The sequence below is a fragment of the Agrobacterium sp. rho-8.1 genome (assembly GCF_033957725.1).
Taxonomy (GTDB): Bacteria; Pseudomonadota; Alphaproteobacteria; order Rhizobiales; family Rhizobiaceae; genus Agrobacterium.
In genome coordinates this window covers 1474837-1933044 of record NZ_CP192788.1, presented here as the reverse complement: position 1 = coordinate 1933044, position 458208 = coordinate 1474837, and the positions used below count along the sequence as shown (strand labels likewise).

Sequence of the window (458208 nt, the reverse complement as noted above, 5' to 3'; positions counted from 1 at the left end):
GATGACCGACGTGCTGATCCGCATCAATCCGGTGCGGTCCCCTCTCATCACAATTTCTTGCAAGAGCGCATCGTGAAACTGATGTGTTCCGCCGAACCAGTCCAGCATCTCCTGGCCGCCCGCTAAGCTTTGCCATGTCGAATGTTCTGTCATTAGGTGGGCCTCCAGTGTGCGTGATTTTACGATGAATGTGCGATCGCTGGCAAAAAGGTTCGTTCGCGATTTTCCGCACACCAGCATTCTGTTATGGGATTGCAGACGGTAGCGGCGGCATCGGTGATGACCAAAAACGGTTGGGTAAAAGCTAAGAATCTTAACGAATCGATCTTGCTTTCGTGGGTGCAGTCTCTTGTCCACGCAACGTTTTTATTTCGTACCGTTACAATTCCGAATCTTGCATTGACTGCAACTCTCTGATTCCAAGGAAGGAATCCGGGCCTGATGTGATTCTTTAACAAAAATCACATCATCGGTGTCTACGGTTAACGAAAGTAAACACTTCATTAACCTTAATGGCGCTTAGTGATTGGCAACGGAGCGGACGAGAGAATCGCGAACTGATTGATGGTTGGCGTATCTCGTTCAGGTGATTTTGGTGTCAGAGGTTTTCATGAGCGGCAAACACGTAGCTGTTCTTTTGGGTGGGTTTTCTTCCGAGCGGCCGGTCAGCCTCTCGTCGGGAGAAGCTTGCGCATCGGCTCTGGAAGGCGAGGGCTTTCAGGTTACACGCGTCGACGTGGACCGGAATGTTGCCGCAACGCTGTCCGCGCTGCGCCCTGACGTCGCGTTCAACGCGCTCCATGGTCCCTATGGCGAAGACGGCACCATTCAGGGTATCCTTGAATATCTCGAAATTCCTTACACGCATTCGGGCGTTCTTGCCTCGTCTCTGGCTATGAACAAGTCTCAAGCCAAGAAGGTCGCGGCCGCTGCTGGTATTCCTGTGGCCGCCGAAAAGGTTTTGAACCGCTTTGACATCGGCAACGAACACCCGCTTGCGCCGCCTTACGTCGTCAAGCCCGTGAGCGAAGGCTCGAGCTTCGGCGTGGTGATGGTAAAGGAAGACCAGTCGCACCCACCGCAGATCCTGGGTTCCAGCGAGTGGCGTTACGGCGATGCCGTTATGGTGGAGCGCTATATCCATGGTCGCGAGTTCACCTGCGGTGTCATGAACGGTGAGGCTATGGCTGTTACCGAAGTGATACCGTTGGGTCACGGATTTTACGATTACGACGCGAAATACGCCAAGGGTGGCTCAAAACACGTCTTTCCTGCGGAAATTTCACCAAAAATTTACCAAAAAATCCAATCATTGGCTGTGATGGCGCATCAGGTGATTGGCTGCCGTGGCGTAAGCCGTTCGGACTTCCGCTATGACGACCGGTTCTCAGAAGAAGGCGAGTTGATCTGGCTTGAGATAAACACTCAGCCGGGCATGACGCCGACCTCCCTCGTGCCCGAAATGGCAGCATATGCAGGACAATCCTTTGGTGAGTTTGTCCGCTGGATGGTGGAGGATGCTTCGTGTTCGCGATAACAGGCAAAAAAACGTCCGTTAAAAAGCGCGAGCAGTCCGCTTCGGCGTCAATCGACGATCGGATGGTTCTGCCGCGCCCGCTGCGAAAGGTGTTCCGTTTCAGCGTTTCGCTCGTCACCGGACGCGTGCACATTCCTGCCCATACCGGCACTCTGGCGACAGCTGCATTCTTTTCGTGCATCGGTCTTTACGGAATGTCGCTTGGTGGACACACGAACCTTGTCACCCAGGCGACGACATCTGCGGCTGGCTTTGCGATCGAGGACGTGAAAGTTTCCGGAAATATCCAAACATCTGAAATCGAAGTGTTCCAGCTTTTGGGCCTCGATGGTGCAACGTCGTTGATCGCGCTCGATGTGAACGCTGCGCGCAAGAAGCTGACGGAACTGCCTTGGGTCGAGGATGTGGATGTTCGCAAGATTTATCCCAAGACCATCGAAGTGCGTCTTAGGGAGCGCGAGGCTTTCGGCATTTGGCAGCATGGCACGGAGCTTTCGCTGATCGAAAAAAGCGGCAGCGTCATCGCGCCGCTGCGTGACAACAAATACGCTGGTCTGCCGCTGTTCGTCGGACGCGATGCTGAAACCGGTGCGGCTGGATTTGTCGACGAATTGGCCGACTGGCCGGAGATCCGCAACCGCGTTCGTGCCTATGTCCGCGTTGCCGGCCGCCGCTGGGATCTGCATCTGGACAACGGCATCGTCGTCAAGCTGCCTGAAGAAAACGTGCCCAAGGCACTGCAACTGTTGTCGCGTATGGACATGGAAGACAAGGTTCTTTCCCGCGATGTGGCCGCCGTTGATTTGCGCCTTTCGGACCGCACGACTGTGCAATTGACAGAAGGTGCAGCCGAGCGTCGTGTGAAGGCTGTCGAAGCTCGCTCCAAGGCGCTCAAGTTGGCGGAGAAGAACACATGAGCTTTTTCGGTTCTTCCCATTTCGGTCTCCCGCGTTTGAAGCCTTTGTCTTCCAAGCGCAGCCATGTCGTCTCGGTGCTCGATATCGGGTCGACCAAGGTCGTGTGCATGATCGGTCGTCTCACGCCTCGTGAGGAAACTGAAGTGCTGCCAGGTCGCACCCATAAGGTCGACGTCATCGGCATCGGTCACCAGCGTTCGCGCGGCGTAAAATCCGGCGTGATTGCCGATCTGGATGCGCTGGAAGGCGTCATTCGTCTGGCAGTGGATGCTGCGGAGCGCATGGCGGGCCTGACCGTCGATAGCCTGATCGTCAACGTTTCCGCAGGCCGTCTGGCCAGCGACATCTACACCGCCAGCATTGATCTCGGCGGTCAGGAAGTGGAATCGGGCGATCTTCGCAAGGTTCTGATTGCGGCCAGCCAGCAGTCTCTGCGCCAGGACCGCGCCATTCTGCATTCCCTGCCAACCGGCTACTCGCTGGACGGTGAGCGTGGTATCCGTGACCCGCTGTCGATGTATGGTGACATGCTGGGCGTGGACATGCATGTGGTGACCGCCGAACGCACTGCTCTGAAGAACCTCGAACTGTGCATCAACCGGGCTCACCTGTCGGTCGAAGGCATCGTTGCTACCCCTTACGCCAGCGGCCTTGCAGCTCTGGTGGACGACGAAGTCGAACTGGGCTGCGCCGCCATCGACATGGGCGGCGGCACGACGACGATTTCTGTGTTTGCCGAGGGACGTCTGGTTCACACCGATGCCATCGGTCTTGGTGGACACCACGTTACGACCGATCTGGCGCGTGGTCTTTCGACCCGTATCGAAGATGCGGAGCGCTTGAAGGTGGTTCACGGTTCGGCGCTGGCCAACGGTTCCGACGACCGCGACATGATTGCCGTGCCACCGATTGGCGAAGACGACCGCGACCAGCCTTCGCAGGTATCGCGTGCACTCGTCAGCCGTATCGTGCGGGCTCGCATCGAAGAGACATTGGAATTGATCCGCGACCGCATCCAGAAGTCGGGTTTCTCCCCGATTGTTGGCAAGCGCGTGGTTCTGACCGGAGGTGCCAGTCAGCTGACCGGCCTGCCGGAAACGGCGCGGCGCATTCTTGCCCGCAACGTTCGCATCGGCCGCCCCATGGGCGTGTCCGGCCTGCCGGTCGCGGCCAAAGGCCCGGCCTTTTCCACAGCCTGCGGGCTGATGATTTATCCGCAAATCGCGGACATCGAAATCCATGCGGCGCAGAACGGAATGTTCTCGCCGTTCGGAACAGGTAGTGGCCGGATCGCCCGCGTAGGGCAATGGCTGAAGGAAAGTTTCTGACCTCTGTCTGCCCATCGGGCAGGGGACTGAGTTAAGTTGATATGAATTGGCCTGCGGGGCGATGCGGCCAGAGAAAGAAGGAATGTTAAAATGACGATACAGCTGCAAAAGCCAGATATCACCGAGCTGAAGCCGCGCATCACCGTTTTCGGCGTTGGCGGTGGCGGCGGTAACGCTGTCAACAACATGATCACCGCTGGCCTCCAGGGCGTCGACTTCGTCGTTGCCAACACGGATGCGCAGGCTCTGACGATGACCAAGGCCGACCGGGTCATTCAGCTCGGCGTCAACGTGACCGAAGGTCTGGGCGCCGGTTCGCAGCCCGAAGTTGGCCGCGCTGCTGCCGAAGAGTGCATCGATGAAATCATCGACCACCTGAACGGCACGCACATGTGCTTCGTCACCGCCGGCATGGGTGGCGGTACCGGTACCGGTGCTGCTCCAGTCGTCGCGCAGGCTGCCCGCAACAAGGGCATTCTGACGGTTGGCGTCGTGACCAAGCCGTTCCACTTCGAAGGCGGTCGCCGTATGCGTCTGGCCGAACAGGGCATCGAGGAACTTCAGAAGTCCGTCGATACGCTGATCGTCATTCCAAACCAGAACCTGTTCCGTATTGCCAACGACAAGACGACCTTTGCCGATGCCTTCGCAATGGCAGACCAGGTTCTCTACTCGGGCGTTGCCTGCATTACCGATCTGATGGTGAAGGAAGGTCTCATCAACCTCGACTTCGCCGACGTTCGCTCGGTTATGCGCGAAATGGGCCGTGCGATGATGGGTACAGGCGAGGCTTCCGGCCAGGGCCGTGCCATGCAGGCTGCGGAAGCGGCGATTGCCAACCCGCTGCTCGACGAAACATCGATGAAGGGCGCGCAGGGTCTCCTGATCTCCATCACCGGTGGTCGCGACATGACCCTGTTCGAAGTCGACGAAGCTGCGACCCGTATTCGCGAAGAAGTCGATCCGGACGCGAACATCATCCTCGGCGCGACATTCGACGAAGCTCTGGAAGGTCTCATCCGTGTGTCGGTTGTTGCCACAGGCATCGACCGCGTTCCTGGCCAGATGGAACGCAACGCAGAAGAACTCCGCCAGGCTGCTGCTGCAAAGCCACTTATCCGTCCTTCCGCGGCCGTTGCTTCTGCTCCGGCCGCAGTTCAGCCTGCTCCAGTCATGCAGGCACCAAAGACGACCGTCGATCCTATTGCCCAGACCATTCGCGAAGCCGACATGGAACGGGAACTGGCCCTGGCGGCTGCTGAACAGCGGCTTCGTCAGGCCCAGGCAGAAGCCGAATTCCGGCCTCAGAGCAAGTTGTTCGCAGCTGCTCCAGCGGAAGCACCGGTTGCTGCTCGCCCCGCAGCACCGGTGCACACCGCACCTGCGCCTTCCTACCATGCTCCAGAACAGGTCGCAGCACCTGCTCCTCGCATGCAGGCGCCGGCTCCAGTTTACCACGAGCCAGCTCCAGTCGCCCGTGCGCCTGAGCCGGTCCGCATGCCAAAGGTCGAGGATTTCCCTCCGGTCGTCAAAGCCGAGATGGATCACCGCGCCCACCCGGCCTCTGCCGTTCCGGAAGAGCGTGGCCCAATGGGTCTTTTGAAGCGTATCACCAATTCGCTCGGTCGCCGCGAAGAGGAAGAGGCCGTTCCATCCGACATGATGGACGCGCCAAGCATGGCCACTCAGCAGCGTCGCCCGCTGTCTCAGGAAGCCAGCCTCTACGCACCGCGCCGTGGCAATCTGGACGATCATGGCCGTCAGACACCGTCGTCTGCCAGCCAGCACGATGACGATCAGCTTGAGATACCGGCGTTCCTTCGCCGCCAGTCAAACTGATCCCATGTGATTCTGCATCCAACCGATACCCGGGCTCGAAAGGCCCGGGTACCGTTGTTTTAAAGCGATGGGAAATAGTGCCGGTTCGCGAGCATTTTCAATGTGTTGAGTCTGTTACAAAACGAAATCAACAGTGATTTGAGATAGCGAGGCACTGGGTTTAAGTATGACGACAGACGAGGACATAAAACGACGTTTATTTGTCTCGGTTGAATTTGGATCATGTCTGTGTAAAAGGCAGATTCACATGTAAGGACTTGAATAGCATGACCATCGGACTGCTCGGTTTCCAGACAACTATCGCCAATTCTGTTCAGCTTGAAGGCATTGGCGTTCATTCCGGTAATCCTGCGTCCGTTACGTTTCTGCCGGCAGAAGCGGGTACAGGCATCGTCTTTAGCCGTCAGTATGAAAACGGCAGCACAGTTGAAATCAAGGCCGTTTCGTCCAACGTTGGCAACACCGATCTTTGCACCGTCATCGGCCGCTCGGCCACGCAGTCCGTCTCGACCGTCGAGCACATCATGGCTGGCATTTACGCCATGGGCATCGACAATCTGATCGTTGAAGTCGATGGCCCTGAAATTCCGATCATGGATGGTAGCTCTGCACCTTTCATCGACGCGATCGAATCAGCCGGCATCAAGAGCCTTGGCGTAAAGCGTCCTTACATCCGCGTGACCAAGCCTGTGCGCATCGAGGCTGGTGCATCATGGGCGGAGTTCCGGCCGTATGACGGCACCCGTTTTGAAGTCGAGATCGATTTCGATACGCCATTGATTGGCCGTCAGGTGTGGAAGGGTGATCTGACGCCTGAAACATTCAAGAACGAACTTTCCCGTGCCCGTACCTTTGGTTTCATGCGCGACGTCGAACGTCTTTGGGCCGCCGGTTACGCGCTGGGTTCGTCGCTGGAAAACTCGGTCGTCATTTCTGATGACAACACCGTCATCAACATGGAAGGCCTGCGTTACGAGAAGGACGAATTCGTCCGTCACAAGACGCTGGATGCGGTTGGCGATCTGGCCCTTGCTGGCGCTCAGTTCATCGGTTGCTATCGGTCCTATCGTGGTGGCCACAAGGTCAACGCCAATGCGCTGAAGGCCTTGTTGAGCGATCCATCGGCTTACGAGATTGTCGAGGCACCCGCTGTGCGCCAGCCTGTTGTTCGTGTGCGTGAATTCGTCGCCGTTCAGCAGCCTGTCTTTGCGCCGTGGTCTGCGTAATATCCTAGATCATCTTTCAAAGAGCCGTCCGTAAGGGCGGCTTTTTTGTATTGGACTTTGAAAAGCAAAATAAAATGACGGCTTTACGGTAAAGATAATCACCAGTTGCGTGACCTCGTGCCATAAAAATGCGTTATTGCGTCATCATTGCGTTGCCCTGCGGACGCTTTTATGGCTAGAAACGCCACTGGAAAGCCGATGTTCTGTAGTGACGCAGGAAGTGGGAACTGACGAATGAAGCGTGTAGTGTCTGGTGCGATGAATGGAACGGTGCGAGGAGTGCTCGTTTCGCTGATGCTGATCGGCGCCGGAACGCTGGTAACAGCTTGCCAGTCCGATCCCGACATCGACATCACCAAGCTTGGTGTCGAGACCGATCCACCAGACGTGCTCTATAAGCAGGGTCTTGCCAACATGAATGCTGGCAACATGACCGAGGCCGGTCGCAAGTTCTCCGCCATCGACAAGCAGTATCCATTTACGGAGTGGGGCCAGAAGGCCCTGGTGATGAACACGTTCATCGCGACGCGCCAGAGCAAGAATGAAGTGGCTATCGCATCGGGTTCGCGCTTCCTCAAGCAGTACCCGCGCGCCAAGGATGCCGCCTACGTTCAGTATATGATCGGTCTTGCCTATTCCAAGCAGATTGCCGACGTAACACAGGACCAGCGCGCCGCACAGCGCACCATCGATGCGATGAGCAAGGTCGTCAACGATTATCCGACATCGGAATATGTACCTGACGCCCAGGCAAAAATCCGTTTTGCGCGGGATCAGCTCGCAGGCCGTGAAATGCAGGTTGGCCGTTACTACCTGGAGCGCAAGGAATATCTTGCTGCGGTTTCCCGCTTCCGTATCGTTATCGAGCAATACCAGAACACCAACCAGATCGAAGAAGCGCTGGCACGCATCGCCGAAGCCTATTATGCAATGGGCCTGACGGACGAGGCGCAGACGGCCGCTGCCGTTCTTGGCAACAACTACCCCGACAGTCAGTGGTATGACGATTCCTACAAGCTGTTGAAGGGGCAGGGGCTTGAGCCACGCGAAAACAAGGAATCGTGGATTTCCCGCGCCGGCAAGAAGCTCGTGGGTGCCTGAGAACAGAGCATAAGACATGTTGGTCCAGCTATCGATCCGCGACATCGTTCTGATCGAACGGCTCGACCTAGGGTTCGAGGCCGGTCTTTCCGTGCTGACCGGCGAAACGGGCGCGGGCAAATCCATCCTTCTCGACAGTTTGTCGCTCGCCCTTGGCGGGCGCGGTGATGGCGGTCTTGTGCGCCACGGCGAAGACAAGGGCCAGGTCACGGCCACCTTCGAAGTGGGCATGGAGCACCCCGCCCGTCTGATGCTGCGGGACAATGGCCTCGATGACGACGGTGATCTGATCTTCCGCCGTGTCCAGTCTGCCGATGGGCGCACCAAAGCCTATGTCAACGATCAGGCTGTTTCCGTCCAACTGATGCGCCAGCTTGGCCAGCACATGGTCGAAATCCACGGGCAGCACGACGACCGCGCCTTGGTGGATACCAATGCGCACCGCACGCTTCTGGATGCCTTTGCCGGATTGAGCGAGGACGTCGTGTCGGTACAGGGGCTTTACCGCACCTGGAAAGATGCCGAGCGGGGACTGAAGGTTCACCGCGCCAAGGTGGAGGCTGCAGCGCGTGAGGCGGATTATCTGCGCGCATCCGTCGAAGAGCTTGAAATTTTGGCGCCGATGGATGGCGAAGAAGACGAACTTGCCGAGCGCCGTGCCGTGATGCAGAAGTCTGAGCGCATCGCAGGTGATATCGCCGAGGCGAGCGATTTTCTGAACGGCAATGCTTCGCCTGTGCCGGTCATCGCCTCTATGATGCGGCGACTGGAGCGCAAGAGCCACGAAGCACCGGGCCTGCTGGAAGAAACCGTGCAGCTGCTGGATGCCGCGCTCGACAGCCTTTCCAACGCGCAGATGGAAGTCGAATCGGCATTGCGCCGCACCGAATTCGATCCGCGTGAGCTGGAGCGCGTCGAGGAGCGCCTGTTTGGTCTGCGCGCCGCCGCCCGCAAATACTCCGTGCCGGTGACCGAGCTTCCGGCCTTGGCCGAGCGCATGGTCGCCGATCTCGCCGATCTGGATGCTGGCGAGGAAAAGCTGGCCCAGCTTGAAAAGCATCTGGCCGTCGTGAAAACCGATTTCGACCGGGCCGCTCAATCATTGTCGGACAAACGGCACAATGCGGCGTCCGCACTTTCCGAAGCCGTCATGGCCGAGCTGCCAGCGTTGAAGCTGGAACGGGCGCGCTTCACCGTGGAAGTCACCAGCGAGGTGTCTTCCGGCACGGCTGACGGCATCGATGTCGTGGAGTTCCACGTACAGACGAACCCCGGCACACGTCCGGGCCCTATCATGAAGGTGGCGTCTGGCGGCGAGCTTTCGCGTTTTCTGCTGGCGCTGAAGGTGGCACTGGCGGATCGCGGGTCCGCCCCGACGCTGGTCTTCGATGAGATCGACACGGGCGTCGGTGGTGCGGTGGCAGATGCCATCGGCCAGAGATTGAAACGTCTGTCAAAAACGGTACAGGTTCTCTCCGTCACCCATGCACCGCAGGTGGCCGCGCGCGCTGCGACACATTTGCTGATCTCCAAGGGACCATCGGGCGACGGCACCGAGCGTATTGCCACCCGTGTGACGACCATGCAGCCCGAACACCGCACCGAAGAAATCGCCCGCATGCTTGCAGGTGCTTCCGTGACGGACGAGGCGAGGGCGGCTGCTGCCAAGCTGCTGGCGGCGCAAGATTAACGGCTGACGGCGACAGCAACTCCAGAAACGATCATGACGCCACCGGCTGTGTGGTTGACCCTGCGTACGATCTTCTCAGAGCGCAGCAAGGTTCGAGCCCTGACGGCGAGTGCCACATGGCCGCCGATGACAACAGCTTCAACGGCTAAAATGACGCCTGCCAACACGGCTAGATGATCGACCGTCAGCGATGCTCCGACAACGTTCGGCAGCAGCGCCACATAAAACAGCGGCATTTTTGGATTTCCAAGATTGAGCGCCATGCCGGTTGCGAAGATCGACAGCAGGTTGCCGCGTGCCCGCACGGTTTGCAGTTCTGGCATGATTGATTCTGCCGTCCATAGTTTGATGCCCATCCAGATCAGATACGCCGCACCTGCGTATCGAAGAAGCGTCATCAACGTTCCCATTTCGGCGGCAACGATGGACAGACCGAAGGCGGCAAGTGTGAGGAAGATGAGGATGCCAGCAACGGTTCCTGCGCCGTATGCAAGGCCGGATGCCGCACCATGAGTGATGGTGCGCGCCACGATGGTCATATTATCGGGGCCGGGACTGGCGGCAAAAACGAAGAAGGTCGCGGCGAATGCTATGAGCGTCATCATGTCCATGCCTGTATCCCCTTTGCTGCTCACTCCCGGAAACCAGATTACGCGAAAGCTGGGCGTTGAAAAGTGGGCAGGCTGCGTTAAAAACAACTTCGATTCCTGCATGAGGCGAGCCCAATGTCCCAAGACCAGACACCCGTCGAAAAACTGTCCGAGCTTGAGGCTTCTGCCGAGCTTGCCTTTCTGGCGGCAGAGCTTGAGCGGCATGACGCGCTCTATCACGGTAATGATGCACCGGAGATTTCTGACGCAGAATATGATGCGCTGAAGCGCCGCAATGACGCGATCGAGGCTGCATTCCCGGATCTTGTGCGGGCCGACAGCCCATCCAAGAAAGTCGGCTTTGCGCCGCTGCCCACCTTCGCGCCCATCGTTCATGCGCGCCCCATGCTGTCGCTTGGTAACGCGTTTTCCGATGAAGACGTGCAGGATTTTGTGGCGTCGGTCTATCGCTTCCTGGGTAATTTGCCTGATGATTCGATTGCCTTTACCGCAGAGCCGAAAATCGATGGCCTCTCCATGTCGATTCGTTACGAGAACGGCAAGCTGAAAACGGCGGCGACGCGTGGCGACGGCACGACGGGCGAGAACGTGACTGCCAACGTCATGACCATCTCGGAAATACCGAACAGCCTTCCCAAGGGCGTGCCTGACGTGGTGGAGGTGCGCGGCGAGGTCTACATGTCCAAGAGCGATTTTCTGGCCCTGAACGTGCAGATGGAAGCTGAGGGCAAGCAGACTTATGTCAACCCGCGCAACACGGCGTCCGGCTCGCTGCGGCAGCTGGATGCGACTGTGACGGCAAAACGCAAGCTGCGCTTCTTCGCCTATGCCTTGGGCGAGGTTTCCAATGGCGGTCAGCCCACGCGTCTTGCCGATACGCAGTTCGGTATCGTGGAAAAGTTCAGGGAATGGGGCTTTCCGGTCAATCCGTTCATGAAGCGATTCACATCCGGGCAGCAACTGATTGAACATTATCAGGAAATCGGGATCGCCCGACCTGATTTGGACTACGATATCGATGGTGTCGTCTACAAGGTGGACCGTCTGGATTTGCAGGAGCGCCTTGGCTTCCGGTCTCGCAGCCCACGCTGGGCAACCGCGCATAAGTTTCCGGCGGAACAGGCTTTCACGACAGTCGAAAAGATCGAGATACAGGTGGGCCGCACCGGCGCGCTGACGCCGGTCGCACGGCTGACGCCCATTACAGTTGGCGGCGTCGTCGTAACAAACGCTACATTGCACAATGCCGATTACATTGAAGGCATCGGCAACAATGGCGAGCGTATTCGCCCCGAGGATCACGACATCAGGGTGGGCGATACCGTGATCGTACAGCGGGCAGGGGATGTCATTCCGCAGGTTCTGGATGTTCTCCTGGAGAAACGCGATGCCGGTTCGCAGCGTTACGAATTTCCAAAGCAATGCCCCGTCTGCGGCAGTCACGCAGTGCGCGAGCGCAATGAGAAAACCGGAAAGCTGGATTCTGTCACCCGCTGCACGGGCGGTTTCGCCTGCTCGGCACAGGCGAAGGAGCACCTCAAGCATTTCGTTTCGCGCAATGCCTTCGATATCGAAGGTCTCGGCACCAAGCAAATCGACTTCTTCTTCGATAGCGAAGACCCGGCGCTGGCGATCAAAACCGCGCCCGATATCTTCACGCTGAAAAAGCGGCAGGAAGACTCGCATCTCACCAAACTGGAAAACATAGATGGCTTCGGCAAAACCAGCGTGAAGAAGCTCTTCGATGCGATCGATGCGCGCCGCGAGATCGATCTTCACCGGCTTATTTTTGCGCTCGGTATTCGCCATGTAGGGGAAACGACGGGAAAGCTTCTGGCGCGCACCTATGGCAATTACGTGCATTTCGAAGAGGCCATGAAAGCTGCTGCTGATCTGACAGGCGATGCGTGGACCGAGCTCAACAGCATCGACGGCATCGGCGAAGTCGTCGCCCGCGCCGTCGTGGAATTCTACAAGGAACCGCGCAATCTCGATGTCATCGACAGGCTGATGAGAGAGCTTCGCCCGAAAGAATCCGAAAAGCCGACGACGGAGGGAAGCCCTGTGGCAGGCAAGACCGTTGTCTTCACCGGGTCACTCGAAAAATTCACTCGCGACGAAGCCAAGGCCCGTGCCGAAAGCCTTGGTGCCAAGGTGGCAGGCTCCGTCTCCAAGAAGACCGACTACGTGGTAGCCGGCCCCGGTGCAGGCTCCAAACTGGACAAGGCCCGCGAGCTTGGCGTGCAGACCATGGATGAGGATGAGTGGCTGGCGCTGATCAGCGGATAGGGCGTTTCGCGCGCGTTCAGGTGCAGCAGGGCTCGCTTTTCGTTTAGGCTGTCTGCTTCATTTCAGCTGAACAGGCGCAGACCTATGGCTTCAACCATCAGCCTTTACATCGTCTGAGCGTCCGGCAAACCAATTGGCCAGCAGCGCACCCGAGATATTGTGCCAAACGCTAAAAATGGCGCTTGGTACGGCAGCAAGCGGTGAAAAGTATGCCGTTGCGAGCGCAGCTCCAAGTCCGGAATTCTGCATACCGACCTCGATGGCGATGGCCTTGCGCTTTGCAAGTGACAAACCACAGGCTTTTGCTGCGAAAAATCCTAGCAGATAGCCAAGCCCGTTGTGGAGGATGACGACAGCGAAGATCATCAGCCCGGACTGGACGATTGCCGCTTTGGACCCGCCAACCACGGCTGACACGATCAGCACGATGCCGATGACGCTCACCAATGGCAAGGCTGGGACTGCAGCCTTGACGAAGGTTGGTAGTAGCTTCTGAAGGGCTGCACCTAGCGCAAGTGGCACGAGTACGACCTTGATGATGCTCATGAACATCGCCCAGCCATCCACTGGCAGATACTGGCTGGCAAACATCCACACCAGGAATGGAGTGATGATGGGAGCGGCAAGGGTTGTTACTGAGGTACAGGCAACAGAAAGCGCGACGTCGCCTTTAGAGAGATAGGTCATGACATTCGATGACGTACCACCTGGGCAGCAACCAACCAGGATTACGCCAGCAGCGACTTCGGGTGGCATGGGGATCAGTCGTGTCAAAAGCACCGCAAGCAGCGGCATGATCAGAAATTGTCCTATAACGCCAATTGTCACGTCGAACGGACGCTTCACGACCTCCCGGAAGTCATCCAACGACAGAGTAAGGCCCATGCCGAACATTATGATGGACAAGAGCGTAACGATCCAAGGGCCGATTTGCTTAAACGTGTCAGGGAAGAAAAAGCCGAGAAACGCAAACAAGACAACCCAAGCGGCGAATGTCTTGCCAACAAATGATGATACCAGCGCCAATGTCTTCACGTTCATTTCCCTCCGCCTTGTCTACGCGGACGTCTAAAGGCACGATCCTGACTGTCAAGGTCATGACGCACGTCATCTGACCAGCATCACGCTAATCCGGACAGCGTAACCCTTAGCGGGCATGTTTCCCGCGAAACAGCCTTCCATCAATCGCCACCAAACCACCAGCAATCATGATCATGCCGATGAGGTGTTTTGCTTCCAGCTGTTCGCCCAGCACCAGAGAACCGAGCAAAACGGCGCTGACGGGGATGAGGAAGGTGACCAGGGCGAGGTTGGTGGCACCGGCTGACGAGAGGATGCGGAAGAAGATGAGGTAGGCGAGCGCCGTGGAGAGAAGTGCGATGCCGAAGAGTGCTGCCCATGTTTCGCCGCTTGGCATGGCGAGTGTCCATGGCTGGTCGATGATGAGCGCCAAGGGTATGAGCATGATGGTGGACGCGGAAATCTGTCCGGTCGCGGTGACCAGCGGTGGCACGCCCATGACCTTGAAGCGGCGTCCGAAAATGCCTGCGAAAGCATAGGAAATCGCCGCGCCGAGAATGGCGATTTGCCCCCAGAGGCTGGAGCTTTCACCTGTGAGGACAGCCGGGCCGATCATGGTGGCGACACCGGCAAAGCCGATGCCGATGCCTGCCAACTTGTTGATGGTCAGCTTTTCGTCGCTCGTCAGCATATGTGCGACGATGACGGTAAAGAGCGGCGTGGTGGCGTTGAGAATGGAGGCGACGCCGCTGGCGATATGGGTCTGGCCCCAGACGATGAGGCAGAAGGGAATGATGTTGTTCAGCAGACCCATGCCGAAGAAGGCGCGCAGCACCCCTGGGGCTTTGGGCATGCGGTAGCCCATGATGCGGCAGACGGTGAGCAAGGCCAGTGCGGCAATCGAGACGCGCAACATGACGATCGTCACCGGCGGCAGTTCCTTGACGGCGATGCCGACGAAGAAGAACGATCCACCCCACAGGATCGACAGGGCAACCAGCAATGCCCATTCGGTCGCATTCATCTGTTTGTGCACGGCCACCTCGAATGCCCCTCTCCCTATCAGTTTCGGCCTTTCGTGTAGTTCCAGCGATGGGGATTTACCACCCGATTTCTGTCTACGGTTCATTTTCGCCTCGGTTTGCTTTAAGCCGACCAGATACCAACCGAGAATCACCGTTGAAAACCATCGCCATTGATTTCGAGACAGCCAATGAAGAACGGGGCAGCGCATGCTCTGTCGGTCTGGCATGGATCGAAAATGGACAAATCGTGCGGGTGGAGGAGCGGTTGATCCGTCCCAAGGACATGCGGTTTTCGCCGTTTAACGTCGCCATTCACGGCATCAAGCCTCGGGATGTGGAAGACGCGCCGGAGTTTCCCGAGGTGATGGACGAGTTCGCCGATGATCTCCGCGATGCGACGATGATTGCCCACAATGCGGCCTTCGATTTCAGCGTGATGCGGGCGAGTTTCGACAAGTATCGCCAGAGCTACCCGCAGCTCTCCTATTTCTGCAGCGTAAAGATGTCACAGCGCGTCTGGCCGTCGCTGCCATCGCACAAACTCAACATCATTGCTCATCATCTGCAATTGCGCTTCGTGCATCACAATGCTGCCGAAGATGCCGTTGTCTGCGCGGCGGCATCGATCGCGGCGGCCAAAGAACTTTCCGTCGAGCATATCCACCATATACCGGAAATGATCGGCATGGTGGCCGGGCGGCTTCATGCCACCGGCTACGCACCCTGTACTATGAGAAAACGCTGATATCACGCCTTGTTGTCCGCCTGCACAGACCTATCTCTATGTCAGTTCATCAAAGGGGTTAGGGTTATAGCTAAAGCGTTTCGTTCCATCGTGGCTGCGGGCCTCGTTCTTCTGCCTGTTGTCGCCGTTGCACAGGTTGTGGGCAAAGTCGGTGTGGACTGGACCGGCAACGACATTGTGGTCGAGGCTGTCGCCGATCCGCAGGTCAAGGGTGTGACCTGCCACATCACCTATTTCGACCGAGGCGTCATCGACCGGCTGAAGAACGGCAACTGGTTCGAAGACCCTTCCAACAACGCCATTTCATGCAGCCAGACCGGCCCTGTAGAAATCGGTGATATCGATCTCGACGCCAAAGGTGAAGAGGTTTTCCGCCAAGGCATGTCGCTGGTCAAGACTATTAATTACACTGACGTGAACGCATCTATCTAATTGTAATTATTGAGTTTAGTTCAAAATATCGATTTCAGGCCAATGTACGTCACCAACGGGGCAGCGCTATAAGCAAGCATTTCTAACCGGTGAGCGCGGATAGAACGTTCCCCAAAGTCTGCAAGGTAGTTGACCAACCAAGACCGACGATTACGGCGAAGTTGCACAAACACTTCCGTTGGCACGTCAGGCAGGGTGGAGTTCTGCGAGCCAATGTATTGAACGAGGTTACTCGTCGCGCTTAGGGTAAGGATTTCCTCGTCGGTCAAATGCGGAATGTAGAGAACGTGGTGCAAAATATGAGCCCCCCTTGCTTGCAAGATATCTTCGGCAGCACGACCGAAAGGCTGCACATAGACCGCGAGGCGGGCATAGTAGAGGATAGCGATGGTGCCGAACTTTTCGCTTTCGTCGTAAAGTTCGTAATCATAGGAATGGTGCTGGAAAAAGTCGCAAAGGGTTTTCATTTCGAAGAATCCTTATGAAAGTATTCATTCGCCGCCCTCGTGATCTCATACGCAGCGATAGCCGCAATGAGTGACCATTCACCTATTGATTCTCTGGTTGACACACCCACCCAAATACCAACCGAATAGCAAATGATAGATTTTAGCGCGAATAACGAAGTCAGATAATCAAACATAAAAAATACCTCCAGAATGTTTCCTGAAGGTATTTATCGTTTTCAATGAAAATGGGTTGATTAGGCCTGATTTGCTTCCAGAAACGCGTTCACTTCATCCCATTTGTTCGCTTCACCAATCGCGATACAGGTCTGTACGAGACGTCTTTCTAAAGCCCAAATTTCCTTCTTCATAAAATCCCGGCTTTTGAGCAACCGAAGAACTAGATCATCTGCGGGTTGGTCAGCCAAAAGACAAGCCATTTGAGGGGTTCTACACATTAGGAATCCCTCAAGACTTTTGCCTTTGCTTATGAGCAGCGAACAGGTTTCGAACGCGATTTTGAGATGTTTGTTGAATTCGTCGCTTGGCTGGAAAAGCCGTAGAGAAAGGCCTTCTGACGTAATAGCGTCGTAAATGTATGATGGCGATACGTTGCCAGCATATCCACTCAGCGAATATCTGATCTTGTGGTCAGAATAGATATCGTGATCGGCAGGCAGGCTTTTTACATAATCAATAAAGTCCATTGGAATACTCCTAGTTTGTTTCCAATAGTATTTATCGGATCAACCGGAATAGGCCGTCATAAGCCGGAAATTAAAGATGGTCTGAACAGCCTTCCAAGCCAACGAATACCGTATGGCCGTTTCGCAAACTTCACCCTGCATAACCAAATAAAGAAGAGTATCGTCGTCCAAATCTTCAAAGGCGATAATGTCACCAATCGAAGCCCCACCATTCGCAAAAATCAACGCATAATCGAGATAATCTAAATCGTATTCCGAAGGCACTTTTATCACGTAATAGCCGTCGAATTCTTCGTAAGAAATAGCAGAGAACTTTTGCAACAACTCAATCATTTTAAATACCAGCCTATGCAGATATTTAAAGAGAAATCCCGATGCTAAGTGAAGAAGCCAAACGTGTTAGCGAACGACCACTAACCGAAGCCCAGAAAGAAATGATCGAAGCCGTAAAGGCGATAGCGCGAAGAACAATGAAGCCGTCAAAAGACGTGTAACCGTGCCATTGATTCGTGAAAGCGCTGGCGTTCGAATTCGTCCGTGAAAAGTTCGTCAATCTTGTCGGCAATTATCCACAGGTCGATGACGCCGTAATTTTCAATGTCCTGCAAATCGGCAGGATTGATTTTAGACAGATCGAAACACAAGAAATTCTCACGAATTTTCCCATCGACTAACTTGAACGCGGTGAAATAAGTTTTTTTGAGTGGCATCATTGGAGTCAGATCAATGAAGAGCGTTTGCTCCACTATCACGTACTTTATGATCGGCATTGCGCGAAGCACTGTAATCAGCATCTGAACTCCTCAATCTGTTTCCTGAAGGTATTTATCGTCACCGCTTAAAATGCTTGCGGATCAAACCCGACCACGTTCCCTGTGATGAAGTCTATCTTACCGATGACCTCGAACTGACCATCAATAACGATTTCGAATGGGGAGTAAGTAATTCTACCGTCACTTATAAGTTCAGCATCACTCGACCAATATCGATTTATAATCGTGTCATCCACTTTCTCTGCGCCGTAAGGACTAAGCAGATATGGTCCGTAATGCTGCTTCAAATCGCTGGCAAAAGTAGCGCTATAAATGCTGCAATTCTCACCGAGCGTGTGAACATACCACCGTGCGGAATCTAGAGTTTCGAAAAGGAAATTTCCGTAAAGTCGTGAGGGCTTCTCAGGGAAATCCTTTGCCCTTACTTGTTCATAAGCCATTTCACGCTCGTAGTGCGTTGGATCGATCTGTTTGAGTGATTCAAATTGCTGCCCCCAATTTTCCGGCAAAAAGATCGCATTCTCGGCAGTTATTTCTTCTGCGGTTACGTAGAAACCATTCTTAGTATCACCCATCTTCTTCCCTCTTTGTTTCTGGCTTCGCCACAGGCAATTAAAGGTAGAAAGTGGGTATACGTCGGAAACTCGCTTTTCAACCCCTGATCCTTATGGCATCAAGTCCATACAACAGGGCAAGGTGCTGGAATGCTTCTCTATTATTTTACGTCAAGTCGATACGGCCTAGCGGCCATCCGTGATGACCGGTTGAAGGTCTCCAGATTTTCGGAATTGAACGACCCGTCAGATAACTTGGGTATTTCTGTAACCGGTATAATGAATAAACTGACCCTGATGCAGCAGCGGGACAAATTTAATACGCAAGGCGGCATCATCTGTATGTCAAAAAATTGGAGGGAGCCTCTCTTATGGGGTCATTATGCCGAAAATTATCACGGCACTTGTCTTGTTTTTGAAGCGGATGACGAATGGTGGTTTGACGTCGCGTACATAAAAGAAAAACCTACCGTGGAAACTTTTGGCAAAAAATCATTCAGCGAACTAACTGAAAGAGACCTTATGGCGTTAGGTCTAATGAAATCGGAGAGATGGGTATACGAAGCCGAGAGGAGGCGCTTTGTCGAATTCACTGATTACGATTTCGTAGACAATATCTATTTCAAAAAGTTTGATAAAGCGATGCAGTTGAAGGCTGTCTTGTTCGGTTTCAGGAGCAAGGTAACTGACCTACAGATAGAAAAAATACTTGAGTTCAACAAAGATATCAAATTAGGTTTCACCCGAAATTCCGAAAAGTATTTCCACATTATTCTCGATCAGACCGAGCGCAACTTGCGGATACCGCTCGAACGTAGAATTAGATACAACGATAAAAAGCAGTTGGTATTGTAGGCACCGTTTCCTGAAAAATTACAAAAATTTGACGGGCGACCTATATAAATAATTTCTAAAACCAAAGGGGGGTATGCCCAAATCCGCACCCCTACCACATTCGCCCACACAGCCCCACACAATCAATCCTACAACACTCCGGCTCAACCATAGCCCAATCAAGACAAGCCTTCACGTGGGCTTGTGTGTAGCCATTCTATCGATGACCCTTTTGACCTGCATTGCGGTATATGTTGAGCCTCTGGTTGTCTTGAAGCCTTTGGTATTGAGGGCTTTGGCTAGGGCATTGAACGATAGGCTTTCATATCCTGGGATTGATTGGATGTCGATGAAGGCACGGTCGGCAGAGGCTTGGCCGCGTATCCGATTGGATTGAACGCTTTCGATACGTGAACCCCCAATGATTACGCCACGCTTCTTCGCCTCGGCTAGTGCCGCCTTGGTTCGCAGGGATATGGCTCGGCCTTCTTCTTCCGCGAACACGGCTACCATTTGCAGCATCATCCTATTGGCCGAAGGCATATCGGCGCATTTGATTTCAACACCGGCTTCAAGAAGGTTGGCAACGAAAGCAACGTTACGTGCAAGGCGATCCACCTTGGCAATCATCAACGTTGCGCCTTCGGCCTTGGCGTGGGCAAGAGCCTTGGCTAACGCTGGCCTATCATTCTTCTTACCGCTTTCGACCTCGACGTATTCACCAATGATGTTTGAAGCGTCGGTGATGGCTAGAACGGCAGAACGTTGAGCATCGAGGCCTAAGCCGGAAGCACCTTGGCGAACCGTGGAAACGCGATAGTAGGCGACATATTTCGTCATAGGAATTCAATCTCCATCGAATGATGAAGCGTAACTCTTTCAACGACCGTTGTAAATGTTATACCCTCAAATAAATGAGTGAAATCAAACATTTAGGACTGGACTCTGAGGTTGGAATGTGGATCGGATTCTGAAAATATTTTCGAAATTTGGAAAAAATTCGAAGGGATTTGGCTGATCACCCGGTCAATTCATTTCCCCCTGAATTCGTTCTTCCATCCTACACGATATCGTACAAATCAAGTAAAACAAAGTATAGTGCCGTTCATCATAGTAACCCATTGACTTATAGTTTTTAGAATAACCTATTGACCTTACACATTAGCCGAATAACCCATTGACTACTTAGAAACCTGTGGGAATTTCTTCGTTTCCGTTGAAAATAGGCGTTATCTGGTGCATATATTCTTTGTGAAAAACGAGGAATGAATCGGATGAAAAAGCATAAGAAACGAAAAGTGGCCAAGACACATAAGGTGACGTTGGTACTTGTTCAGGGCGTGCGGCCAGACCCTTTCACGGTGCTTGTAGCAATTGCAACGCTGATACGTTTTTACGTTTGGTCAGCGTCATCGAGACCAACCGGCATACCGTCTGATCTGATCGCGGAAATCTTAAGGGCGTCCTCTGTGTAGCCAATGGTCAAGCGTACGTCATAGCAGCGCCTTGTACTGGCTCTTGTACCTAATCCTGCATCTAACGTCACAGTATTCCCTGCATCTTACTCTGTAGTCATTACAAATATAATGTAGTGCCTGCGTTGTACCATTACCTATATAATGACTCCCGTACGTTATGCTGGTAATGACTCTCATACCTTATCCAAGTAACGTGACTCCCGTACATTACCCTGTAACTACACAGTTTATGCAGTTTTGTGCTAATGGCGGTATGTTGGCCGTTGCCACAGCGGCAACACTTTCATTTTCCAACAGAATTCTTAAGAGTTGCTTTGTTTTTGGTTTGACAATGGTGAGGCCGGATGTCTCTTATGAACCCCGTCGAGTCAACCAAAAAGGAGAAGTGATTATGAAGCGCTACAAAGTCCCGATAGGAGTATGGGTTATCCTCCTGCACATTTTAACGCAGTCCCCGCTGATTGGATTTAACCTCAGCGAATTGAATTTGAACTTTGTGACGAATATCGTCGTGATACCCTCAATCTAGGGGTAAAATGAAAATGGCCGATGGTGATTAAACCAAAGGCCTTTTTGTTTATCGTTCGGAGCGTTGGGTAAACCTTTTGTACGCTCAAGGACGATCCATTCGACTTGTGATTTCCAAGATCAGTGCCTCTTGGTCCATTTGTTTGAGGAGAAGGGCTCTCTGCCAATTCAACTTCTCTTCTGCCTGTCGTTGGGCGATGAGTGCTTTCGAATACGCTAGTTCATCCCATTCCGAGATGGTAAAGCGGATTGCGTCTGACATCGTGACTGCTAGATATTCCTCTTCCGGTAACGTGGACATTTCCTTCAAACGTTTTTCGTTTTCATTCCAGTACCAGTCGTCAGGATGAATTGGGCCGTGGTTTTGGACGTGTCTTGAGTTACCGCTCACGTGGCGTGTGTGACGCGTTTCGTGGTTACAAACATCACCGTTATCATAGAGATATATCTTGTCATTCGACGTAGGATCGTCTTGCTTTAGTTTATAGAAGCCGATTTTGAACGATGGAACCTGCGGCGAAATATAGACCGCGATTGGCTTAGGTTGTGACATTTTATTTGATTCCTACATATGATTTGTTTTGAATGGTTGGGAGCGCGACTTTTTGTGCGCTTATTTGAAAATTACCGTGCCGTTCGTATGGATTTCGAATGCTTCATTTGCTTCAGGATTGAGCAGCCAGAATATCGTTTTTTCACCATCATACGTGATGCTTCTTAGGCGTCGTTCATCTGATTCCATTGTCATATATGCGCGAGTGGCATTGTTGAGATCGTTTGGAAGCCGGAATGCGTAAATTGGTTTTTGTTTATCGCTTCGAAGTTTCGTAAGGCGTTGATGATCGGCTTGGGTTTCGAGCGGCTGGATGCGGCGAAGAATGGAAAGCATTATGCGCCTTGCTCCAAATCTTCAGCAGTTAGAATGATCTTTGTTCTCGGCTTGCTGTCGATGAATGCGAGTTCTTCGTCGGTCGGCTTCATTAGAACGTATTGGTAATAGACACCAAATTCATACGGCCACGCGCCATACTTCAAGCGTTCGTCATATGGGCAAAAGCGGCGAGGGGCTTCGAGTTTGTCTTCGGTCTCGTTAAACACGACCGTGAAGGGAATGTAATCTTCACCTACGATACCGAACGCGTGTTTGAAGGGGATTTCGACAATTGGATTTTCCAATGCACGGATTTCGTAGACGGAGTCGATTCTGTTGAGAATGGTCATTTGCTTTCCTCGTGTTTGTTTCCTTCCTGTATTTATCGAAGCCATAAAAAAAGCCCCGGTTAAGGGGCTGTTTCGTATGGTTCTGGAGCCTGAAATATTCGAAAGCAGCAAGCGCTCAACACGGTAATTGTAAGGATATCGCTTTCGTTTTCGGGATCGTATGTGATAAAATGTTGGTTCTTACCTTCACCAACTGAGTAGTAATGTCCCGGTTCGAGTTCGTGCGGGTTGTTATTGGTGCCTATGTGTTGATAGACGCATATAACAACCTTTTCGCCGGGTTCTAACCTTTCGATGTAGTGATTATTCCGACAACCATCATTGAGGTCAACGACGGTTCCATCTTCGAATAGAACCGCTATTATCCAGTCGTAGTGTCTATCCGTCTCTAACTCTAACCCTATCCAATAGCGCAGATTACGGGTCTTTAAGGCGGCGATTTTGGCTCCGCTGTTTATCTTTTCTTTTACAGCTGCGCGGGCCTTATCAAAGCGGGAGAAGTGTTCATCCAAATCAATCATTGCGATTGCTCCGCATCATACGCTTCAAGTGCTTTCTCGATAGCGTTCCGCCAAGCCTCAGACGACGTATCTCCTACCCCTGCCAACTCGACCTTTTTGTCCAGCCAGCATTTACACTGATTGTTTTCAAAGGCCCACGTTACGGTTGCATTGTTTTTCCAAAGTTCGAATTCATTCATTTGGAGTTCTCCGGTCGGCCATTTTCTATTTGTTTTTGGTATTCATCGTAGACGTTTTGGACGTCTGAATTCGAAAAGTGGGCGTAGGGTTCAACCCTACGATTTGAAAAGAATTGTAACGTCGTAAAGAATACGAAGATCGCGATGCCAATAGCGGTAAGGCCGTAGTTGCCTTTGTCTAATCCGTTTACGATCATCAAAACTGACACGATTTGTAGAGCACTACCCGGCGTAATCATTTGTGTTTCCTTTGAATGTTTCCAAAGGTATTTATCGCGAACACAAAAAAAGCCCCGGTTAAGGGGCTGATTTCTTACATTCCGAATGTTTCTTGATGATGCCATTTCGTTCGGCATTCATCCTCATTGAACCAGCAAAATCCAAACGGCCTATCAATAAAAACGTGTTCGTATCGAACGGTTGCGTAAACCTTGCTGCGTGAAACTTCGTTCATCAACCTTCCTCCCGAACCGTAACGTAGAAACCGCGACCTTCTAAGTTCGCAACAACGATGCCTACCAATTCCTTGTCGCTTGTCCGTGTCTCGGACTCAATAATCTTATGATATGCGTTGTTATATGCTACGATGAAGTAAGACATTTTGCGCTCCGTTTTCGATGATTAGTCATCGCTCTGAATGCGCACACAGTCCAGTCAGAATGTTTAAAAACTATTTGAAAATACGCAAATAAAGGCAGTTTTCTGCACGTCGATAAATACCACTTTCAACGTTCGAAAGTGTTATTATGAAGACCAACAAAGACGGCATCTCCATCATTACAAAGTGGGAGGGCTGTGTACTAACTTGCTACCTTTGTCCCGCAAAAATTCCAACAATCGGAGTAGGTACGACTAAGGGTCTAACCCGCGCAGACGTAGGCAAGAAGACCATTACGATGGCGGAAGCCGAACGTCTTTTGAAAGAAGACCTAGCACGTTTCGAAGCGGACGTTACGCGATTGGTCAAAGTGCAGGTCAATGAGAACCAGTTCTCTGCAATGGTCAGTTTGGCTTACAATATCGGAACCGGTGCCTTTTCTTCGAGCACCCTTTTGCGATTGGTCAACGCCAAGGACTACGCAGGCGCAGCCAAGCAATTCGACCGATGGAACAAGGGCGGCGGGAAAGTTCTCAAGGGCTTGGTCAATCGCCGGAACGATGAAGAAGCATTGTTTCGTAAGCCTGTTGCCAAGGCGAAAGCCTAATGCGCAACAAATACGAAGAGCGCGTCTTCAAAGCACTACCAGCTGGTGTTGAATACGAACCGTTTAAGATGCCTTACGTCCTCGAGTGCAACTATCTGCCTGATTTCGTTGACGTAGCGAACAAAACTATTTTTGAGGCTAAAGGCTACTGGCGTTCACAGGACAGGCGCAAATTGCTTGCGGTTAAAGCGCAATACCCGGATTGGAAAATCGTAATGGTGTTGCAGGAGCCGAATAAGAAGATCACCAAGAAGAGCAAAACTTCATATTCGATGTGGTGTGAAAAGAATGGATTGGATTGGATGAAGGGCTGACAAAGAAATGCCCCGGTGGATCAGACCGGGGCTAGGATTTGAAAAATGTATAATCCAAATCGGTCGGGGAGGAGATTGAGGAAACAAAACCCGACATACTTATTTATGATTTTTAAATTGCGCTAATTCGGTCTTTTTCGGTATTTTCAATAAATACAAGTGATGGCGAGGAACCCATCATAACAAGGTGTTCAAATGGCCCATTCAGAAGAAACAAAACGCAAGATATCGAACGCGATGAAGTTCTACTGGCTGCTCCGAAAGAACGCTGCATTTCTTAAAAGGATCAAAAATGTCAACGTGTTTGCAGCAAACAAAAAACGATAACGAACTCTTCCCAAATTATGATTTCGTAATGGCGTCGAATGCACGCCTAAAGGAAGAAGAAGAGCGGCTTAGAATTAATCCGCTTGTCCAATTGGCAACGACATATAAGCGCATCGATTATCAGGAAAAGACCGGTAGGAATGCCAAGGTGCCATTCTTTGTCATTTCCAGTTCAGACCTGAAATGGATAAGGGCTTTGGTCACGACGCTTCTGAAAATTTATCGAAATCAAGGATGCTTGGAATTGGTTTCCATCATTGGTTCTACCGCAAGCGTCCGTGACCGTTTCGGGAGACCGCAGCCTTGGTTAAACTTCCTGAGCGGATTGAATGCCAAACTGAGCAAGGCCAATAACGATATAACGGGATCGCAGGCAAAGCACTTGGTGGACTTCTTGGAAATCGTTTCGCTTTCGAACGGCGCTTTGAACGGTATCTACAACATCGATTTCAGGAGGATTGGTCAATGAGCATCGGGAAACACGCTGCCCGCGTTCAACTTCAAGATATGAGCGAAATTATCCAATTATTGATGGAAGAAACCCCTGAACAGGAACTTTACTCCTTGTTCGATCCTAGAACTGAAGAGATTGAGCAGTTGGTTCGGCGTTTGACTATTAGGCGACCGGGAGAAAAGAAGGGGCTTTGATAGCCCCTTATTAGTGTTCACAGTTATGACGGGTCGGAACGTGTGATGGATGTAATCAATTGAATCGAGCATTCAGAAGTTGCTGATTAATCGCTGATGCAACGTCCCTCAGCAAGGTGTTGCACCGCAGGAACCGCCATATTAGTATCCAGTTTAAACGGTCAATTCAATGCCCGTTTAGATTTTCGATTAGCAGCGCCTTAAGCAGCCATAGCCTGTAGCCACATCTGGTCGACCTTTGCAGGCGTGAGCCCAAACGTAGAAGCGATTTGACTGACAAGGGGATCAATACGATTGAACTCGGTGGGATATTCCCAAGCATTGATCGCTTTTGCTTTTTCCTTCTTGTCTTCGATAAGGCTCAAAGCGTTGGTCACTTCATCCGGCATAATGTCGTTATCGATGAGAACGTCTCGGAACTCACGTGGCGTCAGCGATCTCATCGAGGCTCGCAGTTCTTCCGGCGTTGGTGCAGGTGCTTCCACAAGCAACCCATCCTTGAACAGCATACCCTCTTTGATATCCTGCCAATCCGCGTCGATACCCAACAATATGCGATTGTCTGGTACGAGTTTCGATGGATCATACTCGACGTTCGTTACAAGCATAGTCTCCACGTTGACGGTTGCCCAAGCACCATAGATCGCGTCGATGAACTCACCGCTTTCAGTCCAGTTGGTCAGTCCGCGTCGTAGTTCGTACCAGTCTTGACCATCCTCGTTCGTGTATGAGAATACGTTTCCTTGTAGACTTGTCGTGAAGTGCCCGTAATTTATAATTTTCATAATATTCTCCATTATGCGTAAGTTGTCCCAATCCAGCCACGAACAGGATCGAACATTTGCAGGTAGCGGTAGTAGACAAACCTCACCTGACCGGCACCACCACCTTCACGTTGGTAGCCAGTGACAACGGTACCGCCCGGCCCTTCGAAATCTAAAGTTGCACCACTGGTGCCACGCGATACCAATCTGGACGAAAGGTTTGCTACGCGGTCATTTGCCCAAGCCAGTGCGCGACCTTCGATACGTCCGTTGATGCTGCCAAGTTCCTTGGTCCAAATCGCGCCACCGTCTGTGATGTACATCTTTATGTCACCACTACCCTGATCGCGCCATACCAGTGTTCCACTAGCGTCAACTAACATTTGACCTTGCCGAACACCCGGATAATGCAGGGTCAAGGCAGGATTGGATTTGTTAACAGAAATATCACCAGCGGAAGACATACCACCGTTGACTACTAACCCGCCTGTAATCGTACCGCCTGTTAAATTCAGTTTCGCATTTAGCGATCCCTGCAAATTGGTGACGTTTGCTAGCGGTATATCGCCATTTTGATTGGCGCGATTGAGATAATACGAGCCGTCTTGACCGTCTAGTTTGTCAGCGTCTAGACCATTTCCAGCACCGAAATCTTCCATTGTAAGAACACGACTGCCACCAACTGTTGCTGTTCCATTCGCCGTAAATGCACCACTCACGTTGAGCGCACCAGTGATGTTCACACCACTATTCGCTGTGACTTGCGTGCTAAAGGTCTTACCTGCCATCGTTGCTGGCAAACGAGCGTCATCGATTGTCCCGATGGTGATGTTCGAGCCGTTCAGCGCCGTTATCGCAGCGCCGTTGCCTGAAAGCGTACCGGTAATGGTAGTACCGTTGATGGTTGGAACGGTAAGCGCGTCAGCCGTAAGTGTTCCAGAAAACTTAGGGTTCGAAACATAGTTCTCGAGCCTGAATGCAGTGCCGTCCCAAACGACACACGTAGCCGTACCGGCAACGACCTGGCCCGCTTTAAGTGCCGTGCCGTCCTGCTGAAGAATGGACTTCGCGCCAAGGTTATTCACCGCAAGCGTCATAGCCCCGGTGTTCGTTTGCGAGGCGAAGAAGGCATATCGTTCGCCTTTGACCAACGAAGCCGGTGCAACGGTATGGGTAAGGACAAGAGCGGTTGCCGTTCCGGTTGTTGTTAGAATGGCGTTGATCTTGTTATGCGCTCGTTTGACCGCACCTCGGATAGCACGAATGGTTGGCGGGATGGTGTTTGGGGCAAAGCCGCCTTGCGAGCCATTTGGTGAGGCGGAAATATTGCCTTCATCCTGTGGCGTCCAATCGGTACTGGAAATATCGGTCATTACGGAAAATTCTCTGTTGAAATACTAAAAATATTTATTGGTTTTGGACGTCTTGCAGGTAATCGCGGATTGAAAATTTCAATGCTTCGTCGCGTGTTCTCGAGCCGATATAAGCCAACTTATTGATCGCAGCCTTGGCCGAACTTTCACGCTTTAGACCGGCCATCCATTTCAAAGTTTCTGGCGAAGAAAAGATTTTGGTTCGATATCCATTCGCCATTGAACCAACACCCTGACGTAGCAAAGGCCACATCAAATACATTGGGTTCGCGCTCGAAATGCCAACGGCCAAGGAGCCGACATTTGTGGCTCGGTTCAAATGCGTCATCAACGTTGCGGACGTGTTGGAATGGTTCTTCGAAGCGTTGTATTGAGTCAAAGTCTTGGCAGCGGAAACAATGTCTTCCATCGATCTTCGAAGTTCGTTTCCGTCCTTGGTCATATAGAGAGCCTGCTTGGCTTCCTTCGACATACCGTCCCAATCGCCAATCAATTTAGCAGGCGAAAAGGTGCCGTCCTTCGAACGACCGATGGTATTGAAAACGGAAGAACCAACTTCTTTTACAGCGTCGTCGCCACCGGCAACGCGTACTTGACGCATAATCTGTTGAACGGTTGAACCCGCTCTTTTCGAACCGGAAACCATCAACTGGTGAACGGCTTCCGGTGTCTTCTTGCGAAGAACGAGGTCGGTCGTATCGTTCGAAACCAGATTGCCGGAATTCTTCGTGCGCTTGCTGAAATTGTTGGCCTTGTTCCAAGCCTGAAGAACATCGGCACCACCTTGTTCAGCGGTAGCGGCCATATCTTCGGTAAGCGACTTATAGAGGTTGCGATAAATCTGCGTTTCTTTGGTGCCATTGGAAGAACCGAAGGCGAGATCACCAATGTTGGTTCGGGCATCCTTTAGGGTATTGAACGAAGCACCTTTTTGAACGTCCTGAACGATAGCCGTTGCCTGCGTAATGGCGTCATCGTAGGCTTTCGAATTATTGAGTTTTGCCGACGCGCCAAGGTTGGCTAATTCGTTCTTGGTCGTTTCGAGGAACTTCGTCGTGTTTGGCGCAGCCGCAGGAATGCCATCGGTAAGGCGACCAACATTATCGTAAAGGTCATTTTGTCTCTGCTTGGAGACGTCACGGAAGTCCTGCGCACGGCGTTGGATTGCTTCACCGGCTGCGGCAGGCGACATATCATTGCCACCGGTCGTTCGAGCAATGGTATCTTCGAAGCGTTGACCTAGTTGGTTGGTTACGTCTTCGACCTTGTTCTGCATCGTCGGGATGCCCTTGGAAAGCGCGTGTTCACGGCTTGCGGCATTGGTGCCACCAATCATTCCTGGGGTCGGCTGAATGCCTACGTTTTCGAAGGACTTTAAACGGCTTGCGGCCAAGGCTGCGTCGTCGGCTTCCTTCAATCCACCAACCATACGTGAAGGCGAAAGGGCTTTGCCGATACCGCCTGCGGCTTTCGAAATGACATTACCGGCAGCAAGGCCACCAACTTCGCCCAAAGCACCGATACCGATATCTTGAAGTTTATCGAGTTCCTGTTCGGCAACGCCACGCGTGTCCTGATTGCCAAAGACAAGGTTCGCACCGCGCTGATAGAGATCGCGACCTGAGCCGTAGCCAATACCCGCGCCAGCAGATCCGGCTGCAAGCGCACCGGTGGTCGTGCCAACTACCGGAACAACCGAACCGGCACCAGCGCCCATAGCGCCGCCCACAATGCCACCAGCAAGGCCACCAACGCCACCAACGATTTCCGGGGCAGCATCGCCTACATCGCCCCAAGAAGGCACCCAGCCCTTGACGTTGAACACCATAGGCTTGCCTGTGGTCTTGTCGCGCATAATGTACTGGTCGGTGCCAACCGGCTGCGCATCGGGAAATTCCTTGCGGATCGCGGCTAGTTTGTCTTCGGGTTTGGTGAGTGCTCCAACTTCAAAGCGAAGGCTTGCCGGGACTTCCATCTCGACTTCGTCAACCTTGATAGGCGTGTTCGCGTCGTAATATGCAACGCCTTCTTCCTGCTTCGCCCACGGTTCGAAATCCGTTTTCGGGGCTTCGTCGGTATATTGATATTTGTCCGGGTCTTCGCCTTGATCGATTAGGTACTGGCGATCTTCCGGTGTAAGGCCAGAAGGCGCGGCAGGGGCTTCATCCTGATATTGGTAGTCATCTGGGTTTAGACCTTGGTCGATCAAATATTGACGGTCTTCGGCTGATAAACCCGTAGGCGCGGTAGGGGTTGGGACATTACCGAGCATTACCGATTTGATTTGCTCGTCTTCTTTTTTCGGAACTTTGAAAGCCATAAAATATCACTCAATTAGGCGCGGCGGGTAAAACCACCAAAGCCAGCAAGTCCACCCAAACGGCGCTTGCGTAATTCTTCTTCGTCATCTTTATTTACGATGGAGTCCGCGAACTGAATCTGCACCGGTGTATTGCCACCTGTTCGGCCTTGTGGCTGAATCATTGGAGGTGCTTGCTGTTTGGTTTCCGCGTCAGCAAATGCCTTACCGAAACCAGCAATACCTGCGCCAAGACCGTTCTCACCGTCGAGTTCGAAGCCCCAAAGTTTGCGCGTTCCATCGTCGGCTGTTTCAACACCAATCGTGTCGTCTACTCCGTTACGGAAATCACGAAATGCGGCTGGAATGCCAGTTAGTTCTTTGCCTTTGTCATCGAGCATACGTCGATCAACGTTAGGGTCTGGGGTAGGGGTTGCCGCCGCCATTTGCGTACCGGCCTGCGTAGGTTCGGAACGAGGGCGTGTCGTTACGGCTGGATCGACATAACCGCTGTCATTGATCGCGGCATCTAGTTCGGCATCGCTTACGTGCTTGAAGCCTTCCCATTCAGCACGAACGGCTGCGCGTTTGCCTTCCATCGTATCGGATGAAGCAAGACGACGCTGAATAAGGTGCTGTGCGATTTGGTCTTGGGTATTCTTGTCATATGGCTGACTAGGATCGATACCGAGTTCGTTGACCGCGCCTCGAAGCGTAGTTCCAACAATCTGATACCGGCCCGTAGGTGTAGCAACGCGACCGATTTCGTTTTTGACGGATTGGCCGTAAGCGCCATTTGGTGAGGTGAAATCCATAACTTCGCCAACCGACATTTGGCTGACGTCGACACCATTGAACGGGGAATCCTTGCGCTTTTGGCGATTACCGAAAAGGGTGTTGTAGGAACCACCGCCTTCGGTACGGTCAAGCAGGGAAAGCCATCTATTATTCATAGCCATAGCATTAACCCCTCGACATAATCGAACGGCCAGAAGGCAACGTAATCGATGGTTGGCGTGGGCCTAATGGTGCGTTGGCATCGCGCTTTTGCTGGTTTTGCTGCTGCGTAACCCTCTTGAAATCAGCCAACGGGTCGGGGAGTTCGCGCATCTGGCGAAGGGCTTCAGATTGCGTAATTTCACCGGATTGCGCTCTTGCAGCGATGGTTCCCAAAGCCTGCTTATGCATCGCGAGACCACGCATCGTGGTAACGACGATCTGGTTGCCTTCGGGCGTACCGGCCAAGGTTGGAAGCGATTCACGGAATAGGCGCATATCGGCGTCAGAAGCCGCACCAGAACCCGGAGGTCTTTGCATAGGCGTCAACTTGCTAATCATAGCGTTGGCAACCTGAACGGAGTCAGCGCCTTCCGAAACCAAGTTACCCAAGCCCCACTGGTTGGCTGCGTTGGTAACGATGTTGGTTAGGCCACCGGGGGTCTGCTTAAGGGCGTTGTCTAGAACGTCGATGTTCGCAAGGTCGGATTGGGCATTGAAACCAGCCTCGGTCATTTCCTTGAACATCTTGGCGTTTTCTTCGCCAGATTTTTCGGCAAACTTCGTATCGGAAGCCGCACGGTTTTGCTGCTGCTGGTAATCTTCCATCGAATAGGCAGGCTTACCGGCTGCAATACGTTCTTCGTTGATACGGTCGAGGTCGGCTTGAAGGTCGGTCGATTTCTTCGAACCACCAGTCTTACGCGCTTGATAATCAGCAAACGAGCCGGTGTAACCGCCTTGCTTGGCATATTCGTATTCGCGAATTTCTGCGGTCTTTTCGGTTGCCGTTCCACCAATGATGGCCTGAGCGGATTTGATATCACCTGCTTCGGCATACAAGGCTGCAACCTGTTGCCTCTGAGCAGGCGTCAATCCGCTAGGACCGGCATCCTGATAGATACGGGCGATCTGCGCGTTGATAGCCTTGGTCTTTTCACCTTCGGCTAGCGAAAGTTCATTGGCACGAAGACGCTGCTGGTCGAGTTGGCGTTTGGAGGACGTATCCAAGGATTTGTCATATTCGGTCGCGTAGCCTTCCATACCCTTGCCAAGCGTTCGGAAGAAGTCACCCTCATTGGAACCAAGCATTGCGCCAGCGGCCCGCATAAGGCCGTTAGAAACGCCGTTGCGCTCTTCAGGTGTGTTGTAACCAAAGAACTTCCAGAGGCCACCGGACTCAGGGTCGTCAATGGTCTTCGTACCATTCGTTTCACCGGTCATTACGTAGGTCAAAGGCGAAGGCGTTGGATCAACAACCTCGTCCTCTTCCTCGACGGCAAGGATAGGTCGTTCTTCGATAACCCTTGGGGCAGGGGTAAGATTACGCTTCTGTTGGTCGACATATGCGCGTGGTTGTTCGGTTGGAACCGGTGCCATTTTACCGGCACCAGCCATTGCGTTATTGCGCGTTACGTCGATTGCGTTCGATTGAGCAAGACGGGCCTGTTCGCGGTCTTCCGCTGCCCAGATTTCCTGCTGACGTTCGCGCTCCATTTCGGCGTTAATACCGCCATTGTTTGCCGCTTCTTCTTCGCGCTTTTTGCGAAGCATTTCTTCGGGCGAAAGATAAAGCCAATCCCAAGATGCCATTAGTGAATACTCATTTCTTTAAATACATCATTATTTACGTGCTTAACGCCGTCGAACTCGACCACCATTTCCGGTGCGATTTCTTCAACTTCTTGCGCCATAGGACCGATGTAAATTTCGTCGTCACCAATGTAGTTGAACGAGTACATTGCCCATCCATTCGGGGATTTACCCACGAAAGTGATGTTTTCTTTTGTCGTTCTATCGCAACGCGTAAACAGGCTCATAAGGCCGGTTCCAAGACCGAGGATATTGCTTAGTGCGCTATTTCCCGGCTGCGTAGTTTGGCTCGTCTGCTGGTTATAACCACCGCCGTTCAAAATGTTGGCGAAGTTAGAAAGTTGGATGAGCGGCATCTGCTGGTTCTGGTCGAACTGAGCAATTTGGCCGTTCAGTTTTTCCTGATTATACGAATCCTGCTGCTGACCAATTGCACCAATCGTTTCAGCCGGAAGCAACGAATTATTGTAAACATTGCCAGCATTGTTCGCTGCCTGAAGTTGCGTATTTGCGGCTGCATTGCTTGCAGAGGTTCCACCGTTTGCAGCGTTAAGTGCAAGACCGGCATTGCTCAACTGATTGGAAACACCCTGATTATATTGATCAGACTGCTGGCCAAGTAGGTTGCTAAGATTGCTAATGGATTGCTGATAATTCGCACCCTGACCTTGCGCACCGGCCATCTGTGTATTGGCGTTCTGTGCGTAGGAATTCGTGAGATTATTCGCGGCATTAAGTTGGTTCGAAACACCCGCATTATGTGCGCTCGACAACTGGTTGTTTGCCTGAAGCATATTCGCGGTGTCTTGATTGTACTGGTTCGCATAGGCGTCGGTCGCAACCTTCGACATTGCGTTTGCAGCCGTGCTGGTCGCGTCGTTGATTTGGCTGGCGAATGCACCGGAGCCATTTCGACCAAGTTGTGCGGCCTGACCGGAGAGTCCAGGTATCGTCTGCTTGGAAAGCATATCAGCGATAGATTGCTGATTATTCGCGATATTCTGTTGCAAATACGGGTTATTTCCGATGTTCGCACCGGAAGCCGTAGCGGATAGGTTCGCCATCGTCGGGTCAGCCTGCTGTGCCGAATTCAAGGCGTTCTGCGAAGCGGCTAGGCCGGTATTGGTGCCGTTGGCAATGTTGCTATAGACGTTCGAACCCGGAACCTGATTATTGGCAACCTGACCGATAAGCGAAGCAATACCACCGGAAGATGGGTTAGCACCCAAGTTCAGGCCGTTCATCAACGTGTTATACGTCGACTGTGCATTCTGATTTGCGCCACCGGTGTTGACGAGGTTGTTATTCGCGTTCTGGGCATTCTGGAGCATTCCACCGGAATTAAGCGCGGTAGATGCAGCCATTTGCTGAGCGAGTTTCGTCTGGTCGGATTGATCCGCAACGGTAGGTCCAGCCCACGTTTCGGGCTTGCCTTCTTTGAGGGCTTTATCGTACTGCGCGTAAACGTCGGTTAGGTACGATTTCGAACCAGACCACGGTTCAGTACTGGTGGTCTGGGTCGTCGTTTTTGGTTGAGAAGCCATAGTTTTTCCAGAAAAAATAGTTCCTTCCGGCAATCAATTTCTTGAAATCAGGGAGGTCGTTTTCAATACGTTTCGTTTCAAAATTCTTAGGTGTTAAAATCTTCGACCAGCCTTTACGACCGATCAGGCACATACCTTGTGCGCCCCACTTCTTGGCCCATTCATCGACTAAATCTTCACCGGCTAATATGTCGGATAGATTGCCAATGGCGTGTCGAACCAAGCACCATTTCTTTGCATCATCCATATCGATAACGATTTGAATGATGGCCAATGATTCTCCGTTTACCCACATCGTTGCTTGGCGAGTGTCGATCAACTCGAGGATTTCTTGCTCGGTTGTGTCGTCGCCTGAAAGGGTAATCAAATCCAAGATACGGTCACGAAATTTACCGTAGACTTCGATTGCTTCTTCCGCGTCATCGATGCGATGGAGTGTCGTCATTATCGAACCCCTATGATCGCGTAATCGAAAAGACCGCTCCCATTGAAAGTGATGGTAGCGAGTCCGTCCCCTACGGAACTTACGAAATAGGTGGCCGTCGATGCGGCAATATTGCGAGGTGTCAAAACGATTTTCGAGTCCGAATAAATTTTGGTATTAGTGATATTTATCGAACCAGAACCCGTAATTTGGATGCTTCCGGTGGTATCGGAAACCTGTCGAATAACCTGATTGATTGTCGATCTAAGGTTCTCTTTGCTCTCAATGTTTATGACAGGAACAATTGAAGTCATTATCGACCACCCGCCGCTTTTGCATCGACTTGAATGGCAGATAATTTGTCGAAGTTGCCGGTGATATTCACACGAATGGAATGGTAGCGAGCCTGATTTCGAACGTTCGCGTAGCCGGTAGCAGGGTGGGTTGCCCTACCTTCAGACCATTCTAGTTCCTCGTTCGGAATCTGTTTGGATCCGATTTGGATATTTGCGGTGCCTGCGCTCTGGAAGATTGGTCGAACGGCTAGAACGGTTGCGCGATCCGTCTTCGAATTCGCAAGCGATTGGCTGATTTGCATTTCGGCTGTTTCGATGGTGACCGGGAGGTTCGGTCCACCCAGTGTGTAGACCGCGCCATCGTTGTCCAAACCCCAGAGGGTTTCGTTACCGCCTGCCCAGACTTGAGAGCCGAAGGGGGAGGGGATGTTATCGATGGTGGAGAAGTAATCTAGTTGGTCGATAGTCCAAGGAACCGTTACGGCGCTGTACTGGTATTCGGTACGGGCATCAGCCAACGTCCATTCGCCAGTCAAATAATTGAAAATCAATGTGCGGTCGGCGTTCTTGTTCGTCGCGCTCTGGCTTGGATAGGTCCAATAGATAAGCGGTTCGGTCGGATCGGCGCTAACCGTCATTTTGTGGGTTGCGCTGGTATCGACGTCGCTTGCGAAAAAGGAGTCAATCTTGCCAACGCCAATAGGGGCAACCTGACCACCCTTGAAGGAATACCAACCATCACCGGCGAAGAAGTAGGAAACGCCGTCTTTGGTGATAAGGCTTTGGGGAATGGTGCAACCACGACCGTCAACGACCGTGCTGAACTGGTAGAGCCAAGGCGAACCAATGTAGTGCATACGAATGATGGCGTTCTGGCAAAACACCCAAACGTCCTCGTCGGCAATAAGACCGGTAATGGCTCCGGTGTTGGTCAGGTCTTGGAAGTCGGCCTGCGTGGACTGGCTGAATGCCCAATCAAACGGGTCGTTCAAGGCCGACCAGCGAACGCGGGTAGATTGCGGGCCATCGAAAAGGTCGTAGGTATTCGCAAGGATTGTGAAGCCTCTGTGGGCCACGATAAACCGGCCACGGACTAGCGATGTGAGGTCATCGAATTGTACGGGGTCGTCGCAATTAATCCATTGCGGATAATCGGAGTAGTTCGTCGCGATGACCGAAGACGCGTAGGTAATCGAACGCCAGTTTTCTTCATTGGCCGTCGTATATCCACCGGTACGGCTTACGTTTACCCATTTGGAAGTCGATGGGACGTATTTGTAAGCGTTGCTTTCGTCGCCACCGAATATGACGGCAGTCTGGCTCGAGTCGTAGCCAACCATAAGGCCACGCGGTTCACCGGCGAATGCCGTGGACGCATAGAGTTTTGCGGACTTCAAAGGCCGATAGACGACCGAGCCCTGCTGATTGCCAGCCGTTGGATAAACGTTCTTCGCAACCTTGAGACCTGGGTTTGCGATATCGGCTGCGTCGGGACGCCAATGCGGAAGAGGGATATCGATTACCATTGCGTCACCTCGGCTGGAGGTGGGTTGGAAACCGCTGTAGAATTGCGATGGCTTTCACCAAGCGCCTGAAGGCTTTCAACCAAGGATGTCTTGGCTGCGGCTTCTGCTTCGGCGTCTATGCTCCATTTGTAGAGTTTCTCCAAAACGCCATAGAGATAAACGCTTGGAAAGTTCGTAAGCAGCCAGTTCGTTGGCGCTGTCGAGGTAACGTTTGTGATGCGACCGTAATAGACGATGGTCGCTTTCTTCGGCTGGTCGGCATAGCCCGTCGTGAAAACCAACTGATTGCCGGTCTGGAAATAGTTGATGGTATCGGGGAATACCTGTGAATTGAAAATGGAAACGGGATTAGCAACAACACCGTCGACTATGATTGCGCGGCTTTTGATGAAATCAGCAGGCAACGTTACACGACCAGCGACGATATCAAGCACCGTTGTTTTCTCGGCTTGGAAATGGATTATCTGCGGGGCATAGTCGGATTCGAAAAGGCGAACGAGCGTATCGAATGGCGCGTCGTCTCGCATCGCATAATCGAAAACAGCCGTCTTGAGGTCGGTGTAATTCTGCATATGATTACACCCTCAAACTGTTCGTACGGAATTTAGAATTATCCGAGTCGTTAAGCCACCTTTTGAGTCGTTCAGGGTTGTCAGCAATACCCTGCTCTTTGAGCCAATAATAAATCTCAGGTGGCATACTTGAGACTTTCTGATTTTCACCAAGTTTCTGCGTTCTCGAAAATTCGTTTGCCTCTTGAGCATTGATTGCGAATTGTTCTTCGAGTGTTTTAGGCTCAATCGTTTGGAACCAACCGTTACCAATGCGATGAATGACCACACGGCGTCTCTCGTCGTCAATTAGAACTCTACTCGTGCCTTCGGGTATCCAGTCGCCAACATTTAGGTTGTCTTCGTCAATCATAATTCGTCACTTAAAAAATTGAATAATATGTAGAAAGAAGGGGCTTAATATAGCCCCTTCCGTTAGTTCAATTAGGCGGCAGTTACGTCTGCAATCTTGCCGTTACCACGTTCGTTTTTCGCAACGAGCGTAAGTTCGGTAAGAAGCGAATACTCGATGCTATCCTTGGTCTTAGGAAGTTCGGTCTTTGTCATCTTACGAAGTGTAGCAACGCTCCAAAGCGAAGGATCAAACGCGATAACAGTCGTCTTGCTCATAAAGTGATGCGGGATAATCATATGCGTTCCGAAGTTGGAAACGACAACGTCAACCGAACCATAAATGGTCGCAGTCTTGTTCATATCCTGATACTTGGTTGCACCACCGGTGAAGTTGGAAATCGCCTGTTTAAGGCTACCGGGAACGAGAACCTTGGTAGGGTCACCACCCTGTTCCCAAATGTCGTGCATCATACCGTTGAACATATCTTCGGTAAGAGGGCGGGTCGTACCAGCCGTAACGGAGCCAACCAACTGGTTTGCATAGCCCGGAGTGGAACCACCAGCACCGTGATCTGCGTTCGTGGAAATCCAAGCCTCAGCACCGGCGAGTCTACGGGTAGAACCACCGACGGAAGCCGATGGGCCAACAAGTGCGAATTCGATATCGCGTTTTAGTTCGGCTGTTTTGATTGAGATCTGATCAGCGATTGCAGACTTGTAACCCGCAGAGTCTACTGCCTCGAGTGTACCGGATACGCCCGCCACCTTCGTGAAAATCTGCGTGTAGTTCGTTAGGCGTTCTGGGCCTGTACCATCGGCAGCACCAAATAGAGCATTTTCAGAAGCGGCATTGACAACGGGTGGCGCAAGTTCACGGTTCAAGAAGTCGTGATTTTGTGCCTTTGCGGTAGTCTTACCGATTTCAGTATAAAAAGGTGTCTTTTCCGGCGTGATGCGGGAGATTACGTCGCCAAGGTCTTCTTTAACGTTGGAAACGGAAGTAGTTACGAGATTAGCCATTTTGGTCTAAATTCCTTGATAAAAAAATTGATGAATTTACAGCAATTGCTCAATCCAACGCGCTGCGTCATCGACGGAGCCTGATTGCTCAAATCGATTGCGAACGGTTTCGGATTTCGAATTACCGTGGGTCTTCTTTGGTGGTGTTGCTGAAATTTTCGGCTTGCTTGCAACGACAGTCTTTGCCTGTTTCGTTGCTACTTCTGCTTGCTTCGCCCGATAGGCTGCATAGGCAATTCCGATGATCCTTGCGTCGGCAATACCTTCGATTTCGCTTTTGGAAAAACCGGCTTCCGATAGGAAAGAGGTAATTCCTCTTAGGATCGGTGTGGCCGTATTCTTGTCTGCGAATTCGGGATATTTGGCGACGATTTCTTCGCGGGCCTTAACCTGATTTTGCTTGAAAGTTTCCTGCTCAAAACGAGCATTCTCTTCCTTAAGCGCGGTTTCTAGACCGTGAAGTTCTCTGACTTTCGCATCGAAATCAGCGGCTGCTTCTTTCTTGATGTTATATTCAAAGGGGTCTTCAGCAGCGAGTGTCTTCCAATCAATGCTGGCGAAATTGTAATTGTAATGAACAGCGAGGTCGTGCTTGATCTTACCAAGTTCGTTGAGTGATTGGTCGCGGATTTGGACTTTCGCTTGCTCCATAGAGCCTAGTTCGGCACGTTCGGCAGCAAGTTCCTGAGTCTTTTTGGTGTAATCCGCTTGACGTAGATAACCCTTTTTCAAATCGCCAAGTGTCAGTTCTTCGCCGTCGCTAAGTTTGACTTTGGTTTCATCGGATACGGTGTTTTCTGCGTCCGTGTTTGTGTCTTCTTCGACTTCTTCGTCTGTTTCAGAATCCGTTTCCGGTTGTTCGTCTACAACTTCATCGGTCGTTTCCAACGTAGTGTTTTCATCAATTGAATCATCGGTTGTTTCGGTATCTGCACCGAAGTCCAATAGGCTTTCAATTTCAATTGCCGCTTCTTCAAGCGTAAGGCCAGTCTCTACTGAGGTGTTGGCGTCTTCCATATTATAATTTCCTATGAAATATGTTTTCGTATTTATTTATTCAGTTTCGTCTTCGATTTTACGGAGTGTCTCTGAAGTGATGTAATCATCGATTTTCTTGCGCATTAATTCGATTGCGTAAGAGATTTTGTGGAGTTCTTCGCGGGCTTCCCTGTTCAAAACATTGGTCGTGCAGAACTGACGAAATAGGTCGGCTTTGACGGCTTCGGTGATCGCAATGAAGTCTTCATTTTCGCGAAGACGTTTTGCCCTATCGGCACGGTCCATAATTTCCTGAGTGGTCGTCATTGCTTACATTCCCGGCATAGGTGGCTGCTGCTGCGGCATTGGTGGCTGCACAGGCGGCTGCATTTGTTGCTGATTGTTTTGGGCTAGTTCGGCCAACATCTGGTCGCGGGATTGAGCGTCCAGTTTCTTCTGTTCTTCGATCTGGGCTTCTTGATCCTTGGCAGAACGTTCGCGTTCCATCGCCCACTCAACGTCCTGACGGTCTCGTGCCATTTCATATTCAAGGCGGGCCAGGTCTAGTTTAGCGCCATTCTCAGCCTCCATCTTGGCGCGTTCGAGTTCCAACTTCTGGGCAAGTTCGTCGCGGCGGAAGTCGTCTTCGACACGCAAGCGATATGCGTCGTGCTCGCGGGTCTTCTCGTCGGCCATTGCCTTGAGATTGGCCTTGAGGACTTCCGCGTCGGCTAGTGCCTTGTTCGGATCGATAGGTTCAGGTGGTGGCGGGGCAGGCGGCAATGTTGCCGGATCGATGTAGAAACTCTCGGCACCCTGAAGGCCGGATACTTCCGCGATCTGGACAAGCGTTTTGTAGATTTGGGCAGGACCGGCGATGCCTAGTTGCATTGCTCCCTGCTGAGCGACAAGGGTCTGATTAAGAACACCAAGCCGGAAGTCCGTGTCCATTGCACCGAACGAGATCGTCGTTGCCACGTCCATATCCGGGTTCCAATCATCGATGGCCGGAGTGAACGTATCGGTTAGACGCTGGATGTACTCCTGCGCCATTTCCGGGTTCTGCTGGAGCAAATCGATGATGACTTTGATAAGGTAGCGATAGCCGGTATCGGCCATCTGACGGATGACCTGTTCAATCAGGATTTGCTGGCTGTTGCTTCGCTGCTTGGAAGCGGTAGCGGTCACGTCCGCGAAATCGCTGGCGTCGAGGCTGACCATCTTGCCACCAACACCGGTCAAGAAGTCTTGGCTATCCTTCATACGGTCAATGATAGGCAGGGCAGACATTCCGCTGAAGGCGCGTTGTGCATAGGAAATGCCGCCTGTCGGGTCTTCGCTTCGGATTACCTTGCCGGGGAAGATGTTGAGCGCATCGTCCATATTGGTCGAAGAAGGATTGATAACCTTGACCGGGTCGACGTGCATATGGAGGTCATCCAATACGGCGCGGTTGATGTTTGAAATCAAATCCTGTTCGGCAGATACGCGGTCAGCAATGCCTTGGCCCCAAAGCGTGTTAGGGATCGGGAAAGGAACCAATGGCGCATATGGGTAAAGTCTCGAGACTTCCTCATAACCAAGGATGATCGGATTGTTCGTTAGGTCGCCACCAATCGTAACGCGGTATGGACGCGATTTGTCGTCGTCAATCTTTGTCCGTGTGAAGATTTCAAAGATAACAACGTCGTCCGAAGAAGGCTTGCTACCGGAACCAACGCCAACGGCCTGTATGCGGTTGATTGCTACGAGGTCGGTCTTTTCCTGCGCGGAAGGTAGCGCGTCGACGTCTGCCTTATCATAGCCGCGCTCAATCAAATCTTCCTTCGAAACGAACGAGCGGTGGCCTTGGATATCAGAGATAATGCCACCGGAGAGTGGGCAAATATCCGCGTTGGCCGAAACGATAAAGTCCTCAACGGGTAGAACTTTGAAATTGAATTCAGGGTGGGTGGAAACCTTGCGGTACTTGATATCGCGGACTAGCGGGTTGAGCTGGTCGCGAATGACATCGGGGATTTGATCCATATCGAAGGTGTTTGGATCGATAGGCATACCCAACTGGCCTGCGATTGCGGCGAGGGCGTTCATATCAATCTCTTGGCGGGTTTCGTCACCAACCTCGATGATAATTATCTTACCGGATTTTTCGTCCTCGACCATTTTGACAAGGGCTTCGTCGGTTACGCCTTTGGCCATCATAGGACGGCTTTCTTCGCGCTTCGCTGTGAAGTCGACGTAGAGAACACCTAGCCCGAACAAGCAGGAGTTTTTCACCCAAGGCGTTAGAATGCTGTTGTGGCTATTGCGCTCTTGAAGGACGTGCTGAACAACCGCGTTTTGCTGTTTGGCGATATCGGCGTCGTATTTGTCAGCGGTAAGCGGCTTGAAGAATGCAACGCTACGCTGGCCATCTAAGACCTTTAGGATTTGGGCCACCGCCCAATCAACGCGTTCCTGAACGTCGCTGGAAACGAACTTTGAACGACCTTTTTTCTTTTCATCGCCTGCCATTGGCATACGCATATATTGGCGCAGGTTTCGGTCGTACTGGCTGCTGAGCGTATCGTTGGCAAATGAAATTGAATTCTGAACCTGCTTCGCAATATTGGCTGCAAGGTTGTCGAGTTTGGTAGTATTGGACATTGAAAATCGCTAAAAAAACTATGATGAAAGTATTTAGCGATTACTCGTACCACTCCAGATTATCGTACTGGATCGGCTGGTTCCAACCATACTTGGAAGCAAAAAGTGTCGTGGAAACTGCAAACGTAAGAGCCAAGGCATCTGCAATATCTGGTGACTTTCCTTGCAGTCTTTTTCGGATTTCTTTCTTACCTTCGACTTTGATTTTGCCGTTATCCAAGTTGTAGGTTGGCATCAAAAGTTCGTTGATAAGATCGACGTTATTTGGAATTCGAACGTTCTCGGTTTCGAACCATTCCTTCAATTCCCACCAAAGTTGATCACGCAGGCGATTGAACTTTTCAGGCTTGCGGGTAGGGGATTTTGAAACAATGACTTCTCGGACCGGGAGACCGAATTCCTTCAGAATCGGGGCAAGGGTCGAACCGATACCGTCGACCGCGATAGTTGTGGGTCGCTGCTTTGCCGCTGTTCGCTGGAAGATATCGCGAAGTTTGTGCGCGAACTGGACTTCGTTTAGGTCCGTGAATGTTTGGATATCGGTAAGGGTCTTATCATTGCGGATGACAATCACGGATCGGTCACGGCCTAGTCCCTTGGCGGGGTCGACACCCCATACATAAGGGCTATTTTCGGCTATCAATACTTCTTCATTATCAACGGCAAGGTCGATAAGCGAACGGGCGATAAGGCCGTCAGCCGAGTCCAGGGGGAATTCACCCTCGACAAGAATTCGATACTCCCGGCTATCCTTGCCACCATACTGCGTCTCAAGACGTCGCAAACCGTCTGCATCAAGATTTGGGTTATCGGTTGCCTTACCGGTGATCTTTATCCAGTCGTCCGAGATAAGCGGATCGTTGAACGTTCTCCAAAAATACCCATCGGAACGTGAAGGGTTGCTGATGAGGCAAAGTTTCGGATTTTCGTCCGTAAGGATGTTGATCAAAGCGCCGGTGAAAATCTCATCGTCAACACCAGTGGCTTCATCGACCAAAACGAAATTATTGGTATTGTGGATACCACGCGCTGCGGATGGATTATCCTTGTTCGCAAGCCGCCATTCGGCATAACAAGCCGCTGGTGCGGATAAACGCACTGCCTTGGTTTGGGTAACTTCAAAAACGTCCTTAAAGGCCGGATGCATATCAGCGTAGAGTTGCTGAACTTCCTTCCATATACCGGAATTGATCTGGCCGTGGGTCGGCGCGAAAATCGTTACACCAACTTTGTCGTGACAAAAAAGGCTCCACCAAACGACAATCGCCAACGCGGCTGTTTTGCCGAAGCCTACACCACCCTTGAAGGTAATCTGGCGATTGGTTCGAAATGCTTCAGCGAATTCGAGTTGCTTTGGACGGAGTGTTCTACCGAATATCTGTTGCGAAAAGAGCCCGATATCGTTCCGGTATGCATCAAGAAGGGTGGCGAGTTGAGCCTTACGATTTATTGGTGGTTTCATCGTCAGGCTTCTGGGAATTATGATTTTGTGAAATAGCGTCGATAACCGCGATGGGTGTTAGCGCGGTTGGAATGGTTGGGTTTTGGGCATATCGTGCGGCAACGCGCATCATTGATTCAGCGGCATATACGCCAAGCATACCGATTAGAAATGCTGCGGTGAGAGCCGAGGAAGCGTCAACAATTTCAAAATAGGAAATGACGGCGGGGGTAACGTATCCGGCACTCAACATACCGGCGATACCGCCCACCATCGTTTCCCAAGGATTGCTATTTTTTGACGTTATGCTGCGTACAACAGCGCCCGCGAAACCAGCGGTAAAGTGGCTGGAGAATACAGCCGTGAGGTAATCATTGAAGGTCATTGAAAAAATGGATTTCTAAAATAAGTGCACTGAACTTATTTAGCGATCCCTTATTCTTCTAAATCATCGTCGTCGTATTCGAGGTAATCGACGTCTTCGCTATCCGGCGTTGCATCGATTGTTTTGCCACCGGAATTGATTTCGTGAACGAGGTCAGCAAGGCTATGCTCGTGACGAACGTTCACGCTTCTTGGTGCCTTCGCAATGAATGGTGCAACAATCGTTTGTGCAGCGCTTAAGCGGGTAGCGTCCTTATCGGCGCTCATCATCAACTCATAAATGACCGCGATGGCATCCGGTGCAAGGTCGGCCAGCCTTTGCTTCAGAACATCCGGTGTAGGTCGACGGCCTGCTTTTGGATGGCGCTGCATTCCCTTCTGAAAACCAATGGATTTCAGGTGCTGCTTATGCTCTTCGGATTTGCGCTTATCTTCCTTTTCATTATCCAATGATAATTCCTCCCATCGTGGCGTAGAACATTTGTCCGTGTGCCTGTTGATGGAACGTGACGTCAAACGATACCGGCGATTGGGTATTTGGCTCGAAATCAAAGTCGGAAAGGGAATTGACGATGTTGTTCAAAATCCACGTTCGAAAACGCAGTTCCAGCCATTCGGTGATTGCTTGGTCGCGTGTTAAAAGTGGTTTCGAATTGATGTAGCGTTGCATTTCTCCGCGCTGCATATTGCCGGAAACTTCGTATCTAATTTTCATTTTCTTTAGACATTCTCGTTGATCTAAAGATATTTAGGAGTTAGTCGTCGGAGCATTGAAAACGGAGATAATTTGAAATGGCAAAAGACAAAGAACCTTCAATTCTTGAACGCTTCGAATCGATACGCAAATTCGCCGCAGCGAAACCTTCGACTGCAAAACAATTGAAGAAGGCCGATCCAGTTGCTATGTTTTTCGAAGCGTATGATGCTCAGTACGAAGCATTTACGAACGACAAAGAGATCAGAGGTTCGTGGGTAAAAAAGACAACGCCGGGTCTATATTTCATCACCTTTGGACGACCTGCAATCAAGTTCCATCCAGACGATCCTGCGCCATATCAGGTCAAAACCAAGGAAGAGGTTATTGAAGTCTTCGAGACCATTCGAGACTACGTTACCGACACCGAGGAAGGTAAGCAGGCGATACGTGATGCGGCGGTCGCCCCGAAGCCCGCAAGGAAGCCTCGCAAAGCAAAATGAAGACACAAAAAAAGCCCCGGTAAAACGGGGCTTTTTCGATTAGGTTTGCAACAAACGTGTGAGCGTAAATCCGTCGCACACCTATTTACTGGAAGAAGAAATAGTTGATATTCAGGCCGATTATGACCGGGGCGCAGATGTACCAAAAGAACTTCTTCCAAGCCTTCGCAATGATGAGGTCGGCTAGTTCTGTGTTACGTTCGGTATCGGTTTTCTGACGTTCCATTTGCATTATTCATTCTCCCTTATAAATTGATATTACTATTGGTCTTGCGTCTTTTACGAGTACAGTCAAGTCTTACTGGCTTAAGGGTGCACACTTGGCTTTGTATTCCTTGATGTTAAGTCGCATTAGCATTTCGTCAGCTTCGTTTTCGATTTTTACCGCTACGAAGAAAACGCCAAACTGGTCAGGACTGTAATCGCCGGGATAAAGTAAGTCTTCTAGTTCCATACCGCTTTCCGTTAGTTTTGGTGTCAAAAGGCGGGTCATCCTCCCGCACGACTTGACCCGGCTCTCAAGGTAATCGCGATGGTCCGCCCATCCTCTATCCTCTCCATAATACGGGAGCAGGAGCAGGATTTTCCCTTCGTGGTTTGTCGTAAAGGTAAGATCATATTCGCTCACTTTCTTTTCCCAAATTTCTTCAAATGTTTTCAATTTACTTCTTTTTTTCATTTTTGTTTCCTCACAGTTGTTTCAAAATTCGTTCGATATCTTTGAGCCGATCCACGGTGTTTTTGCCGAATTGGTTTGCGTTTTGCTGAAGCAGGATCGCGATGGTTGCCTTATCAATGCCGTGGCCCTTGAGGGCATATGCATAGGAGAAGAAGTTAGCGTTCCCTTCGTCAGGGGTTGCCCATTTCGCCAAGGCCTTTGCGGCACGAGCCTGGACTTGTGCAGCTGACAGGGTACTTGAGCCTTTCGGCTTCAAAGCCGCTAATCTGGCTTGGTTGGCTTCGGCTTCCTTTGCCAAATCATTTCGGAATTCGACAAGTTCGATTGAAGCAGGCGAGTAGGCCAAGGCCATTGGATCAAGCACCGGGGCGACGTGGTGGTGCCAAATATCATTTCCGGTAAGGGAAGGTAGGAAGAACCAACTCTGCGCGCTGCGCTTGCCTTCATCAAGTTGGTAAGCCTTTTCGTAAACGCCGATCTCGTCCGACATCATTGGAAGCGAAAGGAATTCCCAAAGGTGATGGTAGATGTTGACGGCGTTCGTAGTCAGGGGGGCAGAGAAGGGGATTACCACCCGGAAGCGTTCGCCTGTGCCTTTGCGTCCGTTCGACCACGAAGAATAGATGATATGCTCGTATTCTTCGAAAATCGAAGACACGGTCTGCCAAGGCACCGTGGAGCCATCCAGATCATAAACCAGCGCGTGGATTTCAACGATATCTTCTTGAAGTTTGAGTCCCTTACCATCGTCGCGATTAAGGAAGGCGTCGTCCTCGGGCCATACTGCCCCGGTGAACAGCATTACGTCTTCTTTGCCATTGGCAACACGCTTGGCCTGTTCGCTTAGGAAGGCGGCAAAGTCTGCCGCCCCTTCGAAAACAACCGTCGTTTTAGATGTAGATTCTTTGCGCTCTTGGAAGGATACCTTCATAGTACACCAGCCTTCTTGAGAGCGGCCTTCGCACCTTTGGGGTTGGCATTGACCTTCAAAAAGGTAAAGGTTTTCTTGTTCTGCGGGTTCGTAACTTTGTATAGGTCAGGGAAGTTGTCAGCCGCACCGGCAATCGCCCTGAAGAATTCGTTTTTCGTCAGTTTGCATTTAACGTTCGATGTTTGTTTCCAATCATCGAATTCTGCCCATAGCGTCGAGAACAAGTTGGTTGGTTCTTCGGCTTCTTCGGCCTTCGTTGCGTAATCGAGTAGGAACTGATCGGTAGTCGAAAGGTGCCTTTGCGAAGATTGTAGCGCCGTCAATTCATCAGCAGCTTCAAGCATCGGGTCGGGACCGTGTTCGTCAACGGACGTCCAAAACAGGATAGGATCGTAGCCGAACGGAATGCGCTCGTCGCCCGGAACATTCGAGTAAACTACCGGAGCGAAGCGTCTGTTGCCGGTCTCGTCACGAATGATATCGGCAATGGAATTTTTGTTGGAAGCGCCGATGAAGGTCGAACGGTTGGTTACCGGAAGCGAGTAATTCTCACCCATAGGGCGATAGAACACCTTGTCCGAGGTAATGCGGTTCTTAACAATGTCAGCATTGGCAAGGGAGGCATATGCCATCTCGTCGCACCATTGGATGGGATAGTCCCATTGTTCAGCCAAGCGTTCTTCGCCAATGCTTTCGAACGTAGAACTATGGACGAACTGGCTGAGATAGGCGTTCAGGATTTTCACGACGAACCAGCTCTTGCCCGTTCCCTGCGGTCCTAGGATGACCGGCATAAGATGGTATGTAATCGGAAGGTTCAACATCTTACGTTTCACCTGCCAAACGAACTTTTTGTAGACCGCTTTAACGTAGGCCGGGGAATGCAGGGTTTGGCTATGCTGGTCAGCAACATACTGCCAAACCGCATCGTCATCCTGACTTGGCTTGTAGGCGATCTCTTTGGTTGTGGACGTGACGAGGTCAATCCGGTTTCTCGAACGCCATAGATTAACGGCACGGTCGATATCGCTGGAATTGATACCGAGGCGGTAGTCAGCGTTAGTTAGATGTAGTTTGTCAGCCAGAACGGTTAGCGAGGTTACATCACGTTCATCGATGTGGGCATTGATTGAACCATCGAAGAACATCGCTGCTGAGAACTTCGCCAGCATAACCGTCAGTTTGTCTTCAACCGTTCTGGGAAGCGAACCGAAGTCGGCAATGAATTTGATATTCATTTCGATTTCTTCGCGACGTATGCCGAAGAGTTTGTGGAACTCGCCCCGGACGTCCTTATGTGAAGGGCCATTGGTAATGGCGTTGGCTTCCAACCATTCCCCGTACCAGAAGTTACCATCCTGCGAACGGGCGCGTAGATCATCTAGAAGGGCGCTTCCTTGTGAACCCGTGGTGCCAAAGGATTTCAAAGGTACTACGTTGCTGTTGAAAAGGGATTTATCATTTTCTGTTGACATTATAAGTATATCCTCACTCATTAAAAAGAAAAAACCAATCTCTGCTGCGGATCAGAGGTTGGCTTTACGGTTTTTCTTTTCGAAGGACCAGAGATCAACATCATTGCAACAAGTATTGGCGAGTCCAAAACCTGTTCCGCAGATGTTGTGCTCATTTGTATTTATCATTTATAGCAAAAATAGCCGAATAAGTCAATTTAAATTTGTCAAGCGGTATTTAATATTTTGTGTTAACATTTTTAGGAAATAACCGGAAGAACGCCCCCACATCTATTTCGCAGCTTGCTTGTGGCTTGAACTAACTAACCTAAACTAACCTAAGTTAACCCAGGTTAGCCAACTGGTTACCCTTGATAGTGGCCCTAAACCCTTGTGTCATAAGGGTTTTAGCGTTTCAGGTTAATCAGGTTAGTCAAAATCCGATGTTGCGCCCACGGCGGGAAACGAAGGTGTCGAATGTATAGAAGCCTATTCTTCTTTAAATTCTAGCAATAAAGAAATTAAGTTAACTTGATTAACCTAAAGAAGAAAAACCCTTATTTTATAGGGGTTTAAGGGTTTTATTTGGCTAACCAGTAAACTAACCTTTGGTTAACCTACTGGAATCAAACTAACCTAACTTAACCTAACCTTCGGGCTTGAACCCTATCGACTCCTTCGCCGTTCCCACGTATCGTGAACGAAAGGAGAACAAGCCAATGACGCCAGAGCTCGAAAGCAGCATCTACATCTACCTGATCACCGCTGAACGCACGACCCGCACGAACTTCGCTGGCACAGGCGTTACACGCAGAAGGTCGACCGTCATAACCAAGGTGCTAGCCGAGCATTTGATAGACCGGCTTTCCATCAACTATCGCTTCTTCAAGTATGGCGTTCGCATTGAGAAGAAGGAGCTGGTAGAGTTCCTACACCTTCACCTAATGGCCGTGCCGGATGATATAGCCAAGGCTTCAGGAACCCGCACAAGCGCTTCCGAAGGCGCAAACAAGGCTATAGCGCACGGATTGTTCCTAGCGTTGGATATGGAATATTCGCGCCAGTTTGAAAGCCAAGACCCGTGGGATCCGGCATCACCGCGATATGTTCACGCCCAGCCTCACCGCCAATGAAACGAAACGCTTTATCCAAATAAATCCTTTCAACGGATTCGTTTGATTCATTCGTTTTGTTTAGCCGAAGCCAATCCCAGATTTCTTGCATTCGTTTGTGAACCCCTGACGTTTTCGTTGGGGGTTTTTTAATGGGGCTTACACGCCATTGTCAAGCATAAAAATGCATCCCGGAAATAGAAATAATAATGTCAATAGATTATCGTAAAACTGTATTGAACAAATAAAGTGCTGACATTCTTACATACTTAAAAATTTAACTACATCAGAATGTTAACAGAAAATATATTGAAAAAAATGAAATTTGTGCTTGACGGTACGGGAAGGGTGCTTTAGATAAGCAGTTGTTCAGGCAGTGGTGCCGGGATGTTCTTGGCAGAACGGTAGAAAAAGGTCAGCGCGAATGCTGGCCTTCTCTCGTCGTCGTCGCGTCTGGAGCGGTTTTCATCGCGTAATAAATTAGCAAACGATTTTGAATAATGGATTTGCGAACAATGAAATAAGGAGAGGACTGCGTGGCTATCACGAATAACAACGACCTGATTGATTATCTACTCGACTATGACAATCCGCATTTGAACGTTCAGTTGTGCCTTTTCGATAGCAACGATGGGATACCGTATGAGCATTATGTTTATGCGCGGTTCATAGGGAAGCATTACAATAATCTACCTTACGAACTCGCGGCCAAGCAGGAATTCGCTGCACTCATTAAGCAAGCGAATTTGAATGATTTGGCGCTGGTGACCGAAGACGTGGGCTATCGCATCGAACGCGAAAAGTTCACACCCCAGATGGTAACCGTCTTATGGCCGACAGAATTTGAGGAAGGCGATGAGACCTTTCAGGGTGTCCTGATTGATCTTACCGACCCTACGATCTGGCTGAAATTGACCGTTGACCGGCCTACTTTCTTCGACCCAAAGCCGCGCTTTATCACAAAGCAGGAGCAATTTAAGATGGTTGCCCACGTCGAGAGACACTGCTTGTACAGCAATCAATTTAACGAAGTTAATCAACCGATACCGGTTTACTCATCTGATTATGAAGCAGAAGGGTTTGCAGATTATGACCCTTCTGCTGCCCAATACTTCTATTTCCTCAAAGGCGTTAGCAACAAAGATGATTGCGATGAAAACCTGAATTTCACCTACGGGTTCGACCATAAGAATTACTTCTAGACTTCAGACAGAAGCCCACACGGCGTTGTGTGGGCTTTCTACTATGACGCTTCAATTATCGCTTAGAAACGCTTGTGTGGCCGCGTGTGGGGCTAGTGTCCGGTTAAATGCTTGCCGAACAATTCCTCCGGTAGACGTTCGCCTTCGATGCTATCATTCACGGCCTTGGCATCGCGCATTTGGGATGGGCTCATCGCGATCATATCTTTGGTTATGGTCTGTATGACCGACCAAGGTAGGTGCGACCAGTCCATCTCGCCGGTTATCGTCCCGTCGACAGAGATACGCCACCCCTTGGTCATCCCGCCAACAAATACCAGCGCTTCTTTTTTCTCAAAATCTAAACGGATTGTAGAAATAATCTTCGAGAGCGACTTATTAATTTTGGCCCTAGAAGCGAAGAGTTCTTCCGGCTTCATATTTTCCCAAAGCGAAATCTCCGTTACGATTTCCTTATTGATATCAGCCACGTCCTTGCTGGATTGCTCGATCTCACGGAGTTGTTTTTCCAATGTCACCACTTGGTGATTTTGTCGATCCGAACGCTTTCGAAGTTCGTTCAGGTCTTGCATCAACTCCCGCCGGTCGTCCTCACTATCGATCATAGGAATGGATTGCCTGATGTTCTTCATCTGTTGAGTTAAGCGTTCACGTTCGGCAATCGCTACATCCAAATCCAACACGACTTTTCCTTTGTCGGGCTTACCGAGTGTTGGGTCTACGTGGAATAATGTGACGTGGCGAAGAATAGCCGTTTCGATTTGGTCGAGCCGTAGGAGAGAAGGGGAGCAACGGGTAACTTTCAGCAACCTTTTCACGCAGGTGCAATAACGAAATTTACCATTCTTTCCTGCTCGGAGCACTCTAACCGACGCACCGCATTCGTGGCACGATAACAACCCCTGAAAGAGGTTTGTGAATTCGTCACCACGTCGACCCGCCGCTCGTTTTGAACCTTCGCTAATGCGGTCCTGAACACGAAACCATTGCTCGTCAGAAACAAGCCGTGGGAAGTAGTCAGGTACCCTAAAATCATTACCAATGGCGTACGTTCCCCGCGCTGCTTCGTTGCGAAGCAAATAGGCAATAGTGGTATGACGCCAGACCTTACTTTTGCCCCGCTCCATAAGCACCTGTCGCTTTTGTTGGTTCAGCCGAACCGCAATGGATTGAACGCCGGTACCTTCGTCATACCAATTCCAGATATCGCGAAGCGTCTCAGCGTGTTCATTGAAGGTGAATGTGTAGCAGCCGTCTGGTTGCCTATTCTGTGAAATCCACGAAGGTCCATTTATAACGAAGGTCTTGATACCGGCCTGCGCATCCGCACGACGCTTGGCAATGTTTGCTTTGGTTCGTTCGGCCTTGGTCTTCGATTCATCGTGAGCGCGGTTCACAATTCCAAGTGCCGAGAACATCTGCGAGTGGTTGCCGGTACGGGAATATCTTTGCCGGTCAATTAGCGTAACAACGTCGATCTCAGCCGCTAGGATTCCCATAAGTTGATATTGAGCGGTAAAAGGGTCTTCGCGGCTTAAGCGGTCCAAACTTTCAACAATTAGAACAGAACCTTTGTCGATTTTGCCTTCATTTACGAGGGCAACAAATCCACCTAGCGCACCACCGGACATATGCTTTCCGTGATAACCGGAAAGGCCGATATCAGAAAGTTCTTCATCCAAAATCAACCCGTTTTCGCGAGCATAAGCGCGACTTGCCTCGACCTGACGCCTAATACCGTCGCCGGTAATCTGCTTTTCACTTGAAATTCGTATGTACGAGTAAGCCTTCATTCCAAGCCCTTTAACCACAACCGTCAGCATTATAGCGCGGTGTAATTAATAGTCTCTACCATCTCCTTGGTGTGGAAGAAGATGGTCGTCAACCGCATCTATGACAAGCCGAACGACACGCTGATCTACCTCGTTCATACCCGCGAATTGACCGACGGTTCCGCCAAAATGGCGATTTCGACCGTGCCGCTCTATGGGCAGACGGTGACATGGAAGAACGGCAAGCCGTAAGGTTTCAGGCGACGCAGCCTCTGCCGGCTCACGCCCGGTATGATCGATGAGAGAGCGTTGAAAACAAAAACGGCGAGCTGTGATGCTCGCCGTTTGCGTTAGTTATTAGTGTAACTCTGGCCTTAAGCGGCTTCGCGCGAAAGTTCGTCGGCGATGACGGTGTCGAGGTTGAGGAAGCAGACCATGCTCTTTTCCAACGCCACGATGCCGTGGCAGAAATTGCGCTGGTCTTCCGGGATGATTTCAGGCGCGGGCTGAAGGTCTTCGGATTTGATGGTCATCATGTCGGAGACCTGTTCGACCAGAAGGCCGACCAGCTTGCCGCCGATATCAGTGACGATGATGGCGGAGCGCTCGGATGGTTCGGTCATTTTCATGCCCAGACGGCAGGCCATGTCGATAACCGGAATAACCGCGCCGCGAAGGTTGATGAGGCCCAGAACATAGGGTGGTGTGTGCGGCATCGGTGTCACAGGTGCCCAGCCGCGAATTTCGCGAATCACCATGATATCTATGCAGAATTCTTGGTCGCCGAGATGGAAGGAAACAATTTCAAGATATGCGCCGGATTGCTTGATGGCGTTTGACATGGTTTGAACTTTTCCTCACGGCTCTCTGGCTGGCCGTTTCTATTTCGGTGGTAATGCGGCGTCGGAAAGTCGTCCGGTGACATCATGTCGTGCGCGTATGGCGGACCGCTGACGATCATCATGCACAAAAACAATTTAAACTTTCCCTAACGGACTGCTGCAAACAGCACAAGCGAGGGAGATTCGCTGTTTCACACGGCCTGTTTTCGCGATATATTCGGCAAATGAGCGCTTTACTGAACAAGCCCGTGAAATTGCTTGCGACCGCCGCCGCAACCGGCGCGGCGTTGCTGGTCGTCGTCATGACCTTCGAGGGCTGGATGCGGCATGCGACGGACATTTTTCTCGCCACCGTTCAAAGCGGCGTTGCCTGGTGCTTCTGAGCGCCATCGCATTTGAGACAAAACAGCGCGGTTCACGCAATCGGGCCTTTCCAGAATTGCGGAAGTCGATCCGCCTGAGTAGAAGCAAATGTGAAACGCTGGCTGCTGCTGATCGGGGAATGGCATGAAGAATATTCGTATTGCGCTTTGGGGTGCCGTCGTCGTGCTGCTGGGTGTCATGGCCTGGCTGACAATGGAACTAACCAAAAGCCGTGACGAGATGGTCGAGGAAGTCTACGGCGTTCCCTTCCAGTTGGTTGCGCAGAACGGCCAACCGATTACCGAAAAAGCCTTTCAGGGCAAGCCAACGGCTTTGTTCTTCGGCTTTACCCATTGCCCGGAGGTCTGCCCGACCACGCTGTTCGAACTGAATGGCTGGATGGAAAAGGTCGACCCGGCAGGCGACAAGATGCAGGCCTATTTCGTATCCGTCGATCCTGAGCGGGATACGCCCGAAATTCTCAACCAGTATGTTCCCAATGTTTCCAAACGCATCACCGGTATTACCGGCACGCCGGAAAAGATTGCCGAAACGCTGAAGGGTTATCGAATCTACGCCAAGAAGGTCGCTGTGGATGAGAAGGACCCGAGCGGCGATTACACCATGGATCACACGGCATCGGTTATACTGCTGGACGCGAAGGGACGTTTCGCAGGCACTATTGCCTATGGTGAAAACTCCGACGTCGCTATCAAGAAGCTGCAAAATCTCACCAAGACCTGATCTTTGATTGATAATCGCACCTGCGGTCCATTGGACTATCATGGCTTTTATGGCAAAGGCTGACAGCTGAAACATTTGCTTAGAAAGTCTCAGCCGTGAGCGAAATCCGTCTTTACGTGTCCACCACCGAAGTTCAATCGGGCGAAGTTCTGGATTTGTTATCCGAGCTTTTCGGCGAGGAAGACATTGCCATCGCCAATACCGAGGTCGATGAGAAGCGCGACATCTGGGAAACCTCCGTCTATCTCTATGAAAATGATGAAGACGATGTTCGCGACCGTGTGACCGAGGCGCTGGCGTCTGCATTTCCACATCTGACACTCATGCGTGAGGTCATTCCAGATGTGGATTGGATCGCCAAATCGCTCGAAGGCCTGACGCCGGTGCGGGCAGGGCGCTTCCTCGTTCACGGTTCGCATGACCGCGACAAGGTCCGCATCAACGATCTGGCCATTGAAATCGAAGCGGGCCAGGCCTTCGGCACAGGGCACCACGGTACCACGGCTGGTTGCCTGGAGATGATCGAGCAGGTCTTGCGGGCGCGGACCGTTCGCAATGCTTTGGATCTCGGTACGGGTAGTGGTGTTCTCGCCATTGCCGTTGCCAAGATGCGCCCGGTCCCGGTGCTGGCGACGGATATCGACCCCATCGCCATCAAGGTGGCGAAGGAAAATGCACGGCTGAACGGCATCGTCTCCGGCATGTCGCTGGAAACTGCCCCCGGTTTCCACTCGGATGCTTTTCGCAAGCATGGGCCGTTCGATCTCATCATCGCAAATATTCTGGCGCGGCCGCTGATCAAGATGGCGCCGCAACTGGTGGCCCATCTGGCACCCGGCGGTACGGTCATTCTATCAGGTATTCTCGCATCCCAGCGCTGGAAGGTCCTGTCTGCTTATAATGGCATGCATCTCAGCCACGTTCGCACTCTGTGGCGCAACGGCTGGGTCACGATCCACCTGCGCAAGGACTGAGTGTTGTAAAGACACGCCTTTCGTCTGGACGTTGGCAAGTGTGACGCGATAAGGTCCGATGCGAAATCAGGCATTCGGAAAGCAGCTCATGTTCCAGTCATTCGAAAACAAATCCACACCGCAATTCGGCAAGGCCCGCGTAGACGCCCTTCGAGCGACCTTCGACGCGCTTGAAATCGATGGCTTTCTGGTGCCACGGGCCGATGAATATCAAGGCGAATATGTCCCTGGGTCGGCTGAGCGTCTGGCATGGCTGACAGGCTTTACCGGCTCTGCGGGTGTGGTGCTTGTCACGCGGTTCGAAGCCATCGTCTTTGTCGATGGCCGCTATACGACGCAGCTCGTTTCCCAGGTCGATCCCGCAGCCTTCCGGGGCGGCGATCTGGTCGGTGCGCCGCCCTCGAAATGGCTGACCGACAATGCGCCTGACGGCTTTCGTCTGGGGATCGACCCCTGGCTGCATACGGGCGCCGAAGTGAAGCGTTTTGAAAAGGCGCTGTCGGACAAGGGCGGTTCGGTCGTTCTTCTTGCTGAAAATCCTCTGGATTCGCTCTGGACTGATCGCCCGGCCGAGCCGCTGGAGCCGGTTACCATCCAGCCCGACACCGTCACGGGCATTCCGGCGCAGATGAAGGTCACGACCATTGGGGAGATCGTTGCAGCGCGCAAAGCCCACGCGGTGCTGATGACCGATCCGTCCTCGATCGCCTGGACCTTCAACATTCGCGGTAACGATGTGCCGCATACGCCGCATCCGCTGGCCCGCGCTATCATCTATGCCGATGGCAACGCCGACCTGTTCATGGATGAACGTAAGGTCGGTGACGACGCGAAGGCCTATCTCGCGCCACTGGCAACGCTGTTGCCGCCTGGCGATATCGAGGCGAGGCTGCATGCCATTGCCAGTGCGGCCGGACGTATTCTGACCGATGTGGATGTGACGCCCGTCGCGCTGACGCTTTCCATCACCGAAGCCGGTGGGCAGGTCGTGGAGGCGGTCGATCCCGTCAAGCTGCCACGGGCTTGCAAGAACGAGGCGGAAATCGCCGGTTCGGCTGCGGCGCACATACAGGACGGCGCTGCCATGGTGGAATTTCTGGCATGGCTGGATCAGCAACAGCCCGGCACGCTGACAGAGATCAAAGCGGTAACAGCACTGGAGGCCATACGGGCGAGGGTTGGCCAGACGTTGCAGAACCCGCTCAAGGATATTTCCTTCGATACGATTTCAGGTGCGGGCGAAAACGCTGCGATCATGCATTACCGCGTCACCACCGATAGCGACCGGACCTTGAATGACGGCGAGATGTTTCTGGTCGATTCCGGCGCGCAATATATCAACGGCACCACGGATATTACCCGCACCGTTGCCATCGGCAATGTGCCGGAGGAGCAGAAGCGTTTCTTTACGCTGGTGCTCAAGGGCTTCATCGCCATCAGTGTGGCACGTTTTCCTGTCGGCACACGCGGCTGTGACCTCGATCCGCTGGCGCGTATCGCGCTTTGGAAAGCGGGTGCGGATTACGCCCACGGCACGGGCCACGGGGTCGGCTCCTATCTGTCCGTACATGAGGGACCACAGCGTATTTCCCGCGTTTCGCAACAGGAACTCCTGCCTGGCATGATCTTGTCGAACGAACCGGGATACTACCGCCCTGGGGCATTTGGCATCCGTATCGAGAACCTGGTCTGGACGCGGGAGGCAGAGGCCGTCGAGGGTGGCGAGTTGCCGATGTTGTCCTTCGAAACGCTGACCTGGTGCCCTGTCGACCGTCGCCTCATCGTCGTCTCACTCCTGACGGATGAGGAACTGGACTGGTTGAACGCATATCATGCGCAGGTTCGCGAAAAGCTGATGCCGCTCATTTCCGACGTTGACGTTCAGCGATGGCTGATCGCGGCGACCGAGCCCCTTACGCGATAGCAAAGTAGCGCATCGCCACGGCGAGCGCCCAGCCTGATGCCAGCATGATAAGGCCGGGAAAACGCAGGCCCACGATGAGCGCGAAAATCATCGCCAGCTTCACCTCGTATCCGCCTTCGAAAAAGGCGGGTGCGACGAGCGTGGTAAGAACCGCCACGGGCACCGCGTTGAGACCAGCTTCGACACGGGGAGGAATGGTCTTCATGCGCGTCATCAGCACATATCCGCCCACACGCGTGATGTAGGTGGCGATTGCGCCTGCTGCGATGATGAACAGCGTCTGAGGATCGAGGAACGGGCTCATCGGGCTGTCTCCTCATTCAACACGTCGGTTTGATCGTCTCGACGATCCGGCGGAAGCACGACTGCGACCAGGATGCCGGTCAGTGCGCCGATGCTGACATGCCATGGCGACCCGACAAAGTGAAAGGACACGATTGCGCCGACCGCACTGGCCAGCATGACGGGGTAGAAGTGGGAGCGCCCGCGAAATCCCAAGACCATGCCCATGAAATAAATGGGCAACAGAACATCGAAGCCGGCGGCCTTCGGGTCGCCGATCAGATTGCCGAGCGATGCACCGAGGACGGTGGAGATCATCCAGCCGGTATAGACGATCAGCGCGTAACCCATGTACCAGGAAAAACGCACCTGCCCGTGTAGCTCCTTTTGGCGAACAGCCTCGGCAAATTGCGGGTCCACCATGAAGAAAAAACCGATTGCTTTTTTTGCCAACGACCACTCCGGCACGATGCGCACCATGGCTGCCGAATACAGCACATGGCGGAAATTGACGGCGAAGATGGACAGGATCACCAACCATGCGGGCAGGTTCTGGTTGAACAGCTCAATCCCCACCAGCTGGCTGGCACCGGCATAAATGACGCCGCTCATCAACGTCGCTTCAAAAATACTCAGGCCGTTATCGATTGCCACGGCGCCGAACAGGGCGCCGAAGGGCAAAACGGACAGGGTCACGGGGAGGCCACGCCTGAGGCCGGACCGAAAGTTGGAAACTGGCATATGTTAGAAGCTCCGAATTTCCTCTGCTCCTAACGTCGTCTTTTGTATCTGACAAACGAATTGCTGGAATAGATTGGATTGATTTGATTGAAGTGTCGATTACGCTCAGGTACCGGAGAAGGCCAAGATGAAAGATCTGAAACTGGAAAAGCAGCAGAAGGCAGACATGGTCACGGCGCTGCGCAATTTTCTCACCGATGAGCTGGATGTCGATATCGGCACTCTTCAGGTCGACATGCTGGTGGACCATCTGGCCGAGGTGATCGGGCCTGTGTTCTACAACAAGGGCCTGCGCGACGCGCATGAGGCGGTTCTACAGCGCATGGAGTATGCTGCTTCCGATATTGATCTGCTCGAGCGGTCTATCCCACGCCGTTGACCGTTACCGTAATTTTCCGGTTGCAAGACGGCTTCTCGTTGCCTGGTAAGCTTATGGAGGTGATCAGTACCTACCGCCGCATCTCTCCAACTACGCGCCGAACCGATTACGGCGGCCTATCGGCAAAGGTAAAAAGCATATTCAAATCAGATCCATCTCTCGAAACCGCGATGCGCCAAGCACGACTAGATGGATCGCAAATCAGTCGTTGAGAAGATCGCTGCTGTTGACGATGGACACGCCCTTTGCCCGCATCGCAGCGATGGCTTTTCTGATTCCTTCGGGGTCGATGCCGCGGCTGGCGTCCTCGATGAAGCGAACCTTGACGTCCGGCAGCATCTCCACTGCATCCAAGGCCGAGAAACTGACGCAATAGTCCGTCGCCAGTCCGCAGACATCCAGAACAGTGACGCCCTGCCGCTCCAGATATTCCGACAGGCCCGTCGTGGCGAACTGGTCGTTGTCGCGAAAAGCGGAATAGCTATCCACGGCCGGGTTTTCACCTTTTTGCTGGATGTAATCGACGGCGTCCGTCTTCAGGTCCGGATGAAATTCGGCATCTGGGGTTTCCTGTACGCAATGGTCCGGCCATAGAACCTGCGGTTTGCCGGATAATTCACCCATTTCGAAGGGTTGTTTGCCGGGGTGTTGGGAGGCGAAGCTGCCGTGATTGGCCGGGTGCCAATCCTGCGAGGCGACGACGAGATCGTAGCCGCCATTGTCGATCAGAGCATTGGCAACCGGAACGATTCGGTCGCCATCCGTCACCGCGAGATGTCCGCCGGGGCAGAACCCGTTCTGTATATCGACCAGCAGCAGCGCTTTCATGTTTTCTCTCCCACGTTATACCGCAAGGATGCCAAGCTGAGGGGCAGGTATCAAGTGGAAATCAGTACGACGTCGACCCAGCGCCCGTCTCCGCCGCAAACCCGCCTTATTTGTAGCTAATTTTCGGCAAAGTCGGCATTTAGGGGAACAGGTGTCGGTGGGGAATCACGTATATCCATATCGAAATGTCTTGTCAGTCTCTTAACCAGTCTCCGCGTCGTCTTGACGTGGCCGATTGGCGTTAGAGATCGCGAGAAAAGCATGCAAGCTTCAAAGAACTGCGTTTTCAGGGGACTTGTAAAGACTTTGGTTACCATAATTCGGCATGCTTCGAACCTGTCCGCACCAAAGCCGTCGCACATCGCGCACAGCTTTTTGGGCATACACACTGTCGCCGGAATGTCCCGGTTTTGCGTAAACGGTTCGAGTAACGAGTATCATGGCGTCATCAGTCGTGGCCTATAAAGAGACGCGCGTTGGCCGCGCTTCCCTCACCAAGAAACGCAAGGCGTCCGGCCTGCGTGGGCTTCCCGCTCTGATCAGCGGGGGGGTGGTCGCAAGCGTCTGCGCGATTACTGCATTCGCTTCGCTTCATGGCATGGCGCAAGCGTCGCACGGGACGCAGCCCTTCGACGTGAGGCTGGTCTCGCATCTGGACGGGCTGGAACACACGCCGTTCGACAGTGCCGAGCGCAACGTTCACATTCACAAATTTTCCCGCCTGTCCGATCATGGACAGAGCAGCCTCAAAGGCACCCGCCTCGCAGCCGAGCACCACATCGGTGCCAAAGCGTTTGCAGACCGTTTCGGTGCTGCTGCCTCTATCAATGCCAAGAACCAAACGACGGTTCAGGCACTGGCTGCACTTCGCCCAACCGCCATCGTCGATTCGGCGCTCGGTCGCGAAACGGAAAATCCTGAACTGGCCATGCTGGAGACGCAGGCGAAAGAACATCCAGCCTTCGAAGTTGCGCTTGGCAAGCCGCAGGCGACTGCCGATGACGAAATCGATCTGCTGCCGGAAACCGTTCCGCTGCCGAGCTTCCGCCCTGAAATCGCGCGTGCTGTTGACGTCGAGCCGACACCGCGCCCAGCCGTGCCATCTCTGGTGGAAAAGCAACTTGAGGCGCCAGCGCCCGTGCCTGTTCAACAACGTCCGGCAACCAACATGGTGGCCTTTGCGCGGCCCGACAATCCGATGCGCGAAACCAAGATGGATGCGGTTCCCTGGCCTGATCGCGGCAATGGTACTGCCATCTATGATATTTCCGCAGGTGTCGTTCATTTGCCGAGTGGCGAAAAGCTTGAAGCGCATTCCGGCATCGGCAATATGCGTGACAATCCTGATTTCGTGCATGTCAAAATGCGTGGAGCAACACCGCCTTCGAGCTATAAGCTGACGATGCGTGAATCGCTTTTCCACGGTGTCGAGGCCATTCGCCTGACGCCGGAAAGCGGTGTCAATCCGCATGGCCGTAACGGTCTTCTTGCACACACCTACATGCTGGCCCGCCGGGGCGAGTCCAATGGCTGCGTCGTGTTCAAGGACTACACGCGGTTCCTGGCAGCTTTCAAACGTGGTGAAGTCAAGCGCATCGTCGTCGTGCCGAAATTGGCCGGACGCCCTGCCATGACGGCCGGTGCCACGACGAGCGGCAAGGGCAAGACGCTGTTCGGCATGTTCTCAAGTCGTGATACGGATTCCTGACGCCGCCTAAAGCGTTTCCATTTAACAAGGATGCGCTTTAGCGCTTGCGCTGCGTCAGCACCATCCCGCATAAAATCAACGCTATGCCTGCCACGCTGGCCCATAACCGGGGTGGTTGATCGCTGAAGAGATCGAGCACGACGCCCGATACCATCTGGCCGCTGATGACGAGAAGCGCCGTGTTGACGGCACCGATGCGCGGAATAAGCCAGCTTCCCGATGCAATGAAGATAACGCCGATGGGGCCGCCCACGAAGGCGTACCACTGCGCGTCAGCCACGCCATCCGGCCACAGGCCACCCAGCGTGAGCCCCAAGGCGGTCAGGACGATAAAGCCGACGATGTGGTTCCAGAAGGAGGCTATCAGTGGTGAGTTCGACAGGCTGAGCCGACCGTTGATCTGGCGGCTGACCGAAACGAACAGGCCACCGGCAAAGGCCATGGCAATCCAGAGCGTCATGCTGACCTCCCCACGAGAATGATGAGCGCGCTGCCGCCGAGGATCAAAGCCACAGCGCAAAGATCGGTCAGATCGGGTCGGCGTTTCGGCAGGCCGAACAATCCCCAGAGGTCGGCGAGCAGGCTGAAGATGACCTGACCTCCAAGCCCAAGCGCGATGGTGCCGGAGAGGGCGAGCGGCGAATTGACGGCAGTCGATGTCAGCATCACGATGGCTGCGCCGAACACGCCGCCGCAATAGGCCCAGACCGGCGCCTTGGGCCGCGCCTGCTTTTCACCAGCAGGTTTTCTATAGAGGACCGCCAGATAGAGGACCGCGGCCAAGGTTCCGGTGCCATGCGCCGTCCAGGATGAGAATAGTGCGTTGCCGTAATGGGCGAGCATTCCGTTGAAGTGGACCATCAATGTCAAAAGGCACCCGCTTACGAAGGCCGCGACGATGTGGAGCGGGTTCAACCGGGTGGTTTTGTTATTGGTCATGATACGCCGAATGCTGAGAAGGTGATTCAGCTTTATCCGATATGCCTTTGAAGCGAAATTGATTTTCCTTGAAGCATGCACTCGGAATTTCGCGCTGCAGCATTATATGGGAACCAAAATCGTCTTGGATGGTTATCTGGCCATGAAGAAAACGACCCGCAAACCACTGAACCGCATGACAATTTTCGTCATCTCGATTTTCATTCTCGCCATCGTCGTGGCCGCCGTGTACCTGATCGGCTTTACGCCGGGCGAGACACCCATCGCGCAATAGTTCGGTCTTGTGTGTTCAAGGCAGCGCTTTAGCCACTTGCAAGCGCTAACTCGAACCCATGAGCGCGTTAAGCAGCAAGCGTTAGCCCGACTTCTCTGCCCGCTCGACGAACCCATCCAGAACCCGCTTCTGTCCAGCGCGGTCGAAATCGATCGTCAGTTTGTTTCCTTCGACGCTGGCGACATTTCCGTTGCCGAATTTCATGTGGAAGACGCGGTCGCCGACAAAGAACTCCGATGGCGTGTCGGCCACGGATTTTGCAACGAGTTCACCATCAATCGTACGGCTTTTCGGGCCGCTCTCGCCATAACCGATCCTGTCAACGGAATGGCCGGAGCGGCTTCCCCAATTGTCGCGGGTCGCGTCGGACTTATTAGCCTGTGCGCGTTTCCAGCCGGGCGTTGAATAAGTGTTGGTGAAGGGGTCTGCGGCATCGAAGCGCGATTGGCCATAGCCGCCGCGGCCGCCATAGCCGCCATAATTGCTGTCCGATGCCGAGACTTCGACATGGTTGGGCGGTAGCTCTTCCAGAAAACGCGATGGTATCGTGGCCTGCCACAATCCGTGGATACGGCGATTGGACACGAACCAGATGTGGCAGCGGCGTTTCGCACGGGTGATACCGACATAGGCCAGCCGACGCTCTTCTTCCAGACCCGAGCGGCCACCTTCATCCAGCGAGCGCTGGTGCGGGAAAAGACCTTCCTCCCAGCCGGGCAGGAAGACGGTTTCGAACTCCAGCCCCTTGGCGGAGTGCAGCGTCATGATCGAGACAGCATCAAGCTCCGCGTTCTTTTCGGTGTCCATGACAAGCGCGACGTGCTCGAGGAAGCTGCGCATGCTCTCATAGGCTTCCATCGAGCGAATTAGTTCTTTCAGGTTTTCCAGCCTGCCGGGACCTTCGGCGGTTTTGTCCGCCTGCCACATCGCCGTGTAGCCGCTTTCATCGAGGATTTGTTCGGCCAGCACCGTGTGCTCGGTATTTTCCAGCAAACCCTGCCAGCGGCGGAAATCCTGGACGACATCGAACAGCGCCTTGCGCGCCTTCGGCTTCAACTCGTCGGTTTCGATGATGTCGGCGGCAGCAGCCAGCATGGGAATGTCGCGGGCGCGGGCGTAATCATGCAAGTTGCGGACGGTGGTGTCACCCAGACCGCGCTTTGGCGTGTTGATGATGCGCTCGAAGGCCAGATCGTCTGCCGATTGGCAGACGAGGCGGAAATAGGCCAGCGCATCGCGGATTTCCAGACGTTCATAGAATCGCGGACCGCCAATGACGCGATAGTTCAGCCCCAGCGTCACGAAGCGGTCTTCGAATTCTCTCATCTGGAACGAGGCGCGCACGAGGATCGCCATGTTGTTGAGCGGATGCTTGGTGCGCTGAAGCTGTTCGATTTCTTCACCGACTGCGCGGGCTTCCTCTTCCGAATCCCAGGCGGCGTGGACAACGACCTTTTCATCATCCGGCTCGCTGCGATCGGTGAACAGGGTCTTGCCGAGGCGGCCCTCATTATGGGCGATCAGATGACCGGCAGCACCGAGAATATGTTCGGTGGAGCGGTAGTTGCGCTCCAGCTTGATGACCTTTGCGCCGGGAAAATCCTTGTCGAAACGCAGGATATTGTCCACCTCGGCACCGCGCCAGCCATAGATCGACTGGTCGTCATCACCCACACAGCAAACGTTCTGCGGCTGCCCCTTGGGGCGCTGCGCCAGAAGCCGAAGCCACATATATTGGCAGGTATTGGTGTCCTGATACTCGTCCACCAGAATGTAGCGAAACTTCTGATGGTACTCTTTCAGAATGTCTGGGTGATTTCGGAAAATGGTAATGGGGTGCAGCAAAAGGTCGCCGAAATCGCAGGCATTCAGCGTCTTCAGACGGGCCTGATAGGCAGCGTAAAGCTCACGGCCCTTGCCGTTGGCAAATGCGCGGCTGTCGCCTTCAGGAATTTCCGGTGGTGTCAGGCCCTTGTTCTTCCAGCCATCGATCATGCCTGCGAACTGTTTGGCAGGCCAGCGCTTGTCATCCAGCCCTTCAGCCTGAATGAGCTGTTTCAACAGGCGCACGACATCGTCGGTATCAAGAATGGTGAAATCGGATTTCAAACCCATCAATTCGGCATGGCGGCGTAGCAGTTTTACACCGATGGAGTGGAAGGTGCCAAGCCATGGCATGCCTTCGACTGCACCGCCAACAAGAACGCCAATACGTTCCTTCATCTCGCGAGCCGCTTTGTTGGTGAAGGTCACCGCAAGGATCTGGCTTGGATAGACCCGGCCGGTCGCGAGAATATGTGCGATACGCGTGGTCAGCACGCGCGTCTTGCCGGTGCCGGCGCCCGCGAGGACCAGAACGGGTCCTTCCAGCGTTTCGACAGCTTCGCGCTGCTCGGCGTTCAGGCCGGAGAGATAATCCGGTGCCGCACGTCCTTGATCGCGTGCGGCCATGGCGCGCGCGGCAATTCCCAGACCGCCGACCTGACCAGGGGCTGCAGGTTGGCGGCGAGGCTCGGAAGGTTCTTCGTCAAAGAACGGCATATCGTCAAAACTATTACTCATGAGGCCCAATGTAGTGATTCGGGGCTGAAAGGCCAGAACCGTGTTCTGCGTTTATTCCGGTATCAACTGGCAAAGCGCCCATTCCAAGGCATTTTCTACATTAGCTGTGCGTGAGTGCAGATTGAGGCGGCTATGTGAGGTTGCAAGACGAGACTATCGATAGAAAAGCGTCGTAAATTACCATTATGTAAGAAACGGATTTGTGCGTTGCGTTGTTTAAGGCAAGCAAGGATACTGCCGGTAACTATAAAAAGGGGCCGCAATCTATTGATATGCGGTAGCGAAGAGTTCCACGTTGGAGAATTATATGCAGGTTTGGAAGCAGGTCGGTGTCAGTCTGGCTGTTGTAGGCGCTGGCGTTTGTCTATGGGCGTTCATGTCGCCCGATGGCAGAAACGTGCTTGCGAAAGTGGGGCTTGCGAGCGCTGAACAACCTGCGGCCCAAGCCGGTTCTGCATCTGCTGGCGGTGGGGCAGGGCGCGGACAAGGCGGTGGACGCGCCAATAGCGCGACCCTGGTTTCGATAGCGTCCGTCAAAGCGGGTACCATCAACGACCGCCTGAACGCCATCGGCAATGGCGAGGCCATTCAGTCCGTGGTAGTGACGCCGCAGGCATCCGGCCTGATTTCTGAAATCCTGGTGTCATCTGGCCAGAGTGTCAAAAAAGGCGATGTTCTGGCGCGGCTCGACGATGACGAGCAGATCATCGAGCGCGAAAAGGCGCAGGTGTCTTTGAGAAGTGCCGTCGAGAAATCGACGTCTTATAGAAACCTGCGATCCGTTGCCCGGCTGGACGTCCTGGATGCGGAGATTGCCGAGGAGGCCGCCAAGCTTGCCGTCAGCACTGCCGAGCTGAATTTCAAGCGCCGAAATATCCTCGCGCCGATCGATGGCATCGCCGGGATTGTCGCGATCAATATCGGCGACAATGCAACAACACAGACGAGCATCGTCAGCATTGATGACCGTTCGAAAATTCTCGTCAACTTCTGGGCACCCGAGCGTTTTACCACGGCCATCAAGGTCGGCATGCCGGTGGATGCCACGTCGATTTCGCGTCCCGGAGAGACATTCAAGGGTAAGGTCGAAGCTATCGACAACCGCGTCGATGAGGCAAGCCGCACCGTGCGCGTTCGTGCCGTGTTCGACAATGCCAATGACGATCTGCGCGCGGGCATGTCCTTTGCCGTGACCATGGGCTTCACTGGCGAAAACTACCCCTCTGTCGATCCTCTGGCCGTGCAGTGGGATGCCGAAGGCTCCTATGTTTGGCGGGTGAAGGATGACAAGTCGCACAAGGTTCGCGTTCAGGTCGTTCAGCGCAATCCGGATTCCGTTTTGGTCAAGGCTGAACTGGCGCAGGGTGAACCGATTGTCATCGAGGGTTTGCAACGCGTGCGTGAGGGCGGCGCGGTCCGTACCGCGGGCCAGAAGAAACCACCGGAGGTTGCCAGCCAATGACGGAGCAGACGCCACCCGGTGCAACCGATTCCAAGCTCGCCTTCACGGCACTTTTCGTTCGACGTCCCATCCTGGCCGCCGTCATCAACACGCTTTTGGTGGTTGCCGGTCTTGCGGCGCTCGTCGGCGTCGATGTGCGTGAATTGCCGGATGTGGACCGTCCGGTTATCACCGTGCGCACAACATATGACGGCGCGTCGCCGCAAACCATCGACCAGGAGGTGACGCAGACAATCGAGGGTGCGGTTGCACGTGTCAGCGGCGTCAAATCCATTTCCTCCGCATCACAGTTCGGCACCAGCCGTGTGACGATGGAGTTCAACGACAAGGTCGATATCGCTGTCGCTTCGAACGATGTGCGCGACGCTATCGGTCGTATTACCAACCAGATGCCTGACGATGCCGACGAGCCGCAGATCATCAAGGCCGATTCCGACAGTCAGCCCATCATGCGTCTGGCCGTCACGTCCTCCAGCCTCAGCATGGAAAATCTGACCAAGCTGGTCGATGACGAAATCATCGATCGTCTAGCTGCGGTGGACGGCGTGGCCGATGTCGAGCTTTATGGCGATCAGGAAAAAGTCTTCCGCATCGACCTTGATCAGGGCGCGCTCGCCAGCCGTGGGCTGACGGTGACGGACGTGGCAACTGCGCTCGGCACGGCGGCGCTGGACGTTCCCGCTGGTTCTCTCAAAAGCTCGACGCAGGACATTGTGGTCCGCGCGACCGCCAGCCTGACCAATCCTGCCGAATTTGAAAACCTCATCGTCAAGGACCGGGTGCGGCTTCGTGATGTCGCCAGCGTCATGCTGGGAGCAGATGATGAAACGACCTCGTTGCGGTCCAACGGCGTGCAGGGCGTGGGCCTTGGGGTTATTCGTCAGGCGCAATCCAACACGCTGAACATATCGACCGGCGTCAAAGCTGCTGTTGCTGCGATGACGCCAAACCTGCCGGAAAACACCCGGATCGTCATTACCAGCGATGACGCCGTGTTCATCGAAGGTGCTCTGCACGAGGTTCAACTGGCGCTCGGGCTTTCCGCCCTCATCGTTGTCGTTGTTCTTTATCTCTTCTTCCGGGATTGGCGCGCGACGCTTATCCCCGCCATCACCATGCCGGTCGCGCTGATCGGCACCATCGTTGCGATCTACATGGTCGGCTTCTCGATCAACATCCTGACGTTGCTTGCCATCGTCTTGGCGACGGGTCTCGTGGTGGACGACGCTATCGTCGTTCTCGAAAACATCGTGCGTAGACGATCGGAAGGCATGGGCCCGCGCGCGGCTGCCGTTCTCGGCACGCAGGAGGTTTTCTTCGCGGTTATCGCAACGACCGCCACGCTTGCGGCCGTTTTCATTCCGTTGTCGTTCCTGCCCGGCCAGTTGGGCGGCCTGTTCCGCGAGTTTGGCTTCGTGCTGGCTTTTGCGGTCGGTCTATCGTCTATCGTAGCGTTGACGCTGTGCCCGATGCTGGCATCGCGGATGTTGAAAAACGGGGTTAAAGAGCCGACGGGTCCGCTCGCCTGGTTCGGAAACGTCTTCGCCTCGACCTACAAGAGCACATTGTCTGCCTGCCTCAACAATCCCCTGATCGTCGTCATCGTAGCGCTCGCCTTTGCTGGCGTGTCATGGATCGCCTTCGGCATGGTGCAGAACGAACTGACACCGCGGGAAGATCGCTCTTCCGTTGTGCTGCGCGTGACCGCACCACAGGGCGTCAGCCTCGAGTATACCCGTGATCAATTGCAGCGCGTCGAGGAAAACCTGCAGCCGCTTCGCGACAGCGGTGAAATTCAGAATATTTATTCCATTACTGGAATGAACGGTTCATCCAACACCGGCTTCGTCGTTCTGACGCTGGCACCATGGGCGGATCGGGAGCGGACCCAGAACCAGATTGCGCAGGATATCAACGCCGCCGCGCAGACGGTGCCGGGGCTTCGTGCTTCCGCATCGCAGCCCAACAGCCTGCGCATTCGAGGCGCGGGTAACGGGTTGAGTATGGCGATGATCGGAGCCAACTATCCGGCGCTGACAGAGGCCACGCAGAAGCTGCTGCTTTCCATGGAGGAAAGCGGTCTGTTCGACACGCCACGTTTTGAAAACGAGCCTAACCAGGCGCAATTGTCCGTTTCCATCGACCGTGAGCGTGCCTCCGATCTTGGTATCGATATCACTGGGCTTTCCACGGCCATGCAGTCCCTGCTCGAAGGCCGCTCCATCGTCGATGTCTTCGTGGATGGCGATGCGGTGCCGGTGCGGCTGCTGTCGTCCACGCGTCCGATCAACGATCCGACCGATCTGGAAAACATATTTCTGAAGGCCAAGGACGGGCGGATGGTGCCGATGTCGATCATCGCATCGCTGAAAGAAACGGCGGTTTCACCACAGCTCAATCGTGAACAGCAATTGCCATCAGTGGGCTTCACGGCAAACCTTAAGGAAGGTGTGTCGCTGGGCGAGGCCGTTGCCCGCGTGGACGAGATGGCCAAATCGGTGATGCCAACCGGTGCGCGCCTTCTGCCTCTGGGTGAAGCCGCCACCTTGCAGGAAAATTCCAGCGGCATGTTGCTGACCTTCGGATTTGCCATTGCCATCATCTTTCTCGTGCTGGCGGCACAGTTCGAAAGCGTTCTGAGTTCCGTCATCATCATGTCGACGGTGCCGCTCGGTCTCGCTTGCGCCGTCATCGCATTGCTCTTTACCGGCTCCAGCCTCAACGTTTACAGCCAGATCGGCCTTGTGCTTCTGGTGGGCGTGATGGCGAAGAACGGTATTCTGATCGTGGAATTTGCCAACCATCTGCGTGATCAGGGCGCCACTGTCCGCGAGGCCATCGAAAAAGCATGCAGCATTCGTCTGCGTCCCGTCATGATGACGATGATCGCGACCATTCTGGGCGGTGTCCCGCTGGTGCTGGCGCAGGGTGCCGGCGCGGAAGCGCGCATTGCGCTTGGCTGGGTGATTGTTGGTGGTCTGGGTTTTGCAACGTTGATCACGCTTTACATCACGCCGGTTTCCTACCTGCTGATAGCACGCTTTGCCAAGCCGCAGGCGGATGCTGAAATTCGTCTTCATCGGGAGTTGGAAACCGCCATTCGCCGCCGCGCCATCGAGGAAGACAAGCAACTGCTCGCCGCAGAATGACGTGCTAGGCAGTGCGCCATTCTGGAAATGGCTCTGCTGGACAAATCCAAGGTCGTGCCACATACCAACCGGACTTGCCTGACGGGGTGAGTCCAGTTTCGTATTGCATTGGAGGCGATGATGGCATTGAAAGACGTGGTTGCTGGAACGAGAAACGAAGCGGGAATCGCTGCCGTTCTCGAGGTTCTCAAACAACAGCTTGGCGATAAGCTCCAGACCGGCCAGTCTTTTCGCGAGCAGCACGCTCACACCACCACTTATCTCACCACGCAATTGCCCGATGGCGTTGTGTTCGCGGAAACATCCGATGACGTGAAAGCCGTGGTAAGAGCCTGTGCGCAACATCAGGTTCCGGTCATTCCCTTCGGCGTCGGGTCTTCGCTTGAGGGACAGGTCAATGCGCCCACGGGCGGTATTTCGGTCGATTTCAGCCGTATGAACCGCATTCTCTCGGTCAATGCCGAAGATCTGGATGTCACCGTCGAGCCGGGTGTAACGCGCGAACAGCTCAATACCTATCTGCGTGACACAGGCCTGTTCTTTCCTATTGATCCCGGTGCCAATGCATCTATTGGCGGAATGGCATCGACCCGCGCGTCTGGCACCAACGCCGTGCGTTACGGCACGATGAAGGACAATGTGCTGGCGCTGACGGTGGTTACGGCCGATGGCGAAGAAATCCGCACCGGTCGCCGTGCGCGCAAATCGTCGGCCGGATATGATCTTACGCGACTTTACGTCGGGGCAGAGGGTACGCTCGGTGTTATCACCTCCGTTACATTGCGTTTGCAGGGTATTCCTGAAAGGATCGCAGGCGGCGTCTGCACGTTCGAGACCATCAAGGAAGCCTGTGACGCAGTTATCATGACGGTTCAGATGGGCGTTCCCGTTGCGCGCATCGAGCTTCTGGACGAGGTTCAAATTCGCGCGTGCAACGCCTATTCCGGCCTGTCCTATGAAGAAAAGCCAACCTTGTTTCTGGAATTTCACGGCACGGAGGAAACGACCGCGCTGCAATCCCGGCAATTTTCCGAGATCGTTCAAGAGTGTGGCGGCAGCGCATTTCGCTGGACGAGCGATGCGCAGGAGCGTGCCAAGCTATGGAAGGCGCGGCATGATGCCTATTGGGCATCCAAAGCGCTTGCACCGCATCTGGACGTGCTCTCGACGGATGTCTGTGTGCCGATTTCCCGCTTTGCGGAATGCGTGACGGAGACCCAGCAGGACATCATCGACAACGCCATGCTGGCACCCATCGTCGGTCATGCGGGTGACGGAAACTTCCACGTTCTTGTGCTGTTCGATGGCAAGGATGCCACAAGTGTTGCAGCCACCGAAGCCTTTGTTGCCAGGTTGAACCGTCGCGCGATTGATGCGGATGGAACCTGCACTGGCGAGCATGGCATTGGGCAGGGCAAGATGAGTTTTCTGGCAGAAGAGGTCGGCGGCGCGCTTGACGTGATGGTCGCCATCAAGCGGTCACTTGATCCGAATAATATTTTCAATCCGGGTAAGCTTTTTCGCGTTGATAGCGTATAGGAGACTATCTTTGACGCCGAAATGATGCTTGCTCTGGCGGGAAAAAAAGATAGTTTTCATCGTCGGTTAAGGGAGACTTCAGGTCGTGCTCGGACGCATATTGGTTTTTCTGGGCGGACTGCTTGTCGTGGCGCTGTTTGCGGCGCTGTTCATCCCGTATTTTATCGACTGGACCGATTTTCGGCGTAACTTCGAGGATCAGGCAAGCCGTATTCTGGGCAAGAAGGTCGTGGTCTATGGCCGTGTCGAAGCTCGGCTTTTGCCGTTTCCATCTGTGACGCTGCATGATGTGCGCGCCGGCATGGATGCTGACGGTTCGCCGCAAATCCAGGTCGCCCGCTTTTCCATGGACGCGGAGCTTGCGCCGTTCCTCTCCGGTGAAGCACGTATCTTCGATATGCGCATCGAGGAGCCGAAAGCCAAGATCAGGTTGCTGAAGGACGGAACCCTGGACTGGACGCGCGGAAGCCGCGCCGTCATTCCGGCAAAGACGGTCGTTCTTGAAAATGTCAGCATCGAAGGCGGCCAGATCGAATTCATCGACGAGCAATCCGGTCGCAACCGTATCGTTACGGGGCTGACGGCCGATATGTCGGCTAAGTCGCTTGCCGGTCCCTGGCGTGCGGATGGTCGTGCCGCAGTCGATGGTCATGCAGGTTCGTTCTCCCTTTCGAGCGGTGAGCCGGAAGCCAATGCCGGGCGCATGGGTCTCCGGCTTCGTCTGCTTCCGGATGAGCATCCGGTCGAGATCGATCTGGATGGAGCAATTGCTGCGACCGGAGGGCGGCCGGTCTATAGCGGCTCTTTCGCCTTCAATTTCCGCCAGGATGGCAAGCAGAAACAGCAGGCCAACCAGTCCCAATCTATCTTCAGCGCACCGCGTACCCGCGGCAGCTTCGAACTGACCAATGGTCGCGTGCGCGTGCCGAGCTACCGTATGGAGTTGGGCGGGGCGGAAAACCCATATATTGTCACCGGCGAAGCCACACTCGACACGGGAACGGCACCCGAATTCCTGCTGACGGCGGATGGCCAGCAGATCGACTTCAACCGTTTTGCGCCCGCACCGGTTCAAACGGGCAAAACATCGCGTGTGCCGACCGCCTCATTGCGTCAGCGCATCGAATCCTTCGCCAGCCTCATCGCGCGCATTCCCGTGCCGCAGGTGCCCGGCAAAGCCAGTATCCGGCTTCCCGCACTGGTGTCCGACGACACCACCATTCGCGATATCCGCCTTGATGTGCGCCCGGACGGTACTGGTTGGCAAGTTGAAAACGCTGTCGCCGTGCTGCCTGGGCGCACCCAGTTCGAGGCCAAGGGTTCTCTGACGTTGACCAATGGTCCGGCGTTCAACGGCGATCTCCTGGTTGCCTCCAATCAACCATCTGGCCTTGCCAACTGGCTGTCCGGCACTGTCGATCCGGCCATCCGGCAGCTGAATGCTGCGGGATTTTCGTCGACGGTATCGTTGACGACGCAGGCGCAGCGTTTCGAAAATCTTGAGCTGGCCATCGGTCAGGCATCATTGCGTGGCCGTTTGATACGTCAGACAGAGGACAAGGGTGCCAGCATCGACATTGATTTGTCCGGCAACGAGATCGATCTGGATGCGCTGAAAGCGTTGGGCGGACTTGCTTTGGGCGATCAGGTAGGTAGCTCCGTTCTCGACCACCGCATTACTGCGAAGTTCAAGGCCGATCGCTTCAACATGGCAGGTGTTACAGCCAACCGCGTGGAAACTGCTTTTACGCTGACCGATGGTGTTCTCGCGCTCCAGAGCATGACGGCTGGTGATATTGCGGGGGCCGAGGTTCGGGCAAAGGGGCAGATCAAGGGCTCCTTGGCGGACTTTGAGGGCAAGGGGACGGTCAATCTTCGTGCAGCCGACATGCAGCCCGTGTTCAATCTGCTGCGTCAGAAGTTGCCGCATCACCCACTTGTGGACCGGCTGGTTGTGAGTGCGCCATGGTATGCGAATTCCGACATTGCCGTCGATCTTTCGGTCGATAGCAACAATGGCGGTGCGAATGCCGCCGTATCCGGTACCATCAATGGAAGCCGTGTGTCTGCCGTCGCCAAGCTTCCCGACGTCTTGTCCAGCACGGATGATGCAGCGTTGACGCTGGAGGCCGTTCTCAAGAATCAGTCGACGGCAATCCTGTTCGGCCAGGCCGGTCTCGATCCGCTGCCATTCGACGCCGATGGCGAAGGATTGCTGTCGGTGAAGCTGAACGGCACGCTTGGGTCGCCTGTACAGACTGACTTCCGCTTTTCGACCGAGCGTACCCATTTTTCGACCAATGGTAATTTTTCGCTGGCGGCGGGAAGTTTCGGCCAGGGTAGTGCCGATGTCTCGTTGGAAAGCGCGGATATCGAGCCCTACCTCATCATGAATGCTGTCGGCTTGCCACAGCTGGGTGGGGGCATGTCCGTAAAGGGAAAGGCCACGCTGACGGTCGACGCGGAGAAGGCAACCCTGTCCAATCTCTCGGGGCAGGCTGGTGGAAATGCCGTAACAGGCACGTTTTCCACTTCGCTGGCCGAACCGCATAAAGTGACGGGTGACATATCTCTTGATACGGTCGATCTGGCATGGCTTGGCGACACGATTTATGGTCCGGTGATCGATCCCGAATCCGGCGCCTTGAGCGCCAAGCCTGTGTCTCTTCCCGCCTTTCCCAAGCTAGAAGCCTCTCTCAACGTTAAAGCCGCAAACTTTGAAACAGGCGCCTATGGTACCATCACAGGCATGGCTTTTGCGCTCAACCAGTCCAACGGCATGCTGTCGCTGGACAATATGACCGGCGACTGGATGGGCGGCAAGGTTTCGGGGCGGGTCTCCATGTCGGCAGGCCAGGGCGCCGGCATCTTCCGCACCAAGATCGCGGTATCCGGCATCAATCCTGAGACAGTGATGTGGAAAAGCGGGCAGACGCCCGTCGCCAGTGGCCGTTTTGCTATCGACCTGACGGCGGAAGCAACCGGCAAGAGTGTGAGCGAACTTCTGTCATCGGCAAGCGGCTCTGGCGAAATTCGTACGGACGGCCTTATTTTGCGTGGGCTGAACCAGGCATCTGTCCAATCATGGCTTCAAGCCGCAAACGAGCTTCAGGGTACAATTGATGCAGCCAAGGTTCGCCCCTTGGTGGACGCCCATCTCTGGCAAGGTGAAATTCCGCTCGGTGCCGTGTCCATGCCGTTCACGCTGGGGGACGGCCATATGCGTCTGCAGAATTTGACTGCCAAGACCGAGCAGGTGGCTCTTACAGGCGATGTTGCACTGGATCTTGCCAACAGCACGCTGACCGGTGGCATCGACCTCGTTTTCGACGCAGGTGCGGAGGAACTCGCAGGTGCAACGCCATCGGTTCGCCTCGGCTACACGGGCCCTCTGTCCCAACCGGCACTCACGACCGATGTGTCGGGCCTGACCGGATACCTTTCGCTACGCGCTTTCGAGCGGGAACGACGTCGGGTTGAGGCATTGCAGGCCAGCATCATGGAAAAGCAGCGCTTGCGCCGCGAAGTCGCGCTCTTCCGGTTTGCGGCTGCAGAGCGACAGGCCGAAAAAGACCGCGCTGCGGCGGCGGAGCAAGCCCGCAAACAGGAAGAAGAGCGCTTACGAACTCTAGCGCAAGAGCGGCTTCAGGCGGAAAAAGCCGAACAGGACCGGTTGCAGCGCCAGCAAGATACGCAGCCCAAGCCGCCAGCAGGCCCGGTACTGACCGTGCCACCGACGCAGGAAAATATTCGTTAGTGCGGCTGAAATCGTGCGAGGAAACGGAATCCTTGCTCAGCGTCTCAGTTGCGCCGCCAGGAAGCGGATGGCATCCGCGTAAGAATCTTGTGCCGCCTCGTTTTCCGGTTTGAGGAAAAAATCATGATGACCGCCTTCAAAAACGGTCATCGTTGCCTTGCCGCCTGCCTGCTTTATCTGTTTGGCAAAAGACTGACCGGTCGAAACGGGAAAGACGTCGTCTGCACTTCCCCAGATCAAATGGAAGGGTGGAGGGCTGGGAGGTTTCCGCTGCTGTGGGAGCGCCGTCTACAAGGACGACTGCATCGACGGGTACTCTTTTGAAAGCTGCCAATGCCGCTGTTTGCGCGCCGAGAGAAATACCGAGAACCGCTGTTTTGCCAGCGTAACCCTGCGCACATCGCATTTACACCTGTCTGCAGATTTCAAATCTGGAGCCCGTGACGCTCGTCGTCATACTGCGTGCGGGTACGGCTTCTTTCGTCGATGTGATGACGCCGAGATCATCCAGCGATAAGACATGAGAAAGGTAAACGTCGAAGCCAGCCGTCATAAAAATACAACGGATGTCGTCATGGGCCGAGGTATCCAGGCCTTTGCTGCCACCGGTGATGATCAGGGCGGATCATCCACTGTACTGCTTATTCGCGAAGACATCGACTTTGAAACTGTCAAATCCGGTATGGACAGTCACACTATCGCGCGCGCCTGCAACGTCTACACCGTCGAATAAGACCACCAGTGCTGTCTAAGTCCAAGAATTCCACTATATTCGATCCTGCGCTCGCTATGATTGGCTTTTCAACCAGTTCAGCACATAGACACGCAAGGCGGAAGAGAGGTTGCTGTCCTCATGGCGATTGTCATCGATTTCGGCGAGCAGGGCGGCGAAGCTCATTTTGCGTTTTTCGGCGATGGTCCGGAGTTCGTCCCAAAAGGCGTCTTCGAGGGATATGCTGGTCCGGTGACCGTGGAGCGTGGTGGAATGCTTGCGGATCAAATTTGTGTCTTTCCAAACTGATTCAACGCGCTGCCTGCTGGATTCATCGAATACGCGTAAGCTTATGATTTTGAAATTCTTTAATTTTGCTGGCCCACTCTAACGCCGTTCGATGCGGTGAGGTTCCGCCTTCAGTAAATCTCTTGGTTGGGAAGGGCCGTCCTTACTGCCAGTGTCACAGCGCGATGGTTCAGCGAGCAGGCTGCTTTGGCGCTTCAGGAGGACGGGACGCTACGGAAACCGCCCTCCTGTCGTTTTCTTCGGACTATTCCAGAGGGATTGCGACGAAACGCAGATTGCCCTTGGCGTCTGCCACCATCATATGGGCATTCTTGCGGCCAGCGGATTTCAGACCGTTGACGCGCACAAGGACATCTCCGGGAACGTCCATGAAGTCCTGGCCGACTTCGACGATGACATCGCCTTCCTTGATGCCCTTTTGCTCAGCGACCGAACCCTGCTCGACGCTTGCCACGAAGACACCCTCGACGCTTTCGGCGATGCTCTTTTCGGTGCGCAACTCCGTCGTCAGCGCAACTAGGTTCATCCCAAGCACTGTCTGTGCGGCCTCGCGCTGATCCTGTGCCTGCGGGTCTTGCTCGCCACCGTTCTCATTCGGCTGCGCCATCTCGCCGCCGTCGTCCGGCATCGTTTCTTCGTCGCCTGCACCTGCTCCGGGCTGTTGTTCTTCCGCGTTATCCTGCAACTGGCCGAGCTTGACTTTCACGGTCTGCTCCTTGCCGTCACGAAGCACGACGACATCGACCTCCTTGCCGACGGGGCTTTCAGCGACCACGCGCGGCAGATCGCGCATTTCCTGAATAGGTTTGCCATCGAAGGTTAGGACGACGTCGCCCGCCTGAATCGGGCCGTTTTCGACCGGTCCACCCTTCACCACGCCGGAGATCAACGCGCCGCGCGTGCTGTTCATGCCAAGGCTGGTGGCGATATCGTCGGTAACTGGCTGTACCCGGACGCCAAGCCAGCCGCGTCGGGTCTCGCCGAACTCGATCAGTTGCTGGACGATGTTTTGTGCAAGCTCGGTGGGCACGGAAAATCCGATGCCGATCGAGCCGCCGCTGGGCGAGATGATGGCCGTGTTGATACCGATGACTTCACCCTTCATGTTGAAAAGCGGGCCGCCGGAGTTGCCCTTGTTGATCGCGGCATCCGTCTGGATAAAGTTGTCGTAGGGACCGGCATTGATGTTGCGGCCGCGCGCAGACACGACGCCGACGGATAGCGAACCGCCGAGCCCGAACGGATTGCCAACGGCCATGACCCAATCACCGATGCGCATAGCGCGGGAATCGCCGAATTTGACGGCTTTCAGAGGTGCTTTCGGTTCTACCTTCAGCACGGAAAGATCGGTCTTGGTATCCGTGCCGACGAGCTTTGCCTTCAGCTTGTTGCCGTTGGGGAAAATGACCTCGATATCGTCAGCACCTTCGATAACGTGGTTGTTCGTGACGACGTAACCGGCGGGGTCGATGACAAAGCCGGAGCCGAGAGAACTGACCTTGCCGCCGCTTTCAGAATCCTTGTTATCGAAGTAATCCTTGAAGAACTCCTGGAAGGGCGAGCCATCGGGAATGCGGGGAGGGGTTGGGCCCTTACCCTCGGTCTTGACGCTCTGCGAGGTGGAGATGTTGACCACCGCATCAAGCAGCGGCGCGGCCAGATCAGCGACCGATGCGGGGCCGACGCTCTGTGCTCTGGCACTTGCCGGAACAAGTCCGCCTGCGACGATGGCAAGTCCTGCCATGGCGGCGATGCTGCTGCGGAAAGGTGAAAGAGTAGAAACGGGCATACGGCGTCCTCGCGTCTTGCAAAACATGGCGTTCTGTAAACTAGCCAAGCATAAGGCGGAATGATGAAGTGTAAAAATACCTTTTCGTGAATGATCGGCAAATCAACCCCATCATCCACGAAAATCGAAGCTGGACGGCAAAGACGGATGTGCAAGACACGCACTCAATCGACGATGAACAGCTTTGCACCGACAGAGGTGGATGAGCGGTGCGGCTCTGCATCGTCTGCCACCTGATAGCTCATGCCAGCTTTCAGAAGAAAATTGCGGCCATCTTCCAGTTCGGTGTTCAGTTCACCCTCGAGGCACAGCAGAATGTGACCCTTGGTGCACCAGTGATCGGCCAGATAGCCGGGCGTATAGTCCACCATGCGAACACGGATGCTGCCGAAGTGTCGGGTACGCCAAGTGGCGCTTCCGGTTTCGCCCGCATGTACAGTGGGTTCGACCTGCGACCAATCCGTGGTGCCGAAGGGAATATCGCTGATGTTCAATGCTGTCTCCGCATTTTGATAACTCGGTCCATATGCAGGGATCGGTCAACCACTTGCCAGCTCTAAATAGCAGAAGGGCCGATGTTTCCACCGGCCCTTCGTTATCATGTCATTTTGCTCAGTTTGCCGGTGCAGCAGGAGCCGGTGGCGTCGGCCGAGGAGACGCACCATTGATATCGTTGAAATAACGGAAGAACGGCGAGTCCGGAGACAGAACCAACGTCGTGCCCGTGCCGCTCAACGATGTCGAATAGGCCGCCATCGAGCGATAGAACTCGAAGAAGCTCGGATCACGCTGGAAGGCTTCACCGAAGATCCGGTTCCGCTCGGCATCGCCTTCACCGCGTAGCACTTCCGATTGGCGACTGGCGTCGGATTCGAGCTCGACAACCTGACGGTCGGCGATAGCGCGACGACGCTGTGCTTCTTCGTTACCACGCGCGCGGATCAGTTCCGCTTCGGCCAGACGCTCTGAGCGCATGCGCTTGAACGTGTCGAGCGAAACATCCTGGCTGAGATCGGTGCGGCGGATACGCACGTCCACGATGCTCAGACCCAGTGCTTCCGCATCCGGGCGCAAATCATCGCGCACTTCCTGCATCATGGATGCACGTGCGTCCGACAGGGCGGATTCGAACCCACGCAGACCATAAACCCGACGCAGCGAGGAGTTGAAGCGTGTGCGCAAACGATCTTCGGCAACCTGCTGTACACCACTTGCAGCCGCCAGGAAGCGGCGTGCGTCGGTTATACGATATACGAGAAAGGCGTCGACTTCGTAGAATTTGCCGCCAGACACCTGCGCTCTGATATTTTCGTAATCGAGGCGACGCGCCCGGTTTTCGACATACTGAACCCGGTCAAACTGCATGAACGCAAATGGCATTTTGAAGTAAACGCCCGGCTCGCTTTTGACATCGTGGATCTGGTTGAACCGCAAGACCACGGCCTGTTGACGCGGTGTTACGATGTACAGCGAACTGTAGAGGAAGAAAACAACGATAGCGAAGCCGACAATAAGGGCTGTGAGACGATTGTTCATATCAGTTGCCCCCCCGCGGTGCCGCATTCGGGTTGTTGCGCATGATCTCGTTGAGAGGCAAATACGGCATTACGCCCTGCTTCTCGTCGATGATGACCTTGTTGGATCCTTTCAGGACCTGCTCCATGGTTTCGATGAACATGCGTTGACGGGTCACTTCCGGTGCACTGCTGTACTGGTCGTAGATGGAGATGAAGCGCTGTGCTTCACCGCTTGCCTCGTTGACGACACGGCTCTTGTAACCGTTCGCTTCTTCAACGATTTGTGCCGCCTGACCACGTGCCGCACCAAGCTTCTGGTTGGCATACTGATTGGCTTCGGAGACGAAACGGTCCTCGTCCTGCTCAGCGCGCTGCACCTCGTCAAACGCATCGGCGACTTCGCGTGGCGGGGCTGCATCTTCGATGGAGACCGCATTCACTTCGACACCTGCACCATAACCGTCCATTGTGCTCTGGATGATCGTTTGAACTTCCATGGCGATCTGCTGGCGGTTATCGCGGAAAATATCCTGCGCTGGCCGACGGCCGACGATTTCACGCATCGCGCTTTCGGAAACCTGCTGCAATGTCTCGCTCGGTGCTTCAACGTTGAACAGGAAGGATTTCGGATCGGTTATCGTATACAGGACGGAGAACTGGACATTGACGATGTTCTGGTCACCCGTCAGCATCACGCCTGTCGCAGCGGAGCTCGTGCTGCTCGCGTTTGAACGGACGCCGATGTTCAGCTGCTGCTGACTGATCTTGACGATTTCAACGGATTCGACCGGCCACAGCATGACGTGGAGCCCTTCCGTTGATACCGCATCCTTCGGCTTTCCAAAGCGCGTTTCGACACCAAGTTCGTCCGGGCGGACGGTGTAAACGGACTGAATCCCGACGAAGGCCAGCACGACGAGAGCGAGGATTGCGACGACGCCACCGTTCATGCCACCTGGAAGCAGGTTCTTGAAACGGTCCTGGCTGCGACGAATGATCTCTTCAATATCCGGTGGGCCGCCATTGCCGCCGCCTCCACCACCGCCGCCACGTGGCCGGTTTGGTCCCTGACCCCAGGGTCCTCCCTGGTTGTTTCCACCGCCGCCACCGCTATTATTGCCGCCGCCGCCGCCCCAAGGGCCGCCGCCGCCATTCTGATTGCTCCAGGGCATCCATACCTCTTATGCTAAAAACTCTCCCGCTCCCTCTTGAGCATGCTTGCGCATGTCACGCGGGACTGTGGTCTCAGTTATAAGTAGGAGAGCGGTGCGTTTCAACGCAGAGGCGGTAACTTAATACCCAATCACGGTAAATAGTTCACTGCTTGGCGTGATGTCGACGATAAGTTGTAAATCTCACCGGGTAATTGTCTTTTTCCCCCGCAGGCCAAGGCGTTTCCTCGGTTTTGGAAAAGACGAGTGGATCGATGGTTGGGAAAAAAGTATCGCCATCCAGCGACACCTCGACATGGGTGACGGAAAGTTGATCGGCGTAGGGCATGGCCTGACGGTAGATCTCACCGCCACCGGCCACGAATATCTCGTTTACGCCAAGAACTTGCGCCTTGTCTCTGGCCAAAGAAAGCGCATCTTCCAGAGATGAAACCACATCGACACCATCGGGGCGATAATCAGGGTTGCGGCTGATGATGATGTGCGGACGGCCGGGCAGGGGACGCTCCCCCACCGACAGGAATGTCTTTCGTCCCATGATCATCGGTTTGCCCATGGTCAGCGTCTTGAACCTCTTCAGGTCCGACGACAGCTTCCAGGGCATGTCGAGATCGCGGCCGATGACGCCGTTTTCAGCGACAGCCGCTATGAGGATGACGCTTGGCTGTATCATACTGCAATCGGTGCCTTGATGGAGGCGTCGGCTTCGTAGTTTTCCAGCGTGAAATCTTCGAACGTGAAGTCGAAGAGATTTTTGATGTCCGGGTTCAGGCGCATGGTCGGCAGCGCTTTCGGCGTGCGCTGCATTTGCAGTTGCGCCTGCTCGAAGTGGTTGGCATAGATATGGGCATCGCCCAGCGTGTGGACGAAATCTCCAGGCTTCAGGCCTGTGACCTGGGCTACCATCAGCGTCAGCAGCGCGTAGGACGCGATGTTGAATGGAACGCCAAGGAAGATGTCGGCGGAGCGTTGATAGAGTTGGCAGGATAGCTTGCCATCCGCGACATAGAACTGGAACAGGCAGTGGCAGGGCGGCAGCGCCATGTCATCCACCAGAGCCGGGTTCCAGGCCGACACGATATGGCGGCGGGAATTGGGGTTGGTTTCAAGGCTTTCAATCAACAGCGCGATCTGGTCGATGTGACCGCCATCGGGTGTGGGCCAGGAGCGCCATTGCGCACCGTAGACCGGGCCGAGATTGCCATCGTTATCGGCCCATTCGTCCCAGATCGAAACGCCGTGTTCCTTGAGATATGCGATATTGGTGTCGCCCTTCAAGAACCACAGAAGTTCGTGAATGATCGAGCGCAGATGCAGCTTCTTGGTGGTCAGGACCGGAAAACCTTCCGACAGGTCGAAACGCATCTGGTACCCGAAGACCGAACGCGTGCCTGTGCCGGTCCGATCGCCACGGTCGCTACCGGTGTCCATGACATGCCGGAGAAGGTCGAGATATTGCTTCATGATGGTCCGCCGCCGATTCTAAACAGCTGGCACCATATGGCCTTTGAGGCTACGGAGCCAGTGAGCCACGGCGGCGGCCCACAGGAATCAGAGCGTTTCCAACTTTCCGAGGTGCTTGGCGACGAGGTAATAGAAGGTAACCCGTGATTTTGTGCGGTCGCCCTTCATCGCGGTGATGGTGTCGTCAACGGCCTTGTCGGCATCTGCACCCGCTACGCCCAGCTTCTTGCCGCACCAGTTCGTTTTTACACGGGCCAGCTCTTCAGGATCCGATGAGGAAACGAGTGCCGAATCGCGATTGCGCAAAGCAATGCCGAGATGTTTGACGATTTTACCCACCACCTCTTCATCGGCATTGGCGTCGTATATTCTCACATCTGCGAGATAGTCCGTCATGTTCTGTCCTCCCATGAGTTACCCGGTTAAATTAAGGTTCTACTTATAAAGCAGAATGTGGCAAGTCCGCAGTCCCGTCAAGAATTGCGCGCGACCTTTCATCGAAATGTCATCAGGCCCCTTTTCTCCGCCGCACGAAGCGCCTATATGGTCCTTGCCGGATGCAAATCCGGATATGGCGATAAACGGTCGATGAAATAAGCCTATTGGACCCGGGGGCGGTACCCGGCGCCTCCACCAAAAACCGGCGACCCTTTAGGGAGGCCGGCTTTTGATGGGGGTGAAATAGGATCGACAAGGGTGTAAAGATCGAACTTTTGCTCGGCATGATACCGCCGTTATCGGGTCACAAGTGTAGTTGCAAATGACAACAACGCTAAGGAATACGCTCTCGCTGCCTAATGGCGGTGTGGGAATTCCGACTTAAGCCCTTACGGTTAGCCCCGTAAGGCGGGGTTCGGAGGTACCTGGCAACAGAAACCTCCACCTTCTTCATTTCGGCGCAATCGGCTATAAGTTGAAATGACTCGCGGTTGGCAGGGCTTTTCCGTTGCTGCGTTGCAGGACATTGCGTATAATACGATAAAAGACGTATGCATAGGAAAGACAGGACCGTATGGGGCAGGATCATATCCGTTACGACATTCTCGCACAGGATGCCCTTCGCGGCGTTATTCGCAAGGTATTGAGCGAAGTTGCTGCTACGGCAAGGCTGCCCGGCGACCACCATTTTTTCATCACCTTTTTGACCGGCGCTCCTGGCGTGCGCATCTCGCAGCACCTGAAGTCGAAGTATGCCGAGCAGATGACCATCGTCATCCAGCATCAGTTCTGGGACATGAAGGTCACCGACACACAGTTCGAGATTGGTCTGTCATTCTCCGATACGCCTGAAAAGCTTGTCGTACCTTTCAATGCCATCAGAGGCTTCTACGACCCCTCCGTGAATTTCGAACTCGAATTTGATGTTCCCCTGGCGGAAGAAGAGGAAGTCGTCGAGGCGGAAATCACAGCCTATCCGGCACCTGCCGAGAACAAGGCTTCCTCGACCGAAGAGAAACCGGACGAAGAGAAAAAGGCCGGTTCCGTCGTTTCGCTGGATGCATTCCGCAAGAACAAGTGATTGTTTGATCGAATGGGCGCAGACGGGAGATGGTCGTGACAGGCGATGTCGTTAATCTGCGCCAGTTTCGCAAACAGAAGGCGCGCACCGATAAAGAAAAGCAGGCGGAGCAAAACCGCCTGACATTCGGTCGTACCAAGGCGGAAAAAAATCTCACGTCTGCTCTCAATGACAAAGCCAGTCATATGCTCGATCAGGGCAAGCTCGATAAGGGTGATGAAGAAGCGTAAGCGCTTTTCCGCTGAACTTTCACTGCGCTACCGCATCGATCCCTGTTGGTTCAGCTTACTTCCCCAACCACCGCTCCAGCGTCAGCGCATAGGTCACGTGCGGTTTGAGGTGAGGGTGGGTGTCCGGCACACGCGGGTGCAGGAAATCACGTGACGGGTCTCGGATAAGGCCGATGCGTTTCATGACGGCGACGGAACGCTGGTTGTCCTTGACTGCGAAAGACACGATTTCTGGCAACTTCTTCTCATCAAAGCCCATGGCCAGTAGCGATTTCGCCGCTTCTGTCGCGTAACCCTGGCCCCAGTAGCGGGTGGCCAGACGCCAACCTATTTCCATGGTGCCGAGCGGAAATATGTCTTCCAGATTAGCGGGCGCGATGCCGCAGAAACCGATCGGCTCGCCGGTATCACGCAGTTCCATGGCATAGAAGCCGTAACCGGTCGCGCGGATCAAGCCGTTGACCCGGTCAAGCGCAGCGTCCGATTCGTCATGGCTTCGCGCCTGGGGAAAAAACTCCATGACTTTGGGATCGGCGTTGATCTCCCGAAAAAGATCACGATCCGTCTCTCTCCATTCCCGAAGGAGCAGTCTGGAAGTGCCGCGCAAGATCATGAGGTAACGAAATCAGCCTTGCGATAGCCTTGAAGGTAAAGAAGCGCGGTCAGATCGCTGTGGTCGATACGAATTTTCGCTTCGGCCGCAACTGCTGGCTTGGCGTGTAAGGCAACGCCTGATCCAGCCAGATGCAACATACCGAGGTCGTTGGCGCCATCGCCAACAGCCATCGCGTCGTCAGGAGAAACCCTGAGTTTTGTCGCGATGTCGTTGAGCGCATCGACCTTCGCCTGCTTGCCGAGAATGGGTTCGGCGACGGTGCCATCGAGAAGACCATCTTTCTCGCCCAGAATGTTTGCGCGGTTTTCATGAAAGCCGAGCGTTTGGGCGATACGGCTTGTAAAGACGGTGAAACCGCCCGATACCAACGCCGTATAGTGGCCTTTCGCCTTCATGGTGGCGATGAGCTCCATGCCGCCGGGGGTCAGCGTCACACGCTTTTCGATGACATCGTCCACCACCGAAATCGCCAGGCCCTTGAGCAGTGCCACGCGCTCGCGCAGAGCAGGTTCGAAGGCAATCTCGCCGTTCATGGCTCGTGCAGTAATCAGGGAAACCTCGTCTTTCAGGCCTACCTCCGCCGCCAGTTCGTCTATGCATTCCTGCTGGATCATGGTCGAATCCATGTCGGCGATCAGGATTTTCTTACGGCGCTTGTCCTGATCCTGAATGGAGATGTCGATGGGTCTGTCGGCGATAGCCATCCGCAGCACGCGTTCTGCCGCCGCCAAGTCCGTACCGTCGCGCAGCACCAGATCGCAGGCGATCCCATCCGCCAGCCAATAAAGGCCGGAAGCATCGAGTGCCTTTGCGGCGCTTTCTGCAATGACGGAATTGAGAACAGGATTTGACGGATTGGCGATAAGCGTGGCAACGAGAGCCATGATGAGAAACCTTGGTGACGAATTCGATGCGACCCTGATAACCGGCCCAACGGCAAGCGGCAAGTCCGCGCTTGCGCTTCGTGTGGCCCGTGAGAAGAATGGCGTCGTCATCAATGCCGATAGCATGCAGGTCTATGATACCTTGCAGGTGCTCACAGCACGGCCTTGCACGGATGACATGGATGGCATACCGCATCATCTCTATGGGAATATCCCCGCATCCAGACCCTATTCCACCGGTGAATGGTTGCGAGACGTGACTGCGCTGCTGCAAACAATGCGAGACGAGGGGCGTTATCCGGTCATCGTCGGGGGTACTGGGCTGTATTTCAAAGCGCTGACCGGTGGACTATCCGATATGCCGGCCATTCCGACGGAGATCCGAGAGCGATACCGGACGCGTTTGGTCGAAACTGGGTCGGCTGGTCTTTATGACGAGCTATCGGTTCGCGATCCACAGACCGCATCCGCCCTGCAGCCGAGCGACGGGCAGCGTATCGTCCGCGCTTTGGAGGTTCTAGAGGCGACAGGACAGTCCATCCGCATATTTCAACACGCCAGCGGGCCGGTCATTATCGATCAGGCGCGAGCTGAAAAATTCGTTGTGCTGCCGGAGAGGGCCGTTCTGCATGACCGCATCAACCGTCGTTTTGCAGGCATGATGCAAAGCGGTGCCGTGGAGGAAGTCAGAGCGCTTCTGGCGCTCGGGCTTCCACTGGACGCAACGGTGATGAAGGCCATCGGAGTTTCGCAGATTGCGGAGATGCTGGCGGGGCGCATGGGTGAGGCAGAGGTCATCGAGAAAGCCGCGGCTGCCACCCGGCAGTATGCCAAGCGTCAGATGACGTGGTTTCGCAACCAGATGGGAGAGGATTGGAAACGCGTCGTGCCTTAAGGCGCGAAGCGATCTTCAATCCTTTCGATACAAGCTTCCCAGCGGCTTCTTCAAGACACTATCCCGCGTTGGTGCAGAACTCGTCGGCATTTGCGCCTTTGCGGAAAAGGCAGAGCTTCGTGGCAGCATTTCCGGGCGATAGGGTTCGCTTCCGGTGCTTTCGTTGAATTCGCGTTTCCAGCTTTCGAATTCTTCCTCGTCCGCGTCCTGAGCGATCTTCGCGTCGTAGCTTTGGCGGAAACCGGAAATGTCGGGGCCGCTCACCGAACGCATGCGTTTGACGATGGAGCGCAGGTCAACCGTATCGGGCGTGTCTTCCAGTGCGGAATGCGTGACGCCATTGGCTTTCGGAAGGATGTGGACCGGCACGCGGTTGAACTTGATGCGCATCGGTATGTTGATCGCTTCGCCGAACGCGATGGCCTCGCCATTGCCGATGGACGACAGGAAGCTGGTAGTGGAGACCGACGAGTTCGGGATGGCCGAGCGGATAATCTCCTGATCGTTTTCGTTGGAAAGCCGCATGGCGAAAACGGTCGAGCACTGCGAGAGGATCGTCTGGTCCAGTTCGCCGGGGCGCTGGGTGATGATGCCGAGCGAAGCGCCGTATTTACGACCTTCCTTGGCAATGCGGGCGATGGCCTGTCGGGTCGGGAAAAATCCGAGCGCAGGGTCGGCGGGAACATAACGGTGTGCTTCTTCGCAAACGACGAGCGTGTGGATCGAGCCCTGGCTCCATAGTGCCAGTTCGAATGCCATGCGGCATAGAACAGATGCTACGGAATTCACGACTTCGGACGGAATGCCCGACAGTTGAAAGACCGAGATGGGTTTGCCTTCGCCTGGCACGCGGAAAATATACGCGACCGTTTCCATGATCGTGTCGCTGATGGTGCTGTTTGAAAACATGAAGTGGTAGCGCGGGTCATTGATGGCCGACATGATGCGCATTTTCAGATTGCGCAGGGCAGGCTTTTCATCACGCCCTTCCAGCCGCCCGATGCGCTCATCGATGAGGGCGAGAAGATCGGCGATGCGGTAGGGAATCGGCGTATCGGAGGTCAGAGACGACTTTTCCGAGGCGCGGCGCATGATGGCATTTTCCGAGCCGCGAAACGCACGCTTGGCTTCCGGGATGAGGTCGCGCAGGACATCCAGTTCTTCGGCCACGGCCTTGCGTCCGCGGTAAAGCACCTCTGTGAATTCCTCCAGCTTCATCAGCCAGAAGGGCAGGTCGAGCGTATCGGTATCGATAACAACGGACGTCTGAGGAAACGCCGCTGCATATTCGTTGTGCGGATCGAGAATCAGCACCCGCAGTTTCGGGTCTTTCTCGATCGCCTTGTTCAGCAACAGCGACACGGCAGTGGACTTTCCAACGCCGGTCGAGCCAAGCACGGCAAAGTGTTTCGACAGCATTTCCGGAATGCTGATCGTCGCGTCGACGCTGTCGTCCTGCGTCAGACGTCCGACGACGCAAGCGCCGCTTCCGGTATTGTCATAGATCCGCATCAGATCGCTGGCGCGAATGCGGTGGGCGATGGCGCCCAGATAGGGGTAGCGGGAAATACCGGTGGAAAAACGCTCGGTGCCATCGGGTGTAATATAGATTTCGCCCAGAAGCTCGACATCGATCAGAAGCGTGTTGCTGCGGCTTGCCGACCAACCGGCCTCGCTGGTTTTCATGGCGTAGGTGAGGGCGGCGACGCGTGTTTCGCCAAGGTCGATGGAAATCAGCCTACCGACCGACCACAGTTCGGCAATATCCGTCTTGCCAGGTTCTGTCGTGGCGGAAATCGTCGCGCGCGAGCCAGTGCAGGAAATGACGTGGCCCAGCAGGCGATTGCCTGCCGTTAACTCATCGCGGCGCTCATGCGCTCCTGCGGTCGCGGATTTGCGAAGGTCGTCGTTAAACACGTCTTGCCCCTGTCATAGGTCTGTCGGCCTTTTGACGGCCGCGCGCGGGTTGTCCCGTTCATTGCCTCCAGTCTATAAGATGGCATTTAACAACTGGTGTAGCGCTGACGTATTTTTATGTCTTCGCGTGATGTTGGTGCGCAATAAACGGAATGAATGCCGATTTTTTCCGCAATATGCGTTGACGGAGAATGCTTTTCTGGCTAACACTCCGACCCATGAAAAATCTTAACGTACTTATCGTGGTGGGACGGCGCATGGGCAGGATGGTGTAACCATCCGGCGAAAGCACCCATGCGCTGAACGAGGCTCCTCAAAGGAGCCTTTTTTTATGTCTTCACTTGGGCCAGACGGCCCCGCGATATCCAAGACCAAATCGGGATGGAACAGGCAATGACGGATAAGGACACTACCGAGAACAACAACACCATGACGGGCGCAGAGATCATCCTGAAAGCCCTCAAGGATAACGGCGTCGAGCATATTTTCGGTTATCCGGGTGGTTCGGTTCTTCCGATCTATGACGAGATTTTCCAGCAGGACGATATCCAGCACATTCTGGTTCGCCACGAGCAGGGTGCAGGCCACGCCGCCGAAGGCTATGCCCGTTCTACCGGCAAGGTCGGCGTCATGCTGGTCACCTCGGGTCCGGGCGTCACCAATGCCGTTACGCCGTTGCAGGATGCGTTGATGGACAGTGTTCCGCTCGTCTGCATCTCCGGTCAGGTTCCGACCACGCTGATCGGCTCCGACGCGTTCCAGGAATGCGATACCGTCGGTATCACGCGTCCCTGCACCAAGCACAATTGGCTGGTCAAGGACGTCAACGATCTCGCCGCCATCATTCATGAAGCCTTCCGCATTGCCCAGACCGGTCGCCCCGGCCCTGTCGTCGTCGACGTTCCCAAGGATGTTCAGTTCGCGACCGGCACTTACACGTCCCCTTCTGCCGCCATCCAGCAGAAGAGCTACAAGCCGAAGGTTCAGGGCGATATCAACGCCATCCAGGCGGCCGTCGAGCTGATGTCTAAAGCCAGACGCCCGGTTTTCTATACCGGCGGCGGTGTCATCAACTCTGGCCCGGAAGCCACTCGCCTGCTGCGTGAACTGGTTCAACTGACCGGTTTCCCGATCACATCGACGTTGATGGGTCTTGGCTGCTATCCCGCGTCCGGCGAGAAGTGGCTGGGCATGCTGGGCATGCACGGTTCCTACGAGGCCAATATGGTCATGCACGATTGCGACGTCATGGTGTGCATCGGCGCGCGTTTCGATGACCGTATCACCGGCCGTTTGAATGCGTTTTCGCCCAATTCCAAGAAAATCCACATCGATATCGATCCATCCTCGATCAACAAGAACGTTCGCGTCGATGTTCCCATCATTGGTGATGTCGGCAATGTTCTGGAGGACATGGTTCGCCTCTGGCGCGCTTTGCCGAGCAAGCCGGAAAAGGCCCAGACGGAAGAGTGGAACGAGAGCATCACCCGCTGGCGTGCCCGCAAGTCGTTTTCCTACAAGAATTCCAAAGATGTCATCATGCCGCAATATGCGCTTGAGCGTCTGTATGCGGCATCGAAGGGTCGCGACACTTACATCACCACGGAAGTTGGCCAGCATCAGATGTGGGCGGCGCAGTTCTTTGGTTTCGAAGAGCCAAACCACTGGATGACCTCTGGCGGCCTCGGCACCATGGGGTACGGCCTGCCTGCCGCTATCGGCGTTCAGGTCGCGCATCCGGAAGCCCTGGTCATCGATATTGCCGGTGATGCGTCGATCCAGATGTGCATCCAGGAAATGTCCTGTGCGATCCAGCACAACCTTCCGGTCAAGATCTTCATCTTGAACAACCAGTATATGGGCATGGTGCGCCAATGGCAGCAGTTGCTGCATGGCAATCGTCTGTCCAATTCCTATACCGAAGCCATGCCTGATTTCGTCAAGCTGGCCGAGGCCTATGGCGGTGTCGGCATATATTGCGACGATCCCAAGGAATTGGACGACAAGATTGCGGAAATGATTGCAGTCGACAAACCTGTCATCTTCGATTGCCGCGTTGCCAATCTCGCCAACTGCTTCCCGATGATCCCATCGGGCAAGGCGCATAACGAGATGCTGTTGCCGGACGAAGCAACCGACGAAGCCGTTGCAACCGCGATCGACGCCAAGGGCCGTCAGCTCGTCTGATCTGGAGAGGAATACGGATATGAACGCACATCTACAGCCCACCGGTTCGGCCTACTTCATCCAGAAGGAAACGGAAACCGTCGAAAACCACACGCTATCGGTGCTCGTCGCCAATGAGCCGGGCGTTCTCGCCCGCGTCATCGGCCTGTTTTCAGGTCGTGGCTACAACATCGAAAGCCTGACCGTTTCTGAAACGGAGCACGAATCGCACCTGTCGCGCATCACGATTGTGACGCGCGGTACGCCGGGCGTGCTGGAGCAGATCAAGGCGCAACTGGAACGTATCGTGCCGGTTCACCGTGTCGTAGACCTCACGGTTCGCGCCCGCCAGAACGGCCAGGATCGCCCGATCGAGCGTGAAGTCGCCCTCATCAAGGTCGCGGGACGGGGCGAAGACCGCGCCGAAACCCTGCGCTTGGCCGACGCGTTCCACGCCAAGGTGGTGGATGCGACGCTGGAGCATTTCATCTTCGAAATTACCGGCAAGTCGTCCAAGATCGATCAGTTTCTGACGATCATCAAACCGCTGGGCCTCATCGAAGTCTGCCGCACGGGCATTGCTGCGATGAACAGGGGACCGCAGGGGATGTAACTCCGACCGCCTCTTTCATCGAAAAATGCCCGCAGCTTCCCGCTGCGGGCATTTTCATGTCACGAATGGCTTATCCGCAGACCTCTCATGAGGTGCGCAAAATCCATAGAAGGTTTACACATGACGAAGCGGTTACGGGAACTGGATCAAGCACTGTTCTCGCGAAGCTACCTGCTGACCATCGGCTTTATGATGTTTGCCGTTGCTAGTGTTTTTGGTTATGTCGCGTGGAGCGAAGCGCTTCAGCTTGAATGGTGGGGCGTGGTGATGACATGCGCGGTTATCCTTCTCGGCGCATCGCTTTTTGCAGTCGGGATTTTCGGCAGCAACGCCAAAATGGAAGGGTGGGCGGATGTCGCATCTACCCACGAGGCCTCCATCATTCTCATGGTCATCAGCTATCCCGTTTATCTTATTCTTAAGATGTTTTATCGTCCTCGCTGATTTCTTAGGGCGGAGGGACTGCGATATCTGTGTTTGTGACTTTGATTCCGCAAATCGCTGTAAAGTTCTGAAAAGTCAGATCATTTCCATCGGGACTTTCGAATTCGGCGGAGGGAATTCCGGGTCGAGGGCCGTTGAGTAGTCATCGCTGATCTCCAGCTCGGTCGCGCCCCGGTTTTCAGTCACGCGGTCGAGTTTTGAGGATTTCGGGATTGGCATGACGCCTTCGCGCTCCAGAAGAAATGCCAGCGCAATCTGCGCAGGGGTTGCCTGATAGGCTTTCGCGATGCGGATGAGTTCGTGGTTGGAGAGAATGCGGCCTTGCTCGATGGGTGAATAGGCCATGATCGGCACGCCGTGGCTCTGACACCAAGGCAGCAGATCGTATTCCGGCCCGCGACGGCAGAGGTTGTAGAGCACTTGGTTGGCAGCACAGTTGTTGCCGCCCGGCACGGAGAAAAGCTCTTCCATATCGTCGACATCGAAATTGGAAACGCCCCAGTCCCTGATCTTTCCATCCGCCTTCAGCTTTTCGAATGCTTTGACGGTTTCTTCCAAAGGATATGAGCCGCGCCAGTGCAGAAGGTAGAGGTCCAGATGGTCTGTTCCAAGACGCCTCAGGCTGCTGTTGCAAGCCTTGATGGTGCCGTGAGCGCTGGCGTTGGCCGGGTGGACCTTGCTGACGAGGAAGACTTCGTCACGAACAGATGTGACCGCCTTGCCAACGACGTCTTCAGAACGTCCGTCGGCATATGTTTCCGCCGTATCGACCACGGTCATGCCAAGCTCTATGGCTTGACGGATGCTGGCTATTTCCTGTGAGGCATCGCCGGGTCGTTCGCCCATGTTCCAGGTTCCGATCCCCAAGGCGGGAATGCTGAGTCCAGAGGGGAGGGTGACCGTTGGAATGTCATCGTGCATGGAATCGCTCCGGTTTTCGGCTGGCTATGACAGTCTAACTGCGTCGATGCCATGGTCGATCCATCAAAAATTACGGGTCATTCGTTTTGCTTCCATTGTCCAGGCATCGTGTCGGGTCGCGTCGTTCCGACTATGCGGCTGCCCTATCGCAGCTAGCCCATTCTTTGTCTGTTCTTTTTCAGTTGCGCTCGATGCTCGAATCCTGCGATGAGAGCGAATGCAATTTTCACCGCAACAGGATGAAGCCCTGAAGGCTGTTTCGCGCTGGCTGAAGGAAGGCCGCACGCCGGTCTTCCGGCTGTTTGGCTATGCTGGCACGGGGAAGACGACGCTTGCGAAACATTTTGCCGAGAATGTGGATGGCGAAGTGCTGTTTGCCGCGTTCACGGGCAAGGCAGCACAGGTGCTGCGCTCGCGCGGTGCTACCAACGCCCGCACCATCCATTCGCTGATCTACCGTCCGCGCGGCGAAGAGGCGGTGGAGAATGAAGAAACCGGCAAGACATCCATCGCGCCGATGTTTTCCATCAACCGCCAAAGCCCGCTCGCGAAGGCGGCGCTGATCATCATCGATGAGTGCTCCATGGTGGACGAGGCGCTTGGCCGAGATCTGATGAGCTTCAGCACGCCCATCCTCGTGCTGGGCGATCCCGGCCAGTTGCCGCCGGTATCCGGTGGCGGGTTCTTTACGGATCAGGAGCCCGATTTCCTTCTGTCAGAAATTCACCGCCAGGCAAAAGACAATCCCATCATCCAGCTTGCCATGGATGTTCGCGAAGGCAAGGAAATCATGCGTGGCGATTATGGCTCTGCGCAGGTCATTTCCAAGAACGAGGTAACCCAAGGGCTGGTGCTGGATGCGGACCAGGTTCTGGTTGGTACCAACCGCACGCGCCGCCGCTATAACCAGCGCCTGCGTGAGCTGAAGGGTTTTAGTGCCGATTATCCGCAATCCGGAGACAAGCTCGTCTGCCTTCGTAACGATCCAGCCAAAGGTTTGCTCAATGGCTCTCTCTGGCAGGTCATGAGTTCATCGCGCGAGACGGTGAAACCAGGCATCAACCTGATGATCCGGCCCGAAGATGACGATATGGACCGCGGCGCTTCCAAGATAAAGCTGTTGAAGGCTGCGTTCGAGGAGCCGGACGCCGAGATACCTTGGACGACACGCAAGCGATACGACGAGTTCGATTACGGTTATGCGTTGACTGTGCACAAGGCTCAGGGTTCGCAGTGGAACAATGTGGTCTTGTTCGATGAGAGTTTTGCATTCCGCGATTCTCGCGAACGGTGGCTTTACACTGCCATTACGCGCGCAGCCGAGACATTGACGATCGTTCGGTGAATACAGAAGCGCCCGACATTATCTCGCGATGAATGCCGGGCGCTCTGTCTTGGGAGCTATTTATGGACGGTCGAGCTTATGGCTGAGCGTGTTGTCCCGCGTCATTCGTGATCACGCCCAGCATAAATGCCTTGGCAACGGCCTGAAAGCGATTGTTGGCGCTGAGTTTTTCCATGATGCCGGTTTCCAGATTTTGCAATTCAGGAGCCGAAAGACAGAGAGTGCGAGCAAGTCTGACCGGCGCATAACCTTCTGCCATGAGCTCCAGACATTGCTGTTCCAACTCGTTCAGCTGGACATCGTCTTGAACGACCTGGTCTAGGTCGGCATCGGCGGGTGCGACGTCCGTCACCAGAATGTCGCTGATCTGCTGGATCTGTCGACGTACGGTCGAGATTTCAGAGGCCAACTCGGCCTTGCGCGCTGCAAGTACATCCTGAAAAAGTGTGTCGGCTGCTTCCTGAGAAGGAGCATCAGCCAATTTCTGCATGATGTCCTGAATAGACGCTACGGGAATGCCGATCTCGCGGCAGAAGTTGATGACGGCCATACGGTGTACGTCGCGATGCGAGTAAATTCTCATCAGGCCCGCGCGGCGTGAGGAGATGATCGCTTTTTCTTCGTAAAAATGAAGGGTGCGGTGCGTGACGCCAAACATGTTCGCCATGTCTGCAATTGCCACCGGCTCCGGCGGTAGTGGAGATGGCAGTGCCACGTCGGGAAGATAGCCTTTGCAGGCAGCCTGCGGAGCAGCCCATGTCACAGACTTTTTCGGTTCTTCCTTTTCGCGCATTGGTCTTGCTCTCCATCGCGCCTCGTTTCGCGCTCTGCCTGGGATAGACCTTCGCGATGGCAACTCCTCCTTCAGCAGCTCTTCAAGCCCTGATTCTGAAGATGATACGTCGAAGTTGGAATGTGTATTAAGAAGTGTCTCTGAAAAGAAATAATCATTCGCCATAATTAAACCCCGGACCCCAATAGCCCGGCAAACCCTTAGGCGAGTGTTTGGTTCCAGCCATTTTCAAATATTTTTTGCAGATCGCTTGCAGACAGCGTGATAGTACAGGAAACAGAGATATTTCCAGTCAAACACAAGCGGTTATCAGTCATGCCAGCTACACTTTCGGTCAATCTTAACGCCATCGCCATGTTACGCAATCGCCGCGATCTGCCGTGGCCGAATGTTGCTCATTTCGGTCGTATCGCGCTCGCCGCAGGGGCTAGCGGCTTGACGGTTCACCCGCGACCGGACCAGCGACACATTCGTTTTTCTGATCTTCCCATTTTGCGCGCCTTGATCGATGATGAGTTTCCGCACGCCGAATTCAACATTGAGGGTTATCCATCCGAGGATTTCCTGCTTTTGTGCGAGGAAGCTCAACCCGAACAGGTGACGCTGGTGCCGGATGATCCATCGCAGGCGACCTCTGACCACGGTTGGGACTTTCGAAAGCACGCCACGTTTTTGAAGGAGACCGTGGCACGGCTGACGGCAGGCGGCATGCGTGTTTCGCTGTTTGCGGACGGTGATGGGGACAAGGACGCAGTTCAGCTTGCTGCGGATACGCGCGCGGCACGTATAGAGCTTTATACCGGCCCCTATGGCGGTTGTTACGATAGCCCCGAGAAGGCGCAGATATGGCTTGAAAAACTGGGTGCAACTGCCGATCACGCCAAAGCCCTCGGGCTGGAGGTCAATGCCGGTCACGATCTGACCGTTGCCAACATGCCAGCACTGATTGACCGCATTCCCTATCTCAAGGAGGTATCGATCGGTCACGGCCTCACAGCCGATGCGCTGGAATTCGGGATGGCGGAAACGGTACGGCGTTTTTGTGGCGCCTGCGGTCAGCCTAATTCATAACTACCATCCATTTTTACCCTTATGTTGGAGGCCGCGCATGAACTGCGCGGCTAATTGATTCTGAGAAGGGCATTTTTCATGCAGGAGCATCACGTCGTCGTTGTTGGGGGAGGCTTCGGCGGACTGCAAGTCGTTCACGGGCTGAAGGGCGTACCGGTTCGCATCACGCTGATTGATCGCCGCAATCACCATCTGTTCCAGCCGTTGCTTTATCAGGTTGCGACCACGGCGCTGGCCACATCCGAGATCGCCTGGCCGATCCGGCGGCTATTTCGCGACCGGCCGGAAGTGACCACGCTTCTGTCGGAAGTCGGCGGCATCGATCGCCAGAATAGAGCCGTGATTCTGAAATCCGGCGAAACCATTTCCTTCGACACGCTGGTGCTTGCCACTGGCGCACGCCATGCCTATTTCGGCAATGACGCGTGGGAAAAGCATGCGCCGGGTTTGAAGACGCTGGAGGATGCCACGACCATCCGCCGCCGCCTTCTGTTGGCTTTCGAGCGTGCCGAACTCGCAACAACGGAAGAGGAAAAGCAGGCGCACCTGACATTTGTTGTCATTGGTGCCGGTCCGACGGGCGTCGAAATGGCGGGTATGATTGCGGAACTGGCGCACAAAGTCCTACCGCCGGAGTTTCGCAACGTCGATACGCGAAAGACGCGGGTTCTGCTGGTCGAGGCGGGGCCGCGGGTACTGCCCGCTTTCACGGAAGACCTTTCCGCCTACAGCAAGCACGCCTTGGAAAAGCTTGGCGTCGAAGTTCTGCTCGGCACTCCGGTTTCAGCCTGCACGGAAGAGGGGGTTAGGATCGGCGACCACTTTACGCCTGCCCGCACCATGATCTGGGCCGCCGGTGTTCAGGCGTCGCCCGCTGCGAAGTGGCTGGAGACGACAGCTGACAGGGCAGGGCGAGCGGAAGTCAGCCCGCAACTCAACATTCCCAGCGACCCCAATATTTTTGTGATCGGCGATACGGCATCCGTTACCCAAGACAACGGAAAACCTGTGCCGGGTGTTGCACCTGCTGCCAAACAGCAAGGTGCTTATGTGGCCGAGGTTATTGCCGCACGTCTTGCTGGAAAGACTGACCACCCCCCATTCCACTACCGTCACCAGGGCAATCTCGCGACGATCGGCAAGAGTGCGGCGGTCGCGGATTTTGGCAGGATCAAGCTGACAGGTGGTCTGGCGTGGTGGATATGGGGCCTCGCCCATATCTATTTTCTCATCGGCACCCGCTCACGACTTGCCGTGGCGTGGAGCTGGCTCTGGATTTATCTGAGCGGCCAACATAGTGCGCGGTTGATTACACAGAAAGAGACGCTGAAGGACGAGGGATGAGGCCGGGTCGCCGCGTGCCGTAACCATAGCAGACGGCCAAGCCGTACGGTCAAACGGGTTGCCCGTTTCAACCAAGCCGATGGGTGCGGCATCCCTGCGCCAGACCCAAAGGCGATTGGCCTGAGCGTACCTTGGGGTGCGCCCTACGCCAATCGCTGTGCCCCGCCGGAAACCTGCTCCGGTGGAGCGTTTTCATTTGACGAGAAAACGCTCCGAGGCTGTGGGGGGCTACCTCTGCAAGCCCTTGCAATTCTCTCAAGCAGAGAGAAGCGCGGCCTTGTGTGCCTTGAAGAATGCCTCAGATGTCTGAGGCTTCTCGCCCGTCAGTGTCTCGTAATCGCTGGTGACAAGATCGAAGTTGCCAGCCGCGATGTTGGCATCGGCTGATGCGAGCATTTCGGCAACGAAGCCGGGAAGGCCAGCGCCCTCGATGCCCTTTTGCAGATCGCCGGGTGATACCTTGACGACTGCCAATGGCTTGTCAGCTGCCTGCGATATGATGGCGCCGATTTCGTCGGCATTGAGCGATTGCGGGCCGGTTACGGTATAAGTCTTGTTTTCGGCCTTACCCTTGGCGAGAGCTGCGGCTGCTGCACGGGCGCACTCGTCGCGTGAGAGGTTGGAAACCTTTCCGTCACCCATAGCCGTAAACCACTGGCCGCTTGCCAGGTTGTGCGGCATGGCGTGCAGGTAGTTGTCGTTATACCAGGCGTTACGGATGATGGTATAAGGCAGGCCGCTGGCTTTGATGGCTTCCTCGGTGCCGAGATGGTCGGGTGCGAATGTGACCAGGGATTTGTCCGGGTTCGGCATGGAGGTGTAGGCGAGGTGCTTGACGCCTGCCTTGGCAGCTGCGGCAACGGCTGCCTTGTGCTGTGTCAGACGCTGGCCGGCAACGGCAAGTGCGTCCGTAGAAATGAGAAGCGCGGTGTCGATGCCAGCGAAGGCCTTGTCGAGCGACTGGGCGTCATCGAAATCAGCGGTGCGGGTCTCTACACCCTTGGCGGCAATTGCCGAAAGCTTGGCCGTGTTGCGGCTTGCGGCGACGATGTCGGATGCAGGAACCCCGTAGGTTTCCAAGAGGTGCCGAATAACAGCCTGTCCCAGTTGGCCGGAGGCGCCGGTTACGAGAATCTTGCTCATCGATATTTCCTTTTCTTTATGGTCTCAAAAAGAGAGTAGGGATAGAATAAGAATTGACGAGCTGCTGTAAAGAAGGCATTTTTACTGCTGTACGTTACCAAAAGGGAACCACCATGAGTGCCACGATTTCCAGACTGAAGCCGACAGCATCTGCGCCACTGCCCGACTTCCGCAATCTCGATTTCGGCAATTGCCCGGTGCGCGACCTTCTCAACCAGATCAGTGGCAAGTGGTCCACGCTGCTGCTGCAGGCCTTGGCCGAGAGGCCTTACCGCTTCGGCGAGTTGCGCCGCATGGTGCCAGATATTTCGCAACGCATGTTGACGCAGACATTGCGCGATCTCCAGCGCGACGGTTACATTCACCGAGAGGTTTTCGCCACCAAACCGCCGAGTGTGGAATATAGCATGACGCCGCTGGGACGCTCACTTTATAGTCCACTGTCAGACGTCATCAAATGGGCGCTGGAAAACCATGAGGCGGTCAAGGCTGCGCGCCAGCATTTCGAGACGGAAGCCTGAGGACCTCTGACTTCGCGCTATTTTCGCCGACACTCATATTGCGGCGCGTCAATTCTTTCGTGTTCCTCGAGAAAACTCTTGACCCTTTTCTCTGTCCCCCTTAAACAAAGCTCGAACCGTACCGTACGGTACATATTTGACAGATGGAGTGGACAAGGTGGGGACCGATCCGATCACAGCGCAGGAATTTTCGCCGCGCCAGAACGCCGTTCTGGAACAGGCTTTGCGTCTTCTGGTCGAGGGCGGGGAAAAAGCACTGACCACCTCCGGTCTGGCGCGTGCCGCCAATTGTTCGAAAGAGAGCCTCTACAAGTGGTTTGGCGATCGGGATGGTCTGCTGGCCGCGATGATAACATTTCAGCAGAGCAAGGTTCGCACGTTTGAAAAGGCGGGTGACCGCGTTTCCGCTGCGCAGCTGACCGACCATCTCGAAGTCTTTGCGCATGATCTTCTCGATGTTCTGGCGGGCGATGTTTCGCTGGCGTTGAACCGCCTTGCCATCGGTCAGGCCAGCCGCGATGGATCGAAGCTCGGTAACCTCCTTCTGGAGCGTGGTCGCCGCCAGATCGACAAGCGGTCGCGCGGGTTGATCGAAGCCGGTCGCCGCTCCGGTTATCTGCGCTTCGATGATCTCGAAGACGCCTATCGCAGTTTTTATGGCCTGATCGTGTCCGATCTGCATGTGCGCATGCTGCTCGGTGAAGCGCAGCAGGCAAAGGATTTTTCGGCCCGGGCACGCAAGGCCGTTTCGGCCTTTCTGACGCTCTACGGCACGGAAAAAATACATTCGGAAATGGGCGGAAAGGTCGCCTGAATTCCGGTCTAAACACCGTTAAATATCCAAGGAAGGACTACCGAAATGCGCGTCTATTACGATCGTGATGCCGATCTCAATCTCATCAAGGCGAAGAATGTCGCCATCGTCGGTTATGGTTCACAGGGCCGGGCACATGCGCTTAACCTGAAAGACAGCGGTCAGACGAATATCGTCATCGCGTTGAAGGCCGGTTCCGGCACCATCAAGAAGGCCGAGGCCGATGGCTTCAAGGTCATGACCGTCGCAGAAGCCTCAAAGTGGGCAGACCTTTTGATGATGGCAACGCCTGACGAACTGCAGGCTGACATCTACAAGGCAGACATTGCCGACAACATCCGCGATGGTGCTGCGATTGCGTTCGCACACGGCCTCAACGTCCACTTCGGCCTCATCGAGCCGAAGTCGTCGCTCGACGTCGTCATGATCGCTCCGAAGGGCCCAGGCCACACGGTTCGCGGCGAATACCAGAAGGGCGGCGGCGTTCCTTGCCTCGTTGCCGTTCACCAGAACGCTTCCGGCAACGCGCTTGAAGTGGCTCTGTCCTACGCGTGTGGCGTTGGTGGCGGTCGCTCCGGCATCATCGAAACCAATTTCCGCGAAGAGTGCGAAACCGATCTGTTCGGCGAACAGGTCGTTCTGTGTGGTGGCCTTGTCGAACTGATCCGCGCCGGTTTTGAAACGCTGACGGAAGCCGGTTATGCACCAGAAATGGCCTATTTCGAGTGCCTGCACGAAGTCAAGTTGATCGTTGACCTGATCTATGAAGGCGGCATCGCCAACATGAACTACTCGATCTCCAACACAGCCGAGTGGGGTGAATACGTCACGGGTCCTCGCATCATCACTGCCGAAACAAAGGCTGAAATGAAGCGCGTTCTGACCGACATCCAGACCGGCAAGTTCACCTCCGACTGGATGCAGGAATACCGCGCCGGTGGCTCGCGCTTCAAGGGCATACGCCGTATGAACGACACTCACCAGATCGAAGAAGTCGGCGCCAAGCTGCGTGGCATGATGCCTTGGATCGGCAAGAACAAGCTGGTCGACAAGGCTGTCAACTAAGTCTTCTGGTCTCACTTCGATTTGGGCTGTGAGTAAGCCCATCCGATAGTGGATGCGAAAGAATATCAAATGCCCGCAAAGCTTCGCTTTAGCGGGCATTTTTTTGTTCGTTATCCTGAAAGCCGATGTGACGGATGTTTCCAAGCAGAATGCATGACGTGTGGGGCAGGCCGTTTGTGGCATTTGGATCAACAGCGCCAGCTGATTTTCCATTTGGCCCGGCAACGGCGTGGAGAAGTTTAAAGCAAGCAACAAGTGGCACAACCAAACGCAACTAAGAGTAAGGTAACTGCTCTTTATGCGTGACTTATTCCGCAAATACAACTATAGAGTGTTTACTAAAATTAGGGTGAGTGGGAGTTGCGTCATGGCGAATGATTTGGAACGAGGCAAGCGCATTCGCGAAGCCATCACCCGAAGCCACATTCGCAAGGTGCACGCCGTCGCTGCCGAACTTGATGTATCCGTTGCTGCGGTCTCCCGCTGGCAGAACGGTGGTCACACCTCGCTGGAAAGTGCCTGTTCTCTCGCCATGCTGCTCGATGTTTCCCTTGATTGGCTGCTGCTGGGGCGTGGCACGATGGACTGGCACAGGAACAATTCGATCTCGGCACTCGAGATGCGATGGATCCTGTTGCTTCGCAGCAGATCCGCTACGGTTCAGGCGCGACTTCTGGCCTTGCTTGAAGCCATCCCCGCGGAGCGGATGTAACGCTCAGGTTAAACTTAGGGACATTATCACGCTCAGATAAACAACTTAAGATTGTTTATCTGCAATGGTTTGTACATATTCGCCTCAGGGTTGTTTATGTGAGTGGGTAAAGCGTTCTTCACAACCGGCACCCCTGTTTCACTCCAAACTTTTGAGGATAGTTGTCCATGTCTACTCTACTGACCATCAACGTGAAGAACTACGAGCCACAGACACAGAATTTCTACTTCTTCCAGCAGCCCGCCATCTACACTGGCGGTGGAGCCGTATATTCCAACAGCCTGTTTTCTCAGTCGCTGGGAAATTACGACCAAACCGGTGCAATCTTGACGTTTGAAGTGAATATGCAGTTCTACGCTGGTATTCAGCAGGCAAACACCCCGCCTCAGGTGGGCGCTTCCTCGGGCTTTGCATCCGCAAGCCGCCCTATCGATCTGGCGCCTGCCGCCGGCGCTTCCGGTTCGCCAAACGATCTTACAACGGCGACGGTTGCGCCTGTGGGTCTTTCGTTGCCGACGAACGGTCCCGGTATTCAGCCCGGCGCGTTTCGTGTCGCAACGCCGAGCTTCACCTCTCCGCCGTACTTCAATGTCGGCTCAGCCGTTGCCGTCAATGGTGGAATCATTCTGTCGAACTTCGTGCAGGCTGACCCAATGGGCTACGCCGATTGCCAGCCGATCCTCAAATATTACGTCCAGACAGGTTCCTACACGCCGGGCAGCGTGATGAACTTCACGCAATCCAGCATCAACGCCGCTATTGCCGATTTCACGGGCGGCTACACGACATGCAACGTAAGCCTTCTGGCAAATGGTAACTGGAGCGCTCAGCTTCAGTAGGCGTTGTGCGCCAACGGTTGACGAGCGGCTACCCCCCAGTGCGTCAACCGTATGTGCCACACAGTCTGTCCGCAGCATGATGGCGGCGGGCAGACTTCGTCCCCAACCGGATCGTGGACCGCTATGACAAGTTTGCACTACAAGATTATCGTCAGAAACCACTCACCGCGTCTGCAGCATTTTCACGTTTTCCAGAAGAGGGCGGAATTCCAGTCCTCCTCAACGATCGCTTCGATTTCATCGAGCAGCATCGGCTGCCGGGCTGTCGGCGAGTTTTCGAGCACTGGTTCCGAGATCAGCTTTGAACTCGGCAGGCAAGTCTACGTCGGCGCCGTCAGCACCGCTCCCGGAACGACGGTGCCACAACCCGCGATCTTTGCCGTGGAAAACGAGGCCCGATGGCCGATCAACACGGTGCGTGCGATACGGCGGGTCGAACTCACGTCGGTCACGGCAACAAACGCGCTGAACTGCTCGGTTCTCAGTCTCAATCCACTTGGACTGTCCCAACCGATCAATAGGCCAGACATTCCGGCAGGAGCGTTCGGCATCAATCTGCCGCCTTACGATCCGTCTCCTTTTCCGGAGCTTTGCTGGGGTGTGGCGGCCTTGAGTGCGGAAGGATGCATCATGCTTTCCAGCTACATTACGCCTCCACCCAACAGCATGGTCACGTGTTCACCGCAACAGGTCTTCTTCGTCAAGACGGGCTTTGTGCCTGACGGAGACGCCATTTCCTATGATGAAACTCATGCCGCACGCTGCGATTTTACCACTGGACTGAGAAGGATCGTGGTCAACTACAACGCAGACGGAACCTTCTCCACACGGGGCGGGTCTTGAGCAAAGGCGCTGATTTCGGCTTTTCATCCACGGGTTCTCTGAGCCCCCCGATTCGCATGACGCCATGATGGACGTCTGACGAAGCTACCCCTCGATTTTCCAACCCTCAAGCTGGCGGGCAACCGCTCGCACCACCTGGATCCGTCGGCAAATGCCGCCGGTCAGCGCTCTTCGCATGGTGTGAGGAGCGTTCGTCTCTCGATGGAAAAAGGACACTCCCATGAAAAGAAAACATCGTAACCGTCTATTATCTATCAGCGTCGTTGCATTGGCGTTGGGTGCGGTCAGCCCGGCCTATGCTTATTCCGTCTATCGCGGGGTCACGGCCAATGCTGAAACTGGCGTGGTAGTTTGGACGAAAGACAATTTTGGTGTTAGCGGTAACCCGGTGCCCACATTATCTTTCTTCTATTATGCAGACGATGCTGCGGCCGTCGCCGGGTTGCATTCCGCTCAATGCTTGGTGAAGGTGGATTGGCCTAATGTCCCTGTCCCAGCGCCTGCAGTTGCACCTGCTCCTCCTCCCCAGGCCAATGTCGGCATCGCTGCTGCCGACGTAGCGGGCGCACTTCCGTTCCCTTGGCTCATCGACTTTGATAACAATCCGCAAGGACATTGGAGCATCGCCAAAGGCGCGATCGTGGCTGATAACCCTTCAAACAATGCAGCTAGCGGCGTCGCAGCGTTGGGTTTCAAGAGCCTTGCAACAACCGCCGGTTCGAACGTCACTGTGATTACTGGCACTCTTGGCAGTCTTGTCCCTCCTGTCACCTGCAAGGCTCAATAGACTTCGCCTGATAAGTCTCTAATATTTTAACGAACAGACATCGCCACCGGCCTTCAGGTTGGTGGCGACACGAAGAGGGAGATTAGGAGTGGCAGTACTTCATCATGCTTTTCGCTGTGCTGTAACGCCGGCCTTCGAGCGGGATGTCCAAACATTGATGAGTGCGTGGGCGACTGGCGATCTGGCCGTGTTCGCAGCGGCGGCGAAGACGAGATATGCGACATTGGCGCAGCGCGAGGATATCCATACCGCATTTTATTTGGGTCCTGACGGCGCAGCGCCCTCTTGGCTGGAGCCTGCTTTCCTCAGTCCCGGTCTGGCCGCTCTCGTCATGCTCGCGCCGGATTTCGTCACGCTTCCATCCCTCAGCGCAAGCCATGATACGAACCATGCGCTGCTTGCAAAACATTTGCCCGCGCTGGGCTGGTCGGACGATGAGGTGCGAGCGCTTATCTATGGATGGCCGATCGAGACCGTCCTGCAACGATACATCCGAGGCTCTTCCATGCCGGTGCCGGGTGGTTTTGCGCATACCGGCGGTTGGACGCCTCCGGCCATGACAAGTCTTTTGAGGGAGCGGCTCGATATTCTCGCTGCTGGACTGCCAGCGAAATCTCACGGGCTGGCAGAAGAGGCATGGCACTCCCTGCACACAAGCAATGCCGTTAAAGATGCGCAGGAAATGCTTGCGGATCTCGACATTTATGACTGGCTGGTCATGGCCATAACCCATTGATCAGGGCCGCCTAATGCGACGCTGACGGGTTGTAAGGCTGAGACCGGCCGCAGTCAGCCTTTTGGCGCAATCACGCCTTTCGTTAGAATGAAGCAGCCATAAAACCGTGTCTCACCGGTCGTGATCACGCAGTAGGCATCTTTCGCCTGCTCATAGAAGGCAAAGCGCTCGATGCCATACATTGGGGCTGACGTGCCTTCGGCGGCGTCGATTTCCGTTTGCACTTCGGCCTGAACCGCCTCGATCTGGTCCGGAGCGCCCATGACTTCCATGCGTCCGACGGAGGGCTGGATTGGGGTGTCCAAGGGAAGGACGGAGAGGATGGCTTTCATAGCGCGGGCGGCGGAGATGTTTTCCATGCGCAGGACCTGACCGACAACGGTGTGCTGGGCTATGCTTTCGGACGGAAAGTTGGTGTCTGTTATCACCAGCGTATCGGCATGGCCCATGGCGCGCAGGGCGTGCAGCACATCTGCGTTGAGAGCCGGATCGATGTTCTTGAGCATTTGATGTTTCTCCTCCATGCGTCAAATCGTTTTGCCGCCAATCGAGCCTTAAAACACGTCGGCGTCAATCCATGGCGATGCCGATTGTAGACTCTCGTATCAGCATGTATGCGTATGCGGCATTTGGGAGAACGCACGGAAATTCCGAAAAACCGTACCAAAACACGATAAGTCAGCATTGCTGACCTATCGCGTCTTTGATACATCTGTGCGCAGAAGAAAACATGAGAGGAAACGAACCCATGCTGGATTGGGAACAGATTTTCGCCACACGCTCGTTGCGCATGAAGGCGTCTGAAATTCGTGAATTGCTGAAGCTGCTGGAGCAGCCGGATATCATCTCGTTCGCGGGCGGTATTCCAGACCCTGCGCTGTTTCCGGATCAGGAATTCAAGCAGGCCTATGCGGATATCTTTTCCGGTCCGCAGGTCAACGCTGCCCTGCAATATTCCGTCAGCGAAGGCTACAAGCCACTGCGCGAATGGATCGTCAAGGACATGGAAAAGATCGGCATCGAATGCTCGGTCGACAACGTGTTCATTACGTCCGGTTCCCAGCAGGCGCTGGATTATCTTGGTAAGCTGTTCCTGTCTCCCAACGATACGGCGCTGGTGACCTGGCCGACCTATCTCGGTGCTCTCTCGGCCTTCAACGCCTATGAGCCAACCTATGATCAACTGAACCCGAACGGTAACCGCACGCCGCAGACCTACCGTGACAACGCCACCAAGGCTGGCGGGTCGGTGAAATTCGCCTATCTCTCGGCAGATTTCTCCAACCCAACCGGCGAGACGGTCGATCTAGCAAGCCGCAAGAAATTGCTGGAGCTGGCCGACGAGCTGGATATCGCTGTTCTGGAAGACGGCGCCTATCAGAACCTGCGTTTTGACGGCGAGCCGGTCACGCCAATTCTGGCGTTGGACATCGCCCGCAGCGGCGGTATCGAAAAGACCCGCACGATCTATTCCGGCAGCTTCTCCAAGACGCTGGCACCGGGCCTGCGTGTCGGCTTCGTGGTTGCGGCCATGCCGGTCATTCGCAAGCTGGTTTTGATGAAGCAGGCGGCAGACCTGCACTCATCGACCATCAACCAGATGGCGATCGAGCACGTCGCCTCGCGCGGTTTCGACAAGCAGGTTGCGAAGATCAAGGCCGCTTACAGTGCGCGCCGGGATGCGATGCTGGCTGCTCTCGATAGATACATGCCGAAATTCGCCAGCTGGACGAAGCCGGAAGGTGGCATGTTCGTCTGGGTCACGCTGCCGGAAGGTATGGATGGCGCGGAATTGCTGGCCAAGTCGCTCTCCACGGAACGCGTTGCCTTCGTGCCCGGCAAGGCGTTTTTCGCTGATGGTTCTGGTGCGAACACGCTGCGCATCAGCTTCTCCTGCGCCAACGAGCAGATGATCGATGAAGGCATCAAACGTCTCGGTCGTCTGATTGCCGGTGCGGAAACGACATCCAACGCGACGATGCCCCTGGTGTGATTGCGAGCCATAGACTTTGGCTCCCAACGTCTCCGTCATCCTCGGGCTTGTCCCGAGGATCTAACGCACCCCAACATCAAATGTGGTCAGATCCTCGGGACAAACCCTAGGGATGACGACAAGTTTGCATTTCTTGTTTTTAACGAAGAGGTTTTCGTTCATGTCGAGCAGCCACGCATTTCAACAGGTAGACGTCTTTTCCGCCCAGCCGTTGAAAGGCAATCCGCTCGCCGTCGTCTGCGATGCGGATGGTCTGTCGGATGCGCAGATGGCGGCCTTCGCGAACTGGACAAACCTGAGTGAAACGACGTTTCTGTTGACGCCCACATCTGCGGATGCCGATTATCGGGTAAGGATTTTTACCCCACATGGAGAGCTGCCTTTCGCTGGTCATCCAACGCTCGGTACATGCCATGTCTGGCTTTCCCGTCAGGGTAAAACCGACAAGAGCGAAGTGGTGCAGGAATGTGAGGCCGGTCTGGTTCGGATCAGGGTGTCGGACGGAAAGCTGGCTTTTGCAGCTCCGCCTTTGCGCAAATCCGGCCCGGTCGATGCAGACACGCTCGACCACGTGCTTGCCGGGCTTGGTCTTTCATCAGATGCGGTTGTCGATTCCAGCTGGACGGATAACGGTCCGGGTTGGGTGTCGCTCTTATTGCGATCGCGGCAAGACGTTTTGAACGTCAAGCCGAATTATCTCGTGCTTGGCGGCTTGAAAGTAGGCATAGCAGCCCCTTGCAGCGCAGATGATACGATCGAGGCGGATTTCGAGCTCAGAGCCTTTGCGGATGGCTACGAAGACCCGGTCACCGGCAGCCTGAATGCTGGCATCGCGCAATGGCTCATCGGCAAAGGCATTGCACCCGTCAGCTACATCGCAAGCCAAGGCACGGTTCTAGGCCGGGCAGGGCGCGTCAGTGTTGATAAAATCGGCGATGATATCTGGATCGGTGGAGCGGTAACGGTGCTGATAGAGGGTAGAGTGACGCTGTAAGGGTCGTCTGAAAGCTTCCTGTCACATACATGTTATGGACATGTGTTTTAGCGGTGTCATATACCAACAGGAACTCCATTCATGAAAACGCTTCTTTCGGCTTTCACCGCCATCGTTTCGCTCGGTATTCTGGTCGGCGGTGCCCACGCCGCTGATCTGGTGCTTTACACCAGCCAGCCAAATGAAGATGCGCAGGCTACCGTCGATGGTTTCAAGGCCGCGAATCCCGGCATCGATATCGAGTGGGTGCGCGACGGAACGCCGAAGATCATGGCAAAGCTGATGGCGGAAATCGAGGCGGGCAATGCTGCTGCCGACGTTCTCCTTATTGCCGATACGGTAACGCTGGAACGCATGAAGCAGGCCAAGCAGTTGCTGGCCTATAAATCGCCGGAGGCTGCCCATTTCGATGCTGCACTTTATGATGTAGACGGCTATTATTATTCCACAAAGCTCATCACCACCGGCATCATGTACAACACGCAAGCCGCAATGAAGCCTGCGAGCTGGAAGGATCTGGAGAAGCCTGAAGCCAAGGGCCTCGTCACCATGCCGAGCCCGCTGACCTCGGGTGCCGCGCTCATCCATGCGCAGACACTGGCCGGTGTCGGTAGCCTCGGCTGGGTTTACTACAAAGCGCTGAAGGCGAACGGTGCGATCGCAGCTGGCGGTAACGGTGCGGTGTTGAAGTCGGTTGCTTCCGGCGAAAAGGCTTATGGCGTCGTCGTCGATTACATGCCAATCCGTGAAAAGGCCAAGGGCGCACCGGTAGAGTTCGTCTTCCCGGAAGAGGGCGTTTCGGCTGTGACCGAACCGGTCGGTATTCTGGCAAACACGAAACATGCCGATGCAGCCAAGAAATTCGTGGATTATGTTCTGTCCGCCAAGGGCCAGGAAGGCTTCGTCAAGCTCGGTTACATTCCGGCCCGCAACGACGTTGCCCTGCCAGAGGGTTTCCCCGCACGCGACAAGATCAAGGTTCTGCCAATCAACGCGCCAGAAGCACTGAAGAATTCCGAGAAGGACCTGAAAACCTTCTCCGATATCTTCGACTCCAAGGGCTGATGCAGCTTCATGCCAACGGTTTCGAATAATGGAAACAGCCAGCCCCGCTGGCTGTTTCCCTTCGTGGTTTCAGTCGTCTTTCTGCTGAGTGCGCTGCCGCTCGGTCGGCTGGCCTATATCGGCATCCTCTCGTCACTCAATGGTGACATGTGGCCACTGCTGAGCGATCCGGCCCTGTGGCAGGCCGTGCTGAACACGCTCTCAACCTCTTTTTTCGGGATGGTCATTTCGCTGGCGATAGGGTCTGGTTTCGCCTTGGCGCTGACGCTGTGCGATATCAGGGCGAAGTCGGTTTTGAGTTTCCTGTTCATGCTGCCGATGATGATCCCGCCGCAGGTCACCGCGCTGTCGTGGATCGGCATGACAGGACCATCCAGTACGCTTTTGAAGGCCATCGGCCTTGCTCCGCCGCTGGGTTCGCCGCAGCCTCTCTATTCCATCGGCGGCATTGCCTTGCTGTTAGGCGTGCAGCATGCGCCGCTGGTTTACCTGTCCCTGCGCGCCGGACTGCTGGCGTTGCCGCAGGACGGTATCGAGGCGGCGAAACTTTCCGGCGCGTCGTCCTGGCAGGTGCTGAAACACATCATTCTGCCGCTGGCCATGCCGGGCTTGATTGCTGGCGCTGCCATCTCCTTCGTTTCCGGCGTGGGCAATTTCGGCATTCCGGCCATTCTCGGCATTCCCGCATCCATCTTCACCCTGCCCACCTTGATCTACAGCCGCTTTGCCAGCTTCGGTACCAGCACCTTCGGCGATATCGCCATGCTCTCAGGCATGATCGCCATCATCTCCGTCATTGGTCTTGCCATTCAGGAAAGGGCTATGAAGGGCCGCGATTATCGGATTATCGGCCTCTCCGGCAAGGCCGCCACCTTCCGTCTCAATCGCTGGCGTGTGGTGGCCGAACTGGCGCTCTGGCTCGGCATTTTCTTCATGCTGGTGGCTCCGCTCATGGCGTTGATCTCCAGTTCCCTTGCCCCTGCTTACGGCGTGCCGCTAACCATGAAGACGGCGACGCTGCATGCCTATGAGGAAATCCTTTTCCGGCAGGCGGTCACGCGCACGGCCTTTGCCAACTCACTGTTTCTGGCAACGGCCACATCACTGTGTCTCCTGGCGGTGACGGTGTTGACGGCCTATTTTCTGGTGCGCGGCAAAAGTCGTTTCATGTTCCTGCTGTCGGCGCTTGTGGACATTCCCTATGCGCTTCCCGGTGTGGTCATTTCCGTGTCCTATGTTCTGCTGTTTGCCGCACCCATCCCGCTGCTTGGCGTGACGCTGTACGGCACGCTGTGGATCATTCTGCTGGCCTATTTTTCCTCCTTCTTCGCCGTCAGCCTGAAGCCGATGGTGTCCGCCTTCACGCAGTTCGACCCGGCGCTGGAGGAGGCCGCACGGCTGGCCGGTGCCGGTTTCTGGCGGCGAATGTTCGACATCATTCTGCCGCTGGTCGGGCCTGCTGCCGGGGCGTCGGTCATTCTGGTGTTTCTCATTGCCTGCAACGAGTTGACCGTTTCTGCACTGCTGTGGTCTGCGGGAACGCAAACGCTGGGCGTGGTGATCTACAATCTCGATGACAGCGGCAGTTTCGATCTCGCCTCGGCTCTGTCCGTTCTGGTGGTAGCCATGGTCATTGTTCTCATGCTGCTTCTGGAAGTGCTGGGACAGAAACTGCCGAAGGGAGTGGTACCTTGGCGAAACTGATCCTCAACCGTCTGTCCAAGAGCTTCGGCGGCGCAAAACCCGCAGTGGATGATGTCTCCATTACCATTCGCGAAGGCGGTTTTCTGGCGCTGCTCGGCCCTTCCGGCTGCGGCAAGACGACGGTCCTGCGGATGATCGCCGGTTTCGAACAGCCGACGGATGGCTCCATTCTGTTAGGCGAACGGGTACTGGCCGACGCCGGAAGCATGGTGCCACCGGAGCGTCGCAACATGGCGATGGTGTTCCAGTCCTACGCGCTGTGGCCGCATATGACTGTGGCGGACAATGCCGGGTATCCACTGAAGGTGCGCGGCATCAGCGGCGAACGTTACAGTGCCAAGGTGGCGGATGCGCTGGCGACGGTGCGGCTGGAAGCCTATGCGGACCGCCGACCGTCCGAACTTTCCGGCGGGCAGAGGCAGCGCGTGGCGTTGGCGCGTTGCCTTGTCACCGAACCCGACGTGGTGTTGCTGGATGAGCCGCTGGCCAATCTCGACCGTCACCTGCGCCAGGAAATGGAAGAAACATTTCGCGAATTCCACGCCACTTCAGGCGCGACCATGGTTTACGTCACCCATGATCAGGCCGAGGCCATGGCACTCGCAACCGACGTCGCCGTCATGTCCGAGGGCAGGCTGTTACAGATGGCGGCACCGGCCGAACTCTATGCGCGCCCGGAAGGAAAGCTTGTCGGCGGCCTCGTGGGGCAGGGTGCTATCCTGTCTCTGACCTTGCCGGAGAACGCGCCAAGATCGATGGACTGGAGCGTTTTGAGGCAGGCCTTCATCGGCAACGTCTCGGCGTCACTGCAAAGTGACGTTCTGGTGCGCCCACAGGACGTGATCCAAGACGCCGAAGGCATTCCATGCCGTGTCGCGACTATTCTCTATGAAGGCGAACGTTACGCCCTGCGGCTGACGCTGCCGGACGGGCAGGTGCTGCGCGCCTATTCCCGTGAGCCTGCCGCCATCGGTGCTGTGTTCCCGGTCACCATCCGCTCTGCGTGGCGGCTCTAAGCTTGCTGTGATGCGAGAAACGGATAGTCTGGCCGCAACCAACAGGGAATGAACCATGTCGCTGCGGCTTGCCACCTTCAACATCGAAAACCTGATGACGCGTTTCGATTACACCGGCTTTCGCAACCAGACGCGGCGAGACCGGGCAATGCAGCTTTTCGATGTCCGCGATGAAGCGACCTATCAGGCGCTGGAAAGTGCGCGCATGCTGGCCTCGACCGATGATACCCGCCAGCTTTCCGCCCTGGCCATCGCGGATGCCGATGCGGACATTCTCTGCCTGCAGGAAGTCGATAACATGGCCGCCCTTCAGGCTTTTGAATATGGCTATCTCTACCGCATGGTGGGTAATGGCTATCGCCAGAAATATCTGGTGGAAGGCAATGACGGTCGCGGCATCGATGTTGCCGTCATCATGCGCGAGGAAACACTTGATGGTGAAAAGATCGAACTTGTTGAGATCAAAAGCCACGCGGCGTTGACATACCGCGATCTTGAGCTGTTCACGCCGGAACTGGCGCTGACGAACCGCATTGATGACAAGATTTTCAAACGGGATTGCCTCGAACTCGATCTGCGCATCGGCGGCAAGCCGTTCACGTTGTATGTGACGCATCTGAAATCCATGACCAATGCCCGCGAGGCAGGCGACGCCCGCCTCTCCACCATGCCCGTGCGCGAAGCAGAGGTCCGCGCCATCCGCCGCATCATCGAAAACCGCTTCGGAGCGGACAAGACCCGCTCCGTGAACTTCGCCATCTGCGGCGATATGAACGACTACCAGGAACGCGTGGCCATATCCGGCAACCGCCGCACCGGCTACAGCTTCACGCCGACGACTGAAGAACGCAGCGCGCTCGATATTCTCAGCAAGGATGGTTTCGCGGTCAATCCGATGCTGCGCCGCGACATCATGGACCGCTGGACGCTCTACCACTCACGCGGACCACAGGAACAGCATCTCTGCCAGCTCGACTATATCTGGCTTTCGTCGCATCTGGCAGAGATCAACGCCCACCACATCCCCGAAATCGTGCGCGCCGGCCAACCCTACCGAACGATATTTCCGCCGGGGCAAGATGTCGCGCGCTACCCCCGCACAGGCTGGGACCGCCCCAAGGCGTCTGATCATTGTCCGGTGGTGATGACGCTGGATCTTGTCTAAGATGCCGAACGTGTACAACAGCCGACTCGCGCAAGCTTGCTACGACTGCGCTAAAATCAACATTCCATCATGGGAAAAGAAAAGACTGGTGCCCCCGACAAGGTTCGAACTCGTGACCCCCTGATTACAAATCAGGTGCTCTACCAACTGAGCTACAAGGGCAATCCAGTGCGGGTGGAATTATCAGATTCTCTGGTGGTGTAAAGTGGAAATTTCACTGTCGCCTGTAAAAAGTGATTGGCTTTGGCTTCGCGGGCCGCTTTTGGGCTATCCCTGGAGGGAATAGAGGCGTTGGATGATGGTCCAGTTTTTGTCGCGCTCCAGCAAGGAAAGGTATTCGGAGAAATCCATGCCAGCGAGGCGGGTGGTCAGTTTGACGGATGCGGTGTCGCCGGTCCGGTCTATGCCGAGAATCTGGAACCGTGGTTGGTGTTCGTGTGTCGTCTGGTCGGCTGCGCGGGTCTGGTGAATGAAATCCTCCAGCGAAAGCCACTCCGTTGCGCCTTCGTAATTTCCGACGACACTGGCGCGGGGGTCGAATACCTCACGCAGCAGGCTGGCATCCGCATCGGTCATTGCCTGCACGTAATCCGTAACGGTCTGTGTGATTGTTTCCGACATCCTGCTGACCTTCTCCCCAAAAGTGAGTTCTAAAGTACAACACGTTTCAGAATTAGACTATGGGCCTTTAAAGTCAGTGGTTAACGCCGTTATCACGCGGCTTGCAATTTGAAGAGACGCTGCCACCACCACCACTTTCCACATCTTTGTCATATCCACTTTCATCCTCGCCATGCGCTCGACAAATTTGCGGGCAATGGCGTATCGCTGCCGGTCAAGGCTTGAGGCTTATTGTCGTTTTGCGCTCAAAACCGCAGGCAAGGGGTGCCTTGGGTGTGAAAAATTTCGTATGATCCCGACGCAGTCAGGTGCGCCCGTGGCGGGCTGAGGCAATTTTAAGAATGCGGATACAGGTGTTTCGGTGATCGATCCTTATGTTTTGCTGGGTGTGGAGCGTAATGCCGATGAGGCGGCGATCAAGTCTGCTTATCGCAAGGTGGCCAAGACCGCGCACCCCGACAGTGGCGGGGATGCCGAGCGATTCGAAAAGCTGCAACTGGCCTATGACCTGTTGAAGGACCCTGTCAGGCGCAAGGTTTTCGATGATACCGGCTATGATCCGCAGCTGGCGGACGCCAAAGATCTCAAGGGCTTGCTGATGCTGGAAACGCTCGTCAACGACTTCATTCTGGATGAGCGCGAGCCTGGCAGTTTCGATCCGGTGGCGGCCATGCGTCGCAAATTGACGGACGATATTTTGAAAAGTCGTTTTCACATTCTGGAACTGGAACGCCACCGCGCGCGCGTCCGCAAGCACATGGACCGCCTCGGCCGCAAGCCTGAGACCGATGTCCTGGGTTCGATGCTGCGGGCGCGCAGCCAGTCGATTGCAGACGCCATTCGCAATGCCGAAACGCAGATCGAAGTCATCGAGCAGGCCTACACGATGCTGGAAGGCTATTCCTACGAGCTCGAGATCGCCATTCTGGCCGAACCGGTTTTGAAGGGCGAGGCGGCCGAGTAGGGATACCTTATGGGCCGTTTACCAGTGCCAGAATGAGCTGGTGAACCGCACCGCCGTTCGACAATTCGTCCTTGTCGAAATCCCGGCCACGCTGGCGCTGTTCATTGGATAGTTCGCCCAAACGCTGTTGCAAGACGTCGCGGACTTTTTGGCATTTCGGATCGTTCTCGGCGCGCAGGCCCACGCTGAAGGCTTCGATCTTTTTTACCATCTCCAGAATATGCGCTCCGTGCACCCGCTCGTGTTTTTCAACGCCGGAAATGAACCGCTGCCAACTTGCGGCAACATCGGGCGCAAGTTTGTCCGGTGCTTTGGGCCAGGTGTAAATGATGGTGAGGTTGGGCCGCGCCGTTGCCAAAACGCATGCACCATCTGGCTGTGGTCGATAATCACGCCGCCATGTCAGCTTGAAGGTTGTATGAGCAACAGCCTGAACGCCAGCCTGCGGGCCCCGTTCGCCAATGGACTCGTAAAGTGCGAAGCCTGTGCTGCCGCTGACGGTGTAGGTCTTTATCTGTTCGCTTGGGCGCCAGTTGGTTTGGGCTTGCGCGGATGCTGCCAGCAAGGCAATCGAACCCGCCGCGAGAATGGTGTCAAATCGTATCTGCACGCGGTTTCCTGCTTGTCTTTATGGTGTTTGTAACGAGCTCGTCTCCGGCTCGTACAACTCCCAGCCCCGCGGCGTCAGATGTTCCTGCGGGCGGTAGCGGGTCTTGTAACCCATTTTATCTGACCCATCGACCCAATAGCCAAGATAAACGTGGGGCAGACCAAGTGACCGTGCTCTCGATATGTGATCGATGATCAGGAAGGTACCGAGCGAGCGCTTTTCGAAATCCGGATTGAAGAAGGAATAGACCATCGAGAGGCCGTCGCTCATCGTGTCTGTCAACGCAACAGCAATCAGTTCGCCCCTCTTTGTGTCATCTATGCCATAGCCCGGTTCGCGCTTACGATACTCGATGATGCGGGTGTTGACGTGGGTGTCTTCCACCATCACGGCGTAATCCAGCGCCGACATATCCGACATGCCGCCGGACTGGTGGCGTCGGTCAAGATAGCGACGGAAGAGGGAAAACTGCTCGGTGGACGGCTCGGACTGATGAACCGTTGCGACAAGATCGTTATTGATGCCCATCACGCGCCGCATGGATTTCGTGGGTGTAAAACCGTCTACCAGAATGCGGACGGAGACACATGCACGGCATGTCTCACAGGCGGGACGGTATGCGATGTTTTGGGAACGGCGAAAGCCGCCTTGGGTCAGAAGATCGTTCATCTCCGGTGCACGCGGGCCAACAAGATGGGTGAAAACCTTGCGTTCTTGCTGACCGGGCAAATAAGGGCAGGTGGCAGGCGCTGTCAGATAAAATTGCGGTGACGGTGTCGCTTGCGTGTTCATCGAACCCTGATCGCTCCCTTCTCCAGCCAGCGGCCATCAACCCGTCGTCAAGCCCTCGTGCCAGAATGACAAAAAGATGCGAAACGTCAACTACCGCAAGTGGGCTGCGCTTCAATTTGCAGCCACCGACAGCAGCTTTTATTTGAATTTTAGATTGTTCTTACCATAACGGTGCCGAGCAGGAAGTCGTGCAGCAGGCGCGAGCGTTCCGTAAACAGACCGGCCAACAGAATGAAGGGCGTGAGGACGGAATTTATAATCCAAAAGAGTGCGATATGCACCGTCGCCAGCAGAAAATCGATTCGCCGCCCGTTCGTTCGCGCCATGGCGATTCCGGCTGCGCGCATGCCCGGTGTTGCCTGAGCCGAGCTTCCGAGCGTCATGCCAAAATACAGCACTGCCACGATGACGAAGATGGCGGGGAAGAGCATGAAGCCCAGACCCAGCGTCAGAACACCGAGGAAAAAGACGATAACAGCGGCCGGAATGCATAGAAGAGCTACGATGATGTAATCAAGAATGAAGGCGAAGGCGCGACGGCTCAGCACGCCGTTATAGGCGCGCCAGTCTTCTGTGGGGACGTATGTTGCATTCGGGTCGAGTGTCATCGACGTGTTTCTCCTGTTCGAAAAACAATATGGTGTTAAAACCGCCGAATACAATAATCCGTCGCTTCAGCCCTTGGCGAGTTTCTTGGCAGCCTCAATGGCGAAATAGGTGAGGATGCCATCGCAGCCAGCGCGTTTGAAGCACAGGAGAGTTTCCATCATCACCCGGTCGCCATCGATCCAGCCATTCATGGCCGCCGCCTTGATTTGCGTGTACTCCCCCGAAACTTGGTAGGCAAACGTCGGCAGGCCAAAAGCTTCTTTCAGGCGCCAGCAGATATCGAGATAGGGCAGGCCGGGTTTGACCATCAGCATGTCGGCACCTTCTTCAACATCTAGCGCGGCGTCGCGCACCGCTTCCATGCCGTTGGCTGGGCTGATGTAATAGCTGTTCTTGTCGCCTTTCAACAGTCCGCTGGTGGAAATGGCTTCGCGATAGGGCCCGTAGAAGCCAGAGGAGAATTTCGTGGCGTAAGACATGATACCCACATCCTGATGGCCTGCGGCATCCAGCCCGCGACGAATGGCGCCGATGCGTCCGTCCATCATTTCAGACGGTGAGATGATGTCGGAGCCTGCATCGGCCTGGAGGATCGCGGCCTCGACGACCTGATCCACTGTCTCGTCGTTGACGATGATGTCGCCACGCAAAATGCCGTCATGCCCATGGCTGGTGAAGGGGTCTAGAGCAACATCGGTTATCAAGCCGATATTCGGTGCGGCTTTCTTGACGGCAATGGTTGCTTGGTTGATGAGGTTGTCGGCTTTGAGAACCTGCGATCCGGTTTCGTCACGCAATGCCAGATCGATATTGGGAAATGTTGCGATCGCCGGCACACCGAGATCAGCGGCTTCCTTTGCTGCCTCGACCAACCGGTCCACGCTCATGCGGTTTACGCCAGGCATGGCCGGAATGGGCTCGATGATGTTGGTGCCGGGCACGATGAAAACGGGCCAGATCAGATCATCAACGGTCAGGATGTTTTCTCGCACCATGCGGCGCGTCCAGTCTGCCTTGCGATTTCTGCGCATGCGGCGGTGGCCGGTCATGTGGTCTACGAGATGTGTCTTGTCGCTCATTATGATGTCCTTCCAAGTCGACCCCGACATAACACAATGTGTGCACTGTGCGAATGCGACAGATCGTTACGGGTTTTGACAATGCCTAGCGCCGCAGCGCAATATCTGCTGGTCGCGCCCGCAACCGGACATTATCGTAGTGCCATGGAACCTGATTCTCTGCTGCAGCCCAAAATGTCGCTCGCCGAAATCCTTTACATCACCTTTTTAAGGCTGGTGTCCCTTTCGTGTTTCTGGTTCGGCCTGCAATATTGGGCGATGCTGACGGGCTATTCGCTGAACGGGCTGGCGCGTTTCGATATGCTCAACATGCCATGGCGTGTGGCCGGTACCAGTCTGGCGGTCGTGTTTCCCGTCGCAGCGCTCGGCCTGTGGCTAGGCGCGTCCTGGGGCGCGGTTATGTGGGTCATTGGTGCAGGCACCCAGATCGCCATGTATCGGGTGTGGCCGAATATTTACGGAACCAACACCGTGGTCCCTGTCATGCACGGCATTGTGTCAACGGTTTATATACTATTCCAGGTCGCTTTCTGGCTCGATTCACGCCAAAACGATGAACGTTCAAGAATTGATTTACCATAAAATTAAAGCAATTCAGGCCGGATTTCTCTCGATTTTTATGCCTAAGTCATTGAAATTTATAAATGCGATTGTGTCTATTTTGGACATGCTACAGGTTGCCTCAAAAGCCAATCATGCAGGTAACCATTCATTAATCGTGCATTTTAAGTAGAATTTTATGCGCATTGCTTAGATTTGGTCTCAAGGCGGGAAACAAACAAACACCGCCAAACAAAACAGTGAGGCAGTCATGATCAATAGCAAAGCAAAGCCACAGGCCGCAGTTTCCGATACTCAGGACGAAACCATCCGCTCTCTCTACATGGAATCGCTTCACCTGGTTGAGCGTCTCCACCGCCGCCTTCTCGATGTCATCAAGGACGAGTTCGATCGTCAGGGTCGCGATGACGTCAACGCAGTTCAGGCGCTGCTGCTTTTCAACATCGGTACATCCGAACTGACTGCCGGCGAACTCCGCTCGCGGGGCTATTATCTCGGCTCCAACGTGTCCTACAACGTCAAGAAGCTGGTAGACCTCGGCTTCATCAATCACCAGCGCTCCCGCATCGACCGCCGCTCGGTTCGCATCAGCCTGACCGAAAAGGGCCAGGACATCGCAGAAACCGTTGCAGGCCTCTATGAGCGCCACATCGGCTCCATCGAAAAAGTCGGCGGCATCGGCACCGGCGAGTTCGCAGAAATGAACAAGATGCTTCAGCGTCTGGACCGTTTCTGGAACGACAGCATCGCTTACCGCCTGTAATCGCCTGATATAATCAGTCTTCAAGCAAAGCCGGATGCGTCTCGCATCCGGCTTGTTGCATTTTTGTGCGGCGTAGCTTCAAAATCACACGCCGACACAGCTTCGTGAGGCACCTTCAAGTGACACGAATTGGCCATATTGGTATGGGACCGCCACATGCTAGGAGCCGGCGGTTTCTCCTGTGTTCGCGTCATGCGTCATCCATCGTTCGCATTGAGTTATTCCTGCCGGCAGGCGCGTTCATACGTGTTTGTTAATGATGTTGTTTTAGGTGTTGTTAAAGACGCCTGATAAAGTGGCTGGTAGGTAAAATGACAAAGAAAATCGTCCCGGAAGATGTTTCACGGCGCACCATCTTGCGCTCGGCCGTTTCGCTCGGTGCCGTGGCTCTCGCCGCGCCTGCCTTTGCGCAGGATGCGTTTAACGATCTGATTGGCTCGTCGCGTCGTGGTAACTGGGACGACCAGTTCGATGCGAACTCTTCGCGTGCCGCTGTCGGCGTTGCATCCAACACGCCGGTTCTCAGCCCGGAATCGCCAGCCTATGTTCAGCAGGCCGTGATGCAGTACCAGCAGATCGTTTCGAACGGTGGCTGGCCCGATGTGCCGCCAAGCCAGCAGAAACTTCAGATCGGTGTCAGTGACCCGTCCGTTCAGGCTTTGCGCCAGCGATTGATGATTGCAGGTGATTTGCCGCGCGAAGCCGGTATTTCCAGCGCGTTCGATTCCTATGTCGACGGTGCCTTGAAGCGCTTCCAGGCGCGTCATGGCCTACCGGCCGATGGTGTCATTGGCGAATACACGTTGAAGGCGCTGAACGTTTCGGCGCAGATCCGTCTTGGCCAGCTTCAGACCAACCTCGTCCGCGTCAACACGATGTCGGGTGATCTTGGTCCGCGTCACGTCATGGTGAATATCCCGGCTGCGTCCATCGAAGCGGTCGAGAACAACCGCGTCGTGCTGCGCAACACGGCCGTTGTCGGCCGTGACAGTCGCCCGACCCACATCATCAACTCCAAGATTTACGAGATCATTCTCAATCCTTATTGGACAGCACCTCGCTCGATCATCGAAAAAGACATCGTGCCTTTGATGCAGAAGGATCCGACCTATCTGGAGCGCAACAATATCCGCCTTCTGGATGGCAAAGGACAGGAAGTCTCGCCGACGACGATCGACTGGAACGCGCCGAAGGCACCAAACCTGATGTTCCGTCAGGACCCCGGCAAGAACAACGCCATGTCCTCGACGAAGATCAACTTCCACAATCCGAACAACGAATACATGCACGATACGCCCCAGCAGGGGCTGTTCAACAAGCTGATGCGTTTCGAATCCTCGGGCTGCGTTCGCGTTCAGAACGTCCGCGATCTGACAACCTGGATGCTGCGTGATACGCCCGGCTGGTCGCGACAGGAAATCGAACGTGTTATCGCCACGCGTCAGAACAAGCCCATCAAGCTTGCGCAGGAGCTGCCGGTCTACTTCGTTTACATCACCGCTTGGTCTACCAAGGATGGCGTCGTGCAGTTCCGCGATGACATCTATAGCCAGGACGGCAACGCCGAGTTGGCGCTCAACACCACCAACACGCAGGAACAGCCATCCGGCTCTATCGACGACGATATTCTGCCGCGTAACTGATCAGGCTTTCCTGACATTCCAAAAGCCGCGTTTTTTAAAGCGCGGCTTTTCTTTTGGTGGAATGGCGACGATTCCAATGGAATTTTTTTGCCAAAGTCGCAGTTTGACGGGCAAATCTCGCAGGCTGTCTTGCTCTTGAAAGGGCAGGGCGCTAAGACGCCATCGCATGACTGTTTCAGGAGCTATCATCATGACGAACACAGATGCCTTCTTCTCCCGCCCGCTTGCCGAAGCCGATCCGACAATCTTTGGCGCGATCGAGAAGGAGCTTGGTCGTCAGCGCCATGAGATCGAGCTGATCGCCTCCGAAAACATCGTTTCCCGCGCCGTGCTCGAAGCACAGGGTTCGATCATGACCAACAAATATGCGGAAGGATATCCGGGCAAGCGCTACTATGGCGGCTGCCAGTTTGTCGATATTGCCGAAGAGCTTGCCATCGAGCGTGCCAAGAAGCTGTTCGGCGTCAACTTCGCCAACGTTCAGCCAAACTCCGGTTCCCAGATGAACCAGGCCGTGTTTCTCGCGCTGCTTCAGCCGGGCGATACGTTCATGGGTCTCGACCTGAATTCGGGTGGTCACCTGACGCATGGTTCGCCGGTCAACATGTCCGGCAAGTGGTTCAATGTCGTGTCCTACGGCGTTCGTGAGGGCGACAACCTTCTCGATATGGACGAAGTGGAGCGCAAGGCCCGTGAAACCAAGCCGAAGCTTATTCTGGCTGGTGGCACGGCTTATTCCCGCACCTGGGACTGGAAGCGTTTTCGCGAGATTGCCGATGAAGTCGGTGCTTACCTGATGGTTGATATGGCGCATATCGCTGGTCTGGTTGCAGGCGACCAGCACCCGTCGCCATTTCCGCACTGCCATGTTGCCACGACCACCACGCACAAGTCTCTGCGCGGCCCACGCGGCGGTATGATCCTGACCAATGACGAGGATCTGGCCAAGAAGTTCAACTCGGCTGTGTTCCCCGGCTTGCAGGGTGGCCCGCTGATGCACGTTATCGCCGCCAAGGCCGTTGCCTTTGGTGAAGCGCTGGAGTCCGAGTTCAAGGATTACGCGGCACAGGTCGTCAAGAACGCCAAGGTGCTGGCCGAGACCCTGATCGAAGGTGGTCTCGACGTTGTTTCCGGCGGCACCGACAACCATCTGATGCTGGTCGATCTTCGCAAGAAGAACGCCACCGGCAAGCGGGCGGAAGCTGCACTTGGTCGTGCCTACATCACTTGCAACAAGAACGGCATTCCGTTCGACCCTGAAAAGCCGTTCGTCACATCCGGCGTGCGCCTCGGTACGCCAGCCGGTACGACACGCGGCTTCAAGGAAGCGGAATTCCGTGAAATCGGCAAGCTGATCGTCGAAACGCTGGACGGCTTGAAGGCGGCAAATTCCGACGAAGGCAATGCGTCGGTCGAGGCTGCAGTTCGTGAAAAGGTCGTCGCTTTGACGGATCGTTTCCCGATGTACCCCTACCTGTAAGAGGGATTTAAGCGATGCGCTGCCCTTTTTGCGGCTCGGAAGATACGCAGGTCAAGGACTCACGTCCGGCGGAGGATAACACCTCCATCCGCCGGCGGCGCATCTGCCCGGATTGCGGCGGTCGCTTCACGACCTATGAACGCGTGCAGTTGCGCGAGCTGATGGTCATCAAGAAAAGCGGCCGCAAGCTGCCCTTCGACCGGGAAAAGCTGGTGCGGTCCTTCGAGATCGCCCTACGCAAGCGCCCGGTGGATCGCGACCGTATAGAGCGTGCGGTGTCGGGCATTGCGCGGCGTCTTGAAAGCTCGGGCGAAACGGAAATTCCGTCGGAAGAAATCGGCTTGCAGGTTCTGGAAGCGCTGAAGGGGCTCGATGACGTGGCCTTCGTGCGCTACGCTTCGGTCTACCGCGATTTCAGCCATGCTGAAGATTTCGAAAACGTGATCGCTGAGATCAACGCCAAAATTGCGCGTGACACGGACGCCGGAGCGTAAACTCTTGACCACCCGCGCCGATGATGAACGGTTCATGGCACGGGCAATCGAGATTTCCCGCCGCCATCTGGGCTTGACCGATACCAACCCCTCCGTCGGCTGCGTTCTCGTCAAAGATGGCGAGATCATCGCCGAAGCCGTAACCGCCATCGGCGGTCGTCCGCATGCGGAGCGTCAGGCACTGGAGATCGCGGGCGAAGCGGCAAGGGGTGCGACGGCCTATGTCACGCTCGAACCATGCTCCCATTTCGGCAGAACGCCGCCCTGCGCTAACGCGCTTGTGGATTTCGGCGTGGCCCGCGTGGTTGTTGCTGTGGATGATCCGGATATACGGGTTTCGGGGCGCGGCTACACGATTCTTCGCGATGCCGGGATTGAGGTCGAGACGGGCGTTTTGCACACCGAAGTCGAGCGTGTGCTGGCCGGATATCTCACGCGCCAGATGAAGAACCGCCCGCATGTCATTTTAAAAATTGCAGTTTCTGCCGACGGAATGATCGGTAGGATTGGTGAAGGGCAGGTGGCGATCACCGGGCCAGAATCGCGACAGGCTGTGCATGCGTTGCGCGCTCACTGCGATGCGATCCTCGTCGGCATCGGCACCGCGATTGCCGATGACCCGGAGCTGACGGTGCGCATTGCGGGACAGGAGTATCGTTCGCCGGTTCGGATCGTGATGGATCGGCGGTTGGAACTGCCGGTGGGTTCGATGCTGGTGCTGACGGCGCGGGATGTGGCGACGTTGGTTGTCGTGATTGATAGCGCAGGCGAGGAAAGCACCACCCAAAAACGCACACAACTCGAAGCCGCAGGCGTTGAAATCATTGAAACATCCGACATTCAGAATTTTCTTTCCATTCTGGTAGAACGTGGAATGTCCGAACTTCTTGTCGAAGGCGGCGCCCGCATTGCAAAATTCTTCCTTGATGCTGGTCTCATAGACCGTATCCTGCTGTTCGAAAGTCCTGTGATCATCGGCGAAGGCGGACTTGAAAGCCCGATCAAACGTGCCGATATCCCGAAGGAATTTACATTTGTCGGCGAAACCGCTTACGGGCCGGATCGCTGTTTTGAATTTGAAAGGCCGATTTGATGTTTACCGGAATTGTCACCGACGTCGGAACCGTGTCTGCGCTTGAGGCGCTGCCGGAAGGCGTGCGTCTGCGTGTCGCGACCAGTTACGACCCTGACACCATCGACATCGGCGCCTCGATTTCCCATGGCGGCGTCTGCCTGACGGTGACGAAGCTTCCTGAACACGGTAGCAACGAGCGCTGGTACGAAGTCGAGGCATGGGAAGAAGCTCTACGCCTCACCACGATTGCGAGCTGGACCAAGGACACCCGGGTTAATCTGGAACGGGCTCTGAAGATCGGCGATGAACTCGGCGGTCACATCGTCTCCGGCCATGTGGACGACAAGGCGGAAATCCTGTCCATCGAACCGGAAGGCGAGGCGGTCCGCATCCGCCTTCGCGCGCCACACCATCTGGCAAAATTCGTAGCGCCAAAAGGCTCGATCGCGCTGGACGGCACGTCGCTCACAGTTAACGCGGTCAATGGTACGGATTTCGACGTCCTGCTCATCCGCCACACGCTCTCCGTCACCACATGGGGTGACAGGCAGGCGGGTGATTTTGTGAATTTTGAGGTTGATACAATGGCGCGCTATGCGGCTAGATTGGCGGAGTTTCCGTCCGGGAAAGAATGACCACGTTGCCGTTGTAATCGGAGCGGGCAGTTTCGACAAAGCCCAACTTTGCGGCCAGTTTGAGCGAAGGACCGTTTTCGGGATGGATGATAGACGTCATTTTCATCTCCGGAAACTTGATGTCTGCCCAATCGATGAGCGCGGTGAGGGCCTCAAAGGCGTAACCCTTTCCATGGTAATCAGAAGAAAACACCCATCCGGCTTCCAATGTGCCCTCCACGGAAGGCGTCATCGTCCGACGTGCCTCGTGAAAGCCAGCCTCGCCGATAAATCGCCCGCTCTCCTTCTCCTCAACCGCCATGAAACCGAAGCCGAGATGGTGCCAGTGTCCGGCTGAGCGCAACAGTTTGTTCCAACTCTGCTCACGGGTCGCTGGAATTCCGCCTATGTAACGAACAACGTTCGGGTCGGCCCATAGCGCTACATAGTCGACGAAATCATTGACGTGATGTGATCTGAGGAGAAGGCGAGGTGTTTCAATGATCGGAATGCTTTGCAAGCTTAGCTCCTGCGGTTATCGCGCAAAAAATAACATATTCTTCTTGCGATCAAACTGCGAAATCTTACGGAACCCTTAGAGTTCGATAATCTGCCACGCACTAAAAATGCTTGCTAAAGCACGCTAGTCATGGTTTGACCGCGCCAAAAGCCGGGATGATCCGGCGCAGCTTTTCAGGAAATTCCCATGTCCAAGCCTCATCTTCTCATCGTGGAAGCACGTTTTTATGACGATATGGCCGATGCACTTCTGGATGGCGCGAAATTCGCGCTCGATGAAGCTGGTGCGACCTACGATATCATCACCGTTCCTGGCGCGCTGGAAATCCCGCCTGCCATCGCCATGGCGCTGGATGGTGCTGATAATGAAGGCACGGAATATGATGGTTTCGTTGCGCTTGGCATGGTCATTCGTGGTGAAACCTACCACTTCGACATCGTTTCCAACGAATCCTCGCGTGCGCTGATGGATCTGGCTGTCAGTGAATCGCTTGCCATCGGCAACGGCATCATGACCGTTGAAAACGAAGATCAGGCATGGGCGCGTGTGCGTCGGTCAGACAAGGACAAGGGCGGTTTTGCGGCCCGTGCGGCACTGACCATGATTGACCTGAAGAAGAAACTGGGTGGCTGAGCGCATGAGCAATACTGAGAACGGCTCTGAGCCTCGTCCACCGTCTACCAAGCCAGTCAACCAGCGTGGCGCCGCTCGTCTTGCGGCGGTTCAGGCGCTCTATCAGATGGATGTTGGCGGCACCGGTGTCATGGAAGTGGTCGCGGAATATGAGGCTCATCGTCTGGGCCAGGAAGTGGATGGCGAAACCTATCTGAAGGCCGATGCATCCTGGTTCCGCTCCATCGTCGCGGGCGTGGTGCGCGACCAGACCAAAATCGACCCGCTGGTGCGTTCCGCCCTTCAGGAAGACTGGCCGCTGTCGCGTCTGGACACGACTGTCCGGGCAATCCTGCGCGCTGGTACGTTTGAGATCATGGAGCGCAAAGATGTTCCCGTTGCGGTCATCGTCACCGAATATGTCGAGATCGCCCGTGCGTTTTTTGAACATGACGAGCCCAAACTCGTCAATGCGGTTCTGGACCGTATTGCCAAGCAGGTCCGGGGCGAGACGAAGCGCTCGTAAACATCAGAGGACGATATGAGCTCGGTTTCCGTTCCCGGAGTTGAGAGCCAACTGACGGAAGCCAAGCGCAACGTCCTCCTGCTTGCATTGGCGCAGGCCATCATGGGGTCTGCGGGGCCGCTCAGCTTTTCGGTTGGTGCGCTCGCAGGCTACCAGCTTCTGGGTGCCGACAAGTCGCTTGCGACGGCACCTTTGACAGGTTTCAACATTGGCGTTGCACTGGGTGCCATCGCCGTCGCTCTCGCCGCCCGTTTTCTTGGTCGTAAGGCGGGCTTCATACTCGGTGCGCTTCTCTGTTCCCTTGGGGGAGGGATTGCGGCGCTGGCGCTTTTCCGCTCCGAGTTTTGGCTGTTCGTCGTCGGTTTGATGCTGATCGGCGTCTCCGGTGGCTTCACGCAGAAAATCCGGTTTGCAGCGGCGGATGCATCGCCTTCCTTTTATAAACCGAAAGCCATCTCATGGATTTTGGCGGGCGGTGTCATTTCCGCCATTGTCGGACCGCAGCTGGCGATCTTCGGCAAGGACCTGCTGGCACCGGTCACGTTTGTTGGAGCTTTTATCGCCTTCATTCCGCTGGGTCTCGTTGCTGCGGCGATTTTTTCATTTCTGAAGTTGCCTGAACTGCGTAACACCTCGGTCGCGGATGAACCGGCAAGGCCGTTGAGAGAGATCGTCACCACGCATCGGTTCGTCACCGGTATGATTTGTGGCATCGGCACTTACGCGCTGATGACATTCATGATGACAGGCGCGCCGCTTGCCATGGTCATCGGCTGCGGCTTTCCCAGTGAACTGGCCACGCTTGGCATCCAGTGGCACGTGCTGGCCATGTTCGGACCCAGCTTTTTCACCGGCATGCTGATTTCCCGTTTCGGCGCCGAGAAGATCGTTGCAGCCGGGCTTCTCGTTCTCATGGCCTGCGCAGTGATCGCGCATATGGGCATAGAGCTCTGGAATTTCTGGGTGGCGCTCATTCTTCTGGGAATGGGTTGGAATTTCGGCTTCATCGGCGCGACATCCATCGTCTCATCCAGCTATCGACCGCATGAAGCCGACAAGGTGCAGGGCTTCCACGATATCGTGCTGTTCGGCACGGTGGCTCTGTCCTCCTTCGCCTCTGGTCAGGTGTTTACGGCATGGGGCTGGTCGGTCATGAACCTCGTCATCTGGCCGGTCGCTGCCACCTGCCTCCTGCTCATTCTTTTCCTTTTGCTAAAACAAAAGCAAAAACCGCTCTGAATCAGTGTGATAAGATTTCCCGCGATCATCTTCGGGCTTGACGCGGCGGGTTTCGCCAACGCATCCTCGCCATGCAAGCCGTTGTTCCTTGGAGGGGAATAGGCGGCTTACCTTGGCGTGAGGGTTACACTTCCTTGCGCCCCGCATGGTTTCGCCCGCCGGGAAGGGAGAGAGCCCGGCACATTGGAGGTAAGTGCGAATGACCGTCATTGCATTGGTAATTTTATGCGGTGTCCTGTCCGTGGTATACGCGGTGTGGGCAACGAAAAGCGTTCTGGATGCCGATCAGGGCAGTGAGCGCATGCAGGAAATCGCAGGGTATATCCGTGAGGGCGCGCAGGCGTATCTCACACGTCAATATTTCACCATCGCAATCGTCGGTATCATCGTTGCAGCGGCGGTCTGGTTCTTTCTGTCGCCGGAAGCTTCTATCGGTTTCATCATAGGCGCTGTTCTGTCCGGCGTCGCAGGCTTTATCGGTATGCATGTGTCTGTGCGTGCCAATCTGAGGACTGCGCAGGCTGCATCCCACAGTCTGGCTGCAGGCCTCGACATCGCCTTCAAGTCCGGTGCCATTACCGGCATGCTGGTGGCCGGCCTCGCACTGCTGGGCGTTTCCATCTACTACCTCGTGCTGACAGCAGGGCTTGGCCACGCAACCGGTTCGCGCCAAGTCATAGACGCCCTTGTTTCGCTGGGTTTTGGCGCATCGCTGATTTCCATTTTTGCCCGTTTGGGCGGTGGTATCTTCACCAAGGGCGCAGATGTCGGCGGTGATCTCGTCGGCAAGGTCGAAGCGGGTATTCCCGAAGACGACCCGCGCAACCCCGCCACCATTGCCGATAATGTCGGCGACAATGTCGGCGATTGCGCAGGGATGGCAGCTGACCTGTTCGAAACCTACGCCGTCTCTGTCGTCGCCACCATGGTCCTTGCCGCGATCTTCTTTGCGGGTGCGCCGGTGCTCGAAAGCGCCATGCTCTATCCCTTGGCGATCTGCGCCGTTTGCGCCCTGACTTCGATCGCGGGCACGTTTTTCGTCAAGCTCGGCACCAACAATTCCATCATGGGTGCGCTCTATAAAGGGCTGATCGCGACGGGCGTCTTCTCCGTCGGTGGCCTTGCCATTGCCACGTCGCTGACCATCGGTTGGGGCTCCATCGGCACTGTGGCCGGTCGGGACATCACCGGCGTCAACCTGTTTCTGTGCGGCATCGTCGGTTTGCTCGTCACCGCTCTGATTGTAGTGATTACCGAATATTACACCGGGACCAACAAGCGTCCGGTCAATTCCATCGCGCAGGCCTCTGTCACCGGTCATGGTACCAACGTCATTCAGGGCTTAGCCGTTTCGCTGGAATCGACCGCACTACCTGCCATCGTCATCGTCGGCGGTATCCTCTCGACCTATCAACTGGCTGGTCTTTTCGGTACGGGCATCGCGGTCACGGCCATGATCGGCATTGCGGGAATGATTGTTGCACTCGATGCGTTCGGCCCTGTAACGGATAATGCAGGCGGTATTGCCGAAATGGCGGGGCTCGATCCCGATGTGCGCAAGGCGACCGACGCGCTGGATGCAGTTGGCAATACGACCAAGGCGGTGACCAAGGGTTACGCCATCGGGTCGGCGGGGTTGGGTGCGCTCGTGCTGTTTGCCGCCTATTCCAATGACCTCTCCTATTTTGCCGCCAATGGCGATCTCTATCCCTACTTCAAGGATATCGGTGACATCTCGTTCAGCCTCTCCAATCCATACGTGGTCGCAGGTTTGATCTTCGGCGGTATGATTCCCTATCTGTTTGGCGGCATCGCCATGACCGCCGTCGGCAAGGCTGCAGGCTCCATCGTCGAAGAAGTGCGCCGCCAGTTCCGCGAAAAGCCGGGTATCATGCTTGGTACGGAAAAGCCGGATTACGGCCGTGCAGTGGATATTCTCACCAAGGCAGCGATCCGGGAGATGGTCATTCCCTCGCTGTTGCCTGTTTTGGCTCCGCTCGTCGTCTATTTCGGTGTGCTGCTGATTTCGGGCTCCAAGGCGTCGGCCTTTGCCGCCCTCGGCGCGTCGCTGCTGGGCGTCATCATCAACGGCCTCTTCGTCGCCATCTCCATGACATCAGGTGGTGGTGCCTGGGACAATGCCAAGAAGAGCTTCGAAGACGGCTTCATCGACAAGGATGGGGTAACGCATCTCAAGGGTTCTGACGCGCACAAGGCGTCGGTTACCGGCGATACGGTGGGCGATCCCTACAAGGATACAGCCGGTCCGGCTGTGAACCCGGCCATCAAGATCACCAACATCGTGGCATTGCTGCTGCTGGCAGTTCTGGCCCACTGAACAGGATCGAACGAAAAAGCCCGCGAGAGTAAATCTCGCGGGCTTTTTTGCATCTGTGTAGTCGTTGAGATCAGAAACCGCTGCCGTTGTCGCCGCTCTGGCCCAGAATGCTCTTTGCAATACCGGCACCGGCTGTTCCGCCAGACAGCAGCTGTTGCAGGAAGGTGAGGTCCTTGCCGCCTGTCGGCGTGGTGCGGGAAATCGTATCGAAAACCTTGCCGTCCTGAAGCGTGTAGTTTGCTTTTTGTGATACGACGCCGTTCTTGTCGAAGTAGATCGCAAGAATGCTCTGTTCGACAATCTTCGGCTTCATGAAAGCCGCCTTGCGAACGCGCTTCTGGGAAATGTAGTAAAACACCTCGTTACCGAAAGTCGCTGTTGTGGAAGGCGTACCCATCGTCAGCAAAACCTGTTCGCGGCTGGAGCCCACAGGGATAAGCTGAAGGGACTGCTCGTCGGCCACATAACCGTTGTGGAAAACGTCGGTGGTGCTGGAGCAGGCCGTGAGAAGACTGGATGCGACGATGATCGCAACGGCAGTCTTGCTAAGAAACTTGGTCTGCGTTCCGGATTTCTGCTTGCTCACCTGCGTTTCCCCGACTGCGATCATGAATGGCACCTTCCGGCATTGCGTTTGTACCGCTTCTGTACACACGATTATGTCAATCCGGGGACAGGAATTCCCCGTTTTCCAAAGGAATGCAATGGATGGCCGATGATCAACGTGATCTGAACGGCATTGCAATTCTCGGATGCTTCGGTAAACCAGCTTTTGCAATCATGCAACAAGTGCCATGGGCGAGACGCGATTTCGTCGATCAATATTCGGAAATTTCGATGGTGTTCGGCCTTTTTAAAAAGAAAAACAACAATCAGGCCATTGTCGACAGGCAATACACGACCTTGACGACTGCGGCGCGTCACCCCGATTTTTATCTTCATCTTGGTGTGCCCGACACGGTCATGGGACGTTTCGAACTCCTGGCCATCGTTATGATTCTGTATTTCCGGCGTATGAAGACGGCCACAACCAGTGGGCAGGAGATTGCGCAAGAGATCATCGACGCCTTTTTTCAAGACCTCGATCATTCCATGCGTGAGCTCGGTATCGGTGATCAGGGGGTGCCCAAACGCATGAAGAAGTTTGCCGGCATGTTCTACGGACGACTCGAAGCATACGCTGCAGCACTTGATACTTCAGATGCGACAGCCCTTGCCGCAGCCCTTGTACGCAATATATACCCCCAAGTTGAAGCGTCCTCGCCCGATATGCTGGGACTTGCCAATTGGATGATGGAGGCCGCCGATGCGCTGGCTGCGCAATCGGAAGAGCTGATCGCGACTGGGCGCGTTACGCTGCCTGACCCGATTTGAAGAGGTTTTAATGAATTCGCAACACCCGGCCAATGACGATGTTCCTTTTTCCTATCCGGTGAAGGTAGGTCATATTTCCGCCAATCCGGTCAGGATTGGTCTCACGGCAAGTCCTGAAGAACTCGTGGGGCTCGCCAGATTGTGGAATGTCGTATCCGTCGAGTCGTTGAAGAGTGAATTGCAGGTCACCCGTTGGAAAAGGGACGGCTTGAAGATCACTGGTGATGTGCATGTGGCTTTGACGCAGGCATGCGTTGTCACACTGGAGCCGGTTCCGGGTGTTATCAATGAGAAGATTGATCAGATTTTTGTGCCTGAGGGTTCCAAGCTTGCGCGGATGTTGACCGACGATAAAGGCGAAATCGTTCTTGATCCGGATGGCCCTGATACTCCAGATCAGTTCACTGGTGACACGATTGATGTCGGTGTCGTGGTTGCAGAGTTCGCAGCACTTGCTATCGATCCTTACCCGCGCAAGCCGGATGTGGATTTTGCAGAATTTGGAGACGATAAGGTTGTGGAAGACAAAAAGCCATCGCCCTTCGCGGTGCTGAAGGATTGGAAAAAAGACTGAATCCGGTTGGAGATGTCCAATAATTCAGTTGTAAGAGAGCGCGGAAACGGTATTTTCGCGCAAAATTCCACCGCGTTGCGGTAAGAAGGATCAGGGACGAGTGATCAGAATAGCAATTGACGTCATGGGCGGAGATTTTGGCCCTGATGTTGCCATCCCGGGTGCTGCCAAGGCACTGGAGCGGCATACCGATGTAACCTTTCTGCTCTATGGGCAGAAGGCCATATGTGAACCTATTCTCGCGCAATTTCCTACGCTTCGGGACAGATCGCAGTTTTTCGATTGCGAAGTGTCCGTCACCATGGACGAAAAGCCAAGCCAGGCTTTGCGCCGGGGCCGTTATGTGTCGAGCATGTGGCGCGCCATCGAGGCCGTGAAGGTCGGTGAGGCCGATGTGGTCGTGTCTGCCGGCAACACTGGCGCTCTGATGGCCATGGCGAAATTCTGCCTTCGCACCATGGCTCGGGTTGAGCGTCCTGCCATTGCCGGCATATGGCCGACGACACGGGGCGAAAGCATCGTTCTCGATGTGGGTGCGACGATTGGTGCGGACGCACAGCAACTGCTCGATTTCGCCATCATGGGCGGTGCCATGGCCCGTGCGCTTTTCGATATCGACCGTCCGACGGTTGGCCTTCTCAATGTTGGCACCGAAGAGGTGAAGGGCCAGGAAGAAGTTCGCGAGGCGGGCCGCCTGATCCGTGAAGCCGATCTCGGCACCATCGATTATCGCGGCTTTGTTGAAGGCAACGACATTGGCAAGGGTACTGTCGATGTGGTGGTGACCGAAGGCTTTACCGGCAACATTGCCTTGAAGGCGGCCGAAGGAACAGCCCGGCAGATCAACACGCTGCTGCGTGAAGCGATTTCCCGTAGCTTCATTGCAAAGATTGGCTATATCCTCGCGAAAAGCGCCTTTGATGCGCTGCGTGAGAAGATGGACCCGCGCAAGGTCAATGGCGGCGTGTTCCTTGGATTGAATGGCATTGTCATCAAAAGCCATGGCAGTACGGATGCGATGGGCTTCGCCGCTGCGATCGATGTCGGTTATGATATGGCCCATAATGGCCTGACAGCTAAAATAGAAAATGACTTGAAAGCATACCACGCAAGACGTCTTCCGCCTCCGGCACCCGAAGCACTCGTTGTTGATGAGGAAATTTAGATGATGCGCTCGATTATACGAGGTTACGGTGCCGCGCTGCCAAAGCGCGTCATGACGAACAAGGACATTGAAGCAATCGTAGAGACCACGGACGATTGGATCGTTCAGCGCACCGGCATCAAGCAGCGCTACATTGCAGGCGAGGGCGAAACCACATCGTCGCTCGGCGAGCTGGCTGCGCGCGCAGCCCTCGAGAATGCCGGTATCAAGCCTGATGATATCGATCTCATTATCGTCGCGACGTCCACGCCAGACAACACATTCCCAGCCACCGCTGTGAACATTCAGAGCCGCCTTGGCATTACAAGCGGTTTTGCGTTCGACGTTCAGGCCGTCTGTTCCGGCTTCGTCTATGCCATGGCGACGGCAGACCTCTACATTCGCGGCGGTATGGCGACGCGCGTTCTGGTCATCGGCGCGGAGACATTTTCGCGTATTCTCGACTGGACCGACCGGACGACCTGCGTTCTGTTCGGCGATGGCGCTGGCGCTGTCGTCCTTGAAGCGGGCGAGGGTGAGGGCAAGACCTCTGATCGCGGCATTCTGACATCCAATCTACGCTCCGACGGTTCGCACAAGGACAAGCTTTATGTCGACGGCGGGCCATCCACGACCGGAACCGTGGGCCATCTGCGCATGGAGGGCCGCGAGGTTTTCAAACACGCTGTGGGCATGATCACGGACGTGATCGAGGCTGCATTCGAAGCGACCGGCACAACGGCGGATGATCTCGACTGGTTGGTGCCGCATCAGGCAAACCGCCGTATCATCGATGGTTCTGCAAAGAAACTCGGTATTCCCGCAGAAAAGGTCGTGATCACTGTCGATCAGCATGGCAACACATCAGCGGCTTCCATTCCGCTTGCGCTGGCTGCGGCTGCTTCCGATGGCCGCATCAAAAAGGGCGATCTGGTTATGCTTGAAGCCATGGGTGGTGGTTTCACCTGGGGCGCCGTTCTGCTGCGCTGGTAAAGTTTGGTTTATGAAGGCCGGTAAACCATTGCCACTATTAATGGAAATGCCTAAACGATTCTGGAAACTTTGCTTGACCGGTTGCGACAAGGGCAATAATCTCTGAGTGGTTCAGCAAAATAAAAGAGAGCGGTGCGGGGAAATATGGCCGGGAAAACAGTGACACGTGCGGATCTAGCCGAGTCTGTGTTTCGAAAAGTGGGGCTGTCCCGAACCGAATCCGCCGAACTGGTTGAAACCGTCATCGACGAAATCTGCAACGCGATCACGCGCGGTGAGGTCGTCAAGCTTTCCTCCTTCGCAACGTTTCAGATCCGCGAAAAGAATGAGCGCATCGGCCGCAATCCGAAGACTGGCGAAGAGGTGCCCATTTCCCCTCGCCGTGTCATGACATTCAAGGCGTCCAACGTGCTCAAACAGCGCATTCTCAAGGCGCACGCAGCTCGCAAGGCCAAGCAGAAGCCCCAAAAACCCGGCGCCTGAACTTCGCACTCGTGATCTCGCGGAGCGTTCTGCACGCAGAGATTCCCATCTTCTTGTGAAAACAGTTGAATTTCAACCGACAAGCCGTTGAAATAAGGTCGATTCGCATCATACCGTGCATCGTGTTTTTGAATCCTGCCTCTGGTTTGGATGGGAGTTGATCTTGGATAAAAGCCCCGACGCGTTTCGGACAATCAGTGAAGTTGCAGATGATCTTGACCTGCCGCAACACGTCTTGCGCTTTTGGGAAACGCGTTTTCCGCAGATCAAGCCCATGAAGCGAGGCGGTGGTCGGCGCTATTATCGCCCTGATGATGTCGACTTGCTGAAAGGTATTCGTCATCTTCTGTATGACCATGGTTACACTATCAAGGGCGTACAGAAGCTGTTGAAGACAAATGGCAACCGCTTCGTTTCGGCGATCGCATCAGGCGATATGGCGACGATGGAAGCCATTATGGCGACAAGCGGAGAGACCGTAGAGCCACGTGTTGCGGGTGGGGAGGAGGACGACGTTGTCGGCCGGCCCAAAGCAAAGCCGAGCGGTCGCTTCTTCGGCTTCGGCGGTGCTGGAGACGATACCCCGGAAATCTCCATCGGCAAGTCCAGCATCAGCAAGGACGACCGAGCCCTTTTGCAAGAAGCCTTATTTGATCTGCTGGAGTGCAAGCGGCTGCTGGATCAGGTGCGTTGATTTTCGTTAGCGCTTGTGGATAACCCATTTTTTTGATCCGCATTTATTTCAAATGCCAACCTTTCAGAAACTCCTTGGGCCGATAATGCGCTTCCAAGCATGTCTCGTACGCTGCAGTGCGGTTTACGAAATAGCCACGCGTTAAAAAGCGAATTCAAGGCTCGTTGCGGAAACATACGCGCGGCGTGTCGTAGACCAAGGAGTTTCGCCATGAGCAAGAGAAAACCCGCCACCCGCCGCCGCTCTTCCGCCAAATCCGGCGGTTCAGGCGTTTGGTCCTGGATGTTGCTTTTAGGCGTGGCGGTCGGCGGCATTCAGGTTTACGAGCACCGCGACAGTCTTCTGCCGCACCTAAAAGGCACGGTCGCCTCCGTCTCCAAGACAGTTTCACCGCCCTCCAAACCCGCAACACGCGAGGAGGCCTCCGAGCGGCAGAGAGCAGCACCGACGCAGACCGTCGCACTTCCTGCCAGTGGGGCTCCTATTCCACCTCGTGCTATTGCCATGCCATCGGGTTCATCGGCAACGCAGATGGCATCCGCGACCCTGCCTGCGCCCCGCCCACAGGTGCAGACCGTCTCTCTGACGGAGAAGCCGGGGACTTTCGCGTTTTGCGGCCGGTCCGGCCTCAACAATTGCGTGGCTGATGGCAACACCTTCTGGATGAAGGGTGTGAAGATGAAGCTCTCGGGCATCGATGTGCCGAACACGGATCAGGCTCGCTGCCTTGAGGAACGTCAGAAGGGCTTCACAGCAAAGGTCCGCTTGCGCGACATGCTGAACGCTGGCGGCTTCCAGGTCGCATCTGCGGGCGGCGCATCCACGCTGTCGAGATCAGGTGTCTCCTTCGCCGACCAGCTCGTGCGCGAAGGCCTGGCGCGTCGGGCCGGTGCTGCAAGCCAGTCCTGGTGTGGTTAAATCACGCCTTGCATCATGAGCCCCGTTGACCGCAGCCGCCTGCGCTGTGTAGATAAAACCGCAAGCGGACGTGGCGGAATCGGTATACGCAGCAGACTTAAAATCTGCCGACCCATGGTCTTGCGGGTTCAAGTCCCGCCGTCCGCACCATAAATTCATTGATGTTTGGCACATTTGTCTGCTGTATTTCACGTCATCTCGATGAGATAGAGCGGCTAGATCCCACCTGTTTTTTGTTCCCAATAGGGGAACATCACTTGTTCCCCTATTGGGAACGTGCTATTGCGTAGTCATGCAGATCATTGCGAAGTCCACGTTGAAGCAGTTCTGGCAGCGCCATGCGCAAGCCGAAACGCCCTTGAAAGCGTGGTATGCAATTGTCAGCAAGGCGGCGTGGAGCGGACCTGCTGATGTGAAGGCAATGTTTGGATCGACCGTTGACTTTGTGTCGGATAACCGCATCATTTTTGACATTTCAGGCAACAAATATCGGCTGATTGTCCATGTTGCCTATCCTTACAAGCGCATCCTGATCAAATTTGTCGGCACTCATAAAGACTACGATCAGATTAACCCGGAGATAGTGTGATGGATGACATCCGCGCCATCAGAAATGATGATGATCTCGCATCGGCCATTGCGACGATCAGCCCTTATTTTGATAATCCGCCGGAGTTCGGAACACCTGAAGCGGACCGGTTTGATATCCTGTCCACACTTATAGAAGCATATGAGGACAAGCATCATTCGATCGACATGCTAGAGCCCGTAGAGCTCATAAGGTCTCATATGGAAATGACCGGGCGCACCCAGGGCGATCTGGCAACGCTTTTCGGTTCGCGACCGCGTGCATCTGAAGTTCTGAACAAGAAGCGGGCGCTCACCGTCGACATGATTTACAAGCTTCAGAACGAATGGGGAATTCCAGCTGATTGCCTTGTCCAACCATACCATCTTGCGGTTCAGGAGCGGCGGTCCGCTTGAGGTCGATGCTGTCCTAACCCTTCCAGAACAACGGCATCAGCAGCACGAGCACGGTCAATATCTCCAGACGTCCAAGCAGCATCATCACCGATAGCAGGTAGAGCGCTGGGTCACTGATGGTGGAGAAGTTCCCTGCGGGACCGATGATGGGCCCGATCCCGGGGCCGACATTGCCGAGCGCGGTGGCGACAGCAGACGTTGCCGTCAGGAAGTCGTAGCCCATCGCGCTCATGGCGAGGCTGCCGCCGATCCACAGCGCGATGAAGCAACTGATGAACAGAAACACATTGCGGATGGTTTCAGCATCAACGATCTGGTTGCCGTAGCGAACGGAATAAACGGCGTCCGGGTAGAGCAGCTTCTTCAAGCCGGTTTTGACGACGTTGAACACGATGACGAAGCGGTATGCCTTGATGCCGCCAGCGGTCGAGCCGGAACAGCCGCCCATGAAGGTGGCAAAGAAGGCGACGACCACGACGAAGGGTCCCCATAGCGTGTAATCGTCGCTGGCAAAGCCGCCGGTGGACAGGATCGACGTCATGTTGAAGAAGGAATGGCTGAGTGCGATGTCGAGCGGCACGCCGTTCGTCATGTGGTGATAGATGCCGACCGCGAGCGAGATTGCGCAGAGATAGCCGATGAACACGCGGATTTGCGGATCGTGAAGAATGTCCAGCCGACCGCGGATCGCCAGCAGGATCATGACGGAGAAGGGCAGGCTTCCCAGAATGAGGAAGAACGTCGCGATCCACAGCAGCGCGACGTTATCGCCGAAAAAGGCGAAGGATGCGTCATGGGTGGAAAAGCCGCCGGTGGCTATGGCCGACATGGCATGATTGAGCGCATCGAAACGCGTCATGCCTGCAAAGTCGAAAGCGATGGTGCAGGCAAGCGTCATCATGACATAAATGCCGACGAAGGCTTTGGTGAAGCTGGCCAGCCGCGCAAAGGGCCGGTCATTGGCGGTGTCGGATGATTCCATGCGGAAGAACGTCATGCCGCCGACGCGCAACAGCGGCAAAATGAAGAGGCCAAGCGCCACAATACCGATACCGCCAAGCCAGCACAGCAGTGACCGCCAGAGGAGAATGCCCTGGGGTGCGTTGTCCAGCCCGGAAATCACCGTCGAACCGGTGGTGGTGATGGCCGAGATCGACTCGAACAGGGCTTGCGCAAATGTCAGCCCCAATTCGGAGAGATAGAGTGGTACGGCACCGATCAGCGAGAAGACGAGCCAGAGAACGTTGACCAGCAGAAAGCCGAATCTTCTATTGAAGGTCGGCATTGGACCGCGCGTGGCCAGCGCACAAGCGAGCGCCAGGCCGCCGCACATGAAACCCGATATTGCGAACACCGCCCAATCGCTGTTGCCATAATAGAGATCGGCCATGGCGGGTATGAACATAGCCGTCGCCATGTAGATCCCGAAGACCGATGCGATATAGACGACTGCGCGCAAAAGGTTGGCGTTCAATAAATGGAACCTTGATCGAGTGAAGCGTACCGAAGTTGCGCAAAGAGTCTTTGTAACAAGCGTTTTCCTATGGCATAGCGGGTGCCATCGTGAAATTCAATGGATTGAAAATCGTGGATAAAGTGCTTGTAGAGGCCGCAAGGCGGGAAATTCGGGAATTGTTTCCCGAAACGCCGTTGCAGTTGAATGAACATCTCAGCCGCCGGTATGGCGCCGAGATTTGGCTGAAGCGTGAAGACCTCACGCCCGTTCGTTCCTACAAGATTAGAGGCGCGTTCAATTTTCTCCGCAAGGCCGTCGCCACCACGGGCAAGGACAGGATCTTCGTCTGCGCGTCGGCTGGCAACCACGCGCAGGGTTTTGCCTTCGCATGCCGGCACTTCGGTGTGCACGGCGTTGTCTTCATGCCGGTGACGACACCGCAACAGAAGATCGACAAGACCCGCATCTTCGGTGGCGAGTTCATCAAGATCAGGCTGATTGGCGATATATTCGACCAGTGCTATGCGGCGGCCCGCAAGCATGTCGAAGAGACCAATGGCTACATGGTCTCTCCGTTCGACCATAAGGACATCATCGAAGGGCAGGCAACGGTTGCTGCCGAGATCGTCGATCAGTTGCCTGATAATGTCGCGCCTGACATGGTCATCATGCCGGTTGGTGGTGGTGGTCTTGCTTCTGGCATGACGGGTTTTCTGGCTGGGAAAGTGGCCAGCGAAAACTTCATCTTCTGTGAGCCTGTCGGCGCGCCAAGCCTCAAGAAGAGCCTTGAAGCGGGTCACGCGGTCACGGTCGCCAACGTCGATAATTTCGTGGATGGTGCAGCCGTTGCGCGCATCGGCGATCTGAATTTCGAGGCGTTGCAGCGTTTTCGCGCAGATCAGGTCGAACTCGTTCCGGAGAATGCGATCTGCGTGACGATGATCGAGATGCTCAATCTTGAAGGTCTGGTGCTGGAGCCTGCCGGTGCGCTTTCGATTGCCGCGCTGGAACAGCTCGGTCGGGAGAAGCTGGAAGGCAAGCGCGTGATCTGCGTCGTGTCAGGCGGCAATTTCGATTTCGAGCGTCTGCCGGACGTGAAAGAACGCGCCATGCGTTACACCGGCGTGAAGAAATACTTCATCCTGCGCCTGCCGCAGCGCCCCGGCGCCCTGCGCGATTTCCTCAATCTTCTGGGGCCCGATGATGACGTTGCGCGTTTTGAATATCTAAAGAAGTCCGCACGCAACTTCGGCTCTATTCTGATCGGCATCGAAACCACGGAGCCTGAGAATTTCAGCGGCCTGTTCGAACGTCTCGAAGACGCAGGGTTGGGATATGAGGATATCACCGAAAACGAAATCCTCGCCAATCTCATCATCTGATTGCGGCATATGATCAGGCAGGGTGGTTTTCGAACCATGCTGCGGACAGGAAACCAGGAAGGTAGACCATGGCTTCATTCTTCTCGAAACTCTTCTCCGCTTTCGGCTCGTCTCCATCGGATGACGCGCCAAAGAAGACCGAAGCGTCGGAGGGGCATCCCTACAAGGATTGCGTCATCTATGCGACGCCGATGAAAGAGGGCGGACAATTCCGCCTTGCGGGACGGATCGAAAAGACGGTGGGCGACGAAACTCTGGTTCACGAGTTCGTCCGTGCCGATGTCTTCACCAGCCATCAAGATGCTGTCGACTTTGCGGTCCGCAAGGCGCAGCTGATCATCGATCAGAGCGGTGCGACGTTGTTTGCGGACAAAAAATAACGGCCGCGAGACGCTCGCGACCGTTATGAGAACTGATGAAGGCGGCGCTACAAAAGCGCCGCTTTTTTATTAAGCAGCCTTGGCCAGTTCTTCGACCTTGGCAGACGCAGCGGCAAGCGCCTTTTCGGCGGCTTCAGGACCGAAGGCCAGGCCTTCGATACGAACGACTTCAACGTCGGTCATGCCCATGAAGCCCAGAACGGTCTTAAGGTAAGGAACGGCGTGTTCCAGCGGTGCTGCTGGGCCTTCCGAGTAAACGCCAGCAGACGACAGAACAATGTAGACCTTCTTGCCCGTTGCAAGGCCGACAGGGCCAGACTCGGTGTAGGTGAAGGTCAAGCCAGCGCGTGCAATGACGTCGATCCAAGCCTTAAGGCCGGAATAGATGTTGAAGTTGATGAGGCCGGTGCCGATGACGATGGTGTCGGCTTCCAGCAGTTCTGCGACCCGTTCGTCGGAATTCTTGGCCGCAGCAGCCTCTTCCGCGTTGCGATCAGCCGGTGCCTTGCGAATGGCTGCGGTGGTCACTGTGTCCAGATGCTTGATCGGGTTCTGGCCAAGATCGAGGTGGGTGATCGTGCCGTTCGTCTGCGCCTGAAGCTTGGCCGCGAGGTCGCCGGCAAACTTGTTGGACAGGGATTCGCCAGCGCGTGGGCTGGAGGTAACGAGAAGAATCTTCGACATTTGAAATATCCTTATATCAATTTTGAAGGTCGGATGGAGCAGGGGAACCCGATCGTTGCCGCTTGTATCGGTCAATGTTGTCATCTAGAAAACTGTGATAATATGGAAGTGACCTATCGAAAAACTGGATGGACCATGGAAGCCAACCCCACGCTGGACCAATTGCAGGTGTTTCTTTCCGTTGCCGAAACCGGCAGTTTTTCGGCGGCGTCCCGGGCCTTGAACCGGGCGCAATCGGTTGTCAGCTACAGCATCGCCAATCTCGAGGCACAGCTCGAGGTCACCCTGTTCGAGCGCAACGGCGTTCGCCAGCCCAAGCTGACAGAAGAAGGGGCGGCGATGCTGGAACATGCACGCCGCATCATCGCCGGTCTTCAGGATTTGAGAGCCCGTGCCAAAGGTTTGAAACAGGGGTTGGAAGCGGAAGTCACGCTTGCCATCAGTACCATGGTGCCTGCGGAGGCCGTGGTGGCGGTGCTTCGGGATTTTCGGGTGCAGTTTCCAACCGTCGCGCTGAACCTCAGTGTCGGCGAACTGGGCATGGTCATGGAGATGGTGCTGAACCGCAAGGCGGGCATCGGCATCGGCGGTGCCATGTTCCATCAGGATGACGGCCTGGTCATCGACAAGGTGGGTCACTCTTTCATGATCCCGGTTGCGGCGGCCGACCATCCTCTGGTGCTTTTGAACCGACCGCTGACGCTTGCGGACGTGCGCGAAGAGGTGCAACTTGTGGTGACAGACACATCGGGCCTGACCAAAGGCAGGGACTTCAATGTCTTGTCCTATAAGAAATGGCGCGTCAGCGATATCGCTACCAAATATCAGTTGATCAAAGGTGGTCTCGGCTGGGGAGGGCTTCCGGCGTCTGTGGTTCGCAACGATATCATCAATGGTGATCTGAAAGCGCTGGAGCTGGATTCCTACGAAGGCGGCGAATACCCGCTCTATGCCCTGCACAAGGCCGATACGCCCTGCGGCCCGGCGGCGACATGGCTGGTGGATGCGTTTCATCAACGCCTGTCCCAGTGCCCTGACAATCAGACATTTCTCGCCCACCTCACGCCGAGCCCAGAGACTGGTCTTCGCGACGCTGCGGAATAAACCGTACCGTACCGAACCGTACTGTTTTGCTGCAAGGTGACAGTGACAGGCAGGCGGCTTTGGAGTAAAAGCCTTGCAAAAGCGAAGAGCGGGGCTCATTGCCTCGCAGGATAAAACCTTCGTGTGAGAAAAATCGAGGAATAAGCAGATGCCAGTTTATCGCTCCAGAACGACAACCCACGGCCGCAACATGGCCGGTGCGCGTGGCCTTTGGCGCGCCACCGGTATGAAGGATGGCGACTTCGGTAAGCCGATCATCGCTGTCGTCAACTCGTTCACGCAGTTCGTGCCGGGCCACGTCCACCTGAAGGACCTCGGTCAGCTTGTGGCGCGCGAGATCGAGGCTGCTGGCGGTGTTGCCAAGGAATTCAACACGATTGCGGTCGATGACGGTATCGCCATGGGCCATGATGGCATGCTCTATTCGCTGCCATCGCGCGAAATCATTTCCGACAGCGTCGAATACATGGTCAATGCGCATTGCGCCGACGCGATGGTCTGCATCTCCAATTGCGACAAGATCACTCCCGGCATGCTGAGTGCCGCCATGCGCCTCAACATCCCTGCCGTTTTCGTATCCGGTGGACCGATGGAAGCGGGCAAGGTGGTTCTGCATGGCAAGACCGTGACCCTCGACCTCGTTGACGCGATGGTGGCTGCTGCCGATGACACGCTGACCGATGAAGAAGTCGATACGATCGAGCGCGCCGCATGTCCGACCTGCGGTTCATGCTCCGGCATGTTCACTGCCAATTCCATGAACTGTTTGACGGAAGCACTGGGCCTTGCCTTACCAGGCAACGGTTCCACGCTCGCCACACACTCTGACCGCAAGCGCCTGTTCGTCGAGGCCGGTCACCTGATCGTCGATCTGGCCCGCCGCCATTACGAACAGGATGACTACACCGTCCTGCCGCGCTCCATCGCGACCAAGGCAGCGTTCGAAAACGCCATTGCGCTGGACATCGCCATGGGTGGATCCACCAACACCGTGTTGCATATTCTGGCAGCGGCCCATGAGGGTGAGGTCGATTTCACCATGGAAGACATCGACCGCATGTCGCGCCGGGTGCCGTGCCTTTCCAAGGTCGCGCCTGCCAAGAGTGACGTGCATATGGAAGACGTCCACCGCGCAGGTGGCATCATGCGTATTCTGGGTGAGCTGGACCGCGGTGGTCTCATCAACCGCGATTGCTACACGGTGCATGAACCGACGCTGGGCGATGCCATCGACCGCTGGGATATTACCCGCACCAACAGTGAAACCGTGCGCCAGTTCTTCAAGGCCGCCCCCGGTGGCGTGCCGACGCAGGTTGCCTTCAGCCAGTCCTCGCGCTGGGATGAGCTGGATACCGACAGCGACAATGGCGTTATTCGCTCCGTCGAAAAGCCGTTCTCCAAGGATGGCGGTCTGGCCGTGCTCTACGGCAACATCGCGCTGGATGGCTGCATCGTAAAGACGGCAGGCGTTGACGAGTCGATCCTGAAATTCAACGGCGTTGCTGTCGTTTACGAAAGCCAGGACGCTGCGGTGAAGGGCATTCTGTCCAACGAAGTCAAGGCAGGCGATGTCGTCGTTATCCGCTACGAAGGCCCCAAGGGTGGTCCGGGCATGCAGGAAATGCTGTATCCAACCAGCTACCTCAAGTCCAAGGGTCTCGGCAAAGCCTGCGCTTTGATCACCGACGGCCGTTTCTCTGGCGGTACATCCGGTCTCTCCATCGGCCACGCTTCTCCGGAAGCGGCGCAGGGCGGAGCCATCGGCCTTGTGCGCAACGGCGACGCCATCGAAATCGATATCCCCAACCGCACGATCAACCTCAAGGTCCCAGACTCTGAAATGGCCGCGCGCCGCGCAGAGCAAGATCAGTTGGGCTGGAAGCCAGCGGAACTGCGCAAGCGTAACGTGACGACGGCGCTCAAAGCCTACGCCGCATTTGCTTCCAGCGCTGACCGTGGTGCTGTGCGCATTCTGCCGGAGTAAGGCTTAACCTTGACTGTCATCCTCGGGACAAGCCCGAGGATGACAGTCGTGATGAAGACAAGTTTTGTAATTCGTAACGACGCAAAGATACGACCTTCTTTCGCTGCGCACAGAACGACTGCATCCTCCCGACATCATTGAAACCAAGCTTCTCCATCAAACGGCAGGATGCCCTGTTGTCGCTGATCGGGTTTGCATGAAGCGTGTTGACCTTCATGTGTGTGAAAGCATGGTGGATGACCAGCCTGCTGGCTTCTTCGCCACACCCTGTTGCCCATGCGCTGCGGCCCAGCCATAGGCCGAATTCACCAGATAAACCGACGAGACCAATCAATCGACCGTTGTCGATGGCCCAGACGGGCGATTTCTTTTTCCGCAACCGCAAAATCAACCGTCGCGCGTCGTGAATGGTGACGGGATATGACGAGCGCAGGAGATTGCGCAGCACCAGTGGATCGTTGGTGATCCGCGCCAGTTGAGGCGCATCGGTTATGTCGAACGGTCGAAGAACGAGACGTTCGGATGTCAACCGGGGCACTTGTTTGTAGGAGGATCGCATGTGTCTGAGCATGGACAATTCGGCTGCCGATGCCAACCGTATTTGGAAACGGGGAACCGCATCTTTGCAGCCACGTTGCCAGACAGTGAGAAAACAGGATTCGAAAACCAATGAAACGTGCAATCGTAACCGGCGGTGCCGGTTTGATCGGAACCGGTATCATCGAGGCTCTTTTGAAAGATGGCTGGACCGTCGCTTCTTTTGATATCACGGAGAGCAACACGAAGGCGCAGCACATCCATTGCGATGTGGGTGATGAAGCGTCCGTCCTTAAGGCCTTCCGACAGCTTGGCTGGAGCGGACTGGAGCTTCTCGTCAACAATGCCGGTATCGCTGGACCCAACACCGGACCGATTCATGAATTGTCGCTCGCTGATTGGCGCACGGTAACCGACAGCCATCTGACCGGTGCGTTTCTGATGACGAGGTCGGCGGTTCCGTTGATGGGCGAGGGGGCCAGCATCGTCAACATGGCCTCCACGCGCGCCTTCATGTCGGAGCCGGAGACGGAAGCCTATGCGGCATCCAAGGGCGGGTTGGTTGCACTGACCCACGCATTGGCGGTCAGCCTCGGCCCGACCATTCGCGTCAACGCCATCGCGCCTGGTTGGATCACCAGTGATACAGGTCTGCGCAAAGAAGACAACGAGCAACACCCGGTGGGCAGAGTAGGCCGCCCGGAGGACGTCGCAGATGCCGTTGCCTACCTTGCTGGCGCAGGCTTCATGACCGGGCAGGTTCTGGTGCTGGACGGAGGCATGACGAAGAAGATGATTTACGAAGACTAGTCGCTCGAAAATGATTCAATGCGCTACCAGACTGATTCAATAAAGCGTTGGAAGTCGTTGTTTGCGTGCGATTGTCACGTGTGAAAGAGGTCACAAACGAGTGAGGGGGCCTTCTGCTTCTTTCGAAAGGCATTAATTAAGACATCATGAAACGCCGCACAGCACTTGCCCTCATCGCTTCCCTTCCACTCGCTTCTGTCGTCCGCGCGCAGACGCGGGATGGTGTGCCAAAGCTACTCGAAGATGCCGACGCGCTGGATAGTTTGAAGACGGTCATTGTCAGTATCGATGGCAAGGACATCGCCAGCCGCGCCTATCACGGCGCGTCTTTGAATGGCTCGACCAACATCAAGTCCGCGTCGAAATCCATTGTGTCTGCGCTCGTAGGAGTTGCGATCGATCGTAAAATTTTGGAAGGCGTGGATCAGCCGATCGCCTCCGTGTTGCGAACGGATTTTCCACCCAAGCCCGATTCTCGTCTGGAGCAGGTGACGATTGGCAATCTCTTGTCCATGCAATCCGGTCTGGAAAGAATGTCGGGGCCAAATTACGGTCGCTGGGTCTCTAGCCGAAACTGGGTGCGCATGGCGCTCGGTTCCGGTTTTGCAGGCGAGCCCGGCGGTGGAATGCTGTATTCCACAGGGTCTACGCATCTGCTTTCGGCTATCCTCACAAAAGCGTCCGGCAAATCGACGCTGGCCCTAGCGCGTGACTGGTTCTCGCCGCTCGATGGCTTCTCCATTGGCTCGTGGGAGCGCGATCCGCAGGGCATCTATCTGGGTGGAAACCAGATGGCGATGACAGCGCGCTCTCTGCTTGCTTTTGGCGAACTTTATCGTCGCGGCGGCCTCTCGCCCGACGGAGAGCGAATTGTGTCGCAAAACTGGATAGACCAATCCTGGGTCCAGCGCACCAACTCCGTCTTTAACGGCGACGGCTACGGTTATTGCTGGTTCATCAAGGAGATGGCGGGTGAAATGGTTTATTACGCATGGGGCTACGGTGGCCAGATGCTCTACATCGTACCCTCGAAGAAACTGTCGGTGGTGATGACGTCGCGCGAGGAAGCACCATCTGCCCGTACTGGATATCGCAACCGGTTGCACGAGCTAATGGGTGGAATCATTTCAGCGGTTTAAAGCGGTCTGTTGATGTTGAGAAAGGCATCGCCGAGTTTCTTCATGCGCTCATCATAAGCGGTGGTCAGGCAAGCGACGTCAGCGGCGCAGGTCTGGCGGTGTTTCAGCCATTCACTCTGCTGGGTCTTCAGCTCATCGCGCGCACCCATGGCCATCAATTGCGTCAGGATATCGAAGGTCGTCGCCATGCGAACGTCCTGATCGTTCAACGCGCGGTTTTCACAAATCGTCTTTTCGTCTGCGGCTAGGTCTGTCTTTGCGCAATCGAAGCTTGCGGCGCCCACGGGTGATCCATGAGAGTATGAGGCGATAACAATCAACGCAGCAAGACTATGTTTCCTGAAATGCATGTGGATCTCTTTTCCATGATCGGGCTTATAAGTCGTCTAAAGCAGGAAACGTGGCAACTTGTTCCATTCCGTCGTTTAAGCCACAGTCCGTCATGATCTTGCCGCCCTTTGATTTATAGGCTCAAGCGTTATAACTCCATCATATTGATGAGGATGAGGAATCACATGCCGAGCATGTTGAACTATCTAACAACGGGACTGCTGGCGACGATGCTCGTTTTACCGGTTCCGGTGCACGCGCAAGACAATAAAACCGTGCCTGCGAATACCACTGAAATGCAGCTTTCTTTCGCACCGCTGGTGAAGCGAACGGCTGGCGCTGTCGTCAACGTGTACGCAGAACGGCTCGTTCAAAAACGGGCCTCGCCGTTTGCGGGCGATCCATTTTTCGAGCAGTTTTTCGGTCAGCAATCACCGAACCGGACCGAAAAGCAGTCCTCGCTCGGCTCCGGTGTCATTGCCACTGCGAGCGGCCTTGTGGTGACCAACAATCACGTCATCGAGGGCGCTGATGATATCAAGGTGGCGCTTGCCGATGGTCGTGAATTCCCTTCGAAAGTTTTGTTGAAGGATGATCGCCTCGATCTTGCCGTTCTTCAGATCGATGCGAAGGAAGAATTCCCGGTTTTGGCGCTCGGCAATTCCGATGCGACAGAAGTCGGTGACCTTGTTCTGGCCATCGGCAACCCCTTCGGCGTGGGGCAGACGGTGACCAGCGGCATCGTTTCGGCCCTCGCCCGCAACCAGGTGACCCAGGGCGATTTCGGCTTCTTCATCCAGACGGATGCGTCGATCAATCCCGGCAACTCAGGCGGTGCGTTGATGAACATGGCGGGTGAGCTGATCGGCATCAACACGGCGATCTTCTCGCGCGGAGGAGGCTCCAACGGTATCGGCTTTGCCATTCCGGCCAATCTGGTACGCGTCTTCCTCGCCGCTGCCGAAAAGGGCGATACCACCTTCCAGCGGCCCTATGTCGGTGCAACCTTTGATCCTGTGACGTCGGAAGTCGCCGAAGCGCTCGGTCTCAAGCGCGCCCGCGGCGCGCTTGTTGTCGGCGTCGTCAAGGATGGGCCTGCCGAAAAGGCGGGTATCGAGCCGGGGCAGGTGGTGACAGCCGTCAACGGCATTGCTGTGGAACACCCGGATGCGCTGGGGTACCGCCTGACCACAGCTGGAATCGGCAAGTCTGCGACCATCACTCTGATCGACAAGGGCAAAGAGAAAAACGTGACCATCGCGCTCGACGCGGCACCGGAAACGGCACCCCGTGATGAACGCCTGCTGGAGGGACGCAATCCCTTTGCTGGTGCGACAGTCGCCAATCTTTCGCCCAAGCTTGCCGATGAGTTGCGCATGCCGACCAGCACCACAGGTGTTGTCATCATGGATGTGAAGCGCAATTCGCCAGCAGCCCGTGTTGGTTTCCAGCCCAAGGACATCATCGTTTCGCTGAATGGTGCGGATATGACGTCCACCGCCAATGTCGAAAAAGCGCTGGAGGACAATCCCGGCTTCTGGCGTCTGGAAATCATTCGCGATGGTCAGCGTATCCGGCAATTCCTGCGATGAGTGGCGATCTCTTCGCCCCGCAAATTCCAGCGGAGGTCGCCAACCGGCGGCCTTTGGCGGACAGGCTGCGTCCGACCACGCTTGCGGAGGTTACGGGTCAGCCGCATCTGACGGGGGAAGAGGGCGTTCTGCGCCGCATGATCGAGAGCGGCTCACTGGGCTCGATGATTTTCTGGGGCCCTCCCGGCACCGGCAAGACGACGGTTGCGAGGCTTCTATCGGGCGAAGCGGAGCTGGCCTTCGAGCAGATTTCCGCCATATTTTCCGGTGTGGCCGATCTCAAGAAGGTATTTGAGAGTGCCCGCACCCGGCGCATGAACGGGCGTCAGACATTGCTTTTCGTGGACGAAATCCACCGCTTCAACCGTGCCCAGCAGGATAGTTTTTTGCCTGTTATGGAAGACGGCACCATCATTCTCGTCGGTGCGACGACCGAAAACCCATCCTTCGAACTCAATGCGGCTCTTCTGTCGCGCGCCCGGGTGCTGACATTCAAATCGCACGACGAGGAAAGTCTGTCTGAACTCCTGACCCGCGCCGAAAGCGTTGAGGAAAAGCCGCTGCCGCTGACGGACGATGCACGCGCCTCGCTGATCCGGATGGCGGATGGAGATGGGCGTGCAGTTCTGACGCTGGCGGAAGAGGTCTGGCGCGCTGTGCGCAAGGACGAGATCTTCGACACGGAAGGCCTCACTCACATCGTGCAACGTCGTGCGCCGGTTTACGACAAGGCTCAGGATGGCCACTACAACCTCATCTCAGCACTGCACAAATCCGTGCGGGGTTCCGATCCCGATGCGGCACTGTATTATTTGTCGCGGATGCTCGATGCGGGTGAGGACCCGCTCTACCTTGGGCGGCGGTTGGTGCGCATGGCGGTGGAGGATATTGGCCTCGCGGACCCGCAAGCGCTGGTCATCTGCAATGCCGCCAAGGATGCCTATGATTATCTCGGTTCTCCCGAGGGCGAACTGGCTCTGGCGCAGGCCTGCGTTTATCTCGCAACAGCACCCAAATCCAACGCCGTTTACACTGCCTACAAAGCGGCGATGAGGGCAGCCAAGGAGAACGGCTCGCTGTCGCCGCCCAAGCATATTCTCAACGCCCCGACCAAGCTGATGAAGAGCGAAGCCTATGGCGATGGCTATCGTTACGACCACGATGAGCCGGACGCCTTTTCAGGCCAGGATTACTTTCCGGAGAAAATGGGCCGCACAACCTTTTACGATCCGCCGGATCGCGGTTTTGAGCGGGATATTCGCAAGCGGCTCGATTGGTGGGCGAAGCTGCGTCGTGAGCGAAACGGCAAATAGGGCGTGACTAGAGCGTTTCCATTCAACAAGGAAGTGCTCTAGCCCATTGCTCCAGCTTTTTCGCGAACGAGCGTTACGGCACTCGGCGGGAGAATCTTGACCGCCGATTCCGCCAGCGTGTGATGACCTTCGCAGTCCACGATCAGGTGCCAGTGGGATGTTTCGGGAACCGTCACGCGCAGCGGAGATCTTTTCGCCACGCCACCCAGATATTTGAAATCCAGCATTTCGATAAAGCGCTGATAATCACCCGATGTCATCAGTCTAACATTGTTCACCGCGTTCAGCGATACCTCGATGATCGCGCCTGCGCGCAACTCTTTCAGGTCATAATGGGTGAAGGGAAAAGCAGGCACGACCATGGGTTAACCCGTCTGTATAGAAGCGTCCCATAAAGCTACGCTCCTATGATTAACGCTTCCTTTCGAGATTGCCCGGCACAGCCAGTTGCAAAGTATCGCCATGAAAATAGGTGATGAAAAATCTTTGCTCATGTATTTATTGCGAGATTTTCAATCAGACGTCAGCCCGTATTTGGCTGAAGCGGTCACATCGTTATGGCGCGCGATAAGAGGCTGTTCATTTTAGATCTTTAATTCCCTTCTAATCCCGGTTTATTCATCATCAATATTTATCAGCTATCATATTTCATATTATAACAAATGAGGAGGCGACCAGCATGAAGCACCTGACAATTTCGATGCGTCTTTACGCGCTCGTTGCGATGTTTCTTGTCATCATGGCAGCCGCTCTTACATCCAGTTTGTTTGGTAATTACCAGGGAATGGAGCAGGAGCGCAAAGCAGGACTTGAATCGATGACCCAGACAGGTGTCGGTATTCTTGACCAATATTACAAGCTTGAGCAAAGCGGTGCACTGACGCGGGAGGCGGCGCAACAGCAGGCCAAGGCCATCATCGCATCGATGCGCTATGAGAATGGCAGTGGCTACTTCTGGATCAACGACATGGGTCCGACAATGGTCATGCACCCGGTCAAGCCAGAGCTGAATGGAAAAGACCTTTCGACGAACAAGGACCCGAACGGCAAATTTCTGTTCGTAGAATTCGTCAAGACCGTCAAGGCGGGTGGTAAGGGCTTTGTCGATTACTACTGGCCCAAGCCGGGTTCTCCCGATCCGGTTGAGAAGTTTTCACACGTTGCCGGCTTTGCGCCCTGGGGCTGGATTGTGGGTACCGGCGTTTATGTGGATGATCTGCAGGCTGCATTCTGGGGAGAAGCGCTTTGGGTTGCGGGACTGTGCATGTTGAGCGCTATCATCGTTCTTGTTGCTGCGACCTTTGTTGTCGGCGGCGTAACGCGGCCGATTGCACGCCTCAAGCAAAGCATGCGTAGCATCGCGGATGGCGACGGGAACGCGCAAGTGCCCTTCACCGATCGCCGAAACGAAATCGGTGCCATGGCAAAAACGCTTCTGGTTCTGAGAGACTCCGTTAATGAGCGCACCCAGTTGCAGGTCCGTGAGGCCGAACAGCAACACGCGCTCGAAGAGAGCCGCCGCAGCAACGAGGAAGCCGTCCACGCTGCGTCCCACCAGCAAGCGCGTGCCATGGCTGAACTCGCACAGGCGCTTGAGCGTCTCGCAAAGGGTGATCTCACCGTTCAGGTTGGTTCTATCGGTCACGAATATGAAAAGCTGCGGACTGATTTCAACAGCGCAGTGGGCGAATTGCACACCGTTATCGGTGCCATTGCCAAGACCAGCCATGTCGTCAACGACAGCGCCTCCGATATCAGCCAAGCCACTGGCAACCTTTCCAAGCGCACGGAACAGCAGGCAGCAGCCCTGGAAGAAACAGCCGCTGCGCTGGATCAGATCACATCGACCGTTCGCACAGCGTCTGACCGTGCCAACGAAGCGCGCCAGATGGTAACCGAGACGAAGAGCAGCGCTGGTCGTTCCGGTGATATCGTCCGCAATGCGGTGGATGCCATGAACCGCATCGAAGACTCTTCCAAGAAGATCGGTCAGATTATCAGCGTCATCGACGAGATCGCGTTCCAGACCAATCTGCTGGCCCTCAATGCCGGTGTCGAAGCTGCACGAGCAGGCGAGGCCGGTCGCGGTTTTGCGGTTGTTGCACAGGAGGTCCGTGAGCTTGCTCAGCGTTCCGCCAACGCCGCCAAGGAGATCAAGTCGCTCATTAACAGCTCGGCTGAGCATGTCGGTAGCGGCGTGTCGCTTGTCCGCTCTACGGGTGATGCGCTGGATGAAATCATGGTTCTGGTCAATCGCGTCGATGGTCATGTCAACACGATTGCAACAGCGGCTCGCGAGCAGGCAACCGGTCTTCAGGAGATCAATACCTCCGTCAATCATATGGACCAGATGACGCAGCAGAACGCAGCGATGGTTGAAGAAACGACGGCAGCCAGCCAGACACTGGCAGAAGAAAGCCACCAGCTTCGTTCGCTTCTGTCACGGTTCCAGCTCGACGGTGAAACCGCAGGGCAGCGTTTGTCACGCGCGGCTTGATCCCCAGTTTCACGACGCAAGGGCGCCCGCTGAGGGCGCCCTTTTTTTGTTCGGCTGGGCCCCGCATTTCTTGGGGCATGACAGAAATCGTCGCATCATTTCATCCAAAAGCTTTAATTTCGCCCCATTTGCGCTCGCATTAGTTTTGTCTTTCTTGTTCGATACGACGTTTTTGATGAGGAGATAGGAATGCCATCCACGCCGCTATCCGAGCTTTCCGGCTCACGCGCCATGGCTCAGGACAACGCGCTACAGCTTTTTCCGCTTAAAAGCGGCCCTCATTTTGGCGATGCCAGCCTTTCACACGGGGCAAGCGGGGTCGTCTTCACAGGCTTCACCAGAGATGCGAACCTCGATAACGATGCTTTCTCGTGCTGCGGAAGCTACACGCTGCGAAACTCCGTTCATGCCGCGATTGCTGGTACCACGTCGGATGGCTGCACCGTTTTCGCACTGAAAAGCGTCATAGACCGTCGACCATGTCTCGCCGTCGGCGGCTTTGATCGTGACGGAAAGCCAGTCGAGTTAACGAACGCACAGTTCGAACAGGTGACGGCGCCACTGTTCAACTTCGCCAGCAATGTTTCGCCTATCCTGGGAAGTGAACCGGCACCCGGTATTCAGCTTCGCAACGGCAATTCGACCTATGGCTTCCAGTATAATGCGCGTAGTGAGCGTTATATCTTCAACTACAACAATCGTTTCGCGGATGGTTTTCATAGCAGCGGTCCGTCCGATTTCGAGGCCACGCGCAATCTGTCGGTTGAGTATGATGGCCGCCGTGTGTCCAAGCTCAGCGCGGGTGGCAGTCTGCGCCAGATGGATCAATCAGTTTCGGCTAGCGCTTTTCAGGATCTGACGTCGCGCGGTTTCGAGACAACGTTGCAAAAAGGAAAAGCCACCGCCTCCATTGCCAAGACCTATATTGGCGATGAGCAGACGCGCAAGATCGGCATTGGCTACGACCGGACGTCAGTTTCCCGCGAAAACACGTCTGGTGGCAAGGTGACGGAGCGGCTTGAACACCGTCTTGACGATGTGACGCTGGAAGTCTCGCGCACGCGGGATCGCGAAAGAGGCACGGAATATATGTTGACCTTCAAATTCAAGCTACCCTGAGCGGCAGGAGAAAGACAATTCATCAATTACAAGAGCCGGGCAACCCACAGGTTGTCCGGCTTTTTTTACCCAACCAATCGTCCATCAGTATCCGGGTGTACGCACATACGGTTCGTTTACCAAATTTCTTTAAGATTTGATTCGATTGCCGCGCTTTGCGGCCGCTGACGGTACGGGTTCTGGTATGGCGTATGTTTCCCTTCCGCGTCGCATCGTGACGTTGCTGACGATCTCCACGGTGATCGTGTCCTGTTCGGCCGAGGGGCTCGTGCCGCCCGCCGAGGTGGATGGCTCCACACGCGTCAGTTCCATTCGTTCTTCGCACCAGCAAAATTACAGCGCACCGCCTGCAAGGGTCGCTGCGACCCAGCCCGAAAGCGATTACGCGCCTTTATCCCAGCCCATGCCCGAGCAACCTGCTTCACGCGATCCGTTATTGCAGGCGGGTGCTGGTGAACAATATTCAACGCTGGACGCCCAGCAGCAGCGTTTGGGTGGCGAGAGTGCTGGTGTTGCGCCGCAGCCATCGAGCGAGATGGCCGAAGGCGAGGGTGGCGTCAATATGGATGACGGCCTGGGCGTTGCGCCGGTTCGCGGCCTTGCCGAGGAGCAGGACATGGAGGTTTCTGGCGGCCAGTCCAGCCAGCCCATGGGTGATGAGACGCAGAGCCAGATGCCGATGTCTCCCGCTCCACGCAGGCAGTCTGCCAGCCAATCCCGTCTCATTCCACTACCCGGTGAAGGCCAGCGCCAGCGCCAACCGGTGCAGGACGTGGCGATGCTGATGCCGGAAAACCCCGCTCAGGAACGTCGCATGTCGTCACCGCCAGGCATGATGCCGCAATCTGAAGTGTCGTGTCGGTCTGAACTGCGCAGGCTGGGTGTTGCGTTTCGTGACGTTGCGCGCGTGTCCGACGGTCCGACCTGTGGCATCGATTATCCGATTGAACTGTCGGGCCTTGCCAGCGGGGTGGCGATCCGGCCTGCCGTCAAGCTCAACTGTCAGGTCACGCTCGCCTTTGCCAAATGGGTGAAATTTGAACTCGTGCCGTCCTCGCGTTTCCGGTACCTGTCCGGTGTCGAGCGGATCACACCGATGGGTGGTTATTCCTGCCGCAAAATGAATTCGCGTTCCAGCAATCCATGGTCCGAACATGCGCGTGGAAACGCCATCGATATCGGCACGATCACGCTGAAGAACGGCAAGGAAATCGATGTGCGCTCGAAGAACTTTTTCGCCTTTCGCGAGAAGGGCTTGCTGAAAGCTGTGCGCAGCGACAGCTGCAAATATTTCTCGACGGTGCTTGGTCCAGGCAGCGATCCCAACCATTGGAATCACTTCCATTTCGATCTGCGCACACGCAAATCCGGTTACCGCCACTGCAGTTGAGTATGATCTGCTAAGCTGCACTTAAATTGGGGTATGATATCGCAGCGGGGATGGCTTTTGAGCAATCTGGAACCTATATGCTGTCCAACAAGATTGTGTTGAAAGATGTCTCATGAACTCTCCCCAAACGCCAATCGTTTCCATCCAGAACCTGACGAAGTCCTACGCCAACGGCTTTCAGGCCCTCAAGGGTGTCACGCTTGATATCTACAAAGGTGAAATCCTTGCGCTTCTCGGTCCGAACGGTGCGGGTAAGACAACGCTGATTTCCATCATCTGTGGTCTGGTCAATCCCGGTGAAGGTCGAGTTCTGGTGGGCGGCCACGATGTCGTCGGTGATTTTCGCAAGACGCGCGAGCTTATCGGGCTCGTGCCGCAGGAATTGACGACGGACCAGTTCGAAACCGTTTTAAACACGGTGTCATTTTCGCGCGGGCTGCACGGGAAGAAGAAGAACCCGGAACTGATCGAGAAAATTCTCAAGTCGCTGTCGCTCTTCGACAAGAAGGATAACATGCTGCGCGAGCTGTCCGGTGGCATGAAACGGCGTGTGCTGATTGCCAAGGCGTTGGCGCACGAGCCGCAGATCCTGTTTCTGGACGAACCGACGGCGGGCGTCGATGTGGCTTTGCGGCGGGATATGTGGAAGGTGGTGGCCGACCTTCGTGCAACCGGCGTCACCATCATTCTCACCACCCACTACATCGAAGAAGCCGAAGAGATTGCCGACCGTGTCGGCGTCATCAATAGCGGCGAGTTGCTGCTGGTGGAAGACAAGACGGCCCTGATGCAGAAGCTTGGTCGCAAGCAGCTTTCGCTGGAATTGACCGAGCCGGTGAAGGTGTTGCCGGATAGTCTGTCCGGCTTCAAGCTGACACTGTCTGACGATGGCACCTGCCTCACCTATGAATATGAAGGCAACGGCGAGCAGGGCCGTATCGCCGATCTGCTGGCGGCGCTGTCTGCTGCGGGCATTCACTTCAAGGATATTTCGACACGCCAGAGCTCTCTCGAAGACATTTTCGTGGCGCTGGTGGGAGGTCAAAAATGAACTTCGAGGCAATCAAATCCATCTATCTTTTCGAGATGGCGCGTACCCGCCGCACCCTGTTGCAAAGCGTGGTGTCGCCGGTCATTTCAACGTCGCTCTACTTCATCGTTTTCGGCACGGCCATCGGCTCGCGCATTCAGGAAGTTGATGGCGTCTCCTATGGCGCGTTCATTACGCCGGGCCTCATCATGCTGACATTGCTGACGCAGTGCATCAGCAACGGAGCGTTCGGCATCTACTTCCCGAAATTTACCGGCACGATCTACGAAATCCTGTCCGCGCCCGTGGCCATGACGGAAATTCTGGCGGGCTATGTAGGCGCGGCGGCGACCAAGGGGCTGTTGATCGGTACGATCATCCTGATAACGGCGTCTTTCTTCGTCGATGTGTCGATTGCTCACCCCTTCGTCATGCTGCTGTTTTTTGTGCTGACGGCCATCAGCTTCAGCCTGTTCGGCTTTATCATCGGAATGTGGGCTTCGAATTTCGAGCAGCTCAATCTTATACCCATGCTGGTCGTGCCACCGCTAACGTTTCTTGGCGGGAGCTTTTATTCCATCAGCATGCTGCCGCCCTTCTGGCAGACGGTCAGCCACTTCAATCCGGTCCTTTACCTCATCAGCGGCTTCAGGTGGAGCTTCTATGAGATTTCAGACGTCAATCCGCTTCTCAGTCTGGGCATGGTTACTCTGTTCCTGGCGGCCTGCCTCGGCGTTATCGGTTGGATGTTCAAGACCGGTTATAAGCTGAGAAACTGATCTCGTTCATGACGTGATAGACACAAAAAAAGGCAGCGGGTACGCTGCCTTTTTTATTTTCATGAGACCGCAAAGCGTTACACCGGGCGGACCAGAATGTGCTTCTTCTTGCCCAGCGACAGCTTGATCACGCCATCTGCGGTCACTTCACCGGCTCCGATAACCTGACGTTCGTCGGCCATGCTCTGGTCGTTGATCTTGACCGCACCGCCCTGAACGTGGCGACGCGCTTCGCCGTTGGAGGCGGCAAGTCCGGCGCGGACGATGAGCGACAGCAGACCGACGCCTGCCTCCAGCTCAGCTTTCGGCACATCTATAGACGGCAGGTTGTCGGCAAGCGCACCCTCTTCGAAGGTCTTGCGGGCCGTGTCTGCTGCCTGCTCTGCATTGTCACGACCATGCAGCATAGCGGTGATTTCGGTAGCGAGGATCTTCTTGACCTCGTTGATCTCAGAACCACCCAGCGCCGAAAGCCGTGCAATCTCGTCCATTGGCAATGTCGTATAGAGCTTGAGGAAGCGCGATACATCAGCATCTTCCGTGTTGCGCCAGTATTGCCAGAAATCATAGGCCGACAGCATGTCCGGGTTCAGCCAGACCGCACCGTTCATCGACTTGCCCATCTTGGCACCCGAAGAGGTGGTCAGAAGCGGTGATGTCAGCGCGTAAAGCTGTGGTGTGCCCATGCGGTGGCCGAGGTCGATGCCATTGATGATGTTGCCCCACTGGTCCGAACCACCCATCTGCAGGCGGCAACCCGTGCGCTTGTTCAGCTCCACGAAGTCGTAGGCCTGAAGGATCATGTAGTTGAATTCGAGGAACGACAGGGACTGCTCGCGGTCGAGACGCGTCTTGACGCTTTCGAAGGACAGCATGCGGTTGACCGAGAAATGGCGACCGACATCGCGCAGAAATTCGAGGTAGTTGATATCGCGCAGCCAGTCGCCATTGTTGATCATCAAGGCAGGCGCGGTCGCTGCGTCGTAGTTGAGGTAATTCGCGAAAACGCGCTTGATGGAGGCGATGTTGCTCTCGATCGTGTCGATCGTCATCAACTGACGTGCATCGTCCTTGAACGAGGGATCACCGACCATGCCCGTGCCGCCACCCATCAGTGAAATTGGCTGGTGACCGGTCTTCTGCATCCAGTGCAGCATCATGATCTGGATCAGACCACCAGCGTGAAGGCTCGGCGCGGTCGGATCGAAGCCGATATAGGCAGTCACGGTTTCCTTGGCGAAGAGTTCATCGAGACCTGCCTCATCGGAGATCTGGTGAATAAAGCCGCGCTCATCGAGTGTGCGGAGGAAATCGGACTTGAACCTGGACATAACCTTTTTCTTTCTGGTTGGGTCTTCTTCATCACTGAAATGCCAGTGAATGCCGCGCCTTTAGCATCATTTTTTGAAAAGTGCACCCGTTTGCGCCATGAATATCCGCAATCGGTAACGAGATGATTCCATCAAGCAGGGAGAACGATATGGGCGAGGTCAGAACAGCGATAGGGCTGATGAGCGGAACGTCCATGGATGGCATCGACATCGCGCTTCTGCGCACGGATGGCGAAAGCGTCGTTCACCACGGGCAGAGCGGGTATTTTCCATACGATACCCAACTTCGCGAGACATGGAAGAAAGCGCTGGTTACCGCAAAAGCCATCAAAAAGCGTGATGAGCGCCCCGACGATCTGGGTGACGCCGAGCGCAAGCTGACGCTGGCGCATGCAGCGGCGGTTAAATCCTTTCTCCACCGTGCCGGGTTGAGCGCGCACAACATCGACGTCATTGGTTTTCACGGCCAGACCGTGCTGCACCGGCCGGATGACGCTTTGACCGTTCAGATTGGTGATGGTCCGCTTCTGGCGGAAGAGACCGGCATCGATGTGGTATATGACATGCGCGCCAACGACATGGTGCATGGTGGGCAGGGCGCACCGCTCATCCCGGTCTATCACGCGGCGCTCGCGAAAAACCTGCCTGCGCATTTTGAGACGCCAGCCGTCTTCGTCAATATCGGCGGCATTTCTAACCTGACGTTCGTGGGAGACGATGGCACGCTGGCGGCTTTCGACAGCGGTCCCGGCAATATGCTGATCGACCAGTGGATCGAAGCGCATACCGGCAAGACCTACGACAAGGGCGGGGAGACTGCGGCCCGAGGTGCGGTCGTTGCGTCGCTGGTGTCGCGCTATATGGAAAGCCCGTTTTTTTCTGCGAACATCCGCCGCTCGCTGGATCGATCAGATTTTATGCCACCTGCAAAGGGTGAGGTGTCGCTTGAAGACGGCGCACGGACATTGGCGCATCTGACCGGCGCTGCCATCCTGAAATCCGCAAGCTATCTGCCGGAAGCGGCAAAGACATACGTTGTCTGTGGCGGTGGTCGGCTGAACCCTGTCATCATGCAAGAGTTCACGAACCAAGCGGCTACGCTCGGCGCAAAGGTAATCGCGGCAGAGGAAGCAGGTTTTGATGGTGGGTCGATGGAGGCGGAGGCGTGGGCGTATCTCGCCGTGCGGTCGCTGAGAGGGTTGCCGTTGACGTACCCTGGAACGACCGGGGTGAGGGAGCCTGTGACGGGTGGGGTTTTGGTGAAGGTGTAATATATGGCAGCGAGTGTGGCTTACCCCCCTCTGCCCTGCCGGGCATCTCCCCCTCAGGTGGGGAGATCGACTCGTGGCGACCTCTTGCCCATCTCTACTGCTTTGGACGAGGTTTGGACTGAGCGTTGCTTCTTGAATGGCGAGCGTGCCCCCAGCTAATCTCCCCACCTGAGGGGGAGATGCCCGGCAGGGCAGAGGGGGGTAAGCCCCACGCACTGCCGCAAAGGTGGCTAAACGTCCGGCAGTATCACCGAATCCGCTTGGCAGCAGGCTCCGGCACCAGTTCACCATTCAAGCGGCGATCGAGATAATCCTCGCATTCGGCCATCAGCGTATCAACCTGACCACTGAAGAAGTGGTTCGCGCCCGGCAGCGTGCGGTGGGTGATGAGGATGCCCTTCTGGGTCTTCAGCTTTTCGACCAGAACATTCACATCCTTCTCAGGCGCGACCTTGTCAGCATCGCCATTGATGATGAGACCTGAAGACGGGCACGGCGCCAGGAAGGAAAAGTCGTAGGTGTTGGGCTGCGGAGCGATGGACATGAAGCCTTCGATCTCAGGGCGGCGCATCAGAAGCTGCATGCCGATCCATGAACCGAAAGAGTAACCGGCCACCCAACAGCTCTTGCTGTCAGGGTGCAGGCTCTGTACCCAATCCAGTGCCGACGCGGCATCCGAGAGTTCGCCAGCACCGTGGTCGAATTCGCCCTGGCTGCGGCCGATGGAGCGGAAGTTGAACCGCAAAGTCGTGAAACCGCGCTTCTGGAACAGGTAGAAAAGCTGGTAGACGATCTGGTTGTTCATCGTGCCGCCAAACTGCGGGTGCGGGTGCAGGATGATGGCAATCGGTGCGCTTTTTTCCTTGGATGGCTGGTAGCGGCCTTCGAGGCGACCCGCAGGGCCGTTGAAAATGACTTCGGGCATATGGACTCCGGTCGTGTTTTTCTGTTTCTGACCCTTTCCATGCGCAAGAAGACTTGACGCGGATGGTCAGCTTTTCTAAAACCCAGTTTAGAATTATTCGAAACTTCGTGTGCTGTCTGCACTGTTGGACGTGTCATAAGGCAAGCACGACGGAAATTTCAAGGAAAATGCGCTTTGGCGCATCAATCATAGGTTAGACAGAACAGTTTCCCCATGAGCACGACAACGCGCACATATCTGGACTGGAACGCGACGGCACCCTTGCTGCCCGCCGTTCGGGATGCGTTTGTCTCGGCTCTGGATCTCTCTGGCAACCCTTCTTCCGTCCACAAGGAAGGTCGCGCCATTCGTGCTGCTGTGGAGGCCTCGCGTCGTGATGTGGCCGCTCTGGTCGGTGCGCAGGCGTCGCATATCGTGTTCACCAGTGGCGCCACGGAAGCTGCCAATCTCGTGCTTTCGCCCGCCTTCAAGATGGGGCGTTCAGCACTTTCCATCGGTCATCTCTACGTTTCGGCCATCGAACATCCCGCAATTCGCGAAGGCGGGCGGTTTGATAAGGCCGACGTCAGCGAACTCGCGGTGACGGGTGACGGTATTCTCGACCTCGTGGCGCTTGAGGCTGCATTGGCGTCTCACGATGCTACCACGGGTCTTCCGATGGTTGCGCTGATGCTGGTCAATAATGAGACCGGTATTGTTCAGCCAGTTGCGGAAGCGGCACGTCTGGTTCATGCCGCTGGCGGTCTGCTGGTTGTCGATGCCGTTCAGGCGGTTGGCCGTGTTGCTGTTGATATCGAAGCGCTTGGAGCGGATTTTCTGATAGTCTCTTCCCACAAGATCGGTGGCCCGAAAGGCATGGGCGCGCTGATTTCCCGTGGCGAGGTGATGATGCCGAAGCCTTTGATCCATGGCGGCGGGCAGGAAAAGGGTCATCGTTCCGGTACCGAAAACACCTCCGCTATCATCGGGTTTGGAACGGCTGCCGTCGAGGCTTTGAAAAACCGCGATGCGGAAGCGCAACGTTTGAGCGACCTACGCGCAACGCTGGAAAACGCGATGCGCGCCATGGCACCGGATGTTATCATCCACGGTGCCGATGCCGCGCGTGTTTGCAACACCACGTTTTTCACCGTGCCGGGTCTGAAGTCCGAGACGGGTCAGATCGCCTTCGATATCGAAGGCATCGCGCTTTCCGCTGGTGCTGCCTGCTCATCCGGCAAGGTGGGCGAAAGCCATGTGCTGACGGCCATGGGGCATGATCCCAAGCTGGGTGCCTTGCGCATTTCGCTGGGTGCGGCAACGACTGAGGCCGATATCGACAAGGCAATCGAGGCGTTCGCCAAAATTGCCGGGCGGCGAAAGCTGGCTGTGCAGGCGGCGTGAAGCCGAAAACAATTGCGGAAAGTCAAATTTCCGCTTGCCGGAGAGTGTGAAAAGCGCCATCCGGTCCCTAAATAAGGCATAACGATAAAAGTTATGCTCGATACGAATGGAGGCGAGGTTTTCGCCTTGATACGTTGACAAGCCACCGGACCTTGGATCCGGCGAGATTGGAGAACGACTATGGCAGCGGTTCAGGAAACGATCGATCAGGTCCGCAAGATCGATGTGGACCAGTATAAATATGGTTTTGAAACCGAGATCGAAGTCGACAAGGCCCCGAAAGGCCTGTCCGAAGAGGTCATCCGTTTCATTTCCGCCAAGAAGGAAGAGCCGGAATGGATGCTTGCATGGCGTCTTGAGGCCTACCAGCGCTGGCTGACGATGGAAGAGCCCACATGGGCGCGCGTCAATTATCCCAAGATCGATTTCAACGACCTCTATTACTACGCCGCGCCAAAGAGCACGCCTGGCCCGAAGTCGCTCGAGGATGTCGATCCAGAGTTGCTGAAGGTTTACGAGAAGCTCGGCATTCCGCTGATGGAACAGGAAATTCTGGCTGGCGTCGAAAACCGTCGCGTGGCCGTGGATGCCGTGTTCGATAGTGTGTCGGTCGTCACGACCTTCAAGAAAGAGCTGATGAAGGCTGGCGTGATTTTCATGTCGATTTCGGAAGCCATTCGCGAATATCCTGAGCTCATCAAGAAATATATCGGCTCGGTCGTTCCGACGACGGACAATTATTATGCGACGCTGAACTCTGCCGTGTTCACCGACGGTTCCTTCGTGTTCGTGCCGAAGGGCGTTCGTTGCCCGATGGAGCTGTCCACCTACTTCCGTATCAACGAGAAGAACACCGGCCAGTTCGAGCGTACGCTGATCATCGCGGAAGAGGGCGCTTACGTGTCCTATCTCGAAGGCTGCACCGCTCCTCAGCGCGATGAAAACCAGCTTCATGCTGCGGTCGTCGAGCTTGTTGCGCTCGATGATGCCGAAATCAAATATTCGACCGTCCAGAACTGGTATCCGGGCGACAAGGACGGCAAGGGCGGCATCTACAACTTCGTGACCAAGCGCGGCGATTGCCGTGGCCACCGTTCGAAGATTTCATGGACGCAGGTTGAGACCGGCTCTGCCATTACTTGGAAATACCCATCCTGCATTCTGCGCGGTGATGACAGCCGTGGCGAGTTCTACTCGATTGCCGTGTCCAATGGCCATCAGCAGATCGACAGCGGCACCAAGATGATCCATCTCGGCAAGAACACGTCGAGCCGCATCATCGCCAAGGGGATCGCTGCCGGCTTTTCGGAAAACGTCTATCGCGGTCAGGTTTCGGCCCATCGCAAGGCGACCAACACGCGCAACTTCACGCAGTGCGACTCGCTTTTGATCGGCGACAAGTGCGGCGCGCATACGGTGCCTTATATCGAAGCGAAGAACTCGTCCTGCCAGTTCGAGCACGAGGCGACGACTTCGAAGATTTCCGAAGACCAGCTGTTCTACTGCCTGCAACGCGGCATTCCCGAAGAGGCGGCGATCGCGCTCATCGTCAACGGCTTCGTGAAGGATGTTATTCAGCAGCTGCCGATGGAATTTGCGGTTGAAGCGCAGAAGCTGATCGGGATTTCGTTGGAAGGCTCCGTGGGTTAAATTTTTTCGTCATCCTCGGGCTTGTCCCGAGGATCTGCTGCCGTGGGATGCGGGATGAGCGGTTTCGTCTACATGATGTCCGATAAACCGCGGGGTGTGATCTACACCGGTGTCACGAGCGATTTGCAGGCACGGGTTTGGGAACACCGAGATGCAATGAAAAAGGGTTACACCGAGAAATACAGGGCAAAAAGCCTCGTCTGGTTCGAAACCCACCCGAACATCGTGCTGGCGATCCAGCGGGAGAAATCGTTGAAGCGCAATCTGCGTGAATGGAAAATCAGACTGGTGGAAGAATTAAATCCAACCTGGCTGGACCTTTTCGAGCGCATTGACGAGATCGAAAATGCCTATATGCCGCATGAAAATACGCTGGCGTCAGGTGACTATAAGTGACGTGATTAGATCCTCGGGACAAGCCCGAGGATGACGGATGTGAGAATTGAGACGGCCTTTAACAAGGTCAACGAGCGGTCCTTGAAACCGCGCTCTGAATAGGAACTAAAACATGCTTGAAATCATCGACCTGCACGCGAAGATCGCAGATACCGACACGCAAATCATCAAGGGCTTGAACCTGAAAGTTGCGGCTGGCGAAGTGGCGGCTATCATGGGGCCGAATGGCTCTGGCAAGTCCACGCTGTCCTACATTCTGTCGGGCCGTGAAGATTACGAAGTCACTTCTGGTGACATTCTCTACAACGGCGAAAGCATTCTGGAACTGGACGCTGCCGAGCGTGCGGCCAAAGGTATTTTCCTGGCCTTCCAGTACCCGGTCGAAATTCCGGGCGTTGCCACCATGCAGTTCCTCAAGGTTGCGATGAACGAGCAGCGCAAGGCACGCGGCGAAGCCGAGTTGACGACGCCTGACTTCATCAAGCGCGTCAAGGAAGCTGCGGGCGATTTGAAGATCGAGATGGACATGCTGAAGCGTCCGCTGAATGTCGGCTTCTCCGGTGGTGAGAAGAAGCGCGCTGAAATTCTGCAGATGGCGCTGCTGGAGCCGAAGCTCTGTGTTCTCGATGAGACCGATAGCGGCCTCGATATCGATGCGCTGAAGATCGTGGCTGATGGCGTCAATGCGCTGAAGTCTCCGGATCGCGCGACCATCGTCATCACCCACTACCAGCGTCTGCTCGACTACATCGTGCCGGATAGCGTTCATGTCCTCTACAAGGGTAAGATCATCCGTTCCGGTGACAAGAGCCTTGCGCTGGATCTGGAATCCAACGGTTACGCCGACATCATCGGTGAAGCAGCCTGATTGGCTGGGAAAGGTGATGTGATGAACATGCAAACAACAAATCGGCAGACCCCAGCGGAAACAGCGCTGGCCGAAGCCTTTACGAAAAAGTTCGGCGAACTTCCGGGTGATGGCAATGTGGTTGCCGCACGCGATGTGCTGTTCGATGATCTGAAAACCGGCGGTCTTCCGACGCGCCGCGTCGAAGCGTGGCACTATACCGATCTGAAGACACTGCTGCGTGCCATCCCCGAAGATGCGCCGGCACCGATGATCGAAAAGCGTGCGACACTGGTTGCCGGTGCGCCGGTGGCCTATGTGCTGCACGGCAAGGCAATCGATAGCGAGGTCGAAGGCTTCGAGGTTTCCAGCTACGCCGACAACCTGTTGGATGGCAGCGCTGCCGCCGCTCTGGTTGCCGCCAGCAAGGACGACACCATTGGCCGCATCAATGGCAGCTTCGTGCGCGATGGCGTTTCGGTCATCGTGCCGGATGAGGCACAGCTTGAAACGCCGCTGGAGCTTCAGGTCATTCATGGGGCAGGGCAGGTTCATAGCCGCTTCCCGGTCCATTTCGGCAAAGGCTCGAAGGCGACCGTCATCGAGCGCCATCTGTCTGTGACGGATGAGGCGGCATTGGTGTCTTCTGTCAGTGATATCACTGTCGATGACGGTGCGGAGGCGACCTACATCATTCTGCAAACGCAGGGTGCTGCCGATACGCATCTGGGCCAGTTGCGAATCAAGATCGGTGCGGATGCCAATCTGCGCCTGTTCGTCATCAATGCCGGTGGGAAGCTGGTTCGTCAGGAATTGCGCGTCGATGTCGATGGCGAGAATTCCGATTTGTCGATCCGCGGTGTCAACCTGCTGGGTGGCGAAACGCATACCGACGTCACCATGGTGCTCGGCCACAACGTGCCGAACACGACCTCGACGGAAGTCTTCCGCAATGTGGTGTTCGATCGCGCCAAGGGCATTTTTCAGGGCATGATCCGGGTTGCGCCCGATGCCCAGAAGACCGATGCCAAGATGGCCTGCAACACGTTGCTGATGTCTGACGATGGCGAGTTTTCGGCCAAGCCTGAGCTTGAAATCTTTGCCGATGACGTGCAGTGCGGCCATGGTGCGACCGTTGCCGATATCAGCGACAATCACCTCTATTATCTCATGGCGCGTGGCGTGCCACGGGCAAAGGCGCGGGCGATGCTGGTCAATGCTTTCGTGGATGAGATCGTGGAAGAGCTGGAAGACGAACATCTGGTAGAAGCGCTTGAGGGCATCATTGCCGATTGGTTGGACCGTCATGCCTGATAGCGAACGCGCCGTGGTGGCTGCCCCTTATGACGTAGAAGCCGTTCGGAAGGATTTCCCGATCCTTTCACGCGAAGTTTACGGCAAGCCGCTGGTCTATCTGGACAACGGTGCGTCCGCACAAAAGCCGCAGGTGGTCATCGATGCCATTTCGAATGCCTATGCAAACGAATACGCAAACGTGCATCGCGGCCTGCATTTTCTCTCCAATGCTGCAACCGATGCCTATGAGGCGTCGCGTGAAAAGGTGCGCCGCTTCCTGAATGCCGGTTCGGTGGACGAGATCGTCTTCACCAAGTCCTCCACCGAGGCCATCAATACTGTCGCTTACGGCTACGGTATGCCGAAGATCGGTGAGGGCGACGAGATCGTCATCTCGATCATGGAACACCATTCCAATATCGTTCCATGGCATTTCATTCGGGAACGGCAAGGCGCCAAGCTCGTCTGGGTGCCGGTGGATGATGACGGTGCTTTCCACATCGAGGATTTCGAAAAGAGCCTCACGGAAAAGACGAAGCTGGTCGCCATCACGCATATGTCCAACGCGCTCGGCACCGTGGTTCCGGTCAAGGAAATCTGCCGAATCGCCCATGAGCGCGGCATTCCGGTGTTGGTCGATGGCTCTCAGGCTGCGGTTCACATGCCGGTCGATGTCCGTGATATCGATTGCGACTGGTATGTGATGACCGGCCACAAGCTGTATGGCCCGTCCGGCATCGGCGTGCTCTACGGCAAGGCCGACCGGTTGAAGGACATGCGTCCGTTTCAGGGTGGCGGGGAAATGATCCTCGAGGTGTCCGAAGACGAGATCACCTATAACGAGCCTCCACACCGTTTCGAGGCTGGCACACCGCCTATCGTTCAGGCCATCGGCCTCGGTTATGCGCTGGATTACATGGAGGGCGTGGGCCGCGCTGCGATTGCCGCGCATGAGGCGGATTTGGCGGCTTACGCGGCGGAGCGTCTGCGCGACATCAATTCGCTGCGCATCATTGGCAATGCTCCGGGCAAGGGCGGGATTTTCTCGTTCGAGCTTGAAGGCATCCACGCCCATGATGTGTCGATGGTGATTGACCGGCGGGGGGTTGCTGTTCGTGCAGGCACCCATTGCGCCATGCCGCTCTTGAAACGTTTCGGCGTTACCTCCACATGCCGAGCATCATTCGGCCTTTACAATACGCGCGCAGAAGTGGACGCCTTGGTCGAAGCTCTGGATTACGCCCGCACATTTTTCGCCTGAAGGATCAGGACCATGACAACCGAGACAACTGAACCGAATACCGACGTAAGCAATGTCGTCGCGACGTCTTCGACCATCGCGCCGGACGAACTGGCGCGCATCAGCGATGACGTGATTGCGGCATTGAAAACCGTCTACGACCCGGAAATTCCGGCGGATATTTTTGAGCTCGGCCTGATCTACAAGATCGACGTCGAAGATGACCGCATGGTCAAGATCATGATGACGCTGACAGCACCCGGTTGCCCCGTCGCCGGTGAAATGCCGGGCTGGGTGGAGAATGCCGTGGGCGCCGTTGAGGGTGTGTCCGGCGTGACTGTCGAAATGACCTTCGATCCGCCATGGACGCCGGACCGCATGTCGGAAGAAGCGCAGGTTGCGGTCGGCTGGTACTAAGCCTTGATACCGACGGACGATGAGACTAGATTTGAATCCATGAAAGCATCGGGCCTTGAACCCGTTTGTCGAAGGAGAATGGGCCCATGGGCTTTGCAGTGATGACGATGACCGAGGCAGCCGCCTCACGGGTCAATGAAATTGTCGGGAATTCTGGTCCAGACGCCAAGGGCCTTCGCGTTGGTATCAAAAAAGGTGGCTGCGCGGGGATGGAATACACCATCGATCTCGTGACAGAACCATCCGCCAAGGACGATCTCATCGAGTTTCAGGATGCCAGGGTCTGGATCGAACCATCCGCCGTGCTTTATCTACTTGGCACACAGATGGATTTCGAGACCACGAAAATGCGCGCCGGCTTTATTTTTACCAACCCCAACCAGACGTCGGCCTGCGGCTGTGGCGAGTCTGTCGAGTTGAAGCCTGCCGATTTGGCCGTGCTCGCCAAGCAGCGCCAGGAAGCGGTTGGGGCTTAGCAGACGGCTTTCCGCTAGGTCGCAAGGCCCACCTCGTCATGCTCGGGCTTGTCCCTAGCATCTGCTACGTATCATTCATTGCATCGTGCGTATATCCTCGGGACAAGCCCGAGGATGACGGTAGGGGTAGCCTGCGTGTTTACAGCGCTGCTTAAGCGGCTTCCCGCACGGCAATTTCCGCCATGGCCAACGCCGCTTCGCGTGTCTTCGCCGCAGCAATAAATCGTCCGTTGTGACAGAAAGTTGCGCCTTCGACGCCGGATGCCGTCTCCAGATCACCATTCGTCAAACCGGCCCATGCGGCTGGTAGATCGGCACGCAGTTCGAAGCCTTCGTCGGCGCGGCGGATGCCGGTGACGCACCAGTCCTTGTCGCGGGGATGCACGACGAAGAGCAGGTGGTCTGCACCTGCCTTGATGATGGCGGGACGGAACGGCATGCCGCGAGCAAGTTCCAGAACGCGACTTTCGCCTGCGGCCTCGATGGATAGAAGGACCTGGTTTTCCGCGCGCAACTTCGCAGCCTTTTTCTCGATGCTGGCTTCAACGAAGCTGCGGGCGATTGAAAGGGCTCCATGGAACGCGAGATCATCCGCCTTCGGGTCGTCGTTGTCGAAGGTGGGTTTCAGCGTTTCCAGTAGGGAGGGCAGCGTCAGGCCAGCAAGAGGACCTGCTATCGATGGGCTGAGAGCACCATTATCCGTGAGGTCGATGGGCAGGACGAAGCCTTTGTCGAACGACAGATGGATTGTTTCGATGTTGTCGTCTGGAATGCCGTAAGCGGCGAGATAGTCGTGGCCGTAATGCTTCCAGACCAGGCCGAACGAGCTGTAGGGTTGGCCGTCTTCGCGAAGCGGTGCGCCACGCTGATGGTGGTCGAAAATGCTGATATCGGCATCATAGGCACCACCGACATCGTAAATGATCCGATCTGCGCCGGGAGTGATCCATTCCGGCGCGCGGCTGCGGACGATCTTTGCCTGGGGGAACAGCCGGGTGAGGATGACGCTGGACAGCAGTTCATCGGCATGGAAGCCACCGGAATGGGTGACGAGAAAATCCACTGACATGGGAGGACCGGCCTTATTGTTCGGAAAGAGCATGTTTGACCGCTCAGATACCGTGTGTGGGCCAGCCCCGCAACCCGCCAATCAGGCGATTACAGTGATTTCCAGCTCCTGATCGCCAACTTGCACGAGGTCTCCCACTCCCTTGCCCAAAAGGGCGCGGGCGACAGGTGAGACATGGGACATCGACCCCGCCTTAGGGTCCGCCTCGTCTTCTCCGACGATACGGAATGTCTGCACGCGCCCGTCATCCCTTTCGAAGGTAACAGTGCTGCCGAAGGCGACGACATCATTGTTTTCGGGCGTTGGCATAGGCTGGGCCGTATGAAGCCTCTCGGAAAAATAGCGAAGGTCGCGCATATGCGGTGCGGCCATGCGTCTGTGCTCATTGATGTCATCGATGGTGCTCGCCTCATCTATGGCTTTTCGGGCTTTTTCCACCTGCGCCGCGAGTGCTTTTAGCCCGGCCTCGGTGACAAGGTTCGGGTGCGACGAAACAGGGCGATCCGGAAGCTGTGTTTCTGCTGCGGTTTCGGCACTCTCTTCTTTGACAAACGCGACGCTCACTTCAAAACTCCTCTTTCATATCTTCCTTATATGGAGAGGTGATGGCGCAATGGCAATGAGCGGCCTACTCGTGCCGCAATGCTTCTATGGGGCTGAGACTTGCCGCCCTTCGTGCCGGGAAGTAGCCGAAGATAACGCCGATGGCCGCGGAAAACGCAAAAGCGAGCGCAATGATGGCGGGGCTGGTGACGAAGGGAACACCAAGGAAACTGACGACGGTGTAGGCAAGCCCAAGGCCGAACAATATGCCTGCCACGCCGCCGAAGGCAGACAGCATCACCGCTTCCACCAGAAACTGCGTGAGGACCTGCTTTTCGAGCGCCCCGATGGCCAGCCGTATGCCGATTTCCCGCGTGCGCTCAGTGACGGACACCAGCATGATGTTCATGATACCAATACCGCCGACGAGAAGGCTGACGGCGGCAACGGCACCCAGAAGGCCGGTCAGCAGCGTTGTCGTGCCCGTCATGGCAGAGGCGATCTGCGCCATGTCGTTGACGGTGAAATCGTCATCGCGACCGAGCGCAATGCGACGACGTTCGCGTAGCAGGTTCTCGATGTCGGACTGGACCTTGGCCGTGGAAACACCGTCCTGCGCCGATACCATGATGCTGGAAATGGTGGTGGTGCCACCGATGCGTCGCTGGTGGATTTTCAGCGGCATGATGATGGTGTCGTCCTGATCGTCGCCCAGGCCGGATTGTCCCTTGCGGGCCAGAACGGCAATGACAGGGCAGGAAATATTGCTGACGCGAATGGTCTGGCCGACCGGATTGGCGGCGCCGAACAATTCTTGACGCACGGTTTCTCCGATGATGCAGCCAATCTGGCCGCCGCGATCTTCCGCCGGAAGGAATGAGCGGCCCTGCGCCAATGTCCAGTCCTGGGTGACGAGGTAATCGTTGGTGGTGCCGACGACGCTCGTCGAATGGTTCTTGCCACCATAGATGACGGTCGCGGCCGAGCTTCTGTTGACGGGAGCGACAGCTCTGATACCGCCAAGCTGGTCTCGCATGGCCTGAACATCATGGTCGTTGAAACGTTTGGCCTCGGTGCTGGCACGGCCGGGGCCGAACTGGCCGGGTCGCACGAACAGCATGTTGGTCCCAAGGCGCGATAGCTCGGATTTCACCTGTGCCGTCGTGCCGTTGCCGATCGTCACCATGGCGATCACGGCGGCAACGCCGATAACGACTCCGAGTACGGTCAGAAACGAGCGCAGGATGTTGCGGCTGATGGCGCGCAGCGCGAGACGCGCAGTTTCAAGAAACATCTGTCGCCTCCTGTTGCTCGGTGGCGCTATCCGATTCGAGATGGCCATCTTTGAACCGCAACAGCCGGTTTCCATAGGCTGCGATGTCTTCTTCATGCGTGACCATGACCACGGTGATGCCCTTGTCGCGGTTGAGCGATGTGATCAACTCCATGATTTCCGTGCTGGTCCTTGTGTCCAAGTTACCGGTCGGCTCATCGGCCAGAAGAAGGGCAGGGCGGGTCACGATGGCGCGGGCAATGGCCACGCGCTGTTGCTGGCCGCCGGATAGTTCCTGCGTGGTGTGGTGCTCACGTCCCGCTAACCCCACCTGCGCCAATGCTTCCATGGCACGTGGTCGCCGCTCCGCTGTTTTCATGCCTCTATAGATCAAGGGCAACTCGACATTCTCCACGGCCGAGGTGCGCGGCAGGAGGTTGAAGCCCTGAAACACGAAGCCGAGCATATGCCGACGCAGAAGCGTCAGTTGTGCGCTCTCAAAACCGCTCGTCGCCACACCCTGGAACAGATATTCGCCTGCCGTTGGCGTATCGAGGCAGCCGATGATGTTCATAGAAGTCGATTTACCGGAGCCAGAGGGGCCCATGATGGCGACGAACTCCCCTTCGTGGATCGACAGGCTAACGCGATCAAGCGCTCGGATTGTCGCTTCTCCGACGCCATATTGTTTAACGACGGTGCGAAATTCGATGAGTGGCTGACCTGTCATGCGCGTTTCCCGCCTCAACTGCTGCGTTGGGTGGCGTCAGTGATGATCTGATCGTCGGGCTTGATCTCGCCGGATTTGATCGCGGTAAACTGGCCATCGGTCGCACCTGTTTCGACCGGCACGGCGACGGGGGCATTGTCGCGCAATACCCAGATGCTGCGTTTCGTCGTTTCTTGTTCACCGCCATTGCCGCCGCGCTGGCGCCCCATGCGGGGCGGGCGGAACAGTCCCATCAACCCGCCACCGCGCGATGCTGATTCGCGCGGAGGCGTATAGCGAAGGGCAGCATTGGGAACGAGGATAGCGTCTTTGACCTCTTCCACGACGATATTGGCCGTGGCCGTCATCCCGGGCCGCAACAGCAGTTCGGCGTTGTCCACTGTCAGGATACCCTTGTAGGTCACGACGTTCGATACGGTTTCGGAAGCGAAGCGGACCGTTTCAATGATCGCTGGAAAGCTTTTTTCGGGATAGGCGTCAACGTTGAACGTTGCCGTCTGCCCGGTGTCCACCTTGCCGACATCAGCCTCGTCGATGGCGACCTGCAACTCCATATGCCGTAAATCACCAGCGATGGTGAACAGGACTGGTGCATTCAGGGAAGACGCAACCGTTGCACCGGGATCGACATCACGCGTCAGAACCACGCCATTGATGGGCGAGATGATCCTGGCCTTGCCGAGGTTGAGTTCCGCAAGTCGCAGATCGGCTTCGGATGACAGGACGGACGCACTGTTGACTTCGAGCGTTGCGGCGGCCGCATCATAGGTGAACTGCGCCACCTCCAGATCCTGCTGGCTGGAGACCTTGCTTTGAACCAGCGACCTCAATCGATCCATCGATGATTTGGCGGAACCCAGATCGGCTTTAGCCTTGAGGACGCTGGCTTTGGCGGATGCAAGCTTGGCCCGGGCGCTCTGAACATCGGCCTCCAGCTTATTGGTATCCAGCTCTGCCAACACGTCGCCTGCTTTGACCGGGCTGTTATAGGTAACGTTGACCTTGCGGATGGTGCCGGAAAGCTCGCTCGATATATCAACCTGATCGGTTGGCTGCACTGATCCTGTCGAGGTGACGATAACGGCGAGGTCGCCCTTCTTGGCATCCTGTGTCGTGTAGGTGTAGGTAACACCGGATTTACCAGCGACGTAATAATAGGCACCCGAGCCCACCAAGACCAAGATTACCACCGTCGTGTAGAGAAATCGGCGGGACTTCTTTTTACCGGTTTTGGCCGAAACCAGAATATCACGCAGATCTGGTTGCTCTGATGGCTGCTTGAGGTCATTTCCGGAGTTCATTCTGTCTACCTATCAAGACAACGCCGTGGCTTATTTTTGCAAAACATCGTTTGTGCAAGCCATTGAGGTTTTCGGCGCTGTATCCGTCTGTCCGGTCCGGCTTCGCATAGGTTTTGCGCGGGGTGAAGTGAAAACTTCGTAATCTTGTCCCCGGGGGTACGGGTTCATGCCATTCCATTGCGAATGCGGCCCCGTGGAAAAAAAGAAAGAAAGATGATTTTATCTGTTGCAGGCCATGGGTGAACCGTGTATCTCCCCACCATCGAAAGACGGAGTGTAGCGCAGTCTGGTAGCGCATCTGGTTTGGGACCAGAGGGTCGGGAGTTCGAATCTCTCCACTCCGACCACTTTCTGAGAAGTCATAATTTACAATGACTTCCAAAAATTTCTTGAGATTTTGGTTGATGATATAAGCGCCAGGCGGTTCCGCTTCGGCGCTTTTGCGTTTCTTATCAACCCAGATATTGGAAGTATGCCCAAGCCGTAACGAAGAAGGCGATGACGCCGAAGACGATGGCGAGTTTGCGCAGCTGCGGATTTGGCTTGCGCGGCTGTTTCGGCGGTTCCGGTTTGCGGAATTTGATGACGTTTTCGTTCATGCTCTCGGTCCCTTTGAATGACGTGGCGATAAAATATGCTTCGCTTGCAAGGTGCAAGACGATGGACGCCGTTTTTCCCGCTGATGGCGTTTATGGTTTCCGTAATATGCGTGCGGCGAGCGGCTTGACTTCGCGGGGCGTTCGGTCCAATTGAGTTTTGCTATCGCGTTGTTATCCATCTATGATGCGTGGTGGCCGGAAAAAGCGGAAGGCCGCTTGATCGCAAGACCGGAGCAGTTTGAGATGTCTGCAAAAATTTATCGCCCAGCAAAGACTGCTATGCAATCCGGCAAGGCGAAGACCAATCTTTGGGTGCTGGAATTCGACGCCGAGGTTCCGCGCAAGATCGATCCGATCATGGGTTACACGTCTTCGTCTGATATGAACCAGCAGGTGAAGCTTTTCTTCGAAACGCAAGAGCAAGCTGAAGCCTACGCTCAGCGCAAGGGCATCGAGTACAGAGTGATCCAGCCACAGGAAGCGACCCGCAAGGTTGTTTCCTACACGGATAACTTCAAATACAGCCGTACACAGCCCTGGACGCACTGAATCGATTTAGGCCCCTTAGCTCAACTGGATAGAGCAACTGCCTTCTAAGCAGTAGGTCGCAGGTTCGAGTCCTGCAGGGGTCGCCACGTTGTCACGCCCTCGGAGATCATCCGGGGGCGTTTTTGATTTTCGTCGTAAGTCAGCTTTTTCAGTGCACGTTCAACACGTGCGCGTGGTTGCTGGCCAGCAGAAACGACTCGCGCGCTTTTTCGATGTCGCATTTGCCTTCGATGGCTTCCAGGCAGCTACGGCGCGCCTTTTCATATTCGGCACCGTGATCGTTGGGCCAGCGATACATGAGTATATCGAGCGCGATCAGTGGACTGTAGATTTCAAGAGCAGCGCAGAGTGGCAGATGGATCGCCACCGGTTTGACCCAGCGGGCATGATGGCATGGTTCTGTTCTATGGATGAGCATTGGGATCCTCCTTCCCGTCGTCCGGGTCGGAAACCCCAGATTCACGAATTAGTTCCCGCTCACGTAAAATGTGAACGATCCAGGGGTTCCCTTTTCGGCAGATGAATGGAATATGAACAGCTAAATGAACTGAAGATGAACGAAAATACGAATCAGGCGTTTACCGCTCACGATGTAGGAGATCCGATCATGTTCAATATGTCTGGAATTCAGGAAAGCTTCTTTGGTGACCGTATGGCTGGCGTTGGCCAAGCGATCACGTCTGCACTCGCATTCGAGTCTGGTCTCGAGAAATCCAGCATTCTGGCGACTGTCGACAACGACGTCATTTATCTGGAAGGCACAGCGGACTCCGTTGAGGCAATCGATATCGCCATCAACCTTGCGTCATCCATTTCGAATTGCCGTATCCTGAGCCACATCGAGCCTTGCTACTGATGTGAGCATTGCCGGGCGGTCCGCGCCCGGTCCTTGGCTGCTAGTCAGCATTGCCAATCTGTTTGCTGCGAACGATATCGCCGCGCTTGATACCCATGTTTTTAGCTACGCCGCCATTCAGCTCCAGAACGTAGCGCACCGCGCCGTTTGAGCTGATGATCGATTCCGAATGCGGAACCGCGTTCGGATGGATATGCTGGATCTTGCCCTCTTTCGAGATGAACAGCATGTCGAGTGGAATGAGCGTATTGCGCATCCACATCGTGACGTCCCGGTCTTTCCCGAAATCGAACAGCATGCCGTTCGTCGGTGCCATGGTCTTGCGATACATCAGGCCCTGTTGGCGCTGTCCGTCCGTCGTGGCGAGCTCTGCGGTGAACGGGTGCGTCTTCCCATCTGCCGTCTGGATCGTCAGTTGCTCGGACGGAAAGGTTTCCTCCGCCGCCAACGGCAGCGTAGACACAACGCAAAACGTGAGCGCTGCGAGAGCGCTCACGATGGACTTCGACAGCAATTTCGCAATCATCAGTGTGCCATGCCTATCGGTGCAGGATTGTCTGGATGAATTTCAGCCGCCATCAAACCCTTGTCGCCATCGCCGAAGCGCACGAGAACCACTTGACCGGGACGAAGCTCAGCAAGGCCGAAGCGGCGCAGCGTTTCCATGTGAATGAAGATGTCTTCGGTGCCCTCGCCACGGCTCAGGAAGCCGAAACCCTTGGTACGATTGAACCATTTGACGATCGCACGCTCCAGCCCGCTGGATGGGGTGACCTGAACGTGGGTCCGCACAGGCGGCATTTGAGACGGGTGAATTGCCGTGGACTGATCCATGGAGAGAATACGGAATGTCTGGTAACCGCGATCCCGGCGCTGGATGAGTGCCACGATGCGCGTGCCCTCCAGAATTGTCTGGTAACCGTCGCGCCGCAAGCAGGAAACGTGTACAAGAACATCCTGCATGCCATTGTCCGGCACGATGAAGCCAAACCCCTTGGCGACATCAAACCACTTCACGACGCCGGTGATCTCGATGAGGTCTACCGCATCACTCGAAAAGTCTTCGAATTCCGCTATATTTTTCGATGACATTCTTTCAGCCATTTCGCCCCAGCCCCTCTACGCATACACCACTACCGGTCAACTGATTCCCTAACGGTAGATTAACATCTTGGTAACGGTTTCGCGCAAGCCCTAGTTTTTGATTTATCCACCTGCTTTTATGTCTTTGGGCTTGCTCAAGGCTGACTTACCTGCCGTTACGGCAAGTTTAGAAATCAAAGGAGAAGTACATGCGATATCTGCACACGATGGTTCGTGTAAAAGACCTCGAAAAATCCCTGGAATTTTACTGTCATCTTTTCGAACTTGTCGAGGTTCGCCGGATCGAGAATGATAAAGGCCGCTTCACGCTAGTGTTTCTTGCTGCAAAAGACGATGTTGCCGCCGCACGCGACAACAAGGCGCCATGCCTGGAGCTCACCTATAATTGGGATGCCGAGGATTATGCCGGCGGGCGCAATTTCGGCCATCTGGCCTATGAGGTGGATGATATCTACGAGATTTGCGCCAAGCTTCAGGCCGGTGGCGTCACGATCAACCGCCCGCCGCGGGACGGTCATATGGCGTTCGTGCGTTCTCCCGATGGTATCTCCATCGAAATATTGCAAAAAGGCGCAAGCCTTGCACCAGCCGAGCCGTGGATATCCATGGAGAATACCGGCTCTTGGTAAGGTGATTCCACGACCTGTGGATTGTCATATCCTCGCATGAGCGTTGCCAGATGAGCATTTCGTCCCTAAACCTAAGACGTGCTCATCGCTTTAAGGGAACGCGGCGCGACAGCGTCGGTCTGTTTGAAACGCATCTGCGGAGGCCTGGCCTTGAAAATCGTAAACGGCAGTTCGGCATATAGGGTTCAACGCTGCCTGGCTGCCGCTTTTCTTTTGGCGCTCACCGGCTGCGTTTCGGCCGTCTCTGAAGACAAGGATGCTTCGGTGGCGACGGCACCAGCTGTTGCCGCCGCACTCCCTGCTGCACCCAATGCTGAACAGGCTCATCTCGCTGCAAATCAACACGCGGTTCCCGGTTATGTGGATCCGGCCATGGTTTCCGGCAACGGCGGCCAGGCGTCACCCACTGTCGCAGCCGCTGCGCAGACGCCGGGAACGCCGCAGGTTTATGGGCAGGCGCCACAGATGTCCGGCCTTGCGACACAGCCAACCGGCATTTCTGCGAGTTCGCTGAGCATCTATGCGAGCTCCGCTTCACCCGTCGTACCCGCCGCCTCAGGCCCTTCCACAGGAAACATTCCAGCTTACTCTGCGTCACCCAAAGTCGTGCCGGCTTTCAACAGCGTCTATTCGACACCTGCGGGCGCGCCGCCGCCGCAGGCTGGTCCGGCTCCCGTGCCGCAAGAAAACTCTGCAGTCACTCCGATGCCCAATGCCGCACAGAAGATGGCTGCACAAACCGAACCTGTAAGCGGCAAGCTTCCCGCCGATCCGTCAGGTGTGCCGATTGCAGCGTTTTTTGCCAGCGCCGCCAAGAAGCGTGGGGCAGGCGCCACCCAGGGCTTGACCCAGATCGCTGCCTTGCCAGCGCCGGCCCAAGCCGGTATCGCGTTGGCTGGTCGCTCGACGATGAGTGACGCATTCGATGACAGCCACGCCGAGGACGATGACAAGCCTGCTGGCCTTATGAAGCTTGCGTCGCTCTCCGGTCTCAGCCGCGTGGCCCCCAATGGGCTGCTGCTGCAGACGGAACAGGTCAATGTCGGCTGCTTCAAACCTGAGATGATCCGGCGCATCAAGGAAGTTGAAACCCATTACGGGCGTCGTGCCATGGTCACGTCCGGTTACCGTCCGCCGAAAGCAACCACCCAGGGGTCAAAGCACTATACGTGCGATGCGGCGGACATTCAGGTCACCGGCGTTTCCAAGTGGGAACTGGCCAATTACCTTCGCTCCATTCCGGATCGCGGTGGCGTGGGCACCTATTGCCATACCGAATCCGTTCATATGGATTTGGGGGAGCCGCGTGACTGGAACTGGCGTTGCCGCCGTACCTCCAAAAGCCTCTGATCTCGATTAGAATCTCAAAGTTTTTTTCTGCCTGATGATCGGCATGGACATTCAGCGTCACGGCACGAAGTGACGGCTCGCTTAGTTGTGTCCGGGTGTTCGCGACGAACAACAAGCAGGCATGTCGTTGTGATTTCACGGCGTCGCAGAGGTCACCTTGTGCCATCGCGCCTGTTGTTCTCGATGTCATCACCATATGGCGAAATTTGAGTCTATGTGCTCATAAACGGCATTTCGACACGGATGTGTTTCGTATGTCTTGAGTATAGAAACGAATATATCGGATTATCGTTGAAAAGTGGTGAGAGGCGTGGGACTCGAACCCACGACCCGCGCATTAAAAGTGCGCTGCTCTACCAGCTGAGCTAGCCTCTCTCACCATTCTCGTCACGCGCATTTCAATGCCTCGTCGGCAGAATTGCGCTTGTCCCGTTTGGCGGCGAAGCGCCTCTCGGAAGTGGGCGGAACATAGGGAGGGGCAGGTCTGCGGTCAACCCATAAAAACCGGAATATGTCGCCTTGCCGCGTTTTTTTGTCACGGGCGCAAAAAGGTGATTGGTCGTAAGGGGTTGGCGGGGTTACAAGCACGTGGAAATGTAGTGGAGCTTCTCCTTGTCCATCGCCGATATATCTCTTTTTACAGCGCTTTTGGCCGGCGCACTTTCATTCTTGTCGCCCTGCGTGCTGCCGCTTGTGCCGCCTTACCTCTGTTATATGGCGGGCATCTCGGTAGAGCAGTTTCGCGATGAGCGTTACGAAGCAAAGCCGCAGATGCGAAAGGCGGTCATGCTGGCGGCGCTGTTTTTTACACTGGGATTCGCCACGGTGTTCGTGGCGCTGGGGGCGGGCGCGTCGAGTATCGGCATGGTGCTACGGCAAAACCTCGATATTCTGGCCAAGATCGGCGGCTTCATCATCATTTTGATGGGACTGAATTTTCTCGGCGTTTTTCGCATTGGCCTGTTTTCTCGTGAGGCGCGGTTTCAGAGTGGCGGCAAGCCTGCAACGCTTTCTGGCGCCTATATCATGGGCCTTGCTTTTGCTTTCGGCTGGACGCCTTGCATCGGGCCGGTCTTGGGAGCGATCCTTGGTGTTGCTGCAGCTAGGGATACGGTTGGTGACGGGGCCATGCTGCTTGCCGTGTATTCTGCGGGCCTTGCCATTCCGTTCTGGATTGCCGCTGCCTTTTCCGGAAACTTCATGCGGTTTCTTGTGCGCTTTCGCCGGCATCTCGGTGTCGTCGAAAAAGCCATGGGTGTGCTTCTCATCCTGACCGGTATAGCATTCATGTCAGGTTTCATCACCAATGTGGCGATCTGGTTTCAGGAAAGCTTTCCAATCCTGATGCAGATCGGCTAAATCCTCTCGGGCATTATAGACGGCGAGGGGAGCCATGGCCGACATCGCCGGATTGCTATTTCCGTTTTTCGGGTTGATTTTCATCGGCTATCTGGCCGGGCGGATCACAAAACAGCCCGCCGAAGCTCTGGGGTGGCTGAACACTTTCATCATTTACGCCGCCCTGCCTGCGCTGTTCTTCAAGCTGGTTGCCAAGACCCCTGTCGATCAACTGGCGCGTATGGATTTCGTGGGCCTCAGTCTTCTGGGAACCTACAGCATTTTCGCTCTGCTGTTTGTGATCGGCTATGTCGTCCGTCGCAACAGCCTGGCTGATTCCACCATTCAGAGCTTCGCGGGAAGCTACGGCAATATCGGCTATATGGGGCCGGGACTTGCGCTGCTCGCCTTCGGGGACCGCGCGGCGGTGCCGGTGGCATTAATCGTCTGTCTGGAAAACGCCATGCACTTCATTACCGCGCCCGCACTGATGGCATTGGCCGGTGGCGACACGCGTTCACCGATGAAACTGGCGGGCGATGTGACGAAGAAGGTGCTGACGCATCCCTTCATTTTGTCGGTGATTGCGGGTTTTCTGGCCGCCATTATCGCTTGGACACTGCCGCAGCCGGTTCAGCAACTGGTGGATTATCTGGCGCAGTCGGCCGCGCCCTGCGCGCTGTTTTCCATGGGCGTCACGCTGGCGTTGCGGCCTTTAAAGCGCGTGCCGGTCGAGATCAGCTATATCGTGCCAGCCAAGCTCATTCTCCACCCGCTGCTGGCCTACATCATTCTGTCGTCATTCGGTTCGTTCGATCCGGTGTGGATATCGACGGCGGTGCTGCTTGCTGCGCTGCCAACTGCAACCAATGTCTTCGTCATTGGCCAACAGTATCAGGTCTGGCAGGAACGAGCCTCCGCGACCATTTTGATTTCGACAGTGCTTTCGGTTTTTAGTGTCTCGCTGGTGCTTTATGTCATTCGCGCCATGAGCCTCTAAGGCTGCCGACCAGAAGCGAAGGTAGTGCTTTCAGGCCACGCCCCGGCTCGATGCCTTCGCGCATGACGAGACTGCGCAAGGGAGCAACGCTCGACAAGACATGAAGGCCTGCGGCGCGCGTTACCTGCATCGGCAGGAACCCGGAAAGAAGCGAGCGGTTGAGAAGATCCACACTCAGGGTGCGGCTGACGACGTCGGCACGGCGGCGGCGGTCGAATTTCGCACCGGCATCCGAAGGAATGGGGCCACCCGTGAGCGTGCCCAGAAGCTCCGTCAGAACGATAATGTCACGCAGGCTCAAATTCAGGCCCTGCGCCCCGATGGGAGGGAAGCCGTGGCCTGCTTCCCCGACCAGCGCCACCCGCCCCTTGCCGAAGCGGTTTGCCGTCATGCTGGACAGCGGCCACGTCTGCACATTGTCCTCGACGGTCACGGAGCCCAGCATGGATTGCATGCGCTTTTCAACGCGCAGGCTCAAGTCTTCCAGCGAAAGGGCTGACAGTGTCTCTGCCTCTTCCGGCTTCACCACCCAGACAAGGCTGGAGCGGCTGCCGGTAAGCGGGACCTGGGTGAAAGGCCCTGCCGGTGTGTGAAACTCGGTCGAAACATTTCCATGTGGGCGGCTATGCGCGAAATTCAGAACCATTGCTGTCTGTGGGTACGACCATGAACGGACACCGATGCCCGCAACCTCCCGCACTCTGGACTTGCGTCCATCGGCACCAATCAGGAAACTTGCCGCGATTTGCTCGCCATGATCAGGGGTGATGGTTACACCGTGCTCGCCGATCTCAATCGTCTCCGCCACGCCATCGATGAGGGTGATGTTGTTTTCCTCGGACACCGCCGCGCCGAGCGCTGCCAGTAGCGCTTCATTCGGCATGTTCCAGCCAAAGGCGGAAAGGCCGATCTCTGATGAGCGGAAGGCAACCGTCGGAGCCCGCAGAAGCCGGTCGGTGCCATCGATGATCTGCATCGTGGAGAGCTTGGCTGCCGAAGGCTCAATTTGGGACCACAGGCCCAGACGATCCAGAAAGCGGATGGACTGATCCATCAGCGCCGTCGTGCGCTTGTCCAATTTGTCGGTTTTCGGCGCGATCAACGCGATGCTGCGGCCCGAGCGCGCAAGGGCAATGGCGGCAATCTGGCCGGCAAGGCCCGCACCCACGATAGCGATCTCGACGTTTTTCATCGTTCATTCCCATTCACGCAAAGAACCACTTCACAAACATAGTCGTTTGGCTCCATCAAATCCAGAAGACAGATGTGTCTCAGGGGCCATGATCCTGATGCAAAATCAATATTAGTCCGAGGATAAGCCATGGGGAATGGTTGCAAACAGTGGTGAATGGTCGCATACGGGAAGAGACGTAGCGGATGAAAAGCGAGGCGCCTGCGCTGATTATGAAGATATTCAACTATAAGCGCGTGCCTTATGCCGAAATGCGGGCTTTTTCGGTCCATATCCTGACCGCTTCTGGATCTTTTTTGGCCTTCCTTGGTGTCGTTGCTGCCGCTGAACATCGCTTTGTCGATATGTTCTGGTGGCTTGGTCTGGCGCTTGCCGTCGATGGTATCGATGGACCGATTGCCCGCAAAGTGCGGGTGAAGGAGGTGTTGCCAAACTGGTCGGGCGATACGCTCGACAACATCATCGATTATGTCACCTACGTGCTCCTACCGGCTTTTGCGCTCTACCAGAGCGGCATGATCGGCGAGCCGTGGTCGTTCGCAGCCGCAGGCATGATCGTCGTGTCCAGCGCGATCTACTACGCCGATATGGGCATGAAGACCGACGAGTATTTCTTTTCTGGCTTCCCGGTCGTGTGGAACATGGTGGTCTTCACGCTGTTCGTCATCGACGCAAGCGCAACCACGGCGATGATTGTCGTTACGATATCCGTCTTCCTGACATTCCTGCCGATCAACTTCCTGCATCCTGTCAGGGTCAAGCGACTGAGGCCGCTCAATATGACCATATTTCTGGTGTGGTGCGTGCTCAGCGGATATGCGCTTCTTCTGCACTTCTCCTCGCCGGATTGGGTTGTTGCAGGCGTCGTCATCACGGGCATTTACCTTTATTGCATCGGAGGCTTCATGCAGCTTTTCCCGTCTCTCGGCGGCCGTTAACTTCAGTCGTTCAAAACCTTTGTCTGGACGCTTTTTAGAGTTGTGCCCAGCATCAAAACCGGTATCTAGTACCAATTAAGGGCACTGCCCAATTTTAGTGCATGATTATCAGTCCAGTCGTCCAACACTTCGAAGAAAGTGCGACGGTGGGTTGGAAAAGGGGAACAGGTGACGGGATCGGTGACGTCTGGGGTCTTGCCTCTATTGTCCGTTCGCCAGCTGACCAAGCTGTTTGGAACGTTCGCCGCATGCGATTCTATCGATATCGATATTGTGCCCGGTGAAATTCACGCGCTTCTGGGTGAGAATGGTGCGGGCAAATCCACGCTGGTGAAGATGCTGTTCGGCGTGCTGGAGCCCTCTGCTGGCGAGATCGTCTGGAAGGGGCAGCCGGTTCGCATCGGGTCTCCGGGCGAGGCGCGCCAGCTCGGCATTGGCATGGTCTTTCAGCATTTCTCGCTCTTCGAAGCGCTGACGGTTGCCGAAAACATCGCGCTGTCGCTCGACCCTAAAATTTCTCTCAAAGAAATCGCCCGCGAGGCGGAAGCGCTATCCAAGGCCTATGGCCTGCCGCTCGATCCCTATGCCCATGTCGCCGATCTTTCAGTGGGAGAGCGTCAGCGAATCGAAATTGTCCGCGCGCTGCTGCAAAATCCGCAACTGATCATTCTGGACGAACCGACCTCCGTTTTGACGCCACAGGAGGCCGATCGTCTCTTTGAAACGCTGGCGAAGCTGAAGGCCGAAGGGCGTTCTGTTCTTTATATCAGCCACCGCTTGGAAGAGGTGCAGCGCATCTGCGACCGTGCGACCGTGCTGCGCCACGGCAAAGTGACGGGTGCCTGCGATCCGCGCAAGGAAACGCCGTCGTCGTTGGCGCGGATGATGGTTGGTGCCGATGTGGCGAGCATTCAGCGCGCTGATGATGGCGTCATCGGTGACGTCGCTGTCGAGATTGCTGGCCTCTCAGTCTCAGCCCGCACGCCGTTTGCCGTCTCCCTCAAAGATATCACGATGAAAGTCCGCTCCGGCGAGGTTCTCGCCATCGCCGGTGTTGCCGGAAACGGGCAGGGTGAATTGTTCGATGCTCTCTCGGGTGAATATCCGGTCGCACACAACGAAGCGATTTTCCTGCGCGGTAAACCTGTAGGGCGCATGGGTATCAATGGTCGCCGACTGCTGGGGGCCGGTTTTGTGCCCGAAGAACGCCACGGCCATGCGGCTGTGCCGACCATGACGCTGTCGGACAATCTGCTTCTGGCCCGCTGCCGTTCCGACAGAATAGCGTTCCTCAGTGGCGGATTTCTGAAGGTCATCCGCAGTTCCACCATCAAAAGTGCGGCCAAGCGCATTTCGGCCTCCATGGATGTACGCAAGAGCGGCGATGATCCGCTGGCCGGCTCTCTATCGGGCGGTAACCTGCAAAAATTTATCGTCGGGCGTGAGCTGGATCGCCAGCCTTCGGTTCTTGTCGTCAACCAGCCGACCTGGGGCGTGGATGCCGGGGCCGCAAGCCGCATTCGTCAGGCACTTGTCGATCTGGCCAAGACCGGTTCGGCCGTTATCGTCATCAGCCAGGATTTGGACGAAATCTTTGAAGTGGCCTCCAGTATTGCCGTTATCTCCGGTGGGCGTCTGTCGCAATCCTATCCGGCTGGTGAAATGAACCGCGAAAAGATCGGACTTTTGATGGGTGGTGTTCACGCAGGACATGCGGAGGCTGTTGCCCATGCGGATTGAACTCGAAAAACGCACAGGCGTCTCCAACCTGTTCGCCATGTTGTCGCCTCTGCTGGCGCTTGCCCTGACTTTGGTCTTCGGTGCCATCATGTTTGCGCTGTTGGGCAAGAACCCGTTCAGCGCGCTCTACAGCTTCTTTATCGATCCGCTGCTGGAAGTCTGGTCGCTGCATGAGCTTGCGATCAAGGCCGCGCCGCTGATCCTGATCGCGGTCGGTCTGTCTATCTGCTATCGCTCGAACAACTGGAATATCGGTGCCGAAGGGCAGTTCACCATCGGCGCTATCACCGGCTCTATTTTGCCGGTGCTTTATCCGCAATGGCAGTCGCCAATGATCCTGCCGCTGATGCTGGTCATGGGTGCTGCTGGCGGCGCGCTTTATGCGGGCATTCCGGCGCTCTTGAAGACACGTTTCAACACCAATGAAATCCTGACCAGCCTGATGCTCGTCTATGTCGCCCAGCTGCTTCTCGACTGGCTCACGCGGGGCATCTGGCGTGATCCGGCGGGCTATAATTTCCCGCAGACAACAGCCTTCAACGAAAGCGCCGTGCTGCCGGAAATTCTGGAATCGGGCCGCGCCCATTGGGGCATCGTCTTTGCCATTATCGCGGCCATCGCGCTGTGGTTCATGATGCGTTTCATGCTGCGGGGCTTTCAGGTGACGGTACTTGGCCAGTCGCCACGGGCAGGGCGCTTTGCCGGCTTTTCCTCGCGCGGCATGGTGTGGTTTTCGCTGGTTGTGTCTGGCGCGCTGGCGGGACTTGCCGGCATTTCGGAAGTCTCCGGCTCGATCGGGCATTTGCAGCCATCCATTTCGCCCGGTTACGGGTTTACCGCCATCATCGTCGCGTTTTTGGGGCGCCTCAATCCGCTCGGTATCATCGCCTCCGGTTTCGTGCTGGCGCTGACCTATCTTGGCGGCGAGGCGGCGCAGCTGTCCATCGGGGTTTCCGACAAGGTCACGCGTGTGTTCCAAGGGTTGATGCTCTTCTTCGTACTCTCGTGCGATACGTTGATCATCTACAAGATACGTGTCCGTTTCGGGCGCGGTAGCAGCACTGAAGGAGCCGCGTGATGGATATGTTTCAGGCGATCCTCCTGACCGTCATTACCGCTGCAACCCCTCTGGTCATTGCCGCTCTCGGCGAGTTGGTGACGGAACGTGCGGGTGTTCTCAACCTCGGTGTCGAGGGCATGATGATCATGGGTGCGGTCTGCGCGTTTGCTGCTGCCCATCTGACCGGTTCGCCCTATATTGGTATCGTCGCGGGCATCGCATCCGGTGCCGTCTTCTCGCTGTTGTTCGGTTTCCTGACACTGACGCTGGTCACGAACCAGGTGGCGACAGGGCTTGCGCTGACGCTCCTGGGCCTCGGCGTTTCCGGAATGCTGGGTGAAACCTTTGTCGGCCTTCCGGGCGTGAAGCTGCCGCCCATCGTCTTTCCGGTTCTCTCGGACATTCCGGTCATTGGCCCTGCGCTGTTCCGGCAAGATCTGATTTTCTACATGTCGATCGCGCTCGTTATCGGCATCGGCTGGTTTCTGTTCAAAAGCCGCACAGGCCTGAAAATCCGCGCCATCGGCGACAATCACGGCTCCGCCCATGCGCTCGGCATCAACGTCATCCGCACGCGCTACCTCGCCGTCATGTTCGGCGGTGCCTGCGCGGGCTTGGCCGGTGCGCAACTGTCGCTGGTCTATACCCCGCAATGGGTGGAGAACATGTCCGCCGGGCGTGGCTGGATTGCGCTGGCGCTGGTGGTGTTTGCCTCCTGGCGGCCATGGCGGGTTCTGGCGGGTGGATATCTTTTCGGGGCTGTCACCATCGGTCAGCTGCACGCGCAGGCGCTCGGCATCGGTGTGCCGTCCCAACTCCTTTCAGCAATGCCTTACATAGCGACTATTGTGGTCCTCATCATCATCTCCCATAATCGTCGCACAACGCTGATCAACACACCGGCTTCGCTCGGAAAACCGTTCGTACCGGATCGCTAAAAAAACAGGTTCAAGCCTAACCAAGCAGGGGTAAACATGAAGAAACTCATCATCGCACTGGCGGCATCCGCCGCCGCAATCGTCGGCGCGGTTCCAGCAGCCCAAGCCGCAGAAGCCAAGAAGGTCTGCTTCGTTTATGTCGGTACCAAGACCGATGGCGGCTGGACGCAGGCGCACGACATCGGCCGTCAGGAATTGCAGAAGCATTTCGGTGACAAGATCGAAACCCCGTTCCTTGAAAGCGTTCCCGAGGGACCAGATGCCGAGCGCGCCATCGAGCGTATGGCCCGTTCCGGCTGCGAACTGATCTATACGACATCCTTCGGCTTCATGGATGCAACCGTAAAGGTCGCGCAGAAATTCCCGAAGGTGAAGTTTGAACACGCAACCGGCTTCAAGTCGGCTGAAAATCTCGGTACCTATAATTCGCGTTTCTATGAAGGTCGTTACATTCAGGGCCAGATCGCCGCCAAGATGTCGAAGAAGGGTGTCGCAGGCTACATCGCATCCTTCCCGATCCCTGAAGTCGTGATGGGCATCGACGCCTTCGTTCTGGGCGCTCAGTCGGTCAATCCTGAGTTCAAGGTCAAGGTCGTCTGGGCCAACACCTGGTTCGACCCGGGCAAGGAAGCCGATGCCGCCAAGGCGCTGATCGATCAGGGCGTCGATATCCTGACACAGCACACCGACACGACGGCGCCGATGCAGGTTGCTGCCGAGCGCGGCATCAAGGCCTTCGGTCAGGCATCCGACATGATCAAGGCCGGTCCTGAAACGCAGATGACGGCGATTGTCGATACCTGGGGCGCCTACTACATCAAGCGCACGCAGGCTCTTCTCGATGGGACATGGAAGTCCGAATCGGTCTGGGACGGTCTCAAAGACGGCATCCTGACCATGGCGCCGTATACCAACGTGCCAGACGACGTGAAGAAAATGGCAGAGGAGACCGAAGCCAAGATCAAGTCCGGCGAGTTGCACCCCTTCACCGGCCCGATCAAGAAGCAGGACGGTTCCGAGTGGCTGAAGGCTGGCGAAAAGGCTGAAGACAAGGTTCTTCTCGGCCTGAACTTCTACGTCGCAGGCGTAGACGACAAGCTGCCGCAATAAGCAGTTCGCTTGTTCTCCCTCGTCATCCTCGGGCTTGTCCCGAGGATCTAATCACGCTTCTGCGGATGCGACGTAGCAGATGCCCGGGACATCCTCGGACTTGATCCGGGGACCGAGCATGACGACTGGGAAGTTTCAGTAACCAAGCCGCGCCGGGAACAGGCGCGGTTTTTTTATTTCCGCTCACGGCAGGTTTCCAACGTTCACGCAATTTCCATGGTTTCTTTATTCTTGAGCGTTTATAGCGGGAACACAGCCCGCCCGTTGATCGGCGGCCAATGATTGCAGATTCGGAGATTTCAATGGAACGCAGCTGCCTTGCCGTCATTCTCGCCGCTGGTGAAAGCACACGCATGAAATCGTCCATGTCTAAAGTGCTCCATCCCGTTGCTGGCCGGGCAATGATTGCGCATGTGATGCAGGCAGTGGCCGGTGCCGGTGTTGGCTCTGCCGCACTCGTCGTGGGGCGTGATGCGGACAGAGTGGCGGATGCGGCGCGGGGTGCTGGCGTCAACGTAGAGCCTTATCTGCAGAAAGAGCGTCTGGGCACGGGCAATGCCGTGCTTGCTGCGCGGGAAGCTATCGAAAGCGGCTATGACGATATCCTGATCGCCTATGGTGACGTACCGCTGCTGACATCCGAGACGCTCAACAAGGCGCGGCAGGCTCTGAGCGAGAATGTCGATGTCGTGGTCATCGGTTTTCATACCGATAGGCCGACCGGCTATGGTCGTCTGCTGGTGGAAAACGGCGAACTCGTTGCTATCAGGGAAGAGAAGGATGCGACGGATGAAGAGCGCAAGGTCACGTGGTGCAATAGCGGCCTGATGGCGATCAACGGTCGCCGCGCGCTCGATCTTCTCACGCGCATCGGCAACGACAACGCCAAGGGCGAATATTATTTGACGGATATCGTCGAAATCGCCCGGTCTCTGGGCGGTAAATCCGTTGCCATCGATGCGCCCGAAACTGAATTGATCGGCTGCAACAATCGCGCCGAACTGGCTTACATCGAAAAGCTCTGGCAGGAACGTGCGCGCCACCAGTTCATGATCGATGGTGTCTCGATGATCGCGCCTGAAACGGTGTTTTTATCCTGGGATACGAAGATCGGTCAGGATGCGCTGATCGAGCCGAACGTGGTGATTGGGCCTGGTGTGACCATCGAATCGGGTGCCATCATCCACGCCTTCTCGCATCTGGAAGGCGCGCATGTCAGTGGTGGTGCGACGGTCGGTCCCTATGCGCGGTTGCGTCCCGGTGCCAACCTTGCCGCCAATTCCAAGGTCGGCAATTTCTGTGAGGTCAAGAAAGCCGAAATCGGCGAGGGTGCCAAGGTCAACCATCTGACTTATATCGGCGATGCCTTCGTGGGTGCTGGCAGCAACATCGGGGCAGGGACGATCACCTGCAACTACGATGGCATCAACAAGCACGAAACGCGGATCGGCAAAAATGCCTTTGTCGGATCCAATTCGTCGCTGGTGGCACCCGTCAGCATTGGCGACGATGCCTATGTGGCGTCGGGCAGTGTCATCACGGAAAATGTGCCTGAGAACGCACTCGCCTTTGGCCGTGCGCGACAGGAGATCAAGGAAGGCCGCGCCAACGATCTTCGTGCCCGTGCACGAGCCATCAAGGACGCAAAAAAGAAGTCCTCGATATCGTAACGGATAGACACTGAAAGTGACTGCAACCGCAATTGCGGATTTTGCGGAAATCGCTAGGACTTCCGCCAGTTAAAATGTTTTGGAGACGTATATGTGCGGCATCGTTGGAATCGTTGGAACGCAACCGGTTGCGGAGCGCCTGGTAGATGCGCTGAAGCGTCTGGAATACCGGGGTTACGACTCCGCTGGCGTTGCAACGATTCATGATGGCGCACTGGCTCGCCGCCGCGCGGAAGGCAAGCTTTTCAATCTGGAAAAGAAGCTGTCCGAAGAGCCGCTTCCCGGCTCGACCGGCATTGCCCACACCCGCTGGGCAACCCACGGTGTGCCGAATGAAACCAACGCCCACCCGCATTTCGTGGATGGCGTCGCCGTCGTTCACAACGGCATCATCGAAAACTTTTCCGAATTGCGCGATGAACTGACGGCGGAAGGTGCGACCTTTACCACGCAGACGGATACGGAAGTCGTGGCGCAGCTGCTCGCCAAATTCACCCGCGAGGGGCTGGACCACCGCGCCGCCATGCTGGCCACGCTGAACCGGGTGACCGGCGCTTATGCGCTCGGCGTCATGTTTCAGGACGATCCTTCAACGCTGTTGTCTGCCCGGTCCGGCCCACCTCTCGCCATCGGTTATGGTCGAGGTGAAATGTTCCTGGGCTCGGACGCCATCGCGCTCTCGCCCTTCACCAATGAAATCACCTATCTGGTGGATGGCGATTGTGCGATCCTGACCGCAAATGGCGTTGAAATCATCGATTTCTCCGGCAATCCTGTCAAGCGTGCGCGCCAGATTTCGCAGGCCACGGCTTACGTGGTCGACAAGGGCAACCACCGCCATTTCATGGAAAAAGAAATCTACGAGCAGCCCGAAGTCATTTCCCATGCGCTCAGCCATTACGTGGATTTCGCTGAAAAGCGTGTGAAGCCAGCCGATCCGGCCATCGATTTTTCAAAGCTTACGGGCCTTGCCATTTCCGCTTGTGGCACGGCCTATCTTTCCGGCCTCATCGGCAAATACTGGTTCGAGCGCTATGCGCGTCTGCCTGTGGAAATCGATGTCGCCTCGGAATTCCGCTACCGCGAAATGCCGCTTTCACCAACGCAGGCCGCGCTCTTCATTTCGCAATCCGGCGAAACGGCGGATACGCTGGCATCGCTGCGCTATTGCCAGGAAAACGGCCTCAAGATCGGCACCGTCGTTAACGTGCGCGAATCGACCATGGCGCGGGAATCGGATGCGGTGTTTCCGATTCTGGCCGGTCCTGAAATCGGCGTCGCCTCCACCAAGGCCTTCACCTGCCAGTTGGCCGTTCTGGCCTCACTCGCCATTGCCGCTGGCAAGGCGCGTGGCACATTGACGGTGGACCAGGAAACGGACCTTGTTCGTCACCTGATCGAAATGCCGCGTGTCATGAGCGAAGTCCTGAACGCCATCCAGCCGCAGATCGAAACGCTGTCACGCGATCTCTCGCGTTTTAAGGATGTGCTCTACCTTGGTCGTGGTACCAGCTATCCGCTGGCGCTGGAAGGCGCGCTGAAGCTCAAGGAAATCTCCTATATCCACGCTGAGGGTTATGCCGCAGGTGAGTTGAAGCATGGGCCTATCGCACTGATCGACGAGAACATGCCTGTTATCGTCATCGCCCCGCATGACCGTTTCTTCGACAAGACCGTGTCCAACATGCAGGAAGTCGCAGCCCGCGGCGGCAAAATCATCTTCATCACCGACGAAAAGGGTGCTGCGGCCTCCAAGCTCGAAACCATGGCAACGATCGTTCTGCCCAACGTGGACGAACTGATCGCCCCGATGGTTTTCTCGCTGCCGATCCAGCTTCTGGCCTACCACACCGCCGTCTTCATGGGCACGGATGTGGACCAGCCGCGCAACCTGGCAAAGTCGGTGACGGTGGAGTAGGCCCATCCTCACACCAGTTCATGTGAACGGAGAACGCGTGGCGATAACGCACTTGCGAACGGAATTATCTTTCGCAGTGCACATCGCCACGATAATTCACTTGAAAGGCGGAACACGTTTCGCCACTGTCCGTTTCAAGAAAGTCTTCATCTCCTGAAGTTTCTCGAATTTATGCGGATTCATGACAGAAATCCCCGTCAAAATTTCCTTCGCAACCCGCTTGCGCAACAGCTTCCTCACCGGAGTTCTCATTCTGGCACCGGTGACCATCACCATGTGGGTGGTCTGGACTTTCCTGCAGTGGGTGGACAGTTGGGTCAAACCCTATATTCCGGCGCGTTACGATCCCGAGCAGTATTTCGACGTCGCCATTCCCGGCTTCGGCCTTCTGGTCGCGGTCATCGGCATCACGCTGATCGGCTTTCTCGGCAACAATCTCATCGGCAAATGGATCGTCGGCTTCGGCGAGTCCATTCTCAACCATATGCCGTTCGTCCGGCCGATCTACAAAAGCATCAAGCAGCTCTTCGAATCGGTTTTGAAAGAACATTCCAGCTCGTTCAAGAAGGTGGGCCTTATCGAATTCCCATCGCCCGGCACATGGGCCATGGTTTTCGTGTCGTCGGACGCCAAGGGCGAAGTGGCCTATCGATTAAATGAAATCGGCCAGGAAATGGTCGCGGTTTTCTTGCCGCCGACACCGGTTCCGACAGCGGGCTTTCTGCTGTTCGTGCCGAAGGACAAGATCATCATGCTCGAGATGTCGCCGGAAGACGGAGCGAAGTTGCTGATCTCCGGCGGCCTCGTCGCCCCGGATTTCGAGTTGCCGAAGGCAATCGCACCGGTTTGACGATCAATCGTCGTCAAACACCTCGTCAGCGGTCGATGATGAGTGAAACACCGGCACGAAGACGCGCATATAGACAAAACGCACGCTCCAGCCTTTTTCTTGCGCCTCAGCCCATGCTTTCTTGCGCCCCGGTTTCTTGAAGGTCTTGCCGATCGCCTTCTTTTCGCTTTGGGCAAAGGTTTCCGGCAGCAACTGGTTGTCAGGCGAGCAAAGAGCGTAGCCCTTGCTGAAGGCTGCGGGCGGTAGGGGCATGTCATTCATTGTCGTTAGCCTGCATGGAGGAAACGGATCGCTTCGTCACGGCGATGGAGATAGAGCAGGGTGCGCAGATTGCGGCCTCGCTCGCTTGATAGTTCCGGGTCGCGCTCGATGATATAGGCGGCGTCCTTGCGGGCGATTTCCAGGAGGTCGGCATGGGCCTCTAAGCTGGCAATGCGGAAGCCCGGCGTGCCGGACTGGCGGGTGCCTAACAGCTCGCCTTCGCCGCGCAGCTTCAAATCCTCTTCGGCGATCAGGAAACCGTCTTCGCTGTCGCGCAGAATGGAAAGCCGTGCCTTGCCGGTTTCGCTGAGTGGACCCTTGTAAAGCAGAATGCAGGTGGATGCCTCGTCCCCACGTCCCACGCGTCCCCGCAACTGGTGAAGCTGGGCAAGACCGAAATTCTCGGCATGTTCGATGACCATGATCGTCGCATCCGGCACGTCCACACCGACCTCAACCACGGTCGTCGCCACCAGCAGCCGTGTTTCGCCGGACTTGAAAGCCAGCATCGCAGCGTCCTTCTCCGGCCCGCTCATTCGGCCATGGATAAGGCCGATGTTTGCACCCAGTGACTTCGACAGAACGGCGTGACGTTCCTCTGCCGACATCAGGTCGGATTCTTCCGATTCTTCCACCAATGGGCAGATCCAATAGGCTTTCTTGCCTTCGGACAGCGCAGTTTTCAGCCGTGCGACGATATCGCCGATCCGCTCGGTCGGAATAGTCACGGTCGTAATCGGTTTGCGGCCCGCCGGTTTTTCCGTCAGCTTGGAAACATCCATGTCCCCGAATGCGGCCAGAACCAGAGTGCGGGGAATGGGCGTTGCCGTCATCACCAGCATATGCGGCGAGATGCCCTTGGCGGTTAGGCGCAAGCGTTGGTGCACGCCGAAGCGATGCTGCTCATCCACCACCGCCAGCACGAGGTTCTTGTAGCTGACGCTATCCTGAAACAGCGCATGGGTGCCGATCACGATCTGAGCCTCACCGGAGGCAATGCGCTCCTCAATGTCTCGACGTTCCTTGCCCTTGGTGCGCCCCGTCAGAACCGCGCAGGAAATGCCAGCGGCTGTGGCGAATTTCGAAATCGTCGCGAAATGCTGGCGGGCCAGAATTTCGGTGGGTGCCATCAGCACGGCCTGACCGCCAGCCTCGACGGCGGTGGCCATGGCCATCAACGCCACCAGCGTCTTGCCCGCGCCGACATCGCCTTGCAGCAAGCGCAGCATGCGGTCTTCGCCTGCCATATCGGTCAGAATGTCCTTCACGGCAGCGCTTTGGCTCGCCGTCATCGAAAACGGTAGGTTCGCCAGAATTTTGGCGGCAAAATCGCCCTTCGCACGGATCGGTTGGCCGGTGACCTTGCGCAGTCTCTGTCGCACCAGCGCCAGTGACAGCTGACCTGCCAGAAACTCGTCATAGGCGAGGCGTCGGCGAGCAGGGGCCTGCGGGTCGATATCGGCAACGTCACGCGGATCGTGCAGATCGCGGAAAGCATCGGCGACATTTGCAAAGCTCTCACGCTTGGCGAGCGCTTCATCGATCCATTCGGGAAAGACCGGCATTTTGGCCAGCGCACCATCGATGGCACGTCTCAAGACCTTGGGCGAAAGCCCCGCCGTCAACGGGTAGACCGGCTCGACCAGCGGCAGGTTTTCGGCCTCCGAGACCTTCACTATGAAATCCGGGTGAACCATGGAGGCCCGACCGTTGAACCAGTCGATCTTGCCGCTGACCATCACCTCTTCGTCCACGGGCAGTGCCTTGGACAGCCAATCACCCTTGGCGCGGAAAAACGTCAGTGCCAGCTCGCCGGTCTCGTCATGCAGAAAGACGCGGTATGGCGCGGAGCGGTTGCCGGGTGGTGCTGGCTGGTGGCGGTCCACGCGTCCCTGAATGGTGACAATGGCACCCTGTGGCGCATGCGCGATGCCGGGGCGGTTGCGCCGGTCGATGATGTTGTAGGGCGCGTGAAACAGAAGATCGACAACGCGGCTTTCTTCGACGCTGTCCCGGCCCAAAAGCTTCGCCAGCAAATCGGCAAGCTTCGGCCCGACGCCGGTCAGCGTGGCGACGGTGGCAAACAGCGGATCGAGGAGGGTGGGGCGCATGGCGAGCAAAATCGTGGAAGGCAGTGCGCAATGCAAGAGTGGTCTTGCGATAAACTCGGTTTATCACCGGCAGTTTTTGGTCGATGCGGCAATATTTCGATAAAAACCGGTTCCCAATCGTTCCTGTCCTGTTCTATAGGAAAGGCAACAGATGAATTTGATCGAAGGACGCTCCGCGATTACGAGGCCCGCTGTTTTCGGCTATCCTTTCCTCTCCCTCATCCCTGTGCTTGTCACAGGGATCCAGTCAGCCCAAGTCTTTGGGCTGAAAAGACTCTTTGACCTGACAGACGTCAGGTCGCTGGATTCCTGTAACGAGCACAGGAATGAGGGTGGTGGGGGAACGGACCGGCAGGTGGGCTGTCGAAGCGTAAGTCGTCCCACAGGGAAGGAAATGCGATGACAGGACTGGTGCGCACGAGCGCTGACCTCGATCCGAGGCGCAGGCGAATTCTTTATCGGTGCTGGCATCGCGGTATCCGGGAAATGGACCTTGTTCTCGGCCAGTTCGCCGAAGAAAACATCGCCGACCTGTCCGAAGAGCAATTGGATGAGCTTGAAATCATCATGGACGAGGAAGATCAGGACCTCGTGCAGATGGTGACGGGTGCGCAGGCCATTCCCGACAAATTCCAGACGCCGTTGTTCATGACGATCATTTCCTACCGCCCGGATTTCGATCTGGTCACGGCGCAGAACGGACACAGCCCAAAATGATAGCCGGATTCGATGTCAGGCTGGTGGCATCGGCCGATACGCCGTTGACCATCGGCAATGTGCCCTCTGGCACGGAAGCCTTTTTGCTGGCTGATCTGGCGCGGCAGGGTACACCTGTCGCCTATGTGCTCTCCGATGGCCAGCGCGTGGCCGATCTGGAGCAGATGCTCAGCTTCGTCGCGCCGGACATTCCGGTTCTGAGCCTGCCTGCGTGGGATTGCCTGCCGTACGACCGCGTGTCGCCCAGCGCGCATGTGTCCGCCCGCCGTCTTGCCACCCTGTCGGGCCTCATCCATCACCAGAAAAAGCCGCATCCGGCCATCGTGCTTGTCACCGTCAATGCCATGTTGCAGAAGATGGCCCCGCGCGATGTCATCGAAAGCCTGGCTTTCTCGGCCAAGCCCGGCAATCAGATCCGCATGGAGGATATTGCTGCTAGGCTGGAGCGCAACGGGTTCGACCGTGTGGCGACGGTGCGTGAAGTGGGTGAGTTCGCCCTGCGCGGCGGTATTCTCGATGTCTTCGTGCCCGGTACGGAAGAACCTGTCAGGCTGGATTTCTTCGGAGATACGCTGGAAAGCATCCGCACCTTCGACCCTGCCAGCCAGCGTACCATTGGCCAGGCCCGGTCGCTCGATCTCAGCCCCATGAGCGAGGTGACGCTGACACCGGATACGATCAGCCGCTTCCGCAAGAACTATCTGTCGCTGTTCGGCGCTGCCACGCGAGACGATGCGCTGTATCAGGCCGTTTCCGAGGGCCGTCGTTACGCCGGCATGGAACATTGGCTGCCCCTGTTTTACGAAAAGCTGGAAACCGCTTTCGATTATCTCAAGGGCTTCCGCATCGTCACCGATCACACGGCGCGGGAAGCGGCGGTCGAGCGCTCCAAGCTGGTGCATGATTATTTCGACGCGCGCCAAACCTCCGGCCAGACGAAAGGCGCAACGCAGGGAGCGCCCTACAAGCCTGTCTCGCCCAGCCAGATCTATCTCGGCGGTAAGAGCTTCGATGAGGCCTTGAACGCCGTCAACGCGGTACGCCTGACACCGTTCAACGAGCAGGATTCCAAGGATAAGCCGGTCGCCACGCTGGATGCCCATGTCGGTCCGCGCTGGGCGAAGTCGCAGACGGAGAACGAAAGCGAAGAACGCATCAATGTCTTCACGCTTGCCGTCAAGCACATTGCCGAGCGTCGCTCCAAGGGCTGGAAGGTTCTGATCACTGGTTGGTCGGAAGGATCGCTCGACCGCATGTTGCAGGTGCTGAACGAGCATGGGCTTGAGAATATCAAGACTATCCAGTCGTTCAAAGAGATTGAAAAGCTTGGCAAGGGCGAGGCCGCCGCTGCGGTTCTGAGCCTCGAAGCCGGTTTCGAAACCGGCAATCTCGCCGTCATCGGTGAGCAGGATATTCTCGGCGACCGCATGGTGCGCCGTTCCAAGCGCCGCAAGCGCGGTGCGGATTTTATCTCGGAAGTCGCGGGTCTGGACGAGGGTTCGCTCGTCGTTCACGCCGAGCACGGCATCGGTCGCTTCGTCGGCCTTCGCACCATCGAGGCGGCGGGTGCGCCGCGTGATTGTCTGGAGCTTCATTATGCCGATGAGGCCAAGCTCTTCCTGCCGGTCGAAAACATCGATCTTCTGTCACGCTATGGTTCTGACTCGGCGGAAGCCAATCTCGACAAGCTGGGTGGCGGCGCATGGCAGATGCGCAAGGCCAAGCTCAAGAAGCGTCTTCTGGATATGGCGGGCGATCTCATCCGCATCGCCGCTGCGCGCATGGTGCGCCATGCGCCAGCACTGATTGCGCCCGATGGTCTCTATGACGAGTTCGCGGCCCGTTTCCCCTATGATGAAACGGAAGACCAGCAGAATGCCATCGATTCCGTTCGCGACGATCTGGGTGCCGGTCGCCCGATGGATCGCCTGATCTGCGGTGACGTCGGCTTCGGCAAAACGGAAGTTGCACTCCGCGCCGCGTTCCTTGCTGCCATGAATGGCGTGCAGGTGGCGGTCGTCGTGCCGACCACATTGCTGGCCCGCCAGCATTTCCGCACCTTTTCCGAACGCTTCCGTGGCCTGCCGATCCGGGTGCAGCAGGCATCGCGCCTCGTCGGTGCCAAGGAACTGGCGCTGACGAAAAAGGAAGTGGCCGAAGGCAAGACGGACATCGTCGTCGGGACCCATGCGCTGCTCGGTGCTGGCATCAACTTCGCCAATCTCGGTCTTCTCATCATCGATGAGGAACAGCATTTTGGCGTGAAGCATAAAGAGCGTCTGAAGGAACTGAAGAGCGATGTGCATGTGCTGACGCTGTCGGCCACGCCCATTCCGCGCACGTTGCAGCTTGCCATGACAGGTGTTCGCGAGCTTTCGCTGATCACGACGGCACCCGTGGACCGCATGGCGGTGCGCACCTTCATTTCGCCGTTCGATGCCTTGGTTATCCGCGAAACGCTGATGCGCGAGCATTACCGTGGCGGCCAGAGCTTCTATGTCTGCCCGCGTCTGGCCGATCTGGCCGATATTCACGCCTTCCTGCAATCGGATGTCCCGGAACTGAAGGTCGCCGTCGCGCACGGCCAGATGGCGGCGGGTGAACTGGAAGACATCATGAACGCCTTCTATGACGGCAAATATGATGTGCTGCTGTCCACCACCATCGTCGAATCTGGTCTTGATGTTCCCACCGCGAACACCCTGATCGTCCACCGTGCCGATATGTTCGGCCTGGCGCAGCTCTACCAGTTGCGCGGTCGTGTCGGACGCTCCAAGGTTCGCGCTTTCGCGCTGTTCACCTTGCCGGTCAACAAGGTGCTGACAACAATGGCGGAGCGTCGCCTGAAGGTTCTGCAATCTTTGGACACGCTGGGCGCAGGCTTCCAGCTCGCCAGCCATGACCTCGATATTCGCGGTGCCGGCAATCTGCTGGGCGAAGAACAGTCGGGCCATATCAAGGAAGTCGGTTTTGAGCTTTACCAGCAGATGCTGGAAGAGGCCGTGGCCGAGGTGAAGGGCGAAGACGATGTCATCGACACCGGCTGGTCGCCGCAAATCTCGGTCGGCACATCGGTCATGATCCCCGAGTCTTACGTGCCGGACCTGCATCTGCGCATGGGTCTCTACCGCCGCCTTGGCGAGTTGACCGATCTGAACGAAATCGACGGTTTCGGTGCCGAGATGATCGACCGCTTCGGTCCGTTGCCGAAGGAAGTGCAGCACCTGCTCAAGATCGTCTACGTCAAGTCGCTCTGCCGCATGGCCAATGTCGAAAAGCTGGATGCCGGGCCGAAGGGCGTCGTCGTGCAGTTCCGCAACAAGGAGTTTCCAAATCCTGCGGCGCTCGTCGGCTACATCGCCAAGCAGGGCTCTATGGCCAAGATCAGGCCAGACCACAGAGTGTTCCTGACGCGTGATTTGCCGACGCCGGAGAAGCGTCTGGCGGGTGCTGCCATGGTGATGACGCAGCTCGCAGAATTGGCTAAATCCTGACGAAGACAGGATCGCCGTTTCCTACGGCGATTTAATCAGACGGACATCTGGTCGTAGGCTTTGGAGGCATAGTCTCGTTCTTATCGGCACGGCATGATTTCGCCGGGAGCCGACGAACGAAGGAGCAGGACTATGTTGACCACCATGAACAGGTTCGTCACCGCTGGTCTGGTTGCTTTGACAATTGCGGGCACCACAATTGCCACCACCAGCCAGGCAGAAGCACGTAATAATTTCGGACGCGGATGGGGCGCTGGTATCGCTGGCGCTGTTGTTGGCGGCGCTTTGATAGCGGGGCCCCGAAACTATTATGGCCCACCGGCCTACCGCTACACGCCCGTTTACAGTCAGCCCGTCTACGGCCCACCTGTCGTCTATCAGCCCGTTTATCCCCGTTGCCATCTGGCATGGCGTCAGGATGGCTACGGCGATATGTATCGTGTGCGTGTCTGCAATTGACGGTGCAGGGACGGACTGATCAGTCCGTCTTCGCCTCATCGCTCTCCGGTGTCATCGCGACGGCAACATTCTGGTCTGCCGCCGCAATCGACGTTGGCAGGGCGACGTGTCGCTGCCGCTCGCGGATGAGTGTGATGAGGCCGGAGCCAATGATGAGCGCAATTCCCACCAGCATCCAGCCATCGACGTGGTCGCCGAATATCAGATAACCGAACAGGATGGCCCACAGCATCTGGCTATATTGAGTGGGACCGATGACCACAGCGGGCGCGTATTTCGCTGCATACATCACCAGCACGTTGGCAATAGCGCCCAGAAGGCCGTAGCCCGCCAGGAACATCCATTGCTCGGCATTGGGTAGCGTGAACGACGATGTCATCGCCACGCCGCAGATGACCAGCGTTCCCAGCAAACCCGCGCCATACAGCGAGATATTCTTTTCCGATGGCCCCATGGCTCGAAAAATGACGATGGAGATCGCGCCGCACAGACCGGCGACGATGGCGGCGAAATGTCCGGTCGACAGCTCACGGAAACCCGGTCTCAAGATAATCAGAACACCGGCAAAACCAATGATGACGGCAGACCAGCGCTTGATGCCAACCTGTTCCTTCAGGAACAAGACCGACATGATGGTGACGAAGGCGGGCAGCAGGAAGATCAGCGCGAAAGCTTCGGCCATCGAAAGATGTGTAAAGGCCGTAACAGACGTGATGGCACCAAGACCTGAGGTCACGAACCGCAGCAGCCAGAGTGGACGGTTGGTGGTGCGGATAATATCGCGCCAGTCGTCGTTGCGCTTGCGGATGAAGGGCAGGGCCGCAAGGCCAAAGAGCGCGCCGAAAAAGGCGGACTGAATGGGCGACAATTGCCCTTCGATGAGCTTCACGCTCGCATCGCTCCAGGCGTAAGCCGCAAAGGCTGCGAATGCGAGCAGAATGCCCTTCAACGTGCTATCGGACACGGAAACACCAAAACGTTAGGGGCCGGAAATCGCCAGCAGGGAGGCGCTGACGATCAGTTCATTGCCCTATGCTCTTCCAGCTTCAATCTGGCAATATCCCGCAGTGCATTAATCAGCACTTCCTTGCTCTGCGCACCGCTGACCGCATATTTCTGATCGAGGATGAAGAACGGAACACCTGATACGCCCATCTGCTGGGCAGCATCGATTTCCGCTACGACCGTATCCTTGTCCGCATCAGAAGCCAGAAGCTTCTCTACGACGTCGCGGTTCATTCCAGCCTTTTCACCGATATCTGCCAGCACAGCGTGGTCGCCGATATTGCGACCTTCCTCGAAGTTGGCGCGGAACAATTCATTGACGACTTTTTCCTGAAACTCGCGGCCTTCGGCATGTGCCCAAAGCGACAGGCGGTGTGCGTCCAGCGTGTTGGGACCGACCTTGATGGCGTCAAAGTCGAAGGCGATGCCGACTTCCTTGCCAAGCTGTGTCAGCATCTCGTGCGCCTGCTCAACCTTTTCCTTGCCGCCCAGTTTCTTTTCAAGCTCGGCCTTCTGGTCGACACCCTCGGGCGGATAGTCCGGGTTGAGGCGGTAGGGACGCCAGTTGACGTCGACGCTCACTTCATCGAGAATTTCAGCCAGTGCCAGATCGAGCCGCGCCTTGCCGAGATAGCACCATGGGCAGACCATGTCCGAGACGACGTCGATAACAATGCGTTGCATGGTGCTTCCCTTTCAAACCTTGAAATGTCCGCTCCATCTAGGGGCGTCGTTGCGGTTGCGCAAGGCGTTACCTCAAGAGAACCATCACGCGGGCCTTACTGAACGCGCGCATCCCACCACGTGGTTTTCTGGTTGCCCAGAAGCGGCGTGGTCTCAGGTCGCTCGATATATTTCCACCGCGCAACCCACTGCGCACCGATGTAATAGAGCGGGATGATGTAGTGCCCTGCGGTCAGAAGACGGTCATAGGCACGCACGGCGGCCTGGAAGTCCTCCGTGGAGCGCGCCTGCAACAGCGCCTCCAGCATGCGGTCTACGTCGGGATCGGCAACACCCGCATAATTGAAGCTGCCATTGGCATCGCGCGAGCCCGAGCCCCAGCGATTGAGCTGTTCGGCCCCCGGCGACAGCGAGGACGGAAGCGAGCGGATGATCATGTCATAGTCGAAACTGTTGGAGCGGGCCTGATACTGCCCGTCATCGACGGAGCGGATGGCCATGTCGACACCGATCAGGCGCAGCGATCGCTGGTATGCCAGCGCGATCCGCTCCTGTGCCGGGTTCTGCGTCATGATCTCGAAGGAGAGCGGACGCCCCTTGGCATCCGACATCTTTCCGCTTTTGATGGTGTAACCGCCCGCCTTCAGCTTATCGACGGCGAGTTTCAGCACTTTACGGTCGGCACCCGAACCATCGGTCACGGGCATGGCATAGGTACCGGCCAGCAGCGCGGGTGGAAGTTTTTTGGCGGCGTCACCCAGCAAAGCCAGTTCACGATCGTCTGCGGCATTGCCGAAGGCGCCGAGCGTGGAGTTCTGCCAATAGCTTTGCGTGCGCTGGAACGCACCGCCGAGAATATTGCGGTTCATCCATTCGAAATCGAGCGCGAAAGACAGGCCCTCGCGCACGTTCTTATCGGCAAAGATGGCGCGTCTCGTGTTGAAGACGAGGCCGAACATGCCCGATGGCAGACGTGATTCGAAAACGTCGCGGGCAATTTCACCGCGATGCACAGCTGGAAAATTGTAGGCTTGGCCCCAATGGGAGCTGTCAGCCGAGCCGTTGATGGCGTCACCTTCCGGGTAGATGTCGATATCGCCCTTCTTGAAGGCCTCGAACATTGTCGTGACCTGCAGAAAATAGAGGATGCTGATCTCGTCGTAATTATCAGAGCCGACCTTGGAAGGCACATCCTTGCCCCAGTAATCCGGGTTGCGCTCCCACACGACGCGCTCACCTGGGCGCAGGGTTTTGATTCGGTAGGGACCGGAGCCAACCACGGGGCCGAGGCCGCCTTGCTCGAATGTTGCTTGGTCGATGGCGTGCTTGGGCAGGATCGGTGTCGAGGACGCAAGAATGAGCGGTGTCTCGCGATTCGCGTTTTCGTTGAACGTGAAGCGCACGCCGTGCTCGCCGATCTTCTCCATCTTCGCGACGCCATTCAGGCGGCTGTTGAAGGGCGGGCGGCCCTTCTCCTTCAAAAGATTGAAGGTGAAAATCACATCATCGGGCGTAACCGGCTGACCGTCCTGCCATTTCGCTTTCGGATTGATGTTGAACTGAATGTAGGTGCGGTCGTCGTCCCACTCTGCCGTTTCCGCCAGCAGGCCATAGAGCGAGAACGGCTCGTCGTTGGAGCGCTGCATCAGCGGCTCATAGAGAAGATTGCCGAACTCCGGGTCCCAGACGCCGCGTGCTGTGGTGCGCATGCCCTTCAAAACAAAGGGGTTGAGGCTATCGAAGGTGCCGACGACGCCGTAGGATATGCGGCCACCTTTTTTCACGTCCGGGTTCACATAGGGGAAATTCTTGTAATCGGGGGATAGGGCAACCGTGCCATGCATCGAAATCCCGTGGAGTGGTTCCGCCAGCGCCAGACCTGAAAAAAGAAGGGCCGGGATGAGCGCCAAAAGGCTTCGCATGTTCATGTCCTGTCGCATTCGGGCTGTTTATCCGCAGATCGTCACGGCTCGCCTGTCTTGTATTGATTCCCGCGCGAATGTATCACACACGACTATGGCAGGCATCCGACGAGAGAAAACTTGTCGGGCTTCTCTAAAAAGTCAAAGAAGTGCTGGATATCGCCTTCAACGGGATGTAACAGGTTTGCCGAAACCCTCGGGTCACGCATTTGCCTCATTTAAACGACAGTGGAACGGGCAGACGGATACCGGTGATGCTAAGCAGTTCGTCCTGTTCTGCTTCGCATAAGAAAATTCAGGAGACGGAACTCTTATGATGCAAAACGCAAACACATTCAGCCGCGCAGCCTTGTCTGCTCTCGTTCTTTCGCTGGGTGCCGTGTCTGCACCGGCCGTATCGCAGGCTCAGCAGGCAGCTCCGGCTGCCGGAGGTCCTGGCGCACCACCGCTCGGCTGGTTCAAGACATGCAGCAAGCAGGAAGACAATGATGTTTGCGTCGTGCAGAACGTTGTTCTCGCCCAGAACGGCCAGATGATCACAGCTGTCGGCCTCATCAGCGTTGAAGGCAAGGTCAACCGCAAGCTGCTTCAGGTTTCGGTGCCAACAGCGCGCCTGCTGCCGCCAGGTGTGATGATGCAGATCGATGGTGGCAAGGGCCAGAAGCTCGATTACGCCGTCTGCCTGCCCGACAAGTGCACAGCTGAAGTGCCGCTCACAGACGCGATGATCGCCAGCATGAAGAAGGGCACGGAAATCGTGTTCACTTCCATCAACTTCCGTCGTGCACCGAACCCGATCAAGATCGCACTCAGCGGCTTCACAGGTGCTTATGACGGCCAGCCGATCACACAGTCCCAGCTCGCCGAAAGCCAGCGTTCGCTTCAGGAAGGCATGCAGAAGAAGGCTGAAGAGGCTCGCAAGAAGCTCGAAGCCGCTCAGGACGCTGCCAAGACCAAGCCTGCAAACTAAGACATCGACATTGAAAAACCGGCCTGAAATCTCAGGCCGGTTTTTTTGTGCAAAAATTTCTGGAAACGATCAGTGAGTCATCGCTGATTTCGCTCGCAGCTCGCCACTGGGAGTGGTGTCGAAAATACGAGAGATGTTCGGATTTCGCAGGGGCTGGTCGCTTTCGTCGTGGACGAGGTTCTGCTCGGATACGTAGGCGACATACTCGGACTCATCGTTTTCTGCCAGCAGATGGTAGAAGGGTTGGTCACGCTCCGGACGGATTTCCGCGGGAATCGCGTTCCACCATTCCTCAGTGTTGGCATATTCCGGGTCTACGTCGAATACCACACCGCGGAACGGAAACACCCTGTGGCGAACGACCTCACCAATCGTAAATTTTGCGTCTCTTTGTTTCATGGCATGCACATCCTTTCCCACTACAATTTGGGGGTTGGATATAAAATATCAAGATATGGGGTTGCATGGCTGGCTTCCGTCTTTCGCACACATGCGTTGTTCGGGAAGAAAAAAGGCGCCCCGAGAGGCGCCTTTTCAAAATGTAGCGGTTACGCCGAGTAATACATGTCGAACTCGACCGGGTGAGGGGTCATTTCGAAACGCATGACTTCGTGCATCTTCAATTCGATGAAGGCATCGATCTGGTCGTCGTCGAACACGCCGCCCGCGGTCAGGAACTTGCGATCCTTGTCGAGGCTGTCGAGTGCTTCACGCAACGAGCCGCAGACGGTCGGGATCTTCTTCAGTTCCTTCGGTGGCAGATCGTACAGATCCTTGTCCATTGGCTTGCCCGGGTGGATCTTGTTCTTGATACCATCGAGGCCAGCCATCAGCATCGCGGCAAAGCCGAGATACGGGTTCTGGGCAGGGTCCGGGAAGCGAACTTCGACGCGCTTTGCCTTCGGGTTGGAGCCGAAAGGAATGCGGCAGGATGCCGAGCGGTTGCGGGCGGAGTATGCCAGCAGAACCGGTGCTTCGTAACCCGGCACCAGACGCTTGTAGGAGTTGGTTGTCGGGTTGGTGAAGGCGTTGATCGCCTTGGCATGCTTGATGATGCCGCCGATGTAGTAGAGGCATGTTTCAGACAGGCCAGCATATTCGTCACCCGCGAAGGTCGGCTTGCCGCCCTTCCAGATGGACTGGTGAACGTGCATGCCCGAACCATTGTCGCCGAAGATCGGCTTTGGCATGAAGGTTGCCGTCTTGCCGTAAGCGTTTGCGACCTGATGGACCACATACTTGTAGATCTGCATCTTGTCGGCGCTGGACACCATCGTATCGAACTTCACGCCCAGTTCGTGCTGAGCCGATGCGACTTCGTGGTGATGCTTTTCAACGACCACGCCCATTTCGCCCAAGACGGTCAACATTTCGGAACGCATGTCCTGAAGGCTGTCGACTGGCGGAACCGGGAAATAGCCGCCCTTGACGCGCGGACGGTGGCCGAGGTTACCGGTCTCGTAATCCGTGTCGTCGTTGGACGGCAGTTCGGACGAATCGAGCTTGAAGCCCGTGTTGTAGGGATCGGCCTTGTACTTGACGTCGTCGAAGACGAAGAATTCGGGCTCAGGTCCAACGAAGATCGTATCGCCGATACCGGACGCCTTGAGGTAGGCTTCAGCCTTCTTGGCTGTGCCGCGCGGGTCGCGATTGTAGGACTCGCCGGAGACAGGATCGAGAATATCGCAGATGATGACCATGGTGGACTGTGCGAAGAACGGGTCCATGTGGACCGTTCCCGTGTCCGGCATCAGCACCATGTCGGATTCGTTGATGGCCTTCCAGCCGCCGATCGAAGAGCCGTCGAACATGACGCCATCGGCGAACATATCTTCGTCCACGCAGGCCACATCCATGGTCACGTGCTGCAGCTTGCCCTTTGGGTCGGTAAAGCGCAGGTCCACGAACTTGACGTCGTTGTCCTTGATCTGCTTGAGAATATCGTTTGCGGTCGTCATTTGAAACTTTTCCTTGAGTGTTTTGATAACAAGGTGAAGCCCCGGCTTTCCCGGGTTCAGTCTTTTTATATGGCGTCTACGCCTGTTTCACCCGTACGAATACGGATGACCTCTTCCACGTTGGAGACGAAAATCTTTCCGTCACCAATGCGTCCGGTCTGTGCGGCATTGCGAATGGCCTCGATAACGGCATCCGCATTCTCATCCGCAAGCACGACTTCGACTTTTACCTTCGGCAAGAAGTCAACGACGTACTCTGCTCCGCGATAGAGTTCCGTATGGCCCTTTTGACGACCAAAGCCCTTAGCTTCCGTAACCGTTATTCCCTGGAGTCCGACTTCCTGAAGGGCTTCCTTCACTTCGTCGAGCTTAAAAGGCTTAATGATCGCTTCGATCTTTTTCATGAGAAAATATCTCTCCGCTTCTCCCGTTCAAGCGGTCTTTCCGCTCTGCCACAAGAATGCACGTATCGTGCCAGATCGGAAGTCGGTTTGATTAAAAAATCTTTGAAAAATGGCTGGACACAGCGGAATTTGATTCAACTTCACTGTTTCCGTGGATAAAAATACTGCGTGTTGTCCACGCAGCAGTCATTTTTTCACGATTTCGCCAAATTTCAAACCTGTTACGGACAGGTAGATCAATGAAAGGGAGTGGTCAATTATTGTACATTTGCATATATTTTATGCATTCACTAATGCCTATTTTTTCCACCGATTGCCTTTTGTCTGTTTTTGAGCTGAATATGCAGACATGATGTTTCCATTCCAACATGTCCTGATCGATCCGGCTGCCATGGCGCGCATCGACGCGACCGCCGAAGCGAGCGGCATCTCCGTTTCATCTCTGATGGAACGGGCAGGGCAGGCTGTTGCAGCCAGCGTTCTCAAGCACTACCCACAAGCCCTGCGTTATGTCGCGCTGTGCGGAACCGGCAACAATGGCGGCGATGGCTTTGTCGCGGCGCGGGCTTTAAAGGCAAACGGCGCCGAGGTTGCCCCTTACGTGTTTGGCGATGTTTCCAAGCTGAAGGGCGCTGCAAGGCAGGCGTTCGATGCAATGGGGATCGCCAGCGAGCCGCTTGGCGGCTACGTTCCGCGCTCTGGCGATGTTGTGATCGACGCGATCTTTGGCGCTGGACTTTCGCGTGATGTGCCCGTCGAGGTGACGGCTGTGATCGATGATGTCGAGACGGCCTCCATTCCCGTGATCGCCGTCGATATGCCATCCGGTCTGTGCGGACGGCGCGGTGTTCCGCTCGGGCGTTCGTTTCGGGCAGAGCGAACCGTCACTTTCATGGCCCGCAAACCGGGCCATGTTCTGATGCCGGGTCGTTCCCTGTGCGGCGCGCTCGACGTTTTCGATATTGGTATCCCGCATAGAATTCTGGAAGCGCATCGCAGCGGCATGTTTGAAAATGGCTCCTTCCTGTGGGTGGGATCCTTTCCAAGGGCTGACGAAGATACCCATAAATTCAAGCGCGGGCATTTGACCGTGTTTTCCGGTCCCTCTTACGCCACGGGTGCGGCCCGCATGGCTGCGATGGCTGGTTTTCGCGCAGGAGCAGGCATCGTAACGGTTGCGGCGCCACATGATGCCATTGGTGTTCTCTCGGCAACGCTCACGGCGGTCATGGTGGCAGGAATCGAAAGCGAAGACGAGCTTTCTGCGTGGCGGGAAGACAAGCGTCATGGAACTTACATCCTTGGCCCCGGCTTCGGTGATCTGGAGCGCGCGCGCCGGTTTGTCTCGCTTCTGAAGGACAGGGCACTGGTGCTGGATGCCGATGGCATCACCGCGTTCCGGCACGATCCGCAGCAGCTTTGCGATCTCTTCGCGCAAGATGCGCCCCGCATTTTGACGCCGCATGAAGGTGAATTCGGACGGCTTTTTCCCAAGATCGTTGCAGACAAAACGCTCAGCAAGATCGAGAAGGCGCAGGCGGCTGCGGCACTCAGCAACGCCGTGATCGTCTACAAGGGTGCAGATACCGTCATTGCCGCGCCGGATGGGCGTGCAACCGTCAACACCAACGCGCCTTCCTATCTGGCGACAGCCGGATCTGGAGATGTGCTGGCTGGCATTGCCGGCGGGTTTCTCGCGCAGCAGGTTCCCGCGTTCGAAGCCGCCGCTGCCGCGGTCTGGCTCCACGGTCAAACCGCACAGCGGCTCGGTCCAGGACTGACGGCCGAGGATTTGGCGGCGGCCGTCAGGCCGTTCTCACCTTAATGAACGGGCTTGCTCTGGCTGGCGATGGCGGCCATGCGGGATGCGTTGATGACCAGCTTGCGCTCGGCACGTTCCTGCTGTGGTGTGCGATTGTAGATTTCGCGGTAACACTTGGAAAAGTGCGACGCGGAAACGAAGCCGCAGGCAACGGCGACTTCCACCACCGGCATGGCGGATTGGACCAGCAGATGTCTTGCCCGGTCCAGCCTGATTTCCAGGTAGTAGCGGGCAGGGGAACGCCCCATTTCCTGCCGGAACAGTCGCTCGACCTGTCTGCGTGAAAGATCGGCATCGTCGGCTATGTCGAGCAATGACAGCGGCTCGGACAGGTTGCTTTCCATCAATTCGATAATCGATAGAACCTTGTCGTTCTGCACCCCGAGACGGGCCCGGAGCGGCAGGCGCTGGCGGTCATGCGGGTTGCGCACCCGGTCCGTCAGCTGCTGTTCGCAAACGCGGTTGACGAGGTTTTCGCCAAAATCCTGGCCAATCAGGTTGAGCATCATGTCCAGAGAGGCTGTGCCGCCCGCGCAGGTATAGATGTTACCATCGACCTCGTAGAGATCGGCGTAGACTTCCACTTGCGGAAAGGCCTCGGAAAAGCCTGGCAGGTTCTCCCAATGGATCGCGCAGCGCTTGCCATTCAGCAATCCCGCCTGGGCAAGCACATGCGCGCCGGTACAGAGACTGCCGACGGCAATGCCCCGATTATGCGATTCACGCAGCCATGCATTGACGGATTTGTTGCTGTATTGCTCGATATCGATGCCGGAACAGATCAACACCATGCTGGGACGGTTCTCGCCGCTGATAGATTTGCGCTCTTCTGCCAGCGATGTGTTTGCCTCCAGCGCAATCCCGCTGGAGGAGGCGACCTTCTGGCCGTCGCTGGAGGCGAGACGCCATTCATAGGCGGCATAACCCAGCATGCGATTGGCGATACGCAAGGTTTCTACCGCAGCCGTGAAGGGCAGCATGGTGAACTGTGGAACCATGAAAAACACGATAATGCGCTTTTTGGGAGGCGTTTTGCTCACGGCGACCATGCTCCATTGCGGAAACGCAATTCCTTGCTTGGAAATGGTCCGCTGTATATCGCGTTTGCGACACTCCTGGGACAAGATACGACGCACGCCTGTTGCTGTCAAAAAACTTATTCGGGAAAGCCTGCACCGCGGAGGCGATAGCACGCAGATGTGAGGTTCGCAGGGATCTGGCACCCGATATTTTGCATTTTATTAATATTGTTTTCAATTTTTAAGCGCAGTCTTCAGACTTATCGTCCACTTGCGCGTTCTATCGACGTGAACGCTGGCAGCGGCTCTGAGAACCGATGCCACCGGGTCGTCTTTTGTTACGGTGTCGGGTCGCCCGCGAATGGCTCTGCCATTCCTGCCCGGCGCTTTCGAGCGGAGTATTGCGTATGCGTGAAGCTTGCCTCACTGTTCTCGTCGTCGAAGACGAACCGATCATTCGATTTACGCTTGTGGATGTGCTGGAAGAGGCGGGCTACCGCGTGCTGGAGGCCTCCAACGTGCTGGAAGCCATCGCCGTTATCGGCAAGGTGGACACCATCTCCGCCGTTATCACAGATATAGACATGCCGGGCGGCCTGTCGGGTTTGGATCTGGTGCGGATGCTGTCATCGTGTCAGGAGCAGATTGCCGTGATCGTCACCTCCGGGGGGCATGCGCCGAATGCGCTGGAACTGCCAGATGATGTTCGTTTCTTCAGCAAGCCCTATCATCTCGACGACATCTTTTTTGCATTGCGCGCGGGCATCGCAGCCAAGACCAAAAGCACCCGTCGAAAGATCGCTGTGCGACTGGAAGGCCTGCAACTCAGCCACTGAACGAAAAACGCCGGGATTTCTCCCGGCGTTTCTTTTCGTCGCTCCAAGCCGATATCAGGCGGCGCGCAGCAGCACCATGGTTCGGCCTTCGACGGAGTAGGTTTCACCGTTTGCGATCTTGTCGGCGCTCGCATCCGGGTCGGCCGTCGTCAGTTCCGTCATCCAGCCGTGTTCGGCGTCCGGCAGTTTGAACTCCACGACCCCATCATGCGGGTTGAACAGGATCAGCACGTCGCGCCATTCATCCACATCGCCGTTGTCGTCGTCTCGTGACAGGCGAAGGCCCAGCGATGTGCTGCCTGGATCTTCCCACTGTGCCTGCGTCTGCTCTCCACCGCCCGGGTTCAGCCAGGTGATGTGCGTGCCGTCACGCCAGTTTTCACGACGCAGCACCGAGTGGTTCTGGCGCAGCTCGATCAGCTTTGCCGTAAACTTGCGCAGTGTCTCGGCACTTTCTGGCAGATTTTCCCAGTGTACCCAGCTCAGTTCGCTATCCTGGCAATAACCATTGTTATTGCCCATTTGGCTGCGACCGAACTCGTCGCCGGCCAGCAGCATCGGCGTGCCGTGGGACAAGAGGAGGGTGGCCAGGAAGTTGCGCTTCTGGCGGTCACGCACGGCGTTGATGCCTTCGTCGTCGGTCGGGCCTTCCACGCCGTAGTTGAAGCTGCGGTTGTGGTCGTGACCGTCCTTGTTGTCTTCGCCGTTCGCCTCGTTGTGCTTCTCATTGTAGGAGACGACATCGTTCAGCGTAAAACCGTCATGCGCGGTGATGAAGTTGACGCTGGACCAGGGCCTGCGGCCACGCAGATCATAGACATCGCCAGAACCCAGAACGCGTGCGGCGAAGTCGCCCGCGGTGCCGTCCTCGTCCTTCCAGTATTCGCGCACCGTGTCGCGGTACTTGTCGTTCCACTCTGCCCAACCGGGCGGAAAGCCGCCGACCTGGTAACCGCCGGGGCCGATATCCCAGGGTTCGCCGACCAGCTTCAGCTTCGACAGAACGGGGTCCTGACCCACGGCATCGAAAAAGCCGCTACGTTGGTCGAAGCCTTCCGGCTCACGGCCAAGGATGGTGCCCAGATCGAAGCGGAAACCATCGATATGCATGTCTTCGGCCCAGTAACGTAGCGAGTCAGTGACCATCTGGAGAACACGCGGATGCGATGTGTTGACGGTGTTCCCCGTGCCGGTGTCGTTGATGTAGTAGCGCGGCTGATCGGGCATGGTGCGGTAGTAGGAGAAGTTGTCTATACCCTTGAACGAGAGGGTCGGTCCAAGCTCGTTGCCCTCTGCCGTGTGGTTGTAGACCACGTCGAGAATCACTTCGATCCCGCCGTCATGGAAGGCGCGAACCATATCGCGGAAACCGGCCATGCCCTTCGGGCCATAATAGCGTGATGCAGGCGAGAAGAAGCCGAGGGAATTGTAACCCCAGAAATTCTTCAGGCCCTTGTCCAGCAGGTGCGAATCATCCGGGAAAGAGTGGATAGGCAGAAGTTCGACGGAGGTTACCCCGAGGCTCTTGATGTAATCGACGATGTGCTTGTCGCCCAGACCTTCATAGGTGCCGCGAAGGTTTTCAGGCAGTGCCGGGTGCAGCTTCGTAAAGCCCTTGACGTGGGTCTCGTAAAAAATGGTCTTCGACCATGGCACGTTCGGCTTCTGGTCGCCCGACCAGTCATAGTCCGAGGGATCGATGACGCGGCACTTCGGCATTTTCGCAGCGCTGTCGCTGTCGTTGAAGGAAAGGTCCTTCTCTTCTGCGTCCAGAATATAGCCGAATTGCTCCGAACCCCATTGGATATCGCCGACGAGTTCGCGCGCGTAAGGGTCGACCAGCAGCTTGTTGGGGTTGAAGCGGTGGCCGTTCTCCGGGTCGTAAGGTCCGTGAACGCGATAACCGTAGAGGGCACCGGGCTTCAATCCTGGAATAAAGCCGTGCCAGATTTCGTTGGTGAATTCGGGCAGGGTGATGCGTTCGATCTCGTTTTTACCGCTCTCGTCGAAAAGGCACAATTCGACGCGCTCTGCGTGGGCGCTGAAAATGGCGAAGTTGACGCCATCGCCGTCGAAATTCGCGCCAAGGCGGGTGAAGTCGCCGGGCAGAATGCTGGAACCGAACTGGGCCATAAATATCCTCATGCTTGATAGGTGCGTGGGGAAATGTGGTGGCGGGGTATTTGTTCCGCACTGCAAAAAAATGGCTCGCAGACGGTGTCGTGCGAGCCATTCAGAGGTTTATGGAAACGGATGTTATCGGCGAACAATCCGTGTCTTCGTGGTGTCTGTGGTTGGCCATCCAATATCCTTGAGCGTGTCTGTGGGGAGGGCTTCAAGGGCGCGCAGGTTCTGTCTGCGACGCCATGCGGTCTGCAGTGCCAACACACGCTCGGAAAGCCGGGGCAGCAACCTGTGGGTGAATAGCCTAACCCTTGAAGGGACTGGGCTTTGGTGAACGATCGTCGTCATTTTGAAACTCCTTTCATGCTCTTTATTCTGCTTCGACATCGCTGGTATGCGCTTTGGATATCCATCAATCAATTGAATGATTTTCATGTCATTGATGACGAAAACTTATGTATTCCGCATGTCAAATCCGGCGGCCTTCTGGTCCGGTTCCGGCTTCGTTTTTGAGGATGCGAGATTGTTGACATTCAATCAAACGAAATGATATCCATCTATCGATCAGAAAAATTGAAGGCATGTGCCATGACAGTTTCCTTCCGCCAGCCTCTGCCCCTCTTGGACAATGACATCCTGCGAACGTTTGTTGCCATTGCAGAAACAGGCAATTTTTCGACTGCCGCCGAGGTGGTGTTCCGAACCCCGTCAGCCGTGTCCATGCAAATCAAGAAGCTGGAAGAGCAGCTCAAGACCACCTTGTTTTTGCGTGACGCGCGTTCAGTCACATTGACAGCTCATGGCGAGACGCTGCTGACCTACGCGCGGCGCATGATCGCTTTGTCCAATGAGGCGGTCGCCCGTTTTGTCATGCCTGAGCTGTCGGGCGTAGTGCGCCTTGGTGCGCCGGAGGACATTGGAGAGCGTGGGCTGCTGCCCGGCATCCTCAAGCGCTTTGCCGATGCGTTTCCGGCCATCATGGTGGACGTGGTTATTGATTCCAGTTCGCAGCTTTACCGGCGCATGGACGAGCAGCGGCTGGACATTGCGCTCGTCAACTGCGCGTCGCTGCCACTTCGCACCACCGGTGAGGTTTTGATGCGCGAACGCCTCGTCTGGGCCGGCGCCAAATGCGGTACGGCACATTTACGCGATCCCATTCCCATTTCGATATGGGAAGATGGCTGCATCTGGCGCTCCGAAGCCACGTCATCGCTCGAAAAGCAGAACCGTCCCTATCGGGTGGCTTACCTCAGCGGCCATACGATGGCGCAGAAGGCCGCCATCGAGGCTGATCTGGCGGTCGCCCCACTGCCGCGTTCCTATGTGCAGAACAACATGGTGATCCTGGGTGAAAAGGACGGCATGCCGGAGCTTGGCTGCTTTGATATTCGCCTCATCGTTGCCGACAAACCCACGCGTCCCGTGCAGGCGGTTGCCGACAGCATTCGCAATGCGTTCAAGGATATTGCGCAGCCCGTTTGACACGATGCATTTTTTTTGAAGCACTACGGAACCGCTTTGACTTACCTGCGTTTTCAGCGCGCTAATTAGATTGTCTTTTGCGCCCATGCGCAGATTTTAAGGGGAGTTTCCATATGTCCACACGTTTCTTCGCAACCACTGCCGCTGTTCTTATCGCTCTGGCATCCCTGACTTCCTGCGGCAACACGATCCGCGGCGTTGGCAAGGATGTGGCAGGCACTGTAGATGGCACACAGGCTGCTGGAAAGAGCGTGGATCGCGCAGCGCGGCGTTAAGCGACGCCATAGCCAAGCCTCTATATTTCAGATGAAAGCCGACGATATATCGTCGGCTTTTTTTGTTTGACGGTTTGAAAAGACAGTCTCGCTGTGAAAGACATATTCTCGTCGTTATCAGGCGATCTGTCCTCCTGTCAGACAATGACGACTGTTGACGGGGCACAATGCGCAAACTGATCCGATATTTGCTGGCGGCTTTGTTACCGACGAGCGCCAGCGCGACGTCCTTGCCAGACTTTTGCCAGGCACTTGAGCACATGGGCGGGCGCTATACCGTGTGCAGTTTCGACCCCGCGAAGAGCGACATCCGGCTTTACCATTGGGATTATGTCACGTCGAAACCCTATGGCTCGTTCGAGGCTCTGTCGTCGGCGCTTTGGCGTCAACATAGCTTCGTTACCTTCGCCATGAATGCCGGGATGTACCACAGAGACCTGTCGCCGGTTGGCCTTTTCGTCGATCATGGCGTGGAGACCGCACCCATCAGTACCGGGGGCGGGTGGGGCAATTTTCATATGCAGCCGAACGGCGTCTTCTTTATGGACGGCAAAAAGGCGGGCGTTTTGGAAACAAGCGCCTACCTCAACGCCAACATGTCCCCGGATTTTGCCACCCAGTCTGGCCCCATGCTGGTGATCGATGGAAAGCTCCATCCGCGATTTCTGCCCGAAAGCGATAGTCTGAACACGCGCAACGGCGTCGGGATATCAGCAGACGGCTTGGTGCATTTCGCGATATCGGAAAATCCGGTGCGGTTTTATGATTTCGCGACCCTGTTCCGCGACAAGCTGCACACGGCCAATGCGCTTTATTTCGATGGCAGCATTTCCAGCGTCGACATTCCCGCTGCAAAACGCCGCGACGGCTGGTCTGACCTGGGGCCAATCGTTGCAGTTGTCGAGCGTGTGCCGGACTAGGGTAATTGCCTTAAAGTCGCGCCTTTGGATAGGCTTTTTCCAAACCGCCGGATTTCGTGAGGCCGGTGCGGAATGCCGTAAACGCTGCGTGCTGGCTGCTCTTGGACACCTCGTGCAGGCGGATCTGCAAACGCGCTGGCGCGCTCTCGCCGAACCATTCGCCGCATTTTTCCAGCTTCAGAGAGTTGAGGAAGCGTGCTTGTGCCTGTTTGTCGAGAAACAGACGCAGACCTTCCAACAGGTTTTCGTCCTGCACTGCGTTTTCCAGAAGCAGCGTCAGCCAGGCCTGATCTTCCGCGCCCCAGTTCGAGATTTTCGTTGCGACCGTGTCACGGTCAGGAAAAGAAGATGGGGTCGCCTGCATTGTGTCACCGCTCCAGCTTTTGATTTTTGCCGGATAGTCCAGTTGCGCAGCCGGTTCAATATGACGGAGGCAGGTTCGGCGTAAAAGCCTCTATTTCGGTGGGCTTATACACAGCTGGGTGTTCGTTGGTGAACCAAATCTGCTCAAATTTACACTTTGGACCAAATTGAGACAGGAAGACTTGAGGTGGTGTCTCGAAACGAACGGATAAGCCATTGTTTTTTATTACACCTATGCGCGGGGTGAATAGCAGGTCGCCAGATTCGCCTTCCTTTAGCCGTTTTTTGCATTTGCGTTTGTCACAAGTTTTTAATAAATGCTTCACGCACTGGCCGACGTATGAACGGCTTGAGAGTAACACGCTGGAGTAATCATGGACGAAACCGCACAGAAATCCTGCTGGGCCGTAACAATTCGCGCACTTGCAGGTTTTGCCGCCTTTCTCGCATTGACCTACGTATTTGGTAGCCCGTAACAATCTCTCATAGACAATTTTGACTTTTCAGCACGGTTCCCCACAGGACCGTGCTGTTTTCGTTTTTGAGGCACTCATGTCGCGGTCAGCGTAGTTCATGCCCATTTTGATATGGCGCATTTTTCCAGTTCGGATAGACTGAGTTCATAAGTCTATACATAGGGCAGGCAGATATGTTTCTTTCGGTTTTCGACGTGTTCAAGATCGGGATTGGCCCGTCCAGTTCCCATACGATGGGACCGATGTCTGCCGCGAATAGATTTCTCGAAACCCTTCTGTCCGACGATTGGCCGCGACCCTCGAACGCCGTGGTGTCTGCCATCAAGGTCAGTCTGCATGGCTCTCTCGCCTTCACCGGCATCGGCCACGGCTCTGGACGTGCTGTTGTGCTGGGTCTGATAGGCGAACAGCCTGATCAGGTCGATCCCGATGCCATGGACGGCTTGATCGCCACTGTCGAATCGACGGGTCGCGTTTCGCCTCCCGGCCACCCGACCTATGCCTTCCGACCTACCGAAGACCTTGTGTTCGACAAGAAGAACCCGCTGCCGGGCCATGCCAACGGCATGAGTTTTTCCGCCTATGACAATCAGGGCCGTATGCTGCTCAAGCGCATCTACTATTCCGTCGGCGGCGGTTTCGTTGTCACCGATACCGAGCTTGACGCGATGCGTCAGCGCGGCAAGACCATCGATACCGGCCCGAGGGTTCCCTATCCCTTTGCCACCGCCAAGGCGATGCTGGAAATGGCCGAGCGGTCGGGGCGCACCATCGCCCAGATGAAGCGTGCCAATGAAGAAACGGTCATGACCCGCCAGGAACTGGACGACAGGCTCGACGTGATCTGGGAAGCGATGAACGGCTGCATCGAGCGCGGGCTGAAGGGCGAGGGCATCATGCCTGGTGGCCTCAAGGTCAAGCGCCGCGCGCGCTCCATCCATGACAAGTTGAATGCGGAATGGCGCAGCAACCGGCTCAATCCCCTTCTGGCCAATGATTGGCTGAGCGTCTATGCGATGGCGGTCAACGAGGAGAACGCGTCCGGCGGTCGCGTCGTCACGGCGCCCACCAACGGTGCAGCGGGTGTGATACCCGCGACGGTCAAATATTTCCGCCATTTCCACGAGGATGCGAGCGTGGAGGATATCAGGGACTTCCTACTGACGGCTGCGGCCATTGGCGGCATCATCAAGCACAACGCGTCTATCTCGGGCGCCGAAGTCGGCTGTCAGGGGGAGGTCGGTTCCGCTGCGGCCATGGCGGCTGCGGGTCTGGCCGCTGTGATGGGTGGTTCCCCGGCGCAGGTGGAGAACGCTGCCGAAATTGCGTTGGAGCACCACCTTGGCATGACGTGCGACCCGATCGCCGGTCTGGTTCAGGTGCCGTGCATCGAGCGTAATGCCCTTGGTGCGGTCAAGGCCGTCACTGCGGCATCTCTCGCGCTAAAAGGTGATGGCTCCCATTTCGTGCCTTTGGATGCCTGTATCGAAACCATGCGCCAGACCGGCAACGACATGAGCGAGAAATACAAGGAGACCTCGACGGGTGGCCTTGCTGTGAATGTCGTGGAATGTTGATCCGCGCTGACCAGCTTTGCCGTTTAGGCGCTTGACGCAGGGCCTGAAACCGCATTCATAGCGGCATGTCTCTACATCTCATCAAGCTCTGTGTTGGCGCCGACACGATCGAGGATTTGCGCGGGTGGGTCTCCCAGCGGTCTCTTCTGGCCATAGCGGCGGGCATGGAGCCACACAGTGTTCACACCACCCGTATGTTCCCAAAACGGACAGAAGAGCTGCTGGATGGTGGCTCGCTCTACTGGGTCATCAAGGGCCAGGTTCAGGCGCGCCAGAAAATTCTTGATATCAAGTCCTTCAAGGACGACGACGGCATCAGCCGCTGCGATCTCGTGCTGGGGCCGGAGGTCATCGAAACGTCGCCTGCACCGAAGCGGCCATTTCAGGGCTGGCGGTATTTGAAAAACGAGGAAGCCCCACGCGATCTGGGTGGCGGCGATCTATCGGACGAGATGCCCTCCGATCTCCGCCGGGAACTGGCCGAACTCGGACTTCTCTAGAACAAATGTCCCCTGATAAATTCCGGGCAAAAAAAAGCCGGTTCCGGGGCGGGGAACCGGCTCATGGCGCGATCACATCAATAACTGGGTGACGTGATCGTCCAATCGAAAGACACGGTCGCGGGGAGACCGCTCGTCTTTTAATCCTTGATCGCTGCAACAGCGTTGACGGCGCGGCCATCCTGTATCTTGACCCAACGGCCAGGGTTGTTGCTGTCCTGACGCTTCAGGTAGGTGTATTCGGTCTCAGACCAGTCGATGACCTTGTTGCGAAGATTGTCGAGAATGAAATCGCCACGGTCTGTGCGCACGGTCAAGACCGCATGGCCCGCGCCGTTTGGCTGCAAAACGACTGTGATCAGCAGGTCTGAGGCAGAGATGCCCTTGTTCATCAGCATCTTGCGCTTCAACAGAACGTAGTCTTCGCAATCGCCAGCGGTTGTCGGGTAAGCCCAGCGCTCTTCAACGCCATAGACTTCCATATCCGTCATCGGGGTGATCGTCGTGTTGGCGGTGTAGTTGACGTCCAGGATCATCTGCCAGTTCTGTTCCGTCAGTTTCAGAGGGCCACGGTCCGCAGATGTCGGCTGGCACTCGCTCTGATACGTCTGACAGAATTCGTAATGACCAATCGGTGGATTGGCCTTGCCCATGATGCGCATGCCAGCGGCTGGCGAAGCGTGAGCCTGTGTCGAAAACGCGCCGAAGATGATTGCTGCAATCAAGAAACCGAAACGGTTGATGTTTTTCATTTTTTTGTCTCCCCGTTGTGAGGAGAACAATGCCAGCGATATTTTGAGCGCTCGGAAATAACGGTGCTCAAATTCGACGCAAAATTTAGGCAAAACAGAGCTTTATTTTAACTCTACTTGATAGGAAATCGATTCAAATTTTATCGTTCCATTCAGGATTTTCAGTCTGATTATCTTGTAAGTCATTGAAATCAATAAGTTCAGGAACGTGGTCGGTTAACGTGATGAGCCCTTCGGGACAGATATGGTTTATTTAAACCCTTCTTTGACTATACTCCAGCCACCAAAATGCGTACGAAAAGACCTGAAAAGCAATTTTTACGCGTAAATTTCCACCTATGAGGGTTATGAAATCGCTATTTGCGGCGGATTATTTCGTTCTTTTTTTGATTTTTTTCGAATTTTCCCGAGACGCTTCAGGTTTCGAAGCTACGGCCTACCCAGTAGGCCGGTCGCTCCCCGGAAACGGCGCCGGTCGCGACCGGGAATTTGCGCACAAAAAAACCGGCAGACGCGAGGTGCGTTGCCGGTTGCGATCGGTCATTTGGACGGTCTAGAGAAATTCGATCAGTGCATCGCGTGACTGTACGGAATCGAATTCAACGGCCACACCTTCCATGAAGTGGCGAACGATGCGGCCGGACATGTTGCCGAGACGCACGTCAGTTCCGAGTGCGGGGCGGATCTCGAGTTCCACCGCAGCACCGGACAGCGAAAGGTCGATGATGCGGCAGGGTACGGTGGTGCCATCGCTGAATGTCAGGTCGGCGCTTGGGTGGCGCGGCGTCAGACGGTCGTGGCGTCGGTCTTCCGGCAGACCCAGTGCCTGGCGCTTGGCAATCCAGGCCAATTGCGCCGCCAGCTTTTCGCGCTTTCGCTCGGTCGCCATGATCGAGATGGTGAAACCATCCGCCGTCAGCGCCTGAACGATGCCTTCGATCCGGCCGATATGTTGAAGATAGGCAATGATGCGGTCGCCGTTGCGTGGACGCACGAAGCAGGTAATGCGTGCCGTCTCCGCCGTCATCTCATTGGCGGTGCAGTCATACTCTTCGTGTGAGGGCACCATCAGTCGTCCCGTCAGCCCCACAGTCACGACTTCGGCGGCAGGCGTTTCCGCAGGCCGGGCGGCAAAGGCGACAGTTGTTGAGCGGGATGAAAACATGAGCTTTACTACGGGTTCGCGATGATCTTCATCCTTTACATGGCCCGAGTTAACAGACCGTTCCCCTGGCCACCGTGAATACTTGCACAAGGTCTCATATTGAGACGCTGCCACAAGACGTGGTTCCGTGGCTCACCGCGTTGGAGAGAAGTCGCGGAAACTGCGGCTCCAGCAGGCGGCTGCGCGTCAGTGACAGTGGCTGGAACGGCTGGCCAAAATCGGCCAATGGCGGATCCGAAACCAGAGCGCCCAACAGGCGGGCCGGAAAATGCGGTTCGGCTTGCAACGGCAAAAGCAGCATTTCGAATTCCTGGCGCAGATGGCCGCTTTCGCTTTCGGCTTCGATGTCGAACAGAACAGGCAACTCGTTCTGCATCACGCCGCTGGCGATGCGGCAGGCATCTCCAGCCTGATCCGCTTGCCACAGAGCCGAAAACGCAGTCTCGCGCAGTTCTTGCCCGAACAGATTATAAAGACGTGTTCCCGTCAGCCGAAAAATGGGTGAACCATCGTTGCTGGCGGTCAGCACGAACAGGTCTGGAAGCAGGTGGCGTATGTGTGAGGGATCGATCTCGCTTCTCGACGGCGCGATGCGGTTTCCCCGCAGCGCGTCCCAATAGGCGTAAATATCGATACTCGTGTTCGTCTTCATGACTTCAATCTCCGTGCCCGCGGGATATCTGTGTCTTTTCGATACAAACATCGCCTTCATTTGCGGTGGTAAGAGAAGACGAAGCGATTTCCGTGCCAGGCCGCTTGTCCGTGAACGCCAAGGCGTGTTTGGCCTCGGTCAATCATCTGTCTCGACAGCGCTTCTTTTTCCCGTATCGTTCCTATATTGCTCGCAGGAGACAACGCGGAACGGCTTGCGAAGAGGTTTTCATTCATGACGCATCACGACAGTGACCCATCGGAAACCGAAGAGGTCCATCAGCCGCCACCGCCGCAGAAAACCCCGGTTTTCAACCTGCCTGGTGTTCTCATCGCCATTCTCGGTGTGTTGGTCGCCGTCCATGTCATCTCGACATATCTTCTGTCTGAAGACGCCTATGGCTGGTTCATCTACACCTTCGGCTTCATCCCGCTTCGTTATGCCGTGCCATTGTCGCAGCAGGGTCTGGAACTGTTTTGGACGCCGGTCACCTATTCGTTTTTGCATGGCGGTATCGAGCACATTCTGTTCAATGGTCTGTGGCTGATGGCCTTTGGTGCCCCCGTTCTGCGCCGTATCGGCACATTGCGTTTCATTTTGCTCTGGTGCGTGTCTTCAGCCGTTGCCGCCTTCGGACATGCTTTTCTCAATTGGGGCGATGTCACGGTTCTCATCGGCGCATCCGGCGTCGTTTCCGCGCTCATGGGGGCCGCATGCCGGTTTGCCTTTCCCTCCAATGGCGCCCGCTATCACCCCGCCATTGGTCACAGACTGCCGCGCCAAGGCATTGTCCAGTCGCTCACCAATCGCACGGTTCTCATCTTCACTCTCATGTGGCTTTTCGGCAATGTGCTGATTGCCGTCGGTATTCCGCTTTTCGGAGATGTCGGCGGCGAGGTGGCCTGGGATGCCCATATCTTCGGTTTTCTGCTTGGCTTCCTCTTCTTTGCGCTGTTCGATCGCAAGGACGCCGTACGCGCCTGAGCCTGGGAATTCACTCAATCGATTGAACCCTCTATGTCCGTGGAAACATATTGCTTTCCACGGACCGCTGGCGCACCATTGCCGCCGTAGGGAACCGCGCCTGTGGAGGAGACACGGCGCATGTTTCAACATCCCTGTCACTGCGGAGGAAAATATGCCGATATTTGTGAAAGAACTTCTCGATCTCAAAGGCCGCGATGTCATAACCGTCAGGCCGGATCTGTCACTCGGGGAGGCGGCGGTTACCCTGCACGAAAACCGCATCGGCGCTGTCGTGATCACCGATGATAATGGCGCGATCCTCGGCATCTTTACAGAGCGTGATATCGTCAAGGCCATCGCTACGCACGCCTCCGCAGCGCTTGAGGCCAAGGTTTCCGAGGTGATGACCAAAAACGTCACCCGTTGTCACGAGGGCTCCAGCACAGACGATTTGATGGAGTTGATGACCGGCGGTCGTTTTCGCCATCTTCCAGTGGAAGCCGATGGCCGCCTCGTCGGCATCATTTCGATCGGTGACGTGGTGAAGGCCCGGATCGGCGAAATTGAAGCAGAAGCCGAGCATATCAAGGCTTATATTGCCGGGTAGAACACGCAACGGACACACCCCGCTGTATGGATCAGCGCTGGAAAACCTGCTGCATTCTCTGCAATTCCGGAATACGCGAGCGTGTTTCCTCGTAGCCGCGCTCGATGGATTCGGCAGCGCGGTGAAATTCTGAGAGCCCAATATGGTTGATGCGCGGGTGCAGCGTCAGATCCGGTGGGTCGCCGGCAAGGCGCGAACGCGAAATTCGGTCCTGAATGATGTTGAACGCCTGCACCATGACACCTGGCAATCCAACGCGTGACGATGGGTCGACGGTGGGCTTGCGGCTCGTGTCGGCGCTGCCTGTGCCAGCGCCATGCTTGACCACGGCCGAGCGGCCGAAAATATCGTAGTTCAGATTGACGGCGACCACCAGCGTCTGCTCATAGGCCCGGCAGACGGAAACAGGGACAGGGTTGACCAGTGCGCCATCGATCAGAGTTCTGCCATTGCACCGTACCGGCTCGAAGATGCCGGGCAGGGCGTAGGAGGCGCGCAACGCCGTGATCAGGTCGCCCTGATGCACCCACACTTCGTGACCTGTCTTCAGTTCGGTGGCAACGGCGATGAAGGGGTGCTCGAGATCCTCGATGGTGAGCCCTACCAGATGTTCCTGCATCCGCTTCGTCAGCCGCATGCCGCCGAATAGTCCGCCGCCACCAATCGTCAGGTCCAGGAGGCCGGCAATGCGACGCAATGTCAGCGATCGGGCAAAATCTTCCAGTTCGTCCAGCTTGCCCGCCAGGTAGCATCCGCCCACCAGCGCGCCGATGGAGGTGCCTGCGATCATCCCGATCTTGACGCCCGCTTCGTCCAGTGCACGCAGAACGCCGATATGCGCCCATCCGCGCGCCGCGCCACCGCCGAGGGCAAGTGCGATGCGGCCAGGAGGAACCGAAGGAACAGGAGAGGGGGCTGGTTGCGCGATCTTTTCCAAAGACGTCACCGCCGCCGGATTATCGCGGTTCAAACCCCATCCCAACATCGGCGTCACTCCCAAGCAAATCTACGAAATCGTAATCTACCCGGGGACTTCCTATAATATTCGTAACAAAATGAGACGAAATGAAAAATTAGTCTTGGCGGGAGGGCTCTGAGGCGTAGGTCGTAGCGGGATCGAAGTGGCGTTTATCGTCCGTGATGGTTGTCACGGCTTCGCCATTCTCCAGCGTCACCGTGCGATAGAAGCAGGAGCGACGGCCTGTGTGGCAAGTGGCATCGTGGCCCGCGACCGAGACTTTGAGCCAAATCGCATCCTGATCGCAATCGGTGCGCATTTCGCGCACGGTCTGGAGATTGCCGGAGGTTTCGCCCTTCTTCCAGATTGTGTCGCGCGAGCGGCTGTAATAATGCGCGATGCCGGTTTCCAGCGTCAGCTCTAGGGCTTGCGCATTCATATGCGCGACCATCAACAGTTCCCCGTCTTTCACATCCGTCACGACGGCTGTCACGAGGCCATGAGAATCGAATTTCGGGGTGAAGGCACCGGCTGCCTCAAGTTCTTTTTTATCGCCAGAAGCGGGCGGAAATGTCATCGCCATGGGAACCTCGGCTGTAAGTTGGGAGTGGTAGCCGTGGGAAGACGACCCTCAGCAGGAACGATTTCGGGCGGTGAAACAATGGTTCAGCCGCCCGGATCGAAACCGGCATTAGCGATTGTAGACCATGGACATGAAACGGGCCTGCTGGGCCGCTTCTGCCTTGAAGGTGCCGGTAAAGCTCGTCGTCAGCGTGGTAGAGCCCTGCTTCTGGACGCCGCGCATGGACATGCACATATGTTCGGCATCGATCATCACGGCCACGCCGCGTGGCTTGAGCTTGCTTTCGATAGCGTTGGCGATTTGCGCCGTCATCGTTTCCTGCGTCTGCAAACGGCGACCAAAGATTTCGACGACGCGGGCGATCTTGGAAAGACCGAGGACGCGGCCTTCCGGCAGGTAAGCGACATGCGCTTTGCCGATGATCGGAACCATGTGGTGTTCACAGTGGGAATAGAAGGGAATGTCACGCACCAGAATAATGTCGTCGTAACCGCCGACTTCTTCAAATGTCGTGCCCAGCACGTCGTTAGCATCCAGCGCATAGCCGCTGAACAGTTCGCGGTAGGATTTCGCGACGCGCTTAGGCGTGTCGAGCAGGCCTTCGCGGTCGGGATTGTCGCCCGCCCAGCGCAGCAAAACGCGCACGGCATCTTCAGCTTCGGCCTGCGTAGGGCGCACGGCGGTGACACCGTCCTGAGCACCCGCACCGGGGAAATTCTTCACGATTGCATCCATCTTTTGATCTCCGATGCAGTTCAAGGCCGCATCTGAATATGGGTTACGGCTCTATTTACGACGCGCCGCGCGTGCTATCTGGTTGTTTCCAGGCAATAATGCAAGCCTGTCGTCATGAATTTGGCATGCGATAAATGACCACACCTTGATGACGCGGGTGTCTCATAACATATAAAGATGACAAGTGGCAGAAAAGTGCTGCCTTGGTTGACGCGGTGTTTGAAAAACCAATCCTGCCCACACGGATAAGTACATGGACGATATCTACAACAACCGCATTCTGGAGTTTGCAGGAAATATTCCGCTCACCGGCGAGATGCCGGATGCGGACGCCAGCGCTCAGAAACACTCCAAGCTGTGTGGCTCCAAGGTCAAGGTTTACGTGAAGCTCGGCGAAGGTGTTGTCACGGATTTCTCCCACGAGGTCCGCGCCTGCGCTCTGGGTCAGGCATCTTCATCCATCATGGCCCTTCATGTCGTAGGCGCTACGAGCGATGAAATCCGAACGGCGCGCGCCGACATGCTTGCCATGCTGACGGCGGGCGGTGAGGGACCGGGCGGCAGGTTCGAGGACATGCGGGTGTTGAAACCGGTGAAGGACTACAAGGCGCGCCACGCCTCCACGATGCTCACATTCGACGCGATCTGCGACTGTCTCGACCAGATCGAGACCGAGCAGCGCCTTCCGGCTTAAGCCGTGTGCAACGAGCCCAACTGCCAGCATCCAGACAAAACGCCGAGAACCCGTAACTGGTCCGGTCCGTTTCCCAAAACGCCCGGTCGTCTTCTCGGCATGGGCCTCATCCGCTTCTACCAGCTTGCTTTTTCTGGCTTTGTCGGCAACTCCTGCCGTCACATTCCAACCTGCTCCGAATATGGATACGAGGCCTTCGCCCGCCACGGCTTCTGGGCCGGTGGCTGGTTGACCCTGTTCCGCGTCGCTCGCTGTGGACCCGGTGGCACCAGCGGGCTCGATCCCGTCGCGGAAAAGCTGGACGCACGGCAGAAGTGGTATTTGCCATGGCGGTATTTTCGGTCTCATTCCGGTCAGCAATGAGCCTTTACCCATCTCGCGAACGCGTTTAAACAGTCGCCTCGGTCAATCACGATCGATCGACCGATTTTACATGAAACCACCCGCATTCGTTGGCGGGACTGGACAGGAGAATTATGATGTCAGACGCCGTTTCCCTTACATTTCCCGATGGCTCCGTTCGCCAATATGCCCAAGGCACGACTGGCCGCGATGTTGCCGAATCCATTTCCAAGTCGCTTGCAAAGAAGGCCGTCGCCATTGCGCTGGATGGCACCGTGCGCGACCTTTCCGACACGATCGTTGATGGCAAGATCGAAATCGTCACCCGCGATGATAAACGTGCGCTGGAACTGATCCGCCACGATGCCGCGCATGTGATGGCCGAAGCCGTGCAGGAACTCTGGCCCGGTACGCAGGTCACCATCGGCCCCGTCATCGAGAACGGCTTCTATTATGACTTCGCCAAGAGCGAGCCCTTCACGCCTGACGATCTGCCGAAGATCGAAAAGAAGATGAAGGAAATCATTGGTCGCTCGAAGCCCTTCACGCGCGAAATCTGGTCGCGTGAGAAAGCCAGGCAAGTTTTTGCCGCGAAGGGTGAGAACTACAAGATCGAACTGATCGATGCCATTCCCGAAGGCCAAGACCTGAAGATCTATTATCAGGGTGACTGGTTCGACCTCTGCCGTGGCCCGCACATGGCCAACACAGGACAGATCGGCACGGCCTTCAAGCTGATGAAGGTCGCCGGTGCCTATTGGCGTGGCGATAGCAACAACCCGATGCTGACCCGCATTTACGGCACCGCATGGGCCACGCAGGAAGAGCTGGATCAGTATCTCCACATCCTGGCCGAAGCCGAAAAGCGCGATCACCGCAAGCTCGGTCGTGAGATGGACCTGTTCCATTTCCAGGAGGAAGGCCCGGGCGTTGTCTTCTGGCACGGCAAGGGCTGGCGCATGTTCCAGACCCTGACGGCCTATATGCGCCGCCAGCTGGAAGGCACCTATCAGGAGGTCAATGCACCGCAGGTGCTGGATGCTTCCTTGTGGGAAACCTCCGGTCACTGGGGCTGGTATCAGGAAAACATGTTCGCCGTGAAATCGGCCTATGCGTTCACCCACCCGAAGGATGAGGAAGCGGATAACCGCGTTTTTGCGCTGAAGCCGATGAACTGCCCTGGTCACGTTCAAATCTTCAAGCATGGGTTGAAGTCTTACCGAGAACTACCTGTTCGCCTTGCGGAATTTGGCAACGTTCACCGTTACGAGGCATCCGGGGCGCTGCATGGCCTGATGCGCGTTCGCGGCTTCACGCAGGATGACGCGCACGTCTTCTGCACGGAAGAGCAGATGGCGGCGGAATGCCTGCGGATCAACGATCTCATCCTGTCGGTCTACAAGGACTTCGGTTTCGACGAAATCGTCGTCAAGCTGTCCACGCGCCCTGAAAAGCGTGTCGGCTCCGATCAGGTCTGGGATCGCGCCGAAAGCGTGATGACCGATGTGCTGAAATCCATCGAAGCCCAGTCCGAAGGCCGCATCAAGACCGATATTCTGCCGGGCGAGGGTGCGTTCTACGGTCCGAAGTTCGAGTACACGCTGAAGGATGCCATTGGCCGTGAATGGCAGTGCGGCACGACGCAGGTGGACTTCAATCTGCCGGAACGCTTCGGTGCCTTCTATATCGATCAAGCCTCTGAAAAGCGCCAGCCGGTGATGATACACCGCGCCATCTGCGGCTCGATGGAGCGGTTCCTCGGCATTCTCATCGAGAACTTCGCCGGGCACATGCCGCTGTGGTTCGCCCCGCAACAGGTCGTGGTGGCAACGATAACCTCGGACGCCGATGATTATGGTCGCGAAGTCGCCGAAGCGCTACGCGACGCGGGTCTGTCGGTCGAAACCGATTTCCGCAACGAGAAGATCAACTACAAGGTCCGCGAACACTCGGTCACCAAGGTCCCGGTCATCATCGTCTGCGGCAAGAAGGAAGCCGAAGAGCGCACCGTCAACATCCGCCGCCTAGGCTCGCAGGCGCAGACCTCGTATGCGCTGGACGAGGCGATCGCCAATCTGGTGGATGAGGCGACACCGCCAGACGTGAAGCGCAAGCGTGCGGCAAAGGCTGCCAAGGCCGCAAAGGTTAACTGATCATAATGATAACGGCGCCTCTGGCGCCGTTATCATTATGTGCTTCTGCAAATGCTGACGAGAGCTATGTTCACTAAAAACGATTTTTCTCATATTAGAAGCGAAGAGGATTTCCTAAGACTTCAATCTTTGGCAGCAGATTTTGCTCGCCCGTTAAAAGATATAGTCGCCGCGGAGATTGATCGCGGAAATAAAATTGTTGATGTGGGCAAGGACTACCCTGATAAAGGCTCTGTGCACGTTACCTTGCGAGACAGATTTGATGAGAAATATGCGTCAAAAGACGCTGTATTTTCCCTATGCAACGATCCGCACTACTGGCACGCTGATTACGCGACAGCTACATTCCCTCGGCATCTATTGATTTGCTGATTACCAGTCGGTCCGTGTCACTCGAAATCACCCGTCGTCTCTTCCGGGGCCTGATCCTTCATCAACACTTCGACATCTGAGTCGTTGCCCGCTGCCACCTTGAAGCTGCGCTGGTAGACCTTGTCCTTATTGCGGGCGATGGCTGTGTATTCGCCGTCGGCCAGAACCATCGTGGAGAAGGCACTGACGCTTTCGTTGACAAGGTCACCGGAGCCTGTGAGCACCGACCAGGCGGTATCGGCAATCGCTTCGCCACCGTGTTCCGATACCAGCTTCAGCGTTACCTGTGCGGCACGGTGCTGAAGCGTCGCTTCGGTCAGCTTGCCAGCCTCGACCTGAATGTCGGCGCGGACGACCGCGTTGACGCCGCCATATTCGGAGACGACATGGTAGGTCCCGGCGTTGAGCCTCACGATGGTGTTGGGTTTGACATCGGACATCACCAGACGGCGTTCACCATCCTCTTGCGTGTCCGGTGAATAGATTGAAAATTTGAGTTGGCCTGGCGAAATCCGTTTGTCGGTTCCCGCCACGGCGTTCAATACGAAGCCACCGGCATCGAGAATCAGCACCTGCTTGTCGATCTTGCCACTGGAGGGAACGCTGACCTTCTTGGTCACGCCTGCACGTCCGAACGACACATTGACGAAGTAGTCACCAGGCGTCAGATGGAATTCCGCCGGGCCTCCATCCGAACTCGCCAACATCGGCAACTTCCCGTCCGGGCCGGGTATGGGGCTGAACACGCGCCATGCGAGCCCTTCCATCATCGGCTCACCGTCATTGGTCAGCTTGGCTTCCATGGTGATGTCGCGGGAGTTGGATTGTGCCGCGTCGGGGGCGGCGGGTGCCGTGAAAGCGTTGAGCTTTGGCATCTTCTGCGTTCCGCCAAGCTGTTTGAAATCCTTGAAGGCGTCCTGCGAGAATGCGGCACCACTCGGCAAGACGGCCGAAACGACCGCCACACAAACACTTGCCGCAATTTTGATGGATGTCATTACGCTCAACCGGATTGACTTCTTGTTTTTCTGGGACCACTTCAAACGCAATGCCGTGGCGATTTCAAGGCCCTTGAATTGATATGTACGACAATGGAACGGTTCTGACATGAAAGACAATATCACCCTCATCGATTACCTGAATATACGCCGGTCCACGCCAGCGCCGCAACTGACCGAGCCCGGCCCGGATCGCGCCGAAATCGAAGAGATATTGCGCCTGACCGTCCGCGTTCCCGATCACGGCAAGATCGCGCCATGGCGCTTCATCGTCTACCGGGGCGAAGAGCGCAAGAGGCTGGGCGACGCCGCCTTGAAGCGCGCACTCGAAAAAACACCTGACCTCGGCGCCGAACATCAGGAGGTCGAGCGCACCCGCTTCACCCGCGCACCTCTCGTCATCGCCGTTGTCAGCACGTCTGCGCCGCATGTCAAAATTCCCGAATGGGAGCAGGTTATGTCTGCCGGTGCGGTTTGCCTCAACATGCTGTTTGCGGCCAATGCCAAGGGCTATGCGGCAAACTGGTTGACGGAATGGGTGTCGTACGATGAGGCACTCTTCCCCGCGCTGGGCGTGAATTCGGGCGAGAAGATCGCGGGCTTCATCCACATCGGGTCAACGACATTTCCGCCGGTGGAACGCCCGCGTCCGCAACTCTCTGAGGTGGTGACATGGGTGGGCGAAGCCTGATGTTTTACACCACCGATACCAACCAGCACGGCCTGTCGCATGATCCGTTCAAGGCCATTGTCGCGCCACGGCCTATCGGCTGGATCGGGTCCAAGGGAGAAGACGGCTCGCTCAATCTTGCGCCTTATTCTTTCTTCAATGCGGTCGCGGATGCGCCCAAGCTCATCATGTTTTCGTCCAGCGGCCATAAGCACAGCGTGCGCAATGTCGAGGAAAGTGGTGTGTTTACCGCCAATCTCGTCAGCCGTCACCTTGTGGACAAGATGAACGCATCCTCTGCGCCCGTCGCGTATGGTGTCAACGAATTCGAGCTTGCCGGGCTCACGCCCAAGCAAGGTAAACTTGTCGATGCGCCCTATGTCGCGGAGGCCTATGCCGCTCTGGAGTGTCGCGTCACGCAGATCATGCGCCCCGTGGGTATGGATGGCTTGGAGGCCGATTCCTGGATCGTCTTCGGGCAGGTCGTCGGCATTCATCTGGACGAAGCGGTCATCGACAACGGCCGTATAGACATGGCGCGGGCACGCCCTGTCGCACGCATGGGCTACATGGATTATTGCGATGGCGGCGTGGACGTCTTCCAGCTCAAGCGGCCCGGTTCGTGAGATGCGTCTTTCCGGATTGTTAAAAGATATGGTGAACCAATCGTAAACCTTTTGCTCCTAGTGTTGGTACTGTAGGGGCAGGGGTCGGATTCGCACACGGATCGCGCCTGTTCCAAACCAGTCGGAATTGTCTGTTTTTGGGGCGCAGGGTGATCGTACAAGCATTTCTTCGTTGGTCGGAAAAAGCTGGATCGCGTGATCGCACCAAGGCGGCCAGCGTACTTGCGCAGGCTTATCTGCAATCCCGCCTGCCGCAGGATCGTTACGATAGCGCCTATGACGCGATGACCTATCTGCTGGATGATCCGTCGCCGAAGGTGCGCCTCGCTCTTGCAGAACAATTGGCCTATGCGCCGGATGCACCCCGCGCCATCGTTTTCGCGCTTGCGGACGACCAGCCCGAAATCGCCTGCCTCGTCATTATCCATTCGCCCGTGCTGCGTGAAACCGATCTGGTCGATCTGGCTGGCAACGGCACGGCCATGACACGCGCCATGATTGCCGCACGCCCCTACCTTGCGGCGGGTGCTTGTGCAGCACTGGCCGAACTCGCGGGTGTTCTCGAACTCTCCATTCTCCTGGAAAATCACAGCGCCTGCATCACGCCGTTCACTCTGCGGCGGATTGCCGAGCGGTATCTGGACGACGCCGAAATCCGCGATCTTCTGCTGCAGCATGACGATCTGCCCGCCGATGTGCGCTATGGCATGGTCGGTCATATCGGTGCCGCGTTGGCCGCATGCGATCTCGTCTGCAACGTCATCCCCGCGGGTCGTCTTCAAAGTGTCATTCGGGATGCGTCCGACGCTGCGACCGTTATGATTGCAGGCGATGTCGCCAGTGAAGACATGCCGATGATGGTCGAACATCTTCGTGAACAGGCGGGGCTCACACCTGCATTTCTGATGAGTGCGTTGTGTTCCGGTAAACTCGATTTCTTTGCCGAATCGATCTCCAATCTGTCCGGTCTCGACAGCCATCGCGTGCGCTCCATTCTGGCCACGGGACGACATCATGCGCTGAAGGCCATGTTCCAATCGACAGGTCTCTTCGGTGCGGTCCTGGACATCTTCATGGAGGCGACGCTTCTGTGGCGGAATGCTGCGGATACGCCCTACGGGAATCCCGTCACGGACCTTTCGTCGGGCTTAATGGCAAAATTCGCGGATGTGGACGGCGATGCTGCCATGCGCGAATTGCTGCATATGGTGGAAAAACTGCAAATGGTGCAACAGCGCAATCGCGCCCGGGCCCTGGCAAGCGGCATGGTCGCGCAGGCGGCGTAGACCTATTTTGCAAAACGCCTTGCGATCCAGGAATAGCTGTCTTCCACCATTCGCACTGGCTTGCCCAACACTTCCTTGACGCCTTCGGTGGACGGCAAAATTCTGCGCACGCGGGTGATGGCGCGTTGAGTGAGCGTCTGCTCTTCTTCCGTGTCCAGCGGAGCTTGTGTCGTGGATGCATCCGGCGTCTGACCGTCGGCTTTGGCGATGTCGTCTTTGGGCGCGTCTGGCGTCTGGCACACGGCGACCACGACCGGATAGGAGGCGTTGGCAAAATTGCCCAGCTGTTTTTCCGATTCGGCATCGCACAGTTCTATGCTCGTCCAGCGTTGCTGCATGGTCGCAATATGTTGGCAGTCGGTTGCGGTATCGTCGCAGCCGAGAATGGTCATCAAAACAAGCGCGGTTCTCATTGTCGCTCTGTTGCCTCTGAAAGGAGAATTGTCTAACAGCGACGATCTAGCGGAATTGCAGTCTTATTGCGACGTGACGTCCCGCATTCGCAAAAATAAACGGAAACCAGCATGCCAGTTGCCATCACCTTGGAAAGTCCCCGCCAGCCGGAGATCCTTCGCCTTCTCGATCTGTCCGACGCCTATGCCGCGTCGCTCTATCCGCCGGAAAGCAACCATCTGGTCGATATCGCCACTCTGGAGAAGCCGAACGTTTCATTCTTTGCGGCACGTCATGATGGCGAGATCGTTGGTTGCTGCGCTCTTGTCGAAGCCGGTGACGGCACAGCGGAAATCAAGCGTATGTTTGTCGACCCAAAAGCGCGCGGCCTGAGAATCGGCAAGCTGATGCTGGATGCGTTGGTCGAACTCGGACACGAACGCGGGGTGACCGCGATCCGCCTGGAAACGGGCATCAGCCAGCCGGCAGCGATCGGACTTTATCATGAGGCGGGCTTCGTCGATATCGAGCCGTTCCCGCCTTACAAGCCGGACCCGCTTAGCCTGTTCATGGAGCTGAAACTTCAAGCGGCGGTCTACGAGGCCGTCTTTCGCAGCGGCGCCGCGTGATCGATTTCCGGTCCTGGCGGCACCACTTCGTCCTCGATGGCGGAGAGCTCCACTTCGCGCACCCATTCGCGCCACACGGCAACGAGTAGGGCCATCAGGACAGGGCCGATGAACAGGCCGAGGAAACCCATTGTCTTCACGCCGCCGATCAGACCGAAGAAGGTTGGCAGGAAGGGCAACTTGATCGGACCGCCGACCAAGCGCGGGCGGATGGTCTTGTCCACGATGAAAAGCTCGATCGAGCCCCATGCCAGAAGCGCGATGCCCGCGGTTATGGAACCGCTGGCCATGAGGTAGACGGACACGAGCGTGAACGACAATGGCGCGCCACCGGGGATCAGCGCCATGACGCCGGTGAGGACGCCGAGGGTGACAGGCGAGGGGACGCCTGCGATCCAATAGGCCACGCCCAGAATGATGCCTTCGCCAATCGCGATCAGCGTCATGCCAGTCACGGTGGAGCTGATCGTAGCCGGAACGACGCGGGAAATCCGCTCCCACCGCGTGGGCAGAATGCGCTCTCCGATAAGGTCGATCTGGCGCGCGAAGCCGACGCCGTTGCGGTAGACGAAAAAAAGCGCGATCAGCATGAAAAGCAGTGTCAGGATCAGATGGAATGCGCCATTGCCGGCGGCGACGATGGCGCGGTAGATGTTGCCGATATTCGCACCGCTGACCAACTGGATGACCTCGCCAATGGCGCCAGGCGTGCCGATATAACGGACCCACTGCTCGCTCATCCACAGGCCGACGCCGGGCAGGGCAGCAATCCATTCTGGTACGGGCGCGCCCACCTTGTTGGCCTCGACGGCCCAGCCGAACCATTCGCGGATTTCGCTTCCGGTATAGGAGGCTGCAATGAAGATCGGGACGATCAGGAAGGTGATGATGAGCAGCAGCGCAAGGGTGGCACCCACGGTATTGTTACCGCCCACGCGCCGCAAAAGTTCACGATAGACGGGCCAACTGGCGAAGCCGATGACCAATGCTGCCAGCACGGGAACGAGGAAGCCGTAGAAAAAGTATATACCGGCGGCGACAATGAGAACCAGAAGCCAGCGTGCGGCCGAGATGGATGGCACGAGCGCGGTGCGCGCATGTGCTGCCGGACCGAGCCAGCGCGGCTCTGCTGGCTTTCTGGGCGTGTCAATTTTGCTCAAAATCGCGTCTCTTTCACTTCCCCGACCGGATGTTGTTCTGACACCATTGTGCCGATAGGCGAAACATAATCCAGCATCATTTCGTTTTTATAGTGTTGCTACGTCGTATTGGACGATTTTGGTAAAAATACCGCCCCCTATCTTGGCCTTGTTACGGAAATGTGAGAGTTGGGGACCAAATTTGCAATTTCGACGGCTGTTACCTGCCGTCATGGACATAAGCCATGCTTCGTCGCTTCTTCTCCTATTATCGCCCGTATCGCGGGCTGTTCATCATGGACTTTTCCTGCGCCGTTCTCTCGGGCGTTCTGGAACTCGGGTTTCCGATGGCGGTGAAGGCGTTCGTGGATGTGCTTCTGCCGGCGGGCGACTGGCGTCTGATCGTGCTCGCCTCCATCGGTCTTCTGGTCATCTATGTCATGAACACCGGGCTGATGGCGATCGTCACCTATTGGGGACACATGCTCGGCATCAACATCGAAACCGACATGCGCCGTCGTGCCTTCGACCATCTTCAAAAACTGTCCTTCGGCTTTTTCGACAACCAGAAGACCGGCCATCTGGTCGGGCGGCTGACGAAGGACCTCGAGGAAATCGGCGAGGTTGCGCATCATGGGCCGGAAGACCTGTTCATCGCCATCATGACATTTTTTGGCGCTTTCCTGTTGATGATGTCCGTCAATGTCCCGCTGGCGCTGGTGACCGCTGCCGTTGTGCCTGTCACGGCCTGGGTGACGAGCCGGTACGGCAGCCGCATGACCAACAATTTCCGCGCGCTGTATGGCCGCGTCGGTGCCTTCAATGCCCGCATCGAAGAAAATGTCGGCGGCATGCGCGTCGTTCAGGCCTTTGCCAACGAGGACCACGAGCGGGCACTGTTCGAGGCCGATAACCAGCGCTATCGCCAGACGAAACTCAGCGCCTACAAGATCATGGCGGCTAGTACATCGCTGAGCTATATGAGCATGCGCCTGACCCAGATGATCATCATGATCTGCGGTGCTTGGTTTGTGCTGACGGGTGACCTGACCAATGGCGGCTTCGTCGGCTTCCTGCTGCTCGTCAACGTCTTCTTCCGCCCGGTGGAGAAGATCAATTCCGTTATCGAGACCTATCCGAAAGGTATTGCCGGCTTCAGGCGTTTTACCGAGCTGATCGATACTGCACCCGATATTGCCGATGCGCCTGACGCCATTGAGGCACCGGCGCTGCGCGGCGAGATTGCCTACCGCGATGTCAGCTTCGGCTACAGTGACGGCAAGCAGGTGCTGCGCCATATCGAGCTGAGCATTCGCTCTGGTGAAACCGTAGCCTTCGTCGGACCGTCCGGGGCTGGCAAGACGACGCTGTGCTCGCTGCTGCCGCGGTTCTACGAGGTGACGGGCGGTGCGATCAGCATCGATGGCATCGATATCCGCAGGATGACATTGGCGTCGCTGCGCAGCCAGATCGGCATCGTCCAGCAGGATGTGTTCCTGTTCGGCGGCACCATTCGCGAAAATATCGAATATGGTCGCTTGGGCGCCAGCGATGCCGATATCTGGGATGCAGCGCGGCGTGCGAGGCTGGATGACGTCATCAAGGATATGCCCGAGGGCATGGAGACGGTGATCGGTGAGCGGGGCGTGAAGCTTTCGGGTGGGCAGAAGCAGCGCATGTCGATTGCCCGCATGTTCCTGAAAAATCCACCGATCCTCATTCTCGACGAGGCGACATCAGCGCTCGATACCGAGACGGAGAGGGCCATTCAGGCATCCCTGGGCGAGCTTGCCGCAGGCCGCACCACGCTGGTCATTGCCCATCGTCTGGCAACGATCCGCGATGCGACGCGCATCGTTGTCGTGGATGAAAGCGGCATCGTCGAGACCGGCAACCACCATGAGCTTTTACAGTCGAAAGGCCCCTACAGTCGTCTGTATGACGCCCAGTTCGGCGCGCAGCTGCTCGTCTAGTTCATTCCTTAAGGCTGCGCCGGCGCTTCGAGGCCGGGGTTGGGTTCGGGTTTGCCCGGATGCGCGCTGACAAGATAGGTGACGGCCACGCCTCCGGCTGCGACGATGAGCCCGAGAATGACGGCCACGGTAAAAATCCAAGGCTTCGATTTGCGCCGAGACCAGACGAAGCGCTTGCCTTTCAAAGGGTTCTTGTTCTGATATTCCGGTTCCAGATTTCCCGATTCAGCCATTTTTCTCTCCGATGTCGTTGTCTGTGTCTGAAAGCCAACGCGCAAGGGTGTGAGAAGTTCACTCATCGAACACCATGACCGTTTGCAGACTTGCCGAGGGGAAGCGGCGCGGTCATGGTGCAGAAAGGTCGAGCGATTTGCCTTAAGGGAGGACAGAGTTGATTGCCAATCCGCGTGCATTTCTGGAGGCGCTGTTTTTTGCAGCGGTGAAGGCCGCCGATCCCTATGAGGCGATCCTTCGCCATCTGCCGCCACCGCCGAAGGGACGCACCGTGGTGATCGGGGCGGGCAAGGCGGCAAGCCAGATGGCGCAGGCGTTCGAGCGTGCCTGGCCGCACCCTTTTGACGGGCTGGTGGTGGCGCGCCACGGGCCGGTGGCCGAATGCCAGCGCACCCGCGTTCTGCAATCTGCCCACCCGGTGCCGGACGCAGCGGGGCTTGGGGCAGCGAAGGCATTGATGGCGCATGTGGGCGGGTTGACCGAAGACGATCTGGTCATTGCGCTGGTGTCGGGTGGCGGATCAGCATTGTTACCGTCACCGCCGGACGGCTTTGATCTCAGCGACGAGATCGCGCTCAATGAAGCGCTGCTGGCGTCCGGTGCGCCGATTTTGGCCATGAATGTGGTGCGCAAGCATTTCTCCGGCATCAAGGGCGGGCGGTTGGCGGCACTGGCGCATCCGGCCCGCGTGGTCACGCTCGTGGTTTCCGATGTGCCGGGCGACAACCCCGCCTTCGTTGCCTCCGGCCCGACCGTGCCGGACGAAAGCGATGCTGCGGATGCCTTGCGGGCCATCCGCGATTACCGCATCGATCTGCCGGACCGGATTATCGACAGTATCCGCCATGCCGTGGCACCCAAGGCGGGCGAGGCGGTCTTTGCCGGAAATGCGGTGCACGTCATCGCCTCGGCGCGTGTGTCTCTCGATGCCGCTGCCAAGCTGGCGCGCAGCCACGACATTCATCCGCTTATTCTCTCCGACAGCATCGAGGGCGAGGCGAATGACATCGGCCGCATGCATGCGGCGCTGGCACGCGAATTTGCGGCCAATGGCGCCTTCGCCAAGCCCATGGTGCTGCTATCGGGCGGCGAAACAACGGTGACCATAGGCCACGGCACGTATGGCAGGGGTGGGCGCAACAGCGAATTCCTGCTGTCGGCGGCGCTCGATCTGCAAGGTGTTTCCGGTATCACGGCGCTGGCGGCGGATACGGATGGTATCGACGGGTCTGAAAACAACGCCGGTGCCTTTGCCGATGGCGATAGCGTGAGCCGCATGCGTGCCGCAGGCGGCGATGCGCGGGCACTGCTGTCCGGCCATGATGCGTGGTCTGCCTTCAATCTGACTGGCGATCTGTTTGCGCCGGGGCCGACGGGAACGAATGTGAACGATTTCAGGGCGTTTTTGCTGGGGTGATTCGCGAGGTGGCATTGGCGCCAGCGGCTGCGTGATCTTCCTCCCATCCTGTCAAAAATCCGGCCAGCCTTTCGCGCAGGCTTCGCCGTTCACGCGGCAGCATCTGCCCGTGGTTTGCTCTTTCTCTCGGTCCACGGCCGCTTGCGGCCATGTATGTCGGACGGGGCGCTGCAAGCTGCCTCGTTGGGGTAGAATAGAATTGGCACCTCTCAGCGCCCCGTTCAGCGGTTTGTGCCCGCCTGCGATCCTCTTGCCACGGCTGGCGCATCCCGGACGGCGAAGGGCCGAAACCCTGCCGGTTCACCGGTCGGACATGTTCAAGGTCCAACCCTTCACCTCCGGGCAGCAGAGAGCTTCGTTGCCGAAACGCCCCACCTGCCAGTTCGGCCACATCTGCCCTTTCTCCCCTTTCGAGGATACCGGGCAGATGCAGCGTTTGCCTGTGTACCGCCTGACTTTCGCTTCACACTCCTCGCGGTCGCGTTCGACCAGGAGCCGATGAGCTGTCGGTACACCCGGCGGCGGGCGGACAGGAGCGGCAGTGCCTGGATCTCGAAACCCGTCAGGATATTCGAGGCAGGCATGCCGATCCGGTCCGAACATCTGGCGCGGTGCACCGGCCGGTCCGAAACCGGTGCCACGCCCCACCCGTTGCCGCCGGGGGGATTCGCTGCCGGACCCCGGCGATGAGGGGTTGCGTACCCCTCACCACCAGCGCCGGTTCCGCCTCGCCGCAACGCCTTGCGGTGTATCCGAGGGCGGAACGGGACCATTGTGCGGGCGATTCGCACGCCGTGGAGAAAACTGCGGCGTGTTTTTTGCTGTTTTTCGCGGTTTTTAGGTAAGGTATTGATTTGGTTGGGAAGTAATTTTTCTAGCGTCGAAAATGAAAGCCGCACGTTCTGCGCTCGGATACACATGAATTTTACGCAGCCCTCACAAAGACATCGCCGTTGCCAACCCCATGGCCGTTACGCTACAGAAACCAACCGGGACGACAGTCGATGGCCAAAGGCCACATTTGCGGCATAGCCATGGAGAGCCGACATTATAAAGATTATGGTATTGCTGCACAGCGCCGTCGGCACCGACTGGCAGACGCCGCCGAAGGGCACCAGCCTGAAGACGCTGGGCGAAGCCGAAGAGCAGGGTTTCATTCAGATTCGCGGTGAATTCCAGAAACGCCAGTTTCGGTTGACGAGCATGGGGCTGGACTATGTCAACCGCGACAAGCGGCGGTTGGACGCGCGGCGGACGTGAACGGATCTGTTGGTTCAGGGCACATTTGAACGTGTGGTCGCCGTTTCAAGCTACTCCCTTGAGCAACGCCGCCGCCGTGCCGGCAGGATCGACCGCGATGACTTTCAGATGGGCGCGGGCGGGTGATCCGGTTCGCTGCGGGTTTTGCTCCCAATCCCGCAGGATGCCCAGGGGAATACGATAACGTGCGGCAAACTCTTCCTGCGTGAGACGAAGCGCGCGTCGGATGAGTCTGATCTGCAGCATGCGGGGGGAAGAGCACAATTGCTCCAGCGTCATGGGCTGGTTGTCGGGGTCAGTAAGCGCGATTGCTTCCGCGTTTTCTACGGGTATCCAGTGCATTCGTCGCCGCATATAATGTCGGCCGCCGTCTCAAGACCCTGAAGGGCCTCATGCCATCCGAGTTCAGCTGCGAACGATGGACAATCGAGCCCAATCGTTTCATCCTCAATCCAATCCATCAAATGCCGGGACCAAACAGCTAGTCGATATAATGGCACAGGGGCGGGCGGGGGCGACCCTTTTCGGTCGCCGACTGCCCTTCGAACCAGCCTGCACCCATCGCTATAAATCTTATCTCGTACCCCATCCAAGCATTGGGTGCTTTTCCACCGAGGATGTGTTCTGAAACCTCTGTGAATTTCCAGCTAGGGAAGCCGAGGCTTTCGCAGGTCGCCTCACCAGCGGCATCACCTCGGATCAGGTCACCAAAATGTTTCAGCAGAAGCTCGTGGCTCTTTTTGACCTCCGGCATTTGCGGAACCTCTGCGCAGTCGCCGCGCGTCACCATAAAGCCAGTTGGAGTGCGCAGCGGATCCGGGGAGAAGAACGAAAGGTCGCCGGATATCAGACCAGCGCTCAGAAAGCGCAGATATTCCTGATTGGCCTTGTCCGGAAGCCAACCTCGTGAAACTTTCAAGGCTTCGAACAGCGAAGGGCCATCAAGATAGCAGCCTTTGAATCCGTCCTCATCATGTGCGTCGATAGAGGAGGTGTTCTGAACGACCTCCGGATCGTCCACCGCGATCTCACTGATAACATTTGGTGGCTGGATTCGACATCTGTCTTGAGACAGCACGATCCAGTCACCTGTCTTGAGCGTCGTGCCGTCTGCTTCGGCATCTGCCTTGAGTTTTGCGATGATGGCGGGATCGATCTTCGCAGCCATCGCAGCCGACATCGTGGTGGGGCCAAGAGCGCAACCTTGGTCGATCAGAAACCGATCAATCAATCCATCGTCGGCATTCCCCGGCGAGACCGATGCGGAAAAGGTGCATGTCGCACCAAGCATCACGCGTAACCAGAAGCGGCTCATTCGGATCCCCATGATGTCCCTTGTTACATTTGAACTGAGCAGGGGCGCTTGGTCTGTCGTGACATCAACTCCAGCCCATCTCTCGTTTTGCGCATGCGATTACATCGACTTTTGATAGCGCGGTTGAGCGCTGCTTCAAAGTGGGAGCTACAACAGCGACAGAGTGAGCGGTGCAGCACCCATTTGTCGAACTCAAAACATCCAATTCCACCTTCTGACTATCCGGCGGCCTTCAGTGGGCTCAAGGTCACGTCGGTCGTATAGTTTTCGCGCATAAAATTGATGAAGTTCTGCTGAAATTGGCGTGTATGGGCGTGCGCGAGTTCGTCCGCACGTTCGACGTTCCGGTCACGGATCGCTTCCAGCATCTGGCTGTGTTCGTCCGTCAGCAGATAGCCTTCATGAGTGCGTTCGAGATACTCAAAATGAAGGTGCAGCATGCGCTGCCCTTGCGACAGGAGCTTTTCGTAGAACGACGCCAGATACTGGTTCTTACCCGCCGCCGCGATAGCCATGTGGAATGCCTTGTTGGCTTCCGACATCGATAGATGGTTTCCGGTTTTCACAGCGGCCGCGAATGCCTTGTCGCGCTTGGCGATCACTTTCAGATCCTCGTCTGTCCTCAGCGCGGCCGCCAGACGTGTGTTCATCCTCTGTGCGATATCGAGCGCTTCGACATACTTGGGGAACGCGACGACATCGATGGGCGAAACGATCGTGCTGCGGTTCGCCAGGGTTAGCACAAGATCTTCGGAACCCAGACGTATGAGAGCCTCCCGAACTGGAGCGCGCGACATGTTGAAGCGCTCCGCCAGCGTCGTCTCGTCAAGGAGCTGTCCCGGCGCCAGCGTGAGCGCGAGGATCTCGTTGCGCAGCGTTTCGTAAACACTTCTCGACCCTGTTCCACGTACGCGTTTCACTTCAATTTCGTCAGACACTTAGGTCCCTTTCTTTCGCAGTTGCGGCATAGGGCCAGAAATATGAGCGCTTCGCAACGTAATATTTACCCTTGACTTTGTCGACACAGTGTTGACAAATTACGTTCAGTCGACACGTTGACGACAGATAATAACATAAGAACGGCTTTAGCCGACGAGTGGAACAACGCGCTTCGCGCACAGCAAAGAGGAATGCCGATGCTTTCGAAGATCATAATGTCCGCGTTGCGGGCAATGCCGGCGCTTGCCCTGGTGGCAGGGATGTCGGCCACCTCCGCACACGCGCAGACTGCCGAAGGATACTGGCAGGGCGTCCAGAAGGCGGGGGTGCTGAAATGTGGCGCAGCCGTCGCTCCGCCGTATATTATGCGCGATCCGGCGACAGGGGAATATTCGGGCTTCTACGCCGATCTCTGCCGGGAATTCGCCGAAGCTCTCAAGGTCAAACCCGAATTCGTCGACACGACCTGGGATAACATCGTGGCGGGCCTGCAAGCGGGCAAGTGGGACGTGTCCCTGGCGCTTAACCGTACTCCGGCGCGCGCCATGGCGGTCCAGTTCTCGATCCCGGCGATGGAGTACCAGATCTCTCTTGCCTACAACAAAAACAATCCGAAAATTCCTCAAGGCGCGACGTCGGTCGCCGATCTCGACAAGGAAGGCGTCACGCTCGCGGTGATGTCAGGCACCGCGCAGGACAAGGCCATCTCGGCGGCGGTCAAGACTGCCAAGATCATGCGCTTGCCCGGCAACGACGAAACGCGCCTGGCGCTGACGTCCAAACGCGCAGACATCCTGGTCGACGCCTCTGACACCAACCTTCTTCTTACGCAGGCAAATCCAGACTGGGCGGTCGCTCTGAGCCCGACGCCGGCACTTGCGAAGCAGGGCGTGTCCTTCGGCCTGCCGCACAACATGGCGACCGCTGACGTCGAAGTCGTCAACATCTTCCTCGAAGAGAAGGTCGCAACCGGCCACGTGGACGACCTGATCAAGAAGGCCGTCGACGAAGTCCTCAAGACCTCGAAGTAACATTGCCAGCGGCGCCGACTTCCAAGTCGGCGCTGTCCCACACTCGATGTAAACCGAGATCGGCCATGACCATGTCTTTCAGTCCACCTCTCGTGAAAATGCAGGCTTTGCACAAGAGCTACGGCGACGGCGCAATTCAGGTGCTCAAGGGCATCGACATCGAAATGAAGCCAGGCGACCGCGTGGTCGTGATCGGCCCGAGCGGCGGAGGCAAAAGCACGCTTCTTCGCGTCATGATGGGCTTGGAACAGATCGATAGCGGGTCGGTCAGTTTCGACGGCAAACCCTACATCTCGTCGGAAGAGCGTGCCAAAAAAACCTCGATCGACACGACCGTCCGTCGTTCGATCGGTATGGTGTTCCAGCACTACACGCTGTTCCCGCATCTCAGTGTCATACAGAACCTGATGCTCGCACCGTGCAAGGTCCGCGGCGAACCGAGGGCGTCTGCGCAGGCCCGTGCGGAAGCACTTCTCGAACGGTTCGGCCTCGGTGCAAAATCGAAGGCCTACCCGGCCCAGCTATCGGGCGGACAGAAGCAGCGCGTCGCCATTGCGCGCGCCCTGATGCTTAATCCCAAGCTGATGCTGTTCGACGAGGTGACGTCAGCGCTCGACCCGGAACTTGTCAGCGAGGTCGAGCAGGTGATCATGCAGCTTGCCTCGCAGAACATGCCGATGATGATCGTGACGCATGACATGTGGTTTGCCAGAAACATAGCATCGCGCGTGATCTTCTGTGCCGGGGGCGTCGTCGTCGAAGACGGTCCGCCCGAACAGGTGCTTGGTTCTCCGAAGGAGGAGCGCACCAAGGAATTCATCGACCGCGTTTTCCACATCAAGCAATAGGAGGTGGCGATGGACTACAGCTTCGACTTCAACTCCATCACCTTTGCGCCGCTGATGCGGGGTCTTGTGGTATCGTTAGAGCTGACGGCCGCCGCAAACATCATGGGCATCATTGCGGGCTTCGGTCTCGCCCTGCTGCTGATGAGCCCTTACCGGCTTCTGCGCATGCCGTTCATGCTGTTTGTCGAGTTCTTCCGATGTACGCCAGCGATCGTCCAGATCGTCTGGATATTCTACTGCGTGCCCATGTTGTTCGACGTCTTTCTCGATCCCATCACAATGGGGGTGCTGGCGCTCGGTCTGAACCTGACCGCTTTCAATGCAGAGGCTTACCGTGCCTCGATCCAGGCGGTTCCCAAGGAGCAGATTGACGCCGGGATCGCTCTTGGCCTCAATCCCTGGCAACGCGTCCTCTACATCGTGTTTCCGACCGCCGTCCGCGCCTCGATCCCGGTGCTTCTGACCAATGGCATCGTCATTTTCCAGCAGAGTGCGCTCGTTGCCATCGTGGCGATCGCAGACCTGATGTACGAGGCGAAGTCGCTTGCGACGGAAACCTATCGTCCGATCGAAACCTTCACGGTCGTCGCTCTCATCTACTTCGCCGTATCGTTCCCCGTGACCCAGATCGTCGGGTTTCTGGAGCGCCGCCGTCAACTGCTCGCAAGCTAGGAAGTCCGGATGTCGCTCGATTTCTCAGTCCTCGCACGGTTCGAACATGCTCTTTTTCTGGGGCTCATGACGACATTGCAACTCACGGCGGTCTGCATCGTGCTCGGATGTACGCTCGGCTTCCTCACCGGCTTGGCACGCACATCACGCAGCATCGTTCTTCGACTGGTGTCAGGCACATACGTCGAATTCTTCCGAGGAACGCCCGTGCTCATCCAGCTTTTCTGGATCTTCTTTTGCCTTCCGTTGCTCCTCGGACTCGAACTCTCGAACTTTGCCTCGGGCGTCATCGCGCTGACGCTATACATGGGCGCGATCACCAGCGAGACCTTCCGGGCGAGCCTGAAGTCGATCGGGCCGGAGCAGCGAGACGCGTGCGTTGCCCTCGGCCTTCCCCCGAGAGTTCAGGTGGCCAGCGTCATTCTTCCTCAAGCCGTTTTGCGCGCGATACCGACGCTTCTGTCGAATTGCATCAGCCTCTTCAAAGAAAGCGCGCTGGTCTCGGCGGTCGGCATGGCGGACCTGATGTTCGTTGGCCAGAACATCTCGAACAACACGGCCCGGCCCGTTGAAGTGCTGACCGTGGTTGCTCTCATCTACTTCGTCATCGCCTTCCCGTTGACGCGCGCAGTCACGCTCGTCGAGGGACGCATTCTCAAGAAGCTCGCAATCTAGCAAGTCCGTACAGGAGAACAATTTCATGAAACTTTCCGGCGTCATGCCCGCTCTCGTCACCCCGTTCGACGCGAACGGAAAGGTGGACTTCAATGCCTACGAAAAACACCTGACCGCGCTCCGCGCAGCCGGCGTCTCGGGCTGGGTGCCCATGGGCTCGACAGGAGAATACTCAGCGCTTTCAAACGACGAGCGCCTCGAAGTACTCAAGTTCGTCAAGGATTTCGCGAACGACGATGAAATCCTGATCGCCGGTACGAACGCACCAGCGACCCGCGAAGTCATCGAGAACACTCTTCAAGCCAGGGAGATTGGCTATGACACGGTGTTGCTAGCTACGCCGTTCTACACCCGTCCGACGCAGGACGAGCTCCTCGCGCACTTCCAGACGGTATTGAAAGAAACGGATATCAACCTCGTCCTCTACAGCTACCCCTACAAGGACGGTGTCGAAATCGGTTTCGACATTCTGGACGCGCTCGCCGACGATCCACGGGTGCTCGGGATCAAGGAAAGCTCGGGATCGCTCCAGCGCGCGATCGATATCCACTCACGCTACAATGGCCGTATCGACCTCGTTTCCGGTTCGGACGACATTGCTCTCGACTTCATGTTCTGGGGTGCCGACTCCTGGATCTGCGGACCCGCGAACTGCATGGCCAAGGCCTGCGTCGATCTCGACCGTACTTTCCGTTCGGGTGACTTGAAGGCCGCGCGCGAGAAGATGATTGTTCTCTACCGCGCGATGAACATCCTGGAGAGCGGCAAGTTCGTGCAGAAGGTGAAGTATGGCTGCGAGCTGCAAGGGCTTCCCGTTGGTATCACCCGTGCCCCGCTCGGCGAGTTGACCGCCGAAGAGAAGGCCGAATTCAGTGCGGCAATGCAGCCTATCTTGAACTGGTAAGCGATTCAGACGGCCAGAAACCGCTCCGGCCGTCTCCACACTCCGAGGAAGTCAAGTGTATCAGACCATTGTCGTCGGCGCCGGAATCATCGGTACCGCTATCGCCTACCAGCTACAGCGTCGTGGAGAGACCGTGATCCTCCTCGATCGTTACGAGCCGGGGACGGGTGCTTCCTTTGGCAATATGGCGAGCATCGCCGTGACGGAGTTCATGCCCGCGTCCCGGCCGGGCATATGGGCCCAGATGCCGGGGTGGATGATGGATCCAGAGGGGCCGGTACGAATTCGGCCATCCTACATGCCCAAGCTCCTACCTTGGTTCCTGCGGTTCATCGCAGCCAGCCGGCCTTCCAAGCTTCGCGAACTGGAAACGGCGGGCGCAGTGCTATGCCGTCGCGTCTACGAAGACCTGGACGTCCTTCTCGCCGAGACCGGCCTCCAGCACATGATCTCAGCGGAGGGATGCCTCAGCGTCTACACGGACGAGGTCGAGTTCAAAGCCGACCGCGAACATATCGACATTCTCGACCGCTTCGGCTTCCGCTACGAGGTTCTGGGCGGCAACGCCATTCGCGACCTCGAACCGGACGTCACGACTAAAATCGGCAAAGCAGTGCTGTTTCCGGACAACCGTTCCATCTCGAATCCCTACGAACTGGTCGTTGCTCTTGCGGATCAGTTCAAGAAGCTCGGTGGAACCGTACAGTCAGGAGAAGTCGTGGGCTTCGAACACGAAGTCGATGGCGTCAGGGCCGTTGTCTTGAAGGACGGACGAAAGATTCAGTCGGGCAGGGTGGTACTCGCCGCGGGGGCGTTCACAGGGCGACTTTCGGCGATGCTCGACGAGCCAATACCGCTCGAAACGGAGCGGGGCTACCATACGCAAATCCAATCGCCCGGCGTTTCAATGCGTCACTCTCTCATCTGGCCCGCCCGTGCCTTTATGGTGACGCCGACAGCTGGAGGCATTCGCGTCGGCGGCACTGTTGAAATGGCAGGTCTCGACGCTGCTCCCGATTACCGCCGTGCAAAAGTTCTGGTGAAGCGAGCGAAGGAAGCGCTTCCAGAGCTGAAGGTGGAAGACGCTACCGAATGGATGGGCCATCGTCCGGCTCTTCCGGATACGGTGCCGGTCATGGGACGCTCCGCCAAGCGGAGCAATGTCTGGTACGCCACGGGCCATGGGCATCTTGGTCTGACCTATGGAGCCACCACAGCCCGTCTCATGACAGATCTCATTACGGGCGCGACGCCGCCCGTCGACATGAAACCCTATCGCGTCGACCGGTTCTGAACCGGGTGCGACCACCGAAGGCAAGGGAGCTGACAATGCGAACTGAACTCTACATTGATGGCAAGTGGGTGAAGCCGGTCGAGGGCGGCTCTTCCGCCGTGATCAACCCGGCGACCGAGGAAGTCATCCAGTCAATCTCCATGGCCACCGCAGAGGACGTCGACATCGCCGTCAAGGCCGCCCGCCGTGCGTTCGACAGGGGCGGGTGGCCAAAACTTACCGGTGCGCAGCGCGCCAAGTATCTTTATGCGATCGCGGACGGTATCCGAGCCCGGCAGGCCGAGATCGCCAGGCTCGAAGTCCTCGACAACGGCAAGCCGTTTCCCGAGGCCGACTGGGATATTGCAGACGCGGCCGGGTGCTTCGACTTCTACGCCGGTCTGGCCGAACAGCTCGATAACAGTCCGGAAGAAATCGTCTCGCTTCCAGATGATCGCTTTACCTCGAAGGTGGTCAAGGAGCCGATCGGCGTTGCTGGCGCGATCATCCCTTGGAATTTCCCACTGTTGATGGCGGCGTGGAAGGTCGCTCCTGCGCTCGCCGCCGGCTGTACGGTGGTGCTCAAGCCCGCCGAACTCACCTCGCTGACGGCATTGGAACTTGCCGCGATCGCCGATGAGGTAGGACTTCCTCCCGGCGTTCTGAATATCGTGACGGGATTGGGGGCCGTTGCGGGCCAAGCAATCATCGACCACAAGGGCGTCGACAAGCTCGCCTTTACCGGTTCCGGCCCAGTCGGTTCGAAGATCATGGCCGCCGCGGCCCGCGACATAAAACGCGTCAGCCTCGAGCTTGGCGGAAAGTCTCCCTTCGTCGTCTTCGAGGACGCCGACCTCGATGCTGCGGTCGAGTGGGTCATGTTCGGCATTTTCTGGAACCAGGGGCAGGTCTGCTCCGGTACTTCGAGGGTTCTCGTTCAGGAGGATATCTACGATAGATTTCTTGCTCGCCTCATCGAAGAGACCAAAAAGATCAAGATCGGCAGCGGCCTCGATGAAGGGGTGCTTCTGGGACCGTTGGTTTCGAAAAAGCAGCTCGAGAATGTCACGGCTGCGATCGAAGGCGCACGCAAGGCAGGCGCTACGATTGCCTATGGAGGCGAACGTCCGGAAGGGTTTGCCAAGGGCTACTATCTGCAGCCTACGATCCTGACAAACGTGCCGCTGGAGAGCGACGCCTGGGTCGAAGAGATATTCGGACCAGTCGTCTGCGTTCGGCCTTTCAAGACTGAGGAAGAGGCGATCGAACTTTCGAACGACTCGCGCTTTGGTCTTGGCGCGGCAGTGATGTCCAATGACGACGAGCGTGCCGAGCGGGTCGCGTCGGCCTTCCGCGCCGGCATCGTCTGGATCAATTGCTCACAGCCGACATTCACCGAGGCGCCGTGGGGTGGCTACAAGGAATCGGGAATAGGTCGGGAACTCGGCCGCTGGGGTCTCGATAACTATCTCGAAACCAAGCAGATCACGAAGTACGTCACCGATAAGCCCTGGGGCTGGTATATCAAGTGAGATATCCGGGCATGAAATTCCGGAAGCATCTCGACCTTCTCCTGGTTCATTGCCAAGGAGAGCTTGGCCACGTCCTCGTCGGCGGAGCACCGGAGATTCCCGGAGCGAGCATGCTGGACAAGATGAACCACATCAACAGTGTAGACGACAGTCTCCGCCGGTTCGTCACCTTCGAGCCCCGCGCGCATGTTGCGATGTCGGTAAACCTGTTGCTCCCGCCGACCCGACCGGACGCTGACGCCGGCTTCATCGTGCTACAGGCTGATCGCGCCCATCCCATGTCTGGCAGCAACTGCATCTGCGTCGTCACAGCTCTGCTGGAGACGGGTCTGGTTCCAATGGCCGAACCAGAGACGACGGTCAGGCTGGATACTCCGGCGGGACTGGTCGTGGCGCACGCCCGATGCGAGGACGGCCGTTGTGTGAGCGTCAGCCTCGACAACGTGCCAAGCTTTGCGGAGCTTTTGGACCATGAGATCGACACTCCCCAATGGGGCCGCATCAAGATCGACGTCGCCTTTGGGGGCGTTTACTACGCGCTCGTGGACGTCGGGCAGATCGGACTAAAAATCGAGCCCGTCAACGCACGCGAACTTGCGGAAGCTGGGATCGAGCTGAAGCGGTTGATAGCGGGGCAAGTGAAGGTCGCCCATCCAGTGTTGCAGGGCGTCGACGAAATCGCCTACGTGATGTTTCGCGACCGAGATCCGGATGGTGCGGTACGAACCTGTACGACCCTCCAGCCCGGCCGTGTCGATCGCTCTCCATGCGGCACCGGGAGCTCGGCGAACCTCGCTACACTTATGGCGCGGGGCCTCGTCGCGGTCGGCGACACCAGACTATCAAGATCCATCATTGGCGGCGAGTTCGTTGTGGAGGCCGTCGGCGAGACGGTTGTTGCTGGTCGCAGGGCGGTGCTGCCGAGGATCACAGGCAAGGGATATGTCTATGGCCGAACCGACCTCTACGTGTCGGACGATGATCCGTTTGCAAGCGGTTTTGCGCTTTCCGACACTTGGGGGCCGCAGATTGGCCTCCTGAAATGAACTGAGGACATGAAGAAGGCACCGAATCGATCACGGAACCCATGACATGCGTACTCCTGACACAACCAACGCGATTCAATCCGAAACACGTGGCGGATCGTTTTTCAACGGGTTAGCCGGAGGCCCACGCTCGTGTCGCGAGGCTGTCCTATCTTTCTGATTCGCATGTGACTTTCAGGACGCAGCGCGGTTTCCTCTGCAACTCAATTGAAACGGGAGGTCTGCTATGACCAAGCGCGAATTGATCGATACCGGCACTGACAAGCGTTATGTTCGTCGAGACGAAGATGGAAAGTTCAAGGAGAGCGTCGGCGTCTCCCGCTCACTTTCTGTCATCGCCCGCGTGAGGTTGGTAATGGCATCGTCGACACGAACAGATATTTTGATGATGCATGGTGCAGAGGATAAGACAATTCCATCCGCGGCGACGACGGTTGCGTCTGGCCAATTGCGAACGGCGAGCTTCACCGTGACGTCCAACATCTATCCTGGGGTCGGTCACACCATATCGTTGGAGGAGGCAACGTACACCGTCATGTTCCTTCGTGAAGGCTTCAAACAGCGACATGACGGTGTACGTTCGACCTCCATTTCTTGACTGGTTGTCCAGGCGCGGTTAGACGGAGTTGGCCAACAGGAGTCGATGACCATGGACATTGCTCACCGATAGTCCGGACCAGCATCATTGAGGTCGCGCGTTGCAACGCCGCGAATTATCACTTGTCATTCACACTTTAAGGATTCACTCATGCCCAGACTTGAGGGGAAAACCGCACTTGTAACCGGGGCTGCGCGCGGCATCGGCGCAGCTATTTCCCGCGCTTTCGCTGACGAAGCGGCGAACGTCATTGTCACTGACAGAGACGTAGAAGGCGGCCGAGATACAGCAAAGGCCATTGGAGCGACGTTCGTGCGACTTGATGTGTCCTCGGAAAACGATTGGATGGAAATTGCCCGTCAGTTTCCCAGGATTGACGTGGTTGTCAACAATGCCGGGATCACGGGGTTCGAGGTACCAGTCGGCGGCACTCCGCCTGCTCATGATCCGGAAAACGCTGAACTTTCCGATTGGCGTGCCGTCCATGCTGTCAATTTGGACGGGACTTTCCTCGGCTGCCGTTATGCCATCAGAGCCATGCGGGAAAATGGTGCGGGGTCGATCATCAATATCTCGTCGCGCTCGGGCTTGGTTGGAATTCCGATGGCTGCGGCCTATGCCTCATCCAAGGCGGCAGTTCGTAACCACACCAAGAGCGTCGCTCTCTATTGCGCCAGTCAAGATCTGAACATCCGCTGTAACTCGATCCACCCGGCCGCCGTGATGACCCCCATGTGGGAGCCGATGTTAGGCACAGGACCGGATCGCAAGGACCGCGAGGCCGCATTGGTCAGGGACACACCCATGCGCCGTTTTGGTAGGCCGGAGGAAGTCGCTGCGCTGGCTGTGTTGCTGGCTTCCGACGAAGCCGCCTATATGACTGGAGCCGAATTGACCATCGATGGCGGCATTCTTGCGGGATCAGCGGCGGCGCCGGTGAGCTAAAAAAGTGACAGCGCCTGGCTATCATGGGCCGTTGCAGGCCAACTCGATTATAGCCACCTTGCTCGTTTAAAGCGGTAATACAGAACGCCGCAGAGAACGAGAATGACAGCCAGAACGACGTAATACCCGTATTGCGACTTCAGCTCGGGCATGTTCTCAAAGTTCATGCCGTAAATGCCAGCGATTGCCGTTGGCACCGCCAGTATCGCCGCCCATGCGGCGAGCTGTCGCGTAATCGCGCCTTGCCGCTGTTGCTCCAGAAGATTTGCGGCCTCGAATACGGATGTCACGATCTCACGCAGCCCGATCACCATGTTTTCGACACGCCGAACATGATCGTGGACGTCCTTGAAGAAGGGCCTGGCATTGTTGTCGACGCAGGGCAGTTCAAGGTGGGCGAGCTTGCTGGCAACTTCCGCCATCGGACCCATCACCCTCTGGAACTTGATAACTTGCCTCCGCATTCGGAAGATTCTGCGGATCTGCTCCGGCTCAAGGAAGGAAACGAGAACGTGTTTCTCGATCTCCAGAACCCGGTCTTCTATCGTTTCGACCAAAGGGAGATAACCATCGACGATGAAATCGAGGATTCCGTGGAGGACGTAGTCTGGACCATGCGAGAGAAGCTGTGGTGCCTGCTCGAGCTGTTCACGGAGTTTCTGGTGTGAGCGTGCCGACCCATGTCGCACGGTGATGACATGGTTCTGACCGACAAAGATACAGGTCTCGCCATAGGCGATCCTGTCGTTTTCGAGATACGCGGTCTTGGCGACGACGAATAGCTGGTCGCCATAGATATCAACCTTGGCCACCTGTTTGCCATTCAGCGCGTCCTCGACAGCAAGAGAATGAAGGCTGAACATCGCCTTCAAACATGCCATCTCTTCGACGGTCGGATCGGTCAGCCCGATCCAGACAAAGTCGCCTACGTTTGTGTCGAAGGGCTGCGAGGAGAGTGCGACGACATCGCTACGCTTACCGTTGTGATAGAGATAGGATGCGACGACTGTCATCTTTTTCCGTTTAAGCTGTTATGCACGAGGCAATATAGGTGAAGACTTCGAGGAATGAATACACGCGATGCTGACGTGAAGGTAGCGCTCTTAGATCTGTCGGCGAGGATTTACGCGTTCTGCCACTTAAACATGAGGACTGACAAGACGGGTATGACAGCGATCAAGTCCCGATCAGGGCGTACGACCTCGACGCTGCTGTTGCTATGATTTCTACGGCTATAATCTTTTCAGCAAGTGCGCCTCCGGCGCTCCGCTCAACGACGTGAGACCTGCTCTCTTTTACGGAATTAGGTAGCAACTGCCACCAGACTCTCCGCTACTGAACTCTTTGGATCGCATCGATCCAAGGAGTGATTGCGCATGTTCTCAACCCCGGAAGAACTGAAGAATAGCGGCGAAATTGGCGTTCGTCTCACCGTCCAAACGGAGGAAACGTTGACGCGCATGCCTTTGCCTGTCGGCGCACAGCGTCCGCGACGGCCTTCCTGTTCGCCGCGTCAGCGGTTCGGCCAGCGTCAGCTTTGCGTCGGCCAACCGCTTCTTGATGAGGGCGACATCCCCCGTATCGATCCGGGCTCCGATCGCCATGCGCTCCAAACGCGGCAAACCCGAACAGTTGATGATCGACGCCACCCATTTGAAGGGTAGCTCCCTCGAACTGATTGATGGTATCGGCTCGAACATGTCGCCAGTGGTCGGTAGTGATTGCTCGTGCCGTTCCGGACCATATTGCACCGGTCGGCGCGGAGGGTGCAATTGCATGATGGATGGAGGCTCGAAAAAGCTATCTTGGAAATAGAACAGATCACTGTTCGTAGCGTGCCTCATCGCGCTCCAAAAAGCTTAAATAACTTTTGGCCTGACATACCGATCAAGAGAAAAAAAGATGACGCAGAATTAAATCTTTAAGAACGGGAATAAAAAGCTCCCGTGCCACGTATACTAAATCATGGACCCGAAGAACCGACCGTTTGACGTTATTGGACAGCTATCGAGCCTGAGGCGCTATGCACGTTCACTCGTGCGAAATTCCAACGATGCAGACGATCTCGTTCATGACGCGCTTGTCAAAGCATACGAGCGCCAAGGCTCGTTCAAAAGCGGTGGCAACCTGCGCCAATGGCTTCTGTCCATCCTGCACAATACGCATATCGACCGGTACAGATCAGCCTCCGCTAGACAGCGTAGAGATGACATCGTTTCGGGGGACTCATCGCTATCCTATCCAGCGCCGCAAGAACAGAGCGCGTATCTGTCACAGGTCAAGGACGCATTCATGCGCCTGCCGGACGAACAGCGTGAAGCACTCCATCTGGTGGCCATTGAAGACCTGTCTTATCAGGAAGCAGCCGGTACGCTTGGCATTCCTATTGGAACCCTGATGTCACGGGTATCGCGTGCCCGCGCGGCGTTGCGTTCCGGCGAGATGCCAAACCAGCCCCGCAACCATCTTAAAATCGTAGGAGGCGGCCATGAATGAGCACGACCCCGTCCAAGACTTCGATCTCAATGCCTATGTCGATAACCAGCTCGATCCGGCAGGTCGCGTGCGTGTCGAAAAACATCTTGCCAATGATCCTTCAGCAGCGGCGAGAGTTATGGCCGACCTTGCGATGCGAGGTGCCTTGCGACTGGCTCTTCAGGGCGACGAACAACTACCGCGACCTCTGAAGGATGCCGCTCATCGTCTGTCCGATGCCCTTTCACGCAAGCGCATGTGGTCGAACCTTCAGCGCGTTGCGGCCGTCGGCATTCTGGTGACCACCGGATGGATCGCCAATTCCATCATCGGTCCGTTCGCTGCAACGGATGTCGTCGCATCGGTCCACCCACCTGCCTTTGTCGAACAGGCGATCAAGGCGCATCAGACGACGCTCATACGAGCAGGCATGCCGTCACAGCCGGAGGTCAAAGACTTCGATCCTGAAGACATCCGGTCAGCGACGGCTATCACGATGCCAAAGCTACCAGACGACTGGGAAGTCGTTGATGTTCAGGTATTCCCCTCTGACTTTGGCCCGAGTGTCGAGATGAGCATCGTGACGCAGGAGGGCACGCGCATGTCCCTGTTTGCAGTGCGACCGGGGACATTCACGGTCAAGCCCGTCGTCAACGTCAACATCGCCAGTTCCGAGGCTGCTTACTGGCAAATCGGCGAGATCGCCTACGCGCTCGTCGCAAGCGCACCGGATACGGGACTGGCTGACGAGGCCGAACTTCTCACGAGATCGTACTTCTAAAACAGACACAGGAGCTTTCATGTACAACAACGAACGGCGCTACGGCGCAACCACGCTCCAATCCGGAGCAGCCTTGGACGAGGGCCTGCGCCAGCACATGCTGCGCATCTACAACTACATGGGTCTTGGCCTTGTGGTTACCGGTCTCGTTGCACTCATCGTCGGCAGCACGCCTGCGCTTTACGTGCCGATCTTCTCCACACCTCTCAAATGGGTGGTGATGCTGGCACCACTGGCATTCGTCTTCTTCTTCACGTTCAAGATGCAAACCATGTCGGCTTCCGCTGCGCAGATGACCTTCTGGGCATTCTGCGCCGTCATGGGGCTTTCACTGGCATCGGTGTTCCTGGTGTTCACAGGGGCCAGCATTGCCCGGACATTCTTCATTACGGCCACGATGTTCGGAGCCACCAGCCTCTACGGTTACGTGACGAAACGCGATCTTTCCAAGTTCGGGTCATTCCTGATGATGGGTCTGATCGGTGTCGTGATCGCGTCGGTCGTCAATATCTTCCTTGGCTCCAGCGCCCTGCAGTTTGCGATTTCGCTCATCGGTATCGTCGTGTTCGTCGGTCTGACGGCTTACGACACGCAGAATATCAAGGAGCAGTATGGCGAACACGCAGATCACGAATCCCAGCAGAAAATGGCGGTCTTCGGCGCTCTCTCGCTCTACCTGAACTTCATCAACATCTTCCAGCTTCTGCTAAACTTCACCGGACAGCGTGAAGAGTAATTTCGACGGCATAGGAGTGCATGACATGGATAGAAACGATCAACAGGCCATCGAGAACCTTTTTGGTAAACTGTCGAAGGTCGAAAGCCAGGTGCCCGAACGGGACGGAGATGCTGAGCGCTTTATCCGGGATCGGATCAACTCCCAGCCCGCCGCTCCCTACTACATGGCGCAGACCATCGTCGTTCAGGAACAGGCTTTGGAGAAGGCACAGCAGCGCATTGCCGAACTGGAAGCGCAAAACGTCCAAAGCCTGGAGCCTGCCCAGCCACAGCGCGGCGGCATGTTTTCTTCGATGTTCGGTAGCAACGCTGCGCCAGACAGAACTGCTGTTGCGGGGTCCGCCGCGCGTCCTTCTCCATGGGGTCAACGATCCAGTGCACAGCCTACGCAGCAGCGTGGCGGCGGTGGTGGATTTCTGGCAGGAGCTGCGCAGACAGCGGTCGGTGTTGCTGGCGGCATGATGCTCGGCAACGCCATCATGGGCATGTTCGGTGCAGATGAAGCACAGGCGGCAACGCCTGCGCCTGAAACTCCGGCCGAAACGCCCGTCGAGGATGTCGATGACGGCGGTGATCTCGGTATGGACGATATGGAATTCTAAGATCGATGACCGCCTCGAAAGGTGCGGTCATCGCCGTTTCATTACCCTTCCAAACCATAGCCCGCCGCCGTTCCTGGCGGCATCCCTGTTTTTTCCAGTAGAAGGAAATGCCGCCTGAAACGGTCGGCTTTTGACAATGATGATATTTGAATGGATGTCCGACCCAGCCGCCTGGGCGGGCCTTGCCACCCTGATCGTCCTCGAAATCGTGTTGGGGATCGACAACCTCGTCTTCATTGCCATCCTCGCAGACAAGCTTCCGGAACATCAACGCGAGAAGGCCCGTCTGATCGGTCTCGGTCTCGCACTCGGCATGCGGCTCATCCTGCTGGCGTCCATTGCCTGGATCGTCACGCTGACCGCGCCTCTGTTTACCCTGCTGGGTGTCGAAATCTCAGGCCGTGATCTCATTCTGATTTTCGGCGGTGTGTTCCTGCTGTTCAAGGGAACGATGGAACTGCACGAGCGTCTCGAAGGGCACACAGAACGTAAGGACGGCCCGGTCGAACATGCCATCTTCTGGCAGGTTCTCGTGCAGATCGTGGTTCTCGACGCGGTCTTCTCGCTCGATAGCGTCATCACCGCCGTCGGCATGGTCCAGCATCTCTCCGTCATGATGATTGGTGTCATCGTCGCCATGGGTGTGATGATGGCAGCCTCCAAGCCCTTGATGGCATTCGTGTCGAAACATCCGACCGTCGTTATTCTGTGCCTGGGTTTCCTGATGATGATCGGCTTCTCGCTGATCGTTGAAGGCCTCGGTTTCCATATTCCGAAGGGCTACCTTTATGCGGCCATCGGCTTCTCGGTCCTAATCGAGGCGTTCAATCAGGTCGGACGTCGCAACCGCGAGCGGTTCGTGACCACTGGCGACATGAGAGAGCGGACCGCAAACGCAGTGCTATCATTGCTCGGCCGCCGTCGCGGAGAGCCGCAGCTCGGTGAGACGGCAGACCTGATCGCCGAGCGTGCGACCGAAGGCGAACTGTTCACGACAGTCGAACACGAGATGATCGAAAGCGTTCTGACGCTGGCCGACCGCCCGGCCAAATCCGTCATGACACCGCGTCTGGACATCGACTGGCTTGACATAGACGACAGTGATGAAGAGCTTCGTCGCAAGGTGATTGAGATGGGGCATTCCCGTTTCCCGGTTGCCCGTGGCAGTCTCGACGAATTCCTTGGCGTAGCGCTGACAAAAGACCTGCTTCGCGACTTCATCGAAGAAGGAAAGTTCGATTTCACCAAATCTTTGCGCCAGCCGCTTGTCGTCCATGAAAGCATCAACGCGCTCAGACTGCTTGAACACCTTCGCAAGTCCCCCCTCCAGGTGGCGATGGTGCTCGACGAGTTCGGTTCGGTGGAGGGTATGGTCACGCCGACCGATCTGCTCGAAGCCATCGCAGGCGATTTCGCCGATGACGACGAAGATCAGTTGGCTGTCGAGCGCGGCGAGGACGGCTCGCTTCTGGTTGATGGCTGGATCGACATCCGCCACGTCTCGAAGCTTCTGGACATCGATTTGGTCGACGATACGGATCGCTACTCCACGCTTGCAGGTCTGATCCTCTGGCGGCTTGGACACATGCCTGCTGTCGGAGAAAAAGTGACGTTCGGAGGGCTGGTCTATGAAGTGATCGCGCTTGACGGGCATACCATCGACAAGGTCAGGATTAGCAAAGTCGACGGGGCCAACAAAAAATCTGAGGAACCATAACGCGCCTTAACCCGTTGTTTCATCAATCGAGCAATGCGGCTCATATAAGGAGAACGACAATGGGTAGCACCATGGACAAGGTTAAGGGCAAGGCCAACGAAATTGCTGGCGAAGCGCGTCAGGCCGTAGGCGACGCGACCGACAATCACGAGATGGAAGCCAAGGGCGCAGCCCAGGAAGCCAAGGGTCATGCACAGCAGGCCAAGGGCGAAGCAAAAGAAAAAGTGAAGGACGTCGTTGACCGCGCGTAACGGTCACGTCTAATTCTCTAAAAGGGCTCCGGATTTGTTCGGGGCCCTTTTTGATTCAGCGCACTGGCTCTTGCCTGTCACACGATGATCTGCGCAATAGCGATGATCGTCAAAATCAATCCGACCGTAACATAGACGGAGAACGATGTTCTCCAGCAGTTCCGGAGCCCCATTGATCAACGCTGTCATACGCTTGTAGACGACGTTGGACCAAAAAGTGAGAACACATGACGTGATTCGATCCTAGGCATTATCACCCATTATCGGGTTGTATAGCGAGGCCGTCGCTGACCCGGACTGCACCGACGAGGCTCTTGCTCAGCTCGTGCAGGAGCGGGGTGGTTTGTTCGACGCTGAAGACAAGCCATCCATTCGTACCCTTAGGAAGCTGACCTACGACCACAGAGTTGGCTTGCTACAGCTAACGTCATGCTGGTCCAAGCATGATGTAAGTCTCGCTCTTGGCAACGCCGGCGGTGGCCCGAACGGTTGAGATCAGCTCATTGAGCTGAAGCATTGTCGAAACCTCGATCTCCGCAATCATGTCCCAGAGACCGTTCGTATTGGACAGCGTCTTGACGCCGGGCAGCCGTTTTACCGTTGAAATCGTTCCCTTCGGCGATCCCTCGACTTCGATCAAGATGAATGCGCGGATGAAGTCCTTGCCAACGTCATCCCTCAGGCTGACCGTGAACCCCTTGATGTCGCCGCTGGCGATCAGGCGGTCGAGGCGCTTTTGTGCGGTAGCCCGTGCGACGCCCAGCAATTGCGCCAGTTGGGGCACGGAAGCGCGACCGTTGATGCGAAGTTCGGAAACCAGCTTCTTGTCGAGCGCATCCATCAGTATATTCCTTTTTCGTCAATATTTTTTTCATATCGGCAAATGACGACAAAAGAAATCAGTTTGTGTTCTTTTTTGTGCATCTGGTGAGGGCTAAGACTGACCTCTGTCGGGACTTTGGTGCCAGTATAAAAGCGGAACGCACTTCAAAAAGCGGTTCCAATTGTTTCCGATCGATCAATCAATGCCGCTACGTCCGTAGCCACTGATGACACAACGGTCCGGCAATCCGGGTCATGATGGGAGATACATGATGAAATTTTCGCGCTTTTTTTCTTCGATGCTCGTGATTGCAGGCTTTTGTGCCGCAGTGACCACGACACATGCAGATGATCTTCAAAAGGTCGAGAAGGCTGGAAAGCTTTCCGTCGCACTTTCCGGCGCTTTTCCTCCGTTCAGTTTCGTTGATGAATCCAACCAGGTCGTCGGTTTCGACGTCGATATCGGGTCCGAGATTGCACGTCGCCTCAAGGTGAAGCCAGAGATCGTCACGACCGCGTGGGATGGTATCATTGCCGGTCTGGTCACCGGGCGCTACGACACCGTCGTCGGCTCCATGGGCATTACCGATGAGCGCAAAAAGGCCGTCGATTTCGTTGGACCCTACTATCGTTCTGGTCTTGGTCTTTTCGTTGCCAAGGGTTCCAGCGTCACGAAAATGGGCGATCTCGAAGGCAAGACGATTGGTGTAACTCTGGGCGAAACGTCGGAAAAATGGGTTCGCGATCAAAACCGGTTCACGGTTCGCACCTATAAAGGACTGCCCGAGATGCTTCTCGATCTGGGAGCGGGCCGCGTTGATGCCATTGTTGCTGACGACGTTCCTGTTCTGGTTGCAATCAAGAAGAGTAACGCCCCGGTAGAGCAGATCAAGGACGATGCGTTGCCGCGCTTCGATATCGGCATAGCCATTCGAAAAAACAATCCAGAACTCGCATCCGCAATGCAAAAAGCTCTGGGTGATATGATGGCCGATGGGACATATGAAACCATTTCCCAGAAATGGATAGGCTCCGATATCAGGTAAAGTCTGCGGCATCGGGAGGCCAGCGGCTTCCCGATGCGCTCGATGTTCACATTCCTCTCATTCGACAGCTTTGCTCACGTCTTTATGGGATTAAGGCCTCGTCTTCGGCAACGCGAGCGCTGCTACAGCTCCCTGTTTTAAGGCGCATATCCCACAAATTCGCGCCTTCGTGAGAGATTCGTCCGGAAAGGCTGATATGGATTTCGAACTGATAAGGCGCATCCTGCCATTCATGGCCGAGGCGTCATTGGTAACGTTAGGACTGACCGCAGCGTCGCTAGCCATCGGACTGGTCGTCGCAGCTATCGTGACGACCGGGCGGTTTTCAAAGGCTGCGCCGGTGCGGTGGCTTGCTGCTGTGTATGTCAGCCTCATGCGGGGAACGCCTCTCCTGGTGCAACTCTTTCTCGTCTATTTCGGTGGACCCCAGTTTGGCCTCGACCTCTCGCCGTTTACGGCGGGTGTGCTCACCATGGGCCTCAACATCGGCGCATACATGTCCGAGGGAATTCGAGGAGCCATTCTTTCCGTCGACAGGGGGCAAACAGAAGCTGCCCGTTCCATCGGGTTTGGACGTGTTGCGACCATGAGGCTGTTTGTCTTGCCGCAGGCGGCTCCCTTGATGATCCGCTCTCTCAGCGTCAACACCGTCATCCTGTCCAAAAGCACCGCTCTGGTTTCAACAATCGGCGTCGTGGAACTCACCTATTCCGCCCAGCGCTTCGTGACGTCGACCTATAAACCTTTCGAAGTATTCGCCGTGGCGGGCCTCTCTTACGTGATCATCGTCGCGGCCATCTCGCTCATAATGCGGATCGTCGAGAGGTCATTCGATACAACCCGGAGGGCAGACGCATGAGCCTCGATTTGAGCGTTGTTCCCTCATATTGGCACATCCTCCTTACAGGACTTCTCTGGACCATCCTGATCACGGTACTCGCCGGGGCGATCAGCGTCGTTCTCGGAATGCTCATCGCAATCACGACGCTATACGGCTCCAAACTCGTCAGCATGCCGATCCGGGGCGTCATGTTCCTGTTCATGGGAACGCCGCTGCTTCTTCAGCTTTATCTGCTCTATTACGGCCTGTCGCAGGTCGGCATCCTGTTGCCAGCCTTCTGGACAGGCGTGATCGGGCTTGGCCTTCATTACGCAGCCTACAATGCGGATATTTTCGGGGCCTCCCTTCGCGGTGTCGATGTCGGTCAGATGGAAGCAGCCAGAACGCTCGGCTTCGGCAAAGGTCCAACTCTCAGATACTTCATCATCCCGCAGGCCGTTCTCGCAGCGCTTCCACAGGTCGGAAACAACAGCATCATATTGCTGAAAGACACCGCCGTACTTTCGGTTCTGGGTATCGCAGAACTGGTGCTGAACGCCCAGCGCGCCATAAGCGAGACCTATCGCCCGTTCGAATTCTATCTCACCGCCGCAATCCTCTACTACATCGTCAATATTGCGATGGAAGTTCTTCTGAGGCGAGCAGCCAGAAAAGCGGAGGCAATCCGATGACAGCAAACAATTCCATGATCGAATTACGGCAGATCCGTAAATCCTATGGCAGTCATGAGGTGCTCAAAGGCATCGATATGAATGTGGCCCGCGGCAAGATCGTCTCGATCATCGGTCCCAGCGGTTCGGGAAAGAGCACGCTCCTGCGGTCCATCAACATGCTCGAAGAGATTTCCAGCGGTGAAATCTGGCTTGATGGCCAGCAGGTCAACCGTCCGTTGAAGGGCCGTGCCTTCGAAAATCACATCAATCGTACCCGGCAAGACATGGGCATGGTGTTTCAGCAGTTCAATCTGTTCCCACACCTCACCGTGCTTCAGAATGTCACGATTGGCCCGATGAAGCTCAAGGGACTGGGCAAGGCGGAAGCGCTGGACCGGGCCAATACGCTGCTTGCCAAGGTGGGCCTTGCAGATAAGGGCTCTGCCTATCCGTCCCGGCTTTCCGGCGGACAGAAACAGCGTGTGGCCATCGCGCGCGCACTCGCCATGCAGCCCAAGGTCATGCTGTTCGATGAAGCGACATCGGCGCTCGATCCCGAGCTTGTGGAAGAGGTGAACCTCGTCATGAAGCAGCTCGCATCGGAACATATGACCATGCTGATCGTCACGCATGAAATGCGTTTCGCGGCTGAAGTCTGTGATCACGTCATGTTCATGGACGGCGGCGTCGTCGTGGAGCAGGGGCGGCCCGACGAGATGCTGCAGAACCCTGTTGAAGAGCGCACGCGTGCATTCCTGCGCAAGCACCTATCCCATTAAGTAGAGAGCGACCAATGACCGTCGAAACAAAGACAATGCTTGATCCGGCGCGGGTCCGTGATCTGGCTCTGCGCATGGTCTCGTGGCCCAGTGAAACCGGCACGCCGGGGGAGGCGGAGTTTGCAGATCGCGTCCACGAACTGCTGCTGGAAATTCCTTATTTCCGGCGCCACCCGGAGGATATCCGCCTCATCGACAGCCATGGCGATCCGCTGACACGCAATGTCGTGGCACTGGTGCGTGGCACTGGTCGCAGAACGATTGCGCTTGCAGGACATTTCGACACGGTATCGACCGAAAACTACCACGACCTCAAGGATCTGGCGCAGGACAGCCTTCCGCTCAAGGACGCACTCATCGCCGATCTTTCAGGGAGGACACGTTCAGAACAGGAAGAGCGCGCGTTGAAAGATCTGCTCGGGGGGGATTTTCTTCCCGGCCGCGGCATGCTGGACATGAAAAGCGGCGACGCTGCCGCAATCGCCTGTCTCGAGCATTTTGCGAGCCGCGCAGATCGCAATGGCAACCTGATGCTGATCCTCACGCCTGATGAAGAACGCGAAAGCCGGGGAATGCGTTCGCTGCGTGATGCTCTGCCGGGTATCGCGGCCAGTTTCGATATCGAAATCTCCGCGGCGATCAACATGGATGTCACTTCGGATCAGGGCGACGGAAGTCTCGGCCGTGCGGCCTATGCGGGCACCATCGGCAAGCTCCTGCCGTTTGCGATGGTGATTGGCTGCAGTTCGCATGCAAGTTATCCATTCGAGGGCGTCAGCGCGCAGGCCATGGCTGCCGGCATTCTGTCGCGTCTGGAGGGTAACTCTGCCCTGGCCGATCAGGATGAGAGCGACGTCTCGCCACCTCCGATCTGCCTTGAGGCCAAGGACCTTCGAGATGGCTATGAGGTCACGACGCCGGAACGCTTCTGGCTCGCATTCAACTGGCTTTACCATGCGATGACCGAGCAGGAACTGTTCGAACGCTTCTGCGGCGAAGTTTTCGCGGGCGCGAGCGAGGCTATCGACCGTTTTTCCGGCCAGGCCTTGGAATACGGCAGGCTGGTCGGCAAAAACGCAGGAGCCAGACCTGCGGCTCCGCGTCTTGTTACATTCGCAGAACTGCGGGCGCTTGCTTCCCAAGCGGAAGGAGATCGCTTCGAGGCGCTCTATGCCGACAAGGAAAACGCGCTTTCCAGCATCGACAACCCGCTCTCACTGACGCGCCAACTCACGGAGTGGCTGGTCGGTATTGCGCGACTGTCCGGCCCTGCAATCGTCGTGGGTTTTTCCGGCCTTCACTATCCGCCAAGCCGCCTGCGTATGGAGCATGACAACGACCGCGATCTGCATGCTGCCGTTGAAAAGATACGCTCGTCTTTTGATGGTTCGCCAGACAGAAGCCTGACGTGGAAGCCATATTTCCAAGGCATCTCGGATATGAGCTTTCTCGGCCAGTCGGCGGCTGGCAGCGATGTCGTCTCTCGCAATACGCCGATATCACGCCTCATTGACCGTCCGCCCGCAGATGCGCTGCGTTTTCCATCGGTCAACATCGGTCCATGGGGGCGCGAATTTCATCAGCGGCTTGAGCGGGTTTACGCGCCCTACGCCTTCGAGGTGTTGCCAAACCTCATCGCCGAGATTGTCGATGAATTTCTCAAAGACGCAGACAAGGATGGTTGAGGCGTCCGCGGTTTCCACGACATCCGCCGACAACCGACCCCAACCAATCGGATAGACATATGACCACCCATACAAATCTGAACACCGTTCCCTTCGTCAGCGTCGATCATATGATGAAGCTTGTCCTGACCGTCGGAATTGACACGTTTCTGACCGAGCTTGCGGCTGTGATCGAAGAGGATTTCCTGCGCTGGGAACAGTTCGACAAAACCGCCCGCATTGCCTCGCATTCCGAAGAAGGCGTCATCGAGCTGATGCCAACCAGCGATGGAACGCTCTACGGGTTCAAATATGTCAACGGTCATCCCAAAAACACCAGAGATGGTCGCCAGACGGTTACCGCCTTCGGCGTGTTGTCTGATGTTGGCAACGGGTACCCTATGTTGCTGTCCGAAATGACGATCCTTACAGCGCTCCGTACTGCTGCCATGTCGGCTGTCGCCGCCAAGCACCTTGCACGCAAGGATTCGAAGACGATGGCGATCATTGGTAACGGCGCGCAGAGCGAATTCCAGGCGCTGGCCTTCAAGGCCATCGTCGGAGTGACCGAACTTCGGCTCTTCGATCTCGATCCATCCGCGACAGACCGGTGCGCTCGCAATCTCGCTGGAAAAGGATTCGCGATCACGAAATGCTCGACGTCGCAGGAGGCAGTCGAAGGTGCAGACATCATCACCACTGTGACCGCCGACAAACAGTGCGCTACGATCCTCTCAGACAACATGGTCGGTCCGGGCGTGCATATCAACGCGGTCGGAGGCGATTGCCCCGGCAAGACGGAACTGCACAAGGACATCCTGCTGCGTTCCGATATCTATGTGGAATACCCGCCGCAGACACGGATTGAGGGCGAAATTCAACAGCTTGCACCGGACCACGCGGTAAAAGAGCTTTGGGAGGTAATCACCGGACGGATCGACGGTCGCCAGTCAGAGCGTGCCATCACGCTTTTTGACAGCGTCGGCTTTGCCATCGAGGATTTCTCGGCACTCCGCTACGTTCGCAGCAAGCTTCCGGACACGGGCCTCTACGTCGATCTCGATCTTCTGGCAGATCCGGATGAGCCGCGTGACCTTTATGGAATGCTGCTACGGTGCGAGCAGAATCTTGGCGCGGCATGAAAAAGGGCAGGTGGCACGAACGCCACCTGCCGAAACTTTCAAGGGGTCATAAGCACTCGTCCTATTCGCCCTCGCTGCTCCGCCCTGCGGTGCGCGCTGGCTGCATCAGCCAAGGGGTAGGTCGCATCAATCAGTATGCGCAAGCTACCCTCCAAGGCCATGTCGAACAATTCCGTAATAAGGCGGCGGGGAACTTCGTCCCCCATCTGAGGCCCGAGAAGGCATCCGATAATCGTTTGTCTATGCTTCAGAAGATGTCCGGCGTCGATCATGGTACTGCGTCCACCGAATACACCGATCAGCACGGCATTGCCGCCGTCCTTCAGAACGTCCAAAGCATCCACCAATGCGTCGCCACCAATCGTGTCGATGATGACGTCGACTTCGTTTCCGCCGAGCAGTGAACGGATTTGCTCGCTTGCCGGGTTCTCACCAACGATGATGCCTTCATCGAGCCCGTACTCACGGATCTGATCGAGTGATTCCTTCCGCGTTCCGGTACCGATGACTTTTGCGCCCAGCTTTGCGGCCAGTTGCACCGTTGCCAGACCAACGCCACCCGCGGCACCAAGTACGAGCACAGTCTGACCGGGTTGCAGTTTCGCAAGATGGATGGCCCATGCGGCCGTGCCTGGCCCAACGGGTATCGTCGAGGCAATGCCGATATCCAGACCGTCTGGAATGATGAAACAATTCCGCGCGGGTGCGGCCCTGAGTTCGGCGTGTGAGCCTTTCCAGTTAAATGTCGTCACCTTCTGGCCGACTTCGAAATCCGTGACGTTCTCGCCGAGCTCGACAATCGTGCCCGCTGCTGCGTAGCCTGGAACTTCGTTGATGCCCGGAGGAAGGTCTCTGCGACCAACGAGGTCGCCGCCTTCGATGCTGATGGCCTCGACTTTTATTAAGAGCTCATCATCGGCTGGGACAGGGTCCCCGACGTCCTCATATCTGAGCACGTCGGGGCCGCCAGCTTCATGGTAAATAGCTGCTTTCATGATGTTTTCCTGCTATCAATGTCGTTAGGCTTTATGTGCCTTCAAGGTTTCGACAAGCGATGTTGCCGTTGCCACCGACGATCCGGGATTCTGACCGGTGATGAGCAATCCGTCCTTCACTGTGTAGGACTGCCAATCCCCGATTTTCGAATAGATGCCGCCATTCTCCTTGAGCATATCCTCTACGAGGAATGGGACGATCTCGGTGAGTTGCACGGCATCTTCTTCTGTGTTGGTAAAGCCGGTGACCTTCTTACCTTGAACCAGCGGGGTGCCATCCTGAGCCTTCACATGGCGCAAGACGCCTGGCGCGTGGCAGACGAATGCGACAGGTTTTCCAGCGGCATACATGCGCTCGATGAGTGAGATGGAAACCTTATCCTCGGCAAGATCCCACAATGGACCATGGCCACCGGGATAGAACACGGCATCGAAGTCGTCGATCGAAACGGTCGACAGGACGACAGTGTTTGCCAGAACGGACTGGGCATCCGCATCGGATTTGAATTTGCGGGTTTCCTCAGTCTGCGAATCCGGTTCGTCGCTTTTCGGATCAAGTGGCGGCTGTCCGCCCTTTGGAGAGGCAACGGTGATTGTCGCACCCGCTTCAAGGAAAGCGTAATAAGGTGCTGCGAATTCCTCCAGCCAAAATCCGGTTTTCTTGCCTGTGTTGCCGAGTGCATCGTGGGATGTCAGGACCATGAGTATGTTCATTTTTATTTCCTTTTTGGCCGACTGGCCTTGACTGATTGGATTGTAATCTGCGGTGTCGATAAAAGTTGCAGTTGGTGGTGAGGTTATTGACCAAGCATCGTTTCAAGTCCCTTGAGCTTTTCGGCATAGGGAGCTCTCAAGCGCAGCCCGGAAGTGCCACTCTCGCTCTGAATGACGACAGGCTTTGCATGGCTGAACCGTAGGAAGCCATGAATGCCGTGATACGCACCCATACCAGCCGCACCCACTCCGCCGAAGGGCAATGTGTCGATCGAGGCGTGGCTCATGACGTCGTTGACAACAAGTGCACCGGACGTCGTTTGCTTTGCAAAGCGTTTTGCCTGCTCCATATCGCTTCCGAAGTAATAGGCAGCCAGCGGACGCGGATGGGCGTTGATGTAGTCAATGGCAGCGTCTGTACTCTTGCATGAAACGATTGGCAGAATTGGGCCGAAGATTTCTTCCTGCATGATTTTCATGCTGTCATTTGCGCCGACGACAGCTACCGGCGCGATCTTGCGGGTAGCACGGTCGTAGAGCGGCTCGTCCGAAGGGCCAAGGCCGACAATTTTGGCACCTTTCTCTTTGGCATCATCCAACAAGCTGACCAGACGATCAAAATGCCGATCTGTAACAATCGCGGTATATTCCGCATTGGCCTGAATGGTCGGGAAGCTTTCTGCCACAAGACCGCTTGCAGCCGAAACGAATGTGTCTATTTTCGTATCATCGATCAGGACGTAATCAGGCGACAGGCAGATTTGACCGGAATTGAACGTCTTGACGGTCAGCGTCCGTTCGGCGGCTATTTTCACATAGGCATCTTCAGCAACGACGACAGGCGACTTGCCACCCAGCTCCAGTGTCACAGGCACAAGATTTTCGGCAGCAGCGCGCATGACGTGACGCCCGACACCCGTGCTGCCAGTGAAGATAAGATGGTCGAATGGCAGTCCGCTGAAGGACGCTCCAACCTCGGCATCGCCGAGAACGACACCAAGTTCCATCGGGTCGAAATAGCTCGCAATCAGTTCTGCAATGGTTTCGGAGGTATGAGGGATCAACTCCGATGGCTTCAGAAGCGCTGTATTGCCTGCAGCGAACACGCCTGCAAGTGGACTGAAGGCGAGATTGACTGGAAAATTCCACGGGCTGATAATGCCGACCACACCCAGCGGCTGGTGGTCAATCCATGCTTTTACACCTAGCTCTGGTTCGTCAACATTCTCCGGCTGCATCCATGTCTGGACGTGGTCCGCCGAATACGCGAGCGCCTTTACCGTGGTGGCAATATCGGCGACTTTCGACTGGTAGATGCTACGATTTCCGAAATCCTCGCTCATGGCACGAGCCAGGCGGTCCTGGTTCTCAAGCAGCATACGCATTGCCCTTTGAAGCCTGTCCTTGCGCAGTGACACATCTGCGACGCCCGCCTTGAGGTGAAATGCCTTCATGGCAGCAAGAATGGTATTGAGTTCTTGGGTGACATTGGTGCTCATTGCTGTTCTCCTTGCGGGTGAGCCTGAACCGTACCTTCGCAGCATCTTGCGAATGCGTGATGAACCTGAAAGTCGTGGTCTGCTGAGAATGTTTCTAGTTGTATCCGCGGTCGAAAAATACAAACGAGAATTGCTCCACCTCATAAAATAATTTATGTCTCTGGCCATGTACCTCCAGCAGCTCCGCACATTCACAGAAGTTTATCGGCAGCGCTCCATCACTGCTGCGGCACGCAAGCTCGATCTTACGCAACCTGCCGTATCCCAGCAGATCGCCAGCCTGGAAGCCGGGATTGGTCGTCCGCTTTTTGAACGGCATGCGCGCGGCGTTTTGCCGACAGCGATCGCCGATGAACTGGCGGCAGATATCGGTGACAAACTCGACTATGCCGAAACCGCTCTTGCATCTGCACGGGCGCGTTCGACTGACATTGCAGGCTCAGTACAAATCATCGCCCATAGCGATTTTGCGGCTGAAATGATTGGACCCGGCCTGCGCAGGCTGTTGGAGTCCGGTGTCAGCGTGCGCCTTCAGTCGGGGGACAGAGAAAAAATTCGCATCATGGTTGCCGAAGGTCATTGTGATCTCGGGTTTTCGGCTATGCCGATCGCGGATGACAGATTGCGGACGGAAAGTCTTCACACCGAGGCTACTCTCGCAGTCGCATCGCCAGCCACCGCAGCACGGATCATGAAGCAAGCGGACTTGGCAATTGCACTCGCAGCGGAGCCGGTGCTTGCCTATAATCTAACGCTGCCGCTCGTCCGGCCATGGCTTGCGAAAAACCTCATCGATATCGCCGAAATCAGACCTTCCGTCGTCAGCCAGGATCTCAGAAGCTTACGCTCCATACTCGTCAGCGGTTTTGGCTGGTCCGTTCTGCCGCACTATCTTTGTCGGGACGAAATCGCCCGTGGTGGACTTGTAGAGATTGCGGCCCCTGAAGGGTGCCCGAGCAACACGTATCACGCGGTGTGGAGCCCATCGGCGTTGCGAAATCCCCGTATCGCCTTTGCAAGACAGACATTGATCTGGGGTCTTAAAAATCTTGGAAGTTCCGCAACCTAAATCTGGGGCCGTTTCTCTTCGCCAAGCGGGATCATCGGACTTTTTCCAAAAACGGTCGCGGCGTAGCGCGTGATGCTGTCTATGTATGAGAGGATCATGGGGACGACAATCAGCGTAAGAATTGTCGAGCTTACAAGCCCTCCGATAACAGCATGCGCCATGGGTGCGCGTTGAGCACCACTCCCGGTAACGGCGATCGCCAGTGGCACCATACCGAATATCATTGCGATCGTGGTCATGACAATCGGGCGGAAACGGATCGTACCGGCACTGATCAGTGCGTCATCTAGAGACAGGCCGCGTTGGCGCTCCTGGTTGGCAAAGTCAACGAGGAGAATGCCGTTCTTGGTCACGAGGCCCATCAGCATGATGAAACCGATGAGTGAGAACATGTTGATCGTGCTTCCTGCGATCAGCAGTCCTGCGAGGACACCAACGAGTGATAGGGGCAGGGCGGCCATGATGGCCAGTGGTTGCGCGAAACTGCCGAACTGCGACGCGAGGACGATGTAGATGAAGATGACCGCCATGGCCAATGCCGTCACCATGTACCCGACTGTCTCCTGCATCGTCTTTGAATCGCCCCCGAAGCGGATATGATAGCCTTTGGGCAGCTTGCGCTCATTTATGAGCTTCTTCAGTTCGGCTGTGGCATCGCCAAGTGTGCGGCCTGACACGTCGGCAGATATGAGAATTTCACGCTGCAGATCGAGGCGGCGAACCTCGGTCGCAGCCGGAATGGTGAGGATGTCTGCTACCTGGTCGAGACGTACCATGGTTGTCATTCCGCCTGTCTGCGCGGGTGCCATCGTCATCATGAGTTCACCGATTGCCGCGACGTCCGCGCGCTGAACTGATGGCAAACGGACGATGATATCGTATGTTTCGCCACGCGAATCTGTCCAATTGGTCACTTGTCGTCCGGCGACGAGTGTCGAGAGGGAGGCGGCGAGATCCGATCTGGAAACACCCAGATCGCTTGCGGCCTCCCTCTTCAAGCGCACCGAAAGGATGGAGGTCACGTCTTCGGCGCTTGAGTTTACATCGACGATACCCGGCACCCGCCTGAGATCTTCGATGACGCCACCGGCGATTTTGTCGAGGACAGCCTTGTCGTCTCCAATGATGCTGACCTGCACGGGGCTTTTTCCGCCGCCGAGCCCATCCTGAAGGATGGCAACCTCGACACCCGGAATGACAGCAAGCCGCTGGCGGATGGGATCGGCCAGCATCACAGGCGTGCGTTTGCGCAGATCGAGCGGAACCAGGCCGACTTCCAGCGTTGCGCGGTTCTTGCCCGGTGACGTTCCCGTATTCGCTGTTGTGTAGATCGTAAGAACCTCCGGAAACTCGCGCAGTGCGCCCTCGACCTGACGAACCTTTGCGGCGGTGTAATCGAGTGACGAGCCTGCTGGTGTGGTGATGTTGACCTGAAAGCGACCCTGATCGGCATTGGCGACGAACTCGGTGCCTACCAACGGGATCATCAACAGGCTGCCGACGAAGACACCGAGGGTCGCTACTAGAGTGATGAAACGATGCCGGAGCGTCCAGGCGATAACTTGGCGATATCGCTGTGCCAGAGCCTCGAAGCCTTGGTCGAACCGTTCAATCAGACGTCCAACCGGACCCCGTTTAGCGCCGGGCTGAGAATGAGGGTCGTGCCACACGCTTAATAGCATGGGATCAAGAGTGAAGGCGACGAACAACGAAATCAGAACGGCTGCCGAGACCGTGACACCGAACTCGTAGAAGAAACGACCAACAATGCCTCCCATGAAAGCGACCGGAAGAAACACCGCGACGATCGTCGCCGTGGTCGCGATCACGGCGAGACCAATTTCCTGCGTGCCTTCGAGCGCTGCCTGAAGATGCGATTTTCCCATGTGAAGATGGCGCGTGATGTTTTCACGAACCACGATCGCATCATCGACCAGAATACCGATCGAGAGTGTCAGCGCCAGCAACGTCATTGTGTTGAGTGTGAAGCCGAGGACGTCGATCACAGCGAGTGTGCCAAGCATGGCAATCGGGAGCGTCAAAGCGGTAATAACCGTGCTGCGCCATGAGTTGAGAAACAGGAAGACGATGGCGACGGCCAAAGCTGCACCTTCGATCAACGTCGCCTGCACCTGTTCGACGGATTCCTCGATTGCGATCGATGCATCGCTGACGACTTGCAATCGAAGGTTCTTCGACGCCAGTTGCGCATTAAGCTCGTCAAGGCGTTCACGGATGCTTGCCACGACCTCCACCATGTTCGCGTCCTGGACCTTGACGATGTCGATCGCCAGAGCGGTCTCACCGTCGTAACGCGCAAGGCTTACAGGATCAGCGGCACCGTCTGTGACGGTTGCGACATCTCGCAGGTAGATCGGCCCGCCGCCCCGACGCGTGACGATGATATCCAGGAGATCATTTGGCTGCGCGATCCGACCTTGCACCTGGATGTTGTTCTCGGAAAACTGGCTGATGACGCTTCCAGCCGGATTGTCAGCGTTCTCATTGCGCAGCGCGCTTACGACATCGTTTACGCCCACGGCGAGTGCACGCATGCGCGTATCGTCCATGTTGATGTCGATCTGGCGCTTGCGGCCACCCACCAATGTGACCTGTCCGACTCCGGAGACGGTAGCTAGCTGACGCACGACCTGCTGATCGGCGATCGTCGTCAGTTCTGGCACACCCATGGAAGCTGACATCAGCGCTAAGGAAAGGACTGGTTTATCGGCGGAATTGAAGCGCGATACGATCGGCTTGTCGACATCATCAGGGAAGCTCGCCTCTGTCGCAGCGACCTTGTCGCGTACATCCTGCGCCGCCGTGGTGCCGTGAGTTTCAAGCTTGAACTTGGCTGTCAGCACCGAGCGACCTTCATACGACGTCGAGGTAATCTCGTCCAATCCGGCCAGCGTATTGAGTGCGTCCTCCAGAGGCCGCGTGACATCCGTCTCGACCGTGTCGGGTGTCGCGCCCGGATAGGTCGTGGTCACGACGACGACCGGAACATCTACATTGGGATACTGGTCCAGTCCGAGGCGTTGGAACGAGAAGATGCCCAGAACGAGCAGCGTCACCATCATCATCGTGGTGAACACCGGGTGAGAAACAGAGATACGGGTCAAAAACATTTCAACCCACCTTGCTCAGCGTAACCGCAATATCCGGACGAAGCTCGGAAAGTGGTGCCGTGATGATCGTGTCACCGACATTAAGGCCATCCGGTATATCGAGCAGTGTTCCACCGTCCCATGCTGAGCCGACTGTCACAGGCTGTCGCCGCAGATGCCCGTTTTCGATCTTCAGCACATAATCACCATTCTTGTCATTTCGCAGGGCAATCGCCGGGATCAGGAGTGCATCTGAATTTTCCCTGACGAGGATCGAGCCGGTTGCAAACATGCCACCCCAAAGTGTCGCCTTGTGCGCAGGCAGCCGCAAGTACGCCGCGACAAAGCGTGTGCCGCTGTCTGCAACCGGGTTGATACGGCTCACTGTCCCGCCGATCGTTTTGTCTTGCATTCCTTCGAACTGAAGCTGCGCAGTCTGGCCCAATTTTATACGGGCGATATCGCGGGTCGAAACGAGAGCTTTGACCTCCATCTCGGTCATGTCCACCAATGTCACGAGGTCTGCATCGTCACCGACCCGAGCTCCGACATCGACCATCTTTGCTGATACCGTTCCATCGAAGGGAGCAACGACCTCGGCTTCGCTCAATGAGACGCGTGCCATGTCCACTTGCGCGGAAAGGCTTTGAAGTCGGGCGCGAGCAACTGCAACATCGCTCTTTGCCTTCTCGAGCTTTTCGGCTGGAGCCACATCTTTGGCGGCAAGTTGTGTTGCTCTCTGCAACACCATCACCGACAGCGATAATTCCGCGTCCGCGACGTCGCGGTCACTCTCTCGCTGCTGCAATGTCGATTTAAGATCGGCCGTGTCGAAACGGACCAGGATGTCACCAGCCTTGACCTTTTGCCCTTCCTGGACGGCTACCTCGGTTATTCTGCCCGCGCTACGTGATCGCAGAATGACGCTTCTCACTGGCTGGACCTCGCCGCTGATGCGCAAGCGTTCTGTAACCGGTGCCCGCGAAACACGTGTGACCTCGGCCAGCGATAATTCAAAAGGTTTCGCAGCCTCCACAAGAGATGCGGTTTCAACGATTGTCTTGATCCGCTCGTTCGCGTCTACCGTTTCGCGGCCAGGCACGAAATAGATAAGGGCCAGCGCGCAGCCACCGAGAAGCAAACCTGTTATTCCGAGCCTGCGGTTTTGTGTTGACACCATCATGAACAATCCTCTTCGGTGGTCAGCATGCGCTCTGGCAGATGACATCGTCGCGTCACGCCCTGACGTCTTGTTGCTTCATCGATAGGGATGGACAATTGCAGCAGCATTACATGGTGCAAACTGCGTGACCGCAATGTTGCTGCAACACTCGCCATGCAACGGGTACGGGACGAAAAGAGGCGATCACATGCGACTTCTGATGATTGAAGACGAGAAGGAGCTCGCCGTTGCGTTGGCGGCGGCACTGAGCAAGCAGGGCATCGTGGTGGATCACACCATGTGCCTTGCTGATGGTTTGGAACTGACCTTGCAAAACGCTTACGATGCGATCGTCCTTGACCGACGCTTGCCTGATGGAGAAGGACTGACGTTTATTCCCAAGCTGCGGCGGGCAGGCGTCGAGACGCCGGTGATTGTCCTGACCGCACGCAATGAGCCGATGGAGCGGATCGAAGGCTTAAACGGCGGCGCCGACGACTATTTGGGCAAACCATTTCTCGTGGAAGAGCTGCTGGCCCGTCTGCGCGCGGTTCTGAGGCGGCCTAGCACACTGGTCGAGGAGAAGATCACGGCGGGGCGTCTTGTCATTGATCCCCTGAACTTGAGTGTCATCCTCGATTCCATGCCTTTCGAGCTTCCTCGCCGCGAGCTACTGGTTCTCGTGGCGCTTGCCAAGCGCAAGGACAAAACCGTCCTTCGAGCGACACTTGAGACGGCGGTCTATAACTATGAAGAGGAAATTCAGTCGAATGCCCTGGATGCGCATATCTCAAGGCTGAGAAAGCGGTTGGTTGAAGCAGCAGCGGGGGTGACGGTGCACAATATCCGTGGCGTCGGTTACCTGTTGAAAGAGGACGGTTTGTTGTGAAAGTCGGGTCCAACTATTCCCTCTGGTGGAAACTGAGCTGGCAACTGAGTGTCGTTTTTACTGGCGTTATTGCAGCAGTGGTCATCGGGCTTTGCGTCTACGGTGCGATGATCCTGTCGCCGAACATCCCGCTGAAGCATGAGCTGGGTTCAGTTCTGGCAGACGCCGTGACCCGTGACACGGAGGGTAGATTGGTTCTCACGGAGACTTCGCGCCTCAGTGCATTGAAAAAGGAACATGAGGGACTTTGGTTCGTCGTAGCGGCAGGTTCCCCGGCTTTCGCATCCTACGGCCCGGTTCCAGGCACCTACCAGGGCCTTGCCCCATACGTCTATCTAATCAAGGACGGTGACATCCGTGGCGCGGAGGGCGTTGGAGAAGCTGCATCTATCGATGATATAGAAACTGCGGTTGGGAACGTCCGCGTCATGTACGGAGGCAAATCCACGGCCAGTTCTGCTTTCATCACGTTGCTTTCCGCGACCTATCCCATCTATGTGCCGCTACTTGCAATCGCAGTGCCCGCGATATTCCTGACCGTGCCCCGGATCGTCAGTCGAGCGCTGGCGGGTCTGAATGATGTAGTGCGAAAGGCCCCGGAAATCGATCCGGGACGCGAAGGCGGTCGGCTTCCGACATCGCACGTTCCGAGCGAGGTCATTCCTCTCATCGTGGCGTTCAACAGCATACTGGAGCGCCTCGAAAAGCAGTTCCAGGCAAGGCAACGCTTTCTGGTCGATGCCGCCCATGAACTCAGGACACCAATCGCCATTATGCAGACCCGGATCGAAGGAATGTCGGAAGGAGCGGAGCAGAGGCGTCTGATGGGAGACGTCGCGCGCCTTGGTGTAACCGCCGAACAGCTTCTCGACTTCGAGCGTAACGATCAGGCCAGCGACCGTCATGAGACCATCGATGTCGTTGATATATGCCGCAACGTGGTCGCGGATTTTGCCCCGCTGGCGATCGCTGCAGGATACGAGATTTCGTTCCAGTCCGAGATCGACACTCTTGAATGCCAGGGCAACCCATCATCGCTGCCGCGTGCCGTCAGCAATCTCGTGAGCAATGCCGTCGACCATGGAGGTAACGGTGGAATGATCCTGGTTTCCGTCTCCGGAGACGGAAGGATTGCCGTATCCGATCAAGGGCCCGGTATTCCCCAAGACCAGCAGCAGCTCGTGTTCGAGCCTTTCTACAGGATCACGCCACGCTCGACTGGCGCAGGACTTGGTTTGAGCCTGGTCAGGCAGATCATATCGAACCACCATGGCCAGGTAGAGGTCGAAAGCACGTCCGCTGGTACGACCTTCACGATCGTGCTTGATCTAGGCAGACGGACATCCTGAATCGATAGCCCGTAATGCGACTGGAATTCCGATCATAGTTTAAAGTCTGTAATGTTGCGGCAATCCTCGCCCTCCAATGTCCCGTCACAAGTTGATCGACAAAAGGGGCAGGACGACGTGTCTGGCAATCAAACAACTCAAAATATCTTCGTTGCCTGGGCAGTGTCCTGATGCGTCGGTTGATCGTTGCAGGAACAGGCCTGCTTATTCTTCTCGTGGTCTCTGGATGTAGCACCGTTCCTTTGAGCGACGGCACGACATTGACGTCGGCTGGTCAACTTACGGCTTCAAAAGGCAAGTTCACGAAGACGCGGACTTTCGTCGATACCAGGGCGCTGGCGGCAGTTCGCACTGTTGCGATCATACCGACGACCTTTTCCTTCGCCGCATCATCTCGCATCAAGGACCCGCGTGACCGATCGCTGGTTGCCAACGCTCTGGATCGCGCCGTGTGCGTGGCGCTCAGCGACAGGTTTGAAATCGCGCCTGCAGGCCAGCCGGCCGACTTGACGGTGCGGGCGGTCGTTGCAGGCGTCGTTCCCACCAACAAGGCCGCAGCCGGTGTGGCGACCGCAGTCTCGCTTGGCAGCAGTTTCGCTCTCCCTGTCAGCGTTCCACGTCTTCCGATCGGTCTCGGTGGATTGGCCGTTGAAGCAGAAGCAGTCGATTACAGCGGTACGCCGCGCGCTGCTGTCCTGTGGTCGAAGGGTGCGAATTCGTTCACCAACAAACCGCGAGTTTCGGAGGTCGGCGACGCTTACGCTCTCGCCAACAATTTCGGAAAATACTTCGCACGCATGCTGTCCACAGGTCAGGACCCGAAATCCATGGACCTTTCATTGCCGTCAGGCCACAGCATGCGATCGGCAATGGGTGGAAAGCCCAAATACGCCGCGTGTGAGGCATTCGGTCGAGCGCCTGGAATAGCGGGCGCTCTCGCCACGCAAGTTGGCGCGCCGCCGCAATGGACTGACAAACAACCCCAACCGCAGCGTTAATCGATCGCGAGAGAGACCGCCGCGAGGGCCGGCTGTCCGATGGAACGGCGAGGGGGCCTCACGGTGACCCCGCAGCTTTAAGGGCTGACCACGTCGTAATGCAGCGGCAATGGTTCGCAGGCAGCTTGGGTCACCACTGCATGGCCGTCAGATTTTTTATCAAACGTCCACGGCACGCTCAAACTCAAAGAAACAGGACTTCGAACATGGATTATCACACATCACTTTCCGTCGGGATCAGGAGAATGCGGAACGTCTCACCGGCCGTTTGCGCAACTCTGTTGTCCATGATGTTTGCTGCCTTTCCTGTCACAGCCTTTTCGGCCGACCTGGACTCAGAAGAAACTTCTGTCGCCCCGCAGTCTCAGCAATTCGATACTGCACGCTATGGCGATTTTCGTGACACCCTTAAAGACTGGAAAGTGACCATCGGTGCTGGTGCGATCTACATGCCGGAATACGAAGGTTCCGACAAATTCGATATCAATCCGTTCCCGATGATCTCGGCCAAGATCGGCGATCGTGTCGAAATCGATACCACAGGCATCACCGTCGATCTGCTCGAGCGGGATGGGTTCCGGGTGGGTGTCAAGGGCGGCTACAACATGGGCAGACAGGAAAAGGACTCCGATTATCTGAGAGGACTCGGCGACATCGACGCAGCCGGCGTGATCGGCGGAATAGTCAGCTATGAACGTGGGCCGTTCGAGGTCTATGGTGCCTTCAACAAAACCATCGGTGGCAGCGAGGGTATGACTGGCAAGCTCGGTGCCAAGGCTTCTTACCGCTACGAGCGCTTCATTTTTTCGGGCGACGTCTCCGGCACCTGGGCTGATGACAAGGAAATGCAGAGCTATTTTGGCGTCACGGCTGCACAGTCTGCCGCATCCGGACTTGATCGCTATGAGGCGAAGGCTGGTGTTAAACGCGTGGATGTGAAGGCTTCTGTGACATACATGATGACGCAAAACTGGATGGTGACAGGCGCGGCAGGCGCTGGTGTCTTGATGGGTGACGCCAAAGAAAGTCCTATCGTCAAGGACGAAGTCCAGCCGTTTGCGATGCTCGGCGTTGCCTACCGCTTCTGATGAGCAGGCCTTGTCGTAGGCAAAGACTCATTTCCCAAGCCGCGGCCGGCCAGAACGGGCGTCGACGTCTCACTCGAATTGCGAGGCAGGGCGAGCCAAGCGCGATGACTCTACCTGCGCACCGTCTTTGATTGAAAGGAGAGGGTTTTGCCCTCTCTTGCATCGTGGACCAAGGGGCGTTGCTTCAGGTCGTTTCCGTGACCAGCGACCTTACCACATTTCCGGATCGGATCATTTACAGGTTCACTATGATGAAACCACGTCCAGACATCAAAACACCAGGGCAAGTACTGGTATTCCTACCGTTGCCTGCTGCTCGGATGATCGTTGCAAGACTTGAGGCACACGGGCATTTCGCCACTGCGATGCAATCGGTTGCGGAACTGGTCGTCGCCTTGGGCTCCGACGCATACTCCCTGGTTGTTACGACGCGCGCAGACATAGACGTGGTGCGTAACATCAAGGCTGTGCCCGTCGTGAACCTTGAGGTGTTCTTCCACACAGTGAAATTGACGGATGAAGCTGTGATCGGTTCAAAACAATTCGACGGGGCGGCTTTCATCGAGCGGATCAGGCTCCTCCAAGAACCCAGGCGAGAGCGCTGAAGAGTGCCGCATTGTAAGAATGAAATACCGTTCCCTATTTCAACGAAGTCTTTCCGTAATGGTGCTGCAATGCAGCACTTCTACCGTCGCCACCACGACAACAACATAGGTGGCGCATATGAGCCGTCGGAAAACAATATACCAACTATTGCTTGTCTACATCCATCCAATCCTTGTGCTTGCAGTTTTGCTGGCAGGGCCAATGGTTATTCTCCTCGTGAGATGACCTCCAACCTAGAGCCTTTCCGCTTTTCCTTGAAACTCGAAAAGGCTCTATTTTTTTTACTTTAACGCATGTCCGGACGGAAAACCGCTGTACACTTTTCCTGGAAATGCTCTAACGGGACGAAGCCGACGGAGAGCCGCCAAGTGCCCTGTAAAGGTTAGCTTCTGACAACAGCCGTTCAAGCTGGTTGTCAATCAGCGCGGACTCCCGTTGGCGTGTGCGTTCCTGAACCTCGATGAATGACCGAAGATCGATCGAGCCTGCACGGAAACGCGTCTCATACAGTCCTTCGATCTTCTTCTGCGTTGAAAAGGCGCTCGATAGACGTGCCCGTTCGCGTGCCAGCGATTGGCGCGACGCGAGACCTCCGGAAACCTCAGAAAGTGCTGTCAGCAAGGTGCCACGAAAGCCGTTGACAGCTTCGGCATAGCGAGCTTTGGACACCCGGATATCGAGCGCTGCTTGGCGTATGTTGAGGAAGGGAAGCGCCATGTTAGCGCCTAGCGTACCCACCGGGTTCGACAGGAGTTCTGCAAGCTGTTTGCCATTGGTTCCCAGATCACCTGTCAACGATATCTGCGGATAGAAGCTCGCTTGTTTCTCGTCGACTTGCCGCAACACAGAGCGAACTCGAAGTTCGGCCGCCTGCATATCTGGACGCCGGGCGACGAGGCTCGCAGGAAGGCCAGCGGCGATTTCGGGAAGTTTCGCAGAGGGCAGGCGGGTAGGTTCGAGTGCTGGCATTTCCGAACCGTTCAGGAGAACCTTGAGCGCGATACGCTGTGCCTCGCGCCCCCCTTTCAGACGTTCGATGTTGACGAGCTGACTTTGGATCGTTTCCTCAGACTCTAGGCTTTCCAGTTCAGACACCGTTTCTGCGGCGCGCATGGTTGCGACGAGGGCTGCCGTACGGCGAGCGCTGTCGAGGCCTTTCTCCGCGCTGGCGATCATCTGATTGGCGTGCGCAATTCGCCACCAGGTGGAAACCGTTGCGGCGATCACCGACAGCCTTGCGGATGCTATATCGGCAGTCGATGCCTCTGCCTCCAGTCTCGCACTGTCGCTGCGAGCGGAGATGCGTCCCCACAGATCAAGCTCATAAGACAAAGCAAGGGTGGAGCCAAAGCGCGATGCGGCGGGCAATTCACCGTCAAATGTCTTGCTACGTTGAGCATTCGTGTTGCCATTGACGACTGGCAACGTCTCGTTGTCGGCCAACCCTGCTTCCAAGAGCGCGCGTCTGGCCCGCAGGCTTGCACCAAGAATGTCGTTGTTGGCAGCCAGTACGACGGGAACGAGGCGGTTGAGACCCTTGTCGTTGAACGCGACCCACCAAGGCTCGGAAATCGACTGTTTCTCGGACGTGACACTGCCTGCCTTCCATGCGAACCCTGCCGGGGTTTCCGGGCGTTCATAAGGGGTTGCCGTGACGCATCCAGAAAGAAGCAGGGTGGCAAACAAAATAGTGCCGCGTGTGTATAGGGTGTGATGCATGACTGTCATTCGCTGGTGAGCGCTTCGACAGGGTCGAGGCGGGAGGCATTGCGGGCAGGGAGGAAGCCGAAGATGAGGCCGATGAGCGTCGTAGACGCAAAAGCCATCACCACGGCCTTCCATGTAACGGTGATCGGCATGGGCAAGCCTGCCATATTGGCGCTGATGGCGAGACCGAGTGCGAGCAGAACGCCGATTGCACCGCCGACAAGACACACTGAGATGGCTTCGATAACAAACTGAAGCATGATATCGGAACGACGGGCACCGATCGCCATTCTCAGGCCGATTTCCTTTGTCCGCTCTGTCACGGAGACGAGCATAATGTTCATGACACCGATCCCGCCGACAACCAGTGCAACTGCGGCAAGTGACGAGATGAGGAGGCTTAGAACGCCCATCGTTCGCTCTGCGGAACGGCGCAGTTGATCTGAATTGACCGTGAAGAAGTCCTTTACCCCATGTCGTCCCGTCAAAAGACTGGTAATCGCCTGGTCGGCCGCGTCGGTGTTCATCCCGTCCTTGACGCGGACGATGATGCTGCCCAGCGAAACATTCCCGAGGATACGGGTCTTCATGGCAGAGTATGCGACATAGGCCTGCAGCGTCTGGCCGTCACTTTGTGAGGACGCAACGATGCCAACAACGGCAAACGGGACATTACCTAGAAGGATCGTGGATCCGAGCGGGTTCTCACCCTCGAACAGCGCACGCTGGGTCTGTTCGGAAATGACGGCAGCAGGTCGGCCATCGCGAATTTCCTCGACGGATAGACTTCTACCCGACTTCAGCAGGAGACCCGACGTGCGGGCGTAACCTTCTCCGACGCCCGAAACACGAATGTCGGCGTCCGAAGCCGCATGGCGTGCGCGCAGGTTGGCAACGATCTCAGGCGTCGCGCTATCGACATAGGATTGACCCGACAGCAGGTCGGAATCGTCTTCCGTGAGACTGACAATCTTTGCAGCATTGGGATCGTTCCAGCCAAGGCCTGGGTATATGGTGATCGTGCTGGTTCCTAACTGGTCGAACTCTCCCAGAACCTGCGTCCGTGCTCCTTCACCCAGTCCCAGAACGGCCACCACGGAGACGATACCGATAATAATGCCGAGCATCGTAAGTGCGGTGCGCAGCTTATGCGCCGCCATGGATCGGAGCGACATCGCAAAAGCGTTGAAGAGACTGGTATAGCCAGCGACGGTCTGAGCCGCCGTTGTACCCGAGACGGACCAGTCAGTGTCAGTGCGAAACGGTGTCGCTTTCGCGGAACCGCTGTCTGCGACAATCCGGCCATCCACGATTTCGATAATCCGGTCGGCATGCGCCGCAACGCTCCGGTCGTGTGTCACCATGATAACCGTGCGGCCTTCCGCATGCAGCTCTTTGAGAAGCGACAGCACCGTTTCGCCCGAACGGCTGTCGAGTGCGCCTGTCGGTTCGTCGGCAAGAATGATCTGCGCACCGTTCATGAGTGCGCGGGCAATCGCAACGCGTTGTTGCTGTCCCCCCGAAAGCTGGCTCGGGCGATAATCCAGACGCTCCGCAAGTCCAAGCCGCGTGGCGAAGCCTGTCGCCATCTCGCGGCGCCTCGCAACCGGCATGTCGGCGTAAACGGCAGGCAGTTCGATATTCCCGACCGATGACAGCGTTCCCAACAGATGATAGCGCTGGAAAATGAAGCCGAAATGGTCTCTCCGAAGCCGGGCCACGCCGTCCGGGTCGAGCGCGGAAACATCGACACCCGCGACCCGATACGTGCCTTCACTTGGGGGGACAAGACATCCAAGCACATTCATCAGGGTCGACTTTCCCGACCCGGATGCGCCAACGATCGCGATCAGTTCTCCTTGCTCGATCACAAGATCGACGCCCGCCAGTGCTTCCACCGTTTCGTCGCCGTTCGCGTAGATGCGCTTGACAGCTTTGAGTTCAAGACGTGCACCGCTCATGGATTCGCCTCCGAAGTACCCACACCCGTGGAGATGAAAACTTCGTCTCCTTCCGCGAGGCCGCTCTTCACTTCTGCCGTCAGACGATCCGTGAGACCGATGGTGACGTCACGGTTTTCAAGTCCGCCATCTTTGGTTTTGACGCGAGCGCGGTATCGACCTTTCTGGTCGGGTCCGGTCAGGGACTGCCAGGGCGTGAGGATCACGTCGGTGGCACCATTGACGATGATCGTCACCTCGGCGGTCATCATGGGTTTCAGCACCTCGTCTGTATTGGGAGCATCGAACAGGACGTCGTAGTAAACGGCCTGCGCCGTCGTGCCTGCACTTCGCTGGTTTTGGGCCGCAGCATCGGTGGTGAGAACGGAGGCGGGTGCGGGCTCGACCTCGCGAAGAACGGTTTCCCGCACTGTCCTTCGGTCGCCATAGATGGTGAAACGGACCTTCTGACCAATCTGAATGCGCCCGATATCGGCTTCCGAAACCTGTACACGGGCTGTCATCGTATCCGTCTGGGCGATGACCGCGATAACGGGTGTCGTCTGGGCGGCATTCAAGGTCTGGCCGGGCTTGGCCACCAGTGCGATCACTCTGCCGTCAATTGGTGCAAGAATGCGGGTGTAGCCCACATTGGTCTCTGCCTTCTCGACTTCGACCGTCGCCCGTTCGATTTGCGATACGGAGCCGTCGACCTCGGCTGTCGCGATATCGACGGCGGCTTCCGCGTCCTGAAAGTCCGCGCCCGTTCCAGCCTGACCCTTGTGGAGTTCCCGCTGACGGGAAAGCCCGCGCTTTGCCTTTTCCAGTTGATACTGACGTGAGCGGGCCGTGGCGCGCGCTTCCGATAGCGACGCCTTTGCCTGTCGCAACTCGTTCTGCTGTTGCAGAGAGTCGATTTCGGCAATCAGATCGCCAGCCTTAACCTCCTCTCCGAGAGATATGTGGACAGCTTTCAACTGGCCTGTGACCTGCGCGCCAACCTGTACTGTTCGGGACGGTTCCAGAATACCATTGGCGTTGACTGTTTCGGTGAGCGCGCCACGTGTCACACGAGCCGTCAGGAGATTGTCCTCGGCTGCCGAGCGGTCGTGCAGGGACCACCATGCAAACGTGCCGATGGTCAGCACTGTGATGATTGTCACGATCTTCGTCTTCGGGGTCATATGAATAAGCTTTCGGCAAAATTGGCCCATGGCTGCGACGAGGCCGTCGCTGTGCCTGGTTCATTCGGAATCTGAATTAGGGGGTATGGGTTGGTTACAAAGGCGTCATGGATTGGGTCTGTCCGTGATTGCCTGCGGGAAGCTTAGACGGAAGCATGCTCCTTCTCCAGTATCAGGCCGAACCTCTGCGTGTCCGCCATGCAACCGCATGACCTTCTGGACAAGATCGAGCCCCAGGCCCACACCTCGACCGTCTTGCCGGAGGCGGTGAAAGGCCTCGAAGATGTGTTCGTGCTCAGCTTCAGGAATGCCCTTGCCCTGATCGCACACCTCGATCCAGCCGCTGGCGGAGATACGAACGGTGATCGCCCCTTGGCGGCCGCCATAATTGATTGCGTTCTGCACAAGGTTCGTCAGCGCGCGCTCGATGGCGGTCTGGTCGCCCTGAACAGTAACGACGTCTGCTTCTGGCTCGAACAGCATCTCGTAGCCGGCACCGAATGCCAGCGGGGCAAGGTCGAGTACGACGCGTTCGCCAAGCTTGACCAGATCGACTGGTGTAAACGACACAGTCTGCTGATCGAGGCGTTGCAAGTCGAGAAGCTGGCCAGTCAGCGCGGTTAACCGCGCGGCATCTTCTAAAAGGCGGCTTTTAAGTGGGCCGGAAGGCAGCCCGGAAAGACGCGTCGTCAGGATTGCAATCGGTGTGCGCAGTTCATGCGCCGCATCGGTTAGAAACCGGCGATGTCCTTCATATCCTTTGTCGAGCCTCGACAAGGCCTCGTTGACCGCGCTTACGAAGGGAAGGATTTCAAGCGGTACATCACTGACCGACAGACGCGTGCCACTGCGATCGATATCGATCTTTTTGGTTTCCTCGGCAGCATAGTCAAGACCTTTGAGAGCCCGGCGGACGACGAAGGGTATGACGAGGAGCGTCGCCAATGACATGGTCAAAGTCAGCAGCGCCATCAGCATGAGTGCTGTCTGGCTCGATTGCAATATCTGCGCAACGGTGACGTGGCTTTGTGTTCCCGACATGATCTTCACCAGGCCTGCCGCCGTCTCCTTCCACTGCACCGTTGCAATGGGTGGCAAGTCTTTCCCAAAATCCTGCAACAGATCCGCATAGGCAATAATATCGAGTGCGGGGATGGCTCTCAGCACTTTTTCAGGAACGTTACCTTCGATGAGTTGCTGTCCTGAAACGTCGCGAACCAGGAACCACAGATCCGGCGTGTCAGACCTCAGTTGCACCAGTTCGGGCGTCAGCGCCACGAACAGCCGTCCGTCCGGGCCATGCCGCAGGGCATCGCTGACAACGTCTGGCGTGGTGTTCTGATTGACACCGCTGTTGATCACTCCAAAATACCAAAGCATACCGAACGTTGCGAACATGCCTGTAAATATCAACGCGAGCATGGCTGTCTGCGCGGCTGTGATCCGGATCACGAGCCTCCACCGCAGCGAGCGGGGATTGAGTAATTTCATGGCTCTTCCCTCAAAAGGTAGCCAACACCCCGGACACCGTTGACGATGACGCCGCTGTCGGCATCCGCGAGCTTGCGACGAAGGCGGGACACCTGCGTATCGAGCGCATTGGGTTGAACCTCGTCGTCCATGGTGAACACCGCCTCCATCAATGATGAGCGCGGTACCATCCGCCCAAGTCGCCGCAGAAGCGCATCAAGGACAAGCAGCTCTCGACGGGTCAGGTCGATCGCGACCTCACCAACCCTGGCGTCGCGGTTCACGTGGTCGTAGGTGAGGCGCCCGACGGTTACAATGTCGTTCTGCACCGAGGCAGGACGGCGCATCAATGCCCGCAACCTGGCCAGGAGTTCTTCGAAGGCAAAGGGTTTGGCGAGATAATCATCCGCGCCATGGTCCAGGCCCTCGACACGATCAGCTATCTCTCCGCGCGCTGTGAGGACGAGAACGGGTACAAGGTTTCCTTTTGCACGCAGTTTGGGAACAAGAGACAAGCCCTCGCCATCGGGAAGTTGCCTGTCGAGAATGAGCACATCGTGTAGGCCGGGTTCGGCCATGATTTCCGCATCGGCAAGATTTGATGCATGGTCGAGGATCATGCCGCTGCGGGCAAGCGCATCGCGCAATGCCGACGCCATTTCAGGCTCGTCTTCCACCAGCATCACTCTCACATCGACATCCTTAAAACCAGGTTTGATGGGGAGGGTGCCTACAGGGACTACATGTCGGCAACCTTGCACGGAAAAGAAAAACACCCTGATTTCTAATATAACGCAATGTTTTTTCGCGACAGGCTGCCGACATGTAGTGGTGGCATCTGTCCAGCCTGAAGCATCCACTTTTTTTCGCCCGACCCGTTTCAGGACACACACATGCCTTCGATCAAACGACCAAACAGCACCAGCTCTTTTCTTATTCAACCGATTGGGGACCACAATGTCGGTCTCTGACGTGATGGTATTCCTGCGCCAATGGCTGCGCAATCCACGCGGTGTTGCTGCTGTCGCACCTTCCGGCAAAGCTCTTGCGTCACTGATTACGCGGGAGATCTCACCTCGTACGGGGAGGGTGCTCGAGCTTGGTCCCGGAACAGGCGTCTTCACGCAGGCACTGATCTCGCGGGGAGTCCATGAAGAGAACCTGACACTTGTTGAATGCTGTGCAGAGTTTGCAGATCTTTTGGAAAGACGGTTCCCGAGTGCGCAGGTCGTTCAAATGGATGCGGAGCGGCTTGGTGCATCTCCCCTTCTACAACACACACGGATTGGCGCGGTTGTTTGCGGACTTGGTTTGCTGAACATGCCGCAACACAAGGTGACAAACATCATGAAGGGTGCATTTTCCTGCTTGCGAACAGGCGGTGCGCTGTTCCTGTTCACCTATGGCCCCACATGTCCCGTAAGCCGGACAGTGCTTTCAGAACTGGGCCTTCAGGCCAAGCGCGTCGGCCGCGCCTACATCAATTTCCCTCCTGCTGCTGTCTACCGCATCACCCGGTCCGCCTGAAAGGTCGTCTGTCCATGAGTTTTCCAGATTTGTTACCGGTCGTTGTCGGCATGGGAATTACGGGCATGTTTGCGGCATCTGCGTTCGAAAAAATCGTGCCGATCATACCGTCTTATCTCATGCTTCTGCTTTTTGGCTCAGCCAGCATGACCGTACGTGAACTGGCGTTGACTATTTTCGCCACGTCCGCAGGCTCCGTGATCGGGACCGCCTGTGTCTATGGTCTTGGACGGGCACTGGGAGAGAGCCGCGTCCGGCGCGTGGTCGAAAAATACGGCAAGTACGTCCTCTGTCCGCCGGAAAGGTATCGGCGAATGGCAATTTCCTACCGTCGAAACCATTTTGTTGTATCTCTGTTCGGGCAGATGATCCCTGTCGCCCGGCTGTATCTTTCTGTACCTGCTGGCGTTCTCAGACTGCAGGCAAGCCGATTTTTGACAGCTTCTGCGATAGGCATTGCCGCATACAACACGATCTTCCTTACGACGGGCTTCGTGTTGCGGAAAGAGACGCATGATCCAGTCGCCACAGGTGTTCTTCTCTCCGCTGGCCTTATCGCGGTAGAATTAGCAGCCGCTGGCACTGCTAAATTGATATTCTTCCGAGGCCGGACGAGCTAGTTATCAATCATGTATAGACGGCTGCGATTAATGCTCATGGCCCTCACTACGAAACGTGTTCGAGAGCATAGATAGCCTTGCCCAACGTAGGCTCCAAGGACGGGACCTGAACTTTGATTCGAGTGGGGTCATACGGCCAAAGCATTGACTCCATATCCCATCGGACAACCGCCTGTATTCCTTCCAGAGCAAACCGCAAGATCATGATCCCGCGCTGTACAAAAAGCGCCACAAGATTGAAAACATGTTCGGCAGGCTCAAAGACTGGCGCCGAATTCACACCAGATATGATCGCTGCGCACACACTTTCTTCTCAAGCATAAACATCGCAGCCACCGTCATATTCTGGCTTTGATTTGACGGGTCCTGAGCCTAATCGAGGCCGAAGCTCACAATGGTTCCCCAAAGTCCAATATTCAGCAATTGCTAACACAGCTACCGTGCATTTAGAGGCGGCAAGCACTCGAAGTACATCCGAACAAATACAGATCAACTAAACGTCAGTTTGCTTTCGCTGTATCTCTAAAGTTCAAATTGAGGACGAGATCCATGCTGAAATATAGCCGTTTTTTTTCAATGGCAATGTCGTTGACAGCGCTGGTATCGCTCAGCCCGCTTGCTGCGATCGCGCAAGCGACCGATGCACCGGCTCAGGAAGCAAAAGGCTGGAACCGCACGGTCAGGGCTGCAGATTACCTTGAACCCCAGATACCGCATCCGGCACAGCAACAATCGGCCTTGGAAAGGTTGAGGGAGTTCGAAGTGAAGACCGGGCGCAAGCCGAATATCCTCATCCTGCTTGTAGACGATATGGGATATGGCGATCCGGGCGCGTATGGCGGCGGCGCGATGCTTGGTGCTCCTACGCCGAATATCGATCACCTGGCCACTGAGGGGCTAAAGTTGACCTCTGCCTATGCGACCCCGGTCTGCACACCCTCGCGTGCGGCCCTGATGACGGGTCGTATTCCGGCACGAAGCGGTCTCACGCGTCCGCTGCTTGCCAGCGATCACCCCACGAAGAATCCATGGGCGGATGAAGTGTCTGCGGCGAAACTGCTGAGCGACAATGGTTATGTAACCGCGCTCTCCGGAAAATGGCATATTGGCGAAGGCAAAGGCATGCAGCCTCAGGATGTAGGCTATGATGAATTTTACGGCTTCCTGTCCGTCGTCAGCGAATATACGCAGTACATGGACAGCAGGAAATATTCGCAGCTCGTCCTAGACCCGGAGCGTCTGGCGACATTTAGAGGCCTCAGCGAATACAACGGCATAGTCGAGGGCAAAAAGGGCGGCGATCTGAAAATGGTCTATCCGCTTGAAACACCCAAACAGATGGGAAACGTTGATCAGGACTTCGCTAACTGGTCTGTCGATTTCATCAAGCGCGCTGGCGAGGCCAAAAAGCCATTCTATCTGATCCACGCATTCGCCAAAGTCCACTTCGACAACTATGCAGGTGACGGCTATGAGGGGCGTAGCCCAGCCAAGTTGCCGTACCGAGATGCGGTGGTCGAAGTCGATGATATTGTCGGACGTCTCGTAAAGACCCTCGAAGAAACCGGTCAGGCTGACGATACCTTCGTCTTCTTCACATCCGACAACGGTCCAGAGGAAGATAGCTATCCGGACTCGGGTTTCACCCCCTTCCGCTCCGGCAAGGGTACGACCTGGGAAGGCGGCGTTCGCGTTCCGGCAATCGCCTACTGGCCGGGCATGATCAAGCCCGGACGGATCAGCGATGGGCTTTTCGATCTCATGGATCTGTTCAATACCTCGCTCTCGATCGCGGGTATAAATGACAAAATCCCAACTGAACGCTACATCGATGGCGTCGACCAGACTGGGTTCCTGCTCACCGACGAGGGCGAGACGACGCGGCAGACGGTGTTCTCTTACAATCAAGCTGAATTCTCGGCGATGCGCTGGGAAAATTTCAAAAGCTATTTCAAAGTCATGCTGTACGAGCAGCCCTTCTCCAACATCAGCATGTCAACCTTCGTGCCGGTCGGTGTTTCTCCCTGGGTCTTCGATATCTATCGCGATCCCAAGGAGCGCATCACCAGAAGCAATGGCGATTATGAGTGGATTTATGGTGCGGTTCTGGAATTACAGGGCGCTCATGCTGCGACCTTTGCCAAATATCCGAAAAAGGACATCGGGCTGGGAGTTGGCGGCGGCGGTGATCCAAGGTAGTTGATAGGGAATACACCAATAGGCTGTAAAGCTATCGGCGGCTGCCGTGACAATGTTGTTGGGGACAACACTCGGGAGCCGCCAGCGCCACTAAAATACAAGCGGCCCGTGGAGACAGGTTCTCTGATATCTATTGCACTGATGTCGAGACGAATGGCCGCTTCCGGAATCCGCCCAAAGCGGTCAATTGAAATTTCCGAAGTCACGCCTTGTGGTCAACCTTTATAACCCAACCTGCCGATGACGACGTTCCCCTAAGTCCAATATCCGTATTTCGGAAAAGATCTATTCTCCCTTGAAGGAGGTTTTCCAAATCCGTTTGTGCCCTGCGTCGGATGAACTTCTGGGGCGAAGTCTTGCGATAGCTCGGAACACATCGGTTTGTACTTTTCCGTCAGTAGCGATTTGGTATCGGCACTCGCTGGGGCAAGAAATGTGCATTCTCTATCTATTACAGCCGCGAATATTTGACGCAGAACACAAGGATTTCCAATCGGTGTACGTGGGCCTTCTGATTGCGATCCATCAATATCGACGCTGATTGTTCCGGGGTAACCTTGCAAGGAAGAACTATAGCGACGTTAAAACGGGAGTTGAAAATGAATGACGACAAACAGCTTATCCTAAGCAGACGCAATATCCTTCTCGGTGGCACCACACTCGTTGTGGCAGCGATGAGTGTGGTAAGCAATACGCAGCACGCTCAAGCTCAAGCTCAACAGCAAACGACTACGCAGCCAGCAGCATCCGGCCAGAAGCCCAATATCCTCGTGATTTTCACGGACGATGTCGGTCAAACCAACGTCAGTTTGTATAGTCGCGGGTTGATGGGTTACCGCACGCCCAATATTGACCGTATCGGCAAGGAAGGTGCTATCCTGACGGACTACTACGGCGAACAATCGTGTACTGCTGGACGAGCCGCGTTCATCACAGGGCAATATGCCGTGCGTGTCGGCTTGCCAAAAGTGGGTCTTGTCGGATCACCGCAAGGTCTTTCCGAAAAGGACGTGACAATTGCCCAACTTATGAAACCGCTGGGCTATGCAACCGGGCAGTTCGGCAAAAACCATCTTGGCGATCGCAATGAGTTTTTGCCGACCGTGCATGGATTCGACGAGTTTTTGGGGAACCTCTACCATCTCAACACCCACACCGAAATGTTCGATGAGGACTATCCGAAGAACAACAGCGATTTCATCACAAAATATGGTCCGCGCGGAGTGATCCATTCCTTCGCGAGCGATAAGGATGATCCGACTACAGACCCGCGGTTCGGACGTGTTGGCAAGCAGACGGTCGAGGATACGGGTCCGCTTACCATCGAGCGCATCAAGGGTATCGATCGGGAATATGTGGACGGCGCGAAGCGTTTCATCACCAAGGCCAAAGATGACAACAAGCCGTTCTTCACATGGTTTGCCGCGTCGCGTATGCATTTTCCAACCAAACTTTCGGATGAAGCAGAAGGCAAGACTGGGCAGGGTATCTTTGCTGATGGCATGGTTGAGCATGATGGACACGTCGGCGAATTGCTGAAATTGCTCGACGATCTTGGCATCGCCGACAACACAATCGTCCTTTGGACGAGCGACAACGGACCAATGACCATGAATTGGCCCGATGGCGGTATGGACCCGTTCAAGTCGGAGAAAGCCACCAACTGGGAGGGCGCCTTCCGCGTACCCTGCGTGATCCGCTGGCCAGGCGTTATCCAGCCCGGCTCCGAACTCAATGGCATCATATCGCATCACGATTGGATGCCAACCTTCTACGCGGCGATCACAGGGTCTGACATCAAGGCAGAGTTGCTCAAGGGCAAGGAAGTCGCTGGCACGACCTATAAAGTCCATCTCGATGGCTACAATATACTCTCTTACCTCAAGGGAGAGGATCAGAAGGCCCCTCGCGAAGAATTCCTGTATTTCGGAGACGATACGTCGCTACTTGCGCTTCGCTGGAATGACTGGAAGTTCACCTTCGCAGAACAACGCGCAAAACCTGGAACCTGGGATTTGTGGCGAGACCCGTTCGTTCAATTGCGTGTGCCGCGCATTGAGAACCTAAGGCGCGATCCGTTCGAACGAGCAATGACAGAAAGCACAACTTACGCAATGTGGGTGCAGGAGAAGCAGTTCATGCTTGTTCCCGCCAGCCAGTATGTTGCCCGTGCGATTTCGTCCTTCGTAGAGTTTCCACCACGCGGGCTCCCGGCAAACTACTCGTTATCGGAAGCGCTCAAGTCAATGGAGAACGCTACGAACCCATAGTATGATCGCTGCGGTCACGCATTCTTCTCAACCATATGCATCGCCGCAGCCGTCATCTTCTGGCTGTAATTTAACGAGTCCTGACCCTAGGTTCCGTGACGACATCACGGCAGAGCTCTTCGTAGATGATCCGATGGGTCTCGGCTCGGTCGGACGCATCCGGGACGAGATGAGAAAGACCCGCCGCTTTCAGCCGGTCTACATAGAATGATTGCTCCATTGTGAATGCAGTGGCCATGAGGCCAGGCGTTCGCAAATCTTGCTCCTTGATGCGCGAGGCGGTCGCGTCTGCAATATGCAGCAAGAGAATAGAGACGCCCTTCATCATTGCATCAGCAAGCTTGTGCATCGTGTTTGTCGCGTAAGCCCACGGTGAGGGCCGTCTTGCGAGGTTGATGCGAACATCGGAAGTCCTAGTGCAAACACTAGGAGTAGTCCTATGACCAAGCATCCGATTGAAGTGATCACGTCTGTCGAGCGCCGTCGGCGCTGGTCTCGCGAGGACAAAGAGCGGCTGGTTGCAGCCTGCCTTGAGCCTGGTGCGGTTCTTTCCGAGATTGCCCGTGCGGCCGGCATCCACGTTAGCCAGCTCTTTCGGTGGCGCAAGGAACTCTGCCGGATCGAGGAGCCGTCGAAGCAGGTATCGAGCACCTTGGTGCCCGTGATCGTTTCGGAGGCCGCGCCGGCAGCCCAGCCCGCCGCCTTAGAAGCGCCAGCCCCATCGCAACCCCGTCGGAAGCGTAGCGATGTGACGATTGAGCTGGGCCGCGATCGCCGTGTCCGCGTGGACAGCGACATAGACGCGGAGGCGCTTGGCCGCATTCTCGATTGTGTGCTGGGGCGACGATGATCCCTGTTCCTGCTAGTGTGAAGGTCTGGTTGGCAACCGGCCATACGGACATGCGCAAAGGCTTTCCCGGTTTGTCGCTGATGGTGCAAGAGACGCTGAAGCGCGATCCGATGTGCGGGCATCTGTTCGTCTTCCGGGGTCGTGGCGGCGGCCTGATCAAGGTCATCTGGCATGATGGCCAGGGAGCATGCCTGTTCACGAAGAAGCTGGAACGGGGACGCTTCATATGGCCGTCGGCGGCCGATGGGACGGTCGTGATTACGCCGGCGCAGCTCAGTTATTTGCTGGAAGGTATCGACTGGCGGATGCCAAAAAAAACGTGGAGACCGACCTCAGCCGGATGAGCAAAAACGCTGGAATCGCTGGATAGAATATGATTCCATCAGTCCATGAACGATACGGCCGAACAGCTTCCCGACGATCTTGCCAGCGCACTTGCGGCCCTGGCGGCGGAGCGTGCCCGGCGTGTTGCTGCCGAGGTAGAAGCAGCGACTGCCAAGGCAGAAGCCGCCAGTGCAAAGGCGCTCGTGTCGCACTCCGAGGCGCTGATCGCGCGGTTGAAGCTGGAGATCGAGAAAGTCCGCCGGGAGCTTTATGGCAGTCGCTCCGAGCGCAAAGCGCGGCTTCTCGAACAGATGGAACTGCAGCTCGAGGAACTGGAGGCTGATGCTGGCGAAGACGAGCTCGCGGCGGAGATGGTTGCCAAGGGCTCGACCGTTAGGGTCTTCGAGCGCAAGCGTCCGTCACGCAAGCCGTTTCCCGAGCATCTGCCACGCGAACGTGTCGTCATTGCTGCCCCAACAAACTGTTCCTGCTGCGGCTCGGCCAAGCTTTCGAAGCTCGGTGAGGATATCACAGAGACGCTGGAGGTCATCCCGCGTCAGTGGAAAGTCATTCAGACCGTGCGGGAGAAGTTCTCCTGCCGCGAATGCGAGAAGATCACGCAGCCGCCAGCACCCTTCCACGTGACGCCGCGCGGCTTTGCCGGCCCGAACCTTCTGGCGATGATCCTGTTCGAGAAGTTCGCCCAGCATCAGCCGCTCAATCGCCAAAGCGAGCGCTATGCCCGAGAGGGGATCGACCTCAGCCTGTCGACGCTTGCCGATCAGGTCGGCGCGTGCGCCGCGGCCCTGAAGCCAATCCATTCGTTGATCGAGGCCCATGTCCTGGCCGCCGAGCGACTGCATGGCGACGACACGACCGTACCGATCCTGGCGAAGGGAAAGACCGATACGGGCCGCATCTGGACCTATGTCCGGGATGACCGGCCGTTTGGCGGGCTGTCACCGCCAGCAGCTCTGTTCTACGCGTCGCGAGACCGGCGACAAGAGCATCCCGTACGCCACCTGAAGGCCTTCTATGGCATTCTGCAGGCGGATGCTTATGGCGGCTACAATCCGCTGTTCAAGGTAGATCGCGATCCCGCGCCTCTGCGCCAAGCACTCTGCTGGGCACATTCACGCCGAAAGTTCTTCGTGCTGGCCGACATCGCCGCGAACGCCAAACGTGGCAGCAAAGCTGCGCCGATCTCGCCAATGGCATTAGAGGCCGTCAAACAGATCGATGCCCTGTTCGATATCGAACGGGAGATCAACGGTCTTGCCGCCGAGCAGCGTCTGGAGCGCCGCCGCAAAGACAGCCAGCCACTCGTAGAAGAGCTGCATGACTGGCTCCAAACCGAGCGGGCAAAATTGTCGCGCAGTTCTCCCGTCGCCGAGGCGATAGATTACATGCTCAAGCGATGGGATGGCTTTACGTCATTCCTCGATGACGGTCGGATTTGCCTGGCGAACAATGCTGCCGAACGAGCGCTCAGAGGCTTTGCACTCGGCAGGAAGTCATGGCTGTTTGCCGGATCGGATCGTGGTGCTGAACGTGCGGCGTTCATGGCGACACTGATCATGAGCGCCAAGCTCAATGACATCGACCCGCAGGCCTGGCTTGCAGACGTCCTCGCCAACATTGCGGACACGCCGATCAGAAGGCTTGAGCAACTCCTGCCGTGGAACTGGACACCCAAGACGCTGAGTGCTCAGGCGGCCTGACCTGCGGCCTTCGCCGGATGCTTACTTTGTCGCAAGGATTATGAAATCTGCACCGCCTCGCTCTAAGGCTTTCGCCTCGCGGTTCAGAATATCGCCCGCATCGTCCCATCTTCCCGACGCCGGAGGGTCTCTATCGTCGCAAAATCAAGCGAACGGATGAGCAATTCGGGCGAGTGAAGCCCTCCGAGACGGTCTCGCGTTATCCGGCAAAGCTCGCGATAATAGATCTGCGTGGAGGCAGCGGACATGCCGCCGATTATCCCGATGGTCTTCATGCTGATCCTATCACACCCAATGTCGTCAACTAATTCCATTATGTCTGCACCCGAACTCTCGTGTAGTCGATTCGGATTCTTTCGACATGATGGCTCCGAGACTTGAGATCTCTTTGCTGTTAAATTTCGGCCATATTTGGAAGCAACCGCTGACAGGAGACGACCAATGTTTACCCACATAATGATTGGCAGCAATGATCTGGAGAGATCGAAAGCCTTCTACGACGCCACTTTCTCTGCCCTTGGCGGCGGGCTAGGTGAAATCGATGCCAGAAGGAGGCTTGTCTACATACAAGGTGGAAGCCGCCTGATGGTAACAACGCCGATTGATGGGAAACCAGCGACGGTCGCCAACGGTGGAACGATCGGTCTTGTCGCTCCAAGTCCAGAGCATGTGAAAGCATGGCACGACGCTGGGACAAGCCACGGAGGAAAGTCGATCGAGACACCGCCTTCAGAGCGCCCGAATGGCTCATTTGTCGCCTATCTCCGCGATCCGGATGGAAACAAGCTGACCGCGCGCACGCTACCGTCGGCTTGAGTTGGCCATGCACGGCAAGGTCTCGTTATAGATGGAGGCTGTCTGGAGTAACGGATGCCGAAGCGTCGTGAGAAGTCGGACCTGCCCACGAAAATTTGTCCGGTCTACAACAGGTCATTCTCATGGAGAAAGAAGTGGGAGAAAACCTGGGACAACGTGAAGTTCTGCTCCCAACGATGTCGAGAGACGAAAGAAAGATCGTAAGGCGATCGAGCCGTCGTTAGCTCGGGCATAGACGTAACTGCTCTATATGAGAGGATTAAAAATGGCCGAAGATGCAGGCGTGATAGCTGTGGACCACACGGGATTCTCGGTCGCCTCGTTGGAGGAGGCGATCCAGTTCTGGACTGAGGCGATGGGTTTCGACCTTGCTCGCCGAGGAGAGATGGGCGGAGAGTTCCTACGGGAGGCCACGGGGGTTGACGATCCGCGCTGCCGAATGGCACTGGTGACGGCTCCAAACGGCTACCCTATCGAGCTTCTCGAGTATTCGGCAGGCCGTACGCTGGGCCAGACACCTCAGAGCGCGGGTGCGATCGGCGTCGCGCACATCGCCTTTACGGTTACGGATATCCGCAGGGCGATCGCGCGGGTCGAGACGGCGGGGTGGGCAGTGAAAGGTTCGCCGCAGCCGATACCAGCCGGCCCCCGATGCGGAACAATGGTCGCGTACATCTCAGGCCCTGATGGTATCACGATAGAGCTGATGCAGCCGCCTGTTCAACAATCTCTCGTCGTGTAACGCCGCTTAGGTCCGTGAAAACCTTGTGTAGGTCTTGGTTTATGGACCAAGCGCCAAAGATCGTCTCAAAACTGCGAAGTCCATGGCCGGATTGCGCCGGAAGCAGACTTTGCGAGTGCCGCAAAACTCCGTATTCTGCAACGTCACAAATGTCGGAAAAAGAAGTGTCGCTGTAATTGTGATTTTAGCACGTTGCAAAAATTAGGATCCAATTGACGCAGAAATCGGTATAAGGAAGCCGCACGATGATAGCATATGACATCGAGATGCTCCCGCGTCCGGCGGATCGCGGGCCTGACTGCCACGGATGGGTGTTCGGCCTGCCACCCGGTATCACACCGGAGCGATGGCCGCTCGATCCGAACAATGGCTACCCGCTGATGCACGGCTTTACCTTATTGCTGCCGGAAGATTATCGCGTTCATGGATCAGAAATAGTAGCCTTGAGCTTCTTTGCTACGGCTCCCGATCATTGCGACGGGGCATTTTTCGAAGTCAAAAGTGCACGCGCTAAGGTCGAGGCCATCCAGGGTCATCCCCGGCTTCATCGCATGCAGGACATTCTCGGGTGCGAATATGCACTGATCCTGCTGACGCAAGCCGAATTTGACGGCCCTCTCTGTCAGCCGCCGGGATCTCAAATCGAGACCGACCGAAAGCCGAATTGGATGACCCTAGGCGCGGCCGCATCGCATTGGAAAATGATCGGCCTGGATGAGACCGTGCAAGATAACTACCTCAAGCGGATCCTCGGCGAGAAACCGCCACGCGATGTGATGTATAATCGGGCCATTCGCTGGATACCGCGTAAGAGCGATCTCAATGCCGGAGTGCCGCCGCGCGAGGATTGGGAAAACGACAACTCGGCTATCAGTCGTATTTTTACTGGGCCGAGGATCCGGTGGAGATCGCAACCGACACCGAGGAAGGACGCCAACGCGTGCAAGACGCATTTCGGATACACGATTGGGCGAAGGACCATAAAGACGCGCATATCGGCGGCACGATGCGGCCGGCGCAGAACATCCCCGCGTTCAGCCCATACTACGTCGAATTTGATGAGTATTTCGGCGGGTACAATTTTGGCGGAGGCAATGCACAACTCGATTTCTGCGACATGAAGTTCGATTGGGCTTGTGGCTGACGGGCCAGCGTAGCTGCGCCATCGAAATGCCTAGTTGAACTTTTGCTCGAAACAACTCATTTGTCTGCTTTAGCCCAACTGCTGCCTTGGCAGCGTTGCGCCAACAGCGGGCGTCTTCAGCCATCGGTAACACCAACGACGCTGTCATTCTGTCAAATTCCATGAACCTTTCAGAACCCAGGAAAGGCAGGTGGAATGTCTTCTGAAGGCTGGTAAGACGAAAGGGCTGGAAGACCGGAGGCAAGAGTAATGACCAGAGAAGAGATGCTTACCTATTCTCAAGCGGTGTGCGATGGCCTTCGTGAGGACGAAGACGGTGTGCGGCGTGAGGTTCTCACACACGCGGGAAGCCGATGGTCGCTCGGCGTCATACATACACTCGGTGTCTATGGCAGGCTCCGGCACGCAGATATCGGAAAACGAATGCACGGCGTCACGCAGCGAATGCTCACCCGAACGCTCCGCCAACTTGAAAGAGATGGTCTCGTCACTCGCCACGATCTCGTTGAGATGCCGCCTCGGGTTGAATACGAACTGACAGAACTAGGGATGGGTCTTCTCATCCGAATGGTTCCGCTGTGGACATGGGTCGTGGAGAATTCCGGCGAGTTTCGCAAGGCACGCGAGGATTACGATTCCTGCCCGCCAGAAAAACCTTCCTGGCAGACATTTTGACGAACAAGCGTTGCGTCGAAATGGAGGAAAGCACGCCCGCATTCTAGCGCATGCGGATCGTAGCGTGACTTTGGGGCATTCTCGGACCACGCTCCCAAATCACTGTTTCCTGTCCACGATGCCTGCGGGCGATCTCACTTACCGCTAAGATTCGCCTCGATCCAATCGGACACAGCCGTCACTTTGACGCCTTGGCTTACGTTGAACGTGTTGGCTTTGTCCCACGCCATGCCGCGCCCAATACCAAAGGCTGCTCGGTACTTGCGCATCATGTTCTGGGGGTCGTTTGCTAATTCCTCCATCAGAACCGGGACAGTCCATTCGGACCGGCTGAAGGGCCGGTTCAAACCTACTTCCAGCTTGTCGGCGAGTTCACCGTAGGTGATCGTATCCCCGGCAAGGAAGACGATCTCGTTGCTAATGGTCGGCTCGTAGAAGACGATTTCAGCGGTGAGAGCACCAATGTCGTCGGGTGTGGTCAGCGTGACAGCAGTGTCGTAACTGCCGAGGGCGTTGACTGCGTTCTTTTCCAGATCAACGACGCCGAAATCCGGTTCGAAGAGATAGCTCATGAACATGCCGGTGGAGATGATGACCCACTCAGTCTTGCTCTGGGAGCGAAGGAGTTCCCGGACATCAAGCTGAGCGTCGAAAATGTCCTGCGGGCCGCCGCGACCAATCGCTTCGAAATCGACGCCGAATTGCCAAGGGAAATAGCGTGGAATACCGGACTGCAACGCCGCCTTGGCAAGCTTCATCGGTGTATTAATCCCAGCCGCATAGCCAGCGCAGCCGATGACGGTGTCGTACCTCGAGAAAAGAGACGCCAGTTCGTCGATTGAGCTCTTCACCAAATCACCTTCGACGATCTCGATACCAAGGTCTCCGATTTCAGCGATGTCGCGCTGCTTCGCCGGCATATCCGATACAACGGCACTGGCGCGCAGAAAAACGCTGATCTTCGCGCCCTCGACGTCCTTGGCGCGAAGAGCCAGGTTGCGCAGAACGGGCATGCCGAGTTCCCCGGCCCCGAGGATAAGAATGTTCCGAGACTTCACGGTGGAGGCTGTTGTGTTCATCGATTTGAATCCTTCAAAATCCTGTGTTGCCGCTATTTGGCAAGTCAGGCCAACGAAGAAAAGAAGGTACACGGATGATACTGCAGCGAATCAGAAGAACGGCAATGCCATAATCGGCTGTCCGCTTTGGGCCGAGTGGTGTCTTCCGCTCTCCAGCCAAAGTGGACGTTTGAGCGATGGCAACCAACCGACCTGTAGATGCTTAGGATATCACGCACGTGTCGCTCCAGTCGAGGGATCGACCATCGGCGGATCGAATAATGAGCCGTGCGATTGGTGTTCCGGTCTCTTGATCCACCAGTGATGAGCGTTCCTCGCCCTCGGTGAACAGGAATTCTTCGCCCCACTGGCGTAGTGCAACGATGACAGGGAACAGCCCGCGCCCCTTTGCAGTAAGGACATACTCGCGGTACGCAGTTCCATCCGATGCTGGTGCGGTTTCAAATATTCCCCGCCTTACCAGATCACCAAGCCGAGTAGCCAATACGCCCCTGCTGATGCCCAGCCCGTTCTGGAACTCACCGAACCGGCGCTTGCCATCGAAAGCATCGCGGATGATCAGAAGCGACCACCAGTCTCCGATTGCATCGAGAGAACGCGCCACCGGACAACCGGAATTCCACAGGCTCACACGTTTCACCATCAGTCATATCCCCCATCCTTCAAAATCTGGTTCTATCTTAGAACTAGAAATGCGGTGCGCCAAGTGGTCTGGGAGTGGACCGAAAACACGATCACGAGGGCCACCAAATGGAAAAGACAACAAGCAATGCTGCGCCAGAAGTGGCGGTGCAGGGATTGTCGGGAGTGCAGACCCTGATCGTTGCCTCCGCAGCCGGTCTGAGCGTCGCGAACATTTATTACGCACAGCCTTTGCTTGACCTGATGGCGCATGATCTTGGAATACTGCCAGCCACCGGCGGCCTCATCGTGATGGTGACGCAGGTCGGTTATGGGTTGGGGTTGATCTTCGTCGTGCCGATTGGCGATCTCATCGACCGCCGTAAGCTTATCATCGTTCAGGGATTGTTATTGGGGATCGCTCTTGTGATCGTCGGGGCGGCAGAAACGAGCGCGATGTTGCTGGCAGGCATGGGTGCGGTCGGCTTGTCGGCTGTTCTTGTACAGACACTTGTCGCTCAGGCGGCGGCCTTAGCCACTCCGGCCCAGCGGGGTAGGGTCGTTGGCACGGTTACCAGCGGAATCGTAACAGGCATCCTCGCCGCGCGATCATTTGCGGGAGCAATTGCAGATATCGGCGGATGGCGGGCGGTGTATTTGATCTCTGCACTTATCACACTTGTGATGGTCATCGTTCTCATGTCAATGCTGCCGCGCCAATCTGCGAAACGGAATAAGGAGACGTATTCCCACGCTCTACTCTCCATTCCAACCATGTTTCTCCGGGAGCGGAGCTTGCTGTATCGAGGCGTGCTTGCACTTTTGATCTTTGCTGCCTTCAGCACGTTCTGGACCGCGCTTGTCCTTCCGCTCAGCACCCCGCCATTTTCCTATTCACACACGAGGATCGGCCTGTTTGGACTGGTTGGACTGACGGGAGCGATTGCCGCGACATGCGCGGGAAGACTTGCGGATGGAGGTTACGGTCGATGGACGACAGGGTTTTCTCTGGCGATCTTGCTGTCATCCTGGGGACTGATCGCTCTCCTTCCGGTCTCGATGGTGATGCTGCTTGTAGGCGTCGTCTTGATGGACCTGGCGGTACAGGCCGTCCACGTCACTAATCTCAGCGCCATCGTGGCTTTCAACCCGCAAAAAAGCGGTCGGTTGATTGGAGGCTACATGGTCTTCTACTCGGTTGGTAGCGCCATCGGCGCTATTGCTGCCACGACAACCTACGCGTGGTTTGGCTGGATGGGGATTTCTCTCCTCGGGGCCACGTTCAGTGCAATTGCCCTAGCATTTTGGATCAAAAGCGAAATGTTAGTGAGGACCAATTAATCACCACGCTTTATCTAGTATTCTCGTCAATGACCGCTTTTGGCGGATACCGTTGGAAAAGGGGCGTGCTAATCTTGCTCCGACGCTTCCGTTGTCGGGGGCGTGTCGAGATGTATTTACTTTCACGCCGGTTCTGGCGTTGGTGCCGGGATCAGCTTTGCGAGTTTCCGGAGATTTTGGGCTGCGGCTGCGAGGTGGAACTCATCACGCGCTCCGTTCGGCCCTCTTAATCGCAGACGATCCAGTCTGAGGATGCGTTTAAGGTGGGCAAAAAGCATCTCGACCTTTTTCCTCTGATGCCGCGACGTAACATAGGCTTCGGTCTTGGCGATATCGCGGGCCATGTCGCGAGCGCCTTTATGGATGGAGCGTGGTATCTTGCGCGCAGGGGCGTTCGGGCAGCATCGGGGTTTTAGGGCGCAGGCATCGCAGTCGAGTTTACTGGCGCGATAACGTACCATGCCATCTTCATCCACGAGTGGACGTTCGCTTTTGTAGGTGAACTGCCGAGAGTGTAACTCCTTGCCGCCAGGGCAGGTATAGAGATCACGCTTGTGGTCGTAAGCAAAGTCGGCACGCTCGAATGTGCCATCACGCCGCTCGGACTTATCGAAGACTGGAATATGCGGCTCTATCCCGCGCTCGTGGACGAGCCAGCCCAACATCTCTGCCGAACCATAGGCGGTGTCAGCGGCCAACCGTTCCGGATAGAGACCGAAGCTATCCTGGGTACGGTCAATCATGGTGCGTGCCGCGCCGACCTCCGCCTGCCGGATCGCGCGGCTCGCCTCGACATTAACGATGACGGCATTATCCAAATCGATCAAATAGTTGGTAGCATAAGCAAAGAAGGCGTGGCCTTTCATCGCTCCGGTCCATTGAGCTGCTGGGTCCGACCTCGATACGAACTTCGGCTTTCCTTCGCTGGCCGCACCCCAGGCCGCGTCATCCAGCGTGTCGAGATATTCCTGAACCGAGCGGCGGGTCTCGGCCATGGCTTTCCAGTCGACCGCTTCCGATCCTTCCACTGACCGTTGCTTGTTGGCATCCGCCTTGATCAGGCTCGCATCGACGGCGAAGCCTTCACCGCCGACAAGGCCTTCTTCAATGCAGCGCCTCACTGTCGTCTCGAACAGTTCGCGCAACAGGTCGCTATCCCGGAAACGACCATGCCGGTTCTTGGAGAAGGTCGAATGATCTGGGATATCGCCTTCAAGGCCGAGCCTGCAGAACCGGCGATCAGCAAGGTTCAGATGTACCTCCTCACACAGCCGACGCTCCGAGCGGATGCCGAAGCAATAACCAACGATCAGCATGCGGATCATCAGCTCCGGATCAATCGAGGGCCGCCCGATCTCGCTGTAGAAAGGACGCAAGTGAGAACGAAGACCAGACAGATCAACGAAGCGGTCGATAGACCGCAGAAGATGGTTCGCCGGGACGTGGCGCTCGATGCTGAACCCGTAAAACAGCGCTTCCTGCGCTACCGTCCGCTCGCCCATCATCAGCACATCCTCCTAAATCCGTAGAAGGAGTGAATCAGAACTTCGCACCGACAGCAACGCCGACTTTTTCAACGGTATCCGCCAATTGCGGTCATTGCGCCGTTGACGGACTCCCTTATGCTGAGAGCCTGCTCGGCACCAATCATGGACGAGTCTAGCGTTGACGCCCAAAGAGAAGGAGCGGTTCGCCCTGCCAGGAAACAGCCACCCCATCATTTAGTTCGTTCACTGCGCGGTAGAGCGCCGCGAAGGGATCAGCGGAAACTTCGACAAGGAGCCGCTTTCGGATAGCTTCCCTTGCAGCGCCGGGCGTGGCGATAGAATAGCCTCCGGACTCATATGGCCACGGCTTGTTCAATGCCTCGTCCAAGCCCCATTGTTGAACGTAGGCAGCCCAGGCGGCTCGCGCTTGCCGTAAATCTGATTCGCCAACAAACCTCAACGCGTCCCGCCAGCTTGGTAAGCCTGTGGCTATAGCGACCAGCTCGTTAAAATCGGACGCAACTATCCCAAATGATCCCTCTGAGTCGATGAGAAGAATTCTACCGTCTGGCATCAGGTTGAACGTTCCGCCACTACCGTCCATTGCGAATTGCTGAGAGCCTCCGGGGGTGATTGTAAATTCGTCGCCATCTATTTGCGGCGGTTCCCCTAACTCTAGTTCAAATATCGAACCTATCTCGAGTTCGAGCGCAGTTGCCTCGATTTTTTGGATAATCTCGCTTTTTGTCATAGCTCCTCCAAATGCCGAGCCGTGCCCCATTGTCATCGCAGCGATGATACAAGAGAGCGCCAGTGCCAGTGCGTTTAGTGCTTTCATGACAACTGTTATCCCTTTTTTGTAAAAAGCTGGCACAAGCCCTGGTCCGTGAACACCATGACCGCTTCGGGCCATCAGTTGTCAGGGATGTAGTCTACCGACAAGTATGATCTATATTCAACGTGGACTTGTGTGGAGCTATCTTCGTAAAATATTCTCTAGAGGTATTTGCATGACCTATCGAGTGCAGCGGTGGATGACGCAAGACTTTGTTTTCAGCGCGCCGCATGCTTTCTTCCACGTTGTTGCGGTTGAACCCCAACGCTTCATCCTCCAGCCGAGCCCAGGCGATGAAAAGAGTCCATCGCTATTCGTTCTGGTACGCGATCAGGGCCAGCCATGGTCACTAGACGAACGCTTCCCATCCATTGCTGCTGATCTCTTTGGAGCAGACAGTCCGACCGAATGGAATCTATCGACGATTCAGCTCTTCGGCCGCGAAGGGCGATCCGGAACAGAAACTCCCTCATCCGCGGCGACTGGCGAAGAGGTCGCAGGACTCACCCTTGTGAATGGCCGAGGCAGCCGCCTTTGGGCGTTTGGTTGGCGTTCGTTAGCACGTGACCGGGATGAAACCTCAAAGGGATTCGACGCACTGATGCTAGGACTGCAATTGCGCGTCGATGAGGTTGGCGAAAAGATGCTGCTGTCGCAATTCCATCAGCAGCAAAAGATGCGGCATTCGGCCTTAGCGGCAAACGATGCCTCGGGAACGTCTATCAAGCATGGAGCCACGAGCAGCGAGTGGGACGAGCGGTTTGCGTCAGCCTTGGGCGAAAGCAAGAGGTCGCGTGTTACGCAGTTTTTCGCAGAAACTATAGCGCTGGAGGAGCAGCCATACGGCGAGCCGGTGCCTCTAGGCGCTAGCCGTATCGGTGGTGGCCCTGACCTCGTGCCAGGGACATGGCCTAGCGACGCACGCGGAATGCGCCATCCGTTTCTGATGCAGATCAATCTCGCTGAGGTGAAAGCGGCTTGCAGGACGATGGCACCTCTGCCGGATGAAGGTCTATCGTCGTTTTTCGTTCACGACGACGCTTTGCTGATCGATATCGTCTATACGCCATCCGGTTTGTCTCTTGTTCGTCATGACATGACGGAGGCTGTCATTGAAGCATCGTCTGCTGCGGTGCAGATCGCGGCAGAGCTCGATCCAGATACGCCCGTCGGGATGCTGCCGCACACGGAAGGCGATCTGGTGACGGCAGAACTCATGGCTGACGGATCTCTGAAGTTTGCCCATACATCCGACCCCGTCTGGTCTGTCGGTGAACCTGGCTGTAGCTTCGAGGCTCTCTCGGACGAACGCTGGGCAACCGCGGCGTCTGCACGTTTGCTGCCGCGCCCGACGCGAACATTCGACCGTCTGGCGGCCGAGACACATCTAGAAGAGACCGGTCTGGGTTCAATTGACGATCTGATCGAGACCTGTGAGGATTTCGAGCTTGCTGAAGCGGGTCGCCAAGCTGGTGCAGGTCAACCTCAAGTCCACCAGATGCTGGGCTACGCGACCATCCGGGGTGGCCATGACTGCCGGGTGGAGGCTGCAGAGCATGCTTTGTCCAGAGGTTGGAGCGATCTGGCTGATCCGACGGCTTGGGGTATCCTCGTGCGTTTACCGGCAGGATCGGCCACCGGACGGACATTTTGGGACGCCGACGATCTCGTCATCATGGTGCCTGTCGCGGATTTGGCAAGCAATCGATTCGACCGCTGTGTGCTCCTATCTGGTTAGGCTCTTTCGCCTTGGTATCGCCGGACTGATGACGTCATGTCCGTTCATTGTTAGAACCTGCCGCGACCGGATCACGGCGGGTGTGTCCATCGCGCAAGTTTCTGATCTGGTCGAGTATCGAAGTGGCTACGTCCGCACTGGGAGTCTCATATGAAGTTGGTCGAAACGCCGGAGTTCTCGATTGAAGCAAATCCGATGTTTGAAAATGTCCGCGTCTTTGCAGGATCCATCGGACTGCGTCATCACCCCGAGACGGCGTTCTCGTCACAGATGAGCGTGTGGTCGTCCAAGCGTGATAGAAAATCGCCCGAAAAATGGCTCGGCGAACGCCTTAAAGACGACGGCGGCAAGATCGTCGAGCGAAAGACAGCCACTTTCGCTGGCATGACGGGCGAGATGAGCAAGGTAAAGGATCGGCTTGAGGATTGGGAGACGAAGGAAAAGCGCGACTGGTACCGCCTGCGTGCACTTCTGGTGTCGGCCGATGGCTCCACATGGTACCACGCCACCGCCATGGTCAGTGCACCTGAGCTCGTCGAGATCGAGACAGATTTTGAGCGCCTGCTGGGATCCATCCGCCTCAAGCTCGAAGGCAATGCGGTGAACGAAGCAAGAGCTGTGGCGGACGCCGAGACTGCAGCCGTCCTTGAAAGACTGAAGGACAACATGGAACGGGTGTCAGCCATCCGTATCCAGCAAAGCCATGAAGAACGGCGCAGTGAAAATGCAGCCGCAGCGAAGGCACCCGTGGCCAGTATCGAGGATCGCTTCAACGAGGCAGTGGCTGACGCTGGGTTGCAGGAGAAGCGTGACGCCCTGCGTCAAATCGTAATGCCGACGGTTGCCATGGTTGAGTGTGATACCGCCGACGCCAAAATCGCTGGACTGAGCCGCATCGGCGGCGGTCCTGACCTTCCTACCGACGGAGATTGGCCACGCGACGACAACGGCTTGCACCTCAATTATCTGGCCCAGATCAATCTCGCTGACGTGCCGGATCGACCGGAAGAGCTACCGGCATCCGGGTTGATCTCCCTGTTCACGGGAACGGACTACACGGATTGGCGCGTCCTTTACACGTCAGCGGACGCAACTCTCACGTCCCATACAGTTTCGGAAGACGCGATGGACACGGCAATCTCGGCATCGCAGATGATCGTCTGGGATAGCGACCTCAAGCGCTTTGTACCGAACGGGCAGGCTGTCGACGGACTATCGGTTCGTGTTGACGAGGCCGGTCGCATGACATTCAGCCGCGACGGTGCACCTGTCAGGGCTTTTGCTTCCGAATACGAATTCAGCCGCTCGGCCCAGACGCTGCGCTTCGAACGCTCATTAAGCGCTCCCTTTGGCCAACGCGGTCCCAACAACAACCCTCGGGCCTATGCTGATATCGGCATCGAAGACCCATCTGATTTTGCCATCGCGATTAGCGACCGCTTTAAAATCGGAGATGGACCACAGCACCAGATGTTCGGCATAAGCGGCGTTCGCGACCTCCCTGCGATCCAGCAAATGGCCGCGAAACATGCAGCACAAAACGGCTGGTCTGATATGTCCGCGCCAGATGGCTGGTTTATCCTGGTCAAGCTCGCATCCGGAGGCGAAGCAGATTTTAGCTTCGGCGACCACGGTGACTACATTTTCATGGTCCATCGAAAGGACGCCGCTCAAGCGGATTTCTCGCGGGTCTACGCCTTTGTCGACTCTGGTTAAGTAAGACGGATCAGAACCGTACGCCATGGCTTAACATCCAATCGCGACATAGAAACGATAGGTCCAACGTCTCCCCTTCCGATCAAGCGTTCGGCGGTGAGCGAAACTTAGGAACAGATTCGGGATAACGGCGTCACGAAAATTCCTCGTAGAGGGTGCTGCAGGTTGCAGAGGAATGCAAAACCATATGGAGGCTTACTTGGAATACGCTCAGGCGATGGCCGACCGGATGCCGACCACGGTGACGTTGCCGGATGAATTCCTGGCACTGTTCGACTGGATGGAGACGAATAGCTTCTTCATGCGCAGCGCAGCCTACCCCGACGATCTGCTCGGCCTGCTTGGCACTGAGGATCAGTTGCAATCGGGTCAGGTTACTGCGATCCTCTTCCGTGTTGCGACGTCCGAGCAGGCACGCGAAAACGGGCAGGCATGGTTCGGTGACGTAATTCCCAACATTGAGGGCCGGTTGGTCCCCTTTGCTCGAACCGGTGGCGACGGTTCCTATGTTGCCTTCTGGCTCGACGACGAAGGCCGCAGGCAGATCGTACATCTAGGGTCCGAGGGACTGGTGTGCCTGCTCGGCCGGACGCCGCTCGACTTCTTGCGGCTTCTGGCGATCGGTTACGAGGACATCAGCGAGGACTGTCTGGGGTCGCCCGGCGAGCCCCCGGCTGATGATAACCTGAATGCGGTCTATAGAGCTTGGCTGATCGAGCGCTATGGTGTCTCGATCCCAGCCGTGGCATCCGAGATAGTGGGCGAGGTTCCAGACGAGCTCACCAAGGCGTCCGATGATCCATTCTGGCGTTGGGTGCGCAATGCCCAAGAAGAGCGGGACGGAGCCTGATCGTGTCGTGCAAAACCTGATTGGGGAGGTTGTCGCAGTTTAGCGGTATTCTTGAACGGAAAGCGCGCATTGAGCAAGTTTGCATGGAAAGAACGGGCAAAAGATGCCGAGGAGGCGCGAAGAGCTATCAAGACTTCTCCGCGAGCGCCCGAATTGATAGAACGTTTTCACAATGCGATTGAAGCGGCTTACCCTCCGGGCTTCTGGGAGCAATATGATCGGCTGAAAAACGGAGACACACGCGGTGTGGAAATGGCCATCGAGTTCCTCGAGGCCGACCCGTGGTTCTTTCGATCTGGTTATATCAAGGCGAACCTTGCGAGGTTTCTAAAGCACGTTACCTTGTCGAACCAGCAGGTTCGCCGATTGGAAAAAGTCTTGCTCAAAATCGTTGACGAAAGAAACACGCAAGAATTTCGCAATTATTCTCGTCTCGCCCGCATGATTGCGACCTCAGCGTTGATAGAAGCCCTGAAAGAACGTCTGGCTGATGAAAGACTCCCTCGCAGGCTCAGAGCCACATGGATGCTTTCCATTATCGGACAAAATTGGATGTCACGGAAATCCTAAGCTGTTCCTTGCGCTCTATTTTTCCCAAGCGGCTTAAGGATGATTGTCGCAAAACGCTTTCGCACGGTTCGGTCCCGGATGGCTTCTCGATTGTCTTTTGGGGCTTGACACGTTGAGGCTGCAAATGGTGTTTTCGCGTTGCACAGAGGCTCACGCGACTGGAAGCATGCATGATCGTCGGTATTGATCTTGGAACGACAAATTCGCTGATCGGGACATTTGAAAACGGAAGCCCTGTCCTGTTTCCCAATGCCAGCGGATTGACCTTGACGCCGTCGGTCGTCAGCTTCGACGATAACGGCGTCATCGTAGGGGAAGCAGCGAAGGACCGGCTTGTCACCCACCCGGATCGCAGTGTTGCCACCTTCAAGCGCTGGATGGGAACGGCGCGCGAAACACGTTTTGGCGGCCAGGATTTTCGGCCTGAAGAACTGTCCTCCTTTGTCCTGCGAAGCCTGATTGGCGATGCGGAAGCTGCGACCGGTCATAAAGTCACGGAGGCCGTCATCTCGGTGCCTGCTTATTTTTCCGATAGTCAGCGACAGGCAACCCGTTTGGCAGCCGAAATGGCGGGACTGAAGGTGGAGCGGCTGATCAATGAGCCGACAGCAGCGGCGCTCGCATATGGTATGCAGGACAGAGAGGGCGAAAGCCGGTTTCTGGTGTTCGATCTGGGCGGCGGCACCTTCGACGTATCGATTGTCGAGATATTCGATGGTGTCGTGGAGGTTCATGCCAGTGCCGGCGACAATTTTCTTGGCGGCGAGGATTTCCTCGATCTGCTGATGAATGCAGCCGCAGCGGACCTAAAGTTCGATCTCGATAAAATATCGCCTTCCGAACGCCTGCAACTGCGCCGTCGCATGGAATTGATCAAACGACAGCTCTCCGGCACGCAAGAGGTTGTGCTGGAAGCGAAGATCGGCGCTCGCGCCATCAGATGGTCGATTGATCAGACACGGTTTGAAGTGTTGGCCGAACCGCTGCTCGCGCGCTTGCGTGGCCCGCTGGAGCGTGCGCTTCTCGATGCTAAAATAAGACCGGATGATCTCGACGACATCGTCATGGTTGGCGGCGCAAGCCGCATGTCGCCTGTTATCAAAACCGTGACCCGTCTGCTCGGGCGTTTGCCGCTACGTCACGTCAACCCCGACGAGGTCGTGGCCCATGGTGCCATCGTCGCAAGTGGGCTCAAAGGACGCGATGCCAGCCTGCGGGAAGTGATCCTGACCGATGTCAGTCCATACACCTTGGGCACAAATATCTCACGCCAGGATGCTAGCGGACAGTTTCAGGCGGGCTATTTCCTGCCACTCATCCCGCGCAACAGCACTGTTCCCGTGAGCCGCGAGGAGGAATTCTGGCCGGTCAACGAGGCCCAGACCACGATAAATTTCGGTATCTATCAGGGTGAACACCCCATCGCCGACAAGAACATCCTGCTCGGTGAACTGAAGGTTCCCATCCCTCAAGCCCAAAACGCTGCCGACCGCGGGGTTATTGCCCGGTTCACGTATGATATCGATGGCATTCTTCAGGTCGAGGCTCGGGTCAAGGCGACAGGCGCTCACCACGAGATCGTCATCGAACGCGGACAGACGGGATTGAGCGAGGCGGAAATCCGCGAAAGGCTGGCCAAGCTGGAGGCGATCAAGGTGCACCCGCGTGAACAGCAGGAGAATCTCGCGCTGATGGCGAGGACAGAGCGCCTTTATGAGGAGAGACTGGAGCACCGGGAGATGTTGCAAAACGCCATCATGCATTTCAACGGTGTGCTGAACACACAGGACGAAAGGCAGATCGCTCGGTTTCGGGACGATCTGGTCAGAGTTCTCAGTGAAATCGATCCGAGATGACCCATCCGTTGGTTGCTTTCGAACTGGACGAGGAGGCTGACGAAAGAGCTGTCAAGCGTGCCTATGCCAAGCGGTTGAAGGTCACACGGCCCGATGAAGATCCTGTCGGGTTCCAGGCGTTGCATCAGGCTTATCAGCAAGCTTTGGATTTCATTCGCTGGCGGGACCATCAGCACCAGCCCATGGATGCGGTGCCAAACGAAACTTCGCCTTTGCCACTGGAGAATATCGGTACCAACCCCGAGGCACAGCGAATGCCGCATCCGGGCACCGGGCCACTTTCCGATCGCGGTGACGGTCCGCTTGCGGATACGGCACCAGCCGAGGAACTGTCGCTACCGCCGGCCGATGACGTTGTGCAGGGTCAAGAGTTCGTATTCTCCTTGTCGGATTTCGTGGACCCTTTGGTACAAGAAAGCCAGCAGCGTGATCCCAATCGTTTTCGGCATTGGTTGCGGGAACGCATGGCCGATTGGCCGTTGACCTCCAAACCGGTTCTTGCCCGTGCCATCGCTGAACATTTGCTGGAACATCAAGTGCCTTTGAAACCAGATCGCTTCGATATTCTGGTGGAGGAACTTGGCCTTAACGACGTGCGCAGCGGACTGGTCGATCCGATGCGGCTTGCTGACTACAGGGAGGACTTGGTTCTCGACGCGCAATTTGTTCCTCCAGTCCGTCGAACCGGGTGGTGGAGGTCTTCACTCATAGAACTGGTTTGTCTGGCTGTGTTTTGTCTGGGTGGCTTGGCGCTGATCGCATATTCCGTCGCAAAGACACCGGTACCGAAGCCCACTCCATGGTATGTGTCGTCATTGCCAAGCGATGGCCCGATTAGCGCAAGCCTTTTGCCCGGAGCAGATCCGGAAGCGCGGAGCTTGATCGAGCAAGCTTCCAAGGCATCGGACGCAAATGTCATTACAATACTGGATGAGGTAATTGAGCGGTTGTCGGAGCGCTCGGAACTCGCGAACGAGCGTCTGCTGGCACTTGCGCTCTACAACAAAGGCCACAACTTGCAACATACAGATCGATCTGCGGCGTACGCTGCCTATGGTCAGTTGCAGAGACGCTTCGGCGCGAAGAAGGATGTGGATATCGGCGTTATGGTCGCTGCCAGTTATGTGAACATGGGGCATGAAGATTTCGAAACAAACCGTCTCGACACGGCGCTGGAGCCTCTCAATGCAGTGATCGAACTCTACCGCAGCATCAACGAAGGACCAATCGGGCGCCAGGTTCTTGAGGCAATGGTTCTACAGGCGGAAACCCTGATTGCGCAGCGAAAGCCAGAGGATGCACGGCGTAAACTGGACGAGATCGATGCGAGAGTAAGGCTCTCAAGCGATCCTGCCTATCCCGGATTTAAAGACACCACAAATACGCTACGGTCCGAATTGCCTCCACCACAAACACCACAGACCTGATCTGCTCCGGAAATATCATTTCCGGGAAGCGACGTTCGACAGTGCGGCTTCGCGCCGACTGGACGAGAATGACCTTAACCGGGGGTGTCTGTCCATCAATCAGACTGAAAACCACCGACCACGCTTTTAGATTGCTTTATCGAATGCGTCTGCCTCCGCTTCATTTGTGAAGGTGAATGTGACCAGTTCACTTCCATCTTCCTCACGAATGCCAACTGCAGTGACAATCAACCGAGCGATCTCATCCTGTGCATCACTGCCTGATCGAGTTAAGTTCACTGTTTTCTCGATGGCGGGTGCGAATACCTCGCTGATGACACCGAGACGCATATTGTGTTTCATGATGATATCGCGATCCTCGATGATCGCGGCCTGTTCATCTTTCGGAAGTCCGGCGTTGTCCATTGCGGTGATCGTAGCATTCGTCGCAAGCCTGATCGGACCCTCGTTAAGCCAGCGCTCAACCATCTGATTAAACTGGTGCATACGCGCTGCGGGGATTATTTTCTGGACAGTTATCGGCATCTGCGTTCCTTTGTCAGCTTCCATGCAGGCTTATAAAAGATCTAAAGATAGGACCTGCTATCGCGAACCTAAAAAATTTGCTCGAGCAGGGTGTAAGGATTTGAGCAACAAGCTTCAATGCAATTGTGTCGAATGGCAGCGCCGCCGAGGATGAGGGTAGGGGAGCAAAACGATGATATCGGTTGGCTAGATGCGTGGTTCGTGTTTACTGCCATAATAAAGGGAGCGTGCCGGAAACAGACTTCAGTCACGCCGTCAGTGTCGATTTCCCGTGTTGTCATAGTGTGGCGTCGCAACCTCGACCTTGTCACTGTTGAGAGCTGCCTGCCCATACTGTGCGTCAAAAGGCTTTAACAGTCAGGCCTGTGCTTCAACTTTCACAAGGTGACCCGAGAGAGATTTCATCACCCACATCGAGCGAGGGCACTGTCATAATCTCTCGGCGCGACGGACGCGAACCATCCATCATCGCCTGCGCCATCGCAGGCACGACCGCTTTTCCAATCTGGTCGGCCACAGGCCCTATCTCGCCGACGAATTCCCACGTGTTCGGAAATCCCTGCAATCGGGCACGCATGCGGTTTGTCAGACCAGGCACGAATCCTTCCCGCGAGCCTTCATCTTCCGTAGCCGCAGCATTAGCCGGAGGTGCGTGGCGAAGCTGCTTCCTGTCGGCGCGGATCGCCTCTCCACAACGTGAGCTGCCCTGGTCGCCCCGGATGGTGTCTGCCCGGTACTTGCGGTCCTTCTACCGAGCTATCGCTCACGGCGAAACTTACGAGAAAGCCTTTCGGTTAGCTAAAACGAGGTTCGAATAAACCTTACATCCGCTGAAGGAGAAAAGTGCGTCTTTGTTACTTGAGACTGCAGCCATTCTCCAAGAGATTTGAAGCTGCGCTCAGCTTGGTCATAGCGGTACTGATGTATTTCGAGCTCAGCTACCAGCGCATCGAGGAACGCTTCGATTGTATTGACATGCACGTTCATGACCTCCACCTCGATTGCTCCCGCGAAATCTGAAACGATTCCAACCGGCGCATTTTATTCCTTTTTTGTTCCTTAATTGACTCCCCAGGCAATTCTTAAGGAGCTAAATGGACTCTGATATTGGCTCTAGCGACATTTGTGACGAACCCATTCAACCAGCGCGCAGCTAGACTGAATCCAATGGAATGAAGGCTTTCGATATCCAGTCTTTCGTCCATGAGATAACCATGCCTGCCAAATAAAATATTCGCGGTTATTGCTGCCTAAAGACTAATGGCCGAAGCTGTCAAAGCTCCGGCCATTGTTATTTTTTATTTTTCACAGCTTCACATCAGCTGCAACCACTCGTTGCGCCGCACGTATCGCACTTCTCGCAAGTTCCATTTCGCACCATCGTAAAATTCTGGCACTCGCCGCACATGTTGCCTGTGTAGCCTTGGGCAATCGAGCGGATGCGGCGTTCGGTCTCCTTCTTTTTGGCTTCCGTCTTGGCAGAGGCTGCGTCTGCTGCTGCCTTGTCGGAGAAGAGGGCTGTTGCGGCCTGTTCGGATTCGGTGGCCAGGCCTTCTTCGATTTCGACGGCTTCCTTGGCGCGTTCCTCGTAGTCACGCTTGAAGGCGACGACTTCGGAGGTGGAGATCGCGACCGTTGGCTCGAGTTTACGGACCGTGTTGCCTGAGATCTGCGTGACTGTGCCCGACGCTCGCGCTGGCGCTGCGGTTGCAGAACCCTTTGGCTCGGACGAGGCGCGGTCGCTGGTGTTGGAGACCAGAGTTGGCTTGTAACCGCGGGTCCAGCCGGTGGACACGAGGTTGGTCTTGCCTTCTTCGATGCCCTTGCCGAGTGCGGTCTGCGAGAAATCCGACGTATCGACATGCGCCAGATCGTGACGGCCGAGGTAGGAGACGGCGAGTTCGCGGAACACGTAATCGAGGATCGAGGTTGCGTTCTTGATCGCGTCGTTACCGATGACCATGCCGGCAGGTTCGAACTTGGTGAAGGTGAAGGCCTCCACATATTCTTCCAGCGGCACGCCATATTGCAGACCGAGCGAGATGGCGATGGCGAAGTTGTTCATCATCGCACGGAAAGCAGCGCCTTCCTTGTGCATGTCGATGAAGATTTCGCCGATGCGTCCGTCACCGAATTCGCCGGTGCGCAGATAGACCTTGTGTCCACCGACGGCTGCCTTCTGGGTGTAACCCTGGCGGCGGTTCGGCAGTTTTTCACGCTCGCGGCTGACACGTTCAATCACGCGCTCGATGATCCGTTCGGTGATGGTGACGGCCTGGGCTGCCTGTGGCTGAGCGATCAGCTCTTCCAAAGCATCTTCCGAATCATCATCCTCGACCAGCGAAGCGTTGAGCGGCTGCGACAGCTTGGAGCCATCGCGGTAAAGGGCGTTGGCCTTCAGCGCCAGCTTCCAGGACAGCATGTAGGCTGCGCCGCAATCTTCAACCGTTGCATCGTTCGGCATATTGATCGTCTTGGAGATCGCGCCTGAGATGAAGGGCTGTGCTGCCGCCATCATGCGGATGTGGCTTTCGACCGAGAGGTAACGCTTGCCGATCTTGCCGCAAGGGTTGGCGCAATCGAAGACGGGCAGGTGCTGGTCCTTCAGGAACGGTGCGCCTTCCAGCGTCATCGCGCCGCAAACGTGAACGTTGGCTGCTTCGATGTCCTTCTTGGCAAAGCCGAGATGTTCCAGCAGGTTGAAGCTCATGTCTGAAAGCTGCGCGTCGGAAACCTTCAGCGTGTCTTTCAGGAAGTCCGCGCCCAGTGTCCACTGGTTGAAGACGAACTTGATGTCGAAGGCGGCTTTCAGCGCGCCGTTGACGGCTTCGATCTTCTCATCGGTAAAGCCCTTGGCGCGCAGCGTCGAAGGGTTGATGGCCGGTGCCTGGTTGAGATTGCTGTGGCCGATGGCGTAGGCTTCGATTTCAGCGATCTGGCTTTCGGAATAGCCCAGCGAACGCAGGGATTCCGGAACGGCACGGTTGATGATCTTGAAGTAGCCACCACCGGCGAGCTTCTTGAATTTCACCAGTGCGAAGTCAGGCTCGATGCCGGTCGTGTCGCAATCCATGACGAGGCCGATCGTGCCTGTTGGCGCGATAACGGTGGTCTGGGCGTTGCGGTAGCCATTGATTTCGCCGAGCTCCAGAGCCTTGTCCCATGCGGCAACGGCGTGGGTGATGAGGTCTGCATCCGTGCAATCTGCATGGATGAGCGGAACCGGGTTCACCGACAGGCCTTCGTAACCATAGGCGAGGCCCTGAGCGGCGCGGCGGTGGTTGCGGATGACGCGCAGCATGTTGTCGCGGTTCGGTGCAAAGCCGGGGAACGGGCCAAGCTCGCCTGCCATTTCGGCGGACGTGGCATAGGACACGCCGGTCATGATGGCGGTCAGCGCTCCGGCAATGGCGCGGCCTTCGTCGCTATCGTAGGGAATGCCGGACGACATCAGCAGGCCGCCGATGTTGGCATAACCGAGGCCGAGCGTGCGGTATTCGTAGGAGCGTTCGGCAATCGCCTTGGATGGGAACTGCGCCATCATGACGGAGACTTCGAGAACGACAGTCCACAGACGAACGGCGTGTTCGTAATCGGCAATGTCGATGTTCTTGGTCTTGGCGTCCTTGAACTGAAGCAGGTTCAGCGAGGCAAGGTTGCAGGCCGTGTCATCGAGGAACATGTATTCCGAGCAGGGATTGGATGCGCGGATGGGGCCAGCGGCTGGCGATGTGTGCCAGTCGTTCATGGTGGTGTTGAAGTGCAGGCCCGGATCGGCGGATGCCCATGCGGCGTGGGAAATCTTTTCCCAGAGATCGCGGGCTTTCAGGGTCTTCATGACCTTGCCGTCCTTGCGGGCGGTGAGGTTCCAGTCGCCATCCTCTTCCACGGCGCGCAGGAAGTTATCCTTCAGCGAAACGGAGTTGTTGGAGTTCTGGCCAGACACCGTGAGGTAGGCTTCCGAATCCCAATCCGTATCGTAGGTCTTGAATTCGATGTCCTTGTAGCCCTGCTGGGCGAACTGGATGACGCGCTTGACGTAGTTTTCCGGCACCATGTCCTTCTTGGCAGCGCGGATTTCGCGCTTGAGGGCGGGGTTCTTGGCAGGGTCGAAGCAATCGCCATTATCGGCTTCGCAATTGACGCAGGCCTTCATGATGGCCTTCAAGTGCTTGGCGACGATCTTGGAGCCGGTAACGAGGGCAGCAACCTTCTGCTCTTCGTTCACCTTCCAGTCGATGTAGGCTTCGATATCCGGGTGATCGGCATCGACGACGACCATCTTGGCCGCACGACGGGTGGTGCCGCCGGACTTGATAGCGCCCGCTGCGCGGTCACCGATCTTGAGGAAGCTCATGAGGCCGGAGGACTTGCCACCGCCGGACAGCTTTTCGCCTTCGCCGCGCAGGTAGGAGAAGTTGGAGCCGGTGCCGGAGCCGTATTTGAACAGGCGCGCTTCACGCACCCAAAGGTCCATGATGCCGCCTTCGTTGACCAGATCGTCCTCGACGGACTGGATGAAGCAGGCGTGCGGCTGCGGGTGTTCGTAGGACGACTTGGACTTGGTCAGCTTGCCGGTGAAGGGGTCGACATAGAAATGGCCCTGGCCGGGACCATCGATGCCATAGGCCCAATGCAGGCCGGTGTTGAACCATTGCGGGGAGTTCGGGGCAACGCGCTGGGTGGCCAGCATATAGGCAAGCTCATCCTTGAAGGCGGACGCATCTTCTTCGGTCGAGAAATACTTGCCCTTCCAGCCCCAGTAAGCCCATGTACCGGCCAGACGGTCGAACACCTGACGCGCATCGGTTTCAGAACCGTAACGCTCGTCTTCGGGAATGTCCTTCATCGCCTTTTCGTCGGCAACGGAGCGCCAGAGGAAGGAAGGAACATCATTTTCCTCGACCTTCTTCAGACGGGCAGGAACGCCAGCCTTGCGGAAATACTTCTGCGCCAGAACGTCTGTCGCGACCTGGGAGAACTGCGCGGGAACGTCGATATCCGCCAGACGGAACACGACGGAGCCATCCGGGTTCTTGATCTCGCTGATACCCTTGCGGAAATCGATTTCCGCGTAGGCAGACTGGCCCGGCTTGGTAAAGCGGCGTTCAATGCGCATTGTTCTCGTCCTCGTCCTTTGGGCGCCCATGGGCAGGGCGCAAAAATCCGTCCTGGCTTCGCGCCTCGTACGCGCAGCCAGTTCATCGATTCGGTTGGGATGTCATCCTTGGATGCAAACCCTGTATATCGTGGTGATTTCGGCTGCAAGCATACTATATATAGTATTAACAGTTTCTTGCCAACCAGATCCCGCATCATGTTTTCGGCGACAAAAGCCAGCTCACAGACAAATCCGTGCCCATCACCCCCTCATGGGTGAGAACGCAGACCAACGCGTGAACTGAAACTAAACGAACCTGAGTGGGACACCCGATTCCGTTGCCGCTGCAACATGACTGCACCTTGGGAAAAAGCATTGATTCCGTCAAGGCCTAGTTTGAAAGGGTTTGTTAACTACCAGATATTGTGTATGAGCCTGTGGAAAACGGGGAAAGAAAAACCCTCTATAAATATCAGGCACTTGCAAGATGCTCCCTGGGTTTTTTCAGTCCTGCCTTCCCTTACGTGAGGCTTGTTTTCCGGGCGTTTTCAACACTGAGGCAAAAAGGCGACACTTGGAGTTTTCCACTGATCGAGGCGCATAGAAGGGAACAAAATCGAAGGCCGCGCTAAATCTTGTGGTCCTGACGTTACTGGGCCGCCCTGGCTTTCTTCTCGGGAAGTGTCATGGAAAATACGCCGATGACGACAAGCACCAGGCCGATCCATGCGGTTGGCGGCAGGCTTTCGCCGAGAAAGATGACGCCGATGGCAACACCGATCGGCACACGCAGATAGGCCTGCGACGTGGTGCCGACCGAACCAAGCGTGCGGATCAGCCGGTAATATATCACAAAGGCGAGCGCCGTGGAAAAAACTGAAAGTGTCAGAAGCGCAAAGATGGACGTTGCCGATGGCGATAGCGTCCAGGGATGATCGATGACCAGGCTGAGCGGTGCCAAGAGTGCGGCCCCACATATCAGTGACCCGGCGGCAGGCATCATCGGATCGAGGCCTTTGAAGTTCTTGCCGAAGATGACCGCTCCGCCATAGCAGACGCTGGCGGCGATGACGGCGAGCTGCGCCAGCAATTCCTTGCCGACACCGTTGAGCGCCTGCATGCCGACGATGAGCACGATGCCGCTGAAACCGGCGGCGATGCCTGCCATCTTGCGACCGCTGACGGGTTCGTGGCGGACGAAAAGCACCGTCATCAGAAAGGCAAAGACCGGAGTCGTCGAGTTGAGAATGACCGCAAGGCCTGCATCTGTCGTGGTTTCGGCCCAGGCGATGAGGGTGAAGGGGACCGCAGTGTTGAGGCAGGCCTGAATGAAGAAGCGCTTCCACGTGGTCGCATCTCTTGGCAGGCGCAGGCCGCGAATGCGCAAGACGATGAGAAGAACCGTCGCGGCAATCAGCGTTCGGGCAGCAATCAGCGTGATGGGCGGAATGGTGGCAACGCCGAGCTTGATGAAAGTATAAGCTGAACCCCAGAGCGTGGCGAGCACGAGAAGAAGTGCCAGTTCTCTGGCGATATTGTTGTTGGCGGTCATGCGTCTTTATCCTTGCTGCACGTCTCATTACGACCGGTGTTAGCCGCAAAGGCAGCCGCAATGCTTCGGCCGCGGCCGAACTGTGGATGGCTGACAGGCGAAGACCATGCTGCTACGATCCGTCCCATGACAAATTTTGCTTCCGGCAATGCAATCGCCGCTGTTGCGAGCCTGATCGGTGATGCAGCGCGCGCCAATATGTTGTCCGCCCTGATGGGCGGTCAAGCCTTGACGGCAGGCGAACTGTCGCGCCATGCGGGTGTGACGACCCAGACGACAAGCGGTCATCTGTCACGCCTGACCGATGCGCGGCTGCTGACCATGGAAAAGCAAGGCAGGCACCGTTATTACCGGATTGCTTCCCAGGAGGTGGCGCAGGCCATCGACGCGCTGATGGCGCTGGCATCCAGCGGACCGAAACGCCACCACCCGATCGGGCCGAGAGACGACGCCTTGCGCATGGCGCGAACCTGTTACGACCATATGGCCGGAAGGCTTGCCGTCAGCATTGCGGATGCGCTGTGCGAAAAGGCCTATATCGTGCTGGCTGACGGCGCGGCACTTGTCACGGAGGAGGGGCAGCGTTTCCTTTGCGATTTCGGCGTCGATCTGGAGCCAGGAAACGCTTCAAGGCGACCACTCTGCCGGGCCTGTCTGGACTGGAGCGAACGTCGCATGCACCTGGCCGGAAAGCTGGGCAAGGGATTGCTCGAGCGGCTGACGGCGCTGGGCTGGGTCGTGCGCATGCCGGAAACGCGTGCCTTGCGGGTGACGCAGGCAGCGGAGGCGGGCTTGCGTACCACCTTCGGGCTGTCGGCGGACTGGCGGGTTTCATCGCCCAACGGACTAAAAAATGACGGCTGAGAGAGCCGTCATTTCGCGTCACCATAACGTCAAAGAAATCAGCCCGGTGCACCCTTGGCAATCGGTTCCTGATAGGTGAAGCCGAGATCCCAGGGGAAATAGATCCATGTGTCCTGACTGACTTCCGTGATGAAGGTGTCGATGGTTGGGACGCCTGATGGTTTGGCGTAGACGCAGGCGAAATGAGCTTTTGGCAGCATTTCACGCACTTCGAGCGCCGTCTTGCCGGTATCGGTCAGATCGTCGACGACCAGAATGCCTTCGCCGCCGTTTTCCAGCAGTTCGGGCGAGATGGCCTTCAAAAGCAACGTATCGCCTTGATTGACGTAATCATGCCGCGTGGCGATGCAGACCGTATCGATCAGGCGGATGTTGAGTTCGCGCGAAATGATGGCGGCGGGTACGAGGCCGCCACGGGTGATGCAGACAATCGCTCTGAACTCCTGGTTCAGACCGGCCAGACGCCATGCCAGCGCACGGGCATCGCGGTGAAATTGATCCCAGGAAACGGGAAAGGCTTTATCGGGAAGGGACATGGGGTGTCTACCATCTGGTCAAAATTGTTGATGGCTTTGGCTAATAGCGGCAAGAATGGCTGAAAGGCAAGCTTTTCACGGCGTCTGTTGCGCGCTTTCTCATCGTCTCGCCAAAAAGACGCATGACTCAGCCTTAAGGGTTTTTCTCGACGAAAGCGCCGATGACACGGTTACGGCCCGCGTCCTTGGCGGTGTAGAGAGCCGTATCGGCCCGGCGCAACAATTGCTGCAAGCGTTCATCTGTACCAGCCTGGATGACGCCGAAGCTGCAGGTGATACGACCGTGGGGCAATGGATCCACATAGCTGGACTGGAAGGCAGCGCGCAGACGTTCTGCTATGCCAAGGGCCGCTTCGCCCGATGTGCGAGGCAGGACGACGCAGAATTCCTCACCGCCGACACGAGCCGCCAGATCATAGGGGCGCAACTGGTCTTTGACGATCTCGCCGACATTCATCAGGACGTTATCGCCGACATCATGACCGAAGTTGTCGTTGATATTCTTGAATTTATCGAGATCGAACAAGATGATGGACAGGGGTTCATTGGAACGCGCGGCCTGAGCCTGCAATGCGGGCATCTGTTCGGCCAGCCAGCGACGGTTGCCAAGTCCGGTCAGAAAGTCTGTGGTTGCCTGATGCTGGAGCTTCTTGGTGAGTTCCTCGACCTGCAACAGCATGGATTTGGTGGCGGCTGTCACGGTGGCGATCTCGTCATTACCGGCGGCGCGGAGCTTGAAGACACTCTTGTCCTGCGGATATTTTTGGAGCGCTTCGGCGAGGTGATGCAGCGGGCGAATGAAGCGCCAGATGGCAAACAGGCAAAGACCGGTTCCGAAAAGCGTCGCCCCGAGAATAAGAAAGAAAATAGGCCATGCCGATGTGTCGAAGCCACTCACCAGGTGAACGATCAATGCGATCAACGGGACGTGCACGCTCAAGAAAGAGACCAAAAAGATTTTCGCAATGAGGGAACGTCGAAGTGGGGTCATCGTCTGGAGTCTCTCAAGCTTCATCCTTCACCTGTGTTTGACGGCGGATCGTTGATCGGGCGAAAATGAACCTGCGGGAAAAAAAAGCAATAACAAGGCAGCTTTACCTTATATTCGAATTTTATGGAGATATCGTTCAATTCAAAGTGTCAAGAGCTGCCTTTCAAGCTGAAATTCCCTGTCCGGGTTTTTCAGCCTGGGTGTCAGTCCTGCAAAAACGCGCAACAGCAGTCCCGGTTTCCCGACGCACGCGAATTATTGCGGCAAGCAAGGGCGCAACAGGACTGAATTCCTCCAGCAGCCCTTCAGCTTTTGAGATTGGGACCGCTCCCAATGCTGGATATAAATCGAAATAAGCCTCTGTTTTGACTTTATAATTCATCATTTCTCAGCGCTTTCGAACAGGCTGTCATTTTTTTGTCAAAAGGGGCATTTTCCTGCTTGCGGTATCGAAAAGCTCTGACTATAAGGGCGCCACACAACATGTGTACGCGCCCTTCGTCTATCGGTTAGGACGTCAGATTTTCATTCTGAAAAGAGGGGTTCGACTCCCCTAGGGCGTACCATTCCACCTTAAAATCTTCTATATTTTCCTTTGATGAAATTGACACGCGATTTCGGTCTTTGCCGTATTCGCATGCGGGAGAATATATGACAGCACGGATCATTCTTCTGGGCGGTGCGTCGCATGTCGGAAAATCCACGCTGGCGACCGACATGGCCCGGCATCCTGGCTGGCGCAACCTTTCCACCGACAGTCTCGCAAGACATCCCGGTCGCCCCTGGCAGACCGCGCCGCACGTCGTGCCGCCACACGTTGTCGAGCATTACCGCGATCTGGACGTGGAAGCGTTGATGCAATCGGTTCTGCACCATTACCGCGCAATGTGGGGGACACTTGTTCTGCCGCTGATCGAGCGGGAGGAAGGACTTGTCATGGAAGGCTCCGCTCTGCTGCCGGAGAAGGTCGCACCGATCGTTTCCACCCGTGTCCGGGCGGTCTGGCTTGTGGCGTCCGATGAGGTGATCGAGCAGCGGATGAAAGTCGAGAGCGATTATGCGGCCCGCGACGAAGATGCACGGTTGCTGATCGATAAGTTTCTGGCGAGGGCGTTGGCATTCAATCGGTTCATCGCAGCCGAGGTCGCCAGGTTCGATCTCACGAAGATCGATGTCGATCTGGACACCTATGGTGAAGAGCTTTTGCTGCGGGTGCTCGAAACGCTTGATATTTCGGCCTGATTTATCGCTGAATACGGGTCGAGTCTCGCAGTTGACGGGGCTTTCGATCCGGGGATTGTAGGTCGGACATCTTGGAGGAGATATCCGTGACATCAGGCATACCGTTTTCCCTTGTCGGCATCGACCACGTCGTTCTGCTTGTCGATGACATGGACAAGGCGCTGCGTTTCTATCACGACGTCATGGGTTGCCGCCCTGGCTATACCTATCCGGCGCTGGGCATGGAGCAGGTATGGTGCGGGGCGTCGCTCATCGTCTTATGGGACATCACCCACTCCGGTGGGCAGAAAGCGGCACCATCGGTGGCGGGTGGGCGCAATGTCGACCACATCTGCATCGCGACCGGGCCTTTCGAACACGATGCGCTGCGGGCGCATCTGGAAAGCCACGGCGTTGCCATTAAACGCGAGGCGATGCATGGCGGGGCGAGGGGCATGGGCCACTCTTTCTATATCTACGACCCCTTCGGCAACATGCTGGAAATCAAGGGACCGGCGGAATATCCCGATGGGCGATTTGCGACGGCTTGAGCCGGTAGACCTACACGGTTTCATGATCGACGCGAATGCAACCGCGAAGCCGGAATGGCGTTGTTCTGCACATAGAATTAACGGAGCATTAACCATGACCAGTTTCCTACGCCCGCTTGCCGCCACGCTTGCCTTCTGCGGGCTCAGCGCCTGCCTCATCGAAGAGGCGAAAGCCGAGACGCCGGTGGTATCCACACAGATGTCGCATTATCAGGGCAAATGGCTTGAGATCGGCAGGACGCCGATGCGGCTGACGGATGGCTGCGTCGCAGGTTTCACGGTTTACAAGAAGGGCGACGCGCCCAACCAGGTGAAGGTCGAGGATGGATGCCGCGAAGGAACACCGCAGGGTGAACTGAAGACCATCGAAGGCATTGGTACATTGACCGATTACAAGGATACGAATGCCAAGCTGCGGGTGCGCTACCCGTTGTTGATCACCTTCAACTACTGGGTTCGTTATCAGGCACCGGACCGGAGCTGGTTCATCAGTTCCAACCCCGACATGAGCAACCTTTGGATTTATGCACGGAGCGTACCATCCAAGAGCAAGCTGGCGGTGATGGTAAAGAAGGCGCAAGAGCTTGGTTATGACACAAGCAAGCTGGAGTTTCCGAAGTTCTGAAACAGGCTTCTGAAAACATGAAAAAGGCCCGCGGCGACGCGGGCTTTTTTGTGGCTGATGAAGTGGCTGATTGCGCAAACGAAAATGCCCGCGTTTCCGCGGGCATCTGCTTCTGCTCAGGTGTCAGTTTTATTCGATGATGGTTCTGCGGCGGCGCTCCGTGTGGGCGGCGCCGATGTTGCCACCGAAGAGAGCGGCGACGGCGCCGATCAGAAGCGCACCAAAGGCGACGTAGGAGCCTGTGGAGACGGCAGTTGCTGTTGTCTGTGCTGCCTGGGTTGCGCGCTGCTTAGCCTGTTCGACCGCCTGCTTGTACTGCGTCTCATAGTCCGTCACCTGCTGGCGAGCCTGATCGACAGGGATACCCTGCGCACGGGCCAAAGCGTCGGCGGCGCGGTTGCGGGCATCGTCGGCCTGAGCCTGGTCACCAGTCAGTGCTGCGCGAACGGCGCTGACGGCTGCGTCGCGCAGAGCCTGTGGGTCGTTGCCGCCGCTGGCTTCACGAATGCGCTGTTCGATCGTCGCAACCGGATCGGTCGCACCGGCAAGCGATGGTGCCGCTGTCGAGGCTGCGGTCGCCAGAGTAGAACCTGCGCCGGAGAAGATGCTGGTGACGCCCGTGAATGCACCACCGAGCAGCGCGCCCACAGATGTGGTCAGCAGGTAAAAGACGATGAGCGTGGTGACGGCCCAGGATGTAAGACCGTGCAGAGCGCCAGTGGAGCGAACCGTGCGACCGGAAAGGCGGCTGGCGACATAGGCACCGACGAATGCTGCGATGATGCCGCTGACGATGACCCAGATGAGCGAGCCGGTGGAGAGCGATGTCGCGGTCGGTGTATCACTGTATGCGGGATCGATGACGCCAGCACCGATTGCCAGACCCAAAAGATTGAGAAGCAGGTGAAGCGACAGAGCGATTGCTACGCCTGCGAAGACGCCGCCCCAGGACATGTTCGATGTTGGTTCCTGCAAGACAGGAGCATGTACGCCCACTGCGGGTGCCGCGTATCTGGTCTGATCAGTCATTCTACTCTCCTGTAACACACGCGGTTGTCGCGTTCTGCCACTGAAACGGACAGATTATGCGTTGGTTCCGCGCTGAAACAGGAAAATCTAATTGTTTTTCCAATAATTCATGAATTGGTTATAATTCAATAATTTCAACCATTTGTCGTTATTTTTGTCATGACTTCATCTTGCGTGAAAAAAAGCTTAGCGCGCAATGGATATTCGCAGCCGTCCGGCCGCATCCTGAATGTATTGCCAGGCGACGCGACCGGACCGGCCGCCGCGTGTCGTTGCCCATTGCAGTGCCTCGTGATGAAGCGTTTCCCGGGGCAAGCCCAGATCGAAATGGTCGGCATAGCCGTCGATCATGGCGAGGTAATCGTCCTGGCTGCATTTGTGGAAACCGAGCCACAGGCCGAAGCGATCAGACAGGGATACTTTTTCCTCTACGGCCTCGGAAGGGTTGATGGCGGTCGATTGCTCGTTCTCCATCATGTGGCGGGGCAGGAGGTGGCGGCGGTTGGAGGTGGCGTAGAGCAGCACGTTGTCTGGCCTTCCTTCGATGCCGCCATCCAGAGCCGCTTTCAGCGACTTGTAGGCGGTGTCGTCGTGGTCAAAGGAAAGGTCGTCGCAGAACAGGATGATGCGGACATCTGCGGACTTCAAGATATCCATGAGAGAGGGGAGCGTGTGGATATCCTCACGGTGGACTTCGACCAGCTTGAGGGCGGCGCCGCTCGATGTCTGCACGTCTTCGTGAACCGCTTTGATGAGCGACGACTTGCCCATGCCGCGCGCGCCCCACAGAAGAACATTGTTGGCGGCAAAGCCCTGCGCAAAACGCAGCGTGTTGTCGTGAAGGATATCGCGGACATGGTCTACGCCACGGATGAGCTGAAGCGCGATGCGGTTGGGTTTGGCGACCGGCTGGAGCCAGGCATTGGCGGGCACCCAGATGAAGCAATCGGCGCTGCCGAAGTCGTTGATGGCGGGAGCAGGGCCTGCGAGCCGCTCCAGCGCGACGGCCAGACGGCGAACCTCGACGAGCAGCGCTGCATTTGTTTCTTCTGGTGTCATCTTGAAGTCTCCAGCGAAGGATTGCGCCTGCCGTTGCCCTTGTATGGAGGCCGCACAACAGTAGAATTTCTGCGAGGTAGCATGGTGTTTATCGCCTTGAAAGGTTATGAGGCGTGGAAACGGTACGGCGCAGTGTCTGTGTCTGTTGCATTCTAGGGGATCGCAACTATATTCCGGCGGCTTGAAAAGCCGGCGAGTGGCTAAGACTGCGCCTGATAATCTGAGGAGTTTTTAATGTTCATTACCCAAGCCTTTGCCCAGGATGCGGCTGGCACACCGTCTGCATTCGGGTCTGGCCTTGAAATGCTTTTCCTGTTCGCTCCGCTGATGGTGGTCTGGTATTTCTTCCTGATCCGCCCACAGCGCGCACAGTTGAAGAAGCGTCAGGAAACACTGACGGCCATTCGTCGTGGCGATCAGGTCGTTCTGGGCGGCGGTATCGTCGGCAAGGTGACCAAGGTTATCGACGACACCGAACTGGAAGTCGAAATTGCCGAAGGCGTAAAGGTTCGTGCATCGCGCACATACATCGCTGAAGTGCGCGTCAAGGGTGAGCCGGTCAAAACCGAAGCTCCTGCGAACGCGAAGTAAGTCCAAGACTGCGCAGTCCATAAAAAGCAGGCTGCGGCTAACGCAGCCTGGGTTCTGACACCCAACCCTGACCGAGACCTAAATGCTTCATTTTTCCCGCTGGAAAACAGCCTTTATCTGGCTTGCCGTGCTCATAAGCGTGGTTATCGCTTCTCCCAACCTGTTTACCGACAAACAGCTGGAGGGCATGCCAGGCTGGTACAAGAACAATAAGGTAACGCTAGGTCTCGACCTTCAGGGCGGTTCCCACATCATGCTCAAGATCGAGCGTTCCGACATTGTGAAGGAGCGTCTCGAAACCATCGTGGGCGATGTGCGCACCCAGCTGCGTGATGCCAATGTTCGCTATTCCGGCCTGACCGGCAACGGCCAGCTGGTGCAGGTTCGCATTACCGATCCCGCTCAATACGAAGCCGCAAAAACGGCATTGCGCGATCTGACCTTGCCTATTTCTTCCGGCACTCTGGTCGGTACATCCATCACGGAAGTCGTCATGAGCGACGCCGGCGACAATGTGCTGCGTCTCAACCTGACCGATGACGGCATCAATTACCGCATGTCATCCGCTGTTTCCCAGTCCATCGAAGTGGTTCGCCGCCGCGTGGACGAAGTCGGCACGACCGAACCGCTGATCCAGCGTCAGGGTACCGACCGCATCATCGTCCAGGTTCCCGGCCTTCAGGACCCACAGCGTTTGAAGTCGCTGTTGAACCAGACCGCGAAGCTCTCCTTCCGCATGGTCGATACGTCCATGCCGGTCCAGGAAGCGATGAACGGTCGCCCGCCTGCGACATCTGAAATTCTCTATTCGCAGGACGATCCACCGGTTCCTTATCTGGTCGAGCGCCGCGCCCTCGTATCCGGCGACAACCTTGTCGATTCGCAGGCGAGCTTTAACCAGCAGAACAACGAGCCTGTCGTGACCTTCCGTTTCGATAGCCGTGGAGCGCAGCGTTTTGCGCAGGCCACTCAGCAGAATGTCGGCAAGCCTTTTGCCATCATTCTTGACAATCAGGTCATTTCCGCACCCGTCATCCGCGAGCCGATCATCGGCGGTTCGGGCCAGATCTCTGGCAATTTCTCCGTTCAGGGTGCAAACGATCTCGCGGTCCTGCTGCGCGCCGGTGCGCTTCCCGCAACCTTGACTGTCGTCGAAGAACGCACGGTTGGCCCGAGCCTCGGTAGCGATTCGATCAATGCCGGACTGATAGCCAGCGGCATCGGTGGAGCAGCCGTCATCATCTTCATGTTCATCTTCTACGGCTTTTTCGGCCTGCTGGCGAACATAGCGCTCGTGGTCAACATCGTCATGCTGCTGGCTGTGCTCAGCGTGATCGGCTCGACCCTGACCTTGCCGGGTATTGCGGGTATCGTTCTGACCATCGGTATGGCGGTTGATTCCAACGTGCTGATCTATGAGCGAATTCGTGAAGAGGTGAGGAGCGGGAAACCGCTGATCTCATCGCTCGAAGGCGGATTCACGCGCGCTTTTGCCACGATCATGGATGCAAATGTCACAACGCTGATCGTTGCGGGCGTTCTGTTCTACATGGGAACAGGCCCCGTCAAGGGATTTGCGGTGACGCTTGCCGTCGGTATCATCACAACCGTTTTCACGGCATACACGCTGACGGCATGGATGTTCGGCGTCTGGGTTCGCCGCAGCCGTCCCAAGGCGTTGCCCAAGGGAATTCGCACGGCCATCTTCGACGGCAAAGATATTCCCTTCATGCGCTACCGCCGCTACGTCTTTATCCTGAGCGGTGTGGTCATGCTGTTATGCGTCGGCGGTTTCATGACCAAGGGCCTCAACCTTGGCATCGACTTCCAGGGCGGCTCCGTCATCGAGGTCAGGGCCAAGCAGGGTGATGCCGATATCGCCGATATCCGCGATCGTCTCAGCCAGCTGAACCTCGGTGAAATCCAGGCCCAGGGGTTTGGTACACCACAGGACGTGCTGATCCGCATTCAGGCGCAGGACGGCGGTGAAAATGCCGAGCAATCTGCCATTACGCTCGTGCGTGGTGAGCTTGAGGACCGGTACGATTTCCGCCGCGTGGAAGTGGTCGGTCCTGCCGTTTCAGGCGATCTGACCTTTACCTCCACCATCGGTATCGCGCTCGCCATGTTCGCCATCATGGCCTACATCTGGGTACGCTTCGAATGGCAATTCGCGCTGGGTGCCATCATCTCGATGGTGCATGACGTGGTCTTCACCATCGGTCTCTTCGTGTTCCTCGGCATCGAGTTCAACCTGACCAGTATCGCGGCGATCTTGACGATCATCGGCTATTCGCTCAACGATACGGTGGTCATCTATGACCGTATTCGAGAGAACCTGCGGCGCTACAAGAAGATGCCGCTCTCGATGATCATCGACGTATCGCTGAACCAGACGCTGTCGCGCACGATCCTCACGGGTCTGACCGTCATGCTGGCGCTTCTGTCGCTCTATCTGTTCGGCGGTGAAGTTATCAGGTCGTTCACCTTCGCCATGCTGTTCGGTGTCGGTATCGGCGTCTTCTCGTCGGTCTATATCGCAGCGCCAGTTCTGATCGCCTTCAAGCTTCGTCCCGGCGGCAATGATGCCGAAGACGAAAAGGCGGATGCCAAGGCCAACGCCATTGGCGGCAAGCCGGCCGTCTGATGGCAGCCGGTATCGAAATACGCCCGGCCCATTTTCCTGGCCGGGCGCCCATCGACGCTTATGGCAATGGCGGATTTCGTTTCGCCGATATGTCGCACCGGGGCTCGCTGCTTTGCATTCCATCCGGCATTCATGGATGGGCTGTGGATGATCCGGCCAAGTTGAGCGTCGAGCAGTTTTCCCAGATCATTGCGCAGGCCAGCGAAATCGAGTGCCTGCTGATCGGCACGGGTGATACGATGCGGGTTATTCCGAAAGAGCTGAAGGCTGCCTTGAGAGAGGCTGGCATCACCGTCGATCCGATGAGCACCGGAGCTGCGGTGCGGACCTACAACATCATGCTGTCGGAATCGCGTGCAGTCGCGGCTGCGCTGATTGCCGTGGAAGGCTGAAAGACCGAGATCGATGACAGAGCGGATGACAGATACGGACGCGTGCATGGCGATGTTGCGCGATACCGATCGTGATCGGTATCTGGCCTGCCTGTTGTCACCTGAGGACAACCGCCCGGCGCTCGGCGCACTCTACGCCTTTAATGCCGAAATCGCCCGTATTCGCGATTCTGTGCGTGACCCGCTGCCCGGCGAGGTGAGGATGCAATGGTGGCGTGATCTTCTGGAGGGCAAGCCGCATGGTGAGAGCCTTGCCAACCCTGTTGCCGCAGCGCTGTTAAATGCCATCGACACGCACAAGCTGCCGCGCCAGACTTTGATCGACATGATCGAAGCGCGGATATTCGACCTTTACGACGATCCGTTTGCGGATCGCAATGCGCTGGAAGGCTACGCCGGAGAAACGGCCTCGGCGTTGATCCAGCTTGCCAGCATCATTCTGTCTCCGTCCGATTCCGCTGCAAGTGCGCAGGCCGCCGGTCATGCCGGTGTGGCGCAGGCCATGGCGGGCATGTTGCTGCTGATGCCGCTGCACAGCAGGCGAGGGCAGGTCTACATCCCCACGGATATGCTGTTGGCTGCCGGTCTCGACCGCGAGACGTTTCTGGAAGGAAAGGACAAGGCCCGCATCGGTGCTGCCATCGAGATATTCTGCGTGCATGCGCAGGGCCATCTCGAAAAGGCGCGCCAGGAGCCGATGCCCAAAGCGGTGTTTCCAGCCTTCATCCCCGTGGCACTGGCCGGTGGCGCGATTGCCCGGGCGCGTAAGGCCGGGGCTGATCTGTTTGATCGCGACATCCAGCCATCACAGCTTCGCCGTCAGTGGCAGCTTGCCAAGGCGTCGGTTACCCGGCGCTTCTGAGCCCTGTCCATATTCGCGCAAGGCCTGATGGCTATGCACCGGCATTGATTATAGGATGAGCCGGGACTCACAACAGGAGTGGCCGCATGGAGAGATATCGATGAACCCTGCAATCTGGATCGTCATTCTCTTTCCGCTTGGCATGCTGGGTTATTATTTGTTGCGCCTGCGACGCGATACCGATGGGGACGATGGCCACGATACGGGCCAGGCAATCCTCGATTTTGCCCGCGCCTTTCCGACAGAGGCGATCCGCAGTCTTCATATGACCGCCGATGGCAATGCCGTGTTCGTGCGCTTGCACGATAACAAGGCTGGCTTCATGCGCAACATGGGCAAGCATCACGCCTGTATGTTGATCGATCCCGAACGCATTACCGTCGAGCATCTGGAAACCGGCGACGGTTTCGTGGTGACCTTCCTCGACACGCCCAAATATAGCGGTGCCTACCGGTTCAAGACGGTGGGCGAGGCGGCGGAGGTGTCGCTTTGGCTGCTGGGAAGCTATCTGGAGGCCGCCGACATCGAACCGGCGGCAACAGTGCCAGATCAGGCCGCCGATGCATCCGGGACCAACGCATCGCCATCTGCCTCGACCTGATCGAAGATCGGGGCGGGAACACCGAGCCACGATGCGCAATCGGTCAGGGCACGCCTTGCCATGAGATGCCGCTTCATGATCGTCTTGTCCTTGCCACGGAAGCGCTTGACGCCTTCCGGCTTGACGATGGAGCCCGGTTCCAGTTCCGGGAAAAGCCCGAAATTGATGTTCATCGGCTGGAAGGAGCGTTTGCCCGCTTCCTCATCGGTCGACAGATGCCCGCCGGTGATGTGGTTGAGCAGCGCGCCCAGTGCCGTCGTTGCTGGCGGCAGGCTGAGGGGTTCGCCCTTGCGCTCGGCGGTGGCGAACCGGCCGGTCAGAAGACCGATGGATGCGCTTTCCACATAACCTTCGCAGCCGGTGATCTGCCCTGCAAAACGCACCGACGGGCGCGACTTCAGCCGTAGCGACGGATCGAGCAGGCGTGGAGAATCGATATAGGTATTGCGGTGCAGTCCGCCGAGGCGGGCAAATTCCGCATTTTCCAGGCCGGGAATCATGCGGAAGATATCGGCCTGGGTGCCGTATTTCAGCTTCGTCTGGAAGCCGACCATATTGTAGAGCGTGCCGAGCGCATTGTCCTGGCGAAGCTGGACGACGGCGTAGGCCTTGACCGTGGGGTTATGGGCATTGGTGAGGCCCATCGGCTTCATCGGGCCGTGGCGCAACGTCTCGCGACCGCGCTCGGCCATGATCTCGATGGGCAGGCAGCCATCGAAATAGGGCGTGCCCTCCCATTCCTTGAAGCCGACCGTATCGCCCGCGACGAGCGCATCGATGAAGGCATTGTACTGGTCCTGATCCATCGGGCAGTTGATATAGTCCTTGCCATTGCCGCCGGGGCCGACCTTGTCGTAGCGCGACTGGTACCAGCAGACATCCATGTTGATGCTGTCGCGGTGAAGGATGGGGGCGATGGCATCGAAGAAAGCGAGTGCGTCCTCGCCCGTTTCCGCCTGAATGGAGGCGGCAAGTGCCGGCGAGGTGAGGGGGCCGGTGGCGATGATGGTGTTGTCCCATTCCTTCGGCGGCAGACCGACGATTTCCTCACGGATGATGGTGATCAGCGGGTGAGCCTCGAGCGCTACTGTGACCGCTTCGGCAAAACCGTCGCGGTCTACGGCCAGCGCACTACCGGCCGGGACCTTGTGCTTGTCGGCGCAGGCGATGATCAGTGAACCCGCAAGGCGCATTTCCGCATGGATGACACCGACGGCATTGGCTGTCGCATCGTCGGAGCGGAAGGAGTTGGAGCAGACGAGTTCGGCCAGCGAATCGCCCTTGTGGGCATCGGTGCCGCGGACGCCACGCATTTCGTGCAGGATGACGGGGACGCCCGCCTGCGCGATCTGCCAGGCGGCTTCCGATCCGGCCAGGCCACCGCCGATAATGTGAATGGGAGAATATGTCTTGTCTTGCATAACGCACCCGCACCGCCATGCAGCACGGAGCATCGAGGCGGACATATGTGTTTGATGAGGGAGCCTGTGACGATCAGCAGGCAATGTGCCGATGCACTACCACGATAGACGGTTGTCGCCAAACTTTTTTGAAGAAGGGTGTGGGAAGCCTGGACGTTGTACAACTTGAAAAAACGGAACCCGCCGAGGTCGTCGGCGGGTTAGCGTTAAATTCTCAAATGCGATGCTTTCGGCCTTCCGGGTCAGATGACCACATCGTCTCGATGTGTCGTCTCGACAGGCAATCCCACCCTCTGTGGGCGACAGCAATTTTCCTTAAGACAGCAGACGATCATCCGCAAAGCTTGCTTCGGAAACCTGCCCGCTCGCCAGCGCAACGATTGCCAGCACGGCATGTTTCCGATCCCAGCCAGCTCCCTCTGCCTTTTCGAGAAGCCCGTTGATCGACGGCTCTAAGGCAAACTGGCATTCGGCCTGGTAATCCATCGTATCGACCGAGAGCGACGGAGAATTGATCAAAGCGCGCATTCAGCACTCCATTTCTCGCTTAGCCCTGAGTATCATGTCAGGCTATGCGTGCATTCACACAAGAACGCCTGTCATCAGAATGACAACAGAACGTAATACGCAACGAATCCCCCAGCGCGGCGTAAACTCGTTTATATGGGTGAAGGTGTCAAGTTATACAGCCCGCTATAAGCGACGTAACTTTGGGTGGTGAACTTAGCGTTGAATCGTCTGTTTTCAGCGCCTTAAGGCAGCTCAATCAGCGGAAATCCCGCCTTGGTTTCCGCCGCCAGATGAGCATCGCCATCAGAAACAGTGAAAACATGATGAACCAGGTCAGTGGAAACGCCAGGAATAGGGCAGCGTATCCACAGTTTTCTTCAACACAGGCACCGAGAGCACCCGCTTCCGCCATCATCGTGACGGTAAAACCAGCAGCCAAACCTGTGGCGACAACCCCTGCGACAAGAATCAATATGTTCGTTACAACTCTCATCTGTCTCATTAAGCCGCAAAATGAGACGGCTTTGCGGAGTAAACAAGATAAGACTGATGTTTAGGGGAGGTGTTGCCTGTTTGCGACGCAGGGCGCCAAACAAAGGGAATATGGAGTTATGTCGGATATTTTAAGAAGAATGGTGGGTGATGTAGGGCTCGAACCTACGACCCGCTGATTAAGAGTCAGCTGCTCTACCAACTGAGCTAATCACCCGCCGCCGCCGTGTTTGGCGGTGTGATTGGCCGTATAAAGAGGAACATTCTGATTGTCCAGCATGGAAATGAAATTTCTTCGATTTTCATCTTCGAAAAGACACACCCACGCTGGAAAAGGCTGAAAAAGCAGCTTTTTCAATCAGATTGTCTTTTTGTCCTCAGCGCCGGAATGCTCTTGCGATAGCGATGAGAATGCACGCGCCGACGAAACCGGCGATGAGATATCCGATCCAGCCCGTCAGGACCACGCCGAATACCGCAAGGATCGCGTTGGCGACGATAGCGCCGACGATCCCCAGAATGATGTTCATGAAAACACCCATATTGCTCTTCATGAACTGTTCGGCGAGCCAACCGGCGATGCCACCGATGATGATTGCGGCTATCCAGCCAATACCAGCAGATTCCATAATTTTCTCCTCGGTTACTGCATCAGCATATTTGGCGATTCTAATGGTTTCTTCAAGGTGCGTGACCGAAGGCATTTTGAAAGGCGAGACGCTTGAAACCTATGAGACGCCAACTACTTTGGCGCAGTGATTCGGAAAGAGTGAAGGGCATTCACAGATGATATTCTCAAGAGGGTCTGGGCGGTTACTGCCTGTCCTGTTTGCATTCATGGCGTTGTGGACGCTTCCGGCACAGATCGTTTCGGCGCAAACGCCGGAGGCTGCCAGCGAAGATGCCACCTTGTCCGTGTCGCAGAAGGCAGAGGCCCGCCTCGTCAAAGACAAGGCAACCCTGGCCGACATCACCCAGCAGATCGATAACAAGGGTAACGACGATATGAAGCTCGTCGACCTGAAGGGCAAGGCCGATGATCTGGCAGGCAATGCCGCCGCTACCGTCGGCCACCTGCGCGCCAGGCTGGACGAGATCAGCACGCGTGTCACGTCGCTAGGGGAGCCTCCAAAGGATGGTCAGCCGCCCGAAGCCAGCGTCGTGACCGATGAGCGCACCAAGCTTACTGCGGAAAAAGCGCAGATCAACGCCGTTCTGGGTGATGCCGAGAGCGTCTCGACCAGTGCCTCGCGACTTTCCAACACCATCACCAACCTTCGCCGCGAGCTCTTTGCCGCGACACTGTTCAAGCGCACGGAAATCTCGCTACCCGTTCTGGCGGAAGCGGGCACGGAGTTTGTCGGCGAGATTTCGTCGCTCAGCAGCTCGCTGACCGGCTGGGCAATCTTCGTTTGGAACTACAAGCGGGTGTCGATGTTCGGCGCCGTTTCTCTTTCCGTCTTGGCTGCCTTGTTGTTCATGGTCGGCGGCTACCGCTTTTTGGGACATCGGATGGAAAGGCGCGCCTTTTCGGGTGCGCCGACCTATCTGCGGCGTCTGTCGGTGGCGTTTTGGTCGACCGTGGTGCAGTCGATGTCGGTGTTCCTGTTCGTGTCCGTATCGGCATTCCTTCTCGACAATTTCGGAGTTCTGCGACCCGATATCGCGCCGATCGTCTTCGTGGCGATGTCTGTCATCGCTTTCGTCTATTTCGTGTCGCGGCTGACCTATGCGATCTTTTCACCGACGCAGCCCGAGTGGCGGCTGCTCAAGGTTTCCACGCGCGGCGCGCATATCATCTCGTCAGCGATGCTGGTCATGGCCCTGGTCAACGGCCTCGACTACCTCTTCAGCACCATCAGCGAAACGTTGAATTCGCCGCTCATTCTGACGGTTGCCAAAAGCTTCGTTGCCTCCATCATCATCGGTATCATTCTGTTTACCCTGTCGTTCGTGAAACCGCTGGCTAGCACGGATATCGAGGGAGACGGTCGCGACAAACGCATGCCGCGCTGGCTTTCGAGCCTGCTGCGCATCGGCGGACTGCTGCTGATCGGCGCGTGTCTGACGGGCTATGTCGGGCTTGCACGCTTCCTGGCGACGCAGATCGTTTCGACCGGTGCCGTACTGGCGACCATGTATATCGGCATCCTCTCTGGTCGCGCCATTTCCAAGCAGGGCATCTTTGCCGAAACGCTGGTCGGGCGTTATCTGGGCAGACGTTTTGGCCTTGGAACCGTGCCGCTGGATCAGGCCGGTCTGGCTGCCGGGCTCGGCATCTACTGCGCGGCGCTCGCCTTCGGGGTTCCGCTGGTACTGTTTTCCTGGGGCTTCCAGCCGGGCGATATCGAAAGCTGGGCCTATCGCCTGCTGACGGGCTTCTCCATCGGCAAGACCTCCATCTCGCTGATCAGCATCATCACCGGTATTCTCGTCTTCGTGGTGGGTTATGCCGTGACCCGCTGGTTCCAGAAATGGCTGGACAGAAACGTGATGGCGCGCGGCCAGGTGGACGCCGGTGTGCGCAACTCCGTTGGAACCGGGATCGGCTATCTCGGCGTCGTGGTCGCAGCGATCTTCGGTATTTCATCCGCCGGTCTCGATCTCTCAAGCCTCGCACTCGTTGCCTCGGCCCTGTCGGTCGGTATCGGTTTCGGCCTGCAGAACATCGTGTCGAATTTCGTGTCCGGCCTCATTCTGCTGGTCGAGCGTCCGTTCAAGGTGGGCGACTGGGTGGTGACGGGTACGGTGGAAGGCACGGTCAAGCGTTTGTCCGTGCGTGCAACCGAGATTGAAACCTTCCGCGGCCAGTCGATCATCGTCCCCAACTCGGAATTCATCAATTCCTCGGTGGGCAACTGGACGCATAGAAACCGCATCCAGCGCGGTGAAATTCCCGTTTCCGTCTCCTACGACACAGACCCGCAACGGGTGATGGACATTCTGCTGGAACTGGTGAAGAAACAAACTCCCGTCCTCCGCAATCCGGAACCGCATGTGGAGTTTCTGCGGTTCGGAGAGTTTTCACTGGACTTCGAGCTGCGTTTCCATCTCTCCGATCTCAACCATGGCCTGACAGTCAAGAACAATCTTCGCATGGAGATTTTGAAGCGGTTCCACCAGGAAGGAATCAGCATTCCCATGAGGCAGCGCAATGTGAACATTCATGTGGATGGTGACGCCAATTCGCAGGCGCTGGATGCCCTTACCGAAGAAGAAGGCAATAAGGTGCTTGTGTCCAAAACCGCGGCTGCCGCGGCGCCGCAACAGGAAATGCCCAAGCCCGATGATCGGGACAAACCAACCAAGGACGTGGAAAACGAGACACCGAGAGCTTCTACGCGCAACCGCAGAGCCTGACGCTTCTGAAGCTCGAAAATCGGCAAAAGGCTCGCCGTCGCGGCGAGCCTTTTGCATGTCGTAATCAGGCGTTTGGGTAGCGGTGCGACATTGCATAGTCTGGCCCATACTGGTTCGATGACGCCTGCGAAAACGTGGGTGAGTTGCCTCAAGGGGAATATGCATCATGAAGACACATGCGCGGGCGGTTGTGATCGGTGGCGGCGTCGTCGGTGTTTCGACGCTCTATCATCTGGCCAAAAAGGGCTGGAGCGACGTCGTCCTGATCGAGCGCAAGGAGCTGACCTCCGGCTCCACCTGGCATGCTGCTGGGCTGCTGCCGTTGTTCAACATGAGCTATTCAGTGGGCCAGATCCACAAATATTCTGTGAAATTCTACGAGGAGCTTCAAGAAGAAACCGGCATGAATGTCGGGTTCTCCAAGGTTTCCAATATTCGTCTCGCCCGCACCAAAGATCGCTGGGACGAGTATATGTATTATTCCGGCATTGCTGAAACCATCGGCGTCAACGTCAAGATGCTGACGCCGGAAGAGGTGAAAGACGTCTGGCCGCTGTGCGAGACCGAAGGGCTGCTCGGTGCGATCCAGCATCCTGATGATGGATATATCCAGCCAGCCGACCTCACACAGGCCTTGGCCAAAGGCGCGCGCGACCGTGGAGCCACCATCTATCGCAACACCACCGTCACCGCGCTGGAGCAGCTGGATGATGGTCACTGGAAGGTGACGACCGACAAGGGCGAGATCATTGCCGAGCATGTGATCTCCTGTACCGGCAACTTCGCCCGCAAGACCGGCGAAATGGTGGGCATCAATATCCCCGTCATTCCGGTCGAGCATCAATATATCGTCACCGAACCACACCCTGCCATTCTGGAGCGCCGCAAGCAGGGCCTGCCGGAAATGGGTGTTCTTCGCGAATCCGACAGCGCCTGGTACATGCGCGAAGAGGCAGGCGGTCTCATTCTCGGCCCTTACGAAGTGGGCGCGCCGGTCTGTTATGTCGATGGTCCCTCCGACCAGAGCGAATACGAGCTGTTTCAGGAAGAGCTGGACCGGCTGATGCCGCATATCGAAGCGGCCATTGCCCGCGTTCCGGCTTTCGGCGAAGTCGGCATCAAGAAGGTTTATAATGGTGCCATCGCCTACACGCCTGACGGTAACCCGATTGTTGGCCCTGCGCCAGGGCTGAAGAACTTCTGGCTGAACGAGGGCCATTCCTTTGGTATCACCGCGGCCGGTGGTGCTGGCTGGCAGCTGGCGGAATGGATCGTCGATGGCGAGCCAACGCTCGATCTGATGGGTGTCGATCCGCGCCGTTTTGGGCCTTATGCGACCGAAGGCTATCTCATCGCCAAGAACGAGGAGGCCTATGCCAACGTTTTCACCATGCACTATCCGGACGAAGAGCGCTCTGCCGCACGCCCGTTGAAGACGACGCCGATCTATGATCGCCTCAAGAAACTCGGCGGCGTGTTCGGTAGCGTTTATGGCTGGGAGCGCGCCAACTGGTTCGTGCCGGATGGTTATGCGCTGAAGCCGGAAGAGTTGGGCGTCGGCGCGGATGTTCTGACCAACCACAATCACGCACCTGCGCTGGACGATGGCCGCATCGTCGAGAAGTGGTCGTTCCGCCGTTCGAATTACTTCGAGCATGTGGGTAACGAGGTGAAGCATGTCCACGAGAATGTCGGCGTGCTGGATATGTCGGCCTTTGCCAAGATGGAGGTGTCTGGATACGGTGCGCGCGCTTGGCTGGACAGCATCCTTGCCAACGCCATTCCCAAGAAACGTGGACGCATTGCGCTGACCCACCTTCTGACCAAGGACGGCGGTGTGAAGGCGGAATTCACGGTCTATGAATGGGCGCCGGGTCGCTTCTATCTCGTTTCCGCCGGTGGTCTGGAAACCCATGACCACGACGTTCTGCGCCGTCTTGCACCTACGGATGGCTCCGTCATTCTCCAGCCTATCACCCAGAAGTATGGCGTTCTGGCTTTGGCTGGTACGAAGTCCCGTGAGGTGTTGAAGAAGCTGACCCGCACCAGCCTGGATAACAAGGATTTTCCATGGCTGACGGCCAAGGAAATTTCCGTTGGCGTGGCGACGGCGCACGCGCTGCGAGTCAACTTTGTCGGCGAGCTTGGTTGGGAGCTTCACCACCCCATCGAGATGCAGGCCTACATCTTCGACCGGCTGATGGAAGCCGGTGCGGAGTTCGGCATCAAGCCTTTCGGCATTCGCGCGATGGTTTCCATGTCGTTGGAAAAATCCTACCGCAATATGGGCCGTGAACTCTCGGTCGAGTATAACGCCTACACCTCCGGTCTCGACCGCTTCATCAAGCCGGAAAAGCAGTTCATCGGCCGCGACGCCGTGGTCGCGGGCAAGGAGAAGGGCCTGAAGTGGGTGTTCTCGACGCTCGTGGTTACCGGTAATACCACGGTCGATACGCGTGGCTCCGAGGCGATCTACAACGCTGGGGGTGAGGTTGTCGGGCGCGCGACATCTGGCGGCTTTGGCTGGCGCATCGGAAAATCGCTGGCACTTGCCATGCTCTCGCCGGATCATTCGGCAGTCGGCACCAGGCTGAAGATCAAAATTCTCGGCGATCTCTATGATGCCGAAGTGGTGGTCGAAAGCCCGTTCGATCCTGACAATGCGATGTTGCGCGGATAATCGCTTTCGCCGTTGTCCTGCCGTTCAAAGAAAAACCCGCCGAAGATTTCGGCGGGTTTTGTCGTTTCAAGCGCAGTGGTGCTACGCAGCCTGTTTTTGCAGGCTCTTCATGTCGATAACGAAGCGGTAGCGCACATCGCTCTTGATCATGCGCTCATAGGCTTCATTGATCTGATCCATATTGATCATTTCGATCTCGGCGGCGATGCCGTTTTCGGCGCAGAAGTCCAGCATTTCCTGTGTTTCTGCAATGCCGCCAATCATGGAGCCAGCAAAGGTCTTACGGCCTGGGATGAGGCTGAAGGCGTGGACGGAGAGCGGCTTTTCCGGCGCTCCGACCTGCACCAGCGCACCATCGCGCTTCAACAGGGCCAGATAGGAGTCGATGTTATGGTCTGCGGCCACGGCATCGATGATGAGGTCAAGGCTGGAGGTGGCCTTTTTCATCTGTTCTGGGTCTTTTGATATGATCACCTCGTGGGCGCCGAGCTTTTTCGCGTCGTCTGCCTTGCCGGGGGAGGTGGTGATCATGACGACCGTCGCACCCATGGCGCTGGCGATCTTGACGGCCATGTGGCCGAGACCACCCAGACCGACGACGCCGACGCGTGTGCCGGGACCGGCATTCCAGTGGCGAAGCGGGGAGTAGGTGGTGATGCCAGCGCATAGCAGTGGGGCTGCTGCTGCCGCATCCAGACCTTCGGGAATGTTCAGCACGTAGCGGTCATCGACGACCACATGCGAGGAATAACCACCGAGCGTGTGGGCGCCATCGCCCATGGCCTTATCAGGCGAGTTGTAGGTGCCGGTCATGCCGTTCTCGCAATATTGCTCGAGACCTTCGGCACAGCTGTCGCAGCCGCGGCAGCTATCCACGATGCAGCCCACGCCGACGCGGTCGCCGGTCTTGAACTTGGTGACTTCGGCGCCGACACGGCCAACACGGCCGACGATTTCGTGACCGGGAACGCACGGGAAGAGCGAGCCTGCCCATTCTGCGCGCGCGGTGTGGATATCCGAATGGCAAACACCGCAGAATTCGATTTCTATCTCTACGTCGCGCGGGCCGGGATCACGGCGTTTGATGGTGGCGAGTTTCAGCGGGGATGAGCCATCATCGCAGGCATAGGCTGATGTTGTGAACATGAAATGTCACCTGTCTAAGGTTTATCGGATGGGAGCAGACAGCCGGGTGGACCCAGCGCTGCATATTGCAAACGTCGGCCGATACAGAAGGTTGCGACCGGGCGTCAGCCGGTAAGTCGCGTCGCTTCGTTTTCCGTCGCGCCGAAGACCTCTTCGAAGGACTGGCGCAAGAGAACATCGACATCGCCCATCATAACCAGCAATCCCAGATCGACAAGACTGGTCACGCCATATTGCGTGATGCCGCAGGGCACGATGCCGGTAAAATGCGAAAGATCTGGATCGACATTGATCGACAGTCCATGGAAGCTCACCCATTTCCGCAGGCGGATACCCAAAGCCGCGATTTTATCCTCGCTGACGTTACCATCCGGCAATGGCGGCTTTTCGGGGCGACGCACCCAGACGCCGACCCGGTCTTCGCGGCGTTCACCACGCACGTTCATCTTGTCGAGCGTGCGGATGATGACGTCTTCCAGCGCAGCCACATAGGCGCGTACATCCTGTTTTCGGCGCTTCAGATCCAGCATCACGTAGACGACACGCTGGCCTGGGCCGTGATAGGTATATTCACCGCCGCGACCCGTGGCGTATACCGGAAAACGGTCAGGCTGTATGAGGTCGGCGGCGTTGGCGCTGGTGCCTGCTGTGTAAAGAGGAGGATGCTCCAACAGCCAGACAAGCTCATTGGCTTCGCCTGCCGCAATCGCCGCCACTTCACGCTCCATCTCCGCGCTTGCCTCTTCGTAAGGCACTGCAATATCGGAGATTCGCCAGCGAATGGGTGGAGATCCCGCAATGGCGAACATATCTGTCTGGATATCGGTGCGTGTCAGCATGAAAAGTCCTTTCCACAGCCTTCTCGCAGAATGATTTCCAGGCCGCAAGCCCGGCATTTGCGGGCTTCTTTCATATAGGACGGATGTGCCTGATTTTTAATTTCAAAAATCTGTCATGACGCTCTTGTGCACCCAAAGTGCTTTTGGTACATGCACCTTCGTCGGCGCAAGTCGGCTCTACCACGATGCGGTCGTGGCGGAATTGGTAGACGCGCAGCGTTGAGGTCGCTGTGGGGCGACCCGTGGAAGTTCGAGTCTTCTCGACCGCACCAAAGAAACCCGCTTCGGCGGGTTTTTTCTTTTTTGGCAATATGTTCGGCGCGTTTGTTAAAGTGAAAACGCAAGTGTTGACTGCTTGGTGATGCCGATCAGCGTTGGCGACTTCTGGCTGCGGCCGTGCGGCGTTTGCTGACTTGTTTTTTGGCGACGCGCGTCTTCTTCTCGCCCAAGGCTGCCTTGAGAATACTACCGACGATGCCGCCGCCGAGTGATGTACTGGCTTTCGCCCGACGCTTCGTGCGGCGTGTCTGCCGTACACCGGTTTTCTTGAGGATTTCGGACATTGCGCCTTTGATGACGCCACTGATCAATTGGTCAACGATTTTCGACAACTGCGCCTCTCATGCCTATAAAATGTCATCATTTACAATATAGGTGCGACGCCCGACGTATCAAGCGATCTTTCGGGGTTGCCCGCTTTAGGATTGCTTTTCATGGCGAAGGTCTCGTCGCGACTCGTCTTTTATTTCCCCGGTTTCGACCCTCTCGACGCAGCAGCGCATCAGCGTCGCTATGAGCGCAGTGCGGCGCAATCCGGCAAGACTTTCGGGATCGATTATACCGTGAGTGCTCTCAGCCAGACGACAGGCGGTAGCCGTATGGATGTCAACGCTGACCATGATGGGCATGCCACGCAATCGATCATCTTCATTCACGACCACAACGACCTGATTTCGAAGCTGCGTGCGGCGTCTGTCTGGAAACAGATCGGGCTCGGTTTCAAGGCCGGGGCCGGGATCATCCGAGAGGGTGGCGCTCTCGCCTATTTTCGTCATGCCTGGCGCTTCGGTCTGTTTTTTCTGTTCCCGTTTCTCTTCATCTCACTGGGTATCGTCGCCGCTCTCCTGATTGCGGCGCTGCCGCTGATGGTCGGTGTTTCCAAACTTTTCTGTCTTCTTACCATTCCGCTTGGTTACCTCTTCTTCGCAACAGGCGTCATGCCGTTTTCGGAGCGGTTTCACACGCTGCATCTGTTTGCCGACTGGCGTTTTGCGCTGGCGGTGGGGCGTAACGAGCCTATGGCGCGGGACTGGATCGAAGACAAGGCACGGGACGTGCTGACGGCGCTGGGGCAGGGCTCAGACGAGGTTCTGTTCGTTTCCCATAGCATGGGGGCAAGTTTGGCACTGGCGGTTGCAGGCCGTGTGCTGGAGCTCAAACCGGATGCCTTCGATGATCGCCATGTGTCTTTCGTGACGCTGGGCGGTGCGGCACTTCAATGCGGCCTGCTCTCCAGTGCCTCACGGCTGCGCCAGAGCATTGGCGTTATGGCGCGGCATGCGCATGTCAACTGGTTTGACATCCAGTGTCTGACCGATCCCATTCATCTCTACAAGTGCCATACAGCACAGCTGACAGGGTACAGCGATGCAAGCCAGCCGAAGATCGTGCCGATCCGTTTTAAGCATTCGCTCTCTGAAGAACGGTACAAGAAGAACAAACGCAATTTCTTGCGCATGCACCGTCAATATGTGCTGGGTTCCGACCGCAAATCCGGTTTCGATTTCACGCTGCTAACGGCGGGTCCGTTGCCTGCAGCGTCCTTCGCAGACCTGCGGTCCGACAAACCGCCGCATATGTAAAAGGCCCGCGCGAGGGTTTCGCGCAGGCCTTTGATCTTGAATACGGACGTTGGTTTATTCCGGTGCTGAGGTCTGAAGTGCCAGAGCATGCAGAACGCCGCCCATATTGCCCTTCAGCGCGTCATAGACCATCTGGTGCTGCTGCACGCGCGTCTTACCCTTGAAGGCTTCAGCCACGACTTCCGCCGCGTAGTGATCGCCGTCACCGGCAAGATCACGAATGGTTACCTTCGAGCCGGGAATTCCGGCCTTAATCATGTCCTCAATGTCGCCGGGCTTCATGGGCATGGTCTGTCTCCTCGATTATTCTGCAGCGGCGAGAAACTCGCCATCCATGAATTGAGGGAACCATGATTCATAGGCGCTGCGCAATTCATTAATCTCCACAGCGCGAGCCGTGCCCAGCTTTACTGTGGAGCCACCGGTCTTGCCGATAACGGCAAGCGAAACGCCTTGCGAAGCGGCGCGGGATTTTACGGTTTCGAGATCGGACTGGCTGACCGTCAGGACATAACGACCCTGATCTTCGCCGTAGAATGTGAGGACCGGATTGTGACCTTCGACGGCCTCGACCGTCGCACCGATATCCGAGGCGATGGCCATTTCGGCGACGGCGAGAGCGAGGCCGCCGGACGAGCAATCGTGAACGGCGCTCGTCAGGCCATCTGTGATGATGGCGCGGACGAAATCACCGGTCTTCTTTTCGTGGGCGAGATCGACATGCGGGGCAGGGCCATCGGTGCGGCCATGGACATCGCGCATGTAGACGGACTGGGCGATGTGGGTACCAAGACCTTCCGGTGCACCCGCCAGAAGAATGACCTCATCGCTGGCTGCAAAGCGGATGCGCGCCATCTTGGCCCAGTCACCCAGCAAGCCGACGCCGCCGATGGTTGGCGTGGGCAGAATCGCCTGTCCGTTGGTCTCGTTGTAGAGCGAAACATTGCCGGAAACGATCGGGAATTCCAGCGCGATGCAGGCTTCACCGATGCCCTTGATGGCATGAACGAGCTGGCTCATGATCTCTGGCTTTTCCGGGTTGCCGAAGTTGAGGTTGTCGGTGGCTGCCAGCGGCAATGCGCCGGTAGCTGTGATGTTGCGCCAGCATTCGGCCACAGCCTGCTTGCCGCCTTCGAAGGCGTCTGCCTCCACGTAGCGCGGAGTAACGTCAGACGAGAAGGCCAGCGCCTTGGTGGCATGACCTTCGACGCGCACCACACCGGCATCACCTCCGGGTAGCTGTAGGGAGTTGCCCTGGATCAGCGTGTCGTACTGCTCGTAAACCCAACGGCGCGAGGAGTTGTTGGCGGAACCGACGAGCTTGAGAAGCGCATCGGCAATATCAGCTTCCGGTATATCGTTCTTAGCCAGCGGTGCAGGCACCTTGGCAGGCGTCCATGGGCGATCATATTCCGGGGCTTCGTCGCCCAGTTCCTTGATCGGCAGGTTGGCGACTTCTTCGCCATTGTGCAGAACGCGGAAGCGCAGGTCGTCCGTCGTCTTGCCGACGATGGCGAAATCCAAGCCCCACTTGACGAAGATCGCCTTGGCGACTTCTTCCTTCGATGGCTCCAGAACCATGAGCATGCGCTCCTGGCTTTCCGACAGCATCATTTCGTAAGCGGTCATGCGCTCTTCGCGAACCGGAACCTGATCAAGATTCAGTTCGATACCGAGGTCGCCCTTGGCGCCCATTTCAACCGCAGAGCAGGTGAGGCCAGCGGCACCCATATCCTGAATGGCGATGACGGCACCTGTCTTCATCAATTCAAGGCAGGCCTCCAACAGGCACTTTTCGGTGAAGGGGTCGCCAACCTGAACGGTGGGACGCTTTTCCTCGATGGATTCGTCGAATTCGGCAGAGGCCATGGTCGCGCCGCCGACGCCATCGCGGCCCGTCTTTGCACCGAGATAAACGACCGGCAGGCCTACGCCCTTGGCTTCGGACAGAAAGATGGCGTCGGACTTTGCAAGACCAGCTGCGAATGCGTTGACGAGGATGTTGCCGTTATAGCGCGCGTCGAACTCGACTTCGCCGCCAACCGTGGGAACGCCAAAGGAGTTGCCGTAACCGCCGACACCGGCCACGACGCCAGCCACGAGGTGGCGTGTCTTGGGATGATCCGGTGCGCCGAAGCGCAGCGCGTTCATGGCAGCGATGGGACGCGCGCCCATGGTGAAGACGTCACGCAGGATACCGCCGACGCCGGTCGCAGCGCCCTGATAAGGCTCGATGTAAGACGGGTGGTTGTGGCTTTCCATCTTGAAGACGACGACATCGCCATCATCGATGTCCACGACACCAGCGTTTTCACCGGGGCCCTGAATGACGCGCTTGCCTGTGGTCGGCAGCGTCTTCAGCCACTTCTTGGAAGACTTGTAAGAGCAATGCTCGTTCCACATGGCCGAGAAGATACCGAGTTCGGTAAAGCTCGGCTCGCGTCCGATGAGGTCGAGAATGCGCTGATATTCGTCGGGCTTGAGCCCATGGGATGCAATGAGTTCCGGGGTGATCTGGATATGATTTGGAAGTGTCATAGGTCTCACGGGGTTCGAGCCGGTACGGGAGTTTCCGGTTGTTTACCGCAAGAGGCGGCCGGGTGCGACAGGAAAATGGCTTGAGGCGGTCGCAAAAGCTGACTTCACCCCCATTTTTTGTTGCCGATTTCCGTCTCAGGCTACGCCTTCGTAGCCCGCAGAGCCGTTGTCCAGCAGTTGCCGCAGAATGTCGAAAGCATCGATCATCTCGCCACGGGTTCTGGGTGCGGAAAAACTGATGCGGACGCGATGAAAGACCTTTTCCGAGCGCCCAGCTTTGAATTCATCCTCGTCGTCGATGAGGATGCCTTCCTTCATGGCGGCACTGCGGAAGGTCCCAGACAACCATGGCTCCGGCAGTTTGAGCCATAGGAAGGGAACATCCGGCATCGAGTTGAACTCGAAATTGGCAAAAGCACTGCGGGCTATCTGTTCACGTGCGTTGATTTCGGCGGTGCAGTCCTTGAGAATGTCGTGTGCATCGCCGCTGTTGACCATGCGGGCGCAAAGTTCCGCCAACAGGAATGGGAGGCCGCCGGTCATCATGGCGTGTGAGATACGGATGCGCGAGGCGAAATTTGACGGGCAGGCGACCCAGCCGCCACGCACGCCGGCCGAAACCGATTTCGACAGACCGCCGACGACAAAGGTGAGATCCGGTGCGAACTGCGCCATCATCGGCGGCTGGTCAGTGACCATGGCGCCGTAGAGATTGTCCTCGATGATCCAGACATTGTAGCGGCGGGCGATATCGGCAATCGCACGGCGACGCTCGGCGGGAAGGGTGGCACAGGTCGGGTTCTGGCCTGTTGGCATGAGGAAGACCATTTTCGGATGCTGTTGCGCACAGACCCGCTCGAAGTCTTCGGGAACGATACCCTCCTCGTCACTATCCACGACGGAGGCACGGCGACCGGCCAAAATGGCGGCCCGGGCAATCTGGGAATAGGTGGCGGCTTCGAAAACAATGCGGTCTCCCGGCGAGGTCATGGCGGTGATGACGCCCATGATGGCTGCATGCGCGCCGAGTGTCGGAACGATGTTGTCTGCCGTCGGCGACCAATCCCCCTGTGACAGCCAGCGAACACCGGCCTGCGACCATTCCTGCGGAAACGCTCTAGCATAATCGGTGATCTGGAAGGAGCATTCCCGCAATATATCCGAGATATGGCGATCGATCAGCACGTTCTGTCCCACATCGGGTGCGGCTGTCGTGTTCAGGCGATATCTATTGGGTGTATCAGAGGTTGGCCGCGTCCCGCCGAAGGAGGCGACTGCGCGTTCCAGCTTGGCCGTGGGGCTTGGCGTGATGCTCGTGTTCACATAGGTGCCGCGCCCGACTTCACCGCTGACAAGGCCACGTTCATGGATGAGTGCGTAAGCGCGGCTGATGGTGCCGATCGTCACCCCCAGATCGAAGGCGAGATTTCTTTGCGGTGGCAGCTTTGCGCCAGCGGGTAGGGTTCCGTCGGAGATCGCAGCTTCAATGCTATCCGCGAGCTTGATGTAAAGCGGGCCTGTGCCGGTGGAGAGGTCTGGAATCCAATTTGTCATGGTGACAATATATGCATTGTATTCATTGTTAAGTCAATTGTATCTGTGTTGAAACGGTTGAATGAAAGGCGCTTCTGCGTTGATAGGTACAATATGCTCAAGATGGATCAATACAATCAGACAATAGATACAATGTATCCGGATGGGTACCAGCGCGAGCGTTTGTTTCGCGACAGTGGCGATATGGTCGATCCGAAATCGGCTATCGTCGCACATGGTGTGTTTGGGCGATTGATCGCGGTGATTGGGTCTTGGCAGAGCAAACGAGCGGGCAGGCTGGCGCTTCGGGAATTGGCGAACGAGCAATTGCAGGACATCGGCGTGACACGTGAGCAGGCGTTGAGGGAGGCTCAAAAGGCGTTGTTCTCGTCTTGGCTAACACCGCCACGTTGAACCAGCTACTTTTCTGCCGCAAGCATCGCCAAGTTTCCCCTGGCGCTGCACACCATTGTCGGCAGAGCCCGCCATGCGCCAGTCCCAACCGGCGCGGGCGGGTTTTCTGTTTACGAGCAGCCCTTGCCGCCATTCGCCCAACGCTTGACGTCGGTGGAGATGCGGGCCGAATGCGGTTCGTTCATGGCAGGGCCGAAGGCGTCGACCTTGGCAGGATTGCCTTCCGCCTGCACAACGAGCATGGGGCGCGATTCCGGGCTGTTGCGCGGTACCAGCAGAATGCGGGGGCGACCGGAAAAGGAATTGAGTTCAGGCGCGAGGCGGTAGGCCTTGAAAGCCGGGTCGCCCGACTTGAACCAGCAGGCATTGGCACCCAGCGCCACGCGCTCCATGACCGGCAAGGCTGCCTGCGATGTGGATGAGGAGGTTGCCGGTTTTCTGTCGGACTGGCAAGCCGCCACAGAGAGGGCAACCAGGCCAAGGCCTGCAATGTTCAATGCGCTACGAAGGGGCAGGCGGTTCATCGCTTCAATCCATGAAAGTGAAATACAACAAGGCCGGTGTAACCCGGCTTTGTTAATATTTACGCTGCGATGACGCCAAGGGCGGAAGCAAAAATGCCGCGCCCGTCATTACCGCCATGGGCGGCTTCGATGAGATTTTCCGGGTGTGGCATCATGCCGAGCACATTGCCTTCGGCATTGATGATGCCGGCGATATCGTTGAGCGAGCCGTTGGGATTGGTACCCTCGGCATAGCGAAACACGACCTGGCCGTTGTCTTCCAAAGACTTCAGCTGTTCCGGCTCCACGAAGTAGTTGCCATCGTGATGGGCGACCGGAGAGCGGATGATCTGGCCTTTGTCGTAAGCGCGGGTGAATTCGGTGTCGCTGTTGACGACTTCCAGCTTCACTTCACGGCAGACGAATTTGAGCGACGCATTGCGCATCAATGCGCCGGGCAGCATGCCTGCTTCGACCAGGATCTGGAAGCCGTTGCAGACGCCGAGAACCTTGACGCCTTTGTCAGCCTTTTCCCTGATAGCCTGCATGACGGGCATGCGTGCGGCAATGGCGCCGCAGCGCAGGTAATCGCCATAGGAGAAGCCACCGGGAATGACGATGAGGTCGACATCGGGGATGTCCGTTTCCGTCTGCCAGATGGTGACAGGTGCCTTGCCGGAAATCCGTGTCAAAGCCGCGATCATGTCACGGTCGCGATTGAGGCCCGGAAGCTGGACGACTGCGGATTTCATGGAGCGGCTCCTGAGCGTCAGAGAATAGCGATCGAGTAGTTTTCGATCACAGTATTGGCGAGGAGCTTTTCGCACATCGCCTTCAGGTCAGCCTCGGCTTTCGCCTGATCGGCTGCGTTCAATTCGAGATCGAAGACCTTGCCCTGACGAACATGACCGACGCCATCGAAACCGAGGCTGCCGAGCGCGCCTTCGATTGCCTTACCCTGCGGATCGAGAACGCCGTTTTTCAGCGTAACAGTCACCCGTGCCTTGATCACCTGATGCTCTCCTGAATTTACTTGACCAGAACCGGGCCGGTGCCGCGGATCGGTTCATTTTCGTTGATGATGCCGAGACGGCGCGCGACTTCCGAATAGGCTTCCAGAAGCCCACCCATATCGCGGCGAAAACGGTCCTTGTCCATCTTTTCCTGCGTCTCGATATCCCACAGACGGCAGCTGTCTGGGGAAATCTCGTCGGCCAAGATGATGCGCATCATGTCGCCCTCGTAAAGGCGGCCACATTCGATCTTGAAATCGACCAGCTGAATGCCGACGCCGAGGAAAAGACCCGAAAGGAAGTCGTTGACGCGAATCGCAAGCGCCATGATATCGTCAAGCTCTGCCGGGTTTGCCCAGCCGAAGGCGGTGATGTGCTCTTCCGAGACCATCGGGTCTTCAAGCGCGTCGGATTTGTAATAGAACTCGATGATAGAGCGCGGCAGAACCACGCCCTCATCGATACCCAGCCGTTTGGAAAGCGAGCCAGCGGCAACATTGCGCACGACGATCTCGAGCGGGATCATCTCCACTTCCTTGATCAACTGCTCGCGCATGTTGAGGCGGCGGATGAAGTGCGTGGGAATGCCGATCTTGTTGAGGTGCGTGAAAAGATATTCCGAAATACGATTGTTCAGAACACCCTTGCCGTCGATGACCTCGTGCTTTTTCTTGTTGAAGGCGGTTGCGTCGTCCTTGAAGAACTGGATGAGAGTTCCCGGCTCTGGACCTTCGTAAAGGATCTTGGCCTTGCCTTCGTAAATACGGCGGCGACGGTTCATATTAACAAATCTCTTGGTTGGCGCCGGATGGGCGGCGTTCGTTTCGTGTATTGAAGCGGTCCCATAACGGAAAAGAAGCCATTCGACAATGAGGCAGGGGCTGCGTTCGCATCGATTGTGGCCCTTGCCTGCTGCTTCTACGAGACGGTCGTCCCGCCGTCGGGCCTTTTCAACAGGTTTATTTCTACCAAAAACGATTTCGGCAGAATGTGCGATAATAACAAGCAGTAAAACACGGCTAAATTTATGCCGATGTTGAAAAATGTGCAAAATATGCATGCCGGATGACAGATGCTCGCAACGCAGTCAGAGGATATTCATTTGTCTTATTCGCATGGTGGACCTTAGCAATAGCTGTGTTGTCCATATGCGGTCTTCATTTTGGGAGTGTTGCGGCGTGTTCCATGGCCCGTAAAGATCGCTGAATGGCGAAGGGTGCGGTTCTCCAGCCTTCATTTGTCACAAAGGTGCGGACTTGATCGGCCGGAAGCGGGCGACACAGGGCGTATCCCTGAAGCGAATCGCAGTTTAGGTCTTGAAGTATGCGGATATGGTCTGCGGTCTCCACCCCTTCGGCGATGACCTTGATGCCCAGGGAATGGCCGATATCGATGATGGAGCCCAAGAGCTTTCGCTGCTCGATGGATTGGGGAGCGAGCTTCACGAGCTCCCGGTCGACTTTGAGCGTTGTGGGGTTGACCTTCAACAGGCTGATGATCGAGGCGTGGCCGGTGCCGAAGTCGTCGATTTCGATATCGATGCCAAGCGTGCGCAGTTTTTGCAGGTTCGAAAGGGCGATCTCGTTGCTGTCGTCCAGAAAAATCGATTCCAGCAGCTCGAAGGACAATGTTCCCGGCTCCATCTTGAGCCCGTCCAGTGTTTTCGCCAGCAGTGGATCATGCAGGCGCCTTGCCGAGACGTTCACCGACACCTTTGGTATGGGCAGACCATCCACACGCCAACGTTTGAAATCGATGATCGCTTTTTCCAGAATGACGCCATCGATGGCGGCGACCACGTCGAGGTCTTCGGCGATATCCAGGAATTTGTCGGGGGCGAGGATACCCTCTACTGGGTGGTTCCAGCGCGCCAGCGTTTCGACACCGGAGATGTCCAGCGTATGGGCATCGAACTGGAGCTGGTAATACGGAACGAACTCGTCTCGCTCCAGTGCCGTCAGGATTTCGTCTGAGACTCGTTTGGTGTTGATCAGCCAATCCTGTGTATCGGACGAGAAGAAATCATAGCGATTGCGTCCGCTTTTTTTCGCATTATACAACGCCATATCCGCATTGAGCAGAAGCTGCTTGTAATCGAAATTCGGGTCCATGCCGCAGGCGATGCCGATGCTGGCACCGAAGCGGCACTCCTGCCCGTCGTACAGAACAGGCTTTCGCAGCTCCTTCACCAGTCTGTCTGCGATGGACGCAATCTTGCGGGTGTTGCCGTTGAAGGGTGACAGAAGTACGAATTCGTCGCCGCCGATGCGGGCGATGAACTCGTTGGTCTTCAGGTTTCTGCGCAGCATGTCCGCGACGTGCTTGAGGATCACATCGCCGGCGCGGTGGCCCAGCGTGTCATTGATCTGCTTGAAACGGTCGAGCCCGATATGCAAGACGGCGATGCCGGGACCGGTTCGATCGGCCGCCAGGGTTCGGCGTTCCAGAATGGTGTCGAGATAGCGGCGGTTGGGCAAATCCGTCAGATAATCGTGCATCGCATTGTGCTCGATGCTCAGCTTGGCAGCTTCCAGTTCGCAGGCGCGTGCCTCTGCCAGCATGCGGGCGCGTTCCAACTCGTTGCGCAGTTGCACATCCGCTGTCACATCCCAGTTCACGCCGATCATCTTCTTGCGGCCATCCTCATCGACGAAAGGGAGCGAACGCGCACGCACATAGCGGAGCGAACCATCCGCCCTGACGATCCGATACTCTTCCGAGAAGGGCTGAAGCTCTCTGATCTTGTTTGATACATTGGTATCAACACGTGCCAGATCATCCGGGTGGACGCGTGTTTCCCACAGGCCGCCGATTTTCACGGGTGTGGCGGGATCAACCTCGTATATCTCACACATGCGGTTGTCCCAGATCGTCTCGCCAGCGTCGAAATCGACTTCGAAAACGCCGACCTGCGAGGCCTCGAGCGCGACTTTCAGATGGCGCGATATGCGCTCCATCTCGTTTTCCGTCGCCTTGCGTTCAGACACATCGGTATCCGTGCCCACGATCCGCACGGCCTTGCCGTATTCGTCACGCTCGACACAGGCCCCGCGACATTCGATCCATACCCAGTGGCCATCCTTGTGCCGCTCGCGATACTGGAATGCTGTATAGGCCGGGTCGCCTGCGTTCTGCCTCTCGATGCAGTGGAGTGTGTGTTCGCGATCATCGGGATGGATCAAGTCCACCCAGCGCTCGAAATCGGTCTCGATCTCATCCTCTGCCGTCATGCCCCGAATAGCGCGCCATGTTTCCGAGCCGTACATCTCGCCGGTGATGAAGTTCTGGTCCCACACGCCCGAAAGCGAACTGACCAGCGCGCTGTTCCAGCGGCTTTCGCGCTGCGCTATCTCCTGTTCGCGCACCCTCTGGGGTGTGACATCGGTGAACTGGACAAGAACGGTTTTAAGATCGCCTACCTGGAGGAAGGAGAGAGACAGGAGCGCGTATCGCGGGTCAGACGGTATGCCCTCAAGTTGGACCTCCAACGTTGCAGGTGATCGACCCGCAAGCAAATCGAGGGCTTCGGCCACGCGCACTCTGTCGTCGGAGTGGATAAAATCCAGGAGATGGGCAGGGTCGCTGCAATGGGGCAGAGAGGGTGCGTTTGGCGGCAGGTAGGCTATGTCACCGCCGGGCCAGATCTGGATGGCAGGAACAGGCAGGGCGTCGAGAATATCTTTCAGCAAGAGATCTTGGTTCACACGATCCTGCCACCGTTAAAACGATTAAAACGCACCCAAAAGCGCGCTGCCTATTTCACAGGTTATTGTTGCAGACTTAAGCTGTAGTTAAAAGGGAGGTGTAGAAAATTCTGTGTTACAAGTGATAATCGCGCCTTCGCGCAGATATTCAATGGAATCAGTTGTGAAATCTGGCAGGCGGTTTCAGCTTGCTGATAAACTGCGCGAACACCATCGTGCCTTCCGGCCAGGGGCCGTGACCCGATTCGGCATTGATATGGCCTGACATCCCCGCATCGATCAATGTCGAGCCCCAGGCATTGGCAATATCGCCCGCATGTTCGTAGGTACCGAATGGGTCGTTTTGGCTGGCAATGGTGATCGTGGGAAATGGCAAGGGATCGCGCGGGTATGGGCCAAACGTCATCAGGTGCTTGGGACGGATATCCGGGTTTGCGACGTCAGGCGGGGCAACGAACATCGCACCGGCTATCTTATCTTTGATCTGGGGCAGGGCATGCATCACAGTTGGCACGCCAAGCGAATGCGCCACCAGCACCACGGGCTTGGTGCAGGCGTTCACTTCTTCAACAAGCTTTGCCACCCAGTCTTCGCGGACCGGCTTGGACCATTCTGACTGCTCCACGCGGCGTGCGGTGGAGAGCTTCTCCTGCCAGCGGCTTTGCCAGTGTTCGGGGCCGGAATTGGTGTAGCCGGGAACGATGAGGATATCTGCTTCGGATGCTTTCATGCCGCATATCTCGGTGTGATTGTGAGTGGAATCAAGGTGACGGTTTGTGTCGTGGCGGTAAATCCTCTCCCCGTCATCCTTGGGCTTGTCCCGAGGATCTACGCACGTCGCATCCGCAGACGCGTGATTAGATCCTTGGGACCAGCCCGAGGATGACGGAAGAAGGGATGAAAGTCTTTCGACATCAAGCCTTGCCGAAGACGCGATTGAAAATCGTATCGACGTGCTTGGTGTGATAGCCCAGATCGAATTTCTCGCGGATTTTGTCTTCCGGCAGCGCGGCGCGCACCTCTTCGTCGGCGAGCAGCTCTTCCAGGAAGTCCTTGCCTTCTTCCCAGACGCGCATGGCGTTGCGCTGAACGAGACGGTAGCTGTCTTCGCGGGAAACGCCAGCCTGCGTCAGGGCGAGAAGAACGCGCTGCGAGTGAACGAGACCGCGGAACTTGTTCATGTTCTTGAGCATGTTGTCCGGGTAGATGACCAACTTTTCGACAACGCCTGCCAGACGGTTCAATGCGAAATCGAGCGTGATCGTCGTGTCGGGGCCGATGGCGCGCTCAACCGAAGAGTGGCTGATATCGCGCTCGTGCCACAGGGCAACGTTTTCCATGGCGGGCACCACCGACATGCGCACGAGACGCGCAAGGCCCGTCAGGTTTTCGGTCAGCACCGGGTTGCGCTTGTGCGGCATGGCGGACGAGCCCTTCTGGCCCGGAGAGAAGAACTCTTCGGCTTCCAGAACTTCGGTGCGCTGCATGTGGCGGATTTCGATGGCGACGTTTTCGATGGACGATGCGATGACACCGAGCGTTGCGAAGAACATGGCGTGGCGGTCGCGTGGGATCACCTGTGTGGAGACGGGCTCTGGAGTGAGACCCAGCGCCTTGCAGACATGTTCTTCGACCGATGGATCGATATTGGCAAAGGTGCCGACAGCACCGGAAATAGCGCCGGTTGCGATTTCCGCGCGGGCTGCAACGAGGCGGGCGCGGTTGCGGTCCATCTCGGCATAGAAGCGGGCAAACGTCAGGCCCATCGTCGTCGGCTCGGCATGAATGCCGTGGCTGCGACCGATGCGGACCGTGTCCTTGTGTTCGAAGGCGCGGGTCTTCAGCGCGTTGAGAACGCGGTCCATATCCGCGATCAGAAGATCGGCAGCGCGCACGAGCTGAATGTTCAGTGTCGTGTCCAGCACGTCAGACGAGGTCATACCCTGATGGATGAAGCGGCTGTCGGGGCCAACGAATTCGGCCAAATGCGTCAGAAAGGCGATGACGTCATGCTTGGTGACGGCTTCGATCTCATCGATCCGCGCAACGTCGAACTCCGCAGCGCCGCCCTTTTCCCAAATGGTCTCTGCTGCTTCCTTTGGGATGACGCCGATGTCCGCCAGAGCATCACAGGCATGTGCCTCGATTTCGAACCAGATGCGGAACTTGGTTTCCGGCGACCAGATTGCGACCATTTCCGGTCGGGAGTAACGAGGGATCATGGCAATGACTTTCTCTCAGGAAGGAATATGTCTGCCCCTTTAGCAAAGTGTTCCGGCAATCTCAACGCATACGAGGGCCGGGAACGATGTGGCGAGGGGCAGGTGTAGGAAAGGATGAGCCGCTTAACTGCGACCCTGTTCTGCGGATGCGCGTACGGCGCTGACCATCGTGCGGTAGTCTTCCACGCCATCGCCTTTAAAGATCGCTGAACCGGCAACCAGGACGTTGGCACCGGCGGCAATGGCGCTTCCGGCTGTCGCTATGGTAATGCCGCCATCGACTTCCAGTTCGATCGGCCTGTCTCCGATCAGTGACTTGGCGGCGCGGATCTTGTCGAGCATGGCGGGAATGAATTTCTGCCCGCCGAAGCCGGGGTTGACGCTCATGATGAGAATGAGATCGACATCATCCAGCACATTTTCCAGAACCGACAGAGGGGTGGCCGGGTTGAGCGTGACGCCAACCTTTTTGCCTAGTGAGCGGATGGTTTGCAGCGAACGGTGCAGATGCGGGCCTGCCTCGGCGTGAACCGTGATGCCATCACAGCCAGCCTTGGCGAAGGCTTCGAGATAGGGGTCGGCGGGCGCGATCATCAGATGGCAATCGAAGAAGGCCTGGCTGTGCGGACGCAGTGCCTTGATGACATCCGGACCGAACGAGATATTCGGCACGAAATGGCCGTCCATGATGTCGAGATGAATCCAGTCGGCGCCGGCTGCCGTTACATCGGCCACTTCCTGTCCAAGTTTTGCAAAATTGGCGGCAAGAATGGAGGGGGCAATCCGCACGGGAAGAGGCATCTGCAAAGCTCCTAGAATAAACATGTGAGACGCTGACGGAGTTTGGAAATAGTCCTTCGCCATCGGTCTCTTATTGTGCGCATTTAGCACCGATGCGTCGCATCAACAATCACAGCTCATGCAATTGCTCTTAACGCTCGGCACGTTCCACAGGTACGAAAGCCGTCCCGTTCCACTGTTGGAGACGGTAAGGGTTGGTCTGAAGCTCGTGCCGGTCGTTGAAAACGATGGGGCCGAGTGCGGTCTCGAATGTGGTACCCACCAGAAGCGTGGGGGCTGGCTTGCCTTCCGACTTTGTGAGCCCGACGAGTTTTGCGGCGATCTGGGTCACGGCAAAGGCGGGCAGGGTGTATCCCTCTGGCTCCACATTGGCGGCTCGCAACGCCTTCACCGCATCGGCAGCCGAGGGCAACGTCGATGCATCTGGTAGGGTCAGGGCGAGCACGCCAGCAGGCATCGGGACCGGGGTGTTGGCCGCCCGCATCGTATCGCCTGAGAGAATGGTGAGTGGCGCATTCTCCGCTGCGGCATCGCGGGCAATGATGGCGACATCATTCCGCTCTGCGCCGATGAAAACGTGGGTGATGCCAGTGCGGCTCAAGCGTCTTACGAGGGCTACCTGATGTTCCTGCGCAGGGCGAATCGTATCGGTGAATGTCGGCTTGAGGCCTGATTCTTCCAGCTTCGCGCGGATTTTATCCACCAGTTCGCGGCTGTAGATGGTGCCGTCATCGATCAGACCGAAAGAGTGAGCCTTCCAGTCGCGCAGGATCGCGGCGATCACGGCTTCCGATTCATCATCCTCTGATGGTGCCAGGCGAAACAGCGGCCAGTCGCGCTTGAGCGTGTCTTCCATAAGGCCTGACGCGCGGCTCGACAGGGTAATTGCGGGAATGGCGGCGTTTTTCAGGGTTGGCAACGCGTCCGGCAGGGTTTCGGTGCACAGGAAGCCGACGACGATACTGACCTTTGCAGCCACCAACCCGTCGGCAATGGCGCCGCCGCTTCCTTCTTCGCAGCTTTCGTGAATTTCCATGATATCGAGGCCGATTTTCGCCGCAGCGATCTTGACGCCCTGGCGAATTTGCACGCCGAGCATCTCATACGGTCCGCTCTGCGGCGCGACGACACCGATGGTCGCGGCACTTGCTGTACCCGCCAGAAATAGGCTGGCGGCAACTGTGAGCAGGCGAATGAAATGCATGGCGCGGGGATTTTCCTCTTGCTGTCATGCGATGTTTATCGACACCGGACGGTTTGCAAAAGAGGCAATGCCTTTTAAACGTCCATCCAGCAGAAGTTTTCGCGCATTTTCAGCACTATAGGCTTGTCAGTCTGGTTTACGCCTTGCCATCGCGCAGATGCTGGAAGGCATCGCGGGCAAAAAGGGAGAGGGGCTGAGGAAGGTCGTCCATCGCGAACCAGCCCATATCTGACAACTTATCGGGTTCGGTTAGGCTGGGTTCGCCCTGGATGTCGTCAGCCAGATAGATAAGCGACAGCCAGTGCTGGCCGTCGGCCGGAAGGATCTGCTCGCTGAGGCACAGGAAGCGCACGTCACCGATCGTCAGGCCGGTTTCTTCCTCGGCCTCGCGTTTTGCAGCGAGGTGTGCGGTTTCCATGTGGTCGACCTTGCCGCCCACAATGCTCCAATGCCCTGCCTCGGGCGGCTTCACGCGCTTGTAGAGAAGCACCTTGCCATCGCGTTCGATGACAAGGCCTGCGCCGACACCAGGAAAATCGATGCCGGGCTTCATGGTCAGGCTTTTGCGGTCGCGACAATCAGCATGAAAGCAGGAATGTCGTCGCCGAAGCCGACCGGTGTCGGGCCGTCATCGTGATCGCGGTAGTGCCGGCGGCGATTGTCATCGTTGGCAGGTGGCGCCGAATTGTGGTTACGCTCGAAATTGCGAGGTGCTCTTTCTTGCTTGCGTTCTGCCTTCAACTTGTCGCCTCCATTGGCCGCGATCTCTATGATGGCAGCTGGCTGAATGATTTTTTCTTCGATGTCTGGCTGCGGTGCTGCGGCTTGAACCTGGGGAGCGGCATCGCGACGGTTTCTGTCACGGCCACGACCGCGTTCACGGTCTTTTTCCTTGCCGCGGCGCGGACGCTCCGAAGCGAAACTTTCCATCGGTTCCGGCAGGGCGGTCAGGTCACCATTCAACCATTCGATCTTCTCATTGATGAGCTTTTCGATGGCGTCGAGATATTTCGTGTCACGGCGGTTGACGAGCGTGAACGCAGCGCCGGAGCGGCCTGCGCGACCCGTGCGACCGATGCGGTGAACGTAGTCTTCCGCATGGATCGGAACATCGAAGTTGAAGACGTGGCTGACATCAGGGATATCGAGGCCACGAGCCGCAACATCGGACGCGACGAGCAGGGTGATCTGATTGTCCTTGAAGCCCGCGAGCATTTTCGTGCGCGAGTTCTGGTCCATATCGCCATGCAGAGCACCGACCGAGAAGCCGTGACGTTCCAGCGAGCGGAACAGGTCAGCGACATCCTTCTTGCGATTGCAGAAAATGATCGCGTTCTTCAGGTCGGTCTGGGCATTGATGAGGTCGCGCAGAATGGCGCGCTTCTCGTAGTCCTTGTCATGCGTGGCGACGATGCGCTGCGTGACGGTCTTTGCCGTGGACGATGGCTTGGCGACTTCGATGCGAACCGGGTTCTGCAGGAAGCGGTCGGCCAGTTTCTGAATTTCCGGCGGCATGGTCGCCGAGAAGAACAGCGTCTGACGGGTGAAGGGAATCATCTTCGCGATACGTTCGATATCGGGGATGAAGCCCATGTCGAGCATACGGTCAGCTTCGTCGATCACAAGGATTTCGACGCCGGTCATCAGAAGCTTGCCGCGTTCGCAATGGTCGAGCAGGCGGCCGGGGGTGCAGATGAGAACGTCTGCGCCGCGCTCCAGCTTGCGATCCTGTTCGTCGAAGGATACGCCACCGATGAGAAGGGCCACGTTGAGCTTGTGGTTCTTGCCGTATTTTTCGAAGTTCTCAGCCACCTGTGCGGCGAGTTCGCGTGTCGGCTCAAGGATGAGGGTTCGCGGCATTCTTGCGCGCGCACGGCCTTTTTCCAGAAGGGTCAGCATCGGCAATACGAAGGATGCGGTCTTCCCCGTACCCGTCTGCGCGATGCCGCAAATGTCGCGTCGTTCCAACGCTGGTGGAATCGCGCCTTCTTGAATAGGTGTCGGTATCGTGTAGCCGGCACTTTCGATAGCAGAAAGAACTTTTTGGCTCAGGCCAAGATCAGAGAATGTTGTCAAAGGAAAAACTGTTTCCGTGTTGGTTCGAAAAGAACACTTAGCCGTCATAACGGCGACGCCGTAGACTGTAGCGGCGAAATAGGCCGAATTAGCCAGAAAGTCAAGGAAACAGGGATTTATCCCAAAATAATACAGGTTGCCGCACTGTTTGCAGTGGGACTGGCAATTGTATCCTTATCAATAACCACCGCGGTATCGCGCCGACTGTTCTATTGAAGATAGGTTTTCAGCTCGGTTCCGGCAACCAGAAAACGAGCCGGATCGACCGGATTGTCATTCAGGCGCACTTCGTAATGGACATGCGGGCCGGTCGACCGACCCGTGCTGCCCGCCTTGCCGATGACGTCGCCGAGCGCGACCTTGTCGCCTTCCTTGACGAGAATTTGCGACATGTGACCATATCGTGTGGTGATGCCTTTGCCATGATCGATTTCCACCATATTGCCGTAACCGCCGGAAAATCCAGCGCTCAAGACCGTTCCGGCACCTGTCGTGTGTACGTTGGCGCCGGTTTCTGCGACAAAATCGATACCGGCATGCAAAGCCAGACGACCCAGAAACGGGTCCATGCGGTTTCCGAAACGGCTGGAAATTTCACGTCCGGGGGCGGGGTTTCCGAAGGGCAGCGACACGGCGGCACCGCGCACGGTCTCCAGCCGGTTGAGTGCCGTATCCAGGTTGCCGAGCTGTTCTTCGAACGTGGCAGCGCTTGATGTCATCGGCTCCACGAAGGGACCACCGATATTTTGGGATGCCGAATCGTCGATCTTGATACCGGTTCGGCGGATGATGTCGGCCATGGCGTCAGCCTTGGTCTCGGCGCCTGTCGTCAGTGAGGCGATTCGCGTCAGTTGCTCATTCTCGACCTTGCTGAGGGAAGTGATCATCATCGAAAGGCTGCGATCTGACAGTTTTTCGCTTTTGGAGGTGTAGCCGATACTGCCTTTCAGGCTGGTCGAGGACGACGACAGGACAGTGTCGATTGCCTTCGATGCGCCGGAGAGGCTGGCTCTTTTGTCTGGTGAATAGGCTTTGACCGGCGGTGCCTGATCGAGCGTGTCGGATACGCCCGATTTTTCGGCGCGCTCCAGAAGTTCGCTCATGCGGCCATGGCGGGAGGTGAGGTCCTTTTGCTGCGCAAGCAGCTTCTCGACCTTGCGCTCCACGGCCTGCTGGTCGAGCATCTGCTTTGAGGTGACGCGGTCTACCTGTGCGCGCAGGGCGGAGATCCGGTCCTCATATTCCGTTTGCATGCGGGACTGGCGGGCGATGGTGGCTCCGACGAGATCGTCGCGCAGCATGAGATAGGCCGTTGCGCCGATATAGCCCACGCTCAAAAGGCCAGCGAGGCAAAGGCCGGTCGCGGCGAGCCATGGCCGAATGGTGAAGTGGCGCACCTTGTCGCCACTTGCAAGAATCAAGACGTGCTGCTGGCGTTTTTTGCCAAATGCCAGGTTTTTACCCGCTCCCGTCAAAATCCATCCTCCAGCCTATTGTCGTTCGACTGGATAGTAATTTGTTAAGGTTAACGAAGTTTTGACTTCGCGGAGCCGGGCTGCTCCCTAGAGCTGTTTGATGGTTTCGAGAACGGCTTTGGCGTGGCCTGGAACCTTTACCTTGTTCCAGATATGGGCAATCTTGCCGTCTGGTGACACGAGGTAGGTCGTGCGCTCAACACCCATATATTTTTTGCCATACATGCTTTTTTCCTTCCAGACGCCATAGGCTTCCAGAACCTTGCGCTCCTCGTCGGAGGCCAGCATGACAGATAGGGAGTGTTTAGCGGCAAATTTGTCGTGGCTCTTGACCGAATCAGGCGAGATTCCGATCACCACGGCATTGGCGGCTTCGAAATCGCCGCCCATGGCGCTGAAGTCGATGGCCTGCGCTGTGCAGCCAGATGTGTCGTCCTTGGGGTAGAAGTAGAGTACCACGGATTTGCCATTGAGGCTCGAGAGTGTGATGTCTCCGCTGCCGTTTCTGGGGAGGGTAAAATCCGGTGCAATATCGCCAATTTTCAAATCTGTCATGGGTGACCTTTCTTTCGCCGGATTGTTGAGTAAATGGGCCATTATTCGATATATACCGAATAAGCGCTTCGTCCAGTCTTGTGGCGAGTCAGACGGTGTGATTGGTTGAACCGTCACTCCGAACAGGCCGTGATGGTAATTTCATGGCCGTGGCAATTCCGGGAGCAGGCACGGCGAATGGCGGAAATTCGTGGCGAGAAGGTAAGTTTCAACAAGCGCGATATCCAGCCGCTGCATGCGATGCCGTCTGCCCAAATTGAAGATCCCATCATCGTTCATTGCCCCGCGCCGCGTTCCATGATGCGATCGCTCCTCAAAGTTTTCGCAGCGCTGGTGGTTCTGGCCTTCATCTCCATCGGTGGCATCATTTTATCCATCGAGACGGGCTCGGTCGACAACGCGCTTTCGACGCAGGCCAAGCAGGCGCTGGAACATGCGCTGGGCTCACGTTACGAAGCGCGTATCGGCTCCACATCGGTTCGGTTTGCATCGGGCTTTCAGCTGGCACTGGTGGCGCAGGATGTCGACATCATCGAGCAGGCCACCGGCCAGCATATGAGCCGCGCCCGTGCGATCGGTATGGCGCTCGATCCTCTGGCGCTTCTTACAGGTCGCGTCTCCGTTCAAAGCATCGAAGCGACCGGCATGGAACTCGACACAGCCCTGCTGCCGAAAGGGCAGGGCATTGACATGGCGAAACTGCGTGTCGATGCGTTGCCTAACTATCTGAACATCGCCTTCAAGGCGCTGGATACCTTTGCGCAGACGTTCAAAAGCAGCGGCACGGACGAGATCGATCTGTCGGATATTTCGATCCGTCTTCCACCGAAACAGGACGGTGGTGCACGGACCATCGTGCTGCAGGAGCTTTCGCTGGTGCCAGACGGTGAGGGCGGTTACGCGCTGGACGGTAGTGTGGCGTTCAACGGTGAGGTTGCCACCCTTGCGCTGGCAGCGAAAGGTGCCAATGGCGGCATCGACACTTTCAGTGCCAGGCTCGATGGGTTCGATATTGGACCGCTTCTGGAGCTGCACGACCCTGAAGGATTGATGCATCAGGGCCTCAACGTAAAAGCGGGCCTGAACATTCTCGGCAGCCGTGAGCGCGCTGACGCGAAGCCCGCACTGTCGGTGTCGGCGGGCATTGGCGATGGAAAGTTGTATATTGGCGGCGACGCGCAACCGGTGTCGGGCGGCCGCATCAATGCTCACTACGATTTCGACAGCAACGTGATTGCTCTGGACAATTCTGGCTTCACCTTCGGCCAGTCCGTTCTACCGCTTCGTGCAAACATCAAGGATAATCCTGAAGGTTTCGATCTCTCGCTGAAACTGGAAGGTGCGCAGGCCGTGGCCGAGGCGGGCGGTGAACCACCCGTGTCATTCGATCTGACGGCCGATGGCACCTTCAATAAAACAACGCGCAGCCTGGATATTCCTGGGCTCTATGTCAAAAGTCCGCTCGGCGATATGGCTGGCTCGTTGAAAGTGAAGTTCGGTGTCGGTTCGCCGGAAATCAGTTTCGGCGGTCAGATTGCGCAGATGGAAGCAACGGCTGTGAAGCAGCTGTGGCCGTTCTGGATGGCGCGAAAGGCCCGACCCTGGGTCATTTCAAACCTTTATGGCGGCACCGTTCGCAATGGCTCCATCTCTGTGTTTATACCTCAGGGCAAGATGTGTGGCCCCGGTTGCCCGATGGAGCTTTCTGGTGACGAGTTGCAGATCAAGTTCGATGTGGAAAATACCCGTCTCAGTGTCGCAGGCGACATTCCGCCTTTGCGCGATGCCTCCGCTCGTTTCGAGTTGAAGGGCGAAACGATTGATGTCGATATCATTAAGGCGACGTCGTTCTCTCCGTCCAACCGAACGTTGACGCTCGAAAACAGCAGGTTCAAAATACAGTCGGTCTATGAGAAGCCGCTGATGGCCGATCTTGATCTCAACCTCTCCGGTGCTGCGGATGCCGTGGCCGAGATGGCGACGTTCCGGCCGCTCAATGCCTTGAAGGATTCTGAGTTCAAACCCGGAGACTTTGCGGGGCAGGTAAAGGCGAATGTCAAGCTGACGGTGGGTCTCCTGAACACCCAGAACCCGCCACCGCCGGTGTGGTCGGCGCGCCTCGATCTCGAAGATGTCGCACTGACACGACCCTTTGCCGGTCGCACCGTGTCTGGTGTCAACGGGCCGCTGACGATCGACCAGCAGGCCTTGCGCTTGAAGGGCAAAGGGCGGATCGACGATGTGGCAATGGATATCGATCTCGTTCAGCCGGTTGGAAAGTCCAGTACAGTTGCCCGCCAACTGATGCTCAAGGCAACGCTTGAATCGGCGCAGATCGCTAAACTCGCACCGGAGCTTCGAAAGATTATTAGCGGCACGACGCTGCTGGAGATCAACGGGAGCGACCCGAAGCGCCAGAGCGTGAAACTTGACCTGTCCAATGCCTCGCTTGTTCTGCCCGGTATAGGCTGGACAAAGGGCCCCGGTATCGCGGCGACGGCATCCCTTACGGTCGAAGTGGTGGATGGCCGCACCAATATCAGTGACTTCTCGTTGAAGGGCGACGGTTTCGGCGCCAACGGCGAGCTTTCCTTCGACAAGAGTGGATTGATCTCTGCGAATTTCTCACGCTTCCAACTATCACCGCAGGACAATTTCGCGGTGGCTGTGTCCTCTTCGCGCAAGAACTACACCATCAATGCCAATGGCAAGTCCATCGATTTGAGGCCACTGATCGCCAAGCTTCGAAACTCCGCGCCAAATGGCGGTGGCGGTAGCGGATCCGGGTCCGGTGATGGCGATTTCGGCTCTTTCTCGATCAAGGCGCAGATAGACAAAGTCTATGGCTTCAACGATGAGGTGATGAGCAACGTCGATGCCGATGTCAATCTTCGCAATGGCAAGCTGCGCACCATCGACCTCAAGGGTGTTACCAGCCGTGGCCAGGCTCTTGTGGCGCAGACCATCAACCGCGGCGATGGCGGGACGATCAACGTGACGACCAGCGATGCCGGATCGTTCGTGCGGTTTACAAACCTTTATTCGCGCCTGCGTGGCGGCCTGCTGAACCTTGCACTGACGACGGCCAACGGAAACGACTGGAGCGGGTCTCTCGATATGCGCAATTTTGCCGTCGTGAACGAGGCCAAGCTTCAGGATATCGTCGCCACACCGACAGGGCAGGATGGCCGCAGCCTCAATACAGCCGTTCGGCGCAACATCGATGTCAGCTCGGAGAAATTCCAGCGCGGATTTGCGCGGGTCGTCTATGTCAACGGCACGCTTGCGCTGGAAAACGGGGTTGTGCGTGGCGAGCAGATAGGCGCGACCTTCCAGGGCATCGTCAAGGATCAAAACGGCAATATGGATATGACCGGCACCTTCATGCCGGCCTATGGTCTCAACCGGCTGTTCGGTGAGTTGCCCTTCATCGGCATATTCCTCGGAAACGGTCAGGATCGCGGCCTGCTCGGCATCACCTTCAAGCTGACAGGACAGACGGACACGCCGCGTCTTGTGATCAATCCGCTATCGCTGATCGCACCGGGTGTGTTCCGCCAGATTTTCGAGTTCTAATGTTGTAGACCGGGCAGTCCGGCTTCACTGATCGCGCAGTCTCAGCTCGTCCGTCTGCATTTGAAGCGAGCCAAGCGTGGACAGGAATGTCATACCCAAGAGGCTCTGGTCGAGCTGGCCTTCCTGTGCAACGAGGCCTTCCACGTTGCGTCTGACAATCGGGCCGATGGCGAGTTGTCGCAAGCTGACGGGAGCGGCGGATGTGCGGCCATTGGCCGTCATGACCGAAACGGAGTAATCCAGGCTTTCGACGTTGATGCCAACCGCTGCTGCGTCTTCGCTCGATAGGACCACCGAACTTGCACCGGTATCGACGAGCATGTGGATGCTGGTATCGTTGACCAGCGCGTCGGTTTCAAAATGTCCGTTCATGGATTTGTTGATGATGACCTCCTGCCCACCGTCCTGGGTGGTGACGACGACAGCGCGACCCGGAATGAGCCCGGCCAGCACCCTGTCTCCAACACGCTGGAAATCGTAGCGGTAGAGATAGAGGACGACGAGACCGAGAATGATGACGAGCCAGATGGCCATCTGGCGGATGGCGGTGCCGAAGCCACCGCGATTGCCCTGCAGTATGCCGACCGATAGGAGGGCCGCTATGGGTGCGAGATATATCAAATGTGCGAAATCGTCATTGGCGATGCCGAATGTGCGACCGCTATCATTATTGAAGATGAGCAGAGCAAGACCGATGCCCAGGATCAGAAAAACAAAGGTCAGCCTGTTCATACGGTCTCGGTCTCCCCGGTGTTTTTAGCGTTGCGGCTCGACATGCGGTTCGCCAACTCGTTCATGATGGCGCTGCGTGCTGCATCCCCATAGCCGGACCAACCCATGATCTCGTCGATCGTGCGATAACAGCCCACACACAGGCCATCATCGGGATCGAGCGAACAGACGTTTATGCAAGGCGTTTCCATTGGTTTATATCTTCACATCAGACGATCAGAGCAAGCCCGGCGAGCATCACGATCTCCGTGATCTGCTGGGTTGCGCCGATGGTGTCGCCGGTATGTCCGTGGATTTTGTGGTTGCAGTATCGATTGAAGAGATACGTGGCGGCCAAAGGCGCTGCGAGGGCAATGACGAAGGGAAACGGCGAATAATAATTCATGGCGATTACGCCCGCGATACCGAAGCCGTATCCCAGTGCGCCTGTTCTCTGCGTCTCGTCTGGCTGGCCCGCCGATGCGGCAACTCCGCTTGGTCGAGCGGGGGCAAGGGATTGCCAATGCCAGACCATGGCACCACGGCTGAGACAGGCGACGGCGATGAGACTGATGGCAATACCCAGTGCCGATAGCTCTCTCATCAGTGCGGCAAGGGCTGCCACCCTTAAGACGAAGGAGAGGATGAGGGCGATGGCGCCATAGGTGCCGATGCGGCTATCCCTCATGATCTCCAGCGCACGTTCTTTCGAACTCCCACCACCGAAACCGTCAGCCGTATCGGCAAGGCCATCTTCGTGCAGCGCGCCGGTTATCAGAGTTGCGATGGTTAGCACGAGGGCTGCCGACAGAAGGGGGTCTGCGTCATTCGAGACGAGTATTGCTGCCACACAGGCAGACGGGATGGCGATGAGAATGCCAGCCAACGGGAAGACGCGAGACGACTGCGCTATCGAGCGGTGATCGTCTTCAAAAAAGACATCGTGCACGGGGATACGGCTGAGAAAGGCCAGTGATCGCATGATATCCGTCAGATAATTGCCAGTCCGCAACCGTCTCTCCAGTCCGTGAGGAGATGCCGATCGTATTTGAGGTTGTTCCTCTGCGCATCCCCGATTATGAGAAGCGCAACAAAGACCGATTTGCCGGAAAACACAAGCGTCCGGCGCGACCAGAAAGACCGATATCATGAGCATGAGCGGATTGCCTTTTGATGATTTTCGTACGCTGCTGCGCGATTTGCCGGGGCCGAATACTTTTGCGCTCGTCGCTGCCAAGGAGCGCAACGCGCAACTCACCAAGCCCGCCGGTTCGCTGGGACGTCTTGAGGAAATCGCGATGTGGCTGGCCGCGTGGTCAGGTCGCGCGCCTGCGGTAAATCGGCCGCTGGTGGCAATCTTTGCCGGAAACCACGGCGTCACCCGTCACGGTGTCACGCCTTACCCGTCCTCCGTCACGCAGCAGATGGTGGAAAACTTTGCCGCCGGTGGCGCCGCCATCAACCAGATTTGCGTTACCCACGATCTTGGCCTGAAGATTTTCGATCTGGCACTGGATTATCCGACAGGTGACATCACCTGCGAACCAGCGCTTTCCGAGCGCGACTGTGCCGCCACAATGGCGTTCGGCATGGAGGCGATTGCCGGTGGTACCGATCTTCTGTGTATCGGCGAAATGGGCATCGGCAACACCACGATTGCCGCTGCGATCAATCTGGCTCTTTATGGCGGCACCGCCGAGGAGTGGACGGGTCCGGGCACCGGTTCCGAAGGCGATGTCATGGCGCGCAAGATTGCCGCCGTAAAAGCGGCTGTCGAATTCCACAGGGATCATCTCTCCGATCCGCTGGAAATCATGCGTCGTCTGGGTGGGCGTGAAATCGCTGCGATGGCGGGTGCCATCCTGGCTGCGCGGGTGGAGAAAATTCCGGTTCTGATCGATGGTTATGTCGCGACCGCGGCAGCGGCACTGCTCAAGGCTGCCAATCCGGCAGCACTCGACCATTGCCTGATCGGCCATGTATCGGGTGAGCCGGGCCATCTCGCGGCAGTCGAGAGACTGGGCAAGACGCCGCTTCTGGCGCTCGGTATGCGCTTGGGCGAGGGCACCGGCGCCGCTCTTGCTGCCGGCATCGTCAAATCCGCAGCCGCGTGTCATTCTGGAATGGCGACGTTTGCAGCGGCTGGTGTCGATACCCGCACCGATCACTGAGATCATGATGGACCATCTCAACATCCCGCCTCCTAAAGAGCCGGTCTTTCAAAAAGAGACCGGGTTCAGGCACCTGTTTGCCGCCGCGCGTTATTCAGCCCAAGGGCTCGCGCGCCTATGGCAGGAGGCTGCGTTTCGCCATGAGGTGCTGGCCTTCGGGGCAGGGCTGGTGCTGCTGAGTGTCATCGATGCGCCGCTTGCGCATTACATGATTTTTACAGGACTGACGCTGGTTCTGTTTGCAGTGGAAGCGCTCAATACGGCCATCGAGGAGATTGTCGACCGGGTGTCGCCGGAGTTCTCGTCTGCGGCCCGGCATGCCAAGGATCTCGGTTCCTTTGCAGTCTTCTGCATGCTGGTCGCAAATGGTGGCGTACTGCTCTATTCGCTCGTGGACACGTTTTTCCTGTCCATCGTTCTGCTTTAAGCGAAAGAACGTCTGCGCGGCTGGACGACGGGAACGTCCTCGACAGCGGGAATGCTTTGAAGCACCCGTTTGGCCGGCAGGATAGCGATGACTTCGGTTCCCTCGCGCAATCTGGATTTCAGGACGAATTGACCGTCATGCTTGGACAGAATGGCCTGAACGATGGGAAGGCCGAGGCCTGTTCCCTGTTCGGCACTCTTGATGGCGATAGAGCCCTGTCCGAAGGCTGACAGGACAACCGGAATTTCATCTTCGGGAATGCCGGGACCATTGTCCTTGATGGAGACATACTGGCCGCCGCTGGCGGTCCACCCTGCCTTGATCGAGATTTCTCCACCCTGCGGCGTGAACTTCACGGCATTCGACAACAGGTTCAGTATCACCTGACGAAGTGCTTTCTCGTCTGCCCAAACGTGAGGCAAGGTGTTTTCGAATTGCTGGGAAATGCGGATGTTCTTGGCGCGCGCGCGCAGCTGGATCATGCCCACGCAATCCTCCGCAATCTCCAGGATGCCGATGGCTTCCTCCTGCAGATCGTAACGACCGGCTTCAATGCGGGACAGGTCGAGGATTTCGTTGATGAGATCGAGAAGATGCTGGCCTGAGCGGTGGATATCGCCGGAATACTCCTTATAGAGGGGATTGTTGAGCGGCCCCAGGACCTCCGACGCCATGACTTCGGAAAATCCGAGGATGGCATTGAGCGGTGTGCGCAACTCATGCGACATGGATGCCAGAAAGCGTGACTTTGCCATGTTGGCTTCTTCGGCACGCCGGCGGGCTTCATCGGACATGGATTTGGCCACTTCCAGCTCCGCAATCAGATCGTCCTTTTCGGACTGGTAGGACAGCAGCTTCAGGTTCGATAGATAGAGCCGCTTGGTGACGTGGTGGCAAAACAGCATTGCCATGGAAAACATCAGTGCAAGGCCGATTTCCATCGGATTTCGCGACAGTGCTGCGGTCACGCACAGTGCAACGAGGACCGGTAGAAAGGTCATCAGCATCGAGCGGCGTAACAGAGAGCTCGACATCGAGGTGATCGATAAAGCGATCAACAGGGTCGATCCCTTGTAGAACATGATAAGCGAGGGGTCGCCAGGCTCGATTTTCTGTAGCGCGAACAAAACCCACATCAGGCCGATAATGATCTGCGTGGTGAGGAAAATGTTGTGCCAGGTGTTGAGGTTTGTGGGGTTGAGATCCTGGCGCGACGCCTTTCGCGCAAAGAACAGCGCCAGCGCGTGGGCAGACAAGGCAAGCACCGCCCAGCCGACGATTTGCGGATCGCGGCTGATGTAGATGCCGACGCCTGTTGCCAGCACGATGAAGAGAGGCATGATCGTTGCGCTTTGCAGCGTTTCGACCACATGCATTTGCAGCATGTCGCGCTCGAAGACACCTGTGCCCACAGGCCCGTATTGCAAGCGCTCACGCGTCAACCGGACCGTGTCGAACACAGCCTTGTTGCGCCGCGTCCGGGACCGGTCGACGATATTCTTGTCGGCAGTGGTGCTAGCGCTCTTACTCATTGTACACAACGCGGATAATGCATGGACTTGCAGGCTAGACGGAAAATCTTAAGAAGATGCTGCTGCTAAAGGATTTGTTTGCCATTTTTAAAAAGGGTTTGTTCTTACATGAGACGAAAGTCAGGCCGGGGTTTCAGGCCCATCAGGGACGGATTCATCTTCATTCTGATGATGGTGCTGGGCATTCTGATTGCCGCGCGGCTGGACGGCGCGAACGAGGAGCGGTTCGCCGGGCGCTTTTATGCGGTCGATGGGGACACTCTTGCGCTCGATGACAAACGGTTTCGGCTGCTTGGTATCGACGCGCCTGAGATGAGCCAAAGCTGCCAGAGCGACAAGGGTGAGTGGGCCTGCGGTAGGGACGCCAAGGCCTATCTGGCTGCTGTCATTCAGAGCGGAGACGTCGCGTGTTCTGGTAACGACCGAGACAAATACAAGCGTTTGCTGGTGCGCTGCGCGGTGAATGATCAGGATGTGGCGGGGCAGGTCGTGGCGGCGGGGTTTGCCGTTACCACGGAATATTTCCTGTTTGGCGATGAACAGAGCCAGGCACAGGCACGGCGCGCAGGAATTTGGTCGGGGACCTTCGAGCAACCCAGAGACTGGCGTCGCGAGCATAAAGCCGCTGACATGGACGTGCCGCTTACCAGCGTGCTCAGCCTGGTTCGTCATGTCCTGGGGTGGTGAGGTGGTGTGATGTCGGCTGGGTCGGGACGAGAGCAGGCGCTTGGGGCGCTGCGCTATGATATTGCGCAGTGTCGCATCTGTCGTGATGCGCCAGCGAAAGGCTTTGAGAATCGCTTGCCGCATGAGCCTCGTCCCGTCGCGGTCCTATCAGGCAAGGCCAGAATTCTGATTGCTGGCCAGGCGCCGGGTTTGCGTGTGCATGAAAGTGGGTTGCCCTTCGACGATGCCTCGGGAAACCGTTTGCGCGACTGGCTGAATGTCAGCCGCGAGACCTTCTACGATCGGGATGTGTTCGCGATCGTACCGATGGGCTTCTGTTTTCCCGGCTATGATGCCAAGGGCAGCGACTTGCCACCACGGCGGGAATGCGCGCCGCAATGGCGCGAAACGGTTTTAGGCGCGATGCCGCAGATCGAACTGATTGTTGCCATCGGTCAATATGCGCAGGCCTGGCATCTGGGTGCGCGCCGGATGAAGACAATGACGCAGACAGTACAGAACTGGCGCAGCGCACTGTATTCCAATCAAGACGTACCCGTTCTGCCGCTACCGCATCCGAGTTGGCGCAACAGCGCGTGGTTGCGTAAAAATGTCTGGTTTGAGGAGGAGCTGTTGCCAGTGTTGCGTCAGAGTGTGGAAAGGCTACGGTTTTGAAACAAATTTCTTTTTTTCTCTTTTATTTAGTGTAAACAGAGGAAAATAATTCTGGAGGAGAGTAGATTGGACCGCCTCGACCGAAAAATACTGCGTATTCTGCAAGAAGACTCCACGCTGGCTGTTGCCGATCTGGCCAAGAAAGTGGGACTCTCCACGACGCCGTGCTGGCGCCGAATCCAGAAAATGGAAGAGGATGGCGTCATCCGCCGTCGCGTGGCTATTCTGGACGCTGCCAAGGTCAACACGAAAGTCACGGTTTTCGTATCGATCCGCACGGCATCCCATTCGATCGAATGGTTGAAGCGCTTTTCCGAAGTCGTTTCCGAATTTCCCGAAGTTGTCGAGTTCTACCGCATGAGCGGTGACGTGGATTATCTGTTGCGCGTTGTCGTGCCTGACATCGCGGCCTATGACGCCTTCTACAAGCGTATGATCGCCAAGATCGAAATTCGCGACGTGTCGTCTGTGTTCGCCATGGAGCAGATCAAGTATACGACCGAACTACCGCTGGATTATATGCTTCTGGACAACGCAAAGTCTGGCGAAGAGTGATTTGACGAAGCTTTGCTTCTCAAAGTGGTTTCCCGCACCAGATGCGGGAACCATCGGTCAGGGCCTTGGTCGCATCAGCCCTTGAGTTTTGCGATCACGAGGTGGCCCGGTGTCGGATGGCCGTCCTGCATGCGCACGTTGATGTCGGTAACTTCGATGATGTCGAAGCCGGTGGCTGCGAGGCGTTCTCGGATGTAGGTTTCCGAATGAGCGAAACGCTGGTGTGGGCCGACCATGTAGGGGCGACCAGCTAGCGCGTCGTCGGGCAAAGTTTCCGACGAGAAGATGAACAGTCCACCATCCACCATATTTTCCGAGGCACCGAAAAAGAGCGGCTCCAGCGCGCCGAGATAGGGCAGGACGTCGGTTGCGGTGATCAGGTCGAACGGCGCGTCGTCGTTGTCTTCCAAAAAGTCTTCGACTTCCGCGACATAGAGCGTTTCGTAGAGATCCTTCTCATGGGCTATTTCGACCATGTTTTCCGAGAGGTCGATGCCAGTGATATCGTCCGCCATGTCGCGCAGGGCTTCGCCTGTCAGCCCGGTGCCACAGCCCAGATCGAGGACGCGCTTGAACGGGCCGAGTTCGAGTGTTTGCAGGCGCTGGCGCACCACCATCGGCACGGCATAACCCAACTGTTCCACCAGAATGTCCTCGAAGGCTTCCGCCTGCTGGTCGAACAGGGTTTCGACATAGGCATCCGGTGCCTTGGGCGGTGTTTCACCACGCCCCATGGAGGCGATGCGGACAGCGGCCCCGCCATGGTCTTCCGGATCGATTGCCAGAACGTCTTCGTAGGCTTTCACCGCTGCGTCGATGTCGCCCGCTTTTTCCAGGGCAAGCGCGCGATTATAGGCTTCGGCAAGAGCATCTTCATCGATTTTCTGGTTTTTCGTCATGGCAGGCATCCGGGTTTTAGCTGAAATCCGAAGCCTGCTTAGTCGCCAATGCTGTCAGGTGCAATCCTTGTTTGATCAGTGAAGGATGAACTCACCCTTCAACGACCGCCATTCCTGCGCCGAAATCAGCTGACGGTGAACGTACCGAACCGAGTGCAGCGGACCATCCAGCTTTTCCTTCCAGAACTTCAGAAAGCCCTGCATTTCAGGGAAATCCGGCGCCAGATCGTAGTTCTGCCAAAGGTAGGTCTGCAACAGGGTGGGATGATCCGGCATGCGATAGAGAATTTCCGCTGTGGTCACGCCATAGCCCTTCAACATCATTTCCATGTCTTTGTTCATTGCATCTGCTCCCGTCGTTGGTGGTCGCCGATACCTGATGTGGTATCGAAGACCATGGGAACACGACAGGGTTAACCGAACCTTGCCGAAACAGGTGATTGTCACAAAATTGTATTAAATATCATTGTGTTAGCACCCATCTTTGGAGAGTGCTGCCAGCGCTATCTCGTCAGGTGTCGCGTCAGGCGCGCTTCGAGCCATGCCCAGGTATGGCGCAAGATTTCGACCATGGAGAGGTAGAATATCGCGGCCCAGAGATAGGTCTGGTAATCGAAGGTGCGGGAAAACGCGTAGCGGGTCTGGCCCATCAGGTCGTAGACGGTGACGATGGAGACGACAGCCGAGCCTTTGATCATCAGTATGATTTCGTTGCCATAGGGGCGCAGCGCCACGATGAGGGCTTGCGGCAGCACCACTTTCCAGAACGTAACAGCCTTGGAAATGCCGAGCGACGCGGCGCCTTCAAGCTGGCCTTTGGGAACGCTCTGGATCGCGCCGCGCAGGATTTCTGCCTGATAAGCGGCTGTGTTGAGCGTCAGCGACAGGAGGCCGCAATACCAGGCCTCGCGGAAAAACCACCAGAGACCGACTGTTTCCATCTGCGGTCGGAAACTTCCAAGGCCGTAATAGATGAGAAAGAGCTGCGCCAGAAGTGGTGTGCTGCGGAAGACATAGACGTAGGTGTAGGCCAGCGTTCCGATGATCCGGTTTCTGGACATACGCGCGAACGCCAACGGCAGCGACAGCAGCGCGCCCAGAATGATCGAGATGCCGACCAGCGTTATGGTCGTCAGCAAGCCGTCGAGATAGCGCGGGCCGTAGCGCGTGAACTTGTCCACGTCCCAATCATCGATCAGGCTGTAAACGAGACCCAGCGCCAGAAGCAACCACAGGCTTGTGAAGCCCACACCGACGATCTTTGAGAGTGTTAGCGGTCTGGCGACGGCAAGCGGGGCAGGGCGCGCCGGAATGAGGTGCTCGGCGTGGCTCATCGGCGCGCCTCCGAACGGCGCGACCAGCGGTCGATGAAACCGAGGCCGAAGGATGAGATCAGCGCCAGCATGAGGTAGAGCAAGCAGGCAATGCCGTAGAAGAAGAAGGCTTCCTTGCTGACTCGGGCGGCGATACCCGTCTGTCTCAGAATGTCGGACAGGCCGATGATCGAGACGTAGGACGTGTCCTTCAGCAAGATCATCCAAAGGTTCGTCATGCCTGGCAGGGCGATGCGCACCAGTTGCGGGATGACGATGAGCACCATGGTGCGGCTGCGCGAGAGCCCCAGCGCATCGCCTGCCTCATATTGTCCTTTGGGAATGGCGCGAAATGCGGATAGCAGGACTTCCGACGCGTAAGACGAAAAGACCACCGAAAGCGCAATCATGCCCGCAACGAAAGCGTTGATCTCGATGGGCCCGGTGAAGCCGATATAGCCACCAACCGACTGCAACAGCATCTGTATGCCGTAATAGACGATGAAGAGCGTCAGCAATTCCGGCAGGCCACGAAAAATCGTGGTGTAGATGCCAGCGGCGAGCCTCAGCGATTTTTCTCTGGATTGGGCCGCTAGAGCAATGAGGAAGCCGAGGGTGAGGCCAACGGGCAATGTCGCGAGGGCGACCGAAATGGTAATCTTGACGCCGAATGCGATTTCATCGCCCCAGCCTGTATCTCCACAGGCGACGAGCGTGCCGTTGCCAAAAAGGGAGAAGATGCCGACCGGCCCGCAAAAAGGATCGAAGAGATACGTCAGATAGGTCCAGAACGAACCTACGGCGGAAAATGCTCCGCTCATGCCAATTTCCCCTGCGGTCTTTGCCGCTTGCTTCGTATTGTTTTATGATTTCGTTTTCAAACAAAAATGGCGGAAGGGCAAGCCTTCCGCCACGATATTTCAACAGAACAATCGCTTACTTGCCGTAAGCGTCGAAGTCGAAGTACTTGTCGTTGATCTTCTTGTACTCGCCGTTGGCGCGAATGGCGGCAATTGCAGCCGTGAACTTGTCGGCCAGTGCGGTATCGCCCTTGCGAACCGCGATGCCTGCTCCCATGCCGTTGATGGCTTCATCGACCGGCATCGGCGTCAGGATTTTGCAGCAAGCGCCTGCGTCGGATTTGACCCACTCGGTCAGAACGACGATATCGTCAATCACGCCATCGATACGGCCATTGGTGATATCGAGCTTGTATTCGTCAGCCGTTGGATAGAGCTTCAGCTCGGAGTCGGCCAGATGCTTTTCGGCGTAGTTGGCGTGGGTGGTGGAGCCCTGCGCGCCAATGGTCTTGCCTTTGAGGTCCTCGACCGACTTGACTGTGCTGTCCTTCGGTACGGCGATTGCTGGTGGCGTGTTGTAATATTTCTTGGAGAAGTCGACCTTCTCAAGACGTTCCGGCGTGATGGACATGGACGCCACGATGGCGTCAAACTTCTTCGACTGCAAAGCCGGGATGATGCCGTCCCAATCATTGGTGACGAACGTGCACTCGGTCTTCATTTCAACGCAAAGTGCCTTGGCAATATCGATGTCGAAGCCGGTCAGCGTGCCGTCTGCTTCAAGAACGTTGAAGGGTGGGTAGGCGCCTTCCGTGCCGATGACCAGCTTGTCCTGCGCCGTGGCGGCACCGGAGAACAGCGAGATAGCAGCGATGGATGCTGCTGCAAGCAGACGGGTGGAAATACGCATTGAGATCCTCTCTTTCGGCGTGTCTGCCGCACGGTTTGTTTGTTTTTTCCGTGCGGGAAATGTGTCGCGAGACCCTCGTGCCTTGACAGCTGTTGGCCGCGCTTGGCGGATAGTCTTACCCTTGCCTAAAAAATGCAACCCTAATCGTTTCGCACTGCACAGAACGCCATAAACAGTTCACGAAAAGGCCTTTATCTGTTCATTTCCGGTACACACCCGCTCCTTCATCATCGGAACTACACTGTCATCCGCGCGTTGTTCACCGCCTGTATGTGCAGAAGCATTTTGCAAAAATGCCGTGGGACAAGCGGTACAAGACTATTTTTAGGCGAGGAACTATGATGCTCAAGAAAAACAAGCTGCTAACTGGAGTGGTTTTCCCCCTTATGTCGTTTGCGATTGCGGCGGAACCCGCACTCGCCGCATCCGGCGGCGCGGCCCAATTCATGTCTCCACCCGCCGTGACCAGAGCAAATACCGCACCCGTGCTTTTGGCCCAGGCGGAACCTTCTGCGGAAGAGCTTTTAAAGAAGCGTCAGCAGGAACAGCAACCCGAAGAGCCGAAAGCTGAAAAGCCGCGTGGTGAGGAACCCAAGGCTGAAAAGCCTGCGGAAGAAGCACCCCAGCAAAGCAAAGAAGAGGCGCCAGCTCCGCGCCGTGAAGCAGCACCGGAAAGCGCTGGCGAACCTCAAAAAGAAAAGGAGCGGCCCGCGCGCCGTGAGGCGAAACCCGATGCCGCCCCCGCAGAGGCTACTCCTGAACAGCAGCCCCGGGCACAGCAGCCAGCGACCGAAGGCGAGGCTCGCCCAGAGCGTCCGCGTCGCGATGCTCAGCAGGACGCAGCGCCAGCGCAGGCTCAGCCCGAGCAGCAGCAGGAACGTCCGCGTCGTCAGCAGGGCGAGCAAAAGCCAGCCTCAGAGGGTGAGCCGAAGCCGCGCCCAGAGGGTGAGCGTCCGCGTGCGGCCCAGGAACCAGCGCCCGCTGCAGGAGAAGCAAATCCTGAAAAGCCAGCTGTTCCCGGCAAAAAGCCAGCAGCACCTGAGCCCGACGCCAAGGCTGCACCGGTTCCAACCGAGCCGACGACACCGAGCCGTTCGCCAAAGCCTGCCGAACAGCCAAATCCTGCACCTGGCCAGCAGCCATCCGAGCAGCCCCGCCCGCCACGTGGCGCAGCAGGTGAACAGCCGCCACTGCCCGATGCCGCACCGAAACTCGAAAATGGCGCAGCCACAGGACAGGCCCCGGCTGCAGAACCCGTACCGCAGCAGATCGTGACACCGCAGCAGGAGGCTCCCCCCTCCACGAAGCAGGAGCTGGATAAGGCCCGCGCGGTTGCCAAGGACCCATCCAAGTCTGCCGATACCGTTATTCTGCCGGTCGATAAGGGTGCAGCTGTTCTCGATAGCGACAAGGAAGCCGAACGTTCCGGCAACCAGCAGTCACGCAACCAGCGTCGTCAGGAACGTGAAGCCGTCCAGGACTACAAGGTGCCGACATCGGATGCGGAAGCACAGTCCGTTGCGCGTGGCAGCAACCCAGCGCCGCAGATCAACATCCAGGCCATCACCAATATTCAAGGCGAGCGGATCAACGAACGCCCTGACTACGATCGCCCGGATGGTGTGCGTGAATGGCAGCCGCGTGACATGCCCCGCGGTGGACCAAGGGATCGCGACATGGGCGACCGCGTCTTTATGCAGTACGGTGACCGTGTCGTCGTTCGCGGCAATGATAACGACCGCTTCATTCGTGATGGTGCCAAGCCGTATTACGAACGCCTGCCGGACGATCGTTACCGCGAAACGGTGGAACGTGCAGATGGCACGCAGGTCGTGACCGTGCGCAACCGCTATGGCGACGTCATCCAGCGTTCGCGCATCGATAGCCGCGGTCGTGAATATGTGCTGTTCTACGCACCGGAACTCGTCGACCAGCCAGACCGCGAATATGTCTATCGCGACCCGGGCCTCGACCTGCCGCCGATGCGCCTGCGTATTCCGGTCGACGACTACATCATCGACACCTCCAGCGAGCCGGACCGCGACTATTACCGCTTCCTCGAACAGCCGCCGGTCGAACCCGTCGAACGTGTCTACACGATGGATGAAGTCCGCTACTCCGCGCGTATCCGTGACAAGGTTCGCCGTATCGATCTCGACACGATCACCTTTGCGACCGGTAGTGCGGAAATTCCGATGAGCCAGGCGCAATCGCTTCGCAAGGTGGCAGATGCTATCGGCAAGGTTCTGAAGAACAACCCTGCGGAAACCTTCCTGATCGAAGGTCATACCGACGCAGTGGGCAACGACGAGAGCAACCTTGTTCTTTCCGACGAGCGCGCTGCATCCGTCGCCAATGTGATGACGGATGTTTATGGCATTCCGCCGGAAAACCTGACGACTCAGGGTTACGGCGAACGCTTCCTGAAGGTCCAGACGCTCGGTCCTTCGCAGGAAAACCGTCGCGTAACGATCCGTCGTATTACGTCGCTCGTAAAGCCTGTCGCTCAGAACTGATCGGCTCACGCCAATAAAAAGCCCGGAAACCGATAGGTTTCCGGGCTTTTTTAGCACTCTTGGAATCTCAGGCGAGCGCGACGGCGATCTCTGCAGCTAGGCGGGCGTTGTTGCGCACCAGCGCGATATTCGTTTCCAGGCTGCGGCCCTCGGTGATGTCGAAGATTTTCGACAGGAGATAAGGCGTCACGGCCTTACCTGCAATCTCATCTTCCTCTGCGTGAGACAGGGCGCGTGTGATGTAGATTTCCATCTCTTCACTGGAAATCTCGTCCTCTTCCGGAACGGGATTGGCAATCAGCATGCCGCCATCAATACCCAGCTGCTCTCGCGTGGACTGGAAGTTGGCAATCGCAGCCGGGCTGTTAAGAGACAGCGGGCTTTTCAGGCCAGATGCGCGTGACCAGAATGCCGGAAACTCCGTCGATCCGAAGGTGACGACAGGGACACCGTTGGTTTCCAGCACTTCGAGTGTCTTCGGCACGTCGAGAATGGCTTTGGCGCCTGCGCAAACAACGATGACAGCGGTTCTGGCAAGTTCGGTGAGATCTGCGGAAATATCGAAGCTTGTCTCCGCGCCGCGATGGACGCCGCCGATGCCGCCCGTCGCAAAGACCTTGATACCGGCATGCTCTGCCGCAATCATCGTGGCGGCAACCGTGGTCGCCCCCGTGCGGCGTTCAGCGATAGCAAAGGCGATATCGGCGCGCGAGACCTTCATCGCATCGGTCGTTTGCGCTAGTGCCTCGAGTTCGTGCTTTTCAAGTCCGATATGCAAGGTGCCGTGGATGACGGCGATGGTCGCGGGAATTGCACCTTGATCGCGGATAATCTGCTCGACGCTTTCCGCCATCTGGATATTGCCGGGGTAGGGCATGCCGTGGGTGATGATGGTGGATTCGAGCGCAACGATGGGCGCGCCGCGCTGCTTGGCGGCGGCGACCTCAGTCGAATAGGCGATGGGCAAAAGCGGGGGCGTGGATTTTGTCATTGGTTCTTCCGATCTATTTCAAAGGTCTCTTCACAACATTTCCGCTGCTGGCACAAGGTGCAGCATTGCGCGCAGATTTTGGTCGTTCAATTCTTCGGCTGTGGCGCTCGCGGACTGGACGGTGATGGCCGCAGCCGCAGCGCCCCAGCGCAACGCTTTCGATGGAGGGTGGCCATTGGTGACAGCTGCCAGATAACCAGACGCTATGGCATCGCCAGCACCCGTCACATCGCGCACCGCTTCGATCAAAGGCGGATGGAGGAGGGCGGTTTCCCGTTCTGAGAAAGCAACGACTTGGCGTGCACCGCTGGTAATGACGCCGCCGCGAAGGCCGATGGCTTTCAGGTGCTGCGGCCACTCCCGCACGTCTCCCACGCTCTGCCCGGTCAGCGCCTTTGCCTCCGCCTCGTTCATGAAGAGCATGTCGATATCCGGCAAAGCAGCTTTTAGTCTTACGACCTTGGCAGGCGATATGGCGATGGCGGCCAGAGGCTTTTCACAGGCACGCGCGGCAATACCGATGGCCTGCAACGTATCTTGGGGCAGGTTGGCATCACACAGGATGACGTCTGTCGCCATGATCGCGTCTCGAACCGCCCGCACCCGCAGGCGACGCGGCGTAAACAGCCTGTAGAGGTCCATATCCGCGATGGCGATCACGAGATTACCGTCACGCTCCAGAATGGCGGTGTAACTCGGCGTGCGGCGGTCCAGAAATGTAAACGGCGTGTCTTCAACGCCCGCATCGCGTGCTGCAGCCGATACGGTTTCACCATTGGCATCGCCACCGCGCGGGGCGATGATCCTGACCTTTAAACCGAGACGGGAGAGGTTGCGAGCCGCGTTGAACCCGCCGCCGCCCGCCTCTTCCATCCATGCGCCGGGATTGCTGGCACCCGCTATGGTCTCGGCTTCTATCATGCCTCGCCGGTCTATGTGGGCGCCGCCCAGAACGAGTATTTTCTTCACATCAACTTCCTCTGCGGATCGGTCACTGGCCTTCCGATTCGTGCATTTTCCATGTTGAAAACACGATCGTATCAGCCATTTTCTTCAACAGGCAAAAAGAAAAACAAACGTAGAACAAAGGACTTATCCATATTTGTTTTCAATATGATGATGGCTCCTTGTGAAATGAGAACAAATAAAGTACAAAACCGTCATAGAGAGCTTCATTGCCTGTGCGGCTTCAATAACCTAAAGGTGGTTCCAGATGGCACAAAATTCTTTGCGTCTTGTAGAGGACAAAGCAGTGGATAAAAGCAAGGCACTGGAAGCAGCGCTTTCCCAGATCGAACGTTCGTTCGGCAAGGGATCGATCATGAAGCTCGGTTCCAATGAGAGTATCGTCGAGGTCGAGACCGTTTCTACAGGGTCGCTCAGCCTCGATGTCGCGCTCGGCATTGGCGGTTTGCCCAAGGGCCGCATCATTGAAATTTATGGACCGGAAAGCTCCGGCAAGACAACGCTCGCTTTGCAGACGATTGCGGAAGCGCAGAAAAAAGGCGGCATTTGCGCCTTTGTGGATGCCGAGCATGCGCTTGACCCAGTCTATGCCCGTAAGCTTGGCGTTGATCTTCATAATTTGCTGATCTCGCAGCCGGATACAGGCGAGCAGGCGCTTGAAATCACCGACACGCTGGTGCGTTCCGGTGCCGTCGATGTTCTCGTCATCGATTCCGTTGCAGCATTGACGCCGCGTGCGGAAATCGAAGGGGAGATGGGCGACAGCCTTCCCGGTCTTCAGGCTCGATTGATGAGCCAGGCGCTGCGCAAGCTGACGGCGTCCATTTCCAAGTCGAAGACGATGGTCATCTTCATCAACCAGATCCGTATGAAGATCGGCATTTCCTATGGTTCGCCGGAAGTGACGACAGGCGGTAACGCGCTGAAGTTCTACGCATCGGTTCGCCTTGATATTCGCCGCATTGGCGCAGTCAAGGACCGTGAAGAGGTCGTGGGTAACCAGACGCGCGTCAAGGTCGTCAAGAACAAGATGGCACCTCCCTTCAAGCAGGTCGAATTTGACATCATGTATGGCGAAGGCGTTTCCAAGACCGGTGAGTTGGTGGATCTGGGCGTGAAGGCTGGTCTCGTCGAAAAGGCGGGTGCATGGTTCTCCTACAAGAGCCAACGTCTGGGGCAGGGCCGAGAGAACGCGAAAACGTTCCTCAAGGAAAACCCTGCTGTTGCCGAGGAAATCGAATTGGCATTGCGCCAGAATGCTGGCTTGATCGCTGAGAAGTTCCTCCAGAATGGTGGACCTGAAGCGGACGCCGATGGCGTCGATCCTGACGCTTGATCCGGCTTTGCAAAGCTTAGGGTGAGGCAATATTTGAACGTTTGAACATCAAAGGCCGTGCGATCGTATCGCGCGGCCTTTATTTGTGCTGTTAGCTTACCCTCTTTGGCTGGACAGGCAGGGTGGTGAACGATAAAAGCCAGTGTTTTTTATGCTATGGCAGCGTGATCGCGTGGAAATGAAGGACTTCTTATGAGCGGTGTAAACGAGATCCGGTCGACCTTCCTCGACTACTTCAAGAAGAACGGCCACGAGATCGTGCCATCCAGCCCGCTCGTTCCGCGCAACGACCCGACGCTGATGTTTACCAATGCCGGTATGGTGCAGTTCAAGAATGTTTTTACAGGTCTTGAGAGCCGCCCGTATTCGACGGCGGCGTCGTCGCAGAAATGCGTGCGTGCCGGTGGCAAGCATAACGACCTCGACAATGTCGGCTATACCGCCCGTCACCACACCTTCTTCGAAATGCTGGGCAACTTCTCCTTTGGTGATTACTTTAAAGAAGAGGCGATCACTCATGCGTGGAACCTGATCACCAAAGAGTTCGGTATCGATAAGAACCGTCTGCTGGTCACCGTCTATCATACCGACGACGAAGCCTTTAACCTGTGGAAGAAGATTGCGGGCTTCTCCGACGATCGCATCATTCGCATCCCAACGAGCGACAATTTCTGGGCGATGGGCGATACCGGCCCTTGCGGTCCGTGTTCGGAAATCTTTTATGACCACGGCGATCACATCTGGGGCGGTCCTCCAGGCTCCGCCGATGAAGACGGCGACCGGTTCATCGAAATCTGGAACCTCGTCTTCATGCAGTATGAGCAGGTGACGAAGGATCAACGCATCGACCTGCCACGTCCATCCATCGATACCGGCATGGGGCTCGAGCGTATTTCGGCGCTTCTTCAGGGCAAGCACGACAATTACGACACCGACCTGTTCCGTGCGCTGATTTCCGCCTCCGTCGAAGCGACCGGCGTTCCAGCCGAAGGTGAAAACCGCGCAAGCCATCGCATCATCGCCGACCATCTGCGCTCCACGGCCTTCCTGATTGCCGATGGCGTGCTGCCGTCCAACGAAGGTCGCGGCTACGTTCTGCGTCGCATCATGCGCCGTGCCATGCGCCACGCCGAATTGTTGGGTTCGCGCGAGCCGTTGATCTGGAAGTTGCTGCCCGCCCTCATTCAGCAGATGGGCCGCGCCTATCCCGAACTGGTGCGCGCCGAAGCGCTGATTTCCGAGACGCTGAAGCTGGAAGAAACCCGTTTTCGCAAGACGCTGGCCCGTGGCCTGACGCTGCTTTCCGATGCAACATCTACCCTCCACAAGGGCGATATGCTGGATGGCGAAACCGCCTTCAAACTTCACGACACCTATGGATTCCCACTCGATTTGACGCAAGACGCGCTGCGCGCCCGGGAAATCGGCGTCGATGTCTCAGGCTTCACCGAGGCTATGGAGCGGCAGAAGGCCGAGGCTCGCTCGCACTGGGCGGGCTCCGGCGACAAGGCGACAGAGACCGTGTGGTTCGAGCTTAAGGAAAAGCACGGCGCGACAGAGTTTCTCGGCTACGATACGGAGACCGCAGAGGGCGTCGTTTTGGCCATTGTCAAGGATGGCAAGGCGGTGGAAAGTGCTACCGAGGGCGAGACCGTCCAGATTGTCGCCAATCAGACGCCGTTCTATGGTGAGTCCGGTGGCCAGATGGGCGATACCGGCATTATTTCCTCCGACGAGGGAACCTTCACGGTGACCGATACGCACAAGAAGGGCGAAGGCCTGTTTGCGCATATCGGCACAGTGGCAAAGGGTGGCCTGAAGGTCGGCGACGAGGTTGAACTGACCGTCGATCATGATCGCCGGTCGCGCCTGCGCGCCAACCATTCCGCAACGCATCTGTTGCACGAAGCGCTCCGCGAAGTTCTTGGCACGCATGTCGCCCAGAAGGGGTCTCTGGTTGCACCGGAACGCCTTCGCTTCGACGTGTCTCATCCAAAGCCTATGTCATCAGAGGAGTTGAAGATCGTCGAGGAGATGGCAAACGAGATCATCCTCCAGAACTCGCCCGTCGTAACACGTCTGATGAGCGTCGACGATGCGATTGCCAAGGGTGCGATGGCTCTGTTTGGCGAGAAATATGGCGATGAAGTTCGTGTTGTATCCATGGGCACGGGCCTTCATGGTGCGAAGGCAAACCGTCCTTACTCCGTCGAGCTTTGCGGGGGCACGCATGTTGCGGCCACCGGCCAGATTGGTCTCGTGCGCGTTCTGGGCGATAGCGCTGTGAGTGCAGGCGTGCGCCGCATCGAAGCGGTTACTGGCGCCGGGGCTCTGGCCTATCTGGCCGAACAGGATGAACGGGTCAAAGCGCTGGCGTCATCGCTGAAGGTTCAACCTGCCGAGGTCCTGACCCGCGTCGAAAGCCTGATGGATGAGCGTAAGAAGCTGGAACGTGAGCTGGCCGAGGCGCGCCGCAAGCTGGCCATGGGGGGCGGTTCGGCTGAAGGCTCTGCTGGCGATGTGAAAGACATCGGCGGCGTGAAGTTTCTTGCGAAGTCGTTGTCGGGTATCGATGCGAAGGACCTCAAAAGCCTGGCCGATGAAGCCAAGACAGGTTTGGGTTCCGGCGTGGTGTTGCTGATCGCCGTGTCTGACGATGGCAAGGCCAGCGCTGTTGCTGCCGTGACCGAGGACCTGACGTCGCGCTTCAGTGCCGTCGATCTCGTGCGCGCCGCATCTGCTGCTTTGGGCGGTAAGGGCGGCGGTGGTCGACCTGATATGGCGCAGGCTGGTGGCCCGGATGGCGCAAAGGCCAGCGAAGCAATCGATGCTGTCGCTGCGGCGCTGGCGGGCTGATCCTTCAAATATGAGGTAGGCTCTTGCCCACTTCGCCGGGATGTATGAGAGGGGTGCTGGTGCAGCCCGGTCCTCTCAGATCGTGGTGCTCTATATGGCGGCGCGATGAGCCTTTGCCGCGTCCGTATCTATTTTCGTTGCACGCTGATAGGCTGGACGCTCGTGGAGATCTTTGAGATATTCCATAAAACGTCCGCGTCTCTCTAGGCTCCCGAATTGCAGACCCCAGATGATCTGTGATCCGACATAGACATCGGCAGCTGTAAACTGATCGCCTGCAATGAAGCGGTTTGCGCTCAGGGCATATTCCAGCGTATCCAGCACATCGCGATGTGCGCCGAAGCCTGCCATACGCTCTTTGTCAGCGGTGATTTCAAAACCCATGGCTTTGGTGGTCGAGCTCATTTCAAGCGGGCCTGCTGCGAAGAATAACCAGCGATAATAGTTGCCGCGGTCCGTCGTTGGTGGTGCGAGGTTCGCTTGCGGAAAGGCGTCTGCCAGATAAGTGCAGATGGCCGCGCATTCGGTCACGATCGTGTCACCATGCCTGATGGCCGGTACCTTGCCCATGGGGTTAATCGCCTTGTAGGCTGCTGACTTCATCTCGCCGCCATAGCTCAGATATTCGGTGTGATAGGGCGCGCCGACTTCCTCCAGCATCCAGCGGATGATACGGCCGCGAGACATGGGGTTGGTGTAGAATATCAGTTCACTCATGGTCGGCTTCTCTCTCGCTAGCGAAATTTTCCTCACAATGCGTTTTGCGCCCGCCGTGCGACGGAATCAAGATATTGCCGGTGCGCAAAAGAAAACCCGGCGCGAGGGCCGGGTTTTCTTCGTCAGGGGTGAGGGCTGTCGATCAGGCAGCCATGGCCACTTTAAGGTTCTCGTCGATCTTGTCGAGGAAGGCAGTCGTCGAAAGCCAAGGCTGGTCAGGGCCGATGAGCAGCGCCAGATCCTTGGTCATGTAACCGGCTTCGACTGTGTCGACACAAACGGTCTCGAGCGTGGCTGCAAATTTCGCCAGCTCCGCGTTGTCGTCCAGCTTGGCGCGGTGGGCAAGGCCACGGCTCCAGGCAAAGATCGATGCGATGGAGTTGGTCGAGGTTTCCTGACCCTTCTGGTGCTGGCGGTAGTGACGCGTCACCGTGCCGTGCGCAGCTTCGGCTTCAACCGTGCGACCATCCGGCGACAAAAGAACCGATGTCATCAGGCCGAGCGAGCCGAAGCCCTGCGCCACGGTATCGGACTGGACGTCGCCGTCGTAGTTCTTGCACGCCCAGACGTAACCGCCGGACCACTTGAGAGCGGATGCGACCATGTCGTCGATCAGGCGGTGCTCATAGGTGATGCCGACTTCTGCGAACTTCGCCTTGAATTCGGCCTGATAGATTTCCTCGAAGATATCCTTGAAGCGGCCGTCATAGGCCTTGAGGATGGTGTTTTTCGTGGACAGGTAGACCGGCCATTTGCGCATCAGGCCGTAGTTCATGGATGCGCGGGCGAATTCGCGGATCGACTCATCCAGGTTGTACATGGCCATAGCGACGCCAGCGCCGGGAGCGTCGAACACGTCCTTCTCGATGACCTGTCCGTCTTCACCGACGAACTTGATAGTCAGCTTACCCTTGCCGGGGAACTTGAAGTCGGTTGCCTTGTACTGATCACCAAAAGCGTGACGACCAACGACGATGGGCTTTGTCCAGCCTGGAACGAGGCGCGGAACGTTCTTGCAGATGATCGGCTCGCGGAAAATAACGCCGCCGAGAATGTTGCGGATCGTGCCGTTCGGGCTCTTCCACATCTGCTTGAGGTTGAATTCCTTGACGCGATCTTCGTCTGGCGTGATCGTCGCGCACTTGATGCCGACGCCGTGCTTCTTGATGGCGTGGGCCGCATCGACCGTTACCTGGTCGTTGGTAGCATCGCGGTTTTCAACGGAAAGATCGTAATATTCGATATCGAGATCGAGGTATGGCAGGATCAGCTTGTCCTTGATGAGCTGCCAGATGATACGGGTCATTTCGTCGCCGTCGAGATCGACGACCGGATTGGCTACCTTGATCTTTGTCATGAATTCCTCACCTTCGAGAACGATTGCGCCGGGAGGGCGCTATATGCAAAAAATATCCCGTGGGGCTATAGCATCGTGTGCGGCGAAGGCAAAGCCATGCACATGTTTTTTTGGTTCTAAAACAACCTGAAACGCGTTGCCAAAACCCATTGGCGAATTAAAGTCTGGCGAATCGCTTACGTCGTGTAAGCCTTATTCCAGGACATGATTATGCGGAAACTTCTGCTCGCCACTGCCGCCCTTCTCGTTGCGACCCACGCCTTTGCGGCAGACCCGACGGAGCCGGTCAAAAAGGTGATGGACATCACCGTCAAGAACTGGTCGGGCGAGGCGGATGACTGGAAGTACATCTTTGACGAGGATTTGCTGACGACGCTGTTCAGCAAGGCATTCGTAGCGCAATACCGGGAAGCGTCCAAGAAGCCAGCGTCGGAAGTCGAGAGCGGCGACAAGGGCGATCCCTTCGGCTACGACGTGGTGACCAATTCCCAGGATGGCTGTCCATTGCAGGACGTGAACATCACACCGGCACCTGGAAAGGACGGCATGACGGATGTCACCGTGACGTTCAAGCTGTGGGCTTGCATGGATGAGGCCGAAATGAAGGCAACGATCGATCAGGTCAATTTCGACGTGATCGAAGAAGACGGCAAGCCTGTGATCAACGACATCCACCGGGTCGGCGACGAGGGCCGCGATTCCCTGCTTCAGGAGATGACGAACATCATCAAGGGCGAATAAGCGGCATTTGGCTGGCGCTGCCTTTGATTTGTCCGAAAAACTGTGCCAGTGAAACGCCGAAATATTGGAAGGCGACCATGGCAGGCACAAACAGCGAGCTCGAGCTTCTGGCAGAAGGTCCGGCGATCATTCTCGTGGAACCCCAGCTGGGCGAAAACATCGGCATGGTGGCACGTGCCATGGCCAATTTCGGCTTGGCCGAATTGCGCCTCGTCAATCCGCGCGATGGCTGGCCGAGCGAGAAGGCCCGCGCGGCGGCATCCAAGGCCGATCACGTGATCGATAGAACGCAGGTGTTCGCGACCATCGAGGAAGCGACGGCCGACCTGCAATTCACCTATGCGACGACGGCGCGCGAGCGTTACGGATTCAAGCCGGTGCGCGCGCCCGTGGTTGCGGCCGAAACCTTGCGGACGAAATTCACGTCCGGTGAGAAAACCGGCATTCTGTTCGGTCGTGAGCGCTGGGGCCTGACCAATGAGGAAGTTGCGCTGGCCGATGAGATCGTAACCTTTCCGGTCAATCCGGCATTTGCCTCGCTCAACATTGCGCAGGCCGTGTTGCTGATGTCCTATGAGTGGATGAAGTCCGGCATGGAGGATTTGAGCCAGACGCTGTTCGAACCTCTGGAGCAGCAGCAGGCGACGAAGGAGCAGCTTTATGGCCTCTTCGAGCAGATGGAAGAAGCGCTGGATGCGCGCGGGTATTTTCGCCCTGAAGGCAAGCGGCAACGCATGATCGAAAATCTGCGCGCCGTCATATCGCGCCGTGCGCTGACGTCCCAGGAAATCAACGTGTTGCGCGGTGTGTTCGGCACGTTCGACAAATATGGCCGCCAGACACCACGCGGCAGCAACGGTCCTTATGCCGATAGGAGCAATGCACAAGATGACGGCGATAACGCCTGATAGCGTAACGACGGCGCTCAAGCCGGTGCTGGTTTTCGATAGCGGCATCGGGGGCCTGACCGTTTTGCGAGAGGCCCGGGTGCTGATGCCTGAGCGTAGCTTCGTCTATGTCGCTGACGACGCCGGTTTTCCCTATGGCGGATGGGAAGAGGATGCGCTGACCGAGCGGCTTCTTTCGCTGTTTGGGACCTTGATCGGTACGCATCAACCGGAAATCTGCATTGTCGCCTGCAACACCGCTTTCACGCTGGCGGGCGCCGCTTTGCGCGCGACGTTTCCTGAGATGACATTCGTCGGCACAGTGCCAGCCATAAAGCCAGCGGCGGAGCGCACCCGATCTGGGCTTGTTTCCGTGCTGGCCACGCCCGGTACCGTCAAGCGTGCCTATACGCGCGATCTCATCCAGTCTTTTGCCTCGCAGTGCCATGTGCGTCTGGTGGGATCTGAAAATCTTGCCCGCATGGCCGAAGCCTGGATCAGGGGAGAGCCTGTTTCAGACGACGCGGTTCTGGCGGAGATTTCACCGTGCTTCATCGAGGAAGAGGGCAGGCGTACCGATATCGTGGTGCTGGCCTGTACGCATTATCCCTTCATGGCCAACGTCTTTCGCCGCCTTGCCCCTTGGCCGGTCGACTGGCTGGATCCGGCAGAGGCGATTGCCCGTCAAGCGCGGCGTAAGGTCGAACTGGTGCAAGGTGCCGAGCATCCCGAAGGCTTTGATACAGCGATTTTTACATCCGGCCAGCCCGACTTCACAACCCGACGCCTGATGCAGGGTTTTGGACTCAAGGTCGCTGCTCCGACATCGTGACTGTTGTATATTTGCATCTTTGTGTTTAATCGATTGCAATTCGCGATTGAACCTCTTGAATTGCCCAAAAAGCTGTGTCACAAAAATCAAGCTCGCAACTCAAACAACAGGAGGCGTCTAATGAATACATTTATGCATCATCGTCTTTCTGGCGTAGCACGTTCGATGGCACCGGTCCTGACCGGAATTATGACGCCATCTTACCGATAAGGTCCGTTTAACCGGCCCTTTCTCTGCCCGTAGGCATTTCTCAAACTAAACTCGTAGCAAAGCGATCGTGTCGTTGCATATCTGCACGTCGTTCGTTCTGCACGTCTTTTCCATCACGAAAGGACCTGGCCGCTCGATTGCGCCAGGACGGATTTCCTATGCCCAATGAACAATCTATACGTGTAAACGAAGTTTCGAAAGCTGTTGACGATCTCTTCCTGCATTTTGGTGTCTGGACGACAGTCAAAGCCATGGTTTTCGTTGCCTGGCAGCATAGGCATGCCAGACTGCATGTCTCGCATCTATCGGACCACCTGCGGCGTGACATTGGTCTGCCTGTCAACAAGCCGTTGTTGGGCAAGCCTCTGATACCCCCTTGGCATCCTCGCTTTTGAAACTATCGCCTCCTCTGCAGTCACGCTGCTGGGGAGGCTTTCAGTTGATGGGTCTGAGATTGAATGTGCGCGCCACTAGACCCGAGTGTTCTTGTGGGTTGGGCTCATGGCTTGACATATTTGCAGCCTGCTGGCTCGCTTCATTATCATCAATAGGGGATATCATCATGCCGATTGAGAACTGGCTGGCCTTCGTGGCCGCATCTGCCGTTATGCTTGCCATTCCCGGGCCGACGATCCTGCTCGTCATTTCCTATGCGCTAGGCCATGGGCGTGAGGCGAGATCTGCGACGGTGGCTGGCGTGGCGTTGGGTGATTTCACCGCGATGACGGCTTCCATGTTGGGTTTGGGTGCACTGCTTGCGACATCCGCTGCGCTGTTTACCGTCCTGAAATGGGTGGGCGCGGCTTACTTGATCTATCTCGGCATCAGGCTTTGGTGTGCGCCGGTCATGGGGCAGGGGGTGGACGCCGCCGCGGCCAAGGAAAAGCCGCTGCGGATTTTTCTGCATACCTATATCGTCACGGCCTTGAACCCAAAGAGCATCATATTCTTCGTGGCTTTCCTGCCTCAGTTTCTCACGCCATCGTTGCCATTCTGGCCGCAGGTCATGATTTTCGAAGTGACGTTCCTTGTGCTTGCCACCTGCAACGCGGCGCTTTATGGACTGTTGGCAAGTGCTGCCCGCAACACCATCCGCAAGCCCAATATTCAGCGCACCGTCAACCGTGCAGGCGGAAGCCTGCTGATCGGGGCGGGGCTGTTGACCGCCGGTTGGAAGCGCGCTGCCGGTTAAATACGCCGCTTTCATCATGCGGCAGCCGATTGGATAAACTGAATGGCCGTGCCGCATATCTTTCTCGCCCTCATCACGGTGTTTTTGTGGGGCTTCAACTTCGTTGTCATCAAGGTCGGCGTCATGGATTTGCCGCCCTTGTTTCTGACGGCACTGCGGTACCTGTTTGCGGCGGTTCCACTGGTGTTCTTTCTGCCGCGCCCAAAGGTGCCGTGGGAGCATATGGTTGTCTATGGAATGGTCATGGGCTGCGCACAGTTCGGGTTGCTCTACACTGCCATCAAATGGGGGCTGCCCGCCGGTCTGGCGTCGCTGGTCATGCAATCGCAAGCGTTCTTCACCATGGCGCTCGCCGTTACGCTGCTGGGTGAAGTTCCTTTAAAATCGCACATTGCGGGTGCCACCGTCGCGTTCAGCGGTCTGGCCGTTATCGGGTCAGAACGTCTGAACCTCACCGCCATGGTGCCGCTGCTCATGTGCGTTGGTGCTGCCTTCAGCTGGGCGATCGGCAATATCGTCAATCGCAAGGTTGGAAGGGTGAATGCCATCTCGTTTGTCGCCTGGACAAGCCTCGTGCCCGTCTTGCCGCTTGTCGTCCTGTCACTCGTGCTGGAAGGACCGCAGGCTATTTCGGCAGGTCTTGCGTCTGCCGATATGATGACGGTTCTTGTTGTCGTCTACATGGCCTATGGCGCGACCATTGTCGGGACTGGCATCTGGAGTTTTCTGCTTTTGCGTTATCCCGCAGGCACTGTTGCGCCGTTTTCGTTACTCGTTCCCATCGTTGGCTTCCTCGGTGCGTATTTCGCCTTTGCGGAAGAAATCACCGTGCTGGAGATCGTCGGCAGCGCACTCGTGGTCGTAGGGCTTGCTCTGAACGTGTTCGGTCGCCGCCTGTCGTTCGGGCGAGTTACCTCCTGACCCCACGATATTCTCTGTGCATTGTCGTTGACGCCGCGGGGCATTTGCTGATTTTCTTGATAAAGAAGATGCTCGCGGTCGTTTCGACGAATCAGCGTTCATCCAATCGCAGTGCAGGGAATTTTTAAATTGCAGGTCGGCATCGACATGGGAACCCTATCGGGCGGGCAAGCGGCCAAGCTCGATATTGAGGAATTGCTTGCGACTCGTTTGCTGGTGCAGGGCAATTCCGGTTCCGGAAAATCGCATCTCCTGCGCAGACTGCTGGAGCAATCCGCGCCCTGGGTACAGCAGGTCATTATCGATCCGGAAGGCGACTTCGTCACGTTGGCCGACAAGTTCGGCCATGTGGTGGTGGACGGCGAGCGCACCGAGGGTGAACTGTCCGGCATTGCCAACCGCATTCGTCAGCACCGAGTCTCGTGCGTCTTGACGCTGGAGGGTCTCGACGTCGAGCAGCAGATGCGTGCGGCCGCTGCTTTTCTCAACGGTCTGTTCGATGCTGACCGCGAGTTCTGGTATCCGGTTCTGGTGGTGGTTGACGAAGCGCAGATGTTTGCGCCCTCCGTTGCGGGCGAGGTGACGGAAGACGCGCGCAAGATGTCGCTGGGCGCGATGACGAACCTGATGTGCCGTGGCCGAAAGCGCGGTCTGGCGGGCGTCATTGCCACGCAGCGTCTCGCCAAGCTTGCCAAGAACGTTGCGGCTGAGGCCTCCAACTTCCTGATGGGCCGCACCTTTCTCGATATCGATATGGCGCGTGCTGCCGATCTTCTCGGCATGGATCGTCGTCAGGCGGAAATGTTCCGCGATCTTCAGCGCGGCAATTTCGTAGCGCTGGGTCCTGCGCTTTCGCGACGCCCTCTGCCGATCATCATTGGCGCGGTCGAGACATCAGCGCGGTCTTCTTCGCCAAAGCTCATGCCGCTGCCCGATTCGCCGCAGGATGTCGAAGACCTGATCTTCACGCCCGATCCGGAAGAATTTTCAAGAACACCAATGAGGCGCACGCCGCCCGCGCCACGACCAACCACAGATATTCTGGCGGAGCTTTCGCGCTCGACGCCTGCGATTGGCGGGCCGGAGCCTCAGCAACCCGCCCAGCGCGGCAGCCAGCCGGAAATGTCATCGGAAGAACGGAGTGACAAGATTTCCGCCGTTCTCTCCGAAATCATGGACGATCCGCAATCGGCCTATCGGACGGACGCCGTTCTCTACCAGGAGTTTCTGGTTCGCGCCCGCATGCGACGCATTCCCGGTACACCCATGGCGCTTTCCGAATTCCGCCGCCAGGTTGCTATCACGCGGTCAGGTGTGGACGTGGAAATGGCCGCGACCGAGAATTGGGAAAAGGCGCTGGACCTTTCGAAAAACGTCTCGGACGATTTACAGGGTGTTTTCCTGCTTCTGGTCAAGGCGGCCCTCAAGGAAGAGCCTTGTCCTTCCGACGCCCGCATCGCTCGTGCTTATGGCACGCATTCGGCGCGCCGCGCCCGCATGCTGCTTGGCTATTTCGAGGAGAAAGAACTCGTCGTTGTACACGCGGATTTTTCGGGCAAGCGCATCGTTGCCTTCCCCGACCTCGACGCGAAAACCGCGCCCGGAGATGCGGACGCGGCTGAGGACATCGTCAAGTTTGCGGCTGAGTAATGCATGAAGGCGGCTTTCGCCGCCTTCACACCAAGCCTTATTCGATGGCCTTCTTTTCGTTGCGTGTCGCAAACAGCGAGCCGACAACACCGGTCACTAGGATGGCGACGGTCACGCCCAGAGAGACGGCAGGCGGGATTTTCGCAATGCCCAGCATATCCGGCAGGAAGATCTTGGAGCCGACGAAGACCAGAACCGCGGCCAGCGCATATTTCAGATACGCAAAGCGATGGATCAGGGCAGCCAGCGCGAAGTAGAGTGCACGCAGGCCAAGGATCGCGAAGATGTTCGACGTGTAGACGATGAACGGGTCTGTCGTGATCGCGAAGATCGCCGGGATCGAATCGACCGCAAAGATCAGGTCGGCAATTTCGACCATGATTAGCGCGAGAAACAATGGCGTTACGAAGGTCTTGAGCTTACCGGTCTTTTCATCGACTTCCTTGACGAGGAATTTCTCACCGTGCAGAGCATTCGTCACCGGCAAGTGTCGGCGCAGGAATTTCAAAATCTTGTTGTTGCCGATGTCGTTTTCATCGTGATCCGACGAGAACAGCATCTTGAGGCCGGTAAAGACCAGAAACGCTGCGAAGATATAGAGAACCCAGTTGAAGTTTTCGACAATCGCCGCACCAGCAGCAATCATGATGCCGCGCAGAACGATTACGCCGAGAATACCCCACAGCAGCACACGGTGCTGATATTGGCGGGGAATGGCGAAGTAGGAGAAGATCATGGCAATGATGAAGATGTTATCCATCGCCAGGCTTTTTTCGACCACGAAGCCGGTGACGTATTCCATCGCCGATTGCTGGCCGGACTGGTACCAGATCCAGCCGCCGAAGGCCAAGCCGATACCGATATAGAAAGTGGACATCAGCATGCTTTCGCGAATGCCGATCTCCTTGGAGTTCTTATGCAGGACACCCAGATCGAGCGCGAGCAAACCTAGGACGAGAGAAATGAAGACGGCCCACATCCATGCGGGCGTGCCGAGAAAATCAGTGAGGAGCAATTCCATCAGTCAACCTTTGGCCGGACGAGGTTGGCTTTTCGGATGGGGAACGTGTGACAGACATAGACGTGGCCCCAACCTTAAGAGACTCGACATCGCGTAATGTCCGGTAATACGCCAGAGGGGCCCGAGTCCTGATCACGACCGAGAAATAATGTGGCGAAATCCTGTTTCAAGGGGATCGCCGAACTTTTTTCTCGTTGACAATTTTATGAAGGCCACCTAGAAGCCGCACAACACCGGGCAGCAATGCTCGGTGTATTCTGTTGATCGCCCTGCAGCTTACAAGTTGTCGTTCGGCAGTCAACATCACCGACATGTCCCGTGGATTCTCCATTCGCAAATGTGAGAAACCTGTCAGAGGTCCTAAAACGGGACTTCAGAGGAGGGCGTGTTTCCTTGATCCGGTTTGGCAACAAACCGGTGTAACATTCTGAAAGGAAATACGATGAGCAAGCGCGAATCGTCTAAGTATAAAATTGACCGCCGCATGGGCGAAAATATCTGGGGTCGTCCTAAGTCTCCAGTAAACCGTCGCGAATACGGCCCCGGCCAGCACGGTCAGCGCCGCAAGGGCAAGATGAGCGACTTCGGCACGCAGCTGCGCGCCAAGCAGAAGCTCAAGGGCTACTACGGTGAAGTTCGTGAAAAGCAGTTCCGCGCAACTTACGACGAAGCCAACCGTCGCAAGGGTGACACATCCGAGAACCTGATCGGTCTGCTCGAGTCCCGTCTGGACGCGATCGTATACCGCGCAAAGTTCGTTCCGACCGTTTTCGCCGCTCGCCAGTTCGTCAACCATGGCCACGTCACGGTTAACGGCGTTCGCGTCAACATCGGTTCTTACCGTTGCAAACCAGGCGACGTTATTGAAGTTCGTCAGAAGTCCAAGCAGCTCGTGATCGTTCTCGAAGCCGTTGCGCTCGCAGAACGTGACGTTCCTGACTATGTCGAAGTTGATCACAACAAGATGGTCGCGACATTCGTTCGCGTTCCTGCTCTTGCCGACGTTCCATACGCCGTCGTCATGGAACCACACCTCGTGGTCGAATTCTACTCGCGTTAATCAATGCGTTTCGAAAATCGAAAAAGCCGCCTTTCGGGGCGGCTTTTTTGTTTGTGCTGTTGTTTTAAGCCGCCGCCGCGCGCTTTGCGATCAGTCGTTCGATCAGGGCTGCATCCAGCTTATCGTAGCTATCGATCACCATGTCTGGCCCGAGCTCGGCCATGGGTACATCCGTGTAGCCGAAAGTGACGCCGACCGAGGGTATATCGGCGTTCTTGGCGGATGCGATGTCATTAAAGCTGTCGCCCACCATCACGCTTTTAGCCGGGTCACCACCCGCTATTTCGATGGTTCCGGTGATGTGGCGCGCGTCGGGTTTGCGCCACTCGAAGGTATCGCCACAGGTGGTGGCTACGAAGTGGTGGCTGAGGCCGAGTTTTTCCAGCAGCGGAATCGCAAGGGCTGTCGTCTTGTTGGTGCAGACAGCCAATGTGAAGCCGGCATTCGTTAATCTGTCGAGGGCTGAAACGATGCCGGGGTAGGGGACGCTTTGTCCGGGCATATTCTCGAGGTAATAGGTTAGGAAGCGCTCGTATAGCGGCTCCAGATCGTCGTCGAAAAGCTCTTTGTCGCGCAGGGCAAAGGCCCGCTTGATCATGACGCGCGCGCCATGGCCGACGAGGTGTTGGAGATCGCCATAGGTCGTGGGCGCAAGGCCAGCGGCTGCTATGGCGTAGTTCAGGCTGTCGATAAGGTCGTGGGCGGTATCGACCAATGTTCCGTCGAGATCGAATATGACGAGGGGAGAAGTCAAGGCATGCCTCATGATGTGCTGTGTATCGTTCCGCCAAGGCTAAGCATTGCCATGGGCATTTGCAATGAAACCTTTGAATCGTCGCGTCTAGCCCTTCCAAGGGGCTTTCGTTTGCTATTCGACCCGTGTAAACAGCACGCCAGCGTGAGGCTATGCACAGCAGAACCCATACGTGGATCGATTGGTATAGACCCGGAGTTTGCAGCCGAATGGATGCCCGCCAAATGAAGATCAAGGCCGCAGAAGCGGCGTTGTCCCATGTCGAGGATGGAATGCGTCTTGGCATTGGTACCGGCTCAACGGCAGAGGAATTCGTCAGGCTTCTGGCTGAAAAAGTGTCCAATGGCCTGAAGGTGCAGGGCGTTCCGACATCCGAGCGCACGGCGCGTTTGTGCGTGGAGCTTGGTGTTCCCCTGAAGTCGCTGGACGAACTTCCGGAACTGGATTTGACCATCGACGGTGCTGACGAGGTCGATCACAACTTGCGTCTCATCAAGGGCGGTGGCGGTGCTTTGCTGCGCGAAAAAATCGTTGCGGCTGCCTCGTCTCGCGTCATTGTGATTGCCGATCAGAGCAAGGTCGTGGACACGCTTGGCGCGTTTCCATTGCCCATCGAAATCAACATTTTTGGTCAGGTTTCGACTTGTATCGCTATCGAGAAAGTGGCTTCAAAGCTTGGCCTTACGGGCGATTTGAAGCTGCGGTCTCTGGAGGATGGCCCCTTCAAAACAGACGGTGGTCACCTCATTTTCGACGCATCTTTTGGCCGTATTCCTGATGCAGAAGCACTGGCACGCGAGCTGAACGCCATACCAGGTGTTGTCGAGCACGGACTTTTCATTAATCTGGCATCGCTTGCCATTATCGCCGGGCCGGATGGCGCCCGCGTCATGCAGGCGAACATATAACAGGAGCGAGAGATTTCATGATCAAACTTGCGGGACTGGGCAAAGCTGCCGCTGCTTCTATCCTCATTTCCGGCATCGTGTTCGGCACCGCCGTTCGTTCACAGGAAATTTCCGAGGAGCACATCACCGCTGCAAAGCAGGCGATTGCATCATTGGGTGTCACTGACCGTTTCGACAACATTCTGCCAGGTCTTGCGGAGCGTTTGAAGACCGAACTCATTCAGGCATCTCCCAATGTTCAGGACGCCATCAGCGAGACCGTCGATGCCAAGGCCCTGGAACTTGCACCCCGCCGTGCCGACCTGGAACGTGAAGCCGCACTGACATACGCGCGCGCTTTTTCGCTTGAGGAATTGAAGGCGATTGCTGCATTCTACGGTAGCGAGACGGGTAAGAAACTGTTGAAGGATGGACCGATTGCCACGCGTGAACTGATGAAGGCTGCAGATATCTGGGCTGCAGGTATCAACCGCGATCTCAACACGTCGAGCATGGCAGAGCTTCAGAAGGTTGCGGGTGCAGACCTTCAGCCACTTCCGGCCAACAATTCCAACACCGGTGGTGCACCCGGCGCAACGGCCGCGCCTGCGAATGCGGCGCCCGCCGCCAAGCCAAAGCCCTGAATTCTTCAGCAAGCTTTCAGAAATATTCAAAGCCCGGCGTTCACTCCGGGCTTTTCTTTTATGGGGCGCGCCACCTATATGACTGCATCAGGGATGGCAGCGATCATCCTTCCTATCAGAGGCTTTCCCATGACATCTTTCGATTATGATCTTTTCGTTATCGGTGGCGGTTCCGGCGGCGTGCGCAGCGCCCGCGTTGCTGCATCGCTGGGCAAGCGAGTTGGCATTGCCGAGGAGTATCGCTATGGCGGGACGTGCGTCATCCGGGGCTGCGTACCGAAGAAGCTGTTTGTCTATGCATCGCAATATCGAGAGCATTTCGAAGATGCTGCAGGCTTCGGCTGGACGGTGGGTGAAAGCCGTTTCGACTGGAAGAAGCTGATTGCCGCAAAAGACAAGGAAATCGAGCGTCTGGAAGGCCTGTACCGAAAGGGGCTCGAGAACGCCAAGGCCGATATTTTCGACAGCCGCGCTGAGTTGGTCGATGCGCATACGGTCAAGTTGACGAAGACTGGCCAGACCGTGACCGCAGAGCGCATCGTGATTGCCGTGGGTGGCACGCCCAATCCACACACGTCTTTGCCCGGTCATGAATTGACCATTTCGTCTAATGAAGCTTTCCATCTTGAGGCTTTGCCCAAAGCCATTCTGATTGCGGGGGGCGGGTACATCGCTGTCGAGTTCGCCAATATCTTCCATGGCCTCGGTGTCGAGACGACGCTGATCTATCGCGGCAAGGAAATCCTGTCACGTTTCGACAACGACATGCGCGCCGGACTGCATGCGGCCATGGTCGAGAAGGGGATTCGCATCATTCTGGAAGACGTGATCCAGGACGTCAGCAAGAACGAGGCAGGTGGTCTCGTTGCGCGCACCAAGCAGGGCCATTCGCTTGACGTCGGAGAGGTGATGCTGGCGCTTGGGCGCGATCCAAACACGCAAGGCCTGGGCCTCGAAAACGCTGGTGTCGCGCTCAACGAGCGGGGTGCGATCATCGTCGATGAGTATTCACGGACCAATGTGCCAAGCATTTTCGCCTTGGGTGACGTTACCGACCGGGTACAGCTGACGCCGGTGGCGATCCACGAGGCTATGTGCTTCATTGAAACCGAGTTCAAGAACAACCCGACAAAGCCGGATCATCACCTCATTGCAACAGCTGTTTTCTCTCAGCCGGAAATCGGTACGGTCGGTCTGTCCGAGGAGGAGGCCGCATCTGAGTTCAGCGAAATCGAGGTCTATCGCGCCCAGTTCCGCCCGATGAAGGCGACGCTGTCCGGCCGCTCCGAAAAGACGATCATGAAGCTCATCGTCAATTCGGCTGACCGCAAGGTGGTTGGTGCTCATATTCTGGGTCACGACGCGGGCGAGATGGCTCAGCTTTTGGGAATCACGCTTAAGGCTGGATGCACGAAGGATGACTTCGACGCCACGATGGCTGTTCACCCGACGGCCTCTGAAGAGCTTGTGACGATGTACGCGCCAAGCTATCGGGTCAAGAACGGCGAGCGAGTGTAAACCCCGTAAGACGGAGACCAATGACCGGGGCCTGATTATAGGCTCAAAATTTAAATCGGTTGAAATTGGTTTTCTTCGCCATATTGCCCCAAAAGCTGATGAAAGGCCGCGCTCCTGAAAGGATCGGCTTTGCAAAGACCATGCTTGAAGCTATAAGCCGCGCAACTTTCGAGATCGCTACATCAGTTGATGTTAGCGCAACACCAGGTGAGTATCATGGCACAAAATTGGACACCCGGTAGCTGGAGACACAAACCTATCCAGCAGGTTCCTGAATACCCGAACGCGTCGGCGGTAGCGGCAACGGAAGCGACGCTTGCGACCTATCCGCCGCTGGTGTTTGCCGGTGAAGCACGCCGCCTGAAAAAGCAGCTTGCCAGTGTTGCCGATGGCGAGGCATTTTTGCTTCAGGGTGGTGATTGCGCGGAGAGCTTTCTGGAACATGGCGCCGACAACATTCGCGACTTTTTCCGCGCGTTCCTGCAAATGGCCGTTGTTCTGACCTATGGTGCGCAGCTTCCTGTCGTGAAAGTCGGGCGCATTGCCGGTCAGTTCGCCAAGCCGCGTTCGTCCAACATCGAGACGCAGGATGGCATCAACCTGCCGTCCTACCGCGGTGACATTATCAATGGTATCGAGTTCAACGAAGCTTCGCGCATTCCCAACCCGGATCGTCAACTGGATGCTTACCGCCAGTCAGCCGCAACACTGAATCTGTTGCGGGCGTTCGCCATGGGTGGCTATGCCAACCTCGAAAACGTGCACCAGTGGATGCTCGGCTTCGTAAAAGATAGCCCTCAGGCGGACCGTTACCGCAAGCTGGCCAATCGTATTTCGGAAACCATGGACTTCATGAAGGCCATCGGCATCACGGCCGACAACCAGCCCAGCCTGCGCGAGACGGATTTTTTCACCAGCCATGAAGCACTGCTGCTGGGCTATGAAGAAGCGCTGACCCGCATCGACTCGACGTCTGGCGATTGGTACGCCACATCCGGCCATATGCTGTGGATCGGTGACCGTACACGCCAGCTGGACCATGCCCATGTGGAATATTTCCGCGGCATCAAGAACCCGATCGGTTTGAAGTGTGGTCCATCCTTGCAGCCCGACAATCTGATTGAGCTGATCGATGCGCTGAACCCGTCCAACGAAGCCGGCCGTCTGACACTGATCTGCCGTTTTGGCCACGACAAGGTTGCCGACAGCCTGCCGAAGCTTATCCGCGCCGTGGAAAAGGAAGGCCGCAAGGTCGTGTGGTCGTGCGATCCGATGCATGGCAACACGATCACGCTCAACCACTACAAGACACGTCCTTTCGAGCGCATTCTGTCGGAGGTCGAAAGCTTCTTCCAGATCCACCGCGCCGAAGGCACGCATCCGGGCGGCATTCACATCGAGATGACTGGCAAGGACGTGACGGAATGTACAGGTGGTGCGCGCACTGTGACAGCGGATTCTCTGTCTGACCGCTATCACACCCATTGCGACCCGCGCCTCAACGCCGATCAGGCGCTGGAGCTGGCGTTCCTTCTGTCCGAGCGCATGAAGAGTGGCCGTGACGAAAAGCGTCTTGCCGTTGTCAACGGCTGATTTTCTGACGATACATGACAAAGCCGCCGGAGCGATCCGGCGGCTTTTTGTTTGGGGCCATGTCTTACTGGACGAGTGCGGGATGCATGCAGCGCACGTCTGTTACCCGCACATCCGCTTCGCCGATCTTGATGCCGAGCAGCATAAGGGTGTTGTAAAGCAGACTGTCTATGGGAGCTGTCGCGACGGAAAGCGTTTCTGCAAGCGCAGCCTGGAGTGGCGCGGGCGAACCGAGGTTGAGGAAGAGGACGCCGATATCCAGATCCAGATTGGTCAGCAGTGATTTGACCAGCGATGTCGTGATGTCTTTGGTGGAGACGGTTTTGACCGTGCCTTGCGTTATATCGGATTGCTGAAAGGTTAGCTTGGTTTTCGTCAGATTGGCGGTGTTGATGTGGGCCATGCCGCTGATCCTGACGAGACCCAGCGCTTCCACGAGCGTCGCTTTCGTCACGCGTGGATCTTTGCCGAAATTGTTGAACGCGCTGGTATCGACGTCGCCAAGCGCAATCTCGACGATGCCGGGAACCACTTCCACATCCACTGCGCCGGTACCATTTGTGTTGCAGCGAATGTCTGAAAGCTTGGCTTCCGCATTCGCAACTTCCACATAAATCGGTACGCGAATACTGGTATTCAGTAGTGCCTTCAATCCATCGACTTTCGTTTCGATGGAAAGTCGTGTCTGCGCAGTGCGAACAATGGTGCCGGGTGTGCCAACCGCGAGTGACGGGGTGCCAACCGGTGGTTCACCGATGGCAAGCGTTATCTTTGTTGAGGCAAGTCCCGGAACGGAAATACCGGCATCCACGGCGATTTGCTTTCCGCCATTGGCAGCCGTGGCGGCTGCAGAAATGATATCGAAGATGCCAACTTCTACGTTGAGATTTTCGTTCGCGCCGATTTGCTTGTCCAGAATGGGACCGAGTGCGACGATCTGGCCAAGACGCAGTTTGACGTTGGTTTTTGTCACCGTCTTTTCCAGCGTCTTCAGCGCTGCCGTGACAGTCGGCTTGACGCCGGTTGCCTTGGTCAGCGCGGTGAGGAATTTGCCATAGGTGATTTCGGTTTGGAGGACGTCCTTGTACGTGCCAGCCGTGAGGTTGAGATCAACCGCCAAGGCATCGGCAATATCAAGAAGATTGACGTCGGCTGCGATCAGCGCCTGATAATCCATCAGGCTCAAGGAAATTTTGGTTCCAAGCAAGCTGCCCAGTAGATTGTTCAGCAAACCGTCGTTGATGCTTGCAAGCCGTGACCCTACGGAGAATGCCGCAACCCTTTGTGCCGCTGCCGTTCCCACCGCAGAAAGTGTCGGCGGGGTCGTGAATGTTCCGGCAAAGAAGATGCGGCCTTTTTCAACGATGTTGACCTTCACCGCGTTGACAGGTGTGGCGTTCTCCACGAAGCGTTGACCCACCGTCAAGCTTGTATCCGGCACATAGCGGCCCTTGATGATTTCGGCATATCCATCGCGGCTGGAGAAGACAGTTTCAGGATTGAACGGTGTCGTGCCGGTCTCGGTCAGTATGCCGGACGCGGTTTTTACGCCAATGTTCTTGTTGTTGAGCTGGAAATACTGGAACACGGCGCGGTCTGCATTGGTTGCGGACGCTGCCGAGATGGCCGCAAGGTCCGCGGTTTGCTGCAACTGGCGCTTTTGTAGCGTCAGCGACCCGTAGTCCACGCCTAGCGCCAGGACGCCCATCATCAACGGTGCGGTAATGCCTGCCATGATTGCGACATTGCCTGAACGGTTTTTGGCGAAACGCTTGAGTGTTGAAGTGGTTTTGCGCATGTCAGATCCCCCCGATCCGAATGGTCGAAAATCGTCGAATGGTCTTGTCCGGAAGCGCGAATGTGTAGAGGCTCCAGATCGGCAGATCGGTCGCGTCATATTCGACAGTGACCGTGAACTGGTTGACGTTTGCCGGATCGCTGCCGACGCTGACATTGACGCGGGTCTTATCCAGAAAGGCGTAATTCAGGGCGCTTTGATCGACGAAGTTTTTCGCCAGCGTTTCCCGCTCGATTTTGGTGATGCCCGCCACTGCGGTACGCGCTGCATCTGCGGCAACCTGCTGCACCGCATAGGCTGCGCTGAGGTATATGCCGTAGGCGATCATGGTCAACAGAACGAGAATGAAGACAGGTGCCACAATGGCAAACTCGACTGCTGCCGAGCCGGAACGATTGCGGATTATTCTTGCCATAGCCATCATGGCGCTCCCCGACCCGAAAATCTTTATTTTTGAAAATGCTAATTTAGATATATTGATTTTTTATTAATCGGAAAATTTATGGTTGTGTCGTTTCTGGAAAAATGGAGTTTAACGCGTATTTTTCTTGAGAAATGTCAGCGTTTTTCGTTGGTGGCGTGTTCAGATCAACCTCAAGCCCTTGAAACTGACATGACCATCCTTGCCGATGATGATGTGATCGTGGACGGCAATGCCAAGTGGTTTGGCAGTATCGATAATCGTTTTTGTCATATCAATATCGGCGCGGGACGGGGTCGGGTCGCCACTTGGGTGATTGTGGACGAGGATGATGGCGGTGGAGGAGAGTTCCAGTGCGCGTCGCACGATCTCGCGCGGATAGACAGGTGTGTGGTCTACCGTGCCATGACCTTGTACCTCGTCTGCGATCAGCACGTTGCGTTTGTCGAGGAAAAGAATGCGGAATTGTTCGCGCGATTCATGCGCCATGACAGCGTGGCAATAGTCGATGACGGCAGACCATGACCCAAGAACTTGCTTGTTGCGGATTTCACTTTTCAGCATGCGTTGGGACACCGAGGCGACGAGCTTGAGGTCGAGCGCCACCGTCTCGCCAACACCCTTTACCTCCTGAAGCAGCGAGGACGGTGCACCAAGCACACCGGCGAGCGTGCCAAACCTGGCAATCAACGCCTTGGCGATCGGTTTGGTGTCCCTGCGCGGTATCAAACGAAACAGAAACAGCTCCAGCAACTCGTAGTCTGCCAAGGCCGAATCGCCATTTTCCCGATATTTGGCGCGCAGACGCTCCCGGTGACCGTGGTAATGGGCAGCGTCGCTTTCGGATGCCAATGGCTGATGCGACCTGATCTCTTTGCCCGTTCCCGACCTCGAATCGGTAAAAAATCCGCGCTCATCGCCCGCATCCGAAAAGCCGGTCGACGTGTCTTCAGTGCCGCGTTCCAGATTGGACGTTACGTCTTTGTTGGAAGGTCGTTTGGCCATCAGGCATGTCTTTCGGTTTCGGTTGGATGCTTTCAGTCAACCTTTACAGCGGTGGCAAGCCAGGACGGTGAAGCCCCCCTGGCGACAGGGTGAAAACTTCGCACCCGGTTGCCGTTACGCCCACCGCATGTTCATATTGTGCGGACAGCGAACGATCGCGGGTGACAGCCGTCCAGCCATCGGAGAGGACCTTCACATGCGGCTTGCCGAGATTGATCATCGGCTCAATGGTGAAGATCATGCCTTCGCGCATTTCGGGGCCATCGGTTTCCTTGCCGTAGTGGAGAATGTTGGGCGTGTCGTGGAAGAGCCGTCCCACGCCATGCCCGCAGAAATCAGTAACCACAGAGCATCGCTCGGCTTCTGCATAAGCCTGAATGGCAGCGCCGATGGCGCCGGTGCGCGCGCCGGGTCTAACGGCAGCAATGCCGCGCATCAGGCACTCATAGGTCACTTCCAGAAGACGTTCGGAAGCGCGCTTGATCTGGCCGACAGGATACATGCGGCTGGAATCTCCGTACCAGCCATCCAGGATATAGGTGACGTCGATGTTGACGATATCACCTTCACGCAGCGGCTTGTCGTCTGGAATGCCGTGGCAGACCACGTGGTTGATCGATGTGCAGACGGATTTGGTGTAACCGCGATAGTTCAGCGTCGCGGGCAGGGCGTTGTTGTCCATGCCGAACTCGAACACGAAACGGTCGATGGCGCTGGTGGTAACGCCTGGCTTGACGATGCTCGCCAACTCATCGAGGCAACGCGCCGTCAACTGGCTTGCCTTGTGCATGCCCTTGAAGTCTTCGGCATTGTACAGCCGGATGACGCCCGTGTTCTTGGAAGGGGCCGCTGACGCATCGATGTAAGTAACCATTGTCCTGCTTTCCGTCTTTTAATGCTTCGTTTCATAAAGCAGCGGGGTGCCAGTCGTCTATTGCAACCATCTCGTTTGCAACGATTTCCCGTGACGAGACGCTACATTTTATGGCGTAAGCCTCTACACCACGCTTCATGGCACGGTGGAAGGCGGCGAAATAGACCGGATCGAGATCACCACAGAGGCGAAGCTGGTCGCAATCGTTGCGCTGGATAAGGTAGAGCATCACCGCGCGGTAGCCGTTTTGCGCTGCATCGCCCAGTTCCTCCAGATGTTTTGCGCCGCGTTTGGTGGCGGTATCGGGAAATTCTGCTAGGCCTTTCTGGCGCATGAAGTGCACGTTCTTCACTTCCACATAGGCATCCGGTCGCCCCGGTGCCGATAGCAGGAAGTCGATACGGGAGTTGATGCCGTATTTCTGCTCGCGCCTGATTGTTGTATAGCCGGCTAATGATGGAATGAGATTGTGTCGAATCGCTTCTTCAGCAAGCCTGTTGGGCATCCCGGTGTTGATGCCGACGATAGTGTCATCGGCTTCCACCATTTCCAGCATGTGGCGATATTTGCGGGTAGGGCTGTCGTGCTCGGACAGCCAGATGCGTGAACCCGGCGTCGTCAGTCCGCGCATGGAGCCCGTATTGGGGCAGGAGCCGGTAATTTCGGTTCCGTCTTCCAACACGGCGTCGAAGAGGAAGCGCTTGTAACGGGAGATGAGCGTGGCGGGGATGAGCGGAGAATCAAAGATCATGGTGCAGTGTCGTACCCGCAATCCGCTTATTCAAGCACATAGGTTCCGGGCGCATCGCAAAGCGGCTCCATTTTTTCGCCGGGAACACGGGCAGCCACTTTTCGCTTGTCCTCACCCTTGATCCAGCTTTGCCAATGCGGCCACCACGATCCGTTTTGCACGGTAGCCGACTTTTGCCATTGCTCGAAGTCACCATCCGGTGATGCGCCTGTCCAATATTCGTATTTGTCCATCTCAGGTGGATTAACGACACCTGCGATATGACCGGAGGCGCTGAGCACGAATTCCACCGGGCCACCGAAACACGCAGCGCCCGTAAAGACGGACTTGGCGGGCGCGATGTGGTCTTCGCGGGTGGCCAGATCGTAGACCGGGATTTCGATGTCTTTCAAATTGACCACCTTGCCCGCGACCTGCATACGACCTTCGGCGAGATTGTTTTCCAGATAACAGTTGCGGAGGTAAAACGAATGGTTTGAGGCCGCAACGCGGGTCGAATCAGAGTTCCAGTACAGCAGATCGAAGGGCGGCGGCTGGGCACCCCGCAGATAATTATCCACCACGTAGGGCCAGATCAGATCGGATGCGCGAAGCATATTGAAGACGCTCGCCATGATCGCGCCGTCGAGGTAACCGACCGCCTTCATATGGGCGTCGAGTGTGGCCAGTTGCTGCTCGTCTACGAAGACCTTCAGATCGCCCGCATGGGTAAAATCCGTTTGTGCGGCCAGTAGCGTCGCCGAGCGGATACGTTTGTTTTTCTCCTGCGCATGCAGTGCCAGCGTGGAGGAAAGCAGCGTTCCACCGATGCAATATCCGACAGCATTGATCTGTTTCTCACCGGTTGCCTTTTCAATGGTATCAAGCGCGAAATCTATGCCTTCACGCGTGTAGTGGTCCCAGCCCTTGGTGGCATGGCGCGCATCGGGGTTAACCCAGGAGATCACGAATACGCTGTGGCCTTGATCGACGCACCATTTGACGAAGGATTTCCGGGCGTTCAGATCCAGGATGTAGAACTTGTTGATCCACGGAGGGATGATCAGTAGCGGTCGTTTCAGCACCTTTTCGGTGGACGGCGCATATTGAATGACTTCGCACAGGTCGCTGCGGGCGATGACCTTGCCGGGGGTGACGGCGATATTCTGACCGATGACGAATTTGCTGTAATCGGTCTGGCGCAATTTGATGTTGCCGTTACCCGCCGCCATGTCTTCGGCAAGCTGGGCCATGCCCTTGACCAGATTGGCACCGCTGGTGGCCACTGTTTCGCGAAAGACCTGCGGGTTCGTGAAAGCGAAATTGGCCGGCGAAATCGCTTCCGTTACCTGCCGCATGTAAAACCGCGCTTTCTGGCGCGTTTTTTCATCCAGTCCTTCTGCTTCCGTCACCATGCGGTCTGCCCAACTGACAGTGACGAAATAGACCTTCTGCAGGGCATCGAAAAACGGATTTGCCTGCCAGTCCTCGTCGGCAAAGCGCTTGTGCTTGCGCTTGTTGTCGGACTGTATCCCAGCGTCCGTGGATTCGCTGGAAAATTGCGAAACTGACTTCTGCCAAATGTCGAAATAGCTTGATAGAAGATGCGTCTGCGCTTCGATCGAGCGGTTCGGCTCTGCCATCCAGTATTCGGCAACATCGGAAAGTGTCTGGATCAGATCGCTCATAGGGCTGGCGGTCGTCTGCGGAATGTCACCACGTTCCCGTGGTGCCAGCCATTCGGATGCTGCCTTGCCGAGATTTTCCAAGGCTTTCGCCACGTTCACGGCAAAGGCCTGTGGGTCGCGCACCATGTAAGCGTCTGCTGATTTGGGATCGAAGCCACGGGGCTTCTCCTCCTCGTCGTTCACGCCGCCATCAGTGCCTGCCATCCATTGTCCTCTCGCGCATTTTTGTGTTTGCACATTCTGCATGAAAACGAATACAAGTTCCAGCGACAGAGGCGCTCAGCATACGGCGTTCAGAGATCGAGTAATACGGCTACAGGCGGGATATTGGAATGGGCAAACGTATGGAATGCGTAAGAGCGGCAACGATCCTGTCGGTTTGCGGCATCCTCTTGCCGCTGCTCGGCGCCTGCAAACCACTGGCGCCAGTTCTTTCGCCAGCGAACATGCCGCACCCCAAACCGCAGGTGGTCGGCCCACAGACAGTGGATGCGTCTCCCATGGCGCAAAAGCGCGACACCGGCATCTATCCGACGTTTGCAAAGCCAATGACCGCCGCCCTGCCGCAGATGGAAAATACCGAAGCCGATTCCATGCAAGCCTCCATGACCAAACTGGGCGCTGCCCGCAGTCGGGGGCAGATTTCCGAGTCGGAATACAAGCGTAAGGTCGCTGAACTTCGGGCATTGCAGCAGCAGCAACAGCCGACTTCGACACCGGCTGCTTCGCAATAATCGTCTGGTTAACGCTTGGTAGCCAGCTTGGCCGCCATTTTATGTGTTCGAGATACAATCAGCTAACCGCTTTCCTTAAGCGGAAAGATGCAAAACCGCGATATGATCCGGCTTAGGGACAACAACGTCCGTTAAGCGCCGGAGAGCGTGAGATGAAGTGCTTTTTTGTTTGTGTGATTTTTGCAGCTGCGCTGTTCAACCCTGCTCAGGCAAAAGCCCCGACGGTGACGATCAGCCATACCGGACACGCCCGCTGATCACCGGTATCGAACCATCGCATTGGACGACCGCGTGCGTGCTCCCGTCATCGATACAACACGGTGTGATGTAACGTTTGAACGTTGGATCAGGCATTCCGTTGCTGTTTCGGCAACACTTTGCTTTGAAAATTCAATGATCTTCCAGGAGACCATTGGCTTTTTTGCCCAACTTGCCTATGTGGTGCGTCATACATAGGACACACGAAGGATTATGGGCGTGACAGCTACATTCGACAAGGTTGCAGACATTATCGCTGATACCAGCGAGATCGATCGCGAAACCATTACGCCGGAAAGCCACACGATCGACGATCTCGGCATCGACAGCCTCGACTTCCTGGATATCGTTTTCGCGATCGACAAGGAATTCGGTATCAAGATCCCGCTCGAGCAGTGGACGCAGGAAGTCAACGAAGGCAAGGTTTCGACCGAGGAATACTTCGTTCTGAAGAACCTCTGTGCGAAGATTGACGAGTTGAAAGCAGCCAAGGGCTGATTTGATAGGCTCGCTTACGTGCGTGCCTAGCAGCCGATGAGGCCCACCAAACCCTCCGTTATGCTCGGGCTTGTCCCGAGCATCTGCACCGGATCCGCTTGTTGCGGCCTGATTGGATCCTCGGGAGAACCCCGAGGATGACGGAGAGGGCGGCACGGCGTTGTTTCCAATGTCCGCCCGCCGGTGAGGCGGGCTTCTGCTTTTTGGCTGTGCTGTAAAGCAATCCCAAACTCATCCGCATTCTCGAACTTCTTATGGGCAAAACATGCTTCTCGAATATTTCCAGATGGTCGACCGCATCGAGTCCATCGACAGGTCGGCGCGGATTTTGAAGGCGCGTTCGGTCGTGCCTGACCAGAGCCCGGTGTTCGAGGGTCATTTTCCTGGCATGCCGCTGGTGCCTGGTGTTCTTCTCATCGAGACCATGGCACAAGCGTCGGGCATGCTCGTTCTGGCGATGACCGATTTTGCGGCCATGCCGTTCCTGATGACGGTCGATGGCGCGAAGATGCGCACCTTCGTGGAGCCGAACGCTGTCCTCGATATCGAAGCCTATCTAGAGCATGATGGTTCGGGCTTTGCCGTGACCAAGGCTAAAATCACCTCCGCTGGCAAAAAAGTCTGCGATGCGCAGTTGAAGCTGCGCACCATGCCGTTTAGCGACATTCCGCTAGGACCGATCGTCAAGAAGCGCGCTGAAGAGATTGGCCTGATGGCCGCCATAGCAGCCGATCAATCAGTTTGAGCTGTCTTTTCTGACATTTAAAAGATGAAAATCCATGCAATGCGTTGGCTCTTTGGGCCTTCGCCATTGCAAAGCCGCATCCTGAGCATTATTCCGCATGGCACGCGCGGTTTTTACCGCTTTGATAGCTGGCCTGTTTTGCTCTACGACCGGCAGCGATGAAGGATGACAGATGATGAAGTCTGACAATGATGTGGTAATTACCGGTGTCGGTATCGTGACCTGTCATGGTGTCGGTATCGACGCTCATATTGCGCTGCTGTCCGCAAGCGCTGCGCCTGACGCGATTATCGAAACGGAAAAATTCGCGCCGTATCCTATCCATCCGCTTCCGGAGATCGACTGGTCGAGCCAGATCGGGCGTAAGGACCAGCGTCAGATGGAAAACTGGCAGCGCCTCGGTGTCTTCGCTGCGGGTCTTGCTCTGGACGACGCAGGTCTGAAAGACGACGCGGAAGCCTGTGGAACCATGGACATGATCGTGGCCGCTGGTGGCGGCGAGCGTGACATCAATGTGGATACATTGATTGTGGACGAAGGGTTGAAGCGTAACGACCGCGAAGTGATGCTCAACGAAAAGCTGACGACCGAATTGCGGCCGACGCTGTTTCTGGCGCAGCTTTCCAACCTGATGGCTGGCAACATTTCCATTGTCCACAAGGTGACGGGATCATCGCGGACATTCATGGGTGAGGAAGCGGCTGGTATTTCTGCGGTGGAGACAGCGTTTCACCGCATCCGCTCCGGTGAATCGAGCCATGCGCTTGTCGGTGGTGCCTTTGCTGCGGAACGTCCCGATATGACGCTGCTGTTCGAGGCCATCGGTGCACATGCGCAAGGTGAATGGCAGCCGCTATGGTCACGCGCTGACGGTGAAGGCGGTGGCATGATCACGGGCTCGGTCGGCGCGTTCCTCGTTCTCGAATCACGCAAGCGCGCAGAAGCACGCGGCGCTAAGGTCTATGCGCGTATCGACGGCATCGAAGGTGATCGCGGTGCGCGTGAAGACGGCAAGTTCGAGCAGAGACTGGAGCGGCTTCTTGCGTCAGCGACCGACGCAGCTGACACCGTCGTCTTTTCCGGTGCAAGCGGTCACGATGCCATAACGGATCGCGAAGCCGCTGTTCTTCAAAAGGCGCTGCCCAATGCCGCCGTTCGTGGTTTTGGTGGTGTCACCGGCCATGGACTTGAGGCGCAGTTCCCGCTGGGGCTGGCGCTTGCTGCTCTTGCCCTCAAGGCTGATGCGAAGGTTCCGGCTTTTGATGGTTCAATTGAAAAGCCGATGACATCTGCCGCAGCACAGGCTGTGGTGACGACAGTTGGCCATGTTCGCGGCGAAGGCGTTGCCGTGCTTTCCAAAGATGTGTGAGGAGTAGACACCATGGCATCCAGCAGTTTCAGGGATCACCTCGGTCGTCCCATCGTCGCCGTTACAGGCATGGGCATTCTCACCTCGTTGGGCCAAGGGCTTGATGACAACTGGGCGGCGCTGACTTCCGGCAAGTCGGGCATTCACAAGATCACCCGTTTCCCCACCGACAATCTTTCCACCAGGATTTGCGGCACAGTCGATTTCATCGAGATACCCAAGCCCAATTCTGTCGAACGTTCCTTTGCCTTTGCGCGCGAAACCACCATCGAAGCGCTGGCGCAGGCTGGTCTTTCGGGTGATTTCAACGGCCCGCTGTTTCTGGCAGCACCGCCCATCGAACCGGAATGGAGCGCCCGTTTTGAACTCGGCGACCGGTCGCCGCCTGCGACAAAGCCCGGCGATGCCTATGACCGCTTTATGGCAGCGTTGCGTGAAAGGCCAGATCCGGCGTTTCAGGAAGCAGCTCTCTTTGGTGCGATCTCGGAGCGCCTCGCAGACCTTTTCGGAACGCGCGGACTTCCTGTTACTCTGTCCACGGCCTGCGCCTCCGGTGCCACTGCCATTCAGCTTGGCGTCGAAGCCATCCGCCAGGGGCGTACGGACCGCGCGCTCACTGTTGCAACGGATGGTTCGGTCAGCGCCGAGGCGCTGATCCGCTTCTCGCTGCTATCAGCGCTTTCCACGCAGAACGACCCACCGGAAAAAGCATCCAAGCCGTTCAGCAAGGATCGCGATGGTTTCGTGATTGCCGAAGGTGCCGCAACACTGGTGCTGGAATCACTTGAGACTGCTGTTGCTCGCGGCGCAAAGATTCTCGGCATCATCAAGGGTGCTGGCGAAAAGGCTGACAGCTTTCACCGGACACGCTCTTCGCCAGATGGCGGTCCTGCGATCGCGAGCATTCGTGCGGCGCTCGCGGATGCGGGCGTAGCCGAAGGCGATATCAACTACATCAATGCGCACGGCACATCGACGCCTGAGAACGACAAGATGGAATATGGTTCCATGCTTGCGGTGTTCGGCGAAGGGTTGAAGTCCATCCCTGTTTCTTCCAACAAGTCGATGATCGGTCACACATTGACAGCCGCAGGTGCCGTGGAAGCGGTGTTCTCGTTGCAAACCATGCTGACCGGTACCGTTCCACCGACCATCAACTACACCAACCCTGATCCGACGATTGCGCTGGACGTGGTGCCGAATGTTAAGCGCGATGCGGATGTCACCGCCGTGCTTTCCAATTCCTTCGGTTTCGGCGGCCAGAACGCAAGCCTTGTCATGACGCGGGAACCGGCTTAAGCGGTTCACCACACCAAAATCTATCGCGCCTTCGGGCGAAGGACTTTTACTATGCGCGCTTTGCAACTCGTTGATGATCGTAAGCTTGAAAGAGTGGAACTGCCAGAGCCTGAGGCACCAGCCCCCGGCGAAGTCACACTCCGGGTCAAGGCTGTGGCGTTGAACCACATCGATGTCTGGGGCTGGCGTGGCATGGCATTTGCCAAGCGCAAGATGCCTTTGACCATCGGCGCGGAAGCTTCTGGTGTCGTCGAAGCCATCGGTCCTGGCGTCTCGAACGTGCTGCCGGGTCAACTCGTGTCCATTTATGGCGCGCGCACCTGCGGGCGATGTCACCATTGCGTGGCTGGTCGCGACAATCTCTGCGAAAACGTGGGTGGTGTTCACGGCTTCCATCTGGATGGTTTTGCGCAGGAAAAGATCAATATTCCCGCACGTCAGCTCGTTCTCGCACCGCCCGGCATTGACGCGGTCGCGGCGGCTCTTGCGCCTGTGACCTTCGGCACCGTCGAGCATATGCTGTTCGACAACGCCAAGCTTCAGCCGGGTGAAACGATCCTCATTCATGCGGGTGGTTCTGGCATCGGCTCGGCTGCCATTCAGCTTGCCAAGAAAATGGGATGCATTGTCATCACCACGGTCGGTTCCGATGACAAGATCGAGCGCGCCAAGGCATTGGGTGCAGATCACGTCATCAACTACCGCATCGACCGTTTTGAAGGCGTCGTTCGCAAGCTGACGAAGAAGAAGGGCGTCGATGTCGTTTTCGAACATGTCGGAAAAGACACCTGGGCGGGTTCTATGTTCTGCCTGAAGCGCGGTGGACGCCTTGTAACCTGCGGCTCCACATCGGGCGTTTCGGCTGAAATCAATCTGATGATGCTGTTCCAGCAGCAGCTGAAGTTGCTCGGTTCATTCGGTTGTCGCATGGAAAACATGGCGAATGCCATGCAGAAAATGGCGAGGGGCCTTGTGCATCCGGTCATCGATACCGAAGTAACCTTCGATACTATCGAGATGGCGCTGGAGCGGATGGAAAGCCGTCAGGTCTTCGGCAAAATCGTCCTACGGATGGATTGATCCTTTTGAAAATGTTGATTACGCGCGTCGTGCTGGCGCTCGAAAACTTTCGCCAGTGGCTGAATGCGACGATCGCGTTCAGCGTGCTGAACCTTTTGAAGCTCTTGCCGGCCGATCCGGCCATCCGGTTTGCAGATAAGCTTGCCCGCAAGATCGGTCCTAAAACGCCTCGTCACAAGCTGATGCTCTACAATCTGGCACGTGCCTACCCAGAGAAAACCCAAGAGGAACATCTGGAGATCGCATTGGATAGCTGGGGCAATATGGGCCGGTTGGCGGCTGAATACGTCTTTCTGGACAGGTTGTTCGATTTCGATCCGACGAAAAGTGAACCAGGTCGTGTCGAGGTTATCGGAACGGAGACGTTTCTGGAACTTCGTGACCACCCGCGACCGTTCATCGTGTTCACGGCACATACCGGTAATTTCGAGCTTTTACCCGTAGCGGGATCTGCTTACGGTCTGGATGTGACGGTGTTGTTTCGTCCGCCGAACAATCCTTACGTTGCCAAGCGCATTTTCGATTTCCGCAAGGAGCGTATGGGCAATCTCGTGCCATCTCATGCCGGATCTTCCTTTGCGCTTGCACGCCAGTTGGAAAAGGGCGGTGGCATCGGCGTTTTGGTGGATCAGAAGTTCAAAAAAGGCCTGCCGACGCAATTCTTCGGTCATGACGTGCTGACCAACCCGTTGCTGGCAAAGCTTGTGCGCCAATTTGGTTGCGATGTATTTCCGGCCCGTTGCATCCGGTTGCCGGACAATCGATACCGTCTGGAAATCGAGCCCAAGGTCGAAATTCCACACGACGAGAAGGGCAATGTCGATGTGCGTGCGACTGCTCAGTTGCTCAATGACAAGGTGGAGAGTTGGGTGCGTGAATATCCCGGTCAATGGCTGTGGTATCATGATCGCTGGCACATCAAAGGCACTCTTAAAGAGTAGATTTCGGGTGTTGTTTGCATTCCCGGCGATTATCGCCTCAGGATTGTGAATGTATATTGTTCTTCACAATTTATGGGATTTGTTAAAGACCTTCTGCGTGTGTTATTTTGTCGCCAGTTTGCGTGGGTAGACTGTTCCAAGTCACGTCACTCCAGGATGACATCATGATGTGGACTACGCCGCTGGGCCTGAGAGTATTTGAACGTGCGAGTGCCGAACAGTCATCCGGGAGGGGTTTGAGTTGAAAGCGTTGATTGACTTGTTCTGGCAACGATACACGGAGCTTAAGGGCGCCATCGAGCGCAATGAAGCCCAAAAAGTGCTGTTCCTAGACCGCGAACTCGATTCGCTATTGGAAAATATCACCAGCAAAAAGACGAAGAACTCAACCCAGGTTCTCGAACAGTTTCGCTTCGCGATTGATCTTTTGAACGCCGAGGCCGAGGACACCGGATGCGTCCAGCGCAATTCGGAGTTGCTCCGTCGTCTGGTCGATCGATATATCGGCGCTGGTTTGCCCTATGATGGTGTGACACCAGACGGAGAGTCGGCAAGCTGGAGTCCATATGTCATTTTGGACGAGGACCGGTTGGACGATCTCAATGAGCGGGTTTTCGTTGTATCTCCTGGTTACCGCATTAATTACACCAATGCCGTCAATGCGCTCTGCTACGATGTAAAAACCGACGATATGGTTGGCAAGCACATCGCGGAATTCATCGGCATTCGACATTTTCAGCAGGCTCTGCGCGAAAAGCTCGATGCTTGCTTTAAAGGGGAAGCTGCGAAATACACGTATGCAGAAGACATCGAAGGCTCCACGGTGGTGCGCTCTTACGAGATGTCTCCGTGCTATTCGCCGTCCTACAAGCTGGTCGGCGCAATTATCGTCGTCAAGGAACTGGCTGACCGTAGGACTCGAGCGGTCGCATGATACAAATCGCTATGTCTTTTGACATAGCTATTTGGCCCTAAAACTCTATTCTAATTTTTTTCTCATTTGACGCATCGAGCTATTTTGTTGTTCGACGTAAATATTATGATATATAAGTTAAAATAAATATTCTTTTTTTGAGTATATATTAAAATTCTTCTCAGTATTTAAGCTGCCTTTGTGAAAATTATTTTCGCTGATTGAATGCAGCTTCTACCGTGATATTCCTATAATAAATTTTAATCGAAGTCATCCGATCGTAGGTGAAATCTAGTGTGTTGACCAACTGAGCGCTGATAGTGTTCAAGTTGTTCGGCATTGAGAATTTTAACTCGGTGCGTTGTTATCTCTTGCGGATATATTGCCCTGCGTCTTCGAAAGTCGGTGCGCAGATCATTTGTCAATGGCAATGATCTGTTATTTCTGAGACGTTTTCGGTGAGAAGACGCGGCTAGGGATAGAAGTGGAGTTATGGACATGGAGGCTCAACTGCAAGAATTTTTCGCTGCTTTTTCATTGAAATGCATGCAGTTGAAGCAGGCCGTCGCCAGTGGTTGTGACGATCTCGTGCGTGTGCTCGACAAGGAACTCGAGCCCCTCATCGCCGACATTCTCAATTTTCGCGCCGAAACGCGTGAAGATGCGCATATGCAATTGCAGTTCCTCAACGGCCTTATTCGCGAGGAGGCGGAGGATCGTTCGATGGTCACGCGTCGCAGTGTAGCGATGTCGATGCTGATCGATCGTTATTTTCAGCGCGGCACTGCAGATCAGAACGGCTTTTCACAAACAGGATCGGGCAAAAAGTCGCTGGTCCTTGATGCGCCCGAGCAGCCGCTGTTCAACGAGGCGATTCTCGATTGCCTGCCGGATCGGGTTGGCGTCATCACGCGGGATTATCGTTACCTCTATGCCAACCAGGCGAATGCAAGTTTCCTGAAGCGGACACCATTGTCACTGATTGGGTGCCATGTCTCCGAGTTGATCGGCGAAGACAGCTTCAACAAGATGGCGAAAGCAGAGTTCGACCGATGCTTCGACGGCGCAACTGTGGACTACATTCACCATGGTCATCGCATTTTCGACAATTTCTCGACGCGCTGCCGTATGACGCCATTGCGAGGTGTCAATAACGAGGTATTTGGCGCGGTCGTCGTTCTCCAGGATATCAGGGCCGACGCTCTGTTAGAGTACAACTGATATCCTTCAGCCTGCCGTTAGACCGGATAGCGCCGTGCGAACCCACGCGACTGCACCGGCGTCTATCAACAGCTTCGTGGCCATGGCTATGCATGAAATCACCAGCAGGGGCCGTATGACCTTTGCTCCGTTCCTCATGGCCAGACGCGAACCCAGTTGGGCGCCAATAAACTGGCCGATCCCCATGACGACGCCCAGTTTCCACATGATCGCGCCATTGACTGTAAAGACGAGGAAACTGCCGAAGTTTGAGCCCAGGTTCAAAAGCTTGGTATGTGCCGTCGCCTTCAACATTCCAAAACCGGCGAGCCAGACAAAAGCCAGCATATAGAACGAGCCGGCGCCCGGCCCGAAAATTCCGTCATAAAAGCCGACCAGCGGAACAGCGGTGAGCCCAAATAGAAAAGGCGTGATCCTGCGGTGGCTGTCGATATCGCTGAGGTTGGGCTTGAATGCGAAATAGATCGCGATTGCAATGAGCAGAAACGGCATGATGCCGCGCAAGATATCGGGAGGCACATAGGAAGCCGTTAGGGCACCCAGAATACCGCCGACGAACGCCATGGACGCCATCGGAAACTGTTTTTTGAGGTCCACATGGCCGTTTCGCGCATAGGCAATCGTCGCTGAGGCCGAGCCGAATTGGGCTTGCAACTTGTTCGTTCCCAGCGCGTCAAGGGGTGGAACACCCATAATCAGCATGGCCGGCAAAACGATCAACCCGCCGCCGCCTGCGATGGAATCAACGAAACCGGCAAAAATGGCGACGAGAAAGAGGATAAGAAAAAGCTGAAGGGCGATGTCGTGCAAGGGAGCATTCCACGAAGGGATGAATTGAATGATGGCTCTGTGTCACTGAATGGCAACCTTTGCAACGGTTTCCGTCGCAACTCCAGAGGCATTGCGTCCTTCGTACGGGCGTTTATGGTGCGCGCGCTGCTTCGCCATTGTTTGGGCGATTCCGCCTGCATTACAATTTGAGGACATGGCATGCATAAGGTAATTTTCGACACGGACCCCGGCATAGACGACGCGATGGCGCTGTTGTTTTTGCATCGCCATCCGGATATCGACCTGATCGGTGTCACAACCGTGTTTGGCAACGCGCCGCTCGACATTACCACTCGAAATGCATTGTTCCTCAAGCAGCAATGGGGCATGACAGCACCTGTTGCAAAGGGCGCTGGCGTCACCTTCGACCCATCCCGCCCTGAGGGGCACTGGCCGACATTCATTCATGGCGAGGATGGCCTTGGCAACATCGGCGTTCCCGAAACCATCGATCTGCCGCTGGATCCACGTTCGGCCCATCATTTCATCATCGATACGGTCAAGGCGAACCCTGGTGAGGTGACGTTGATTGCTGTTGGCCGTATGACCAACCTCGCGCTAGCGCTGCGCGAAGACCCTGATATTGCCGCTCTGGTCAAGAATGTCATCGTCATGGGTGGTGCGTTCGACGTTAATGGCAATGTCAGCCCTGCCGCTGAAGCCAATATTCATGGCGATCCGGAAGCGGCAGACGTTGTTTTTACCGCGCCTTGGCCGGTGATCATCGTTGGCCTCGATGTGACCACGCGAACCGTTATGACATCGAAGTTTATGGATGAGATGGCGAGGGAGGGCGGGGCACCCGTTCGGCTTTTGTCGGATATCTCTCAGTTTTACATCGAGTTTTACAATCAACGCACTGGCGACGGGATGGTGGTCCATGACAGCTGTGCCTGCGTCTATCTGACCAATCCGGAACTCTTCGAGACCCGCAGCGGGCCTGTCCGCGTCGTCTGTGGCGGCATCGCCGATGGGCAGACCATCCAGAAACCGGATGGCGTCGGATTTCCACCCGGAAGCTGGGATGGGCATTCAAGCCAGTTGGTGTGCACCAATATCAAGCCTGACGGCGTGCTTTCTGTGATTCGATCGACGATCGTGCACGGTGAGCCCGGCTGATTGGTAAGCCGCGCCACGTAATGCGGACGCTCGCCTTGCATTTTTGAAAGAACTCGCGTTATGCAAGTTTTGCTAGAGTTGCGTTGATTTTACTGCCTGTCTCGAGTGCTGGAAAACCCATTCGTGTTTTTCAGCACATGCGTTACACTTAATCTATACGGGCCCGATCTGTTCGCGTCGGCTGTATTTGGAACCAAACAACGAAGTTTTGTGATCTGGTTTTTCGGTTCACGTCCATGAGGAAAAGATGGAAGAGTTTCACAAGGTCAAGCGTCTGCCGCAATACGTGTTCGAACAGGTCAACCGTTTGAAAGCGAGCGCGCGAGCGGGTGGAGCCGACATCATCGACCTTGGTATGGGCAATCCAGACCTTCCAACGCCAAAGGCCATTGTCGATAAGCTGTGCGAGGTCGTTCAAGATCCACGCACGCACCGTTATTCTTCGTCCAAGGGTATTCCCGGCCTTCGTCGTGCTCAGGCTGGCTATTACGCCCGCCGCTTTGGCGTAAAGCTCAACCCGGACACGCAGGTCGTTGCCACGCTCGGTTCGAAGGAAGGCTTTGCCAACATGGCACAGGCCATCACGGCACCGGGCGATGTCATTCTGTGCCCGAACCCGACCTATCCGATCCACGCCTTCGGCTTTCTCATGGCTGGCGGCGTTATCCGCTCGATGAATGTCGAGCCGGACGAAACCTTCTTCGGACCGCTGGAGCGTGCCGTACGCCACTCCATTCCAAAGCCGCTGGCGCTGATCATCAATTATCCGTCGAACCCGACCGCGCATGTTGCTTCGCTGGATTTCTACAAGGACATCATCGCGTTCGCCAAGAAGCATGATCTGATCGTGTTGTCGGACCTGGCATATTCCGAAATCTACTTCGACGACAAGAACCCGCCACCATCCGTTTTGGAAGTGCCGGGTGCCATGGATGTCGCCGTGGAGTTCACCTCCATGTCCAAGACGTTCTCGATGCCTGGTTGGCGTATGGGCTTTGCCGTTGGCAACGAGCGTCTGATTTCGGCTTTGACGCGCGTGAAATCCTATCTCGACTACGGCGCGTTCACGCCCATCCAGGTTGCGGCAACCCACGCGCTCAATGGCGATGGTTCCGATATCGCGGAAGTGCGCAGTGTCTATCGTCGTCGCCGCGATGTGATGGTCGATACGTTCGGGAAGGCCGGTTTCGAGGTTCCACCTCCGGCCGCTACCATGTTCGCATGGGCGAAAATCCCGGAAAAATTCCGTCATCTCGGCTCTCTCGAGTTTTCCAAGCTCCTGGTAGAGAAGGCCGATATCGCGGTTGCTCCCGGCGTCGGCTTCGGCGAAATGGGCGACGACTACGTTCGCCTCGCGCTGGTGGAAAACGAGCATCGAATTCGTCAGGCGGCGCGCAATTTGAAGCGCTTCCTGTCGACTGCGGACGATACATTGCACAACGTCGTTTCGCTCAACGCCCATCGTTAAGGGCACCCAACCGGGTGGCCGGTTCAGGCCACCTCTTCACGTCAGCAAATCAGGAATATACCAATGGCAGATTCATTGAGAATCGGCATAGCGGGACTCGGCACTGTCGGCTCTTCGCTCGTGCGCATCCTCCAGCAGAGAAGCAAGGAACTTGCGATTACCTGCGGACGCGCAATCGAGATTATCGCCGTTAGTGCACGCGACCGTTCGCGCGATCGCGGCCTGGATCTTGCCGGTATTACCTGGTTCGATACGCCCGAAGACATGGCAAAAAAAGCTGAGATCGATGTTCTGGTGGAACTGGTCGGAGGCGCCTCGGGTGCTGCCGAGAAGGCCGTTCGGGCCGCCTTGGCGCGCGGCATCCATGTCGTAACAGCCAACAAGGCACTGCTGGCCAAACACGGTGTCGAGCTTGCCGTGATGGCGGAAGAGAAGGGCGCGCTGCTCAACTTCGAAGCAGCTGTGGCCGGTGGCATCCCCATCATCAAGGCTTTGCGCGAATCGCTCACCGGCAACCATGTGTCGCGCATTTACGGGATCATGAATGGCACGTGCAATTACATCCTGACCAAGATGGAAAAGGAAGGCCTGTCTTTCGAGGCGTGCTTGAAGGAAGCCCAGCGTCTGGGCTATGCCGAGGCCGATCCTGCCTTTGACATCGAAGGCAATGACACCGCGCACAAGCTTGCGATCCTGACGACGCTGGCCTTCGGCTCCAAGATTTCGGCCGATGACATCTATCTCGAAGGCATTTCCAACATCACCATCGAGGATATTCAGGCGGCTGCCGATCTCGGTTATCGCATCAAGCTTCTCGGCGTGGCGCATGTTACAGAATCCGGCATCGAGCAGCGCGTGCATCCCACCATGGTGCCATTGGACTCCGTTATTGCGCAGGTCGATGGCGTCACCAACGCCGTGGCTGTCGAATCGGATATTCTGGGCGAGTTGCTGATGGTTGGTCCAGGGGCAGGCGGCAATGCCACGGCGTCTGCCGTGCTGGGTGATATCGCCGATATTGCCAAGAGCCGTCCTGGCGTTCAGCAGGTGCCCGTCCTCGGCCGCCCGGCGAAGTCGCTGACCGAATACCGTCGTGCCAAGATGAAAAGCCACGAGGGCGGATATTTCATTCGTTTGACGGTGAAGGACAAGGCCGGCGTTTTCGCCAGCATCGCGACGCGCATGGCGGAAAACAATATCTCGCTGGAATCCATCGTCCAGCATTCGCGTGTCCACACCGAAGGCGGGCCGCAGACCATCATTCTCGTCACGCATGCGACGATGGAAGATGCGATCCGCAAGGCTGTCAAAGCCATCAAGAGCGAAAAATATCTGGTCAATGAACCGCAGGTCATCCGTATCGAACGGACCTGATCTCTGCGATAGTGTCTGGATCCTTAAGAAGCCATCGCCACAAGGCGGTGGCTTTTTGCATGGGATCGAGTTTTATGGTCGGACAACAGATGGAGACGCTTTTTGCTCAGTATCCGAGCAGCTCGGGAGGGAGACGCAGCCGTGCTTGCTGCCATTGGGCTGCGGGCGTGGGCAAACGCTGCATCGGCGATTGGCATAACGGACGTCCTGCGTGACAACGCGCGAGCATCTTTCGAGAATTTCGCCCATTCGTCATGGCGTTGCATCACTTTGGCGGAGGCGGCCAGTGTTGTCGTTGGTTGGGCAGCGCGCGAAAATTTTGACGAGACGATCACAGATTTCTGGATCGACCCAATCTATCAACGCCAAGGCGTGGGTGCGGCTCTTTTGGACGAAGTCGAACGGCAAATCGTGGTTCGTGGCTCGCCTGTCGCTAAGCTGGAAAGTCATGCGCAAAACGATCAGGCTGTTTCTTTTTTTCGCAAACACGGGTACCGCGTCAATTGGCTTTCGATGACCTATTCCACGAAGCTGGATCGCGAAGTCCAGTCCGTGGGCCTGCAAAAGCAACTTCTTGATATGGAAATCGACGGTTACGGCTTCGGATTTTAATGCACAGCGCCGAGTACCGATTCGAGCCAATGTGGCATGATGATCAGAGAGCCACACAGAACGATTTGCAGAATGATGACCGAGACCAAATAGGTTCGGAAGGGCTGTTTGCGGGTTTTATGACGCAGCAGCTGTTGCGCCAGAACCGCGCCCAGACTGCCGCCCAGAAACGCGAGCCACAACAACACGCTCTCACTCATGCGCCATTCACCGCTTCTGGCTGCTTTCTTGTCCCAGCCATAAATCAGAAAGACGATGATATTGAAGGTGAGATATGCCGCAAGGGCCGAGACGAGGATCATCATATCCTGAGTGAAGTTGAAAATTGTGAAAGTTCTGTATTCAACTCCCATCGAATCTCGCGCTTTCCGCCTTCAGTGCGACAAGCCTTGCGCCACGGTGCCAATTGTTCTACCTCACCATAGACAGAAATTCCGTATATTAAGAGCTTGATATGACCCTTGTAGACGTGCGCACACCAGACCCGAAACGCTTTATTCCCGGCGCGACCGGTGATTGGGAAATCGTCATCGGTATGGAGGTTCACGCGCAGGTCCTCTCCAATTCCAAGCTGTTTTCCGGCGCGTCCACCACTTTTGGCAACGCGCCAAACTCCAATGTTTCGCTGGTGGATGCGGCCATGCCAGGCATGTTGCCCGTGATCAACGAGGAATGCGTGGCGCAGGCTGTGCGCACGGGTCTTGGCCTGAAGGCGCAAATCAACAAGCGCTCGATCTTCGACCGCAAGAACTATTTCTACCCCGACCTGCCGCAGGGTTACCAGATCTCTCAGTTCAAGGACCCGATTGTCGGCGAGGGCAAGATCATCATTTCGCTCGGGCCGGATCGTCAGGGTAACTTCGAAGACATCGAAATCGGTATCGAGCGTCTGCATCTGGAGCAGGATGCGGGCAAGTCGATGCACGACCAGCATCCGACCATGTCCTACGTCGACTTGAACCGTTCGGGCGTGGCGCTGATGGAAATCGTTTCCAAGCCCGATATGCGGTCGTCTGACGAGGCGAAAGCCTACATGACGAAGCTGCGCTCCATCGTGCGCTATCTCGGCACCTGCGATGGCAACATGGACGAAGGCTCCATGCGTGCGGACGTGAACGTGTCCGTGCGCAAGCCGGGCGGCGAGTTCGGCACGCGTTGCGAAATCAAGAACGTCAACTCCATCCGCTTTATCGGTCAGGCCATCGAATATGAGGCCCGCCGTCAGGTCGCTATTCTGGAAGACGGTGGCAGTATCGATCAGGAAACCCGCTTGTTTGATCCCGGCAAGGGCGAGACGCGTTCCATGCGCTCCAAGGAAGACGCGCATGATTATCGCTACTTCCCGGACCCTGATTTGCTGCCGTTGGAATTCGACGATGCCTTTATCGCAGAGATGAGCAAGGACCTCCCGGAACTGCCTGACGACAAAAAGGCGCGGTTCGTCAGCGAGCTTGGGCTGTCCGTCTATGATGCGTCCATCCTTGTTTCGGAAAAGGCGATCGCCGATTACTACGAGCTGGTCGCCGAAGGCCGGGATGGCAAGATCGCTGCAAACTGGGTGATCAACGACCTGCTGGGTGCATTGAACAAGTCCGGCAAGGGCATCGAAGAGACGCCAGTCTCTGCCGATCAGCTCGGCGGCATCATCGATCTCATCAAAGCCAACACGATTTCCGGCAAGATCGCCAAGGACCTGTTCGAAATCGTCTGGAACGAGGGCGGCAACCCGGCGCAGATCGTCGATGCCAGAGGTATGAAGCAGGTCACGGATACGGGCGCCATTGAAAAGGCAGTGGATGAGATCATCGCTGCCAACCCGGATCAGGTCGAGAAGGTCAAGGCAAAGCCGACATTGGCCGGCTGGTTCGTCGGTCAGGTTATGAAGGCAACCGGCGGCAAGGCAAACCCGCAGGCCGTGCAGGAACTCGTGAAAGCAAAGTTGGGTATCGAAGAGTAGGGCTCGCCTGTTGGGCAATCTTATCGAGCAGATGAGAACGCCCGAAACCCTTTCGTCCGTCATCCTCGGTTAAGTCGAGGATGACGTCGAGTATCGACACTGCCGGGATTTCTCCCGGCTTTTCTATTCTGAGACGGAGTCAACATGGTGTTCTTCATTCGCACCGCCAGTGAACGCGATATCGAGCCGGTGAGGGCGCTTTTGGCGCGCACGTGGCACGCCACCTTCGATGCGATCTATGGAGCGCCTCGGGTCAGTGAGTTGATCACCCAATGGCATTCTCCGGCAGCGATGAAAGAGCGCGTCCAGAAAAAGGGAGGTGAGTTTCTGGTCGCGGACGACGGCAAGCGCATTGGTGGCATGGGCTACGCTGCCATGTCAGCCAAGATGTCGAAAACCGCCTTGCTACACCAGCTCTATGTCGATCCGCATTTTCAGCGGCAAGGCGTGGGGCGCGATATTTTTGCAGAGCTTGAGACGTGTTTTCCCGACGCCGAAATCATGCGCCTGGAAGTCGAGCCTAAAAACACCGCCGCGATTTCGTTCTATGAAGGATTGGGGTTCGTCGAGGTTGATCGTGTCGAGCGGATGGCAGGCGTTGCCGGGTTGCCGGGAATCGCGATGGAAAAGACGCTGACGCGATGACCGCAACGCTCGATCAGCTCATCATACGTTTTGCGCGAGAAACTGATCTTCCTGCTGCCGTCGCGATGTTTGCGGCGGACGATTTGGGTGGCCACGGCGACACTGTGGATACATCCGCAATCCCGGATTATCTGGCTGCATTTCACGCCATCGAAGCTTCACCCAACGAGACTCTTTATATGGCCGAGCTGGAGGGTGAAATCGTTGGTACGTTTCAGACCGCGATCTCGACTAAACTCGTCGGTCGCGGCGCCGTTTCGATGAGGATTGAGGCGGTGCAGACCCGCGCCGATATGCGGGGGCGCGGCATTGGCGCGATCATGATCCGCTATTGCATCGAGGCCGCGCGCGAGCGTGGCGTCAAAACCATTGAACTGGGATCGAACATGATGCGGCTCGATGCTCACCGCTTCTATGAGCGGCTAGGGTTCGATAAACGGCATTTTGGTTTCAGCATGAAGCTGAAATAGCAAAGACCGAAACGGGAAATACTGGACAATCGACGCATGGGGCGGCATAAGCTTGTGCTGTGCTGCGCACATCAAATCGCTGCAGCGCACTCAAGCCCGAGGAACGGATAATGAAGACTCTCCTGACGCAAATCTTCACCTGGTGGAACGGCCAGACGATCGGAACGCGCTTTCACACATGGCGCTTCGGAAAGAAGGTTGGACAGGACGAGTTGGGCAATACCTATTACGAGGGCGGAACCACATCCTGGGGCATGCCACGTCGCTGGGTCATCTATAATGGTTATGCCGAAGCGTCTTCCATTCCGCCAGGCTGGCACGGCTGGATGCATTACCGCACCGATACGCCACCAAGCCAGGAAAGCTACACGGCCCGCGAATGGCAAAAGCCGCACCTGCCCAACATGACCGGCACATCTCAGGCCTATCGCCCACAGGGTTCTCTCGCCGTTGCCGGCGAGCGTCCACGCGTGACGGGCGATTACGATGCCTGGACGCCCGGTAGCTGATAACGCGCTGGAAGCGACGGGTCTTCCATCGTGAGCGGCCTTGCATGTTGAGTGGCATATCACCCGCTTTTGCCACATTCCGCCTATAGGCGTTGAGTCCGCACTCATTGTGCGGAAAATCTTTCTGGAGACGGTTCGACATGGGAATATTCACGCGAAACACGTCTTTGCGTGCACTGGCTGTTTCGTTGCTTGCGCTGTTGCCTGTTGGTGCCAGCGTCTCTCCCGCATCCGCTGCGCGTATCGAAAACCGAGTTGCGGTGTTTTCCGGTATCGACAAGATCACTGGCCGCATTACCTCATTCGACGTATACCTGAACGAGACGGTCCAGTTCGGCGCGCTTCAGGTGACACCGAAGGTCTGCTATTCCCGTGACGACACCGAAGCGCAGAATATCGATGCCTTTATCGAGGTCGATGAAATCACCTTGGACCGTAAGATCAAGCGCATCTTCACCGGCTGGATGTTCGCAGACAGTCCAGGCCTGAACGCCGTCGAGCATCCGATCTATGACGTGTGGTTGACAGGCTGCAAGCAGGAATCAGATGTACCTGCGCCCGCGTCGGCCAGCAAATAATCCAGAGAATTAGAATGCAACGCTTGGGCGATTGACCGCAGGCTCGAGCATTTTCGCGTACTCCGCCTTCGGCACGTCGATCGCACCAAACGTTTTCAGGTGCTCAGTTGTGAACTGGGTGTCGAGAAGAGTGAAGCCTTTTTCGCGCAGATGCTCGACCAGATGGACAAGGCAGATTTTGGACGCGTTGGTCCGTCTGGAAAACATGCTTTCGCCGAAGAAGGCTGAGCCGAGCGAGACACCGTAAAGGCCACCGACAAGCTCGTCACCGTCCCACGCTTCGACGCTGTGGGCATGGCCGATCTCGTGGAGCTCGGTGTATAATTTGCGGATCGTCGCGTTGATCCAGGTACTCGGCCGGTCGTCAGCCTCCTGAGCACACCCGGCCATCACACCTTCGAAATCGGTGTCGAAACGGATGTCGAACTCACGTCTACGGATGGCTTTGGCCAGACTTTTCGAAACATGGAAATCGTGGAGCGGGATGATTCCCCGCATTTCCGGCTCGACCCAGAACAGTTCGGGATCATCGGCCGAATCAGCCATAGGAAATAGGCCGATAGAATAGGCGCGCAGCAGAATGTCGACGTCGATGTCGTTATTTCTGCTGCGCCTCCCCATTTCTTACTTCGCGTCGCCGGCCAGGTATTTTTCCAGCCAGTGAATGTCGTAGTCGCCCTTCAGAATGTCTTCGTTCTGAAGAAGATCCTGAAACAGCGGCAAGGTTGTCTTGATACCGTCAACCACGAACTCGTCCAGCGCACGGATCAAGCGGCGGATGCATTCATCGCGGTTGCGGCCATGCACGATCAGCTTGCCGATCATGCTGTCGTAGTATGGCGGGATCTTGTAGCCCTGGTAGGCGCCTGAATCCACGCGCACGCCAAGACCGCCGGGCGTGTGGAAGTAGGTCAGCGTCCCGGGAGACGGTACGAAGGTACGTGGGTCTTCGGCGTTGATGCGGCATTCGATGGCGTGACCATTGAACTTCACTTCGTCCTGCGTGACCGACAGACCCTGGCCTGAGGCCACGCGGATCTGCTCCTGTACGAGATCCATACCGGTGATGGCTTCGGTCACCGGGTGTTCCACCTGAAGGCGCGTGTTCATTTCGATGAAATAGAACTCGCCGTTCTCATACAGAAACTCGATGGTACCAGCACCGCGATACTTCAGCTTGCGCATGGCATCAGCGCAGATCTCGCCGATTTTCATGCGCTGCTCGACTGTCAGTGCTGGTGAGTTTGCCTCTTCCAGAACCTTCTGGTGGCGGCGCTGCAACGAGCAATCGCGTTCACCGAGATGGATGGCCTTGCCTTCACCGTCGCCAAACACCTGCACTTCGATATGGCGCGGCTTGCCGAGGTATTTTTCCATGTAGACCGCGTCATTACCGAAAGCCGCAAGTGCTTCGGAACGGGCAGTTGAAACGGCTTCCTCGACTTCCGACTCGTTTTTCGCGACCTTCATGCCGCGTCCACCGCCGCCTGCGGTCGCCTTGATCAGAACCGGGAAGCCGATCGTGCGAGCGATTTCCAGAGCGTTTTCAGGCTTCACTTCTCCGTCCGAACCAGGAACGACGGGAACGCCAAGTTCCTGTGCCGTCTGCTTTGCGGTGATCTTGTCGCCCATGATGCGGATGTGGTCCGCAGTGGGTCCGATGAAAGTGATGCCGTGCGCGTCGAGAATGTCTGCAAACTTGGCGTTTTCAGACAGGAAGCCGTAGCCGGGGTGAACAGCATCTGCACCTGTGATTTCGCAGGCCGCAACGATCTGGTGAATGTTGAGATAGCTGTCACGCGAAGGCGGCGGGCCGATGCACACACTTTCGTCGGCAAGGCGGACGTGCATGGCATCGGCGTCTGCCGTAGAATGCACGGCGACCGTTGGAATGCCGAGTTCCTTGGCGGCGCGCAAAACGCGAAGGGCGATTTCGCCGCGATTGGCGATGAGGATCTTGGATACCATGAAATCAGCCCTTATTCGATGACCACTAGGGCTTCACCATACTCTACGGGCTGCGAGTCGTTGACGATGATTTCCGTGACCTTGCCGGATTTTGTCGCCGGGATCTGGTTCATGGTCTTCATTGCTTCGACAATCAGAAGCGTTTGGCCTTCCTTGACCGTTGCGCCGACTTCGATGAACGGACGGGCGCCGGGGGCTGACGACAGGTAAACGGTGCCGACCATCGGCGATGTCACGGTGTTTGCCGGGTTGCGGGCAGGGGCCGCGGGAGCTGCCGTTCCGGGTGCAACAGTTGGTGCAGCCGCAACGGGCGCAGCTGCAGGAGCAGGGGCATATTGTGGTGCTGTTGCGTAAATCGGTGCTGGAGGTGCTGCGCGCGACACACGAATGCGCAGATCGTCCTGCTCGACTTCGATCTCGGAAAGGTCGGTGTCGTTGAGAATGTTCGCGAGGTCGCGGATCAGTTCTTTGTCGATACCGTGTTTCTTTTCAGACATGACAAACCCTATTTCTGATTGTTTCTTTATGCCGTGATGTTCTTCAAGGCGTTGATCGCCATGATGTAGCCATATGGCCCGAAGCCGCAAATCATTCCCTTTGCGGCGGGCGCTATCATCGATTTATGGCGGAATTCCTCGCGTGCATGGATGTTGGAAATGTGGACTTCCAGCACAGGAACAGAGATGGCGCGTATCGCATCGTGCAACGCAATGGACGTGTGGGCATAAGCGCCAGGATTGATAACGACACCAACGGTGCGTTCGCCAGCCTCATGCAAAAGGTCCACCAAAGCACCTTCATGGTTCGACTGATGGCACTCGATGGTAAAGCCCAGCTCTTCGCCAGCCTTCACACAGTCTGCTTCAATGTCCTTCAGCGTCTTGCCGCCATAGATACCGGGCTCACGTTTTCCCAACATGTTGAGATTAGGGCCGTTGAGGACGAATATTGTGTTGCTCATTTGCCGTTCCGTCAAAAAAAATCAGCGCCACCTATAGACCGCACAACCTCGAAGGAAAAGCCCCGAAGCGCGCAAACAACCCGTTGTCCTTAATCTTCTGGCCTTTATGGCCGGTTTGGGGCGTTATTTAAGAACACGTCGCTTTGCCACAGCTGCGCATATTCGCAATTTTTTCCTTGAGTGGCACAGCGCCGACGGCGCCAAACACGGCTTCATTGCCGATAATGTAGGAGGGGGTTCCGGTGATGCCGAGACTTGTCGCGAGCTGGTAGGCTTCCTTCACCTGCGCATCATTGGTGTTGGCGGCCATGGACTTGCGAATGTCGGCTTCCTTGATACCGAGCGTTCCAGCAACTTCGATGGCGCTTTCTTCATTTGCGCGGCCTGAACTTCCCAACAGCGTGCGCTGGAATTCCGGATATTTTTCAGGGGCGATCAGTTTCACCGCATTCGAAACCTTGTGGGCCTCGACCGATTCGGGTCCAAGAATGGGGAATTCCTTGAGGACGAGGCGCACGTTTGTGTCAGTCTTGAGGATCGTGTCCATGTCGCTCATCGCGCGTTTGCAATAGCCGCAATTGTAATCGAAGAACTCAACCAGCGTCACATCGCCCTTGGGGTTGCCGATAGACAGATCATAGTTCGATTCGAAGATGGCTTTCTGGTTGTCTCCAACCGCATCGGCCGCCTTGGCGTTGCGTGTCTCGTACTGCTTGCGCTCAAGAGCATCCTGAACCTCCAGCATGATTTCCGGGTTCTCGATCAGGTATTCCTTGATGAAAGCGCCGAACTCTTTTTTCTGCTGATCATCGAGAGCGTGCGCGGGCAGGGAGATGAAAAGCGTCGAAAGGGCCGTCATGCAGGCAAGGGCTTTGGATTTGATGGAAAGTGCCATGGGGTCCTCGTCGTGTCGTGGCCAGGTGTGATGTCTTACCTCACGCCATTACCTTAATTTAATTCACTTGGCATATCGCAAATTAAATCTCTCCGTTGCGATCTTGTCATTGTGAAGGCCGAGATAATGCGGCACATTTTTCAGTAGCATACCAGGAAAGAGCATATCTTTGATTACCTTGTCCAAGCGAAGCGCGGTTGAGCCATTCCATGCCATGGATGTTCTGGCGGAAGCGAACAGACGCAGGCAGGCGGGACGCCCCGTTATTTCCATGGCTGTCGGCCAACCATCCCATGCGGCGCCAAAGGCATCACTTGACGCTGCCGAGGCGGCCCTGAAGCATGGTCGGATTGGTTACACCGATGCGTTGGGTTTGCGTGAGTTACGCGAGGTCATCGCAACGAGTTACAGGCTACGCCACAGCACGATCATCGATCCGGCACGTATTGCGGTGACCACGGGGTCTTCTGCGGCGTTCAATCTGGCATTTCTCGGCTTGTTCGATGTGGGGGATGCGGTCGCCATCGCGCGCCCTGGATATCCAGCCTACCGCAACATTCTCAAAGCACTGGGTCTGACGGTCGTTGAAGTCCCGGTGACCGCCGAGACGGGCTACACGCTGACACCAGCGAGCCTCGAGCGGGCAGAGACGAGGGCCGGGCGCAAGCTCAAAGGCGTGCTTCTGGCAAGTCCTGCAAATCCCACAGGAACCGTTACCGGACGCGAGGCGCTGAAGCGTTTGGTCACCTATTGTGACAGCCGCAACATCACGTTCATATCGGATGAAATCTATCACGGACTGACCTTCGTGGGCGAGGAGACGAGTGCCGTCGAGATCAGTGACAACGTCGTCGTTATCAACTCCTTCTCGAAATACTATTGCATGACCGGATGGCGCATCGGCTGGATGGTTTTGCCAGAAACGCTGATCCGTCCGATCGAATGTCTGGCGCAGAGCATGTATATCTCGGCCCCTGAGCTTTCACAGTTGGCCGCGACTGCTGCCTTTTCTGCCGAGGAAGAGCTCGATGTCTACAAGGAAAGCTATCGCACCAACCGCGATTTTCTTTTGAGCCGTCTGCCGGAGCTTGGGCTGCCGTTGGTGTCGCCGATGGATGGTGCTTTCTACGCCTATGTCGATATCAGTCGATACTCAAATGACAGTATGGAGTTCGCAAAGCTGATGTTGGCGGAAATCGATGTCGCTGCCACGCCTGGCCTCGATTTCGATCCTGTCGAAGGCCATCGTGCAATGCGATTTTCCTATGCGGGTTCGGAGTCGGACATTGCCGAAGCCGTTGGGCGTATCGGGGGCTGGCTGAAATAGGGTTTTCGAACCGCGTGCAGTTTTGTTGCACTCTGTCATCAGTGATTTTGGTTCGAACTGATCGGTAAATGACGGTAGGCTCTTCCCGACAACAATGGGAGAGTATGATGACGACCGAGAGAGTTGCAGTGATAACGGCAGGTGGCAGTGGCATGGGGGCCGCGGTCGCCAAGCGGATGGCGGATGACGGGTACAAGATCGCGATCCTCTCATCGTCAGGCAAGGGTGAAGCGTTGGCGGTTGAGCTGGGTGGCATCGGTGTTACGGGTTCGAACCAATCCACAGACGACCTGCAACGACTGATCGACCTGACGCTCGAAACTTTTGGACGCATCGACGTCCTTGTGAACAGTGCGGGGCACGGTCCGCGCGCGCCGATACTCGATATTACTGACGAGCAATGGCATGCCGGCCTTGATGTCTACCTCATGAATGTCATCCGTCCGACCCGCCTGGTGACACCTACAATGGTGCAGCAAAAGTCAGGAGCCATCATCAATATATCGACGGCCTGGGCATTCGAGCCCAGCGATATGTTTCCCACGTCGGCTGTGTTCAGGGCGGGTCTAGCTGCCTTCACCAAGATATTCTCGGATACCTACGCCGCTGACAATGTTCGCATGAACAACGTTCTGCCGGGGTGGATTGATAGCCTGCCAGCGCACGAGCAACGCCGGGAGATGGTGCCGATGCAACGGTATGGAAAAAGTGAGGAAATAGCGGCCACTGTCGCATTTCTAGCATCCGATGGCGCGGGATATATAACCGGCCAGAACCTGCGTGTAGACGGTGGACTAACCCGTTCTGTGTAAAGGACATTAGCACTAATATAGATCGGCATGACATATGCTGCCGGTGACAAAAGCCCGCAATTGCGGTCATTTTCGCGCATTTTGAAGGAACCGCGTCCCTACCGCCGCGTTATTCAACCCAAGGGTAACAGGTTCAATTTGGAACACGACACTCGTGTATGAAAACAGGTGGTTTGATCCATGGGACAGAGAAATCCAATCGCCAGACAAGTTGTTCTGGTTGTCGAAGATGATCCGCTGCTTCGCATGATGGCGGTGGATCTCGTGGAAGACGCAGGCTTCGATGCGATCGAGGCAGGCGACTCGGATGAGGCTGTCGAAATCCTGCAGGCTCGCCCAGACGTCAAAGTTCTTTTCACGGACGTGGATATGCCGGGGAAAATGGACGGCGTTGCTCTCGCCAACTGGGCGAGACGCAGCATCGTTCCCTTGGGAATAGTTCTCACCTCGGGTCACTACAGACCGGATGACGAAGATCTGCCTGACCAAAGCATCTTCTTTTCCAAGCCCTATGATTTTGAAAAGGTCATGAAAACACTCAAGCTCATGAGGGCGTGATCGAAATTTTCTTATTTGCCAATAGGTAACCATAGTTCAAACGTCGGTTTAGCGATTAATTGTTCTTAAAACACCTGCATTTATATTGCATTCCAAGGCTATAAGAGTTTTGGGGGTATTATGAACTTTCTGGGAATTACAGGCATGCAGTATGCTGGCGTGCCATTTCACGACACACGAATATTGCTTGCTGAGGATTCCAACGTCTTTACCCAGATGATTGGCGCACGCCTCAAGGAATTACTTGGATTGAGCGTCGAGGTTTGCCGTAACTTCGAAGAATTGCAGGAGTGCTACGAGCGGTCTTCTGAGGAAGTCACCCTTTCCATCTCCAACATCAATCTTCCCGGTGCGGAAAACGGAGAAGCGCTGGAGTATCTTGTGGATCTCTCGATCCCGACAATCGTCTTTACCAGCACCTTTCATGAAGATACGCGTGAAAAACTGATCACCAAGGAAGTTGTCGACTACATCCTGAAGGACAATGTCTTTGCGGTAGATATGCTGACGGAGTCGGTTTGCCGGTTCCTCACCAACCATCGCCATCACGTTCTGATCGTCGACGACAGCCCGACAGCGCGCGCTCTTCTTTCCAGCCGTCTGAAGCGTTACAATTTCCGTGTCAGCCTCGCCGAGAGCGGTGCGAAGGCGCTGGAAATTCTCAAGAACAATCCCGACATCGGTCTGGTCGTCACGGATTACAACATGCCCGACATCGACGGTTTCGAACTCACGCGCCGTATTCGCACCATGCGCGGCTCACATGAGTTGCGTATTATCGGCGTCTCCTCGTCTACGAACAGACTTCTTTCCGCGCGTTTTCTGAAGGCTGGCGGAAACGACTTCATGTTGCGTCCGTTCATCGATGAAGAGTTTTATTGCCGCGTGAACCAGAACCTGGATACGCTCGTGCAAATCAAGTCCGCGAGAACGCTGAATGCAAAAGCTGCCGCCTGATCGACTAGGAGCGGGTGCTTAGGCTTCCTGCTCTATCGGTCTACCCATGGCGAGTTTTTCGGAGAGTTGCGGCCCAAGCCTGTCGACATAGGCTTGGTCTGGCGACGTTCCCAGTGCATCGAGCGTCTTCGAGAAGAAGCAGCGCGCCGCCGCTGCTGCGACGATGTCAAATATTTCGGCGTCAGTCAGTGCGTGTGTTTTCAGCGTATCGATATCGTCTTGGGTGATCGACGTTGCATCGCGTACCACCTTGGTCGCAAAAATCATGATGGCACGTTCCTGTTCATCAAGGGGTGCGTCGTCTCCACCATCGATGATTGCTTCCAGCTGGCTCTCGGATACACCTTCCCGCGCCAGAACGGCGCCGTGGGCCAGCATACAGTAGGATGATCTTAGTTCCCGGGCAGCAGCCAGTGTCACCAGTTCGTAGCGTCTCGGCTCGATATTGCCGCGCAGGCTGACCAGAAGCGCGCTCCAGCTTTCCATGACCTCGGGACGATGTCCGAACGCCTGATACATGTTCGGCAAATAGCCGTAGGTATCTCTGGCATTTTCATACATCTCTGCGATCTTTCGGCTGGTTTTCGGCTCTGGCGGCGCGATGAACATCAAAGTCTCCTGAATTTTAACTCTCTCTAAAATGCGCGAGCGCCCGATTGGATCATTTTCAGTTGATGTTTTTTGTTACAGCTGCGATTCTAGCGGCAACAGGCCCATGATCATTGCCATGGTCCGGCGGCTCAGGCTTGCATAGGGCTCACTGGCATAATGTTGCGGCTTGCCTCTGACGACGCCATTCCAGATGACGTTGCGACGTTGGTTGAGCGTCAATTCAAAGCTCATTTCCTGACGGATCTCATCGCTGAAGATCGCGTCCATTTCCTCGACCAACCGGGGTGAGGTGAACAATACGCCCATCTCGGTGTTCAGCGACATCGAGCGTGGGTCGAAGTTGAGGGAGCCGATAAAACCAATCTCGCCATCACGCGTGAACGCTTTGGTGTGCAGGCTGGCCTGGCCGGAACCGCGAAGCGAAAATGACGAGTTCTGGTCGGCAAGCGCGCGCAGCTCATGGATTTTGATGCCGTTGAGAAGGAGCGGGCGTCTGTAGCGCGAATATCCGGCGTGGACAGCCGCGACATCCGTTGCGGCGAGCGAGTTCGTCAAGACGCAAACCGAAACGCCATTTGCTGAGAGGCGAGACAGAGTTTCGACGCCCTTCAAGCCGGGAATGAAGTAAGGAGACGTGATCCGCAGCTTGTTCGTCGTCTCGTCCATGACGGGCAGCAGGGTTTCCATCAGGTAGTTATGGCCATGACGGCGCTTGCCGGCCGCTTTCTCTGGCGGATCGGCAACGACTTGCACGGTTTCCACCCAATGCAGCTTATCGGAATTGAGGAAGTTGTCGGAATAGTGCTGGCTTTCTACCCGTTCTAGATAGGGCCGTGCAGCACTTCCAGCCGCCAGCGCATCCATCCTTCGACGGAGTTTGGAAAGTCTATTCGGGCGCCGTGCGAGCAGCGACCTGACCGGCACCGCGACGGCGCTGTTCCAGTAGTCATCGAATATTTCTTCAGCCTGCACCAGACAATCGCCATGGGCTATGACATCGAAATCCCTGAAGTTTGCCTGTTCCGCTGCATCGAAATAGGCGTCCCCGATGTTGCGACCGCCGACGATCAGAACCCTGCCATCTGCAATCCAGGCCTTGTTGTGCATTCTCCGGTTGACGCTGCGAAACCGCAGGACCATTTCCAGCCCACGGCGGAACACGTTCTCCCGCGCTTTGGTGGGGTTGAACAGACGCAGTTCGATGTTGGGGTGGCTATCGATCGCATGAAAAGCGCGGTCCGGGATGGAGACGCCCAGATCATCCAGAAGCAGGCGCACACGCACGCCGCGATCAGCAGCTGTTATGACCTCGCGCATCATCAACTGGCCGGTAAGATCCGCGTTCCACATATAATACATGAGATCGAGGCTTCGGCCAGCCGCACGTGCGGATCCGACGCGGGCCGCGAAGGCACCAAGATTGGACTGCACGAGTGAAAGGGCATTGGGCTCGTCGCGTCCGCGTCTGATGTCCTTCCAATGACGGTCGAGCGGTGTTGCGTCATCTTCCGCCGGCAATGCCGTGGATGCGATCTTGATGATGATTTTGTCGCGGTGGCGCGACGCGAGTGCCATTCCAGCCACGATCATCACGACAACTAGGATACAGATTGCGATGGTTACGTACACGGCGATAGGGACACCCGCATCAATTGCATGCCTATTATATCTGCTGAAATCAATGGATTTCAATGCCGCGCTTGTCGGCTTCTTCCTTGATGATGTCCTCGACGGTCAGGCGTTTCAGGGCCGGATTTCCCAGCAGGTAATCATTTGCGATTTCGAAAATGGATTTGGGACTCTCGTTTCGGTGGAGCGTGTCGAGATCCTGGCCGATTTTCTCGCGCAGTTGCGTGTCGTCATTCATCATGTTTCCTCCATCGTATGAAGGCTAGAATGCACGGGCGGTATCTGGGTTCCTGTCACGCTTTGAAATGAGGATTGCATTGGTGGGTTACGCCAGCCATAACCCACCAATCAGGTGCTTGCCTTTGGGCAGGAGAATCGGGAATGCGGTGAAAATCCGTGACGTGCCCAACGCTGTAAGGTGGACGCGTGTGACCATACGCCACTGAGATGATCGGGAAGGCGGTGACATGCGGTTGAACCCAAGTCAGAAGACCGGCCTGATGCGATAGACCGAACCGCATGGACGGCGGCAGGTTTTGATGTGCTGGGCCGCGCCACGGCCCGCGCTGCATTGTTGGGGATAGACGATGCCACACGACGAGTTCGAACACGCGCTGGCGCCAGCTCAGGAATTTTCCGATGCCGACAAGCAAGCCGTCTACCGCGCCATCGAAACGCGACGCGATGTGCGTGACCAGTTTCTACCGAACCCTCTATCGGACGAATTGATCGGCAATTTGTTGAAAGCTGCACATGCCGCGCCGTCAGTCGGGTTCATGCAGCCATGGAATTTCACGCTGGTCACAGATGGGAAGGTGAAGCAACGCGCGTGGGAGGCCTTTTCGCGTGCCAATGCAGAAGCTTCTGAAATGTTCGGGCAGGAGCAGCGGGCGCTTTACCGCAACCTGAAGCTGGAAGGTATACGCAAGGCGCCGCTGTCGATCTGCGTGACCTGCGATCCGACGCGTGGAGGGGATGTCGTTCTGGGTCGCACACATAATCCGCGCATGGATGTGTATTCTACCGTTTGCGCCGTCCAGAACCTATGGCTGGCGGCGCGCGCTGAGGGCGTTGGTGTGGGATGGGTCAGTATCTTCCACGACGATGATATCCGCGGTATCCTCGATATACCGCCGCACATCGAAATCGTCGCATGGCTGTGCGTCGGTCATGTCGAGACGCTCTATGGCGAGCCGGAACTGGCGGTGAAAGGCTGGCGTCAGCGTCTGCCGCTGGACGAACTGGTGTTTCGAGATCGCTGGGGCGCGACGTGAAGGGGTCCTATTGCTGCTGAGGCTGCGCACCCTCCAGTGCGGGATTTTTCAGGTCGATGCGGCTTTGCTCCTCGGGCAGGAATTGTGGACCGACCATGCGAACCTTGTTCTTTGACGGGTCATAATCCCGCTCAGGCACGGGTACAGCCTCAACTTTGACGTCTGGCTTGCTGTCCGCTGGTTTGGTCGTGGCGTCACTCTTCGGTGACGTGATGGTGGTGATGCTGCTGGAGCCATTCTGCAAGGCGGTGGATTGCGGGGCTTTCGCCTGTTCATCCTGCTTTTTCATCTGGTCCTGATAGGCCGCCATATTGCAGCTGCAGGACGGTGCGCGGCTTGAACTGGGGTTGTTGCGGTAGGCGAAAGCCGTCGGCATGGACGCATAGGGCTGGCCGGTCTTTGCCGAAACCATGTCCGAGCTCTCCTGGCCTTCCAGCGCGTGGTAGAACAATTCCGTCTGCGTGCCTGGGCACATGCGCTGACACTGTGCCGCCTGATCGCGGAAATCCAGTGGCGTCGCATCTGATGAAATCGGGAAGAACGCGCCGTCACAGGTTCGCACACAGAGCGTTCTCAGGCCACCTTGCATGGGCATGTCCGGCGAGGGGGCGTAATCCGAATCATCGGGTTGGCTGAACGGATCTCCGGAGTGACGCATATCGGGGTCTTGCGAAGGGTCGGTCGAGGCGATGGACGGGGGCTGCTCATCGAAGCAGCCATTTTCATAGAGAGCGGCCATGATGTTTTCGCGGCTATTCTGGGCGTTGTCTGCCTGCTGCGCGGCCAGCATACGATCGCGGTCTTCTGCAATCATGGCGCGTTCAGCTTCAGCCTGCGCCAGCGCATCGCCGATTTCGCCGCATAGCTGCGCGTTCGGATTTCCATAGACAATCACGCTGCCGGAGGAGCAGCCATAGCCGCGCATATCGTTCCTGATCCGGCGGATGATGATGTTCTGCTGGGCCAGCGCGCTCGCATAACGGCGCACTTCCGCGGTGTTGCCCATGATGCGCGTTGGTTGGTTCAGCTGGGCGCGCAAGTCATTGCATATATCATTAGCCTGCACCGATACGGGTGCAGCGAACAGAACCGTTACAAGTGCGCCGATCAGTCGGCCTCTGCGCGGAATCAATGGGTCTGTCCGTTTCCGGCGCGCAATCATGCACGCCATATCCTGTTGATCATCCCGTGCAGAATGCGCGGGATGAGTATGCGTTCAGGATAACATAAGGCTGTGCCGCAAAGCGGCAACAGCCAGTTCAAAATTGCGTTAACCCGGACTTACACCGAAGGGTGTGAAGCCTGAACTGTTGCAAGGGCCGCCATGTTGACCACGCCGCGCGATGTCACCGTTGGTGACAAAATGTGGACGGGCATGGCTGAACCCAACAGGATAGGGCCGACATGCAGGCCCTCCGTCATGGTGCGTACGACGCCGAGGGTGATGTTGGCCGAATCCAGGTTCGGGAAGACCAGCAGGTTCGCTTCCCCCGACAGAGCACTATTGGGCATGGCCCGCTTACGCAGAATTTCCGACAGCGCCGAGCCGCCCTGCATTTCGCCATCGATTTCCAGTTCCGGCGCGGTGTCACGCACCAGTTGAAGCGCGCGGCGCATCTTGCGGGCGCTTTCCGAATCACGCGAGCCGAAATTCGAGTGGCTGACGAGAGCAATCTTCGGCGTTATCCCGAAACGCTTGATTTCCTTGGAAGCCAGGATTGCCAGCTCCGCGATGTCTTCCGACGTTGGGTCGTAATTGACGAAGGTGTCCGTGAGGAAGATTGCACCCTGCTGGGTAATGAGCAAGCTGAGACCGCCGAATGTGTGTGCGCCCTCGCGCTTGCCGATGATCTGGTTGACGTCGCGCAGATGGCGGTCGAAGCGGCCTTCCAGACCACAGATCAGTGCATCTGCTTCACCACGCTTGACCGAGAGAGCACCGATGACGGTGCTGTTTGTGCGAACGATGGTACGCGCCGCTTCCGGGTTGATGCCGGCGCGACCGACCAGAGCAAAGTAGTCATCGACATACTCGCGGTAGCGCGGATCGTCTTCAGGGTTGACCACGGCAAAATCCGCGTGCGGGCGAATGCGAAGACCGAAGCGCTTGAGGCGTGTTTCGATGATCTGCGGACGACCGATGAGAATCGGTACCCCTGTGCCTTCCTCCAACAAAACCTGGGCGGCGCGCAGCACACGTTCGTCTTCGCCTTCAGCAAAGATGATGCGCTTCTTTTCTGCCGTCTTCGCCAGGTTGAAAATGGGTTTCATGATGAAGCCCGAGCGCCAGACGAAACGGTTGAGCTGGTCGAGGTAGGCGTCGAAATCCGTGATGGGTCGCGCAGCCACACCGCTTGCGGCAGCGGCACGCGCAACCGCAGGCGCAATGCGCAGGATGAGGCGAGGGTCGAACGGCGAAGGAATGAGGTAGTTGGGACCGAAGATCGGTGTCTCGTCGCTATAGGCTTTCGCTGCGACTTCCGAGACTTCCTCGCGTGCCAGTTCCGCAATCGCGTGAACGGCTGCCATCTTCATTTCTTCGTTGATGGTTGTCGCGCCGCAATCCAGTGCACCCCTGAAGATGTAGGGGAAGCAGAGAACGTTATTGACCTGGTTCGGGAAATCCGAGCGGCCGGTGCAGATCATGGCGTCCGGGCGCGCGGTGCGGGCCAGTTCCGGCATGATTTCCGGGTTGGGATTGGCCAGTGCCAGAATGAGCGGCTTTTCCGCCATGCGGGCCAGAAGCTCGGGCTTCAAGACGCCTGCTGCAGAAAGGCCGAGGAAAACGTCGGCGCCATCAATGGTTTCGTTGAGAACGCGCTTGTCGGTCTTTTGCGCGTAGACCTCTTTCCACTCGTCCATCAACGTGTTTCGTCCTTCGTAGACGAGCCCCTCGATGTCGTGAACCCAGATGTTTTCGCGTTTTGCGCCCAGCACGACCAACAGATTGAGGCAGGCAAGGGCCGCCGCACCCGCACCGGATGCAACGATTTTGACATCGCCGATGGTTTTTCCCGCCAGTTCCAGTGCGTTGGTCACGGCTGCCGCCACGATGATAGCGGTACCGTGCTGGTCGTCGTGAAATACCGGGATGTTCATTTTTTTGCGAAGCTGACGCTCCACTTCGAAACATTCGGGTGCCTTGATGTCTTCAAGGTTGATACCGCCAAAGGTCGGCTCCAGTGCCGAAATGGTCGAGACCATGTCAGTGATGCCGGGGGCGTCGATTTCGATATCGAAGACGTCGATGCCTGCAAATTTCTTGAACAGAACCGCTTTGCCTTCCATGACTGGCTTGGAGGCGAGAGGGCCGATATTGCCGAGGCCTAAAACTGCGGTGCCATTGGAAATGACGGCGACGAGATTGGCGCGCGCGGTATATTCGGCAGCCATTTCAGGATTTTCGTGAATGGCAAGACAAGGGGCAGCAACACCGGGGGAATAGGCAAGCGCCAGATCGCGTTGGTTGCCGAGCGGTTTGGACGCCTGGATTTCCAGTTTTCCGGGACGCGGATAGCGGTGATAGAAAAGCGCCTGTTCTTCCAGATCCGCGTTGGCGTTGGTATTTTTCGTGTTGCCCGTTTCCTGAGAACTCATTCTGTCACCGCTTATTTCAAGTTTCTTCGAGGCCTTTGCATACAACAATCAGCTTGTGCGTACAGCCGTTTATTTTACCTGCTTCAAGCAAAGTCAGCACTTTCGCTTATGCTCAAACGCCGGTTTCGCGTGCTGAATGGCTGCGTTGTCATCTTGCTGAAACACGAGTCTGTTTTTCCATTGATGAAGATTGCCGAGTACAGGGGGAACAGTTCCATGGCCGGGCAAAGCGAAACCAGACAGTTCAGAACACTCTTCATTTCCGACGTGCATCTTGGGTCGAAAGCCGCCAAGACGGATTTCCTGCTGGATTTCCTGCGGCATCATGAAGCCGAGACCATTATACTCGTCGGCGACATCATTGATGGCTGGCGCCTGCGCCGTAACTGGTACTGGCCGCAAGGCTGTAACGATGTGGTCCAGAAGCTTCTGCGCAAGGCCCGAAAGGGAACGCGCATTGTCTATATTCCCGGTAATCACGACGAATTCCTTCGCGAATTTCCGGGCACCCATTTCGGTGGTATCGAGGTTGCCGAGCGGATGATCCATGAGGCCGCCGATGGTAAGAAATACCTGGTCATTCACGGCGACGAGTTCGACATGGTGGTCCGTAACGCCCGCCTTCTGGCTTATCTGGGTGACTGGGCATACGATGCTGCGATTGCCATCAACGTTCTGCTGGCAGCAGTTCGTCGCCGTATCGGCCTTCCTTACTGGTCGTTCTCAGCCTGGGCGAAGCTTCAGGTGAAACATGCCGTCAATTTCATCGGCGAGTTCCAGCGCGTGGTGGCGGATGAAGCACGCCGCAACAATGTGGACGGCGTCATTTGCGGACACATTCACCATGCGGTGATGGAGGATATAGACGGTATCCGCTACATCAACACGGGCGACTGGGTGGAAAGCTGCACAGCTGTCGTCGAGACGATGGATGGCACGTTTGAACTCATTACGTGGATGAAGTCTGATGAACAGACCGAAGAGCACAGGGTTGGCGAACTGGAGCCGGTCGCTTTTCCCAAGCTCATCGGCAAATACGCAGCTTAGAGCAGGCTGGTTTCCGTCAGCCCCAGAGTTGCGGCTCTGGGGGATGGACAATCGATTCGTAGTAGACCAATCCGGGGACGTGATCGCGCGCCAGAAGCAATGGGCCATCGAGATCGGCAAAGGCCGTGTCCTGCGCCAGCAACACAGCGGGCGCCATGCCGAGCGATGTACCGAGCATACAGCCCACCATGATGGTATAGCCAAGCCGCTCCGCCTCGCGCTTCATGATCAGTGCTTCGGTCAGGCCACCGGTCTTGTCGAGCTTGATGTTGATGGCGTCGTAACGGTCGCGGAGCGATGCCAGATCGGCTGTGAGATGTACGCTTTCATCTGCGCAGATCGGAACGGGCCTCGATATGCGTGAGAGCATATGGTCCTTGCCGGCGGGCAGCGGCTGCTCGATCAACGCGATGCCCAGTTCTGCCGCGATGGCGAGGTGATGTTCGAGATTGTCGTCCCTCCATCCCTCGTTGGCGTCGATGATGATCGTTGCCTTTGGCGCTGCGGCGCGCACGGCGCGGAGGCGAGCCTCGTCGTCTTCGGTTCCCGTCTTGATCTTCAGCAGGGGGCGATGTGCGTTTTCGGCAGCTTTCGCGGCCATGGTGTCTGCGTCACCGAGCGAAATCGTATAGGCGGTCACGATTGGGCGTGTGGCTCCACGCAATATCGTCCCTGCGACGCTTTTACCCGAAAGCTTTGCCTCTAGGTCCCACAGAGCGCAGTCCACGGCATTGCGCGCCGCACCCGGTTTCATCATGTCTTGTAATGCGTACCTGTCCAGACCGTTTGCCATGGCATCAGCGACTGCACGGATATCTGCCATTACACCCTCGATGGTTTCCCCGTAACGAGCGTAAGGCACACATTCACCGACACCCTTGGCGTCACCGTCATGAATTGTGCAGCGCACGACATGAATCTCGGTTCGGCTGCCGCGCGATATGGTGAAACTTCCGGCAATCGGGAATGTCTCTGCTGTGGCTTCAAGGTAACGACGCATGGAAATTGCCTTAGAGGTGATGAATAAACCTGTAAACAGACGAAAAATCACCCGTTTTCATCCGCAGGGCAGTGGCTTGCTGATCCGGCAGTCGATATGAATCGTTACAGAATCTTTAAGAAGCTGCATTCGCTTGGAGCAAGATGCAAGAACTTCAGACACAACAACAGGCGCAACCCGCGTCCATCTCGGCTGATAACGACGCTGAGGGTGGTAATGCGCGCTATGTTTTGAGTGGCTCCTGGCGCAATGCCAACATTCATCCCGTGCTGGCCGATATCGAGAAAATTGAAAAATCCGAGAAGGGTGGCTCCATCACGATGGACCTTTCCGATATCGAGAATATCGATACGACGGGTGCGTGGCTTTTGCGTCGCATGCGCTCGCGCCTGGAGCAGGCTGGTACGCAGGTCGCATTCGAAGGCAATGAACGGGCTGAGGAGATTATCTCGGCTTTGCCGGATGAAGCGCCACTTCCGCCCAAAGTAACGAACAAAAAAGGTATCGTTGAGCGGATATTCGACCCCATCGGCAAAAACGTCTTGCAGGCAGGTGCCGATTTTCTAGCGGGCATGTATATTCTGGGCTCTGCCGTGCGCGGTGCACAGATGAAGCTTGGGCGGGGGCGCGGCGTTTCGCCCGCAGCCATCGTCAACCAGATCGACCATATGGGCGTGCGCGCCGTGCCCATCATCCTGCTGATGTCGTTTCTGATCGGCGCGATCATTGCGCAGCAGGGCGCGTTTCAGCTGCGTTACTTCGGTGCGGAAGTGTTTGTGGTCGACCTGGTCGGCATCTTGCAGCTTCGTGAAATCGGCGTTTTGCTGACTGCGATCATGATTGCCGGTCGCTCAGGAAGCGCGATCACGGCCGAGATCGGCTCCATGAAAATGCGAGAGGAAATCGACGCGCTGAAGGTCATCGGGCTCAATCCGGTCGGCGTTCTGGTGTTTCCACGCCTCGTTGCCCTGACGATTGCACTGCCGCTTCTAACCATTATCGCCAACTTTGCTGCTCTGTTCGGGGCTGCCGTCGTTTCGTTGCTCTATTCCGGCATCACATTCGAGGTGTTCCTTTCCCGGCTGCATTCTGCGGTGGAAATTTCCACCATCGCATCCGGCATGATCAAGGCACCGTTCATGGCGCTGATCATCGGCATCGTGGCCGCTGTCGAGGGCATGAAGGTTGGCGGAAGCGCGGAGTCGCTCGGCCAGCACGTGACATCGTCCGTGGTGAAGTCCATTTTTGTTGTGATCCTGGTCGATGGCGTGTTTGCCATCTTCTATGCAGCCATCGATTTTTAAGGAGAGGCTGTGCAGGATCAGGCAGTAAAGACAGACAACAGCAAGAAAGAGCGGGAAGTCATTCTCTCGGTTGAGGGCGTGACCGTTGCGTTTGGCGACAAGGTCGTTCTCGATAATCTTGATCTCGACGTCTACCGAGGCGAAATTCTCGGCTTCATCGGCCCGTCTGGTGCCGGTAAGTCCGTTTTGATGCGAGCGGTTCTGCGCCTGCTTCCCCGTCAAGCCGGTACAATAAAAATTCTTGGGACAGATTACGACAAGGCGACGGAAGACGAGCGTATGGGTCTGGACACGCGCCTTGGCGTGCTTTTCCAGCAAGGCGCATTGTTTTCCGGCCTGACTGTAAAAGAGAACATCCAGCTTCCGATGCGCGAATATCTGGACTTGCCACAGGCGCTGATGGACGAGCTAGCCGCGTTGAAAATCGAGATGGTGGGTCTGGCAGCTGATGCCGCTGACAAATATCCGTCCGAGCTGTCTGGTGGTATGATCAAGCGCGCAGCGCTGGCGCGCGCATTGTCGCTCGATCCCGATCTCGTTTTTCTAGACGAGCCGACATCCGGACTTGACCCGATCGGTGCTGCTGAATTCGATATGTTGATTGCGCGGCTGCGCGATTCGTTGGGGTTGACCGTCTACATGGTCACGCACGATCTCGACAGCCTGTTTTCGGTCTGTGATCGCATTGCCGTTCTCGGCGACAAGAAAGTCGCAGTTGAAGGTACACTCGAGGAAATGTTCGAAAGCGACGATCCCTGGGTTCAATCATATTTCCGCGGAAAGCGGGCACGTGCTGTCGTTCTTCCCGATGGCACGCAACACATTCCGGGGAGTGACGGATAGCCATGGAAACAAAGGCAAACTACACCATCGTCGGAATTTTCACGCTGATCATCATCGGGGCTGCATTCGGCTTCGTTTATTGGATGGCAGAGTTTGGACGCGGCGGGCCGACAGCCCAGTTGACGATCCGTATTCCAGGTTCGGCTAATGGTCTGTCCGTCGGATCTCCGGTGCGGTTTAACGGCATTCCGGTTGGTACCGTCCGCGGCCTGTCGATCGACCGTGATGATCCGGCTTATTCGATTGCGTTTACGGAAGTGCAGGCAGACGCGCCGGTGTTTCCATCCACCCGAGCCGTCCTTGAAATTCAGGGGCTGACGGGCGCCGCCTATATTGAGCTCTCCGGTGGTCGCAACAATGAAGAACGGATTTTGCAGAAATCCTTCGACACAGGCGTGCCTGCGGAATTGACGGCTGACCTCTCCAGCGTGACCAATCTTCTGGCGACGGCGGACAAGATTTTGAGACGTGCCGATGGCGCCATTGGCGAGTTGCAGGGCTTTGTACAGGACGCCCGTGGACCCTTGACGCAGACGGTTCGAAACGCTGAGAAATTTTCCAACGCTCTCGCTGCGAACTCCGATGGCATCGAAAACTTTCTGGAGAGCCTGAGTTCACTTTCGACCACCGTCCAGTCTGTTTCCGTGCGTCTGGACAGCACACTGACCGCAGTCGAAGACCTGGTCAAATCCGTGGATTCGCAGAAGATCGATTCGATTCTGACCAACGTCGACAAGGTGACGTCCGATGTAGCGTCTGCCTCCGGTGGTATTCAGGATGTGATGGAAACGGTGCAGCGCACGTCGCGCAACTTCGAGCAGGCAAGTTCCGAGGTCCAGATTGTCGTAAAGCGCGCCGATACATTGTTGGCATCGGTTGATGCGGCAAAGGTTAGCAACGCGGTGGACGATGTTGCCGTGGCGACGGCCGATGTCCGTCAGGCGATTGGCACCTTCCGCCAGATCGCGGACGATGTGGGCACGCGTCGCCCTGATATCGATCAGGCAATTGCCGATTTTACCGATATGTCCCGCAAGCTGAACGCAGCGTCCAGCCGTGTCGATGGCATCCTGGCAAAAGTTGATGGCTTGCTGGGAACCGACGACGCCAATTCGCTTTTCTCCAAGGCGCGTGAGACACTGGCATCCTTCAAGGCGGTTGCCGATAACATCAACATGCGTGTTGGTCCTATCGCAGACAATCTGGCGCGGTTCTCGAGCTCTGGTTTGAAAGATTTCCAGGCGTTGATCGGCAGCACACGCCAGACAGTGGATAATCTGAACAACACGATCACGAATTTCGATCGCGATCCGCAGCGCCTGATATTCGGCGGCGAGAACGTGAAACAGTATGATGGCCGAACACGGCGTTGACGGGGGTATGGATTTGAAAATGTCGTTGATGCATTGGCAGGGGACTATCCCCGCCCGGACCAAAGTCCTCGTCATGGTGCCGTTGCTTGCAGGGCTGCTGGCTGGTTGTGGTGGCAGCGCGAAGAACGACACGTTCGATCTATCGGTCTCATCCACGCCTGTAACGCAGGGAGCGTCGCTGCGCTCCCGCCAGTTGCTGATTGCAGAGCCAACGGCGCTGAAGGCGCTCGATAGCGAGAACATCGTGGTCAGGCTGTCAGGTTCTGAAGTTCAGTATCTGGCCAATTCCCAATGGAGCGACCGCCTGCCGCGCATGGTGCAGTCGAAGCTCGTGGAAGCGTTTGAAGACACAGGCAAGCTGGGTGGCGTCGGACGGCCGGGGCAGGGTCTCGCTATCGACTATCAGGTCGTGACCGACATTCGCGCGTTTGAAGTCGATACGACCAAGAATCTCGCGACGATCGAGATTTCCGTAAAATTGCTGAACGACAAGAACGGCACGGTCAAAGCGCAAGAGGTGTTTCGCTCCAGTGCGCGCGTCAGCGGCTCTGGCAGTGCAAATCTTGTGAAGGCACTGGATAGCGCGTTTGCGTTGTCGTCCCGCGAGATAGTGAGCTGGACGTTGCGCTCTCTTTAACGCAGCCGACAATTTTAAGAAGAAACGTCGCGTATCCTAAGAGATGCGCGGCGTTTTTGTGTTTGGGGTTATTTTGCCGCGTTCTCTGCTTCCCACTCGGCCAGTGGAAACAGTCTGTCGTAGCACCAGTTGAAGATGAAGGCATAGATCACGTAGAACAGAGCGAACGACACGTCCATCACCAACGCATGCATAATACTGATGTTGAGATACCAGGTGATGAAGGGCATGAGGGCCAGCAGCAGACCGAGTTCAAACAGAACGGCATGCGCAACGCGGATTATCGTCGTCTTCTGCGTGGTGCCTCTATAGCGCTGCATGGCGTGGTCGAAGCCGAGATTATAGAGATAGTTCCAAGCCGTGGCGATCGTTGCACTGACGACGCCGACGACACCGATGTCCTCCGCTGGCACGCCGAACACCATCGAGCCCAGGGGAATGATGAGAATGAGGCCGATGATTTCAAAGCTGAGGGCGTGACGGATACGATCGGCGATCGTGCGCATGGGATACTCCAGAAATTTCCGGGCCGTCCCGTGTGCTGTTGCCACAATGGCAGAGGTCGTCCTCGCCCGTCCTATAAAACGTCGGATGGTTTTCTTCAAGCCTTGACGCCTCATGACAAGAAAAAGCCCTCCCGGTTGAACCGGAAGGGCTGGATGATGACTGCGTTTGCTAGGGATGTTCTGACTTAGCTGAAACGTCCGGCCGCGTGAGCGAGCATGGTGTAGACCTTGCCCGTGTCCGAGGTCAGGTAGGATTGCGTAACCGTGCGGTCTCGATCCGTTTTGGCGACGTCTGCGAGAAGCTTTTCGAAGTCGGAAATATAGCGATCCACTGCGGTACGGAATTCCGTTTCGCGCTCGTACTTGCGCTTGATCTCGTCGAATGTCTGCTGGCCCTTCAGCGTGTAGAGACGACGTGTGAAGACGTCCCGTTCACCGCGCTGATAGCGGCCCCAGAGTTCCACGGACGCGTCATGATCGATGGCACGGGCGATATCCACGGACAGCGAATTCAGCGATTCCACCACGTGGCGCGGGTTACGGGTGTCGCTGGCGCGGGTCTGAGGCTCCTGTGGCTGGCGGGGTTCTGGCGCGGCAGGTGCTGCGGCTTCCTGCCCGTCACGCGAAGCACCACGTAGGAGATCACTGATCCAGCCGCCGCCTTCTTCGCGACGCTGCACGGGTGCTGTGAGACCTGCCTGCGGTAGAGCTGTTCTTGTTTCCGCTGGTTGTGCGTTGCGGATAATGGGAGCCGACTGCGTCGGTTGCTGTTGAACGGCGCGAGGCGCGACTGGGGCGATAGGAGCTGAGGGCTGCTCGCGGATCTCGACGCGTGGCTGCTGCGCCTGGACCGCGGCAGGTACAGGTGCAGGTGTAGTCACCGGCGCCGCCTTCGTTGCTGCGATGGCACGGGCTGCCGGCTCGGAGATTTCAAGTTGCTGGGTCGAGCGACCTACGAGCTTGGAGATATCCTGCAATGCCTTGATCTGTTCGGAAACCGCCCGACGCATCGCTGCCGCGCTTTCTTTGGCTTCCTCCGGAAGATCGAATGCACCACGCTTCAGTTCAGCGCGGGTTGAATCCAGCTCCTTGCGGATATCGGCGCTGGAACGGCGGATTTCATCGGTCGCACCGGCAAAACGGGTGACGGCTTCTTCGACTGCTTCACGCAGGGTTTCGCGCAGAACGGTGGCTGCCGCGTTGGACTTGTCGGTGGCGTTGCCGAGAAGTTTGTCGACATCCGCAAGCGACGAGGCAACACCGCCACGCAGTCTGTTGACCAACGCGTCGGAGTATTTCTGCGCGTCTGCCATCGTCCCCTCGATGGAGCGGCTTGCATCCTCACCAGCCGAAAGTAGGGCGCCGCGCATGTTCTGCGCTGCGGTTTCGGCACGCTTTTCCGTCTCGTCGAGCGAACGGCCGATCTCGTTGAAGGATGAACCGAGATTGTTGCGAAGGCTGCCTGCGACATTGGCAGAGCGCTGTTCGACATCGGCGAAGGTCTGTTCGACCATGCCCATCACGCTGCGCATGGACGATTCGATTTCTTCCGAGCGGGTCAGGAGGCCCATTGAAAGCGTCCGCAGGGCTTCCTGGCGTTCTTCCAGGGTTCCGACGAGGGTCGTCTGTGCCGCATTGAGCAATTCGGAGGCCTGCGACAGAACACTGGAGTGTTCCTCGAAGCGACCGACGATGCCCGCGACCTGCGATAGTGTCTGGCCGGAGATGTTCGCCAGACGGTCGATCTTGCCTTCCAGCAAACGGCTGGAGCTGGACACCATGTCGGACGCGCGGGATGCCGATTCCGAGAAGCTTGTCGTCGCCGTGCTGAGCGACTGATCTGCGGCCCTCAACTCCTGCGATGCGCGAACCACAGCGACGTTAAGGTCATCCACCGCACCGGTGACGATATCCGACATGCCGGAATGCGTTTCCGTCAGCATCGTCGTGCTCTTGCGCGTGGCTGCAACCAGCTTTTCAGCGGCGTCGTTACCGGCCTTGGCGTAATCGTCGATTGCCTGCTCCACCAGTTGCGCCATGCCGCTGTTGCTTTCAGCCAGAAGGCTCGCGCTTTGCTGAGCAGCTGTGACGATCTTTTCTGCGGCGTTCTGGCCGACCGTTGCGTATTCGTTGACGATGGGCTTGGCTTTTTCCTCGATGAGGCGGGACAGTTCTGCTGAACGGCTCGCCAGCATGGAGTTGAGCTCACGTGTACGGGTGTCGAGTGTGGCGCGGATGGATTCGCCACGCGCATCGAGCGCGCTTTCGGCATTGGATAGCGTTTCGGACATAGCGCCCACCTGCGAGCGCACGACGGCTTCTGCTTCCGCAACCTTGTTGACGATGGCGTTACCAGCTTCCGAGAAGGTCTGAGCCACGGCTGCAGCCTGGCTGGAAAGACGACCCTGCGCATCCGATATGCGCCCGACAATCTCATCCGAACGCTGTTCAATGGCGCGGGTGAATTCGTCGTTACGCGCTCTGACCTGTTCAGTGAATTCCGCGCCTGTCTTTGCGAGAAGCTCGGTGGAGCGCAGCGCTTCGCTGTCCATGGTCTGGGTCGCATTGACCACGGCGTCCCGCAGGCTGACGGCGAGGCCGGAAGCCTTGCCTTCAATGGTGCGGTTGACGTTGTCGAGACCGATGTTCAGGGCGCGATCCATGGTGCCGAGGCGCTCATCGATCCGCGCTGTACCCGTATCCAGAACTCCGGCGATACGCTGTGTGGCGTCGTCGCTGGTGCGAACGAAATCTGCGGTTTTCCCTTCCAGCGTATCGGAAATCTTGCGGCTTGCGTCTTCGATGGATGCGTTGACGTTACCAAGATTTGTCTGGATGCGATTTTGCAGGCCGTCGATATTGGTTTCCAACCGTGCTCCCGTCTCATCGAGACGCGTGGATACGTTGTTGACGGACTGTTCGACACGCGATGAAAGAGCATCGGCAGCGCTACCGATTTCGCGAGCGGCGTCACCAATCTTGTCGGCGACTGCCCCAGCGCTGTTTCTCAGACGCTCTTCAAGGGTTGCACCGCTCGTATCGATGGTTCGCTGCAAGGCTTCCTGCTGGTTTTCCAGCGACATTTCCAGCATGCTGGCGCTGGACGCAATCGTCGTGCTGAGCGACATCGCCTGTTCCGACAGAAGGTCGCTCATGCGCTCTTGTGCCGAACCCAGGGTTTCAGTGAAGGCCGAATGCTGTTGATCCAGCGTGGTGCGCAGCTGTTCATGTGAGGAAACGAGATTGTTTTCCAGACGCGATACGCCGCTCTCCATCGTCTGGGAGAACCGACCGTGGCCGCCTTCGACTGCCGTTTCGATCCGTGTCGTCGCCGTGTTGACGGTCTCCTCAATCAGGATGCCGTTGCGTTCCACGGTTCTCGTGATCGCATCGGCCTGAACGCCGAGCATGGTGTCGAGGCGAAGATGACCGAGCGCGAGTGCTTCCTCGATCGTGGAGGCTGTGGAGGACAGGCGTTGTTCGGCCCCGGTCACGGATTGCGTTAGGGCAGCCGTGCGGCTGTCAAGCGTTTCCGTGATGCGCTCTTCGGCGCCGGAGATCGCCATGTCGATCGCCATCGAGCGGCTATCGAGGACATCTGCGATACGATCTTCGACGCCGGAGACGACGTTCGCCAGCGCTGCTGTGCGGCTGTCGAGCGCATCGGAGATGCGACCTTCAACGCCGGAAACGGCATTTGTAAGCGCGCTGGTGCGGGTATCGAGTGCTTCTTCGAGGCGCTCCTGCGCGCCTGAAAACGCCATGTCGATGGCCATGGTGCGGCTGTCCAACGTGTCGGCAATCCGTTCTTCTACGCCTGAGACGACGCTGTTGAGAGCGGCAGTGCGGCTATCGAGCGTGTCCGCAATACGATTTTCAACACCGGAAACAACTGTGTTGAGAGCAGCGGTGCGGCTATCAAGGGTTTCAGCGATGCGTTCTTCTGCACCTGAGAATGCCATGTCGATGGCCATGGTGCGGCTGTCGAGAGTTTCGGCAATACGCTCTTCGACACCAGATACGACGCTGTTGAGAGCAGCGGTGCGGCTATCAAGGGTTTCGGCAATGCGTTCTTCTGCACCTGAGAATGCCATGTCGATGGCCATGGTGCGGCTGTCGAGTGTGTCGGCAATACGCTCTTCGACACCGGATACGACACTGTTAAGCGCCGCTGTTCTGCTGTCGAGAGTTTCGGCAATGCGCGTTTCCACACCGCTCACGGCCTGCGTCAGTGATGCCGTGCCGTTAAGAAGCGTATCGGAGATCCGGCTTTCAACGCCTGAAACGACCGTGTTGAGTGCGGCGGTGCGCGTATCCAGGGTTTCGGCAATGCGCTCTTCAGCGCCGGAGAATGCCATGTCGATGGCCATCGTGCGGCTGTCGAGCGTATCTGCAATGCGTTCCTCGACGCCAGACACGATGGTGTTGAGGGCGCTGGTCCGGTTATCGAGGGTTTCAGCAAGGCGCTCCTCGGCACTCGAAAATGCCAGGTCGATCGCCATTGTACGACTATCGAGCGTGTCGGCGATGCGCTCTTCAACACCGGATACGACGTGGTTGAGTGCAGCTGTTCTGCTGTCCAGCGTTTCGGCAATTCGGTCTTCGACGCCAGCAACGGAATGGGCAAGCGCCGCCGTGCCGGTGAGGAGCGTGTCCGAAATCCGGCTTTCGACACCGGAGACGACCGTGTTGAGGGCGGCCGTACGCGCATCCATCGTTTCAGCGATGCGTTCTTCTGCACCGGAGAAGGCCATGTCGATCGCCATCGTGCGGCTATCCAACGCATCGGTCATGCGTTCTTCCGCGCTCGACACCGCGCTCGTCAGGGCAGTCGTGCGGCTGTCCAGTGTTTCTGAGAGACGCTCTTCGGCTGTCGAGAAGGCCATGTCCAAGGCCATGGTTCTGCTATCAAGTGCGTCGGCGATGCGTTCTTCAGCACCGGATACGACGCTGCTGAGGGCAGCGGTGCGGCTGTCGAGTGTGTTGGCGATGCGGTCTTCCACACCGGCGACTGCGTTCTGTATTGCTGCCGTGCGGCTGTCGAGCGTATCCGCCAGACGGTCTTCGACACCGGAGACAGCGCCCGTGATGGCGGCTGCACGGGTTTCGAGTGTTTCGGCAAGTCGACGCTCGACATCTGCGACGATGCTGTTGATTGCAGCTGCGCGCTCATCGAGTAGGGCTGCGAGGTCTTGGGCAGTGCCGGATACCGAGCCGGTAATGGCTTCGGCGCGGGTTGCCAGTGCATCGTCGAAACGGTTCTGGCTATCGGAAAGCGCGCTGATGAGGGCTGTGCTGCGTTCTGCGAGAACGGCATCGATCTTCTCGTGCGTCGTTCCGAACGCTGTGGTGATGTCCGTCGTGCGGGTGCTGATGGCGTCGCTGAGTTCCCGTGTGTGGCTTTCGAGAGAGCTTTCCAGCATCTCCTGACCGGCACCCAGCGTTGTTGCCAAGGCAAAGGATTGGTCGGTAAGGGTCGCGCTCAAGCGCTCGATGCCGGAGTTCAACGTGCCATCGATGGTATCGGTACCACCGGAAACGGTCTCGTTGATACGTGCGAGGCTTTCCATCAACTTGCTGTCGAGGCTGCCGGCACGCTGATCGAAGGCACTTGTGAATTCGGCAACGCGCTCGTCAAAGGCAGAGTTGACGAGACCCACGGTTGTCTGGAGCTTTTCTTCGAACAGGCCCGAACGCAGATCCAGGTCCATAATGGCATCATCCGCGCTGCTTTGCAGATTCTGGCGGAAAGAAAGGCCTTTTTCTTCGAGCGTCGTCGTCAACTGGTCGAGAACGCTATCCAGCGAACCGCCGATGACCTGCTGGCCACGGTCGATATTCTGGGAAATTTCTTGCGTGCGCTTGGACAAGATGTCGTTGAGCAGGCGTGTGCGATCTTCCAGCACCTTGTTCAGGTTTTCCGTGCCGCTGCTGACCGTGGAAGCTTGTGTTGCGAATTGCTCGAGCAACAAACGGCCGCGCTCGTCCAGCGTGGTGCTGAGATCGTGCAGGCGAAGGTCGAATTCGTTGGAGATCGTGGCACCCGACGTGTTGAGTGCCTGAAGAAGATTATCGGTCTTGGCAGCGATGAGGGTGCCCATTGCCTCTGTCGATACGCGGGATTTTTCGAGCAAAGCGGCTGATCGTGTGTCGATCATCGACGCGAAAGCCTCACCGCTGGTGGCGAGGCGCATCGACAGTTCTTCACCGACGATGGACAGTTCTTCCTTGATTTGGTCCTGTGCGCCAATGATGGACGAGCGGATGCGCTCGGCATGATTGATGATGGCATCGCGCTCTGCGCTCAGTTCGTGAACGAGGCTGCGAACACGCAGTTCATTGTCGGCGTAGCTGCGCTCCAGTGCATTCACTTCGGAGTGAACGAGCGTTTCGAGTTCCGTGGCGCGCGCAATGGTGCGCTCGATGCCATCATTCATCGCCGACACTTCACGGCGCACGGCCTGACCGACAGACATGATGCGGTCCGACGCAATGGTTTCCGGCTCTGCAAGGCGCAGGGCCACTTCTGCCATGGAACGGGCAGCGTTACGCAGATCGCGGGCGCGCGCCATCATGATGGCGAAGGCGAAGAACAGCATGATCGGAACGATGATGCCGATGATGATCGCCATCACGCCGGGAATCGCAAAAAGCTGTGCAAGCGATGAGACATTCCAGATCAGGTCGCCATAGATGACATTGGCAAGACCGACGCCTGCAATGGCCCAGAAAGCCGAGAAGATGCTTGCGTTGCGAAGTGCAGCGGTGATGGACCCGGCATCCAGCGATTTCAGGATCATCGCCGGGCTGCGTTTGGAGCCGTCATTGGCAGCTTCGAGAGATGGCGATCTTGGGGCTTGTTCGGGGGCAGGGCGTTGTTGCTGCGGCTCGGCAGGGCGGGCCTTGGATTGGTCGGGCACTCTGGTCTTTTCTGACACTCTGGCCTCCGCAGACTTGGGAGTTGTTCGTTTCCGAGGCTCCGACTGGGTTTCGTACGCGCCGAGCTGCAAGGCATCTTCCAATGCCTGAAACGCAGTCTCGTCGATCGAGTCGCTGATCTTATTGTTCGCCATGCGGTTACGCCTCGTTACATATACGCCCGGCCTCATGCCGTTCATCCGCTCGCCGCCGCTTACGGATTTCCGCCACCATGCCTCAAGACACGATACCTGCCGGTATATAGTGCCTCGTTTCTTACTAAAGTCCTGAGAGCCGATTGCCCGGCTGTCAGATAAGATTACATCGACATGCCGGATTTACAAAACTTGTACGGAAGTCATGCGGCACGCAGTATCGTACTGACACATTTGTGGCTTTGAAACAATTAAAGCGATACCGCAGCTTATGCCAAGCTGCGGTTTGTTAACAGTTTTTAAACCTCGGTAGCAGGTGGAACGCCTTGTTTCCTATAAGTTTAACATAAATTAACCATAGCGAAAGATTTCCACGCGTTCCGTGCCCCAATTTAAGCTCATCGAAGGCCTAGCCTGCTCTAATGCAGGACATACCTGCTTCAAAACAAGAAGCTGTACGCAAATGAGGAATTCTACGACAATGGCAGCGGTGAGTATCGCATTCGAAGCACCGGACAATTCGTTCGGCGCGGCCCCGGTTGGCAGCAAGCCCATCGACTTCATTCATCTTTCACGGCAGACGATGGGCGACAAGGAGCTGGAAATCGAAATCCTTCAACTGTTCACCCGCAATGCTCGCACCTTGCTGCACGAACTCTCCACTGCAAACGACAACCAGATGAAGTTGATCGCGCACCGGCTCAAGGGTTCGGCAGATGCGGTCGGTGCCTTCAAGGTGTCTGCCATGGCTGAGGCCGTCGAGAACGGCAACCGCGACAGTGCCGCGCTGGCGAAGGTCGCTGCGTCGGTCATCGAGGCCGAAAACTTCATCCTCAAGCTCTGCCGCTGATTCTCGTTTTTCGATGGTCGGTTTCAAGGCCGGTTCTGCTTGCAATCTCGCAATGGGTTGCCAAGCGGACCCGGCCTTTCTATTTGTCTGAGGTGGCGTCTCTTAAATTCACCTGTTTGGCTTGAATAAGACCGGACGGGTGACATTAACAGAAGCGACACCTCTACATCTCAAACCATCATTTTTGGATTTCCGACATGACCAAACTGACCATCGTTGCCTTTGACGGCACGCAGCAAGATTTCGATGTGAGCAACGGCTCTACCGTGATGGAAAATGCCGTTCGCAATTCCGTTCCGGGTATCGATGCGGAATGTGGTGGTGCGTGCGCCTGTGCCACCTGTCATGTCTATGTCGATGACGCCTGGGGCGAACGCGTCGGCCCGCCGGAGCCGATGGAAGAGGACATGCTGGATTTCGCATTCGACGTGCGTCCTACGTCCCGTCTGTCCTGTCAGATCAAGATGACTGACGCGCTGGATGGGTTGGTCGTGCACGTTCCTGAACGTCAGGGCTGAGCCAAGCATCTGTGTTTTGCACGCAGTCACAAAAAGCCTCGCTCTCCGTTTCGCGGGATAGCGAGGCGAGGTGGGTACGTCGCCATCGGGCAGGGAGAAAAAGCCCAGAGTTGGAGACGCGCCGGGAGGAGGTGAGATAACAAACGCTCGGTGATTTAGTCTTAAATTCTATTCAAAATTGAATATACGAAGATGGCGTATCAGGCCACCGCAAGAATTCATTGATTATTATCCGGCTGCATATCGATTTTTTAAAATTCACGGTTGTTTTAAGGCTTTAGGAAAGTCACCTAACTTCCGAATACAGTTCCGTATTTGATCGCTACCATCCTCACTTCGGGGCGCCTTGCTGAATCCGGTGCTTCAGCAAGCGGGTCATGCGCGCATCGAAGTTTTTCGATTCGACCATATCGAAACGCAACTGATCCTTGTCGTGCGCCGACATGACCTCCTGAGTCGTTTTCGTGACGAGCGCCTGCATCTCTTCGCAATTGTCCTGCGGGCGAAGTGATTGAAGGCGTTTGTCGAGGGTTCGAGCATAATTGCGGGCGATTTCGGCATGACGCTCTTCGTGCCGTTTGATATCGGCAGACAACGTATCCCATATGAGCGCCAGATCAGCCGTCGTGCGACGCCGGTTGGTCCAGCGTGGCAACAGAATTTTGGTGTGGAGTTTGACCTCGACAGTGCCAACGCCGCATTTTGTATTCTTTTCGACATAGCTGATTTCGCCACCGAATTTGATTTCCGTGGCACCGGGGTGGCGTGCGCCGGTGGCTTTCGTCATCGGACCTCTATGCGATAATTCGCGGTCGAGATCTTCAGCGGTTTTGCCACCGATGCTGAAATAGGAGAAGGATTTGGTCATCAACGCTTCTGCTCCGGCCGACTGCGGAAGTGTCAGGAGCATCGTTGAGGAAAGAATGGCGCAAACTGCGCGGTAGGTAAGCGTCATTGACCGGCCTTCCGGTTGAACTTGGCAGATGATTGCTGCATAGAGCGGCCAGCGTGCTGGGGCGTGAACGACCTGCGCTCCGGCGCGTCGAGCCTGCGCGTCTTAATTTTCGAAATCCGATTTGGGTTTCGCGTGCAATGCTGTAGGCGGAGTGAAGCGATATGAATGGTGGGCACTCCGTTGTTCCCGAAAGGCATTACGTTCCGTGATAACAGCCAGTGACAATGTGTGGCAAGTCGCGCATGGGCGCTCCCTGAAACTTGATGGGGATGGCCTCATTATGGCTATCGTCAACGCGACACCGGATTCGTTTTCGGATGGCGGGCGATATCTCGACACCGAGCGTGCGGTGTCCCACGCACTTTCATGCGTCGACGATGGCGCAGCCATCATCGACATCGGTGGCGAATCGACACGTCCAGGTGCGGCGATCGTGACGGTGCAAGAGGAGCAGGATCGCGTTCTCCCGATCATCGAGGCACTTGCGAAACGAACGGATGCGTTGATTTCAGTCGATACTTATCGCTCGGGAACGGCCAATTTGGCGGTGGAGGCGGGCGCGCACATCGTCAATGACGTCTTCGGTCTCCAAAAAGATCATGATATGGCAGCGGTTATCGGACGTTCAGGCGCCGGTGTTTGCATCATGCATACAGGGCGAGATCGCCAAAAACTGCCCGATGTCATTGCCGACCAGCTGGCGTTTCTCAACCGCTCGCTCGATATTGCAGCCATCGCCGGCATTTCGCGTGAAGCAATCGTGCTGGATCCCGGATTTGGCTTTGCCAAGGACACGGCTGAAAATATTGCGCTCATGTCGCGTTTCGATGAGCTTGCCGCATTTGGTCTGCCTATTCTGGCAGGTACGTCGCGCAAACGGTTTATCGGTGCTCTCACGGGTCGGGATGTAGCCCAAGACAGAGACGTGGGTACGGCCGCGACCACGTCCATTCTGCGGTTGGCAGGTGCCTGTGTTTTCCGCGTCCATAATGTTGCGATGACACGCGACGCACTGAAAATTGCAGATGCCATTCTGATGCATAAAAAACAACACGGGGAGGGGCGAGAATGAGCCTTTATACGATACTTTTGAAGAACTGTTCGTTTTTCGCCCGCCATGGTCTGCTCGAGCAAGAGGAAACGCTGGGTCAGCGTTTTTTTGTGGATGCGGAGATGGAGGTCGAAGCCGGAAACGCGCTGGAGACCGACGATATTCAAAATACCGTCGATTACGGTGTGGCCTTTGCCGTCATCGAAAAGATCGTTGCCGGTCAGAGACGGTATCTGATCGAGGCTCTGGCCAATGATATCGCCAAAGCGTTGCGCAGCCGCTATCCGCAGATCGTGAGAGTGAAAGTCACCGTTCGCAAGCCGTCCGCACCCGTCCCCGGCATCCTCGATTATGCGCAAGTGAGCGTAGAGCAGCATGGCTGACACCACAGTGATGGCAACGCTCGGTCTGGGCGGAAACCTGGGTGATCCGCCGTCCGCAATGGCGCAGGCGCTTGATGTCCTTTCGCGTCATGAACACTGCCGGTTGTTGGCCGTCTCCCGCCTTTACAGTACTCCGCCCTGGGGAAAGACAGACCAGGCAGATTTCTTCAACTGCTGTGCCTTGATCGAGACGTCGCTGCTGCCGGAGGCGCTGCTGGACCTATGCCTTGAGATCGAGCGCGGAATGAAGCGGGTGCGCGACGAGCGCTGGGGTCCGAGAACCATCGATATCGATGTGCTGACCTACGGCGATGCCGAAGTGGCCACCGAGCGTGTCGAAATTCCGCATCCTCGAATGACAGAGCGGGCGTTCGTCTTGAAACCGCTGTGCGATATAGCACCTGATCTTTTCGTCAACGGTCGGAAGGTCAATCAGTGGCTGGATGATGCCGATATGTCTGGCATCAAGATCGCAAACGAAAAACGGGAGTGGTGGGCACTCCCGTCTTCGTCTGTTTGAACCATTGGTCCAGCTTACTGCTTGATGGAGCCCACTGGCATCTGATCGATATTGCGTGCCAGGGTCAGCCCGATCACGGGCACCATCTGGTCTGCGACCTTGACGGAAATCGTGATGTTCATGGATGTGTTGTTGGTGACGCGGGCAACCATGGCACCGTTCAGTTTGGCGCGGTTGATGCCGACGACAACCTTGTCGCCGCTGACCTGACCCGAAACGATATCGAGACCCTTGCCTTCGGAGCCATCCAGGAACTTGCCTTCGTAGCTGTTGCCCTTCTTGGCAATGATGGCGGACATCGGCTGCTTGAAGACGCCGACGCGGCATGTGCCGCCCAGCTTGATGCCGGTTTCCTTGTCGCCGATCGGCTCGCCGGTCAGGTCGCAGGTGAATTTCGTGCCCTTGTATTTACCCGCGACGATTTCGCCGGGACCGGACCATGCTCCGGCAACGGAGCCGAAGAATACGTCATCGCGTGAAGCGGCCTGAACCTCAGAGACGGCAAGTCCGCCACTGACGGTCATTACGGCGGCAAGTCCGCCCAGTAGCGAAAAGAAGCGCGAATACATGATACTTTCCTTGGCGAATTGGCCGCTGCGTGTGAGTATCAATTTATGTCGCGAATGGTTAATGCTTGGTTTAATTCCCGGCAATTAGGCGCTGAGACCGTAACCTTTCGCGAAGTCACGGCCTTATAGATCAGGGCTTTTCGATATTTTTAGCGCCTCTGAAATCAGGTGTCAGATCCGAGACGAAGTCACCGATTCCGGGGCGCTTCAACGCCTTGAAAGGAAGTGGGCGGCATAGATCCATGGCAGCGATGCCGATTCGTGCGGTCATCAATCCGTTGATCACGCCTTCTCCCAGCCGCGCCGACAACCGGGAAGCGAGGCCGTGTCCCAGCACCTGTTGGGCGATGCCGTCACCGACCGCAATCGAGCCAGTGACGGCAAGATGTGCGATGACGTCGCGCAACAGCCGAAGCATGCCGAGCGTGCCAGGACGACCGCCGTAAAGCTCTGCCATGGTCCGCACAAGTCGCGTTACTTCGAAGAGCACATAGGCGAGATCCACCACCGCACGTGGGCTGACCGCCGTAACCACGGACACGCGCTTGGACGAATTCAGAATCAGCGCACGCGCCTGCCGGTCGAGCGGGGCCAACAGTTCGCGTTCGGCAAGGTCGATCAAATGGGGGCCGTCGATCACGTCGTTTTCGGTGTCCTTCAGCGCTGCACGGCCTCTTGCTGTTTCAGCGCGGTGGGACAGAACGGCATTCAGCCTGACGATGACGGCGCGGGCAGCTGACGGTTTCTTCTCCAGCGCAGCCTTTCCCGCATCCAGCTTCAGAGACTGGACGGCGTTCAGGCGCATAATGCCCATGGCTTCTCGGGCGATGAGAACGAGACCCGCGAAGATGGCGAGGGCAAGTGCCACAGTCGCGGTATAGCCCAGCCAGTCGGACCGCGAAAACAGGTCCCGGATGAGTTGATCCGCCCAGACCCAGAACGCCAGTGACAGAAGAACACCCAATGCACTCAGGGCAAGTTTGCCGAATGAGAAACGGTGTCTACGCGGTGTTGCGACAGGTAGAGCCGAAGCGTCGATATCCTCAGGCGCGATAAACGGGTCTTCTTCGTCCGGCGTCATCGAAATGTCGGCATCAAAACTGCGCGGCGCACGCTTCGCTTCAAATGTGCGCTCTGCCGTCGGTTCGTTCTCCAGCGTAAACGATGCTGGTCTGCGACCGTGCTGTGTGGTGTCGTCTTTCATGCGAGTTTATCTCCAAACAGGAACTGCATGGCGCGATCAAGCCTGATATGCGGGACGGAAAGTTTGATGCCACCAGTGCTTTCTTCCAACTTGGGTGGACGAAAGCGCACCACATTCACGTCGGGTAGATTGGCTGCTTCGCCTTCGGCATCAAGCGCGCGAAAAAGCGGTTCCGGGTCCTCTGGAAGGTCACCAGGAAAAATTGCCGTGGTACGATTTCCATCGAAGACTTCGCCGTTGATCTTCTCGCCTGCCATTGGTGTTCCAACGATGACAGGCAGCGACTGGCCGTCCTGACGCACGCTGGCCTCCTTTGTGGCGCGAACCGACGCCAGTGCCATGACTTCGATGCCCGCGCCGCTCATGCCGATGCTGGTGATCGCGCGATCCACCAGGCGGCGGGTCAGATTTTCCAGTCGGTCATGGCTTTCGTGGTGCAGATGATCCGCCTTGGTCGCGGCGACGAGAACCTTGTCGATGCGTCGGCCGATGAGTGACGAGAGAAGGCTGTTCTTTCCAGGTCTGAAACAGGCAAGCACGTCGCCGAGCGCTCGTTCCAGATCCTGCACGGCTTCCGGTCCGCGATTAACGGCCTGTAGGGCATCGATGAGAACGATCTGGCGGTCCAGGCGGGCGAAATGCTCGCGGAAGAACGGTTTGACCACGATGGACTTATACGCTTCGTAGCGCCGCTCCATCATGGCCCGCAAAGAACCCTTCGGCGCTTTTTCGTCCGTCAGGCCGGGGAGCGGAGAGAAGGTGAGGGCAGGCGAGCCCTCCAGATCGCCCGGCATCAGGAACCGCCCGGGCGGCAATGTCGAAAGCGAACGTTCATCGGATTTGCAGACACGAAGATAGGCCGCAAAGCTTTCCGCCAGCCGCCGCGCCGTCATCTCGTCGGCAGGCGCGTTGATATCAAGGGAATTGGCGATCGCCAGCCAGTCGCGCGCAAGTTCGGCGCGGACTCCACCGGACGCAAGTGCAACCGTCGTATCGCTGAAACTCTTGTAATCCTGATTCAGAAGCGGAAGGTCGAGCAACCATTCGCCGGGATAATCGACGATATCGATGGCGAGTTTTCCCGATGAGAACCATCGGCCCCAGCCGCTCGCGCTCTGATATTCCAGCGTGATGCGTAATTCGGAGATGGCGCGGGTGGAATCGGGCCAGATACGATCGCGCACCAGGGCTTGAATGTGATCTTCGTACTGGAAGCGCGGAATGGCATCGTCAGGCTGGGGTTCGAGCTGCACATTCGAGACGCGTCCCGAGCGGATCGCCTCGAACAGGGGCAATCGACCGCCGTTCAGAAGGTTATGAACCAGAGACGAGATAAAAACGGTTTTGCCAGCACGCGAAAGGCCCGTCACGCCCAATCGCAAAGTCGGGTTGGTCAATGCGCTCGCACGATCGGCTAGATTGTCAATTGCGATCAGGGCGCTATCGGTGACGGAGGTGAAGGATGGCGGCAATGAACGTTTCCCACTAAATATTTCGTCTTCTCAAAATATATAGGTCGGCGGCTTGCCCAAAAAAGAAGCGCCTCAGGAAAGTTTTGCGAGCGCAGTTGTCGGTCAGGGCGTCAGGAATTCACGCATCTGCCATTTCGCCAAGTCGGAAGCATCCCCATTTATCGCATCGAGTACGGCAAAGCCTGCCGTCGGGAAGCCATTGGGGATGGCGTCGTCCATCTGTTGCTTGCCAAGCACAGCCTCGGCGACCGACTCGATCGTTGGGTTATGGCCAACCAGCATGACGGATTTCGCCGATGTCTGCGCCGAAATCAGCGCGAGGTAGATCTCCGCCTGGGCGTTGTACATTTCATCGACATAGGCGATTTCAAAGGCGTCGTTGAACGCCCGCCTGACGGCTTGCGCAGTTTCCCGGCAGCGTGCAGCCGTGGAGCTGAGGATCACATCTGGTCTGTAGCCTTTTGTCGCTATGCGTTCGCTGATCAGTTCAGCCTCAGCATAGCCCTTGCTGTCGAGCCGCCTGTCGAAATCGTGCTCGCCGGGACTGGCCCAGGCGGCGTGCGCGTGACGTAGCAGATAGAGCCTGAAGGGCGGCGATTGAAGCACTGGCATGTCTGGACATCCTACTAGGCTTTAAACATCAGTCGCAGCCTTACATGAATAAATCCGTGCCTCGCAAGTGGCGTCCGGTATAGGCAAGTTCCGATTACGTGATTGAAGAAATAATCCGTGTTCGACGAATAAAGCTTAAAAAATAACCGTTTAGCTGAATTTTATGACAGATTTAAAAATGCCTGAAAACTGTTCTGAGCACTTGAACGGCTATACGGCATTGGAGTATACCCGCGCAATATGAGATGTTCTTCGAGGAGAATCGCGTGAGTGAGAAGATCGATCTTAGCAGATATGTGCTTTCTGAAAACGATGAGTTCATGAATGCCAACCAGAAGGCCTATTTCAGGTCCAAGCTGATTGGCTGGAGGAATGACATCCTGAGAGAAGCGCGGGAGACCTTGGGTCATCTCGCAGAAGAGAGCGCCAACCATCCCGACTTGGCGGACAGGGCATCGTCTGAAACAGACCGGGCGATTGAACTTCGCGCCCGTGATCGCCAGAGAAAGCTGATTTCCAAAATAGACGCTGCTCTTCAGCGCATCGATGATGGAACCTACGGCTATTGTGAGGAAACAGGCGAGCCGATCGGTATCAAGAGATTGGATGCACGTCCCATCGCTACGCTTTCAATCGAAGCGCAAGAGCGCCACGAGCGCCGCGAAAAGGTTTATCGCGACGAGTAAGCCGCCTCTTCAGGCCAGTGATATTTGACAGGGCCGTTTCCAAGCGAAACGGCCTTTTCGTTTCAACCTTTTGCTGCCGACGTTTCCCACATTACTCAGGCGCGGCATCGCGCGCCATTTCGGCGCGCATCCAGCTGGAATCGCCCCACGTGGAAAGCCAGATCATCAGATCGGTTAGGCCGCCGATGATCGGCAGCATAA

Annotated in this window: 453 protein-coding genes, 8 tRNA genes, 1 other RNA gene, 4 pseudogenes and 1 riboswitch (2 of these 467 cut by a window edge); of the genes and pseudogenes, 257 read left to right on the top strand and 209 right to left on the bottom strand. The window is 56.4% G+C overall.

Annotation, left to right across the window (positions count from 1 at the left end):
* Positions 1-153 carry the 5' end (the start) of a hypothetical protein gene (locus RMR21_RS09760; RefSeq protein WP_498667806.1) on the bottom strand. Its footprint begins 252 nt before the window's first position, so only the first 153 of its 405 coding nucleotides appear in the window; the start codon lies at positions 151-153; its stop codon lies off the left edge, out of view.
* A gap of 457 nt (positions 154-610) precedes the next feature.
* Here RMR21_RS09760 and RMR21_RS09755 point away from each other — a divergent pair, with 457 nt between their 5' ends.
* From RMR21_RS09755 to recN, 7 genes are all read left to right on the top strand, one after another.
* Positions 611-1537: a D-alanine--D-alanine ligase gene (locus tag RMR21_RS09755; RefSeq protein WP_498667803.1), complete on the top strand. Its 927-nt coding sequence runs from the start codon at positions 611-613 to the stop codon at positions 1535-1537.
* Positions 1525-2454, top strand: coding sequence for a cell division protein FtsQ/DivIB (locus RMR21_RS09750; RefSeq protein WP_498667802.1), 930 nt, complete (start codon positions 1525-1527; stop codon positions 2452-2454). The genes RMR21_RS09755 and RMR21_RS09750 overlap by 13 nt, the downstream gene beginning before the upstream one ends.
* Entirely contained in the window at positions 2451-3782 is a 1332-nt protein-coding gene (gene ftsA / locus RMR21_RS09745; protein WP_498667799.1) for a cell division protein FtsA, read from the top strand. Before RMR21_RS09750 ends, ftsA begins: the two co-directional genes overlap by 4 nt.
* Positions 3783-3872: 90 nt before the next feature.
* Positions 3873-5621, top strand: coding sequence for a cell division protein FtsZ (ftsZ, locus tag RMR21_RS09740; protein ID WP_498667797.1), 1749 nt, complete (start codon positions 3873-3875; stop codon positions 5619-5621).
* A 266-nt stretch (positions 5622-5887) separates the two neighbouring features.
* Positions 5888-6847, top strand: a complete 960-nt coding sequence (gene lpxC, locus RMR21_RS09735) for a UDP-3-O-acyl-N-acetylglucosamine deacetylase (RefSeq protein ID WP_174153510.1) — start codon at positions 5888-5890, stop codon at positions 6845-6847.
* A gap of 234 nt (positions 6848-7081) precedes the next feature.
* Positions 7082-7948, top strand: a complete 867-nt coding sequence (locus RMR21_RS09730) for an outer membrane protein assembly factor BamD (RefSeq protein WP_498667796.1) — start codon at positions 7082-7084, stop codon at positions 7946-7948.
* 16 nt (positions 7949-7964) lie between these two features.
* Positions 7965-9638, top strand: coding sequence for a DNA repair protein RecN (gene recN, locus RMR21_RS09725; RefSeq protein ID WP_498667795.1), 1674 nt, complete (start codon positions 7965-7967; stop codon positions 9636-9638).
* Here recN and RMR21_RS09720 read toward each other — a convergent pair.
* Positions 9635-10249, bottom strand: coding sequence for a LysE family translocator (locus RMR21_RS09720; RefSeq protein ID WP_498667794.1), 615 nt, complete (start codon positions 10247-10249; stop codon positions 9635-9637). The two genes, recN and RMR21_RS09720, sit on opposite strands and share 4 nt — an antisense overlap.
* Before the next feature lie 114 nt (positions 10250-10363).
* On the opposite strand from RMR21_RS09720, the gene ligA reads away from it, so the two are divergent.
* Positions 10364-12538, top strand: coding sequence for an NAD-dependent DNA ligase LigA (gene ligA, locus RMR21_RS09715; protein WP_498667792.1), 2175 nt, complete (start codon positions 10364-10366; stop codon positions 12536-12538).
* 90 nt (positions 12539-12628) lie between these two features.
* Here the strand turns inward: ligA and RMR21_RS09710 are convergent, their stop codons facing one another.
* Complete coding sequence (locus RMR21_RS09710; protein ID WP_498670125.1) at positions 12629-13573, bottom strand: bile acid:sodium symporter family protein; 945 nt, start codon at positions 13571-13573, stop codon at positions 12629-12631.
* 112 nt (positions 13574-13685) lie between these two features.
* Positions 13686-14582 (bottom strand): DMT family transporter, encoded by an 897-nt coding sequence (locus tag RMR21_RS09705; protein WP_498670124.1) that lies wholly within the window; start codon positions 14580-14582, stop codon positions 13686-13688.
* 155 nt (positions 14583-14737) lie between these two features.
* On the opposite strand from RMR21_RS09705, the gene RMR21_RS09700 reads away from it, so the two are divergent.
* Entirely contained in the window at positions 14738-15328 is a 591-nt protein-coding gene (locus RMR21_RS09700; RefSeq protein ID WP_498667791.1) for a 3'-5' exonuclease, read from the top strand.
* 66 nt (positions 15329-15394) lie between these two features.
* Positions 15395-15721, top strand: a pseudogene (locus tag RMR21_RS09695) (CreA family protein); the annotation flags it as partial.
* Between the two features lie 59 nt (positions 15722-15780).
* Here the strand turns inward: RMR21_RS09695 and RMR21_RS09690 are convergent.
* The 5 genes from RMR21_RS09690 to RMR21_RS09670 form a co-directional block, all read right to left on the bottom strand.
* Entirely contained in the window at positions 15781-16227 is a 447-nt protein-coding gene (locus tag RMR21_RS09690) for a hypothetical protein (protein WP_498667790.1), read from the bottom strand.
* A 236-nt stretch (positions 16228-16463) separates the two neighbouring features.
* Positions 16464-16913 (bottom strand): hypothetical protein, encoded by a 450-nt coding sequence (locus tag RMR21_RS09685; RefSeq protein ID WP_498667789.1) that lies wholly within the window; start codon positions 16911-16913, stop codon positions 16464-16466.
* 39 nt (positions 16914-16952) lie between these two features.
* Positions 16953-17246 carry a hypothetical protein gene (locus RMR21_RS09680; RefSeq protein WP_498667788.1) on the bottom strand — a complete coding sequence of 98 codons (294 nt, stop codon included), beginning with the start codon at positions 17244-17246 and terminating at the stop codon, positions 16953-16955.
* A 146-nt stretch (positions 17247-17392) separates the two neighbouring features.
* Complete coding sequence (locus RMR21_RS09675; RefSeq protein WP_498667787.1) at positions 17393-17707, bottom strand: hypothetical protein; 315 nt, start codon at positions 17705-17707, stop codon at positions 17393-17395.
* A gap of 44 nt (positions 17708-17751) precedes the next feature.
* Entirely contained in the window at positions 17752-18261 is a 510-nt protein-coding gene (locus tag RMR21_RS09670) for a DUF2441 domain-containing protein (RefSeq protein WP_498667786.1), read from the bottom strand.
* A 129-nt stretch (positions 18262-18390) separates the two neighbouring features.
* On the opposite strand from RMR21_RS09670, the gene RMR21_RS09665 reads away from it, so the two are divergent.
* Positions 18391-19095 carry a hypothetical protein gene (locus tag RMR21_RS09665; RefSeq protein WP_498667784.1) on the top strand — a complete coding sequence of 235 codons (705 nt, stop codon included), beginning with the start codon at positions 18391-18393 and terminating at the stop codon, positions 19093-19095.
* Positions 19096-19266: 171 nt separating this feature from the next.
* Here the strand turns inward: RMR21_RS09665 and RMR21_RS09660 are convergent, their stop codons facing one another.
* From RMR21_RS09660 to RMR21_RS09635, 6 genes are all read right to left on the bottom strand, one after another.
* Positions 19267-19914 (bottom strand): recombinase family protein, encoded by a 648-nt coding sequence (locus RMR21_RS09660; protein ID WP_498667783.1) that lies wholly within the window; start codon positions 19912-19914, stop codon positions 19267-19269.
* Positions 19915-21165: 1251 nt separating this feature from the next.
* Positions 21166-21633 (bottom strand): hypothetical protein, encoded by a 468-nt coding sequence (locus tag RMR21_RS09655; RefSeq protein WP_498667779.1) that lies wholly within the window; start codon positions 21631-21633, stop codon positions 21166-21168.
* Between the two features lie 60 nt (positions 21634-21693).
* The gene (locus RMR21_RS09650) at positions 21694-21969 is read right to left on the bottom strand and encodes a hypothetical protein (RefSeq protein ID WP_498667778.1); all 276 of its coding nucleotides are present in this window, start codon (positions 21967-21969) and stop codon (positions 21694-21696) included.
* Entirely contained in the window at positions 21969-22301 is a 333-nt protein-coding gene (locus tag RMR21_RS09645; RefSeq protein ID WP_498667777.1) for a hypothetical protein, read from the bottom strand. Before RMR21_RS09645 ends, RMR21_RS09650 begins: the two co-directional genes overlap by 1 nt.
* Positions 22302-22360: 59 nt before the next feature.
* Positions 22361-22822 carry a hypothetical protein gene (locus tag RMR21_RS09640; RefSeq protein WP_498667775.1) on the bottom strand — a complete coding sequence of 154 codons (462 nt, stop codon included), beginning with the start codon at positions 22820-22822 and terminating at the stop codon, positions 22361-22363.
* Complete coding sequence (locus RMR21_RS09635; protein WP_498667774.1) at positions 22819-23001, bottom strand: hypothetical protein; 183 nt, start codon at positions 22999-23001, stop codon at positions 22819-22821. Before RMR21_RS09635 ends, RMR21_RS09640 begins: the two co-directional genes overlap by 4 nt.
* Positions 23002-23747: 746 nt before the next feature.
* Between RMR21_RS09635 and RMR21_RS09630 the strand changes: the two genes are divergently transcribed.
* From RMR21_RS09630 to RMR21_RS09615, 4 genes are all read left to right on the top strand, one after another.
* Positions 23748-24206: a lysozyme gene (locus tag RMR21_RS09630; protein WP_498667772.1), complete on the top strand. Its 459-nt coding sequence runs from the start codon at positions 23748-23750 to the stop codon at positions 24204-24206.
* Positions 24206-24520, top strand: coding sequence for an endodeoxyribonuclease (locus tag RMR21_RS09625; RefSeq protein ID WP_498667771.1), 315 nt, complete (start codon positions 24206-24208; stop codon positions 24518-24520). The genes RMR21_RS09630 and RMR21_RS09625 overlap by 1 nt, the downstream gene beginning before the upstream one ends.
* Positions 24521-24875: 355 nt before the next feature.
* Positions 24876-25316: a hypothetical protein gene (locus tag RMR21_RS09620; protein WP_498667769.1), complete on the top strand. Its 441-nt coding sequence runs from the start codon at positions 24876-24878 to the stop codon at positions 25314-25316.
* Complete coding sequence (locus tag RMR21_RS09615) at positions 25313-25495, top strand: hypothetical protein (RefSeq protein ID WP_498667768.1); 183 nt, start codon at positions 25313-25315, stop codon at positions 25493-25495. The genes RMR21_RS09620 and RMR21_RS09615 overlap by 4 nt, the downstream gene beginning before the upstream one ends.
* 200 nt (positions 25496-25695) lie before the next feature.
* Here the strand turns inward: RMR21_RS09615 and RMR21_RS09610 are convergent, their stop codons facing one another.
* The 18 genes from RMR21_RS09610 to RMR21_RS09525 form a co-directional block, all read right to left on the bottom strand.
* Positions 25696-26280: a hypothetical protein gene (locus RMR21_RS09610; protein ID WP_498667767.1), complete on the bottom strand. Its 585-nt coding sequence runs from the start codon at positions 26278-26280 to the stop codon at positions 25696-25698.
* An 11-nt stretch (positions 26281-26291) separates the two neighbouring features.
* Complete coding sequence (locus RMR21_RS09605; protein WP_498667765.1) at positions 26292-27632, bottom strand: hypothetical protein; 1341 nt, start codon at positions 27630-27632, stop codon at positions 26292-26294.
* A gap of 34 nt (positions 27633-27666) precedes the next feature.
* Positions 27667-29952: a hypothetical protein gene (locus tag RMR21_RS09600; RefSeq protein ID WP_498667764.1), complete on the bottom strand. Its 2286-nt coding sequence runs from the start codon at positions 29950-29952 to the stop codon at positions 27667-27669.
* A 14-nt stretch (positions 29953-29966) separates the two neighbouring features.
* Positions 29967-30890, bottom strand: coding sequence for a hypothetical protein (locus RMR21_RS09595; RefSeq protein WP_498667763.1), 924 nt, complete (start codon positions 30888-30890; stop codon positions 29967-29969).
* A gap of 4 nt (positions 30891-30894) precedes the next feature.
* Positions 30895-32520 (bottom strand): hypothetical protein, encoded by a 1626-nt coding sequence (locus RMR21_RS09590; RefSeq protein ID WP_498667762.1) that lies wholly within the window; start codon positions 32518-32520, stop codon positions 30895-30897.
* Positions 32520-34064 (bottom strand): tail fiber domain-containing protein, encoded by a 1545-nt coding sequence (locus tag RMR21_RS09585; RefSeq protein ID WP_498667761.1) that lies wholly within the window; start codon positions 34062-34064, stop codon positions 32520-32522. The genes RMR21_RS09590 and RMR21_RS09585 overlap by 1 nt, the downstream gene beginning before the upstream one ends.
* A complete protein-coding gene (locus RMR21_RS09580; RefSeq protein WP_498667759.1) occupies positions 34021-34509 on the bottom strand; it encodes a hypothetical protein in 489 nt (162 codons plus the stop codon). The genes RMR21_RS09585 and RMR21_RS09580 overlap by 44 nt, the downstream gene beginning before the upstream one ends.
* Before the next feature lie 292 nt (positions 34510-34801).
* On the bottom strand, positions 34802-36310 hold the full coding sequence (locus RMR21_RS09575) for a hypothetical protein (RefSeq protein ID WP_498667758.1): 1509 nt from the start codon (positions 36308-36310) through the stop codon (positions 34802-34804).
* A complete protein-coding gene (locus RMR21_RS09570) occupies positions 36304-36882 on the bottom strand; it encodes a phage adaptor protein (RefSeq protein WP_498667757.1) in 579 nt (192 codons plus the stop codon). Before RMR21_RS09570 ends, RMR21_RS09575 begins: the two co-directional genes overlap by 7 nt.
* A gap of 4 nt (positions 36883-36886) precedes the next feature.
* A complete protein-coding gene (locus RMR21_RS09565; RefSeq protein ID WP_498667756.1) occupies positions 36887-37234 on the bottom strand; it encodes a hypothetical protein in 348 nt (115 codons plus the stop codon).
* A gap of 71 nt (positions 37235-37305) precedes the next feature.
* A complete protein-coding gene (locus RMR21_RS09560; protein ID WP_498667754.1) occupies positions 37306-38235 on the bottom strand; it encodes an SU10 major capsid protein in 930 nt (309 codons plus the stop codon).
* Positions 38236-38271: 36 nt separating this feature from the next.
* Positions 38272-39252 carry a hypothetical protein gene (locus tag RMR21_RS09555; protein WP_498667753.1) on the bottom strand — a complete coding sequence of 327 codons (981 nt, stop codon included), beginning with the start codon at positions 39250-39252 and terminating at the stop codon, positions 38272-38274.
* A gap of 36 nt (positions 39253-39288) precedes the next feature.
* On the bottom strand, positions 39289-39540 hold the full coding sequence (locus RMR21_RS09550) for a hypothetical protein (protein ID WP_498667752.1): 252 nt from the start codon (positions 39538-39540) through the stop codon (positions 39289-39291).
* Between the two features lie 3 nt (positions 39541-39543).
* Positions 39544-41859, bottom strand: coding sequence for a portal protein (locus tag RMR21_RS09545; protein WP_498667751.1), 2316 nt, complete (start codon positions 41857-41859; stop codon positions 39544-39546).
* A gap of 40 nt (positions 41860-41899) precedes the next feature.
* Positions 41900-43321: a phage terminase large subunit gene (locus RMR21_RS09540; protein ID WP_498667749.1), complete on the bottom strand. Its 1422-nt coding sequence runs from the start codon at positions 43319-43321 to the stop codon at positions 41900-41902.
* Positions 43299-43685: a hypothetical protein gene (locus tag RMR21_RS09535; protein ID WP_498667748.1), complete on the bottom strand. Its 387-nt coding sequence runs from the start codon at positions 43683-43685 to the stop codon at positions 43299-43301. The genes RMR21_RS09540 and RMR21_RS09535 overlap by 23 nt, the downstream gene beginning before the upstream one ends.
* A 50-nt stretch (positions 43686-43735) precedes the next feature.
* On the bottom strand, positions 43736-44134 hold the full coding sequence (locus tag RMR21_RS09530) for a hypothetical protein (protein WP_498667747.1): 399 nt from the start codon (positions 44132-44134) through the stop codon (positions 43736-43738).
* Positions 44127-44399: a hypothetical protein gene (locus tag RMR21_RS09525; protein ID WP_498667746.1), complete on the bottom strand. Its 273-nt coding sequence runs from the start codon at positions 44397-44399 to the stop codon at positions 44127-44129. The genes RMR21_RS09530 and RMR21_RS09525 overlap by 8 nt, the downstream gene beginning before the upstream one ends.
* Positions 44400-44476: 77 nt before the next feature.
* On the opposite strand from RMR21_RS09525, the gene RMR21_RS09520 reads away from it, so the two are divergent.
* Positions 44477-44881, top strand: coding sequence for a hypothetical protein (locus RMR21_RS09520; RefSeq protein ID WP_498667744.1), 405 nt, complete (start codon positions 44477-44479; stop codon positions 44879-44881).
* 85 nt (positions 44882-44966) lie between these two features.
* Here RMR21_RS09520 and RMR21_RS09515 read toward each other — a convergent pair whose 3' ends face one another.
* From RMR21_RS09515 to RMR21_RS09500, 4 genes are all read right to left on the bottom strand, one after another.
* Entirely contained in the window at positions 44967-45113 is a 147-nt protein-coding gene (locus tag RMR21_RS09515; protein WP_498667742.1) for a hypothetical protein, read from the bottom strand.
* Between the two features lie 66 nt (positions 45114-45179).
* Positions 45180-45560: a hypothetical protein gene (locus RMR21_RS09510; RefSeq protein WP_498667740.1), complete on the bottom strand. Its 381-nt coding sequence runs from the start codon at positions 45558-45560 to the stop codon at positions 45180-45182.
* A 10-nt stretch (positions 45561-45570) separates the two neighbouring features.
* Positions 45571-46491 (bottom strand): hypothetical protein, encoded by a 921-nt coding sequence (locus tag RMR21_RS09505; protein WP_498667739.1) that lies wholly within the window; start codon positions 46489-46491, stop codon positions 45571-45573.
* Positions 46488-47966 carry a VapE domain-containing protein gene (locus RMR21_RS09500; RefSeq protein ID WP_498667737.1) on the bottom strand — a complete coding sequence of 493 codons (1479 nt, stop codon included), beginning with the start codon at positions 47964-47966 and terminating at the stop codon, positions 46488-46490. The genes RMR21_RS09505 and RMR21_RS09500 overlap by 4 nt, the downstream gene beginning before the upstream one ends.
* Before the next feature lie 698 nt (positions 47967-48664).
* Between RMR21_RS09500 and RMR21_RS09495 the strand changes: the two genes are divergently transcribed.
* Both RMR21_RS09495 and RMR21_RS09490 read left to right on the top strand, forming a co-directional pair.
* Positions 48665-49078, top strand: a complete 414-nt coding sequence (locus RMR21_RS09495) for a hypothetical protein (protein ID WP_498667736.1) — start codon at positions 48665-48667, stop codon at positions 49076-49078.
* Positions 49079-49593: 515 nt separating this feature from the next.
* Complete coding sequence (locus tag RMR21_RS09490) at positions 49594-50259, top strand: hypothetical protein (RefSeq protein ID WP_498667735.1); 666 nt, start codon at positions 49594-49596, stop codon at positions 50257-50259.
* A gap of 92 nt (positions 50260-50351) precedes the next feature.
* On the opposite strand, the gene RMR21_RS09485 is transcribed toward RMR21_RS09490, so the two are convergent.
* Positions 50352-52082 carry a recombinase family protein gene (locus tag RMR21_RS09485; protein ID WP_498667734.1) on the bottom strand — a complete coding sequence of 577 codons (1731 nt, stop codon included), beginning with the start codon at positions 52080-52082 and terminating at the stop codon, positions 50352-50354.
* 30 nt (positions 52083-52112) lie between these two features.
* On the opposite strand from RMR21_RS09485, the pseudogene RMR21_RS09480 reads away from it, so the two are divergent.
* Positions 52113-52283 (top strand): annotated as a pseudogene (locus RMR21_RS09480) (CreA family protein); the annotation flags it as partial.
* A 122-nt stretch (positions 52284-52405) separates the two neighbouring features.
* On the opposite strand, the gene RMR21_RS09475 reads toward RMR21_RS09480, so the two are convergent.
* The gene (locus tag RMR21_RS09475) at positions 52406-52873 is read right to left on the bottom strand and encodes a chemotaxis protein CheW (RefSeq protein ID WP_174153501.1); all 468 of its coding nucleotides are present in this window, start codon (positions 52871-52873) and stop codon (positions 52406-52408) included.
* Between the two features lie 224 nt (positions 52874-53097).
* Here RMR21_RS09475 and RMR21_RS09470 point away from each other — a divergent pair, with 224 nt between their 5' ends.
* From RMR21_RS09470 to RMR21_RS09455, 4 genes are all read left to right on the top strand, one after another.
* Positions 53098-53256: a hypothetical protein gene (locus RMR21_RS09470; RefSeq protein ID WP_498667733.1), complete on the top strand. Its 159-nt coding sequence runs from the start codon at positions 53098-53100 to the stop codon at positions 53254-53256.
* A gap of 124 nt (positions 53257-53380) precedes the next feature.
* Positions 53381-53980, top strand: coding sequence for an SCO family protein (locus RMR21_RS09465; RefSeq protein WP_498667732.1), 600 nt, complete (start codon positions 53381-53383; stop codon positions 53978-53980).
* A gap of 95 nt (positions 53981-54075) precedes the next feature.
* Positions 54076-54954 (top strand): 50S ribosomal protein L11 methyltransferase, encoded by an 879-nt coding sequence (locus tag RMR21_RS09460; RefSeq protein ID WP_498667731.1) that lies wholly within the window; start codon positions 54076-54078, stop codon positions 54952-54954.
* An 88-nt stretch (positions 54955-55042) separates the two neighbouring features.
* Positions 55043-56878, top strand: a complete 1836-nt coding sequence (locus RMR21_RS09455; RefSeq protein WP_498667730.1) for an aminopeptidase P family protein — start codon at positions 55043-55045, stop codon at positions 56876-56878.
* On the opposite strand, the gene RMR21_RS09450 is transcribed toward RMR21_RS09455, so the two are convergent.
* Together RMR21_RS09450 and RMR21_RS09445 are read right to left on the bottom strand one after the other, a co-directional pair.
* Entirely contained in the window at positions 56868-57182 is a 315-nt protein-coding gene (locus RMR21_RS09450; RefSeq protein WP_498667729.1) for an AzlD family protein, read from the bottom strand. The two genes, RMR21_RS09455 and RMR21_RS09450, sit on opposite strands and share 11 nt — an antisense overlap.
* Entirely contained in the window at positions 57179-57901 is a 723-nt protein-coding gene (locus RMR21_RS09445) for an AzlC family ABC transporter permease (protein ID WP_498667728.1), read from the bottom strand. Before RMR21_RS09445 ends, RMR21_RS09450 begins: the two co-directional genes overlap by 4 nt.
* A 127-nt stretch (positions 57902-58028) precedes the next feature.
* Between RMR21_RS09445 and RMR21_RS09440 the strand changes: the two genes are divergently transcribed.
* The gene (locus tag RMR21_RS09440) at positions 58029-58280 is read left to right on the top strand and encodes a DUF2164 domain-containing protein (protein WP_498667727.1); all 252 of its coding nucleotides are present in this window, start codon (positions 58029-58031) and stop codon (positions 58278-58280) included.
* Between the two features lie 201 nt (positions 58281-58481).
* Here RMR21_RS09440 and pncA read toward each other — a convergent pair whose 3' ends face one another.
* Positions 58482-59108, bottom strand: a complete 627-nt coding sequence (gene pncA, locus RMR21_RS09435; RefSeq protein WP_498667725.1) for a bifunctional nicotinamidase/pyrazinamidase — start codon at positions 59106-59108, stop codon at positions 58482-58484.
* A gap of 439 nt (positions 59109-59547) precedes the next feature.
* Here pncA and RMR21_RS09430 point away from each other — a divergent pair, with 439 nt between their 5' ends.
* Positions 59548-60816 (top strand): DUF2778 domain-containing protein, encoded by a 1269-nt coding sequence (locus RMR21_RS09430; RefSeq protein ID WP_498667723.1) that lies wholly within the window; start codon positions 59548-59550, stop codon positions 60814-60816.
* A gap of 37 nt (positions 60817-60853) precedes the next feature.
* Here RMR21_RS09430 and RMR21_RS09425 read toward each other — a convergent pair whose 3' ends face one another.
* Together RMR21_RS09425 and RMR21_RS09420 are read right to left on the bottom strand one after the other, a co-directional pair.
* Positions 60854-61276, bottom strand: a complete 423-nt coding sequence (locus tag RMR21_RS09425; protein WP_498667722.1) for a DMT family transporter — start codon at positions 61274-61276, stop codon at positions 60854-60856.
* Positions 61273-61755 carry a DMT family transporter gene (locus tag RMR21_RS09420; protein ID WP_498667720.1) on the bottom strand — a complete coding sequence of 161 codons (483 nt, stop codon included), beginning with the start codon at positions 61753-61755 and terminating at the stop codon, positions 61273-61275. The genes RMR21_RS09425 and RMR21_RS09420 overlap by 4 nt, the downstream gene beginning before the upstream one ends.
* Positions 61756-61861: 106 nt before the next feature.
* Between RMR21_RS09420 and RMR21_RS09415 the strand changes: the two genes are divergently transcribed.
* Positions 61862-62029 (top strand): hypothetical protein, encoded by a 168-nt coding sequence (locus RMR21_RS09415; protein ID WP_183895700.1) that lies wholly within the window; start codon positions 61862-61864, stop codon positions 62027-62029.
* 81 nt (positions 62030-62110) lie between these two features.
* On the opposite strand, the gene RMR21_RS09410 is transcribed toward RMR21_RS09415, so the two are convergent.
* Entirely contained in the window at positions 62111-64591 is a 2481-nt protein-coding gene (locus tag RMR21_RS09410; protein ID WP_498667719.1) for an ATP-dependent helicase, read from the bottom strand.
* A 307-nt stretch (positions 64592-64898) separates the two neighbouring features.
* Here RMR21_RS09410 and RMR21_RS09405 point away from each other — a divergent pair, with 307 nt between their 5' ends.
* From RMR21_RS09405 to RMR21_RS09390, 4 genes are all read left to right on the top strand, one after another.
* Positions 64899-66053, top strand: coding sequence for an efflux RND transporter periplasmic adaptor subunit (locus RMR21_RS09405; RefSeq protein ID WP_498667718.1), 1155 nt, complete (start codon positions 64899-64901; stop codon positions 66051-66053).
* On the top strand, positions 66050-69202 hold the full coding sequence (locus RMR21_RS09400) for an efflux RND transporter permease subunit (protein ID WP_498667717.1): 3153 nt from the start codon (positions 66050-66052) through the stop codon (positions 69200-69202). Before RMR21_RS09405 ends, RMR21_RS09400 begins: the two co-directional genes overlap by 4 nt.
* A 120-nt stretch (positions 69203-69322) precedes the next feature.
* Positions 69323-70741: an FAD-binding oxidoreductase gene (locus RMR21_RS09395; protein WP_498667715.1), complete on the top strand. Its 1419-nt coding sequence runs from the start codon at positions 69323-69325 to the stop codon at positions 70739-70741.
* Between the two features lie 85 nt (positions 70742-70826).
* Positions 70827-74498 (top strand): AsmA family protein, encoded by a 3672-nt coding sequence (locus RMR21_RS09390; protein ID WP_498667713.1) that lies wholly within the window; start codon positions 70827-70829, stop codon positions 74496-74498.
* 36 nt (positions 74499-74534) lie between these two features.
* Here RMR21_RS09390 and RMR21_RS09385 read toward each other — a convergent pair whose 3' ends face one another.
* Positions 74535-74738, bottom strand: a complete 204-nt coding sequence (locus RMR21_RS09385) for an alpha/beta hydrolase (protein WP_498667711.1) — start codon at positions 74736-74738, stop codon at positions 74535-74537.
* A gap of 280 nt (positions 74739-75018) precedes the next feature.
* Between RMR21_RS09385 and RMR21_RS09380 the strand changes: the two genes are divergently transcribed.
* On the top strand, positions 75019-75231 hold the full coding sequence (locus tag RMR21_RS09380; RefSeq protein ID WP_498667710.1) for a hypothetical protein: 213 nt from the start codon (positions 75019-75021) through the stop codon (positions 75229-75231).
* Positions 75232-75285: 54 nt separating this feature from the next.
* Here the strand turns inward: RMR21_RS09380 and RMR21_RS09375 are convergent, their stop codons facing one another.
* The 8 genes from RMR21_RS09375 to RMR21_RS09340 all read right to left on the bottom strand — a co-directional run bounded on the left by RMR21_RS09375 (position 75286) and on the right by RMR21_RS09340 (position 81857).
* Positions 75286-75498: a ribbon-helix-helix domain-containing protein gene (locus RMR21_RS09375; protein ID WP_498667708.1), complete on the bottom strand. Its 213-nt coding sequence runs from the start codon at positions 75496-75498 to the stop codon at positions 75286-75288.
* Between the two features lie 265 nt (positions 75499-75763).
* Positions 75764-77308, bottom strand: a complete 1545-nt coding sequence (locus RMR21_RS09370) for a Do family serine endopeptidase (protein ID WP_498667707.1) — start codon at positions 77306-77308, stop codon at positions 75764-75766.
* A gap of 164 nt (positions 77309-77472) precedes the next feature.
* Positions 77473-77802, bottom strand: a complete 330-nt coding sequence (locus RMR21_RS09365) for a DHCW motif cupin fold protein (RefSeq protein ID WP_498667705.1) — start codon at positions 77800-77802, stop codon at positions 77473-77475.
* A 118-nt stretch (positions 77803-77920) separates the two neighbouring features.
* On the bottom strand, positions 77921-78844 hold the full coding sequence (gene hflC, locus RMR21_RS09360) for a protease modulator HflC (protein ID WP_498667704.1): 924 nt from the start codon (positions 78842-78844) through the stop codon (positions 77921-77923).
* Between the two features lies 1 nt (position 78845).
* A complete protein-coding gene (hflK, locus tag RMR21_RS09355) occupies positions 78846-79997 on the bottom strand; it encodes an FtsH protease activity modulator HflK (RefSeq protein WP_498667703.1) in 1152 nt (383 codons plus the stop codon).
* Positions 79998-80142: 145 nt separating this feature from the next.
* Positions 80143-80670, bottom strand: a complete 528-nt coding sequence (locus RMR21_RS09350) for a dihydrofolate reductase (RefSeq protein WP_498667701.1) — start codon at positions 80668-80670, stop codon at positions 80143-80145.
* The gene (locus tag RMR21_RS09345) at positions 80667-81461 is read right to left on the bottom strand and encodes a thymidylate synthase (RefSeq protein ID WP_498667700.1); all 795 of its coding nucleotides are present in this window, start codon (positions 81459-81461) and stop codon (positions 80667-80669) included. The genes RMR21_RS09350 and RMR21_RS09345 overlap by 4 nt, the downstream gene beginning before the upstream one ends.
* A gap of 87 nt (positions 81462-81548) precedes the next feature.
* Positions 81549-81857, bottom strand: a complete 309-nt coding sequence (locus RMR21_RS09340; protein WP_498667699.1) for a DUF2853 family protein — start codon at positions 81855-81857, stop codon at positions 81549-81551.
* Positions 81858-81974: 117 nt separating this feature from the next.
* Here RMR21_RS09340 and ssrA point away from each other — a divergent pair.
* The 3 genes from ssrA (at position 81975) to RMR21_RS09325 (ending at position 83210) form a co-directional block, all read left to right on the top strand.
* Positions 81975-82345, top strand: a transfer-messenger RNA (tmRNA) gene (gene ssrA, locus RMR21_RS09335).
* A gap of 128 nt (positions 82346-82473) precedes the next feature.
* Positions 82474-82980 (top strand): SspB family protein, encoded by a 507-nt coding sequence (locus RMR21_RS09330; RefSeq protein WP_498667698.1) that lies wholly within the window; start codon positions 82474-82476, stop codon positions 82978-82980.
* A 35-nt stretch (positions 82981-83015) separates the two neighbouring features.
* Positions 83016-83210, top strand: a complete 195-nt coding sequence (locus RMR21_RS09325; RefSeq protein WP_498667697.1) for a DUF4169 family protein — start codon at positions 83016-83018, stop codon at positions 83208-83210.
* Between the two features lie 55 nt (positions 83211-83265).
* Here the strand turns inward: RMR21_RS09325 and RMR21_RS09320 are convergent, their stop codons facing one another.
* Together RMR21_RS09320 and serB are read right to left on the bottom strand one after the other, a co-directional pair.
* Positions 83266-83823, bottom strand: a complete 558-nt coding sequence (locus RMR21_RS09320) for a GNAT family N-acetyltransferase (protein WP_498667695.1) — start codon at positions 83821-83823, stop codon at positions 83266-83268.
* Entirely contained in the window at positions 83820-84710 is an 891-nt protein-coding gene (gene serB, locus RMR21_RS09315; protein ID WP_498667694.1) for a phosphoserine phosphatase SerB, read from the bottom strand. Before serB ends, RMR21_RS09320 begins: the two co-directional genes overlap by 4 nt.
* Here serB and miaA point away from each other — a divergent pair.
* A complete protein-coding gene (gene miaA, locus RMR21_RS09310; protein WP_498667693.1) occupies positions 84709-85605 on the top strand; it encodes a tRNA (adenosine(37)-N6)-dimethylallyltransferase MiaA in 897 nt (298 codons plus the stop codon). The genes serB and miaA overlap by 2 nt on opposite strands.
* Before the next feature lie 15 nt (positions 85606-85620).
* Here the strand turns inward: miaA and RMR21_RS09305 are convergent, their stop codons facing one another.
* Positions 85621-87522, bottom strand: coding sequence for an ATP-binding protein (locus tag RMR21_RS09305; protein WP_498667691.1), 1902 nt, complete (start codon positions 87520-87522; stop codon positions 85621-85623).
* 429 nt (positions 87523-87951) lie between these two features.
* Here RMR21_RS09305 and RMR21_RS09300 point away from each other — a divergent pair, with 429 nt between their 5' ends.
* The 3 genes from RMR21_RS09300 to RMR21_RS09290 all read left to right on the top strand — a co-directional run bounded on the left by RMR21_RS09300 (position 87952) and on the right by RMR21_RS09290 (position 90745).
* Complete coding sequence (locus tag RMR21_RS09300; protein ID WP_498670123.1) at positions 87952-89709, top strand: acetolactate synthase 3 large subunit; 1758 nt, start codon at positions 87952-87954, stop codon at positions 89707-89709.
* Positions 89710-89728: 19 nt separating this feature from the next.
* Positions 89729-90301: an acetolactate synthase small subunit gene (gene ilvN, locus RMR21_RS09295; RefSeq protein WP_045228882.1), complete on the top strand. Its 573-nt coding sequence runs from the start codon at positions 89729-89731 to the stop codon at positions 90299-90301.
* Positions 90302-90421: 120 nt separating this feature from the next.
* The gene (locus tag RMR21_RS09290) at positions 90422-90745 is read left to right on the top strand and encodes a hypothetical protein (protein WP_498667690.1); all 324 of its coding nucleotides are present in this window, start codon (positions 90422-90424) and stop codon (positions 90743-90745) included.
* Between the two features lie 75 nt (positions 90746-90820).
* Here RMR21_RS09290 and RMR21_RS09285 read toward each other — a convergent pair whose 3' ends face one another.
* The gene (locus tag RMR21_RS09285; protein ID WP_498667689.1) at positions 90821-91666 is read right to left on the bottom strand and encodes an aldo/keto reductase; all 846 of its coding nucleotides are present in this window, start codon (positions 91664-91666) and stop codon (positions 90821-90823) included.
* 217 nt (positions 91667-91883) lie between these two features.
* Here RMR21_RS09285 and RMR21_RS09280 point away from each other — a divergent pair, with 217 nt between their 5' ends.
* A complete protein-coding gene (locus RMR21_RS09280) occupies positions 91884-93011 on the top strand; it encodes an ATP-dependent DNA helicase (protein ID WP_183895554.1) in 1128 nt (375 codons plus the stop codon).
* A gap of 76 nt (positions 93012-93087) precedes the next feature.
* On the opposite strand, the gene RMR21_RS09275 is transcribed toward RMR21_RS09280, so the two are convergent.
* Positions 93088-93804: a MerR family transcriptional regulator gene (locus tag RMR21_RS09275; RefSeq protein WP_498667687.1), complete on the bottom strand. Its 717-nt coding sequence runs from the start codon at positions 93802-93804 to the stop codon at positions 93088-93090.
* A 315-nt stretch (positions 93805-94119) separates the two neighbouring features.
* On the opposite strand from RMR21_RS09275, the gene RMR21_RS09270 reads away from it, so the two are divergent.
* Both RMR21_RS09270 and RMR21_RS09265 read left to right on the top strand, forming a co-directional pair.
* Positions 94120-94875 (top strand): pyridoxine 5'-phosphate synthase, encoded by a 756-nt coding sequence (locus RMR21_RS09270; protein WP_498667685.1) that lies wholly within the window; start codon positions 94120-94122, stop codon positions 94873-94875.
* 78 nt (positions 94876-94953) lie between these two features.
* Positions 94954-96219 (top strand): NAD(P)/FAD-dependent oxidoreductase, encoded by a 1266-nt coding sequence (locus RMR21_RS09265; protein ID WP_498667684.1) that lies wholly within the window; start codon positions 94954-94956, stop codon positions 96217-96219.
* A 255-nt stretch (positions 96220-96474) separates the two neighbouring features.
* On the opposite strand, the gene RMR21_RS09260 is transcribed toward RMR21_RS09265, so the two are convergent.
* A complete protein-coding gene (locus RMR21_RS09260) occupies positions 96475-97362 on the bottom strand; it encodes an SDR family oxidoreductase (RefSeq protein WP_498667683.1) in 888 nt (295 codons plus the stop codon).
* A gap of 113 nt (positions 97363-97475) precedes the next feature.
* On the opposite strand from RMR21_RS09260, the gene RMR21_RS09255 reads away from it, so the two are divergent.
* From RMR21_RS09255 to RMR21_RS09220, 8 genes are all read left to right on the top strand, one after another.
* The gene (locus RMR21_RS09255) at positions 97476-97883 is read left to right on the top strand and encodes a winged helix-turn-helix transcriptional regulator (RefSeq protein ID WP_498667682.1); all 408 of its coding nucleotides are present in this window, start codon (positions 97476-97478) and stop codon (positions 97881-97883) included.
* A gap of 157 nt (positions 97884-98040) precedes the next feature.
* Positions 98041-98697 carry a TetR/AcrR family transcriptional regulator gene (locus RMR21_RS09250; RefSeq protein WP_498667681.1) on the top strand — a complete coding sequence of 219 codons (657 nt, stop codon included), beginning with the start codon at positions 98041-98043 and terminating at the stop codon, positions 98695-98697.
* Between the two features lie 45 nt (positions 98698-98742).
* On the top strand, positions 98743-99762 hold the full coding sequence (gene ilvC, locus RMR21_RS09245; protein WP_498667680.1) for a ketol-acid reductoisomerase: 1020 nt from the start codon (positions 98743-98745) through the stop codon (positions 99760-99762).
* A gap of 367 nt (positions 99763-100129) precedes the next feature.
* Entirely contained in the window at positions 100130-100474 is a 345-nt protein-coding gene (locus RMR21_RS09240) for a helix-turn-helix domain-containing protein (RefSeq protein WP_498667679.1), read from the top strand.
* Positions 100475-100641: 167 nt separating this feature from the next.
* Positions 100642-101313 carry a hypothetical protein gene (locus RMR21_RS09235; RefSeq protein ID WP_498667678.1) on the top strand — a complete coding sequence of 224 codons (672 nt, stop codon included), beginning with the start codon at positions 100642-100644 and terminating at the stop codon, positions 101311-101313.
* Positions 101314-101436: 123 nt separating this feature from the next.
* Complete coding sequence (locus RMR21_RS09230; RefSeq protein ID WP_498667677.1) at positions 101437-102156, top strand: hypothetical protein; 720 nt, start codon at positions 101437-101439, stop codon at positions 102154-102156.
* A gap of 220 nt (positions 102157-102376) precedes the next feature.
* Positions 102377-102943 (top strand): hypothetical protein, encoded by a 567-nt coding sequence (locus RMR21_RS09225; RefSeq protein ID WP_498667675.1) that lies wholly within the window; start codon positions 102377-102379, stop codon positions 102941-102943.
* An 88-nt stretch (positions 102944-103031) separates the two neighbouring features.
* A complete protein-coding gene (locus RMR21_RS09220) occupies positions 103032-103679 on the top strand; it encodes a hypothetical protein (RefSeq protein ID WP_498667674.1) in 648 nt (215 codons plus the stop codon).
* Positions 103680-103732: 53 nt separating this feature from the next.
* Here the strand turns inward: RMR21_RS09220 and RMR21_RS09215 are convergent, their stop codons facing one another.
* Positions 103733-104185, bottom strand: a complete 453-nt coding sequence (locus tag RMR21_RS09215; protein WP_498667673.1) for an RbsD/FucU family protein — start codon at positions 104183-104185, stop codon at positions 103733-103735.
* 242 nt (positions 104186-104427) lie between these two features.
* Between RMR21_RS09215 and RMR21_RS09210 the strand changes: the two genes are divergently transcribed.
* The 6 genes from RMR21_RS09210 to RMR21_RS09185 all read left to right on the top strand — a co-directional run bounded on the left by RMR21_RS09210 (position 104428) and on the right by RMR21_RS09185 (position 111616).
* Entirely contained in the window at positions 104428-105672 is a 1245-nt protein-coding gene (locus tag RMR21_RS09210; protein WP_498670122.1) for an aminotransferase-like domain-containing protein, read from the top strand.
* Between the two features lie 160 nt (positions 105673-105832).
* A complete protein-coding gene (locus tag RMR21_RS09205; protein WP_498667671.1) occupies positions 105833-106666 on the top strand; it encodes a PhzF family phenazine biosynthesis protein in 834 nt (277 codons plus the stop codon).
* 81 nt (positions 106667-106747) lie between these two features.
* Positions 106748-107731, top strand: a complete 984-nt coding sequence (locus RMR21_RS09200; protein ID WP_498667670.1) for an ABC transporter substrate-binding protein — start codon at positions 106748-106750, stop codon at positions 107729-107731.
* Between the two features lie 9 nt (positions 107732-107740).
* The gene (locus tag RMR21_RS09195; protein WP_498667669.1) at positions 107741-109435 is read left to right on the top strand and encodes an ABC transporter permease; all 1695 of its coding nucleotides are present in this window, start codon (positions 107741-107743) and stop codon (positions 109433-109435) included.
* Positions 109423-110451 (top strand): ABC transporter ATP-binding protein, encoded by a 1029-nt coding sequence (locus RMR21_RS09190; protein ID WP_498667668.1) that lies wholly within the window; start codon positions 109423-109425, stop codon positions 110449-110451. Before RMR21_RS09195 ends, RMR21_RS09190 begins: the two co-directional genes overlap by 13 nt.
* Before the next feature lie 55 nt (positions 110452-110506).
* Positions 110507-111616: an endonuclease/exonuclease/phosphatase family protein gene (locus tag RMR21_RS09185; RefSeq protein WP_498667667.1), complete on the top strand. Its 1110-nt coding sequence runs from the start codon at positions 110507-110509 to the stop codon at positions 111614-111616.
* Positions 111617-111702: 86 nt separating this feature from the next.
* Here RMR21_RS09185 and RMR21_RS09180 read toward each other — a convergent pair.
* Both RMR21_RS09180 and RMR21_RS09175 read right to left on the bottom strand, forming a co-directional pair.
* Positions 111703-111778, bottom strand: a tRNA-Thr gene (locus RMR21_RS09180).
* Between the two features lie 105 nt (positions 111779-111883).
* On the bottom strand, positions 111884-112237 hold the full coding sequence (locus RMR21_RS09175) for a nuclear transport factor 2 family protein (RefSeq protein WP_498667665.1): 354 nt from the start codon (positions 112235-112237) through the stop codon (positions 111884-111886).
* 361 nt (positions 112238-112598) lie between these two features.
* On the opposite strand from RMR21_RS09175, the gene RMR21_RS09170 reads away from it, so the two are divergent.
* The gene (locus RMR21_RS09170) at positions 112599-113201 is read left to right on the top strand and encodes a J domain-containing protein (protein ID WP_498667663.1); all 603 of its coding nucleotides are present in this window, start codon (positions 112599-112601) and stop codon (positions 113199-113201) included.
* 7 nt (positions 113202-113208) lie between these two features.
* Here RMR21_RS09170 and RMR21_RS09165 read toward each other — a convergent pair whose 3' ends face one another.
* The 4 genes from RMR21_RS09165 to hemB all read right to left on the bottom strand — a co-directional run bounded on the left by RMR21_RS09165 (position 113209) and on the right by hemB (position 116291).
* The gene (locus RMR21_RS09165; RefSeq protein ID WP_498670121.1) at positions 113209-113790 is read right to left on the bottom strand and encodes a DUF922 domain-containing Zn-dependent protease; all 582 of its coding nucleotides are present in this window, start codon (positions 113788-113790) and stop codon (positions 113209-113211) included.
* Between the two features lie 39 nt (positions 113791-113829).
* Entirely contained in the window at positions 113830-114603 is a 774-nt protein-coding gene (locus tag RMR21_RS09160) for an arginyltransferase (protein ID WP_498667662.1), read from the bottom strand.
* Positions 114604-114752: 149 nt separating this feature from the next.
* Complete coding sequence (locus RMR21_RS09155; protein WP_498667660.1) at positions 114753-115211, bottom strand: RDD family protein; 459 nt, start codon at positions 115209-115211, stop codon at positions 114753-114755.
* 66 nt (positions 115212-115277) lie between these two features.
* Positions 115278-116291 carry a porphobilinogen synthase gene (gene hemB, locus RMR21_RS09150; RefSeq protein ID WP_498667659.1) on the bottom strand — a complete coding sequence of 338 codons (1014 nt, stop codon included), beginning with the start codon at positions 116289-116291 and terminating at the stop codon, positions 115278-115280.
* A gap of 144 nt (positions 116292-116435) precedes the next feature.
* Here hemB and RMR21_RS09145 point away from each other — a divergent pair, with 144 nt between their 5' ends.
* The 3 genes from RMR21_RS09145 to RMR21_RS09135 all read left to right on the top strand — a co-directional run bounded on the left by RMR21_RS09145 (position 116436) and on the right by RMR21_RS09135 (position 119258).
* Positions 116436-116873 (top strand): DUF6163 family protein, encoded by a 438-nt coding sequence (locus RMR21_RS09145; RefSeq protein WP_498670120.1) that lies wholly within the window; start codon positions 116436-116438, stop codon positions 116871-116873.
* A 232-nt stretch (positions 116874-117105) separates the two neighbouring features.
* Positions 117106-117615, top strand: a complete 510-nt coding sequence (gene ldtR / locus RMR21_RS09140) for a transcriptional regulator LdtR (protein ID WP_174153476.1) — start codon at positions 117106-117108, stop codon at positions 117613-117615.
* Positions 117616-117926: 311 nt separating this feature from the next.
* Positions 117927-119258, top strand: coding sequence for a L,D-transpeptidase family protein (locus RMR21_RS09135; protein ID WP_498667657.1), 1332 nt, complete (start codon positions 117927-117929; stop codon positions 119256-119258).
* Here RMR21_RS09135 and RMR21_RS09130 read toward each other — a convergent pair whose 3' ends face one another.
* Entirely contained in the window at positions 119259-119450 is a 192-nt protein-coding gene (locus RMR21_RS09130) for a hypothetical protein (RefSeq protein WP_498667655.1), read from the bottom strand.
* Here RMR21_RS09130 and glyA point away from each other — a divergent pair.
* From glyA to RMR21_RS09110, 4 genes are read left to right on the top strand one after another with little or no spacing between them, the layout of a single operon-like run.
* Positions 119449-120738 (top strand): serine hydroxymethyltransferase, encoded by a 1290-nt coding sequence (glyA, locus tag RMR21_RS09125; RefSeq protein ID WP_498667654.1) that lies wholly within the window; start codon positions 119449-119451, stop codon positions 120736-120738. The two genes, RMR21_RS09130 and glyA, sit on opposite strands and share 2 nt — an antisense overlap.
* A 14-nt stretch (positions 120739-120752) precedes the next feature.
* Positions 120753-121232 (top strand): transcriptional regulator NrdR, encoded by a 480-nt coding sequence (nrdR, locus tag RMR21_RS09120; protein ID WP_045228943.1) that lies wholly within the window; start codon positions 120753-120755, stop codon positions 121230-121232.
* 4 nt (positions 121233-121236) lie between these two features.
* Positions 121237-122325: a bifunctional diaminohydroxyphosphoribosylaminopyrimidine deaminase/5-amino-6-(5-phosphoribosylamino)uracil reductase RibD gene (gene ribD / locus RMR21_RS09115; protein WP_498667652.1), complete on the top strand. Its 1089-nt coding sequence runs from the start codon at positions 121237-121239 to the stop codon at positions 122323-122325.
* Positions 122325-122942 (top strand): riboflavin synthase, encoded by a 618-nt coding sequence (locus tag RMR21_RS09110; protein WP_498667651.1) that lies wholly within the window; start codon positions 122325-122327, stop codon positions 122940-122942. The genes ribD and RMR21_RS09110 overlap by 1 nt, the downstream gene beginning before the upstream one ends.
* Here RMR21_RS09110 and RMR21_RS09105 read toward each other — a convergent pair.
* Positions 122908-123441, bottom strand: coding sequence for a GNAT family N-acetyltransferase (locus RMR21_RS09105; RefSeq protein ID WP_498667650.1), 534 nt, complete (start codon positions 123439-123441; stop codon positions 122908-122910). The genes RMR21_RS09110 and RMR21_RS09105 overlap by 35 nt on opposite strands.
* A 186-nt stretch (positions 123442-123627) precedes the next feature.
* On the opposite strand from RMR21_RS09105, the gene ribH reads away from it, so the two are divergent.
* From ribH to RMR21_RS09085, 4 genes are all read left to right on the top strand, one after another.
* Positions 123628-124074: a 6,7-dimethyl-8-ribityllumazine synthase gene (ribH, locus tag RMR21_RS09100; RefSeq protein ID WP_113492760.1), complete on the top strand. Its 447-nt coding sequence runs from the start codon at positions 123628-123630 to the stop codon at positions 124072-124074.
* Positions 124075-124078: 4 nt separating this feature from the next.
* The gene (gene nusB, locus RMR21_RS09095) at positions 124079-124579 is read left to right on the top strand and encodes a transcription antitermination factor NusB (RefSeq protein WP_174153432.1); all 501 of its coding nucleotides are present in this window, start codon (positions 124079-124081) and stop codon (positions 124577-124579) included.
* Positions 124580-124594: 15 nt separating this feature from the next.
* Positions 124595-125818 carry an MFS transporter gene (locus RMR21_RS09090; RefSeq protein WP_498667648.1) on the top strand — a complete coding sequence of 408 codons (1224 nt, stop codon included), beginning with the start codon at positions 124595-124597 and terminating at the stop codon, positions 125816-125818.
* A gap of 199 nt (positions 125819-126017) precedes the next feature.
* Positions 126018-128156 (top strand): sodium-translocating pyrophosphatase, encoded by a 2139-nt coding sequence (locus tag RMR21_RS09085; RefSeq protein ID WP_498667647.1) that lies wholly within the window; start codon positions 126018-126020, stop codon positions 128154-128156.
* A gap of 70 nt (positions 128157-128226) precedes the next feature.
* Here the strand turns inward: RMR21_RS09085 and RMR21_RS09080 are convergent, their stop codons facing one another.
* Positions 128227-128766, bottom strand: coding sequence for an outer membrane protein assembly factor BamE (locus RMR21_RS09080; RefSeq protein WP_498667646.1), 540 nt, complete (start codon positions 128764-128766; stop codon positions 128227-128229).
* Positions 128767-128993: 227 nt separating this feature from the next.
* On the opposite strand from RMR21_RS09080, the gene RMR21_RS09075 reads away from it, so the two are divergent.
* The 10 genes from RMR21_RS09075 to RMR21_RS09030 all read left to right on the top strand — a co-directional run bounded on the left by RMR21_RS09075 (position 128994) and on the right by RMR21_RS09030 (position 135320).
* Entirely contained in the window at positions 128994-129530 is a 537-nt protein-coding gene (locus RMR21_RS09075) for a ubiquinol-cytochrome C chaperone family protein (RefSeq protein ID WP_498670119.1), read from the top strand.
* A gap of 10 nt (positions 129531-129540) precedes the next feature.
* A complete protein-coding gene (locus tag RMR21_RS09070; protein WP_498667644.1) occupies positions 129541-130104 on the top strand; it encodes a YceD family protein in 564 nt (187 codons plus the stop codon).
* Between the two features lie 100 nt (positions 130105-130204).
* Entirely contained in the window at positions 130205-131269 is a 1065-nt protein-coding gene (gene plsX, locus RMR21_RS09065) for a phosphate acyltransferase PlsX (protein ID WP_498667642.1), read from the top strand.
* Positions 131270-132241, top strand: coding sequence for a beta-ketoacyl-ACP synthase III (locus tag RMR21_RS09060; protein ID WP_498667641.1), 972 nt, complete (start codon positions 131270-131272; stop codon positions 132239-132241).
* A gap of 144 nt (positions 132242-132385) precedes the next feature.
* Positions 132386-132724: an integration host factor subunit alpha gene (locus tag RMR21_RS09055; RefSeq protein WP_174153425.1), complete on the top strand. Its 339-nt coding sequence runs from the start codon at positions 132386-132388 to the stop codon at positions 132722-132724.
* A 163-nt stretch (positions 132725-132887) separates the two neighbouring features.
* Positions 132888-133418: a MerR family transcriptional regulator gene (locus RMR21_RS09050; protein ID WP_498667640.1), complete on the top strand. Its 531-nt coding sequence runs from the start codon at positions 132888-132890 to the stop codon at positions 133416-133418.
* 210 nt (positions 133419-133628) lie between these two features.
* Complete coding sequence (locus RMR21_RS09045) at positions 133629-134336, top strand: nuclease (protein WP_498667639.1); 708 nt, start codon at positions 133629-133631, stop codon at positions 134334-134336.
* Positions 134337-134400: 64 nt separating this feature from the next.
* Positions 134401-134486: transfer RNA gene (locus RMR21_RS09040), tRNA-Leu, on the top strand.
* A 142-nt stretch (positions 134487-134628) separates the two neighbouring features.
* Complete coding sequence (locus tag RMR21_RS09035; protein WP_498667637.1) at positions 134629-134925, top strand: type II toxin-antitoxin system HigB family toxin; 297 nt, start codon at positions 134629-134631, stop codon at positions 134923-134925.
* Positions 134925-135320 (top strand): helix-turn-helix domain-containing protein, encoded by a 396-nt coding sequence (locus RMR21_RS09030; RefSeq protein WP_498667636.1) that lies wholly within the window; start codon positions 134925-134927, stop codon positions 135318-135320. Before RMR21_RS09035 ends, RMR21_RS09030 begins: the two co-directional genes overlap by 1 nt.
* Positions 135321-135333: 13 nt before the next feature.
* Here the strand turns inward: RMR21_RS09030 and RMR21_RS09025 are convergent, their stop codons facing one another.
* Positions 135334-136794, bottom strand: a complete 1461-nt coding sequence (locus RMR21_RS09025; protein WP_498667635.1) for a TrkH family potassium uptake protein — start codon at positions 136792-136794, stop codon at positions 135334-135336.
* A gap of 113 nt (positions 136795-136907) precedes the next feature.
* On the opposite strand from RMR21_RS09025, the gene ilvA reads away from it, so the two are divergent.
* Together ilvA and RMR21_RS09015 are read left to right on the top strand one after the other, a co-directional pair.
* Positions 136908-138158 carry a threonine ammonia-lyase gene (gene ilvA, locus RMR21_RS09020; protein ID WP_498667633.1) on the top strand — a complete coding sequence of 417 codons (1251 nt, stop codon included), beginning with the start codon at positions 136908-136910 and terminating at the stop codon, positions 138156-138158.
* Between the two features lie 68 nt (positions 138159-138226).
* The gene (locus RMR21_RS09015) at positions 138227-138538 is read left to right on the top strand and encodes an HlyU family transcriptional regulator (RefSeq protein ID WP_498667632.1); all 312 of its coding nucleotides are present in this window, start codon (positions 138227-138229) and stop codon (positions 138536-138538) included.
* Between the two features lie 69 nt (positions 138539-138607).
* On the opposite strand, the gene RMR21_RS09010 is transcribed toward RMR21_RS09015, so the two are convergent.
* Entirely contained in the window at positions 138608-139222 is a 615-nt protein-coding gene (locus RMR21_RS09010) for an FMN-dependent NADH-azoreductase (RefSeq protein WP_498667630.1), read from the bottom strand.
* A 135-nt stretch (positions 139223-139357) separates the two neighbouring features.
* On the opposite strand from RMR21_RS09010, the gene RMR21_RS09005 reads away from it, so the two are divergent.
* Positions 139358-140326: a LysR family transcriptional regulator gene (locus RMR21_RS09005; RefSeq protein WP_498667628.1), complete on the top strand. Its 969-nt coding sequence runs from the start codon at positions 139358-139360 to the stop codon at positions 140324-140326.
* 148 nt (positions 140327-140474) lie between these two features.
* Positions 140475-142310, top strand: coding sequence for a dihydroxy-acid dehydratase (ilvD, locus tag RMR21_RS09000; protein WP_498667626.1), 1836 nt, complete (start codon positions 140475-140477; stop codon positions 142308-142310).
* A gap of 16 nt (positions 142311-142326) precedes the next feature.
* Here the strand turns inward: ilvD and RMR21_RS08995 are convergent, their stop codons facing one another.
* Entirely contained in the window at positions 142327-142881 is a 555-nt protein-coding gene (locus RMR21_RS08995; RefSeq protein ID WP_498667624.1) for a GNAT family N-acetyltransferase, read from the bottom strand.
* Positions 142882-142979: 98 nt separating this feature from the next.
* Between RMR21_RS08995 and RMR21_RS08990 the strand changes: the two genes are divergently transcribed.
* Together RMR21_RS08990 and RMR21_RS08985 are read left to right on the top strand one after the other, a co-directional pair.
* A complete protein-coding gene (locus RMR21_RS08990) occupies positions 142980-143657 on the top strand; it encodes an SDR family NAD(P)-dependent oxidoreductase (RefSeq protein ID WP_498667622.1) in 678 nt (225 codons plus the stop codon).
* Between the two features lie 146 nt (positions 143658-143803).
* A complete protein-coding gene (locus RMR21_RS08985) occupies positions 143804-144796 on the top strand; it encodes a serine hydrolase domain-containing protein (RefSeq protein ID WP_498667620.1) in 993 nt (330 codons plus the stop codon).
* Here RMR21_RS08985 and RMR21_RS08980 read toward each other — a convergent pair.
* Positions 144793-145146: a lysozyme inhibitor LprI family protein gene (locus RMR21_RS08980; protein WP_498667618.1), complete on the bottom strand. Its 354-nt coding sequence runs from the start codon at positions 145144-145146 to the stop codon at positions 144793-144795. The two genes, RMR21_RS08985 and RMR21_RS08980, sit on opposite strands and share 4 nt — an antisense overlap.
* A 165-nt stretch (positions 145147-145311) precedes the next feature.
* Here RMR21_RS08980 and RMR21_RS08975 point away from each other — a divergent pair, with 165 nt between their 5' ends.
* Positions 145312-146718: a DegQ family serine endoprotease gene (locus tag RMR21_RS08975; protein ID WP_498667616.1), complete on the top strand. Its 1407-nt coding sequence runs from the start codon at positions 145312-145314 to the stop codon at positions 146716-146718.
* On the top strand, positions 146715-148031 hold the full coding sequence (locus tag RMR21_RS08970; RefSeq protein ID WP_498667614.1) for a replication-associated recombination protein A: 1317 nt from the start codon (positions 146715-146717) through the stop codon (positions 148029-148031). The genes RMR21_RS08975 and RMR21_RS08970 overlap by 4 nt, the downstream gene beginning before the upstream one ends.
* Positions 148032-148069: 38 nt before the next feature.
* Here RMR21_RS08970 and RMR21_RS08965 read toward each other — a convergent pair whose 3' ends face one another.
* A complete protein-coding gene (locus RMR21_RS08965) occupies positions 148070-148393 on the bottom strand; it encodes a DUF1883 domain-containing protein (RefSeq protein WP_498667613.1) in 324 nt (107 codons plus the stop codon).
* A 317-nt stretch (positions 148394-148710) separates the two neighbouring features.
* Here RMR21_RS08965 and RMR21_RS08960 point away from each other — a divergent pair, with 317 nt between their 5' ends.
* The 5 genes from RMR21_RS08960 to RMR21_RS08940 all read left to right on the top strand — a co-directional run bounded on the left by RMR21_RS08960 (position 148711) and on the right by RMR21_RS08940 (position 154846).
* The gene (locus tag RMR21_RS08960) at positions 148711-150528 is read left to right on the top strand and encodes a methyl-accepting chemotaxis protein (RefSeq protein ID WP_498667612.1); all 1818 of its coding nucleotides are present in this window, start codon (positions 148711-148713) and stop codon (positions 150526-150528) included.
* Positions 150529-150717: 189 nt separating this feature from the next.
* Positions 150718-151647 (top strand): hypothetical protein, encoded by a 930-nt coding sequence (locus RMR21_RS08955; RefSeq protein WP_498667611.1) that lies wholly within the window; start codon positions 150718-150720, stop codon positions 151645-151647.
* A gap of 184 nt (positions 151648-151831) precedes the next feature.
* Positions 151832-153037, top strand: coding sequence for an extensin-like domain-containing protein (locus RMR21_RS08950; protein WP_498667610.1), 1206 nt, complete (start codon positions 151832-151834; stop codon positions 153035-153037).
* A 112-nt stretch (positions 153038-153149) separates the two neighbouring features.
* Positions 153150-154088: an ABC transporter ATP-binding protein gene (locus tag RMR21_RS08945; RefSeq protein ID WP_498667609.1), complete on the top strand. Its 939-nt coding sequence runs from the start codon at positions 153150-153152 to the stop codon at positions 154086-154088.
* On the top strand, positions 154085-154846 hold the full coding sequence (locus RMR21_RS08940) for an ABC transporter permease (RefSeq protein WP_174153338.1): 762 nt from the start codon (positions 154085-154087) through the stop codon (positions 154844-154846). The genes RMR21_RS08945 and RMR21_RS08940 overlap by 4 nt, the downstream gene beginning before the upstream one ends.
* Before the next feature lie 77 nt (positions 154847-154923).
* Here the strand turns inward: RMR21_RS08940 and tyrS are convergent, their stop codons facing one another.
* The gene (gene tyrS / locus RMR21_RS08935; protein WP_498667607.1) at positions 154924-156177 is read right to left on the bottom strand and encodes a tyrosine--tRNA ligase; all 1254 of its coding nucleotides are present in this window, start codon (positions 156175-156177) and stop codon (positions 154924-154926) included.
* Between the two features lie 149 nt (positions 156178-156326).
* Here tyrS and RMR21_RS08930 point away from each other — a divergent pair, with 149 nt between their 5' ends.
* Positions 156327-157448: an anhydro-N-acetylmuramic acid kinase gene (locus tag RMR21_RS08930; protein ID WP_498667605.1), complete on the top strand. Its 1122-nt coding sequence runs from the start codon at positions 156327-156329 to the stop codon at positions 157446-157448.
* 247 nt (positions 157449-157695) lie between these two features.
* Here the strand turns inward: RMR21_RS08930 and RMR21_RS08925 are convergent, their stop codons facing one another.
* Positions 157696-158373: an alpha/beta hydrolase gene (locus RMR21_RS08925; RefSeq protein WP_174153335.1), complete on the bottom strand. Its 678-nt coding sequence runs from the start codon at positions 158371-158373 to the stop codon at positions 157696-157698.
* A gap of 213 nt (positions 158374-158586) precedes the next feature.
* Between RMR21_RS08925 and RMR21_RS08920 the strand changes: the two genes are divergently transcribed.
* From RMR21_RS08920 to sufA, 8 genes are all read left to right on the top strand, one after another.
* The gene (locus tag RMR21_RS08920) at positions 158587-159756 is read left to right on the top strand and encodes a cysteine desulfurase family protein (protein ID WP_498667603.1); all 1170 of its coding nucleotides are present in this window, start codon (positions 158587-158589) and stop codon (positions 159754-159756) included.
* A gap of 180 nt (positions 159757-159936) precedes the next feature.
* Entirely contained in the window at positions 159937-161406 is a 1470-nt protein-coding gene (sufB, locus tag RMR21_RS08915) for a Fe-S cluster assembly protein SufB (RefSeq protein ID WP_498667601.1), read from the top strand.
* Positions 161407-161460: 54 nt separating this feature from the next.
* Positions 161461-161802 (top strand): GIY-YIG nuclease family protein, encoded by a 342-nt coding sequence (locus RMR21_RS08910; protein ID WP_498667600.1) that lies wholly within the window; start codon positions 161461-161463, stop codon positions 161800-161802.
* 112 nt (positions 161803-161914) lie between these two features.
* A complete protein-coding gene (sufC, locus tag RMR21_RS08905) occupies positions 161915-162670 on the top strand; it encodes a Fe-S cluster assembly ATPase SufC (RefSeq protein ID WP_498667598.1) in 756 nt (251 codons plus the stop codon).
* 21 nt (positions 162671-162691) lie between these two features.
* The gene (gene sufD / locus RMR21_RS08900; RefSeq protein ID WP_498667597.1) at positions 162692-163963 is read left to right on the top strand and encodes a Fe-S cluster assembly protein SufD; all 1272 of its coding nucleotides are present in this window, start codon (positions 162692-162694) and stop codon (positions 163961-163963) included.
* On the top strand, positions 163956-165206 hold the full coding sequence (locus tag RMR21_RS08895; protein WP_498667596.1) for a cysteine desulfurase: 1251 nt from the start codon (positions 163956-163958) through the stop codon (positions 165204-165206). Before sufD ends, RMR21_RS08895 begins: the two co-directional genes overlap by 8 nt.
* A 12-nt stretch (positions 165207-165218) precedes the next feature.
* Entirely contained in the window at positions 165219-165602 is a 384-nt protein-coding gene (locus tag RMR21_RS08890) for an SUF system Fe-S cluster assembly protein (RefSeq protein WP_498667594.1), read from the top strand.
* An 86-nt stretch (positions 165603-165688) separates the two neighbouring features.
* Entirely contained in the window at positions 165689-166078 is a 390-nt protein-coding gene (gene sufA, locus RMR21_RS08885; RefSeq protein ID WP_498667593.1) for a Fe-S cluster assembly scaffold SufA, read from the top strand.
* Between the two features lie 151 nt (positions 166079-166229).
* Here the strand turns inward: sufA and RMR21_RS08880 are convergent, their stop codons facing one another.
* From RMR21_RS08880 to RMR21_RS08860, 5 genes are all read right to left on the bottom strand, one after another.
* Positions 166230-167147 (bottom strand): MYG1 family protein, encoded by a 918-nt coding sequence (locus RMR21_RS08880; RefSeq protein ID WP_498667592.1) that lies wholly within the window; start codon positions 167145-167147, stop codon positions 166230-166232.
* An 81-nt stretch (positions 167148-167228) separates the two neighbouring features.
* Positions 167229-167711, bottom strand: a complete 483-nt coding sequence (greA, locus tag RMR21_RS08875) for a transcription elongation factor GreA (RefSeq protein WP_498667591.1) — start codon at positions 167709-167711, stop codon at positions 167229-167231.
* Positions 167712-167775: 64 nt separating this feature from the next.
* Positions 167776-168984, bottom strand: a complete 1209-nt coding sequence (locus RMR21_RS08870; RefSeq protein ID WP_498667590.1) for an ABC transporter permease — start codon at positions 168982-168984, stop codon at positions 167776-167778.
* Positions 168974-169693, bottom strand: a complete 720-nt coding sequence (locus RMR21_RS08865) for an ABC transporter ATP-binding protein (protein ID WP_498667588.1) — start codon at positions 169691-169693, stop codon at positions 168974-168976. Before RMR21_RS08865 ends, RMR21_RS08870 begins: the two co-directional genes overlap by 11 nt.
* 14 nt (positions 169694-169707) lie before the next feature.
* Positions 169708-170994 (bottom strand): efflux RND transporter periplasmic adaptor subunit, encoded by a 1287-nt coding sequence (locus tag RMR21_RS08860; protein WP_498667587.1) that lies wholly within the window; start codon positions 170992-170994, stop codon positions 169708-169710.
* Between the two features lie 270 nt (positions 170995-171264).
* Here RMR21_RS08860 and RMR21_RS08855 point away from each other — a divergent pair.
* Positions 171265-171341 (top strand) — tRNA-Pro (locus RMR21_RS08855).
* Between the two features lie 105 nt (positions 171342-171446).
* Here RMR21_RS08855 and RMR21_RS08850 read toward each other — a convergent pair.
* Positions 171447-171593 (bottom strand): hypothetical protein, encoded by a 147-nt coding sequence (locus RMR21_RS08850; protein WP_498667584.1) that lies wholly within the window; start codon positions 171591-171593, stop codon positions 171447-171449.
* A 243-nt stretch (positions 171594-171836) separates the two neighbouring features.
* Between RMR21_RS08850 and RMR21_RS08845 the strand changes: the two genes are divergently transcribed.
* Positions 171837-172142: an ETC complex I subunit gene (locus RMR21_RS08845; protein ID WP_498667583.1), complete on the top strand. Its 306-nt coding sequence runs from the start codon at positions 171837-171839 to the stop codon at positions 172140-172142.
* Between the two features lie 9 nt (positions 172143-172151).
* Positions 172152-172228 (top strand) — tRNA-Arg (locus RMR21_RS08840).
* A gap of 62 nt (positions 172229-172290) precedes the next feature.
* Here the strand turns inward: RMR21_RS08840 and RMR21_RS08835 are convergent.
* Positions 172291-172560 carry a DUF982 domain-containing protein gene (locus RMR21_RS08835; RefSeq protein ID WP_498667582.1) on the bottom strand — a complete coding sequence of 90 codons (270 nt, stop codon included), beginning with the start codon at positions 172558-172560 and terminating at the stop codon, positions 172291-172293.
* 135 nt (positions 172561-172695) lie between these two features.
* On the opposite strand from RMR21_RS08835, the gene RMR21_RS08830 reads away from it, so the two are divergent.
* A complete protein-coding gene (locus RMR21_RS08830; RefSeq protein ID WP_498667581.1) occupies positions 172696-172998 on the top strand; it encodes a BON domain-containing protein in 303 nt (100 codons plus the stop codon).
* 40 nt (positions 172999-173038) lie between these two features.
* Here the strand turns inward: RMR21_RS08830 and RMR21_RS08825 are convergent, their stop codons facing one another.
* Both RMR21_RS08825 and RMR21_RS08820 read right to left on the bottom strand, forming a co-directional pair.
* On the bottom strand, positions 173039-173524 hold the full coding sequence (locus RMR21_RS08825; RefSeq protein WP_498667579.1) for a DUF192 domain-containing protein: 486 nt from the start codon (positions 173522-173524) through the stop codon (positions 173039-173041).
* Entirely contained in the window at positions 173524-174102 is a 579-nt protein-coding gene (locus RMR21_RS08820) for a cold-shock protein (RefSeq protein WP_174153316.1), read from the bottom strand. The genes RMR21_RS08825 and RMR21_RS08820 overlap by 1 nt, the downstream gene beginning before the upstream one ends.
* A gap of 188 nt (positions 174103-174290) precedes the next feature.
* Here RMR21_RS08820 and RMR21_RS08815 point away from each other — a divergent pair, with 188 nt between their 5' ends.
* Together RMR21_RS08815 and RMR21_RS08810 are read left to right on the top strand one after the other, a co-directional pair.
* The gene (locus RMR21_RS08815) at positions 174291-174731 is read left to right on the top strand and encodes a VOC family protein (protein ID WP_498667577.1); all 441 of its coding nucleotides are present in this window, start codon (positions 174291-174293) and stop codon (positions 174729-174731) included.
* A gap of 150 nt (positions 174732-174881) precedes the next feature.
* Positions 174882-176081 carry a YcbK family protein gene (locus RMR21_RS08810; protein ID WP_498667576.1) on the top strand — a complete coding sequence of 400 codons (1200 nt, stop codon included), beginning with the start codon at positions 174882-174884 and terminating at the stop codon, positions 176079-176081.
* A gap of 299 nt (positions 176082-176380) precedes the next feature.
* Here the strand turns inward: RMR21_RS08810 and RMR21_RS08805 are convergent.
* Positions 176381-176456: transfer RNA gene (locus RMR21_RS08805), tRNA-Lys, on the bottom strand.
* Between the two features lie 237 nt (positions 176457-176693).
* Between RMR21_RS08805 and RMR21_RS08800 the strand changes: the two genes are divergently transcribed.
* The gene (locus tag RMR21_RS08800; RefSeq protein WP_498667575.1) at positions 176694-177440 is read left to right on the top strand and encodes a cytochrome c biogenesis CcdA family protein; all 747 of its coding nucleotides are present in this window, start codon (positions 176694-176696) and stop codon (positions 177438-177440) included.
* A 34-nt stretch (positions 177441-177474) separates the two neighbouring features.
* Complete coding sequence (locus RMR21_RS08795) at positions 177475-178419, top strand: AEC family transporter (protein ID WP_498667574.1); 945 nt, start codon at positions 177475-177477, stop codon at positions 178417-178419.
* Here RMR21_RS08795 and RMR21_RS08790 read toward each other — a convergent pair.
* A complete protein-coding gene (locus tag RMR21_RS08790; protein ID WP_498667572.1) occupies positions 178397-179611 on the bottom strand; it encodes a UbiH/UbiF family hydroxylase in 1215 nt (404 codons plus the stop codon). The genes RMR21_RS08795 and RMR21_RS08790 overlap by 23 nt on opposite strands.
* Before the next feature lie 212 nt (positions 179612-179823).
* On the opposite strand from RMR21_RS08790, the gene pcsA reads away from it, so the two are divergent.
* From pcsA to RMR21_RS08750, 8 genes are all read left to right on the top strand, one after another.
* Positions 179824-180549, top strand: coding sequence for a phosphatidylcholine synthase (gene pcsA / locus RMR21_RS08785; RefSeq protein WP_498670118.1), 726 nt, complete (start codon positions 179824-179826; stop codon positions 180547-180549).
* A gap of 168 nt (positions 180550-180717) precedes the next feature.
* A complete protein-coding gene (locus tag RMR21_RS08780) occupies positions 180718-182289 on the top strand; it encodes an ABC transporter ATP-binding protein (protein ID WP_498667570.1) in 1572 nt (523 codons plus the stop codon).
* Positions 182279-183367 carry an ABC transporter permease gene (locus tag RMR21_RS08775; protein WP_498667567.1) on the top strand — a complete coding sequence of 363 codons (1089 nt, stop codon included), beginning with the start codon at positions 182279-182281 and terminating at the stop codon, positions 183365-183367. The genes RMR21_RS08780 and RMR21_RS08775 overlap by 11 nt, the downstream gene beginning before the upstream one ends.
* Entirely contained in the window at positions 183367-184287 is a 921-nt protein-coding gene (locus RMR21_RS08770) for an ABC transporter permease (protein ID WP_498667566.1), read from the top strand. Before RMR21_RS08775 ends, RMR21_RS08770 begins: the two co-directional genes overlap by 1 nt.
* 36 nt (positions 184288-184323) lie before the next feature.
* Positions 184324-185397, top strand: coding sequence for a BMP family ABC transporter substrate-binding protein (locus RMR21_RS08765; protein WP_498667564.1), 1074 nt, complete (start codon positions 184324-184326; stop codon positions 185395-185397).
* A gap of 302 nt (positions 185398-185699) precedes the next feature.
* Complete coding sequence (gene glmU, locus RMR21_RS08760; protein WP_498667562.1) at positions 185700-187067, top strand: bifunctional UDP-N-acetylglucosamine diphosphorylase/glucosamine-1-phosphate N-acetyltransferase GlmU; 1368 nt, start codon at positions 185700-185702, stop codon at positions 187065-187067.
* Positions 187068-187158: 91 nt separating this feature from the next.
* On the top strand, positions 187159-188985 hold the full coding sequence (gene glmS / locus RMR21_RS08755) for a glutamine--fructose-6-phosphate transaminase (isomerizing) (RefSeq protein ID WP_498667561.1): 1827 nt from the start codon (positions 187159-187161) through the stop codon (positions 188983-188985).
* Between the two features lie 181 nt (positions 188986-189166).
* The gene (locus RMR21_RS08750) at positions 189167-189835 is read left to right on the top strand and encodes a DUF502 domain-containing protein (RefSeq protein ID WP_498667560.1); all 669 of its coding nucleotides are present in this window, start codon (positions 189167-189169) and stop codon (positions 189833-189835) included.
* A gap of 3 nt (positions 189836-189838) precedes the next feature.
* On the opposite strand, the gene RMR21_RS08745 is transcribed toward RMR21_RS08750, so the two are convergent.
* Both RMR21_RS08745 and recG read right to left on the bottom strand, forming a co-directional pair.
* Positions 189839-190096 carry a hypothetical protein gene (locus RMR21_RS08745; protein ID WP_498667559.1) on the bottom strand — a complete coding sequence of 86 codons (258 nt, stop codon included), beginning with the start codon at positions 190094-190096 and terminating at the stop codon, positions 189839-189841.
* A 5-nt stretch (positions 190097-190101) separates the two neighbouring features.
* On the bottom strand, positions 190102-192207 hold the full coding sequence (recG, locus tag RMR21_RS08740; RefSeq protein ID WP_498667557.1) for an ATP-dependent DNA helicase RecG: 2106 nt from the start codon (positions 192205-192207) through the stop codon (positions 190102-190104).
* 399 nt (positions 192208-192606) lie between these two features.
* Between recG and RMR21_RS08735 the strand changes: the two genes are divergently transcribed.
* The 3 genes from RMR21_RS08735 (at position 192607) to RMR21_RS08725 (ending at position 196877) form a co-directional block, all read left to right on the top strand.
* On the top strand, positions 192607-192924 hold the full coding sequence (locus RMR21_RS08735; RefSeq protein WP_498667555.1) for an FAD assembly factor SdhE: 318 nt from the start codon (positions 192607-192609) through the stop codon (positions 192922-192924).
* The gene (mfd, locus tag RMR21_RS08730) at positions 192921-196418 is read left to right on the top strand and encodes a transcription-repair coupling factor (RefSeq protein WP_498667554.1); all 3498 of its coding nucleotides are present in this window, start codon (positions 192921-192923) and stop codon (positions 196416-196418) included. Before RMR21_RS08735 ends, mfd begins: the two co-directional genes overlap by 4 nt.
* Before the next feature lie 132 nt (positions 196419-196550).
* Complete coding sequence (locus RMR21_RS08725) at positions 196551-196877, top strand: hypothetical protein (protein WP_498667552.1); 327 nt, start codon at positions 196551-196553, stop codon at positions 196875-196877.
* Positions 196878-196896: 19 nt separating this feature from the next.
* On the opposite strand, the gene RMR21_RS08720 is transcribed toward RMR21_RS08725, so the two are convergent.
* The 3 genes from RMR21_RS08720 to RMR21_RS08710 all read right to left on the bottom strand — a co-directional run bounded on the left by RMR21_RS08720 (position 196897) and on the right by RMR21_RS08710 (position 200488).
* Positions 196897-197841, bottom strand: a complete 945-nt coding sequence (locus RMR21_RS08720; protein ID WP_498667550.1) for a DMT family transporter — start codon at positions 197839-197841, stop codon at positions 196897-196899.
* 53 nt (positions 197842-197894) lie between these two features.
* Complete coding sequence (locus tag RMR21_RS08715) at positions 197895-198566, bottom strand: DsbA family oxidoreductase (protein WP_498667549.1); 672 nt, start codon at positions 198564-198566, stop codon at positions 197895-197897.
* Positions 198567-198661: 95 nt separating this feature from the next.
* The gene (locus tag RMR21_RS08710) at positions 198662-200488 is read right to left on the bottom strand and encodes an extracellular solute-binding protein (protein ID WP_498667547.1); all 1827 of its coding nucleotides are present in this window, start codon (positions 200486-200488) and stop codon (positions 198662-198664) included.
* Positions 200489-200801: 313 nt separating this feature from the next.
* Between RMR21_RS08710 and RMR21_RS08705 the strand changes: the two genes are divergently transcribed.
* Entirely contained in the window at positions 200802-201458 is a 657-nt protein-coding gene (locus tag RMR21_RS08705) for an invasion associated locus B family protein (protein WP_174153297.1), read from the top strand.
* A 69-nt stretch (positions 201459-201527) separates the two neighbouring features.
* On the opposite strand, the gene hspQ is transcribed toward RMR21_RS08705, so the two are convergent.
* The 3 genes from hspQ to RMR21_RS08690 all read right to left on the bottom strand — a co-directional run bounded on the left by hspQ (position 201528) and on the right by RMR21_RS08690 (position 203820).
* Positions 201528-201857 carry a heat shock protein HspQ gene (gene hspQ / locus RMR21_RS08700; protein ID WP_498667546.1) on the bottom strand — a complete coding sequence of 110 codons (330 nt, stop codon included), beginning with the start codon at positions 201855-201857 and terminating at the stop codon, positions 201528-201530.
* Positions 201858-202006: 149 nt separating this feature from the next.
* On the bottom strand, positions 202007-203416 hold the full coding sequence (glnA, locus tag RMR21_RS08695; protein ID WP_174153295.1) for a type I glutamate--ammonia ligase: 1410 nt from the start codon (positions 203414-203416) through the stop codon (positions 202007-202009).
* A gap of 65 nt (positions 203417-203481) precedes the next feature.
* The gene (locus RMR21_RS08690; protein ID WP_007753933.1) at positions 203482-203820 is read right to left on the bottom strand and encodes a P-II family nitrogen regulator; all 339 of its coding nucleotides are present in this window, start codon (positions 203818-203820) and stop codon (positions 203482-203484) included.
* 349 nt (positions 203821-204169) lie between these two features.
* Here RMR21_RS08690 and RMR21_RS08685 point away from each other — a divergent pair, with 349 nt between their 5' ends.
* Complete coding sequence (locus RMR21_RS08685; RefSeq protein ID WP_498667544.1) at positions 204170-205645, top strand: NAD(P)H-hydrate dehydratase; 1476 nt, start codon at positions 204170-204172, stop codon at positions 205643-205645.
* Here RMR21_RS08685 and RMR21_RS08680 read toward each other — a convergent pair.
* Positions 205642-206691: a GlxA family transcriptional regulator gene (locus RMR21_RS08680; protein ID WP_498667542.1), complete on the bottom strand. Its 1050-nt coding sequence runs from the start codon at positions 206689-206691 to the stop codon at positions 205642-205644. The genes RMR21_RS08685 and RMR21_RS08680 overlap by 4 nt on opposite strands.
* A 377-nt stretch (positions 206692-207068) precedes the next feature.
* Between RMR21_RS08680 and RMR21_RS08675 the strand changes: the two genes are divergently transcribed.
* Complete coding sequence (locus RMR21_RS08675; protein WP_498667541.1) at positions 207069-207497, top strand: response regulator; 429 nt, start codon at positions 207069-207071, stop codon at positions 207495-207497.
* 54 nt (positions 207498-207551) lie between these two features.
* On the opposite strand, the gene glgX is transcribed toward RMR21_RS08675, so the two are convergent.
* On the bottom strand, positions 207552-209630 hold the full coding sequence (glgX, locus tag RMR21_RS08670; RefSeq protein WP_498667540.1) for a glycogen debranching protein GlgX: 2079 nt from the start codon (positions 209628-209630) through the stop codon (positions 207552-207554).
* A 537-nt stretch (positions 209631-210167) separates the two neighbouring features.
* On the opposite strand from glgX, the gene RMR21_RS08665 reads away from it, so the two are divergent.
* From RMR21_RS08665 to RMR21_RS08655, 3 genes are all read left to right on the top strand, one after another.
* Complete coding sequence (locus RMR21_RS08665) at positions 210168-211106, top strand: LysR family transcriptional regulator (RefSeq protein WP_498667538.1); 939 nt, start codon at positions 210168-210170, stop codon at positions 211104-211106.
* 113 nt (positions 211107-211219) lie between these two features.
* Complete coding sequence (locus tag RMR21_RS08660) at positions 211220-211381, top strand: entericidin domain-containing protein (RefSeq protein ID WP_498667537.1); 162 nt, start codon at positions 211220-211222, stop codon at positions 211379-211381.
* 167 nt (positions 211382-211548) lie between these two features.
* Positions 211549-212301: a phosphodiester glycosidase family protein gene (locus RMR21_RS08655; RefSeq protein ID WP_498667536.1), complete on the top strand. Its 753-nt coding sequence runs from the start codon at positions 211549-211551 to the stop codon at positions 212299-212301.
* Positions 212302-212311: 10 nt separating this feature from the next.
* Here RMR21_RS08655 and RMR21_RS08650 read toward each other — a convergent pair whose 3' ends face one another.
* Complete coding sequence (locus RMR21_RS08650; RefSeq protein WP_498667535.1) at positions 212312-212665, bottom strand: hypothetical protein; 354 nt, start codon at positions 212663-212665, stop codon at positions 212312-212314.
* A 648-nt stretch (positions 212666-213313) separates the two neighbouring features.
* Here RMR21_RS08650 and RMR21_RS08645 point away from each other — a divergent pair.
* Positions 213314-214717 (top strand): L-serine ammonia-lyase, encoded by a 1404-nt coding sequence (locus RMR21_RS08645; protein WP_498667534.1) that lies wholly within the window; start codon positions 213314-213316, stop codon positions 214715-214717.
* 65 nt (positions 214718-214782) lie between these two features.
* Positions 214783-215217, top strand: a complete 435-nt coding sequence (locus RMR21_RS08640) for a DUF1489 family protein (protein ID WP_498667533.1) — start codon at positions 214783-214785, stop codon at positions 215215-215217.
* A gap of 140 nt (positions 215218-215357) precedes the next feature.
* On the opposite strand, the gene RMR21_RS08635 is transcribed toward RMR21_RS08640, so the two are convergent.
* From RMR21_RS08635 to RMR21_RS08625, 3 genes are all read right to left on the bottom strand, one after another.
* Positions 215358-215969: a transglutaminase-like cysteine peptidase gene (locus RMR21_RS08635; RefSeq protein WP_498667531.1), complete on the bottom strand. Its 612-nt coding sequence runs from the start codon at positions 215967-215969 to the stop codon at positions 215358-215360.
* A gap of 553 nt (positions 215970-216522) precedes the next feature.
* Positions 216523-217134, bottom strand: coding sequence for a PilZ domain-containing protein (locus tag RMR21_RS08630; protein ID WP_498667529.1), 612 nt, complete (start codon positions 217132-217134; stop codon positions 216523-216525).
* A 94-nt stretch (positions 217135-217228) separates the two neighbouring features.
* Positions 217229-217786, bottom strand: coding sequence for a PAS domain-containing protein (locus RMR21_RS08625; RefSeq protein ID WP_498667527.1), 558 nt, complete (start codon positions 217784-217786; stop codon positions 217229-217231).
* Positions 217787-218020: 234 nt separating this feature from the next.
* Here RMR21_RS08625 and RMR21_RS08620 point away from each other — a divergent pair, with 234 nt between their 5' ends.
* Positions 218021-218770: a rhomboid family intramembrane serine protease gene (locus RMR21_RS08620; protein WP_498667526.1), complete on the top strand. Its 750-nt coding sequence runs from the start codon at positions 218021-218023 to the stop codon at positions 218768-218770.
* Between the two features lie 154 nt (positions 218771-218924).
* The gene (locus tag RMR21_RS08615; protein WP_498667525.1) at positions 218925-219359 is read left to right on the top strand and encodes a CBS domain-containing protein; all 435 of its coding nucleotides are present in this window, start codon (positions 218925-218927) and stop codon (positions 219357-219359) included.
* A 31-nt stretch (positions 219360-219390) separates the two neighbouring features.
* Here RMR21_RS08615 and RMR21_RS08610 read toward each other — a convergent pair whose 3' ends face one another.
* The 3 genes from RMR21_RS08610 to folE all read right to left on the bottom strand — a co-directional run bounded on the left by RMR21_RS08610 (position 219391) and on the right by folE (position 221635).
* Entirely contained in the window at positions 219391-220344 is a 954-nt protein-coding gene (locus RMR21_RS08610) for a patatin-like phospholipase family protein (protein WP_498667524.1), read from the bottom strand.
* Between the two features lie 88 nt (positions 220345-220432).
* On the bottom strand, positions 220433-220900 hold the full coding sequence (gene hisI, locus RMR21_RS08605; RefSeq protein ID WP_498667523.1) for a phosphoribosyl-AMP cyclohydrolase: 468 nt from the start codon (positions 220898-220900) through the stop codon (positions 220433-220435).
* A 108-nt stretch (positions 220901-221008) separates the two neighbouring features.
* Positions 221009-221635 carry a GTP cyclohydrolase I FolE gene (gene folE / locus RMR21_RS08600; RefSeq protein WP_498667522.1) on the bottom strand — a complete coding sequence of 209 codons (627 nt, stop codon included), beginning with the start codon at positions 221633-221635 and terminating at the stop codon, positions 221009-221011.
* Between the two features lie 253 nt (positions 221636-221888).
* Between folE and RMR21_RS08595 the strand changes: the two genes are divergently transcribed.
* The 4 genes from RMR21_RS08595 to RMR21_RS08580 all read left to right on the top strand — a co-directional run bounded on the left by RMR21_RS08595 (position 221889) and on the right by RMR21_RS08580 (position 225196).
* Complete coding sequence (locus tag RMR21_RS08595) at positions 221889-222329, top strand: iron-sulfur cluster assembly scaffold protein (RefSeq protein WP_498667521.1); 441 nt, start codon at positions 221889-221891, stop codon at positions 222327-222329.
* A gap of 3 nt (positions 222330-222332) precedes the next feature.
* On the top strand, positions 222333-222692 hold the full coding sequence (yidD, locus tag RMR21_RS08590) for a membrane protein insertion efficiency factor YidD (RefSeq protein WP_498667520.1): 360 nt from the start codon (positions 222333-222335) through the stop codon (positions 222690-222692).
* Between the two features lie 116 nt (positions 222693-222808).
* Complete coding sequence (thrS, locus tag RMR21_RS08585; RefSeq protein WP_498670117.1) at positions 222809-224824, top strand: threonine--tRNA ligase; 2016 nt, start codon at positions 222809-222811, stop codon at positions 224822-224824.
* Between the two features lie 66 nt (positions 224825-224890).
* On the top strand, positions 224891-225196 hold the full coding sequence (locus RMR21_RS08580) for a hypothetical protein (RefSeq protein ID WP_498667519.1): 306 nt from the start codon (positions 224891-224893) through the stop codon (positions 225194-225196).
* 17 nt (positions 225197-225213) lie between these two features.
* Here RMR21_RS08580 and RMR21_RS08575 read toward each other — a convergent pair whose 3' ends face one another.
* Positions 225214-226194: an RgsD C-terminal domain-containing protein gene (locus RMR21_RS08575; protein WP_498667517.1), complete on the bottom strand. Its 981-nt coding sequence runs from the start codon at positions 226192-226194 to the stop codon at positions 225214-225216.
* Positions 226195-226303: 109 nt separating this feature from the next.
* Here RMR21_RS08575 and RMR21_RS08570 point away from each other — a divergent pair, with 109 nt between their 5' ends.
* The 3 genes from RMR21_RS08570 (at position 226304) to RMR21_RS08560 (ending at position 228776) form a co-directional block, all read left to right on the top strand.
* A complete protein-coding gene (locus RMR21_RS08570) occupies positions 226304-226885 on the top strand; it encodes a nitroreductase family protein (protein ID WP_498667516.1) in 582 nt (193 codons plus the stop codon).
* Positions 226885-227490: a flavin reductase family protein gene (locus tag RMR21_RS08565; RefSeq protein ID WP_498670116.1), complete on the top strand. Its 606-nt coding sequence runs from the start codon at positions 226885-226887 to the stop codon at positions 227488-227490. Before RMR21_RS08570 ends, RMR21_RS08565 begins: the two co-directional genes overlap by 1 nt.
* A 149-nt stretch (positions 227491-227639) precedes the next feature.
* On the top strand, positions 227640-228776 hold the full coding sequence (locus tag RMR21_RS08560; RefSeq protein ID WP_498667514.1) for a DUF2336 domain-containing protein: 1137 nt from the start codon (positions 227640-227642) through the stop codon (positions 228774-228776).
* A gap of 2 nt (positions 228777-228778) precedes the next feature.
* Here RMR21_RS08560 and RMR21_RS08555 read toward each other — a convergent pair whose 3' ends face one another.
* Positions 228779-229189 (bottom strand): hypothetical protein, encoded by a 411-nt coding sequence (locus RMR21_RS08555; protein WP_498667513.1) that lies wholly within the window; start codon positions 229187-229189, stop codon positions 228779-228781.
* Between the two features lie 111 nt (positions 229190-229300).
* Between RMR21_RS08555 and RMR21_RS08550 the strand changes: the two genes are divergently transcribed.
* A complete protein-coding gene (locus tag RMR21_RS08550) occupies positions 229301-229798 on the top strand; it encodes a GNAT family N-acetyltransferase (protein ID WP_498667512.1) in 498 nt (165 codons plus the stop codon).
* Here RMR21_RS08550 and RMR21_RS08545 read toward each other — a convergent pair.
* Positions 229765-230958: an AI-2E family transporter gene (locus RMR21_RS08545; protein ID WP_498667511.1), complete on the bottom strand. Its 1194-nt coding sequence runs from the start codon at positions 230956-230958 to the stop codon at positions 229765-229767. The two genes, RMR21_RS08550 and RMR21_RS08545, sit on opposite strands and share 34 nt — an antisense overlap.
* Positions 230959-231182: 224 nt before the next feature.
* On the opposite strand from RMR21_RS08545, the gene RMR21_RS08540 reads away from it, so the two are divergent.
* The gene (locus tag RMR21_RS08540; protein WP_498667509.1) at positions 231183-232910 is read left to right on the top strand and encodes an ABC transporter ATP-binding protein; all 1728 of its coding nucleotides are present in this window, start codon (positions 231183-231185) and stop codon (positions 232908-232910) included.
* 8 nt (positions 232911-232918) lie between these two features.
* Here the strand turns inward: RMR21_RS08540 and RMR21_RS08535 are convergent, their stop codons facing one another.
* Positions 232919-233143 carry a hypothetical protein gene (locus tag RMR21_RS08535; protein WP_498667508.1) on the bottom strand — a complete coding sequence of 75 codons (225 nt, stop codon included), beginning with the start codon at positions 233141-233143 and terminating at the stop codon, positions 232919-232921.
* A 158-nt stretch (positions 233144-233301) separates the two neighbouring features.
* Between RMR21_RS08535 and RMR21_RS08530 the strand changes: the two genes are divergently transcribed.
* Positions 233302-234561, top strand: coding sequence for a glycerate kinase type-2 family protein (locus RMR21_RS08530; protein ID WP_498667506.1), 1260 nt, complete (start codon positions 233302-233304; stop codon positions 234559-234561).
* A gap of 300 nt (positions 234562-234861) precedes the next feature.
* Here the strand turns inward: RMR21_RS08530 and RMR21_RS08525 are convergent, their stop codons facing one another.
* Positions 234862-235209 (bottom strand): hypothetical protein, encoded by a 348-nt coding sequence (locus RMR21_RS08525; RefSeq protein WP_498667505.1) that lies wholly within the window; start codon positions 235207-235209, stop codon positions 234862-234864.
* A gap of 411 nt (positions 235210-235620) precedes the next feature.
* Between RMR21_RS08525 and RMR21_RS08520 the strand changes: the two genes are divergently transcribed.
* Positions 235621-235821, top strand: a complete 201-nt coding sequence (locus tag RMR21_RS08520; RefSeq protein WP_498667504.1) for a hypothetical protein — start codon at positions 235621-235623, stop codon at positions 235819-235821.
* A 45-nt stretch (positions 235822-235866) separates the two neighbouring features.
* Here RMR21_RS08520 and RMR21_RS08515 read toward each other — a convergent pair whose 3' ends face one another.
* The gene (locus RMR21_RS08515; RefSeq protein ID WP_498667502.1) at positions 235867-236163 is read right to left on the bottom strand and encodes a helix-turn-helix domain-containing protein; all 297 of its coding nucleotides are present in this window, start codon (positions 236161-236163) and stop codon (positions 235867-235869) included.
* Between RMR21_RS08515 and RMR21_RS08510 the strand changes: the two are divergent.
* A pseudogene (locus RMR21_RS08510) lies at positions 236163-236306 on the top strand (IS481 family transposase); the annotation flags it as partial. The gene RMR21_RS08515 and the pseudogene RMR21_RS08510 sit on opposite strands and share 1 nt — an antisense overlap.
* Here the strand turns inward: RMR21_RS08510 and RMR21_RS08505 are convergent.
* Complete coding sequence (locus RMR21_RS08505; protein WP_498667501.1) at positions 236303-237136, bottom strand: hypothetical protein; 834 nt, start codon at positions 237134-237136, stop codon at positions 236303-236305. The pseudogene RMR21_RS08510 and the gene RMR21_RS08505 overlap by 4 nt on opposite strands.
* Before the next feature lie 218 nt (positions 237137-237354).
* The gene (locus tag RMR21_RS08500) at positions 237355-238074 is read right to left on the bottom strand and encodes a GntR family transcriptional regulator (protein WP_498667500.1); all 720 of its coding nucleotides are present in this window, start codon (positions 238072-238074) and stop codon (positions 237355-237357) included.
* 198 nt (positions 238075-238272) lie between these two features.
* Between RMR21_RS08500 and RMR21_RS08495 the strand changes: the two genes are divergently transcribed.
* From RMR21_RS08495 to RMR21_RS08450, 10 genes are all read left to right on the top strand, one after another.
* Positions 238273-239106 carry a substrate-binding periplasmic protein gene (locus RMR21_RS08495; protein WP_498667498.1) on the top strand — a complete coding sequence of 278 codons (834 nt, stop codon included), beginning with the start codon at positions 238273-238275 and terminating at the stop codon, positions 239104-239106.
* A gap of 65 nt (positions 239107-239171) precedes the next feature.
* Positions 239172-239954, top strand: a complete 783-nt coding sequence (locus RMR21_RS08490; protein ID WP_498667497.1) for an amino acid ABC transporter ATP-binding protein — start codon at positions 239172-239174, stop codon at positions 239952-239954.
* 9 nt (positions 239955-239963) lie between these two features.
* A complete protein-coding gene (locus tag RMR21_RS08485) occupies positions 239964-240626 on the top strand; it encodes an amino acid ABC transporter permease (RefSeq protein WP_498667496.1) in 663 nt (220 codons plus the stop codon).
* 9 nt (positions 240627-240635) lie between these two features.
* Positions 240636-241301 carry an amino acid ABC transporter permease gene (locus RMR21_RS08480; protein WP_498667495.1) on the top strand — a complete coding sequence of 222 codons (666 nt, stop codon included), beginning with the start codon at positions 240636-240638 and terminating at the stop codon, positions 241299-241301.
* A 25-nt stretch (positions 241302-241326) separates the two neighbouring features.
* Positions 241327-242205: a 4-hydroxy-tetrahydrodipicolinate synthase gene (gene dapA / locus RMR21_RS08475; RefSeq protein WP_498667494.1), complete on the top strand. Its 879-nt coding sequence runs from the start codon at positions 241327-241329 to the stop codon at positions 242203-242205.
* A gap of 55 nt (positions 242206-242260) precedes the next feature.
* On the top strand, positions 242261-243499 hold the full coding sequence (locus RMR21_RS08470; protein WP_498667493.1) for an NAD(P)/FAD-dependent oxidoreductase: 1239 nt from the start codon (positions 242261-242263) through the stop codon (positions 243497-243499).
* Between the two features lie 35 nt (positions 243500-243534).
* Positions 243535-245010, top strand: a complete 1476-nt coding sequence (locus RMR21_RS08465) for an aldehyde dehydrogenase family protein (protein ID WP_498667492.1) — start codon at positions 243535-243537, stop codon at positions 245008-245010.
* Positions 245011-245021: 11 nt separating this feature from the next.
* Positions 245022-246056 carry a proline racemase family protein gene (locus tag RMR21_RS08460; protein ID WP_498667491.1) on the top strand — a complete coding sequence of 345 codons (1035 nt, stop codon included), beginning with the start codon at positions 245022-245024 and terminating at the stop codon, positions 246054-246056.
* A gap of 226 nt (positions 246057-246282) precedes the next feature.
* Positions 246283-246654 (top strand): hypothetical protein, encoded by a 372-nt coding sequence (locus tag RMR21_RS08455; RefSeq protein ID WP_498670239.1) that lies wholly within the window; start codon positions 246283-246285, stop codon positions 246652-246654.
* A 150-nt stretch (positions 246655-246804) separates the two neighbouring features.
* Positions 246805-247599 (top strand): SDR family oxidoreductase, encoded by a 795-nt coding sequence (locus RMR21_RS08450; protein ID WP_498667490.1) that lies wholly within the window; start codon positions 246805-246807, stop codon positions 247597-247599.
* A gap of 47 nt (positions 247600-247646) precedes the next feature.
* Here the strand turns inward: RMR21_RS08450 and RMR21_RS08445 are convergent, their stop codons facing one another.
* Together RMR21_RS08445 and RMR21_RS08440 are read right to left on the bottom strand one after the other, a co-directional pair.
* A complete protein-coding gene (locus RMR21_RS08445; protein WP_498667489.1) occupies positions 247647-248612 on the bottom strand; it encodes a magnesium and cobalt transport protein CorA in 966 nt (321 codons plus the stop codon).
* A 369-nt stretch (positions 248613-248981) separates the two neighbouring features.
* The gene (locus RMR21_RS08440; protein ID WP_498667488.1) at positions 248982-249443 is read right to left on the bottom strand and encodes a hypothetical protein; all 462 of its coding nucleotides are present in this window, start codon (positions 249441-249443) and stop codon (positions 248982-248984) included.
* A 121-nt stretch (positions 249444-249564) separates the two neighbouring features.
* Between RMR21_RS08440 and RMR21_RS08435 the strand changes: the two genes are divergently transcribed.
* From RMR21_RS08435 to RMR21_RS08410, 6 genes are all read left to right on the top strand, one after another.
* The gene (locus RMR21_RS08435; RefSeq protein ID WP_498667487.1) at positions 249565-250095 is read left to right on the top strand and encodes a sigma-70 family RNA polymerase sigma factor; all 531 of its coding nucleotides are present in this window, start codon (positions 249565-249567) and stop codon (positions 250093-250095) included.
* Positions 250088-250855: an anti-sigma factor family protein gene (locus tag RMR21_RS08430; protein WP_498667486.1), complete on the top strand. Its 768-nt coding sequence runs from the start codon at positions 250088-250090 to the stop codon at positions 250853-250855. Before RMR21_RS08435 ends, RMR21_RS08430 begins: the two co-directional genes overlap by 8 nt.
* Positions 250856-250874: 19 nt before the next feature.
* Positions 250875-251591: a Bax inhibitor-1/YccA family protein gene (locus tag RMR21_RS08425; protein ID WP_498667485.1), complete on the top strand. Its 717-nt coding sequence runs from the start codon at positions 250875-250877 to the stop codon at positions 251589-251591.
* Positions 251592-251616: 25 nt separating this feature from the next.
* Complete coding sequence (locus tag RMR21_RS08420) at positions 251617-252195, top strand: DUF2076 domain-containing protein (RefSeq protein WP_498667484.1); 579 nt, start codon at positions 251617-251619, stop codon at positions 252193-252195.
* Positions 252196-252334: 139 nt separating this feature from the next.
* Positions 252335-253912, top strand: coding sequence for a TerC family protein (locus RMR21_RS08415; protein ID WP_498670115.1), 1578 nt, complete (start codon positions 252335-252337; stop codon positions 253910-253912).
* Between the two features lie 59 nt (positions 253913-253971).
* Complete coding sequence (locus RMR21_RS08410; protein WP_498667483.1) at positions 253972-254163, top strand: CsbD family protein; 192 nt, start codon at positions 253972-253974, stop codon at positions 254161-254163.
* Positions 254164-254590: 427 nt separating this feature from the next.
* Here RMR21_RS08410 and RMR21_RS08405 read toward each other — a convergent pair whose 3' ends face one another.
* A complete protein-coding gene (locus RMR21_RS08405) occupies positions 254591-255004 on the bottom strand; it encodes an Lrp/AsnC family transcriptional regulator (RefSeq protein ID WP_498667482.1) in 414 nt (137 codons plus the stop codon).
* A 250-nt stretch (positions 255005-255254) separates the two neighbouring features.
* On the opposite strand from RMR21_RS08405, the gene RMR21_RS08400 reads away from it, so the two are divergent.
* The 6 genes from RMR21_RS08400 (at position 255255) to ocd (ending at position 261110) form a co-directional block, all read left to right on the top strand.
* Positions 255255-256031, top strand: a complete 777-nt coding sequence (locus RMR21_RS08400; RefSeq protein WP_498667481.1) for a transporter substrate-binding domain-containing protein — start codon at positions 255255-255257, stop codon at positions 256029-256031.
* Between the two features lie 196 nt (positions 256032-256227).
* Positions 256228-256890 (top strand): amino acid ABC transporter permease, encoded by a 663-nt coding sequence (locus RMR21_RS08395; RefSeq protein ID WP_498667479.1) that lies wholly within the window; start codon positions 256228-256230, stop codon positions 256888-256890.
* Positions 256887-257543, top strand: a complete 657-nt coding sequence (locus tag RMR21_RS08390) for an amino acid ABC transporter permease (RefSeq protein WP_498667478.1) — start codon at positions 256887-256889, stop codon at positions 257541-257543. Before RMR21_RS08395 ends, RMR21_RS08390 begins: the two co-directional genes overlap by 4 nt.
* Positions 257540-258304: an amino acid ABC transporter ATP-binding protein gene (locus RMR21_RS08385; RefSeq protein ID WP_498667477.1), complete on the top strand. Its 765-nt coding sequence runs from the start codon at positions 257540-257542 to the stop codon at positions 258302-258304. The genes RMR21_RS08390 and RMR21_RS08385 overlap by 4 nt, the downstream gene beginning before the upstream one ends.
* A gap of 14 nt (positions 258305-258318) precedes the next feature.
* Positions 258319-259989, top strand: a complete 1671-nt coding sequence (locus tag RMR21_RS08380) for a M20/M25/M40 family metallo-hydrolase (RefSeq protein WP_498667476.1) — start codon at positions 258319-258321, stop codon at positions 259987-259989.
* 59 nt (positions 259990-260048) lie between these two features.
* Entirely contained in the window at positions 260049-261110 is a 1062-nt protein-coding gene (ocd, locus tag RMR21_RS08375) for an ornithine cyclodeaminase (protein WP_498667475.1), read from the top strand.
* Between the two features lie 38 nt (positions 261111-261148).
* Here ocd and RMR21_RS08370 read toward each other — a convergent pair whose 3' ends face one another.
* The 3 genes from RMR21_RS08370 to RMR21_RS08360 form a co-directional block, all read right to left on the bottom strand.
* Positions 261149-262105, bottom strand: coding sequence for a quinone oxidoreductase family protein (locus tag RMR21_RS08370; protein WP_498667474.1), 957 nt, complete (start codon positions 262103-262105; stop codon positions 261149-261151).
* 24 nt (positions 262106-262129) lie between these two features.
* A complete protein-coding gene (locus RMR21_RS08365) occupies positions 262130-262819 on the bottom strand; it encodes a type 1 glutamine amidotransferase domain-containing protein (protein WP_498667473.1) in 690 nt (229 codons plus the stop codon).
* Positions 262820-262902: 83 nt separating this feature from the next.
* Positions 262903-264318, bottom strand: coding sequence for a coniferyl aldehyde dehydrogenase (locus RMR21_RS08360; RefSeq protein WP_498667472.1), 1416 nt, complete (start codon positions 264316-264318; stop codon positions 262903-262905).
* Between the two features lie 154 nt (positions 264319-264472).
* Here RMR21_RS08360 and RMR21_RS08355 point away from each other — a divergent pair, with 154 nt between their 5' ends.
* Positions 264473-265387, top strand: coding sequence for a LysR family transcriptional regulator (locus RMR21_RS08355; protein ID WP_498667471.1), 915 nt, complete (start codon positions 264473-264475; stop codon positions 265385-265387).
* Here the strand turns inward: RMR21_RS08355 and RMR21_RS08350 are convergent.
* Together RMR21_RS08350 and RMR21_RS08345 are read right to left on the bottom strand one after the other, a co-directional pair.
* Positions 265384-268518, bottom strand: coding sequence for an efflux RND transporter permease subunit (locus RMR21_RS08350; RefSeq protein ID WP_498667470.1), 3135 nt, complete (start codon positions 268516-268518; stop codon positions 265384-265386). The genes RMR21_RS08355 and RMR21_RS08350 overlap by 4 nt on opposite strands.
* Before the next feature lies 1 nt (position 268519).
* Positions 268520-269680 carry an efflux RND transporter periplasmic adaptor subunit gene (locus RMR21_RS08345; protein ID WP_498667468.1) on the bottom strand — a complete coding sequence of 387 codons (1161 nt, stop codon included), beginning with the start codon at positions 269678-269680 and terminating at the stop codon, positions 268520-268522.
* Between the two features lie 187 nt (positions 269681-269867).
* Between RMR21_RS08345 and RMR21_RS08340 the strand changes: the two genes are divergently transcribed.
* From RMR21_RS08340 to RMR21_RS08320, 5 genes are all read left to right on the top strand, one after another.
* A complete protein-coding gene (locus RMR21_RS08340) occupies positions 269868-270548 on the top strand; it encodes a response regulator transcription factor (RefSeq protein ID WP_498667467.1) in 681 nt (226 codons plus the stop codon).
* Positions 270545-271897 (top strand): sensor histidine kinase, encoded by a 1353-nt coding sequence (locus RMR21_RS08335; protein WP_498667465.1) that lies wholly within the window; start codon positions 270545-270547, stop codon positions 271895-271897. Before RMR21_RS08340 ends, RMR21_RS08335 begins: the two co-directional genes overlap by 4 nt.
* A 170-nt stretch (positions 271898-272067) precedes the next feature.
* Positions 272068-272895 (top strand): DUF3313 domain-containing protein, encoded by an 828-nt coding sequence (locus tag RMR21_RS08330; RefSeq protein WP_498667463.1) that lies wholly within the window; start codon positions 272068-272070, stop codon positions 272893-272895.
* 245 nt (positions 272896-273140) lie between these two features.
* The gene (locus tag RMR21_RS08325) at positions 273141-273983 is read left to right on the top strand and encodes a MipA/OmpV family protein (protein ID WP_498667462.1); all 843 of its coding nucleotides are present in this window, start codon (positions 273141-273143) and stop codon (positions 273981-273983) included.
* A gap of 197 nt (positions 273984-274180) precedes the next feature.
* Complete coding sequence (locus RMR21_RS08320; RefSeq protein WP_498667460.1) at positions 274181-274588, top strand: hypothetical protein; 408 nt, start codon at positions 274181-274183, stop codon at positions 274586-274588.
* Between the two features lie 337 nt (positions 274589-274925).
* Here RMR21_RS08320 and RMR21_RS08315 read toward each other — a convergent pair whose 3' ends face one another.
* The 5 genes from RMR21_RS08315 to RMR21_RS08295 all read right to left on the bottom strand — a co-directional run bounded on the left by RMR21_RS08315 (position 274926) and on the right by RMR21_RS08295 (position 281582).
* Positions 274926-276308 (bottom strand): efflux transporter outer membrane subunit, encoded by a 1383-nt coding sequence (locus RMR21_RS08315; RefSeq protein ID WP_498667458.1) that lies wholly within the window; start codon positions 276306-276308, stop codon positions 274926-274928.
* 5 nt (positions 276309-276313) lie between these two features.
* The gene (locus tag RMR21_RS08310) at positions 276314-278257 is read right to left on the bottom strand and encodes a MacB family efflux pump subunit (protein ID WP_498667457.1); all 1944 of its coding nucleotides are present in this window, start codon (positions 278255-278257) and stop codon (positions 276314-276316) included.
* Entirely contained in the window at positions 278254-279420 is a 1167-nt protein-coding gene (locus RMR21_RS08305; protein WP_498667456.1) for an efflux RND transporter periplasmic adaptor subunit, read from the bottom strand. The genes RMR21_RS08310 and RMR21_RS08305 overlap by 4 nt, the downstream gene beginning before the upstream one ends.
* Positions 279421-279525: 105 nt before the next feature.
* Positions 279526-280911, bottom strand: a complete 1386-nt coding sequence (locus RMR21_RS08300; protein WP_498667453.1) for a sensor histidine kinase — start codon at positions 280909-280911, stop codon at positions 279526-279528.
* A complete protein-coding gene (locus RMR21_RS08295) occupies positions 280908-281582 on the bottom strand; it encodes a response regulator transcription factor (protein ID WP_498667452.1) in 675 nt (224 codons plus the stop codon). Before RMR21_RS08295 ends, RMR21_RS08300 begins: the two co-directional genes overlap by 4 nt.
* Positions 281583-281847: 265 nt before the next feature.
* Here RMR21_RS08295 and RMR21_RS08290 point away from each other — a divergent pair, with 265 nt between their 5' ends.
* The 5 genes and pseudogenes from RMR21_RS08290 to RMR21_RS08270 all read left to right on the top strand — a co-directional run bounded on the left by RMR21_RS08290 (position 281848) and on the right by RMR21_RS08270 (position 287506).
* Positions 281848-282417, top strand: coding sequence for a class I SAM-dependent methyltransferase (locus RMR21_RS08290; RefSeq protein ID WP_498667450.1), 570 nt, complete (start codon positions 281848-281850; stop codon positions 282415-282417).
* Between the two features lie 65 nt (positions 282418-282482).
* Positions 282483-283037, top strand: a complete 555-nt coding sequence (locus RMR21_RS08285) for a DedA family protein (RefSeq protein ID WP_498667448.1) — start codon at positions 282483-282485, stop codon at positions 283035-283037.
* Positions 283038-283248: 211 nt separating this feature from the next.
* Positions 283249-283392, top strand: a pseudogene (locus tag RMR21_RS08280) (transposase); the annotation flags it as partial.
* A gap of 194 nt (positions 283393-283586) precedes the next feature.
* The gene (locus tag RMR21_RS08275; protein ID WP_498667446.1) at positions 283587-285236 is read left to right on the top strand and encodes an arylsulfatase; all 1650 of its coding nucleotides are present in this window, start codon (positions 283587-283589) and stop codon (positions 285234-285236) included.
* 599 nt (positions 285237-285835) lie between these two features.
* On the top strand, positions 285836-287506 hold the full coding sequence (locus RMR21_RS08270; RefSeq protein ID WP_498667445.1) for an arylsulfatase: 1671 nt from the start codon (positions 285836-285838) through the stop codon (positions 287504-287506).
* A gap of 70 nt (positions 287507-287576) precedes the next feature.
* Here RMR21_RS08270 and RMR21_RS08265 read toward each other — a convergent pair whose 3' ends face one another.
* The gene (locus RMR21_RS08265; protein WP_498667443.1) at positions 287577-287855 is read right to left on the bottom strand and encodes an aspartate/glutamate racemase family protein; all 279 of its coding nucleotides are present in this window, start codon (positions 287853-287855) and stop codon (positions 287577-287579) included.
* A gap of 90 nt (positions 287856-287945) precedes the next feature.
* On the opposite strand from RMR21_RS08265, the gene tnpA reads away from it, so the two are divergent.
* From tnpA to tnpC, 3 genes are read left to right on the top strand one after another with little or no spacing between them, the layout of a single operon-like run.
* Positions 287946-288356 (top strand): IS66-like element accessory protein TnpA, encoded by a 411-nt coding sequence (gene tnpA / locus RMR21_RS08260; RefSeq protein WP_498667442.1) that lies wholly within the window; start codon positions 287946-287948, stop codon positions 288354-288356.
* Positions 288353-288700 carry an IS66 family insertion sequence element accessory protein TnpB gene (tnpB, locus tag RMR21_RS08255; protein ID WP_498667441.1) on the top strand — a complete coding sequence of 116 codons (348 nt, stop codon included), beginning with the start codon at positions 288353-288355 and terminating at the stop codon, positions 288698-288700. The genes tnpA and tnpB overlap by 4 nt, the downstream gene beginning before the upstream one ends.
* Positions 288701-288745: 45 nt before the next feature.
* A complete protein-coding gene (gene tnpC / locus RMR21_RS08250; protein ID WP_498667440.1) occupies positions 288746-290401 on the top strand; it encodes an IS66 family transposase in 1656 nt (551 codons plus the stop codon).
* A gap of 83 nt (positions 290402-290484) precedes the next feature.
* Here the strand turns inward: tnpC and RMR21_RS08245 are convergent, their stop codons facing one another.
* Positions 290485-290676, bottom strand: a complete 192-nt coding sequence (locus tag RMR21_RS08245) for a hypothetical protein (protein ID WP_498667439.1) — start codon at positions 290674-290676, stop codon at positions 290485-290487.
* Positions 290677-290842: 166 nt separating this feature from the next.
* Between RMR21_RS08245 and RMR21_RS08240 the strand changes: the two genes are divergently transcribed.
* The 5 genes from RMR21_RS08240 (at position 290843) to RMR21_RS08220 (ending at position 293778) form a co-directional block, all read left to right on the top strand.
* Entirely contained in the window at positions 290843-291217 is a 375-nt protein-coding gene (locus RMR21_RS08240; protein WP_498667437.1) for a VOC family protein, read from the top strand.
* Between the two features lie 54 nt (positions 291218-291271).
* Positions 291272-291421: a DUF2256 domain-containing protein gene (locus RMR21_RS08235; protein WP_498667436.1), complete on the top strand. Its 150-nt coding sequence runs from the start codon at positions 291272-291274 to the stop codon at positions 291419-291421.
* A gap of 61 nt (positions 291422-291482) precedes the next feature.
* The gene (locus tag RMR21_RS08230) at positions 291483-291959 is read left to right on the top strand and encodes a VOC family protein (RefSeq protein WP_498667435.1); all 477 of its coding nucleotides are present in this window, start codon (positions 291483-291485) and stop codon (positions 291957-291959) included.
* 266 nt (positions 291960-292225) lie between these two features.
* Complete coding sequence (locus RMR21_RS08225) at positions 292226-293080, top strand: hypothetical protein (RefSeq protein ID WP_498667434.1); 855 nt, start codon at positions 292226-292228, stop codon at positions 293078-293080.
* Positions 293081-293352: 272 nt separating this feature from the next.
* Positions 293353-293778, top strand: coding sequence for a winged helix-turn-helix transcriptional regulator (locus RMR21_RS08220; protein WP_092577344.1), 426 nt, complete (start codon positions 293353-293355; stop codon positions 293776-293778).
* Positions 293779-293912: 134 nt separating this feature from the next.
* Here RMR21_RS08220 and RMR21_RS08215 read toward each other — a convergent pair whose 3' ends face one another.
* Positions 293913-294857 (bottom strand): aromatic alcohol reductase, encoded by a 945-nt coding sequence (locus RMR21_RS08215; RefSeq protein WP_498667432.1) that lies wholly within the window; start codon positions 294855-294857, stop codon positions 293913-293915.
* A 202-nt stretch (positions 294858-295059) separates the two neighbouring features.
* A complete protein-coding gene (locus RMR21_RS08210) occupies positions 295060-295500 on the bottom strand; it encodes a winged helix-turn-helix transcriptional regulator (RefSeq protein ID WP_498667430.1) in 441 nt (146 codons plus the stop codon).
* A 107-nt stretch (positions 295501-295607) separates the two neighbouring features.
* Between RMR21_RS08210 and RMR21_RS08205 the strand changes: the two genes are divergently transcribed.
* Positions 295608-296819, top strand: a complete 1212-nt coding sequence (locus RMR21_RS08205) for an MFS transporter (protein ID WP_498667428.1) — start codon at positions 295608-295610, stop codon at positions 296817-296819.
* Between the two features lie 122 nt (positions 296820-296941).
* On the opposite strand, the gene RMR21_RS08200 is transcribed toward RMR21_RS08205, so the two are convergent.
* Both RMR21_RS08200 and RMR21_RS08195 read right to left on the bottom strand, forming a co-directional pair.
* The gene (locus tag RMR21_RS08200; protein ID WP_498667426.1) at positions 296942-298324 is read right to left on the bottom strand and encodes an IS1182 family transposase; all 1383 of its coding nucleotides are present in this window, start codon (positions 298322-298324) and stop codon (positions 296942-296944) included.
* Positions 298325-298478: 154 nt separating this feature from the next.
* Positions 298479-299144, bottom strand: coding sequence for a hypothetical protein (locus RMR21_RS08195; protein ID WP_498667424.1), 666 nt, complete (start codon positions 299142-299144; stop codon positions 298479-298481).
* Positions 299145-299340: 196 nt separating this feature from the next.
* Here RMR21_RS08195 and RMR21_RS08190 point away from each other — a divergent pair, with 196 nt between their 5' ends.
* The 6 genes from RMR21_RS08190 (at position 299341) to RMR21_RS08165 (ending at position 307298) form a co-directional block, all read left to right on the top strand.
* Positions 299341-300879 (top strand): DUF1963 domain-containing protein, encoded by a 1539-nt coding sequence (locus RMR21_RS08190; protein WP_498667422.1) that lies wholly within the window; start codon positions 299341-299343, stop codon positions 300877-300879.
* Between the two features lie 150 nt (positions 300880-301029).
* Positions 301030-302595, top strand: coding sequence for a DUF1963 domain-containing protein (locus tag RMR21_RS08185; RefSeq protein WP_498667421.1), 1566 nt, complete (start codon positions 301030-301032; stop codon positions 302593-302595).
* Positions 302596-302782: 187 nt separating this feature from the next.
* The gene (locus RMR21_RS08180; RefSeq protein ID WP_498667420.1) at positions 302783-303445 is read left to right on the top strand and encodes a hypothetical protein; all 663 of its coding nucleotides are present in this window, start codon (positions 302783-302785) and stop codon (positions 303443-303445) included.
* Positions 303446-303514: 69 nt separating this feature from the next.
* Positions 303515-304015, top strand: a complete 501-nt coding sequence (locus RMR21_RS08175) for a hypothetical protein (protein ID WP_498667418.1) — start codon at positions 303515-303517, stop codon at positions 304013-304015.
* Positions 304016-304185: 170 nt separating this feature from the next.
* Complete coding sequence (locus RMR21_RS08170) at positions 304186-305871, top strand: Hsp70 family protein (protein WP_498667416.1); 1686 nt, start codon at positions 304186-304188, stop codon at positions 305869-305871.
* A complete protein-coding gene (locus RMR21_RS08165; RefSeq protein ID WP_498667415.1) occupies positions 305868-307298 on the top strand; it encodes a hypothetical protein in 1431 nt (476 codons plus the stop codon). The genes RMR21_RS08170 and RMR21_RS08165 overlap by 4 nt, the downstream gene beginning before the upstream one ends.
* 126 nt (positions 307299-307424) lie before the next feature.
* Here the strand turns inward: RMR21_RS08165 and RMR21_RS08160 are convergent, their stop codons facing one another.
* The 5 genes from RMR21_RS08160 to RMR21_RS08140 all read right to left on the bottom strand — a co-directional run bounded on the left by RMR21_RS08160 (position 307425) and on the right by RMR21_RS08140 (position 314476).
* Positions 307425-307847 (bottom strand): hypothetical protein, encoded by a 423-nt coding sequence (locus RMR21_RS08160; RefSeq protein WP_498667413.1) that lies wholly within the window; start codon positions 307845-307847, stop codon positions 307425-307427.
* A 346-nt stretch (positions 307848-308193) separates the two neighbouring features.
* A complete protein-coding gene (locus RMR21_RS08155) occupies positions 308194-308421 on the bottom strand; it encodes a DNA cytosine methyltransferase (RefSeq protein ID WP_498667411.1) in 228 nt (75 codons plus the stop codon).
* 200 nt (positions 308422-308621) lie between these two features.
* Positions 308622-308810, bottom strand: a complete 189-nt coding sequence (locus tag RMR21_RS08150; RefSeq protein ID WP_498667409.1) for a hypothetical protein — start codon at positions 308808-308810, stop codon at positions 308622-308624.
* A 331-nt stretch (positions 308811-309141) separates the two neighbouring features.
* Complete coding sequence (locus RMR21_RS08145) at positions 309142-312942, bottom strand: vitamin B12-dependent ribonucleotide reductase (protein WP_498667408.1); 3801 nt, start codon at positions 312940-312942, stop codon at positions 309142-309144.
* A gap of 631 nt (positions 312943-313573) precedes the next feature.
* Entirely contained in the window at positions 313574-314476 is a 903-nt protein-coding gene (locus RMR21_RS08140) for a DMT family transporter (RefSeq protein WP_498667407.1), read from the bottom strand.
* 126 nt (positions 314477-314602) lie between these two features.
* Here RMR21_RS08140 and RMR21_RS08135 point away from each other — a divergent pair, with 126 nt between their 5' ends.
* Entirely contained in the window at positions 314603-315340 is a 738-nt protein-coding gene (locus RMR21_RS08135; protein ID WP_498667406.1) for an ArsR/SmtB family transcription factor, read from the top strand.
* A gap of 38 nt (positions 315341-315378) precedes the next feature.
* Here the strand turns inward: RMR21_RS08135 and gpt are convergent, their stop codons facing one another.
* From gpt to RMR21_RS08120, 3 genes are all read right to left on the bottom strand, one after another.
* Positions 315379-315876: a xanthine phosphoribosyltransferase gene (gene gpt / locus RMR21_RS08130; protein WP_498667405.1), complete on the bottom strand. Its 498-nt coding sequence runs from the start codon at positions 315874-315876 to the stop codon at positions 315379-315381.
* Positions 315877-316009: 133 nt separating this feature from the next.
* Positions 316010-316810, bottom strand: coding sequence for a GGDEF domain-containing protein (locus RMR21_RS08125; protein WP_498670114.1), 801 nt, complete (start codon positions 316808-316810; stop codon positions 316010-316012).
* A 220-nt stretch (positions 316811-317030) separates the two neighbouring features.
* A complete protein-coding gene (locus RMR21_RS08120) occupies positions 317031-317252 on the bottom strand; it encodes a hypothetical protein (RefSeq protein WP_498667404.1) in 222 nt (73 codons plus the stop codon).
* Positions 317253-317358: 106 nt separating this feature from the next.
* Between RMR21_RS08120 and RMR21_RS08115 the strand changes: the two genes are divergently transcribed.
* From RMR21_RS08115 to RMR21_RS08100, 4 genes are all read left to right on the top strand, one after another.
* Positions 317359-317433 (top strand) — tRNA-Glu (locus RMR21_RS08115).
* An 85-nt stretch (positions 317434-317518) separates the two neighbouring features.
* Positions 317519-318109, top strand: a complete 591-nt coding sequence (locus RMR21_RS08110; RefSeq protein ID WP_498667403.1) for a hypothetical protein — start codon at positions 317519-317521, stop codon at positions 318107-318109.
* A gap of 86 nt (positions 318110-318195) precedes the next feature.
* Complete coding sequence (locus RMR21_RS08105) at positions 318196-318639, top strand: VOC family protein (protein WP_498667402.1); 444 nt, start codon at positions 318196-318198, stop codon at positions 318637-318639.
* A gap of 94 nt (positions 318640-318733) precedes the next feature.
* On the top strand, positions 318734-319264 hold the full coding sequence (locus tag RMR21_RS08100; protein ID WP_498667400.1) for a lipocalin family protein: 531 nt from the start codon (positions 318734-318736) through the stop codon (positions 319262-319264).
* A 129-nt stretch (positions 319265-319393) separates the two neighbouring features.
* Here RMR21_RS08100 and RMR21_RS08095 read toward each other — a convergent pair whose 3' ends face one another.
* Both RMR21_RS08095 and RMR21_RS08090 read right to left on the bottom strand, forming a co-directional pair.
* Positions 319394-320293: a PhnA-like protein gene (locus RMR21_RS08095; protein WP_498667398.1), complete on the bottom strand. Its 900-nt coding sequence runs from the start codon at positions 320291-320293 to the stop codon at positions 319394-319396.
* Positions 320294-320479: 186 nt separating this feature from the next.
* The gene (locus tag RMR21_RS08090) at positions 320480-321352 is read right to left on the bottom strand and encodes an ATP-binding protein (RefSeq protein ID WP_498667396.1); all 873 of its coding nucleotides are present in this window, start codon (positions 321350-321352) and stop codon (positions 320480-320482) included.
* 234 nt (positions 321353-321586) lie between these two features.
* Here RMR21_RS08090 and yajC point away from each other — a divergent pair, with 234 nt between their 5' ends.
* The 5 genes from yajC (at position 321587) to RMR21_RS08065 (ending at position 326445) form a co-directional block, all read left to right on the top strand.
* A complete protein-coding gene (gene yajC, locus RMR21_RS08085) occupies positions 321587-321943 on the top strand; it encodes a preprotein translocase subunit YajC (RefSeq protein ID WP_498667394.1) in 357 nt (118 codons plus the stop codon).
* An 82-nt stretch (positions 321944-322025) separates the two neighbouring features.
* Complete coding sequence (gene secDF / locus RMR21_RS08080) at positions 322026-324590, top strand: protein translocase subunit SecDF (protein WP_498667392.1); 2565 nt, start codon at positions 322026-322028, stop codon at positions 324588-324590.
* Entirely contained in the window at positions 324590-324982 is a 393-nt protein-coding gene (locus RMR21_RS08075; protein ID WP_498667390.1) for an Mth938-like domain-containing protein, read from the top strand. The genes secDF and RMR21_RS08075 overlap by 1 nt, the downstream gene beginning before the upstream one ends.
* 25 nt (positions 324983-325007) lie before the next feature.
* Positions 325008-325844, top strand: a complete 837-nt coding sequence (locus tag RMR21_RS08070) for a phytoene/squalene synthase family protein (protein WP_498667389.1) — start codon at positions 325008-325010, stop codon at positions 325842-325844.
* Between the two features lie 100 nt (positions 325845-325944).
* A complete protein-coding gene (locus RMR21_RS08065) occupies positions 325945-326445 on the top strand; it encodes a hypothetical protein (RefSeq protein WP_498667387.1) in 501 nt (166 codons plus the stop codon).
* Here RMR21_RS08065 and trmFO read toward each other — a convergent pair.
* The 6 genes from trmFO to RMR21_RS08035 all read right to left on the bottom strand — a co-directional run bounded on the left by trmFO (position 326394) and on the right by RMR21_RS08035 (position 329497).
* A complete protein-coding gene (gene trmFO, locus RMR21_RS08060) occupies positions 326394-327866 on the bottom strand; it encodes a methylenetetrahydrofolate--tRNA-(uracil(54)-C(5))-methyltransferase (FADH(2)-oxidizing) TrmFO (RefSeq protein ID WP_498667385.1) in 1473 nt (490 codons plus the stop codon). The genes RMR21_RS08065 and trmFO overlap by 52 nt on opposite strands.
* A 315-nt stretch (positions 327867-328181) precedes the next feature.
* Positions 328182-328394, bottom strand: a complete 213-nt coding sequence (locus RMR21_RS08055; RefSeq protein WP_498667383.1) for a hypothetical protein — start codon at positions 328392-328394, stop codon at positions 328182-328184.
* 238 nt (positions 328395-328632) lie between these two features.
* On the bottom strand, positions 328633-328869 hold the full coding sequence (locus RMR21_RS08050; RefSeq protein ID WP_174153057.1) for a hypothetical protein: 237 nt from the start codon (positions 328867-328869) through the stop codon (positions 328633-328635).
* 140 nt (positions 328870-329009) lie between these two features.
* A tRNA-Lys gene (locus RMR21_RS08045) sits at positions 329010-329085 on the bottom strand.
* Positions 329080-329226 (bottom strand): hypothetical protein, encoded by a 147-nt coding sequence (locus tag RMR21_RS08040; protein ID WP_498667381.1) that lies wholly within the window; start codon positions 329224-329226, stop codon positions 329080-329082. The genes RMR21_RS08045 and RMR21_RS08040 overlap by 6 nt, the downstream gene beginning before the upstream one ends.
* A 19-nt stretch (positions 329227-329245) precedes the next feature.
* Positions 329246-329497, bottom strand: a complete 252-nt coding sequence (locus RMR21_RS08035; RefSeq protein WP_045230352.1) for a GlsB/YeaQ/YmgE family stress response membrane protein — start codon at positions 329495-329497, stop codon at positions 329246-329248.
* Between the two features lie 157 nt (positions 329498-329654).
* Between RMR21_RS08035 and RMR21_RS08030 the strand changes: the two genes are divergently transcribed.
* A complete protein-coding gene (locus tag RMR21_RS08030) occupies positions 329655-332228 on the top strand; it encodes a mechanosensitive ion channel family protein (protein ID WP_498667378.1) in 2574 nt (857 codons plus the stop codon).
* Between the two features lie 166 nt (positions 332229-332394).
* Positions 332395-334908: a GcvT family protein gene (locus RMR21_RS08025; protein ID WP_498667376.1), complete on the top strand. Its 2514-nt coding sequence runs from the start codon at positions 332395-332397 to the stop codon at positions 334906-334908.
* Positions 334909-334989: 81 nt separating this feature from the next.
* Here RMR21_RS08025 and RMR21_RS08020 read toward each other — a convergent pair whose 3' ends face one another.
* Positions 334990-336054 carry an NAD(P)-dependent alcohol dehydrogenase gene (locus tag RMR21_RS08020; protein WP_498667375.1) on the bottom strand — a complete coding sequence of 355 codons (1065 nt, stop codon included), beginning with the start codon at positions 336052-336054 and terminating at the stop codon, positions 334990-334992.
* Positions 336055-336158: 104 nt separating this feature from the next.
* Positions 336159-336893 carry a lipoyl(octanoyl) transferase LipB gene (lipB, locus tag RMR21_RS08015; protein WP_498667374.1) on the bottom strand — a complete coding sequence of 245 codons (735 nt, stop codon included), beginning with the start codon at positions 336891-336893 and terminating at the stop codon, positions 336159-336161.
* 187 nt (positions 336894-337080) lie between these two features.
* Between lipB and RMR21_RS08010 the strand changes: the two genes are divergently transcribed.
* Positions 337081-337165, top strand: a tRNA-Leu gene (locus RMR21_RS08010).
* A gap of 96 nt (positions 337166-337261) precedes the next feature.
* Here the strand turns inward: RMR21_RS08010 and RMR21_RS08005 are convergent.
* Positions 337262-337504, bottom strand: coding sequence for a hypothetical protein (locus tag RMR21_RS08005; RefSeq protein WP_498667372.1), 243 nt, complete (start codon positions 337502-337504; stop codon positions 337262-337264).
* A 102-nt stretch (positions 337505-337606) separates the two neighbouring features.
* On the opposite strand from RMR21_RS08005, the gene RMR21_RS08000 reads away from it, so the two are divergent.
* On the top strand, positions 337607-338755 hold the full coding sequence (locus tag RMR21_RS08000; RefSeq protein WP_498667371.1) for a hypothetical protein: 1149 nt from the start codon (positions 337607-337609) through the stop codon (positions 338753-338755).
* A 54-nt stretch (positions 338756-338809) separates the two neighbouring features.
* Here RMR21_RS08000 and RMR21_RS07995 read toward each other — a convergent pair whose 3' ends face one another.
* From RMR21_RS07995 to RMR21_RS07985, 3 genes are all read right to left on the bottom strand, one after another.
* Positions 338810-339043: a BolA/IbaG family iron-sulfur metabolism protein gene (locus RMR21_RS07995; RefSeq protein WP_174153064.1), complete on the bottom strand. Its 234-nt coding sequence runs from the start codon at positions 339041-339043 to the stop codon at positions 338810-338812.
* A gap of 15 nt (positions 339044-339058) precedes the next feature.
* Positions 339059-341293, bottom strand: a complete 2235-nt coding sequence (gene purL, locus RMR21_RS07990) for a phosphoribosylformylglycinamidine synthase subunit PurL (protein WP_498667370.1) — start codon at positions 341291-341293, stop codon at positions 339059-339061.
* A 135-nt stretch (positions 341294-341428) separates the two neighbouring features.
* Positions 341429-342847: an aminotransferase-like domain-containing protein gene (locus tag RMR21_RS07985; protein ID WP_498667368.1), complete on the bottom strand. Its 1419-nt coding sequence runs from the start codon at positions 342845-342847 to the stop codon at positions 341429-341431.
* A 102-nt stretch (positions 342848-342949) separates the two neighbouring features.
* Here RMR21_RS07985 and RMR21_RS07980 point away from each other — a divergent pair, with 102 nt between their 5' ends.
* Positions 342950-343240: a DUF1127 domain-containing protein gene (locus RMR21_RS07980; protein ID WP_498667367.1), complete on the top strand. Its 291-nt coding sequence runs from the start codon at positions 342950-342952 to the stop codon at positions 343238-343240.
* Positions 343241-343350: 110 nt separating this feature from the next.
* Here the strand turns inward: RMR21_RS07980 and RMR21_RS07975 are convergent, their stop codons facing one another.
* From RMR21_RS07975 to bcp, 13 genes are all read right to left on the bottom strand, one after another.
* Complete coding sequence (locus RMR21_RS07975; RefSeq protein WP_498667366.1) at positions 343351-343764, bottom strand: hypothetical protein; 414 nt, start codon at positions 343762-343764, stop codon at positions 343351-343353.
* A gap of 59 nt (positions 343765-343823) precedes the next feature.
* Positions 343824-344495: a phosphoribosylformylglycinamidine synthase subunit PurQ gene (purQ, locus tag RMR21_RS07970; RefSeq protein WP_498667365.1), complete on the bottom strand. Its 672-nt coding sequence runs from the start codon at positions 344493-344495 to the stop codon at positions 343824-343826.
* 17 nt (positions 344496-344512) lie between these two features.
* On the bottom strand, positions 344513-344755 hold the full coding sequence (gene purS / locus RMR21_RS07965; protein ID WP_498667363.1) for a phosphoribosylformylglycinamidine synthase subunit PurS: 243 nt from the start codon (positions 344753-344755) through the stop codon (positions 344513-344515).
* Positions 344756-344772: 17 nt separating this feature from the next.
* Positions 344773-345537: a phosphoribosylaminoimidazolesuccinocarboxamide synthase gene (gene purC / locus RMR21_RS07960; protein WP_045230303.1), complete on the bottom strand. Its 765-nt coding sequence runs from the start codon at positions 345535-345537 to the stop codon at positions 344773-344775.
* A 376-nt stretch (positions 345538-345913) separates the two neighbouring features.
* A complete protein-coding gene (locus tag RMR21_RS07955; protein ID WP_498667361.1) occupies positions 345914-348460 on the bottom strand; it encodes a sensor domain-containing protein in 2547 nt (848 codons plus the stop codon).
* A gap of 157 nt (positions 348461-348617) precedes the next feature.
* Complete coding sequence (locus RMR21_RS07950) at positions 348618-349190, bottom strand: RBBP9/YdeN family alpha/beta hydrolase (protein WP_498667360.1); 573 nt, start codon at positions 349188-349190, stop codon at positions 348618-348620.
* Positions 349191-349374: 184 nt separating this feature from the next.
* Complete coding sequence (gene purB, locus RMR21_RS07945) at positions 349375-350682, bottom strand: adenylosuccinate lyase (protein ID WP_498667358.1); 1308 nt, start codon at positions 350680-350682, stop codon at positions 349375-349377.
* A 123-nt stretch (positions 350683-350805) separates the two neighbouring features.
* Positions 350806-351483, bottom strand: a complete 678-nt coding sequence (rpe, locus tag RMR21_RS07940) for a ribulose-phosphate 3-epimerase (RefSeq protein ID WP_498667356.1) — start codon at positions 351481-351483, stop codon at positions 350806-350808.
* Positions 351484-351613: 130 nt separating this feature from the next.
* Entirely contained in the window at positions 351614-352687 is a 1074-nt protein-coding gene (locus RMR21_RS07935) for a branched-chain amino acid ABC transporter substrate-binding protein (RefSeq protein ID WP_498667355.1), read from the bottom strand.
* A gap of 136 nt (positions 352688-352823) precedes the next feature.
* Entirely contained in the window at positions 352824-353240 is a 417-nt protein-coding gene (locus tag RMR21_RS07930; RefSeq protein ID WP_498667354.1) for an NUDIX domain-containing protein, read from the bottom strand.
* Positions 353241-353242: 2 nt separating this feature from the next.
* Entirely contained in the window at positions 353243-354811 is a 1569-nt protein-coding gene (locus tag RMR21_RS07925; protein WP_498667352.1) for a DEAD/DEAH box helicase, read from the bottom strand.
* A gap of 161 nt (positions 354812-354972) precedes the next feature.
* Entirely contained in the window at positions 354973-356238 is a 1266-nt protein-coding gene (locus RMR21_RS07920; protein WP_498667351.1) for a peptidoglycan DD-metalloendopeptidase family protein, read from the bottom strand.
* A gap of 87 nt (positions 356239-356325) precedes the next feature.
* On the bottom strand, positions 356326-356793 hold the full coding sequence (gene bcp, locus RMR21_RS07915) for a thioredoxin-dependent thiol peroxidase (RefSeq protein ID WP_498667350.1): 468 nt from the start codon (positions 356791-356793) through the stop codon (positions 356326-356328).
* Positions 356794-356970: 177 nt separating this feature from the next.
* Between bcp and RMR21_RS07910 the strand changes: the two genes are divergently transcribed.
* Positions 356971-360369: a YhdP family protein gene (locus RMR21_RS07910; protein ID WP_498667348.1), complete on the top strand. Its 3399-nt coding sequence runs from the start codon at positions 356971-356973 to the stop codon at positions 360367-360369.
* A 24-nt stretch (positions 360370-360393) separates the two neighbouring features.
* Here the strand turns inward: RMR21_RS07910 and RMR21_RS07905 are convergent, their stop codons facing one another.
* From RMR21_RS07905 to RMR21_RS07895, 3 genes are read right to left on the bottom strand one after another with little or no spacing between them, the layout of a single operon-like run.
* Positions 360394-361101, bottom strand: a complete 708-nt coding sequence (locus tag RMR21_RS07905) for a TIGR02281 family clan AA aspartic protease (RefSeq protein WP_498667347.1) — start codon at positions 361099-361101, stop codon at positions 360394-360396.
* A complete protein-coding gene (locus RMR21_RS07900) occupies positions 361098-361292 on the bottom strand; it encodes a DUF1289 domain-containing protein (protein ID WP_498667345.1) in 195 nt (64 codons plus the stop codon). The genes RMR21_RS07905 and RMR21_RS07900 overlap by 4 nt, the downstream gene beginning before the upstream one ends.
* Positions 361293-361309: 17 nt before the next feature.
* On the bottom strand, positions 361310-362092 hold the full coding sequence (locus RMR21_RS07895) for an adenosylcobinamide-GDP ribazoletransferase (protein ID WP_498667344.1): 783 nt from the start codon (positions 362090-362092) through the stop codon (positions 361310-361312).
* A 136-nt stretch (positions 362093-362228) separates the two neighbouring features.
* Between RMR21_RS07895 and cobT the strand changes: the two genes are divergently transcribed.
* Both cobT and RMR21_RS07885 read left to right on the top strand, forming a co-directional pair.
* Positions 362229-363251 (top strand): nicotinate-nucleotide--dimethylbenzimidazole phosphoribosyltransferase, encoded by a 1023-nt coding sequence (gene cobT, locus RMR21_RS07890; RefSeq protein ID WP_498667342.1) that lies wholly within the window; start codon positions 362229-362231, stop codon positions 363249-363251.
* Positions 363252-363258: 7 nt separating this feature from the next.
* On the top strand, positions 363259-363678 hold the full coding sequence (locus tag RMR21_RS07885; RefSeq protein WP_498670113.1) for a diacylglycerol kinase: 420 nt from the start codon (positions 363259-363261) through the stop codon (positions 363676-363678).
* Here RMR21_RS07885 and RMR21_RS07880 read toward each other — a convergent pair.
* Positions 363675-365210 carry a sensor histidine kinase gene (locus RMR21_RS07880; RefSeq protein WP_498667341.1) on the bottom strand — a complete coding sequence of 512 codons (1536 nt, stop codon included), beginning with the start codon at positions 365208-365210 and terminating at the stop codon, positions 363675-363677. The two genes, RMR21_RS07885 and RMR21_RS07880, sit on opposite strands and share 4 nt — an antisense overlap.
* 108 nt (positions 365211-365318) lie before the next feature.
* On the opposite strand from RMR21_RS07880, the gene RMR21_RS07875 reads away from it, so the two are divergent.
* The 3 genes from RMR21_RS07875 (at position 365319) to RMR21_RS07865 (ending at position 367106) form a co-directional block, all read left to right on the top strand.
* Positions 365319-365897: a thermonuclease family protein gene (locus RMR21_RS07875; RefSeq protein ID WP_498667340.1), complete on the top strand. Its 579-nt coding sequence runs from the start codon at positions 365319-365321 to the stop codon at positions 365895-365897.
* Between the two features lie 9 nt (positions 365898-365906).
* Entirely contained in the window at positions 365907-366551 is a 645-nt protein-coding gene (locus RMR21_RS07870; protein WP_498667339.1) for a uracil-DNA glycosylase family protein, read from the top strand.
* Positions 366552-366617: 66 nt separating this feature from the next.
* Positions 366618-367106: an Lrp/AsnC family transcriptional regulator gene (locus tag RMR21_RS07865; RefSeq protein ID WP_045230318.1), complete on the top strand. Its 489-nt coding sequence runs from the start codon at positions 366618-366620 to the stop codon at positions 367104-367106.
* Between the two features lie 74 nt (positions 367107-367180).
* Here the strand turns inward: RMR21_RS07865 and RMR21_RS07860 are convergent, their stop codons facing one another.
* The 5 genes from RMR21_RS07860 to RMR21_RS07840 form a co-directional block, all read right to left on the bottom strand.
* On the bottom strand, positions 367181-368005 hold the full coding sequence (locus RMR21_RS07860) for a class I SAM-dependent methyltransferase (RefSeq protein WP_498667337.1): 825 nt from the start codon (positions 368003-368005) through the stop codon (positions 367181-367183).
* A 75-nt stretch (positions 368006-368080) separates the two neighbouring features.
* A complete protein-coding gene (locus tag RMR21_RS07855) occupies positions 368081-368347 on the bottom strand; it encodes an usg protein (RefSeq protein ID WP_045230319.1) in 267 nt (88 codons plus the stop codon).
* A gap of 161 nt (positions 368348-368508) precedes the next feature.
* Positions 368509-369339 (bottom strand): ABC transporter permease, encoded by an 831-nt coding sequence (locus RMR21_RS07850; protein ID WP_498667335.1) that lies wholly within the window; start codon positions 369337-369339, stop codon positions 368509-368511.
* A complete protein-coding gene (locus tag RMR21_RS07845; RefSeq protein WP_498667333.1) occupies positions 369336-370139 on the bottom strand; it encodes an ABC transporter permease in 804 nt (267 codons plus the stop codon). Before RMR21_RS07845 ends, RMR21_RS07850 begins: the two co-directional genes overlap by 4 nt.
* Before the next feature lie 115 nt (positions 370140-370254).
* Positions 370255-371028, bottom strand: coding sequence for an ABC transporter substrate-binding protein (locus RMR21_RS07840; RefSeq protein ID WP_498667332.1), 774 nt, complete (start codon positions 371026-371028; stop codon positions 370255-370257).
* A gap of 341 nt (positions 371029-371369) precedes the next feature.
* Here RMR21_RS07840 and RMR21_RS07835 point away from each other — a divergent pair, with 341 nt between their 5' ends.
* The gene (locus RMR21_RS07835; protein WP_498670112.1) at positions 371370-373544 is read left to right on the top strand and encodes an OmpA family protein; all 2175 of its coding nucleotides are present in this window, start codon (positions 371370-371372) and stop codon (positions 373542-373544) included.
* A gap of 67 nt (positions 373545-373611) precedes the next feature.
* Here the strand turns inward: RMR21_RS07835 and RMR21_RS07830 are convergent, their stop codons facing one another.
* Positions 373612-374535 (bottom strand): pseudouridine-5'-phosphate glycosidase, encoded by a 924-nt coding sequence (locus tag RMR21_RS07830; RefSeq protein WP_498667331.1) that lies wholly within the window; start codon positions 374533-374535, stop codon positions 373612-373614.
* Between the two features lie 30 nt (positions 374536-374565).
* On the bottom strand, positions 374566-375504 hold the full coding sequence (locus tag RMR21_RS07825; RefSeq protein WP_498667330.1) for a carbohydrate kinase family protein: 939 nt from the start codon (positions 375502-375504) through the stop codon (positions 374566-374568).
* 244 nt (positions 375505-375748) lie between these two features.
* Here RMR21_RS07825 and recA point away from each other — a divergent pair, with 244 nt between their 5' ends.
* Complete coding sequence (recA, locus tag RMR21_RS07820; RefSeq protein WP_042619314.1) at positions 375749-376837, top strand: recombinase RecA; 1089 nt, start codon at positions 375749-375751, stop codon at positions 376835-376837.
* A 192-nt stretch (positions 376838-377029) separates the two neighbouring features.
* Positions 377030-379693 (top strand): alanine--tRNA ligase, encoded by a 2664-nt coding sequence (alaS, locus tag RMR21_RS07815; protein ID WP_498667329.1) that lies wholly within the window; start codon positions 377030-377032, stop codon positions 379691-379693.
* 90 nt (positions 379694-379783) lie between these two features.
* On the opposite strand, the gene RMR21_RS07810 is transcribed toward alaS, so the two are convergent.
* Both RMR21_RS07810 and RMR21_RS07805 read right to left on the bottom strand, forming a co-directional pair.
* A complete protein-coding gene (locus tag RMR21_RS07810) occupies positions 379784-380410 on the bottom strand; it encodes a glutathione S-transferase family protein (protein ID WP_498667328.1) in 627 nt (208 codons plus the stop codon).
* A 142-nt stretch (positions 380411-380552) separates the two neighbouring features.
* Positions 380553-381767, bottom strand: a complete 1215-nt coding sequence (locus tag RMR21_RS07805; RefSeq protein ID WP_498667327.1) for an NADP-dependent isocitrate dehydrogenase — start codon at positions 381765-381767, stop codon at positions 380553-380555.
* A 210-nt stretch (positions 381768-381977) separates the two neighbouring features.
* Here RMR21_RS07805 and RMR21_RS07800 point away from each other — a divergent pair, with 210 nt between their 5' ends.
* The 6 genes from RMR21_RS07800 (at position 381978) to RMR21_RS07775 (ending at position 388200) form a co-directional block, all read left to right on the top strand.
* A complete protein-coding gene (locus RMR21_RS07800; protein WP_498667326.1) occupies positions 381978-382508 on the top strand; it encodes a hypothetical protein in 531 nt (176 codons plus the stop codon).
* A 77-nt stretch (positions 382509-382585) separates the two neighbouring features.
* Positions 382586-383416 (top strand): RNA methyltransferase, encoded by an 831-nt coding sequence (locus RMR21_RS07795; RefSeq protein ID WP_498667324.1) that lies wholly within the window; start codon positions 382586-382588, stop codon positions 383414-383416.
* Complete coding sequence (gene murI, locus RMR21_RS07790) at positions 383373-384227, top strand: glutamate racemase (protein WP_498667323.1); 855 nt, start codon at positions 383373-383375, stop codon at positions 384225-384227. Before RMR21_RS07795 ends, murI begins: the two co-directional genes overlap by 44 nt.
* A gap of 772 nt (positions 384228-384999) precedes the next feature.
* A complete protein-coding gene (locus RMR21_RS07785; protein ID WP_498667320.1) occupies positions 385000-385629 on the top strand; it encodes a LysE family translocator in 630 nt (209 codons plus the stop codon).
* Between the two features lie 42 nt (positions 385630-385671).
* Positions 385672-386550, top strand: coding sequence for an EamA family transporter (locus RMR21_RS07780; RefSeq protein ID WP_498667319.1), 879 nt, complete (start codon positions 385672-385674; stop codon positions 386548-386550).
* A 129-nt stretch (positions 386551-386679) separates the two neighbouring features.
* Positions 386680-388200 (top strand): helicase HerA domain-containing protein, encoded by a 1521-nt coding sequence (locus tag RMR21_RS07775; protein WP_498667318.1) that lies wholly within the window; start codon positions 386680-386682, stop codon positions 388198-388200.
* 37 nt (positions 388201-388237) lie between these two features.
* Here the strand turns inward: RMR21_RS07775 and RMR21_RS07770 are convergent, their stop codons facing one another.
* Positions 388238-389221: a TerC family protein gene (locus tag RMR21_RS07770; RefSeq protein ID WP_498667316.1), complete on the bottom strand. Its 984-nt coding sequence runs from the start codon at positions 389219-389221 to the stop codon at positions 388238-388240.
* Positions 389222-389663: 442 nt separating this feature from the next.
* Between RMR21_RS07770 and rpsD the strand changes: the two genes are divergently transcribed.
* Positions 389664-390281 carry a 30S ribosomal protein S4 gene (rpsD, locus tag RMR21_RS07765; protein WP_498667314.1) on the top strand — a complete coding sequence of 206 codons (618 nt, stop codon included), beginning with the start codon at positions 389664-389666 and terminating at the stop codon, positions 390279-390281.
* 64 nt (positions 390282-390345) lie between these two features.
* Here the strand turns inward: rpsD and RMR21_RS07760 are convergent, their stop codons facing one another.
* Positions 390346-391047: an HAD family hydrolase gene (locus tag RMR21_RS07760; RefSeq protein ID WP_498667313.1), complete on the bottom strand. Its 702-nt coding sequence runs from the start codon at positions 391045-391047 to the stop codon at positions 390346-390348.
* Positions 391048-391244: 197 nt separating this feature from the next.
* Between RMR21_RS07760 and rpiA the strand changes: the two genes are divergently transcribed.
* The 4 genes from rpiA (at position 391245) to RMR21_RS07740 (ending at position 395677) form a co-directional block, all read left to right on the top strand.
* Positions 391245-391943, top strand: coding sequence for a ribose-5-phosphate isomerase RpiA (rpiA, locus tag RMR21_RS07755; RefSeq protein ID WP_498667312.1), 699 nt, complete (start codon positions 391245-391247; stop codon positions 391941-391943).
* Between the two features lie 17 nt (positions 391944-391960).
* Entirely contained in the window at positions 391961-392566 is a 606-nt protein-coding gene (locus tag RMR21_RS07750; RefSeq protein ID WP_498667311.1) for a DUF2059 domain-containing protein, read from the top strand.
* A 129-nt stretch (positions 392567-392695) separates the two neighbouring features.
* Positions 392696-394084 (top strand): glutathione-disulfide reductase, encoded by a 1389-nt coding sequence (gene gor, locus RMR21_RS07745; RefSeq protein ID WP_498667310.1) that lies wholly within the window; start codon positions 392696-392698, stop codon positions 394082-394084.
* 216 nt (positions 394085-394300) lie between these two features.
* The gene (locus tag RMR21_RS07740; protein WP_498667308.1) at positions 394301-395677 is read left to right on the top strand and encodes a class II 3-deoxy-7-phosphoheptulonate synthase; all 1377 of its coding nucleotides are present in this window, start codon (positions 394301-394303) and stop codon (positions 395675-395677) included.
* A 64-nt stretch (positions 395678-395741) separates the two neighbouring features.
* Here RMR21_RS07740 and RMR21_RS07735 read toward each other — a convergent pair whose 3' ends face one another.
* The 6 genes from RMR21_RS07735 to RMR21_RS07710 form a co-directional block, all read right to left on the bottom strand.
* Positions 395742-397475, bottom strand: coding sequence for a TadG family pilus assembly protein (locus tag RMR21_RS07735; protein ID WP_498667307.1), 1734 nt, complete (start codon positions 397473-397475; stop codon positions 395742-395744).
* Between the two features lies 1 nt (position 397476).
* Entirely contained in the window at positions 397477-397899 is a 423-nt protein-coding gene (locus RMR21_RS07730) for a TadE/TadG family type IV pilus assembly protein (protein ID WP_498667306.1), read from the bottom strand.
* A gap of 159 nt (positions 397900-398058) precedes the next feature.
* Complete coding sequence (radC, locus tag RMR21_RS07725; RefSeq protein ID WP_498670111.1) at positions 398059-398862, bottom strand: RadC family protein; 804 nt, start codon at positions 398860-398862, stop codon at positions 398059-398061.
* A gap of 82 nt (positions 398863-398944) precedes the next feature.
* Positions 398945-399775 (bottom strand): type I methionyl aminopeptidase, encoded by an 831-nt coding sequence (gene map, locus RMR21_RS07720; RefSeq protein ID WP_498667305.1) that lies wholly within the window; start codon positions 399773-399775, stop codon positions 398945-398947.
* A 31-nt stretch (positions 399776-399806) separates the two neighbouring features.
* Positions 399807-400526, bottom strand: a complete 720-nt coding sequence (sfsA, locus tag RMR21_RS07715) for a DNA/RNA nuclease SfsA (protein WP_498667304.1) — start codon at positions 400524-400526, stop codon at positions 399807-399809.
* Between the two features lie 26 nt (positions 400527-400552).
* Positions 400553-402397 (bottom strand): PHA/PHB synthase family protein, encoded by a 1845-nt coding sequence (locus RMR21_RS07710; protein WP_498667303.1) that lies wholly within the window; start codon positions 402395-402397, stop codon positions 400553-400555.
* A gap of 128 nt (positions 402398-402525) precedes the next feature.
* Between RMR21_RS07710 and RMR21_RS07705 the strand changes: the two genes are divergently transcribed.
* From RMR21_RS07705 to RMR21_RS07665, 9 genes are all read left to right on the top strand, one after another.
* Positions 402526-402927, top strand: coding sequence for a hypothetical protein (locus RMR21_RS07705; protein WP_498667301.1), 402 nt, complete (start codon positions 402526-402528; stop codon positions 402925-402927).
* 471 nt (positions 402928-403398) lie between these two features.
* On the top strand, positions 403399-403683 hold the full coding sequence (locus tag RMR21_RS07700) for an acyl carrier protein (protein WP_103088466.1): 285 nt from the start codon (positions 403399-403401) through the stop codon (positions 403681-403683).
* 265 nt (positions 403684-403948) lie between these two features.
* The gene (locus RMR21_RS07695; RefSeq protein WP_498667299.1) at positions 403949-404428 is read left to right on the top strand and encodes a 3-hydroxyacyl-ACP dehydratase FabZ family protein; all 480 of its coding nucleotides are present in this window, start codon (positions 403949-403951) and stop codon (positions 404426-404428) included.
* Between the two features lie 172 nt (positions 404429-404600).
* Positions 404601-405797, top strand: a complete 1197-nt coding sequence (locus RMR21_RS07690) for a beta-ketoacyl-ACP synthase (RefSeq protein ID WP_498667298.1) — start codon at positions 404601-404603, stop codon at positions 405795-405797.
* 12 nt (positions 405798-405809) lie between these two features.
* Positions 405810-407096, top strand: coding sequence for a beta-ketoacyl-ACP synthase (locus tag RMR21_RS07685; protein ID WP_498667297.1), 1287 nt, complete (start codon positions 405810-405812; stop codon positions 407094-407096).
* 51 nt (positions 407097-407147) lie between these two features.
* Positions 407148-408176: a zinc-binding dehydrogenase gene (locus RMR21_RS07680; protein WP_498667296.1), complete on the top strand. Its 1029-nt coding sequence runs from the start codon at positions 407148-407150 to the stop codon at positions 408174-408176.
* Positions 408177-408187: 11 nt separating this feature from the next.
* Positions 408188-409117 (top strand): lipid A biosynthesis lauroyl acyltransferase, encoded by a 930-nt coding sequence (locus RMR21_RS07675; protein ID WP_498670110.1) that lies wholly within the window; start codon positions 408188-408190, stop codon positions 409115-409117.
* 241 nt (positions 409118-409358) lie between these two features.
* Positions 409359-410051 (top strand): hypothetical protein, encoded by a 693-nt coding sequence (locus RMR21_RS07670; RefSeq protein ID WP_498670059.1) that lies wholly within the window; start codon positions 409359-409361, stop codon positions 410049-410051.
* 477 nt (positions 410052-410528) lie between these two features.
* Entirely contained in the window at positions 410529-411251 is a 723-nt protein-coding gene (locus RMR21_RS07665; RefSeq protein WP_498670056.1) for a PAS domain-containing protein, read from the top strand.
* Positions 411252-411257: 6 nt separating this feature from the next.
* Here RMR21_RS07665 and RMR21_RS07660 read toward each other — a convergent pair whose 3' ends face one another.
* Entirely contained in the window at positions 411258-412061 is an 804-nt protein-coding gene (locus tag RMR21_RS07660) for a TSUP family transporter (RefSeq protein WP_498670055.1), read from the bottom strand.
* Between the two features lie 180 nt (positions 412062-412241).
* Here RMR21_RS07660 and RMR21_RS07655 point away from each other — a divergent pair, with 180 nt between their 5' ends.
* The 4 genes from RMR21_RS07655 (at position 412242) to RMR21_RS07640 (ending at position 416655) form a co-directional block, all read left to right on the top strand.
* Positions 412242-413201: a nucleoside hydrolase gene (locus tag RMR21_RS07655; protein ID WP_498670052.1), complete on the top strand. Its 960-nt coding sequence runs from the start codon at positions 412242-412244 to the stop codon at positions 413199-413201.
* A gap of 247 nt (positions 413202-413448) precedes the next feature.
* On the top strand, positions 413449-414669 hold the full coding sequence (locus RMR21_RS07650; RefSeq protein WP_498670051.1) for an LL-diaminopimelate aminotransferase: 1221 nt from the start codon (positions 413449-413451) through the stop codon (positions 414667-414669).
* A gap of 63 nt (positions 414670-414732) precedes the next feature.
* Positions 414733-416043, top strand: a complete 1311-nt coding sequence (locus tag RMR21_RS07645) for a homoserine dehydrogenase (RefSeq protein ID WP_498670050.1) — start codon at positions 414733-414735, stop codon at positions 416041-416043.
* Positions 416044-416145: 102 nt separating this feature from the next.
* On the top strand, positions 416146-416655 hold the full coding sequence (locus RMR21_RS07640; protein ID WP_498670049.1) for a GNAT family N-acetyltransferase: 510 nt from the start codon (positions 416146-416148) through the stop codon (positions 416653-416655).
* Here the strand turns inward: RMR21_RS07640 and RMR21_RS07635 are convergent.
* Complete coding sequence (locus tag RMR21_RS07635) at positions 416652-417008, bottom strand: DUF1294 domain-containing protein (protein WP_498670048.1); 357 nt, start codon at positions 417006-417008, stop codon at positions 416652-416654. The genes RMR21_RS07640 and RMR21_RS07635 overlap by 4 nt on opposite strands.
* A 101-nt stretch (positions 417009-417109) precedes the next feature.
* Between RMR21_RS07635 and gatB the strand changes: the two genes are divergently transcribed.
* The 5 genes from gatB (at position 417110) to RMR21_RS07610 (ending at position 420814) form a co-directional block, all read left to right on the top strand.
* Positions 417110-418612 (top strand): Asp-tRNA(Asn)/Glu-tRNA(Gln) amidotransferase subunit GatB, encoded by a 1503-nt coding sequence (gene gatB, locus RMR21_RS07630; RefSeq protein WP_498670047.1) that lies wholly within the window; start codon positions 417110-417112, stop codon positions 418610-418612.
* 147 nt (positions 418613-418759) lie between these two features.
* The gene (locus tag RMR21_RS07625; RefSeq protein WP_498670109.1) at positions 418760-419257 is read left to right on the top strand and encodes a GNAT family N-acetyltransferase; all 498 of its coding nucleotides are present in this window, start codon (positions 418760-418762) and stop codon (positions 419255-419257) included.
* A complete protein-coding gene (locus RMR21_RS07620) occupies positions 419254-419727 on the top strand; it encodes a GNAT family N-acetyltransferase (RefSeq protein ID WP_498670046.1) in 474 nt (157 codons plus the stop codon). Before RMR21_RS07625 ends, RMR21_RS07620 begins: the two co-directional genes overlap by 4 nt.
* A 110-nt stretch (positions 419728-419837) precedes the next feature.
* Positions 419838-420236, top strand: coding sequence for an NADH:ubiquinone oxidoreductase subunit NDUFA12 (locus RMR21_RS07615; protein ID WP_498670045.1), 399 nt, complete (start codon positions 419838-419840; stop codon positions 420234-420236).
* Between the two features lie 140 nt (positions 420237-420376).
* On the top strand, positions 420377-420814 hold the full coding sequence (locus tag RMR21_RS07610) for a DUF2155 domain-containing protein (protein WP_498670043.1): 438 nt from the start codon (positions 420377-420379) through the stop codon (positions 420812-420814).
* Between the two features lie 9 nt (positions 420815-420823).
* Here RMR21_RS07610 and aat read toward each other — a convergent pair whose 3' ends face one another.
* From aat to RMR21_RS07585, 5 genes are all read right to left on the bottom strand, one after another.
* The gene (aat, locus tag RMR21_RS07605) at positions 420824-421435 is read right to left on the bottom strand and encodes a leucyl/phenylalanyl-tRNA--protein transferase (protein ID WP_498670041.1); all 612 of its coding nucleotides are present in this window, start codon (positions 421433-421435) and stop codon (positions 420824-420826) included.
* 3 nt (positions 421436-421438) lie between these two features.
* On the bottom strand, positions 421439-422782 hold the full coding sequence (gene accC, locus RMR21_RS07600; protein WP_498670040.1) for an acetyl-CoA carboxylase biotin carboxylase subunit: 1344 nt from the start codon (positions 422780-422782) through the stop codon (positions 421439-421441).
* A gap of 11 nt (positions 422783-422793) precedes the next feature.
* Positions 422794-423279 carry an acetyl-CoA carboxylase biotin carboxyl carrier protein gene (gene accB, locus RMR21_RS07595; RefSeq protein ID WP_498670039.1) on the bottom strand — a complete coding sequence of 162 codons (486 nt, stop codon included), beginning with the start codon at positions 423277-423279 and terminating at the stop codon, positions 422794-422796.
* Between the two features lie 26 nt (positions 423280-423305).
* Positions 423306-423743, bottom strand: a complete 438-nt coding sequence (gene aroQ, locus RMR21_RS07590) for a type II 3-dehydroquinate dehydratase (protein ID WP_498670038.1) — start codon at positions 423741-423743, stop codon at positions 423306-423308.
* A 127-nt stretch (positions 423744-423870) separates the two neighbouring features.
* Entirely contained in the window at positions 423871-424638 is a 768-nt protein-coding gene (locus tag RMR21_RS07585) for a DsbA family protein (protein ID WP_498670037.1), read from the bottom strand.
* A 169-nt stretch (positions 424639-424807) separates the two neighbouring features.
* Between RMR21_RS07585 and RMR21_RS07580 the strand changes: the two genes are divergently transcribed.
* The 4 genes from RMR21_RS07580 (at position 424808) to RMR21_RS07565 (ending at position 428292) form a co-directional block, all read left to right on the top strand.
* The gene (locus tag RMR21_RS07580; RefSeq protein WP_498670036.1) at positions 424808-425965 is read left to right on the top strand and encodes a pyridoxal phosphate-dependent aminotransferase; all 1158 of its coding nucleotides are present in this window, start codon (positions 424808-424810) and stop codon (positions 425963-425965) included.
* A gap of 107 nt (positions 425966-426072) precedes the next feature.
* A complete protein-coding gene (locus tag RMR21_RS07575; RefSeq protein ID WP_498670035.1) occupies positions 426073-426777 on the top strand; it encodes an SDR family oxidoreductase in 705 nt (234 codons plus the stop codon).
* 180 nt (positions 426778-426957) lie between these two features.
* Complete coding sequence (locus RMR21_RS07570) at positions 426958-427335, top strand: response regulator (protein WP_498670034.1); 378 nt, start codon at positions 426958-426960, stop codon at positions 427333-427335.
* Between the two features lie 120 nt (positions 427336-427455).
* Positions 427456-428292, top strand: coding sequence for a response regulator (locus RMR21_RS07565; RefSeq protein ID WP_498670033.1), 837 nt, complete (start codon positions 427456-427458; stop codon positions 428290-428292).
* 18 nt (positions 428293-428310) lie between these two features.
* On the opposite strand, the gene RMR21_RS07560 is transcribed toward RMR21_RS07565, so the two are convergent.
* The 3 genes from RMR21_RS07560 to RMR21_RS07550 form a co-directional block, all read right to left on the bottom strand.
* On the bottom strand, positions 428311-428904 hold the full coding sequence (locus RMR21_RS07560; protein ID WP_498670032.1) for a carboxymuconolactone decarboxylase family protein: 594 nt from the start codon (positions 428902-428904) through the stop codon (positions 428311-428313).
* 72 nt (positions 428905-428976) lie between these two features.
* Positions 428977-430494: a phospholipase D family protein gene (locus RMR21_RS07555; RefSeq protein ID WP_498670108.1), complete on the bottom strand. Its 1518-nt coding sequence runs from the start codon at positions 430492-430494 to the stop codon at positions 428977-428979.
* Positions 430495-430582: 88 nt separating this feature from the next.
* A complete protein-coding gene (locus RMR21_RS07550; protein ID WP_498670031.1) occupies positions 430583-430774 on the bottom strand; it encodes a hypothetical protein in 192 nt (63 codons plus the stop codon).
* Positions 430775-430866: 92 nt separating this feature from the next.
* Positions 430867-431048: riboswitch (cobalamin riboswitch) on the top strand.
* A 72-nt stretch (positions 431049-431120) separates the two neighbouring features.
* Here RMR21_RS07550 and bluB point away from each other — a divergent pair.
* Positions 431121-431807: a 5,6-dimethylbenzimidazole synthase gene (gene bluB, locus RMR21_RS07545; protein ID WP_498670030.1), complete on the top strand. Its 687-nt coding sequence runs from the start codon at positions 431121-431123 to the stop codon at positions 431805-431807.
* A 7-nt stretch (positions 431808-431814) separates the two neighbouring features.
* On the opposite strand, the gene RMR21_RS07540 is transcribed toward bluB, so the two are convergent.
* Both RMR21_RS07540 and RMR21_RS07535 read right to left on the bottom strand, forming a co-directional pair.
* A complete protein-coding gene (locus RMR21_RS07540; RefSeq protein WP_498670029.1) occupies positions 431815-432969 on the bottom strand; it encodes a DUF2865 domain-containing protein in 1155 nt (384 codons plus the stop codon).
* 119 nt (positions 432970-433088) lie between these two features.
* Positions 433089-435404, bottom strand: coding sequence for an NADP-dependent malic enzyme (locus RMR21_RS07535; protein ID WP_498670028.1), 2316 nt, complete (start codon positions 435402-435404; stop codon positions 433089-433091).
* Positions 435405-435620: 216 nt separating this feature from the next.
* On the opposite strand from RMR21_RS07535, the gene RMR21_RS07530 reads away from it, so the two are divergent.
* Positions 435621-436451 carry a UDP-2,3-diacylglucosamine diphosphatase gene (locus RMR21_RS07530; protein ID WP_498670027.1) on the top strand — a complete coding sequence of 277 codons (831 nt, stop codon included), beginning with the start codon at positions 435621-435623 and terminating at the stop codon, positions 436449-436451.
* A gap of 16 nt (positions 436452-436467) precedes the next feature.
* On the opposite strand, the gene dgcA is transcribed toward RMR21_RS07530, so the two are convergent.
* Positions 436468-437451 carry an N-acetyl-D-Glu racemase DgcA gene (gene dgcA / locus RMR21_RS07525; protein ID WP_498670026.1) on the bottom strand — a complete coding sequence of 328 codons (984 nt, stop codon included), beginning with the start codon at positions 437449-437451 and terminating at the stop codon, positions 436468-436470.
* 143 nt (positions 437452-437594) lie between these two features.
* On the opposite strand from dgcA, the gene RMR21_RS07520 reads away from it, so the two are divergent.
* From RMR21_RS07520 to RMR21_RS07505, 4 genes are read left to right on the top strand one after another with little or no spacing between them, the layout of a single operon-like run.
* Positions 437595-438755: an ABC transporter permease gene (locus RMR21_RS07520; RefSeq protein ID WP_498670025.1), complete on the top strand. Its 1161-nt coding sequence runs from the start codon at positions 437595-437597 to the stop codon at positions 438753-438755.
* A 9-nt stretch (positions 438756-438764) separates the two neighbouring features.
* On the top strand, positions 438765-439598 hold the full coding sequence (locus RMR21_RS07515; protein WP_498670024.1) for an ABC transporter ATP-binding protein: 834 nt from the start codon (positions 438765-438767) through the stop codon (positions 439596-439598).
* Between the two features lie 2 nt (positions 439599-439600).
* Positions 439601-440971 (top strand): MlaD family protein, encoded by a 1371-nt coding sequence (locus RMR21_RS07510; RefSeq protein WP_498670023.1) that lies wholly within the window; start codon positions 439601-439603, stop codon positions 440969-440971.
* A 19-nt stretch (positions 440972-440990) separates the two neighbouring features.
* Complete coding sequence (locus RMR21_RS07505; RefSeq protein ID WP_498670022.1) at positions 440991-441608, top strand: ABC-type transport auxiliary lipoprotein family protein; 618 nt, start codon at positions 440991-440993, stop codon at positions 441606-441608.
* A gap of 68 nt (positions 441609-441676) precedes the next feature.
* Here RMR21_RS07505 and RMR21_RS07500 read toward each other — a convergent pair whose 3' ends face one another.
* Positions 441677-442114, bottom strand: coding sequence for a PACE efflux transporter (locus RMR21_RS07500; RefSeq protein ID WP_498670021.1), 438 nt, complete (start codon positions 442112-442114; stop codon positions 441677-441679).
* Between the two features lie 185 nt (positions 442115-442299).
* Complete coding sequence (locus tag RMR21_RS07495) at positions 442300-449187, bottom strand: apolipoprotein A-IV repeat region-like domain-containing protein (protein WP_498670020.1); 6888 nt, start codon at positions 449185-449187, stop codon at positions 442300-442302.
* Between the two features lie 481 nt (positions 449188-449668).
* On the opposite strand from RMR21_RS07495, the gene RMR21_RS07490 reads away from it, so the two are divergent.
* Positions 449669-450037, top strand: a complete 369-nt coding sequence (locus tag RMR21_RS07490) for an Hpt domain-containing protein (protein WP_498670019.1) — start codon at positions 449669-449671, stop codon at positions 450035-450037.
* 197 nt (positions 450038-450234) lie between these two features.
* Positions 450235-450555, top strand: coding sequence for a 2Fe-2S iron-sulfur cluster-binding protein (locus RMR21_RS07485; protein WP_498670018.1), 321 nt, complete (start codon positions 450235-450237; stop codon positions 450553-450555).
* Positions 450556-450886: 331 nt separating this feature from the next.
* Here RMR21_RS07485 and RMR21_RS07480 read toward each other — a convergent pair whose 3' ends face one another.
* Positions 450887-451510 carry a DUF922 domain-containing Zn-dependent protease gene (locus tag RMR21_RS07480; protein WP_498670017.1) on the bottom strand — a complete coding sequence of 208 codons (624 nt, stop codon included), beginning with the start codon at positions 451508-451510 and terminating at the stop codon, positions 450887-450889.
* 205 nt (positions 451511-451715) lie between these two features.
* On the opposite strand from RMR21_RS07480, the gene folP reads away from it, so the two are divergent.
* From folP to folK, 3 genes are read left to right on the top strand one after another with little or no spacing between them, the layout of a single operon-like run.
* Positions 451716-452582 carry a dihydropteroate synthase gene (folP, locus tag RMR21_RS07475; protein ID WP_498670016.1) on the top strand — a complete coding sequence of 289 codons (867 nt, stop codon included), beginning with the start codon at positions 451716-451718 and terminating at the stop codon, positions 452580-452582.
* Positions 452579-452944: a dihydroneopterin aldolase gene (gene folB, locus RMR21_RS07470; RefSeq protein ID WP_174153156.1), complete on the top strand. Its 366-nt coding sequence runs from the start codon at positions 452579-452581 to the stop codon at positions 452942-452944. The genes folP and folB overlap by 4 nt, the downstream gene beginning before the upstream one ends.
* Positions 452937-453464 carry a 2-amino-4-hydroxy-6-hydroxymethyldihydropteridine diphosphokinase gene (gene folK, locus RMR21_RS07465; RefSeq protein WP_498670015.1) on the top strand — a complete coding sequence of 176 codons (528 nt, stop codon included), beginning with the start codon at positions 452937-452939 and terminating at the stop codon, positions 453462-453464. Before folB ends, folK begins: the two co-directional genes overlap by 8 nt.
* A 14-nt stretch (positions 453465-453478) precedes the next feature.
* Here folK and RMR21_RS07460 read toward each other — a convergent pair whose 3' ends face one another.
* From RMR21_RS07460 to RMR21_RS07445, 4 genes are all read right to left on the bottom strand, one after another.
* The gene (locus tag RMR21_RS07460) at positions 453479-454033 is read right to left on the bottom strand and encodes a hypothetical protein (protein ID WP_498670014.1); all 555 of its coding nucleotides are present in this window, start codon (positions 454031-454033) and stop codon (positions 453479-453481) included.
* 130 nt (positions 454034-454163) lie between these two features.
* Complete coding sequence (locus RMR21_RS07455; RefSeq protein WP_498670013.1) at positions 454164-455237, bottom strand: TIGR01620 family protein; 1074 nt, start codon at positions 455235-455237, stop codon at positions 454164-454166.
* Complete coding sequence (locus RMR21_RS07450) at positions 455234-456709, bottom strand: YcjX family GTP-binding protein (RefSeq protein ID WP_498670012.1); 1476 nt, start codon at positions 456707-456709, stop codon at positions 455234-455236. Before RMR21_RS07450 ends, RMR21_RS07455 begins: the two co-directional genes overlap by 4 nt.
* Before the next feature lie 102 nt (positions 456710-456811).
* Positions 456812-457321, bottom strand: coding sequence for a SixA phosphatase family protein (locus RMR21_RS07445; protein WP_498670011.1), 510 nt, complete (start codon positions 457319-457321; stop codon positions 456812-456814).
* Positions 457322-457587: 266 nt separating this feature from the next.
* On the opposite strand from RMR21_RS07445, the gene dksA reads away from it, so the two are divergent.
* Positions 457588-458007 carry an RNA polymerase-binding protein DksA gene (gene dksA, locus RMR21_RS07440; RefSeq protein WP_498670010.1) on the top strand — a complete coding sequence of 140 codons (420 nt, stop codon included), beginning with the start codon at positions 457588-457590 and terminating at the stop codon, positions 458005-458007.
* Positions 458008-458098: 91 nt separating this feature from the next.
* Here dksA and RMR21_RS07435 read toward each other — a convergent pair whose 3' ends face one another.
* On the bottom strand, positions 458099-458208 hold the 3' portion of the coding sequence (locus RMR21_RS07435; RefSeq protein ID WP_498670009.1) for a demethoxyubiquinone hydroxylase family protein. 472 nt of this gene lie beyond the right edge of the window; 110 of the gene's 582 nt are visible here — the last part of the coding sequence; the start codon falls outside the window, past its right edge — the gene reads right to left on this strand; it ends in the stop codon at positions 458099-458101.

Coding starts and splice junctions, on each gene's coding strand:
- RMR21_RS09660 (WP_498667783.1), bottom strand. CDS start 19,914: ATGACGAAATATGTCGCCTACTATCGCGTTTCCACGGTTCGCCAAGGT.
- RMR21_RS08355 (WP_498667471.1), top strand. CDS start 264,473: ATGTCTCTGGCCATGTACCTCCAGCAGCTCCGCACATTCACAGAAGTT.
- RMR21_RS07975 (WP_498667366.1), bottom strand. CDS start 343,764: ATGAACCGCCTGCCCCTTCGTAGCGCATTGAACATTGCAGGCCTTGGC.
- RMR21_RS08505 (WP_498667501.1), bottom strand. CDS start 237,136: ATGAGCCGCTTCTGGTTACGCGTGATGCTTGGTGCGACATGCACCTTT.
- RMR21_RS09035 (WP_498667637.1), top strand. CDS start 134,629: ATGCAGATCATTGCGAAGTCCACGTTGAAGCAGTTCTGGCAGCGCCAT.
- RMR21_RS08465 (WP_498667492.1), top strand. CDS start 243,535: ATGCGAACTGAACTCTACATTGATGGCAAGTGGGTGAAGCCGGTCGAG.
- RMR21_RS08300 (WP_498667453.1), bottom strand. CDS start 280,911: ATGAAATTACTCAATCCCCGCTCGCTGCGGTGGAGGCTCGTGATCCGG.
- tyrS (WP_498667607.1), bottom strand. CDS start 156,177: ATGTCCAGGTTCAAGTCCGATTTCCTCCGCACACTCGATGAGCGCGGC.
- bcp (WP_498667350.1), bottom strand. CDS start 356,793: ATGACAGATTTGAAAATTGGCGATATTGCACCGGATTTTACCCTCCCC.
- RMR21_RS09595 (WP_498667763.1), bottom strand. CDS start 30,890: ATGGCTATGAATAATAGATGGCTTTCCCTGCTTGACCGTACCGAAGGC.
- RMR21_RS08515 (WP_498667502.1), bottom strand. CDS start 236,163: ATGCACTGGATACCCGTAGAAAACGCGGAAGCAATCGCGCTTACTGAC.
- RMR21_RS07510 (WP_498670023.1), top strand. CDS start 439,601: ATGGAAACAAAGGCAAACTACACCATCGTCGGAATTTTCACGCTGATC.
- RMR21_RS07850 (WP_498667335.1), bottom strand. CDS start 369,339: ATGAGCCACGCCGAGCACCTCATTCCGGCGCGCCCTGCCCCGCTTGCC.
- rpiA (WP_498667312.1), top strand. CDS start 391,245: ATGGATGCCCGCCAAATGAAGATCAAGGCCGCAGAAGCGGCGTTGTCC.
- RMR21_RS07455 (WP_498670013.1), bottom strand. CDS start 455,237: ATGAAAGACGACACCACACAGCACGGTCGCAGACCAGCATCGTTTACG.
- RMR21_RS08020 (WP_498667375.1), bottom strand. CDS start 336,054: ATGTTCACAACATCAGCCTATGCCTGCGATGATGGCTCATCCCCGCTG.
- hspQ (WP_498667546.1), bottom strand. CDS start 201,857: ATGAAACAAAGAGACGCAAAATTTACGATTGGTGAGGTCGTTCGCCAC.
- RMR21_RS08070 (WP_498667389.1), top strand. CDS start 325,008: ATGACAGATACGGACGCGTGCATGGCGATGTTGCGCGATACCGATCGT.
- RMR21_RS08025 (WP_498667376.1), top strand. CDS start 332,395: ATGAAGACACATGCGCGGGCGGTTGTGATCGGTGGCGGCGTCGTCGGT.
- aroQ (WP_498670038.1), bottom strand. CDS start 423,743: ATGAGCAACACAATATTCGTCCTCAACGGCCCTAATCTCAACATGTTG.
- RMR21_RS08575 (WP_498667517.1), bottom strand. CDS start 226,194: ATGACATCCATCAAAATTGCGGCAAGTGTTTGTGTGGCGGTCGTTTCG.
- RMR21_RS08735 (WP_498667555.1), top strand. CDS start 192,607: ATGACAGGACTGGTGCGCACGAGCGCTGACCTCGATCCGAGGCGCAGG.
- RMR21_RS07500 (WP_498670021.1), bottom strand. CDS start 442,114: ATGCGCACGATCGCCGATCGTATCCGTCACGCCCTCAGCTTTGAAATC.
- RMR21_RS07905 (WP_498667347.1), bottom strand. CDS start 361,101: ATGAACAGGCTGACCTTTGTTTTTCTGATCCTGGGCATCGGTCTTGCT.
- RMR21_RS07700 (WP_103088466.1), top strand. CDS start 403,399: ATGGGCGTGACAGCTACATTCGACAAGGTTGCAGACATTATCGCTGAT.
- RMR21_RS08345 (WP_498667468.1), bottom strand. CDS start 269,680: ATGATGGTGTCAACACAAAACCGCAGGCTCGGAATAACAGGTTTGCTT.
- RMR21_RS09665 (WP_498667784.1), top strand. CDS start 18,391: ATGCTTCTCTATTATTTTACGTCAAGTCGATACGGCCTAGCGGCCATC.
- RMR21_RS08495 (WP_498667498.1), top strand. CDS start 238,273: ATGCTTTCGAAGATCATAATGTCCGCGTTGCGGGCAATGCCGGCGCTT.
- RMR21_RS09055 (WP_174153425.1), top strand. CDS start 132,386: ATGGCCGGGAAAACAGTGACACGTGCGGATCTAGCCGAGTCTGTGTTT.
- RMR21_RS08220 (WP_092577344.1), top strand. CDS start 293,353: ATGACCAGAGAAGAGATGCTTACCTATTCTCAAGCGGTGTGCGATGGC.
- RMR21_RS09380 (WP_498667710.1), top strand. CDS start 75,019: ATGAGAAAGGTAAACGTCGAAGCCAGCCGTCATAAAAATACAACGGAT.
- RMR21_RS07800 (WP_498667326.1), top strand. CDS start 381,978: ATGCGGAAACTTCTGCTCGCCACTGCCGCCCTTCTCGTTGCGACCCAC.
- RMR21_RS07735 (WP_498667307.1), bottom strand. CDS start 397,475: ATGCGCAAAACCACTTCAACACTCAAGCGTTTCGCCAAAAACCGTTCA.
- RMR21_RS08650 (WP_498667535.1), bottom strand. CDS start 212,665: ATGCAGGCGACCCCATCTTCTTTTCCTGACCGTGACACGGTCGCAACG.
- RMR21_RS08910 (WP_498667600.1), top strand. CDS start 161,461: ATGAGCGGTTTCGTCTACATGATGTCCGATAAACCGCGGGGTGTGATC.
- RMR21_RS09570 (WP_498667757.1), bottom strand. CDS start 36,882: ATGCAGAATTACACCGACCTCAAGACGGCTGTTTTCGATTATGCGATG.
- mfd (WP_498667554.1), top strand. CDS start 192,921: ATGATAGCCGGATTCGATGTCAGGCTGGTGGCATCGGCCGATACGCCG.
- RMR21_RS08230 (WP_498667435.1), top strand. CDS start 291,483: ATGGCCGAAGATGCAGGCGTGATAGCTGTGGACCACACGGGATTCTCG.
- RMR21_RS07730 (WP_498667306.1), bottom strand. CDS start 397,899: ATGATGGCTATGGCAAGAATAATCCGCAATCGTTCCGGCTCGGCAGCA.
- RMR21_RS08675 (WP_498667541.1), top strand. CDS start 207,069: ATGCGTGAAGCTTGCCTCACTGTTCTCGTCGTCGAAGACGAACCGATC.
- RMR21_RS09145 (WP_498670120.1), top strand. CDS start 116,436: ATGGAACCTGATTCTCTGCTGCAGCCCAAAATGTCGCTCGCCGAAATC.
- RMR21_RS09330 (WP_498667698.1), top strand. CDS start 82,474: ATGGGGCAGGATCATATCCGTTACGACATTCTCGCACAGGATGCCCTT.
- RMR21_RS08615 (WP_498667525.1), top strand. CDS start 218,925: ATGCCGATATTTGTGAAAGAACTTCTCGATCTCAAAGGCCGCGATGTC.
- RMR21_RS09475 (WP_174153501.1), bottom strand. CDS start 52,873: ATGTCAAACGCCATCAAGCAATCCGGCGCATATCTTGAAATTGTTTCC.
- RMR21_RS09635 (WP_498667774.1), bottom strand. CDS start 23,001: ATGAATGAATTCGAACTTTGGAAAAACAATGCAACCGTAACGTGGGCC.
- RMR21_RS08430 (WP_498667486.1), top strand. CDS start 250,088: ATGAATGAGCACGACCCCGTCCAAGACTTCGATCTCAATGCCTATGTC.
- RMR21_RS09500 (WP_498667737.1), bottom strand. CDS start 47,966: ATGTCAACAGAAAATGATAAATCCCTTTTCAACAGCAACGTAGTACCT.
- RMR21_RS08845 (WP_498667583.1), top strand. CDS start 171,837: ATGTCTGCAAAAATTTATCGCCCAGCAAAGACTGCTATGCAATCCGGC.
- RMR21_RS07535 (WP_498670028.1), bottom strand. CDS start 435,404: ATGAGTTCTCAGGAAACGGGCAACACGAAAAATACCAACGCCAACGCG.
- RMR21_RS09350 (WP_498667701.1), bottom strand. CDS start 80,670: ATGATACAGCCAAGCGTCATCCTCATAGCGGCTGTCGCTGAAAACGGC.
- pncA (WP_498667725.1), bottom strand. CDS start 59,108: ATGAAAGCGCTGCTGCTGGTCGATATACAGAACGGGTTCTGCCCCGGC.
- RMR21_RS08030 (WP_498667378.1), top strand. CDS start 329,655: ATGATATTCTCAAGAGGGTCTGGGCGGTTACTGCCTGTCCTGTTTGCA.
- RMR21_RS08360 (WP_498667472.1), bottom strand. CDS start 264,318: ATGAGCACCAATGTCACCCAAGAACTCAATACCATTCTTGCTGCCATG.
- RMR21_RS09155 (WP_498667660.1), bottom strand. CDS start 115,211: ATGACACTCGACCCGAATGCAACATACGTCCCCACAGAAGACTGGCGC.
- RMR21_RS07760 (WP_498667313.1), bottom strand. CDS start 391,047: ATGAGGCATGCCTTGACTTCTCCCCTCGTCATATTCGATCTCGACGGA.
- gor (WP_498667310.1), top strand. CDS start 392,696: ATGACATCTTTCGATTATGATCTTTTCGTTATCGGTGGCGGTTCCGGC.
- RMR21_RS09580 (WP_498667759.1), bottom strand. CDS start 34,509: ATGACGACACTCCATCGCATCGATGACGCGGAAGAAGCAATCGAAGTC.
- RMR21_RS07925 (WP_498667352.1), bottom strand. CDS start 354,811: ATGACGGCTAAGTGTTCTTTTCGAACCAACACGGAAACAGTTTTTCCT.
- RMR21_RS09005 (WP_498667628.1), top strand. CDS start 139,358: ATGGAAGCCAACCCCACGCTGGACCAATTGCAGGTGTTTCTTTCCGTT.
- RMR21_RS09285 (WP_498667689.1), bottom strand. CDS start 91,666: ATGCACGATGACATTCCAACGGTCACCCTCCCCTCTGGACTCAGCATT.
- RMR21_RS07900 (WP_498667345.1), bottom strand. CDS start 361,292: ATGGAAACGCCTTGCATAAACGTCTGTTCGCTCGATCCCGATGATGGC.
- RMR21_RS08680 (WP_498667542.1), bottom strand. CDS start 206,691: ATGGTCGCCGTGAGCAAAACGCCTCCCAAAAAGCGCATTATCGTGTTT.
- RMR21_RS08290 (WP_498667450.1), top strand. CDS start 281,848: ATGTCGGTCTCTGACGTGATGGTATTCCTGCGCCAATGGCTGCGCAAT.
- RMR21_RS08400 (WP_498667481.1), top strand. CDS start 255,255: ATGATGAAATTTTCGCGCTTTTTTTCTTCGATGCTCGTGATTGCAGGC.
- RMR21_RS08580 (WP_498667519.1), top strand. CDS start 224,891: ATGTTCACTAAAAACGATTTTTCTCATATTAGAAGCGAAGAGGATTTC.
- RMR21_RS09575 (WP_498667758.1), bottom strand. CDS start 36,310: ATGGTAATCGATATCCCTCTTCCGCATTGGCGTCCCGACGCAGCCGAT.
- RMR21_RS08865 (WP_498667588.1), bottom strand. CDS start 169,693: ATGACAGGTCAGCCACTCATCGAATTTCGCACCGTCGTTAAACAATAT.
- RMR21_RS09210 (WP_498670122.1), top strand. CDS start 104,428: ATGCTGGATTGGGAACAGATTTTCGCCACACGCTCGTTGCGCATGAAG.
- RMR21_RS07860 (WP_498667337.1), bottom strand. CDS start 368,005: ATGACGAAAAACCAGAAAATCGATGAAGATGCTCTTGCCGAAGCCTAT.
- RMR21_RS09340 (WP_498667699.1), bottom strand. CDS start 81,857: ATGACGGACTATCTCGCAGATGTGAGAATATACGACGCCAATGCCGAT.
- RMR21_RS07740 (WP_498667308.1), top strand. CDS start 394,301: ATGGCACAAAATTGGACACCCGGTAGCTGGAGACACAAACCTATCCAG.
- RMR21_RS07805 (WP_498667327.1), bottom strand. CDS start 381,767: ATGACAAAGATCAAGGTAGCCAATCCGGTCGTCGATCTCGACGGCGAC.
- recN (WP_498667795.1), top strand. CDS start 7,965: ATGTTGGTCCAGCTATCGATCCGCGACATCGTTCTGATCGAACGGCTC.
- tnpC (WP_498667440.1), top strand. CDS start 288,746: ATGAACGATACGGCCGAACAGCTTCCCGACGATCTTGCCAGCGCACTT.
- ilvN (WP_045228882.1), top strand. CDS start 89,729: ATGAACGCACATCTACAGCCCACCGGTTCGGCCTACTTCATCCAGAAG.
- RMR21_RS07445 (WP_498670011.1), bottom strand. CDS start 457,321: ATGCCAGTGCTTCAATCGCCGCCCTTCAGGCTCTATCTGCTACGTCAC.
- RMR21_RS07875 (WP_498667340.1), top strand. CDS start 365,319: ATGAGACGAAAGTCAGGCCGGGGTTTCAGGCCCATCAGGGACGGATTC.
- RMR21_RS09450 (WP_498667729.1), bottom strand. CDS start 57,182: ATGAGCCCGTTCCTCGATCCTCAGACGCTGTTCATCATCGCAGCAGGC.
- RMR21_RS08095 (WP_498667398.1), bottom strand. CDS start 320,293: ATGACTGATCAGACCAGATACGCGGCACCCGCAGTGGGCGTACATGCT.
- sufA (WP_498667593.1), top strand. CDS start 165,689: ATGGGCTTTGCAGTGATGACGATGACCGAGGCAGCCGCCTCACGGGTC.
- RMR21_RS08435 (WP_498667487.1), top strand. CDS start 249,565: ATGGACCCGAAGAACCGACCGTTTGACGTTATTGGACAGCTATCGAGC.
- RMR21_RS08215 (WP_498667432.1), bottom strand. CDS start 294,857: ATGAACACAACAGCCTCCACCGTGAAGTCTCGGAACATTCTTATCCTC.
- RMR21_RS08395 (WP_498667479.1), top strand. CDS start 256,228: ATGGATTTCGAACTGATAAGGCGCATCCTGCCATTCATGGCCGAGGCG.
- RMR21_RS08460 (WP_498667491.1), top strand. CDS start 245,022: ATGAAATTCCGGAAGCATCTCGACCTTCTCCTGGTTCATTGCCAAGGA.
- RMR21_RS09300 (WP_498670123.1), top strand. CDS start 87,952: ATGACGGGCGCAGAGATCATCCTGAAAGCCCTCAAGGATAACGGCGTC.
- RMR21_RS08830 (WP_498667581.1), top strand. CDS start 172,696: ATGAACGAAAATACGAATCAGGCGTTTACCGCTCACGATGTAGGAGAT.
- RMR21_RS09610 (WP_498667767.1), bottom strand. CDS start 26,280: ATGAAAATTATAAATTACGGGCACTTCACGACAAGTCTACAAGGAAAC.
- RMR21_RS09495 (WP_498667736.1), top strand. CDS start 48,665: ATGACGCCAGAGCTCGAAAGCAGCATCTACATCTACCTGATCACCGCT.
- RMR21_RS07710 (WP_498667303.1), bottom strand. CDS start 402,397: ATGGCAGGCACTGATGGCGGCGTGAACGACGAGGAGGAGAAGCCCCGT.
- RMR21_RS08145 (WP_498667408.1), bottom strand. CDS start 312,942: ATGCGCATTGAACGCCGCTTTACCAAGCCGGGCCAGTCTGCCTACGCG.
- RMR21_RS07680 (WP_498667296.1), top strand. CDS start 407,148: ATGCGCGCTTTGCAACTCGTTGATGATCGTAAGCTTGAAAGAGTGGAA.
- hflC (WP_498667704.1), bottom strand. CDS start 78,844: ATGAACAATCGTCTCACAGCCCTTATTGTCGGCTTCGCTATCGTTGTT.
- RMR21_RS09400 (WP_498667717.1), top strand. CDS start 66,050: ATGACGGAGCAGACGCCACCCGGTGCAACCGATTCCAAGCTCGCCTTC.
- RMR21_RS09625 (WP_498667771.1), top strand. CDS start 24,206: ATGCGCAACAAATACGAAGAGCGCGTCTTCAAAGCACTACCAGCTGGT.
- RMR21_RS09215 (WP_498667673.1), bottom strand. CDS start 104,185: ATGCTCAAGAACATCGATCCGGCTCTCAACGCAGATGTGCTGCACGCC.
- RMR21_RS08745 (WP_498667559.1), bottom strand. CDS start 190,096: ATGAATGACATGCCCCTACCGCCCGCAGCCTTCAGCAAGGGCTACGCT.
- RMR21_RS07795 (WP_498667324.1), top strand. CDS start 382,586: ATGGCAGGCACAAACAGCGAGCTCGAGCTTCTGGCAGAAGGTCCGGCG.
- rpsD (WP_498667314.1), top strand. CDS start 389,664: ATGAGCAAGCGCGAATCGTCTAAGTATAAAATTGACCGCCGCATGGGC.
- RMR21_RS08750 (WP_498667560.1), top strand. CDS start 189,167: ATGACAGAAATCCCCGTCAAAATTTCCTTCGCAACCCGCTTGCGCAAC.
- ilvC (WP_498667680.1), top strand. CDS start 98,743: ATGCGCGTCTATTACGATCGTGATGCCGATCTCAATCTCATCAAGGCG.
- RMR21_RS08380 (WP_498667476.1), top strand. CDS start 258,319: ATGACCGTCGAAACAAAGACAATGCTTGATCCGGCGCGGGTCCGTGAT.
- RMR21_RS08405 (WP_498667482.1), bottom strand. CDS start 255,004: ATGGATGCGCTCGACAAGAAGCTGGTTTCCGAACTTCGCATCAACGGT.
- RMR21_RS08330 (WP_498667463.1), top strand. CDS start 272,068: ATGCGTCGGTTGATCGTTGCAGGAACAGGCCTGCTTATTCTTCTCGTG.
- RMR21_RS08595 (WP_498667521.1), top strand. CDS start 221,889: ATGGACGATATCTACAACAACCGCATTCTGGAGTTTGCAGGAAATATT.
- RMR21_RS08645 (WP_498667534.1), top strand. CDS start 213,314: ATGTTTCTTTCGGTTTTCGACGTGTTCAAGATCGGGATTGGCCCGTCC.
- RMR21_RS07980 (WP_498667367.1), top strand. CDS start 342,950: ATGGATCAATACAATCAGACAATAGATACAATGTATCCGGATGGGTAC.
- RMR21_RS08210 (WP_498667430.1), bottom strand. CDS start 295,500: ATGGTGAAACGTGTGAGCCTGTGGAATTCCGGTTGTCCGGTGGCGCGT.
- RMR21_RS08110 (WP_498667403.1), top strand. CDS start 317,519: ATGACAGCACGGATCATTCTTCTGGGCGGTGCGTCGCATGTCGGAAAA.
- RMR21_RS08825 (WP_498667579.1), bottom strand. CDS start 173,524: ATGATTGCGAAATTGCTGTCGAAGTCCATCGTGAGCGCTCTCGCAGCG.
- RMR21_RS08035 (WP_045230352.1), bottom strand. CDS start 329,497: ATGGAATCTGCTGGTATTGGCTGGATAGCCGCAATCATCATCGGTGGC.
- RMR21_RS08065 (WP_498667387.1), top strand. CDS start 325,945: ATGAACCCTGCAATCTGGATCGTCATTCTCTTTCCGCTTGGCATGCTG.
- RMR21_RS09430 (WP_498667723.1), top strand. CDS start 59,548: ATGGCGTCATCAGTCGTGGCCTATAAAGAGACGCGCGTTGGCCGCGCT.
- RMR21_RS08190 (WP_498667422.1), top strand. CDS start 299,341: ATGACGCAAGACTTTGTTTTCAGCGCGCCGCATGCTTTCTTCCACGTT.
- RMR21_RS08490 (WP_498667497.1), top strand. CDS start 239,172: ATGACCATGTCTTTCAGTCCACCTCTCGTGAAAATGCAGGCTTTGCAC.
- lpxC (WP_174153510.1), top strand. CDS start 5,888: ATGACCATCGGACTGCTCGGTTTCCAGACAACTATCGCCAATTCTGTT.
- RMR21_RS08880 (WP_498667592.1), bottom strand. CDS start 167,147: ATGTCAGTGGATTTTCTCGTCACCCATTCCGGTGGCTTCCATGCCGAT.
- RMR21_RS07555 (WP_498670108.1), bottom strand. CDS start 430,494: ATGATCGTGGCTGGAATGGCACTCGCGTCGCGCCACCGCGACAAAATC.
- miaA (WP_498667693.1), top strand. CDS start 84,709: ATGATGAGAAACCTTGGTGACGAATTCGATGCGACCCTGATAACCGGC.
- dapA (WP_498667494.1), top strand. CDS start 241,327: ATGAAACTTTCCGGCGTCATGCCCGCTCTCGTCACCCCGTTCGACGCG.
- RMR21_RS07705 (WP_498667301.1), top strand. CDS start 402,526: ATGGGCAAACGTATGGAATGCGTAAGAGCGGCAACGATCCTGTCGGTT.
- RMR21_RS08150 (WP_498667409.1), bottom strand. CDS start 308,810: ATGAACGTGCATGTCAATACAATCGAAGCGTTCCTCGATGCGCTGGTA.
- RMR21_RS09030 (WP_498667636.1), top strand. CDS start 134,925: ATGGATGACATCCGCGCCATCAGAAATGATGATGATCTCGCATCGGCC.
- RMR21_RS08970 (WP_498667614.1), top strand. CDS start 146,715: ATGAGTGGCGATCTCTTCGCCCCGCAAATTCCAGCGGAGGTCGCCAAC.
- RMR21_RS09420 (WP_498667720.1), bottom strand. CDS start 61,755: ATGACCAATAACAAAACCACCCGGTTGAACCCGCTCCACATCGTCGCG.
- RMR21_RS09060 (WP_498667641.1), top strand. CDS start 131,270: ATGATGCGCTCGATTATACGAGGTTACGGTGCCGCGCTGCCAAAGCGC.
- RMR21_RS09605 (WP_498667765.1), bottom strand. CDS start 27,632: ATGACCGATATTTCCAGTACCGATTGGACGCCACAGGATGAAGGCAAT.
- RMR21_RS08565 (WP_498670116.1), top strand. CDS start 226,885: ATGTTTTACACCACCGATACCAACCAGCACGGCCTGTCGCATGATCCG.
- RMR21_RS09255 (WP_498667682.1), top strand. CDS start 97,476: ATGAGTGCCACGATTTCCAGACTGAAGCCGACAGCATCTGCGCCACTG.
- RMR21_RS09685 (WP_498667789.1), bottom strand. CDS start 16,913: ATGGACTTTATTGATTATGTAAAAAGCCTGCCTGCCGATCACGATATC.
- RMR21_RS08995 (WP_498667624.1), bottom strand. CDS start 142,881: ATGCTCAGACACATGCGATCCTCCTACAAACAAGTGCCCCGGTTGACA.
- RMR21_RS08200 (WP_498667426.1), bottom strand. CDS start 298,324: ATGATGGGCGAGCGGACGGTAGCGCAGGAAGCGCTGTTTTACGGGTTC.
- RMR21_RS08415 (WP_498670115.1), top strand. CDS start 252,335: ATGATATTTGAATGGATGTCCGACCCAGCCGCCTGGGCGGGCCTTGCC.
- RMR21_RS08710 (WP_498667547.1), bottom strand. CDS start 200,488: ATGCGAAGCCTTTTGGCGCTCATCCCGGCCCTTCTTTTTTCAGGTCTG.
- RMR21_RS08930 (WP_498667605.1), top strand. CDS start 156,327: ATGGGCGAGGTCAGAACAGCGATAGGGCTGATGAGCGGAACGTCCATG.
- tnpB (WP_498667441.1), top strand. CDS start 288,353: ATGATCCCTGTTCCTGCTAGTGTGAAGGTCTGGTTGGCAACCGGCCAT.
- RMR21_RS07785 (WP_498667320.1), top strand. CDS start 385,000: ATGCCGATTGAGAACTGGCTGGCCTTCGTGGCCGCATCTGCCGTTATG.
- RMR21_RS07870 (WP_498667339.1), top strand. CDS start 365,907: ATGTCGGCTGGGTCGGGACGAGAGCAGGCGCTTGGGGCGCTGCGCTAT.
- RMR21_RS08870 (WP_498667590.1), bottom strand. CDS start 168,984: ATGTTTCTTGAAACTGCGCGTCTCGCGCTGCGCGCCATCAGCCGCAAC.
- RMR21_RS08655 (WP_498667536.1), top strand. CDS start 211,549: ATGCGCAAACTGATCCGATATTTGCTGGCGGCTTTGTTACCGACGAGC.
- RMR21_RS07995 (WP_174153064.1), bottom strand. CDS start 339,043: ATGCCCATGAAGCCCGGCGACATTGAGGACATGATTAAGGCCGGAATT.
- RMR21_RS08860 (WP_498667587.1), bottom strand. CDS start 170,994: ATGAACTCCGGAAATGACCTCAAGCAGCCATCAGAGCAACCAGATCTG.
- RMR21_RS09515 (WP_498667742.1), bottom strand. CDS start 45,113: ATGCAAATGGAACGTCAGAAAACCGATACCGAACGTAACACAGAACTA.
- RMR21_RS07985 (WP_498667368.1), bottom strand. CDS start 342,847: ATGACAAATTGGATTCCAGACCTCTCCACCGGCACAGGCCCGCTTTAC.
- RMR21_RS07845 (WP_498667333.1), bottom strand. CDS start 370,139: ATGAGCGGAGCATTTTCCGCCGTAGGTTCGTTCTGGACCTATCTGACG.
- RMR21_RS07635 (WP_498670048.1), bottom strand. CDS start 417,008: ATGGGAGTTGAATACAGAACTTTCACAATTTTCAACTTCACTCAGGAT.
- RMR21_RS08425 (WP_498667485.1), top strand. CDS start 250,875: ATGTACAACAACGAACGGCGCTACGGCGCAACCACGCTCCAATCCGGA.
- RMR21_RS09720 (WP_498667794.1), bottom strand. CDS start 10,249: ATGGACATGATGACGCTCATAGCATTCGCCGCGACCTTCTTCGTTTTT.
- cobT (WP_498667342.1), top strand. CDS start 362,229: ATGAGCATGAGCGGATTGCCTTTTGATGATTTTCGTACGCTGCTGCGC.
- RMR21_RS07575 (WP_498670035.1), top strand. CDS start 426,073: ATGACGACCGAGAGAGTTGCAGTGATAACGGCAGGTGGCAGTGGCATG.
- RMR21_RS09545 (WP_498667751.1), bottom strand. CDS start 41,859: ATGTCCAATACTACCAAACTCGACAACCTTGCAGCCAATATTGCGAAG.
- RMR21_RS09620 (WP_498667769.1), top strand. CDS start 24,876: ATGGCGTCGAATGCACGCCTAAAGGAAGAAGAAGAGCGGCTTAGAATT.
- RMR21_RS09160 (WP_498667662.1), bottom strand. CDS start 114,603: ATGAACACGCAAGCGACACCGTCACCGCAATTTTATCTGACAGCGCCT.
- RMR21_RS08000 (WP_498667371.1), top strand. CDS start 337,607: ATGGCGAAGGTCTCGTCGCGACTCGTCTTTTATTTCCCCGGTTTCGAC.
- RMR21_RS09395 (WP_498667715.1), top strand. CDS start 69,323: ATGGCATTGAAAGACGTGGTTGCTGGAACGAGAAACGAAGCGGGAATC.
- RMR21_RS09680 (WP_498667788.1), bottom strand. CDS start 17,246: ATGATTGAGTTGTTGCAAAAGTTCTCTGCTATTTCTTACGAAGAATTC.
- yajC (WP_498667394.1), top strand. CDS start 321,587: ATGTTCATTACCCAAGCCTTTGCCCAGGATGCGGCTGGCACACCGTCT.
- RMR21_RS09525 (WP_498667746.1), bottom strand. CDS start 44,399: ATGAAAATTAGATACGAAGTTTCCGGCAATATGCAGCGCGGAGAAATG.
- RMR21_RS08370 (WP_498667474.1), bottom strand. CDS start 262,105: ATGAAAGCAGCTATTTACCATGAAGCTGGCGGCCCCGACGTGCTCAGA.
- RMR21_RS09085 (WP_498667647.1), top strand. CDS start 126,018: ATGACCGTCATTGCATTGGTAATTTTATGCGGTGTCCTGTCCGTGGTA.
- RMR21_RS08455 (WP_498670239.1), top strand. CDS start 246,283: ATGACCAAGCGCGAATTGATCGATACCGGCACTGACAAGCGTTATGTT.
- bluB (WP_498670030.1), top strand. CDS start 431,121: ATGCCACACGACGAGTTCGAACACGCGCTGGCGCCAGCTCAGGAATTT.
- accB (WP_498670039.1), bottom strand. CDS start 423,279: ATGTCTGAAAAGAAACACGGTATCGACAAAGAACTGATCCGCGACCTC.
- RMR21_RS07530 (WP_498670027.1), top strand. CDS start 435,621: ATGGCCGGGCAAAGCGAAACCAGACAGTTCAGAACACTCTTCATTTCC.
- RMR21_RS08450 (WP_498667490.1), top strand. CDS start 246,805: ATGCCCAGACTTGAGGGGAAAACCGCACTTGTAACCGGGGCTGCGCGC.
- RMR21_RS07885 (WP_498670113.1), top strand. CDS start 363,259: ATGGACCATCTCAACATCCCGCCTCCTAAAGAGCCGGTCTTTCAAAAA.
- alaS (WP_498667329.1), top strand. CDS start 377,030: ATGAGCGGTGTAAACGAGATCCGGTCGACCTTCCTCGACTACTTCAAG.
- RMR21_RS08050 (WP_174153057.1), bottom strand. CDS start 328,869: ATGAGAGTTGTAACGAACATATTGATTCTTGTCGCAGGGGTTGTCGCC.
- RMR21_RS09470 (WP_498667733.1), top strand. CDS start 53,098: ATGAGCGCTTTACTGAACAAGCCCGTGAAATTGCTTGCGACCGCCGCC.
- RMR21_RS07495 (WP_498670020.1), bottom strand. CDS start 449,187: ATGGCGAACAATAAGATCAGCGACTCGATCGACGAGACTGCGTTTCAG.
- RMR21_RS08385 (WP_498667477.1), top strand. CDS start 257,540: ATGACAGCAAACAATTCCATGATCGAATTACGGCAGATCCGTAAATCC.
- RMR21_RS09675 (WP_498667787.1), bottom strand. CDS start 17,707: ATGCTGATTACAGTGCTTCGCGCAATGCCGATCATAAAGTACGTGATA.
- RMR21_RS09550 (WP_498667752.1), bottom strand. CDS start 39,540: ATGACGACCACTCAGGAAATTATGGACCGTGCCGATAGGGCAAAACGT.
- RMR21_RS08445 (WP_498667489.1), bottom strand. CDS start 248,612: ATGACAGTCGTCGCATCCTATCTCTATCACAACGGTAAGCGTAGCGAT.
- RMR21_RS08270 (WP_498667445.1), top strand. CDS start 285,836: ATGAATGACGACAAACAGCTTATCCTAAGCAGACGCAATATCCTTCTC.
- RMR21_RS07935 (WP_498667355.1), bottom strand. CDS start 352,687: ATGCATTTCATTCGCCTGCTCACAGTTGCCGCCAGCCTATTTCTGGCG.
- RMR21_RS09270 (WP_498667685.1), top strand. CDS start 94,120: ATGCCAGCTACACTTTCGGTCAATCTTAACGCCATCGCCATGTTACGC.
- RMR21_RS09535 (WP_498667748.1), bottom strand. CDS start 43,685: ATGACCTTCAATGATTACCTCACGGCTGTATTCTCCAGCCACTTTACC.
- purL (WP_498667370.1), bottom strand. CDS start 341,293: ATGACACTTCCAAATCATATCCAGATCACCCCGGAACTCATTGCATCC.
- RMR21_RS09110 (WP_498667651.1), top strand. CDS start 122,325: ATGTTTACCGGAATTGTCACCGACGTCGGAACCGTGTCTGCGCTTGAG.
- RMR21_RS08965 (WP_498667613.1), bottom strand. CDS start 148,393: ATGGTCGTGCCTGCTTTTCCCTTCACCCATTATGACCTGAAAGAGTTG.
- RMR21_RS07910 (WP_498667348.1), top strand. CDS start 356,971: ATGGCGGAAATTCGTGGCGAGAAGGTAAGTTTCAACAAGCGCGATATC.
- RMR21_RS09645 (WP_498667777.1), bottom strand. CDS start 22,301: ATGACCATTCTCAACAGAATCGACTCCGTCTACGAAATCCGTGCATTG.
- RMR21_RS08790 (WP_498667572.1), bottom strand. CDS start 179,611: ATGAAAAACGTCGAGATCGCTATCGTGGGTGCGGGCCTTGCCGGCCAG.
- ribH (WP_113492760.1), top strand. CDS start 123,628: ATGTCCAAGCCTCATCTTCTCATCGTGGAAGCACGTTTTTATGACGAT.
- RMR21_RS07570 (WP_498670034.1), top strand. CDS start 426,958: ATGGGACAGAGAAATCCAATCGCCAGACAAGTTGTTCTGGTTGTCGAA.
- RMR21_RS09175 (WP_498667665.1), bottom strand. CDS start 112,237: ATGTCGGAAACAATCACACAGACCGTTACGGATTACGTGCAGGCAATG.
- hflK (WP_498667703.1), bottom strand. CDS start 79,997: ATGCCCTGGAGCAATCAGAATGGCGGCGGCGGCCCTTGGGGCGGCGGC.
- RMR21_RS09630 (WP_498667772.1), top strand. CDS start 23,748: ATGAAGACCAACAAAGACGGCATCTCCATCATTACAAAGTGGGAGGGC.
- RMR21_RS08305 (WP_498667456.1), bottom strand. CDS start 279,420: ATGACCCCGAAGACGAAGATCGTGACAATCATCACAGTGCTGACCATC.
- RMR21_RS09755 (WP_498667803.1), top strand. CDS start 611: ATGAGCGGCAAACACGTAGCTGTTCTTTTGGGTGGGTTTTCTTCCGAG.
- trmFO (WP_498667385.1), bottom strand. CDS start 327,866: ATGCAAGACAAGACATATTCTCCCATTCACATTATCGGCGGTGGCCTG.
- RMR21_RS08945 (WP_498667609.1), top strand. CDS start 153,150: ATGAACTCTCCCCAAACGCCAATCGTTTCCATCCAGAACCTGACGAAG.
- RMR21_RS08275 (WP_498667446.1), top strand. CDS start 283,587: ATGCTGAAATATAGCCGTTTTTTTTCAATGGCAATGTCGTTGACAGCG.
- RMR21_RS07695 (WP_498667299.1), top strand. CDS start 403,949: ATGCTTCTCGAATATTTCCAGATGGTCGACCGCATCGAGTCCATCGAC.
- RMR21_RS08315 (WP_498667458.1), bottom strand. CDS start 276,308: ATGCATCACACCCTATACACACGCGGCACTATTTTGTTTGCCACCCTG.
- ilvD (WP_498667626.1), top strand. CDS start 140,475: ATGCCAGTTTATCGCTCCAGAACGACAACCCACGGCCGCAACATGGCC.
- hemB (WP_498667659.1), bottom strand. CDS start 116,291: ATGAGCGACAAGACACATCTCGTAGACCACATGACCGGCCACCGCCGC.
- RMR21_RS09405 (WP_498667718.1), top strand. CDS start 64,899: ATGCAGGTTTGGAAGCAGGTCGGTGTCAGTCTGGCTGTTGTAGGCGCT.
- RMR21_RS09520 (WP_498667744.1), top strand. CDS start 44,477: ATGGCAAAAGACAAAGAACCTTCAATTCTTGAACGCTTCGAATCGATA.
- RMR21_RS09415 (WP_183895700.1), top strand. CDS start 61,862: ATGGGAACCAAAATCGTCTTGGATGGTTATCTGGCCATGAAGAAAACG.
- RMR21_RS07650 (WP_498670051.1), top strand. CDS start 413,449: ATGGAAGAGTTTCACAAGGTCAAGCGTCTGCCGCAATACGTGTTCGAA.
- RMR21_RS08075 (WP_498667390.1), top strand. CDS start 324,590: ATGGCAGCCGGTATCGAAATACGCCCGGCCCATTTTCCTGGCCGGGCG.
- map (WP_498667305.1), bottom strand. CDS start 399,775: ATGGTTACTTACATCGATGCGTCAGCGGCCCCTTCCAAGAACACGGGC.
- recG (WP_498667557.1), bottom strand. CDS start 192,207: ATGCGCCCCACCCTCCTCGATCCGCTGTTTGCCACCGTCGCCACGCTG.
- RMR21_RS07655 (WP_498670052.1), top strand. CDS start 412,242: ATGCATAAGGTAATTTTCGACACGGACCCCGGCATAGACGACGCGATG.
- RMR21_RS08570 (WP_498667516.1), top strand. CDS start 226,304: ATGAAAGACAATATCACCCTCATCGATTACCTGAATATACGCCGGTCC.
- RMR21_RS09320 (WP_498667695.1), bottom strand. CDS start 83,823: ATGATCTTGCGCGGCACTTCCAGACTGCTCCTTCGGGAATGGAGAGAG.
- RMR21_RS08265 (WP_498667443.1), bottom strand. CDS start 287,855: ATGCACAAGCTTGCTGATGCAATGATGAAGGGCGTCTCTATTCTCTTG.
- RMR21_RS07565 (WP_498670033.1), top strand. CDS start 427,456: ATGAACTTTCTGGGAATTACAGGCATGCAGTATGCTGGCGTGCCATTT.
- RMR21_RS09075 (WP_498670119.1), top strand. CDS start 128,994: ATGGTGTTCGGCCTTTTTAAAAAGAAAAACAACAATCAGGCCATTGTC.
- RMR21_RS08195 (WP_498667424.1), bottom strand. CDS start 299,144: ATGAAAGCACTAAACGCACTGGCACTGGCGCTCTCTTGTATCATCGCT.
- RMR21_RS08135 (WP_498667406.1), top strand. CDS start 314,603: ATGACAAATTTTGCTTCCGGCAATGCAATCGCCGCTGTTGCGAGCCTG.
- RMR21_RS07610 (WP_498670043.1), top strand. CDS start 420,377: ATGGGAATATTCACGCGAAACACGTCTTTGCGTGCACTGGCTGTTTCG.
- RMR21_RS07505 (WP_498670022.1), top strand. CDS start 440,991: ATGTCGTTGATGCATTGGCAGGGGACTATCCCCGCCCGGACCAAAGTC.
- RMR21_RS07645 (WP_498670050.1), top strand. CDS start 414,733: ATGGCAGATTCATTGAGAATCGGCATAGCGGGACTCGGCACTGTCGGC.
- RMR21_RS08180 (WP_498667420.1), top strand. CDS start 302,783: ATGGAGGCTTACTTGGAATACGCTCAGGCGATGGCCGACCGGATGCCG.
- RMR21_RS09235 (WP_498667678.1), top strand. CDS start 100,642: ATGTCTACTCTACTGACCATCAACGTGAAGAACTACGAGCCACAGACA.
- ftsZ (WP_498667797.1), top strand. CDS start 3,873: ATGACGATACAGCTGCAAAAGCCAGATATCACCGAGCTGAAGCCGCGC.
- RMR21_RS08120 (WP_498667404.1), bottom strand. CDS start 317,252: ATGATGAATTATAAAGTCAAAACAGAGGCTTATTTCGATTTATATCCA.
- accC (WP_498670040.1), bottom strand. CDS start 422,782: ATGGTATCCAAGATCCTCATCGCCAATCGCGGCGAAATCGCCCTTCGC.
- RMR21_RS09010 (WP_498667630.1), bottom strand. CDS start 139,222: ATGTCGAAGATTCTTCTCGTTACCTCCAGCCCACGCGCTGGCGAATCC.
- RMR21_RS07770 (WP_498667316.1), bottom strand. CDS start 389,221: ATGGAATTGCTCCTCACTGATTTTCTCGGCACGCCCGCATGGATGTGG.
- RMR21_RS09455 (WP_498667730.1), top strand. CDS start 55,043: ATGTTCCAGTCATTCGAAAACAAATCCACACCGCAATTCGGCAAGGCC.
- RMR21_RS09130 (WP_498667655.1), bottom strand. CDS start 119,450: ATGATGATAGCTCCTGAAACAGTCATGCGATGGCGTCTTAGCGCCCTG.
- RMR21_RS09730 (WP_498667796.1), top strand. CDS start 7,082: ATGAAGCGTGTAGTGTCTGGTGCGATGAATGGAACGGTGCGAGGAGTG.
- glnA (WP_174153295.1), bottom strand. CDS start 203,416: ATGACGACCGCAAACGATATTCTCAAGCAGATCAAGGACAACGACGTC.
- RMR21_RS09600 (WP_498667764.1), bottom strand. CDS start 29,952: ATGGCTTTCAAAGTTCCGAAAAAAGAAGACGAGCAAATCAAATCGGTA.
- lipB (WP_498667374.1), bottom strand. CDS start 336,893: ATGCTGACACGCACCGATATCCAGACAGATATGTTCGCCATTGCGGGA.
- RMR21_RS08485 (WP_498667496.1), top strand. CDS start 239,964: ATGGACTACAGCTTCGACTTCAACTCCATCACCTTTGCGCCGCTGATG.
- hisI (WP_498667523.1), bottom strand. CDS start 220,900: ATGGCGATGACATTTCCGCCCGCTTCTGGCGATAAAAAAGAACTTGAG.
- RMR21_RS08975 (WP_498667616.1), top strand. CDS start 145,312: ATGCCGAGCATGTTGAACTATCTAACAACGGGACTGCTGGCGACGATG.
- RMR21_RS09080 (WP_498667646.1), bottom strand. CDS start 128,766: ATGATCGCAGTCGGGGAAACGCAGGTGAGCAAGCAGAAATCCGGAACG.
- RMR21_RS07685 (WP_498667297.1), top strand. CDS start 405,810: ATGGCATCCAGCAGTTTCAGGGATCACCTCGGTCGTCCCATCGTCGCC.
- RMR21_RS09440 (WP_498667727.1), top strand. CDS start 58,029: ATGAAAGATCTGAAACTGGAAAAGCAGCAGAAGGCAGACATGGTCACG.
- RMR21_RS08410 (WP_498667483.1), top strand. CDS start 253,972: ATGGGTAGCACCATGGACAAGGTTAAGGGCAAGGCCAACGAAATTGCT.
- RMR21_RS08635 (WP_498667531.1), bottom strand. CDS start 215,969: ATGAAAAACATCAACCGTTTCGGTTTCTTGATTGCAGCAATCATCTTC.
- RMR21_RS08940 (WP_174153338.1), top strand. CDS start 154,085: ATGAACTTCGAGGCAATCAAATCCATCTATCTTTTCGAGATGGCGCGT.
- RMR21_RS08420 (WP_498667484.1), top strand. CDS start 251,617: ATGGATAGAAACGATCAACAGGCCATCGAGAACCTTTTTGGTAAACTG.
- RMR21_RS08925 (WP_174153335.1), bottom strand. CDS start 158,373: ATGCCCGAAGTCATTTTCAACGGCCCTGCGGGTCGCCTCGAAGGCCGC.
- nusB (WP_174153432.1), top strand. CDS start 124,079: ATGAGCAATACTGAGAACGGCTCTGAGCCTCGTCCACCGTCTACCAAG.
- RMR21_RS09510 (WP_498667740.1), bottom strand. CDS start 45,560: ATGAAAAAAAGAAGTAAATTGAAAACATTTGAAGAAATTTGGGAAAAG.
- sufB (WP_498667601.1), top strand. CDS start 159,937: ATGGCAGCGGTTCAGGAAACGATCGATCAGGTCCGCAAGATCGATGTG.
- RMR21_RS08685 (WP_498667544.1), top strand. CDS start 204,170: ATGATGTTTCCATTCCAACATGTCCTGATCGATCCGGCTGCCATGGCG.
- RMR21_RS09230 (WP_498667677.1), top strand. CDS start 101,437: ATGACAAGTTTGCACTACAAGATTATCGTCAGAAACCACTCACCGCGT.
- RMR21_RS08765 (WP_498667564.1), top strand. CDS start 184,324: ATGAAGAAACTCATCATCGCACTGGCGGCATCCGCCGCCGCAATCGTC.
- RMR21_RS08890 (WP_498667594.1), top strand. CDS start 165,219: ATGACAACCGAGACAACTGAACCGAATACCGACGTAAGCAATGTCGTC.
- RMR21_RS07950 (WP_498667360.1), bottom strand. CDS start 349,190: ATGAAAGCATCCGAAGCAGATATCCTCATCGTTCCCGGCTACACCAAT.
- murI (WP_498667323.1), top strand. CDS start 383,373: ATGCCGATAGGAGCAATGCACAAGATGACGGCGATAACGCCTGATAGC.
- RMR21_RS08285 (WP_498667448.1), top strand. CDS start 282,483: ATGTTTGCGGCATCTGCGTTCGAAAAAATCGTGCCGATCATACCGTCT.
- serB (WP_498667694.1), bottom strand. CDS start 84,710: ATGGCTCTCGTTGCCACGCTTATCGCCAATCCGTCAAATCCTGTTCTC.
- RMR21_RS09015 (WP_498667632.1), top strand. CDS start 138,227: ATGGCTTCATTCTTCTCGAAACTCTTCTCCGCTTTCGGCTCGTCTCCA.
- RMR21_RS09650 (WP_498667778.1), bottom strand. CDS start 21,969: ATGCTTTCCATTCTTCGCCGCATCCAGCCGCTCGAAACCCAAGCCGAT.
- RMR21_RS09690 (WP_498667790.1), bottom strand. CDS start 16,227: ATGAAAACCCTTTGCGACTTTTTCCAGCACCATTCCTATGATTACGAA.
- RMR21_RS08325 (WP_498667462.1), top strand. CDS start 273,141: ATGCGGAACGTCTCACCGGCCGTTTGCGCAACTCTGTTGTCCATGATG.
- RMR21_RS08540 (WP_498667509.1), top strand. CDS start 231,183: ATGCTTCGTCGCTTCTTCTCCTATTATCGCCCGTATCGCGGGCTGTTC.
- RMR21_RS09560 (WP_498667754.1), bottom strand. CDS start 38,235: ATGGCTAATCTCGTAACTACTTCCGTTTCCAACGTTAAAGAAGACCTT.
- RMR21_RS08340 (WP_498667467.1), top strand. CDS start 269,868: ATGCGACTTCTGATGATTGAAGACGAGAAGGAGCTCGCCGTTGCGTTG.
- RMR21_RS08235 (WP_498667436.1), top strand. CDS start 291,272: ATGCCGAAGCGTCGTGAGAAGTCGGACCTGCCCACGAAAATTTGTCCG.
- RMR21_RS08165 (WP_498667415.1), top strand. CDS start 305,868: ATGACCCATCCGTTGGTTGCTTTCGAACTGGACGAGGAGGCTGACGAA.
- rpe (WP_498667356.1), bottom strand. CDS start 351,483: ATGCCTCTTCCCGTGCGGATTGCCCCCTCCATTCTTGCCGCCAATTTT.
- gpt (WP_498667405.1), bottom strand. CDS start 315,876: ATGTCCCTTCCCGATAAAGCCTTTCCCGTTTCCTGGGATCAATTTCAC.
- sfsA (WP_498667304.1), bottom strand. CDS start 400,526: ATGATCTTTGATTCTCCGCTCATCCCCGCCACGCTCATCTCCCGTTAC.
- glmU (WP_498667562.1), top strand. CDS start 185,700: ATGGAACGCAGCTGCCTTGCCGTCATTCTCGCCGCTGGTGAAAGCACA.
- RMR21_RS08225 (WP_498667434.1), top strand. CDS start 292,226: ATGCTCCCGCGTCCGGCGGATCGCGGGCCTGACTGCCACGGATGGGTG.
- RMR21_RS09290 (WP_498667690.1), top strand. CDS start 90,422: ATGACGAAGCGGTTACGGGAACTGGATCAAGCACTGTTCTCGCGAAGC.
- RMR21_RS09670 (WP_498667786.1), bottom strand. CDS start 18,261: ATGGGTGATACTAAGAATGGTTTCTACGTAACCGCAGAAGAAATAACT.
- RMR21_RS08640 (WP_498667533.1), top strand. CDS start 214,783: ATGTCTCTACATCTCATCAAGCTCTGTGTTGGCGCCGACACGATCGAG.
- RMR21_RS08715 (WP_498667549.1), bottom strand. CDS start 198,566: ATGCAACGCATTGTTATCGACGTCGTCTCGGACATGGTCTGCCCATGG.
- glmS (WP_498667561.1), top strand. CDS start 187,159: ATGTGCGGCATCGTTGGAATCGTTGGAACGCAACCGGTTGCGGAGCGC.
- RMR21_RS09640 (WP_498667775.1), bottom strand. CDS start 22,822: ATGATTGATTTGGATGAACACTTCTCCCGCTTTGATAAGGCCCGCGCA.
- RMR21_RS08980 (WP_498667618.1), bottom strand. CDS start 145,146: ATGCATTTCAGGAAACATAGTCTTGCTGCGTTGATTGTTATCGCCTCA.
- RMR21_RS09505 (WP_498667739.1), bottom strand. CDS start 46,491: ATGAAGGTATCCTTCCAAGAGCGCAAAGAATCTACATCTAAAACGACG.
- RMR21_RS07550 (WP_498670031.1), bottom strand. CDS start 430,774: ATGATGAATGACGACACGCAACTGCGCGAGAAAATCGGCCAGGATCTC.
- ftsA (WP_498667799.1), top strand. CDS start 2,451: ATGAGCTTTTTCGGTTCTTCCCATTTCGGTCTCCCGCGTTTGAAGCCT.
- RMR21_RS09705 (WP_498670124.1), bottom strand. CDS start 14,582: ATGAATGCGACCGAATGGGCATTGCTGGTTGCCCTGTCGATCCTGTGG.
- RMR21_RS08140 (WP_498667407.1), bottom strand. CDS start 314,476: ATGACCGCCAACAACAATATCGCCAGAGAACTGGCACTTCTTCTCGTG.
- glgX (WP_498667540.1), bottom strand. CDS start 209,630: ATGGCCCAGTTCGGTTCCAGCATTCTGCCCGGCGACTTCACCCGCCTT.
- RMR21_RS07835 (WP_498670112.1), top strand. CDS start 371,370: ATGCTCAAGAAAAACAAGCTGCTAACTGGAGTGGTTTTCCCCCTTATG.
- RMR21_RS09135 (WP_498667657.1), top strand. CDS start 117,927: ATGACAAAGAAAATCGTCCCGGAAGATGTTTCACGGCGCACCATCTTG.
- RMR21_RS08920 (WP_498667603.1), top strand. CDS start 158,587: ATGAGCACGACAACGCGCACATATCTGGACTGGAACGCGACGGCACCC.
- recA (WP_042619314.1), top strand. CDS start 375,749: ATGGCACAAAATTCTTTGCGTCTTGTAGAGGACAAAGCAGTGGATAAA.
- RMR21_RS08240 (WP_498667437.1), top strand. CDS start 290,843: ATGTTTACCCACATAATGATTGGCAGCAATGATCTGGAGAGATCGAAA.
- RMR21_RS07830 (WP_498667331.1), bottom strand. CDS start 374,535: ATGACAAAATCCACGCCCCCGCTTTTGCCCATCGCCTATTCGACTGAG.
- RMR21_RS07840 (WP_498667332.1), bottom strand. CDS start 371,028: ATGCGTATTTCCACCCGTCTGCTTGCAGCAGCATCCATCGCTGCTATC.
- RMR21_RS09260 (WP_498667683.1), bottom strand. CDS start 97,362: ATGAGCAAGATTCTCGTAACCGGCGCCTCCGGCCAACTGGGACAGGCT.
- RMR21_RS09240 (WP_498667679.1), top strand. CDS start 100,130: ATGGCGAATGATTTGGAACGAGGCAAGCGCATTCGCGAAGCCATCACC.
- RMR21_RS07480 (WP_498670017.1), bottom strand. CDS start 451,510: ATGACGCTTACCTACCGCGCAGTTTGCGCCATTCTTTCCTCAACGATG.
- RMR21_RS09195 (WP_498667669.1), top strand. CDS start 107,741: ATGCCAACGGTTTCGAATAATGGAAACAGCCAGCCCCGCTGGCTGTTT.
- RMR21_RS07750 (WP_498667311.1), top strand. CDS start 391,961: ATGATCAAACTTGCGGGACTGGGCAAAGCTGCCGCTGCTTCTATCCTC.
- purC (WP_045230303.1), bottom strand. CDS start 345,537: ATGAACCGTCGCCGCCGTATTTACGAAGGCAAGGCCAAGATCCTTTAC.
- RMR21_RS07930 (WP_498667354.1), bottom strand. CDS start 353,240: ATGAAGCCCGGCATCGATTTTCCTGGTGTCGGCGCAGGCCTTGTCATC.
- purB (WP_498667358.1), bottom strand. CDS start 350,682: ATGATCCCTCGTTACTCCCGACCGGAAATGGTCGCAATCTGGTCGCCG.
- RMR21_RS08160 (WP_498667413.1), bottom strand. CDS start 307,847: ATGGAAGCTGACAAAGGAACGCAGATGCCGATAACTGTCCAGAAAATA.
- RMR21_RS09275 (WP_498667687.1), bottom strand. CDS start 93,804: ATGCGCGAAAAGGAAGAACCGAAAAAGTCTGTGACATGGGCTGCTCCG.
- RMR21_RS09565 (WP_498667756.1), bottom strand. CDS start 37,234: ATGATTGACGAAGACAACCTAAATGTTGGCGACTGGATACCCGAAGGC.
- RMR21_RS08205 (WP_498667428.1), top strand. CDS start 295,608: ATGGAAAAGACAACAAGCAATGCTGCGCCAGAAGTGGCGGTGCAGGGA.
- RMR21_RS09205 (WP_498667671.1), top strand. CDS start 105,833: ATGTCGAGCAGCCACGCATTTCAACAGGTAGACGTCTTTTCCGCCCAG.
- RMR21_RS07520 (WP_498670025.1), top strand. CDS start 437,595: ATGCAAGAACTTCAGACACAACAACAGGCGCAACCCGCGTCCATCTCG.
- RMR21_RS09485 (WP_498667734.1), bottom strand. CDS start 52,082: ATGCTGACGGTTGTGGTTAAAGGGCTTGGAATGAAGGCTTACTCGTAC.
- ligA (WP_498667792.1), top strand. CDS start 10,364: ATGTCCCAAGACCAGACACCCGTCGAAAAACTGTCCGAGCTTGAGGCT.
- RMR21_RS07880 (WP_498667341.1), bottom strand. CDS start 365,210: ATGAGTAAGAGCGCTAGCACCACTGCCGACAAGAATATCGTCGACCGG.
- RMR21_RS07665 (WP_498670056.1), top strand. CDS start 410,529: ATGGAGGCTCAACTGCAAGAATTTTTCGCTGCTTTTTCATTGAAATGC.
- RMR21_RS09655 (WP_498667779.1), bottom strand. CDS start 21,633: ATGTCACAACCTAAGCCAATCGCGGTCTATATTTCGCCGCAGGTTCCA.
- RMR21_RS08245 (WP_498667439.1), bottom strand. CDS start 290,676: ATGAAGACCATCGGGATAATCGGCGGCATGTCCGCTGCCTCCACGCAG.
- RMR21_RS08950 (WP_498667610.1), top strand. CDS start 151,832: ATGGCGTATGTTTCCCTTCCGCGTCGCATCGTGACGTTGCTGACGATC.
- RMR21_RS08960 (WP_498667612.1), top strand. CDS start 148,711: ATGAAGCACCTGACAATTTCGATGCGTCTTTACGCGCTCGTTGCGATG.
- folB (WP_174153156.1), top strand. CDS start 452,579: ATGAGCCTTTATACGATACTTTTGAAGAACTGTTCGTTTTTCGCCCGC.
- ocd (WP_498667475.1), top strand. CDS start 260,049: ATGACCACCCATACAAATCTGAACACCGTTCCCTTCGTCAGCGTCGAT.
- RMR21_RS08625 (WP_498667527.1), bottom strand. CDS start 217,786: ATGAAGACGAACACGAGTATCGATATTTACGCCTATTGGGACGCGCTG.
- RMR21_RS08835 (WP_498667582.1), bottom strand. CDS start 172,560: ATGCTCATCCATAGAACAGAACCATGCCATCATGCCCGCTGGGTCAAA.
- folK (WP_498670015.1), top strand. CDS start 452,937: ATGGCTGACACCACAGTGATGGCAACGCTCGGTCTGGGCGGAAACCTG.
- RMR21_RS09585 (WP_498667761.1), bottom strand. CDS start 34,064: ATGGCTTCTCAACCAAAAACGACGACCCAGACCACCAGTACTGAACCG.
- sufD (WP_498667597.1), top strand. CDS start 162,692: ATGAACATGCAAACAACAAATCGGCAGACCCCAGCGGAAACAGCGCTG.
- thrS (WP_498670117.1), top strand. CDS start 222,809: ATGTCAGACGCCGTTTCCCTTACATTTCCCGATGGCTCCGTTCGCCAA.
- dgcA (WP_498670026.1), bottom strand. CDS start 437,451: ATGCGTCGTTACCTTGAAGCCACAGCAGAGACATTCCCGATTGCCGGA.
- RMR21_RS08985 (WP_498667620.1), top strand. CDS start 143,804: ATGAAACGCCGCACAGCACTTGCCCTCATCGCTTCCCTTCCACTCGCT.
- RMR21_RS09590 (WP_498667762.1), bottom strand. CDS start 32,520: ATGGCATCTTGGGATTGGCTTTATCTTTCGCCCGAAGAAATGCTTCGC.
- RMR21_RS08725 (WP_498667552.1), top strand. CDS start 196,551: ATGTTGACCACCATGAACAGGTTCGTCACCGCTGGTCTGGTTGCTTTG.
- tnpA (WP_498667442.1), top strand. CDS start 287,946: ATGACCAAGCATCCGATTGAAGTGATCACGTCTGTCGAGCGCCGTCGG.
- RMR21_RS08690 (WP_007753933.1), bottom strand. CDS start 203,820: ATGAAAAAGATCGAAGCGATCATTAAGCCTTTTAAGCTCGACGAAGTG.
- RMR21_RS07780 (WP_498667319.1), top strand. CDS start 385,672: ATGGCCGTGCCGCATATCTTTCTCGCCCTCATCACGGTGTTTTTGTGG.
- RMR21_RS09425 (WP_498667722.1), bottom strand. CDS start 61,276: ATGACGCTCTGGATTGCCATGGCCTTTGCCGGTGGCCTGTTCGTTTCG.
- RMR21_RS07460 (WP_498670014.1), bottom strand. CDS start 454,033: ATGTATTCGCGCTTCTTTTCGCTACTGGGCGGACTTGCCGCCGTAATG.
- RMR21_RS07585 (WP_498670037.1), bottom strand. CDS start 424,638: ATGGCACTTTCCATCAAATCCAAAGCCCTTGCCTGCATGACGGCCCTT.
- RMR21_RS09185 (WP_498667667.1), top strand. CDS start 110,507: ATGTCGCTGCGGCTTGCCACCTTCAACATCGAAAACCTGATGACGCGT.
- RMR21_RS09410 (WP_498667719.1), bottom strand. CDS start 64,591: ATGAGTAATAGTTTTGACGATATGCCGTTCTTTGACGAAGAACCTTCC.
- RMR21_RS08440 (WP_498667488.1), bottom strand. CDS start 249,443: ATGAGGCACGCTACGAACAGTGATCTGTTCTATTTCCAAGATAGCTTT.
- pcsA (WP_498670118.1), top strand. CDS start 179,824: ATGAAGATATTCAACTATAAGCGCGTGCCTTATGCCGAAATGCGGGCT.
- RMR21_RS08090 (WP_498667396.1), bottom strand. CDS start 321,352: ATGACACCAGAAGAAACAAATGCAGCGCTGCTCGTCGAGGTTCGCCGT.
- RMR21_RS08365 (WP_498667473.1), bottom strand. CDS start 262,819: ATGAACATACTCATGGTCCTGACATCCCACGATGCACTCGGCAACACA.
- RMR21_RS07615 (WP_498670045.1), top strand. CDS start 419,838: ATGAAGACTCTCCTGACGCAAATCTTCACCTGGTGGAACGGCCAGACG.
- RMR21_RS08350 (WP_498667470.1), bottom strand. CDS start 268,518: ATGTTTTTGACCCGTATCTCTGTTTCTCACCCGGTGTTCACCACGATG.
- RMR21_RS08100 (WP_498667400.1), top strand. CDS start 318,734: ATGACCAGTTTCCTACGCCCGCTTGCCGCCACGCTTGCCTTCTGCGGG.
- RMR21_RS09090 (WP_498667648.1), top strand. CDS start 124,595: ATGAGCTCGGTTTCCGTTCCCGGAGTTGAGAGCCAACTGACGGAAGCC.
- glyA (WP_498667654.1), top strand. CDS start 119,449: ATGACGAACACAGATGCCTTCTTCTCCCGCCCGCTTGCCGAAGCCGAT.
- aat (WP_498670041.1), bottom strand. CDS start 421,435: ATGGGGAGGCGCAGCAGAAATAACGACATCGACGTCGACATTCTGCTG.
- RMR21_RS07810 (WP_498667328.1), bottom strand. CDS start 380,410: ATGAGTGAACTGATATTCTACACCAACCCCATGTCTCGCGGCCGTATC.
- RMR21_RS09045 (WP_498667639.1), top strand. CDS start 133,629: ATGAGCAAGAGAAAACCCGCCACCCGCCGCCGCTCTTCCGCCAAATCC.
- RMR21_RS07855 (WP_045230319.1), bottom strand. CDS start 368,347: ATGAACAAAGACATGGAAATGATGTTGAAGGGCTATGGCGTGACCACA.
- RMR21_RS07690 (WP_498667298.1), top strand. CDS start 404,601: ATGATGAAGTCTGACAATGATGTGGTAATTACCGGTGTCGGTATCGTG.
- RMR21_RS09070 (WP_498667644.1), top strand. CDS start 129,541: ATGAATTCGCAACACCCGGCCAATGACGATGTTCCTTTTTCCTATCCG.
- RMR21_RS08795 (WP_498667574.1), top strand. CDS start 177,475: ATGGCCGACATCGCCGGATTGCTATTTCCGTTTTTCGGGTTGATTTTC.
- RMR21_RS08390 (WP_498667478.1), top strand. CDS start 256,887: ATGAGCCTCGATTTGAGCGTTGTTCCCTCATATTGGCACATCCTCCTT.
- RMR21_RS08620 (WP_498667526.1), top strand. CDS start 218,021: ATGACGCATCACGACAGTGACCCATCGGAAACCGAAGAGGTCCATCAG.
- RMR21_RS09200 (WP_498667670.1), top strand. CDS start 106,748: ATGAAAACGCTTCTTTCGGCTTTCACCGCCATCGTTTCGCTCGGTATT.
- RMR21_RS08665 (WP_498667538.1), top strand. CDS start 210,168: ATGATATCCATCTATCGATCAGAAAAATTGAAGGCATGTGCCATGACA.
- RMR21_RS08820 (WP_174153316.1), bottom strand. CDS start 174,102: ATGGCTGAAAGAATGTCATCGAAAAATATAGCGGAATTCGAAGACTTT.
- RMR21_RS09555 (WP_498667753.1), bottom strand. CDS start 39,252: ATGGAAGACGCCAACACCTCAGTAGAGACTGGCCTTACGCTTGAAGAA.
- RMR21_RS09225 (WP_498667675.1), top strand. CDS start 102,377: ATGAAAAGAAAACATCGTAACCGTCTATTATCTATCAGCGTCGTTGCA.
- purQ (WP_498667365.1), bottom strand. CDS start 344,495: ATGAAATCCGCAGTCGTCCAGCTTCCGGGCCTCAATCGCGACCGTGAC.
- RMR21_RS09280 (WP_183895554.1), top strand. CDS start 91,884: ATGCAATTTTCACCGCAACAGGATGAAGCCCTGAAGGCTGTTTCGCGC.
- secDF (WP_498667392.1), top strand. CDS start 322,026: ATGCTTCATTTTTCCCGCTGGAAAACAGCCTTTATCTGGCTTGCCGTG.
- gatB (WP_498670047.1), top strand. CDS start 417,110: ATGACCCTTGTAGACGTGCGCACACCAGACCCGAAACGCTTTATTCCC.
- RMR21_RS08310 (WP_498667457.1), bottom strand. CDS start 278,257: ATGAGCGGTGCACGTCTTGAACTCAAAGCTGTCAAGCGCATCTACGCG.
- RMR21_RS09540 (WP_498667749.1), bottom strand. CDS start 43,321: ATGAAACCACCAATAAATCGTAAGGCTCAACTCGCCACCCTTCTTGAT.
- RMR21_RS08660 (WP_498667537.1), top strand. CDS start 211,220: ATGTCCACACGTTTCTTCGCAACCACTGCCGCTGTTCTTATCGCTCTG.
- RMR21_RS08990 (WP_498667622.1), top strand. CDS start 142,980: ATGAAACGTGCAATCGTAACCGGCGGTGCCGGTTTGATCGGAACCGGT.
- RMR21_RS08055 (WP_498667383.1), bottom strand. CDS start 328,394: ATGCGCGCTTTGATCAATTCTCCGTCGCTCTCGGTCGATACGATGGAT.
- RMR21_RS07485 (WP_498670018.1), top strand. CDS start 450,235: ATGACCAAACTGACCATCGTTGCCTTTGACGGCACGCAGCAAGATTTC.
- RMR21_RS08705 (WP_174153297.1), top strand. CDS start 200,802: ATGATGCAAAACGCAAACACATTCAGCCGCGCAGCCTTGTCTGCTCTC.
- RMR21_RS07490 (WP_498670019.1), top strand. CDS start 449,669: ATGGCAGCGGTGAGTATCGCATTCGAAGCACCGGACAATTCGTTCGGC.
- RMR21_RS08185 (WP_498667421.1), top strand. CDS start 301,030: ATGAAGTTGGTCGAAACGCCGGAGTTCTCGATTGAAGCAAATCCGATG.
- RMR21_RS09265 (WP_498667684.1), top strand. CDS start 94,954: ATGCAGGAGCATCACGTCGTCGTTGTTGGGGGAGGCTTCGGCGGACTG.
- sufC (WP_498667598.1), top strand. CDS start 161,915: ATGCTTGAAATCATCGACCTGCACGCGAAGATCGCAGATACCGACACG.
- RMR21_RS08775 (WP_498667567.1), top strand. CDS start 182,279: ATGCGGATTGAACTCGAAAAACGCACAGGCGTCTCCAACCTGTTCGCC.
- RMR21_RS08170 (WP_498667416.1), top strand. CDS start 304,186: ATGATCGTCGGTATTGATCTTGGAACGACAAATTCGCTGATCGGGACA.
- RMR21_RS08955 (WP_498667611.1), top strand. CDS start 150,718: ATGCCATCCACGCCGCTATCCGAGCTTTCCGGCTCACGCGCCATGGCT.
- nrdR (WP_045228943.1), top strand. CDS start 120,753: ATGCGCTGCCCTTTTTGCGGCTCGGAAGATACGCAGGTCAAGGACTCA.
- RMR21_RS09465 (WP_498667732.1), top strand. CDS start 53,381: ATGAAGAATATTCGTATTGCGCTTTGGGGTGCCGTCGTCGTGCTGCTG.
- RMR21_RS08770 (WP_498667566.1), top strand. CDS start 183,367: ATGGATATGTTTCAGGCGATCCTCCTGACCGTCATTACCGCTGCAACC.
- RMR21_RS08610 (WP_498667524.1), bottom strand. CDS start 220,344: ATGTTGGGATGGGGTTTGAACCGCGATAATCCGGCGGCGGTGACGTCT.
- RMR21_RS09370 (WP_498667707.1), bottom strand. CDS start 77,308: ATGCCCGTTTCTACTCTTTCACCTTTCCGCAGCAGCATCGCCGCCATG.
- RMR21_RS08550 (WP_498667512.1), top strand. CDS start 229,301: ATGCCAGTTGCCATCACCTTGGAAAGTCCCCGCCAGCCGGAGATCCTT.
- RMR21_RS09615 (WP_498667768.1), top strand. CDS start 25,313: ATGAGCATCGGGAAACACGCTGCCCGCGTTCAACTTCAAGATATGAGC.
- RMR21_RS07620 (WP_498670046.1), top strand. CDS start 419,254: ATGACCGCAACGCTCGATCAGCTCATCATACGTTTTGCGCGAGAAACT.
- RMR21_RS07675 (WP_498670110.1), top strand. CDS start 408,188: ATGTTGATTACGCGCGTCGTGCTGGCGCTCGAAAACTTTCGCCAGTGG.
- RMR21_RS08895 (WP_498667596.1), top strand. CDS start 163,956: ATGCCTGATAGCGAACGCGCCGTGGTGGCTGCCCCTTATGACGTAGAA.
- RMR21_RS08480 (WP_498667495.1), top strand. CDS start 240,636: ATGTCGCTCGATTTCTCAGTCCTCGCACGGTTCGAACATGCTCTTTTT.
- RMR21_RS08520 (WP_498667504.1), top strand. CDS start 235,621: ATGGTATTGCTGCACAGCGCCGTCGGCACCGACTGGCAGACGCCGCCG.
- RMR21_RS07540 (WP_498670029.1), bottom strand. CDS start 432,969: ATGATTGCGCGCCGGAAACGGACAGACCCATTGATTCCGCGCAGAGGC.
- folE (WP_498667522.1), bottom strand. CDS start 221,635: ATGGATGCAATCGTGAAGAATTTCCCCGGTGCGGGTGCTCAGGACGGT.
- RMR21_RS09445 (WP_498667728.1), bottom strand. CDS start 57,901: ATGCCAGTTTCCAACTTTCGGTCCGGCCTCAGGCGTGGCCTCCCCGTG.
- RMR21_RS08630 (WP_498667529.1), bottom strand. CDS start 217,134: ATGTTTTCATCCCGCTCAACAACTGTCGCCTTTGCCGCCCGGCCTGCG.
- RMR21_RS08815 (WP_498667577.1), top strand. CDS start 174,291: ATGCGATATCTGCACACGATGGTTCGTGTAAAAGACCTCGAAAAATCC.
- RMR21_RS09345 (WP_498667700.1), bottom strand. CDS start 81,461: ATGAAGCAATATCTCGACCTTCTCCGGCATGTCATGGACACCGGTAGC.
- RMR21_RS08850 (WP_498667584.1), bottom strand. CDS start 171,593: ATGAACGAAAACGTCATCAAATTCCGCAAACCGGAACCGCCGAAACAG.
- RMR21_RS08555 (WP_498667513.1), bottom strand. CDS start 229,189: ATGAGAACCGCGCTTGTTTTGATGACCATTCTCGGCTGCGACGATACC.
- RMR21_RS08535 (WP_498667508.1), bottom strand. CDS start 233,143: ATGGCTGAATCGGGAAATCTGGAACCGGAATATCAGAACAAGAACCCT.